396 protein-coding genes, 3 tRNA genes and 3 pseudogenes (2 of these 402 running past the window's edge) are annotated in these 461,373 nt (G+C 41.2%); 201 read left to right on the top strand and 201 right to left on the bottom strand.

Translation table 11 applies throughout. The annotated features are described in order from the left end of the window. Positions 1–344 carry the final stretch of a TspO/MBR family protein gene (locus NOS7524_RS00465; RefSeq protein ID WP_015136488.1) on the top strand. Its footprint begins 412 nt before the window's first position, so 344 of the gene's 756 nt are visible here — the last part of the coding sequence; its start codon lies off the left edge, out of view; it ends in the stop codon at positions 342–344. Between the two features lie 156 nt (positions 345–500). Here NOS7524_RS00465 and NOS7524_RS00470 read toward each other — a convergent pair whose 3' ends face one another. From NOS7524_RS00470 to rimI, 11 genes are all read right to left on the bottom strand, one after another. After that, entirely contained in the window at positions 501–773 is a 273-nt protein-coding gene (locus NOS7524_RS00470; RefSeq protein ID WP_015136489.1) for a hypothetical protein, read from the bottom strand. A gap of 51 nt (positions 774–824) precedes the next feature. Next, on the bottom strand, positions 825–1,103 hold the full coding sequence (locus NOS7524_RS00475) for a DUF3349 domain-containing protein (protein WP_015136490.1): 279 nt from the start codon (positions 1,101–1,103) through the stop codon (positions 825–827). Positions 1,104–1,150: 47 nt separating this feature from the next. Further along, positions 1,151–1,369 carry a hypothetical protein gene (locus tag NOS7524_RS00480; protein ID WP_015136491.1) on the bottom strand — a complete coding sequence of 73 codons (219 nt, stop codon included), beginning with the start codon at positions 1,367–1,369 and terminating at the stop codon, positions 1,151–1,153. A gap of 154 nt (positions 1,370–1,523) precedes the next feature. Beyond that, the gene (locus NOS7524_RS30515) at positions 1,524–2,078 is read right to left on the bottom strand and encodes a DUF6887 family protein (protein WP_015136492.1); all 555 of its coding nucleotides are present in this window, start codon (positions 2,076–2,078) and stop codon (positions 1,524–1,526) included. After that, complete coding sequence (locus NOS7524_RS00490; RefSeq protein ID WP_015136493.1) at positions 2,075–2,269, bottom strand: DUF6888 family protein; 195 nt, start codon at positions 2,267–2,269, stop codon at positions 2,075–2,077. The genes NOS7524_RS30515 and NOS7524_RS00490 overlap by 4 nt, the downstream gene beginning before the upstream one ends. 221 nt (positions 2,270–2,490) lie before the next feature. Further along, the gene (locus NOS7524_RS00495) at positions 2,491–3,732 is read right to left on the bottom strand and encodes a restriction endonuclease (RefSeq protein WP_015136494.1); all 1,242 of its coding nucleotides are present in this window, start codon (positions 3,730–3,732) and stop codon (positions 2,491–2,493) included. Positions 3,733–3,837: 105 nt separating this feature from the next. Next, positions 3,838–4,065 (bottom strand): hypothetical protein, encoded by a 228-nt coding sequence (locus NOS7524_RS00500; protein WP_051039217.1) that lies wholly within the window; start codon positions 4,063–4,065, stop codon positions 3,838–3,840. A gap of 40 nt (positions 4,066–4,105) precedes the next feature. Next, on the bottom strand, positions 4,106–4,405 hold the full coding sequence (locus tag NOS7524_RS00505; protein ID WP_015136496.1) for a DUF3349 domain-containing protein: 300 nt from the start codon (positions 4,403–4,405) through the stop codon (positions 4,106–4,108). A 2-nt stretch (positions 4,406–4,407) separates the two neighbouring features. Beyond that, positions 4,408–4,812 carry a DUF1308 domain-containing protein gene (locus NOS7524_RS00510; RefSeq protein ID WP_015136497.1) on the bottom strand — a complete coding sequence of 135 codons (405 nt, stop codon included), beginning with the start codon at positions 4,810–4,812 and terminating at the stop codon, positions 4,408–4,410. A 122-nt stretch (positions 4,813–4,934) separates the two neighbouring features. Continuing rightward, complete coding sequence (locus tag NOS7524_RS00515) at positions 4,935–7,406, bottom strand: ATP-dependent Clp protease ATP-binding subunit (protein ID WP_041555480.1); 2,472 nt, start codon at positions 7,404–7,406, stop codon at positions 4,935–4,937. Positions 7,407–7,990: 584 nt separating this feature from the next. After that, on the bottom strand, positions 7,991–8,539 hold the full coding sequence (rimI, locus tag NOS7524_RS00520) for a ribosomal protein S18-alanine N-acetyltransferase (protein WP_041555481.1): 549 nt from the start codon (positions 8,537–8,539) through the stop codon (positions 7,991–7,993). Positions 8,540–8,635: 96 nt separating this feature from the next. Between rimI and lysA the strand changes: the two genes are divergently transcribed. The 3 genes from lysA (at position 8,636) to NOS7524_RS00535 (ending at position 11,865) form a co-directional block, all read left to right on the top strand. Beyond that, positions 8,636–10,039, top strand: coding sequence for a diaminopimelate decarboxylase (lysA, locus tag NOS7524_RS00525; protein WP_015136500.1), 1,404 nt, complete (start codon positions 8,636–8,638; stop codon positions 10,037–10,039). A gap of 156 nt (positions 10,040–10,195) precedes the next feature. Beyond that, a complete protein-coding gene (cdaA, locus tag NOS7524_RS00530; protein ID WP_015136501.1) occupies positions 10,196–11,119 on the top strand; it encodes a diadenylate cyclase CdaA in 924 nt (307 codons plus the stop codon). Beyond that, entirely contained in the window at positions 11,116–11,865 is a 750-nt protein-coding gene (locus tag NOS7524_RS00535) for an isoprenyl transferase (RefSeq protein WP_015136502.1), read from the top strand. The genes cdaA and NOS7524_RS00535 overlap by 4 nt, the downstream gene beginning before the upstream one ends. Before the next feature lie 125 nt (positions 11,866–11,990). Here NOS7524_RS00535 and NOS7524_RS00540 read toward each other — a convergent pair whose 3' ends face one another. The 8 genes from NOS7524_RS00540 to NOS7524_RS00575 form a co-directional block, all read right to left on the bottom strand. After that, the gene (locus tag NOS7524_RS00540; RefSeq protein WP_015136503.1) at positions 11,991–12,263 is read right to left on the bottom strand and encodes a DUF3143 domain-containing protein; all 273 of its coding nucleotides are present in this window, start codon (positions 12,261–12,263) and stop codon (positions 11,991–11,993) included. Positions 12,264–12,334: 71 nt separating this feature from the next. Beyond that, a complete protein-coding gene (locus NOS7524_RS00545) occupies positions 12,335–12,838 on the bottom strand; it encodes a J domain-containing protein (RefSeq protein ID WP_015136504.1) in 504 nt (167 codons plus the stop codon). 228 nt (positions 12,839–13,066) lie between these two features. After that, positions 13,067–13,531, bottom strand: a complete 465-nt coding sequence (locus tag NOS7524_RS00550; RefSeq protein ID WP_015136505.1) for a ferredoxin — start codon at positions 13,529–13,531, stop codon at positions 13,067–13,069. Continuing rightward, a complete protein-coding gene (locus NOS7524_RS00555) occupies positions 13,531–13,917 on the bottom strand; it encodes a DUF1257 domain-containing protein (protein WP_015136506.1) in 387 nt (128 codons plus the stop codon). Before NOS7524_RS00555 ends, NOS7524_RS00550 begins: the two co-directional genes overlap by 1 nt. A 41-nt stretch (positions 13,918–13,958) precedes the next feature. Beyond that, positions 13,959–14,168 carry a DUF2997 domain-containing protein gene (locus tag NOS7524_RS00560; RefSeq protein WP_015136507.1) on the bottom strand — a complete coding sequence of 70 codons (210 nt, stop codon included), beginning with the start codon at positions 14,166–14,168 and terminating at the stop codon, positions 13,959–13,961. A gap of 980 nt (positions 14,169–15,148) precedes the next feature. Further along, positions 15,149–15,976 (bottom strand): metallophosphoesterase, encoded by an 828-nt coding sequence (locus NOS7524_RS00565; RefSeq protein ID WP_015136508.1) that lies wholly within the window; start codon positions 15,974–15,976, stop codon positions 15,149–15,151. Positions 15,977–16,199: 223 nt separating this feature from the next. Beyond that, the gene (locus NOS7524_RS00570; RefSeq protein ID WP_015136509.1) at positions 16,200–17,030 is read right to left on the bottom strand and encodes a metallophosphoesterase; all 831 of its coding nucleotides are present in this window, start codon (positions 17,028–17,030) and stop codon (positions 16,200–16,202) included. 126 nt (positions 17,031–17,156) lie between these two features. Next, the gene (locus NOS7524_RS00575) at positions 17,157–18,011 is read right to left on the bottom strand and encodes an alpha/beta hydrolase (protein ID WP_015136510.1); all 855 of its coding nucleotides are present in this window, start codon (positions 18,009–18,011) and stop codon (positions 17,157–17,159) included. 90 nt (positions 18,012–18,101) lie between these two features. Between NOS7524_RS00575 and NOS7524_RS00580 the strand changes: the two genes are divergently transcribed. Continuing rightward, positions 18,102–19,046, top strand: coding sequence for a lysophospholipid acyltransferase family protein (locus NOS7524_RS00580; protein ID WP_015136511.1), 945 nt, complete (start codon positions 18,102–18,104; stop codon positions 19,044–19,046). A gap of 23 nt (positions 19,047–19,069) precedes the next feature. Here the strand turns inward: NOS7524_RS00580 and NOS7524_RS00585 are convergent, their stop codons facing one another. After that, positions 19,070–20,314: an RNA-guided endonuclease InsQ/TnpB family protein gene (locus tag NOS7524_RS00585; protein WP_015136512.1), complete on the bottom strand. Its 1,245-nt coding sequence runs from the start codon at positions 20,312–20,314 to the stop codon at positions 19,070–19,072. Between the two features lie 75 nt (positions 20,315–20,389). On the opposite strand from NOS7524_RS00585, the gene tnpA (NOS7524_RS00590) reads away from it, so the two are divergent. Then, positions 20,390–20,803 (top strand): IS200/IS605 family transposase, encoded by a 414-nt coding sequence (gene tnpA / locus NOS7524_RS00590; RefSeq protein WP_015136513.1) that lies wholly within the window; start codon positions 20,390–20,392, stop codon positions 20,801–20,803. Between the two features lie 183 nt (positions 20,804–20,986). Here the strand turns inward: tnpA (NOS7524_RS00590) and NOS7524_RS27690 are convergent, their stop codons facing one another. Genes NOS7524_RS27690 through NOS7524_RS00605 form a run of 3 tightly spaced genes read right to left on the bottom strand, consistent with a single transcriptional unit; the run spans position 20,987 to position 24,525 of the window. Then, positions 20,987–21,916 carry a DUF6262 family protein gene (locus NOS7524_RS27690; protein WP_015136514.1) on the bottom strand — a complete coding sequence of 310 codons (930 nt, stop codon included), beginning with the start codon at positions 21,914–21,916 and terminating at the stop codon, positions 20,987–20,989. Continuing rightward, positions 21,906–23,486 (bottom strand): tyrosine-type recombinase/integrase, encoded by a 1,581-nt coding sequence (locus NOS7524_RS00600; RefSeq protein ID WP_015136515.1) that lies wholly within the window; start codon positions 23,484–23,486, stop codon positions 21,906–21,908. Before NOS7524_RS00600 ends, NOS7524_RS27690 begins: the two co-directional genes overlap by 11 nt. Then, on the bottom strand, positions 23,476–24,525 hold the full coding sequence (locus tag NOS7524_RS00605) for a tyrosine-type recombinase/integrase (protein WP_235622358.1): 1,050 nt from the start codon (positions 24,523–24,525) through the stop codon (positions 23,476–23,478). The genes NOS7524_RS00600 and NOS7524_RS00605 overlap by 11 nt, the downstream gene beginning before the upstream one ends. 485 nt (positions 24,526–25,010) lie before the next feature. Here NOS7524_RS00605 and NOS7524_RS00610 point away from each other — a divergent pair, with 485 nt between their 5' ends. Continuing rightward, the gene (locus tag NOS7524_RS00610; protein ID WP_015136517.1) at positions 25,011–26,561 is read left to right on the top strand and encodes a tetratricopeptide repeat protein; all 1,551 of its coding nucleotides are present in this window, start codon (positions 25,011–25,013) and stop codon (positions 26,559–26,561) included. A gap of 154 nt (positions 26,562–26,715) precedes the next feature. Here the strand turns inward: NOS7524_RS00610 and NOS7524_RS00615 are convergent, their stop codons facing one another. After that, the gene (locus tag NOS7524_RS00615) at positions 26,716–28,977 is read right to left on the bottom strand and encodes a hypothetical protein (protein ID WP_015136518.1); all 2,262 of its coding nucleotides are present in this window, start codon (positions 28,975–28,977) and stop codon (positions 26,716–26,718) included. 1,288 nt (positions 28,978–30,265) lie between these two features. On the opposite strand from NOS7524_RS00615, the gene NOS7524_RS00620 reads away from it, so the two are divergent. Continuing rightward, the gene (locus tag NOS7524_RS00620; protein ID WP_015136519.1) at positions 30,266–31,150 is read left to right on the top strand and encodes a hypothetical protein; all 885 of its coding nucleotides are present in this window, start codon (positions 30,266–30,268) and stop codon (positions 31,148–31,150) included. 137 nt (positions 31,151–31,287) lie between these two features. Continuing rightward, complete coding sequence (locus NOS7524_RS00625; RefSeq protein ID WP_015136520.1) at positions 31,288–31,608, top strand: hypothetical protein; 321 nt, start codon at positions 31,288–31,290, stop codon at positions 31,606–31,608. Between the two features lie 134 nt (positions 31,609–31,742). Here NOS7524_RS00625 and NOS7524_RS00630 read toward each other — a convergent pair whose 3' ends face one another. Both NOS7524_RS00630 and NOS7524_RS00635 read right to left on the bottom strand, forming a co-directional pair. Then, on the bottom strand, positions 31,743–33,350 hold the full coding sequence (locus tag NOS7524_RS00630; protein WP_015136521.1) for a helix-turn-helix domain-containing protein: 1,608 nt from the start codon (positions 33,348–33,350) through the stop codon (positions 31,743–31,745). A gap of 659 nt (positions 33,351–34,009) precedes the next feature. Next, a complete protein-coding gene (locus tag NOS7524_RS00635) occupies positions 34,010–34,261 on the bottom strand; it encodes an HU family DNA-binding protein (RefSeq protein WP_015136522.1) in 252 nt (83 codons plus the stop codon). A gap of 142 nt (positions 34,262–34,403) precedes the next feature. Here NOS7524_RS00635 and NOS7524_RS00640 point away from each other — a divergent pair, with 142 nt between their 5' ends. Continuing rightward, a complete protein-coding gene (locus NOS7524_RS00640) occupies positions 34,404–35,282 on the top strand; it encodes a hypothetical protein (protein ID WP_015136523.1) in 879 nt (292 codons plus the stop codon). Positions 35,283–35,285: 3 nt separating this feature from the next. Here the strand turns inward: NOS7524_RS00640 and NOS7524_RS00645 are convergent, their stop codons facing one another. Then, positions 35,286–35,786 (bottom strand): hypothetical protein, encoded by a 501-nt coding sequence (locus tag NOS7524_RS00645; RefSeq protein WP_015136524.1) that lies wholly within the window; start codon positions 35,784–35,786, stop codon positions 35,286–35,288. Between the two features lie 182 nt (positions 35,787–35,968). Beyond that, positions 35,969–36,403: an Hsp20/alpha crystallin family protein gene (locus NOS7524_RS00650; RefSeq protein WP_015136525.1), complete on the bottom strand. Its 435-nt coding sequence runs from the start codon at positions 36,401–36,403 to the stop codon at positions 35,969–35,971. Between the two features lie 693 nt (positions 36,404–37,096). Between NOS7524_RS00650 and NOS7524_RS00655 the strand changes: the two genes are divergently transcribed. Next, a complete protein-coding gene (locus tag NOS7524_RS00655; RefSeq protein WP_015136526.1) occupies positions 37,097–37,651 on the top strand; it encodes a hypothetical protein in 555 nt (184 codons plus the stop codon). Positions 37,652–37,692: 41 nt separating this feature from the next. Here the strand turns inward: NOS7524_RS00655 and NOS7524_RS00660 are convergent, their stop codons facing one another. The 3 genes from NOS7524_RS00660 to NOS7524_RS00670 all read right to left on the bottom strand — a co-directional run bounded on the left by NOS7524_RS00660 (position 37,693) and on the right by NOS7524_RS00670 (position 46,342). Then, positions 37,693–41,556 carry an ATP-binding protein gene (locus NOS7524_RS00660; RefSeq protein WP_015136527.1) on the bottom strand — a complete coding sequence of 1,288 codons (3,864 nt, stop codon included), beginning with the start codon at positions 41,554–41,556 and terminating at the stop codon, positions 37,693–37,695. A 91-nt stretch (positions 41,557–41,647) separates the two neighbouring features. Then, a complete protein-coding gene (locus NOS7524_RS00665; RefSeq protein ID WP_015136528.1) occupies positions 41,648–45,151 on the bottom strand; it encodes a hypothetical protein in 3,504 nt (1,167 codons plus the stop codon). A gap of 390 nt (positions 45,152–45,541) precedes the next feature. Next, positions 45,542–46,342 carry a HEAT repeat domain-containing protein gene (locus NOS7524_RS00670; protein WP_015136529.1) on the bottom strand — a complete coding sequence of 267 codons (801 nt, stop codon included), beginning with the start codon at positions 46,340–46,342 and terminating at the stop codon, positions 45,542–45,544. A gap of 404 nt (positions 46,343–46,746) precedes the next feature. On the opposite strand from NOS7524_RS00670, the gene NOS7524_RS00675 reads away from it, so the two are divergent. The 3 genes from NOS7524_RS00675 to NOS7524_RS00685 all read left to right on the top strand — a co-directional run bounded on the left by NOS7524_RS00675 (position 46,747) and on the right by NOS7524_RS00685 (position 48,928). Beyond that, on the top strand, positions 46,747–47,526 hold the full coding sequence (locus tag NOS7524_RS00675; protein WP_015136530.1) for a ParA family protein: 780 nt from the start codon (positions 46,747–46,749) through the stop codon (positions 47,524–47,526). Positions 47,527–47,529: 3 nt separating this feature from the next. Next, a complete protein-coding gene (locus NOS7524_RS00680; protein ID WP_015136531.1) occupies positions 47,530–47,997 on the top strand; it encodes a hypothetical protein in 468 nt (155 codons plus the stop codon). A gap of 109 nt (positions 47,998–48,106) precedes the next feature. After that, the gene (locus NOS7524_RS00685; protein WP_144050823.1) at positions 48,107–48,928 is read left to right on the top strand and encodes a DUF6884 domain-containing protein; all 822 of its coding nucleotides are present in this window, start codon (positions 48,107–48,109) and stop codon (positions 48,926–48,928) included. Positions 48,929–48,959: 31 nt separating this feature from the next. On the opposite strand, the gene NOS7524_RS00690 is transcribed toward NOS7524_RS00685, so the two are convergent. Beyond that, positions 48,960–50,117 (bottom strand): hypothetical protein, encoded by a 1,158-nt coding sequence (locus NOS7524_RS00690; RefSeq protein ID WP_015136533.1) that lies wholly within the window; start codon positions 50,115–50,117, stop codon positions 48,960–48,962. A 189-nt stretch (positions 50,118–50,306) separates the two neighbouring features. On the opposite strand from NOS7524_RS00690, the gene NOS7524_RS00695 reads away from it, so the two are divergent. Next, positions 50,307–51,578: an RNA-guided endonuclease InsQ/TnpB family protein gene (locus NOS7524_RS00695; RefSeq protein WP_015136534.1), complete on the top strand. Its 1,272-nt coding sequence runs from the start codon at positions 50,307–50,309 to the stop codon at positions 51,576–51,578. 21 nt (positions 51,579–51,599) lie between these two features. Here NOS7524_RS00695 and NOS7524_RS00700 read toward each other — a convergent pair whose 3' ends face one another. From NOS7524_RS00700 to NOS7524_RS00710, 3 genes are all read right to left on the bottom strand, one after another. Beyond that, complete coding sequence (locus tag NOS7524_RS00700; protein ID WP_144050824.1) at positions 51,600–51,992, bottom strand: hypothetical protein; 393 nt, start codon at positions 51,990–51,992, stop codon at positions 51,600–51,602. A 493-nt stretch (positions 51,993–52,485) separates the two neighbouring features. Then, on the bottom strand, positions 52,486–53,301 hold the full coding sequence (locus tag NOS7524_RS00705; RefSeq protein ID WP_015136535.1) for a sugar phosphate isomerase/epimerase family protein: 816 nt from the start codon (positions 53,299–53,301) through the stop codon (positions 52,486–52,488). After that, positions 53,301–53,999, bottom strand: coding sequence for a hypothetical protein (locus tag NOS7524_RS00710; protein ID WP_015136536.1), 699 nt, complete (start codon positions 53,997–53,999; stop codon positions 53,301–53,303). Before NOS7524_RS00710 ends, NOS7524_RS00705 begins: the two co-directional genes overlap by 1 nt. Before the next feature lie 379 nt (positions 54,000–54,378). Here NOS7524_RS00710 and NOS7524_RS00715 point away from each other — a divergent pair, with 379 nt between their 5' ends. The 7 genes from NOS7524_RS00715 (at position 54,379) to NOS7524_RS00740 (ending at position 59,780) form a co-directional block, all read left to right on the top strand. After that, entirely contained in the window at positions 54,379–55,374 is a 996-nt protein-coding gene (locus NOS7524_RS00715) for a tyrosine-type recombinase/integrase (RefSeq protein WP_015136537.1), read from the top strand. A gap of 34 nt (positions 55,375–55,408) precedes the next feature. Next, entirely contained in the window at positions 55,409–55,579 is a 171-nt protein-coding gene (locus NOS7524_RS29780) for a hypothetical protein (protein ID WP_171815335.1), read from the top strand. After that, on the top strand, positions 55,555–55,740 hold the full coding sequence (locus NOS7524_RS29130; RefSeq protein ID WP_144050825.1) for a hypothetical protein: 186 nt from the start codon (positions 55,555–55,557) through the stop codon (positions 55,738–55,740). The genes NOS7524_RS29780 and NOS7524_RS29130 overlap by 25 nt, the downstream gene beginning before the upstream one ends. A 691-nt stretch (positions 55,741–56,431) precedes the next feature. Beyond that, a complete protein-coding gene (locus NOS7524_RS27695; protein ID WP_015136539.1) occupies positions 56,432–56,968 on the top strand; it encodes a plasmid mobilization protein in 537 nt (178 codons plus the stop codon). Continuing rightward, positions 56,965–58,458, top strand: coding sequence for a relaxase/mobilization nuclease domain-containing protein (locus NOS7524_RS00730; RefSeq protein ID WP_015136540.1), 1,494 nt, complete (start codon positions 56,965–56,967; stop codon positions 58,456–58,458). Before NOS7524_RS27695 ends, NOS7524_RS00730 begins: the two co-directional genes overlap by 4 nt. A gap of 363 nt (positions 58,459–58,821) precedes the next feature. Further along, positions 58,822–59,265 (top strand): DUF6932 family protein, encoded by a 444-nt coding sequence (locus NOS7524_RS00735; protein ID WP_015136541.1) that lies wholly within the window; start codon positions 58,822–58,824, stop codon positions 59,263–59,265. Beyond that, positions 59,262–59,780 carry a hypothetical protein gene (locus NOS7524_RS00740; RefSeq protein WP_015136542.1) on the top strand — a complete coding sequence of 173 codons (519 nt, stop codon included), beginning with the start codon at positions 59,262–59,264 and terminating at the stop codon, positions 59,778–59,780. Before NOS7524_RS00735 ends, NOS7524_RS00740 begins: the two co-directional genes overlap by 4 nt. Positions 59,781–59,803: 23 nt before the next feature. Here the strand turns inward: NOS7524_RS00740 and NOS7524_RS00745 are convergent, their stop codons facing one another. Then, positions 59,804–60,586, bottom strand: coding sequence for a DUF4058 family protein (locus NOS7524_RS00745; RefSeq protein ID WP_015136543.1), 783 nt, complete (start codon positions 60,584–60,586; stop codon positions 59,804–59,806). A 582-nt stretch (positions 60,587–61,168) separates the two neighbouring features. Between NOS7524_RS00745 and NOS7524_RS29785 the strand changes: the two genes are divergently transcribed. Beyond that, positions 61,169–61,327 (top strand): hypothetical protein, encoded by a 159-nt coding sequence (locus tag NOS7524_RS29785; RefSeq protein ID WP_171815336.1) that lies wholly within the window; start codon positions 61,169–61,171, stop codon positions 61,325–61,327. Positions 61,328–61,456: 129 nt separating this feature from the next. On the opposite strand, the gene NOS7524_RS00750 is transcribed toward NOS7524_RS29785, so the two are convergent. The 5 genes from NOS7524_RS00750 to NOS7524_RS00770 form a co-directional block, all read right to left on the bottom strand. After that, on the bottom strand, positions 61,457–61,897 hold the full coding sequence (locus NOS7524_RS00750; protein ID WP_041555059.1) for a hypothetical protein: 441 nt from the start codon (positions 61,895–61,897) through the stop codon (positions 61,457–61,459). Further along, positions 61,887–63,467 (bottom strand): tyrosine-type recombinase/integrase, encoded by a 1,581-nt coding sequence (locus NOS7524_RS00755; protein WP_015136515.1) that lies wholly within the window; start codon positions 63,465–63,467, stop codon positions 61,887–61,889. The genes NOS7524_RS00750 and NOS7524_RS00755 overlap by 11 nt, the downstream gene beginning before the upstream one ends. Continuing rightward, positions 63,457–64,506 carry a tyrosine-type recombinase/integrase gene (locus NOS7524_RS00760; protein WP_235622358.1) on the bottom strand — a complete coding sequence of 350 codons (1,050 nt, stop codon included), beginning with the start codon at positions 64,504–64,506 and terminating at the stop codon, positions 63,457–63,459. The genes NOS7524_RS00755 and NOS7524_RS00760 overlap by 11 nt, the downstream gene beginning before the upstream one ends. A gap of 197 nt (positions 64,507–64,703) precedes the next feature. Further along, positions 64,704–64,997: a hypothetical protein gene (locus tag NOS7524_RS00765; protein WP_015136544.1), complete on the bottom strand. Its 294-nt coding sequence runs from the start codon at positions 64,995–64,997 to the stop codon at positions 64,704–64,706. 105 nt (positions 64,998–65,102) lie between these two features. Then, complete coding sequence (locus tag NOS7524_RS00770) at positions 65,103–66,659, bottom strand: hypothetical protein (protein ID WP_015136545.1); 1,557 nt, start codon at positions 66,657–66,659, stop codon at positions 65,103–65,105. Positions 66,660–66,897: 238 nt separating this feature from the next. Here NOS7524_RS00770 and NOS7524_RS00775 point away from each other — a divergent pair, with 238 nt between their 5' ends. Next, positions 66,898–70,113: an alpha-mannosidase gene (locus tag NOS7524_RS00775; protein WP_015136546.1), complete on the top strand. Its 3,216-nt coding sequence runs from the start codon at positions 66,898–66,900 to the stop codon at positions 70,111–70,113. 81 nt (positions 70,114–70,194) lie between these two features. Here the strand turns inward: NOS7524_RS00775 and psbN are convergent, their stop codons facing one another. Continuing rightward, positions 70,195–70,326, bottom strand: a complete 132-nt coding sequence (psbN, locus tag NOS7524_RS00780; protein ID WP_015136547.1) for a photosystem II reaction center protein PsbN — start codon at positions 70,324–70,326, stop codon at positions 70,195–70,197. Positions 70,327–70,411: 85 nt separating this feature from the next. Between psbN and psbH the strand changes: the two genes are divergently transcribed. From psbH to pth, 3 genes are all read left to right on the top strand, one after another. After that, entirely contained in the window at positions 70,412–70,615 is a 204-nt protein-coding gene (psbH, locus tag NOS7524_RS00785; RefSeq protein WP_015136548.1) for a photosystem II reaction center phosphoprotein PsbH, read from the top strand. Between the two features lie 213 nt (positions 70,616–70,828). Continuing rightward, the gene (locus NOS7524_RS00790; protein WP_015136549.1) at positions 70,829–71,101 is read left to right on the top strand and encodes a TatA/E family twin arginine-targeting protein translocase; all 273 of its coding nucleotides are present in this window, start codon (positions 70,829–70,831) and stop codon (positions 71,099–71,101) included. 30 nt (positions 71,102–71,131) lie between these two features. After that, positions 71,132–71,767 carry an aminoacyl-tRNA hydrolase gene (gene pth / locus NOS7524_RS00795; protein WP_015136550.1) on the top strand — a complete coding sequence of 212 codons (636 nt, stop codon included), beginning with the start codon at positions 71,132–71,134 and terminating at the stop codon, positions 71,765–71,767. A 256-nt stretch (positions 71,768–72,023) separates the two neighbouring features. On the opposite strand, the gene rpsU is transcribed toward pth, so the two are convergent. Next, positions 72,024–72,203 carry a 30S ribosomal protein S21 gene (gene rpsU, locus NOS7524_RS00800; RefSeq protein ID WP_008226419.1) on the bottom strand — a complete coding sequence of 60 codons (180 nt, stop codon included), beginning with the start codon at positions 72,201–72,203 and terminating at the stop codon, positions 72,024–72,026. A 137-nt stretch (positions 72,204–72,340) separates the two neighbouring features. Here rpsU and NOS7524_RS00805 point away from each other — a divergent pair, with 137 nt between their 5' ends. Together NOS7524_RS00805 and NOS7524_RS00815 are read left to right on the top strand one after the other, a co-directional pair. Beyond that, complete coding sequence (locus NOS7524_RS00805; protein WP_015136551.1) at positions 72,341–72,946, top strand: Uma2 family endonuclease; 606 nt, start codon at positions 72,341–72,343, stop codon at positions 72,944–72,946. Between the two features lie 259 nt (positions 72,947–73,205). Continuing rightward, positions 73,206–73,391 (top strand): annotated as a pseudogene (locus tag NOS7524_RS00815) (Uma2 family endonuclease); the annotation flags it as partial. Positions 73,392–73,462: 71 nt separating this feature from the next. On the opposite strand, the gene NOS7524_RS00820 reads toward NOS7524_RS00815, so the two are convergent. The 3 genes from NOS7524_RS00820 to NOS7524_RS00830 form a co-directional block, all read right to left on the bottom strand. Next, the gene (locus NOS7524_RS00820) at positions 73,463–73,813 is read right to left on the bottom strand and encodes a DUF1257 domain-containing protein (protein WP_015136553.1); all 351 of its coding nucleotides are present in this window, start codon (positions 73,811–73,813) and stop codon (positions 73,463–73,465) included. Between the two features lie 141 nt (positions 73,814–73,954). Continuing rightward, entirely contained in the window at positions 73,955–75,466 is a 1,512-nt protein-coding gene (gene ycf46 / locus NOS7524_RS00825; protein ID WP_015136554.1) for a stress-responsive protein Ycf46, read from the bottom strand. A 91-nt stretch (positions 75,467–75,557) separates the two neighbouring features. Next, entirely contained in the window at positions 75,558–75,905 is a 348-nt protein-coding gene (locus tag NOS7524_RS00830; protein ID WP_015136555.1) for a hypothetical protein, read from the bottom strand. A gap of 258 nt (positions 75,906–76,163) precedes the next feature. On the opposite strand from NOS7524_RS00830, the gene NOS7524_RS00835 reads away from it, so the two are divergent. The 4 genes from NOS7524_RS00835 (at position 76,164) to NOS7524_RS00850 (ending at position 82,008) form a co-directional block, all read left to right on the top strand. Next, positions 76,164–76,724, top strand: a complete 561-nt coding sequence (locus tag NOS7524_RS00835; RefSeq protein WP_327084599.1) for a hypothetical protein — start codon at positions 76,164–76,166, stop codon at positions 76,722–76,724. A 199-nt stretch (positions 76,725–76,923) separates the two neighbouring features. Continuing rightward, entirely contained in the window at positions 76,924–78,078 is a 1,155-nt protein-coding gene (locus NOS7524_RS00840) for an NAD-dependent epimerase/dehydratase family protein (protein ID WP_015136557.1), read from the top strand. A 137-nt stretch (positions 78,079–78,215) separates the two neighbouring features. Beyond that, positions 78,216–79,346: a glycosyltransferase family 4 protein gene (locus NOS7524_RS00845; RefSeq protein WP_015136558.1), complete on the top strand. Its 1,131-nt coding sequence runs from the start codon at positions 78,216–78,218 to the stop codon at positions 79,344–79,346. Positions 79,347–79,431: 85 nt separating this feature from the next. After that, complete coding sequence (locus NOS7524_RS00850; protein WP_015136559.1) at positions 79,432–82,008, top strand: GAF domain-containing protein; 2,577 nt, start codon at positions 79,432–79,434, stop codon at positions 82,006–82,008. A gap of 51 nt (positions 82,009–82,059) precedes the next feature. On the opposite strand, the gene NOS7524_RS00855 is transcribed toward NOS7524_RS00850, so the two are convergent. After that, the gene (locus tag NOS7524_RS00855; RefSeq protein ID WP_015136560.1) at positions 82,060–82,335 is read right to left on the bottom strand and encodes a DUF7219 family protein; all 276 of its coding nucleotides are present in this window, start codon (positions 82,333–82,335) and stop codon (positions 82,060–82,062) included. 821 nt (positions 82,336–83,156) lie between these two features. Here NOS7524_RS00855 and purC point away from each other — a divergent pair. The 7 genes from purC (at position 83,157) to NOS7524_RS00890 (ending at position 92,105) form a co-directional block, all read left to right on the top strand. Continuing rightward, positions 83,157–83,894: a phosphoribosylaminoimidazolesuccinocarboxamide synthase gene (purC, locus tag NOS7524_RS00860; RefSeq protein ID WP_015136561.1), complete on the top strand. Its 738-nt coding sequence runs from the start codon at positions 83,157–83,159 to the stop codon at positions 83,892–83,894. 95 nt (positions 83,895–83,989) lie between these two features. Then, on the top strand, positions 83,990–86,470 hold the full coding sequence (locus tag NOS7524_RS00865) for a BamA/TamA family outer membrane protein (protein ID WP_015136562.1): 2,481 nt from the start codon (positions 83,990–83,992) through the stop codon (positions 86,468–86,470). A gap of 128 nt (positions 86,471–86,598) precedes the next feature. Next, complete coding sequence (gene lpxC, locus NOS7524_RS00870) at positions 86,599–87,450, top strand: UDP-3-O-acyl-N-acetylglucosamine deacetylase (RefSeq protein ID WP_015136563.1); 852 nt, start codon at positions 86,599–86,601, stop codon at positions 87,448–87,450. A gap of 86 nt (positions 87,451–87,536) precedes the next feature. Further along, complete coding sequence (fabZ, locus tag NOS7524_RS00875) at positions 87,537–88,070, top strand: 3-hydroxyacyl-ACP dehydratase FabZ (RefSeq protein ID WP_015136564.1); 534 nt, start codon at positions 87,537–87,539, stop codon at positions 88,068–88,070. Positions 88,071–88,410: 340 nt separating this feature from the next. Then, positions 88,411–89,229, top strand: a complete 819-nt coding sequence (gene lpxA / locus NOS7524_RS00880; protein WP_041555062.1) for an acyl-ACP--UDP-N-acetylglucosamine O-acyltransferase — start codon at positions 88,411–88,413, stop codon at positions 89,227–89,229. 216 nt (positions 89,230–89,445) lie between these two features. Beyond that, positions 89,446–90,609 carry a lipid-A-disaccharide synthase gene (gene lpxB, locus NOS7524_RS00885; RefSeq protein ID WP_015136566.1) on the top strand — a complete coding sequence of 388 codons (1,164 nt, stop codon included), beginning with the start codon at positions 89,446–89,448 and terminating at the stop codon, positions 90,607–90,609. 209 nt (positions 90,610–90,818) lie between these two features. Continuing rightward, entirely contained in the window at positions 90,819–92,105 is a 1,287-nt protein-coding gene (locus NOS7524_RS00890) for a DNA cytosine methyltransferase (RefSeq protein WP_015136567.1), read from the top strand. Between the two features lie 8 nt (positions 92,106–92,113). Here NOS7524_RS00890 and NOS7524_RS00895 read toward each other — a convergent pair whose 3' ends face one another. Both NOS7524_RS00895 and NOS7524_RS00900 read right to left on the bottom strand, forming a co-directional pair. Continuing rightward, complete coding sequence (locus tag NOS7524_RS00895; RefSeq protein WP_015136568.1) at positions 92,114–93,079, bottom strand: aldo/keto reductase; 966 nt, start codon at positions 93,077–93,079, stop codon at positions 92,114–92,116. Between the two features lie 339 nt (positions 93,080–93,418). Beyond that, a complete protein-coding gene (locus tag NOS7524_RS00900; RefSeq protein ID WP_015136569.1) occupies positions 93,419–93,718 on the bottom strand; it encodes a YkvA family protein in 300 nt (99 codons plus the stop codon). Between the two features lie 214 nt (positions 93,719–93,932). On the opposite strand from NOS7524_RS00900, the gene NOS7524_RS00905 reads away from it, so the two are divergent. The 3 genes from NOS7524_RS00905 to NOS7524_RS00915 all read left to right on the top strand — a co-directional run bounded on the left by NOS7524_RS00905 (position 93,933) and on the right by NOS7524_RS00915 (position 96,145). After that, positions 93,933–94,670, top strand: a complete 738-nt coding sequence (locus NOS7524_RS00905) for a MotA/TolQ/ExbB proton channel family protein (RefSeq protein ID WP_015136570.1) — start codon at positions 93,933–93,935, stop codon at positions 94,668–94,670. An 80-nt stretch (positions 94,671–94,750) separates the two neighbouring features. Beyond that, a complete protein-coding gene (locus NOS7524_RS00910; protein ID WP_015136571.1) occupies positions 94,751–95,398 on the top strand; it encodes an ExbD/TolR family protein in 648 nt (215 codons plus the stop codon). A 381-nt stretch (positions 95,399–95,779) separates the two neighbouring features. Beyond that, complete coding sequence (locus NOS7524_RS00915; RefSeq protein WP_015136572.1) at positions 95,780–96,145, top strand: phage holin family protein; 366 nt, start codon at positions 95,780–95,782, stop codon at positions 96,143–96,145. A gap of 126 nt (positions 96,146–96,271) precedes the next feature. On the opposite strand, the gene psb29 is transcribed toward NOS7524_RS00915, so the two are convergent. Further along, on the bottom strand, positions 96,272–96,979 hold the full coding sequence (psb29, locus tag NOS7524_RS00920) for a photosystem II biogenesis protein Psp29 (RefSeq protein ID WP_015136573.1): 708 nt from the start codon (positions 96,977–96,979) through the stop codon (positions 96,272–96,274). A 163-nt stretch (positions 96,980–97,142) separates the two neighbouring features. Between psb29 and NOS7524_RS00925 the strand changes: the two genes are divergently transcribed. Continuing rightward, entirely contained in the window at positions 97,143–97,736 is a 594-nt protein-coding gene (locus NOS7524_RS00925) for a chromophore lyase CpcT/CpeT (RefSeq protein WP_015136574.1), read from the top strand. Positions 97,737–98,028: 292 nt separating this feature from the next. Here NOS7524_RS00925 and NOS7524_RS00930 read toward each other — a convergent pair whose 3' ends face one another. Further along, positions 98,029–98,397 carry an STAS domain-containing protein gene (locus NOS7524_RS00930; protein WP_015136575.1) on the bottom strand — a complete coding sequence of 123 codons (369 nt, stop codon included), beginning with the start codon at positions 98,395–98,397 and terminating at the stop codon, positions 98,029–98,031. Positions 98,398–98,816: 419 nt separating this feature from the next. Further along, a complete protein-coding gene (gene hemF, locus NOS7524_RS00935) occupies positions 98,817–99,860 on the bottom strand; it encodes an oxygen-dependent coproporphyrinogen oxidase (RefSeq protein ID WP_015136576.1) in 1,044 nt (347 codons plus the stop codon). Between the two features lie 380 nt (positions 99,861–100,240). On the opposite strand from hemF, the gene NOS7524_RS00940 reads away from it, so the two are divergent. The 8 genes from NOS7524_RS00940 to NOS7524_RS00975 all read left to right on the top strand — a co-directional run bounded on the left by NOS7524_RS00940 (position 100,241) and on the right by NOS7524_RS00975 (position 109,783). Next, a complete protein-coding gene (locus tag NOS7524_RS00940) occupies positions 100,241–100,762 on the top strand; it encodes a hypothetical protein (RefSeq protein WP_015136577.1) in 522 nt (173 codons plus the stop codon). A 298-nt stretch (positions 100,763–101,060) separates the two neighbouring features. Continuing rightward, positions 101,061–102,131, top strand: a complete 1,071-nt coding sequence (locus tag NOS7524_RS00945) for an Mrp/NBP35 family ATP-binding protein (RefSeq protein WP_015136578.1) — start codon at positions 101,061–101,063, stop codon at positions 102,129–102,131. A 99-nt stretch (positions 102,132–102,230) separates the two neighbouring features. Beyond that, positions 102,231–103,547 carry a rod shape-determining protein RodA gene (gene rodA / locus NOS7524_RS00950; RefSeq protein WP_015136579.1) on the top strand — a complete coding sequence of 439 codons (1,317 nt, stop codon included), beginning with the start codon at positions 102,231–102,233 and terminating at the stop codon, positions 103,545–103,547. 129 nt (positions 103,548–103,676) lie between these two features. Further along, complete coding sequence (locus tag NOS7524_RS00955; protein WP_015136580.1) at positions 103,677–103,874, top strand: NAD(P)H dehydrogenase subunit NdhS; 198 nt, start codon at positions 103,677–103,679, stop codon at positions 103,872–103,874. A gap of 76 nt (positions 103,875–103,950) precedes the next feature. Then, positions 103,951–104,607 carry an HAS-barrel domain-containing protein gene (locus NOS7524_RS00960; RefSeq protein WP_015136581.1) on the top strand — a complete coding sequence of 219 codons (657 nt, stop codon included), beginning with the start codon at positions 103,951–103,953 and terminating at the stop codon, positions 104,605–104,607. Between the two features lie 145 nt (positions 104,608–104,752). Beyond that, positions 104,753–106,888 (top strand): cation:proton antiporter domain-containing protein, encoded by a 2,136-nt coding sequence (locus NOS7524_RS00965; protein ID WP_015136582.1) that lies wholly within the window; start codon positions 104,753–104,755, stop codon positions 106,886–106,888. Positions 106,889–107,350: 462 nt separating this feature from the next. After that, positions 107,351–108,286, top strand: coding sequence for a UDP-glucuronic acid decarboxylase family protein (locus NOS7524_RS00970; protein WP_015136583.1), 936 nt, complete (start codon positions 107,351–107,353; stop codon positions 108,284–108,286). 105 nt (positions 108,287–108,391) lie between these two features. After that, on the top strand, positions 108,392–109,783 hold the full coding sequence (locus tag NOS7524_RS00975) for a UDP-glucose dehydrogenase family protein (RefSeq protein WP_015136584.1): 1,392 nt from the start codon (positions 108,392–108,394) through the stop codon (positions 109,781–109,783). Between the two features lie 136 nt (positions 109,784–109,919). Here NOS7524_RS00975 and NOS7524_RS00980 read toward each other — a convergent pair whose 3' ends face one another. The 4 genes from NOS7524_RS00980 to glyA form a co-directional block, all read right to left on the bottom strand. Next, positions 109,920–110,714 (bottom strand): LmeA family phospholipid-binding protein, encoded by a 795-nt coding sequence (locus NOS7524_RS00980; protein WP_015136585.1) that lies wholly within the window; start codon positions 110,712–110,714, stop codon positions 109,920–109,922. A gap of 109 nt (positions 110,715–110,823) precedes the next feature. Further along, positions 110,824–112,098 (bottom strand): competence/damage-inducible protein A, encoded by a 1,275-nt coding sequence (locus tag NOS7524_RS00985; protein ID WP_015136586.1) that lies wholly within the window; start codon positions 112,096–112,098, stop codon positions 110,824–110,826. Positions 112,099–112,169: 71 nt separating this feature from the next. Next, positions 112,170–113,216, bottom strand: coding sequence for a glycosyltransferase family 4 protein (locus NOS7524_RS00990; protein WP_015136587.1), 1,047 nt, complete (start codon positions 113,214–113,216; stop codon positions 112,170–112,172). 185 nt (positions 113,217–113,401) lie between these two features. Then, positions 113,402–114,685, bottom strand: a complete 1,284-nt coding sequence (glyA, locus tag NOS7524_RS00995) for a serine hydroxymethyltransferase (RefSeq protein WP_041555487.1) — start codon at positions 114,683–114,685, stop codon at positions 113,402–113,404. Between the two features lie 573 nt (positions 114,686–115,258). On the opposite strand from glyA, the gene NOS7524_RS01000 reads away from it, so the two are divergent. Together NOS7524_RS01000 and NOS7524_RS01005 are read left to right on the top strand one after the other, a co-directional pair. Continuing rightward, positions 115,259–115,456: a hypothetical protein gene (locus tag NOS7524_RS01000; protein WP_015136589.1), complete on the top strand. Its 198-nt coding sequence runs from the start codon at positions 115,259–115,261 to the stop codon at positions 115,454–115,456. Between the two features lie 84 nt (positions 115,457–115,540). Further along, positions 115,541–116,017 (top strand): Tic20 family protein, encoded by a 477-nt coding sequence (locus NOS7524_RS01005; RefSeq protein WP_015136590.1) that lies wholly within the window; start codon positions 115,541–115,543, stop codon positions 116,015–116,017. Positions 116,018–116,020: 3 nt separating this feature from the next. Here NOS7524_RS01005 and NOS7524_RS01010 read toward each other — a convergent pair whose 3' ends face one another. Then, positions 116,021–116,794 carry a fumarylacetoacetate hydrolase family protein gene (locus tag NOS7524_RS01010; protein WP_015136591.1) on the bottom strand — a complete coding sequence of 258 codons (774 nt, stop codon included), beginning with the start codon at positions 116,792–116,794 and terminating at the stop codon, positions 116,021–116,023. Between the two features lie 232 nt (positions 116,795–117,026). On the opposite strand from NOS7524_RS01010, the gene rpsF reads away from it, so the two are divergent. Both rpsF and NOS7524_RS01020 read left to right on the top strand, forming a co-directional pair. Beyond that, positions 117,027–117,353, top strand: coding sequence for a 30S ribosomal protein S6 (gene rpsF / locus NOS7524_RS01015; protein ID WP_015136592.1), 327 nt, complete (start codon positions 117,027–117,029; stop codon positions 117,351–117,353). A gap of 276 nt (positions 117,354–117,629) precedes the next feature. Beyond that, a complete protein-coding gene (locus tag NOS7524_RS01020) occupies positions 117,630–118,190 on the top strand; it encodes an Npun_F5560 family protein (protein ID WP_015136593.1) in 561 nt (186 codons plus the stop codon). 446 nt (positions 118,191–118,636) lie between these two features. Here the strand turns inward: NOS7524_RS01020 and NOS7524_RS01025 are convergent, their stop codons facing one another. Next, on the bottom strand, positions 118,637–118,990 hold the full coding sequence (locus NOS7524_RS01025) for an STAS domain-containing protein (protein ID WP_015136594.1): 354 nt from the start codon (positions 118,988–118,990) through the stop codon (positions 118,637–118,639). A gap of 666 nt (positions 118,991–119,656) precedes the next feature. Between NOS7524_RS01025 and NOS7524_RS01030 the strand changes: the two genes are divergently transcribed. Continuing rightward, a complete protein-coding gene (locus tag NOS7524_RS01030; RefSeq protein ID WP_015136595.1) occupies positions 119,657–120,286 on the top strand; it encodes a DedA family protein in 630 nt (209 codons plus the stop codon). Positions 120,287–120,422: 136 nt separating this feature from the next. Here the strand turns inward: NOS7524_RS01030 and NOS7524_RS01035 are convergent, their stop codons facing one another. Beyond that, a complete protein-coding gene (locus NOS7524_RS01035; RefSeq protein WP_015136596.1) occupies positions 120,423–121,622 on the bottom strand; it encodes an argininosuccinate synthase in 1,200 nt (399 codons plus the stop codon). A gap of 391 nt (positions 121,623–122,013) precedes the next feature. Between NOS7524_RS01035 and NOS7524_RS01040 the strand changes: the two genes are divergently transcribed. Both NOS7524_RS01040 and NOS7524_RS01045 read left to right on the top strand, forming a co-directional pair. Beyond that, the gene (locus NOS7524_RS01040; RefSeq protein ID WP_015136597.1) at positions 122,014–122,559 is read left to right on the top strand and encodes a PEP-CTERM sorting domain-containing protein; all 546 of its coding nucleotides are present in this window, start codon (positions 122,014–122,016) and stop codon (positions 122,557–122,559) included. Between the two features lie 296 nt (positions 122,560–122,855). After that, positions 122,856–123,389 carry a PEP-CTERM sorting domain-containing protein gene (locus NOS7524_RS01045; protein WP_015136598.1) on the top strand — a complete coding sequence of 178 codons (534 nt, stop codon included), beginning with the start codon at positions 122,856–122,858 and terminating at the stop codon, positions 123,387–123,389. Between the two features lie 122 nt (positions 123,390–123,511). Here NOS7524_RS01045 and NOS7524_RS01050 read toward each other — a convergent pair whose 3' ends face one another. After that, positions 123,512–125,692 carry a PhoX family protein gene (locus tag NOS7524_RS01050; RefSeq protein ID WP_015136599.1) on the bottom strand — a complete coding sequence of 727 codons (2,181 nt, stop codon included), beginning with the start codon at positions 125,690–125,692 and terminating at the stop codon, positions 123,512–123,514. 466 nt (positions 125,693–126,158) lie between these two features. Between NOS7524_RS01050 and NOS7524_RS01055 the strand changes: the two genes are divergently transcribed. The 7 genes from NOS7524_RS01055 to recG all read left to right on the top strand — a co-directional run bounded on the left by NOS7524_RS01055 (position 126,159) and on the right by recG (position 135,329). Beyond that, positions 126,159–127,127, top strand: coding sequence for a glycosyltransferase family 2 protein (locus tag NOS7524_RS01055; protein ID WP_015136600.1), 969 nt, complete (start codon positions 126,159–126,161; stop codon positions 127,125–127,127). Positions 127,128–127,330: 203 nt separating this feature from the next. Next, a complete protein-coding gene (locus tag NOS7524_RS01060; protein WP_015136601.1) occupies positions 127,331–128,701 on the top strand; it encodes an AAA family ATPase in 1,371 nt (456 codons plus the stop codon). Continuing rightward, positions 128,691–129,245 carry a hypothetical protein gene (locus NOS7524_RS01065; protein ID WP_015136602.1) on the top strand — a complete coding sequence of 185 codons (555 nt, stop codon included), beginning with the start codon at positions 128,691–128,693 and terminating at the stop codon, positions 129,243–129,245. Before NOS7524_RS01060 ends, NOS7524_RS01065 begins: the two co-directional genes overlap by 11 nt. Before the next feature lie 298 nt (positions 129,246–129,543). Beyond that, positions 129,544–130,335, top strand: coding sequence for a 30S ribosomal protein S2 (gene rpsB / locus NOS7524_RS01070; protein WP_015136603.1), 792 nt, complete (start codon positions 129,544–129,546; stop codon positions 130,333–130,335). A gap of 371 nt (positions 130,336–130,706) precedes the next feature. Beyond that, positions 130,707–131,648, top strand: coding sequence for a translation elongation factor Ts (tsf, locus tag NOS7524_RS01075; protein ID WP_015136604.1), 942 nt, complete (start codon positions 130,707–130,709; stop codon positions 131,646–131,648). Between the two features lie 165 nt (positions 131,649–131,813). Next, complete coding sequence (locus NOS7524_RS01080) at positions 131,814–132,770, top strand: hypothetical protein (protein ID WP_015136605.1); 957 nt, start codon at positions 131,814–131,816, stop codon at positions 132,768–132,770. 78 nt (positions 132,771–132,848) lie between these two features. Then, on the top strand, positions 132,849–135,329 hold the full coding sequence (gene recG / locus NOS7524_RS01085) for an ATP-dependent DNA helicase RecG (RefSeq protein ID WP_015136606.1): 2,481 nt from the start codon (positions 132,849–132,851) through the stop codon (positions 135,327–135,329). Positions 135,330–135,390: 61 nt separating this feature from the next. On the opposite strand, the gene NOS7524_RS01090 is transcribed toward recG, so the two are convergent. The 6 genes from NOS7524_RS01090 to NOS7524_RS01115 all read right to left on the bottom strand — a co-directional run bounded on the left by NOS7524_RS01090 (position 135,391) and on the right by NOS7524_RS01115 (position 144,534). Next, entirely contained in the window at positions 135,391–136,275 is an 885-nt protein-coding gene (locus NOS7524_RS01090; RefSeq protein WP_015136607.1) for a ParA family protein, read from the bottom strand. A gap of 548 nt (positions 136,276–136,823) precedes the next feature. Next, positions 136,824–137,021, bottom strand: a complete 198-nt coding sequence (locus tag NOS7524_RS01095) for a hypothetical protein (protein ID WP_015136609.1) — start codon at positions 137,019–137,021, stop codon at positions 136,824–136,826. Positions 137,022–137,383: 362 nt separating this feature from the next. Continuing rightward, positions 137,384–139,975, bottom strand: coding sequence for a DNA translocase FtsK (locus tag NOS7524_RS01100; protein ID WP_015136610.1), 2,592 nt, complete (start codon positions 139,973–139,975; stop codon positions 137,384–137,386). A 27-nt stretch (positions 139,976–140,002) separates the two neighbouring features. Next, the gene (locus NOS7524_RS01105) at positions 140,003–142,150 is read right to left on the bottom strand and encodes an ATP-binding protein (RefSeq protein ID WP_015136611.1); all 2,148 of its coding nucleotides are present in this window, start codon (positions 142,148–142,150) and stop codon (positions 140,003–140,005) included. A 58-nt stretch (positions 142,151–142,208) separates the two neighbouring features. Beyond that, a complete protein-coding gene (locus NOS7524_RS01110; RefSeq protein ID WP_015136612.1) occupies positions 142,209–143,057 on the bottom strand; it encodes a hypothetical protein in 849 nt (282 codons plus the stop codon). Positions 143,058–143,580: 523 nt separating this feature from the next. Beyond that, the gene (locus NOS7524_RS01115) at positions 143,581–144,534 is read right to left on the bottom strand and encodes a glycosyltransferase (RefSeq protein WP_015136613.1); all 954 of its coding nucleotides are present in this window, start codon (positions 144,532–144,534) and stop codon (positions 143,581–143,583) included. A gap of 196 nt (positions 144,535–144,730) precedes the next feature. Between NOS7524_RS01115 and NOS7524_RS01120 the strand changes: the two genes are divergently transcribed. Next, complete coding sequence (locus NOS7524_RS01120) at positions 144,731–145,963, top strand: glycosyltransferase family 4 protein (RefSeq protein ID WP_015136614.1); 1,233 nt, start codon at positions 144,731–144,733, stop codon at positions 145,961–145,963. A gap of 138 nt (positions 145,964–146,101) precedes the next feature. Further along, positions 146,102–146,905, top strand: a complete 804-nt coding sequence (locus NOS7524_RS01125; protein ID WP_015136615.1) for a sulfite exporter TauE/SafE family protein — start codon at positions 146,102–146,104, stop codon at positions 146,903–146,905. 38 nt (positions 146,906–146,943) lie between these two features. On the opposite strand, the gene NOS7524_RS01130 is transcribed toward NOS7524_RS01125, so the two are convergent. From NOS7524_RS01130 to NOS7524_RS01145, 3 genes are all read right to left on the bottom strand, one after another. After that, positions 146,944–147,483, bottom strand: coding sequence for a L,D-transpeptidase (locus NOS7524_RS01130; protein ID WP_015136616.1), 540 nt, complete (start codon positions 147,481–147,483; stop codon positions 146,944–146,946). Between the two features lie 504 nt (positions 147,484–147,987). Further along, on the bottom strand, positions 147,988–148,500 hold the full coding sequence (locus tag NOS7524_RS01140; protein ID WP_015136617.1) for a L,D-transpeptidase: 513 nt from the start codon (positions 148,498–148,500) through the stop codon (positions 147,988–147,990). Between the two features lie 86 nt (positions 148,501–148,586). Then, a complete protein-coding gene (locus NOS7524_RS01145) occupies positions 148,587–149,228 on the bottom strand; it encodes a bifunctional 4-hydroxy-2-oxoglutarate aldolase/2-dehydro-3-deoxy-phosphogluconate aldolase (RefSeq protein ID WP_015136618.1) in 642 nt (213 codons plus the stop codon). Positions 149,229–149,447: 219 nt separating this feature from the next. Here NOS7524_RS01145 and NOS7524_RS01150 point away from each other — a divergent pair, with 219 nt between their 5' ends. Both NOS7524_RS01150 and NOS7524_RS01155 read left to right on the top strand, forming a co-directional pair. Beyond that, a complete protein-coding gene (locus NOS7524_RS01150; protein WP_015136619.1) occupies positions 149,448–150,794 on the top strand; it encodes an erythromycin esterase family protein in 1,347 nt (448 codons plus the stop codon). 71 nt (positions 150,795–150,865) lie between these two features. Further along, positions 150,866–151,441, top strand: coding sequence for an HdeD family acid-resistance protein (locus tag NOS7524_RS01155; RefSeq protein WP_015136620.1), 576 nt, complete (start codon positions 150,866–150,868; stop codon positions 151,439–151,441). A 27-nt stretch (positions 151,442–151,468) separates the two neighbouring features. Here NOS7524_RS01155 and NOS7524_RS01160 read toward each other — a convergent pair whose 3' ends face one another. After that, positions 151,469–152,308 carry a hypothetical protein gene (locus NOS7524_RS01160; protein ID WP_015136621.1) on the bottom strand — a complete coding sequence of 280 codons (840 nt, stop codon included), beginning with the start codon at positions 152,306–152,308 and terminating at the stop codon, positions 151,469–151,471. A gap of 214 nt (positions 152,309–152,522) precedes the next feature. Here NOS7524_RS01160 and NOS7524_RS01165 point away from each other — a divergent pair, with 214 nt between their 5' ends. The 3 genes from NOS7524_RS01165 (at position 152,523) to NOS7524_RS01175 (ending at position 155,844) form a co-directional block, all read left to right on the top strand. Continuing rightward, positions 152,523–152,810, top strand: coding sequence for a type II toxin-antitoxin system TacA family antitoxin (locus NOS7524_RS01165; RefSeq protein WP_015136622.1), 288 nt, complete (start codon positions 152,523–152,525; stop codon positions 152,808–152,810). Then, on the top strand, positions 152,797–153,294 hold the full coding sequence (locus NOS7524_RS01170) for a GNAT family N-acetyltransferase (RefSeq protein WP_015136623.1): 498 nt from the start codon (positions 152,797–152,799) through the stop codon (positions 153,292–153,294). The genes NOS7524_RS01165 and NOS7524_RS01170 overlap by 14 nt, the downstream gene beginning before the upstream one ends. A 213-nt stretch (positions 153,295–153,507) precedes the next feature. Then, a complete protein-coding gene (locus tag NOS7524_RS01175) occupies positions 153,508–155,844 on the top strand; it encodes a cation:proton antiporter domain-containing protein (RefSeq protein ID WP_015136624.1) in 2,337 nt (778 codons plus the stop codon). 5 nt (positions 155,845–155,849) lie between these two features. Here NOS7524_RS01175 and NOS7524_RS01180 read toward each other — a convergent pair whose 3' ends face one another. Continuing rightward, positions 155,850–156,071 (bottom strand): Hfq-related RNA-binding protein, encoded by a 222-nt coding sequence (locus NOS7524_RS01180; RefSeq protein ID WP_015136625.1) that lies wholly within the window; start codon positions 156,069–156,071, stop codon positions 155,850–155,852. A 165-nt stretch (positions 156,072–156,236) separates the two neighbouring features. On the opposite strand from NOS7524_RS01180, the gene dapF reads away from it, so the two are divergent. Further along, entirely contained in the window at positions 156,237–157,076 is an 840-nt protein-coding gene (gene dapF, locus NOS7524_RS01185) for a diaminopimelate epimerase (protein ID WP_015136626.1), read from the top strand. Positions 157,077–157,338: 262 nt separating this feature from the next. Here dapF and NOS7524_RS01190 read toward each other — a convergent pair whose 3' ends face one another. Further along, positions 157,339–157,974, bottom strand: coding sequence for a DNA-3-methyladenine glycosylase family protein (locus tag NOS7524_RS01190; RefSeq protein ID WP_041555488.1), 636 nt, complete (start codon positions 157,972–157,974; stop codon positions 157,339–157,341). A gap of 256 nt (positions 157,975–158,230) precedes the next feature. Here NOS7524_RS01190 and NOS7524_RS01195 point away from each other — a divergent pair, with 256 nt between their 5' ends. After that, positions 158,231–160,798 carry a sensor histidine kinase gene (locus NOS7524_RS01195; RefSeq protein WP_015136628.1) on the top strand — a complete coding sequence of 856 codons (2,568 nt, stop codon included), beginning with the start codon at positions 158,231–158,233 and terminating at the stop codon, positions 160,796–160,798. Positions 160,799–160,914: 116 nt separating this feature from the next. Here the strand turns inward: NOS7524_RS01195 and NOS7524_RS01200 are convergent, their stop codons facing one another. Continuing rightward, on the bottom strand, positions 160,915–162,915 hold the full coding sequence (locus NOS7524_RS01200; RefSeq protein WP_015136629.1) for a potassium channel family protein: 2,001 nt from the start codon (positions 162,913–162,915) through the stop codon (positions 160,915–160,917). Between the two features lie 335 nt (positions 162,916–163,250). Between NOS7524_RS01200 and NOS7524_RS01205 the strand changes: the two genes are divergently transcribed. Further along, the gene (locus NOS7524_RS01205; RefSeq protein WP_015136630.1) at positions 163,251–163,466 is read left to right on the top strand and encodes a hypothetical protein; all 216 of its coding nucleotides are present in this window, start codon (positions 163,251–163,253) and stop codon (positions 163,464–163,466) included. 102 nt (positions 163,467–163,568) lie between these two features. Here NOS7524_RS01205 and NOS7524_RS01210 read toward each other — a convergent pair whose 3' ends face one another. Next, the gene (locus tag NOS7524_RS01210) at positions 163,569–167,318 is read right to left on the bottom strand and encodes a PAS domain S-box protein (RefSeq protein WP_015136631.1); all 3,750 of its coding nucleotides are present in this window, start codon (positions 167,316–167,318) and stop codon (positions 163,569–163,571) included. A gap of 500 nt (positions 167,319–167,818) precedes the next feature. Then, positions 167,819–169,063: an RNA-guided endonuclease InsQ/TnpB family protein gene (locus NOS7524_RS01215; protein ID WP_015136512.1), complete on the bottom strand. Its 1,245-nt coding sequence runs from the start codon at positions 169,061–169,063 to the stop codon at positions 167,819–167,821. Between the two features lie 75 nt (positions 169,064–169,138). Here NOS7524_RS01215 and tnpA (NOS7524_RS01220) point away from each other — a divergent pair, with 75 nt between their 5' ends. After that, a complete protein-coding gene (gene tnpA / locus NOS7524_RS01220; RefSeq protein WP_015136513.1) occupies positions 169,139–169,552 on the top strand; it encodes an IS200/IS605 family transposase in 414 nt (137 codons plus the stop codon). A 183-nt stretch (positions 169,553–169,735) separates the two neighbouring features. Here the strand turns inward: tnpA (NOS7524_RS01220) and NOS7524_RS27700 are convergent, their stop codons facing one another. From NOS7524_RS27700 to NOS7524_RS01250, 6 genes are all read right to left on the bottom strand, one after another. Beyond that, on the bottom strand, positions 169,736–170,665 hold the full coding sequence (locus tag NOS7524_RS27700; protein ID WP_015136514.1) for a DUF6262 family protein: 930 nt from the start codon (positions 170,663–170,665) through the stop codon (positions 169,736–169,738). Continuing rightward, positions 170,655–172,235 (bottom strand): tyrosine-type recombinase/integrase, encoded by a 1,581-nt coding sequence (locus tag NOS7524_RS01230; RefSeq protein WP_015136515.1) that lies wholly within the window; start codon positions 172,233–172,235, stop codon positions 170,655–170,657. Before NOS7524_RS01230 ends, NOS7524_RS27700 begins: the two co-directional genes overlap by 11 nt. Continuing rightward, positions 172,225–173,274, bottom strand: a complete 1,050-nt coding sequence (locus NOS7524_RS01235; protein ID WP_235622358.1) for a tyrosine-type recombinase/integrase — start codon at positions 173,272–173,274, stop codon at positions 172,225–172,227. Before NOS7524_RS01235 ends, NOS7524_RS01230 begins: the two co-directional genes overlap by 11 nt. Before the next feature lie 411 nt (positions 173,275–173,685). After that, positions 173,686–174,849: an 8-amino-7-oxononanoate synthase gene (bioF, locus tag NOS7524_RS01240; RefSeq protein WP_015136632.1), complete on the bottom strand. Its 1,164-nt coding sequence runs from the start codon at positions 174,847–174,849 to the stop codon at positions 173,686–173,688. 109 nt (positions 174,850–174,958) lie between these two features. Continuing rightward, on the bottom strand, positions 174,959–175,597 hold the full coding sequence (gene ruvA / locus NOS7524_RS01245) for a Holliday junction branch migration protein RuvA (RefSeq protein ID WP_015136633.1): 639 nt from the start codon (positions 175,595–175,597) through the stop codon (positions 174,959–174,961). Beyond that, entirely contained in the window at positions 175,594–176,343 is a 750-nt protein-coding gene (locus NOS7524_RS01250; protein WP_015136634.1) for a sucrose-phosphate phosphatase, read from the bottom strand. The genes ruvA and NOS7524_RS01250 overlap by 4 nt, the downstream gene beginning before the upstream one ends. A gap of 262 nt (positions 176,344–176,605) precedes the next feature. On the opposite strand from NOS7524_RS01250, the gene NOS7524_RS01255 reads away from it, so the two are divergent. Further along, a complete protein-coding gene (locus tag NOS7524_RS01255) occupies positions 176,606–176,962 on the top strand; it encodes a hypothetical protein (protein ID WP_041555065.1) in 357 nt (118 codons plus the stop codon). Between the two features lie 17 nt (positions 176,963–176,979). On the opposite strand, the gene NOS7524_RS01260 is transcribed toward NOS7524_RS01255, so the two are convergent. Further along, positions 176,980–177,789, bottom strand: a complete 810-nt coding sequence (locus tag NOS7524_RS01260) for an SDR family oxidoreductase (protein WP_015136635.1) — start codon at positions 177,787–177,789, stop codon at positions 176,980–176,982. A gap of 722 nt (positions 177,790–178,511) precedes the next feature. Between NOS7524_RS01260 and NOS7524_RS01265 the strand changes: the two genes are divergently transcribed. Beyond that, positions 178,512–180,149 carry an IS1634 family transposase gene (locus NOS7524_RS01265; protein WP_083882639.1) on the top strand — a complete coding sequence of 546 codons (1,638 nt, stop codon included), beginning with the start codon at positions 178,512–178,514 and terminating at the stop codon, positions 180,147–180,149. Between the two features lie 450 nt (positions 180,150–180,599). On the opposite strand, the gene xseB is transcribed toward NOS7524_RS01265, so the two are convergent. Beyond that, a complete protein-coding gene (gene xseB, locus NOS7524_RS01270; protein ID WP_015136637.1) occupies positions 180,600–180,833 on the bottom strand; it encodes an exodeoxyribonuclease VII small subunit in 234 nt (77 codons plus the stop codon). Further along, positions 180,826–182,085 (bottom strand): exodeoxyribonuclease VII large subunit, encoded by a 1,260-nt coding sequence (gene xseA / locus NOS7524_RS01275; RefSeq protein WP_015136638.1) that lies wholly within the window; start codon positions 182,083–182,085, stop codon positions 180,826–180,828. The genes xseB and xseA overlap by 8 nt, the downstream gene beginning before the upstream one ends. A gap of 248 nt (positions 182,086–182,333) precedes the next feature. Between xseA and NOS7524_RS01280 the strand changes: the two genes are divergently transcribed. The 3 genes from NOS7524_RS01280 (at position 182,334) to NOS7524_RS01290 (ending at position 185,332) form a co-directional block, all read left to right on the top strand. Continuing rightward, positions 182,334–183,485 (top strand): alanine--glyoxylate aminotransferase family protein, encoded by a 1,152-nt coding sequence (locus tag NOS7524_RS01280; RefSeq protein WP_015136639.1) that lies wholly within the window; start codon positions 182,334–182,336, stop codon positions 183,483–183,485. A 442-nt stretch (positions 183,486–183,927) separates the two neighbouring features. Continuing rightward, positions 183,928–184,788 carry a hypothetical protein gene (locus NOS7524_RS01285; RefSeq protein WP_015136640.1) on the top strand — a complete coding sequence of 287 codons (861 nt, stop codon included), beginning with the start codon at positions 183,928–183,930 and terminating at the stop codon, positions 184,786–184,788. Between the two features lie 151 nt (positions 184,789–184,939). Continuing rightward, on the top strand, positions 184,940–185,332 hold the full coding sequence (locus NOS7524_RS01290; protein ID WP_015136641.1) for a hypothetical protein: 393 nt from the start codon (positions 184,940–184,942) through the stop codon (positions 185,330–185,332). A 174-nt stretch (positions 185,333–185,506) separates the two neighbouring features. Here NOS7524_RS01290 and NOS7524_RS01295 read toward each other — a convergent pair whose 3' ends face one another. Then, on the bottom strand, positions 185,507–187,864 hold the full coding sequence (locus NOS7524_RS01295) for a tetratricopeptide repeat protein (RefSeq protein WP_015136643.1): 2,358 nt from the start codon (positions 187,862–187,864) through the stop codon (positions 185,507–185,509). 345 nt (positions 187,865–188,209) lie between these two features. Here NOS7524_RS01295 and NOS7524_RS01300 point away from each other — a divergent pair, with 345 nt between their 5' ends. The 3 genes from NOS7524_RS01300 to NOS7524_RS01315 all read left to right on the top strand — a co-directional run bounded on the left by NOS7524_RS01300 (position 188,210) and on the right by NOS7524_RS01315 (position 190,895). Beyond that, positions 188,210–188,467 carry a hypothetical protein gene (locus NOS7524_RS01300; RefSeq protein ID WP_015136644.1) on the top strand — a complete coding sequence of 86 codons (258 nt, stop codon included), beginning with the start codon at positions 188,210–188,212 and terminating at the stop codon, positions 188,465–188,467. Positions 188,468–188,520: 53 nt separating this feature from the next. Further along, on the top strand, positions 188,521–188,748 hold the full coding sequence (locus NOS7524_RS01305; RefSeq protein WP_015136645.1) for a hypothetical protein: 228 nt from the start codon (positions 188,521–188,523) through the stop codon (positions 188,746–188,748). Positions 188,749–189,596: 848 nt separating this feature from the next. Beyond that, positions 189,597–190,895 (top strand): hypothetical protein, encoded by a 1,299-nt coding sequence (locus NOS7524_RS01315; RefSeq protein ID WP_015136648.1) that lies wholly within the window; start codon positions 189,597–189,599, stop codon positions 190,893–190,895. A gap of 75 nt (positions 190,896–190,970) precedes the next feature. Here NOS7524_RS01315 and rtcA read toward each other — a convergent pair whose 3' ends face one another. The 7 genes from rtcA to NOS7524_RS01350 all read right to left on the bottom strand — a co-directional run bounded on the left by rtcA (position 190,971) and on the right by NOS7524_RS01350 (position 200,038). Then, positions 190,971–192,029, bottom strand: coding sequence for an RNA 3'-terminal phosphate cyclase (gene rtcA / locus NOS7524_RS01320; protein ID WP_015136649.1), 1,059 nt, complete (start codon positions 192,027–192,029; stop codon positions 190,971–190,973). Between the two features lie 238 nt (positions 192,030–192,267). After that, positions 192,268–193,536, bottom strand: a complete 1,269-nt coding sequence (locus tag NOS7524_RS01325; RefSeq protein ID WP_041555490.1) for a glycosyltransferase — start codon at positions 193,534–193,536, stop codon at positions 192,268–192,270. 229 nt (positions 193,537–193,765) lie between these two features. Then, positions 193,766–195,436 (bottom strand): GMC oxidoreductase, encoded by a 1,671-nt coding sequence (locus NOS7524_RS01330; RefSeq protein WP_015136651.1) that lies wholly within the window; start codon positions 195,434–195,436, stop codon positions 193,766–193,768. A gap of 8 nt (positions 195,437–195,444) precedes the next feature. Further along, entirely contained in the window at positions 195,445–196,785 is a 1,341-nt protein-coding gene (locus NOS7524_RS01335) for an NAD-dependent epimerase/dehydratase family protein (RefSeq protein ID WP_235622384.1), read from the bottom strand. 97 nt (positions 196,786–196,882) lie between these two features. After that, entirely contained in the window at positions 196,883–197,593 is a 711-nt protein-coding gene (locus NOS7524_RS01340) for a DevA family ABC transporter ATP-binding protein (protein WP_015136653.1), read from the bottom strand. Between the two features lie 10 nt (positions 197,594–197,603). Then, the gene (devC, locus tag NOS7524_RS01345) at positions 197,604–198,776 is read right to left on the bottom strand and encodes an ABC transporter permease DevC (RefSeq protein ID WP_015136654.1); all 1,173 of its coding nucleotides are present in this window, start codon (positions 198,774–198,776) and stop codon (positions 197,604–197,606) included. A gap of 74 nt (positions 198,777–198,850) precedes the next feature. Continuing rightward, positions 198,851–200,038, bottom strand: coding sequence for an ABC exporter membrane fusion protein (locus tag NOS7524_RS01350; protein WP_015136655.1), 1,188 nt, complete (start codon positions 200,036–200,038; stop codon positions 198,851–198,853). Positions 200,039–201,200: 1,162 nt separating this feature from the next. Here NOS7524_RS01350 and NOS7524_RS30525 point away from each other — a divergent pair. The 7 genes and pseudogenes from NOS7524_RS30525 to NOS7524_RS01390 all read left to right on the top strand — a co-directional run bounded on the left by NOS7524_RS30525 (position 201,201) and on the right by NOS7524_RS01390 (position 218,364). Next, a complete protein-coding gene (locus tag NOS7524_RS30525; RefSeq protein WP_442789474.1) occupies positions 201,201–201,536 on the top strand; it encodes a hypothetical protein in 336 nt (111 codons plus the stop codon). 306 nt (positions 201,537–201,842) lie between these two features. Beyond that, positions 201,843–209,012: pseudogene (locus NOS7524_RS01360) on the top strand (SDR family NAD(P)-dependent oxidoreductase). 55 nt (positions 209,013–209,067) lie between these two features. Then, complete coding sequence (locus NOS7524_RS01370; RefSeq protein WP_015136659.1) at positions 209,068–212,376, top strand: PfaB family protein; 3,309 nt, start codon at positions 209,068–209,070, stop codon at positions 212,374–212,376. Between the two features lie 479 nt (positions 212,377–212,855). Next, complete coding sequence (locus NOS7524_RS01375) at positions 212,856–214,472, top strand: PfaD family polyunsaturated fatty acid/polyketide biosynthesis protein (RefSeq protein ID WP_051039218.1); 1,617 nt, start codon at positions 212,856–212,858, stop codon at positions 214,470–214,472. Positions 214,473–214,712: 240 nt separating this feature from the next. Beyond that, positions 214,713–216,077: a phthiocerol/phthiodiolone dimycocerosyl transferase family protein gene (locus NOS7524_RS01380; protein ID WP_015136661.1), complete on the top strand. Its 1,365-nt coding sequence runs from the start codon at positions 214,713–214,715 to the stop codon at positions 216,075–216,077. A 65-nt stretch (positions 216,078–216,142) separates the two neighbouring features. After that, complete coding sequence (locus NOS7524_RS01385) at positions 216,143–216,451, top strand: phosphopantetheine-binding protein (protein ID WP_015136662.1); 309 nt, start codon at positions 216,143–216,145, stop codon at positions 216,449–216,451. Positions 216,452–216,492: 41 nt separating this feature from the next. Next, positions 216,493–218,364 carry a hypothetical protein gene (locus NOS7524_RS01390; protein WP_015136663.1) on the top strand — a complete coding sequence of 624 codons (1,872 nt, stop codon included), beginning with the start codon at positions 216,493–216,495 and terminating at the stop codon, positions 218,362–218,364. Positions 218,365–218,429: 65 nt separating this feature from the next. Here NOS7524_RS01390 and NOS7524_RS01395 read toward each other — a convergent pair whose 3' ends face one another. The 5 genes from NOS7524_RS01395 to NOS7524_RS01415 form a co-directional block, all read right to left on the bottom strand. Beyond that, positions 218,430–219,773 (bottom strand): FAD-binding oxidoreductase, encoded by a 1,344-nt coding sequence (locus NOS7524_RS01395; protein WP_015136664.1) that lies wholly within the window; start codon positions 219,771–219,773, stop codon positions 218,430–218,432. A gap of 102 nt (positions 219,774–219,875) precedes the next feature. Further along, positions 219,876–220,709, bottom strand: a complete 834-nt coding sequence (locus NOS7524_RS01400; RefSeq protein ID WP_015136665.1) for an ABC transporter permease — start codon at positions 220,707–220,709, stop codon at positions 219,876–219,878. Positions 220,710–220,804: 95 nt separating this feature from the next. Continuing rightward, entirely contained in the window at positions 220,805–221,560 is a 756-nt protein-coding gene (locus NOS7524_RS01405; protein WP_144050827.1) for an ABC transporter ATP-binding protein, read from the bottom strand. A 6-nt stretch (positions 221,561–221,566) separates the two neighbouring features. Next, positions 221,567–222,649: an ABC transporter substrate-binding protein gene (locus NOS7524_RS01410; protein WP_015136667.1), complete on the bottom strand. Its 1,083-nt coding sequence runs from the start codon at positions 222,647–222,649 to the stop codon at positions 221,567–221,569. Positions 222,650–222,701: 52 nt separating this feature from the next. Then, positions 222,702–223,172: a tetratricopeptide repeat protein gene (locus NOS7524_RS01415; protein WP_015136668.1), complete on the bottom strand. Its 471-nt coding sequence runs from the start codon at positions 223,170–223,172 to the stop codon at positions 222,702–222,704. A gap of 505 nt (positions 223,173–223,677) precedes the next feature. Between NOS7524_RS01415 and NOS7524_RS01420 the strand changes: the two genes are divergently transcribed. The 3 genes from NOS7524_RS01420 to NOS7524_RS01430 all read left to right on the top strand — a co-directional run bounded on the left by NOS7524_RS01420 (position 223,678) and on the right by NOS7524_RS01430 (position 226,518). After that, the gene (locus NOS7524_RS01420; RefSeq protein ID WP_015136669.1) at positions 223,678–224,787 is read left to right on the top strand and encodes a D-alanine--D-alanine ligase family protein; all 1,110 of its coding nucleotides are present in this window, start codon (positions 223,678–223,680) and stop codon (positions 224,785–224,787) included. Between the two features lie 437 nt (positions 224,788–225,224). Then, a complete protein-coding gene (locus NOS7524_RS01425) occupies positions 225,225–225,854 on the top strand; it encodes a hypothetical protein (protein ID WP_015136670.1) in 630 nt (209 codons plus the stop codon). Between the two features lie 226 nt (positions 225,855–226,080). Then, positions 226,081–226,518: a DUF6918 family protein gene (locus NOS7524_RS01430; RefSeq protein WP_015136671.1), complete on the top strand. Its 438-nt coding sequence runs from the start codon at positions 226,081–226,083 to the stop codon at positions 226,516–226,518. Positions 226,519–226,650: 132 nt separating this feature from the next. Here the strand turns inward: NOS7524_RS01430 and NOS7524_RS28100 are convergent, their stop codons facing one another. Next, entirely contained in the window at positions 226,651–226,854 is a 204-nt protein-coding gene (locus NOS7524_RS28100; protein ID WP_015136672.1) for a hypothetical protein, read from the bottom strand. A 260-nt stretch (positions 226,855–227,114) separates the two neighbouring features. Between NOS7524_RS28100 and NOS7524_RS01435 the strand changes: the two genes are divergently transcribed. Continuing rightward, on the top strand, positions 227,115–227,384 hold the full coding sequence (locus tag NOS7524_RS01435) for a hypothetical protein (RefSeq protein WP_015136673.1): 270 nt from the start codon (positions 227,115–227,117) through the stop codon (positions 227,382–227,384). A gap of 223 nt (positions 227,385–227,607) precedes the next feature. On the opposite strand, the gene miaB is transcribed toward NOS7524_RS01435, so the two are convergent. From miaB to NOS7524_RS01450, 3 genes are all read right to left on the bottom strand, one after another. Continuing rightward, on the bottom strand, positions 227,608–228,972 hold the full coding sequence (miaB, locus tag NOS7524_RS01440; RefSeq protein WP_015136674.1) for a tRNA (N6-isopentenyl adenosine(37)-C2)-methylthiotransferase MiaB: 1,365 nt from the start codon (positions 228,970–228,972) through the stop codon (positions 227,608–227,610). Between the two features lie 319 nt (positions 228,973–229,291). Next, positions 229,292–229,984 carry a choice-of-anchor R domain-containing protein gene (locus NOS7524_RS01445; protein ID WP_015136675.1) on the bottom strand — a complete coding sequence of 231 codons (693 nt, stop codon included), beginning with the start codon at positions 229,982–229,984 and terminating at the stop codon, positions 229,292–229,294. Between the two features lie 269 nt (positions 229,985–230,253). Beyond that, positions 230,254–231,666 (bottom strand): carotenoid oxygenase family protein, encoded by a 1,413-nt coding sequence (locus NOS7524_RS01450; RefSeq protein WP_015136677.1) that lies wholly within the window; start codon positions 231,664–231,666, stop codon positions 230,254–230,256. Between the two features lie 165 nt (positions 231,667–231,831). Here NOS7524_RS01450 and NOS7524_RS01455 point away from each other — a divergent pair, with 165 nt between their 5' ends. Beyond that, complete coding sequence (locus NOS7524_RS01455) at positions 231,832–233,118, top strand: alkaline phosphatase (protein ID WP_442789484.1); 1,287 nt, start codon at positions 231,832–231,834, stop codon at positions 233,116–233,118. A gap of 316 nt (positions 233,119–233,434) precedes the next feature. On the opposite strand, the gene NOS7524_RS01460 is transcribed toward NOS7524_RS01455, so the two are convergent. Continuing rightward, positions 233,435–233,674 carry a hypothetical protein gene (locus tag NOS7524_RS01460; RefSeq protein ID WP_015136679.1) on the bottom strand — a complete coding sequence of 80 codons (240 nt, stop codon included), beginning with the start codon at positions 233,672–233,674 and terminating at the stop codon, positions 233,435–233,437. Between the two features lie 512 nt (positions 233,675–234,186). Here NOS7524_RS01460 and NOS7524_RS01465 point away from each other — a divergent pair. Next, positions 234,187–235,119 (top strand): NAD-dependent epimerase/dehydratase family protein, encoded by a 933-nt coding sequence (locus NOS7524_RS01465; protein ID WP_015136680.1) that lies wholly within the window; start codon positions 234,187–234,189, stop codon positions 235,117–235,119. A 57-nt stretch (positions 235,120–235,176) separates the two neighbouring features. On the opposite strand, the gene NOS7524_RS01470 is transcribed toward NOS7524_RS01465, so the two are convergent. Beyond that, on the bottom strand, positions 235,177–236,379 hold the full coding sequence (locus NOS7524_RS01470) for a glycosyltransferase family 4 protein (protein ID WP_015136681.1): 1,203 nt from the start codon (positions 236,377–236,379) through the stop codon (positions 235,177–235,179). 309 nt (positions 236,380–236,688) lie between these two features. Between NOS7524_RS01470 and NOS7524_RS01475 the strand changes: the two genes are divergently transcribed. Beyond that, entirely contained in the window at positions 236,689–236,883 is a 195-nt protein-coding gene (locus NOS7524_RS01475; protein ID WP_041555068.1) for a hypothetical protein, read from the top strand. 44 nt (positions 236,884–236,927) lie between these two features. On the opposite strand, the gene NOS7524_RS01480 is transcribed toward NOS7524_RS01475, so the two are convergent. Then, the gene (locus NOS7524_RS01480) at positions 236,928–237,581 is read right to left on the bottom strand and encodes a PAP/fibrillin family protein (protein ID WP_015136682.1); all 654 of its coding nucleotides are present in this window, start codon (positions 237,579–237,581) and stop codon (positions 236,928–236,930) included. A 169-nt stretch (positions 237,582–237,750) separates the two neighbouring features. Between NOS7524_RS01480 and NOS7524_RS01485 the strand changes: the two genes are divergently transcribed. From NOS7524_RS01485 to minE, 5 genes are all read left to right on the top strand, one after another. Further along, positions 237,751–238,416 (top strand): hypothetical protein, encoded by a 666-nt coding sequence (locus tag NOS7524_RS01485; protein WP_015136683.1) that lies wholly within the window; start codon positions 237,751–237,753, stop codon positions 238,414–238,416. A gap of 5 nt (positions 238,417–238,421) precedes the next feature. Next, positions 238,422–239,747: a four-carbon acid sugar kinase family protein gene (locus NOS7524_RS01490; protein WP_015136684.1), complete on the top strand. Its 1,326-nt coding sequence runs from the start codon at positions 238,422–238,424 to the stop codon at positions 239,745–239,747. Positions 239,748–239,947: 200 nt separating this feature from the next. Further along, positions 239,948–241,039: a septum site-determining protein MinC gene (gene minC, locus NOS7524_RS01495; RefSeq protein WP_015136685.1), complete on the top strand. Its 1,092-nt coding sequence runs from the start codon at positions 239,948–239,950 to the stop codon at positions 241,037–241,039. Positions 241,040–241,085: 46 nt separating this feature from the next. After that, the gene (minD, locus tag NOS7524_RS01500; RefSeq protein WP_015136686.1) at positions 241,086–241,892 is read left to right on the top strand and encodes a septum site-determining protein MinD; all 807 of its coding nucleotides are present in this window, start codon (positions 241,086–241,088) and stop codon (positions 241,890–241,892) included. 31 nt (positions 241,893–241,923) lie between these two features. Further along, positions 241,924–242,223 (top strand): cell division topological specificity factor MinE, encoded by a 300-nt coding sequence (minE, locus tag NOS7524_RS01505; protein WP_015136687.1) that lies wholly within the window; start codon positions 241,924–241,926, stop codon positions 242,221–242,223. A gap of 197 nt (positions 242,224–242,420) precedes the next feature. On the opposite strand, the gene NOS7524_RS01510 is transcribed toward minE, so the two are convergent. After that, a complete protein-coding gene (locus NOS7524_RS01510; protein ID WP_015136688.1) occupies positions 242,421–243,725 on the bottom strand; it encodes a hypothetical protein in 1,305 nt (434 codons plus the stop codon). Between the two features lie 933 nt (positions 243,726–244,658). Between NOS7524_RS01510 and fmt the strand changes: the two genes are divergently transcribed. After that, complete coding sequence (gene fmt / locus NOS7524_RS01515) at positions 244,659–245,663, top strand: methionyl-tRNA formyltransferase (protein ID WP_015136689.1); 1,005 nt, start codon at positions 244,659–244,661, stop codon at positions 245,661–245,663. Between the two features lie 66 nt (positions 245,664–245,729). Here fmt and NOS7524_RS30380 read toward each other — a convergent pair whose 3' ends face one another. After that, positions 245,730–245,948 carry a hypothetical protein gene (locus NOS7524_RS30380; protein WP_015136690.1) on the bottom strand — a complete coding sequence of 73 codons (219 nt, stop codon included), beginning with the start codon at positions 245,946–245,948 and terminating at the stop codon, positions 245,730–245,732. Then, entirely contained in the window at positions 245,917–246,288 is a 372-nt protein-coding gene (locus NOS7524_RS01525; protein WP_015136691.1) for a DUF6464 family protein, read from the bottom strand. Before NOS7524_RS01525 ends, NOS7524_RS30380 begins: the two co-directional genes overlap by 32 nt. Before the next feature lie 545 nt (positions 246,289–246,833). Between NOS7524_RS01525 and psaC the strand changes: the two genes are divergently transcribed. Continuing rightward, the gene (psaC, locus tag NOS7524_RS01530) at positions 246,834–247,079 is read left to right on the top strand and encodes a photosystem I iron-sulfur center protein PsaC (RefSeq protein ID WP_012411495.1); all 246 of its coding nucleotides are present in this window, start codon (positions 246,834–246,836) and stop codon (positions 247,077–247,079) included. Here the strand turns inward: psaC and NOS7524_RS30875 are convergent. Next, positions 247,068–247,190: a hypothetical protein gene (locus NOS7524_RS30875; protein WP_268741975.1), complete on the bottom strand. Its 123-nt coding sequence runs from the start codon at positions 247,188–247,190 to the stop codon at positions 247,068–247,070. The genes psaC and NOS7524_RS30875 overlap by 12 nt on opposite strands. Positions 247,191–247,311: 121 nt before the next feature. Between NOS7524_RS30875 and glmS the strand changes: the two genes are divergently transcribed. The 8 genes from glmS (at position 247,312) to NOS7524_RS01570 (ending at position 253,780) form a co-directional block, all read left to right on the top strand. Continuing rightward, positions 247,312–249,204 (top strand): glutamine--fructose-6-phosphate transaminase (isomerizing), encoded by a 1,893-nt coding sequence (gene glmS, locus NOS7524_RS01540; protein ID WP_015136692.1) that lies wholly within the window; start codon positions 247,312–247,314, stop codon positions 249,202–249,204. 336 nt (positions 249,205–249,540) lie between these two features. Next, complete coding sequence (locus NOS7524_RS01545) at positions 249,541–250,875, top strand: ATP-binding protein (RefSeq protein ID WP_015136693.1); 1,335 nt, start codon at positions 249,541–249,543, stop codon at positions 250,873–250,875. 10 nt (positions 250,876–250,885) lie between these two features. Beyond that, the gene (locus NOS7524_RS01550) at positions 250,886–251,857 is read left to right on the top strand and encodes an O-methyltransferase (RefSeq protein ID WP_015136694.1); all 972 of its coding nucleotides are present in this window, start codon (positions 250,886–250,888) and stop codon (positions 251,855–251,857) included. A 102-nt stretch (positions 251,858–251,959) separates the two neighbouring features. Continuing rightward, positions 251,960–252,148, top strand: coding sequence for a type I-MYXAN CRISPR-associated protein Cas6/Cmx6 (locus NOS7524_RS31120; protein ID WP_442789485.1), 189 nt, complete (start codon positions 251,960–251,962; stop codon positions 252,146–252,148). Between the two features lie 155 nt (positions 252,149–252,303). Next, entirely contained in the window at positions 252,304–252,519 is a 216-nt protein-coding gene (locus NOS7524_RS01555; protein ID WP_015136695.1) for a hypothetical protein, read from the top strand. Positions 252,520–252,525: 6 nt separating this feature from the next. After that, positions 252,526–252,930: a type II toxin-antitoxin system VapC family toxin gene (locus NOS7524_RS01560; protein ID WP_015136696.1), complete on the top strand. Its 405-nt coding sequence runs from the start codon at positions 252,526–252,528 to the stop codon at positions 252,928–252,930. A gap of 119 nt (positions 252,931–253,049) precedes the next feature. Next, positions 253,050–253,295, top strand: a complete 246-nt coding sequence (locus NOS7524_RS01565; RefSeq protein ID WP_015136697.1) for a UPF0175 family protein — start codon at positions 253,050–253,052, stop codon at positions 253,293–253,295. Continuing rightward, entirely contained in the window at positions 253,292–253,780 is a 489-nt protein-coding gene (locus tag NOS7524_RS01570) for a nucleic acid-binding protein (RefSeq protein ID WP_015136698.1), read from the top strand. Before NOS7524_RS01565 ends, NOS7524_RS01570 begins: the two co-directional genes overlap by 4 nt. Positions 253,781–253,829: 49 nt before the next feature. On the opposite strand, the gene NOS7524_RS01575 is transcribed toward NOS7524_RS01570, so the two are convergent. Beyond that, positions 253,830–254,738, bottom strand: coding sequence for a metallophosphoesterase family protein (locus NOS7524_RS01575; RefSeq protein ID WP_015136699.1), 909 nt, complete (start codon positions 254,736–254,738; stop codon positions 253,830–253,832). 108 nt (positions 254,739–254,846) lie between these two features. On the opposite strand from NOS7524_RS01575, the gene NOS7524_RS01580 reads away from it, so the two are divergent. Beyond that, the gene (locus tag NOS7524_RS01580) at positions 254,847–255,755 is read left to right on the top strand and encodes a hypothetical protein (RefSeq protein ID WP_015136700.1); all 909 of its coding nucleotides are present in this window, start codon (positions 254,847–254,849) and stop codon (positions 255,753–255,755) included. Between the two features lie 3 nt (positions 255,756–255,758). Here the strand turns inward: NOS7524_RS01580 and NOS7524_RS01585 are convergent, their stop codons facing one another. Beyond that, on the bottom strand, positions 255,759–256,265 hold the full coding sequence (locus NOS7524_RS01585) for a MarR family winged helix-turn-helix transcriptional regulator (protein ID WP_015136701.1): 507 nt from the start codon (positions 256,263–256,265) through the stop codon (positions 255,759–255,761). Between the two features lie 175 nt (positions 256,266–256,440). Here NOS7524_RS01585 and NOS7524_RS01590 point away from each other — a divergent pair, with 175 nt between their 5' ends. Both NOS7524_RS01590 and NOS7524_RS01595 read left to right on the top strand, forming a co-directional pair. After that, the gene (locus NOS7524_RS01590) at positions 256,441–256,932 is read left to right on the top strand and encodes a DMT family transporter (RefSeq protein WP_015136702.1); all 492 of its coding nucleotides are present in this window, start codon (positions 256,441–256,443) and stop codon (positions 256,930–256,932) included. Positions 256,933–256,950: 18 nt separating this feature from the next. Next, positions 256,951–257,424 carry a DMT family transporter gene (locus tag NOS7524_RS01595; RefSeq protein ID WP_015136703.1) on the top strand — a complete coding sequence of 158 codons (474 nt, stop codon included), beginning with the start codon at positions 256,951–256,953 and terminating at the stop codon, positions 257,422–257,424. Positions 257,425–257,473: 49 nt separating this feature from the next. Here NOS7524_RS01595 and NOS7524_RS01600 read toward each other — a convergent pair whose 3' ends face one another. Next, on the bottom strand, positions 257,474–259,420 hold the full coding sequence (locus NOS7524_RS01600; protein ID WP_015136704.1) for a GAF domain-containing sensor histidine kinase: 1,947 nt from the start codon (positions 259,418–259,420) through the stop codon (positions 257,474–257,476). A 92-nt stretch (positions 259,421–259,512) separates the two neighbouring features. On the opposite strand from NOS7524_RS01600, the gene cobN reads away from it, so the two are divergent. Then, the gene (gene cobN / locus NOS7524_RS01605; RefSeq protein ID WP_015136705.1) at positions 259,513–263,451 is read left to right on the top strand and encodes a cobaltochelatase subunit CobN; all 3,939 of its coding nucleotides are present in this window, start codon (positions 259,513–259,515) and stop codon (positions 263,449–263,451) included. A 14-nt stretch (positions 263,452–263,465) separates the two neighbouring features. Next, positions 263,466–264,680, top strand: a complete 1,215-nt coding sequence (locus NOS7524_RS01610) for a peptidoglycan-binding domain-containing protein (protein ID WP_015136706.1) — start codon at positions 263,466–263,468, stop codon at positions 264,678–264,680. Positions 264,681–264,812: 132 nt separating this feature from the next. On the opposite strand, the gene NOS7524_RS01615 is transcribed toward NOS7524_RS01610, so the two are convergent. The 4 genes from NOS7524_RS01615 to lipA all read right to left on the bottom strand — a co-directional run bounded on the left by NOS7524_RS01615 (position 264,813) and on the right by lipA (position 269,344). Then, complete coding sequence (locus NOS7524_RS01615; protein WP_015136707.1) at positions 264,813–265,268, bottom strand: Fur family transcriptional regulator; 456 nt, start codon at positions 265,266–265,268, stop codon at positions 264,813–264,815. 343 nt (positions 265,269–265,611) lie between these two features. Next, the gene (gene sigC / locus NOS7524_RS01620; protein ID WP_015136708.1) at positions 265,612–266,862 is read right to left on the bottom strand and encodes an RNA polymerase sigma factor SigC; all 1,251 of its coding nucleotides are present in this window, start codon (positions 266,860–266,862) and stop codon (positions 265,612–265,614) included. Positions 266,863–267,459: 597 nt separating this feature from the next. Beyond that, on the bottom strand, positions 267,460–268,383 hold the full coding sequence (locus NOS7524_RS01625) for an NAD(P)H-dependent glycerol-3-phosphate dehydrogenase (RefSeq protein WP_041555494.1): 924 nt from the start codon (positions 268,381–268,383) through the stop codon (positions 267,460–267,462). A gap of 64 nt (positions 268,384–268,447) precedes the next feature. Further along, positions 268,448–269,344, bottom strand: coding sequence for a lipoyl synthase (lipA, locus tag NOS7524_RS01630; RefSeq protein WP_015136710.1), 897 nt, complete (start codon positions 269,342–269,344; stop codon positions 268,448–268,450). 181 nt (positions 269,345–269,525) lie between these two features. Here lipA and NOS7524_RS01635 point away from each other — a divergent pair, with 181 nt between their 5' ends. Continuing rightward, on the top strand, positions 269,526–271,253 hold the full coding sequence (locus NOS7524_RS01635) for an ABC transporter ATP-binding protein (protein ID WP_041555075.1): 1,728 nt from the start codon (positions 269,526–269,528) through the stop codon (positions 271,251–271,253). Positions 271,254–271,376: 123 nt separating this feature from the next. Here NOS7524_RS01635 and NOS7524_RS01640 read toward each other — a convergent pair whose 3' ends face one another. The 23 genes from NOS7524_RS01640 to NOS7524_RS01750 form a co-directional block, all read right to left on the bottom strand. After that, positions 271,377–272,096 carry a peptidylprolyl isomerase gene (locus tag NOS7524_RS01640; protein ID WP_015136712.1) on the bottom strand — a complete coding sequence of 240 codons (720 nt, stop codon included), beginning with the start codon at positions 272,094–272,096 and terminating at the stop codon, positions 271,377–271,379. 205 nt (positions 272,097–272,301) lie between these two features. Further along, positions 272,302–272,373 (bottom strand) — tRNA-Lys (locus tag NOS7524_RS01645). A gap of 169 nt (positions 272,374–272,542) precedes the next feature. Then, positions 272,543–273,274, bottom strand: coding sequence for a carbonic anhydrase (locus NOS7524_RS01650; protein ID WP_015136713.1), 732 nt, complete (start codon positions 273,272–273,274; stop codon positions 272,543–272,545). Positions 273,275–273,626: 352 nt separating this feature from the next. Further along, on the bottom strand, positions 273,627–274,370 hold the full coding sequence (locus NOS7524_RS01655) for an ABC transporter ATP-binding protein (RefSeq protein WP_015136714.1): 744 nt from the start codon (positions 274,368–274,370) through the stop codon (positions 273,627–273,629). 198 nt (positions 274,371–274,568) lie between these two features. Further along, positions 274,569–275,213 (bottom strand): PIG-L deacetylase family protein, encoded by a 645-nt coding sequence (locus NOS7524_RS01660; RefSeq protein ID WP_235622385.1) that lies wholly within the window; start codon positions 275,211–275,213, stop codon positions 274,569–274,571. A gap of 371 nt (positions 275,214–275,584) precedes the next feature. After that, entirely contained in the window at positions 275,585–276,352 is a 768-nt protein-coding gene (locus NOS7524_RS01665; RefSeq protein ID WP_015136716.1) for a hypothetical protein, read from the bottom strand. Between the two features lie 124 nt (positions 276,353–276,476). Next, positions 276,477–278,726, bottom strand: coding sequence for a GumC family protein (locus NOS7524_RS01670; protein ID WP_015136717.1), 2,250 nt, complete (start codon positions 278,724–278,726; stop codon positions 276,477–276,479). Positions 278,727–278,755: 29 nt separating this feature from the next. Beyond that, positions 278,756–279,931 carry an endo-1,4-beta-xylanase gene (locus NOS7524_RS01675; protein ID WP_015136718.1) on the bottom strand — a complete coding sequence of 392 codons (1,176 nt, stop codon included), beginning with the start codon at positions 279,929–279,931 and terminating at the stop codon, positions 278,756–278,758. A gap of 16 nt (positions 279,932–279,947) precedes the next feature. Next, on the bottom strand, positions 279,948–280,775 hold the full coding sequence (locus NOS7524_RS01680; RefSeq protein ID WP_015136719.1) for a WecB/TagA/CpsF family glycosyltransferase: 828 nt from the start codon (positions 280,773–280,775) through the stop codon (positions 279,948–279,950). Positions 280,776–280,826: 51 nt separating this feature from the next. Next, on the bottom strand, positions 280,827–281,756 hold the full coding sequence (locus NOS7524_RS01685) for a glycosyltransferase family 2 protein (protein WP_015136720.1): 930 nt from the start codon (positions 281,754–281,756) through the stop codon (positions 280,827–280,829). A gap of 36 nt (positions 281,757–281,792) precedes the next feature. Then, complete coding sequence (locus NOS7524_RS01690) at positions 281,793–282,854, bottom strand: glycosyltransferase family 2 protein (RefSeq protein WP_015136721.1); 1,062 nt, start codon at positions 282,852–282,854, stop codon at positions 281,793–281,795. A gap of 101 nt (positions 282,855–282,955) precedes the next feature. Further along, entirely contained in the window at positions 282,956–284,635 is a 1,680-nt protein-coding gene (locus NOS7524_RS01695) for an alkaline phosphatase family protein (RefSeq protein WP_144050829.1), read from the bottom strand. A 255-nt stretch (positions 284,636–284,890) separates the two neighbouring features. Further along, positions 284,891–286,198, bottom strand: coding sequence for an oligosaccharide flippase family protein (locus tag NOS7524_RS01700; RefSeq protein ID WP_015136723.1), 1,308 nt, complete (start codon positions 286,196–286,198; stop codon positions 284,891–284,893). A gap of 71 nt (positions 286,199–286,269) precedes the next feature. Next, positions 286,270–287,574 carry an O-antigen ligase family protein gene (locus tag NOS7524_RS01705; protein ID WP_015136724.1) on the bottom strand — a complete coding sequence of 435 codons (1,305 nt, stop codon included), beginning with the start codon at positions 287,572–287,574 and terminating at the stop codon, positions 286,270–286,272. After that, a complete protein-coding gene (locus NOS7524_RS01710; protein WP_015136725.1) occupies positions 287,549–288,616 on the bottom strand; it encodes a glycosyltransferase family 2 protein in 1,068 nt (355 codons plus the stop codon). The genes NOS7524_RS01705 and NOS7524_RS01710 overlap by 26 nt, the downstream gene beginning before the upstream one ends. A 228-nt stretch (positions 288,617–288,844) precedes the next feature. Next, positions 288,845–290,278: a sugar transferase gene (locus NOS7524_RS01715; RefSeq protein ID WP_015136726.1), complete on the bottom strand. Its 1,434-nt coding sequence runs from the start codon at positions 290,276–290,278 to the stop codon at positions 288,845–288,847. A 1,275-nt stretch (positions 290,279–291,553) separates the two neighbouring features. After that, a complete protein-coding gene (locus NOS7524_RS01720) occupies positions 291,554–292,330 on the bottom strand; it encodes a PEP-CTERM sorting domain-containing protein (protein WP_015136727.1) in 777 nt (258 codons plus the stop codon). A gap of 558 nt (positions 292,331–292,888) precedes the next feature. Then, positions 292,889–293,113, bottom strand: coding sequence for an indolepyruvate ferredoxin oxidoreductase subunit alpha (locus NOS7524_RS01725; RefSeq protein ID WP_015136728.1), 225 nt, complete (start codon positions 293,111–293,113; stop codon positions 292,889–292,891). A gap of 132 nt (positions 293,114–293,245) precedes the next feature. Continuing rightward, positions 293,246–294,457 (bottom strand): ATP phosphoribosyltransferase regulatory subunit, encoded by a 1,212-nt coding sequence (locus NOS7524_RS01730; protein ID WP_015136729.1) that lies wholly within the window; start codon positions 294,455–294,457, stop codon positions 293,246–293,248. Next, positions 294,457–295,407 carry a J domain-containing protein gene (locus NOS7524_RS01735; protein ID WP_015136730.1) on the bottom strand — a complete coding sequence of 317 codons (951 nt, stop codon included), beginning with the start codon at positions 295,405–295,407 and terminating at the stop codon, positions 294,457–294,459. The genes NOS7524_RS01730 and NOS7524_RS01735 overlap by 1 nt, the downstream gene beginning before the upstream one ends. Before the next feature lie 127 nt (positions 295,408–295,534). Then, the gene (locus NOS7524_RS01740) at positions 295,535–296,347 is read right to left on the bottom strand and encodes an inositol monophosphatase family protein (protein WP_015136731.1); all 813 of its coding nucleotides are present in this window, start codon (positions 296,345–296,347) and stop codon (positions 295,535–295,537) included. A 115-nt stretch (positions 296,348–296,462) separates the two neighbouring features. Beyond that, complete coding sequence (locus NOS7524_RS01745; protein ID WP_015136732.1) at positions 296,463–297,164, bottom strand: thermonuclease family protein; 702 nt, start codon at positions 297,162–297,164, stop codon at positions 296,463–296,465. A 21-nt stretch (positions 297,165–297,185) separates the two neighbouring features. Further along, the gene (locus tag NOS7524_RS01750) at positions 297,186–297,554 is read right to left on the bottom strand and encodes a 2Fe-2S iron-sulfur cluster-binding protein (protein ID WP_015136733.1); all 369 of its coding nucleotides are present in this window, start codon (positions 297,552–297,554) and stop codon (positions 297,186–297,188) included. A gap of 105 nt (positions 297,555–297,659) precedes the next feature. Between NOS7524_RS01750 and NOS7524_RS01755 the strand changes: the two genes are divergently transcribed. After that, positions 297,660–297,746 (top strand) — tRNA-Ser (locus NOS7524_RS01755). Between the two features lie 167 nt (positions 297,747–297,913). After that, entirely contained in the window at positions 297,914–298,063 is a 150-nt protein-coding gene (locus NOS7524_RS29145; protein WP_235622386.1) for a hypothetical protein, read from the top strand. A gap of 123 nt (positions 298,064–298,186) precedes the next feature. Here the strand turns inward: NOS7524_RS29145 and NOS7524_RS01760 are convergent, their stop codons facing one another. Both NOS7524_RS01760 and NOS7524_RS01765 read right to left on the bottom strand, forming a co-directional pair. After that, entirely contained in the window at positions 298,187–299,074 is an 888-nt protein-coding gene (locus NOS7524_RS01760) for a cyanophycinase (protein ID WP_015136734.1), read from the bottom strand. A 321-nt stretch (positions 299,075–299,395) separates the two neighbouring features. Continuing rightward, positions 299,396–299,608, bottom strand: coding sequence for a hypothetical protein (locus NOS7524_RS01765; RefSeq protein WP_015136735.1), 213 nt, complete (start codon positions 299,606–299,608; stop codon positions 299,396–299,398). A 315-nt stretch (positions 299,609–299,923) separates the two neighbouring features. Here NOS7524_RS01765 and NOS7524_RS01770 point away from each other — a divergent pair, with 315 nt between their 5' ends. After that, entirely contained in the window at positions 299,924–301,834 is a 1,911-nt protein-coding gene (locus tag NOS7524_RS01770) for an ATP-binding protein (RefSeq protein WP_015136736.1), read from the top strand. A gap of 77 nt (positions 301,835–301,911) precedes the next feature. On the opposite strand, the gene NOS7524_RS01775 is transcribed toward NOS7524_RS01770, so the two are convergent. The 3 genes from NOS7524_RS01775 to NOS7524_RS01785 form a co-directional block, all read right to left on the bottom strand. After that, on the bottom strand, positions 301,912–302,955 hold the full coding sequence (locus tag NOS7524_RS01775) for a 3-deoxy-7-phosphoheptulonate synthase (protein ID WP_015136737.1): 1,044 nt from the start codon (positions 302,953–302,955) through the stop codon (positions 301,912–301,914). Between the two features lie 211 nt (positions 302,956–303,166). Next, entirely contained in the window at positions 303,167–304,825 is a 1,659-nt protein-coding gene (locus tag NOS7524_RS01780; RefSeq protein WP_015136738.1) for an alpha-amylase family glycosyl hydrolase, read from the bottom strand. A 291-nt stretch (positions 304,826–305,116) separates the two neighbouring features. Further along, positions 305,117–305,494, bottom strand: coding sequence for a DUF1823 family protein (locus NOS7524_RS01785; protein ID WP_015136739.1), 378 nt, complete (start codon positions 305,492–305,494; stop codon positions 305,117–305,119). A gap of 105 nt (positions 305,495–305,599) precedes the next feature. On the opposite strand from NOS7524_RS01785, the gene NOS7524_RS01790 reads away from it, so the two are divergent. Continuing rightward, the gene (locus NOS7524_RS01790; protein ID WP_015136740.1) at positions 305,600–305,902 is read left to right on the top strand and encodes an acylphosphatase; all 303 of its coding nucleotides are present in this window, start codon (positions 305,600–305,602) and stop codon (positions 305,900–305,902) included. 28 nt (positions 305,903–305,930) lie between these two features. On the opposite strand, the gene NOS7524_RS01795 is transcribed toward NOS7524_RS01790, so the two are convergent. Next, positions 305,931–306,917 (bottom strand): zinc-dependent alcohol dehydrogenase family protein, encoded by a 987-nt coding sequence (locus NOS7524_RS01795; RefSeq protein ID WP_015136741.1) that lies wholly within the window; start codon positions 306,915–306,917, stop codon positions 305,931–305,933. A 280-nt stretch (positions 306,918–307,197) separates the two neighbouring features. After that, complete coding sequence (locus NOS7524_RS01800) at positions 307,198–307,986, bottom strand: dienelactone hydrolase family protein (RefSeq protein ID WP_041555497.1); 789 nt, start codon at positions 307,984–307,986, stop codon at positions 307,198–307,200. A 283-nt stretch (positions 307,987–308,269) separates the two neighbouring features. On the opposite strand from NOS7524_RS01800, the gene NOS7524_RS01805 reads away from it, so the two are divergent. The 3 genes from NOS7524_RS01805 to NOS7524_RS01815 all read left to right on the top strand — a co-directional run bounded on the left by NOS7524_RS01805 (position 308,270) and on the right by NOS7524_RS01815 (position 313,516). Next, entirely contained in the window at positions 308,270–309,448 is a 1,179-nt protein-coding gene (locus NOS7524_RS01805; protein WP_015136743.1) for a Na/Pi cotransporter family protein, read from the top strand. Positions 309,449–309,564: 116 nt separating this feature from the next. Further along, complete coding sequence (locus NOS7524_RS01810; protein WP_015136744.1) at positions 309,565–311,673, top strand: M3 family metallopeptidase; 2,109 nt, start codon at positions 309,565–309,567, stop codon at positions 311,671–311,673. A 991-nt stretch (positions 311,674–312,664) separates the two neighbouring features. Beyond that, the gene (locus NOS7524_RS01815) at positions 312,665–313,516 is read left to right on the top strand and encodes a universal stress protein (protein WP_015136745.1); all 852 of its coding nucleotides are present in this window, start codon (positions 312,665–312,667) and stop codon (positions 313,514–313,516) included. A gap of 82 nt (positions 313,517–313,598) precedes the next feature. Here the strand turns inward: NOS7524_RS01815 and psbM are convergent, their stop codons facing one another. From psbM to NOS7524_RS01830, 5 genes are all read right to left on the bottom strand, one after another. Further along, the gene (gene psbM, locus NOS7524_RS28110; RefSeq protein ID WP_015136746.1) at positions 313,599–313,715 is read right to left on the bottom strand and encodes a photosystem II reaction center protein PsbM; all 117 of its coding nucleotides are present in this window, start codon (positions 313,713–313,715) and stop codon (positions 313,599–313,601) included. 103 nt (positions 313,716–313,818) lie between these two features. Beyond that, positions 313,819–314,115: a 2Fe-2S iron-sulfur cluster-binding protein gene (locus NOS7524_RS01820; protein ID WP_015136747.1), complete on the bottom strand. Its 297-nt coding sequence runs from the start codon at positions 314,113–314,115 to the stop codon at positions 313,819–313,821. Between the two features lie 162 nt (positions 314,116–314,277). Continuing rightward, entirely contained in the window at positions 314,278–314,415 is a 138-nt protein-coding gene (locus tag NOS7524_RS27980) for a photosystem II reaction center protein K (protein WP_006195022.1), read from the bottom strand. 132 nt (positions 314,416–314,547) lie between these two features. Further along, positions 314,548–315,669, bottom strand: coding sequence for a tRNA guanosine(34) transglycosylase Tgt (gene tgt / locus NOS7524_RS01825; protein WP_015136748.1), 1,122 nt, complete (start codon positions 315,667–315,669; stop codon positions 314,548–314,550). 126 nt (positions 315,670–315,795) lie between these two features. Further along, positions 315,796–316,248 (bottom strand): hypothetical protein, encoded by a 453-nt coding sequence (locus tag NOS7524_RS01830; protein WP_015136749.1) that lies wholly within the window; start codon positions 316,246–316,248, stop codon positions 315,796–315,798. Between the two features lie 424 nt (positions 316,249–316,672). On the opposite strand from NOS7524_RS01830, the gene cobS reads away from it, so the two are divergent. The 6 genes from cobS (at position 316,673) to NOS7524_RS01855 (ending at position 322,527) form a co-directional block, all read left to right on the top strand. After that, positions 316,673–317,446, top strand: coding sequence for an adenosylcobinamide-GDP ribazoletransferase (gene cobS / locus NOS7524_RS01835; RefSeq protein WP_015136750.1), 774 nt, complete (start codon positions 316,673–316,675; stop codon positions 317,444–317,446). 45 nt (positions 317,447–317,491) lie between these two features. Next, a complete protein-coding gene (locus NOS7524_RS30880) occupies positions 317,492–317,623 on the top strand; it encodes a hypothetical protein (protein ID WP_268741976.1) in 132 nt (43 codons plus the stop codon). A 444-nt stretch (positions 317,624–318,067) separates the two neighbouring features. Further along, positions 318,068–319,303 (top strand): IS110 family transposase, encoded by a 1,236-nt coding sequence (locus NOS7524_RS01840; protein ID WP_015136751.1) that lies wholly within the window; start codon positions 318,068–318,070, stop codon positions 319,301–319,303. Positions 319,304–319,739: 436 nt separating this feature from the next. Continuing rightward, entirely contained in the window at positions 319,740–319,925 is a 186-nt protein-coding gene (locus NOS7524_RS01845; RefSeq protein WP_015136752.1) for a hypothetical protein, read from the top strand. A 264-nt stretch (positions 319,926–320,189) separates the two neighbouring features. Then, complete coding sequence (locus NOS7524_RS01850; RefSeq protein WP_015136753.1) at positions 320,190–322,205, top strand: serine hydrolase; 2,016 nt, start codon at positions 320,190–320,192, stop codon at positions 322,203–322,205. Positions 322,206–322,227: 22 nt separating this feature from the next. Continuing rightward, positions 322,228–322,527, top strand: coding sequence for a hypothetical protein (locus NOS7524_RS01855; RefSeq protein ID WP_015136754.1), 300 nt, complete (start codon positions 322,228–322,230; stop codon positions 322,525–322,527). Between the two features lie 138 nt (positions 322,528–322,665). Here NOS7524_RS01855 and NOS7524_RS01860 read toward each other — a convergent pair whose 3' ends face one another. The 4 genes from NOS7524_RS01860 to NOS7524_RS01875 form a co-directional block, all read right to left on the bottom strand. Further along, positions 322,666–323,487 carry a hypothetical protein gene (locus NOS7524_RS01860; RefSeq protein ID WP_015136756.1) on the bottom strand — a complete coding sequence of 274 codons (822 nt, stop codon included), beginning with the start codon at positions 323,485–323,487 and terminating at the stop codon, positions 322,666–322,668. Between the two features lie 398 nt (positions 323,488–323,885). Further along, the gene (locus NOS7524_RS01865) at positions 323,886–324,347 is read right to left on the bottom strand and encodes a PPC domain-containing protein (protein ID WP_015136757.1); all 462 of its coding nucleotides are present in this window, start codon (positions 324,345–324,347) and stop codon (positions 323,886–323,888) included. Positions 324,348–324,416: 69 nt separating this feature from the next. After that, on the bottom strand, positions 324,417–325,088 hold the full coding sequence (locus NOS7524_RS01870; RefSeq protein WP_015136758.1) for a ComF family protein: 672 nt from the start codon (positions 325,086–325,088) through the stop codon (positions 324,417–324,419). A gap of 39 nt (positions 325,089–325,127) precedes the next feature. Further along, positions 325,128–325,607 carry a GNAT family N-acetyltransferase gene (locus tag NOS7524_RS01875; protein WP_015136759.1) on the bottom strand — a complete coding sequence of 160 codons (480 nt, stop codon included), beginning with the start codon at positions 325,605–325,607 and terminating at the stop codon, positions 325,128–325,130. A 502-nt stretch (positions 325,608–326,109) separates the two neighbouring features. Between NOS7524_RS01875 and NOS7524_RS01880 the strand changes: the two genes are divergently transcribed. Together NOS7524_RS01880 and NOS7524_RS29790 are read left to right on the top strand one after the other, a co-directional pair. Beyond that, positions 326,110–327,258 carry an AAA family ATPase gene (locus NOS7524_RS01880; protein WP_015136760.1) on the top strand — a complete coding sequence of 383 codons (1,149 nt, stop codon included), beginning with the start codon at positions 326,110–326,112 and terminating at the stop codon, positions 327,256–327,258. Continuing rightward, a complete protein-coding gene (locus tag NOS7524_RS29790) occupies positions 327,255–327,395 on the top strand; it encodes a hypothetical protein (protein ID WP_015136761.1) in 141 nt (46 codons plus the stop codon). The genes NOS7524_RS01880 and NOS7524_RS29790 overlap by 4 nt, the downstream gene beginning before the upstream one ends. Before the next feature lie 153 nt (positions 327,396–327,548). On the opposite strand, the gene NOS7524_RS01885 is transcribed toward NOS7524_RS29790, so the two are convergent. Then, positions 327,549–327,956 carry a VOC family protein gene (locus NOS7524_RS01885; protein WP_015136762.1) on the bottom strand — a complete coding sequence of 136 codons (408 nt, stop codon included), beginning with the start codon at positions 327,954–327,956 and terminating at the stop codon, positions 327,549–327,551. Between the two features lie 18 nt (positions 327,957–327,974). Continuing rightward, the gene (locus NOS7524_RS01890) at positions 327,975–328,574 is read right to left on the bottom strand and encodes a tRNA-(ms[2]io[6]A)-hydroxylase (RefSeq protein WP_015136763.1); all 600 of its coding nucleotides are present in this window, start codon (positions 328,572–328,574) and stop codon (positions 327,975–327,977) included. Between the two features lie 895 nt (positions 328,575–329,469). On the opposite strand from NOS7524_RS01890, the gene NOS7524_RS01895 reads away from it, so the two are divergent. The 3 genes from NOS7524_RS01895 to bchE all read left to right on the top strand — a co-directional run bounded on the left by NOS7524_RS01895 (position 329,470) and on the right by bchE (position 334,805). Continuing rightward, on the top strand, positions 329,470–331,515 hold the full coding sequence (locus NOS7524_RS01895) for a cation:proton antiporter domain-containing protein (protein ID WP_015136764.1): 2,046 nt from the start codon (positions 329,470–329,472) through the stop codon (positions 331,513–331,515). A gap of 108 nt (positions 331,516–331,623) precedes the next feature. Further along, positions 331,624–332,658 carry an S-methyl-5-thioribose-1-phosphate isomerase gene (gene mtnA / locus NOS7524_RS01900; protein ID WP_041555500.1) on the top strand — a complete coding sequence of 345 codons (1,035 nt, stop codon included), beginning with the start codon at positions 331,624–331,626 and terminating at the stop codon, positions 332,656–332,658. Between the two features lie 551 nt (positions 332,659–333,209). After that, a complete protein-coding gene (gene bchE, locus NOS7524_RS01905) occupies positions 333,210–334,805 on the top strand; it encodes a magnesium-protoporphyrin IX monomethyl ester anaerobic oxidative cyclase (protein WP_015136766.1) in 1,596 nt (531 codons plus the stop codon). A gap of 373 nt (positions 334,806–335,178) precedes the next feature. On the opposite strand, the gene NOS7524_RS01910 is transcribed toward bchE, so the two are convergent. Then, a complete protein-coding gene (locus NOS7524_RS01910; RefSeq protein WP_015136767.1) occupies positions 335,179–335,727 on the bottom strand; it encodes an NUDIX hydrolase in 549 nt (182 codons plus the stop codon). A gap of 85 nt (positions 335,728–335,812) precedes the next feature. Next, entirely contained in the window at positions 335,813–336,325 is a 513-nt protein-coding gene (gene folK / locus NOS7524_RS01915; RefSeq protein ID WP_015136768.1) for a 2-amino-4-hydroxy-6-hydroxymethyldihydropteridine diphosphokinase, read from the bottom strand. A gap of 327 nt (positions 336,326–336,652) precedes the next feature. Here folK and NOS7524_RS01920 point away from each other — a divergent pair, with 327 nt between their 5' ends. Then, positions 336,653–338,956 (top strand): transglycosylase domain-containing protein, encoded by a 2,304-nt coding sequence (locus tag NOS7524_RS01920; protein ID WP_015136769.1) that lies wholly within the window; start codon positions 336,653–336,655, stop codon positions 338,954–338,956. 242 nt (positions 338,957–339,198) lie between these two features. Here NOS7524_RS01920 and NOS7524_RS01925 read toward each other — a convergent pair whose 3' ends face one another. Next, positions 339,199–339,534: a rhodanese-like domain-containing protein gene (locus NOS7524_RS01925; protein ID WP_041555081.1), complete on the bottom strand. Its 336-nt coding sequence runs from the start codon at positions 339,532–339,534 to the stop codon at positions 339,199–339,201. Positions 339,535–339,732: 198 nt separating this feature from the next. On the opposite strand from NOS7524_RS01925, the gene mutL reads away from it, so the two are divergent. After that, complete coding sequence (gene mutL / locus NOS7524_RS01930) at positions 339,733–341,409, top strand: DNA mismatch repair endonuclease MutL (RefSeq protein ID WP_015136771.1); 1,677 nt, start codon at positions 339,733–339,735, stop codon at positions 341,407–341,409. Positions 341,410–341,569: 160 nt separating this feature from the next. Here mutL and NOS7524_RS01935 read toward each other — a convergent pair whose 3' ends face one another. From NOS7524_RS01935 to NOS7524_RS01955, 5 genes are all read right to left on the bottom strand, one after another. Next, a complete protein-coding gene (locus tag NOS7524_RS01935) occupies positions 341,570–342,091 on the bottom strand; it encodes an SMI1/KNR4 family protein (RefSeq protein WP_051039174.1) in 522 nt (173 codons plus the stop codon). Positions 342,092–342,417: 326 nt separating this feature from the next. Beyond that, positions 342,418–343,290 carry a DUF3800 domain-containing protein gene (locus NOS7524_RS01940; RefSeq protein ID WP_015136773.1) on the bottom strand — a complete coding sequence of 291 codons (873 nt, stop codon included), beginning with the start codon at positions 343,288–343,290 and terminating at the stop codon, positions 342,418–342,420. Between the two features lie 239 nt (positions 343,291–343,529). Further along, the gene (locus tag NOS7524_RS01945) at positions 343,530–344,876 is read right to left on the bottom strand and encodes a sensor histidine kinase (protein ID WP_015136774.1); all 1,347 of its coding nucleotides are present in this window, start codon (positions 344,874–344,876) and stop codon (positions 343,530–343,532) included. 86 nt (positions 344,877–344,962) lie between these two features. Then, entirely contained in the window at positions 344,963–345,310 is a 348-nt protein-coding gene (locus tag NOS7524_RS01950) for a PAS domain S-box protein (RefSeq protein ID WP_015136775.1), read from the bottom strand. Positions 345,311–346,062: 752 nt separating this feature from the next. Then, complete coding sequence (locus NOS7524_RS01955; protein WP_015136776.1) at positions 346,063–346,947, bottom strand: 2OG-Fe(II) oxygenase; 885 nt, start codon at positions 346,945–346,947, stop codon at positions 346,063–346,065. Positions 346,948–347,285: 338 nt separating this feature from the next. Between NOS7524_RS01955 and NOS7524_RS01960 the strand changes: the two genes are divergently transcribed. From NOS7524_RS01960 to NOS7524_RS01970, 3 genes are all read left to right on the top strand, one after another. Further along, positions 347,286–347,693 (top strand): hypothetical protein, encoded by a 408-nt coding sequence (locus NOS7524_RS01960; RefSeq protein ID WP_015136777.1) that lies wholly within the window; start codon positions 347,286–347,288, stop codon positions 347,691–347,693. A 98-nt stretch (positions 347,694–347,791) separates the two neighbouring features. Further along, positions 347,792–348,565: a hypothetical protein gene (locus NOS7524_RS01965; protein WP_015136778.1), complete on the top strand. Its 774-nt coding sequence runs from the start codon at positions 347,792–347,794 to the stop codon at positions 348,563–348,565. A gap of 162 nt (positions 348,566–348,727) precedes the next feature. Further along, positions 348,728–349,750, top strand: a complete 1,023-nt coding sequence (locus tag NOS7524_RS01970) for a tetratricopeptide repeat protein (RefSeq protein WP_015136779.1) — start codon at positions 348,728–348,730, stop codon at positions 349,748–349,750. A 22-nt stretch (positions 349,751–349,772) separates the two neighbouring features. Here NOS7524_RS01970 and NOS7524_RS01975 read toward each other — a convergent pair whose 3' ends face one another. From NOS7524_RS01975 to NOS7524_RS01985, 3 genes are all read right to left on the bottom strand, one after another. Next, positions 349,773–351,218, bottom strand: a complete 1,446-nt coding sequence (locus NOS7524_RS01975; protein WP_015136780.1) for a DICT sensory domain-containing protein — start codon at positions 351,216–351,218, stop codon at positions 349,773–349,775. Positions 351,219–351,822: 604 nt separating this feature from the next. Then, a complete protein-coding gene (locus NOS7524_RS01980) occupies positions 351,823–353,319 on the bottom strand; it encodes a UDP-N-acetylmuramoyl-L-alanyl-D-glutamate--2,6-diaminopimelate ligase (protein WP_015136781.1) in 1,497 nt (498 codons plus the stop codon). 32 nt (positions 353,320–353,351) lie between these two features. Then, entirely contained in the window at positions 353,352–353,639 is a 288-nt protein-coding gene (locus NOS7524_RS01985) for a glutaredoxin family protein (RefSeq protein ID WP_015136782.1), read from the bottom strand. Between the two features lie 118 nt (positions 353,640–353,757). Between NOS7524_RS01985 and NOS7524_RS01990 the strand changes: the two genes are divergently transcribed. Both NOS7524_RS01990 and NOS7524_RS01995 read left to right on the top strand, forming a co-directional pair. After that, positions 353,758–354,315, top strand: a complete 558-nt coding sequence (locus NOS7524_RS01990; RefSeq protein WP_015136783.1) for a Uma2 family endonuclease — start codon at positions 353,758–353,760, stop codon at positions 354,313–354,315. 341 nt (positions 354,316–354,656) lie between these two features. After that, the gene (locus NOS7524_RS01995; RefSeq protein WP_235622387.1) at positions 354,657–355,205 is read left to right on the top strand and encodes a hypothetical protein; all 549 of its coding nucleotides are present in this window, start codon (positions 354,657–354,659) and stop codon (positions 355,203–355,205) included. Here NOS7524_RS01995 and NOS7524_RS29795 read toward each other — a convergent pair. From NOS7524_RS29795 to NOS7524_RS02005, 3 genes are all read right to left on the bottom strand, one after another. After that, a complete protein-coding gene (locus tag NOS7524_RS29795) occupies positions 355,198–355,365 on the bottom strand; it encodes a hypothetical protein (RefSeq protein WP_015136786.1) in 168 nt (55 codons plus the stop codon). The genes NOS7524_RS01995 and NOS7524_RS29795 overlap by 8 nt on opposite strands. Positions 355,366–355,586: 221 nt before the next feature. Continuing rightward, a complete protein-coding gene (locus NOS7524_RS02000; RefSeq protein ID WP_015136787.1) occupies positions 355,587–356,885 on the bottom strand; it encodes an amino acid permease in 1,299 nt (432 codons plus the stop codon). A gap of 95 nt (positions 356,886–356,980) precedes the next feature. Beyond that, positions 356,981–358,183, bottom strand: coding sequence for an AAA family ATPase (locus tag NOS7524_RS02005; protein WP_015136788.1), 1,203 nt, complete (start codon positions 358,181–358,183; stop codon positions 356,981–356,983). A gap of 727 nt (positions 358,184–358,910) precedes the next feature. Between NOS7524_RS02005 and NOS7524_RS02010 the strand changes: the two genes are divergently transcribed. Further along, positions 358,911–359,366, top strand: a complete 456-nt coding sequence (locus NOS7524_RS02010; RefSeq protein WP_015136789.1) for a response regulator — start codon at positions 358,911–358,913, stop codon at positions 359,364–359,366. 70 nt (positions 359,367–359,436) lie between these two features. Here NOS7524_RS02010 and NOS7524_RS02015 read toward each other — a convergent pair whose 3' ends face one another. From NOS7524_RS02015 to NOS7524_RS29150, 3 genes are all read right to left on the bottom strand, one after another. Beyond that, complete coding sequence (locus NOS7524_RS02015) at positions 359,437–360,549, bottom strand: hybrid sensor histidine kinase/response regulator (protein ID WP_015136790.1); 1,113 nt, start codon at positions 360,547–360,549, stop codon at positions 359,437–359,439. Between the two features lie 23 nt (positions 360,550–360,572). After that, the gene (locus NOS7524_RS02020) at positions 360,573–361,907 is read right to left on the bottom strand and encodes an ATP-binding response regulator (protein WP_015136791.1); all 1,335 of its coding nucleotides are present in this window, start codon (positions 361,905–361,907) and stop codon (positions 360,573–360,575) included. A 592-nt stretch (positions 361,908–362,499) separates the two neighbouring features. Beyond that, positions 362,500–362,715 carry a hypothetical protein gene (locus NOS7524_RS29150; RefSeq protein ID WP_144050831.1) on the bottom strand — a complete coding sequence of 72 codons (216 nt, stop codon included), beginning with the start codon at positions 362,713–362,715 and terminating at the stop codon, positions 362,500–362,502. 235 nt (positions 362,716–362,950) lie between these two features. Between NOS7524_RS29150 and NOS7524_RS02025 the strand changes: the two genes are divergently transcribed. From NOS7524_RS02025 to NOS7524_RS02035, 3 genes are all read left to right on the top strand, one after another. Next, entirely contained in the window at positions 362,951–363,673 is a 723-nt protein-coding gene (locus NOS7524_RS02025) for a response regulator transcription factor (RefSeq protein WP_041555503.1), read from the top strand. Between the two features lie 268 nt (positions 363,674–363,941). Further along, the gene (locus tag NOS7524_RS02030; protein WP_015136793.1) at positions 363,942–365,297 is read left to right on the top strand and encodes an AAA family ATPase; all 1,356 of its coding nucleotides are present in this window, start codon (positions 363,942–363,944) and stop codon (positions 365,295–365,297) included. Between the two features lie 71 nt (positions 365,298–365,368). Then, positions 365,369–370,834, top strand: a complete 5,466-nt coding sequence (locus NOS7524_RS02035; protein ID WP_015136794.1) for an eIF2A-related protein — start codon at positions 365,369–365,371, stop codon at positions 370,832–370,834. 105 nt (positions 370,835–370,939) lie between these two features. Here NOS7524_RS02035 and NOS7524_RS02040 read toward each other — a convergent pair whose 3' ends face one another. Both NOS7524_RS02040 and NOS7524_RS02045 read right to left on the bottom strand, forming a co-directional pair. Beyond that, complete coding sequence (locus NOS7524_RS02040; RefSeq protein WP_015136795.1) at positions 370,940–371,746, bottom strand: MBL fold metallo-hydrolase; 807 nt, start codon at positions 371,744–371,746, stop codon at positions 370,940–370,942. A gap of 110 nt (positions 371,747–371,856) precedes the next feature. After that, entirely contained in the window at positions 371,857–373,242 is a 1,386-nt protein-coding gene (locus NOS7524_RS02045) for a response regulator (RefSeq protein WP_015136796.1), read from the bottom strand. Positions 373,243–373,851: 609 nt separating this feature from the next. Here NOS7524_RS02045 and NOS7524_RS02050 point away from each other — a divergent pair. The 23 genes from NOS7524_RS02050 (at position 373,852) to NOS7524_RS28125 (ending at position 408,196) form a co-directional block, all read left to right on the top strand. Then, positions 373,852–374,526, top strand: coding sequence for a vWA domain-containing protein (locus NOS7524_RS02050; protein WP_041555504.1), 675 nt, complete (start codon positions 373,852–373,854; stop codon positions 374,524–374,526). Positions 374,527–374,739: 213 nt separating this feature from the next. Next, positions 374,740–375,522 (top strand): PP2C family serine/threonine-protein phosphatase, encoded by a 783-nt coding sequence (locus NOS7524_RS02055; RefSeq protein WP_015136798.1) that lies wholly within the window; start codon positions 374,740–374,742, stop codon positions 375,520–375,522. 185 nt (positions 375,523–375,707) lie between these two features. Further along, complete coding sequence (locus NOS7524_RS02060) at positions 375,708–377,906, top strand: tetratricopeptide repeat protein (protein ID WP_015136799.1); 2,199 nt, start codon at positions 375,708–375,710, stop codon at positions 377,904–377,906. 511 nt (positions 377,907–378,417) lie between these two features. After that, on the top strand, positions 378,418–379,191 hold the full coding sequence (rfbF, locus tag NOS7524_RS02065) for a glucose-1-phosphate cytidylyltransferase (RefSeq protein WP_015136801.1): 774 nt from the start codon (positions 378,418–378,420) through the stop codon (positions 379,189–379,191). Positions 379,192–379,505: 314 nt separating this feature from the next. Further along, the gene (rfbG, locus tag NOS7524_RS02070) at positions 379,506–380,603 is read left to right on the top strand and encodes a CDP-glucose 4,6-dehydratase (RefSeq protein ID WP_015136802.1); all 1,098 of its coding nucleotides are present in this window, start codon (positions 379,506–379,508) and stop codon (positions 380,601–380,603) included. 129 nt (positions 380,604–380,732) lie between these two features. After that, positions 380,733–381,620 (top strand): glycosyltransferase family 2 protein, encoded by an 888-nt coding sequence (locus NOS7524_RS02075; protein WP_015136803.1) that lies wholly within the window; start codon positions 380,733–380,735, stop codon positions 381,618–381,620. Between the two features lie 69 nt (positions 381,621–381,689). Next, positions 381,690–382,553, top strand: coding sequence for a hypothetical protein (locus NOS7524_RS02080; RefSeq protein ID WP_015136804.1), 864 nt, complete (start codon positions 381,690–381,692; stop codon positions 382,551–382,553). Positions 382,554–382,711: 158 nt separating this feature from the next. Beyond that, entirely contained in the window at positions 382,712–383,281 is a 570-nt protein-coding gene (gene rfbC / locus NOS7524_RS02085; protein ID WP_015136805.1) for a dTDP-4-dehydrorhamnose 3,5-epimerase, read from the top strand. 218 nt (positions 383,282–383,499) lie between these two features. After that, complete coding sequence (locus tag NOS7524_RS02090) at positions 383,500–384,813, top strand: NAD(P)H-dependent oxidoreductase (RefSeq protein ID WP_015136806.1); 1,314 nt, start codon at positions 383,500–383,502, stop codon at positions 384,811–384,813. A gap of 201 nt (positions 384,814–385,014) precedes the next feature. Then, a complete protein-coding gene (locus NOS7524_RS02095) occupies positions 385,015–386,103 on the top strand; it encodes a glycosyltransferase (RefSeq protein ID WP_015136807.1) in 1,089 nt (362 codons plus the stop codon). 103 nt (positions 386,104–386,206) lie between these two features. Beyond that, on the top strand, positions 386,207–388,438 hold the full coding sequence (locus NOS7524_RS02100; protein ID WP_015136808.1) for a GumC family protein: 2,232 nt from the start codon (positions 386,207–386,209) through the stop codon (positions 388,436–388,438). 914 nt (positions 388,439–389,352) lie between these two features. Continuing rightward, positions 389,353–390,084, top strand: a complete 732-nt coding sequence (hepC, locus tag NOS7524_RS02105) for a heterocyst development glycosyltransferase HepC (protein ID WP_015136809.1) — start codon at positions 389,353–389,355, stop codon at positions 390,082–390,084. Positions 390,085–390,539: 455 nt separating this feature from the next. Next, on the top strand, positions 390,540–392,390 hold the full coding sequence (gene hepA / locus NOS7524_RS02110) for a heterocyst formation ABC transporter subunit HepA (protein ID WP_015136810.1): 1,851 nt from the start codon (positions 390,540–390,542) through the stop codon (positions 392,388–392,390). Between the two features lie 12 nt (positions 392,391–392,402). Continuing rightward, the gene (locus NOS7524_RS02115; protein WP_015136811.1) at positions 392,403–393,839 is read left to right on the top strand and encodes a glycosyltransferase; all 1,437 of its coding nucleotides are present in this window, start codon (positions 392,403–392,405) and stop codon (positions 393,837–393,839) included. A gap of 5 nt (positions 393,840–393,844) precedes the next feature. Further along, positions 393,845–395,014, top strand: coding sequence for a glycosyltransferase family 4 protein (locus NOS7524_RS02120; RefSeq protein ID WP_015136812.1), 1,170 nt, complete (start codon positions 393,845–393,847; stop codon positions 395,012–395,014). A gap of 120 nt (positions 395,015–395,134) precedes the next feature. Continuing rightward, positions 395,135–396,259, top strand: coding sequence for a glycosyltransferase family 4 protein (locus tag NOS7524_RS02125; RefSeq protein ID WP_015136813.1), 1,125 nt, complete (start codon positions 395,135–395,137; stop codon positions 396,257–396,259). Between the two features lie 78 nt (positions 396,260–396,337). After that, positions 396,338–397,336 carry a glycosyltransferase family 2 protein gene (locus tag NOS7524_RS02130; protein ID WP_041555505.1) on the top strand — a complete coding sequence of 333 codons (999 nt, stop codon included), beginning with the start codon at positions 396,338–396,340 and terminating at the stop codon, positions 397,334–397,336. Positions 397,337–397,434: 98 nt separating this feature from the next. Continuing rightward, positions 397,435–398,421, top strand: a complete 987-nt coding sequence (locus tag NOS7524_RS02135) for a glycosyltransferase family 2 protein (RefSeq protein WP_015136815.1) — start codon at positions 397,435–397,437, stop codon at positions 398,419–398,421. Positions 398,422–398,577: 156 nt separating this feature from the next. Next, positions 398,578–399,780, top strand: a complete 1,203-nt coding sequence (locus NOS7524_RS02140; RefSeq protein WP_015136816.1) for a glycosyltransferase family 4 protein — start codon at positions 398,578–398,580, stop codon at positions 399,778–399,780. Continuing rightward, positions 399,698–400,654, top strand: coding sequence for a glycosyltransferase family 2 protein (locus NOS7524_RS02145; RefSeq protein WP_051039175.1), 957 nt, complete (start codon positions 399,698–399,700; stop codon positions 400,652–400,654). Before NOS7524_RS02140 ends, NOS7524_RS02145 begins: the two co-directional genes overlap by 83 nt. Positions 400,655–400,690: 36 nt before the next feature. Further along, complete coding sequence (locus tag NOS7524_RS02150; RefSeq protein ID WP_015136818.1) at positions 400,691–402,124, top strand: O-antigen ligase family protein; 1,434 nt, start codon at positions 400,691–400,693, stop codon at positions 402,122–402,124. Positions 402,125–402,255: 131 nt separating this feature from the next. Further along, the gene (locus NOS7524_RS02155) at positions 402,256–402,990 is read left to right on the top strand and encodes a phosphoadenylyl-sulfate reductase (RefSeq protein ID WP_015136819.1); all 735 of its coding nucleotides are present in this window, start codon (positions 402,256–402,258) and stop codon (positions 402,988–402,990) included. Between the two features lie 418 nt (positions 402,991–403,408). Further along, positions 403,409–408,196, top strand: coding sequence for a PAS domain S-box protein (locus NOS7524_RS28125; protein ID WP_015136820.1), 4,788 nt, complete (start codon positions 403,409–403,411; stop codon positions 408,194–408,196). A 31-nt stretch (positions 408,197–408,227) separates the two neighbouring features. On the opposite strand, the gene NOS7524_RS02165 is transcribed toward NOS7524_RS28125, so the two are convergent. The 3 genes from NOS7524_RS02165 to NOS7524_RS02175 all read right to left on the bottom strand — a co-directional run bounded on the left by NOS7524_RS02165 (position 408,228) and on the right by NOS7524_RS02175 (position 410,480). After that, entirely contained in the window at positions 408,228–408,767 is a 540-nt protein-coding gene (locus NOS7524_RS02165) for a DOMON-like domain-containing protein (RefSeq protein WP_015136821.1), read from the bottom strand. Further along, positions 408,764–409,882, bottom strand: coding sequence for a phosphotransferase enzyme family protein (locus NOS7524_RS02170; protein WP_015136822.1), 1,119 nt, complete (start codon positions 409,880–409,882; stop codon positions 408,764–408,766). Before NOS7524_RS02170 ends, NOS7524_RS02165 begins: the two co-directional genes overlap by 4 nt. A gap of 229 nt (positions 409,883–410,111) precedes the next feature. Continuing rightward, the gene (locus tag NOS7524_RS02175; protein ID WP_144050832.1) at positions 410,112–410,480 is read right to left on the bottom strand and encodes a hypothetical protein; all 369 of its coding nucleotides are present in this window, start codon (positions 410,478–410,480) and stop codon (positions 410,112–410,114) included. 337 nt (positions 410,481–410,817) lie between these two features. On the opposite strand from NOS7524_RS02175, the gene NOS7524_RS02180 reads away from it, so the two are divergent. The 3 genes from NOS7524_RS02180 to NOS7524_RS02190 all read left to right on the top strand — a co-directional run bounded on the left by NOS7524_RS02180 (position 410,818) and on the right by NOS7524_RS02190 (position 412,798). After that, positions 410,818–411,192, top strand: coding sequence for a DUF4870 domain-containing protein (locus NOS7524_RS02180; protein ID WP_015136824.1), 375 nt, complete (start codon positions 410,818–410,820; stop codon positions 411,190–411,192). Positions 411,193–411,281: 89 nt separating this feature from the next. Next, positions 411,282–411,973, top strand: a protein-coding gene (locus NOS7524_RS28130) for an IS1 family transposase (protein WP_085999899.1) whose coding sequence is annotated in 2 segments (ribosomal slippage) — positions 411,282–411,606 and positions 411,606–411,973 — 693 coding nt in all. Because the reading frame shifts where the segments join, the coding sequence is not laid out codon by codon here. A gap of 117 nt (positions 411,974–412,090) precedes the next feature. Beyond that, a complete protein-coding gene (locus tag NOS7524_RS02190) occupies positions 412,091–412,798 on the top strand; it encodes a TIGR04283 family arsenosugar biosynthesis glycosyltransferase (RefSeq protein WP_015136825.1) in 708 nt (235 codons plus the stop codon). Between the two features lie 36 nt (positions 412,799–412,834). On the opposite strand, the gene NOS7524_RS02195 is transcribed toward NOS7524_RS02190, so the two are convergent. Further along, positions 412,835–413,707 carry a 6-carboxytetrahydropterin synthase gene (locus tag NOS7524_RS02195; protein WP_015136826.1) on the bottom strand — a complete coding sequence of 291 codons (873 nt, stop codon included), beginning with the start codon at positions 413,705–413,707 and terminating at the stop codon, positions 412,835–412,837. Between the two features lie 269 nt (positions 413,708–413,976). Here NOS7524_RS02195 and NOS7524_RS02200 point away from each other — a divergent pair, with 269 nt between their 5' ends. Both NOS7524_RS02200 and NOS7524_RS02205 read left to right on the top strand, forming a co-directional pair. Continuing rightward, positions 413,977–414,246, top strand: a complete 270-nt coding sequence (locus NOS7524_RS02200; RefSeq protein ID WP_041555085.1) for a hypothetical protein — start codon at positions 413,977–413,979, stop codon at positions 414,244–414,246. Continuing rightward, a complete protein-coding gene (locus NOS7524_RS02205; RefSeq protein ID WP_015136828.1) occupies positions 414,246–414,614 on the top strand; it encodes a clan AA aspartic protease in 369 nt (122 codons plus the stop codon). Before NOS7524_RS02200 ends, NOS7524_RS02205 begins: the two co-directional genes overlap by 1 nt. A gap of 37 nt (positions 414,615–414,651) precedes the next feature. Here NOS7524_RS02205 and NOS7524_RS02210 read toward each other — a convergent pair whose 3' ends face one another. The 4 genes from NOS7524_RS02210 to NOS7524_RS02225 form a co-directional block, all read right to left on the bottom strand. Further along, on the bottom strand, positions 414,652–415,353 hold the full coding sequence (locus NOS7524_RS02210) for a J domain-containing protein (RefSeq protein ID WP_015136829.1): 702 nt from the start codon (positions 415,351–415,353) through the stop codon (positions 414,652–414,654). Between the two features lie 15 nt (positions 415,354–415,368). Further along, positions 415,369–416,331, bottom strand: coding sequence for a cysteine synthase A (gene cysK / locus NOS7524_RS02215; RefSeq protein WP_015136830.1), 963 nt, complete (start codon positions 416,329–416,331; stop codon positions 415,369–415,371). A 238-nt stretch (positions 416,332–416,569) separates the two neighbouring features. Then, positions 416,570–417,007, bottom strand: coding sequence for an RrF2 family transcriptional regulator (locus NOS7524_RS02220; RefSeq protein WP_015136831.1), 438 nt, complete (start codon positions 417,005–417,007; stop codon positions 416,570–416,572). Between the two features lie 177 nt (positions 417,008–417,184). Next, the gene (locus tag NOS7524_RS02225; RefSeq protein ID WP_015136832.1) at positions 417,185–418,975 is read right to left on the bottom strand and encodes an iron uptake porin; all 1,791 of its coding nucleotides are present in this window, start codon (positions 418,973–418,975) and stop codon (positions 417,185–417,187) included. Between the two features lie 154 nt (positions 418,976–419,129). On the opposite strand from NOS7524_RS02225, the gene NOS7524_RS30885 reads away from it, so the two are divergent. Further along, the gene (locus NOS7524_RS30885) at positions 419,130–419,264 is read left to right on the top strand and encodes a hypothetical protein (RefSeq protein ID WP_268741977.1); all 135 of its coding nucleotides are present in this window, start codon (positions 419,130–419,132) and stop codon (positions 419,262–419,264) included. 84 nt (positions 419,265–419,348) lie between these two features. On the opposite strand, the gene NOS7524_RS02230 is transcribed toward NOS7524_RS30885, so the two are convergent. Both NOS7524_RS02230 and psbD read right to left on the bottom strand, forming a co-directional pair. Further along, positions 419,349–419,630, bottom strand: coding sequence for a 4a-hydroxytetrahydrobiopterin dehydratase (locus NOS7524_RS02230; RefSeq protein ID WP_015136833.1), 282 nt, complete (start codon positions 419,628–419,630; stop codon positions 419,349–419,351). A gap of 581 nt (positions 419,631–420,211) precedes the next feature. Further along, complete coding sequence (gene psbD / locus NOS7524_RS02235) at positions 420,212–421,267, bottom strand: photosystem II D2 protein (photosystem q(a) protein) (RefSeq protein ID WP_015136834.1); 1,056 nt, start codon at positions 421,265–421,267, stop codon at positions 420,212–420,214. 336 nt (positions 421,268–421,603) lie between these two features. Between psbD and NOS7524_RS02240 the strand changes: the two genes are divergently transcribed. The 5 genes from NOS7524_RS02240 to NOS7524_RS02260 all read left to right on the top strand — a co-directional run bounded on the left by NOS7524_RS02240 (position 421,604) and on the right by NOS7524_RS02260 (position 425,777). Beyond that, on the top strand, positions 421,604–421,876 hold the full coding sequence (locus NOS7524_RS02240) for a hypothetical protein (RefSeq protein WP_015136835.1): 273 nt from the start codon (positions 421,604–421,606) through the stop codon (positions 421,874–421,876). A gap of 150 nt (positions 421,877–422,026) precedes the next feature. After that, the gene (locus NOS7524_RS02245) at positions 422,027–422,698 is read left to right on the top strand and encodes an ABC transporter ATP-binding protein (protein WP_015136836.1); all 672 of its coding nucleotides are present in this window, start codon (positions 422,027–422,029) and stop codon (positions 422,696–422,698) included. A 318-nt stretch (positions 422,699–423,016) separates the two neighbouring features. Next, entirely contained in the window at positions 423,017–423,568 is a 552-nt protein-coding gene (locus NOS7524_RS02250) for an NYN domain-containing protein (RefSeq protein ID WP_015136837.1), read from the top strand. A 288-nt stretch (positions 423,569–423,856) separates the two neighbouring features. After that, positions 423,857–423,928 (top strand) — tRNA-Asn (locus NOS7524_RS02255). A 118-nt stretch (positions 423,929–424,046) separates the two neighbouring features. Further along, on the top strand, positions 424,047–425,777 hold the full coding sequence (locus NOS7524_RS02260) for an Rqc2 family fibronectin-binding protein (RefSeq protein ID WP_015136838.1): 1,731 nt from the start codon (positions 424,047–424,049) through the stop codon (positions 425,775–425,777). 154 nt (positions 425,778–425,931) lie between these two features. Here NOS7524_RS02260 and NOS7524_RS02265 read toward each other — a convergent pair whose 3' ends face one another. From NOS7524_RS02265 to NOS7524_RS02280, 4 genes are all read right to left on the bottom strand, one after another. Then, entirely contained in the window at positions 425,932–426,843 is a 912-nt protein-coding gene (locus NOS7524_RS02265; protein ID WP_015136839.1) for an FHA domain-containing protein, read from the bottom strand. Positions 426,844–427,130: 287 nt separating this feature from the next. Further along, positions 427,131–427,853, bottom strand: a complete 723-nt coding sequence (gene pgl / locus NOS7524_RS02270) for a 6-phosphogluconolactonase (protein WP_015136840.1) — start codon at positions 427,851–427,853, stop codon at positions 427,131–427,133. 288 nt (positions 427,854–428,141) lie between these two features. After that, the gene (gene rph, locus NOS7524_RS02275; protein ID WP_015136842.1) at positions 428,142–428,879 is read right to left on the bottom strand and encodes a ribonuclease PH; all 738 of its coding nucleotides are present in this window, start codon (positions 428,877–428,879) and stop codon (positions 428,142–428,144) included. Between the two features lie 199 nt (positions 428,880–429,078). Beyond that, positions 429,079–429,660 (bottom strand): adenylate kinase family protein, encoded by a 582-nt coding sequence (locus NOS7524_RS02280; RefSeq protein ID WP_015136843.1) that lies wholly within the window; start codon positions 429,658–429,660, stop codon positions 429,079–429,081. 314 nt (positions 429,661–429,974) lie between these two features. Here NOS7524_RS02280 and NOS7524_RS02285 point away from each other — a divergent pair, with 314 nt between their 5' ends. Further along, entirely contained in the window at positions 429,975–430,511 is a 537-nt protein-coding gene (locus NOS7524_RS02285) for a P-loop NTPase family protein (RefSeq protein WP_015136844.1), read from the top strand. A 170-nt stretch (positions 430,512–430,681) separates the two neighbouring features. On the opposite strand, the gene NOS7524_RS02290 is transcribed toward NOS7524_RS02285, so the two are convergent. From NOS7524_RS02290 to NOS7524_RS02305, 4 genes are all read right to left on the bottom strand, one after another. Further along, positions 430,682–431,161: a hypothetical protein gene (locus tag NOS7524_RS02290; RefSeq protein WP_015136845.1), complete on the bottom strand. Its 480-nt coding sequence runs from the start codon at positions 431,159–431,161 to the stop codon at positions 430,682–430,684. A gap of 86 nt (positions 431,162–431,247) precedes the next feature. Next, positions 431,248–431,970 carry a dCTP deaminase gene (locus tag NOS7524_RS02295; protein WP_015136846.1) on the bottom strand — a complete coding sequence of 241 codons (723 nt, stop codon included), beginning with the start codon at positions 431,968–431,970 and terminating at the stop codon, positions 431,248–431,250. Positions 431,971–431,986: 16 nt separating this feature from the next. Further along, a complete protein-coding gene (locus NOS7524_RS02300; protein WP_015136847.1) occupies positions 431,987–432,556 on the bottom strand; it encodes a deoxycytidylate deaminase in 570 nt (189 codons plus the stop codon). A gap of 55 nt (positions 432,557–432,611) precedes the next feature. Then, entirely contained in the window at positions 432,612–434,105 is a 1,494-nt protein-coding gene (locus tag NOS7524_RS02305) for a thymidylate synthase (RefSeq protein WP_015136848.1), read from the bottom strand. Positions 434,106–434,324: 219 nt separating this feature from the next. Between NOS7524_RS02305 and NOS7524_RS02310 the strand changes: the two genes are divergently transcribed. Together NOS7524_RS02310 and NOS7524_RS02315 are read left to right on the top strand one after the other, a co-directional pair. Continuing rightward, positions 434,325–434,540 carry a chlorophyll a/b-binding protein gene (locus tag NOS7524_RS02310; protein ID WP_015136849.1) on the top strand — a complete coding sequence of 72 codons (216 nt, stop codon included), beginning with the start codon at positions 434,325–434,327 and terminating at the stop codon, positions 434,538–434,540. 240 nt (positions 434,541–434,780) lie between these two features. After that, positions 434,781–435,362 carry a thioredoxin family protein gene (locus NOS7524_RS02315; RefSeq protein ID WP_015136850.1) on the top strand — a complete coding sequence of 194 codons (582 nt, stop codon included), beginning with the start codon at positions 434,781–434,783 and terminating at the stop codon, positions 435,360–435,362. Positions 435,363–435,403: 41 nt separating this feature from the next. On the opposite strand, the gene NOS7524_RS02320 is transcribed toward NOS7524_RS02315, so the two are convergent. Next, the gene (locus tag NOS7524_RS02320) at positions 435,404–435,916 is read right to left on the bottom strand and encodes a hypothetical protein (protein ID WP_015136851.1); all 513 of its coding nucleotides are present in this window, start codon (positions 435,914–435,916) and stop codon (positions 435,404–435,406) included. Between the two features lie 397 nt (positions 435,917–436,313). Here NOS7524_RS02320 and aroA point away from each other — a divergent pair, with 397 nt between their 5' ends. Beyond that, a complete protein-coding gene (gene aroA / locus NOS7524_RS02325; protein ID WP_015136852.1) occupies positions 436,314–437,663 on the top strand; it encodes a 3-phosphoshikimate 1-carboxyvinyltransferase in 1,350 nt (449 codons plus the stop codon). 63 nt (positions 437,664–437,726) lie between these two features. On the opposite strand, the gene NOS7524_RS02330 is transcribed toward aroA, so the two are convergent. Continuing rightward, complete coding sequence (locus NOS7524_RS02330; protein ID WP_015136853.1) at positions 437,727–438,182, bottom strand: pyridoxamine 5'-phosphate oxidase family protein; 456 nt, start codon at positions 438,180–438,182, stop codon at positions 437,727–437,729. A gap of 466 nt (positions 438,183–438,648) precedes the next feature. Here NOS7524_RS02330 and NOS7524_RS02335 point away from each other — a divergent pair, with 466 nt between their 5' ends. The 3 genes from NOS7524_RS02335 to metK all read left to right on the top strand — a co-directional run bounded on the left by NOS7524_RS02335 (position 438,649) and on the right by metK (position 443,575). Next, the gene (locus NOS7524_RS02335) at positions 438,649–439,161 is read left to right on the top strand and encodes a hypothetical protein (protein WP_015136854.1); all 513 of its coding nucleotides are present in this window, start codon (positions 438,649–438,651) and stop codon (positions 439,159–439,161) included. A gap of 180 nt (positions 439,162–439,341) precedes the next feature. Further along, the gene (locus NOS7524_RS02340; RefSeq protein ID WP_015136855.1) at positions 439,342–442,377 is read left to right on the top strand and encodes a cation-translocating P-type ATPase; all 3,036 of its coding nucleotides are present in this window, start codon (positions 439,342–439,344) and stop codon (positions 442,375–442,377) included. A gap of 10 nt (positions 442,378–442,387) precedes the next feature. Beyond that, on the top strand, positions 442,388–443,575 hold the full coding sequence (metK, locus tag NOS7524_RS02345) for a methionine adenosyltransferase (protein ID WP_015136856.1): 1,188 nt from the start codon (positions 442,388–442,390) through the stop codon (positions 443,573–443,575). A 100-nt stretch (positions 443,576–443,675) separates the two neighbouring features. On the opposite strand, the gene NOS7524_RS02350 is transcribed toward metK, so the two are convergent. Further along, entirely contained in the window at positions 443,676–444,731 is a 1,056-nt protein-coding gene (locus tag NOS7524_RS02350) for a hemerythrin domain-containing protein (protein WP_015136857.1), read from the bottom strand. Positions 444,732–444,989: 258 nt separating this feature from the next. On the opposite strand from NOS7524_RS02350, the gene NOS7524_RS02355 reads away from it, so the two are divergent. Both NOS7524_RS02355 and NOS7524_RS02360 read left to right on the top strand, forming a co-directional pair. Further along, on the top strand, positions 444,990–445,733 hold the full coding sequence (locus tag NOS7524_RS02355) for an LmeA family phospholipid-binding protein (RefSeq protein WP_015136858.1): 744 nt from the start codon (positions 444,990–444,992) through the stop codon (positions 445,731–445,733). 10 nt (positions 445,734–445,743) lie between these two features. Further along, on the top strand, positions 445,744–446,304 hold the full coding sequence (locus tag NOS7524_RS02360; protein WP_015136859.1) for a DUF2231 domain-containing protein: 561 nt from the start codon (positions 445,744–445,746) through the stop codon (positions 446,302–446,304). Positions 446,305–446,495: 191 nt separating this feature from the next. On the opposite strand, the gene NOS7524_RS02365 is transcribed toward NOS7524_RS02360, so the two are convergent. The 3 genes and pseudogenes from NOS7524_RS02365 to NOS7524_RS02375 form a co-directional block, all read right to left on the bottom strand. Then, a complete protein-coding gene (locus tag NOS7524_RS02365) occupies positions 446,496–447,158 on the bottom strand; it encodes an iron uptake porin (protein ID WP_083882571.1) in 663 nt (220 codons plus the stop codon). 326 nt (positions 447,159–447,484) lie between these two features. Beyond that, a complete protein-coding gene (locus NOS7524_RS02370; RefSeq protein ID WP_083882639.1) occupies positions 447,485–449,122 on the bottom strand; it encodes an IS1634 family transposase in 1,638 nt (545 codons plus the stop codon). Positions 449,123–449,389: 267 nt separating this feature from the next. Further along, positions 449,390–450,433, bottom strand: a pseudogene (locus NOS7524_RS02375) (iron uptake porin); the annotation flags it as partial. A 108-nt stretch (positions 450,434–450,541) separates the two neighbouring features. On the opposite strand from NOS7524_RS02375, the gene NOS7524_RS02380 reads away from it, so the two are divergent. The 6 genes from NOS7524_RS02380 to NOS7524_RS02405 all read left to right on the top strand — a co-directional run bounded on the left by NOS7524_RS02380 (position 450,542) and on the right by NOS7524_RS02405 (position 458,633). Beyond that, positions 450,542–453,754: a type 2 lanthipeptide synthetase LanM family protein gene (locus tag NOS7524_RS02380; RefSeq protein WP_015136860.1), complete on the top strand. Its 3,213-nt coding sequence runs from the start codon at positions 450,542–450,544 to the stop codon at positions 453,752–453,754. A gap of 52 nt (positions 453,755–453,806) precedes the next feature. Next, the gene (locus NOS7524_RS02385; RefSeq protein ID WP_015136861.1) at positions 453,807–455,966 is read left to right on the top strand and encodes a peptidase domain-containing ABC transporter; all 2,160 of its coding nucleotides are present in this window, start codon (positions 453,807–453,809) and stop codon (positions 455,964–455,966) included. A gap of 176 nt (positions 455,967–456,142) precedes the next feature. Then, positions 456,143–456,367 carry a mersacidin/lichenicidin family type 2 lantibiotic gene (locus NOS7524_RS02390; protein ID WP_015136862.1) on the top strand — a complete coding sequence of 75 codons (225 nt, stop codon included), beginning with the start codon at positions 456,143–456,145 and terminating at the stop codon, positions 456,365–456,367. A gap of 102 nt (positions 456,368–456,469) precedes the next feature. After that, the gene (locus NOS7524_RS02395) at positions 456,470–457,972 is read left to right on the top strand and encodes an HlyD family efflux transporter periplasmic adaptor subunit (RefSeq protein ID WP_015136863.1); all 1,503 of its coding nucleotides are present in this window, start codon (positions 456,470–456,472) and stop codon (positions 457,970–457,972) included. 45 nt (positions 457,973–458,017) lie between these two features. Next, entirely contained in the window at positions 458,018–458,434 is a 417-nt protein-coding gene (locus tag NOS7524_RS02400; protein ID WP_015136864.1) for a ribosomal maturation YjgA family protein, read from the top strand. After that, positions 458,412–458,633, top strand: a complete 222-nt coding sequence (locus NOS7524_RS02405) for a DUF167 domain-containing protein (RefSeq protein ID WP_015136865.1) — start codon at positions 458,412–458,414, stop codon at positions 458,631–458,633. Before NOS7524_RS02400 ends, NOS7524_RS02405 begins: the two co-directional genes overlap by 23 nt. A 57-nt stretch (positions 458,634–458,690) precedes the next feature. On the opposite strand, the gene NOS7524_RS02410 is transcribed toward NOS7524_RS02405, so the two are convergent. After that, complete coding sequence (locus tag NOS7524_RS02410; protein ID WP_015136866.1) at positions 458,691–459,323, bottom strand: glutathione S-transferase family protein; 633 nt, start codon at positions 459,321–459,323, stop codon at positions 458,691–458,693. Positions 459,324–459,522: 199 nt separating this feature from the next. Between NOS7524_RS02410 and NOS7524_RS02415 the strand changes: the two genes are divergently transcribed. From NOS7524_RS02415 to gatC, 3 genes are all read left to right on the top strand, one after another. Next, a complete protein-coding gene (locus NOS7524_RS02415; protein WP_015136867.1) occupies positions 459,523–460,224 on the top strand; it encodes an SOS response-associated peptidase in 702 nt (233 codons plus the stop codon). Positions 460,225–460,277: 53 nt separating this feature from the next. Beyond that, the gene (locus tag NOS7524_RS02420; protein ID WP_015136868.1) at positions 460,278–460,799 is read left to right on the top strand and encodes a photosystem I assembly protein Ycf3; all 522 of its coding nucleotides are present in this window, start codon (positions 460,278–460,280) and stop codon (positions 460,797–460,799) included. 94 nt (positions 460,800–460,893) lie between these two features. Then, positions 460,894–461,184, top strand: coding sequence for an Asp-tRNA(Asn)/Glu-tRNA(Gln) amidotransferase subunit GatC (gene gatC / locus NOS7524_RS02425; RefSeq protein ID WP_015136869.1), 291 nt, complete (start codon positions 460,894–460,896; stop codon positions 461,182–461,184). 52 nt (positions 461,185–461,236) lie between these two features. On the opposite strand, the gene NOS7524_RS02430 is transcribed toward gatC, so the two are convergent. Continuing rightward, positions 461,237–461,373: the final stretch of a hypothetical protein gene (locus NOS7524_RS02430; protein ID WP_015136870.1), read on the bottom strand. 385 nt of this gene lie beyond the right edge of the window; 137 of the gene's 522 nt are visible here — the last part of the coding sequence; its start codon lies beyond the right edge, outside the window — the gene reads right to left on this strand; the stop codon is at positions 461,237–461,239.

Genomic DNA, 461,373 nt, shown 5'->3' on the forward strand with positions numbered 1-461,373 from the left:
TGCGGGTAATTTCTTCTGTATTAATTTGGCAGGAAATGAATCACCAATTGTTAGTTCTGCCTTTCATTTTGTTTGTCATACATTTAGCTGTAGGTGATACTTGGAATACGATTTTTACCGTAGAACGCAGATTAGGTGCTGCTGTGCCTGTCGTGATTTTAGGCCCTTGGTTATCAGCTATAGTAGTGACGGCAGTTTATTGGCAAACTAATCCTCTAGCGGGAATGATTTTATCATTTTCTTGTGTCTGGCTAACTGTAGCTGCTGTCTTAGTATTGAGAATTTGGCAATTAAATGGATCTGAGCCGTTGTATCCTTTAAAGCTAACACCTGTGGAGAAATAAATACTCAAAACTCACCGTAATCAGGTTTTGTGTTAAACATTCAACAAATATTAAAATTGGTAGGGAATAATTAATTCTCTACCAATTAATTTATAAAGTTAAAAACATAATCTAGTGCTGTTATCTATGACTATAACTTTTTGATAATACCAGTTATTACCGATAATCACGCTCCAGATCACCACAGAAAGAAACAGCAACTTTATAACCAATGCGAATTCCAAAAAGTCGAGCAAATCTGTTTTTATTTTGCAGATATTTTGCTGATTCTATTCCTATTTTATCAACGGCATATTCACCTGTTTCTATGTCGATAATTACCATTTTGCCGATGTTATCTTCGGTTTCTACTTGTTGACGAATGTTATTTTCATATAATTCTTTGGCACGTTTAGCAACTTCTTCGCTACTGAGGAGAATGGCTTGCATTTTGCTAATCCCTTTTCGTCATTATTTATGGGTCTTGATTACAAGTATAGTTTATTCCTTCTCAAGCCATTGCTCGTAACCACACACCAGCAATCTTTCCTTTACATTAGCCATAGCATCACGCTTGAGAACATCTATTGATTGCAACCAATATACATCATTAAGTACCACACTGTAATCTTTACCACTACAGTAAGCTACAACTTCAGCTAAGTTTCTATCTGACATTCCCTCACTGAGTAATGATAAAAGCGGTAAATAAGCTTGTGGTTCTATGCCATTGGGGAAAGCACACTGAATTAATTTATATGTACTTTGTAGATGTATCATAATAGTGATTTGTATTATTAACTAGCCGTGAGTAGTATTACAATTAGCTAGTAGTAAAGTAAATCTCCTATCTCTAATTCTTGCCACTCTTTATCTTGTTGGTAATGTAGTAACATTTGCTCTGCTTGTTCTGCTAGTATGCGCCGCCTTTCTTCTAATGGCAATTTCATAAACTCGCGTCGGTTTATGCTTTGAGGTTTTACAGCGATGTCTATTGTTTCTAGTTGTGTATTATCTCTCTGAGTAGTAAATTTTGATGTTTCCATAAATTAACAGTAATTGCCGACTTGTGTTGATGGTAGCTTATCAAAATATTTTGTGCGATCGCACTACCCCACTAACAGCGATACCTAACAGTCAGCTAACACAGATCATGCACTCAAAACTGATTAACCTAGCTTCAGAAATTTTTATGTCATATCATAAGGTTGTCTCATGAGAAAAAATAAAGACTTCTGCTGATGTATTCGGCCAAATAAATAAATTTTGCTTTTCGATATCTAAATCAATAGCAACTGCCTCTATTTGATTGGGAAATCCATCTTGGTCTTTGTATTGAACTAATGTAGTGAATTGTCCAATTTCTAAACGTGGTTCAACAATTTTTAATTGCACTGGTGGGGTAAGTTGAATTGCTTCCCAAATACCAGTTTCTTTATCAATTTCCATTCCAGTAATGTGATATATCGTAACGCTTTTGTTATTTAACTGACTCCACCATTGACTAATTGCTTGAAATTCAACGCTGTTTTCTACTGTTTTGTCACAGTACCAACGAATAGCAGTTGAACTATCTTTGATTGCCTTTTTAACTTTGTCTTCCCAATTATCATCATTTATATCTAAACTGATCATTCTTCCTTCAGACTTTGAACGATCAATATACACATGAAAAGCTGTAATATCTTCTCGATGGGTAAGAACATAGCGGCGTAATTCATTCAAGCTCATTGCTTGGTACTTAGTTGTTGTCATGGTTCAAAGCCTCCGGTTGGTTTAATCTCGAAGTCCATATCTTCTCCAGCCGCAAGTACATATAAATTGCCAGTACGTTCATCTACTCTAACAAGTTCGATGCTTTTGCATTGCCATCCAGGATAAATGACATTTGTTAGTCGATAACACAGTCTGTAGAGTCCCTGGGTTTGTTCGTTTGTAGGCTTCATGTCCTTTGGGCAGGATATTATTATTGAGTATAAAAATACTTTAGTGACTTTAAGTGTCAAAATTAACAGTAATTGCTGACTTGTGTTGATCGTAGCTTATCAAAATGTTGCGTGCGATCGCACTACCCCACAAACAGCAATACCTACTAGCGTGGCAAGGCTAAAATAGTGCGATAGTACAAAAGTGGAAAACATTGATTTATCTCAATTACATCTAATATTTAACGCAAACCGAACTCTGCTACAAGAGCGGGATTGGAAGCGAGGATACTTTCAAGATTAGTTTCTGCCCATAGCTCGATTGTTATACAAGAATCAGATTGGTTATGTCTTTCAACCCAACTAACAGCGTCAGCAGTGAAGCGTCCTGTTGTAGCAATGACCAAAATATCTACTCTTGGTGGTTCCCAAAGTTTTATCTGATCTTTTACTGTACTAATGTCTGAAAGATTAACACCTTTACTAAGCCAATGTTTGCACTGAATAATCATTCTTTTACGACTGACACCACCCAATCTATCTTGATTGACTCTATAACAAGACAAATCTCGACCACGATCTGGGGCATTTGGGTGCATGAGCCATTCAACATTCTCATAATTTTCTTCAGAAGAAACTAAATTAAATATCAAACGTTCAAAGTTTTCAGCAGAAAGATTATTCCAATTTAATTTAGTTATTACATGACCAGAAGGTTTTGATGCCACAAGTTCACCTAAGTCTTCAATATTTACTGGAATCGGCTCTTCTGAGGTATATAAATATTGTGTAATTCCTAATTTTACGGATGGCCAATCAAAAAGAATAATATCTTTTAAATCATTAATTTGTGCGTAAGAAATATGACGTTGCATATCATACCAACGTTTAGGACGAGACATACCGCTACCTAGCAATACATCTATTTGTTTTATAATATTGCAAAATGTCTGCCAATCTGGGTCATCAATTTTTTCCTTTGTTATTTTTTGCCATCTATCAACATCTTCTTCATTGTCAAAATCAATTTCATCCTCATAATCAATAGGATGATTTTTTTGAAGATTATTTAGTAATTGTTCTATTTCATTGCACAATTTCAAAAGTTGATTGTAAATAAGTTGTCTTCGCTTTTGATTAAAGCGAAATCTGTATTCTCGTAGTTCTTTACCAGGCTTTTCAATTTCAAGTTCTACTGATATACGAGCCATTGGAGCATCAACTCCAATTTCTAGTGCATTCAGACGATCTTGCGCTATCTGGTGAAGGTCACAAGGTAGTGAATTTGGTTTCCAACCATCAATTGATGGTAGGCTTTTAAGTATATGTTTATATGAACGACAAGCATCTTCATAAATAGGATTTGAACTAAATACAATGCCACTAGGTAAATTTTTTGTTAACTTATTCCAGAGCTTTTCAAGCTTAATTAAATTTGCTTCTACTGCTTCAAATCTACGCAGTGATTCATCTAATGAACTCATAAAACAGCAAAAATAAATTGATGAATATATTATAACTACTTAATTATGTTAAATAATATCAATATCATTTGATACAATCTTATCTCTTAAGTTATTAAAAATAATTCATGCTAATTCCGTAGATAAAAGCCTACCTTCTACTGGTTCATACTCATCTTCTAGTAACCATAACTTAGCAGCTTCATAATTATTACTAGAAAATACAACCTTATCATCCTGTTTTGGATCATAAATTTGACAGTTTTCCTCACTGTCGCACAGCAATAAAAGAATGTATGGCGGTGATAACATCGAATCGATCCATACTTCTGTAAATTCCCAGTTATTCGTCATCAATTCCATCTTCAGCTAAAACAGGAATAATCCACATTAATCATGAGGATAATTCGTCAATCCAATCCTGATAACCACAACTAAGTAAAACTTTTTTTAAATTATTAATAGCTTCAGTTTTGGGAATAGTAATTGACTGTACTCGATATACGTCATTGAGTACCAAACTGTAATCTTTACCAACGTAATAGGCGATAACTTCTGCTAAATTTCTATCTGACATCTCCTCACTGAGTACGGCTAAAAGTGGTTCATAATTTTCTGCTTCGATACCATCAGGAAACGCGCATTTGATTAATTTATAGGTACTTTGTAGATGAGGTGGAATAGTTATTTGCATGATTAATTACCAGTTAACGGAAAAGGTGGATGAATGTATACAAGAAAATCTACACCTTGAGCAGAAGCGGCTCTCACAGCTTTTGCATCTGCTGTTGTGGTCACAATACCTAATTGATCACCTGTCCCTAAAATAATAATATCGCTAATTCCTAACTTTCTTGTTGGTTGTAAGTTTAACGCTCTAGGTGATGGGTTATCAGGAATCATAGTTACTCTTTGTAAAAATCTCCTAGCTCTGGTCTGTTCTGATAGCCCACCAATAGTTTTCACTATATTAGTGAACTCATCAAAAGCAGTTTGATTCATTACCATTTCCTGATCATTTATATATTGTCGCAATAAATAACGGACAGAAGAATCTTCAGCGATAAAAGCTACAGCCGTTCCAGTATCTAGATTAATCATGATTAATTATGTATAGACTTTGTAACAGCCTAGCCATAACCGACAACAAAACAAAAACGGTAGAGCAATTAACACTCTACCGTTTTCTAATTTTTATTTGAGAATCAAATCCCAAACTTTAACTAAGACTCAACGCCTTGGGGTAACAACTCCCGACGCTGTTGAGAGCTAACTTGGACATTCCCATTCTCATCAACATCAACTAAGGCGACATCGCCATCTTTGATGCGACCAGACAGAATTTCTTCCGCCAAGCTATCTTCTAACAAGCGCATGATTGCACGGCGTAATGGTCTTGCACCGTAGCTGGGAGAGTAACCTTCTTGGATGAGGCGGTCTTTGAAGCGATCGCTAACTTCTAAGGTTATACCTTTTTCTGTCAAGCGACCAAATACTTCCTTGAGCATGATGTCCGCAATTTCGGTAACTTCAAGCTTGCTCAACTGACGGAAGACGATAATTTCATCTAGACGGTTGAGGAACTCAGGACGGAAGTATTGTTTGAGTTCTTCGTTGACCAAGTTCTTAATCCGGTTGTATTGAGATTCGCTTTGGTCTTCGCCAAACTCGAAACCGATACCACCGCCACCTTTTTCAATTACCTTAGAACCGATGTTGGAGGTCAAAATCAGCAAGGTGTTCTTGAAGTCAACGGTGCGTCCTTTCGCATCTGTTAACCGACCGTCTTCTAAAATTTGCAGCAGCATATTGAAGACATCGGGGTGCGCTTTTTCGATTTCGTCGAACAGCACGACAGTGTAAGGACGACGGCGTACAGCTTCGGTTAATTGTCCACCTTCGTTATAACCAACGTAACCTGGAGGCGAACCGATCAATTTGCTGACGGTGTGGCGTTCCATGTACTCGGACATATCCAAGCGGATCATTGCTTCTTCTGAACCGAAGAAGTAAGAAGCCAAGGATTTCGCCAATTCGGTTTTACCTACACCAGTCGGCCCGGAGAAGATAAAGCTAGCAATGGGTCGATTGGGATTCTTCAAACCGACACGCGCCCGGCGAATGGCGCGGGAAACTGCTTTGACTGCATCTTCTTGACCGATGAGTCGCTGATGCAAGGTGTCTTCCATGTGCAGCAGTTTCTCAGATTCGGATTCGGTGAGTTTGTTCACCGGTACGCCTGTCCAGGAAGCGACGATGTGGGCGATGTCTTCTTCTGTAACTACAGGTTCTACACCGTCACCGCTTGCACCGTTAGCTTTGCTTTGAGCGATCGCACGGATTTCGGCTTTGATTTCCATTTCCCGATCGCGCAGTTCCCCAGCTCTGTCAAAGTCTTGGGAACGGACAGCATCATCTTTTTCTTTTAAGATTTGGCGCAGTTCTTTATCTAACTCTTTGGCTGCGGGGGGTAGTTGAGAGTTAATTAACCGCACACGAGAACCAGCCTCATCAATCAAGTCGATGGCTTTGTCTGGCAGATAGCGATCGCTAATATAACGATCAGATAATTTTGCCGCCGCCACTAAAGCTTCATCGGAGATTTTCAGTTTGTGGTGTTGCTCGTAGCGATCGCGCAAACCATATAAAATTTCTATTGTTTCATCGACGGAAGGCTCACCTACCATCACTGGTTGGAAGCGGCGTTCTAGTGCTGCGTCCCGTTCAATGTGCTTGCGGTACTCATCCAAGGTTGTTGCGCCGATGCACTGCAATTCGCCTCTGGCCAAAGCTGGCTTGAGGATATTCGCCGCATCAATCGCCCCTTCGGCTGCACCTGCACCAATGAGGGTGTGTACTTCGTCTATTACCAGAATTACATTACCCGCTTGTCGAATCTCATCCATGATTTTCTTCAAGCGTTCTTCAAATTCACCCCGGTATTTAGTACCCGCAACCAGCAAGCCGATATCTAAGGTGACAACACGCTTATCTTCTAGGATGTCGGGGACATCTTTATTAGCGATGCGTGATGCTAGACCTTCGGCGATCGCGGTTTTACCAACCCCAGGTTCACCAATTAATACTGGATTATTTTTTGTCCGGCGACCCAATATTTGGATTACCCGCTCAATTTCCTTGGCACGTCCCACCACAGGATCGAGCTTGTTATCCGTGGCCATTTGGGTCAGGTTCGAGCCAAATTCATCCAAAGTTGGTGTTTTGGTGCGCCCAGATGAACCGGTCGCTGAAACCTCGGCGGTTTCTCCCAACATCCGAATGACTTGAGTTCTGACCTTAGATAGATCCACCCCCAGGTTTTCTAGCACCCTGGCTGCCACACCTTCCCCTTCCCGGATCAGGCCCAACAGCAGATGCTCGGTGCCAATGTAGTTATGCCCTAATTGGCGCGCTTCTTCTAGGGATAGTTCCAGAACCCGCTTTGCCCGTGGCGTAAACGGAATTTCCACGGCCACAAAGCCCGAACCCCGGCCTATGATTTTTTCTACCTCAATGCGGGCATCTTTGAGATTGACACCCATCGATTTCAGCACCTTGGCCGCAACTCCCGTGCCTTCCCCAATCAGACCCAGGAGGATCTGCTCGGTTCCAACGAAGTTGTGACCTAAACGGCGGGCCTCTTCTTGGGCCAGCATGATTACCTTAATGGCTTTTTCTGTGAAGCGTTCAAACATGGCATTTTTCCCATCACCTGCGTCGTGCCGGTACGCTGATTTTAGCACAGGCTCAGGTTTGGGATGCCTGTATAAAGAGAATAAACATCCAGGAACCATCACCCAAGTTGATGGAACCATTTTTATTTTTTTATTACTGTTTGCCTAGCTGTTGTACTGAGGAGTTTGAATTTATCAGCTTTTTTAAGCTTAATTACATACAACAGTCTGTTTAATTGCTAATTTGATTTAACACTCACAAATATTTATTATTAGCACAGATAGACCCCAAAAATCAATATTTTTGGGAAAAGAATATATTATTCAAAACGATTTAAATTTTAAAATTAAATATTCTGATGATTCAAAATTTGTAAAAATAGATTTTTTCTCATTAGGTTGGGATGCTACCAAGCTGAAAAATTAAGCTCTAGCAGGTATCCCCAAGGGTAGAGTCTGGCAATAATTGCTAATCATCTTGTTGAGTGGTTAATCAAACAGCAATTAACCAAAAACTAATACACAGGTTTATTCTTAAGTAATTATCATGGACTGCGTACACCAGCACGCAGAGTAGAAATCATCGGTAGTCATCAGCAGCGAAATTAGATCAGCAAATCCCACGAAGATTTTTGCAGATGAGAATAGATCATGGTCTGCCAGTGCTGCAATTTTTCCGGAAATGAGCGATCTTGTAAATCCGAAAGCCACAAAATTAAAGCATCTTCGCCGTTATCTTGGTAATAACGTCGCCGCCTGCCAGCTGTTTTGAAGCCAAATTTTTGATATAAAGATATTGCTGCTAAGTTAGAAGCTCGGACTTCCAGGGTAGCTCGCTCCAAACCGCGATCGCTAGCTGTTTTGAGCAGGAAATATAGTAAAGCCTGCCCCAAACCTCGGCGGTGATATTGGGGATGAACTGCCACAATAGTAATGTGGGCTTCCTCTAAAATTGACCAAAAGCACCCCATGCCTAGCAATTTACGGCTGGAGTGAGGGGCAAATATTCCCAGTAAATCACTATTAGGACTATCTAACTCCCGTTGGTAGCCCTCCATAGTCCACAGCCCACCAAAACAGGCTTGATCCAGTTCCAGGATTACGCTTAAATCCTCTGAAGTCAAAGATTTAAATTTTAAGTTAGAAGATAAAATCACTTTTATTGGGATAAGGTTACAAACCCTTTGTAAACTGGGATCGGGGTACTAACTCACGCCCGTAATTTAAACAAGGACAACTTATATATAGTTATGGTATCAACTCACCCTGCTGAGGTTCAAAATACTGGGACTCAGTATTTACCTCAAAGGCGCAACCCAAGTACAAATATTTCGCCCAACCAGGAACTTTTACCTTTAACTGCCAAAGTTAATAGTGATGACAACCTGGAAATCGGTGGGTGTGATGTCACAACTCTAGTTCAGCAGTTTGGTTCACCTCTATATATATTAGATGAAGCCACCCTGCGAACAGCTTGTCAACAGTACCGAGATAGCTTTCAAAAATATTATCAGGGTGCATCTCAGGTACTTTACGCTTCCAAAGCCTGGAATTGTTTAGCTGTTGGTGCGATCGTCGCTTCCGAAGGGTTAGGAATTGATGTAGTTTCTGGGGGTGAACTCTACACCGCCCTGATTGCTGGTGTTAGTCCTGAAAAAATTTACCTCCACGGCAATAATAAATCCCGTGAAGAACTGACTTTAGCAATTGAATCTGGTGTCACCATTGTGGTGGATAACTGGTATGAATTGCGTACCTTGGTGGAGATGTTGCAGGCTATGTCTTTGCCATCAACCCGGATTATGTTGCGCTTGACACCGGGAATTGAATGTCATACCCACGAATACATCCGCACCGGACACCTAGATAGTAAGTTTGGCTTTGATCCCAACGATTTGGGCGAGGTGTTTGAGTTTGTTAGTCAGCAAGCAACTTTAAACTGTGTAGGCTTACACGCTCATATTGGTTCGCAAATTTTCGAGCGTCAACCCCACCAGGATTTAGCGGCTGTGATGGTGCAGTGGCTCAAGGATGCAGCTAAGTATGGTTTGAACGTCACCGAATTAAATGTTGGTGGTGGTTTGGGGATTAAATATGTAGAATCTGATGATCCCCCTAGCATTGAAGAGTGGGTGAAGGCGATTTGTGAAGTGGTGCAAACAGCCTGTGCAGCCGAAAATCTGCCTCTACCCAAGTTACTTTCTGAACCTGGGCGATCGCTAATTGCCCCAGCCTGTGTGACTGCCTACACTATCGGCTCATCCAAAACCATACCAGAAATTCGTACCTACATCGCTATTGATGGCGGTATGTCCGACAATCCCCGTCCCATTACCTACCAGTCAGTTTATCGAGCAGTCGTTGCTAATAAGTTGTCTGCACCCATTACAGAAACAGTTACCATTGCTGGTAAGCATTGTGAATCAGGGGATATTTTAATCAAAAATGCCCAACTACCCAAAACAGAAGCTGGGGATGTTCTCGTAGTTATGGGAACTGGTGCGTACAATTACAGTATGGCATCCAACTATAACCGCTTACCCCGCCCGGCAGCAGTTGTAGTGGCAAACGGCGAAGCAAACTTAATTTTGCAACGCGAAACATATCAAGATTTAATTCGACAAGACTGCTTACCAGAAAGATTAAAAAGTTAGTCATGAGTTCTTGGTCATTAGTCATTAGCCAAGTACCAATGACTAATGTATGGGTGGGTTTACTGAGAACTCTCATAACCTTACAGATTATCTGGGTAAACCCGCCCCTACTGACTAATGACTGTTGACTAAAGTTACAAGAGTAATCCAGATGTCATGAGAGATTGGTGGAAGCAATGGCTGGTAAACCTGGGATGGTCTCAGTCCTTGCTGCTGGGGACTCTGGATATTGTATTGGTGCTGGCGCTGACCTACATGATACTGGTGATTATTAGCGAGCGCCGGACACTATGGATGGTGCGAGGATTTATTGTTTTGATGCTAGCCTCGGCACTGAGTGGCAGGTTTGGTCTACCATTACTAAATTTTGTTCTGGAAAAGTTGGTGATTGGTTGTGCTGTCGCTATGGCAGTTGCTCTCCAGTCAGAATTCCGCCGATTTTTAGAACAATTGGGACGTGGTGAATTCCGGCAATTATTTCAACCATCCAACCTAACTATTCCTAAGTCTGATAGTGTAATTGATGAAATTGTGGAAGCGGTTAAAGAACTCTCGAAAAACCGAATTGGTGCTTTACTAATTTTGGAAACCACTGGCCCCATTGATGAGCGGGATTTTTCTGTGCCGGGAGTAAAGCTGAATGCGGATGTTTCTAAGGAACTGATACAGACAATTTTTCAGCCGAAAACCTTGTTGCACGATGGAGCAACCTTAGTTCGTGGTTCACGGATCGTATCTTCGGGTATAATCTTACCGCTTTCGGGACGCACAGCCTCGCGCCAGTTGGGTACACGCCACCGGGCAGCGATGGGAATTACTGAGCGAGTCGAAAATTGTATTTGTGTCGTTGTATCAGAAGAAACGGGTTCTATTTCCCTCGCGGAACGGGGAACCCTAAATAGGCCACTGACGATTAGGAAGCTGAAAGAGTCTTTAGAGGCTCGATTATCCCCCAGTGTAGACCGGGAAGCTGTCGCCCCTGGTTTGTTAAGCTTGGGTCGTCAGATTGGTGGTAAGGCAATTGCACTGGTTTCACGTTTACTCGGATTACCCTCGACCGCTTCTCAAGACAAAAAATGACAACACAACAAACTGAACTGCAAGAATTGCCCCTGGATTTGAAACGAGAACTACTGCCCAAACACGTTGCAGTGATTATGGATGGCAATGGTCGCTGGGCTAAACGCCAAGGTCTACCCAGAATTATGGGTCATAAACGAGGAGTAGACGCGCTCAAGGATTTGCTGCGTTGCTGTAAGGACTGGGGAATTCAGGCGTTAACTGCTTATGCCTTTTCAACGGAAAATTGGAAAAGACCACAGGAAGAAGTGGAGTTTTTGATGACGCTGTTTCAGAGAGTTTTGCGTCAAGAACTGCGGGAAATGGTTGAAGAGAATGTCCAAATTCAGTTTGTCGGCAATTTAGCAGCACTGCCGCGATCGCTCCAAGAGGAAATTTCCCGTTCCATGGCAGAAACCCAGCACAATCGGGGTATCCGGTTTTCTGTGGCGACTAACTACGGTGGTAGACAAGAAATTTTACAAGCTTGCCGGGCGATCGCCCAAAAGGTGCAGCAAGGTATATTACACCCTGATGATATCTCAGAAGAAGTATTTGAACGTCACCTTTACACAGCCGGCATTGCTGATCCTGATTTATTAATCCGTACCAGTGGAGAAATGCGGCTCTCAAATTTTCTCCTCTGGCAGATGGCTTATGGCGAAATATATATTACTGATGCCCTCTGGCCAGATTTTGATCGCACTGAATTTCATCGCGCCTTGTGTGCTTATCAACAAAGGGAGCGGCGATTTGGGAAGGTATAGGGACTGGGGACTGGGGATTGGGGACTGGGGATTGGGGACTGAGGACTAGGTATTAAAGCATATATTCTCTCTTATCTCCCTCATCCCCCTCATCTCCCTCATCTCCCTCATCTCCCTCATCTCCCTCATGGGCCAGAAAACACAGCTTGTTCAATATCTTCCCGACTGAGGGAATATTTAAAGGCACGTTGGATATCTTGTCCATTTTCCCCTGCTTGGATATAGCGCACGACAATTTGCTCAATATCTAACCACAGTTCGGCTTGCCAATTAGGCTTTTGTACACGCCAGCAATGTAGCTGGGTTTCATCTTGTTGACAACCTTGCTCTTTTAACCACTGCTCAATGTGTGGCAGAGGATGACTGTATAAAGGGGTATCAGGGGGAAGATTAGACATAAAAAATTCAAAATTCAAAATTGATTAGTCATTCGTTACTTTACTGTCACCTGTCACCTGTCACCTGTCACCTATAACCTATTCCCCAAATAAGAAATTGGTTGTTGTAGTACAGCTGTTGGTTGTGGTAGCTGGGTTTGTAAGGCTCTATCTCCACGAGTTAAGCCAATGGTGATTGCTAATAGCAAACAACTAACAAACGTTAAGGCCAAAATAAATAAGGCAAAAATTTCACCAGACGAAAGAGGGCGATCGCTCGCATCCAAGTAAGCTGATTTTGAGTAGTCGTAACTATAGGATACTGGGCGATTTAGATCAGATGGTACTTGAATTACCCCAAACCGAGAATAGCCAATTTTGATATCGTAGTTTAAACGCCGTTCGGGATTACTCAAAGTGGCATAGGCTTCGTTGATTCGCTGAAATTTTGGCGTAGCAACAACAGCAGGTAATTCTGTGGTGTCGGGATGATAGCGTTTGCTCAATTCCCGATAGGCGCGGCGGATGTCGATTACCGATGCTGAGGGATGCAGCCCTAGCAAAGAGTAATAGTTGGGTTCACTGCTTTGTCGCATGGCCCCGTTCTGATTCACAGCTGTTTGATTCACCTTGCAATCAAGTTTTTTCTAATATTGTAAACCTGCTGGCCTATTCCACAGATGGAAAAATATTTGATGATGGACAAATGAAAACAGAAAATCAAATATTTTACTCAGGGTTATAAGTGTTTATACCCCTACACCCTCATCAAACAAAAAGACTGGTAGAACCAGCCCTGCATTTCATCAATTGTCAGTTCGATTTTAATAATGGGATTTTTTGATTTTTGAAGAGTTTTGCTTCTTACGCCGCTTTTGAGTTTTGATTACTGCCTGTTCTACCGGATAGCCAACAACAGGGATAACTTGATATTTGCGCTCTTCTTCTAATTTTCTCAGATCCGTGTAATCCACCCAATGAATGCAATCAACTGGACAAGTGTCAATTGCTTCTTGAATAACTTCTTCCGCGTCCCCATCTTGGCGAATTACACGCGATCGCCCGTAATCTGGTTCAATATAAAAGGTATTACGGGCAACATGAGCGCAGTGCTTACAGCCAATACAGGTGATTTCGTCAACATAAACACCCTTTTGGCGTAGCATTCCCCCCAATTCCGGCTCTAGTCCAGAACGTTCCGGCGCATCCCTTAAGAAGCCGCCTAGTTCTGGCTCGAAACCGGAACGATTATCTTCTTGTGCTTCCGGAGACGGCAGAAAATCAGCCATTACGCACTCCAGCGTTGTACAACTAAACGAATTGAACCATCTTCATTTTTTTGCTGTTCGGTGACTTGAAAACCAACACGAGATGTTTCTTTCACCACTGTTTGGAAAGCATAACGTTGGGTAATTTGGCGCAAGAAACCATCTACTGATAAATTTTGCTGCCAGTATTGCAAGTCGGCGACTAGCTCGTATTCTTTGCCATTCCATCTAAAGCCGATGTCATAACCATTTTCCTGCTCAATGGTAATTTCCGCAGGATGGGTTTGACCGCGATAACCACGTACTTCTCTTGGGCCTGGTTTCCAGTCTATGCCCAAATCAGTGAGAGCATCTTGCAATGATTCTAAGTTCCGGATTTGAGTTTTAATTTGGCTAAAGTGTGACATGGTGGTTGTAAATCTAATGACACTAAACTAAAGGTGAAAACTTACCATTCGCTGTAAGTAGCTTGCGTATTCGCTACACCAGATTGCTGTACATTAGTGGCGAAAAATTCTGAGGTTGGCTCCTGACTAAGTACCTGCCCTAGCTGCGCTTCTATGGCTGCTGTAACCTCAGCACAAGAAGCTCCCACAATGCCAGTGACTTTCTCTTGTACCCGACCGTCTGGATAGATAATAAACTCTAATGTCTCCATGCTCTTGGCCAACCACGATAGTACGCTTGAATTGTACTGCCCTAGCAGCAGGCTAAATACATAGCCGTAGGAACATTCTTACTTAGGAACAAATTTGCCATTTTTAAACTAATGTTCCATCTCTCAAAATAAATATCTCAGAATGTTTACAAAAATTATTTTTTGAAAAAGTCTATACGTCTGTCATTAGTTAGTTTCTCTTAACCTAATTAATTAGTCAAGATGAAAATTGAGCTTGTGTAGTTAAGCTGCGATCGCCTCAAAACAGGTACTAGCGGTAGTATAGCGAGCTATGTGAGCAATAAAACTTCAAAAATTATTGAAAGATTTTATCATTATCATCAGATCAGACCTATCTATACCTCGCATCAAAACGCTGTTACTCTATGTATCTTGGTGTCTCGGTGGTAAAAGTCCATTCCACAGTCACAGCAGCACAGAGTATTTTCTAGCAATTGACACTCCCCTAAACCCCTACTCCCCACTCCACTATTTTTAATGGTGTAAATTTTAAGATAAATTTTTGAATTGTTGCGATAAGTTAATGGTATTCAAGTTTGGTAAATAGCTATACCACCCTAGAAAAAAGATGCTAAATTAAGAGCAAGGTACAAAAAGGTTAAAAGTTCATGCAAACAAAACCTTGAAGTTAGAGCCTGTACCTCCTGCTCTAATACCTTAATGTTCGCAATCTTAAGCTCGTTGGTTGCATCCTGTAAAAGTGTTTTCGCCTTGAGTTTGTCGAGTTATTTGTGGAGGTTTTGAACTTACAGCCAGAAATGCCTGCCTATTGGAATCAAGGATGCAAAGATTCAGAGGTAATGGTTGCGAAAGTTGTCCACCTTAGTTGAGTTGTTCTCATTCTGTTCTTTCAATCTTCTCTAAAGACTATATTTACCAAACCGCCTCAAGCTAATGATATTTTTCGTTCTTAGCTTTAGGCGGTTATTGTCATATTTAATAAACCATTTTGACTACAATTAACATAGTGTAATTAAAGTCACTTCTGGGGGACAAAATAAGCGTCCTGGTCGATAAGTTCCTAAGCCACGATTGACGTACAATTGGTTTTGTGAAACTTGATGATATCCTTGCGCCCATTCCCAATATCGGACTACTTTTGAACAGTCTCCTAACAGAAATGGTACCCAACGCCGCAGTTTTTTGGGAACTTGTTTGAGCAACTTTTTATAGTGGTAAACCACAGGCCCGATACCTGGTAAAACAATATGGCCGCCGTGGGTATGGCCGGATAGTTGCAAATCTACTCGCCATTGTTCCAATATTTTGGCAGTATCGGGATTATGAGATAAAACAATTCGGGGTGTTGCGGTATTAAGTTGTTGCATGACTGGTGTAGGATTGAATTCTTTTGACCAGTAATCAGCTAATCCTACGATGGGTAAGTCTTGTCCTAGGGGGTAAGCTATTTCATTCCAGAGAACATGAACCCCAATGTTAGTTAAAGCTTTAGTAACTTCTGCTTTTGAGTGGCTGTAGTGAATATCATGGTTGCCAAGTACAGCATAAATGCCATACCGACTTTGTAGATGTTTAAGTCTGAATGCCAGTTGATGAATTGGTGTTGGGTCATCAGTTACATAATCACCAGTTAATAATATCAAATCTGGTTCTGCTTCGTTAGTAGCTGCGATCGCTTCTGCTAGTAATTCCTCTGATAAACGCAACCCATCGTAATGAAAATCCGACAATTGCACTAACTTTAAGCCTTGTAGTCTGGGGGGAAGTTCTGCAATCTTAACCGTTAGTTTATCTACACTTAAACGACCTGTAAACAACCAGTGCATAACCTGCTAAGGACTCCTCATACCAGCGTTTACAGCTTATCAAAAATCAAAATATATCTTGAGAAAGTGTTAAAAATTATTGAAGTGGGCAGGAGGCAGGAGGCAGTTCGCACAGCGTCCCGTAGGAAAGGCAGAAGAGAAAAGCCTTGTTCCAAGATGGTTTTATAGGTTGAGATTTTCAATTTGATTGTGTCTACTAACTTAACTAAATTATTCTCATTAACTATTCTTTTTCTAGGGTAATTACTGTTACTTCTGGCGGGCAGAATATACGTCCTGGGAAATAAGTTCCCAAGCCACGATTGACATATAACTGATTATTGCCAATGGGATGTAAGCCCTGTGACCACTCCCAACGATGGACTATAAAATACTCTCTGAGCAGACATGGAAAAAACCTCCGCACTTGTACAGGGATTTTGCGGATAATTTTTTTATGGTAATGTAATGCAGGCCCCAGACCGGGAATGACAATTTGTCCCCCATGAGTATGACCTGATAATTGCAAATCTACCCGCCATGCTTGTAAATACGCAGCTGTATCCGGGTTATGAGCTAATACAATGCGTGGAATTGTGGGATCTAACTGATTAAAAATCCCCGCAGGATGGAATTCCTGTAAGTAGTAATCTACTATTCCTACAACTGGTAGTTCTGTTCCCAAAGGATAAGCAATTTCATTCCACAGGACACGAATTCCTATCTTAGTCAGCGCCTCAGTAATTTCTGATTTTGAGTGTCTGTAATACAGATCATGATTACCGAGGATGGCACAAATACCATGATGACTTTGCAGTTTTTTTAGTCGCAGCGCCAGTTGATGAATCGGTTTAGGGGTGGTGGTGACGTAATCACCTGTGAGTAATATTAAATCTGGTTGTACTTGGTTAGTGACAGCGATCGCTTCTTCTAACAATTCTTCCGAAAGCCGTAAACCATCGTAATGAAAATCTGATAGATGCACTAATTTCTTACCGTGTAGAGATGTAGATAAACCTGCAATCTTCACCGTCAATTGTTCTACACTTAACGGCCCAGATAAAAACCAGCGCATAACTTACCTTTATAGAGGGATTGGGGAGCAGGGGAGGCAGCCGCGTGGGCGGGTTTCCCGACTTGAGCGGACTGCCGTGAGCAGAGGAGAATAACTATTGCCTATTGCAAGAGTGCCTATTGCCTACTAACTAATGACTAACAAATGTTTCTCTAGCCACTGTGCTAAATCAGCCAATACTTCCTGATAATTGAGATCATCTTGTAATTCGTGGTACGCGCCTGGGTATTCAATGCGCTGTTTATCGGGATAAGAGACAAGCTGGTAGAATATTTCACCACCTGCTGGTAAAGCAACTCGATCTGCGCTGCCGTGAAGAATTAGCAATGGTACTTGCCACTCTGGAGCATGATGATAAATCCAGGCGACGGTGGCAAAGTATTCTGTAGCTAAACGCGCACTCGCTAGCGTATGCCGTAGGGAGTCTTGGGCGTAGGCGGCTAAAATTTTTTCATCCCGTGTAGCTGCTGCTAAGTCAAGTCCGGTATTCAAGGTGAAACTTGGCCAGACTTGTGAGAGTAATTTGCCCAACAGTAGCCGGAATTTTGGTACACCAACTTTACCTATGGCCGGTGCTAGGGCAATTACACCGTTTAATGCAGATACTGCCTGTGGATAATGTAAAACATAGTCGAAGACAATCACTGCACCTAAACTATGTCCTAACAAAAAAATGGGGGATTGTGGCTGTTGGGTTTGAATTAACTGGAGAAAAGCCTTTAAATCTTCGCGGAACTCACTCCAAGAAATTATATGACCCCGGCGACCAGGCGATCGCCCATGACCCCGTAAATCTAAACCATAGATAGCATACTGTTTGGGGATAAGATGCTGAACTATATTATTGTATTTGTCACTGTGTCCTCCTAGTCCATGTACAATCGCTAATATGGCTTTAACTTTGCCTTCTGGAAACCAACTTTGATAATAAAGTTTTAGATTCCCGATACCAGGAAAGATACCTTCACTGTGGTAAATCATCGGGTTAATTTTTAAGATGTTGCCAACAAGCTGTTAACCTATCAAGGTATATTGTAGGGAATCCCTGAAAATTGCTCAGACTTAGCCAAAGTGTCATCTAGCGAGCAACAAACAAGTATTACAGAATCAGATATTTTGCCCCCTGTGACTACAGCGAGTATCAAGCGGGTAGAAGAAGGTGTTGCAGCCGCAAGCGATCGCGCTGTACGTCACATTATCACAACCACATTAAATCAGCTAGAAACGATTAATCAACAGCATACATCACCGAAAATTAATTCTAGTATTCGGCGGTTGGTATTGCGATCGCTAATTCATTGTATTTTCCGAGTCCGCGTTGAACACCTCGAACACATCCCACAACAACCAGCCATCCTCGCAGTCAACCATCTCCATCATATTGATCCCCTATTACTACTCGCGGAACTTCCCACCCAACCCTACTATTACATTCTGGGTGATGCCCGCACTCTCTATAACAAATTCTGGAAACGCCTGATTTTGAGCATTGCAGGGGGTGTGATTCCTCTAGCCAGGATATGGAAAGAAGAACTGGCTGTGATTCAAGCGGCAAAAACAGAACGCCCAGACTTGATTAACCTAGCTCAAGCTATAGAACAGACTGTACCCACAGGAGGAGATATACAAACACTACGCCAAATAGACCGCATAGTTATGGGAATTTTGGCGCATGGAGATAGCTTGATTCTCTTTCCTGAAGGACGACTAGCGGACACCGAGGGTAGATTACATTTACCTTTGAAGCGAGGAACTGTCATGTACGCTTTACGGGCTGGTGTGCCGATAGTACCAGTAGCGTTAATTGGGACACAAGACCTATATTGGGGGAAAGAATTAACGGTGCGCTTTGGTGAACCGTTGCACTTTAGCCACACCACTAGACCAAAGCGGAAAGAAATAGAAGGAGCTTTGGTAGCATTACAAAATGCTATGGAGTCACTTTTACCCACTGACTATCAAGAACCAACAGGGCCAAAGCCTTTGCGGCATTTTCTCAATCATATGTTGTGGTGAAGCGTTATTTTTGTGACATACTCCTACACTGATGCTTTCCTTCGGAACGCTCCGCGAACGCATACAGTGTAGGCTTCCAAGACAATCCGGCTATTGCGTAGGAGACTCTTGGCTTTAAGAACCGGATGCCCCTCGGCTCTTTTTCTTATTACGATGGCTGCATTATGATCACGATCCAAAGAGCAACCGCAGCTACATTTATGCCATCGTTCATGTAGCTTTTTAGGTACTTTTACACCGCAGTTGGAACATTCTTGAGTTGTACCAGATGCTTTAACAGGTATTACCAACAAACCAGCATTTTCGGCTTTGTTTGTCAGGATTGACAAGAAGCTACCCCATCCAGCATCATGTACAGACTTTGAAAGTCTAGACCTTGAAAGTCCTTTGATGTTTAAATCTTCATGTGCAATTACATCATATTTTTTAAGCAGATTATTAGCGGTTTTAAAGTGAAAATCTTTGCGCTTATCAGCAACTTTTTTATGTTGCTTACTTAATTGCTTAACAGCTTTCTGTCTACGTTTACTACCCTTTTTACGACGTGAGACACGTTTCTGTATTACTCGTAAACGTTTTTGAGCTTTGCGATAATGTTGAGGAATAGCAACTGTTTCAGCATCAGCAGTTGTCAAAAACTCTTTCAATCCCATATCAATACCAGTTATTGATTCTGGATTAATATCGGGTTTGATTTCTGGAATCGTAGAATCTTCTAGACTGAGAGTTAAGTAATAATCGTCAGCTTTTTTGGTGATAGAAGCAGTTTTAATTTTAAAACCATCAGGCAACGGACGATGCAACACAACTTTGACTTTACCTAGTTTTGGTAAATCAATTAAATTGCCCTGCAAACATCCATCTTTCATTTGTGGATAAGTGAAGGTTTTGTATCTAGTTCTAGATTTAAACCTCGGCTTACCACTGCGTTTTCCGTTGCTATCACCCTTAAGAAAACGGTCAAAAGTTACCTTAACTCTTTTAACTACATCCTGTAAAACCTGTGAATAAATATCACCATAATGAGGATGTGTTTTTTTAAGTTCAGGGAGTGTTTTCTTTTGCGAGTAATAGTCTGGATTGTCTCTTAACTCTGGAAGGTGACAAACAAGAGGACAAGCATTTACAGGACAGCGATTCTGCTCATACCAGTTAAATCTATCTGCCAACAAATAGTTATATTGTGCGCAACACATAGACAGCCATCTGTCCATTTCTGTTACTTGTTGTTTTGTCGGGCGTAATCTGTACTGGTATGCAGTCCTCAACTGTTTATCACCACCTTTGTAAATTAGTGCTATGTTTTTAGTATACACTGATTTTGCTTTTTGGTCTATAATCCAATGAAAAATGACTTTGTTTCCAAGGGGAGGTCTGTTAGCGACCTGAAAGCCCACCTTGTTTTAACAACAAAATACAGGCGCAAAGCATTTAACTCAGCAATGCTAGAACGCCTGCATAATATCTTTGAGGAGTTATTGATAAAGTGGGATTGCAAACTTGTTGAGTTCAACGGTGAAGACAATCATATACATCTTCTATTTCAATATCACCCTGACTTAGAACTCAGCAAATTAGTCAATAATTTAAAATCCATTTCCTCTAGAAAATTGCGGCAAGAATTTTCTGAGCATTTAAAAACTTTTTACAGTAAAGATGTCTTTTGGAATGGTTCTTATTTCATTGCCAGTTGCGGTGGTGTCACCGTTTCAACTTTGAAAAAATACATTGAAAATCAGCAACAACCAGAGGATTGAATTTTGTTCGTTTCCTCCATGTTCCCATCCCTTTCTACGAGACGCTACGCGAACGCCTATCGGCATTTGTCAGGGAACTGTCGTCAACTCACCTGCCATTCATCTCATCACTTCCGCTGAAATTATCTAAACCACAATGTACACAACGTTGACTGTATAAGCATTTAACATTGTGAATACTTTCTACAACGTTGACAGTGGATATTTTACCAACATCTCTTGGAAAGATATCCACTGCTCGTCCTGTGTGTAAACAATGATACCGTCTTTGGTGTTTTGGCTGGCAAGAATTAATTTCTTCTTGTAGGCTAATGCGTACCATTCCTTAAAAACATCCAATTCAGATTGTTGTCCAATTTCTTCATTCTTGATCCAACCCTCTTCTATAGCTTTTTTAAGCCATGCACCTGGTTTTTCAATATTGCTACTAGCCATTGCTTCTTTAAAAGCTTTTATTGCATTTAAAACAGTATCTTCCTCTGCTGACTTAATTGTTTTAGTTAAGGTTGGATTCAGTTTAATTCCAATTAAGTCAAGTTGCTGTTTAACATGATCACTGATATCAGAACGTCCAGCCCTTTTCTTATCTAATGAAGTAACCTTTGAATTTTCAGGTAAAGTAACAGGTAAATTTGCTTGAGAAATACGAAATTCTTCTAATTGTTGCTTCAACTCTGAATTTTCAGATTTTAGTTGTGTATTTTCACTTTTGAGTCTTTCTGCTAACTCCTCAGCACCTTGTAGATGATAAACTCTACCCGCTAAACCTTCATTAACTCTACGAAGTCCCTCTACTTCAGCTTCTAGTTTCTTAATTCTTTCTCTAAGCTGATAAATAATAACAGCTTTTGAATCATCCGATGCTTTTTGTGGTTGATTTGGTTTACCCGCTTTGAGTTGTTGCTTTCTTAAACTATCAATGCGCTCTTTAATCTCTGGGTATTTATAAAGATAGCTAACTGAAAGTCCCGCTTCCTTTGCAACATTAGCAAAGGTAATAGACTTATTCTCTTGAGTTAGTTTACGAATCGCTTTTTCTAAATTCTCTGCTGCCTGTTGTTTCTTCTGCTCCGCAGCAGACTTCAGGGCAGCTATCTTAGCATCATTGCTCATTCTTGTTGCCCTCCAGAGTATTGATGATATTTTCTAGATTTTTTTTAACATCTTCATTAACTTGAATTTGACGTTGCCAACCATTAGTTTTAGCTACTTCGAGAACTTTATTAGTACGCTCTAAATGTTCCTTATGTTGGTCTAAAAACTCAATGGTTGTACGAAAATCACCGCAGGTTAGGCAGGCATTGCCCTTACTACAGGTAAGCTGTGCGGGTAGTCCACAATATCCATTTGCTAAAGTTTCAGCCAAAACTTTTTTCTTCATCCATTGCAGACCACTATCATTGTCTAATTCTGGATGAAGTGATTCAATAACTTCGCCATTAATATTGACTACTTTATTATCAAGATATTTGTCTATTTCTTTTCTTAATGTCGCATCATGAATATGAGCATAAACCATAGTCATGTGAGGTGAATCATGACCTAAATATCGTTGGACAATATGCTGTGGCACTCCATTATTAATCATTCTTGTCCCAACAGTATGGCGAAACTGATGAGTCTGAAAATTCCATCTCTTGCCCGTGCTATCGCAAATATTAAATTCCTCTGCCAAGTGTTTTAAATGATTAGCAAACGATTGGTCGGTCATAACTTTAGGTTCAGGAATAAATTCTGGCGATGCTTTTCTACCGCAGAAAAGATATTTATAGTCTTTACCAAAATGTTTTTGAATGTAAGCTTGCTGCTCTTTAATAGCCTGGGCAAGCTCTATAGATATAGGCAAGGTAGTTTCAAACTTCATCTTCCAACGCATAAATTGAATAAACCATCCACCTTTACTATCTTGCTTAAGGCAATCTAAAGGTAGTTGACATAATTCTCCTACTCTCAAACCACATTCTTGAATAACCAGCACCATTCTTGTTATTGGCTCAGGTAAGGCATCTAGGTGTTCATTTAATTGACGAATCACTTCATCTGGAATATAACGAGGTAATGATTTTGGGCGACTAGGATAATCCTCTTTACGAATTAAGTAAGGTTCTACATTAAACCATTTATTAGTAACACCAGTTTCAAATAAAGAAGCTATAGCAGAGATACGTTCACCTTTAGTTGCTGGAGCTAGATGTTTTTGATTAAGATAATCTAGGTAGTCGATAATTACAGAGCGAGTTATATCTTCTATTCGATTTACTATTTTATTTTGAGATATAAATCTTGAAAAATTCCTGAAACAAGACAAATATTTTTGTAGCTTTTCAAAGCTAGTTGTTGTCGTAGCAATATATCTAATAAATCTTTTAATATCTTGTTTTAGCCATTCCTGTTGAATAGAGGAAAAATTTAGTTTATCTCCATCATTATGGTGTGGGCTAACTTGTAATCCTAATTCTGAAGCAGTCCAATAATCGTCTAGTATTTTTATATGACTAGCCGATGGATTTATTACAAACTTGTGTTGACATTGTTTGCAACGATATTTTTGTTTTCCTGTTGGATTAATGCCAGCTTTATGATAATCTATGCTGCCACATTTAGGACAATTTATAGTTGATTTTTTAACTGCCTGAAGTTGAGTCTTTTTTTCTTGAGTTTGTGGAATATAGTCATGATTCATTGAAGCCATCTCTCTTTGTCAAATATTTTTGATATTCTTTCTGTAAGTCATCATCTGTTAGATGAACATAAGTGTTAATAGTAGTTTGAATGTTTGCGTGACCCAATCGCTTTTGGACATACGCCATATCCCATCCAGACCTAATTAACTCTGTAGCATGAGTGTGTCTAAGTAAATGAGGTGTCGCTTGAATACCTGTTTTCTTGGCTAACCTTTTAAACAGTCCATTCACAGCACCATAATCCATCGGTTGACCTATTTCACCGTCCCAACAGTTAACAAATACATAATCACAGTCAATATCGTCTGGATATTCTTCAATCAGATAATTAGAGTAGAGTTTCATCAAATCTTTGGAAACATGAATTACTCTTTCAAATCCTGCCTTTGCCCGACTAATATTTATATTGTCAGTTCTGGGTATTACATGAATTTCATTTACTCCTTGTGAACGAATATCCTCATGTCTTAGTCCTAATAACTCACCAATTCTCATGCCAGTTTCATAAAGTAAACAGATAATAAATTTATCTCTAATTCTTTTACAAGCATTAACTAATTCTTTAACCTGCTCCGAAGTTAAACATCCTGGGAAAGTTTTTGGTTCTTTAATTTTCAGTAATCGTGTTTTAACTTCCTTCCCTTTGCTTATGTGGTGTAAAAATGGCTTGTATTTTCGTCCTGGTTGCATCTGATAGCGATAAGCATTAACCCCTTCAGTTGCTCCCAATCGCTCATGAAATTCATAAAAACCACAGACAGTCGTTAGAGCATGGTTAATTGTCTTTTCTGACCGTTTAGACACTTGTGGTTGAATGGATACTACTCCTGGTTCTGGACTTCTTAGCCAGTGAATAAAATCCGATAACTGCTCTAGATTTATTTCCTTCCAATCAATTTGCTTATCTCGTAAAAACTCCCAGAATAACTTTAGGTTGTTGGCGTAAACCCTAACTGTGTTGGGTGACTTTTCTAAACTGTCTAAGTAACGTAGGTATTTTTGGATTGGCTCGATGGGTAAGTAGTCGTCATCTAGCACGATCCATATTGGGCGATTTGAATCCAGTAGCTGACCTTTTTGAACTAACATATCCTCATTGTACACGTTGTGTAAAAGGTGTAGTTAGTATTAATATAGCTTAATAAAAAGAACTCATAAATAATCGTTGTTGTTGTTGTGTAAGATTATTTATGAGTTATAGATAACTATTGCGGTAAGTGAGAGGCTTCTGTCAGTTCAAGCTAAAATCAACTCTTTACGCGATTCAGTTTCTTAAACTTGCCCATTAATGAGCTTTTTAGGGAATGTCTTCGCAAGAGAGGATACGCTCAATTCGGTATTGAAACAACGTAAAATCAAGGGTTTTCAAGTATCTGCGTTACAAAACTTTACAACGTGTCCCATTTTGCTGGTATCTCGGCGGCTACCCTATATTGGCAGATGCCATTTTGGGAACACTGTAAATAAATGTGTGGAATCTCTGTAAGCAATTAGAACAATACTAACAAAGCAGTACAAAAATTATGTCTCAAATTCAATTGAACAATGATGCCGATGAGTTTAATGAACGAGGGATGTCCCGTGCAAAATTAGGAGATTTTGAAGGTGCAATTAAAGATTATGAGCAAGCAATTCGCATAAACTCCAACTTGGCTCAAGCTTACTATAATAGAGGTATGGCTTTTGCTAAATTAGGTAATTTAGAAGATGCCATTGAAGATTATGATGAGGCTATTTATATCAATGAAGACTTTGCTGAAGCATACTTTATGCGGGGCAATTTACGTGCTGGATTAGAAAAATTCTCGGAAGCACTTGAGGATTATAATGAGGCTATTGATATTAATCCATATTTTGCTGAAGCCTATTACTGTAGAAGTATAGCTCGTTCCTATTTAGGAGATGTAGAAGGGGCAGTTAATGATTTTAATCAATATATTTTTAATAAAGATGATAGCTCTTGTTATAGCCATGTTAATAAACATCAAAATGATTCTAAATTGGCTGAAGCTTTTTTTAACAAAGGTTTATATTGTGCTGAATCAGGAGATTTAGAAGAAGCAATTCAAAATTTCAATCAAGCCTTAAACATACAATCTCAATACACTGAGGCTTACTATAACAGAGGATTAATTTATGCTAACTTAGGAGATTTAAAAGAAGCAATTAATGATTTTAACAAATCTCTTGTTCTTCAGCCTAAAAATTTTATTGCTTACTACAACCGGGGAATAGCACGCGCTGAGTTGGGATATTTAGAAGCGGCAACTGAGGATTTTACAAAAAGTATTTCTATTAATCCTAAATTTGCTGAAGCCTATAATAATCGAGGTGTTATATGTAGGAAATTGGGAGATATAAAAAAAGCAATCAAAGATTTCAAAAAAGCTATAAATATTAATTCTAATTATGCTAATGCTTATCATAATTTAGCTTTTAGCTATCAGCAGTTAAGAGACATGAAAGGAGCAATCGAAGCATACACTCAAACTGTACTTATTAATCCTAACGATGCTCAAGCTTACTATAACCGAGGCATTGTCCGTGCTGATTTGGGAGATACAAAAGGAGCAATTGAAGATTTTAACCAAAGTTTGCACCTTAACCCAAACTATGCTAAGTCTTTCAATTATCGAGGTATCGTTCGCAATCAATTGGGAGATATAGAAGGAGCGATTGAAGATTTCAATCGAGCTTTATACATTAGTCCTGGCTTTGATGAAGCCTATTCTAACCGAGGTAATACTCGTAAAAAATTGGGAGATTGGAAAGGGGCAATTGAGGACTATAGCCAAGCCCTTCGCATTAATCCGAACTTTTATATTGCCTACTGTAATCGAGGCACAGCCTATCAATATTTAGGTGAGTTTCAAAAGGCAATTGAGGATTACGAACAAGCTATAAATATTAACTGTAACTTTCCTGAAGCATACTATAACAGAGGTACTATTTATAAACTTTTAGGAAACAAAGTCAGAGCGATCAATGATTTAATCAAAGCTGTTGAGTTATTCCAGAAGGAAGGTAGGATATCCAATGCACAAATCGCATTGGATTTAATAAAAGAAATATAATTGGTATTGGCATAGAATCGAGATCCCTGCAAAAGCGAAAATAGAGGTTCTATGCCAAGTTGGGTTTAGGAAGCTTGTCGTACTTTGCCAACATTGAGCGCTCGCCTGTTGTGCTTTTGGGTGTAATTTCAGCTATATCTACCCAATTCCATCACTAACTTTTGCTTTCTCGAAACGCCAACTCCAACGAAAACGGTAGACACCCAGGATTGGCAGTCGCCCACTCCTTAGCTTCTGCAATTAGAGTTTCGTTACCCGAATCGAGGTAGAATTGCATTTTGGCACGTTGCTCTAAGCGATCGCGTTCCTGAATGCTGAGAATATGTCCCGTGATTACGCAGTATTGGCGCACCTTAGCCCTAGCTTGGGTTAGAGCCATTAGCCGTAGTTTTGTCACTCGCTTGAGTTCCTCGATGCGGTAGGAAACATCAGCAGCCTCTCCACCAACAGATACGCCCTGCAAGCCGTTGTTGGCATTTTGGAGTGATGATTCTGCTGTCACTCTAGCGGCTGTTGAATTACCCTCGGATGCACTCTGCAACCCGTTGTTGGCAATTTCCTGTGGTGATTCTGGTGCAACCGCAGCAGGTATCGAAACTACACCCAGCCCGTTATTCCCCGTGTTAGATAAGTTTTGATTATCAACTTTTGACAACGTGCCGGAGCTACAGGGGTATATAAAATCCTGATGAAAACTGAATTCATTTGGTTGTAAAATGTTTGTAGAAACTGAATTCTCTAATTGATTGCTGGTTTTATTTGAATTAATTTCAGCAGTATTAGAAGAATTTATGAATGCAACATTTTCCGCAGACTGGATTACAGCTGAGTCTTTCTGAAAAACATCGGGTTGTTCAACTAACCCTGCTGACTCCAGCCCTTGGGGGGCTGTAGCAGCAGGAGGTAGACAAAAAACCTTCATATAGTAAAAATGCCCGTTGATGTCCGTCTGGTAAGGATTTTGGGCTTTTTGATTTTTTTCAGGGCTATGCGTTTTGTCAAAATGCCCGTCTTTGCTTATCTGGCAAGGGTTTGAGCTATTTTCTGCCCAAGGGTCAGTTATGTACCATTTGGGATGCCACAGATGTAGATGTTTCCGCAGTGTCTCTTGAGAAAGGGTTTTGTGAAAACGTTGCTTATATTCGTTGCTGATCGCTTTTGTACGGTCGGTTATGCCCTCTGGTAAGCCTGTACCCCATTCCAAGGCATTTACTGTCCACCGAATCCTTCTTTGGGCTTCTAGGCTGCGTTGCTGGTTTAAAGCTTGGCGACGATCAAAGGGGATGATGTTGTCTTTGGGTTTGATTATGCCCCTTATACCCGCGATCGCTCCTGCAAATGTGTTAGCAAATGTCCCCAACAGGCGTTCTGGATAGCTGGCATAGGGGGTATACCAATGGTGTCGAATTGTGCATTCTATCCAATGCCGCACCCTAGCTTCGATTTCATGCTGGTGGCGGCAATATTGCATGTAACCAGGGGCGACTGTGGCGGTCTCTACGACGTATTTAACTAATGCTTCGCCCTTTAAGTCCAAAAAGACGATTCCGTAGCCTACAAGGATTTGTAGGAGGGTGTTGGTTTGTCCAAAGCTTGTCCAGCCTGTGGTGATGATTTCTTCCCAGTCGGCACGCCATTCCTCTACGTTGGCGGATGCTTTTTTGCGATACTGTTCTCGGTTGTGACGCTTTCTGGCTTTTTTGATGGCGCGTTTGAGTTGGGTTAAATCTTGACGTACTGCGGCGCGATCGCAATAATCGAGAAAAACGGAAACTGAGTCGCTGATTGGTTGCAGGTCATCATCTAGCAATAACGCACCGCTTCCTGGTTGCATGGGGCAACGGATGGCATTGTAGTTGATTATGCAGTTTTCACCCCAAGGTTTGGCATTGGGGAAGATTTCTAAATGCCCTTTGCGGGGGATAAATCCTGCGTCTCTTAAGGCATATTCTAGGGCGCAGGCTAGGTTGAAGGTGGGCTGGAGGGTGGTAAAGGTTATTATCAGGTGATAGCCACCGCTATGACTGGACTGGAGGATGATGATATCGACTATGCCGATGTCTTCGAGGGCGGACTTGATGCGGTTGATAGATTCTAGGTTATGGTAGTCGCCACCTGCATCGAGGTCGATTATGGCATAACGGGTATTGGAACCAAAACGAACGCCTACTAGCTGCTGGCTGTTTTGATGCAATTTCCACAACTGGGATGGCTGGAGGTAATAGTCGATAGTACGCCACGCTGGTTTGGAGACGAAAGCGGGTACTGGGGCGACTATGGCACTCCAAGGATGCCAGAAATATTTTACATAGCGTTGCCCCACTGGGTCTTTTGGCTGGTGGGGCTTGATTTTGGTTTGGGAAAAATGCGTCCGATTTGATTTAGCAAAATCGTCTGAGTTTTGTGGCAGATACATAAATGGCGTTCCCTCGATGCACTAATAAAGGTCATCGGGTAGCCGCTAGTCGGCATCAAGCCTCTGTGTATGTAAAAAACTGCTGTTGTGCTTAAAAAATCCTGATTTTTCTTTGTTTGCGGTTCTTGAAAAAGTTAGCTTTATTCTCAAAATGAAAGTAGCACAAGGGTTTCAGACCCAAATTGCAGGTTTTTACATTTATCTCGGTTTAATGCCTAGTTGGTCAACAAGAGGCTTATAGCCTAGAATGAAATCAAATTTAAAAATCTAACTTTTCTTTTTGTTGGGGATAGCTCCCCCAGTTGCTGAGATGATTACCAGTCATCTCGCGGTCTTCATTCTTAGGCTTTCATTCTTAGGCTTTCATGCTTAGGCTATGAGTCTTTGTTGAAACCAAGCACCTAGCGGACTACCCAGCTTTTTTTTTGGAAGTTGCGGCACTCCCCTGACAAAAGTTGATTGAGTAAATCCGGCAATTTAATCTTTAAATCCATACACAAAATTCCTTGGTAAATGCAGTCCTTGTACGCGAGGTACTTACTCTAGTCAGATGGGCTTTTTCAAGCCCACGGCTAAAGCTGTGGGGTTTCTCACGCTGTCACCCACATTGCCAAACACAGAGCATTTGGCAAGTACACAAAAAAGCGTGATTTACCCCCTCGGCAGACAGTCGTATAAGTAATATTGCAAGATCATGCCATATCCGCAAGAACAATGTTTGAAAACTGATCTATCTTCTCCGAAGAAAAAAACCCTTATTTAGCAAGGGTTATAGCGACAGTTCATCCGGGGATACTAGAGTTTTTATCCTGGGATACTAGAGTTTTTGTTCTAAAGCTCAAAGCTATACAGGGCAAAGCTTTGAAGCCAATTTTTTCAACTTTTTTCTTTAGAACTAAATTTTTCCTAGAACTAAACTAGAACAAGGGGTAAGATCACCGAAGCTGACGTTTACCGCTACATAACGGCTAAAACCCTTGCTGTACATGGCGGCAAATTATTTCTTCACTATTTTTACGCCATCTAAGTTTCACAGCAAATTAAGGTATATTAAAGCTTTTGGAAGCCAATGCTGTTTATCGTTCTTGCGAAGTAATGGCTCGTCTCTCTGTGCATCTATTATGGCGGTGCGAGTTGCATAGATAATCGAGCGACTTGGTTAATCCGATACACGACATTTATCAAGCGAACTGAAGAGCAATAGTAGTTTTTCTTGAATAGCTGTATTAATTTAGCGATCGCAACTGGGAACACTAAATATAAGTGGTGATCGTTTCTAACGGAACTTATGAATTTTTTTGAAGGCGATCAAAAAAATAGAATAGCTTATCTCATGAAACTTCTTCTGAGGATATTCTTGAAATTCCCAGGATGGGCAAAATTTTTAACAATACTCATAATTTTTAGCTTCATTCTCCAAGCTATTCAGGGAGTACAAAATAAGTTTATAGAACTTACACAATCATCGACCTCAGTAGTTAACTCCCCTGCTTCTTCTCAAGTACCTCCACCTGCAACTGATCCATTTTCAGATGGGGTTAGTAAGGCCACCAATGCAGCGAAATTAGCTCAAACTGCACGTTCTTTAAATGAGTGGAACAAAGTAGCAGGTGAATGGGAAGCAGCTATCAATTTTATGAAGGATGTATCACCCACACATCCAAACTATCAAGTAGCACAACAAAGAATAGTAACTTATCCAAAGAACTTAGCCTATGCCAAGAAAAATGTTGAAAAGTTGAAACAACAAAAGTCAAAAATTCAGAAAGCCCAAGTAATTCGTGGTCAGCAGGTTTTTAAAAGTCTAAAGGGAATTTATCAAGTTAGAGGTGGATTAACTCCTTTACCTGTCGTCAGCGTCATTATTCCAAAAACTGGATGGGATAAGCTCTCCAAAACCGATAAAGTTGGTCTAACTATGTATACGCAAAGCCTTATTTCACTGGTTAAATCTAACCCAGCTAAATATGTTGATATTTCTCCATCCGCCCCTGCATACAATCTTTTATTAAGTAAAACAGCTAATCTTTGCGAAGACTGTTGGTCAATTATTTTAAGTTATAAAGATAGTCAACCTTATGGTGTTGATACAACTGTGGTTCAAGGGGATACTCCTTGGAAGCAGGAAGATCCATGTTGTCGTGGAGTTCAGTCATCTGAATTTCGTCAATAGCAAAATGAAAGCGTCCACACTTTTTACTTACTTATGTTTTATAAAGCTAGGGAATTTTCTAGTCAGAACCCTATTTTTAATAACAAAAAATAATAATTAGCGACTGTCCACAGTTTACATCTTTTGAGTAGTCAGATATGAAAGCTCGTGATTTTATTAAACCTGGTGAAAGTATCATTGTTATTTTTACCGATGGGACACTATTTGAACTTGGTAATGATAATACAGGTTTAACAGGAGATTGGAAAATTGATCCAAATCGTTCAGTTGATAGAGTCATTATTTATCAGCGTGAACATCCGATCAATAGGTTATACATTGCCAATCATGCTGGAGTGGAATTTGTTGAAGAAAATCGGTATAAAATTCAACTAGCTCATGTTCAATATATAGGGGAAACTGACTTGAATTGGAATGAATTTGCTGAAGGGGGAGCAAATCCTATTCGGTATCTCTAGAAGCGTTACCCTTAGCTGGAATTGGGGTTCAACTGCATTAACAATTTATATGGAGCATTCTTGTTAGCTTAATGTCGTGATCATCCTGAAGTTGATAGTCAGCTGGTGGTCAAGATTTTTTCAAGTATTAATACCTAAATTTTGATATCTAAGAGGATACGGACAAAGGCGGCTTGTTGTAGGCTGAGGGGGCGATCGCCTCGTTCAACTAGTGAGATAAACTTTTGGGATACACCAAGAACGCTAGCCAGCTTTGTCTGTGGCCACCCTTTGGCAATACGCGCTTCCCTCACTTGGCTGCCAGTCAATTTAATGTCTTCTGGCGTTGTATCCTTCGCTTTAGGCTGTAATTGTTGTACCTTTGGCTTAACTTTGGATGCTATTAGTTCAGGAATAGGATGTGGGGGTTTGATGGTCAGCTTGGCATCCAGTAGTTTTTTAAAGTAGCCTTTAGGCTTTTTCTGCGTGTATTCTGGTCTTAGCCATTCGGGGTATGTTTCTGGGTCAAACACAATTTGCCAGTCCAAATTAAGCAGATGCTTCAGAGCGTTATCCCAGCGCTGTTTTAGGTCGTAAGCTCTACGGAAGTCTGATAAAGCTTTATCTATTTCTGTTTTGGGCAATACAATTTCTATTAGCTCCTGTACCTTGTAGCTTCCATCAAGACGAACCCGACTATCCAATGTCAAATATATAGCCAACCTTAGCGTGAGTTCTTCATGATATGGGTCAATTTTTAAGACATTCTGGGCTAAGTAGCCAAACTGATATAAAGCTTCCCGCGATTCGGCTCCCGCTTTGTTTAAAAAGTATTTAGTCCAAGTACCAGGTTGAACAATTATCTGAACTTCATCAGGCTCTTCTATTTTTCCAGATGTATTTACCTGACCATATGGCACAATCGTGATGTTCCACATGCGACCAACAGGGGTACTAGCATTTATACCACCTTTTCTATTTCTCCCTTCTATCCATACTGTTTTAACTAATAAACAATCCAATGCAAATGCGGTTTTTGCTATTTCTAAAAGTTTTTGACATTTAGGTAAATCAGTTCGCTTATCCCAACCAATTTTTTCTATCAAATCACTGCCTTTTACAGTAAATAAACTCTCCCAAGGTTTTTCCTGCTCCATTGTATAGGCAGCCAATATTAAATGCAGCTTGGCACTAGTAAACCCAAATTTATCGATAATCTGTTGGGCTTCATTCCAAGGAAGTAATGTTATATCACCAGGGGTACTAATATAATGCTCAATATAATTTTGGGGATTGCCTTTAGCTTTGTGTTGTGCAACTGCTATCCCTTCTTCATTTTTTTGCCACGACTCTTCTTTTTTGATTTGAGAGTTGATGCTTGAAAGCATAAGTGCTGCTGTAGGAATAGCCTCAAATGGCTGTGATTTAAATAATGAGTTTTGGTGGCTGTCTCTATAGCCTTGAAGATTGTTATTTACTATATTATAGGAATTTTGCAGATTATTTTCATCAATTTTATGTTTTCCTGAAACTATCGAAGAAATAGTTCGATACAATACTTCATTAAAAATAGCTTCAAACAAGTCAGAATTATCTGTCGCCTCTGACGCTTCTGATGCAGATAATGTCTTTTCACCTTGTAAATGTTGCGGTAATTTATCGCTTATAACTTGTCTAACATTATCTTGTATTTCCAGCAAAATAGAGGGACTTAGTTCATCTATATCATTAGGATTAACGGATTCAAAGCTATTTTGATTCATGAGATTATCATTTACAAAAAAGTGGCGAACATTTCTACCCGTTGTTTGAACGATAGTTGGCGCAATCGGGCAAACAGGTAGATATCAGCTTCGATGCTGGTGTCGGATGCTTGGGGGCGGTAGTTCAGTTTTGCGTTCGCAAGGATGCGTCGGAGGCATTTTTCATAGCGACAACTCCTAGAAAATAATAAACCCAAGCATCTAATTGAGCTAGATGTTTTTATTACCTAATATCAATTCTATGTGAGGCTGCGCTTTATTCACGTAGGGGCAATTCATGTAGCCGAAGGCTTCCCGTTCGCGCTAGCGTTGCGTAAAGCCTATGGCATAGCTACGCTTAGGGCGCAGCCTCTCGTAAAGAAGCAAAGGGTATTGCCCCAGAACCTATGTAGTTTTGGGTAAGTCCTATAAACGCATCTTCACAAATAAATGGTATAACTTAAATCAAGTTCAAATTCTACTCAATTTATATACAAATTTTGTAGTAATTATACAAAGATGATTGTGAATTGAAAAATAATTAATAAGCCCTAGAGCAACAGTTGAGTTGAAAGTACATTTCTTTAGAGTTTGATTTGAGTGTCTCAATAACTCAACTTAGTGCTTTCATTTAATTCCTTTTCGCAGCCGTTGCTTCCAGTCAAAAAGCCTCACTACTCTTACGCCTTGTAAGTAGACGACCAGCCAAACAACTTACGCAACCGTTGAGAGGGATTGAATTTAAAAACCCAACTTTCTCGTTCTACTCTTACGTAAAAAGTTCCAAAGTTACGTAAAGAAACACTGTCTCCCTGTTTGAGGGATTCATAAATTTCTTCAAGCGTTGCATCAATGACTTCTTCCACAATGCCAGTTTCTTTGCACACTCGTTGGGACACACGGCGTACCAGTTCTTTCTTGTCGATAGACATCTTTACACTAATTCACTTTTTACAATCACCAATAATGCTGATTAGATATTACAGCATAAGAACAAATTATCATTATTAGAGTTGTAAAAATAGATAAAATATTATTAATTATTTCCAATCAATTCACAATAAATAAAATTAAATGACTCGATTTATTCATGACCAATTCGCCAAGGATTATCTGGAAGAATTACTAAAACCTTATGGAGAAGTACAAGCCCCCAGTCGTGTAGCAGGAGAAGTGCGAGAAATTGATGTTTTCTTTTCTCCAGCAGCACAACAAACTACCAATTTAGCGACATTAGGTTTATTAGGAAAGTTTGCGACCAATCCTGCTATCTTTGAGCCATTCCGCAATGCGGCATCTAAAGAAGAAATTTGTGATTGTCTGTTGAAATTATTAGAAGTTAGGGGTGCATTACAACGAGAAGCTAATAAAAATAAAACCCTTATTCAAGAATTAGAAATTCCCAAATTATGGATTCTCACCCCCACAGCATCCGCGACGCTGCTGTCAGGGTTTCGTGCAGTTCAAGGGGAAGATTGGTTGCCTGGAGTACATTTCATGGCAGACTATTTACGTGCAGCCATTGTAGTCATCCATCAGTTACCACAAACTCCAGAAACACTATGGCTGAGAATCCTGGGTAGAGGAAGGGTACAAGAGCAGGCAATTAATGAGTTAAAAGCACTACCATCAAATCATCCATTCCAGAAAGCGACGCTAGAATTAGTTTACAACCTGCGCCAGAATTTGAGAGTAAATCAAAATTTAGAAGAAGATGATAGGGAGTTAATTATGCGGCTAAAACCACTGTATCAACAAGACCGAGAACAAGCCAAACTGGAAGGAGAACGTCTTGTTGTCGAAAACTTATTACAAGTTCGCTTTGGTTCATTAGATAAAGAATTAAGCGCAATTATTGAATTATTATTAGCCTTACCACCACAAGAATTTACGCCATTACTCATGCAATTGTCACGGGAGGAATTAATTGCTAGATTTGGCAGACAATCTTGATATTTATTCGCCGAGATTTTCCAGAGCCGAGGCTTGGTGCATAATTTGCACTTTCAATGAATCTGCCGCAACTGCTGCTATAGTTTCCCAATCTTCTTGTGTCAGCATTACAAGAATTAGTTCGCGTAGCACCTGTCGGTTGGAAATAAACTCTTCGCCATAAAGTTCATCCCTCTGTAAAATAGCCTCGATGCGTTCTCGTACTTGAGGGGTGGGCATTCTCAACTTTTGGAGCAGGCGCTCCCGTGCTGTAGAAGTTGCAACAGAAGTCGCAGTTCCCAAATTCCAATCGTTGAGTAGCGATCGCACTTCCCGGTTAAGCGAAACCCGTAAAGTAGTTAGGCGACTAAACAATCCGGGGTTGAGCATTAGTTGACCGATGGCAGAACCCCAGTCTAAACCAGCACTGATGTTACCTCCTACCGCATCCTCAGCTTCGATACCCAAAAGCAACGATTCTTCATCAAACAGCAAATCCATCGGACTGGCAAATTGTTCGCTCATGAACTTACTCTGCTATTGCGTTATCTTGACCTCGAATTAGCCGAACTTCCAATCGCACTTTTTATTCCAACTAAGGCAATTTAACAAGTATTTATTAAAATAAAATACCTGGTTGATATATTTCAACCAGGTTTAACATCATGTCACACTATTAGTTGAATACTTGCTTACTAATATCAACTCTATGCCGCACCTTCCCCAAGGTTAATTTTGACGACTTTATTTTTTTCTTGCTCGGTTTTAGGTAGAGTCAAATTCAAAATCCCGTCTTTATATTCTGCCTTGACGTTGGTATTTTGAATGCGAGCAGTCAGGGGAATTACTCGTTGGAACTTGCCGTAGTAAAATTCACTTCTTGTTTTACCATTATTGTCGGTTTTAGTTTCAGATTTACGTTCGGCAACCACCTTAACTGCATTCTCGGTGACTTCGATATCTACATCCTTAGCCTCGATTCCAGGCAGTTCCAGCTTCAGGTGTATGGCTTCTTCGGTTTCGTGGAGTTCGGCTGCTATAGCTCTAGCCAAAGTGGGTGCTGGGAAATCTTCAAATAAGGAGTCGATTTGACGTTGCAGTGCGTTCAATTCTTGCCAGGGGTTGTAGCGTACTAATACCATAACTCTCTCCAATTTGTAATTTTTTATTTACTTACTTCAGGATTTATCATTGCTTTGATTATTAGAATATGGCGAAATACAATGACTGAAAATACGGTTAATCTCACTTTTTAAATTCAGGATTACCGCACCAAAATTTTGACTGAATAAAAGGTAGGAAGAATACGAATTTATTAGGTACGGTTTTCCCGAAAATGTCTAGATCAAAAAGTGGGGTGATGCAGGCAGCGTGAAGCGCGATCGCCTAAAGACAACTGGTACGTTGTAAACTTAAAATCCCACAAAGGTACGAAGATTTATCACAACTGTCGTCTACTCAATATCGATATACCTCCAAATCTGAGACAATATCAGTACAATCCCACAACTATGTCCAACAATTGAGAATTTTCTCAATAACTAGCTGGCAGTATTAATTATTTTGGATGAGAAGACAATAGAGAATTTGATCAAGTGCGACGATGCTCCGCCCCGTCTTAAGAGCGATGGCATAACCGCCCGCCGTAGGCGATCGCTTCTTCCCCTTCAAACTAAAAATTGACCTCTTCTACGCCCAAAACGTCACCTTGCAACGCTTTCATTTTGTCGATATATAACAATCCTGTAGAAATCAGATACAATTAATACTCAGTATATTTCTCTCATCCACCAAATCTTCTACAATCAGCTGGTCGATATCGAAATTGATATCAAATGGCTGAACAAAAGTCCCCACCCAGCGAGATGATCCGCGTGCCTGTCCCACTAATTGGGATAGTTCGGCAACTATCCAAGCTACATCGGCAGGGGCATACAATTGCCTTGCTGCAAGCATTAGAGGAGTTAGTAGCAAGATTTGATAGCAATATTGATATCGATTTAGCTGGCAGCAAACAAGTTTTACAATTGCAGGAGAAGTTGGAGGAATTGGAGTCCCATCTTGCTGATAGAGATAAGTCGGTGGAAACCAAGCTCGAAGCAATGACCAAAAAACTGGAGTTAATCGAACGGGCTATTTTATCAACTCGATACAACAGTCAACCTAAACAAAGAAGACAATCATACCCATACCAACAAACACAAGTTGAATTACAACCCAGGACAAACGAAAGTCTTGCCCCAAGACTTGGTGTTACCCCCCAAAGCTTAATTGCAGAAAGAGAAAAACTCAGTACCAAAGAATTTCTTAGCTATACACGTAACCGCGATCCAATGAGCGTGGGTTGGGAATGGAATCCTTCGGACGGACTATACCACCCTCACAAGTGATTTTCACGGAAATGGAGACGATAATCACTCTAGTGGTCACTTTATTGACGTGACAAAATCAGATTGAGAAGATTTAGGGAGCGAGAGTTAAGAAAGTAATTTGCTTTAAACAAACTACGACGAATTTGTGTCAAATCGTAACTTTTAAAAATTACCCAAGGAAAATCAGGGTAGCCATTACCAATAGGAAGAAAATCATTAGCAGGGTATAAAGCTTTAATATAACGCTCTAGTAAAATACGAAAATCATAACTCATAGGAGAATTTGCATCTCCTATGAATGAGGATTGAAGAATTTTATCCTTTAACAAAAAATGTAGGGGAATAGCTAAGTACTGATCGCTAAAATTACTAGAGTCGCTTATTTGCTGAGTGTTACCCTCATTTTGGAGCAGGTGTTCTATAAAATCAATGGCAAACAAAATTTCATTTTTGATATTTTCTGAATAATCACCTTGACTGATATTTTTTAGTGCATTCCTAAAGTTTGTTGTTATGGAAGAGCGAATTTGAGAATAAGGATCTATACTGTACCGTGATGTTACAGTGTGATTATTCATTGGGATAATCAATAATGAACCGTCCATGTAAACCTGTGGACTAATTTCTATTTCTAACAATTCAGCCATACAGGAACATTGGTCAAATAAAAAATCCACTCCTAGCTCCGATAAAGACAGCAAGCTAATTTTTTTTCTAGCTGGTTGCTGGACAACAGAAGAATTGGATATGCGAGGAGGTTGAATTAGAAACTCGGATGACTTAAATAAAGTAAACAGATTTTCAAAAACAAGTTTAATATCCTGGTCATCTGGATGTAGCCGCAGGTGACTTCGTAGTAACTGCATCAAAGATTTAATCCGAGTGCTGAAAGTCTCACCGCTTGAATATATCGCTTTACCACCAACGGGAATCATGGCTACGTTGCGTCCACCTAAATTCCCAGCACCCAAAATTCGCGTCATTATCGCCGCCCGTAAGACGAGTAGAGAACCTATTAAATTCGCGGCGCAGGTACTTTTACTTTGTTGATTATTAGGTGCATTTGTAAAAACTTTTTCAATAATGTAAACTGTTATTTTCTTATGAGCGCGGTCATTATTTTGTCCCTCACCAAACTCACCTCTACCTCGATAAATTACCTGAATTATCTCCATCAGGTTATTTTCTATCTGAAATCTTGGTAGTTCAACAATTATATGTTTAGCAAGGGGAAAAGAAATACCGCGAGCCGCAGATGATGTCATAAACACTACCCGTACCTCATTCTTGCGTTTGAGCAGCATTTCCAGATCAGCTACTTGGGAATGTATCTCTAGATAAGTCTCATTTTTATCGAAGCCAGAAAGTCTCTTTTTGACTAGAGAAATTAATTGTCTTAGACGTTGTTTATCCTGGATATAAACAATTAATTGTCCTAATTCTGGGTGATTAACATAGTGGATTATTTCGTTTATTAAAGACTCATCTCGTGCTGATTGACCAGGTGTAAATTTAATGGAACCATCATCGTTGATTTTGTTCACTTCAAAAAACACTTGGTAAGTTAGCTCAATTTGTTTAGCTGGATATGAGTTAACATTAATAACAGCAGAATCAACATTAGCTGGCAGTGCAGAATAACCGCCAAAAGACAGATAACTAACTTCTAATGGTTCTTGCTTTTTATCAACAAAAGAACAATAGATTTTATCTGGTTCCGCTTCCTTTGTACCGAGATGTGGTTTAACAACATCAAGACCTGTAAGAGAAGCATCAGCAATAATCAACTTTGTATTAAAACCGTATGAAGGGTCAAATAACTCAAGTTTTTTTCCTAACCATTTCTTCATAGAGTGAAACCACTCAACTCCAGCATTGTCACCTGTTACTTCGTCAATCATGACAATGATATGCTTCAGGCGTGAAGATAATTCACTCATTAACTCCGGAATTACATCACCATTATTTGTAACTGAACGAAATAGTCTCTCGAAATTATCTAATGAGTCACCTCCACTATTCAATTTGCGGAGGGATTGAGTTGAGCAGGTAATGACAATTTTATTTTTTTGCTGTTTGATGAGAATATGACCTGCGTCACATAAACTTCTAATAACTCCGGTTCCGGATTTGTTGTTGTAGCCGAGTGAAGAGCGGGACTGACGATTTATTAAATTCTTTCGGTTGGGGTTCCGTTTTTTATCATATTCTGCACCATGAAAAGTTACCCCTAAGCTTTCAAAAGTTTGATTATTGCCATTAGAATAATATCTCACTGTAGGCTGTTTATTATTGGCATTAATCAGAGCGTAATTCGTGGAAATACAATACAGGTCATCAGCGAACAAATTACCTGTTTTTTTATCTATAAATTTATTAATCGTGTCTTCGTTTACAGAGAGACGCGGACTAATGTAGAAAAACAGGAAACCCTCATCAGCATGTTCGCGGATAAAATTCACCACCGCCGTTGTTTTACCAATACCCGGATTCCCGGTTAGAAACAGATTACGATAATTACCTGACAGATGTTCCTGAATTATTTTTGCGTGGGCATTTATTAAAGAAATTTGCTCAGTTAGATGGTATTTTTCACTGATTGAAGTATCTAAAAAATCTGAAGGATTATTAAAATTTGTAAGTGTTTCACTGAAACACACAGTTTTATCTTTTGTAACATTAGTATCACATAATGAGTCCACAAATTGGTGGACTTTTTGTTCATGAGAAAGTTTATGTGGCTGAGCTCTTTCTATTAATTCTTCTTTTCCCGAAATTCCTACTTGTTCAAGCGAACGTGAAAGGCAATATACAGCATTTTTTTTTATTAAATTAAGCATCTTAAACAGCGCATTTTCATAAGTATTGATCGAATTTTCTCTATCCGACTTTTGCCGTCCCTTCATCGATTTATATGCCTCGGCGCAAAGGTCAAGAATGTGAAAGTCCTCCCGGCTAACATTTAAGGTGCTAATTCCTCGTGTAGTGTAACCTATTGTTGTCACTTGTACGGTCGCATCCTTGGGTATTCTATTTTCTGAATCAAGAAATTTGACGAAACTTGCTGAGTATGATGCTGCCTGTACCAACTTAACAAAATCTTTGTCGTAATAAGAAAAAGCTGTAAGATAATCCTGAATATATTGCCCTATTAATTGCTGATTAGTCCCTTTTTGGGTGTCAATTTTTAATTTATGATAAACACTTTTGGACATTAAATAACGCAGTTCTGCTTTTAAATATCCAAGAATAGACGAAGCACTTGATAAATTCCACAACTCAAACTGTTCTTGTTCATGCCTTGAATCATCATTATCTTGCTGAGAATTAAATTCATTATCCTGATTACTCTCTACAGTAAAGGCAGACAAATCAACACAGACAATGTAATATTCCTTGTTTTTTTCTCCGTCTTTCGACATCAGCATCAATGTATCCGCTTTTAAAAATTCTCCTGTCTCGGCATACTTATTTATATAAGGTGTAACCTTATCTGCGGTAATATCAAACTGCGAAAGAATCTGAGAATATCGGTCATGTTGATGTTTTTCTAGCGTTCTCATGCTGGCTTCATCTGAGAGGCAGCATTGCATATATAGTAGTTCCCAGTTTCTATTAGAAGCAGACGAAAACTCCAAAGAGTCCATCAATTCCTTCCATAAACCTAAACCACCAAGATGACCTCGTAAGAGTAAAAATTTACCCCATGCTGCCCATATTCTTTGACTCTCCGCATCAATAAATCCTTCTAACAGTTTCATCTCAACAAGTTTATTGACTACTCCTCGATGATTGATACGTTTCAGGTCATCAATGAATAAATCCATGTGGGCATATTTCATCCCTGATTGATGAATTGCTGTCAATATTCCTGCGTTGAATGCTAACTCGAAAAGATGTCCCTGAGCTTCTCTTATTTTCATTTTATTATAATAATTTATTCAGCTTAAAAACAATAATTTGCTGAGATAATCAAGGTTTATATAAATCAAAATTATGTGTGTTATGGTTCACTTAAAATTGAATTTCGACATTACCGTTTTCAATCTCCCAATGCTTATTTTCTAGTATCAGGCAAATTCGTTCTTGCAAAATTGGGTGGTTGTAGTGTCTCACTAAGAAATTATTATAATCTCTAGGGAGTTCTGTCGATGGGTCTTCTATTTCGTGTTTATCTAAAAAATCCTCAATCTCTTGAAGAAAGGCAAGTAGGGTTTGAGATGAATTGGCAGAATCATTAATCACATCTTTTACATCTCTTGAGTCACTTAAGGCATTGTTAACTTCTGTCAACCATGCGAGATAATTCATTTGCACCCCAGGAATGCAATGCTTACCTCTTGCCGATGATCTGCCGATTGCATTATCGCCAATTATATCGTTAAGTGGGTCAAGCTTAGGTAACAATTTTTCTGACTTGCTTTGTTTCTTTTCGTATCTTGAATAATGCAATAGTGTCAAATAAAACGTAATATCATTTTTTAATTGACCTTCCTTAATTAGACCATTCATAACCTTCGTCATGTCGAGTGCATCACCTGGATGAGCATTCAAAAGTGTTGAATAAGTCGTTGCAGTGTTATAGAAAGTCCTATCTTTCTCTATGGTCTTTACTGTAAGCAAATTAAAAAATATTACCTGGGAGCGATTGGGGTCATTAAATAAGTTACTTAGTTGTCGTACATCCTGAATATATAAGGTTTCTTCTTGAGTTTTATCGTCGATGCACAAGGCACTGTAACTGTCATATAAAGCAGGATATATTATTAGATCATCTGCAATATTCTTGAGGAACTTTATTATATCCGGTGACATAAAAAATAATTCATTTTGTTGGTCTGTCACTCGCAATTGTTCGGAAAAGGGAGTTTTAGCGATGTATAAAACATCCTTAAAACCCTTATGGTACATCTCATTAATTACATCTCGAAGCACCCACGGAGTGCGATGCAATTCATCTACCCAGTAATTGCCTGCTAAAGTTTTAACTCGATTTATCTTTATACCAGTTTCGGTGTCCTCCACCGCTACTATTTCACCTGTCAAATTCGCAATATAATTATCTTCCCAACGCGACGAACGCGCATCGCACTTGTTACTAGACACCATTACTATTAATAATTTTTTGAGTATCCGTTTATCGTTATTTTTGCTATGGTATTTCTGTGGTAATAAAGAGTACAGTGATTTCTTCGCATTAGGAATTTTAAAACGGTCAATTTTCGGTAACACTATCCCTTGAGAATTGATGAACATAAAGTCACTTAATAAATGATTCCATTCTTCAACCATTTGATGAATTAGTGCTTCCTGTTGTGTTGTTTCTTCTTCCGGTGTTTCATGCAGTATCCACTGGCCTACAAATAAACTTTTGTTTTTTTTCACCCTACTAGTGAGAAGTTCTAGGATTATAAATCCAAGGGTCTTTAATGTAAGCTCGTATTTGAAACGCCCTTCAACCGTAGCTTTTTCTAAAGAAACCTCCCCTATTTGAAACTCTATAATTGAGCCATAAAATACAACACTGCTGAGGAAATCACTAGCTTCGTCAGCATTGTTAAGTGTATTAACTTTCTTCAGAAAATCAGGTTTTTTACCTAATAATTGTGCTAGCTGTTTTATATTTTTTTTATCGCGTTCAAACTGTTGTGCATTATTAGATTGTACAAACTTATAGAAGACAGAGAGCATTTGTATATCGTCAGTTTGATAAGCCATATCAAACTCACATTTTTTTGTTGCTCGATAGAAATTATCTGTCTCAAATTTCAGCTTTACTGGTAGCTGGATAATTGCTTCTTTTGTTACCCCCTGTTGGGAAATAAAGATATGCTTGAGACATTGTTTTAAATTACCTGAAGAAAGTTCTTCTCCAAAAAATCTATCTGTACTACTTATTTCTGTTAATTCAGAAACCAGTAATTTCTTTGATATCCCAATACTTACTTGTTTCTCATCAGATAATAAAATTTGTTTTAAATATTTTTGGATAAGTTTTACTATTGCTTTTAGGTTGTGTGAAACCAAATCTTGATTAATATTACTAACAAACTCCGCCAAAAAGTTTTGTTTATGTGCATCACTCTGATTATCTGGGTTACTGAAAATAGGCAATACTTTGTCTGTGAAATCTTTAATTACATCAAATTGGATAACATCTTGATAAGAAGAATTTACTTCTGAAGGATTAGGACACGCAAATGCAAAATAATAAAGAATAAAATATTTAATTATTTTTTCAACCTGCCAATCTGTTTTTTGCGGGGGGTTTTCATCAATTTGTTGATTATTTAATTTTGAATTTGGGTTAATTATGTCAAGTCCGTAAGCGAATGAAGTACCGTATTTAACTGGATTATTGACGCGCCCATTGAATTTAAATTTTAATCCAAAAGTTATTGACGTTATACCTAGACGTGGGTCATCTGTCTGCCCAATACAACCATTAATTTGCCCAATGATAGGCAATTCCGAAAAAGCATCCCTACGAGAAAATAATTCTTTAATATTTACAGTCACACCCTGATATACTACATCGTAATAACCATCAGCTTTCTTCGGGTCATTGATGAATTTTTCTAATAATCTAATGCGTCTACTGTAGTCTCTCAAATAAAATGATGCCTCATGGGATGATATTTGACGTGAATTTTCTCCTTTACCATCCTTATATATGACTTCTCTGTTTTTACTTAAATCGTTACATTCTTCACCAATCACTTCTGCCCAAAACTCTAAAAAATTTATCTCCGCTTCTCTTTTTAATCTTCCGATTGTTTCTTGATTAATTAATTTTTCAAGTAATGATAATTCCTGAGAACCATGAATCTTGATAGACTCCAGATTAGTTCTTACATTGCCAATTACATAATCAGATATATCTGACTCATCATTCATCTTCAGACGAACATAGTTTTCTAGTGCCGTTAATACAAGTTCGCGGAATCTAGTTGCACTATTTATTTCTATGGTGACTTTGTGGTTTATAATCGCAGGATTATCAAACTCAGACTCCAAGGCTAGTTCTTGGCTACTTAATCCAGGCGATTGGGGGAAATCCCAGGTAAATAAGGAAGAGTCTTGAGGTTTTTTTGCCAAGGGAGTAAGCATTGAATCAATTAATTGCTCAATGATATTATCTGCGATTTGTGCATTGGAATTTAAACCTGTGCTATTCTTAATTTCATCTATTAAAAGTTTGGATAAAGTCGCTTTTATTGATTTAATTTTGTCTTTGAATACCTCACGACAAGCATCGGTCATATTTATTGTCGCTCGATATGCTTTTTCGTCTTTTGACAACGGTAATCTTATATCTTTAGCTTTAGCTATCTGGTAAGCAAAGGCATGAATATCAATGATTAACCTTAATCTCTCGTTATTAGAGTCTTTTTTTAAAGAAAATATTTTTCCTCCTGACTCTCCATTCAATTCTTCATCTATTTTTGAGAGCAAATCTCTATAATCTGGTCGCGGTAGTTGATTTCTTTCTTCCCTTAACTGATTCTGATTCTCCACTCTATGTCGCCCCTTTTTTAGTTAAGTGAAACCGGGTTGTGTGTTGCTTACTTTCCCATGATTGGCTCAATATAATACAACTACTATTGCTAAAAATTCCCTTTATATTCACAAAAGTAGACCATTCTCAGGGACAGTACCGGGGTTGAAAATTTTAAGCAAAAACGAACAACATCATACTCAAACACTTCAACATCGGTATTCTTCGTGTCCATCACCCCCAATTTTTCTTACTTCCCTACCCAGTCAAATAAACAAAATTCATATTAACTAAAAAACAAAAAGCTAAAAAGCTAGTTTTATCTTTTTAGCTTTTTATAAAGCCCGGTGTAGATACTGTGTCAACTGTGTCATAATCAAAGTTCATCTAGAGAGTGGTGCTGCTTAACCTCACTTACGCTTTTTACTTTTGTTGTTACTTTTTTTCTTATTCTTACTCGGTGTACTCGCAGTCTTAGCAAAACCACGGGGCTTGTGTACAAGTCCAAGCCCGTAATAATCAGATATTTCCTCAAGAGAGAACCTGCGGAGCGGAACTTCCTCACGAGTTTTCAACCCTAGCGATACCTGTACCTCACCCCAATCTCCTACCAGAAACGGCATAACCCGATTGGCAGCAAACGCACGCTCTATTACTGGCGCAGACTCAACCGCGTTTAAATCTATCAGTTCGCCAATTAAACAAGCGTTCATGTCTGGATCATTTTCCACAAAGCGTTCGAGTTGCTGGGTTAAAATCGTCACACATTGGTCGCGGACATCCAGGTGGTTTTGAGCAATTCGGGTCAGTGCGATCGCCGCATCCGTGCGCTCAAAGGATTCATGGGATAAATCTGCAACATATGCTTCGAGTGCGGGAATTGCAGCAGGCCCTATCATCCCGAAGGCATTAGGTAATTCGCTCCTCATCCAATCATCATCGAGTTCGTGAAACAGATTAATCAGCGGTGGAATTGCTTCGGACGCACGCAGTTGACCCAGCACGCGCACTGCATGAACGGGTGCCCAAACCTCCAAACTCTCGGTGTCCGTAGAATTTAACTCCATGTCAGTCGCCATGCGGATAAGGTCTTGAATATGGTCTGCACTAAAACCAAGTTCCTCGACGTAATTTGGTACTTCCTGCATTTCACTGATGTCACCGTAGGTCAGCAACTTATCGACCGGAGATGGATAAGAAGACGCTGCCATACCAAGTATCTCCTCCTATTGTCGTAATTATTATCTGATGCACTACACGCTCAGTTCCTCAATATTGCAACAAACCTTTTAGCGCGGGAATTGTATCATGCTTGTACGGATGTTGTCTCCCTGAACGCTATGAAATCAAAATTAGCTTTTTTAAAAAACTAATTTTCTAAAAAGCGACTTTTTAATCCTAAAGCTGAACACGAAGGCGAGCGCAAGCATGAACCAAAGAATTGCTACACATACCTTTGATTCAAAAAGCTAATTTAATAAAAAGCTAATTTTAACAAAAGCGGACTACAACAAGCACAATACACAGTAAGCTAAAAAGCTAATTTAATAAATTTATTTTTTGACAAAATGTTTAAATAAGCTTAAGTTAAATAGCTAATTAAATAAATGTATATATGCTGACAATCACCATTACCAGCCTTAGTGGGGGTCAGGGTAAGACGACAACCGCCCTGTTCCTCGGTCGGCTGCTATCACGCCAGGGTTTTCCTACATTGATGCTCGACTCTGACCCCCAACACAATCTCACTACCTATTTAGGGTTCGAGTTAGAACTTAACCAACCAACGTTACTGGAGTTTCTCAAAAAAACAGTCGCACCAGAGGACTGCATCTACCCCACCAAAGAAAACGACAATCTATTTCTCATCCCTGCTGATGACCAACTCGACACAGTACAGGATTACCTCTCCAATAGCGGAGTTGGCGCAACCTTACTGAAGCGCAGGTTAGAAGCAGTTGCCAAAATCTTCAAAGTCTGCATTATTGATGCACCACCACAGCGATCGCAAATTTGTTTGACAGTTATTGGCGCAGCAGATTTTCTGGTCATCCCCGCAGAAGCATCAGTAAAAGGTTATGGTTCCTTGGTGCGAACCTTTGACTTACTCAATGGTTTGCGAGATGTCGGTGCAACGGATGCTGAAGTTTTGGGCGTTCTCCCATTTCGCGATCGCTGGTTTGGTAACACCCAAGCGCAAGAAAGTCGGGCTGCTGTAGATGGTATGCGCGACGAAGTAGGCGACTCTTTGGTTCTACCCTCAATCCGGGAATCCGAACGCTACAAACAAGCCATCAACAAACGTACAACCCTCAGCGAGTTGGGATACACCGACCTAGAATATCCATTTGAACTTTTAATCGAAAAAATTCGCACTTCTGTTGGGAGTAAGTAAACAATGTCAGAATCAGAAAATGTACTTGACCAACTACGCAACAAACGCCATCGCCCGACTGTTCCAGCACGAGCTGATGCGCTTGTTCCCAAACCACCCGCCCAAGCGCAAGTGCAAGCTTTGGAACAAAACCCTCCACAACAACCCACCCCAGTTACAGAACTTGCTTCCCCAACTGCTGTACCAGCAGACACACTCACCGAACTTAAAGTTGAACTCGAAAAATATCCCGAAACTCGACGACATTCGGCGATCGTTTTAGAAAAAGAACTCGACCAGGAATTAACCCGGTTCTGTAAAGACAGGGGCATTACAGTTGAAGTATTTCTAGAGGCAGCTTGGACGGTTGCAAGCGCAGATAGCACGCTCGTAGAAAAAATCACTACAGAAGCCAAACGTCGCTACGGCCAACGTAAACGGGTTGGTCAAATTAAGCGACTGATCACCATGTTAAGTAACTCGCCCAAGTGAGTACACTCAGAAAAAACTTTGAGCTATGCCTACATACATACCGTCACACTCTTACATCATAAAAATTACTTACGATTCGCTCATCAATATTTCCAGGTAGAGTATGAGGATGACTAAATTATCAGCAAACAAAACCGCCGTTACCTCGAATGATCTAGGGCAACAACCACTCTCCCTTGAGTTGCCAGGAAGGAACATACGTGCTTTAGTGATTACCTCGTGTACGGGACAAAAGCGCCAACAGGCAACGAACCAGCTAACAATAGAAGATTTTAAAGATCCTGAGAAGTTAAAAGCCCGTTCTCTCGAAATGCAGGAGTTCGCCATAACAGCAGGGCAGATGTACACTGGGCTACAGCATCTGCGGGTTATGGAAGCTGTGGATATTATGCGTTGCCGACCGCATCTTGACGGTACACACTTAGCAAGAGAAGCAGTAGATGTAAAAATTCTTTCCGCCGGGTATGGGCTAATCCCAGAAGACAAAGTTATCGTTCCCTACTCTGTCACCTTTAATTCGATGAAAAACGATGAAGTCTATTCGTGGGGAAATTATCTCAGAATTCATGAAGATTTTCAACAAGCAATTATCGGATATGATTTAATATTTGTCTTACTTGGAGATAAATACCTGCGTACTTTAAGGCTGCCAGTTGAGACTCATTCCAACCAAACTTTCATTTTTTTTGCCTCCAATAAAAGTATAAATTACATAGATTCAGGCAATGCCAAACTATTTACTTTAACTCTTTCCAATAAGTCGGCATCGCGTTTTGGCTGTGCATTAGTGGGATTAAAGGGGCATCTGCTAAAGCTGATTGCTACTGAAATCAGCAGATATCCACATTTATTAGAAAGTATATATAACAATCCAGAAACATTAGAGTCACTTCTCAACAACCAACCTAATCCATCTTTATGTCTTCTATAAACAGTTTCAAAAATTATTAACTAACAAATCACTATATTAGAACCCAAATATCTTGTTCTGGTTTGTATCCTTTGGCAGTTGTACCACCTAATTTTGTATTATTCAAAATACCTGCATGGATAAGAATACTTTTATATTGTTGAAACATTGTTGAACGATAATCTTCTCCTTTTGCTCTCTCCCAGTGGGTTTGTCCCTTATCATCTGTGAGTAATGCTGCTGCTCTTGGTTCCAGAAAAAATACTGGTGCGCGAGCATGGTCAATTTGGTCACAAGCTTTTGCTAAATCTGCAAAATTAGCAGAATGATTATCAAATTTTTGTAGTCCTTCAATTACTAATCGTGTCATTGAATTTTGTAAAATTAGTATTCGCAGTGCTGCGGCTGCTTGAGGTTGACAGTCTGCTAAAGTTATCCCACTTTTAGCTCTTGCTTTTACTTGCTCATGTACCTGTGTCCAAGCTGCTATTTCTGTCGGTAATAAGACCTTTACTGCTGCTCCAACAGGGGTAAGCTGAACCGATTTGCCCAAAATTCTCACTATTCCTAATTTTTGTGCGCCAGCCAAAGCCTGATTCCAATCCTTCGGCATAGGATAGCCTATCAATAAATTAGGAAGATTATCTAATGAATAAGAAACATCTGGTTTTAAGACAATAGACCATACTAAGTAATGTGTTGGAACATTAAAGTAAAAAGTTTCACCTTTGGAAAACTGAATAACACTTTCCATCTGACGAGAAATAAACTTGAATCTTTCACGTAGAGGCATTCTTGCTTCAGGTGAATAGATGATTTTTACAGTGTCACTGACTGTTATCACTCCAACATTTTTACGACGCGCAAAGTCAATTAAGCTAGTTCCCCATGCAGTAGCATCTGCTGCTAGAAAAGAGTGATGAAACCCAGCTTGATACATTTCAGCTTGTGCTAAACCCTTAAGTAAATCATCATCTCCTTTAGCTTCTACTGCAAAAATTGTTTCTCCATCACTCAATTGACCAACTAGATCGGGATGAAGTACAAAGTCACCCATATCCAAAGTAAAACGCTGGAATGGCTCTAAAACTTTATGAGAAAGCAACGTGTGATGAGCGTCAGTATAAATTCTGGTTATATTTTGTTGATACAATCCATGAGATTTTAGAAAATCATGCGTTTTAAGAATAACCTTTACTTCTTCAGTCATCTTGACTTCTTTAGGTAGAAATATTGTTTATGCTCAATTAATACATCCCTGCTTCTAACTTTGCATACATGATTACAAGGTGGTAAATAATATAACCTTACACTACTATGCTTAAAATAGTTGCTTAAGTATAAAAACTAAGTTGACAAAGCTTTGACATGATGTTTTTATGGTACTTCTCAGATTTTTATGAGCAAAGTCAAACGGGTTGAACGGCATTTTATTAAAGCAAATCACAAATTCTACAGTGAATGTGGCCGTCTCGCTTTAGCTTCAAAAAACTTATTCAATTACGCGCAGTATAATTGTCGTCAAAGTTTTATCTATGGTTATGATCTGCCCTCTTTATCCCAATTAAACACTCTGTTAAAAGATACACCACAATATCAAGCACTGCCAGCCAAAGTATCTCAACTTGTTTTAAAACAGGTCTGTGATGCTTGGCAGTCTTATTTTAAATCTCTGCAAGAATACAAGATTTCCCCCAGTAAGTTTACAGGTAAACCAAAAAATCCTGGTTATGCTCTGGAACGAAATTTAGTAAAGTTCAATTATCAAGCTTTATCTAAGACTGAGTTTCAAAAAAATAGATTACTCAAACCGTCAAAAACTAATATTTTTATTGGTGTAAGTGCCAATATCAATTTTGATGATATCAATGAAGTGCGGATTGTTCCTAAAGTTGGAGGTTATGTAATTGAAGTAGTTTATGATGTTACTGAGTTTATCAATCCAAGAGAATCAGGTATAGTAGCTGCCATAGATTTAGGTTTGGATAATTTAGCCACAGTCGCTTTTAATCAAGCTGGTTTACAGCCAATTATCATCAATGGCAAACCTTTAAAGGCTGTTAATCAATTTTGGAATAAACGCCGTAGCTTATTGCAAAGTTTACTTATAACCGGGATTGTTAAATCTCAGCAGTTAGATAATCTGACTTGTTACCGCAATAACTACGTTGATAATTACTTACACCAATCTACAAAAAAACTTGTTACAGAGTTTGTAAGGTTGGGTGTGAGTAAAGTGGCTATTGGAAATAACAAAGGTTGGAAGTTTCAATCTAATATGGGAAAAAAGTCAAATCAAAAATTTGTACAAATTCCCCATCAGCGATTTATTGAAATTTTAACTTATAAGTGCCAGAATTTGGGAATTACAGTTATAGTCAGCGAAGAATCTTATACCAGTAAAGCCAGTTATTTAGATTGGGATAACATCCCAACTTACAATCCTAATTGCACTGAAAAACATATTTTTAGTGGTAAAAGGATTGCACGGTCATGGTATAAGAGTGCAGATGGAATTTTAATTCATGCAGATGTGAACGGTGCTTTAAATATTGGTAGAAAAGTATTCCCAATGGACTTTGTTCGGAGGGATAGGGGATGTCTAGTAGTACATCCAAGGCGAATAACACCAGTGTCCGTTCCTGTTCGGGAAACAATCGGTGTTGCTTAAACCAGAATTGCTGATGACTGTCTATATTTGTCTATGTAATTCTGAACTATCGTAAGCTAAATACACTTTTGATAGTTGCATTAAAAGCGTGTGTAACCCCGCAAGGTTTGTCTTTTCCAGGTCACTAACTGCAAAAGGGTCGCGTTCCTCTTCCAGCACATCCTCTAATTCGGCATACGGAATTGGTACTTGCGCTACTACCGAAACGTCTTGCTCTAACGACCACTTGTGATAACGTAAGGTTGGAGGTGTACCCTTGAGGTCTAAAGACCCTCTAGCACCGTAAGCTCCGGCGTAAAACAGCAAAAATTGAGTTGTTTCCTCAGCCTTGCAAGTACCGTCAATCGCTACAAAATTAACTTCATCGCGTCCAAAGAAATCCCGGATTTGGTCACGGAGGCGAACCAGCTTCATCTGCGAAGAAAATTCCGAGTTCCAGGGTTTTACCAAATCCTTGAGTTTACATTTGTAAAGTTCCTCAACAACTTCCAAGTGCTGGCGGTAGAGCGCCTCGTTTCGTTCCTGCCCAAAGCGCAAGCTTGATTCAAACCCTTTAAAAATGCCGGAAAGCTTAGACGTATTTTTATCTCCGTACTACCTTCAAGGTTAAATTCTAAAATAACTTAATCTTGTAGTCTAGAAAATCAGCAAGACAATCAACATTCATGTTGCTCCCTGGCTGATTATACCCTCCCTTGAGTCCAGCAACAGGTTGATGCTTGAGTATCAGAAGTGGGCAAAAGATACTAAGTCTAAATTAACAAACATTTTCTTACGCTACACACGCGACTTTCAGCCCAAATAGGTGTAGAGAACTCCTATTCTCGCAACATATCTTATCCTAAAATCAAATCGCTTCTAGGAATTTTGATTCAAACATTCCATCAGGAGCTTTGAGTGCGCGGCTCTAATCATGGCAGCAATGCGATGGCGCACAGAGTGCCTGCCGTAGCCAATCGCACTCTTGCTGCACAGCTGAGACAGGCAACCGATTCAATCGACTCTCTAGCACGAAGGGAACCCCAGTTGGAAATTGAGCAATCTGCGATACCCACCAGGTTTTTTGTGTAATGCGGGAGTGGATGTCATGTCGCCCGTCATTGTCGGAGATGTGAATTTCTAAAAGTCTCCCTGGTGGGAGTTTCAACCATTGCAACTTTGCTTGCAAGCTGTGGTGATGCCAGATGTTAAGGTGTGCCAAATCAAGAACTATCTTGACTTCCGGGGCATCTTGGCAAAACTGGGCAACTTCTGAGGCATTGTCCAAAAGGTTCTCTTTACCGCTTGTGGGGAGTGTGGGATACATTGTTTCAACACCAAGAACAATACCTCGCGCCAGGCATTGCTGGTGGAGGCAATGGACGTTTTCGAGAAATGTTGCATAAGCTTCGGCGCGATTGGTGTCCATGGGAAAATGTCCCCCATGCACTGAGTAGGCTGTGATACCGTTATTTGCTAACCAGTCTGTCAGTCGCTGGAAATAGTTCCAATCTTGCGGTTGCGCTAGGTTGAAGGGATAATGGCGATCGCCCCAGACAAAGGCGTGGTGCGCTCGATAGACCATCCCTTGTTGCCTAAAATCCTGGATTGCCTGCACTGCATCGGTATCAGGTTTCGGACCGATTGCCAGTTCAACATACCGAATTCCTGCCTCCCAAAACACCGTTAATGCTTCACGGGTTGACACTCCCCCGTAAGCAGACAAACTAAGATAGAACTCCATCAGTCCTCCCGTGTTGATGTATATTCAAAGATTGCAGTTCTGGGCGTGAGGGCAAACACTTTTGTGGCATACCCCACCAACACGCTGATTTCAGTCGCTAACTGATTTCTTTGGGCTTCTGGGTATTCTATTTTTCTGAGCAAGTCTTCCACTTCGCCTGAAATGTAGTAGTCAATTTGTTCTTTTAAAGAAGACTCTCTGCACTCATTCAAGTTATAGATGCGTTTGTAAGGCACTTCAATCAAACGCTCAACCGAGCCTAACTTCAAAGACAGAGTATAGCTGTACAGGATATGGGTGCGTTCGTCATCATACGCATTACTGTCTTCCTGGGTCTGGTAGTTGCTTAAACCTATTGGTAGTTCAAGGGTTGCCAATAACCAGGTAGTTGGGTTGTCTGCGATGGTAGACTCAGATTTTTGGTTATACCAGTAATCGCGCTTAATCTGTTTCCACTCCTGCACAAATGCACTCAATTCCGGTGTTGGCAACAAACACCTCGCATCAGTAGCCAAGGCATCGGTGATACGTTTCAGTTCTATTGCCTGTGCTTCCACAAGTGCCTGTTCCTGGCGACGAAGTTCTTGCATTCGTGCCTGTACTAGTTGTTGCAGGGCAGCAATCTCTGGGTCGAATTGGCTGGCATGATTTTGCAGCAATGCTTGGTAACTGGAAAGTAGGGAATCAGAATTTGTCATGGCATTCCTCACTTGACTGAGTGCGAATTGTGGCGGGACTGTTGCAGGAAAGCAATTTCTGCCAACCATTGTATAGTATTTTTGTACTAAAATAATATCATCGACCAATTCATGGGACAATCGCTACCGGGTGAGGTGGCATCATAAGGGTCTGAGATCACTTGCCTCATCTGACTTATCCGCCTCATGCTGTCCTCAAGAAGGGGTGGACAAATTGTTCAACCGAAGCGTGAAAGCTATGTACGTTCATTCCGAAGGGTAAGAGAAGCTATAGTTATCTAATTGTTTTATTCACCTACAGAATTATTGAAAGGGGTGCATCATAAGGTGGAGGATATCTTAAGTAACTCCGCCCAATTCGCTCGTAACCACCAATGCGATGTCTGACGAGAAGCCGCAAAGCGTCTACGCAAATTCCAATTTTTCTCCGGAATCGCTGGCGTTAACCCAACCAGTACCGCTAACTTTACACCCAGCTGAGGTTTACTTGCGGTCGTTGGGTGAAGGTTCTCGACGGACGATGCGGGAGGCTCTCAATAATATAGCGAAACTCCTCACTAACGATACTTGCGATGCCTCAACTCTCGATTGGTCGAAGTTACGCTACCAGCATACTGCTGCGGTACGGTCGGTATTAATGGAAAAATACAGTCCCGCGATGGCGAATAAAATTCTCTGTGCGCTGCGACGGACGTTGAAGGAGGCATGGCGGTTGGGCTTGATGTCCACTGACGAATACGGACGGGCGACTGATATTGAATCTGTGCGGGGTAAGAGTTTGCTGAAAGGGCGGGCGCTGGATGTAGAAGAAATTTCTGCACTTTGGGATGATTGTAGAGAGGATAATTCAACATTAGGGGCGAGGGATGCGGCGCTGCTGGCGGTTTTGACAGTCGGGTTGCGACGCAGTGAGATAACACACCTTGATTTAAGCGATTTTAAGCCGCGTAGTCGGTCGCTAACAATACGCGAAGCCAAGGGTCGGAAGGAGCGAATTGTATACTTACCTGAAGCTGGTGTACGGGCTGTGCAAGATTGGTTGCATCTGAGGGGTAAAGAACCGGGACCGCTGTTTTATCCGTTGGATAAGGCGCAAAAAATTATACCAAGACGGATGAGCGAACAGGGGGTATTGCGAGCATTGCAACGGCGTGGAGAACACGCAGGGGTAGAAAATTTTACTCCCCATGATTTTCGGAGAACTTTTATTGGTAATTTATTAGATGCAGGGGCGGATATTGTTACTGTAGCAAAACTTGCAGGTCATGCGTCGCCAAGTACCACGAGTAAGTATGATAGGCGTGGGGAAGCGGCGAAGAAACGGGCGATTGATTTAATAGATGTACCGTACAATGGGCGGGATAAGCGTAGATAACCAGCAATCAAATTAATCTACTTCCACCGCTTCTATGCCGACTCCGCCACGGCACCGTGCTGATAACGCGGCAACAGGAGGGGCAGTACCTCGCTCTTTGTGGATTACTCAATTGCGATCGCCCTTTGAGAGCATCACCTACAGTGGGCGGAACGCCATCGCCTACTTATCCAACTCAAAATGTCGTACCATCCGCCAGATATGATTCTGCAATTGTTGGATACACCAAATCGCACATTCCCTTGCCCCAGAGCGATCGCCAAGAGCCTCCAAAACATAGGGCATAAAAAACCATCGACTCGCGTTTTCAGTGCAAGCTTAGTCGCATTATCCCCAGCAGGATTAACCGCTTGGTTAGCTTCATAATCCATTAAAAATTTAATTAACTTGCCAGCATCTGAATTCTGATTTCTACGTATGCGAAGTTCTACAACAGAGCGTGGATTTCATCTAAAAACTTTTTTCAGTATAAATAAGTGACTATTATTACCATTTTACTCGGAGGGACAAACAAGGGGAGTAAGTAGGGAGTAAATGGGGGAGAATTACCATTTATTCCCCTTAAAAGTGGACAATTATCTCTACAAATAAAAATTATTATTTTTTCCAGCAAAAGAATTGTCCATATTTTTGGTGAGAACTGGGTGAGAACTGGGGGAAAGTAGGGGAAGAATGGGAGGAAGCGAACACCTGCCTCTAATTCCAGCGCTTGCGCTCAAACCCCTACTGTACAAGACTTCCCGTGTTTGCTATACTTTTCGTATACCGTAGTCGCATTTTGGGTAGCGAGCAATGGCGGCGTATTACATTTCTTCATATAAATCCTAGTTTTTCGCGCCGCCAAGCTCGCCAAAGTGGGTTCCACCCCCTTTGTAAACCCCCAAAACTCGATAGAAAAACAGTGGATTTATATCACTGAACCACCTCGTAATGGATGCCTCTGGCTTCTAGCAGTGGGGTTGCTTACCAATATTAAGCGTGATGATTATTAATTGCTGAGAAGTTTATCAATTTACCGTAGATTTAAATACTTCTTTGAAAAACCTCATTTATATAGATGAATAGTAAGACCACTACAGCCAAAAAAGTTTTTCAAGCTGGACGGAAGTCAAAACCCAAACCAAAACGCACTTCACTTGTCAGCCTCAGACTAACCGAATCAGAAAAAGAAGATTGGGAAGCCAAAGCCGAAGCTGCTGGTATGGGGAAGAATCTCTCTAAATTTATCCGCTACTGTGTTGAGCGCGATCGCATCTACATTGCTCCCCCAGTACCCGCCATCAACGAAGCGACATACGTAGAACTGGGTCGAATTGGCAATAACATCAACCAAATTGCCTATGCCATCAACCGAGCTGTAAAAATGGGAGAAGCGATTGCGCGGAGCGCAGTGCCGGAGGCAATCGCAGTTGACCCTCGCCCTGAAATTGAAGCCCTCAAACCATTACTGCTAGAAATAAAGCAGATATTACTGGGAATGCCGGAAAACCCTGAACTACCATCCTCCTCAGAACAATCTGCACCTGTGGCTAACCAACCCGAACAACCGGAACAACCTGACCAAGTAGTTGCTTTCCCCCTGGAGGACAAGTGATTGGCAATATCACCAAAGGAAATGGCTTTTACGGTTGTGTAGCCTACGTCCTCGGCAAAACTTCGGCGCGGCTGATCAATACTAATATGGCAGGAGAAACACCCGCCCAACTTGCTTGGGAGTTTCGCTCCTTTGCCAATAAAAACCAACGAGTTAAAAAACCCGTACTGCACCTATCGTTTAGTCCGGCCCCTGGTGATAGAAGCCTGGACGAGTGGGAATTATGCCAAATAGCGGAAGATTTACGAGAGGGGTTGAAACTGTCGAACAACCAATTTATTTTGGTGCAGCATAACGATGCGGAATATGACGGGCAAGTTCGACCCCACGCACATATGGTAATTAACCGGGTATCCTACGATGGCGAGTGCAATGACGATTATTTAGACTATTACCGTACAGAAAAAATCTTACGTCAAATAGAAAAAAATTACGATTTAATTATTCAACCGTCCAGTTGGGAAGTCGATAAGAAAAAGGCTTACCCTAAACACGTACAACAAGCAGAAGAATCTGGAAACCAAAATATAGTTGAATGGTTGCAAAAGCAGATTGAACAAGCCGCAGTAGATAATCCTGCAATGCCAGTATTTGTGGCCCGATTGTTAAAAGAAAATATCCAAGTTGATTGCAAGTTTACCCGTACTGGTAAGCTCAAGGGGATAAGCTACTGCTTGGATGGACAGCCGTTTAAAGGTGGGGATTTGGGGAAATTATATACTCATGTTGGCATCCGGGAACATTTAAAAGTTAGCTATCAAGAAGAATATCGATATCCAACTGAGTCACTAATTGAGAGTTTTAAGCGAGGGCGAACAATTGACGATAAGCGGATTAATTATCTGGAAAGTTGGATTGAGTGGAATTTTAAACAAGATTCTTCATCCGATGGAGCATTAGAAAAAACAGCAATTATCGAAGTATTAAGTACACAAGATAATTCAACAGCAAACTTAGAGCCAGCACTTGAAGAAGTTCCCACAATAGCAAATGAACCGTTCGCTAAAAAACAAACTGTGGTAGTGTCGCCACCCTCATTCCCTACAACAGTTGAAACGACGCAAAACCAAGAATTTAAAGAAGTACCAGCACTTATAACTGTTAGAGACGATAACGAAATTCTTCTTGGCGTTGCAGCAGAACCATCCGCACTCCCACAAGATAAACCAACTGAGCAACAGCCCGATATCCCAGAACAAATTGCTCGGATGCGAGAAATTGCTCCCATCGTTGCGGAATATCTCTTGGTACTTAATAGTACAGCATTGAAAGGTAATAGATACTCGGCGACAATTGAAAATAACCAACTAACCCTGATACGTAACAGTGATGGTATTCAGGTGATGAAAGCTTCCTATACCTCAGAAGAATGGCAACCCGTAGAACCACCACAACTGGGTGATGAAGATATAACACAATTACAAAAACTCATACCTGTAATTCAACAATTGAAAAATAAACATCAGGAAGTCTCTTTAGCAGAGATATAGGAATCTACTTGAATATTGCTAAGTATACTGAGAAAGAAACCTTTGTATAGCAAGCTTATAGTTACCTTGGTTTTTCCCAAATCAAATAGGAGTTTTCTAGAACTGGACTATATATTTAAACAATCCTCAATGCTAATTTTTAATCTCAAAAAATAAAGTCAAAAAACCCATTATTATCCGGAAATAGATGTGATTTTCCATTAAATTAAAATCCTAAATTCAGTAATTTTAATTTCTATTTAAAACAGCCTTAATGCCACAATTTGAAACTATTTTTTAATTAAATTGATTTAAAATTTACCGTATATATGGGCTTTAGTGGTATGATTTTAAAATCAGTAAAATTGGTGCTATTTATTAAGAATGATTCCTGAGTTTGATGAAAACGGTAATCTACCACCAGGGGTACATTTTGGCGAGTGGCAGGAGTTTAAAGAGAGGTTTGGGTACACACCTAAAAGAGCCAAAATGATTTCAGGTTTAGAAGAGTTAATGAAACAACTAAAAGCAGCAGAATGCCGTACAATTTACATCAATGGCAGTTTTGTGACAAATAAAATAGACCCAGGAGATTTTGATTGTTGCTGGGACAGAGACGATGTAAATATAGATTACCTCAGACAAAATGCACCACTAATATTAAAATATTATGACAGTGCAGCACAGAAAGCTAAGTATAAAGGGGAAATTTATCCATCCGACCAACCCGTGGATGAGTCTACAATATCAATAGAGTTTTTTCAGCGCGATAGAAAACAAAATCGTAAGGGTATTGTAGCTATTAACTTATTGGAGTGGGAGCCATGATTAAAGATGATAAACAACTGGCATATTCCAAAGAATGGGCAGAAAAGTTTGCTGAAGCCAACCGGAAATTAAGGGCGAATGAAGAAAAGCGATTAAAAGACCCGGATGGCTGGCAGTTAATTCAAGATTCTAACGATGCGTTGCGGCAGAAACTTGTGGATGAAATTGTTGAGTATGAAATGTTAGCCGCCCATAATCCCAACGAACCTATCACTCTACAAGTGGAGTGCATGAATAAAATATCCGACTTATTAATTAAAGCCAGAATTGCTTTTAAAATCACGCCAAAAGAACTGGCAGCGTTATGCGGACACACGGAAGAACAAATTAAATTATTTGAAGATAAAGACTATCAAAATGCAACATTCTTGGATTTTTTAGCAGTTTCTGATGCCTTGGGTGTTGAAATTATTGATGGTAAATTTATTGCCAAAATGGATGAATTTTACCTCAAACGTTTAGAGGCAATACGGCAAGCAGCAAGTATTAATGCTGAATTACAAACTGCATCTTAAATATTGAAGCAACTCCACACCTGCTACAAAGAAGATTTACCCAACCGTTTGTACATCCACTCAATATCCGCATCACTCAATACTGGTGGGGGTGGAGGTTGGGTGTAGTCTATCGATAAATCATACCCAGCTTCGTCATAGATAGCATTCAGCACGGCTTGCAACTCCAGTACTGCATCGGGGTCGCCTTCGCGCAGGGGAACGGGTATTGTCGGGAGAATATCTTGTAAGGTTACAGGCCACACGTCGATTACTCCAGACCCAGCCCGCGTTAAGGTAATTAAATAGGGAACATCTGGAAGGCGGGGGTGGTTAAATGGTCGATTTCCCCGACGCAGCAAGTCAATTTCAATTAGATGGACGTTGGCATTATATAAACGCTGGCGTTTCTTACGGTAGTCAGTAATACCTGGTTCGCGTTTGTTTACGGGGGAGAGAATTTCGATACAGCTTACCAGTACGTTATTGGCAGTATCCCGAATTTCGACTGTGGGGATGCGGACTTCGACTGGTTGGATAACTGGAAGCGTTAGTGGTGCGGGGGTTGTGGCAATATTCGATGTGGGGGTAGTCGGAGTTACGTCGCGGCGTTGTCTTATCTGCAATACCTCGACATCTGGGTACAAAATACCAATTTCACTTGCAGGAGAAATATCTTCCACAACATATACTTCCAGCCGTGCGGCATATTTGGGACGCAGCTGTGGGACGAGGAAGGTACGAATTTTACTAGCAAGGGCGTTGTGTACGTCACTCCACAGGTAGCCTTCAAGATAAGGGTCCATACCGGGAAACGGGGAAGGCATTTTACAAGCTCGCTTGACTGCACCTTTATTCTAGAACTTGGCGGCTCATTTCATCCCTGAACTTTTTGTTTCAAGCTTTTCAATCGCTTCATTCTATTTACAATGTGTCTCTAGTTGCAGGTATATGGGGTTCAGCCGGGATACCTGCAATTTGGGACACGTTGTAAACAAATGTTGCACAAACAGATTTTGCAATTTACTAACTTGCCCAAAAATGGTAATGGGGCATTCAAATTTTTGCACAGTGACATACTCCCACACTGATGCAAGCATACAGTGTGGGCTTCTCATCCAATCCAGCTATTGCTTCTCCTGACGGAGACGCTACGCGAACGGAGGCGATGAGCTTTGTTTTGAGTCCACGAGATGCCCCTCCGCAGACTTGAACAAGTACAAAAATGTTCAATCCTTTGTACTGTCAGAGTTTTACCTACCCACAGAAGCGACAAACAAATGTCTGTTACTGGGTAGAACCCCATACTCTGAGTTGTCAAGGTTCGGCGCACAGGAAGCGGTTAGCTATTAATTTGATTAAACCTGTACGACTTAAGTATATCATGGTTACGGTGATTTGTCGTAATTATGTCAAGAAAACACAGGGTTGAAACAAGACTTAACGACAGGGAATTGGGACTTTTAAAAGAGTTCGCAGAGACTCTGGATATCCCGATGTCTGAAGCGTTGAGAACCTTAGTCCAAAGTTTGGCGATTCGTCGCCCACCCCACTCCCTCAACGAGTGATAGTCGTTATTGGTCGGGGGTGGGACTCCTCACCGCCCTGCCATTCATCTCATCACTTCCGCTATTGCTTATCTAAACCACAATGTACACAACGTTGACTGTATAAGCATTTAACATTGTGAATACTTTCTACAACGTTGACAGTGGATATTTTACCAACATCTCTTGGAAAGATATCCACTGCTCGTCCTGTGTGTAAACAATGATACCGTCTTTGGTGTTTTGGCTGGCAAGAATTAATTTCTTCTTGTAGGCTAATGCGTACCATTCCTTAAAAACATCCAATTCAGATTGTTGTCCAATTTCTTCATTCTTGATCCAACCCTCTTCTATAGCTTTTTTAAGCCATGCACCTGGTTTTTCAATATTGCTACTAGCCATTGCTTCTTTAAAAGCTTTTATTGCATTTAAAACAGTATCTTCCTCTGCTGACTTAATTGTTTTAGTTAAGGTTGGATTCAGTTTAATTCCAATTAAGTCAAGTTGCTGTTTAACATGATCACTGATATCAGAACGTCCAGCCCTTTTCTTATCTAATGAAGTAACCTTTGAATTTTCATCATTGCTCATTCTTGTTGCCCTCCAGAGTATTGATGATATTTTCTAGATTTTTTTTAACATCTTCATTAACTTGAATTTGACGTTGCCAACCATTAGTTTTAGCTACTTCGAGAACTTTATTAGTACGCTCTAAATGTTCCTTATGTTGGTCTAAAAACTCAATGGTTGTACGAAAATCACCGCAGGTTAGGCAGGCATTGCCCTTACTACAGGTAAGCTGTGCGGGTAGTCCACAATATCCATTTGCTAAAGTTTCAGCCAAAACTTTTTTCTTCATCCATTGCAGACCACTATCATTGTCTAATTCTGGATGAAGTGATTCAATAACTTCGCCATTAATATTGACTACTTTATTATCAAGATATTTGTCTATTTCTTTTCTTAATGTCGCATCATGAATATGAGCATAAACCATAGTCATGTGAGGTGAATCATGACCTAAATATCGTTGGACAATATGCTGTGGCACTCCATTATTAATCATTCTTGTCCCAACAGTATGGCGAAACTGATGAGTCTGAAAATTCCATCTCTTGCCCGTGCTATCGCAAATATTAAATTCCTCTGCCAAGTGTTTTAAATGATTAGCAAACGATTGGTCGGTCATAACTTTAGGTTCAGGAATAAATTCTGGCGATGCTTTTCTACCGCAGAAAAGATATTTATAGTCTTTACCAAAATGTTTTTGAATGTAAGCTTGCTGCTCTTTAATAGCCTGGGCAAGCTCTATAGATATAGGCAAGGTAGTTTCAAACTTCATCTTCCAACGCATAAATTGAATAAACCATCCACCTTTACTATCTTGCTTAAGGCAATCTAAAGGTAGTTGACATAATTCTCCTACTCTCAAACCACATTCTTGAATAACCAGCACCATTCTTGTTATTGGCTCAGGTAAGGCATCTAGGTGTTCATTTAATTGACGAATCACTTCATCTGGAATATAACGAGGTAATGATTTTGGGCGACTAGGATAATCCTCTTTACGAATTAAGTAAGGTTCTACATTAAACCATTTATTAGTAACACCAGTTTCAAATAAAGAAGCTATAGCAGAGATACGTTCACCTTTAGTTGCTGGAGCTAGATGTTTTTGATTAAGATAATCTAGGTAGTCGATAATTACAGAGCGAGTTATATCTTCTATTCGATTTACTATTTTATTTTGAGATATAAATCTTGAAAAATTCCTGAAACAAGACAAATATTTTTGTAGCTTTTCAAAGCTAGTTGTTGTCGTAGCAATATATCTAATAAATCTTTTAATATCTTGTTTTAGCCATTCCTGTTGAATAGAGGAAAAATTTAGTTTATCTCCATCATTATGGTGTGGGCTAACTTGTAATCCTAATTCTGAAGCAGTCCAATAATCGTCTAGTATTTTTATATGACTAGCCGATGGATTTATTACAAACTTGTGTTGACATTGTTTGCAACGATATTTTTGTTTTCCTGTTGGATTAATGCCAGCTTTATGATAATCTATGCTGCCACATTTAGGACAATTTATAGTTGATTTTTTAACTGCCTGAAGTTGAGTCTTTTTTTCTTGAGTTTGTGGAATATAGTCATGATTCATTGAAGCCATCTCTCTTTGTCAAATATTTTTGATATTCTTTCTGTAAGTCATCATCTGTTAGATGAACATAAGTGTTAATAGTAGTTTGAATGTTTGCGTGACCCAATCGCTTTTGGACATACGCCATATCCCATCCAGACCTAATTAACTCTGTAGCATGAGTGTGTCTAAGTAAATGAGGTGTCGCTTGAATACCTGTTTTCTTGGCTAACCTTTTAAACAGTCCATTCACAGCACCATAATCCATCGGTTGACCTATTTCACCGTCCCAACAGTTAACAAATACATAATCACAGTCAATATCGTCTGGATATTCTTCAATCAGATAATTAGAGTAGAGTTTCATCAAATCTTTGGAAACATGAATTACTCTTTCAAATCCTGCCTTTGCCCGACTAATATTTATATTGTCAGTTCTGGGTATTACATGAATTTCATTTACTCCTTGTGAACGAATATCCTCATGTCTTAGTCCTAATAACTCACCAATTCTCATGCCAGTTTCATAAAGTAAACAGATAATAAATTTATCTCTAATTCTTTTACAAGCATTAACTAATTCTTTAACCTGCTCCGAAGTTAAACATCCTGGGAAAGTTTTTGGTTCTTTAATTTTCAGTAATCGTGTTTTAACTTCCTTCCCTTTGCTTATGTGGTGTAAAAATGGCTTGTATTTTCGTCCTGGTTGCATCTGATAGCGATAAGCATTAACCCCTTCAGTTGCTCCCAATCGCTCATGAAATTCATAAAAACCACAGACAGTCGTTAGAGCATGGTTAATTGTCTTTTCTGACCGTTTAGACACTTGTGGTTGAATGGATACTACTCCTGGTTCTGGACTTCTTAGCCAGTGAATAAAATCCGATAACTGCTCTAGATTTATTTCCTTCCAATCAATTTGCTTATCTCGTAAAAACTCCCAGAATAACTTTAGGTTGTTGGCGTAAACCCTAACTGTGTTGGGTGACTTTTCTAAACTGTCTAAGTAACGTAGGTATTTTTGGATTGGCTCGATGGGTAAGTAGTCGTCATCTAGCACGATCCATATTGGGCGATTTGAATCCAGTAGCTGACCTTTTTGAACTAACATATCCTCATTGTACACGTTGTGTAAAAGGTGTAGTTAGTATTAATATAGCTTAATAAAAAGAACTCATAAATAATCGTTGTTGTTGTTGTGTAAGATTATTTATGAGTTATAGATAACTTCGCGGTAAGTGAGAGGCTTCTGTCAGTTCAAGCTAAAAAATTCGTAACGTTAAAATTGGAAGTTCCTTCCCAACAATGATTTAAACAAGCATTTACTTGAGCATCAGCAGCATTAGCAGATTCTCTTGATGCGTTTAACTGCACTGCGGTCACAATATACTCAAAAATAATGACAAACTGTTTTTGAGTTGATATTCTTTCTACTACAATTGTTTCACCCACTTTCGGAATTTGTGGCAAGTTAACAATAAATGTCTCAATCTTTGGTTTATCTAGTGGATTTTTAAAATTGAAGTATTTACAGTAAACAAGAATTTTCACGCAGAGAAACACCAAGGAAATTCAAAACACCCTATGGTAACTGATATCTTTTGCGATTATCAATAACCGTAGTTTAGGCAATGCCCTCAAGGTAAAATAGTATTTTTACTTTCTGCGCCATAGGCTTTGTAGTCCCAGAAAAATCTTCACCAACTTTTCTTCTAGCCAGAGCATAGCACGATCCAACAATTCCAGAATTTGTTCTAGTAGATGCTTTTCATAGCCTACTGAAGTCGCTTTGGTTTCTATCCAGTCTGGTTGTGCTTCTACTCCAGTTTCTTGGTGAAGTTGCTGCCGTGAAAGTTCTGCTTTGGCATGACTATTTTCCCAGTGAGAAATACTACTTTCGCTGGGTTTATAAGCAGTGATTCTGCCAGACTTTGATTGAATTCGGGTGAGGTGACGGGGTTGTTTTTTTCTTGGCACTAAATTAGATTGGGCTTTTGATGGGGGAACATTCAATTGCTTGTGCCAAGATAACCCCACCGATTGACTAGGAACAAGAGCAGCTTCAGTTACCTTGTCAGTATCACCATATAAATCATGCCAATCCAGCCAAGTATCTGCGATATCACGATTTAATTGATTATTCTGAGGCAAAAATTGGTCAGGCTGACTGACTAATTGCTTATTTTTACCCACTCCAAAAAAGTAATTAAGAGCCGCTTCAATCAAAGCAGAAACATTTAATTCTGGAGTTGTTAAACCATCATGATTAACTGCTATTTCTCCTGTTCCAGATAGCTGTTCTTTGCCATAAAGAAAAATATTGACATGAGTCTGAACAACTCGCATCATTTCCTGGCTGTTTTTTTGTACAGGTACTATAGCTTTTGTTTCCAAGCTAGCAATAGATGTGTCTATAAATGAAATAATTTTACCTAGGTTGAATTTAGACAACCCTGCTGCTAAAACAGGATTTTCACCTGTATTTTTGCCAGTTAATTTTGCTATTGTTCGCTCGATTTGTGGTAATAACTTTCCTGGTTTTGGAGCTTCGGGTAATTGCTGGAAATGCCAATAATTAGCAACTTCACCAGTGATTCTGTCAGCTAATTTTGCTTGTTGCTGTGGTGTTAAAATATCCAAAATTGCATTCTCGACGCTGACAAGTACCAAACGCCGATGTACCAAATCTGTAGCAATTCCTCTCACAACTGGGAGGGAACGTTGGAGAACATCATTTTGGTTGACAGGGTTGGGACTATCTACCGTTTTATTGGGAATGGTTAAGGATTGAGAAAGATGATAGTTAGTTGTGGGATGATGGAAAAATTTCGACTTTAAGAACTCCCAAGGATTGAACCATGCAGATGTGTTTGCAGGAGTAACAGTTACTTCTTCAGATGTCAAATTCTGGACTGCCTCTAGTACGTGCTGAATGGGGGTATCAGCAGGCGGGGGAGTGTCGGGAGAAAAATCAGTATGATTTGGTTGTAACTTGGGCTGGGGTGGTGCTTCTTGAGAATAAAGCGTTTTCACAGTTGCATCAGCTGATTGCAACAATAAAAACACCGGATAAAGTAGTGCTTCCACCCCCCACTGAGTCGCAACTTGTAAATGCCGGAAGGTGCGTTCCCAATGTTCTGTCAACCGCCGAGATTGCTGGTGGACAAGGTTAAAGAGTCTGCTGTGATAACGACCAGAGGAACCAGAGGACATGGTAGTGAATGATTAATTTGAGCCTTGTTGATTTGCGAGACTCCCGCCCAACAATATCAAAAGAATTCAGAATACAGAATACAGGATTCAGGATTACTATACCTACAGGCTGGGGGTTGAAAAGTTAAAAATTTATTGCTTTACTTCGCCAATAAATCCTCAGCCAGTTTACCAACTCTATTTTGACTGCCGATCGCTTGCTAATAACTATTGTAATTGCCCTAATTTTAGCGAAAATATGAACCCTCCCGTATCTCCATCCTATACAAAATTCATCTCGGATGCGATCGCCCAATTACGCGGTTACTCCCAAGTTAATACCCAATCTACTTGGTTATATCAAGAATCCGAGCGAGAAATTACTGATGTTGTGGCATCCAATTTATCAGACTGGCAACCTGTGGAGTTAAACGCTAAGGGTAACATTGCTTGGAGTGGTGGGCAGAAAGTGCTATGGCTAGCCCAAAAATTCAGAGTTCCCCAAAATCTACACGGGTATCCTTTAGCGGGTTTGTCTTTGCGGTTGTCGTTGTTGTGGTGGGCAGACTCAGCCCAGATTTATGTGAATGGGGAATTAGTGCTGGAGGGGGATTTATTTGATTGTGCGCCTAGGGTGTTGCTGAGTCCAGAGGTGACACCAGAGGAAGAATTTTTTGTGGCTTTACGCCTAGTCAGCCCAGGACATTGTGACGGGGCTTTGGTGCGATCGCTCCTCATCCACGAGTCTAGAGATTATAATTATCCCGACCCCGGTTTTGTTGCCGATGAGTTGGCAATACTACAGCTATATCTAGAAAAATGCGCCCCAGAAAAACTAGATATCCTAGCATCCATCATCAATCAGTTCCCCAGCCATACACCCGAAACCCTCATTACCCTACGTCAACACCTCATCAATCATCTGTCTTCACCTGTATTTATCAATAAAATCTACCTACTAGGACACGCCCATCTAGATTTAGCATGGCTTTGGCCTGTGAGTGAAACCTGGAATGCTGCCCAAAACACCTTTGAGTCAGTCCTAAAGCTACAACAAGATTTTCCCGAATTAATTTTCTGTCATTCCACCCCAGCCCTGTATGCCTGGGTAGAAGCACACCGCCCAGATCTATTTCAGGCAATTCAACAAAAAGTTGCTCATGGCGTGTGGGAAATTATCGGTGGTTTTTGGGTAGAACCAGATTTAAACTTGATTGCCGGTGAATCCATAGTCCGTCAATTGTTGTATGGTCAGCGTTATGTGCAAGAAAAATTCGGCAAGCAGACGAGTGTAGTTTGGGTTCCAGACACCTTTGGTTTTTGCGCCACGTTACCGCAGTTTTTTGCTAACGCAGGCATTAAATATTTTGTCACTCAAAAGCTGCGCTGGAATGATACTAATAAATTTGATTATGGCGCTTTTTGGTGGCGATCGCCTGACGGTAGCCAAGTATTTAGTTATATGTCTGCACCCATTGGCGAAGGCATTGATCCCATAAAAATGGCAGCCTACTCTTTAGAATGGCAAGCCCAAACTAATTTAACCACATCCCTTTGGCTTCCTGGCGTTGGCGACCACGGCGGCGGCCCCACCCGTGATATGTTAGAAACCGCCCGACGCTGGCAGAATTCGCCCTTTTTCCGAGATTTAGAGTTTATCACTGCTGAGAAATATCTCCAGGAAATTGAAGCAGCAGAGAGGAGAGACAGGGGAGACAAGGTAGATTTTTTCCCAGTCTCCAATGCCCCAATACCCAATCCCCAGTCCCCAGTCCCCAGTCACTTCTTTCCCATTTGGAATGACGAACTATATTTAGAATTCCATCGCGGTTGTTACACTACCCACGCAGACCAAAAACGCTGGAATAGGAGTAGCGAAAATTTACTATATCAAGCTGAATTATTTGCTACCTTAGCCAATATGATTTGTGGCCTTACCTATCCCAAAGCAGAGATAGAAACAGCTTGGAAACAAGTATTATTTAACCAGTTTCATGATATTTTACCAGGTTCTTCCATTACCCAAGTTTATGTAGATGCCCTACCCCAGTGGCAGCAAGTGCAACAAGTGGTAACGAAGATATTACAGGCATCATTAGAGGCGATCGCATCCCACTTTACCCTACCAGAGCCACCAAATCCCGATAGTTTACCAATTTTTGTATTTAATTCTCTCAACTGGCAACGATCTGAGGTAGTATCTGTCACCTTACCCACACCCCATCAACAATGGCAAATTTACGACACCACAGGTCAACTAATCATCTCCCAATTATCTGAACCCTCCACCCTCGTATTTCTAGCTACCGATATTCCCCCCGTAGGCTATCGCTTATTTTGGCTTTCCCCCACATCCTCCTCATCCCCCACATCCTCCCCATCCCCCCCATACCCAGAATTCATCCTAGAAAACGAATACCTCCGGGTTATCATAGACCCCGACACCGGAGATTTATCAAGTGTCTTTGACAAAACCCATCAAAGAGAAATATTGAACGGTGCAGGTAATCAACTGCAAGGCTTTAAAGATAGTGGTCAATACTGGGACGCTTGGAATATTGACCCCAATTACGCCCAACATCCCTTACCCGCAACCCATCTTAAATCTATTGAGTGGCTAGAACAAGGATTAGTGCAAAGTCGTCTCCGTGTAGTGCGTCAGTTAGGTGAGTCAGAATTTTGCCAAGATTATATTTTGCAAGCTGGTTCACCACTATTAAAAATAGCCTCTCAGGTGAACTGGCAAGAAAATCAGGTTTTAGTGAAAGCCGCTTTTCCTCTCAATATGACAGCCGACTTTGCTACCTATGAAATTCCTTGTGGTGCAATTCGTCGCCCCACTCAACCCGAAACCCCACAGGAAAAAGCAAAATGGGAAGTTCCCGCTTTACGTTGGGCTGATTTAACTGAAACAAGCGATCAGGGTATTTACGGTATTAGCTTGCTAAATGATTGTAAATACGGTTACGACGCTCAAGCCCAACAACTAAGATTAACACTACTACGCAGCCCTAACTGGCCAGACCCAGAAGCCGACCGAGGTTTGCACAAATTTATGTATGCTTTGTATCCTCACGCTGGTAGTTGGGAATCAGCCCAGACAGTAAGACGCGGTTATGAATTAAACATCCCGTTGCAAGTGATCATAAATCCTACTCTCCACTCCCTACTCCCCACTCCCTACTCCCCACTCCCTAATAGAGATAGACTAAGTGTCTTAAATTTATCAGCCGAAAACCTAGTCTTGATGGCTTTAAAACCATCTGAGGATGAACCCGATAAATTAATACTCCGGTGTTATGAATCCCAAGGAGCAACCGCAGAGTTATGCTTACAAAGTGATTTGGGATTAGCCCTAGGTGAGTCAGTAGATTTATTAGAGTGTCCCACTAATAATTTCTCATCTCAGCAACAAAAATCCATAATCTCTCCTTGGAAAATAGCTAGCTTTCAGGTGCTGAGTAGTAAGTATTGAGTAGGGCATGGGGCATTGGACATTGGACAAAGTTTTTTCCCAGTCCCCAATCCCCAATCCCCAGTCCCTAGTCCCCAGCCCCTAATCTTCATGATCCTCAAAAGGATCTGCCAATTCCTTGCTAGGAGGGCCAAAGGAGGTATAAACTCCATACCCAGTGATCCCAATAATGACGGCGGCTACAGAAATAATAAGAACTATTGCGGGTTCCATAAGTGATTTATAGATGATGAGTGGTATTCTTATAGAATATTACAGAAGATTAAAAAAAGCTTTGGCAACTAATCTTAGGTGAACTATGGCACAACGGACTAGGTTGGGAGATATCCTGAGACCTTTAAATTCTGAGTATGGTAAAGTAGCTCCAGGCTGGGGGACAACTCCTGTAATGGCTATTTTTATGGGGCTATTTTTCGTGTTTTTGCTAATTATTCTGCAACTTTACAACAAGTCAATCATGATTCAAGATGTCATGGTTGACTGGCGTAGTTTAGGTAGCTAAATGAGCATACAGCAACTAAGCTGTTAAAGCTAACAAACACGTACCCGGTTTATCCGGGTTTTTTTGTGCCTTTGCTCCTGAAAAAGTTAGTCTTAATAAGTGGGGGAGTAGGGAATGGGGAATAGGGAAATATGGGAAAGAGATTTAACCAATGCCCAATGCCCAATACCCAATACCCCATTGATATATAAATACTTCAAGAGGAGAAACCGCGTGAATATTTTTGGTATTGGTTTACCGGAAATGGCTCTGATTATGGTTGTGGCGCTATTAATCTTCGGCCCGAAAAAGTTACCAGAAATTGGCCGGAGTTTGGGGAAAGCAATTCGCGGTTTTCAAGAAGCTTCTAATGAGTTCCAATCTGAATTTAAGCGGGAAGCTGAACAATTGGAACAGGCTGTCAAAACTACTGCGGAACTTGAACCTAAGCAAATTGAGGGAGTTAAATCGGAGCAGGATAGTGCTGGTTCTTCCCCAGCCGCTTAATTACCTGCTGCGAATTGATTGACAAAGAACATGACAGAAGTTGTTACGTCGTCGGCTTTAGTGATTCCTCAGCTCATTGTGGGCTTGGGGAATCCAGAGCCAAAATATGACCAAACTCGCCATAATATCGGCTTTGCGGCTGTGGAAGCACTAGCTCGTTCCTGGCAAATTCCCTTGGCTGAAAATCGCAAGTTCCAAGGAGAATTCGGCGAAGGTATAGCGCCAGGAGGTGTGAAAGTCCGTTTACTGAAGCCGTTAACTTATATGAATCGCTCAGGACAAGCAATACAGGCGGTGACAAGTTGGTATAAATTACCTGCTGAGTCAGTGCTGGTGATTTATGATGATATGGATTTGCCTATAGGTAAGACGCGCCTGCGCTTATCTGGTTCGGCTGGGGGACATAATGGCATGAAGAGTGCGATCGCTCATCTTAACACGCAAAATTTCCCCCGGTTACGTATTGGTATCGGTAAACCCAAAAATGCTGTTAATGGCGATAACTCAGATACTGTTTCCTATGTATTGGGAAAATTTACCACGACCGAAACTCAATTAATGTCTCTTGTACTCCAGTTTGTTGTTGAATGTGTAGAACTAAGCCTCAAACAAGGAGTAGAAAAAGCTATGAACCGTTGCAATAGCCGCACTGTTGAGATTTCTTAGTCTTAACCTGTCCCCTGTAGGCTGTCTCTTATTTTTAGGTGTTGATTTTTGGTTAATGGTCAGCAATTTTGCTGATTCCATCTAACCAGATTAACACCTTTGATATATCAAACATCATGAAAAAAACGATATACTCACACCCCATCCGGGGTGCGGCACATCCTGCTTGATTCTTCTTAAAAATAATTAGTGGCAAGTCAATGTTGCTTTTCTAGGTGATTTTCCTCCAGCAACACACATACCAAACCGAATCGGTTTATTTAAAACGTCTCTTGCGTCTAGCTGCCACTGCCTTGCGTTTGCGTTTTTCTAACGGTGTTTCAAAGTGCCGATGATACTTAACATCAGCTAATATGCCTGCTTTAGATACTTGGCGTTTGAATCGGCGTAAAGCTGAATCGATTCCTTCGTTTTCTCCTAGAACCACTTGGGTCATCCGTTTTCCTCATTGATCAATTAGACTCCATTGTAATAGTAGCCTCAAACTTAGCCAAACTTCTTCAGATTGTAGGTGTAATCCCGTGGGGTTAATTTTCTCGCACAACCCGCACCAATCCCCCAACTAGCAAAATTATGACTAAAAGCCTACCCTACATTACCGAAATTGTACCAATAGTATTGCAATTGCCGAGCGCGATCGCCATGAGTAACGACCAATTTTATGAATTTTGTCAACTCAACCACGATTTAAGTATCGAACGCAATGCTATTGGAGAATTAATTATTATGCCCCCAACTGGTTCAGAAACCGATGAAAGCAACTTTAACTTAATTGGACAGTTATGGCTGTGGACAAAACAAGATGGTACAGGCGTAGGTTTTGGTTCTAGTGGTGGGTTTACTTTACCCAATGGCGCGGTACGTTCTCCTGATGCGGCTTGGATAAAACGCACTCACTGGGAAACAATACCATTAGAATTGCGAAAGAAATTTGCACCAATTTGCCCTGAGTTTGTAATTGAATTGCGTTCTGAAACTGATAATTTAAGAACTTTGCAAGACAAGATGCAAGAATATATAGATAACGGCACACAACTGGGTTGGTTAATTGATAGAAAACAACGCCAAGTTTTTATTTATCGTCCGAATATTTCAGTTGAGATATTAAATAATCCTCAAACCATTTCTGGTGAACCCCTATTACCTGGCTTTGTTTTGGATTTAAGTACAGTTTGGTAGATAATAAACTTTCAGTCCGTTATTATTGCCCAATAAGGGTTTCAAACTTATTTACAGGCATTTTTAGCATATTAGGTACTGAAGAACCCAAATTATTACCTAAAGAAAAAATAGCTCTACACAGCATTACCGAAATTACACCAATAGTATTGGAATTACCGAGTGCGATCGCTATAAGTGACGATCTGATGAATTTTGTCAACTCAATCACGATTTACATTATAGATAATATATTCAAAGCAGTAATTCTTCAACAGCTATGACTCAAGCCATACCCAAGCCAGTAACATTTGAGGAATTTGTCGATTGGCTACCCGAAAATACTGCGGTACGCTACGAATTACATAATGGAAGCATTGTTGAGATGGCACAACCAATAGGGGAACATGAGGAAGTCAAGGGTTTTTTGACAATCAAGCTGAGTGCAGCAATTGACCGATTAAACCCATAAAAAAAGCGGGCTAACCGCTATAAATTGGTTAACCCGTGCAGCTTTGGGAACGCGCAGAGAAATTGTTATTGCAATACTAATTTCACATTTGCGTTTTGCAAACCGCGCTGTTTTACTTCTGCCAATGTTTTGTTAACAGCGTATTTTTGGTTGATGGAGTTGATTAACTCGGTTTGGTTGTGCTTCTTAGCAACACCCCACAGGTCAGCGATGAGGTCAAAAGAACCATCGCTGTTGCGAGACCAGCCCAAGTCATATTCGCCTTCCAAAACTGCAACGATGTCGGAACGAACGCGCTGACCGTTATAACCGCGTACATCAGCTTCGGTTTTTACGCTGATACCCAGGTCGCGCAAGGAAGCTTTGAGGATTTCGGCATCGGTGATTTTGGTGCGAAGAGTGCTAAAGTGAGACATTTGGGTTTCCTCCAATGAGAAGATTGAGAACTTTAAGACAACGGTTTGTTTTTAGGGAGCCGCGCTTATCAGGATGCGGCTTTTTTCGTAACTGCTAGCGGGTGAGCTAGCCTTTCCCCCTGGGTGAGCAAGGGAAAGCTTTTAAAACTCCATTCGCTGATATTCAGCAACGGAGGCTGCGGCTGGTCTGGCTCGCTGTCTAGCCCAATCTCTAAGGGCTGTGACTTGTTCTTGCATCGTGCGAGACAGTGGCAAGGTGGCCTTGAGCGCAGCAATAATATCTAATTGGGTGAACTCACGGTCTTGGGCAAAAGCTTCGTACATTGCCGCAATTAACGCTTGTTCAATTTCTGCCCCAGAAAAACCATCGGACATCTTGGCTAGTTGCTCCAAGTCAAACCGGGAGATGTCTTCACGGCGCTTATTGAGGTGGATCTTGAAGATATCACATCGTTCTTCAGGTGTGGGCAGATCCACAAAGAAAATTTCATCGAAACGACCTTTCCTCAAGAACTCCCCAGGTAAGCGTTCTACTCGGTTGGCTGTAGCCATAACAAACACTGGAGATTTTTTCTCTTGCATCCATGTGAGGAAAGACCCAAATATCCTGCTAGATGTGCCGCCATCGGAATCACCAGAACCAGCACTACCAGCAAAGGATTTATCTAATTCGTCGATAAACAGAATTGCCGGGGAGATGGATTCTGCTGTTTTTAGGGCATTACGCAGATTAGCTTCACTTCGTCCCACCATTGAGCCGTCGTAAACTCGCCCCATATCCAAGCGCAACAGTGGTAAACCCCACAGTCGGGATGTTGTTTTGGCGATGAGTGATTTACCACAACCAGGAACCCCTAAAATTAGCATCCCTTTCGGTTGAGGTAGACCATACTCTCTGGCTCTCTCTGTAAAAGCGTTAGAGCGTTGCTTGAGCCATTTTTTTAGCTCTTCCAAGCCGCCGATCGCATCAATGGTTTCATCTTCTTCAATGTATTCTAGGATACCATTGCGCCGAATCAGTTGCTTTTTCTCAGATAGAACTATATCTACTTCTGCTTCTGTCAGCCGTCCTGTGGTGACTTGGGCTTTACGATACACTTTCTCAGATTCATCTTTAGTTAAGCCTAAAGCCGCTCTGAGGAGTTTTTCCCGCGCTTCTGTAGTCAAACGCTGCCCACGATGGTGGTCGAGATGGTGAGTCAAAACTTTGTTTAACTCTGACATATCTGGCAGTTGGAAATCCAGAACCACGACCTCTTTTTCTAGTTCAATGGGTACTTGCTGAAATGGTGACATCAAAATGATGTTCTTTTGCATACCCTTAAAACTAGCGATCGCATCACGTAATGACCTTGTGGTCGCAGGAGCATCAATAAAAGGATGTAAATCTTTAAGAATAAATATACCGGGTTCTTTTTGCTGAATGATCCAACCGATTGCCGCCTCTGGAGAAAGGGTGTTGTGTTGACTTACACTCCGGGTTTGACCGTACTCCACGATGCCATGAGTTACTGTCCAAACAAAGACTCGGCGTTGAGGCCTTAGCAATTGGGCGATTGTGGAAATTGATTGCTCTGCCCGCTCTTCCTCGGAGGTCACAAGGTAGATTAGTGGGTATTGAGCCTGAATTAGAATATTGAGCTCTTCTTTCATAAATCGACCTACTTGAGACCCTAGTACAGTACAGACATCGTTTTGTTGGCAACAACAACCGAAAATATAAATTACTTACCTTAATTCCTATCTAGCAAGGAACCAATTCTTCCTCACCCTTGGGATGGGTTTCATCTTCAGCCATTTCATCAATAGGAAGATGCTCATGACCGATGATTCCTGGTTGACTTCCTAAAGCTACCAACTCCCCATCACGCAACGCCAGTGAACTTTCACAAGTGGGACAAGCATAAACTCTATGAGTTTGTCCGTAAGCAGAAGCTTCTAATTCATCAACTAAATCTGAGTTAGTTAGGTAAAAAACAAGGGCGCGTTCAGCAAGGTCTGACATTGGTTCGGAATCTATTGCTGACCGAATCTTCAGCTTTTTGTGCAGTTCTGACGATAAGTACAACGTAACCTTTTGCTTAGATTGCATATAACTCTTTAGTGGTCTTACCCGGGTATGTATATCACGTTATCGACTGCCAGCTTGGTTGTCAAGACAGCAAGACGTTTTGACAGCAATTTTGTCATACTTCTTTACAATGTAAACTATTTTGTTACAGATGTTGTGACTAATAAAAGTTATCTAAGACACTAATACTTAATGATTTCTCTATAGAGGCTAGGGACTGATATTTTTGTGGAATTCCTGTATATCAAGTCAATTCTGGGTTTAATTACAAGTGGAATTGTGTCTGTCTCAACAGCAAAAATTCGGGCATTGATTCAATTAATTAATACTCAATATCAAGTAGTTGGTGAAGTGATGCCTAACGGCAAGTTAATTCTTTGTCTATGTACTTTGCTCTTCATGCTGTGGGGATGTTCTGCACCTAGTACCAATGTCTCGAACGCTTCTTGGAAGACTTACACTAATTCCCGTTATGGCTTTGAGTTTCCCTATCCCAGCAACTGGGAAACTTTAGCCGCACCCAGCAATGATGATGGGATAGCTTTTGTGTCACCTCGAAACAAATCTGTAGAAATTCGTGGGTGGGCAAGTAATCAGTTATCGGATGTAACACCCAAAGAATCAGACACTAAAATCCCAACCAGTCCGAATTTTAGAACCGTCCAAGGTGTGTCAGGGATAATACTTGTAGATGTGGGCCATTCCGTAAGTTCCATGACCATGACACTGACGCAGAATCAAGTAAAATACTACTTGCAGGGACGCAGCCCCAGTCAAGAATTTCCAGATTACTATCGTTTGTTTTACTACATAGCCCAACAGTATCGAATTACTAAGTAGCCGTCATACCCTGCGCGTCAACATGGGGGCAACCTCCTTCTCTATGAGAGGCTTACGCCAACGCGTAGCGCCTCGTAGAGAAGATTGCGCCGATTCACCTATATCCTGTTCCCTAATTTCGTCACATCCTTCAGATTGATGAGTGAGCAGGGGCAGAAACCTGATAGATTTAGCTAACAGCGAGTACAAACTGGTGAAAATGAAAGTCCTAGTTATTGGTGGCGATGGATATTGCGGTTGGGCAACCGCACTTTATCTTTCCAATCGCGGTTATGAAGTTGGAATATTAGATAGTTTAGTGCGTCGGCATTGGGATAATGAATTGGGTATCGAAACCCTAACGCCGATCGCACCAATTCAGCAACGCCTCCAACGCTGGCAAGATTTAACAGGTAAATCTATTGACTTGTTCGTTGGCGATATTACCAACTACGAATTTCTGCACAAAGTGTTGCGCCAATTTGAGCCAAATGCCATAGTGCATTTTGGTGAACAGCGTTCAGCACCATTTTCCATGATTGACCGAGAACACGCAGTTCTGACCCAGGTCAATAATGTTGTTGGCACATTGAACCTGTTATATGCGATGAAGGCAGATTTTCCCGACTGTCATTTGGTGAAGTTGGGAACAATGGGTGAATACGGCACACCTAACATTGACATTGAAGAAGGTTATATCACCATTGAACACAATGGGCGCAAAGATACCCTACCTTATCCGAAACAGCCCGGTTCAATGTATCACCTAAGCAAAGTACATGATAGCCATAATATTCACTTTGCTTGCCGGATTTGGGGTTTACGCGCCACAGACTTAAACCAAGGTGTGGTTTATGGTGTCCTGACTGAAGAAACAGGAATGGATGAATTGCTGATTAACCGTCTAGATTACGATGGCGTGTTTGGGACAGCATTGAATCGTTTCTGTATTCAAGCGGCGATTGGCCATCCCCTGACTGTTTACGGTAAAGGCGGACAAACTCGCGGATTTTTGGATATTCGGGATACAGTCCGATGTATTGAAATTGCGATCGCTAATCCAGCACAACCAGGTGAATTCCGCGTCTTTAACCAATTTACCGAACAATTTAGCGTCGGTGATTTGGCATTAATGGTGAAGAAAGCCGGTAATGCTTTGGGATTGAATGTAGACATCAATAACTTAGAGAATCCGAGAGTCGAGAAAGAAGAACATTACTTCAACGCTAAAAACACTAAATTACTCGATTTAGGTTTACAGCCTCACTATCTCTCTGATTCTCTACTCGATTCTTTGTTAAACTTTGCCATCAAATATCAAAAACGAGTTGATCAAAAGCAGATTTTACCTAAAGTCTCTTGGCATAGAAGTTAAACAAGCACTAGAGCAAACAGCTTCTTCGTTTTCTAGAGGTATAAGGGTATGAGGGTGTAAGGATATAAGGGTTCTGTACACCTACACCTTTACATCTACGTACCCCTACACCCTTTTTGTTGACTAAATAGTTTTGTATGAGAATTGCCTTATTCACCGAAACCTTTCTACCCAAGGTTGACGGTATTGTCACACGCCTACGTCATACCGTTGATCACTTGCAACGTCAGGGAAATCAAGTTTTAGTCATAGCCCCAGACGGTGGAATTACGGAACACAAAGGAGCGAAAGTTTACGGCGTTAGTGGCTTTCCCTTACCTCTGTATCCAGAATTGAAAATGGCATTACCCCGCCCAGCTATTGGTTATGCCCTAGAACAGTTTCAGCCCGATATTATTCATGTTGTGAACCCGGCAGTTTTGGGATTGTCCGGGATTTTTTATAGCAAAGTCCTAAAACTGCCTTTAGTGGCTTCTTACCATACCCATTTGCCCCAATATCTTCAGCATTACGGCTTGGGGATGTTAGAAGGGTTGCTGTGGGAACTACTGAAAGCAGGGCATAATCAAGCAGCCTTGAATCTCTGTACTTCTACGGCAATGATGGCAGAACTGTCAGCGCATGGTATTGAGCGGGTAGATTTATGGCAACGGGGAGTAGATACAGAACTATTTCACCCCGATTTAGCTAGTTTAGAAATGCGCGATCGCCTAACGCAGAATCATCCAGAAAGCCCATTATTACTGTATGTTGGCCGTCTTTCTGCCGAAAAAGAAATAGAACGCATCAAACCCATCCTTGAAGCCATTCCCACAGCCCGATTAGCACTGGTAGGAGATGGCCCCCACCGCCAAGCCTTAGAAAAACACTTTGCAGGCACAAATACCCACTTTGTAGGCTATCTCATGGGGCGTGAGTTAGGGGCTGCCTTTGCTAGCGCCGATGCGTTTATCTTTCCTTCCCGAACAGAAACCCTAGGCTTAGTTCTACTAGAAGCAATGGCAGCCGGCTGTCCCGTAGTAGCAGCCCGTTCTGGCGGCATTCCCGATATTGTTACAGATGGTGTCAATGGCTATCTTTTTGATCCAAAAGCTGATATTCAAGATGCCATTGATTCTACTATTCGCCTTTTAGAACACAAACAAGAACGCGATGCTATCCGTCAAAATGCTCGTCGAGAGGCTGAAAAATGGGGCTGGGCATCAGCCACGCGCCAGTTACAAGATTATTATCAAAAAGTGATGTTTGCTGAGAAGGTAGGGGTGTAGGGGAGATGAGGAAGATGAGGAAGATGAGGAAGAACATTACCTATTGCCTATTGCCTATTACCTATTGCCTATTGCCTATTAACTAATGACTCTTCCTAATCCTGGTAGCGTTTTGGCTACATTAACAGAACTAACTCAAGTTAATCGTACCCACACACTATTACGTCGTGTCAAAGACCTTTCTGTTAATGAATTTGTTTGTTTACTAGACTTTATCACCGCCGAGTTTCAGCAATTTCTGAGAGCCATTGAACTAATTAATAATGAAGCTCTAGAAAATATGCTGGAGAAAGTTTTAGAAGCTATTACGCTCAAAATTGGTCAAATTCTCCAGGCAGAACATACAGCTATTTTTTTAGTTGACAATGATAAAGGTCAATTGTGGTCAAAAGTTCCGCAAGATAACGGGCAGAAATTTTTAGAAATTCGTACTCCTATTAATTTTGGTATTCCTGGTCATGTTGCTAGTACAGGTCAATCTTTAAATATTGGGGAAACTATTACTCATCCTCTCTTTAGCCCAGATTTAGAAAAACAAATGGGCTATAAAATTTACAATATTTTATGTATGCCTGTTGTTAGCAGTAAAAACCAAGTGGTAGCTGTTGTACAACTAGCAAATAAAACGGGAAATGTACCTTTTAATTTGGAAGATGAGGAACATTTTCGAGATTTTGCGGCTTCTATCGGGATTATTTTAGAAACTTGCCAATCTTTTTATGTAGCAGCCCGGAATCAACGAGGTGCAACGGCTCTGTTAAGGGCAACACAAACACTAGGGCAAAGTTTAGATTTAGAAGCTACTTTGCAAATAGTGATGGAACAAGCCCGCATTTTAATGCAAGCAGACCGCAGTACATTATTTTTGTATCGTAAAGAAATGGGGGAACTGTGGACAAAAGTAGCAGCAGCAGAAGACACGACAAACTTAATGGAAATTCGCATTTCTGCCCACCGTGGTATTGCTGGTTATGTAGCATCAACAGGTGAAGCACTTAATATTCCCGATGCCTATAAAGACCCCAGATTTGACCCTTCAACAGATAGAAAAACTGGCTATATAACTCGTAATATTCTCTGTTTACCAGTATTTAATTCAGCCAATGAATTGATTGGAGTAACACAATTAATTAATAAGCAACAAGGTAGTTTTACTGCTTCTGATGAAGAGTTTATGCGGGCATTTAATATTCAGGCTGGAATTGCCTTAGAAAATGCCCGCTTATTTGAAAATGTGCTATTAGAAAAACAGTATCAAAAAGATATTTTGCAAAGTTTATCTGATGCAGTAATTTCTACTGATATGGCTGGTCGGATTGTCACAATTAATGATGCAGCTTTACAGTTATTAGGATGTCCTTTAGGAGAAATTAATCATAAAAATAATAAATTACTATGGGAACAAAATTTAATTGGTCGCCTAGTTTGGGAGGTAGTACCAGTTGAAAATTTACAGATGCGTTTAGAAGATAGTTTAAAAACTGGTGCTAAACATTATGTACCAGAGCAAAGTTTGACAGTAGGGATTTATCAATCACAGAGTATTGAGGAAGGACTGACAAATGAACCGCAATATTTTATTTTGACTGTGCGCGATCGCACCAATCCCAATGTTTTTATTCCCTGGAATTTACCCCTCACTCCCCAATCAAACTTTCTCAACGAGAATCAGGTAAAAACCCTAGAACGCAGTATCAATCTTACTGTTAATCCTCTCACCAACCCAGAAGGCGGAGTTAGGGGTGGGTTGGTAGTTTTGGAAGACATTAGCCAAGAAAAACGCCTCAAGACTACCATGTATCGCTACCTCACGCCCCACGTAGCCCAACAAGTCATGGCATTAGGAGAAGATGCCTTAATGGTGGGAGAACGTAAGGAAGTGACTATTTTATTTTCAGATATTCGGGGTTACACCACACTGACCGAAAATTTGGGAGCGGCGGAAGTTGTGGCACTGTTGAATCAGTATTTTGAAACAATGGTAGAGGCAGTTTTTAACTATGAAGGAACTCTTGATAAATTTATTGGTGATGCCTTAATGGCAGTATTTGGCGCACCCATTACACTCACAGAAAACCATGCTTGGCAGGCATTACAATCAGCTTTAGAAATGCGCCACCGTCTAGCAGAATTTAATCAACGGCGAATTATCCAATCACAGCCACAAATTCATATCGGCATTGGTATTAGTTCTGGGGAAGTAGTTTCAGGAAATATCGGTTCGCAAAAACGCATGGATTACACCGTGATTGGGGATGCTGTAAATTTAGGTTCGCGCTTAGAGACAGTCACTAAAGAATACGGTTGTGACATTATTTTGAGCGAATTTACCTACCAATTATGCAGCGATCGCATTTGGGTAAGGCAATTAGATAAAATCCGCGTCAAAGGCAAACACCAGGCGGTAAATATATATGAGTTAATTAGCGATCGCAGCACCCCTCTAGACACTAAAACCCAAGAGTTTTTGTTTCACTACCATGCTGGACGTGCTGCTTATCTATCACGCAATTTTACTCAAGCGATCGCCTGTTTTGAAGCTGCCAAACATATTCAACCCACAGATCAAGCAGTTAATCTCCACTTAGAACGCGCTTATAATTACCAACATACACCACCGCCAAAAGATTGGGATGGCGTGTGGACAATGATAATAAAATAGTTAATAGTCATTAGCTTTTCTCTGTGCTGCCAGTCCTCAGTCTCCCATACCCTAACTTTCAGGGTTATCGCTATCGTTCTGAAATGGGTTTTCACCAATTTGCAGTTGTTTTTTAGTGCGCTTCAAGTTTTTCCATAAAGCTTTAATTTGTTCGTAAGCTTCGTCTGGTGATAGCTTTCCGCCAGTTTCTAAATTACAAATGTAACTCACCCTTTGGGCAAATTCTTGAAGATTGGCGTTAAAAACTAGGTTTTCTGGCTTTACTTGACCGTAATAACGTCCACGAGGATAGATAAAATCATCTTTGTTCACTATTATGCGCTCCATTTCTTCAAATCCTCTCTGTTTTCCTATTTGAAACTAAATCACTAGCAGACAGTTTATTTTTTACTTAGAAAATTTGGATATTTCTATTAGGAACTATCTAAAATTGATTCATTGAAATTTACAAAAAATAATGATACTAGCTAAACCAATTTTCGGACTTTTTATTCTTAAAACAGGTAATGAATCCAACTATGCAACTAATCAAAACTTTCCTGATAGCCTAAATTAATTTATTTTATATCTCTTGTCTCATAGTTAAGTCAAATCCAATTTTTATAACCAACAAAGAGGGATTTTATAGAGGAGTTAAATCTTTTTGACTTTGAATATAGATAATTCTCACTATAAATCATTTAAAAATCAGATGAATTAACCAAATTCTGAGTAAGTCTTAGAGAGCAGATAGTAAAATCTCCTGGAAATTATTAACGATTTATTTCATCTTATTTCACTTTTTATAAAAGTGTCTTGTAAATTTTCCTTCTTGTCATAAAAGTACATGGTATCCCTATATACTTATATTTTTAGCTGGACTGAAATATTGACAAAAAACACTATCAGTGTTGATGTTAAAAATAAACTGTGGGTCTCACAGTATCACAGTTAAAAGACAATGAGCCTCTGTTAAAGGTTATATACTCAGTAGTTAAAATTCCTGAATTGCGCCCCCAATTCTCTATTTGTCTAGAAAAATGTAGTCTCCAATACAAATAGATGATGCTTTGACTACAGGCTGATGGTTAATATTCAATGACTAAAGATAAAATAGTGAAGCCCTAAAGGACAAACTTTGTCCATCGCTTACCACTTTACCTCCCATCATGTCTGTTCATTCCAAACTATACGAAGGCAAAGCAAAAATTCTTTATACAACTGACGATCCGGAAGTTTTGCTAGCTGATTTTAAAGACGATGCCACCGCATTTAACGCTCAAAAGCGAGGCAGTATCCTTGGTAAAGGGAGGATAAACTGTAGTATTGCCAGTCAGCTTTTTCAACAATTGGAACTATCCGGTATAAAGACTCACTTTATAGATAATCCTCAACCGCATCAAATGCGAGTGAAAGCAGTCAAAATCTTGCCTTTAGAAGTGGTTGTCCGCAATATTGCTGCTGGTAGTCTGTGTCAACAAACAGGGTTAGCACTAGGTACAGTTTTAAAGCAACCCCTAGTAGAGTTTTATTATAAAAATGATCAATTGGGAGATCCACTATTAACACGCGATCGCCTCTTACTGATGGAACTAGCTACTGCGGAACAAGTAGATGAAATTACGCATCTTGCATTGCAAATTAACGAATTCCTCAAGGAATTTTGGCTGGGGTGCGGTATTACCTTAGTAGACTTCAAACTAGAATTTGGTTTGGACTCACAACAGCAAATACTCTTAGCGGATGAAATTAGTCCCGATACCTGCCGTTTGTGGAAGACAACAGAAACAGATCCCAATCGCCGTGTCTTGGACAAAGACCGCTTCCGTAAAGATTTGGGTAATGTAGAAGATGCTTATGAGGAGGTTTTACAAAGAGTGCTACAGGCAGTAGAAACAAAAAAATAGATAAGTGAAAGCAACAAGTAAAAGTAATATATCTTTGGCAAGAGAATAATATTGCTTGGTGATGGTGTGTGGATGTGAAGAGGAATATAAGTAATATGCGTTTATCCCCAGTTTTGCTGGCAGCTGTAGCCATTACAGCGCCCTTAAGTAGTTCTTTAAGTGCAAATGCACAAACTCCTAACAGTGTAGAGCAGACTGTAAAAGTTTTCCCACCTGCGACTAATCAGCAGATGGAACAAAATGAAATCACCTCATCCCAGTCTAACTTCACCGAAGTTAAGACATGGGAAGAGACACCAGCAGCTGCTTTATCATCTCTCAATCAGTCAACCAAGTCGGAAGCAAAGACAACAAAAGAGGTTGTAGTACCTACTTTAGAACTGGCAACAACCTCAAACCCTTCTCATCAAAAGCCAAAATCTTTTCCTGATCTTGTCCCTAGCGCAGTGGAACCAATAGCAGCTGGTGCTACCGTTAGCACTGATGCACCAAAAAAGGCATTAGCTCTGAGGCCTCCTGTGGTGATCTCTCCATCTCAACCAGCAGCAACCGCGACAAAAGCCACAAATAAAGTAGTTCCGTCTACAGGAACTGCCAAGCAACTGGTACAAGCACCGGAAACAACACCTACCCCAGAGATTACACCCCCAACTACTGAAGAACAAACACCTACACCAACCCCTACCCAGGAAAATTTCAACACTCCCACCCCTACCCCAGAAACTACCGAACCCCGTGTATTAGTTTCTGAAGTAGTTGTTAGACCACAGACTGGGCAATTAACCCCAGAATTAGAAACCCAAGTTTACAACGTCATTCGTACCCAACCAGGACGGACAACCACCCGTTCCCAATTGCAAGAAGATATTAATGCTATCTTTGGCACAGGCTTTTTCTCCAACGTCCAAGCTGTACCAGAAGATACACCATTGGGGGTAAGAGTCAGCTTCATTGTCCAGCCCAACCCTGTATTATCCAAAGTAGAAATACAGGCAAATCCAGGTACTGATATTCCTTCCGTACTTCCATCTGGTACCGCCGATGAAATCTTTCGGGATCAGTATGGCAAAATCCTCAACTTGCGAGACTTACAAGAAGGCATCAAGGCATTAACTAAGCGGTATCAAGACCAAGGATACGTTCTAGCCAACGTGATTGGCGCACCACAAGTTTCAGAAAGTGGAGTTGTCACCCTACAAGTAGCCGAAGGGGTTGTAGAGAATATTAAAGTCCGGTTCCGTGATAAAGAAGGTCAAGAAACTGACGAAAAAGGACAACCAATTCGGGGACGCACCCGTGAGTACGTGATCACGCGAGAATTGGAGTTGAAGCCAGGACAAGTATTCAACCGCAACACCGTACAAAAAGACCTACAACGGGTATTCGGTACAGGATTATTTGAAGATGTCAATGTCTCCCTTGACCCTGGTACAGACCCTAGTAAGGTAGATGTAGTTGTAAATGTAGTTGAGCGCAGTAGTGGTTCGATCGCGGCTGGGGCTGGTATTAGTTCTGCTAGTGGACTATTTGGTACAGTTAGCTATCAGCAACAAAACTTGGGTGGCAGAAACCAAAAGCTAGGGGCAGAAATTCAGGTAGGTCAACGGGAATTACTGTTTGACCTCCGCTTCACAGACCCTTGGATTGCAGGTGATCCTTACCGGACTTCCTACACAGCCAATATTTTCCGCCGTCGTTCCATTTCTTTAGTTTTTGATGGGCCAGACAACGACATTAGAACTGTTAATCCTGCAAATACCGATACAGATGATCAGGATCGTCCCCGTGTTACCCGCCTAGGTGGTGGTGTCACATTTACTCGTCCCCTATCGGCTAATCCTTACGAGCGGTCAGAATGGACTGCTTCGGCTGGGTTACAGTATCAAAGAGTTTCTACCCGTGATGGTGATGGTAACAAGAGAAGATTCGGGGCAGTATTTAACGATGCAGGCGAACAAATTAGTGAATCTATTCCCCTAAGCCTTTCTGGCACAGGTGAAGATGACCTATTACTTTTGCAACTAGGCGCACAGCGTGATCTCCGTAATAATCCTTTACAACCAACTAGCGGTTCTTTCCTACGTGTGGGTGTAGATCAATCAGTACCCGTTGGCGCAGGTAATATCTTCCTCACTAGATTCCGGGGTAGCTATAGTCAATATTTACCCGTGAAATTCACAGGCTTTACTAAAGGACCGGAAACCCTAGCTTTTAACATCCAAGGTGGTACAGTCCTGGGCGATTTGCCTCCTTATGAAGCCTTTACTCTGGGTGGTAGTAACTCAGTTCGGGGTTATGAAGAAGGTGCCTTAAGCAGTGGACGCAGCTATGTACAAGCCTCCGTGGAATACCGCTTTCCCGTTTTCTCAGTCGTTAGCGGCGCATTATTCTTTGATGTTGGCAGTGACTTAGGCTCAACTACCAGAGCAGGTGAGATACTAAACAAAAACGGTACAGGCTACGGCTATGGTCTTGGTGTGCGAGTCCAGTCACCATTGGGACCCATTCGGATTGACTACGGTATCAACGATGATGGTGATAGCCGCATCAATTTTGGTATTGGCGAAAGGTTTTAGGGAAGGCAATAGGCAATAGGCAATAGTTATTCTCCTCTGCTCCCCAGTCCCCAGTCCCTTTTTCTATCAGGGTATTTACCAGTAGTTAGCATGAATACAAAGAATTATCATATACTTGGTTTTTTTCTATGCCACAGCACACTCTAGCGGCGGGAATCACCCAAACTGGAGTAGGGCTGCATAGCGGTGTTAGTACCCAGGTGCGGATATTACCTACAGATGCGGGTATTGGACGCTACTTTGTACGGGTGGATTTGCCGGATTTGCCAATCATACCAGCCCAAGTCGCAGCAGTTAATCAAACTGTGCTTTCGACGCAGTTGGGCAAAGGTGAAGCTTGTGTTCGTACAGTCGAGCATTTGCTAGCAGCCTTAGCAGTTATGGGTGTAGATAATGCCCGCATCGAAATTGATGGTTCAGAAGTACCGCTTTTAGATGGTTCAGCCAAGGTTTGGGTAACTAGAATTGCTGAAGTTGGTTTAGTCACACAAACAGATATTAACCAACCAGACACCTTAGCTATTCAAGAACCAATTTGGATACATCAGGATGATGCCTTTGTGTGCGTTCTCCCCGCACCAGAAACTCGCTTTAGTTATGGTATTGACTTTGACTTACCTGCGATTGGTAATCAATGGCACAGTTGGGCTGTTTCTACTGAATTAGAAACAACATCTGTTAGCTTTGCTGAAGAAATTGCACCTGCACGGACTTTTGGTTTATTGCCACAAATTGAATATTTACAGAAGTCTGGGTTAATTAAAGGTGGTAGTTTGGATAATGCCCTGGTTTGTGGCCCTGATGGCTGGTTAAATCCACCATTAAGATTTGCAAATGAACCAGTACGTCATAAAATCTTGGATCTAGTAGGAGATTTGAGTTTACTGGGATATTTTCCCCGCGCTCACTTCTTAGCGTATAAGGCCAGCCATAACTTGCACGTTCAACTGGCACAAAGAATTTTAGCTTTGAGCCGCTAGATGATGGCGCTCATCTCATGCCAAATTCTTAGATATAGTTACGCTAACCTACTCAATGCTTAGATTCAAAATCCAACACACCCCTAATGTCAATCCTTTCTGAAGTGAATAGCCCAGACGCGTTAGCCTCCGGTGGGGCTTTGCCCATCGCACCCACATCGAATACTGAAACTACACCTGAGATTAAAACAACGTTCTCATCGGAAGAAATTCAGAAATTACTACCTCACCGCTACCCGTTTTTACTGGTAGATAAAATTATTGACTACGTACCAGGAAACCGGGCTGTAGGTATTAAAAATGTTACGATCAACGAACCGCAATTCACAGGTCATTTCCCAGGTAGACCACTGATGCCGGGTGTGCTAATTGTCGAAGCAATGGCACAAGTCGGCGGCGTTGTCATGACACAACTGCCGGGATTAGAGGGGGGACTGTTTGTGTTTGCGGGTATTGATAAAGTCCGCTTCCGTCGCCAAGTAGTACCGGGAGACCAGCTAGTGATGACGGTGGAACTGTTGTGGATCAAACAACGTCGATTCGGTAAAATGCAAGCGCGTGCCGAAGTTGACGGTCAACTGGCCGCAGAAGGCGAACTAATGTTTTCTCTAGTTAATTAGAATTGGGCTGTTGTGGTGTATAGTACAGCCGTAATGTACTTTTACTGAATCCCAGAAAAGGGGAGCAGTTAAAAAAAACACTCACAAGAGCATCGGATAATTTCTTGATTTTCACTGCCCTCACACTTTGCCTTGCCCGACATTTTTCTACTGAATACTCACACACTTATACCAATTCACCAAAATCATGAAACAAATCCAAATCCTGAAACCTTTGTAAAATCTGGATTTCTCAATTTTGAATTTTGAATTTTGAATTGGTATCAGTTATGCCAGTCGTCTCAACTTTGGCTCTCAAAGCACGGCACTGGCTCATCAAGACAGTTCTGGAGATTTACCCTTGAAAACGCTTATTCATCCAACTGCTGTAATTCATCCAAACTCGGAACTACACCCAACGGTGCAAGTCGGTGCTTATGCTGTGATTGGAGCAAACGTTAAAGTTGGTGCTGACACTATTATTGGCGCTCATGCAGTCATAGAAGGGCCTTGTGAAATTGGGGCAGGAAATCAAATTTTTCCAGGTGCAGCGATCGGCATGGAACCCCAGGATCTCAAGTTTGTGGGAGAACCAACCTGGGTCAGAATCGGTGATAACAATTTGATTCGTGAGTACGTCACCATTAACCGTGCCACTGGTGCAGGAGAAGCCACGGTGATCGGTAATAACAACCTACTGATGGCGTATGTTCATATAGCTCATAACTGCGTCATTGAAGACTCCGTAGTGATCGCTAACTCTGTTGCTTTAGCTGGTCATGTCCACATAGAATCACGTGCTAGACTAAGCGGAGTTTTAGGTGTCCATCAATTTGTGCATATTGGTAGACACGCAATGGTAGGAGGCATGGCACGGATTGACCGCGATGTGCCGCCATATATGCTAGTAGAGGGCAATCCTGGACGCATCAGAACCCTCAACTTAGTAGGACTCAAACGCTCTGGGATGGCAGCCAGCGATTTACAACTCCTCAAAAAAGCCTTTCGGATTCTCTACCGTTCTAGCTTGACCTTTAAGGAAGCTTTAGAACAGCTAGAATCCCTAGGAGATATTGAAGAATTGCAACAACTGCGGCGCTTTTTATTGCTGTCGCAAATGCCAGGGAGACGCGGCTTAATTCCTGGTAGAGGTAAATCAGGCGGGAGTGATGATTCATAAGCAGGGAGAGGGAGCAGAGGGGCAGAGGGGCAGGGGAGCAGAGGAGCAGGGGAGTAGGGGAGTAGGGGAAGATGTAGCTTGCTTCCCGTAGGGTGGGAGTGAGGGGAGACAAGGCAGACAAGGTAGACAAGGTAGAATTTTTACCCAGTCCCCAATCCCCAGTCCCCAATCCCCAATCCCTATTCACTAAATTTTATTCATTATTACTAATTAAAAATGCGGATATTTATCAGCACTGGTGAAGTGTCTGGCGATTTGCAAGGGGCGCTGTTGATTGAGGCACTGAAGCGTCAAGCTGTGGCTGCTGGATTGGATTTAGAAATAGTGGCCTTGGGTGGCGACAAAATGGCAGAAGCAGGGGCAACTATTTTGGGCAATACCAGCAGTATTGGCTCCATGGGACTGTTAGAGGCTCTGCCCTATGTTTTGCCGACTCTTGTAGTACAACGGCAAGCCCTCACTTACCTCAAACAAAATCCGCCAGATGTAGTAGTGCTGATTGATTACATGGGACCCAATCTCGGCATTGGTACTTATATGCAACAAAATTTTTCCCAAGTGCCTGTGGTATATTACATTGCTCCTCAAGATTGGGTGTGGTCGGAAAGCTTACGAAATACTTCCCGTATTGTCGGCTTTACGAACAAACTTTTAGCTATATTTCCTGAAGAAGCACGTTATTTTAGTAACAATGGAGCTAACGTTACTTGGGTTGGTCATCCGTTAATTGATCGGATGCAGGACGCACCCAGTCGTCAAGCAGCGCGTGCTAAATTGGACATTACACCAGAACAAACTGCGATCGCACTTCTCCCCGCTTCCCGTCGTCAAGAAATTAAATATCTTTTACCGATAATTTTTCAAGCTGCCCAAACCATTCAAGCTAAATTACCAACAGCTCATTTTTGGATTCCCCTATCTCTAGAAGCCTACAGACAGCCCATAGAGGAGGCAGTCAAATCTTATGGACTGCGGGCTACAGTTGTATCAGGTCAACAAAAAGAGATTTTTGCGGCTGCTGATTTCGCCATTACCAAATCCGGCACAGTCAATTTAGAACTCGCATTACTAAACGTGCCGCAAGTTGTAGTTTACCGCCTGAGTCCCATAACTGCCTGGATTGCCCGGAAAACCCTCAAAGGTTCAATTCCCTTTGCTTCACCAGTCAACTTAGTGCAGATGAAATCGATTGTGCCAGAGCTACTGCAAGAAGAAGCCACACCAGAGAATATTATCCAAGCATCAATGGAAATATTAGTGAATCCAGAACGCCGAGAGCAGATGTTGGCAGATTATCAGCAAATGCGGCAGTGTTTAGGAGAATTGGGAGTATGCGATCGCGCTGCCCAAGAAATCTTGCAAATGGTTTCTAAATCCTGAGTAGATGACAAACTTTGCCTCCCTCTGCGTCAACCTCCCTTTGGGTGACGCTCCTAGCGTCGCTAACGCTGCGCTAACACCAGTCGTCTACGGAGGGAAACCCTCCTACAACGCTGGTTCACTGCGCTCCTTTGCGTTAAAAAATCTGCTTGTGATAGCATAAATTACCTAGATAATTGCAGGAAAATTCCTGTTTCAGAGTTCATACAATGAGACTCAGCACTGAGAACTCAGCATCCAGCACTCTGCGTCAACGTCCCATCGCAGTAGATTTGTTCGCGGGTGCAGGCGGCATGACCCTTGGTTTTGAGCAGGCTGGCTTTGATGTGTTAGCGGCGGTAGAAATTGACCCCATTCACTGCGCCACCCACGAGTTTAACTTTCCTTTCTGCACGGTTTTATGTCAAAGTGTTGAACACACCACGGGTACAGAAATTCGTCTGAGATCAAAAATAGGCGATCGCGAAATTGATGCAGTAATTTGTGGTAGTCCCTGTCAAGGTTTTTCCCTCATGGGCAAGCGGGTTTTTGATGATCCGCGTAACTCCCTAGTATTTCACTTTCATCGGTTGGTTTTAGAGTTACAACCAAAGTTTTTTGTAATGGAAAATGTCCGGGGAATTACAGTTGGTGAACACAAACAAATTCTCCAAACTTTAATTGCTGAGTTTAAAGCTATTGGCTATCAAGTAGAAGAAAATTACAAAATCCTCAATGCAGCTAAATACGGTGTACCCCAAGCGCGGGAAAGATTATTTCTCCTGGGTGCGCGGCAGGATGTCAAGTTACCAAAATATCCTCAACCGATTACCCAACCAGCACAACCGCATAAATCTGGGTGTCAAAATTCTGATTTGCCAGTTTGTCCCACTGTTTGGCAGGCAATTGGCGATTTACCAGAAGCAGAACATTACTTAGAGTTATTAAACAGAGATTGGGTAATAGGTGAGTATGCTAAACCTAGTGATTATGCTGCCATACTGCGTGGTATCAGCACTTTAGCAGATGATTATTCTTACCCTCGCCAATTCGATGCTCGCATTCTTTCTTCTAGTCTGAGGACAAAACACTCACAGCCTACCATTGAGCGTTTTGCTGCTACCATTCCCGGTGAAAGAGAACCTATTAGCCGTTTTCATAAATTACATCCGGCTGGTGTTTGTAATACCTTACGAGCTGGAACAGATAAATACAAAGGTTCTTTTACCTCTCCAAGACCAATTCATCCATTTACACCCCGATGTATCACAGTTAGGGAAGCTGCACGCCTCCATTCTTACCCAGACTGGTTTCGATTTCATGTCACCAAATGGCACGGGTTCCGCCAAGTTGGCAACTCTGTTCCACCATTACTAGCTAAGGTTGTAGCAGCAGAGATTATTCGTAATTTGAATATATTACCTGTGAAACCCAGTATTAGCTACGAGTTGGGAGCAGAGAAGTTACTGCAATTGAATATTACCCAGGCTGCCCAGTATTTTCACAGTGAAACCTGAAGTGTGTATTATGTCCACCCACGGAAGAATGTACTATCTTCCCAGATGTCAGCAGTACGTTGAGCGATCGCTGACAATTCTGGCTCTGTTAAAGGTTGAAAAGCACGGGCAATTTTGACATTATTCTCCAATTGCTCCACCGTTTCCGCCGCAATCACGCAACAATGCACCCCAGGCTGAGACATAGTGTAACCCAAGGCTTGCTGCATTCCTGACAAGCCACCAGGTTTAAACAAGCGTCCATAAGCTGGAACTTTCATCGCAATCACACCCACATTCTGTGCTTGCGCCACTGGCAAAACTACAGGAATAAATGGACGGGGGTGATGTTTATCGGCGGCGTTGACAGGAATTAATGTGGTGTGGAAAGGATAACGGCGTAACCCTTCAGCAATTACCTCTGGCTCATGATGTCCGGTAATACCTGCAAAGCGTACCAATTTCTGTTGGATCGCTTCTTCTACAGCTTTAATCGCGCCGGAGGAACTAAAGATGGTATCGAGTTCTTCCGTAAAAGAAACGTGATGTAACTGCCATAAATCAAGATAATCTGTATTGAGACGTTTGAGCGATCGCTCCAATTCTCGCCAAGCACCATCCCGATCCCTTTGATCAGTCTTACTGGCTAAAAATATTTTGGTGCGATGGGGTGGTAGCACTTTGCCTAAATAATCTTCACTCGGCCCGTAACTGGCGGCTGTGTCAAAGTAGCGGATACCAAGTTCTAAAGCTTTCTGAACTAGAGTTACAGCATCACCCTCTTTGCCATGCCAAGATAAGGGTGTTTGTCCTGCACCTCCCAACCCGAATATCGGTAATTTCACTCCTGTGCTTCCCAAGATGCGCTCCGGCATTGATATGGCTGGTGCAGCCGTATTGGTCGAATTTTTAGAGAATGCAGCAGATGCCATAATACCGCTAGTTACAGCAGCACTGGTAATTAAAAAGTTACGCCGTGTCTGTTTAGCTGTCATACTGAGGGCTAAATCACTACTTTTCTTGTATGGTAGCGATAACAAGACACAAGCGATCGCATTTGTTTATCACTGATTTTTTCTGTTTTAGCATTAACAGAGTATACAGATATTATCTAAATAATCAATTTGAGATATTTTTGCCAAACTTCCAATTTAGACCAAATCAAAAATTCCGATTATGCCTCTATTTTCCGGATGTAGGCAATTAAGAATGTAAATTCAAACGAATACAAAATATCCCCTACTTCATAATTCAGATGCGATCGCCTAAGTTGAGGCGTAGCCTATCGCACCACAAAAGCAGGGGGTAGATAAAATTGAGTTTGATAGTCTCGACTATTTAAGAGAGACAGCATCAACATCGATTGTATCGTCAGTGGAGGTAGAATCTGTGGAGGTATTGGTTTCACCTTTACGTGCTTTCCAACCGTCAATCACTAGCCCAGATACCTCTGTCACTAATATGCTCAATAACAAAACATCATCTAGCTGACCCACAATCGGTATAAAATCGGGGGCAATATCTATGGGACTGAGCATATAGACGATTGTCCCTAAAATCACCCACCAACGATATTTGGGGTTACGCAACAAATTGCGATACCAATTATACAAAGATTGGATTGAGAAGTTCATGTTTTAACCCTCCAGTTAACTTTAATTTTGACAAATTATGCTATAAACTCCCGGTGGGAATAACCGCCCAAGTTAGTTGGGAAGACGCTAATTATGAATTTGCCAAATACCTACCCTGTGATTCTCTACAAGAGTATGGTAATTGTGCATTAATCTCTAGAATTAAGATGCTTTGGGTTATTTGCTTCAGCAATGGAGGGAGGAATTTTAGACAGTGGATATCATAGACTTGTTTTATAAGGGCGGGCCAGCCATGTGGCCGTTGCTGGCTTTGTCGATTTTATCTTTGAGTGTAATTTTTGAGCGGCTTTGGTTTTGGTTGCGAATTTTGACTCAAGAAAAGGAAATCTTTGAGCGTGTCTTGGATGCAGCTCAGGATAACTGGCAAGTTGCTGCGGATATCGCTAAACAAGCAACAGATCAACCTATTGGGCGATTTCTTTACGCTCCCTTGCGTCTCCAAAAAACAGATACAGAAACTTTTCGGCTAGCACTAGAAGCCACCGCAGAAGATGAATTAGCTGGAATGCGGCGGGGTGAAAAGCTGTTAGAGGCTGTAATTGCTCTTGCGCCACTGTTGGGCTTATTAGGTACTGTTTTGGGTTTGATTCAGTCTCTACGCTCAATCCGCATCGGTGATTTGGGAACTGAGTCTGTAGCTGGGACAACTACTGGTATTGGTGAATCTTTGATTAGTACAGCTACAGGATTAATAGTTGCGATCGTTAGTTTGGTATTTTACCGATTATTTCAAGGTTTTGTAGTCAATCAAGTCAAGGTTTTCCGCAAAGCTGGGAATGAATTAGAGTTGCTTTATCGCCAGTTCCCGCCTGATTTTAGCGACAGTACACCAGTCAGGGTATCAGAAGAAGCATCACGGGAAGCTTTCATTCCTCCCGGTAAATCCAGTAGAAACAAATTTCCTCAACCGCCTGAACCACCTGTAACTTAATGTCACCATGAAAGCTTGATACATCAGGCTTTCTTTTTCTTTTTATTTTTGATTTTCTGCCCTAGCCTAAGAATAAGATAATGAAAGTTAATTTACATACTCAAGTAGAAGAAGCACAGATTCAAATCATTCCTTTGATAGATGTAGTTTTTTGTATCTTGACGTTTTTCCTGTTAGCAGCTTTGCAATTTACGCGACAACAGGCAATTAACGTTGATTTACCTAAAGCTAGTACCAGTACAGCGTCTAATATTAATTCGCCAAGTGCCAGTCAAATTGTCACCATTGATGCTGTTGGCAATACTTATCTAGAAAAACAACTGGTAAGAAGAGAGGAATTGGCGCAGAGGTTAAGGGATTATTTGCAAGTTAACCCTTCTGGGACTATAATCCTCAACGCTTCCCGTACAGCAACTTACAATGATGTGATCGAAACATTAGATTTGCTCAGACAAGTAGGAGGCGATCGCGTATTTTTAGGAATTATACCTAGTTCATCTCAACAAATCCCAAACTTGCCGAATTTGTCTACACCTCCAAATTTCCCAATTGCCCCTGGTACAGCACCAATACCAGAATTTAACCCCAATCTACCTACAGCTCCTAATCAACCAATACCCAATCAACCAGCTACGGGACAAGGTATTTCTCCAGATGTTCCTATTCCTAACGCACCAGCACCGCAAGCACCTGCTGTCACACCTGTAGCACCAGAGAATACCAACTAAAGAAGGATTGGGGACTGGGGATTGGGGATTGGGGACTGGGTAAAAATTCTACCTTGTCTACCTTGTCTCCCCTCACTCCCACCCTACGGGTAGGCTTACGCCATCGTAAGAGAAGCAAGCTACATCTTCCCCTACTCCCCTACTCCCCTGCTCCCCTACTCCCTACTCAACTCAGCACTTCAAATCAAAAGAATAAATATCTTAATAATTCCTTTATATTTGGCTTTTTGACTAACTAAACCTAAAGATATACAAAATAAATTCTGAATAAATAAAAAACTTCTGGTAACTTACAAATAATTGGTTGATTACAAAATTTATCTATCGATACAGTGAATAATTTATCGCCAAGCACCATTCACGTTTCAGGGGTTGAAGGCAATGAATGAAATTGTGACGCTGTTAATTGTTTGGGTGGTAACATCTATCAGCTTGTTGATTATCAGTAAATTGCCTTTAGGCGTTGAGGTTGATACACCACAAAAAGCGGTTATTTCCGCAGCCGTTTTAGGTATTGTAACGGCAATAATCAAACCTATTTTACGCTTGATATTTGTTGTACCCGATATACTCACCTTGAATTTGTTATCGGGATTGTTCACATTTATGATTTCTGTTGTCTGCTTTAGTATTGCTGCTTGGTTAGTAGAAGGTTTTCGCTTGCGCTTCGGCATTTGGAGTGCTGTGTTAGGCTCAATTGCCCTTACTATCATCAACAGCTTAATCTACAAGTTACTAGGAATATAAGGTCAAGGGAGAGTAAAAGATATAGAGATTTAGGCGTTCAAAACCTTTACATCTTATACCCTTATACCCTCCCACGATGAATAGTCTCGTGCCGTAAGTCCTGAACTATTGACTATTGACGATTGACTACTCGTTGGCTGTTGGGGGAGCAACTACGCTACTTGATTGTTGTTGACGCTGTTCCCGCTTTTTACGATCTGCTGAGATCATATCGGCAATCACTGTGAGTGCTTGCGTCATTTTGTCTAAGTTAGAACGGTATAAGTCTAAATCTTTGCTGAGTTTATCATCAGCAAGATGTAAGCCATTCGCAATATTTTTAAGCGCCTCAGTACGCTGCTTTTCGTCTTTAACTAAATCAGGATCTGAATATTCCAGTAATGAAAATAAACCGATCGCAAACAGGCGGCTGTATTTAAAGTTAGGATTGTTAGCGATCGCTTGTAGCTGTGCTTGTAAGTCAGGATCTTGGTTGAAATGAGTAGTTTGACTTAGCCAGGCAACTAAATCACTGATTGGTAAGCTTTTAGCTAAATTTTGTAACCGTTCAGCATCCTGCCTGTAGCGTTGTGGCTCTTGTTCTACAGCCTGGCATATAGCATGAAAAATCGATTCTTTATCTCGTTCTGGTCGGTAGCCTTGCATGAAGCGGTCAAATGTAGTGACAACGCCCAAGGCATAAATAGGATTATAAGTAAAATCGATATTTACTGACAGCAGGTGCATTTCCACCATCAACTCCTCTACTACCCGACGATAAATTGTGTTAATCGGTCGGGTGTGTAGAGAGTAGAAAGTTCGCTTTGTATCAGAGACAGTACGGACGTTATTCACAAAGAAAATGTTAAGGGCGACGTTATATTATTTTCTACCTTAAAGGCTACTTTGCCAAGTTGGGTTTTTGCCTAGCAAAATTAGGGATATCAACCTCTTGGCTCAAGAATTAAGAGCAATTTGTTGTATTGTGTGACCATGTTTGCAATCATGCGTCTACTTTATGAGCTTTTCACCTCAACTAATTACTCTGGGTAAGTACCTAGCGGGAGAATTTGATAATCAGCAACAAGCGTTGGCTGAACCTGTGTGGTATGTTCATTTACGCCTGTGGCAAAGGCCAGTTGAACTCTTTACAGAAGATAGTATTACACTGTTTGCTGAACAAGCCAACATTGTGAATTTAGACCGTCCTTATCGCCAGCGCATTCTCCGGCTAATGCCTAGTCAATCTGAGGCATCGCTGCAAGTACAATACTATATGCCGAAAAATCCCAGTGCTTTAATTGGGGCTGGTCGTGATCCTAACTTACTCAAAACTCTCACCCCAGACCAATTAGAATTATTGCCTGGTTGTATCCTCCAGGTGACTCAGCAAGAAGTAGCTGTGAATCAACATAAATTTATTGCTACTCCCCCAACGGATACTCGTTGCACCTTCACTTACCAAGGCAATCTTGTACAAGTTGCTTTAGGTTTTGAAATTACTCACACAGAATTACATACCTACGACAAAGGAATTGACCAAGTGACAGGTAAAGCAACGTGGGGAGCAATTGTTGGCCCTTATTGCTATACCAAAAGAGAACAGTATTAAGTGCTGTTAGCGGAGCGAGGCGTTGAGCCGGTGCTGAGTGTGGAGTGTTGAGTTATAGCTGTAGACAAGGCGATTAGGACATGACTAAAAGCTCAAACTCATTCATGGCATGGGTTTTACTATTGCCTATTGCAAGAGTGCCTATTGCCTTTTGCTATAAGAGAAAATTATCACTGATTAATTAAGTTGAGAAAAAAGGCTTTTTGACTATTTTTGGGCATGAACAGCAGCTTCAATTATTTATACTTGCAACTCAGAACTCGTTACTCAGCACTCGTTACTCAGCACTCTCTTAGCTAGCAATACTGCGAGGTACTCCTTCTAAAGCTTCTTCCTCAGTTTCAAAAATTTCAAAAACTGTATCCATCATTGTGACTTCAAATACAAGCTTGGCTTCTGGATGGACATTGCAAATGCGAAAACTGCCTTTGACTTTATCTGCATCACGCATACCAGCTACCAAAGATGTAAGACCAGAACTATCAATAAAATTTACCTGGCCAAGATTCACTACTACATGACGACTCAGTTTAGAAATACATTCCTGTAACTTCAGGCGAAATTGCCAAGCCGTGGTGATATCTAAGCGACCTGCTGGTGTCAAGACAATAACAGTATTACCGTCTTGAGTGGTATAGGTTGTTTGTTCTATCTGAATCACTAAGCCTCCCTGTGGCACTTATCTCAACATTAACTGTGGTTAGGTTTAGTCCTGAAATTGATGAGCCAGGGTAATGGCTTTGACAGCGATTTTTACTTACTCTTAAGTGCCATCACTTCTGGGCAAGTAGTCAACTATTTAACCCATCAATCACAGGACTATTTAGTGCTGAAACTTGAATTTAACAAGATACAGCTAAATTTGTCACCTGCTTTTAACTAGGTGCTTACATTTAGTAGTTTAACTCACCAAAATAGTGCTGAGTACCCATACACAAAGTTTGAAATCACGGAAAAAATTTTTCCACTGACCCCATATTGATGAGTTGCTGATTGGTAGATGAGTTCAGGCACTATTCCACAGGAGGGCATAACAGTGCATATTTGACGAAAGTTTCTTAATTCGCCAGCATATTGAAACTATGTACTTGGTGTCCAGTTGCTCCAATCTTGGGGCTTGAGAAAAGTATTATACAGTTCTGCCTCTGGGGAATTAGGTTCTGGCTGATAACCGTATTCCCAACGCACTAGAGGCGGTAAAGACATCAAAATAGATTCTGTACGTCCATTAGTTTGTAAGCCAAAAATTGTCCCTCGGTCATAAACCAAGTTAAATTCGACATATCTACCCCGACGGTAAAGTTGAAAATTCCGTTGGCGATCGCCATATTCTATCCCATGACGACGTTCTACAATGGGTACATAAGCAGGTAAGAACGCTTTACCAGATTCTTGTACAAAGCTAAACAAATCTTCCCAATTACGTTGTGCTGGTACTCCCACTTGGTTACTATAGTTAGCTGCTTCCCCTTTGGGATTAGGACCGCGATACAAAACTCCTTGGCCATCTTGGTAATCAAAAAATAAACCTCCTACCCCGCGTGTTTCATCACGATGTTTGAGGTAGAAGTATTCATCACACCACCGTTTAAACACCGGATAATACTCTGGGTGATGCTGATCACAAGCCTGCTTCAGTGTTTTGTGGAAATGAGCCGCATCTTCTGCAAAGGGGTAATAGGGTGTCAAATCCGCACCACCACCAAACCACCACACAGGGCCGGCTTCAAAATAGCGATAGTTGAGGTGAACAGTTGGTACATAAGGGTTACGGGGATGTAACACCAATGATGTCCCTGTGGCATAAAAGCCATGTCCTTCTGCTTCTGGACGCTGGGCTAAAATTGAAGGGGGCAGATGGGAACCCCAAACTTCAGAAAAATTTACACCTGCTTGTTCAAATATTGCACCTTCGCGCAGCACACGCGATCGCCCGCCACCTCCCTCTGGACGTTCCCAACTATCTTCATGAAAAGTACCCACACCATCCAGTTGTGCCAGTGCTTGTGTAATGTCATCTTGTAACTGTTTCATAAAATGACTGACACGCGCCTTAGCATCAGTCCCTGGTAAAGACGTGGATAATTTTGCTTCTACAGTTGGGGTTTGCGAGTTAGTTACCATGAGATTCCCGAACCTAAATGACGTTTTTCAAAATAGCCACAAATTTTCAGTTGAAAAATTTGTGGGCAGCACGAGCCAACAATCAGGCTCAACTTGCCCAAACAGCTTTTTGCTTGTTAAACATTTACATGATCATTGGGCATGACTAGAGTTATTTTCCCTCAAATGCGTATAGGCTTGTATATTGACTAAATTTTTGTTGTACTTCTTGATGGGAACCTTCTGGTATTAACACCAGACGCTGGTGAATTAGTCTCCAAACACCTTGACCGTGAGGTGAAGCTTTCTGGCTCTCAGCAAACAGTGTACTTTAAGGGTGAATCATATTAGCAGACTATACCAGAGTTACCAGCAAGTGTGTAGCGAGGAGGATTAGGCAAATGAGAGCTTGGTTATCCAAATTCGTCCACCGCAAACACCGTCGGTTTTGCGTTTCTCTGGTACGAACATATCGAGAAATTAGTTCTGCTTCCGTAGATGAACTGTGGCAAAAAGTAGTTGATTTAACAGATGTTTCCTGGCATCCCTTACTCAAAAGTACTAATGTCCCCTATGGATTAGTACCCAAACCTGGATTGATTTATCAAGCGGTAACACGCTTTTCACCGATTCCCATCCGGATTTTCGTGGAGCGTGTCAACCCTAGGGAAATGCTGAGTATCAGAGTGATGGCAATTCCTGGGGTAGAAGAACGGGTAACTTACCAAGTAGAATCCACCGTCTGTGGTACTTGTTTATCTTATTCCGTGACCCTCCGGGGTTGGTTATCGCCCCTTATCTGGTCATTTTCCCGTCCCTACGCAGACCGTGTGGCACGCTCTTTAGTAGAAGCAGTAGAGAAAACAGCATTGCCAGCAGTATCAGGACAGAAAAAACCACTTCATGGGATTGGGGATTGGTGATGAGGACAGATGGGGAAGATGGGGAAGATGTAGCTTGCTTCTCTTACGATGGCGTAAGCCTACCCGTAGGGTGGGAGCAGAGGGAGAAAAACTCATGATTAATCACTGGTGCCTATTGCCTATTGCCTATTGACTCCCTCCCAATTCCCAATGCCCAAACCTTAATCTTTCATTCCTAAAGAAAGTTAAGATTTTATTAGGTGATAATAAAAATTTTTTAAATTTTGTTACGCCGATCCCAGAGAAAACACTAAGCAATTATTGCTTTACATTTCTTCATTTTGAATTTTGAATTTTTATGTACGATGTCCTTGATGCCCAGTCTGTTTTAGAAGTGTTGCGGCCAGTGCAAGATCCAGAACTGCGTAAGAGTCTGGTAGAACTGAACATGATTCGCAACGTCAAAATCGAAGCAGGTAAAGTCAGCTTCACTTTGGTTTTGACTACGCCTGCTTGCCCACTGCGGGAATTTATTGTGGAAGACTGTGAAAAAGCTGTAAAAAAACTGCCTGGGGTGACAGATGTCAGTGTAGAGGTAACAGCAGAAACACCCCAGCAAAAAAGCTTACCCGATCGCAGTGGTGTTCCTGGAGTTAAAAATATTCTGGCTGTCTCCAGTGGTAAAGGTGGAGTCGGTAAAAGTACGGTAGCAGTAAATGTAGCTGTAGCTCTAGCACAAACAGGAGCAAAAGTCGGCCTGCTCGATGCGGATATCTATGGCCCTAATGATCCCACAATGTTAGGGTTAGGGGATGCTCAAATTGTTGTGCGATCTACAGATAAAGGCGAAGTCCTTGAACCTGCCTTTAATCATGGTGTCAAATTAGTCTCAATGGGCTTTTTGATTGACCGAGATCAACCAGTGATTTGGCGGGGGCCAATGTTAAATGGTGTGATTCGCCAATTTCTCTATCAAGTGCAATGGGGCGAACTAGACTATTTAATTGTCGATATGCCTCCAGGTACTGGTGATGCTCAGTTAACATTAACCCAATCCGTACCAATGTCTGGGGCAGTAATTGTAACTACACCCCAAACTGTAGCACTGTTAGATTCCCGTAAGGGCTTGCGGATGTTCCAGCAAATGAACGTCCCTGTATTGGGAATAGTAGAAAACATGAGCTACTTTATCCCCCCAGATATGCCAGATAAACAGTACGATATCTTTGGTTCTGGTGGTGGTTCCAAAACTGCCGCAGAATTAGGCGTACCTTTGTTGGGTTGCGTACCCCTAGAGATTTCTACTAGAGTTGGTGGTGACAATGGTGTCCCGATAGTTGTGGCTGATCCAGATTCAGCTTCAGCCAAAGCCTTAAAAGCGATCGCATTGGCGATTGCAGGTAAAGTGTCAGTCGTAGCTTTGACATAAGCAATTTTAAATTTTGTCTGATTCCTAGGACATAACCTAGGAATACAGAGTTATTAATAGTGGTACATCTCAACGCTTAACTTTCACCTCACACAAACAATGTTGTTAAAACGTTCGCTACCCAAAATTCGCTGGCAGTATTGGGTTAAACCGTGGCAGCAAGTAGATTGGCTCCTATTTTTGTTGATCATAGGTGTCAGCGTCTTTGGCGGCCTCATGATCCTCAGCACAGAACTCAAGCAACCAGTAACAGACTGGTGGTGGCACTGGCTCATTGCCGGTATCGGCGTTTTGATAGCATTATTGATCGCTCGGTGTCGTTACGAAAATCTATTGCAGTGGCATTGGGTCACATACGCATTGACCAACCTGAGTCTGATCATCGTGATGATTGCCGGTACTAGCGCCAAAGGAGCGCAACGGTGGATCACTATTGGTAGTTTTAACGTCCAACCCTCGGAATTTGCCAAAATAGGGGTAATTATTACCTTAGCAGCTTTATTACACAAGCGGACGGCTGATAACCTACCTAACTTCTTCCGTGCCTTGGCATTCACTGCCCTACCTTGGTTATTAGTATTTGTTCAGCCTGATTTGGCAACATCATTAGTATTTGGAGCCATAGTCTTAGGGATGTTGTACTGGGCAAACGCCAACCCTGGTTGGTTAATACTATTTATTTCTCCAGTAGTGGCAGCAATTTTGTTTGGCATCTCCTGGCCGTTATCAGAACCTTGGATCTTCTTCGACGACATAGTTCTCAGCCCGTTAGGTATCATCTGGTCAGTGGCTATGGGGATTGTAGGTTGGCAAACCCTACCTTGGCGACGGTTTGGCATTAGTGGTATTGGTGCTTGCTCACTCAATATGGTGGGTGGAGAACTAGGAATTTTCGCTTGGAACCATATTTTGAGGGAATATCAAAAAGCCCGACTGACCACCTTTCTAAATCCCAACCAAGATATATTAGGTGCTGGATACCACCAACATCAATCTCGAATTGCTATTGGTGCAGGGGAAGTTTGGGGACGGGGTTTGTTTCAAGGGCCGATGACACAACTCAACTTTGTCCCTGAACAGCATACAGACTTCATTTTCTCCGCCGTCGGTGAAGAATTTGGGTTTGTGGGATGTTTGATTGTTTTGTTTGTGTTTTGTTTAATTTGCTGGCGCTTATTACACGTAGCTCAAACAGCCAAGGATAATTTTGGTTCGTTGTTAGCGATTGGCGTTTTGTCAATGATTGTGTTTCAGTTGATTGTCAATGTAGGTATGAATGTTGGTTTAGCACCTGTAGCTGGTATTCCCCTACCGTGGATGAGTTACGGACGCTCGGCTTTGCTCACTAATTTCATTGCTTTAGGAATAGTAGAATCAGTAGCAAATTTCCGACAGCGCCAGAAGTATTATTTTTAAGTCAATAGGCTCTCTTGCAATAGGCAATAGTTGAAAAACTAAAAGTTGGAACTATTGACTCTGGACTCTCGACTATAGACTAATCACAAGTATTAAGCTAATAACAGGAGATCAACAAGGATAAAACTCATGATACTACCTGGAGCAACTGTTCGCGTTAAGAATCCCGCCGATACTTACTATCGCTATGAAGGACTGGTACAGCGCGTCAGTGATGGCAAAGTGGCTGTGTTGTTTGAAGGCGGTAACTGGGATAAAATCATTACCTTCCGCCTATCGGAACTCGAAGCTGTAGAAATTACCACTGGCAAGAAAAAAGGGAAATAAATTTAGTCAATAGTCAATAGTCCAAAGCTAGTTGACTATTGACTATTAACTGTTGACTATTGACTCATAACTTAAGATGCGCCTTCCTTTACCACAGTTTGACACAGGCGATCGCCACCCTAACCACATTGCTGAGGTGATCGAAACTACTTCTACCGAATTTTTGGCTCAGTGCTTAGAACCGGAAGACTTGAGCTTTCCAAGTATGCCGCCTTTTGGTAGTTGGGTGCGGGCGGTGGATGAAGAGTCAGGTAATCAAGTTTATGCTGTAGTCTATTATGCCACTACTATGCCCGTTGATTCCGTACATCGGGCGGTGGCTTTGGGGTTATCATTGCAAGATTTGCGGGAAGAACAACCCCAAATCTTTGCCATGCTGAAAACTGAATTTCGGGCGGCAATTGTAGGATTTGAGCAAGCAGCCCTAATTTCAGGTACTAACCAAAGGGTTTATCAGTATCTACCACCTCGTCCCCCACAAATTCACCAAGCTGTTTATCGGTGCGAACCAGAAGTCATAGTTAAATTCACTGAAGAATTAGATTTTTTGCGGACGCTACTGGCGATCAACGGCGCACCAGTAGAATCTTTAACTGCCGCAGCCATTCGGGAAGTATATCAGTTACGCAAAGCTGATCGTGATTGGCTCATCAAAGCTGGACGTACCCTGAGCGTACTACTTAAAGACGACTACGATCGCCTACGGTTCATTTTGAGCCAAATCCACCCATAGGTAGTTAGTTAACAGATAATTGCCTAGATAGTGTTAATTTAAGCTTTTTTTATTGTTCAGGTTAGCTTTTACCATTATTGATAATTTCATAACATTACTTTAACAGGTAATCACAGCTTCAAAATTGCCCCTTTCAACCCTACCTATGGAACGAATATTACAAGTTCTTGCTCTAGAACCAAATTCCCCAGTTCTCGGCAAGGAACCAATTGTTCCCTTTGCTATTTTACTGGTAGTTATTTTAGTAGTACCCATCTTATTTGAACGGCTGAGATTACCGATATTAGTAGGTTTAGTCTTCTCTGGGGTGGTACTTGGGCCATCAGGCTGGGATCTCTTTCATAAAGAATCACCGATGATGAACCTGTTATCAGATATTGGTTTGGTTTATCTGATGTTTGTGGCAGGTTTAGAATTCCAAATAGAGCAATTACGGCGACGGCAGAAAAGCGCCTTTGGCTTGAGCTGTTTCACTTTTGGTATACCACTTTTGTGGGGAACCTTAATAGGAAGGATTTTTAACTTTAGTTGGAATAGTTCAATTTTAATCGGGTCTTTATTTGCTTCCTATACTCTTTTGGCGTATCCCATAGTCAGTCGTTTGGGAGTAGTGAGTAACCAAGCTGTTGCTATCACAATTGGATCTACAGTTTTTACAGATATTGGCACACTTCTAGTCTTAGCAGTTTGTGTAGCTTTTCAGGTTAAGGCATTCACTTTAGCAAAACTACTTACCTTATTGGGATGCTTAATTATTTACTCCCTGGGGATTTTGGTGGGTTTAGATTGGGCTGGGAAAGAATTTTTTCGGCGTTCAGGAGATGATGAAGGCAATAAGTTCTTATTTGTTTTGCTCTCGGTTTTTCTGGCTGTAGTGGGCGCTCAATTTATCGGCATTGAGAAAATAGTCGGAGCATTTTTAGCAGGTTTAGCAGTTAATGAAGCTGTAGGTGAGGGACCAGTCAAAGAGAAATTAGTATTTGTTGGCAGTGTTTTATTTATCCCTATATTTTTTGTTAATCTTGGCTTACTAATTGATCTACCTAATTTGCTCAATAATTTTTCTACCTTTAAGTTAATTTTTTTGATTACAGTTGGTTTGATTGTTAGTAAATTTATTGCGGCTTGGTCAGCAAAATTAATTTATCGTTATAACTGGCAAGAAACACTCACCATGTGGTCATTATTAATTCCGCAAGTGGGTACAACCTTAGCAGTAACTTTTGTCGGTTATCGATCTGAATTATTATCAACGGCAGTCTTAAACAGTTTTGTCATCTTAATGTTAATTACATCCATTTTGGGTCCGTTGATTACCAACCGCACTGCCGTAACTTTAACATCTCCAGCAGTCAGTGAACCTGTCTGTGCAACTTCATCTGAGCCACCACCTCCAGAAATCTGCAATCATCCATTTACTATAGTTGTACCTGTTTATAATCCGCAAACTCAGCAGTATTTAATTGAAATGGCGGCATTAGTAGCCCGTCAGGTAAAAGGTAGAATTATCCCACTAGCGATCGCACCTGCGGCTGCTCACATGGATACACCACAATTAGAATCATCTCTACAAAAAAGTGAGCGGCTACTAGCAAAAGCTACCACCCACAGTCAAGGTTTAGGTGTAGAAGCACAACCATTACTTCGCATTGATGATGCTTTTGCACCAGGGATTACCAGAGCAGCTCGCGAACAAAAAGCCAATTTAATTATTATGGGTTGGGGTAAACGCACTGGTTTGAGAGCGCGGTTATTTGGCAATGTAATTGATAATGTACTTTGGGCTGCCCATTGTCCAGTAGCAGTCACCAGGTTAGTAGACTCACCGCAAAAAATTCAACGCATTTTAGTACCAGTCGAAAACTTAATTACACCCACATTACAGCCTGTGCAGTTTGCTCAAATGTTGGCGGAGTCTCATCAAGCCCAAGTCACCGTATTAAATGTGTGCGATCGCCGTACCAGTTCCAGTAAAATCGCTGGGCGGCGATCGCATCTATCTTTACTCGTCTCTAAATTGGCTTTGCCCAATCCGCCAGAAATTCAAATTATTGCTCACGAAAACGTTGCCCAAGCCATTTTGCAGGCAGCCAGATTATATGATTTAGTAGTGTTACCTTTTATACGTAATCGTACCAGTCCGAGTGGATTAGCAATGAGTGATGTGACAACTCAGCTAGCCAACCAGCTAACCTGCTCCATTGTCATGTTAAGCGAACCTCAGCGCGTACCCACAGGAGTTATCACACCTGAATTTGTCAATAACACTGCCAATGTATAGCAGGATACAAATGACAGGTGACAGGTGAGCAACTGCCGTGCATGGTTCCCCGGCATATAGCAAGTGGCGAACTCCTTTAGGGGTGACAGGTTTAAAAGCCTCTGATGGTAATGGTTTTATGATTTTCTAATGTTCTAATCTCATTGGCTACAACTATATAATCAAAGTTTCATTGATCCCTATACCCTCACACTTCCTCTTCAAAATACTGGATATTATTGAAGATTTGATGAAGTCTCAGTGAGAGAAGCACAAACATTAGACGATGTTTGTTATTTTGCTATATGAATTAGCCCAGCATTGCAAACAATGCAACAAAGATAAATACGTAGTAAGATTGCTCTAATTTAATTGTTAAGTTGTGAATTTACCTGTTTCTTCTGTATTTTCATACATGGGTTGGGTATTCTAAATTAACGATATCAAAAGCAGCTAGCAATATCTGTAAGCAACTAAGAGAATATGAGAATTTTGGTGACGGGCGGTGCCGGGTTTATTGGTTCCCATCTTATTGACCGATTAATACCTGAAGGCCATGAAGTCATCTGTTTAGATAACTTCTACACAGGCCATAAACGTAACATCCTCAAATGGATGAATCATCCCAACTTTGAACTCATCCGTCATGACATCACTGAACCAATTCGGTTAGAAGTAGATCAAATCTACCATCTAGCCTGTCCAGCTTCCCCAGTACACTATCAGTACAACCCAGTAAAAACCGTTAAAACTAACGTTATGGGTACACTCAATATGTTGGGGTTGGCTAAACGTGTTAAAGCTAGGTTTTTCCTAGCTTCAACTAGCGAAGTATATGGTGATCCAGAGGTTCATCCCCAAACAGAAGAGTATCGAGGTAACGTTAATCCTATCGGGCTGCGTTCTTGCTACGACGAAGGTAAAAGAATTGCTGAGACGCTGGCCTTTGATTATTACAGACAAAATAAAGTTGATATTCGAGTTGTCCGTATATTCAACACCTATGGCCCCAGGATGTTAGAAAACGATGGGCGGGTAGTGAGTAACTTGATTGTTCAAGCCTTACGAGGTATCCCCTTAACCGTCTACGGTGATGGTTCGCAAACTCGTAGTTTCTGCTATGTTTCTGACTTAGTGGAAGGCTTTATCCGCCTGATGAATAGTGACTACATCGGCCCAGTCAATTTGGGGAATCCCGGTGAATACACGATTTTAGAATTAGCTCAAGCTGTGCAGAATTTAATTAATCCAGATGCAGAAATTAAGTTTGAGCCTTTACCTGCTGACGATCCACGTCGTCGTCAACCGGATATTACTAAAGCAAGAACCCTGTTAAATTGGGAACCTACTATTCCTCTGCAAGAAGGGTTAAAACTGACAATAGAAGATTTCCGCGATCGCATCAACAATAAAGTCTAGGATTCAAGCTTTACTCAGTCAGTGAGGGTATTCCCTGGCAGAGTATGAGTGTGTATTTACACTCGATTTTTCAAGAATAACCCTAAAAAAGTGAGGAGTTAAACAATGCGTGTTTGCGTCATAGGTACTGGCTACGTTGGCTTGGTTACAGGTGCGTGCTTGGCTCACATCGGACATGATGTGATTTGTGTGGATAATAACGAAGAAAAAGTCAAGTTAATGAAGTCTGGGCAGTCACCAATTTTTGAGCCTGGACTATCGGAAATTATGCAGTCTGCGATTCAAAGTGGGAAGATTGAATTTACCACAGATTTAGCAGCAGGTGTAGCCCACGGAGAAATTTTATTTATTGCCGTAGGCACACCACCCTTACCCACTGGTGAAAGTGATACCCGTTATGTGGAAGCAGTAGCTCGTGGTATTGGTGCTAACCTCAATGGTGGTTATAAAGTCATTGTTAATAAGTCTACAGTACCCATCGGTTCAGGTGACTGGGTGCGAATGATCGTTTTAGATGGCATCGCTGAACGCCAGAAAACCCTGGTGACAGCAGGTGGAGTAGCTAGTGATGATAAATTACCTGAACTTGTACCTCAGTTTGATGTAGTCAGTAACCCAGAGTTCCTACGGGAAGGTTCGGCAGTATACGATACATTTAACCCTGATCGCATTGTTCTAGGTGGTAATAGCACCAAAGCCATCTCTATGATGCAAGAATTGTACGCCCCGATTGTTGAGCGCAAATTTGCTGTTGACCAATCTTTACCTCCTGTACCTGTGCTAGCGACAGACCTCAGCTCGGCAGAGATGATTAAATACGCCGCTAACGCTTTTCTAGCAACCAAAATTAGTTTCATTAACGAAGTAGCTAACATTTGCGATCGCGTTGGTGCTGATGTTACCCAAGTTGCTAAAGGTATTGGTTTAGACTCTCGGATTGGTAACAAGTTTTTACAAGCTGGCATTGGTTGGGGTGGTTCCTGCTTCCCCAAAGATGTTTCCGCCTTGATTCACACAGCTGACGACTATGGTTATGAAGCTCAGTTGTTAAAATCTGCTGTCAGCGTCAACGAACGTCAGCGTCTCATTGCTCTGGAAAAACTCCAGCAAGCCCTGAAAATCCTCAAAGGTAAAACAGTGGGTCTGTTGGGTCTGACCTTCAAGCCTGATACCGACGACTTACGCGATGCACCAGCACTGAACTTAATTGAGCAGCTCAACCGCTTGGGAGCTAAAGTCAAAGCCTACGACCCCATCATTTCCCAAACAGGAATGCGTCATGGCCTTTCTGGCGTGTTAGTAGAAACCGATGCGGAACGCTTGGCTGATGGCTGCGACGCTTTGGTACTTGTCACCGAATGGCAGCAGTTTAGCTCTCTCGACTACGCTAAGATGGCAACACTGATGAACAACCCCGTAATTATCGATGGTCGTAACTTCCTTGACCCCGAAACTATGATCAGGGCTGGATTCCAATACGTAGGTGTTGGACGATAGAGATTAAGTAATTAATTTAGTTTTATAACTCTATTAAACTACCGCTTAGAATCATCTGGGCGGTATTTCATTATTAGGCAATAGTTATTAGGAACTTGGTAAAAGTTCTACTCCTCTGCTCCCCTGCTTGCCTTAATTACCCATTACGTGGAATCCGTTCAATTTCCGCATAACCACTAAAAATCAACCTTTTACCTTCAGTTTCTAAACGATTAAGCCGCATTTTTACCCCATCTAGGTCAAAACGATCCAAATCGACCATATTATCTAAAATTTCTGCCAGTGCTAGGCTGAGAGTTTGGGAGATTTCTTTTTGTGCTTCTGGGACTAAATCAAGTTCTACTTTTGGTTCTTTAAAAGCAATGCGGCGGCGTTTTTCGATAGCTATGCTTAATGTCATGTGCAGTGGGATGAGTTCTCCACTGTTTAAATCTGCCTTGGCTGAAAGTCTTAAGTGATTCTGTGGTAGTAATTGCACCTGAACTTCAGTGAATGAGACTGGCTGACCACCAGATAATTCTGTTAAAGCAGGTACAGAGAGATTAACTAGGCGTTTCTTTACCAGTTCAGCATTAAAGGCTTGGTTGATACCATCTTCAGATAATACTACTTGAGCGATCGCTTGGGTTGGTTGTTTGAGATTCAATTTGCCACTCAAAACTGCGCCAAAGTCAATAGCTACAGCATCCGTTTCAAAAGACATCTCCTCAACCGCAAAGTCTCTACGGATGACCAAGCCGCAGCCGCTCATTTTAAAACTATCAATGCTGCCTTGCAACAGTTTGCTGGAGGGATAGCAGCGCACAAGGACTTCTACTGACTCGCTTTGGGTAAACAGATGGCGAATCGTTTGGCTGGCAACTGTGTTGAGCATTTTTTCGCCCCAATCAGTGCCTTTAGGATCTTGTAAACCAGTTAGTCCGCCGAACATGAGGTTGTGGGTCTCTAGAAGTTCTTTGTACTTTTGTAACAAACTGTGAAGAATAGAGCAAGTGTCTAGCGATTGTTTGTCCTGATAGTTTGACGTGGTTTGGCTAATGCTACATAGATGAGTGTGTGATCTTCTTCAGTTTCAACAGCCGTCGCCGCAATAAATCCAGGGCTGTACACGCACTTAAATGACGAATGAAAGAGCGGTCGCGCATTGTGCCGAACTGATATTTAAAATTTGTCACTTCATCTTTTGGCCCAGCTAAACCAATGTAAACCAAACCCACAGGCTTAGTATCCGTTCCTCCACCAGGACCAGCAATCCCTGTGATACTCAAGCCCCAAGTTGTTGACAGGCGGGTTTTTACGCCAATTGCCATTTGTTCGGCTACATGATCACTAACCGCCCCAAATTGTTCTAAATCCTCTGGTTTTACCGCCAGTAAACCTACTTTGGCTGAATTATCGTAAGAAATAACACCGCCCCAAAAATAATCAGAACTACCGGAGATTTCCGTTAACATTTGCCCCAGGCCACCACCAGTACAGGATTCTGCCACTGATAGAGTTTCTCCTGAAGCCCGCAGCAGCTGACCAACTACAGAAGCTAAAGTATCATCATTGACACCATAAAAATCTAACCCAGCAATTTCTTTAATTTGTTGCTCTATCGGTGCAATCAAAGCTTCGGCTGCTGCTTGTGAAGTGGCTTTTGCACAGACACGTAGCCTTACTTCTCCCTTACCTGCATAGGGCGCTACTGTGGGGTTAGGCATATTAAAATAAGCACTGACTTTTTCTGCTAAAGCAGATTCCCCAATCCCCCAAAACTTCAAACTCCGGCTGTAAATAATTTCTTGACCCCAACCTTGACTTTTGAGAAATGGTACTGCTGTTTCTTGCCACATCCGGTGCATTTCGCTGGGAACACCAGGAAAGGTAAAAATCGTAATTCCCGGACGGGGTTGCCAAATAATACCGGGTGCAGTCCCACTAGGATTAGGCAAAATCTCTGCACCTTGGGGAATCAAGGCTTGTTTGCGGTTGCTTGGAGTCATTACTCGCCCACGCTGGGCAAATTTTTGCGTGATATCTTCGATAATTTCTGGACGTTCCTCCAAGGGAACACCAAAAAAATCAGCGATGGTTTCACAGGTAAGATCATCGGGTGTAGGGCCTAGTCCACCAGTGAAAATGAGAATTGTAGCTCTGGAAAGAGCAATTTCAATAACTTGCTTGATGCGTTCTGGGTTATCCCCCACGACTGTTTGATAATAATGGGGAATGCCTAATTGGGCTAGTTGTTGGGCTAAAAATTGAGAGTTACTGTTGAGGATGTCACCCAACAACAATTCAGTACCGACACAAATTATTTCTGCGCTCATTTAATTTAGTAAAAAAGCAAGGGGCAAAAGTAAAGATTGCTTATTTTACTTTACCTTTGTAATTTTGCTTTTCACTTTTGCTGAGAGAATTTGCGAACTCGCCAAATCACGTAACTTAATAGGGAAGTGGCTGCACTAATGTAAGCAATACTGCTAGGCACACCAGCCACCAATAACGCCAAACTTCCCACCCACAAGGTAAGAGAATAAATAAATAAAACTGTCCATCTATGGGATAAACCAGCTTGTAGGAGTCGGTGATGGAGATGACATTTATCCGCTACCCAAGGTAGCTTACCGCGTCGTAATCGTGCCAAAATCACTGCGGACATATCTACAATGGGGACTGCCAAAATCAAGTATGGCAAAAGAACGGCTGTGAAGGCAGGAATTTTGACTAAGCCGATGACACCTACAGAAGCTAGGGTAAAGCCCATAAAATATGAACCACCATCACCCATAAAGATTTGTGCTGGGTTGAAGTTATAGCGCAGAAACCCTAGGGCTGCACCAGCTAAGGCGGCAGCAATTAAAGCGGCTGCTGGTTGGTGCATAAACAATGAAACTAGCAGCATTACTACAGCAGCAATTCCAGAAACCCCAGCAGCTAAACCGTCTAACCCATCAATCCAGTTAATAGCATTCACCATCCCTACTAACCAAACTACTGTGATGGGCAAACTTAGCCAGTTGAGGTCAACTATGCCAACGGTGGGAACGGTAATAAAATCTATACTTACGCCTGCTTGCCATGCAGCAGCTGCAACAATAATTTGCACAAGCAGGCGTTTTAAAGGAGATAAACTTAATAAGTCATCGGCTAACCCAATCAGAAAAAAGCCAAGACCGCCTAAAGTTACGCCCCAGATTTGCCATTCTTTATCCGGTGGTAGATTGGCAAATCCACCCAACCACCAGACAATTAATAGGGATAACATTGTACCTGTGAAGATAGAAACTCCTCCCAGGCGTACCATCGGACGGTCATGAATTTTGCGATCGCCAGGTTGATCTACACGTCCACTTCTAATCCCAATATTTTTGACATCAGGCGTAGTCCAGAGAACGACTACGGCAGCAATCAGGAAGGCGATCAGATGATAAATCTGAGCAGGCATCTGTATTTTTTAAGAATGTAGTTTATTTAACAAAAATTTGCCGAGGACGTTTCCTTAAATATTTTTACTACATTTCAGACCCTGATCAGCATGGGAATTTGAGATTGGGGACTGGGGACTGGGGATTGGATTTTTCCCCTCTGCTCCTCATCTCCCCCTGTCCCCTGCCCCTCTGCTCCCCTGCCTTATGCTAAAACAGGTACGGGAATCTCCAGGTGAGGATATAAGGGGAAGCGATCGCACAATGCTGCTACTCGGCGTTTACAATCTTGAGCTACTGTTTCTGATTCTGGGTTGAGCAGGCGATCGGCGATAATATTACCAATTTCGGTAAATTCATCTACTCCCATACCCCTTGTTGTCATAGCAGGAGAACCTAATCGCAAACCACTGGTAACAAATGGTGATTGGGGATCAAAGGGAACTGTATTTTTGTTAGCGGTAATATTAACTTCACTCACTAACTGATCTGCCTTCTTACCAGTCATACCAATAGAACGCAAATCGACGAGCATTAAATGGTTATCTGTACCATCAGATACCAGTTTTACGCCCCGGTTTTGTAATTGAGCCGCTAAAGCACGGGCATTATCAATTACTTGCTGGGAGTAAGTTGTAAATTCTGGCTTTAAGGCTTCACCAAATGCCACTGCTTTACCTGCAATTACGTGTTCTAGAGGGCCGCCTTGAGTTCCGGGGAAAACAGATTTATCTAACTTTTTACCGAGTTCTGCATCACGGGTCAAAATTAAACCACCTCTGGGGCCACGCAGAGTTTTATGGGTGGTGGTGGTGACGACATCACAGTAGGGAATTGGGTTAGGATGCAAGCCACTAGCAACTAAACCAGCAATGTGGGCAATATCAGCTAGTAAGTAAGCACCAACTTCATCAGCAATACTACGGAATTTCTCAAAGTCAATCATCCGAGGATAGGCAGAATAACCACAAATCAAGAGCTTAGGACGCTCTTTTAGTGCCAACTCGCGAATTTGGTCATAGTCTAGTTGTTCTGTTTGCTGACTCACACCATAATGACGCACTTGAAACCATTTACCCGACACATTCACCGGAGAACCGTGGGTGAGGTGTCCACCGTGGGACAAGTCCATGCCCATGATTGTGTCACCTGGTTCTAACAATGTCAGAAAAACTGCAAAATTCGCTTGTGCGCCAGAGTGGGGTTGTACGTTGGCATGAGCTGCACCAAATAGCTGTTTAGCTCTGTCAATGGCTATTTGCTCGATTTTGTCAACAAATTCGCAACCACCGTAGTAACGCTTGCCAGGTAAACCTTCTGCGTATTTATTTGTCAGTACGGAACCTTGAGCCGCTAAGACAGCTGCTGAGGTAAAGTTTTCACTAGCAATTAACTCCAAATGGTCGCGTTGGCGTTGGAGTTCTTGATTAATTAATTCTGCGATCGCTGGATCCGAGGTAGCAAGCAAGTCTGAATTTGTCTTAGTCACTTCAACTATACCTAATGGAAATTTGCACAACAGTTGATTTTGTTGGAACTTAGCACTTAATTGAGAGTCAACAGCCCATAGTTCCATAGTCCTTTGACTGCTGTACAGACACGATTAACCGCGTGTGTACTTTTGACTTTTATGTGTGCTGATTTATTTATTATTAGCCACCGACTAAGTGCATAGATTAATTATCATAAACCTCTTTAGGAGAATGTGAACTTTTATATTATTTGTTGTTCAGATCAACTGACTACTCAACAATGCAACGAATATCACAGTCTGTCCCTGCTTGAGTTCAGGGGCAACAGGAGTAATAATTTATGTATGAGTATTTACTCAAAAACTAAATCTCTCAGACCAACAACATACAATTAAGGTAAAGTTCACTTGACAATTTTTTACTACTAACCCCATTTTTGCCAAAAAGAGTGCTGAAGGATACTCTGAGGCAACCTGCACCAAGGACAATCTCAATTAGTTGCAAGCCTTCAGCATCTCTTAGGACACCTAAAAACTGTGTCTTCTCCTGGAAGAATGTGGATCATGATGAGGATTTACAGGAGGGATTGGATGCTAGTCATTTTAATGGATGATCAAATCCTTGCCCCTGAGCAGGTTTGCCAGTCTTGTTTACTGGCTGATGGTAGTGGTCAACCCCGGTGGCGTGGAGGAAAATTATGTTGTGGTCAAGCTATTCGTAAGCTTGTAGAACAACAGTCAGAACAGTATGAGTGTCTGATGGGTTTCCGCATTGCCCAAGTAGAATAAATCATAGTTTCACAAGAAAGGCTGATTAACTGCGTTATCCTAGGCTCAAGAAAGTCTGAAATTTTAGCCACAGGAGAACGCATAATGACTTGGCGCGGATCTACAACAATTCCAGATCGGTTTTTTGCTTGTTTACCTTATCTGCTCCCTATCATTGAAGTTTTTGTCTATGGTGAATTTTTGCTGAGACAGTTTCCACCCCTACAATTACTGTTTCTGCCACTCATCCCATTGCTGCAAATTTACTATGGTGTTCGTTATGCAGGATTAATCATTTTCTTTGCTTTGTGGCTATTAGTTGTCAGAAACGAAAAAATTAGTCATTTCATTCGTTTCAATACCATGCAAGCCATTCTCATAGACATTATTATCTTTTTATTTGGCATCCTGACTGATGTGGTGCGACTCATTCCTGCTACTGGTTTTGCTACACAAACTCTTTATACAACCATTTTTCTAGGTGTAATGGCAGCAGTGATCTATTCAGTTGCCCAATCATTGTTAGGACGTTATGCAGAAATTCCGGCGATTTCCGATGCTGTTTATATGCAAGTACGCTAATTCTTAACGGGTTGCCACGGTGTTTTCTAGGCGACCGATGCCTTCGATTTCCACACGGACGCGATCGCCTGGATGTAATTGCCCTATACCCTGGGGTGTACCTGTCAATATCACATCTCCAGGTAGCAATGTCATCACCTGACTAATATAAGACACTAAAAAATCTGGGGGAAAAACCATCTGATCAATCTCAGCCGATTGCACGGGATTGGCATCATCATTGAGAAATGTTTGTAATCTCGCACCTGGATTTAATTCTCGGACAATCCAAGGGCCTAAAGGACAGAAGGTGTCAAAACCTTTGGCTCTCGTCCATTGTCCATCCTTTTGTTGTAAATCTCGCGCCGTTACATCATTCGCGATGGTATAACCCCAAATTTTAGTTTGGGCTTCTTCTGGTGTACAGTTACAGGCGCGATCGCCAATCACCAATGCTAATTCCCCTTCGTAGTCTACCCGTTGCGACTGGCGAGGATACTTAATTGCTGTTTCCGAAGCAATAATTGTTGTGGGCGGTTTGAGAAAAATTAACGGCTCAACAGGAACTAGAGTTCCCATTTCTGCTGCATGATCTGCATAATTCTTCCCCACAGCTACAATTTTGGAGGGGGCGCAGGGAGCAAGAATGTGGTATTTGTCTGATTCTAAAATTAAATCTGTGGGCTGTCCTTGTAACCAGGGTGGAGCATCTAACACCTGCACGTTAAGAGATAGTTGTAGCAACCCATAGTAAATCTTTCCCTCTAGATTTTGAACTCGCACATAGCGTTGGGCCATAACCTTGATCAATATCCTTATTATCTAATGTTGAAAGTAGCTATCTTCCTTTTTGATGCAGGTTGGAGCTACAAAATCCAAATTTTGGCAGATTGGGCTGATGATTAAAATTAAAAACTGGTAAGATTATAGTTCCTTGTTGCTTCAATTGTTGATTGATACTGGTAGCTTCTAGCAGACCATTGTATAAATCATTGCAAGCAGCCAGTTGTCCAAAAGGAGACTTACAATCATGTCCACAGTTTACGAAACACTATATATTTTGCGTCCTGACCTGACAGATGAACAAGTAGAGCAAGCGATCGCTAAATATCAGACCCTACTGCAAGACCAAGGTGCTGGTAATATCGAAATCCAAAATCGTGGTAAGCGTCGTCTTGCTTATGAAATCAATAGACATCGGGACGGAATTTACATCCAATTTAACTACACAGGCCCCGGAACTGCGATCGCTGTCCTAGAACGAGCCATGCGATTGAGCGAAGAAGTAATTCGCTACCTGACAACTAAGCAAGAAGTGTCAGAGGCCAAAACAGAGCCAGAAGCTGTTACAGCTTAAGGTGTAAACGGTGCTGAGTGATGAGTAAAAATTGCTAGTCTCTAGCTCCTGATCATCACTTCTTGGTGTATGCAGATGATAAGGACTCCTAACTCAGCACCAGCTCAACGCCGCCCTACAGCTAACAGCGTTTAATCAAACTAAAAAAAAATTTACCTTGTACCTTTTTTTGATTCAGTTGGGAATGCTAAATTAACAGGTACTTGCCAAAAGCAGTACGTTTGCAGTTATACCTAAAGGTTTGACACCATTCTTCAATCGGAGCTTTAAGCCACCGTGAGCCAACCTGAAATCCCCAACATCCAAACTCTCTCTCAGGAAATATCGCAGTTGCATCAAGAACTACAACTGCGCGATCAATTAGTACAGCAGCTATCTCAAGAACTGTTCCGGTTAGTGAAGGGCAATACTAATTTTATACCCCAAAAATCTGAGCCTGAACCTAACCTGAGTCAGTTGCAAGCCTTGCAAGAACAACTACAAGCGGTAGAACAGCAAGTGATGTTCTACCAAGAACAAATTACATCTCGTGATACCGAAATTTACCAACTGCGCCAAACCGTACAAGAGTTGACTGATCGTAGCCGGATGTTGGAGCAAGTAGTACAAGAGTTACCTCAAATTTACCGTCGTAAGTTTGAAGAACGCATGGCTCCAGTTAGAGAAAAAGTGTCAATGCTACAACGGGAAAACCGTCAACTGCAAGCAGAACTCCAAAGTGTCAGTTACCGTTTAGCTCTCAAAACCCGCACGTCTAGTCATAGTGGTATCGATTTACCAAATTTTCCTCGTCCTACATCTGAACAAGGTAATGTTTCTGCTGTCCAAAATGCCTGAATTAATCAGTGTCAATTTACTTCTCTGATATTTACAACTACAGTTTAATTTTTCCTGTCTGATAAATTTTAATTGTTATCCTAATTCGTCTTTGACTTTGATCTCTTACTTGGAGTAGTAAGCGATTCATTTTTACGACTCAAATTAAGCCTTTAATTGGAGAATGATTTGGGATGATGTGACTCCCAGTTTTTTCTGATGTATTAATACCTACCTATCTGGTGCAGCATGGGTAGCCAAGAAGTTGATTCTACTTTAACTATGACCCACTGCACCTGGTGGAGACAATAAACGACTGTAAGCATTGCTGATTAGTCGTTACTCTAGGCATTCTATTTCATTAAGAGCAGAACTAAGAGCATAGGCAATGAGAGGAAATGATTAGAAAGTATTAAGAAATACCATGACTTTTGACATTGCCAAATGCTTGCTCTTACAATGAAAGGTTAGCTTGCTAAAGCTAAATTTTGATCATTAACCAGAGTAAGTACGTCTTCGTAAGTGTCAAAAATTTCAAATACTGAATCCAACTGCGTAAGTTCTAAAATTAGACGTACAGGGGTTTGTACGTTGCACAAAACTAACCGACAATTACTTTGACGAGCAAAAGTCAGACCTTTAACCAATGAAACCAAGCCAGAACTATCCATAAAATCTACTTCTGCTAGATCGATGACCCAAATTTGATGCGGCTGAGGAGATATTTCAGCCATTTGTTCGCTCAAAGCCATGCCGCCTTCTACGTCTATGCTTCCTTGAGGTTTAAACAAAAGTACTTGCAGTTCTTGTGTGAGCGTCATAATTTTTTTAAGGTAAGTAGTTGAAACACTTAACAAAAGCAGAAAGCGGACAATAATACTGATAAAGTGTCAGCTGTTAATTCATTGTTAAATCCACAACAAGAGCAAGGCCTAAGCCATCAGTTGACAGGGTTGATCAGTATTTAAGCCGTATAATTTGTTTTTACACCCCCAATATAGGCACAAACGCCTAATGAATTCAGTATCAACCGTATCTTTTACATAATTTTTATATTTTTATCTGCTTTTTATAAATTTTTCATAATAAATTCTTGCTTTATAACAGTAGTTATGCGTTTGTGATAAGTATCTAAGAGATATGTATCTGTCAATATTAAATATCTGATAAATACTATAAGTATTAGTCAATAGGCAATAGGCAATAGGCAATAGGTGACAAGCAATAATTATTTTCCCCTACTCTCGCTCGGTGCTAGGCTGACACCTCTGTAGGGAAAGCAAGCTACATCCTCCTCATCTTCCACCCTGCGGGAAGGTGACGCTTCCCTACACCCTTACACACGCCACTTGGCTCAAGTCGGGAAACCCGCCCACGCCAGTGGCTATCCTACAACCCCTTTTCTTAACAGTAGCTTGATTGACACCTCACTCATAAACAAGCAAAGATGTATATAAAGTAAAAAATTGTAAAGGCGGCGGTGCGGGATGTCTCTTGAGTTGATTTCACTAGAAAACATCCAGGAGTTTGCCCAACATTACGGTTACTGGGCTATTTTTTTGGGGATTTTGCTAGAAAATCTAGGCATTCCCCTTCCTGGTGAAACAGTAACCTTAGTAGGTGGGTTTCTAGCTGGCAGTGATGAGCTGAGTTACTGGATAGTTCTCGGTGTTGCCGTTACTGGTGCTGTACTTGGTGGGATTTGCGGTTACTGGATTGGTAGACTTGGCGGCTGGTCTTTCTTACTGCGAATAGGTAAGATATTTCGGATTAGTGAAGTGCGGCTGTTGAGTATTAAAGAGCAATTTAGTGAAAACGCAGCTAAAGCTGTATTTTTTGGGCGCTTTTTCGCATTATTGCGAATATTTGCGGCTCCACTAGCTGGTATAGCTGAGATGCCTTTCGGAAAATTTTTGATATACAACCTTTTAGGGGCGAGTGTTTGGGCTGGGTTGATGGTAACGTTAGCGTTTTTCGCAGGCAGAATTGTTTCCCTCGAACAATTAGTTGCTTGGGTGAGTCAATTTGCAATTTTGGCTTTAGTGATACTTGTTGCCCTGATTGCCATCCCTCTGTGGTTGGAGTCTCGCCAAGTTAAGAGTGCAGCAGAAGATTGACACTCGCCTGCCTAGTCTTTTGTAGGGTACGTCAGAAGAGATAATTTGTTAAAAATGAACATATTTTTGACATCTGACGCACCATACTCAAGTAAAGACGTAGCAGTGCTACGTCTCTACAAATTTTCTTTCACCTTTATTTAGTTTGCTGCGCCCAAATACGTGTAGGTAATCCCCAAACGTAAATAAAGCCTTCAGCTGCTTTGTGATCAAACTGATCGTCAGCGCCGTAGGTGGCTAAATCAGGGCTGTAGAGTGAATTATCGCTCCAACGACCGACTATAGTTGCGTTACCCTTGAAAAGTTTCAAGCGTACAGTTCCAGATACTTGTTCTTGTGTCTTTTGAATAAAAGCATCTAAAGCCGCTTTAAGTGGGCTGTACCATAAACCGTTGTACACAATTTGGTTGTATGTTTCTTCAATGCCTCGTTTGTAATGGGTAACGTCCGCAGTTAAAGTCAGGCTTTCTAAATCCCGGTGTGCTTGAATCAGCACTAACATGGCTGGTGATTCGTAAATTTCTCTTGATTTGATACCTACCAAACGGTTTTCAATCATATCGATGCGTCCGACACCATGAGTGCCGGCGATCTGATTGATTGCTTGGATGAGTTCTACAGGGTTTTTGGTTGTACCGTTGAGGGTGGTGGGGATACCTTGGGTAAATCCAATTTCAATATACTCTGGTTCGTTGGGAGTATCTGCGATCGCTTTTGTCATTTCATAGATTTCTTCTGGTGGCTCAAACTTGGGATCTTCCAATACACCAGCTTCTATACTACGACCCAGTAAATTCTTGTCAATGCTGTAAGGAGAAGACTTTTTCACTGGGGCTGGGATACCAAACTTTTCTCCATAAGCAATGGTTGCTTCTCGACTCATACCCCATTCCCGCGCCGGTGCTAAGATTTTCAGATTGGGATTGAGGGCTGTACAGGATACATCGAAGCGCACTTGATCATTACCCTTACCAGTGCAACCATGCGCGATCGCATCTGCACCGTATTTTTCAGCAGTTTCTACTAATATTTTGGCAATTAACGGCCGGGCTAGGGCAGTTCCTAGGGGATAACGATTTTCATAGAGGGCGTTAGCTTGAATGGCGGGAAAAGCATAATCTCTCACAAAGCTATCTTTCACATCCAACACTAGGGATTCACTAGCACCCGATTTTAAAGCTTTTTCTCGGATTGGTTCTAATTCATCTCCCTGTCCTAAATCTGCTGCTAACGTAATCACTTCTTCCACACCCCACTCATGTTTGAGGTAGGGTATGCAAACAGAAGTATCAACTCCACCAGAATATGCGAGAACAACCTTTTTGGCGCGACCCATTTGCTTCTCCAGTTAGGAAAACACATAAAGAATGAGTCATTATTATATCTAAATACACTGTGTATATTTTCTTGATGCAACAGCCGATAGGTTAATTAATCAGGGCAATAAATCATCATTCATTGACACAGGGGATGGGTGACAGGTTATGGGCGACAGGTTACAGCAAAGAAAGAGGAGGAGGTGTACTTAATTTTCCAGAAATCCAATAGGAGTCTTATATGTCCACTATCTATATAAATAGAGAAATATTCATTTTTTTTCTCCAATACATAATAAATAATTTTGCTTAACCATATATTCTATAGTTCTTAACCTCTGGTAGTAATTTCCAAGTTTATTTAAGTGATATTGCCACAATATTCACTTTTGAACTTTGGAGTTTTATCTGATGAAATTAACCCGAAATTTTGGCACGGCTGCATTTGTTGTTGCCATGTCTTTAGCTACTGTTGCAGCAAAACCTACACAGGCTGCTGTGGTTAATTATAATTTCAATGTGAATACTACATCTGGTCAATATTTTGGTTCTTTTAGCTTTGATGACTCTAACTTAAATCGCATAGGTGAAGAGAACCTGGATGTTAGTAATGGCTTAATATCCGTTTTATTTGATTACTTAGGTACTACATATACCCAGGTAGATGATATCGAATATTCCACAGGGGTAAGTCCTTTCATCAGCTTTAGAGATGGGAAACTGTTAGGACTGAGTTATTTCGTGGAAAACCAATTTTTTATCGGTGGTGATTTAGATACTCCTTTTATCGGCGGCAATAGATTTTATACCATTGTGGGATCTGACTTTTTCTCTGCTAATGAAGCAGGTACAGTTAGTTACACTCAAATACCAGAACCCTTAGCTATTTTGGGTACAGTGATCGCCACTACTGCTGGATTATGGCTTAACCGCAAAAAAGTATCAACAGCTAACTAGAACACAAGGGTAACAACTGTGCTGTGTTTTTTGGGAACACCCCTTGTGATATTCTTATCTTTATAGTACACTTGTACTGAAAAGAGAAATCCTGATTGAATCAAGCCCCACTCATACGAGGGGGCTTTTATTTTGAAGTCTGATTTTTTAAGTAGTGTAGTCATGGCAGTAATTTTACGGTAAAGCCAAAGCTATTTAACCTCTTATTTGATATTCCTTAACCTTGAGGCATGGATTAAAGAGTTATTCAGTGGAATTGCTTAACAATTAACTCTTTAGCTTGGGAGTATTTTCTGATGACATTAGCTAAAAACTTGGGCATTGCTAGTTTTGCAGCTGCTATCTCTATTGCTGCAATTACTGCTAAACCTGCACAAGCTGCCATAGTTAGATACGATTTCACTGTCAATCCTGGTGAGTCTTTTGGTTCTTTTAGCTTTGATGACTCAACCTTAACAGGTTTAGGTCTGGAAACAATTGGAGTAGAAAATGGCTTAGATGTCACTTTCAACTACCTAGGCACTACTTACACAGAGGAAGATGATCAATCCTACGACTTCTTCCCCATCCTCACCTTCAACGATGGTCGGATTCAAGGACTCAGTTATGGCGTTTTAGATCAATTTTTCATTGGTGATGAAACGAACTTTAATATAGGAGGAGCAAACTTCTATGTATTTGATCCACAATCCCCTTCCTCTCTTATACAAACAGGGACAGTGAGTTATTCTAGAGTTCCAGAACCTTTAGCACTAGGTGGAACTGCGATCGCTACTACTATGGGTTTATTCATCAAACGCAAGAAAAAAGCCTCGTCAATAGCAGGCTAGGAACAATTGTTTTTGGTTACTAGCAAGGCAGATTATACATCTGTCTTTTTTTTTACCCAAAAAAATAGAGAGACGTTGCATTACAACGTCTCTCAATGGATTATCAGCAGAAAAAATTTAAATTACAAACCGCCAATAATACCACCGTCATTGCGGGTAATTACTACCGTTCCAGAACGGGGGCGACCAGATGGGCCGTAGCCTTGGGTGTGAGGCCAATCACTGGTTCTAGTGGGATTATCAGCAGGCGCACCTTCCCCTGGATGCTGGATGTTGATAAACATGGTTCTACCATCAGGTGTAGTAGTAATACCTGTAACTTCACAGTCTGTAGGGCTAGTCAAAAAGCGTTTAGTCTGTTTAGTCACGGGGTCAGCGCACATCATCACGTTACCGCCGATGTTTACCCAATCACCACGACCGTCACCAGCTTGGTCAGTTTGAATCCAAAGGCGACCGAAGTCGTCAAACCATAAACCATCCGGCGCACCGTAGTCATCACCAATGATGTTGCCTTGTTCATTAGGATTAGAGTCGAGTTTGTCACCGCACTCAACAAAAATATCCCAACTAAAGGTAGTGGCTTTCACGGTGCGTCCAGTTTCACGCCAGCGAATGATATGACCGTAGATGTTATTAGCACGGGGGTTAGCATCATCTACAGGGGGACGCGCACTACCTCCTGCTGTTGTACCGTTAGGACTATTTGAGGAAGGTGGATTTGTACCACGACGGCTATTATTGGTCAATGTACAGTAAACTTCAATCTCCCTAAATCCACCGAGACGAGGACGTACAGCTGTCCATTCTGGACGATCCATCATGGTTGCACCCACGCGATCGGCCGCTTGGCGTGTTTTGATTAACACTTCTGCTTGGCTTCGGAAACCGTTCTCAGGTGTTAAACCACCTTGACCATAAATGAGGGGAATCCACTCCCCAGTACCATTGTCGTTGAACTTAGCGACGTACAGTACACCATCGTCAAGTAGATCACGGTTAGCCGCACGATTGCCTGGATTATAACGTTGGGAGCAAACGAACTTATAAATATATTCGTTGCGCTCATCATCACCCATGTAGAAAGCTACATAGTTATTGTCATCTACAACATACTGGGCGCTTTCATGCTTGAACCGTCCCATTGCAGTGCGTTTGACGGCTTTGCTTGTTGGATCTGGATCGTATGGGTCAATTTCTACTACCCAACCAAATAAATGCGGCTCAAGTGGGTTAGTGCTGGCATCAAAGCGTGGATCAACTTCATGCCAACGATAACCGAAACCAGTTCTGGAGATACCATATCGGCTTTGCCCAGCTAAGATTTCAGGCTTTTGATCAAGACCTGGGGCGGAAACTACATCTCCGGTAGGATTAGCAAAATAACCGTTCCAGTTTTCTTCACAGGTTAAGTAAGTTCCCCAAGGTGTGTAGCCGTTGGCGCAGTTGTTGACTGTACCGTAGGCAGTGTAGCCATCGTTGATGCCAATCTCAACCGAGCCAGTGGGTGTAATATTAAACTTTTTCGACTTCAACAGGTCATCACCCGCAGCAGGTCCCGATACTCTCATCTCGGTATTAGCAGTGTAGCGGCGACCATAAATTGAATTACGATTAACACTCCAGGTATTACCAGTTTTGTTAATTTCTACGACAGAAACACCGTGAGCTGCTTGGGACTTGCGTATCTTGGCAATATCGGCACTTAATCCACCGACATGAAGAATTTCTTCATGGGTATATTCGTGGTTGATGCACAGCAAACCCTTATTTGTGTCCTGGCCAACAAAATTTCTAAAAGACCTTGCTAACGCACCAACTGAGCGGCCTACAACCCGCTCTGGAGGAATAGAAAAGTAGTGCATACCATCATGGTGCATCCCCACCTGCATTTCCTGAGCAGCAGCATCTTGGGATGCGTCCACTTTCCAATCAGGCGCACCAGGCATAATTGGATCTCCCCAAGCTAGCAATACCTTGGCTGTGTAACCTTCAGGAACACTGACAAGATCCTTTTCCAAACGTATTGAACTTGGATTTGTGGGATCTGGGTTTAAATTTGGTGGCACACTCTTGAAGCCAATCCCACCAAAGCCAGGTTTTGCAGGTATTGGAGATGCTTCGACACTGTGGAGAAAGCCGCCGATGGAAACCTCACCCACTACAGTTAGCACTGACGTACCCACAGCTGTCATGATGAATCGCCGACGGCTCAAACTAACGCGGTCAATTACGTCACGAATTGATTCGTTACGGGATGGGTTGAGCGTTGCATCATTTCTGGGATGAAAGCGTCCTTTCATTTTTGGTTCTCCATTTAAGGTTTACGAGATTCCTCTTCTCTAATCAAATGAGCGATTTGTTTTAGGAAAAACTCCGCGTTTTTGCGTAGTTTCTCTAAAGGCTACTGTATTTTTTTTGACTGAAGTTGCCAAAAATAGCAGTGATTTGGCTAGTTTTAACTAGCCCATGCTGCTCACTGTTACGGAAATAATTATGTTTTCGCTAAATTTACGTAGTAATTATTAACATCAAGTTATGTATTGATTAATAGGAATTTATTAATACTCGTCATGAGTAATTGCTGATTACTGTTGTTTTCCATGACCTATTACCCATGAGACATTAGCAGTAATTTCTCTAGTCCGATCTGAAATTTTTTATGTATAAAAAATAATATTTTTTATTTAGTATGAATACTAAGGCTATAATTTATAGCTCAAGTCAGCTAAGGAACAGTGTTCAGCACCGCAGTGTCCTATCCTGGATATGGGTACTACTGTTGTGGGTGAGACTGTGTTTATCAGCGTTGTTATACCAACATACAATCGCCAGCCAATTTTAGAAAAATGTCTGCGTGCTTTGGAAGTGCAGCAGATCAGTAATTCAAGTTGGGTGACTGATTATGAAGTTGTCTTAGTAGATGATGGTTCTACTGACGGTACATTAGATTGGTTAGCAGCACACAAAGATGAGTTTCCCCATGTGCGCTGGTTTGAACAAGACCATGCGGGGCCTGCTGCTGCGAGGAATTTGGGTGTAAAACAGGCGCTAGGGGACATCATTATATTTATAGATAGTGATTTAGTAGTTCTAGAAAATTTCCTGCAAGCTCATGTAGATGCGTTAATTGAGGGTAAGGAGAAACTAGGGAGCGATCGCTTCTTTACCTACGGTGCAGTCATCAATACTTGCAACTTTGACAATCCCACCGCCGAACCCTATAAAATCACCGATTTTTCCGCCGCCTTCTTTGCCACTGGTAACGTCGCCATTCCCAAGCATTGGTTAGAAACAGCCGGGTTATTCGACACCAGTTTTCAACTTTATGGCTGGGAAGATTTAGAACTAGGTGTCAGGCTAAAAAACTTAGGTTTAAAACTAATTAAATGTCCCGCCGCCGTTGGTTATCACTGGCATCCACCATTTAACTTAGAACAAATTCCCAACCTGATTGATAAAGAAATTCAACGGGGACGTATGGGTGTGTTGTTTTATCAAAAGCACCCTACATGGGAAGTGAAAATGATGATTCAAATGACTTGGTTACATCGTTTACTGTGGGGAATTCTATCACTCAACGGCGCATTAAATGAACGAACCATGACCCCGTTGCTGCAATGGTTAATTAATTTAGGCAAGCCACAGCTAGCTTTAGAAGTTGCCCGGATTTTCCTCAACTGGTACAACGTCCAGGGTGTATATGAGGCTTACGCTCAATTGCGCGAGGCTTCATAGCAGAGTTGAGAAGTTGCCAGTTAATTCAGGCTGATTTTGTGAATAATTCAAGATAGAAGTAGATATTTTTGTATAGAAAATTATACAAAAATATCTACGTAAATTATCAATACTACATATGTAAAAACAAGTTTAGCTTGTTAAACATAATTAAATTAGAGACAGATAATTGAGATAATAAGATGAAATGAAAATGAAAAATCATGAATCAAGCGAATTCAGCTAAAAATCAAATTAGAGAAGCCACAGAAGGAATCACACAAATTTCAGTTAGCCGCTATAAGTCTATCTATGAAGAATGTAGTATTGCAGTACATCCATTAACGATTCTTGCAGGTGCTAATAGCTCTGGCAAATCAAGCATTATGCAGCCACTACTATTACTGAAACAAACTCTAGAAGCTACTTATGATCCAGGGCCTCTGCTACTGAATGGACCCAATGTTCAATTCACATCTACAAAACAGCTACTATCTAAATCTCCTGGGAAAGAACGTACTGATAGTTTTAGTATTCAAGTTAATTTATCTGAGGAAAATTATTTTAGAGACACATTTAAACAACAACCAAGAAAAGAAATTGAACTGATAGAGATGGCTTATAAATCCGAGCAAGAGCAAGTAATATTAACGCCTTACATGAATCATGAAGATATTCTTAGGCTTTTTCCTCTAGACTTAAAAAATGTTTTACAAACATTAACAGAAGATATAAAATCTCAAACAGAATGGATTGTTGGTCGTAATCGATGTTTCTTAGATTTTAAATTATCTTGGAAATCTTCAAAAGATGATAAGTTAACGGTATCATCCTTTTTTTCTATTCGTCTTCTGAACACATTCCAAACACATATTCGGAAAATAATTCATGTTCCAGGACTGCGAGGAAACCCAGAACGTACTTATAAGACTACAGCTATAGGTCAAGAATTTCCTGGAACTTTTGAAAATTATGTTGCTAGTGTAGTTAACAACTGGCAAATAACTAAAGATCCACATCTCCAAGAATTGGCGAATGCACTGGAAACTCTTGGTTTAACTTATGCAGTCGAAGCCAAAAAATTTGATGATACACAAGTTGAGTTGAGAGTAGGCCGTCTTCCCCACCGTTCCAAATCTAAAGCAAGTGACATGGTAAGTATTGCTGATGTTGGCTTTGGAGTTTCTCAAACTTTACCTGTTTTAGTCGCCTTACTTGTAGCAGAACCAGGACAATTAGTTTATCTTGAACAACCGGAAATTCATTTACATCCTCGCGCTCAAGTTGCTATGGCAGAAATATTAGCTAATGCAGCAAAACGGGGTGTAAAAGTAGTTGTAGAAACACATAGTGATAAATTAATTTTAGCAATACAATCTTTAGTAGCTGAGGGTAATTTATCACCAGATTTAGTCAAATTACACTGGTTTACACGGCAAGAAGATGGTATAACCAGAGTCAATAGTGCTGACTTAGATGAAACAGGTGCTTTTGGAGATTGGCCGGAAGATTTTGGCGATGTATCTCTACAATTGGAAAACCGCTATTTGAGTGCTGCGGAAGCTCGTTTAATGCAAGGTACGCATGGCGGATAAAATAATAAGTCAACGTCTTGTCATTGATGCTTCTGTAGCACGTTCTGCTGGTGGGGAAGAGGCTATTTATCCAACATCGGTGCATTGTCGTGATTTTTTGAAAGCAGTGTTAGATATTTGTCATCAGGTGGTAATGACACCAGATATTAAAGAAGAATGGGATAAGCATCAATCAAAATTTGCTCTAACTTGGCGTAGGCAAATGGTGGCTAAGAAAAAATTAAAATATTTAAATATATCAATTAATCAAGAGCTATGGAATCAGATAGAAAGCATTGCTGTTAGTAATAAAGAATGTGCAGCCATGACTAAAGATTTACGGTTAATTGAAGCAGCATTAGCAACAGATAGCATTGTGATATCTTTAGATGACAATACTGCTAGAACACTGTTTAGTAAGGCTGCGGCTAAAATCGATGAGATCAAAAATATTGTTTGGGTAAATCCAGATAAAGTAGAGACAGAACAGCCGATCGCATGGTTAGAAAATGGCGCAGTAGCAGAAAGCGATCGTTTGTTAGGGAACTATAGGATTCCTATTTGATTTTTGTTGGCATAGCCTGCGCTAGCGCATACAAAACTCAGTACACACAAAACTCAGTACACATTTTTCTTTCTTTCCTGCTCCCTGTCACCTGTTACCTGTTCCCTCTCTCTACGAGTGATTCAGAAATCAAAGCGGATTACTATATCAGAATCAAAAAATAGGTTGACAAAACAGCTTAATCCATGTGCTAACCTAGTAGAGTTGTCAAAATTCCGCACATCTGGGAATTCGGGTGTTTCCCATTGGGGAAATACACCTGGATGGAGGTTTAACCCGAATAGGAGTAACAGAATATATGCCAGTCGTTTCATTGGCTCAAATGATGGAGTCAGGGGTTCACTTTGGGCATCAAACCCGCCGTTGGAACCCAAAAATGTCTCCTTACATTTACACCGCTCGCAATGGCGTACATATCATTGACTTGGTGCAAACAGCCCAGTTGATGGAAGATGCTTATAGCTATATGCGATCGCAAGCGGAGCAAGGGAAAAAGTTTCTCTTTGTAGGTACTAAGCGGCAAGCAGCAGGCATTATTGCTCAAGAAGCTGCCCGTTGCGGTTCTCACTATATTAATCAACGCTGGTTGGGTGGAATGCTCACCAACTGGGCAACCATCAAAACCAGAGTAGACCGCCTCAAAGACTTAGAACGTCGGGAAGAAAACGGCGCATTAGATTTATTGCCGAAAAAAGAAGCATCCATGCTGCGCCGTGAAATGGCAAAGCTGCAAAAATACTTGGGCGGCATTAAAACCATGCGGAAAGTTCCTGATGTGGTAGTGATCGTAGACCAACGTCGGGAATATAACGCAGTGCAAGAGTGCCAAAAACTGGCAATTCCAATCGTGTCTATGTTGGACACAAATTGCGACCCAGATGTAGTAGACATTCCCATTCCAGCTAATGACGACGCAATCAGATCAATTAAACTGATAGTCGGTAAATTGGCGGATGCCATTTATGAAGGTCGTCACGGTCAGCTGGATGTAGAAGAGGACTACGAAGATTACGAAGGCGCTGAGGAAGACTACGAATTCGACGAAAGTGATTACTCTGATTTGCAGTCTGACGACGAAGAAGAAGAATAAGCAAAATCCAGGATTAAGCATGAAGAAATCATGCTCACACTTCATACTTCATCTTTGGAAGTTTAAATTTCATCCCTTTTTCTTCCCCAGCCCTGAGTAAGATAGAAATACTCAACACTCTTGCGTAGTGCTGTTAGCGGAAGCGGGGCGTTGAGCAGCGTGCTGAGTCACAAGTGCTGAGTATGATCCCCAAAACATCAAGTTTGGAGAACTAAACAAGAAAAAATTGCTTGTTTCTCTATAAAAAACTGGGAGCCAAGAAAATAATTTTCCATTACTTCTAGTATTAATACTCAGCACTTAGCACTTTTGACTCAGCACTGTTTTGGTGAGCGATTAAAACTCAAGGTCAAGTTAGGAATTGAGGCAACATGGCGGAAATATCTGCAAAACTCGTCCAAGAGCTACGCCAAAAAACTGGTGCGGGCATGATGGACTGTAAAAAAGCCCTGAAAGAAACCGAAGGCGATATCGAACAAGCGATAGATTGGCTACGCAAAAAAGGCATCGCTTCGGCGGGTAAAAAAAGCGATCGCATTGCGGCAGAAGGCCTAGTAGAAACCTACATTCAGCCAGATGGGAAAGTAGGCGTACTCATAGAAGTCAACTGCCAAACAGACTTTGTTGCCCGTAACGATGCTTTTAAAGCTCTAGTTAAGAGTCTAGCCCAGCAAGCAGCGACTGCTGATAGTGTTGAGTCTTTGCTGGCTCAACCTTACATTGAAAATAACAGCGTTACCGTAGATGAATTCATCAAGCAAAGCATTGCTGGTTTAGGTGAAAATATCCAGGTACGTCGCTTCGTCAACTTCGCTATCAAAGATACACCAGGGGTAGTAGATAGCTACATTCATACTGGTGGTCGAGTTGGCGTGTTAGTTGAGGTGAATGCTAAATCGGAAACTGCTGCTGCTAACGAAGAATTTCAAACATTGGCTCGGAATGCAGCTATGCAAGTTGCAGCTTGTCCCAATGTTGAGTATGTCAATGTAGAACAAATCCCTGCCGAAGTTGTCCAAAAAGAAAAAGACATCGAAATGGGCAAGGACGATTTGGCTAATAAACCAGAAAACATCAGAGAAAAAATCGTTCAGGGTCGGATTGACAAACGCCTGAAAGAAATGACTTTGCTTGATCAGCCTTATATTCGCGATCAAAGTATTTCTGTGGAAGACTTGCTCAAGCAAGTTAAGGCTAAAGTCGGTGAAGACATTGAAGTACGTCAATTTGTGCGCTATATCCTAGGCGAAGGCATTGAAAAGCAAGAAAGCAACTTTGCTGAAGAAGTCGCCGCCCAAATGGGTCAGAAGTAGTCTTAGTCATTGGTGATGAGTGACTAATTGACTGTACTAGATACAGGTCAAGCAAATAGCCTGACCTGTATTTTATTTAAAATTTAAAATATCGTGAATGATTATTTGTAAATAACCACGTACATTTGTACCATATAAGGTTCAGGTGGGTAAGTAAAGGAAAGTATGGCCAGAGCAATTGAGCGAATTGAGCGGGATATTGCCGTGCTGCAAGAAGCGATCCAAGCGATCGCAACAGAACTCCAAGCAGCTTATGCTATTTATCTAACTAACTTGGGTCAAGCACTGCGAAAACAGTTAATTCTGGCAACTTATCATCTGTGTACCCAAGGGTATCCCGATAACTTTTTGGAGTTGTCCTTAAATCAACGGCAACAATTACAACAAGGTATCCGTAAATTAGGTCAACAAGCAGCTGAGATATTACTGACTCATCTTGTCAGCGAGGAAGAAGATGAGGGCGATGTAGCGTCAGCTTCCCGCAGGGTGGGGAATGGGGGAGATGAGGAAGATGTGGGAGATGGGGGAGATGAGGAAGATGGGGGTGATGGGGGAGATTTAGAGAAGATAGTGGCTTCTCAAATGTTAGGAGCAGAAGAAGTCATATCTGTTTTATTAGCCTCTACTGAAACCCTCAAAAATTCTGTGCCTCAATCTTATACCTTTGACAGTTCTAATCCCATACAACTAGCAAAATGGCAACAGTATTTAGAAGAAAAAATCCAAAGCACACTGAGGAAAGTTTCTCATGACGCTAATGTGGTGTTACAAAAAGCGGGAATCTTACCAAAAAAATTGCCACAACCCATATTAGATGCTGCTGCGGCTGCGTCGGAAGCTTCTGCTGAGATGATGCCAGGGCCGCCCAATCTCTTAAACTTAGTCATTGAGATTGAAAATGGGCAAGATACAGAAGAATCCAACCTCACCCAAATCATGACCATTAATTTACGGCTAGGGGAAATAGAGTTTGCTGACGCGACAGTTTCCGCCAATCGCAGGCAAATTCGCGACATCTTAGTGCAACTCAATAAACTAGGAAGAGAGTATCAAAAAAAGCAAAAAGAACACTCAATTGCTGAAGCCGAATCAGCATGGCGTGCCAGTTGGTATGAGGATTAGTCAGGAGTTATTAATTTTGAATTTTGTAGGTTTGCCGTAGGGTATTTTGAATTTTGAATTCCCCGCAGGGGTTGACTAATGACTAATGACCAACCAGATTGGATACGCTTACACAAAGCCTTGGCAGTAGAAGCAGAACACGGCTTTCAAGACTTGATGGGTAAACAATACCGTTTTAGTGAATTTCTCAGCCTAACTTTTGGGAAATTCCCTACTGTTTTACCACCCATTGAGCGCCGTCGCTGGCAAGACTTAGCAATACAATTTGCTAACTATCCCCATCTAGAACTGAAAGAACGACAACATTTAATAGCAGAAACTCGTCGGTATATTTACCAACTGCAACAAGAGGAGAAGGAGCAGGGAAGCAAGGGAGCAGAGGAGCAAGGGAGAAGTTATAAAGCCAAAGTGCCAAATTCTGCGCCTGTGGTGGCGGAAGTCAGCCGCAGATTAGCTCCGAAAATTGACCAAAAACTCAGTGATTTACCAGAAATCGGGATTCGGAAAGCAGATAAATTGGCGGCTTTGCGGTTGTACACTGTACGCGACTTGCTGTTTTACTACCCCCGTGATCATATTGACTATGCACGTCAGGTAAATATCCGGGAGTTGCAAGGGGGTGAGTCAGTCACAATTGTAGCTACAGTCAAGCGTTGTAACTGCTTTACTAGCCCCAAAAATCAGAAATTAACGATTTTAGAATTAGTTTTAAAAGATAATACTGGTCAAATTAAAGTCAGTCGCTTCTGGGCTGGGGCGCGGTTTTCCAGTCGGGCTTGGCAAGAAAGTTTAAAACGGCGCTACCCGGTTGGTAGTGTGGTGGCGGCTTGTGGATTAGCGAAAGGGAGTAAATACGGTTTGACGCTGGATAACCCTGAGTTGGAAGTGTTGGCTAATCCAGGGGATACAATTGAATCGCTGACGATTGGGCGAGTAGTACCAATATATGCACTCACCGAGGGAGTGATGGCGAATATGGTACGTCAAGCGGTACTGGCGGCTTTACCTGCGGCGGCGCAACTAAAAGACCCATTGCCTAAAGGTTTGCGGGAAAAATATGGTTTGATGGAATTAAAGGATGCGATCGCTAACATCCATTTTCCTAACGATAGCGATCGCCTACAAATTGCCCGTCGCCGCCTCGTCTTTGATGAATTTTTCTACCTACAACTGGGTTTACTGCAACGTCAGCAGCAAGCCAAGGCGATTCAAACTAGCGCGGTTCTGGCTCCCAAAGGCCAATTAATCGAAAAATTCTACGAAGTCCTACCATTTCAACTGACTGGCGCACAGCAACGAGTCCTCAACGACATTCTCAACGACTTGCAAAAAACCACACCCATGAATCGGCTTGTCCAGGGTGATGTGGGTTCAGGTAAAACCGTCGTGGCAGTGGTGGCAATTTTAGCCGCCATTCAATCTGGCTACCAAGCGGCTTTGATGGCTCCCACGGAAGTTTTAGCAGAACAGCATTACCGCAAGTTAGTTAGCTGGTTTAACTTGTTATATTTACCTGTGGAATTGCTGACAGGTTCAACCAAAATTGCGAAACGCCGACAAATTCATGCTCAACTAGCCACAGGGGAATTGCCTTTGTTAGTGGGAACTCACGCCTTAATTCAAGATCCGGTAAATTTTCAGCGATTGGGGTTAGTAGTAATTGATGAACAACATCGGTTTGGGGTGAAACAAAGGGCGTTGTTGCAGCAAAAAGGTGAACAACCTCATGTTTTAACTATGACAGCTACCCCAATTCCCCGCACACTGGCATTAACCATACACGGGGATTTGGATGTCAGTCAAATTGACGAGTTACCACCAGGAAGACAAGCAATTCAAACTACGGCCTTAACCAGTCAGCAACGCACCTTTGCTTATGACTTAATGCGCCGGGAAATTGCCCAAGGTCGGCAAATTTATGTAGTATTGCCTTTAGTGGAAGAATCAGAGAAACTAGACTTGCGATCGGCAGTGGAAGAACATCAAAAGCTGCAAGAAAGTATTTTCCCAGAATTTCAAGTAGGGTTATTGCATGGTCGCATGAGTTCAGCCGAGAAGGACGAAGCCATCACCAAATTCCGTGATAATCAAACGCAGATTTTAGTTTCTACCACCGTTGTGGAAGTTGGTGTTGATGTGCCTAATGCGACAGTAATGCTCATTGAAAATGCCGAGCGTTTTGGTTTATCGCAACTACACCAATTGCGGGGGCGGGTTGGCCGGGGTGCAGCAAAATCCTACTGTTTGTTAATGAGTAGTTCTAGAAGTCCTGATGCCCAACAAAGGCTCAAAGTCTTGGAACAATCTCAAGATGGCTTTTTTATTTCCGAAATGGATATGCGGTTTCGTGGGCCGGGTGAAGTTTTAGGCACTCGTCAATCTGGTGTACCAGATTTTACCTTAGCTAGTTTAGTAGAGGATGAGGAAGTGCTAATCTTAGCAAGGCAAGCCGCCGAGAAAGTCATAGAGTTAGATGTGACTTTAGAGCGTTGGCCTTTGATGAAAGCCGAGTTGAAATATCGTTATGAACGATTGATGGGTGGGGCAATTTTAACTTGATGTTTGAAAAACACGTAGGGTGGGATTTGTCCACCCTACATTATTTGATATCACCACTTCCTCATAGTTTTTGCAACAACTCTTGGGTTAACTGCATGAATGATTTAGAACCAGCTGATTGAGGTGCATTCAAAACAGCTGGCATAAAACTATCAACAGCTTTAGCAACGCTGATATCAACTGGGATTTGTGCCTTACAAATTTGTTCTACACCAAAATCTTCTACAACCCGGTGCATCACTTGTTTATAATATCTCCCAGTTAGTAAATTGGTGTTACACATACTAAAAACAATACCCAACATTTTGATAGTTATTTTCGCTTCATGTTCATGACTATCTTTTAACTGGGCAATACGTCTTTCTAAAAGTTGAATTCCTACAACCGATAAAGGTTCTGGCTTGGCTGGCAGGAGATAAAAATCACTAGCAGCTAAAGCACTACGGGTCAATAAATTGTAACCTGGAGCGCAATCTAAAAGAATAAAATCATACTCATCGCGCACTAATTTTAAGATGTTATTAATCAAAACTCTTTCAAAACGATTCCAAACGTTTTCAAAGTTTTGTTCACCTAACGCAATTGTTTGTCTGTGCAGCATTTCTGAGACGACAAACTCATCATATAAATCTATATCTCCCGGCAATAAATTTAGTCCTGGCAGGTTACAAACTTGAGTTTGAATAATATCCTTGATGGTTAATTTAGAATTGGGATCTGGATTGATTACCTCATCAATGAGATATCTTAATGTCAGTCTTTGTTTGCGACGCTTGGCAAAATCCAGAGGCGACATGAGACTAAGTGTGGCACTGATTTGGGTATCTAAATCCAGAACCAGCACCTTTTTACCGTGATTTTTCGCTAAACAAGTAGCTAAATTAACTGTGAGGGTAGTTTTCCCTACACCGCCTTTCATATTTGCAGTAGCAATTACATATCCCATTAGTGAATTCCTCTGATGACGCGTTCCCATTTAGGTAGCGCACACCCCTTTTGAACAACTGAAACTTCCGTTAAATTTAATATTTACGGGGAATCAAAAGAGCTGTGTGAGCAAGATTGCCTCGATAGAGTATATAGCAACACGGCTTCAGTTGGGAGATGTTGGCTTGGGTAGTTTCATCTTCTGAGAAACACGGGGTGTAGGGGTGTAGGGAAGAAAAACGGTTTCTTTGATTTGTTTCGGGGGCATCAAACACGTCTTTGGGTGGCTTAGATTTTGCAACAGTTGTTTTATTGCCAGTTTTGTCAGGTGGGCTATGCTGGAAATTCGCTTAAGCCTTAATTTCTACATCGTCGGCATTGCCCACCCTAGGATGATTGAGAATGATACAAGATATGAGCCACTAACTAGAGCAGCGATATACTCACCAAAAATGAAAGAAACTCTCTCCTTCCTTCTCCACTGTCACTGTTTGGCTGACGCTCACGGCGGAAGCCTGTCACCTGTCACCTATGTTCAATTAGTATAAAATTTGAAGCTACATAGTTTTATTTGTAATAGTTCAATATAGAATTAATACACAACATTCCTTCTATCTCAGCCGCTTGTTGATTGTAGAATATCTCAGTATTTTGCAGAACTCCTTTACCATGAATTACTTCATAGTGATAATAGCCATATTGATCAAGATAAATTACTAATGTAAGCTGATTAACAGCTGTCATTGACAGTAGTTTAGCAGTCATTTTTTTACTTCTTTCCTGTAGGGTGTTGGTTGCTTTATATTTAATTTTCAGGTTTTTATTAGTCCTACAGGATGAACTTAGAGAAGTTTTTGCGAAAATTAGCGAGATTTTAAAAGTAATACAATATTTGTCATGAATAACACTTATGGAGTTAACTAAAATGTATATAGCATTCCGGTTTGATGACTGTAATTACTCGTAGAGGCAGCAAATAGGGAATAGGAAAGAACATAAATACTTGTGTACAGAATGTTTTCAGAAATTAAATATAATTCCTATAAAATCCGCTTCGGATTTGTTATGACTTTCATCAGCGTAAAAGCTTTCATTGCAGTTATCCAACTATAAAAGTATAAAATTTTCTAAACGGATGGTATCTGAATTTGTTTGGCAAACAAACTTTGTAAACGATTTAGTTGTGGGCCAATTTGGTAGAGTAAATCACCTTTACCTAATAGGTAAGCTGCGGATGTTTCTGTACCTCCCAAGACAATTTTTGAGTCTGCTTCGCCAGCCGTTCGGAGGGCAACTCGGCCTGGTAGATTGGAACGGATAATGGGAGTGACAATACCAGCTTCTGGGCGTTGGGTAGCAATAATTAGATGTATTCCAGCAGCGCGTGCCATTGCTCCCAAGCGTTTAATACTGAGTTCTAAAGCTTTGCGGATTTCTTTTTCTGCCATAAAGTCTGCATATTCATCAAATATGCAGACAATGCGAGGTAAAGGCTTGTTAGATATCTGATTGTAGCTACCTAAATCAGCACAGCTAAGTTTTTCAAACTGCTGGTAACGGGATTCCATTTCTAAGACTAATTCTTCCATGAGTTCGGTAGCGCGATCGCTATCTTTCACAACTGGCGAATATAACCAAGCCATACGCTCAAACTCTGGAAAGGTGACTCGCTTAGGATCAACTAGGGCAATTTTGAGATGTTGCGGGGTATGACGATATAGTAAGCTGAGGAGGAGCGATCGCAAAAATTCACTTTTACCGCTACCAGTTGTCCCCCCAACTAAAAAGTGACAGGTATTAGGATCAGATAAATCTGCCTCTACTAATTCTCCTTCTAAATTTACCCCAATGGCAATTTTGATAGATGCAGTCGGGCTTAAAGTTTGGGGTTGAATATAATCGATAAAGCTAGCAACCTCTCTATCTGAACGAGGTAAATCAATACTGACATACCCAGCTTGGGGCGCAATTAAAGGTTTATCTGCTAATCCCAATTGCACTTGCAAATCATTTGATAATCTTAGCAGTGCATTAACTTTCACACCCAAATTAGGTTTCAACTTCACCCGGATAAAAGCAGGCCCCACAGCTGCGCCTAAGTAGTCAACACCAACACCAAAAGATTGCAGAGTATTAACCAAAGCTTCGCCTATTTCATCAGCATTAGGTGTTTGTTTCTTAGTCTTGATATCAGGATTAATAGATTCCTCCCCCCTTTCTAAGGGGGGTTGGGGGGGATCAGATATGACATCACCAAAAAAAGTCTGACACTTTTGCTGTTGAGGACAAATTTGGCATAAGTGAGGCTGAGTTGTTCGTGGTGGTGGGTTGGGATGGGGTGATTCCCAAGTTAACCACTGTTGCATTTGTAATAATTTGTGGGGAATTAGCTGATGTACTGTATTTTCTAGCTGTTCCCAAGAATAACTATACTCTTTAAACTCAGGTAATACACAGTAAACAGCTGAGTCTACAGGTACTTTCTTTTTGTGGTGAAGCAAATAGCTATAGAGAGAAACTTGAGCCAATTGTGCAGAAGGATCTACTGGCTGATAGGTTTTAAACTCCACCATACATAGACGATTGACTTCAAAATTGAAGACTAAACAATCAAATTCACCTCGGACTAATTGCTGTGTGCCATTGGGTAACGTAAAGTAATGTTCAATACTGCGTTCTGTAGATAGAAAAGTATTACTAATAACTTTATCTGCACTACAATAACGCCTATTGATCACAAGTAACTCTGCAAAGCGTTTGATGAGTCCTTGTAATCCATTCCAAACCTGTAAAAGTGTTTGTCCTTGCTCGTGATCTTTTTGTATAGTTTGTTGTAGATAGGGAAAAAATTCTAGTTGATAGAACAGTTGTTGAACAGCATTAGCAATTACTTCTATATTTAGCTGTGACGCATTTGGTTTCAATAAATTAGTGAATTGTGGTTCAACCAAGGCTAATTTAATGAATTTATCTGCTAGGAGGTGGAAGGGATTCCCAATACCAATAGCTGTATCTGGTGGTAAAAATATGGCTTTGTCACCAAACTGATGATTGAGATAAAACAGTCGAGGACATTCAAAAGCAATGCGGACTTTAGTCACACTTAAAGATGGATTTTCCATTTCTTCTGTTAACTGCTTTAAGCCATTGTTTACTATAAAAATCTGACTGAGTGCATTAGGATTAGATATTTCTAGTAAGCGACGATGGACAGTAGCTAAATACACTGTATCCATCGCCGCATATTTTAGCTGCTTTTGGCTGAGAGGACGCTTTCCCCAATCGCTTGCTTGTTCTTCTGTATCTACATCAGAAAAATTGCACAGTTCTAAAGCTAAGGTTTTTAATTTTAAATTGGAAGTTTGCAGCTTTTGAAGTGTGATTTTTCTGGCTAATTGTAAAGTACAAGTAATATTTTTCGCTAGGTGTGCGCCTAAGTATTTTAAGTCAAAGCTAGCATTGTGAAATACTTTTTGGATATTGGAGTTAACCATGATTTGATTGATAAAATATGCTGTCAAATCATGTTTATCTAATACATCCAGAATGTAAGCAGATGCACCTGTTATATCTGTAGGTTCAGCCAATACCTGAATCAGCGATAGTTTAGGATAAGATGTATTCCAATGAGCAATTTCTGTGTCTAGCCATAGTGTTTCAGTTCCTGCTAATTTAGATATAATACCTATAATTTCTGTCGCTTCTTTCAGGTAGTGCATTGACTAAAACTTCATAATAAATAATAATTACGCAACTAAACAAATTAATTGGTCTTGTAGTTTGACTCCTGGGTTAATAATTTTAACTCTACGTTCCTCGCATAAAAGCTGAATTAGGTATTGTACATCAGTTTCTTTAATAGTAGGAAATTGATCAACCGCATTTGTAATTAGTGTAGGTACTCCCATAAAGCTTTGGGTTGTCACTAGGTTCAACAAAAAATCTTTAACTAGGCGCAAATCTCTTGTTTTGCCATTTCCATTATCTTTAACTGGTTCTTGTTTGCCAACAATTCCTAAATCCTGTAATAAAGTACACTTGTGTAAAATTTTCGCTTGTCTAATTAAAGATTGTAATTCTTGTAAGGTAATTGCTCTACGTTTACTCGTCAATACCAATTCTTGCGATAGTGCAGAGTTTACCAAACTTTGGTATGTTGCTAAGTGGTGAACAGAAGTAAGATTGGGTCTTATGTGATGGTGATTGGTATGAGTAAAAATCTGTTGATATATTTGATTACCAGCTAGCTTTGGTGTTCCTACCCCGCCAATTCTAATCAAATATAGGGGTTGACATAAATTTTGTTGAATAACTCTCTGACAGGCATTCATGACATGAAAAAAGGTTGTCATATTTGCATCTTCAGTCCATACTATACCTACTCTTTCTTGCTTACTCGACTGTTGATAACTCAAAGAATAACTAGCATACTTTCCACTTAATAGTTTCAGCTTAATTTCCTGAACTTGTAAGGCAAGTAATGCTTGTTGCAACATCACAATTAAATCAGGTGATGATAAGAGTGAAATCTTGCTATATTTCTCCTGATTTTTCTTATATTCTTTCTGCCACAACAGTTGAAACTCTGCTTGGACTTGCTCAATATTATCTGGAGGTGGAGGAGGTGGAGGGATAATTACTTTACCACCAGGCTTTTTAACCAGATGTATATTAACTTTTTTTGGATCTATTACTTCTGATTTTGAGGATGGAATATTAACAGGAGGAGGAGGTGGTGGTGCAATTATTTCTTCATTTTCTAACAAAGAACGTTTATATTTTTGATACTCATACCGACCTAAAATTAAAGTATTTCTTGGCAAGGTTTTACCACCTGGAAAATTTTTCTCCAATAATTCCTTACTTAAAGGAAAGAGGGGTGAATCAGGCTTGGGATTAGCTCTTTGATGTAGAGATTTTAGACGATAAACCCAAAGTGATTCTGCCTGATTTAAATTGATAGGCTTTAGTATTACTTGCTTGTCAACTCTAGCTTTATCTGACTGTAAAATTCGGCCACTCTTTAGTCTCCACTCTGACTGAACTATGCTGATAATTATAAGGAAATTTTTGAGATTATCATTATGAATTGTAGTATTAATATTAAAGATAGGTTGGGGATTTGAATCCCAAGTTGCTTGGCTTTCAACTTGATCAAAGCATAAAACTATTGGTTGATTATCAGTAGATATTTTACCAAAGTTTGCTAAAATATTCTTTGCTGCATCTTCACTATCAATACAGTGTTTAACTTTTAATACAGCCATTGAATCTTCACTTAAGTCATCGCCTCGTAACCATTCGCAGGCTAAATGATATAATTCTGGATCAGTAAGGTCATGTAGTATGCCAAAAAATATGTCAGGATTATAGATACCTACTTGTTTATATATTTTCTTGAGTTCTTTAATAAAATTTTGGCGATCGCTGAGTAATAATTCCCATAAATTATGATTAAAAATGCGATTCTTTAGGCTCTGCTTAGTAAAGGCTGATAAACTTTTCAGCCACAATATTAATTGAGACTCTTGTTGTCCATTTGGTACTTGAATTAAGCTATCAACTGTGTAACGTAGAATATGCCGCCAAATATAATCGTTGTCAGCCCAAGGACTTATATAGGCAAAAAAAGCTCTAGAATTAAACTTAAGTTTGAGTCTAGCAAGTAAATAACTTTTACCAGATCCGGAATCACCTGTAAGTAAAACAGTACGGCTACGATGATCTTTTTCTACTAAGTCTAATAATCCTTCAATCTCACTTATGGCTTCTTGGTGGATTGACTCAACTACAGACTCAGAGCTTTGACTTTCACTCCAAAAATTACCAGTTTTTAAGTTTACAAGGTCAAAAGGATTAATATCGTGTTTAATAATGTCGTTAATTGATGTCATATCTGAATTTTGGTGAAGAAGCAACCTGAACTACAGTGATAAATTATTACTATAAGCGTTAATTAACACTGATAAAAAACAACGAACCGCCTATATTTTGGGGAATGCCAGTATTTAACTGTTCTGGTGTATATGGTGTTGGATCTAACAATGTACTCAGTTCAATTAGATCATTCTTTTGCAAACGATACAGTGCATTATCTACTTCATCTCGTGAAAGAGGAGGTTGTAATTTTTGTCGTAGATGGAAGATAGGTAAATAATTCTCTGTTCCTAATTCTTTGTCTAATTTCTCAATAGTCTGTAAAATTTCTTCATCAGTGATATTGATAATCGCTTCAATTGATGACTCAACATTAGTGGGTGACAAAGTAGATACTGTCTCTGGCTTAACCCGCAAAGTCTTGCGTAAAAACCGGAGATAATTACCTAAAAGTTCTTGACTAATGACAGGGTTAGTGCTTTTGGTGGGAATAAAATCATCTCGTAATAACTCAATTCCTCTTTCAGTTAGCCACACTTCAGCTTTAACTTTTTTCAGTTGCAATTCTGCTTCAATCAATCCCCTTTCGCTGAGAGTTTTTAATATTGCGTCTCGTTCAGTAGCTTTTGGTGACGTGATTTTACTGGGGGCGATTTTACCGGAAGCTTTACTTATCTTCTCCAGTACCTTGAGTTCTTTGTCTGTGATGGGTAACTGGCCTGGTGGGAGGTTCAGCAAGGCTTGGCCAGGAGATAAAATCTTGACTGTGGCAATCTCACGGGAATAGTCTACCAGCTCGCGATCGCCTAATGCTCGACAAATTTTATCCTTCCCTGTAAAACTACCAAAGGTAGTAGTTAGTCCAGCGCGATAATTGGAACATCCTAATAACTTTAAGAGAAACTTTAATTCGTTCGTGTCCATACTGGTAATTTATAGAGCATCTACATGAGGACTACTCTAACTCAAAAGGCAATAATTTACACACTTTTTATATAGTAGCTCTAATTAGTACCAGTAATTACGAAATATTCCGCGATCGCTCACAAATTTAAATGTAAAAGACAAGCAAAATTTTCTGCAAAAAGTATTTTAACCTAGCCTACGCTAAGTAAACTTAGTTTACAAAATCCTAGCAAATATTACATTAAATCAATAATTTTAATAGGTTTTATCTATACATCACATCCTTGTGAGAGTCACAACAAAGAACTCTGATTTTTCAAAAGGATTCTTGGCTGTGACTAATAATTTATAATTTCTAGGCGTTAATAACTTAGCTGTTATGCTGAACTTTGTAGGGTGCTTTAAAGTGCAGCGTAATACACCGAAATCAATGGTGCGTTACAGCATGAATATTAAATATTCTAGTCTTATTCAATTAGCTTATGCCGTAACACACCCTACTCGGTATTTTGTTTATAAATAGCCTCTTACTTCTTTCTATTTACTTCTGTTTTTTCTTCGCTAACTTCAACTTCATGACTTTACCCACTGTTCTAGGTACACCATATAACTTACTAAATACCAAATTCCACAAGTAACCGTATTTGGGGAAATGTTTGACTAACAAAACATCAGAAATTACATGAAACCTTGGCGGTTTTAAAGATGGATCTTTATCGATATATCTAATTTGTTCTGGTTTCGGCATCCAGTGACCAATAATAGCATCCTTCTGGAAGAAATTAGCTTGCACAAATAAGCCAGATAATCTATCAAACCCGCTAGAAGGTATCCAAGTCACTGCTCCCATTACCTTTGTTGCTTGGGAAAGTTCTGGAAGTGCTTGCTGAATCAAATCATTTCGCCAAACAATGTTATTGAAATTCTCAAAATGGTAGCCATTATTATCAGTTCTATTGATAAAAGGCCAGAATAAATAACGCCAGTCAAAGTTTTTATCTAAAGGTGCAATGGGAACTTCTAATAATCCTTTAAAGTTACCTTTCTCATAAGGATAGGGATTTTCTGGTGTTTTTTTGCAGATTTCTAATTGTTCAACATCGGGTATTGCTTCCCAAGCTTGTTTGATGCGTTCTTCATCTTTAATATCAATATTCAGCTTTTGTAACCTGAGAATCCAACTTTCAGGAAATCTCTGGAAGTATTTAGCTACTACTTCGCAAACTTGCGGATGTACATAGTCATCATCATCTAAGGCTAAAAGATAGTCACCTTTAGCATTCAGTAAACCAACAAATCTCTGCGGCATTTCGCCTTTATAGGGACTAACTATGATTCTGACTCTAGAATCATCAATAGGTGTGATTTTGAAGTTAGGAGGGTAAACTAAAACAAATTCTACAGAACCTTCTATTTTGAGGAGATTATCTAACCAATAATCAGAAAATTTACCCAAAGTTGGCGTGATTATAGACAATAAAGGTTGATTATTCATAACTGTTTAGTGACAAAATTTCTAATAATAACCAGTGATGTAAATCTATGTATAATATGCAGCTAATTTGGCTTTTCGTCTAGTTTTGTTAATTGTCAGCCTAATTTGAAACTTGACTTTATTTGCGGCTATATTTTACAGATACAGCCTACAGGTGAAAAACAATACTAATTACTCCAAGGATTATTAAAATTATATGCGTATTCTCATGCTCTCATCTACGTTTCCTTATCCGCCGAGTCGTGGCGGTACGGAAGTTAGAACTTTTAATTTACTCAAGTACCTCCAGCAAAACCATGATGTAACTTTAGTTACGCAGTATAACAAGGGTGTATCAGATGTAGAAGTGGAAGAATTACGCAAGTATGTAAGTGAGTTGATGGTTTTCCCTTTACCATCAAATCCCCAAGCCAAAAATGCTGTTACTGGAGTGTTGGCGAAAACGGGACGCTTTCTGGAATCAGTGATTAAGGCGACACCGCCTAACGTTCTGCATCGCTATTCACCAGAAATTCAAGCTTTTGTGGATAGTTGCGTTGCAGCCAAAAAATATGATGTTATTACCTGTGAACACAGTGTCAATGAAATATATATCCGTCCAGAATTTCGTCACAGTGTGAATACAGTCATAGATATCCACAGTTCAGTGTACGGCTGGATTCGTGATCATTTAGAAATGGGTGCTGCACAAAATGCCATCCGCGATCGCCTCTATCTTACCTTTGTCCTCAAGCGTTATGAGCAGCGATACTGTAGCAAGTTTTCTAATATAGTTGTCACCACAGAAGACGATCGCCAAGAATTTCTGAAACTCCGTCCTGATATCGATATCCAAGTCATTCCCAACGGCGTAGATTTAGAATTATTTCCTTACCGTTCCCAAGACCCAGAGGGACACAGTTTAATATTTGTAGGAGCAATGGATGCTTCCCATAACATCGATGCAGCCAGGTTTTTTGCTTTCGCAGTCTTCCCAGAGCTAAAAACACGTTATCCTGATGCCACATTTAGTATTGTCGGTGCTAAACCAACACCAGAAGTCTTAAGCCTGGAAAAAATTCCCGGTGTCAAAGTAACTGGGCGTGTACCTTCAATGGTAGATTATCTGCATCAATCTACCGTATGTGTAGTACCCTTGAGGACTGGTTTTGGCATTAAAAATAAAACCTTAGAAGCCATGGCGGCAGGTGTACCCGTAGTAGCGAGCGATCGCGGTTTAGAAGGGCTAGCCGTAGATGGTGAAGGAATATCATTAAAAGCATTAAGAGCAAATCAACCAGCAGAATATGTTAACGCTATTAGTCAACTATTTGATCATCCCCAACTACGCACAGAACTATCTCACAACGGTAGACAACTCGTGGAAACAGAATTTACTTGGCATATTGCCGGTAAGCGTTATGAGCAAGTGTGTTTAGGCAATAGTTAATAGGCAATAGGTAATAAGCAATAGGCAATAGGCAATAGGCAATAGTTATTCTCCTCTGCTCCCCTGCTCCCCCATCTCCCCCATCTCCCTCATCTCCCCCATCTCCCTCATCTCCCCCACTCCCCACTCCCCACTCCCATGATCTGGATCATTGCTCACTTCCTAGCTGTTTGTGTCGGCATTAGCTTAGGCTTAATTGGTGGTGGTGGGTCGATTTTAGCTGTACCCATCTTAGTTTATGTGTTGGGAGTGCCATTAAAGTCAGCGATCGCGATGAGTTTGGTGACTGTTGGTGCTGTCAGCCTGATTGGGATTATTCCTCACTGGCTACAAAATCATGTCAACTTTCAAACAGCTGCTTTGTTTTCTCCCAGCGCCATGCTAGGTGCTTACATCGGTGCGCGTTTAGCTAGTCTCCCGATTGTGACACCAACTTTACAGCATATTTTATTTGTAATTGTCATGTTTGTGGCTTCCTACTTCATGATTCAAAATAGTCACCATAAATCAGCCGCAAATGTGAAATTAGATGTCAGACAACCTAGTGCTGAGTTAGAGTTATCACCTAATACATATAAAAATATTCATCGGTGGGTGACAATTCCCGCAGAAGGTTTGGGGGTGGGGATCATCACAGGTATGGTGGGGATTGGTGGTGGATTTATGATTATCCCGACTTTGGTACTTTTAGGTAATACACCCATCAAAGAAGCCATTGGTACATCTTTAGTGATCATGACTTTCAAATCTGTCACGGGATTTGCTGGGTATTTCGGTCATGTTCCCATAGATGTTAACTTAATGCTGAGTTTTACCTTAGCCGCCGGTTTAGGAATGTTGCTTGGTGCTTACCTCACTCGATTTGTAGAAGCACAACAGTTAGAAACAGGTTTTGGTTATTTTGTGATTGCGATCGCTATTTTCATGCTGCTCAAATGGTAATGGGTAATTGTTAGATTGCCATTACCCATTACCCATCTTTACTTACGTACTACTACAACAGTGCCTGTCGAAGCCCAATTATAAAGCTTGCGGGCTTGGTTGACAGTTAAATTCACACAACCATGACTAACGGGAGTACCAAAACGGTTATGCCAATAAGCACCATGAATGGCATAGCCTTTGTGAAAATACATTGCATAAGGTACATCTGGGATATCATAGCCAGGGCCTCGCATCCGGTTAATGCGATATTTGGAATTAATCGTAAACTTGCCCGTAGGCGTAGGAGTGGAACGCTTGCCTGTAGAAACACGGAAGGAATATACCAGCCGATTACCTTCCCAAGCAAATAAACGTTGTTGTGATAAATCAATCTCAATTCGCCGAGATTGGGATATTTGCTGAAGATTAGATGCGATCATACTGCTGTAATTTGCTGATGCAGCTATGGCTTTGGTAGGTTTAGGTTCAGCTGCGATCGGTGGCATCCAAGATAGCAAAGCCGCCATCATTAATACTACACCAGTAGAAAATTTACCTGAGCGATGTATTCCGATACTGCGAATCCAGTTTGGCATATTGCATCACCTTCTTACTCTGCAAAAGTCATCAATTCCTAAACTCTGGATTTCTGAAAATCCCAGATTCACAACATAAAACTTGAGGTTTTATGAATTTAGGTTGTTTTAAATTAGATTCTAGAGAAAGTCAGGATTTACGCAGATTTATGTGAGGCAGACAGATGAATTATTTCTTCTATCCTTTATTTCAATTTCAGTGATGCCACTTCCGGAAAATGACATTGATTATCTGATTTTACTGATATTTATAATCTTTTTAAAACCGGGGATAGATATCAAATCCTAGTGGCTAGAGAAGGAAAATTTTAATTATTTATGGTTGATAAAATACCATAATTGTCTTAACTGAAAATATATAGGAATCCGCTTTGATTTCTAAAATTATCTGCGTAGTCAGGCAATAGGCACTCTTGCAATAGGCAATAGGCAATATTTCTTTGTTTGCTTTCTTATCTTCCCAGTCCCCAGTCCCCAATCCCCAATCCCCAGTCCCCAGTCCCCTCACTTCTGAATAACTACTGGTGTACCTAAAGATGACCAATTAAATAGCCACTTAGCATGATCAGGTGCGAGATTGATGCAGCCGTGGCTGACTGGTGTACCAAATCTTTTATGCCAATAAGCACCATGAATACCATAATTACCATCGTAAAACATAGCATGGGGAACGTTGGGAACATCATAAGTTCTACCGCGCATTCGGGTAGATTTATGTTTAGATTGAATTTTAAAAGTACCAACCCGTGTAGGTGTAGATTTTTTGCCAGAGGAAATAATAATTGCATACACAGGTTTTCCTCCTTCCCAAGCAATTAATCGTTGCTGTGAGAGATCAATTTGAATCCAACGCTCCTCAGATTGTTGTAGAGTTTGGATAGTTTGTGCAATTTTCTGATTAGTTGAACTTGCCCAGGTGGAACTTGCACTAATGCTAACTGTACTTAATGATAATGCTGCACCAGCCAGAAATATTTTTAAGCAGCGTGACAAGTCCTGAGAAATTAATTTTGTCATGGTAGAAACACAGAAATGACGCAGTTTAAAGCAATTTTGCAGAAATCAAATATAACCATGACTTTCAAATAATTTCATCCAGAAAACTACGATAAATTTTGCAATAAATCACTGGCAAGTTGAGCGATCGCCTGCCAATCTCTCTGTATAATTAACTGCTTGGGGAATAACTCACCACTCAAACCTACAGCCACCGCACCAGCTTGGATGAGTTCTGGCGCATTGTCTAGGGTGACTCCCCCAGTGGGAATTAAGGGAATATGACTAAGTGGCCCTTGCAAACTCTTGATATAGCTAGCGCCTCCCATAGTTTGCACAGGAAACACCTTCACACAGCTAGCACCATAAGACCAAGCTGTGACAATTTCTGTCGGGGTGAGCGCACCTGGGATAATGGGGACATCTTGTTGTACGGCGGCTTGAATCATGGCAGAGTCAACGTGTGGAGTGAAGAGAAATTCTGCACCAGAGGCGATCGCATCTTGTAACTGCTGCACATTAAATAATGTCCCTGTGCCAATCGTACATTCGGGTAACTGGCGGCGGAGTTGGGTGATTAATTCCCCAGCGCGATCGCTATTCCAGGTAATTTCAATCAGTTGCATTCCCCCAGCCGCTACAGCCAAAGCCATTTCTAGTCCCAACTCGATTTTCGGTGCGCGGATGACGGCGATCGCTCTTTGTGTTTGCAACTTTGATAACCAAACTTGATGTGAAACTTGTTTCATCGGGACTGGCTTCCTCCTTCCTGCCTCCTGCAATTGCTCAATCCCTAGATAGATTACTACATCAAACCTCATGCACCATTAGCCGGATGTAGGATGAGTCGGAAGTTTTTAAGCTGAATCTAGCCAAGCCCAGATTAAGAAGCATGAAACTTTAATGGTCTTGGCTGTTCGATCATACAAGTGTAAAAACCTGGCAGTGCTTCTGAGGTATTAATTCCTATGGTAGAAGCAACTATAAACAACATAGTTGAAGCATTGCGTAAGTCTGCATACCGATTATCAGGGACTGCCGCAGATTACGACCCATTGCTCAACTTGATTGGTAATGCTCGTTTCGTTTTAATTGGTGAGGCTTCCCACGGCACTCATGAATTCTACGAGCAACGGGCAGAGATTACAAAACGACTCATTCAAGAAAAGGGTTTTACAGCAGTAGCCATTGAGGCAGATTGGCCTGATGCCTACCGCGTTAACCGCTATGTCCAAGGTGTCTGTGAGGATATTTCACCAACGGAAGCACTGGCTAATTTTCAACGCTTCCCTACTTGGATGTGGCGGAATACAGATGTGATTAATTTTATCAACTGGTTACGGGAATATAACGATAATTTACCCCAAGAAGCAACTAAAGTTGGCTTTTATGGCCTAGACCTTTATAGTATGTATGCTTCTATAGAAGCAGTGCTGAACTACCTGGAGCAGGTAGATCCGGAAGCCGCTAACCGCGCACATTATCGTTATTCTTGCTTTGAGCATTTTGGTGAAAACACGCAAACTTATGGATATACAACCAGTTTCGGACTCAGAAAATCTTGTGAGGAACAAGTAGTTCAGCAATTACAAGAAATGCAACGCCGAGTTGCCCAGTATATCCAAAACAATCATCAATTAGCCGCCGATGAGTTATTCTTTGCCGAGCAGAATGCCCGATTGGTAAAAAACGCTGAGGCATACTACCGTGCTATGTTTAGCGGCCAGGTTTCGTCATGGAATATTCGCGATCGCCACATGGCAGAAACCCTAGAACATCTAGTTAACCATTTAGATCAACGGGTAACACCCAGCAAAGTAGTCGTTTGGGAACATAACTCCCACCTGGGAGACGCGAGAGCCACAGATATGGGTAAACTCGGTGAAGTAAATGTAGGCCAATTAGTCCGCGATCGCTACGACAAAGATGTGGTGTTAATTGGGTTTACTACTTACACAGGTACCGTCACCGCCGCCTCTGGTTGGGGAGAAACAACTGAACTCAAACAAGTTCGTTCTGCTTTACCAGAAAGTTATGAAGCCCTATTCCATCAGACAGGAATACCTCAGTTCTTGTTACTAATGCGGGATGAAAATCCAGCTATTACCAGTCTCAAACAACCAAGATTAGAAAGAGCGATCGGTGTTATTTACCAACCCGAAACCGAGCGCGTCAGTCATTACTTGCAAGCTTCTCTCCCCAAGCAATTTGATGCAATCATTCACATTGACGACACCAAAGGAGTACAACCCCTAGATCGCAATGCTTACTGGGAGATGGGGGAAGCACCAGAGACTTTTCCTTCGGCTCTTTAGGGATTGGGCATTGAGTTAAATCTCCTTTGCTTTCGGTTTTTGCAATGATGTGGGAGTGAAACAAGTACGCAATGAGAAATAACTTTGATCCGATGAGCATGGGAAACCGCCTAGCGCGGAACTGGTGGACACTGGCTCTGCGGGGTACACTGGCTATTCTTTTTGGTTTAGTAGCATTATTCTGGCCAGGAATTACTATTACAGTATTGGTGTTGTTGTTTGCTGCCTTTCTAGTGCTGGGTGGAATTTTGTTAGAAATTGCAGCATTTAGAGACCGTCTCAATGATACTCACGGCTGGTTACTGTTGCTAGAAGGAGCAGTAGGCATCATCGTAGGAGTGCTAGCGTTTATCTGGCCTGATATTACTCTCTTAATTTTGCTTTATCTCATTGCGGCTTGGGCAATTATCACTGGTATTTTCGAGATAATTGCAGCCTTTCAGTTGCGAAGAGCAATTGAGAACGAATGGCTGCTAGCAATAGCCGGAATGGCCTCATTCTTCTTTGGTGTGCTGTTGGTCATTTGGCCATTTGCTGGCGCATTAGCCATTATGTGGATCATTGGTATCTATGCCATTTTCTTTGGAATATTACTATTAGCTCTTTCTTTTCGACTACGTAAGTGGAGCAATCAACACAGACTGTAAATCCTAATAGTCTAATTCTGCACACATTTAAGGTTGATACCGATTCATTCTTGCCCAATCTTGAGTTGAGCCGACATTGGGATTTTCACCGGGATCATTTGTACCATAAATTTGTCCTTGACGGTTAATCCAAAAATAGTTGTAGCTTGTTGGTAGCTCGACATTTGGATACCCATAGGGATTTGTCCAAGTTGTTACATTGCCGAGATTTTCACGGAAATGGAAGTTTTGGCGATCTACAGACTCACCACGTTGGCGACTCACCTCTTGCCAAGTGCGCTCAGACCATTCGCGGTATTCCCTCTGCCTCTGTCCCTCGGTTTGCGAGATTTCTATATTCTGTGCCATAATCCCCTGTATTCCAAAGGCAGCCCCATTTGTAGCCATAACTTGACCTGCTACCTGGGGCAACCATGAAGCATAATGAACCCATTGTGAGTCATGGGATGCTGCACAAGTCATCACCATCGTACATAGATTGTAGCTATATGCTACGCTGCACTTGGCTATGCCTCGGCAGGGGATATCATTGGACTTGTATATATAATCCCATTCATAAGCGATCGCGCATCCAGGAATTGGTTGAGCTTGGCGGGGCTGACTCATCTGGAGTTCATAGGGCTGCATTGCCAAGAGTTTCTCGTAGACAAACTGCCAGGGATTGTAGTTTACTGGCAGTCCAGAATTCCCTACCATGATCGTCAAAGCAGCATTGTCTGGAGAACACAAAACAATAGCAAATTGACCGTCTTCAACTACACGCCAACCACTCGGCACTACATAATTGAAGTATTGTCCGCGCCGAATTTCTAACTGCCCTGAATGAGAACCTGGGGAGGAAAAAGGAGACTCGTTGTAGTTGTACATATTACTGGCATAGCTAAAGTTGGGACTTGCACTAAATACATATTGCGATCGGGATTTTACGAACTGAGTTTGACTAATTTTGTATCATTTCTATAAAGAATTTTAAGTATGTAGCTTCCAGAATAGATTTTAAATTAACGACAACTTTTGTTTGTGGTAGTGCCAAAATGACACCAGTAAGTTAAAATTAGGAAAATATAACGCTTTATTCTCCATGTCGAACAGTCACAAAAACACAGTTCGAGTAACAGCCAGAATTCCTGAAAGCATTCAAGAAACTCTACAAAGAGCAGCAGAATTATCAGGTGCTACCTTGAATCAGTTTATGATTCAAGCGGCATTGAAAGAAGCAAAAAAGGTGATAGAAGATGAACGAGTGATTATTTTGTCACAAAGTGATGCTGATCAAGTATTTAGCCTGATTGAGAATCCTCCTGCACCGAATGCGAAGTTAAAAGCAGCCTGGAACAAGCACAAGGAATTTTTCCGTGAGAGTCATTGAATTGCTAGACAAGCAGCACGATCGCGATCGCTTTGACTGTGGTAATCCAGCACTAAATCAATTCCTCAAACAAACGGCAAGACAGCATATCCAAAAAGGTGTGTCTCGTACTTTCGTTCTAGTTGATACAGAACAGCCAGAGATCATCATTGGTTTCTTCACATTGACATTGTGTGAAGTGCGTATTGATAAATTTTCCGCGAAATTTTTCAAGAAATATCCATCTCAAGTTCCTGGTGTCAAACTGGCAAGATTAGCAGTTGATCTAGCCTATCAGCGACAAGGAATTGGAGAAATTTTGATGATTGAGGCGATGCAGCGAGCTGCAATCGTAGCTGATAATGCTGGGGGTATTGGCTTATTCGTTGATGCAAAAGATGAATCTGCAAAAACTTACTACTCTCGTTATGGCTTTGTTAATCTCGAAGATGCTTCTTTAGAACTATTTTTGCCATTGTCAGTAATACAGCAAATGCTTGAGTAATAGTTCAGTCGTGTTAACTCAGCCTTAACTTAATATTAATATTGGTGCTTTGCACTGCGATATAACGCGTTATAAGTATTGACGACAGTTTAACACACTCTACTACATCATAAATACATAAATTTTGCTCTTGTTGCACAGTTACCCTCCCCTCAGATAGTTAAAAATTTGTATTCTAAGGTTAATGGGTCTTAATAGTTCTTAGAAAAACTGGTGCAAGAAGATTTTAGATTAATTGTTGATTTAGTCTCAGTTTTGGCTGTTGCGGCCTGTGGCGGTTTATTAGCAGCTATGCTAAGACAACCCGTACTGCTGGGATATCTCATTGGTGGGATGGTTGTAGGACCGGCTGGGTTGGGGCTGATTAAAGAAGTTGTGCAAGTGGAAACCCTGGCGCAGTTTGGAGTTGCCTTCTTATTATTTGCCTTGGGCGTAGAGTTTTCCTTTGCCGAACTGAAAAAAGTGAAAGCGATCGCACTCGGTGGTGGGGGGCTACAAATCGCCTTGACAATCCTGGTGACGGTAGTGGTGTGTGGAGTCACGGGCGCATGGGGAACTTTACCCGCTAAGGGTGTGTTCCTAGGCTCAATTCTCTCCCTCTCATCTACAGCCGTGGTGCTTAAATGCTTGATGGAGCGCAACGAAACCGAAACACCCCACGGGCAGGTGATGCTGGGAATTTTGGTAGTCCAGGATTTAGCCCTAGGATTAATGTTGGCGGTGTTACCTGCCCTTAATGAACCAGGAGAAGCTATAGGTATTGCCGTCCTGACAGCTTTGGTACGAATTGGTTTATTTGCAGCAGGGGCAGTAGTAGCGGGAATTTGGTTAATACCCCCATTACTCAGACTTTTAGCCCGCACCGAAAGCCGAGAACTATTTCTATTAGGCGTGGTGGCGTTGTGTTTGGGTATTGCCCTCTTGACAGAATATTTGGGACTCTCCATTGAGATGGGGGCGTTTGTCGCTGGGTTAATGATTTCGGAGGTGGAGTACGCCGATCAAACCCTTACCTATGTTGAACCACTGCGAGATATTTTTGCTAGTTTGTTCTTCGCTGCCATTGGGATGTTAATTGATCCGGTGTTTTTGTGGAACAACCTGGAATTAATTTTAGGGTTAGTGGCCTTAGTATTTGTCGGCAAGTTCTTAATTATCACCCCCTTAGTCAAATTGTTCCGTTATCCGTTAAAAACAGCCTTAATTGCGGGGTTGGGATTGGCGCAAATTGGGGAATTTTCCTTTGTGCTAGCCAGTGAAGGACAAGCTTTAGGGTTGGTATCTCGACGCATATATTTACTGATTTTGGGAACTACCGCCGTTACACTAATGATCACCCCGTTTGTGCTGCGGTTGGTGCCATTTTTATTTAACTTGATGGAATCAATGCCTTGGCTGCAACCTTATTTAGATGAAAGTCAGGCCAAAGATGTATCAGAAGAACTACCTTTTAAAGACCATATAGTAGTCTGTGGTTATGGGCGAGTTGGTAAAAATTTGGTCAAGCTGTTACAGTTGCACAACCTACCTGTAGTCGTGATTGACCAATCGGAAAGCAGAATTCAGCAGTTACGGGAGGCGGGAGTGCCTTACGTCTACGGTAATTGTGTGAGTTTGCACGTACTAGAAACGGCTGGGGTAAATCATGCCAAAGGCATGGCGATCGCACTTCCCGATCCTATGAGTACCCGTCTATGTCTCAAACGCGCTTTGGAATTGTGTCCCGAATTAGATTTAGTTGTCCGCGCTACCCAGGATAAAAATATTGAGGTGCTGTATCAACTAGGCGCAAGGGAAGTAGTTCAACCAGAATTTGAGGCTAGTTTAGAAATGGCCACTTATTTATTAAGTGGTTTGGGCTTTTTACCCACTGTGGTGCAGCAAGAAATGCAGCAAATCCGCAATGATCATTATTTAGATTTGCGTCCAGAACGTACTGCTGCTGAGGTTTCCCGTGATTTACGCCAAGCCACACGCGATTTAAATCGTCGCTGGTATCCTTTACCAGCAGATTCGCCCCTGATTGGGATGAGTTTAGAAGAAGCGGATGTACGCTACCTCACAGGAGTTAGTTTAATGGCGATTCGCCGTGCAAACGGGGATGAAATTGATTATCCCAATCATCAAACCAAATTGGAGACAGGCGATCGCCTTTTGGTTGTCGGCGCATCTGAGGAACTAGCAGCTTTAGATGAATTCGCTAAAGGCAAAGTAGCTGTACCAGAAGCTAATAACGCCTGTCAGTGGATTACAGTCAATGCTCATGCTCCCATTGTGGGTAAAACCCTGGCAGACTTATCTCTGTATGAGCAATTGGGGATACAAATACAAGCAATGCGACGTGATGGTAAGTTTATCCGTTACCCCGACGGTAATATGGAATTGCGAGATGGCGATCAAGTGCTACTGTGTGGTAGCGTGCCTACTCTCAATCAATTACAACCATTATTTGCCGCCATCAGTGAAATGCCTTTGTCTATCCCAATTATGAAAGCCAGGGAGCTAAAAACCGTCACAGAAATTGTGCCTATCGAACACAAACCAGAATAAAACCCTTACCCGTTAACTGATTTAAAGTAAGCGATCGCTGATTTCCAAATAGTAATTTGTTGACTGTTTTCATCAACAACACAAATACAGTCGGGGTCTTGCCATAAAATCCTACCCTTGATCAAGTCGCCAGTCACCAGTTTAAAATCCAGTGCAGCTGCTTGTTTAATCAGGTTTTGGACTTGCCGAATACTTGGTAGTGAGGTGTCAAAATCAGTTATAGCCATTGTTGGTAATGATGGAATAATTTAGGGAATGGGGAATGGGGAATAGGGAATAGGGAATGGGGAATGGGGAATGGGGAAAGAGAAGCACTAATTCCCAATACCCAATACCCAATGCTCAATACCCAATGCCCAATACCTAATCATTGATAATTCATCATTGGAAAAATGGCAATTGAATTTACTAAGTATCACGGTTTAGGCAACGACTTTATTTTGATTGATAATCGCTCGTCAAGCTTACCTGTACTGACTCCAGAGCAGGCTGTTAAATTATGCGATCGCCATTTTGGTATCGGTGCTGATGGTGTGATTTTTGCCCTACCTGGAGAACACGGCACGGATTACACGATGCGGATTTTTAACTCCGATGGCTCGGAACCGGAAATGTGTGGTAACGGGATTCGCTGTTTAGCAGGGTTTTTAGCAGATTTAGAAGGGATATTTCGGAATAAAGACACCTACCAAATTCAGACATTGGCTGGTGTGATTACACCCCAACTGATGCCGGATGGTCAAATCAAGGTAGATATGGGTGTACCAAGATTATTAGCAGAGGAAATCCCTACTACCCTATCTACACCTGATACTAAGGTGATTAACCAACCCCTAGAAGTAGAAGGGCAAACTTGGGAAGTTACCTGTGTAAGTATGGGCAATCCTCACTGTATTACCTTTGTCGAAGATGTGACGGCGATTCCTTTGGCAACTATCGGCCTGAAATTTGAACATCACTCAGCTTTTCCCCAAAGAACAAACACCGAATTTATTGAAGTAGTGAGTCGTGACTACCTGAAAATGCGCGTCTGGGAACGGGGCGCAGGAATCACCCTAGCTTGTGGAACTGGGGCTTGTGCTTCCTTGGTGGCTGGGGTATTGACGGGAAAATGCGATCGCGCCGCCACTGTGGAATTACCCGGTGGTGCTTTACACATTGAATGGTCAGAAGTAGACCAACGGATTTACATGACTGGCCCAGCCGAGAGGGTATTCACTGGTAAAGTGTAATACCAATTCACAATTCGCAATAGCCTACGGCAAGGCTAACGCCTACGCAACGATGCTCCCGCCCCGCTCCGCTCTAAGCGCAGCTATGCCGTAGGCTTTACGCAATTTAAAAACTTAGAAATATAGCAGAAGGCAATAGGCAATAGGCAATAGGCAAATCGCCTTGTCTACAGCTATAAGTAGTGAGTAATAAGTAAATTTTTTACTCATTACTCATTACTCATTACTCATTACTCATTACTCATGATGTACCTCACTTACTTCAAAAGTGCTGTAAGTAGTAGTGCCAGAGAATTCTGGCAGCTACTGCCCGCCAAGGTCGCCAGTTTTGGGCGATCGCTTCTAGTTGTATAGGTGTAGGACGCTCTGCCAATCCTTTGAGTTTTTGGGTGGCAATCACCAGACCTAAATCACCTTTAGGAAAGGCATCAGGGCGTTTTAGTGCCATTAATAGGTAAATATCAACTGTCCAGTCGCCGATCCCTTTAATCAGCTTTAACTGGTTTCTAATAGTGCGATCATCCATGCTTTCCAACTGAGTTAAATTCAGCTGACCATTGACAATTGCATCCGCCAGTTCCCGGCAATATAAACTCTTTTGGCGGCTAAATCCTATTGCTTTTAATTGCTCATGATCAAAGGTGAGAAAATTGTTTGGGGTTAGGGGTGTAACAGTTTGAGATAAACGATTAAATACAGCCTGGGCAGCCGCTAAAGAAACTTGCTGTTCTAGAATGATTTGCACTAAGGTGGGAAACCCAGGCTCCCTGTTCCATAGGGGAGGATTCCCCAGGACTGCTAAAACATGAGCTAAATCACTATCAATTTGAGCCAGCATATTTAAAGCATAGTTAAAACTTTCTGGAGTTAAAGATTCTAGTTCTTTTTCTAGGTTCATTGTGGTTTTTGTTATAGGCGTTTTTTTAGATTTCAACATAGTATATTTAACATTTTCATCTTTATTTTGAATTTTGAATTGATTCATTCATGTACCATCTACTACGTTAAATTATTTACCCTTGGGTTAATGGTTCACCCGATTGGGTGAATGCGATCGCCATCTCAAGAATTAACCTGAAGTAAGAAAGAGTTGGGATGCTGTTTATGAATGCTGTCGATAGCATCAGAAGTCTATAAAAACTGTCAAAACAGCTATGATTACCGTTAACCATACATCAGTTACTTGCTTATCAAAGGGTCACAGAGTGGATGAAACTGCTAAATCCTTACCTCAACTAGATTGTCAACAACAAATAATTACTTGGTGGGAAAGAATTACTGCCAATTTACCGGGAATGATTTTTCAGTTTCTACTGCGGCCAGATGGTTCTCGGTGTTGGCTTTATGTCAGTGCTGGTAGTCAAAAACTATATGAATTAGCTCCAGAGGTGATCCGAGCAGATGGGCAAGCTCTAGACAAACTTATTCATCCTGAAGATATCAACAGCTTGGCAGCATCTATGACTCTGGCGGCTACGACTATGAAACCTTGGCGTTGGCAAGGTCGCATCATCACGCCTAGTGGTCAACTGAAATGGATTGAAGCGACTTCCCAACTGGAATTACAGGCTAATGGCGATCTGCTTTGGGAGGGATGGTTTATGGATATCTCAGACCGCAAAAGGGCAGAAATTCAATTACACGCCAGTGAAACACGGTATCAAGCTATTTTGGATGCTATCCCTGATTTAATGTTTCGCATCAGTCGTGATGGCCAGTATCTCGATTTGAAAGGAAATGATGGGATTTTATCTAGGGATGAAATCATTGGTAGAAATTTGCAGGATGTCTTACCAAGGGATGTAGCCGCTATTGGCCAAGAGATGATTATCAAAACCTTGGATACAGGGAATTTGCACAGCTGCGAATATCAACTACCAATTCCTGGGGGCGTGCGAGACTATGAGGCGCGGTTAGTAATCAGTGGTTCCGATGAAGTTTTAGCGATTGTCAGGGATATTACTGAGCGCAAACAAGCTGAAAGCACTTTGCAAAATCTGGCGCAAAAGTTTTCTAAAGCTTTTAATTGCAGTCCTGATCCCATTACTATCAGCACCCTCAAAGATGGACGCTATGTGGAAGTTAATGATAGTTTTGTCAGACTTTCAGGTTATGAGCGAGATGAAGCTATCGGTCGTACTGCCTTTGATTTAAATATATGGGTGCATGAGAGCGATCGCACCGAATTAATACAACAATTAAAGACAAATGGGGTAGTTCGCGACTGTAAATTGGCCTTTCGCCGCAAATCAGGTGAGGTGGTGACAACTTTACTCTCGGCTGAAGTGATTGATTTAGACGGGGTTCCCCACATCTTAGCCATTAATCATGACATCACCGAACGGCAGTTGGCAGCACAACGCGATCGCATCTTAACAGAAACCCTAGTGAGAATTCGCTCTTCTCTTAACTTAGATGAAATTCTCCAGACTACGGTAACGGAAGTCAGACAATTTTTACAAGCAGACCGGGTATTTATTGGTATTGATGATCCTGGAGTAGGAGCTACCATTGTTGCGGAATCAGTCAATTCCAAGTATCCCTCAGTTTTGGGGTGGACAAATAATGATCACACCTATCTGCAAGAATTGCGGACTGTGCTGACAGCTAATCGGGTGCGTGCAGTACCAGATGTCAGCCAAATCGACGTATCACCCCCATTACAAGCGATTTATCAACAATTTCACACCAAAGCTACCTTAGCTGTACCTATTTTTTTGGGTGAGAAATTATTTGGGGCTTTAATTGCTAATCAATGTTCTGGAACGCGACATTGGCAACCAATAGAAATTGATTTGCTACAGCAAATGTCGGAACAATTAGCGATCGCAATTCAACAAGTCAAACTATATCAAGAACTAGCTGACCTCAACACTAATCTCGAACAGCAGGTAGAAGAACGGACTGCCCAACTGCAACAAAAAATGCAGGAATTAGCAGAAATGCAACGAGTCAAGGACGTTGTATTACACACCGTTGCCCACGATTTACGCACTTCCGTTATGGGTAACTTGATGGTGTTGAAGAATCTTCAGGGATTGGGGATTGGGGAAAGGCACAGAAGCAGAGGAGAGTATGATTATCAATGCTCAATGCCCCATGCCCAATCCAAAATTTCTGTTCCTGACTCGATTATTGAACGGATGATTCAAGGTAATGATTGGCAATTGGGAATGCTAGACTCGTTACTGGAAATTCATTCTTGTGAAGAACAGGGGATGACACTCCAGCGCGAACGGGTGCAATTTAGCGCCCTGTTTGAGAAGTTTACTAGAGATTTACAACCGATATTGAGCCAAAACCAAGCAACTGTCAAGAATTTGGTTCCGGAAAATTTACCGTTGGTGATGGCAGATGTAGCACGGTTGCAGAAAGTTGTGAGCAATTTGTTGACTCATAGCCTACAACATAATCCTCCAGGACTCAACTTTACTGTCAAAGCTGCCGTGGAAAAAGGGATGATTCGGACTCAAATTCAAGATAATGGCGTAACCATGAGTAAACTAGAATGCGATCGCCTGTTTGATTTATACGTGCGAGATCCTCAAGCTCCCTGTTCTACGGCTATCAGCTGCAAAATGTATCTCTGTCGGCAAATTATTCAAGCTCATGGTGGCGAAATTGGTGTTGTTAGTAATACTAAACGTGGCGTAACTTTCTGGTTTACATTACCCTTTGATCAAAGAAAGGCAGAGAGCAGAAGGCAGTCCCGATGTTTATGAGGTACAGCAACTAATTGAAAAAGTAATAAGTAAATTTCTTACTCATTACTCACTACTCATTACTCATAATGTATCTCACTTACTTCAAAAGTGCTGTAAGCATCCCCTACCACAACTTAAGTTTGGTGTGGGATTGCCACATAAGCCGAAACTTGACATTTAACTAACTCATTCACTAAACGATGGGCTTGATGTTTGTAGAGGGGACATTGTAAAGTTCCTGGCAATTGATTCATCAAGGTTCTGGCAATATACATATCACAGCCAGAGATGCGAGAAATTAATGCCGCCCCTTCAAAAACTGCTTCTTGTGACACAGCCTTTTCTACCCGCACTAAACATTGGCGAGGTAGCATAGTTCCCCGTTCTACCCGTTGCAATCCTTCAATGGTGGCGAGAACAACTAAGCGATCGCCTACAATCAACCTGATATCATCGGAGGGCATAAACTTAGGGGTGCGTTGGTTATTTCTGGTATGGAGAATCGGTACTACTCCATAACCATAAGCAATTTCTCCTAATAGTCGCCCGTTGAGGGTATCGTTGGCTTCAATTTGATACTCAGTGACTAATGTGGTTTGGTTATGCAAGCGAAACAGATTGAGAATATTTTCCCCAAAGGCCGCCCCCACAAAGGCCTCGGCTGCTAGTTCATAAACCCCCAAAACTCTGGCATAAGGTAGTAATCTGGCAACATTCTCACTAAACCGAGGATCAACGGTGCGAATTACTACACAGGCTTTGGGGTTGGCAGCATGAGACATCAAGGCAATTTCTAGGTTTGTCACTTCATCATCGGTGACGACAATCACACTTTTGGCGGTGGTGATATTCACTTTGTTGAGGGCATTTTTGATGTTGCCCACAATTAAGGGGATTGGTGGTAATAAACTGGGATCTAGCTCATAGGAATTAATTCCTATCAATGGTTGTTTGAGTTCTTGGAGTAGGTGCGCTACTAACCTACCCACTCTGCCTAACCCAACTAACACCACATGATCAGATTTAGGTACAGGTAGACGGCGCATGGAAAACTGGAATCTGGCGGCTAAGATGCGTTCAGTCATCACTGCGTAGAGAATGCCGACAAACACCGTACTGGCAACAGTCTGACTAATGCTGAATAAATGTAGCCATCCAGGTACAACAAAGGGCAGTTCTCGCCCACCAAACAAGTCGCCATAACCCCCCAGGCTGAGAACTAAAGAAACATTTAAGGCTTCTTGCCAGCTAATTTGCGGATATTGCAGTTTGTAGAGAAATGCACCACAGAAGAACAAACTCGCCATGACTAAACAACTCATTAACACTACACGGCGAGCTTGACTACTTTCCACCCAAAACTGGATGAGTTGGTAACGCAGATTTGCCCAGGTGAGGTTTTTAAATACGGTTCGCCACAGTTGCTGGATATGCTTGACTGGTTGTTGAGAGCGAGAAACTAGATTTTCAGTGGCTTCAATATAAGTAATGATGTCTCCTGGCAAAATGGGAGTATCTGGTTCCCATTCATAGAATGTCTGCGCTAACGCTGATCCGGCTCGGTTGTGGGTAAGAATTCGCCGATGGCTAGTGTTGATTTCATGAAGTTGTAGGAAGTTCCGCCAACGATGCCCCGTATCAATTGAGACTTGCATGACTTGCAAGAAATGATTTTCCAAAGTAAAGAAGCCTGTGGTTTCGCTTCCTAGAGCAGCTAAGGCAAAGCTTTTAGCGGGTAATTGCGTAGCTTCAAAGGCGACAAAGTTACCTAGGCTTTCACGGAGTAATTCATTGAGATTATCTTGGGAGGAACGGATCACTAAACGGACATCGGGATTGAGCGATCGCGCTGCAAATGCCACTGCAATATTCACGCGCTCATCACTGGTGACAATCAAAATGGAGCGAGACTGGCGAATTCCTGCCTGTTCTAATATCCTGGGTTGGCAACAGTCACCAATGACTAAGTGATCAATTAAATCTGGTAAATCGGAAATTTCCCATTTTTGAGGATTTATAGCCTCAATGGCATTTACCCTCACCCCAAACTCTTTGAGTACAGAGACACAATACTGCCCTAAGCTTCCCAGCCCACACACCAAGAATGTGTCGGCACTGACCACATTTTGTCCCATGTTCAATGCTGTTGCAGTCTACAATAATATGTACAATTTTTCTGTACAACAGTTCAGAATGTAACAACAGATGAAGTAGTAGACTTCACATATAAATCTTAGTCTAATATTTTACCGTAGACTTTACAGAATAAACTTAAGTAGCTCAGTGTTAAAAATTATCGCTATGGCAAGGCAGGAGGCAGGAGGCAGGAGGCAGGAGGCAGGAGGGAAGAGGGTTTGAGCCTAGTTTATTTTTCTTAACATAGTTGTGTTTTTTCCCACCGACTTACTTATGGCTTAGGCTACTGCAAAATTTACCCAAAGTTTTGACAATTTTAAACAGGTAGCAGGTGATGATTTCTCAAGAATATAATGCAGTTGATTGTGTCAACGAGTTACTTCGGAAAATCAGAATCAAAGAAAAACAGCTAAAAATTGCCCAAGAATCTAACATGATTTACGTGGCTGAAGCCATTGAGAATCAACTATTAGAGTTAAGACAGCAGTTATCAGCATCCCCAGAAGAAGAGCCAGAATTATACGCTTTGATGAGTTTGTTGGATGATTAGTGATGATAACTGGTTAAGCGATCGCAACTTCGGTCATGTCGCAAGATCTTTTGCTCACTTACGCTTTTACTCATCTAAATGATCAGGGCAATTCGTTAAAGTTCAGTTACGCCCCAGTAATTGTGCGATCGCCATCACTAATTCTACTGTTTCGGCGGGTTTGGGAATGTGTTTTTGGAAACCTGCGGCTAAGGCTTGTTGATGATCTATTTCTCCAGCATAGGCAGTTAAAGCGATCGCTGGAATTTGTCCACCCTGTTCTGGCGACCATTTTCTGATTTGGCGCACTAACATATAACCATCCATCTCTGGCATTCCAATATCGCTTAACAATACATCTGGCTTGGTATCAGCTAAAATTTTTAGTGCTGCTAGTGCTGATTCCACCGTTGTGACATTTGCGCCATACTGTTCCAGGGCAAAGCTAAAAAACTCCCGCACATCTGGCTGATCATCCACTAACAGAATTTGCACGCCAGTCAGTAAGGAGTCTTGTATTTCCGATTCTGCAATAGCAGAGTCAGCACTGAGCAATCTGTCCTCAGTATTTTTTGTCAGTGGTAGTTTAACTGTGAAGGTTGCCCCTTGTTCATCTCCGGCACTTTCGGCTTGCACTGTACCACCATGTAATTCGACAAAATGACGCACGATAGCTAGTCCTAGTCCCAGCCCACCAAAGATTCTGGTAGTTTTAGAATCGGCTTGGCGGAAATACTCAAACACATGGGGTAAAAACTCTGGCGTAATTCCCTTACCTGTATCAATGACTTGGATTTGCGCTTCTAATCCTACCTGTTCTAAGGTGACTTGTACCTGTCCGTTGGGGGGTGTGAACTTTACAGCATTCGAGAGTAAATTCCAGACTACCTGCTGTAAGCGATCGCTATCACCCATAACTTGTCCCACAGGCGCATCTAAACAGGTGATCATTTCAATTGATTTAGCTTCTGCGGCTAAACGTACCGTTTCTAGTGCAGCTGTGATTGTCGTTCGCAAATCCACAGCCCTAATATTGAGTTGGAGTTTGCCGCGTAAAATTCGGGAAACGTCTAGTAAGTCATCAATTAGTTGCGTTTGTAACTTGGCATTGCGTTCAATCGTCTCTAAGGCTTGAATGATGGTAGCTTCGTTATGTTTGCGGGTACGGAGTAACTTCGCCCAACCTAATATCGGGTTGAGGGGAGTCCTCAGTTCATGGGAAAGAACTGTGAGAAATTCATCTTTGATGCGGTTGGCTGATTCAGCTGCGGCGCGGGCGTTGCGTTCGGCTTCGTAAAGTTGAGCGCGGGCGATCGCCTGGGCGCATTGTTGTGCTAACGTCAGCATAAATCTTTGGTCTTCGGCGGTAAATATTTGGGTTGTGGCAAAGCTTAAAGCCAAAACTCCAATTGTCTGCTGCTCAACAATCAAAGGAATACAAGCAAAGGCACAATTACCTGTGAGGGCTGGAATATTGGCGATTTCAGGATATTGATCTGCTAGGATTTCTGTATTGGCTAAAAAAATCGGCTCTTTAGTTCTAGCAGCTACCGCGATGGGAACATTGGCTGTAATTGGGAAACTAGCCCAGTTCTCTCTCACAGATTGAGGATAACCAACTGCTTCCAATATCTTTAACTCAGAGTCTCCCTCAATTAAAACTACAGAACCCCCACTAGCACCCAAGGCGGCAATCCCTTGATTAACAATCACATCAGCGACTTGTTGGGGAGTTAAAGCTTCTGAGAGGGCAGACGTGATGCTTTGTAGCCTTGCTGTACGACTGACGGCCATTTCAGCTGCTTGTTTTGCTTGTTGGGTTTCTTGGTAGAGTCTGGCATTATCAATGGCTGTTGCTGCACGTCGGGCAATATCTTCTGCCAATGCCAAGTCTGTTGCTTGGAATTGCCTACCTGATTCACCAGTAACAAAAGAAATTACGCCGAATAATCGCTCACGAGAGTAGAAGGGAATCACCATCACAGAACGCATTCCCAAACTTTGCAGTAATTGCAGATGTTCTTCATCCCTAGCCATTTCTACCAAAGTAGAAGTTGGTAATTCTGGATAAAAAACAGATTTACCCTGGATTAGTGTTTGGCGAAAGGGATGATTACCGTCACTTCTGGGTGGATAACGCTGTTGAATTTCTTCTATGATCTGACGTTTTTGGGGATTATGGCAAGCGATCGCTACTCGTTTAATTGACCAATCTGGTTGCAGAATATCTACAATACACCAGTCTGCTAAGGTCGGCACTGTCAACTTAGCTACATTACTGAGAGTGACTTCATAATCTAAGGAAGCCGCTAGGATAGTGCTGGCTTCCACTAAAAAGTTTTGCGTTGCTTGTGCTTGTTTGCGTTGACTAATATCTTCAACAATGCCCAAGGCATACTTTGGTTCTCCGTCATCATCGCATACTACTGATGAAGTCACGTTAACCCAAACAATCCCACCGTCTTTACGGATGTAGCGTTTTTCGAGAGAATAACAATTAATCTCTCTGGTTAATACCTTCTGACCATAATTCCAGTCGGTTTCTAAATCATCAGGGTGAGTAATATCCTGAAAGCTCATTTGGATGAATTCGTCATAACTATACCCAACAAGTTGGCATAAAGCCGGATTTACTTGCAGAAATTTACCATCCAAGCTGATGAGGGCAATCCCTAATGCCGCTTGGTTAAACATTGTCCGAAACCTGGCTTCGCTTTCTCTTAAGGCTTGCTGAGTTTTTTTCTGTTGAGTAATATCTATACCGGTTACACCCACTCCCAACAATTGCCCATCTGGTAAACAAACTGGATAGTAGCTCACAAGTCCACAACGATAAACCCCAGTCGGATGTGTTTCTCCCATTACTTCTTGATTCAGTAATGGCTCCTTAGTTTGCATGACTTCATACAGAATCGGCTCAATTTGCGCTGCCCATTCTGGTAATACTTCCCTGATGGTATACCCAATATGCTGATCTTGTGGTACGCCGTTAATCGCTGCCAATGCTTCGTTAGCATAAACGTAACGCAGTTCTTGATCTAAAAAAGCCAGGGCTACAGGTGAACTAGCCAGCCAAGCATTCAGCAATGCTAAAGACTCTTCTTTCTGCTGCATTGCCTGTTGCAATTCCTGGCGTAATTTCGCTTTTTCTTGCTCTACTTGCTTACGCTCACTAATGTTAATAGCTACACAGGTAATACCCTGAATTCGACCATTTACTTTCAAGGGTTCTACCAGCAAATCATAGTAAAGGACTTTTCCCTGCAAGATGATATAAACTTCTTCATGTTCAGAAACGTCTGTCTCTAACACTCTTTGCTTAATTGCTGTCAATTGCTCTGCTACTGAGAAAGGAAATAAATCATAATCGGACTTGCCTAGAATGTCCTCAGTAGTGGTTCCACCTTGTGGATTATGAATCCAACGATACAGCAAATTGCTATCTTGCTGGAATACTACAATATCTGAACTGCTTAATGCTAATTGAAACCGCTCCTCACTCTCTTTGAGTTTATGCAAGTTTGCCTCATCTCTGCGCTTGGCATTTTTTAATGCAACGCATAGGATTGTGAACAGTAATCCTTGTACAGCAAATAGCCCAATCTTTACAGCATTAGAAAGATCCACAGACAGATTATATTGTGGTTCAAGAAAGAAATAATCGCTGACAAAAGCAGATAAACAGGTTGCTAAAACTCCCCCTTTCCAACTACCATACCAAGCACTTACCATAACAGCACTGAAAAACAGCAAAAATGGAGTGCCACTCATCTTTACCCAAGGATCTAGTAGTAGCATGAGCATCAGTGCAAATGCTACGTTTATTAGGGCAATGCTACAACGTAGCCATGAATAACCAGCAATATTAGGCATGAAAATTTGGGGCAACCAAGACTTATTGCAGAGGCTTTACATAACCTAAGCTAGTTTACAAATTTTCGCTATTTATCTCTAGATAGATTCTCGCATCCCATGAAAAACCTTCTTTTGCTAGATGCTATTTTTTGTTCAAGTTGATAATTGATAAAAAATGTATAATCTAGAGTAAAATTAATTGTAAAATTTTAAAAATATATAGTACAGGTGGCTGAGAGCAAGTCTTGTCTTATAACAAATCTAAATTTTTGTGTTTATTTTAAAATCCACAAAAATAAAAGCTGAGAAAGTAAAATTTGATTGAGAAAAATCAATATAAGAGATGTTTTATAAACTCTATCTTAAATTTGTAGGGTGTTGCTAAAGCAACGCGTAACCCATCGTATGCTCTTGGTGCGTTACGGCTAGATATCATTTGCTCACACTCCCAAATCCTTACACAGCCGTAACACACCCTACTTAATATTTACTTTATCAACTCAAGGTGTGACATACTCCTACACTGATGCTTTCCTTCGGAACGCTCCGCGAACGCATACAGTGTAGGCTTCCAAGACAATCCGGCTATTGCGTAGGAGACTCTTGGCTTTAAGAACCGGATGCCCCTCGGCTCTTTTTCTTATTACGATGGCTGCATTATGATCACGATCCAAAGAGCAACCGCAGCTACATTTATGCCATCGTTCATGTAGCTTTTTAGGTACTTTTACACCGCAGTTGGAACATTCTTGAGTTGTACCAGATGCTTTAACAGGTATTACCAACAAACCAGCATTTTCGGCTTTGTTTGTCAGGATTGACAAGAAGCTACCCCATCCAGCATCATGTACAGACTTTGAAAGTCTAGACCTTGAAAGTCCTTTGATGTTTAAATCTTCATGTGCAATTACATCATATTTTTTAAGCAGATTATTAGCGGTTTTAAAGTGAAAATCTTTGCGCTTATCAGCAACTTTTTTATGTTGCTTACTTAATTGCTTAACAGCTTTCTGTCTACGTTTACTACCCTTTTTACGACGTGAGACACGTTTCTGTATTACTCGTAAACGTTTTTGAGCTTTGCGATAATGTTGAGGAATAGCAACTGTTTCAGCATCAGCAGTTGTCAAAAACTCTTTCAATCCCATATCAATACCAGTTATTGATTCTGGATTAATATCGGGTTTGATTTCTGGAATCGTAGAATCTTCTAGACTGAGAGTTAAGTAATAATCGTCAGCTTTTTTGGTGATAGAAGCAGTTTTAATTTTAAAACCATCAGGCAACGGACGATGCAACACAACTTTGACTTTACCTAGTTTTGGTAAATCAATTAAATTGCCCTGCAAACATCCATCTTTCATTTGTGGATAAGTGAAGGTTTTGTATCTAGTTCTAGATTTAAACCTCGGCTTACCACTGCGTTTTCCGTTGCTATCACCCTTAAGAAAACGGTCAAAAGTTACCTTAACTCTTTTAACTACATCCTGTAAAACCTGTGAATAAATATCACCATAATGAGGATGTGTTTTTTTAAGTTCAGGGAGTGTTTTCTTTTGCGAGTAATAGTCTGGATTGTCTCTTAACTCTGGAAGGTGACAAACAAGAGGACAAGCATTTACAGGACAGCGATTCTGCTCATACCAGTTAAATCTATCTGCCAACAAATAGTTATATTGTGCGCAACACATAGACAGCCATCTGTCCATTTCTGTTACTTGTTGTTTTGTCGGGCGTAATCTGTACTGGTATGCAGTCCTCAACTGTTTATCACCACCTTTGTAAATTAGTGCTATGTTTTTAGTATACACTGATTTTGCTTTTTGGTCTATAATCCAATGAAAAATGACTTTGTTTCCAAGGGGAGGTCTGTTAGCGACCTGAAAGCCCACCTTGTTTTAACAACAAAATACAGGCGCAAAGCATTTAACTCAGCAATGCTAGAACGCCTGCATAATATCTTTGAGGAGTTATTGATAAAGTGGGATTGCAAACTTGTTGAGTTCAACGGTGAAGACAATCATATACATCTTCTATTTCAATATCACCCTGACTTAGAACTCAGCAAATTAGTCAATAATTTAAAATCCATTTCCTCTAGAAAATTGCGGCAAGAATTTTCTGAGCATTTAAAAACTTTTTACAGTAAAGATGTCTTTTGGAATGGTTCTTATTTCATTGCCAGTTGCGGTGGTGTCACCGTTTCAACTTTGAAAAAATACATTGAAAATCAGCAACAACCAGAGGATTGAATTTTGTTCGTTTCCTCCATGTTCCCATCCCTTTCTACGAGACGCTACGCGAACGCCTATCGGCATTTGTCAGGGAACTGTCGTCAACTCACCTGCCATTCATCTCATCACTTCCGCTGAAATTATCTAAACCACAATGTACACAACGTTGACTGTATAAGCATTTAACATTGTGAATACTTTCTACAACGTTGACAGTGGATATTTTACCAACATCTCTTGGAAAGATATCCACTGCTCGTCCTGTGTGTAAACAATGATACCGTCTTTGGTGTTTTGGCTGGCAAGAATTAATTTCTTCTTGTAGGCTAATGCGTACCATTCCTTAAAAACATCCAATTCAGATTGTTGTCCAATTTCTTCATTCTTGATCCAACCCTCTTCTATAGCTTTTTTAAGCCATGCACCTGGTTTTTCAATATTGCTACTAGCCATTGCTTCTTTAAAAGCTTTTATTGCATTTAAAACAGTATCTTCCTCTGCTGACTTAATTGTTTTAGTTAAGGTTGGATTCAGTTTAATTCCAATTAAGTCAAGTTGCTGTTTAACATGATCACTGATATCAGAACGTCCAGCCCTTTTCTTATCTAATGAAGTAACCTTTGAATTTTCAGGTAAAGTAACAGGTAAATTTGCTTGAGAAATACGAAATTCTTCTAATTGTTGCTTCAACTCTGAATTTTCAGATTTTAGTTGTGTATTTTCACTTTTGAGTCTTTCTGCTAACTCCTCAGCACCTTGTAGATGATAAACTCTACCCGCTAAACCTTCATTAACTCTACGAAGTCCCTCTACTTCAGCTTCTAGTTTCTTAATTCTTTCTCTAAGCTGATAAATAATAACAGCTTTTGAATCATCCGATGCTTTTTGTGGTTGATTTGGTTTACCCGCTTTGAGTTGTTGCTTTCTTAAACTATCAATGCGCTCTTTAATCTCTGGGTATTTATAAAGATAGCTAACTGAAAGTCCCGCTTCCTTTGCAACATTAGCAAAGGTAATAGACTTATTCTCTTGAGTTAGTTTACGAATCGCTTTTTCTAAATTCTCTGCTGCCTGTTGTTTCTTCTGCTCCGCAGCAGACTTCAGGGCAGCTATCTTAGCATCATTGCTCATTCTTGTTGCCCTCCAGAGTATTGATGATATTTTCTAGATTTTTTTTAACATCTTCATTAACTTGAATTTGACGTTGCCAACCATTAGTTTTAGCTACTTCGAGAACTTTATTAGTACGCTCTAAATGTTCCTTATGTTGGTCTAAAAACTCAATGGTTGTACGAAAATCACCGCAGGTTAGGCAGGCATTGCCCTTACTACAGGTAAGCTGTGCGGGTAGTCCACAATATCCATTTGCTAAAGTTTCAGCCAAAACTTTTTTCTTCATCCATTGCAGACCACTATCATTGTCTAATTCTGGATGAAGTGATTCAATAACTTCGCCATTAATATTGACTACTTTATTATCAAGATATTTGTCTATTTCTTTTCTTAATGTCGCATCATGAATATGAGCATAAACCATAGTCATGTGAGGTGAATCATGACCTAAATATCGTTGGACAATATGCTGTGGCACTCCATTATTAATCATTCTTGTCCCAACAGTATGGCGAAACTGATGAGTCTGAAAATTCCATCTCTTGCCCGTGCTATCGCAAATATTAAATTCCTCTGCCAAGTGTTTTAAATGATTAGCAAACGATTGGTCGGTCATAACTTTAGGTTCAGGAATAAATTCTGGCGATGCTTTTCTACCGCAGAAAAGATATTTATAGTCTTTACCAAAATGTTTTTGAATGTAAGCTTGCTGCTCTTTAATAGCCTGGGCAAGCTCTATAGATATAGGCAAGGTAGTTTCAAACTTCATCTTCCAACGCATAAATTGAATAAACCATCCACCTTTACTATCTTGCTTAAGGCAATCTAAAGGTAGTTGACATAATTCTCCTACTCTCAAACCACATTCTTGAATAACCAGCACCATTCTTGTTATTGGCTCAGGTAAGGCATCTAGGTGTTCATTTAATTGACGAATCACTTCATCTGGAATATAACGAGGTAATGATTTTGGGCGACTAGGATAATCCTCTTTACGAATTAAGTAAGGTTCTACATTAAACCATTTATTAGTAACACCAGTTTCAAATAAAGAAGCTATAGCAGAGATACGTTCACCTTTAGTTGCTGGAGCTAGATGTTTTTGATTAAGATAATCTAGGTAGTCGATAATTACAGAGCGAGTTATATCTTCTATTCGATTTACTATTTTATTTTGAGATATAAATCTTGAAAAATTCCTGAAACAAGACAAATATTTTTGTAGCTTTTCAAAGCTAGTTGTTGTCGTAGCAATATATCTAATAAATCTTTTAATATCTTGTTTTAGCCATTCCTGTTGAATAGAGGAAAAATTTAGTTTATCTCCATCATTATGGTGTGGGCTAACTTGTAATCCTAATTCTGAAGCAGTCCAATAATCGTCTAGTATTTTTATATGACTAGCCGATGGATTTATTACAAACTTGTGTTGACATTGTTTGCAACGATATTTTTGTTTTCCTGTTGGATTAATGCCAGCTTTATGATAATCTATGCTGCCACATTTAGGACAATTTATAGTTGATTTTTTAACTGCCTGAAGTTGAGTCTTTTTTTCTTGAGTTTGTGGAATATAGTCATGATTCATTGAAGCCATCTCTCTTTGTCAAATATTTTTGATATTCTTTCTGTAAGTCATCATCTGTTAGATGAACATAAGTGTTAATAGTAGTTTGAATGTTTGCGTGACCCAATCGCTTTTGGACATACGCCATATCCCATCCAGACCTAATTAACTCTGTAGCATGAGTGTGTCTAAGTAAATGAGGTGTCGCTTGAATACCTGTTTTCTTGGCTAACCTTTTAAACAGTCCATTCACAGCACCATAATCCATCGGTTGACCTATTTCACCGTCCCAACAGTTAACAAATACATAATCACAGTCAATATCGTCTGGATATTCTTCAATCAGATAATTAGAGTAGAGTTTCATCAAATCTTTGGAAACATGAATTACTCTTTCAAATCCTGCCTTTGCCCGACTAATATTTATATTGTCAGTTCTGGGTATTACATGAATTTCATTTACTCCTTGTGAACGAATATCCTCATGTCTTAGTCCTAATAACTCACCAATTCTCATGCCAGTTTCATAAAGTAAACAGATAATAAATTTATCTCTAATTCTTTTACAAGCATTAACTAATTCTTTAACCTGCTCCGAAGTTAAACATCCTGGGAAAGTTTTTGGTTCTTTAATTTTCAGTAATCGTGTTTTAACTTCCTTCCCTTTGCTTATGTGGTGTAAAAATGGCTTGTATTTTCGTCCTGGTTGCATCTGATAGCGATAAGCATTAACCCCTTCAGTTGCTCCCAATCGCTCATGAAATTCATAAAAACCACAGACAGTCGTTAGAGCATGGTTAATTGTCTTTTCTGACCGTTTAGACACTTGTGGTTGAATGGATACTACTCCTGGTTCTGGACTTCTTAGCCAGTGAATAAAATCCGATAACTGCTCTAGATTTATTTCCTTCCAATCAATTTGCTTATCTCGTAAAAACTCCCAGAATAACTTTAGGTTGTTGGCGTAAACCCTAACTGTGTTGGGTGACTTTTCTAAACTGTCTAAGTAACGTAGGTATTTTTGGATTGGCTCGATGGGTAAGTAGTCGTCATCTAGCACGATCCATATTGGGCGATTTGAATCCAGTAGCTGACCTTTTTGAACTAACATATCCTCATTGTACACGTTGTGTAAAAGGTGTAGTTAGTATTAATATAGCTTAATAAAAAGAACTCATAAATAATCGTTGTTGTTGTTGTGTAAGATTATTTATGAGTTATAGATAACTTCGCGGTAAGTGAGAGGCTTCTGTCAGTTCAAGCTAAAGTTTTGAGCCAGATAAGTAGAACGGTGTAGATAATTCAAGGTTTGTAGTGAGGACTTTAGTCCTCTAATAAGGACTGTACCGCAAGCGGAACCCGTTCGCGATAGCGTTGCGTAGCAAAGGGTAGTCCTTACTACGAACTAGATGCCAATCTTTTTACATTACTTCACATAGTTTGGTTTTTTCAAGTCGTTCTACTGACTAGATCACAAGTCCCTCAGCACTCCTACCAGTTTGTCAATATGTGCTGCTTGATGGGTTGCCATTAAAGAGATTCTCATGCGACTTGTGGGTACTGTGGGGGGACGAATGGCTGGGGCAAAAATGCCAGCGTCTTTGAGTTGCTGCCCAGCTTGTAGTGCTGCTGTGGCAGTTGATAACTGAAAACATAGTATGGGTGACTGTGATGGCAGTAATTTGAGGTTGGGTAATTCCTGTTTTAGTAATTGTTTTAAATAATTGACATTATTCCACAATTGGGTGCGGCGTTGCGGTTCTTGTTGGACGATTTTCAATGCTGCTAAAGCTGCGGCTGTATCTGCGGGTGATAGTCCAGTGGTATAAATCCAACTGGGGGTGCGATTCCGTAAAAAGTCAATCAAGGTGGCGCTTCCGGCTACGTAACCGCCCAAACTACCCAAGGCTTTACTCAAAGTGCCAATTTGAATTAATTCCCTACCAGTACAGCCAAAATATTCTACACAGCCAGCGCCAGTTTCACCCATGACTCCAGTTGCATGGGCTTCATCAACTAGCAGCATACAGCTAAACTCATCAGCTAAATCTAATATTGTAGGTAAAGGACATAAGTCTCCATCCATGCTAAAAACACTATCCGTCAGAATTAAACAGCGTCGGTAGTTTTGGCGTTGTTGTATTAAGAGGTTTGTGAGTTGGGTAACATCACAGTGGGGATATTCTATCACTGTTGCCCCACTGAGAATAGCGCCATTTTTCAGACTGGAATGATTATATTGATCAGATAATATTAAATCTCGCTTACCTACCAAAGACGCGATCGCACCAAGATTAGCTAGATAACCAGAGCTAAATACTATAGCATCTTCTGTTTGTTTTAAAGCCGCGATCGCTCTTTCTAATTCCCTATGTAATTCCCGGTGTCCACTGAGTAATCTAGAACCAGTGCTACCAGTGCCATACTCTTGAATCGCCGCCACAGCAGCCGCAATTAAGCGTTCATCTCCAGCCAGTCCCAAATAATCATTACTAGCAAAATTAATTACCTCTTGCCCCTCCAAATCCACCGTAGCACCAGGAAGACCATGTATAGTTTTTACTGAACGATACCAGTCTGCCTGATGAATGGTTGCTAAGGATTTTTGTAACCAAGCATAAGGATTTGTGGGCATATAAATTCAAAATAGTCTACGACAAAGCTAGCGCCTACAAAATTCAAAATTAAAGAGTTAATAACTATTGCCTATTGCCTATTGCCTATTGCCTATTGCCTATTGCCTATTACCCAACCTGTTCGCTACTGCTAAGATGAGCGATCGCTTGTTTGATCCAATCTTCTACGTAGGCATCTTTTGGTAGTCCGATGTCTTCGCTGACTACGTGGAGGGCGTGGCTGACTTCGTGGGCAGTGTAGCCTAGGGCAAAGAGAGTCATTTGCACTTCTTCCAAAATGCCGGGGGCTGGCCCTTCGGTGGCGACGAAGAAGCCTGCTGATTTGCGCCATTCGATTAATTTGGCTTTGAGTTCTAAACAGATGCGTTCTGCGGTTTTCTTGCCCACACCAGGGGCTTGAATTAGCATTTGTGTGTTAGCCGCAATGATGGCTTGGACTAAATCTGGTAATTCCATCGTATCCAACAAGGCGATCGCCAGAGCTGCACCCACGCCACTGACAGTTAATAAATGGCGGAATAAATCGCGTTCGGCTGGGGACGCAAAACCATAAAGGAAGGGTACTTCTTCGCGAATTTGGTAATGGGTGAAGATTTGTACCAAGTCCCCAGTTGTGGGTAATTGCTTGGCTAAACGTTGCGGAATTTGCAAGTCATAACCCAAGCCGTTTACCTCTAGAGTCAGAATCACGCGATTACTGCCTAGGTTTTGGATACCAGCGACTATACCTTTGAGATAGCTAATCATTTTATGAAACCGAAATATTTAAGTCCTTCAAGAATACCCCCAGCACAAAAATCTTGTGCTAGGTAACGATGATTGGCAGGATACTGGTTGTGCCACTCCAGCAACTCTTGTCGGGCATTCCCAACAATGATTCCCCTTTCGTTGCCTACAGCGAACAATGCAATATCATTACCTGAATCGCCACAAACAACTGTTTGTTCTGCTGCAAATTTCCACTTTTGACGTAGAAACTGCATTGCCTGACCTTTATCGCTGGTACTTGGCACAATGTCAAGGTCTATACCGCTACTATAAATTAACTTTATATTAAGTTCATATTTTGCCAACTCTGACTCCAGTTGTGAAATTATACTGGCTGAAACTTCTTGCTTCAGGAAAAAACTGACCTTAAAAGGACGCTGTTCTGAGTCTGGTTGTGGTTCTAACTCAGAAAATTGCTCGGTAATAGATAATACCTTATCTCGATCCCAGCCAAGGGAAAGAATCTCTGCCCAACTGGAATCAGCAGTATCTTGGCCATCCAGATAAATCTCCGTACCTACGGAGACGACTAACCCATCCGGTTCGATAAGATTTTTTTCTATTTGAAGTTCTTTGTACAAAACAGGCGATCGCCCAGTGGCATAGACTATCTTCGTACCATATTCTTGGCGATGCTGAGTGAGAATTTGATTTAGTTGGGTGAGTGCTGCGTCATTACCTACCAATGTGTGATCTAGGTCTGTGACAAACAGAAATGGTTTCATAATGATTTACTCCAAGTAATATAGCAATCCGATTTGATTTCTAAAATTATCTGCGTAGGTAGGCAATAGGCAATAGGCAATAGGGAAGGAGAGGGTAGGGGCGATCGCTATCCTGACTTTTCACGGTAAGTCCCAAAACCTTGCCTACGGCACGCTACACGAACGTCAAGACAGGGGATAGGGGATAGGGTGTAGGGAAAACTTGAAAGCCTTACTACACCCTACACCCCACACCCCACACCCTCTGACTTTTCCACATAACGTGAAAAGTCAGATCGCTATCAGCTTCATAACCTCCACTACTTTACTAGGAATCTCTACATCTGCTGCTGACTCTGCGAATGGTGTAGTTGCCGCCACTCAAACAAAACAAGTTCGTCCTACCCGACTAACTGCCAAGGAAATTAGTCAAGTTAAACAAACGCTATCTGGTAAAAAACTGTTTCTTGACCACGCGTTCCGAGTTAATTTACCAGATTTTGGTAACTGTGTATTCGTACCAGTGCAGGAATTTTCTCCAAGGACATCTCCAAAAAAGAACGTAGAGACGTTCATGGAACGTCTCTACAAGGTTTCTGGAAAACGCATATTTAATTTTTGGAGATGTCTAATTGATTGATTTGAAAATCTAATCTCTTACGCTGACCAAGCTTCCCGGAAGTCTGCGTACAGTGTCAAACCACCATCTACAAACAAGGTTTGACCGGTGATGTATGCAGCCTCATCAGATGCTAAAAATGCTACGGCTGCACCCATCTCTTCAGAAGTACCAGCACGCATCATGGGAATATGACTTTCTACAACAGCTTTCTTTTTCGGGTCATCAGTCCAAGCTTCATTAATAGGTGTAATTGTAGCTCCAGGTGCTACAGCATTAACACGAATACCCCGATGAGCATATTCCAAAGCTAGAGTTTTCGTCATATTTTCCATCCCACCTTTGCTGATGGCATAGCTGATATACATTGGGCGAGGAATAATTTCGTGAACGCTAGAAATATTGATAATTACCCCTGAACGATTCTGATTCAGCAGGTGTTTGATAGTTTCACGCGCACATAGGTAAGCACCCCGCAAGTTCACCCCAATTACTCTGTCAAAGTCTTCAGTTGTAACTTCATGGGATGGACATTCAGTTTGAATACCGGCGTTATTAATTAAAATATCTAGACTGCCAAATTTATCAATCACCGTATTGACCATCTGGGTAATATCTTCTTCTTGAGAGACATCACCCTGTACTAGCAGTGACTTAACGCCGCAGTTTTCAATATCTCCACAAGCTTTCTGCATAGCCATTTCTTCAGTATCTTCCGCATCTGAAGAACTTTTACGGTAATTAATAGCAATATTACAACCTTCTTGAGCCAGACGAATTGCGATCGCCTGTCCAATACCGGAGCTTGCACCAGTTATGAGAGCGTTTTTGCTTTTTAATCCTTTCATAATTGATTACTTTTTTATTCAAGTTGACTGAATGAGTTTTAAGGCTAATCTTTAGATGATATTTACTGATATCCTAATCAGGAAAAATTAGCTAAAAAGTTTACTTAAAATATTTAATAACTCTGCTTTTATCTGTAAAAATAACAGCAATTTCTATGTTGTGATAGCATAAATAAGCTGACACAATGTGAGTACCCCAATATGTGTTATGTGTGGTGTGCAGCATCTGTCAACTAATAATACAAAACAGCTTGCTGACCAATATAGCAAGTATATTTTTATATATTCTCTACCAATTGAAAGAAATTTACCTACTCTCTGGGTAAATGCTAGCTGCCACAGATGAATTTCTAGAGACGCGCTCAATCACCTCTCTACAATATTTGGGAAATAACACCAAAATTTTGGCGTTGACTATCAACAAACTTAAGTATAAAGGCGTAAATAATTAAACCCACCTTCCGCACCCTAACTGTCACACATCAAGCAAAGCCAGCAAAGTAGTACACAAGAACTAAAGTCAATTCAATTGCTAAGAGAGGTAATGAGAATAAGTTGCATTAAAATCGACAGGGGGAGTGAGAAAGTGAAGTTTTGCCGCAGAGATAAAAGAAAGGAAAAGAAAAGTTCAGAGAAAAAAATTAATTGCTCATAAAAAGATAAATGAGAAAATCACAACAGAAGCTGTGGAGAAATCTGTTGTGCAATTGCCACCCCAAGAAATGGAAATTCAGAACATAGACCATCTAGGGATAGTAGCAGGAATAATAGATAGGATAGGATTAGTAGAAATAATCAATGAATTAATAGGAGTTGAAAAAGGAGAAAAAATCAGTTCAGGTCATGTTGTCAAAGCCATGATATTGAATGGGTTAGGATTTGTATCCAAACCTTTATATATGTTTCCCAAATATTTTGAAACAATAGCCTGTGAGCATTTAATGGGAGTAGGAGTAAAACCAGAATATCTCAACGACGATAAGCTGGGAAGAGTCATGGATAAACTATTTATCAAAGGACTGGATACAATATTTTCTATCATTGCCTTAAAAGCTGCCCAAAAATTTGGTGTATCTCTGTCATCATCACATTTAGATTCGTCATCAATGCACGTACATGGGCAGTACAACACCAGATTACCAGAAGTAATATTTGAGAATCAACAAATAGGAAATACCCAAGAATCAGAAGAATTAGTAGTAAAATCACCAAAAGAGATTACCATCACCTATGGCTATTCCCGTGACCATAGACCAGACTTAAAACAATTTATCATAGAACTAATATGTTCGGGAGATGGAGATATACCAATATTTTTAAAATTAGCATCTGGAAATCAAGCTGACTCATCCTGCTTTGGTCAAATAGCAGTAGAGTATCAAAAACAATTAGAAGTTGATAGTCTCATAGTTGCAGACTCGGCTTTATACACAGAATCAAATCTGAAATTAATGTCGGATTTACGTTGGTTATGTCGAGTGCCATTAACCATTAAAGCAGCACAATCATTAATATCAACATTAGCAGCATCAGAATTTATTGATAGTAACTTACCAGGATATAAATTTGCTGCAAAAATTGTAAGTTATGCAGGAATAGAGCAAAGATGGTTGGTAGTGCAAAGTCAAGAGCGAAAAGCATCAGACCTGCGTAAACTTTCACAAAAAATTACGAAAGCTGAATCGAAAGCTGTTCTTGAGTTAAAAGAATTATCAAAAGATAAATTTGCTTGTGAGGTTGATGCTGTCAAGGCATTAACCAAACTATCAAAACAATTTAAATACCATCAAATTCAGTCGAGCCAAGTTACTGAAATCAAGTTCAAAAATCAAGATAATCAAGTAGAAACAGCATACCAAATATCAGCGACAGTTTCCCAGGACGAAAGTAAAATTAACACAGAAGTTCTGGGTGCAGGACGTTTCATTATTGCCACTAATGTTTTAGATTTAAATGAACTTAGCAATGACTCGATGTTGAATGAATATAAAGCCCAGCAGTCTTGTGAAAGAGGATTTGCTTTCCTGAAAGACCCATTATTTTTTGCCGACAGTATTTTCCTCAAAAGTCCAGAGAGAATAGAGTCATTGGCAATGATTATGGGTTTATGTCTGCTAGTTTATACCTTGGCTCAACGTCAAATCAGGACTGCACTCAGAAAATCTCAATCAACAATTAAGAATCAGTTAGGTAAATCGACTGACCGCCCCACTTTACGCTGGATTTTTCAATGCTTTCAGTCTATTCATTTAGTTAAATTTAAGAATGAAAAACACATCTCTAATTGGAATCCCGAAAGAGACTTTATCTTAAATCTTTTACCTGATGATTGTTTAATTTATTATCAATTAGCCAGCTAACTCTTCTCTCTATTAATTTTATTTCTCCAATATCATGAGCTAATCTCTTTGATTCATAGCTCTTTTTCTTTTTGCCAATAATTTAGGTTTTTCGCAGGCTTTATGAGTCTAATTTATCATTTTCCTCTTCAACGTCTTCTTTTATTTATCTCTCACTCCTTCCTATTCCCTTAGTTCTTATTGGTACTTATTGAGAATAGGTTTTGATGCCATTTTTGCTGGTTTATTGTTACTCAAATGTCTTTTGACACTCAGTATGTCTGTTTTTATTCTCACTTCGATGTTTCTTCTCCGTTATTTCACTCTGTGATACTTATGGGTGCGGAATGTGGGTTAAAAGTTGGTAGTAAGGACTTCAGTCCTTCTTTTATGACTATAGTTATTACTAAGAAATTGATGATAAAAATTTTACCTTGTTTAACATAGAACAAATTATTCCCACCAACTTACTTAATCATCACTCAAGGTTTCAATTAATAAATCAACTTGCTGCTGTCGCTGCTGTAAAAATGTTTCACATTGACGTAAATATTCAACAGCCGTTGCAAACTGATCAAACACAGATTCTAATTCCAAATTACCTGATTCAATTTGAGCGATAATTTTTTCGATTTCGGCAATTTTATCCTCATAATTGCCATGAAACACAGGATCAGAATTAGAGGAATTATTACGTTTAATCATTAACTTTCTTCCGTCCTCTCCGCTTTGGTAATTCTGAAGTTTTCACTTCTATAACTTTTACTGTAACCTCACCCTGTGCCAATTGAATTAACAATTCTTCTCCTATAGTTAATTGATTAGCAACACGAGCGATCGCACCGTTTTCTTGTCTGACTACCGCATAACCACGCTGCAACACCGCCTTGGGATCGAGAGTGGCTAATTTTTGCCGCAACATTTCTAAATGCTGCTGGGCGTGCTGCGATCGCGCTATCGTCACCTGCAACAAGTGCTGACGATGCCAAGTTAAGTTTTGCAGTTCTTGCCGCACTTGTCTATCCAAGCGCAGGTTTCGCAAACGGTTACGTAATGTTTGCAGTCGATGCACAGCCATTGTTTGAGAGTACAGCACCGCCTCATGTAAAGCTGCTACTCGTTGCTGATGTTGCGTATATAACTCAGCCAGGGCAGGTACAACGGTTTCCGCCGCCGCCGTGGGTGTATGTACACAAACATCCGCTACTAAATCTGTTAAAGATTCATCCCGTTGATGGCCAATCCCCGTAATTACTGGTATGGAACACTCAGCAACAGCTCTCACTACCCGTTCATCATTAAAACAAGCTAATTCCTCAACTGCACCCCCACCCCGTGATAGAATTAATACCTCGGCGCGTCCATCCCGTTCTACCCGTGCGATCGCCTTAACTATAGAATCCGGTGCTTGCTCACCTTGGACGGTAGCGGGTGAAAACAAAACGTGTAACCCTGGATATCTTTGCTTGAGGGTTCTTTGAATATCTCCCCAAGCCGCAGCCGTTGGGGAAGTGACAACGGCGATGGTTTGGGGATGCAGGGGGAGCGATCGCTTTCTTTGCGGATCAAACAAACCCTCAGCCAGCAAGCGATTGCGTAATTGTTGATAGCGCAGTGCTTGCAAACCCACACCAGCCGGTAAAGCTTGCCAAACTGTTAATTGATACTCTCCCCTCTGTGGATATACGCGAATGCTGCCCAAAATAATGATTTGTTCCCCAGGAACGGGCAATTGGGCGAGTTTTGCTACTTGACTATTCCACGCCACACACTTAATCGCGGCTGTGCCGTTGGTGTCTTGTAGGGTAAAAAATAGCCCACTCCGATGCTGATTTGCACTGGAAACTTCACCAGTTACCCAAACTTGTCGCAGAATGGGATTTTCTTCTAATAGGACTTGGATATATTCAGTGATTCCTGCTACAGATAAAGTGGTATCAGGAAAGTCAAGATTCATCGTATTTCATCCCACTATGCACTTAAAATCAAAATAACGTCTTTTTGATACATTCAACATTCAGAGTGAAAACTGACAGTTAAGTCGCCAAGAGATAGAAGAGTCGTTTAACACAGGTGTAGTCAAAATGCAGAAGGCGATCGCAGACGCTATCAGCAGCCATCTTCTTGGCGTAACAACAGCAATTTCTATAAAATTTGGTCGTGCGATCGCTTTATGATGCGGTAAGTATCATATAGGCGCAAATTATGACGCAGACAATTTCCATTAATGACAGCCAACGCTTACAACTCCAACCTCTAGAAATTCCCTCCCGTCTGCTATTGGGGCCGGGGCCTTGCAATGCTCATCCAGCAGTTCTGCAAGCGATGAATACACCACCAGTGGGACATCTTGATCCGGCTTTTCTGGCGCTGATGGATGAAATTCAATCCCTGCTGCGCTACGCTTGGCAAACAGAAAACTCCCTGACTATTGCGGTTAGTGGTACCGGTTCAGCTGCCATGGAAGCCACTATCGCCAATGCTGTAGAACCCGGTGATGTGGTTTTGATTGGTGTAGCTGGTTATTTTGGTAATCGTCTGGTGGATATGGCGGGCAGGTATGGCGCAGATGTCCGCACCATTACCAAACCTTGGGGACAAGTCTTCTCTCTAGAAGAACTCCGCACCGCCTTAGAAATTCATCATCCGGCAATTTTGGCTTTAGTTCATGCCGAAACTTCCACCGGCGCACGTCAGCCATTGGAGGGTGTCGGTGAACTCTGTCGTGAATTCGGCACTTTATTACTGCTAGATACAGTCACAAGTTTAGGCGGTGTCCCCATATTTTTAGATGCTTGGGGTGTAGATTTAGCCTACAGTTGCAGCCAAAAAGGTTTAGGTTGTTCCCCTGGTGCTTCTCCTTTTACCATGAGTCCCCGCGCCTTGGAGAAATTACAAAAGCGTTCCACCAAGGTAGCAAACTGGTATTTGGATATGAATTTGTTGGGTAAGTATTGGGGGAGTGAGCGTGTATATCATCACACTGCCCCGATTAATTTGTACTATGGACTGCGGGAAGCATTACGTTTGATAGCTGAAGAGGGACTAGCCAACTGCTGGCAACGCCACCAAAAGAACGTAGAATACCTGTGGCAAGGCTTAGAAGAGATAGGATTGAGTTTGCACGTAGAACGGGAGTATCGCTTACCTACCCTCACCACTGTTCGTATTCCGACTGGAGTAGATGGTAAAGCAACTGCACGGCAGTTACTCACTGAACATGGCATTGAAATTGGCGGCGGTTTAGGTGAATTAGGCGGTCAAGTGTGGCGTGTAGGGTTAATGGGTTTTAATAGTCGTTCTGAAAGCGTGGACAGACTCATCGCCGCATTGCAGCAAGTTTTACCCAAACAGTAAAGTCATCTACTGTTAATGATGCCAGCATTTACTAATCGCCATTATCATACTAATTCAACAACTTTGTAATACCTCGATTATCTGTAGGGGCGTAAGGCTTTGCGCCTCTACACAATCTATTCTGGATAGTTACAAATTACTAAGTTTTTGAGTAAAAAAGTTGACAACTAGAGGTGATCAGTTGAATTAATAAATAAGTCGGTTGCTTATCGTGTTCATAGATATAGCAGAAGGCAATAGGCAATAGTAAAATCCATGCCATGAATGAGTTTGAGCTTTTAATCATGCCCTAATCGCCTTGTCTACAGCTATAAAACCTGCTTATTTATGATTTATGAACCAGGCTAATATCAACAAAAAATCTTTGATCAAACTGTGTAAGTTAACTCTCGCGATCACTATAAGCTTGACTATTAGCAGTTGTACCCCTCAAAGAAGGGCAATGTTGCGAATCACTGCGGAGAAATTTCACGAGCAGGTAGTTGTAGCGATCGCATCAGTTAAGGAAATATATACACTCAGCAATGTCCCCATAGATCAGCAACTTTCCCGTGATTTAATTACTCAACAATTACTCACAGATCCTAGCGTTGATTTTAGAGATATTAGCGGAGTAGATAAAATTATCACTCAAGATGATGAACCAGATCAGCAAACATCTAATTTGGAACGGGAGTTAGAAAATTTAACAGCAGAATATGACGCAGCCTTAGAGATATTTCAAAATCTTGAAAATATAGATTATGGTAGTTCCAAAATAGTTGCTCAAACAGCCCAACCCGCACGATGCTTAACAGTGAAGATGCTACTTTTAGCCAAGCAAATTCAAGCCAGACCACCAAAACCAAATAATCCACAACGGGTACGTATCAGCTTAAAATTAAACCAACTCCGCAAACTATACAACAATCCAGATTTATCTTTACGCACAAACCCAGAAGAAATTAAACGCCAAGTTGCGGAACAAATAGATGAATGGTTAGCAGTGAATGCTGCTGAAAAACGGATGATAGAAGATTCTATTTCTCAATTGGTAATAGCTGCGGATACTGGAGGCAAGCTATCAAAGTTGATTGATGATTACTCAAATTTAAATTTTGAAGTAATTGCTACTAGAGTAACGCAGATTATTGGAGTCACAACTAATTTGACTGGTAGAGATTACAGTTCAATTTTGACGAGGATGAACACTCTAGAAAATGCAATTAATCAAGACCGAACATTAAAAGAATTTCTTCGGGAAGTTTCGTTTAAAACTAGGAAAATACAAACATCCCAACCCCAATTGTGTCAAAGAATTTAAAATCGATCTAAATAATTTAAGTAGAACGATGCAAATAAACCGAACTATGTAACGAAAAGTAAATTTGCTTGAAAACCTCTTTCCTTCTGCCTTCTGCCCTCTGCCTTCTGCCTTGTCATAGCGACAATTTTTAACACCGAGCTACTTATCTATGTTGAATAATGATGAAATTGTCAATAAATTACAAACTATCATTTCTCAATTACAAATTAGTTCTAGCAATCAAATAGATGTGGAGCGACTTAATCAGACAGAATTAGAGTTAGAACGTATTTTGTCACAACTTCAGTTTGAACTGACAAATGCGCGAATGGAAAGTAATTGGCAGCAAGCTAATAAGTTAAGGGAGGCGTACAAAGAATGCCAGAATGCTCTTGATAGCGTCAGGTCTGCAATTATGCGGTCTACTATCATTGGCATGAATCAAGAAAATTTACATGAGATGCAGAAAATATTAGATGATGTGCAAACTGCATCTACAACCCAACGACGAATAGATTTTATTATCTCTTCCCTACGTTTTGTCAAGAGGTTATTTACATAATTTCATTGTAATGAAAAACCGGCGAACAGTAAGGGTAAGAGAATTAAAGCAGAAATAATCAACACTAGAGTTGCTGGATCAATTTTTATGTGGTTGTCTTTTGGTTCTGGCATTTGCTATTGGCTCTATTTTCATAAGTGTATATACTTAAGTCTAACAAAGAATTGTCTTCACCTAGGCAGACTGACTTTCTAAATGTGCCATTGCTGCTTGGACTTTTACAACTTGTTTGGGCGCAGGCATATGATAAAAAATAGCGATCGCTTCCTCAAAAGTTTCCCGACTCTGATTAATTTCACCCATTCTTTGATAAGTTAAACCCAATTGATAGTAGGCTTTAGCTAAGTTACACTTATCAGAAACCGTAATCATGCTATTAATCGCTTCTTGATGCTTCTCGACTGCTGTGATTAAATCTCCCTGCTCTCTATACAAAGAGGCTAGACAAGATATAGCTCTAGCTTCTAGAAAAGAAAATTGATTGTGGTGACAATGGGTAATAGCTTGGTGACAAGTTTCAAAGGCAGTTTCTATCCTACCTAAATTTTTGTAAGTTAAGCTGATATATAATAAGCTCACTCCCCGACCCCATGAGGTTAATCTATCATTTGATAATCCTCTATTTGCCTCTTCTAGCATGGTAATTACATGATTGTTCTGCCCTACATAAGAGTTTAAATAGGTTAAACAACACAGTGAATAAACAACGTATTGGTAAAAGTTTTCGTTAGTTGCTGCTAGGTTTTTGACACAGTGAAAAATATTGTTAGCTTTTTCAACTTCCCAGAGATCTATATAACAAAGACCTAAGTTAAAAATGCTAGATACACGTTCTTGAAAAAAATTGCATTTTGCTGCTATTTTATTGGCTTGTTGATGGCAATCAATAGCCCCTTGAATATTACCTACTTGGTGGTATGCTCTGCCTAAGATGTTATGCAGTATGCTCAGGTGACATTCCGAATTCAAGTTATGGATTAAAGGAGTAATGACTGAAATTAAGGTTTCTAACAAACCCAACCGATTAAACAATACACCTAAAGACAGACTGTGATCCCATTTATTTTTTCTACCTCCAATAATGACATTTGCTGCTGCTTCAAAATCACCAATTTCCATGTAATGATGATAAGCTTCTAATGCCATAAAAGCATCTTGAGGATTTTCAACTTTAGTGACGCTATTATGCCAAAACTCTGCGGCTTTACGGTTGGTAATTTCCCATTCTCCGCTTTGTCTCAAGCGGGCGATCGCTTCTGTTTCAATCACTGGGTGTAGCCAGTATTTACCTTTACGATACTCTACCAAGGAACGGTCACACAAAGACTTAACTACTCGTTTATGTTGGTGTTCTGGTACATCCCAAAGCAAACATTGTAGTCCGGGAAATTCTACATGAGTGATATCTTGATAACGATAGCATCCCAAACGACAAAGCAGTTTGTATGCTTCTTGATCCATTTGTTCTAATCGCTGGAATTGACTAGAAACTAAATTTTCTAATTGTCTAGCAATCAATAAAGAATCTCGATTTTCTTGCCAATATATATCTGCATTTTTTTCAAAATCTGTAATGATGTCAGCACTAATAATTTCCATAGCTTTCGCATTACCACCAAAAGCTCTACACATCTGACTCAATGCCATCGCATCAATATTAATCTGACAATTGGTAAAAAATTGTTGCCAAGCCGACTCATCTAAGCCTTTGAGAGCATATAAATTAACATTGACTCCAGATTCATAGAGGCGTTCACGACTGGTAATTAAAGTGATTGATTTGACTGTAGGATCACCTAGGACTCTCAAGAGTTCTACATAGGGACGATGATCTGGTACAATACAGCCGTTTTGATCTAAAGCTGGCTCTAGATTATCAATCAGCACTCCGATTTTCCTGGTTGCATCACGGAGTTTGCGTCGTAATCTGTCGAGGTTAATCCCAAATTCTTTACCCGGTTCTTCGTTGAAGTGTCCCCTCAGCCACTCCTCAACAACACTTTCCACATTGACGATATTTTGGCTTTCTTTAGGCATCCACAATTCTAGGGGATAAAAACCCTGAATTTTGAGATACTTACGCGCCAGGGTAGTTTTCCCCACACCACCCTTACCTTGAATGAGAATGATTTTGTCTCCACGCTGAACAAGTTGATTGAGTTCAGCTAATTCGCGATCGCGTCCCACAAAGCTATAATCTGGTACTTGTGGGTTGTCATGCTCGCTGGCTGCATTTAGAATGTTGTTTGTCCTTGGGGATGCTTGGGAAAAACAAAATCTCTGAATAGCAGTGCGACAGGTTGATTTTGAGACTTTTTCACCTAATACATCTGAAAGTATCTGCCAAAGTTCTGCACCTACTGCTTTCAAATGTGCTTCTGTGTAGCCACAGATATCAGCCATCTCTTGATAAGTGTGTTTCTTGTCCTCCCACGCATGACGCAATATAATCCTTTGAACTGTATCTAGATGTTTCCCTGTTTTAGACCAAACCAAGCTATCCAAAAGCTCTAAGGCTTCTTCTGCACCCATCGAATATCAGTCTGTATCATTTGTGCTTAATTATAACCATATTTTTACTACTTATTTTTCCACAGCCATACCACAAACTACTTTTTCCTACCAAGTAGGAAAATACTTAACTTACTGAATCCGACTGCAATTTAAATCAGAGTGTATTACTCTTGTAATCAATACAGGCAAGTTAAGTTAATTCCTCCAAAAAGTGGTTCATTTTGAATTTTAAATTTTGTTTGAATTTGGAATTGATTCATTCCTACTCATGACTCAGCACTGTTAAAGCAGAAGGTATTAACTAACTAGATTCTGTAGAGCGTGTTTACACATATCAGTTATCAGCCTACAGGAGTGTCAAGAATGTTGCACAAAGATTGTCATCATGATTGCAATCAGAGTTATTGCCCATTTGCCCAAGATACCCACAATTCTAATAGATATGTCTGCCTCAAATGTGGTGTAGAGCGAGAAATTAATGGATATTCTAGATTGCGATCATTTTTCATGCTGCTGTTGAGCTTGTTTATTGCCTTTCAATTGATAGTTAATTACGAAAAACGGCACAATCAACAACAACCAGAATCTATGTTCAATTTACCTCATCAGGGAATTGAATAAATATCTCCAAATTTTCATCAATAGAAACTCGTGTATTTTTGTGAGTGAAAGTTATGCCTACAGATCAGGATACTGTGCTATTTCGTTTTGTGTCTAAGTCGCTGAAATATTTCTTGTTAATGCTGTTTGGCTTTGCCCTTGCCTATGCGCTTTCTCACGCTTTAGGCGTGTTGCACATTATTCCCATACTAACCTATGTTTTACAACATTTGTTTCTACCTTTGGGGGTTATTCTCTTGTGTTTAACTACAGTTACAGTAGTTTTAGAATCCTTGCGTTAGTAAATGAGGAAGACAAGCATTTCTCCTTGTCTTCCCTTTCTCTCATTTTTTCCACGGAAGTTTAGTACCCATTTCGGTTAATGCCGAGAAAATGAGATAGATAATTAGAAGACTCACACCTGCAAAGAAAGCCAGTAAATCGTTATCCATATAATATGCGACTCATCAACAGCATTTTCTCACGTTTTGAAGAAAGGCAGAAGGCAGAGAAGCAAGGGAGCAGAGGAGCAGAGGAGGCAGGGAAGACAAGAGAGATTTTTTCCCAATAATTCTTTAATTTTGACTTTTGACTTTTGACTTTTGACTTGATTATGCTAAATGTCTAATAACTAATGACTAATAAAAAAAGTCCGCGCTTGCGGACTAGGGTAGAAGGGTCAAATGATCGAAATTGACTATGAGATTCTTAAATCCCTCTTTTATTGTTAGCAATAATGTCTGGAAAATCAAGCCTGATGCTACAGGAATTGAGACAAAATTTTCAGAGTTATCTATTGTAATTCGTTCATTTTCTAGCGTTTTAGTTATACAAGTAATAGCTGTTGATGTTTGTCAATATCCAGAAGAAGTATTTATATAGATTTATTTTGCATTGTTGAGTTCTTATGTAACATAAAGTTGATAGTTAAGAATTTTTTATAACTTTGCTCTTGTTGTAACATCCTGGATCGAGAAAATAGGAACTGAAAAAGTAATATTTTCAGTTTTATCAAGCTATAGCACTCACCGTATAGATTAGGACATCAAGCAATCATAAAACTGTTTACACTCAGAGACTTTGGAGTTTGTCACCTGTCACCTGTCACCTGTAACCTGTCACCTGTCACCTGCTATATAAGGAAAATTTCATGGAGAAAATCAATATACCTTCAGGCTTTCAAGATTTACAAAATTTTAGTTTGATTGCAGCTCTATTAGGCCGTCGTTCTCGGCGCTTCTTTCTGGGTGCAGAGATTCCAGACGGGGTGTTTGCTTACAAGTCTCGTAGTCAAGTTGTACCTCTCTCGGAATTGGAGAAATTACTTGTAGTTACAGCTTGCGGAGGTAATACTAGCTGGCACAATCTGATTTATCGCGCACAGCGATACGCACCTTACCTTTCCAATTATGCAGGTGCAGCTAGTGGTCGGACATTTCCTTCGGCATCTGGTTTTCATTGCAGTATGACTTTCTTCACTGATGATGAAGGGGTTTATGTCTTAGACAATCGTGATGCTCCTGCTTATTCTGAAAGAGATGAAGATGGTTCCCTTGATTTAGAAAAAGTCCTTGCTACCCTCAAGAGTCAAGTCAAAAAAATCCAAGATGGGCGTTTAGGCTTACCGCCGGAAGTACCTTATGTAGAATCACATAATACTTGGGTTGTCAATCATCCTGGTACACTTCTAGTCATTCCTGTGGGTGATTTAGCCCAACATACACTAGCGGGAATTTGCTATTACCTCCAAAATGGCGTGGTGTTTCGTGATGATATCAACCGTAGAGCCATTCCGGGAATTGAAAAGTACAGTCATCTCGCCGATGTGGATAATGCCCTACCTCTGACATTTCTCGAACAGTGGTCTATGGCTGAACTCACCGCAGAATTATCCACCAGCTGTTACGCCGGAGCCTTGATGTTACAAGCGATGGGGCTAGGGGGTTGGATGTTTAATGGGATTGATCCTTTTGCGATTTTGGGGGCTAGTGGTGATCCCAAAGTCCCCGGATTGGGTTTTCGCTATGATACTGATGAGCGTTGGCCTTACCCTAATCCTACAGGTTTGGCAGGTGTCATGGAAGGTTTTTGTCCACCTCATTATTCTGATATGCGGGCGGCGGTGGAAGCATTATGCGATCGCAAATTTAATGTAGGCGGGCCGTTCCACCCTCATACACCAGGCCCTTGGCAAGATTCGGCAAAAGTGCGATCGGCTGCTCAGGTTCATAGCGAAGAATTTCGAGAGTGTGTCGCATTACAAGCCCAATATGTGTTTGACACTTTCGGTAAATTTCCCGGTACAGTCCCCTCCATCTTCCTCATTACTTATCTCCAAGCCCATCATCTTGACTTGGAGTTTTATGACCAGTTCTATAAACCTGGATCATATTTGCCCACCCATGCCAATCATATGGCTAACTGGCATCCTGATATCGTGTCGAGTTAGAGACTTTTCATGATGACAGCAGGGGGAGCAGAGGAGCAGAGGAGAAAAATCTCAAATTCCCAGTCTGTGCAAGGTTCAACATCTATGCAATGGACTAACTACGACTATCTTTGCTGTGGCATCAATTGTAATCTGCGCTAACCCAAACTTTTCAATGACTGCGGCATTAGTTGTTAAATGGGTACTCACTTGAGCAACTCGGTAACGACTTTCCCGTGTGGCTAAAGCCGCAGGTAACAATAACTGATCTGCTAAATGTTCATCAATGGGTGCGCCAGTTTGGTGAAACTTCAATAATTGCTCACAGGCAATTTCGGCGACTTTTTCAGATGACAACCGCAACCGCCCAAAGCCACCAAACCCAGTCAAGCTATGCTGATACTCAGCCGTTAAAAAGATTCCGGCTCCCGGAGCTACCCCCTTTTCTCGGAAAGCTTGCACAGATGCTTTTAATCCGGCTTGGCGTAACCAATTCTCAGCCCGATTCGCCATCCGTTGGGGAATGTGTGCAGGAAGTTCCGTTACGACTGCTAGTCCTCGCACTTGTCGTAAATTTCCCCGTTCTAGTAAATCAATCCCGTTGAGTTGACACCCCCCTTTCACTAGCATTTCTACCTCTCCCCCGCCTTGGGGATACCAACCCCAAGCACCTAACTCAACTTGTGCCTCAATTCCCATGTGTTTGAGCATCGGTAGATATACCTGCTCAATGTAAGTCATTGTCGGGCTAAAAATCACATGAGTTCCACCCCGTAAAGTTACCTGCGAATCGCCATCTACTAAGGCTAAAGGTAAAAGAATTGTCTGTAAAACTAACGTAATTGCCCCAGCCGAACCACCTTGTTGTACTTCACTGACATCAAAACTGTAGGTTCCTGATTGCACAACACCACCGGGGATAAATTCCAGCATCGTTGAACCCAACTCATCACCCGACAGTTGACCATGACAAATTCTCGCCGCCGCCCGAACTGCTGTTAAGTGTTGTGCGGCTAATCCTGGCCTTCTGCGTCCGGCGCGAATTCCCGTAATGCGGATGGGTTGACCAGTGATGGCAGCTAAACTTAGGGAAGTGCGGAGAACTTGGCCGCCTCCCTCGCCGTAGGAACCGTCAATTTCAATAGTTTCAGCCATTGTTGCGTGGGGATTTTGACTAGGAGTTTTCCCAAAAATAGCTAAATTTTGTATATAACAATACTACATTTTTAATCTTGTCTATTCTAGACATCTCCAAACAAGAATGTAGAGATGTTTCATGAAACATCTCTACAAGGTAACGCTTATTTAATTTCTGGAGATTGCGATCGCTGCACTAGGTTAGCCGGAAGCATAGTTATTTTTTTCGGGTTTCTCCAGTTTAGATGCGTTTGCCCTATACCCCCACTTTTACCCTGAGTTTTTTCGATGCTTTAATATGCTGGTAGAGCTGGGATTCAAACTTTTCCATACATACTGACCAATCAAACTTAAGTATGGATTGACGAGCTTGCTGAGTCATCTTTGCTTTCAAGTCAGGATTCTCCAGAATAGTAATCACCTTTTGAGCAAAATCTGCTGGGTTGTTAGGTTCAGCTAAAAAACCGTTATAACCGGGAAATACTTGTTCTGCGGTTGATGGGGCCAGTGCTGCAACTACAGGAGTACCAGAAGCCAGTGCTTCGTTATTTGTAGTGCAGAAGTTTTCGCTCACAGAGGGATTCACAAAGATATCAGCACGCGCAAACCAACCTAACAGTTCTGTACCGTGAGACTCACCCCACATAGTAATACCAGAACCAAATTTTTGAGCGCGTGCCTGGATTTCAGAGTATAGGGGACCACTACCAACCAGGACTAAATGAACATCAGGGATTCTGGCTGCAATGAGTGGATATGCTTTTAAAAGTTGGCGGACATTTTTTTCTACACTAATGCGCCCAACAAATAACAGGGTTGGTCGATGATCATGAGGAATCGGATCATAACAAATGTTTTTGGGATGAAATTTTTTACAATCGACCCCCTGATAAGGAAGATATTCTCCACGCTGGAGTTTCATCTTTCTGTATTGAGCAAGCTGTTCTTGAGAAGAAAAGTAATTGACATCATAAGCTTCACTAAAATGCTTCACCAGAGTAGGAATAATAGGACGAATCAAGCGGAAAGATAGATTGCCTAAGTAATATCTAATATAGGCAACGATATCTGTATGGAAGAGAGTTATCGTCGGAGTCCCAGTTAGCTTTGCATATTCACTACCAATGAGACGACCATAACCTTGTAAAAAAAGTGAATAATAACCAATCATTGCTGGTGCTTCTTCAACCACCACAATATCAGGCTCAAAATCCATGAGTAACTTTGTATCATTCCAATAGTGATAGTGCAATGGTACGGGAAGAGACTTATAGAAAATTAGTGGTTGAGTTGGATAAGCATAAGAAGAAAAATTCGAGAATGACTGAACTTCTTCAATACCCGGTATGGAACGCTTAAAAATCTCTTTGGGATATAATTCATTAACTTCAGGATGGAGCAGAAAGACTTCATGACCCTGTTGTAACAACCATCTAACTCGTTGGTGTACCCCTATGGAAATTCCCGATAAAAAAGGCGCGTATGATCCTGTAATAATCGCAATACGCAAACGTTGCTTATTCATCACCATGATATTAAACTCCTTTGTATTTTCATTGAGTTAAGGGAACACCAAAAAATAAATTATTCCAAATTGACGGTTAGTAGGGTGCGTCAGTATGAATAATTTCTTGGTACAGCTAAGTTTTCTCGCACTGACGCACACTACATTTTGAAGATTTTTTAGCTGGAAGTCCCTAAAATAAGAACTTCACTAACAATTGGATAAGCCATCAGATGAATCTATTAGGTTTTTAAGCTAACTTCTGAGATAAATATGATGCTAGACGATGAGCTAAGGCCATAATTGTCAATGTATAGTTCTTTTCAGATATTTCAGGTATGACACTGCCATCGCAAATGTAAAGATTTTCGTGATCGAACGACCTTAAATTTTTATCTACAACACCTTCATGACTATTTTCTGCCATGCGACACGTACCAGCATAGTGAATAGAGTTTCCTGGCTGTGATGTGTATGTAAAAATTAAAGTTCCTGAGCATTTGCGTAGGATCTGCTTCCCGTATAGAATCATGCTTTGCTGCATACAGCGATCATTTTCTGTCATTTCATAATAAACATCAATTTTGGGAATTCCATAAATATCTTGTTCTTGGCTAGGGACAACACGGTTTGATTTCTTAACATCAGGTTTGCCTTGAAAAAGTAGTACAGCATAACTTTTAAATAGTAGTTTTGCTAGCCACTTTTTACTCCATCCAGGAAAATTATCAAATCCATCTAGGTAGTAAGGACGTTTAGGATAGGCATTATGATATTGCGCCATATACCCACCACGAAAATCTTGATTGTTGAACAAAAATCGAGGTATTAAGATATTGTCTCCAAAGCCAACATCGTATTTTTCTCGACTACCAACTAACTTTAGTAAAGAAGTGCCTACGTTGGTTTTAATATTATCTTGTAGGTAACATCCTAAAGTTTTGGAACTATTTGCATATCCTTGTGGGTAGAAATCGTCTGTGGAATTAAATAGTATTCGTGGTGTCTCAAGAGCGCCAGCCGCCAGGATAAAAATCTTAGCCTCAACTTGAAACCTCTTGTGTGTTTTGGTGTCTATATATTCGAGAGTATGAATTTGGTTGGAATCTTGTTTTCTCTGCAACCGGATGACTTTACAGTTATATACAATCTGGTAGTTACTTCGGCTAACAATTTGGGGCAGTAAATGATTAGAAAATTTATAAATACTGCCAGAACTGCAACCATAATAACAACCACCACAACTTTGACAATGATGAGCGACTTCTGGACGTGTTTCGACAGCTTTCCGATTGGGAATAGCTTTGATATTTACTCCCCTAACTTTCTTTACTGCTTCCATCACAATTGTGTCAGCAGGACGGAGTGGTTTAGCTGGGATAAATTCTCCATCAGGCAAACAATCAAGACCCTCTTTAGTACCACAAACACCTATTAATCTTTCAACTGCTGTGTAGTGATTTTCAATATCTGCATAGCTAATTGGCCAATTTGAATCAGAATCTCCGTAATCTTGACCGCGAAAATCTCTTTCTGAATATCTTAGACAAACACCATCCCATAGATTCTGCTTCCCATTAAGTCGAAAAATCTGATAGTTATGAAAAACTTCTGCGGAACGGGATGAAGTCGATAATATATCATTTTTGGCATAGAGCTGGTTTGCTTGAAAATTGTCATAGTGAAATGATTCTGATTGTTGTAAAGGCCAAGGCATATCAGCAGCAATTCCAAAATTCTGCTCATGTTCGGGATTTAATTGGTTGGAGAAGTAGTTGTTATCAATTTTCTCTCCTTGCTCTAAAGAAAGTACCGATAAATTATTAATAGCTAACGTATGTGCTAATATTCCTCCTGCTGCACCAGTACCGACAATACAAATGTCCCATTTTCTTACCAAAAAATTATTATCTAGGCTCATATGCACACTCACAATACTTCTGTCAGAAAATCATCGGACGCAAAATAGATATATTCAAAAAGCTTGTTAAGAGTTTTCTGGTATTGTTGATAGTTAGATTTATTTAAATGAAATTTACCCTTTTTGTAGTTAAAGTTGCTATTAGCTAATAAATCTATTAAAAGATTATTTAAATAATAGTTAGATTCACAAATTCTATAAATTTTAGAAATTCTTGGTAGGAGAGAATGGGAGAATGGGTGATACCTTGCCATCTCTCGAAGATAAGCGATCGCTTGGATGTTACTATTATTCATGGCTTCTAAAAAAGATATATCTTCAGATATCAGCCCTTGGTTATAAAAGTATTGAATTGTCTCTAAAAGAGTTGTTTTAATTGGAGTGATATTATAGCCAAGCTCACTGATGCTTTTTTTAGATTCACCGTAATAATAAAGGCCAGAAGATTTGACAAAATCTGGATGATATGAAGATGTCAATCTCTTGACAGCCAATGAAGATAATTTATCAAGCAGCAACGACAGTGAATATGCTATGTTAACAGGTAATTCCCTAGGACTGCTCAAGCCAGTGATCATCACCATGAGATGATAAATTTCTGTCATGGTGAGATTATGTCCAGCTACAATATAGCGATCGCCACGATGTCCACGAGTAAGTGCTGCAACATGAGCTTTTGCAACATCCCGGACATCGCAAAATGAATGTCCTCCATTCACGTAAAATGGGAAATTATTCTGACAAAACCTCAAAACCAAGCCTGATGTAGTAATCTTGGAATGGCTAAAAGCTCCCGGCCCCAACATTAAACCTGGATTGAGTATCACAATGTTATGATTTTTGCTGGCGTAGTCAAGTGCTATTTGTTCACACTCTATTTTCGCCCAATCATCAGGACTTAGAGAATTTTTTTTAACATGGCTGCGATCGGAGTCTTCAGTAAATATTACCGGGGTCTTGCTACCAGCAATAGCAGACATAGAAGATGTATACACTACGCGCACATCTTGATGATTTTCGAGGGTTGTAAAAAATCTCTTCGTAATTTGAACATTGCCTCGAAAATATTCTGAAATAGCTAAACCAGGTTTCCAGTTACATTCTGCTGCAAAGATGATTGCATCCATCCCTTCCAAGCATTTCTGGATATACTGACAGTCTTCTAGATCACCTTCATAGTAGGTTATTTGATGGTTTAATGTATCTCTGGAATATTTATGCTTAGTTCTTACAGCCGCATATACATGAAAATTGTTGTTTGCCAATTGCTGAATAATATGTTCACCAAGAAAACCTCCCGCACCAAAAACAATTACCTTGGGACATCCATTCATATAACCTCTTGTCAAAATTACAATTTAATAACTACAAGGATTGTGTATTTTGTATATCTGTTTATTACAAATCACAAAGTTTTTATGGTTGAATACTAACGAAATATCACCATCAATGAACCTGTTGCATCAGTCGTCCATCTTCCATATGAATTATGCGATCGGCAATATCTAAAATTCGGTTATCATGAGTCACCATTAAAATAGAACAATGTTGTTCATAAGCTAATTTCTGCATCAAATTAACAACATCTCGTCCTGTTTTACTATCTAAAGCAGCCGTGGGTTCATCAGCTAAAACTAGCTTGGGATGGCTCACTAAAGCACGCGCGATCGCCACCCGTTGTTTTTGACCACCTGAGAGATCAGATGGATAATAATCAACTCTGTTGCCTAAATTTACAGCCGTTAGCATAGCTTCTGATTGCTTCTGGGCTTCTATTACGGAAATATGTTTGTGTAATTCCAGTGACATTTGCACATTTTGTTTAGCTGTTAAAAAATCTAGTAAATTGTGAGCCTGAAAAATATATCCAATATGGCGACGTATTTGTACTAAATCTTCATTACTAACGCCCTTAAGTTCCTGTCCTAAAAATTGCAGGCTTCCCTCTTGTACAGAACGTAAACCACCTATTAAAGTCAGTAAGGTTGTTTTACCTGACCCAGATGGCCCGGTCATGATTACAATTTCTTGTGGGTAAATTGAGAAATTAATATCAAACAAAATTTGGCTTTTTAAGGCTTTATTACCAAAGTAATGGTTAAGATTTTGTATCTTAACTATGCAGTTTTTTTTGTTGATTTGGCAACCATATTTCATATGCTTTGAGTTAAAAAATATCGGCAGGATCTACATTGCGTAATTTATTAGTAGACAAGAAGCCAGAAAGTAAACACATTAAAACTGTAAAGCTAAAGATTAAAACTGCCTTATCTAAACTCATCATGATTGGTAATTTAGTCGCATCTTTGGCTATATCATACACACTGATAGATATCAACAATCCGGGAATATAACCTAGAGATGCTAAAATCAAAGCCTGTTGAAACACTACACCCAATAAGTAATTATTTTTGAAACCCATAGCTTTGAGAGTTGCATACTCAGCCAAGTGATTAGAAATATTGCTATACAGGATTTGATAGACAACCACTACTCCCACAACAAATCCCATCCCTACCATGAGATCAAACACAAATCCAATCGGTGTTCGCAAAGTCCAATAGTCTTTTTCTAAAGCTATAAATTCTTTTCGGGTAATCACTTTCACATCTTTGGGCAATCTAGCTGATAAAGTTGCCAAAACAGTTTGGGGATTAGTACCAGGCTTGAGATTAATTAATCCTAAATCTATATTTTGTGCAGAACGGTCTTGAAATATCCGCAAGAAGGTTGAAGAACTAACAATTAAATTACCATCCACTCCAAAGGAAGGGCCTAGGCTAAATAGTCCGCCAATTCTAACTTTATATCCAACCAAACTGCTATAATTTAAAATCTCTACTTTAACCGGATTCCCTTGCAAAAATTCTTGAGCAATGGGGCCAAACTCTGGACGGGCAGCACGGTCAAAAAAAACTACATTAGGCAGTTGTAGTAACTTTAAATTATCTTGAATTTCCGATAATGAGAAAACTGATTTAATCGGGTCAAAGCCAATAACATATATAGGAAACTTCCGCCCGTTTATAGGATTTCTTAACTTAGCAAATTGCAAATATAAGGGGCTAACTGATTCTACACTATCCAAACCTAATGCTTGATATAAACGCCAACGCGGAAAGCTTTGATTGGATGTCAAAGCTTGATATTGAGAACTGATTACAATTAAATCTGCCTGAAGATTATAATGTACCTGCGTAGCACTGGCATAGAGAGCATCTTGAAAGCCAATTTGAATAAACATCAGAACAGCAACAAGAGTAATTCCCGCCAAAGCGACAAGAAAGCGAACTCTTTGTCTAGCTAATTGTAACCAGGCCAGAGGGATATTGAGAATCATGGTTAAAGCCTTAATTAATCAAGATGAAATCACTCGATAAAATACTTTAATTACCATTTATGTAGTGATGTTGCTTATATATTAATGATTACGTCAACTTGTAAGTCAGTCAGCGCAGCAACTTTCCTATTATCTTCCGGGCTATCAATCCGAATTCTGACATCAATAACTTTGTTATCCCTATCTACATTAGGATTATTATTGAAAATATTTTGTTGCCCAACTTGCAAACCAATTTCTATGACTGTTCCGCGCAATTCCCCTGAGAAAGCATTGCTAGTAATCATGGCTGATTGACCTGGGCGCACTTTTTTAATATCAGTCTCATAGACTTCTGCTACCACATACATTTGTTGGGTATTAGCTAAGTCAGCTATGCCTGCATTGCCAATGACTTCTCCCGCTCTAGTATGAATTTTGAGGACTTGGCCATTCATAGGCGCTCTAACAATGCTTAAATCTAAATCTGCGTGAGCCTGTTTAACTGAGGCTCTTGCAGTCTCCACATCAGTTTGGGCAGCTTGCACATCGGTAGGACGGATTTCTGCAATACTGTTAAGTCTGGCGTTGGCCTCGTATAATTGCTTTTGCAGAGTTTCTACAGTTCGATTCAAAGCAGCTTTAGCCTCATTGAGTTGCTGTTGCACCGTATCAACCCGCAAACGTTTAGCATCAGCATCAGATGCTGATATTGCACCTTCTTTATATAACTGCTGATAACGTTGATTTTCTCTGTTAGCATTACGCAACTCTGCTGTTAAGCGAGCAATTGTTGCTTGTTGTGCAGACACTTCTCCACGCAACTGTGCTTCTAGGCGAGCAATTGTTGCTTGTTGTGCAAAGATGTCTCCGGTTTTTGCACCTGCTTGTACTTGGTTGAGAGCAGCTTGAGCAACTAGGACTTGCTTTTGGGCTTTTTCTAAGGCGGCGAGACGCGTATTATAACTATCAAGAATTGCAACTACTTGTCCCTGACGTACCAAGTCTCCTTTTTTGACCAAAATTCTATCAACCCGCGCACTTCCTAGTGAACCTGCGGCTGACAGACGAATAACTTCTCCTTGAGGTTCTAAACGTCCTAAAGCAGCAATAGCAGTGATGGTAGGAGAAGGTTTTGGTTCTTCTGGAAGTTGCAATCGCGACTGAGAGCGTGAAACAGTGTGGAGAGTAATTGCTCCAGGAACTATTGCCATCGCAAGCATCAACAATACTGTCCATTTACCTAGAGGTTTAGTTAATGACTGTTTTTGTTTTTGTACCATAATGATGTTTTTTGATTTAAAATCATCGCTTTGGCGTGATTTAGTAAATAGCAATTAGCTGGAATAAAGCCATTAAATTCTAGTGAATTTGAGTTGTGTATTGGGTAGATATGCGGGCTATTGCTATAGATATTGCGTCATGCGATCGCCTGTTGAAAATCAATTATTTTCATACTAAAAAAGTATCAAGTATTATGACATTAGTTTTTGATGTTTGCATTGTCCTAATATTAAGAATAATCCCATTGAACTTTTGAAAAATCCAGCTGGCTGAAAGCTGGACTATAGAGATTGTTGCTCAGTAAACCTAGTAAGCAAGCCTCTAGTCAGAATCTGAGAGTTCTGAATTCAAGATAAATAGAACATTAGGTCAGTAAGGTAAATATGTTTGTTGTGTTGGTCTATATATCTAGACTGCATAAACTTCAAAACTTCAGATTAGATTACTTTGCATCAACAATAAACTGATTGATACTCAATTACAACTCATATGCAACGCCATTGATACTGATTGAGTAATTATTGTAAAAACAGGAATTATCCGTCGGTTAATTAAACTTCTTACACAATTTTCTCTGTGCGGGTGAATTTATTTAGTAAAAACTTTAACCCTGGTTCATTTTTATATATATCTCTATATTTAGATAGAGTAGTTGTAGTTAGACTTACATATTTTCAAATTAATTCACATCAATCTTTGGATAGATGCAGAATATAGTTAACAAACTCAAGCCTTGAAAAATTTATCTTTTTTGAGATGATATTTATCATCAACATCAAGCTGATTGGATCAGATGAGGAAGCTTTTACAAAGCTATTCTAGTTACAGGTGATACGTTAAATATCAGATAGATCAGGACATAATTGTGTACATTGTAAAATGTAATTATTTGATAAAGGTAAGCTTTTAAACCTCCAAGTTTATGGCTTTGTAGCAAAAGATATCAATTAGGAGGCATAATTATTACAACAAGTATCCACTAAATTTACTTAATTCAACAATAATTTCAGATATAAAGCCAGCAAAAGTAGAAGATATCCAGCAGAAGCCATGCAATTTATATGCAGCTTGTGTAACAAAATTCTCGAAATTAAGGTATTAATAAACTAAGACTATTAATAGCTATTGAGTGACACTCATTGCCACAGAGAATTAGAGAAGATGAAACTAAAGCGATTTATGCTTTCATTAACAAGCTTTGATCACCAGAGACTGATTTTTCATGCGGCTCGCCAAACACTTCGCAAAGCTGAGATGGCCCGCCTAGCATTACATGGATGGTTAAATCAACATGATGCGGAATTGGAGAAATGGAAAGCTAAAAAAGCTGATGAGATTGGTATTAGTGTGAGTGAGCTTGAGCAGGAGCTATTAGCTAATGCTCAGTGTCAGGAAGTAATGAAAAAAGAAGACGACAAGCTTGATGGAGCAACAAATCCTGTAGATTCTAATTCCTGCACCCCATCAAAATCAGTAAATGACCAAGCAGAAACCTAATCTTTTGAATGAGAAGCTACATACAATCATCCCAAAAAGATTTTTCTTCGCAAAATTTATTCAGTTGCACAGAAGTTGCATATCAATTGTCATAGCAGATTAACCAAGTTAAGATAAGCGAAACTTTCAATTGGATAGGATGAAGCAGAGTTAAATCAACTCATCTTAGAGCGATTAAAGTATTCAAAATCTTCTGGTTTTAAGCAGTATTTCTCCTAACATCTAATACTCATTTACCTCATGAATTGAGGGAATTAACTTCTCACCATCTCCCAATTTCACAAACAAAATAGTGAAGATGAAATCATGGCTGCTTCTAGAATCGAAGTTGGCTTGGCACAATTGCAAGACGAAGTGAGCAATTGTGAAAATGCTTTGCTCAAGCTGATAAAAGTGAAAAAAACTATGGTTGACAATACACCGCTCACCAACACAAAAAATACGTATATCCAACACAACGAGATGGCAATCCACCGCCCACAAACCAATATTGCGATTATTGGGATGGCTTCTATCTTTCCTCAATCCCAAAATTTGCAGGAATATTGGCAAAAGATTATTCATAAAGTAGATTGTATTACTGATGTTCCCCCTTCCCGTTGGAGCATAGAGGATTACTATGATCCCAACCCCAAAACACCTGACAAAACCTACTGCAAACGTGGTGGATTCATCCCAGACATTGATTTTAATCCCCTGGAATTTGGATTACCACCGAACACCTTAGAAGTCACAGACATTTCGCAGTTGCTAGGTTTGGTGGTGGCGAAAGCTGCAATGGAAGATGCTGGCTATGGTGAATCCCGCCAGTTTAATCGCGATATCTACGATAAGCTACGCGATCGCACTGGTGTAGTATTAGGTGTAGCCCTGGCTAGACAACTGGCAGTTCCCCTAAGTACAAGATTGCAGTACCCAATTTGGGAAAAAGCCCTCAAAAGCAGTGGCTTATCCGATGCAGAAACCCAAAAAATCATTGAGAAAATCAAAGCTGCATATGTGCAGTGGGACGAAAACGCCTTTCCGGGAATGCTAGCCAATGTGGTGGCTGGACGCATTGCCAACCGCCTTGATTTGGGGGGAATGAATTGTGTAGTTGATGCTGCCTGTGCTAGTTCTTTGGGGGCGCTGCAAGTAGCCATTAGTGAGCTAGTTGAAGGCCGAGCCGACATGATGATTACTGGCGGCGTTGACACCGACAACTCAATTTTGGCTTATGTATGTTTCAGCAAAACCCCGGCTGTTTCTCCTGGAGAGAATGTCAAACCTTTCGATGCTGAATCCGATGGGATGATGCTGGGTGAAGGTGTGGGGATGTTAGTCCTGAAACGCCTAGAAGATGCCCAAAGAGATAATGACCGCATCTATGCAGTCATCAAAGGTATTGGTAGTTCTAGTGATGGTCGCTATAAAAGCATTTATGCACCCCGTTCAGAAGGGCAAATCAAAGCCTTACGTCGTGCTTATGAAGATGCAGGATTTGCACCTGCCAGTGTCGGTTTGATCGAAGCACACGGTACAGGTACAATGGTGGGAGATCCTACCGAATTCGCATCAATTAAAGAATTTTTTGGCGAAAACAATTCTAAAAAACAATATATTGCCCTAGGCAGCGTCAAGTCACAGATTGGACATACAAAAGCGGCTGCGGGTGCGGCGAGTCTGATTAAAACCGCATTAGCTCTGCACCATAAAGTATTGCCACCGACAATTAATGTCACTAAACCCCATCCTAAACTTGAGATTGATAATTCTGCATTTTATTTAAATACAGAAACTAGACCTTGGATTAGCCCTGAAAACCAACCCAGACGTGCGGGAGTCAGTTCCTTTGGCTTTGGTGGGACAAATTATCATGTGGTTCTAGAAGAATATCATCAGGAACACCATCAACCCTATCGTTTACACGAAACTGCCCAGTCAATACTGCTGTTGGCATCCACACCTGAGCAATTGTTGTCACGCTGTCAAGAAGTCTACAATCAATTGCAATCTGATGTGGGAGAGCAACATTATAGAGAATTGGTTTCAGCATCTCAATCGGGTGAAATGCCGATGGCCAATGCCAGAGTTGGGTTTGTTGCCGATTCTCTCAAACAGGCTAGGGAATTATTGCAATTAACCATTAACTTACTGAAAAACCAGCCCCAAGCAGAGTCCTGGGAGCATCCCCAAGGCATTTATTACCGTAAAACCGGGATGGCTATAGGGAAGGTAGTGGCGCTATTTACTGGACAAGGCTCACAATACTTAGATATGGGTCGGGAGTTGGTGATTAACTTTCCTTGTCTGCGCCAAACCTATGCTCAGATGGACAGCCTGTTGTCTCAAGATGGTTTACAACCCATTTCCGAAGTAGTTTTTCCTGCCCCTGTATTTGATCCGGCGCAAAAAGCTGCCCAATTAGAAAGATTGCAGCTCACCGAATATGCACAGCCAGCGATTGGGGCATTTAGTGCTGGTTTGTACAAGATATTACAACAAGCAGGATTTAAGCCTGATTTTGTCGCCGGACATAGCTTTGGAGAACTGACAGCACTGTGGGCGGCTGGGGTTTTGAGCGAAGCCGATTATTGTTTCCTGGTGAAAGCTAGGGGACAAGCGATGGCTGCACCCAAAGATCCCCAATTTGAAGCAGGAAGTATGTTAGCGGTGAAGGGGGATGTAGATCAGATTAAAGAACTGATCAAAAATTACCCGCAAGTCAGCATTGCTAACTTCAATTCCCATCGCCAGGTAGTGTTGGCAGGGACAAAAGCTGAAATTGCCAAAGTAGAAGAGGCTCTAAAAACTCAAGGTTTCTCTACTATCTTGCTGGGTGTTTCCGCAGCTTTTCACACATCCCTAGTAGCTCATGCCCAAAAACCCTTTGCTCAAGCCATTGAGAGAGTTACTTTCAACCAGCCCCAAATTCCTGTTTACAGCAATTTTACCGCCCAACCTTACCCAACCGAACCACAAGAGATTCAAAATATCCTCACACAACACTTGATCAATCAGGTGCTGTTTAAGCAGGAGATTGAGAATATATATGCTGAAGGCGGTGCTTGCTTTGTTGAGTTTGGTCCACGTAAAGTTCTCACCAACTTAGTGAACGAGATTTTAAGCGATCGCCCCCATCTCGCTGTAGCCTTAAATGCCAATCCTGCCAAAGATAGCGATCGCACTCTGCGAGAAGCTGTTGTTCAGTTACGGGTTGCTGGGTTAGCTTTGCCAAATATAGACTCTTACCAACTAGAAAGCGAAATCCCCAAAGTTACGACCAACAAAGGCTTGAATTTCCGCTTAAACAGCAATAACTATGTTTCTGAAAAAACAAAACAAGCCTTTGAAAAAGCACTGCAAAATGAAGTGCTAGTCAAACCAACAGTTAACAACGGCAATCAACCTGAAAAAGTTACCGCATCTCACCCAGCACCATTAACCCCACCTTCACATTCTCCAGACAGAACTACAGTTAACGATTTTCTTACCCATACCTCTGAAACACAAAACAGAGTACCAATCAATAATGGAGTGAAGATGTCATCTGCTAAAAATGGGCAACTGGACAAATTGCTGATCCAGCCTATACAATCTAGTTCGGAACTTAGTACGAGTTATCAAAAAATCATAGATAGCTTAGAGTACACACTGATAGAATTTAATCGTCATCAACGTAGTGTCTTACAGGTTCATGAACAATCTTTAAAACATCAGACAGAATATACCAAAACCTTCTTCCAACTAATGCAGCAACAGCAAGCGTTGTGGGGAAATGCTAAATTCACTGATCAACACGCACAAACACAGCAACTGGCAATTTCCAGTTCTGAACGTAGCATGATGCGGTTTCACGATCATCAAGCTGAAAGCCTCCGCATCCATGAACAATATCTGAACTATCAGCAGGAATACACCAACCAATTTTTCCAGTTAATCAACCACAATAATCTCGTATCACTGCTGGATGAGCCAGAAATTCCTGTCACCCACAGTACCCACACTGCTGTAGAGAATCATCCACTTCTGGTAACAACCGCATCGATTTCTGTAGCCAGTAACGATGTTTTCACCAAATCTGAGCCATTATCAACTAATGGTAATGGTCATGGCACAAATAATGGTGCAAATCATCAAGCAAAACAAGTTCCAGAAATTATCACGCCTCAAGAAAATCATCCTACAACCACGACGGTAGCAGCTCCATCACCAGTAGCCATTGATGAAGCCATCTTGAGTCAAACTCTGCTCAATGTTGTTAGTGATAAAACTGGCTACCCAATTGAGATGTTAGAGCTATCGATGGATATCGAGGCAGATTTGGGGATTGATTCTATCAAACGCGTAGAAATTTTAGGAGGATTACTCGAACTTTACCCTGATTTACCCAAACCAAATCCCGAAGAACTAGGACAGTTACGCACTCTAGGCCAAATAGTCGAGTATATAGGAACTTTAGTAACAGGGATTGCAGGGGATGAGAAAGATGTAGAAGTAACATCTGATTCTTCTTCCACCCTACAAGAAGCTAACCCTACATCCCCCCCATCCCCCATCGACTTAGCCAACCTCAGTCCCAATTTACTCAACATCGTCAGCGATAAAACAGGCTATCCCACAGAGATGTTAGATATGTCGATGGATATTGAGGCCGATTTGGGGATTGATTCCATCAAACGGGTAGAAATCCTGGGAGCATTACTAGAACTTTATCCCGAACTGCCCAAACCGAATCCAGAAGAACTAGGTCAACTGCGGACTCTGGGAGAGATTGTTGCATATATAGAGCAACAGGTTGAAGGGGGGGAAAAAAAAAGGCTGTTGATAGAGACACAACAAAATACGTCCTGGCAACATCAGCCGCCTGAAATGAAGGAACTGGGGGAAGAATCTGTCCCATCCCCCATCCCTAATCCCCAATCTCTGATTCTTCGCAGTCCCGTCAGACTGAAATTTCTTCCAAAACCAGATGTTTTAGAGTGCGCCTTACCTGATCAACATATCGCTTTGTTGACTGATGATGGTTCACTGACAACTGCAAAACTAGCTGAAGCTCTTTGTCAGCATGGTTGGAAAACCGTTGTCTTAACTTTTCCGCAAACCCTAATTCACCAACAGTCTCCTTTACCTGAAGGGATTAGTCGGGTAGTGCTGACAGATTTAAGTGAAGAACATTTGCAACAACAGTTAAGTGCGATCGCTAGTAATTATGGTCAGATTGGTGCTTTTATCTACTTGCATCCTGCCAACCACCCAGAGATAAGCGGTGTCCATTATCTGGAATCAGAAAAAGCCCTCCTGCGCCATGTCTTCCTTATCGCCAAACATCTCAAACAGCCGTTGAACCAAGCCGCACTGTTAGGGCGTAGTTGCTTTCTCACCATTGCTCGCCTAGATGGAGAGTTTGGGTTAGGACAAAAGACTAACTTTGGAGCGATTAGTGGCGGTTTGTTCGGACTAACTAAAACTGTAAACCAGGAATGGGAATCGGTATTTTGTCGAGCTATAGATCTCAGTCCAAATTTAGATGAGCCAACATCGGTAGAGTGCATCCTGGCGGAACTTTACGATCCCAACAGATTAATTGTGGAAGTGGGATATAGCACACAGGGACGAGTGACTTTGGTTTGTTGAGGGGCTGGGGATTGGGGACTGGGGACTGGGGACTGGGAACTGGTTAAAAATTCTCCCTTGTCTCCTCTGCTCCTCTGCTCCCCCTACTCCCCCTGCTCCCCCCACTCCCCTCCCCTGCCTCCAAAAAATACACCTACCTATTTCAGAAAGATAACAATGATTGATAATACTTGCGTTTTTCTTGTCAGTGGTGGTGCAAAAGGGATAACTGCTGAGTGCGTCATCAAACTAGCACAGCGTTATCAATGCAAATTTATTCTCCTAGGCCGTTCTACCCCCGAACCGGAACCTGTATGGGCTGAGGGTTGCTTGGGTGAAGCAGAATTGAAAAAGCGGATTATGGATTATTTCCTCGCTCAAGGAGAAAGGCCGACACCTGCGATGGTGCAGAAAAAGTTTCAGGCGATTTCATCTCAGCGAAAAATTGAAAAAACTCTCAAGGCGGTTGAGCAAGCAGGTGGAAAAGCTGAGTATTTGAGTGTGGATGTCACGGATACACTCACTTTATCAGAACAGCTCACTGGTCCAGTTGAGCGTCTAGGCGCAGTGACAGGAATTATTCATGGCGCTGGTAATCTTGCCGATAAGCGGATTGAGAAAAAAACCATTCAGGATTTTGAAACAGTTTACGCTGCTAAAGTCAAAGGTTTAGAAAACTTACTGCGGTGCGTACCACCTCAGCAACTGCGTTATTTAGTCCTGTTTTCTTCTGTGGTGGGTTTCTATGGCAATGTAGGACAGGCTGATTATGCGATCGCTAATGAAATTCTCAACAAATCAGCCCATCTTGTCAAGCTCAACCATCCTAATTGTCAAGTAGTAGCAATTAATTGGGGGCCTTGGGACAGTGGGATGGTATCCCCAGAGTTAAAGAAAGCTTTTGCTGAACGCAATATTCACACAATTCCGATTGAGGTGGGAACACAAATGCTAGTTGATGAACTTGTGCCAACAAATCACAACACTGTACAAGTAGTGATTGGTAGCCCCCTTACACATACACCAGAAGTATTAGATCCTCAGTTGAAAACCTATCGTATCCAGCGACAGCTAGAAGTAGGAGCAAATCCCTTTTTACAAGATCATGTAATTGCTGGTCATCCCGTCCTGCCGGCTACTTGTGCCATTGCCTGGGTTGCTAATGCTTGTGAACAACTATATCCTGGTTATAAATTCTTGAGTTGCTCGCAGTTTAAAGTTTTAAAGGGCATAGTTTTTGATAGCAATCAGGCAAATGAATACATTTTGGAATTGACAGAAATTGCTAAAAGTGAACAAGACGAAATTGAGTTTAATGCTCAAATCTGGAGTAGTCAATCTGGAAAAATTCGTTACCATTTTAAAATTCAAATTAAGCTGAAGTGGCAAATGCCAACTCCACCTGTTTATCAGTCATTTAATCAGGAGTTTATAGCCTCTCAAAACAGTAGATCGTTTTATCAAAATGGGGCATCTAGTCTATTTCATGGTCCTATTTTCCAGGGTGTAAAAAATTTATTGAATATAAATCATGATAAGATAACTATAGAATGCTTTTTGCCTAGCTTGGACGAAAGAAAACAAGGGCAATTTCCAGTCCAGACTTTCAACCCTTTCATTGTGGATGTGCAAATTCATGCTTTGTGGTTATGGACACAGCATTTTTATCAACTGGGTTGTTTACCTTCAGAAATTATCAAGCTAGAACAGTTTGCGCCTCTACCATTTGATGAAAAATTTTATATTTCCTGTGAGATTAAATCAAACACAGAATCAGCCGTAATTGGTGATGTTATAGCACACGATTGTGAAGGGAAAATATATTACCAACTGCTGGGTGCAAAAGGAACTATTTTACCAAAACCGTTAGCTAAAGTTTAACCAAATATTTGCGCTTGAAAAATAGATGCTAACCGCCAGTATTAGGAGCTAGGTGATGCAAGATTTTACCCAGAATAAAATCCCTAAAATAGCAATTGTGGGTATGGATTGCTATTTGGGGGGGAACTGCAAAGATTTGGATACTTTTGAACGCAGTATTTATGAGGGAAGGCAACATTTTACTTCTGTACCTCCTGACAAATCGCCAGATAAATTACCCCAAGAAAATCAACTTGCTATTAACACACCACCATTAGGTGCGTATATTCAAGATTGTGAAATTGATACTTTAGGATTGCAAATACCACCAGAGGAAGTAGATAATTTTCATTTTCACGAACTGTTGATGCTGAAGGTAGCTGATCAGGCTCTAAAAGATGCAGATTTACCTCAAGGAATCAGAATCGCAGTAGTCATCACTACTTCTAAAGACCTGGCGCAAGGTCAATTTACAACTACTACCAAAGGCAGCGCATACCCAATTTATCTAGAAAATAAAATCGCTGACCAGATTGCCAAACTGTGGAATTTTGCTGGCCCTACATTCACACTCACAGCTGAACAAAATTCTGTTTTCAAAGCTTTAGAAATTGCCCAGAAATTACTCCATCTGAAAGAAGTAGATGCTGTTTTGGTGGGCGCGGTGGAGTTAGCTGAGGGTAATTCTAGCGTTTTACATCAAAATCACAATACAGGTGTAAATACTCTGTCTTATGATCAAAATGTCAATGGCTGGATGGTAGGTGAAGGTGCGGCGGCTGTGGTGTTAAAACTCCACGAAACTGCAAAGCAAGATCACAGTCGCATCTATGCAGTGATTGATGCTCTCAGCCTGATAGAAGATGCCAAGTCTAAAATTTACTCAATTCCTCCTATCCCAAATGGGGAAGCGGTAACACAAGCTTGTCAACAGGCGTTTCGTCTAGCAAATATCCAACCCACAGATATCAACTATTTGGAAGTTGTGGGGAGTGGCATTCCTCAGCAAGATGAGTCAGAAATTCAGGGTTTGCTCCAGGCTTATCAGACTGGTGAACTCAGTCTCAGTTGTGCCATTGGCAGCGTGAAAGCCAATATTGGTCATACCTATGGTGCATCGGGAATAGTCAGTCTGATGAAAACAGCACTGTGTCTTTATCACCGCTACATTCCCGCAGTTCCCCAGTGGTCTAGTCCCAAAATGCCAGAGGTGTGGCAGGGTAGCCCTTTTTATGTGGCTACTGAATCAAAACCCTGGTTTTTAGAAACAGAAGATACCAGAAGAACAGCCGCTATTAACGGTATCGAGATAGATGGCAGTTATGCCCATGTAATTTTGTCAGAGGAAGTGAGTCAGACAAATTACAGCAGCAGATATTTAGAGCAAATGCCTTATTATATGTTTGCGATCGCGGCTGATGATCGAGCTACTCTATTAGAGCAAATCCATACTCTGGAGCAAACTATCGAAGATTGCTCTTCGTTATCAGATGCTGCGCGCCTCACTTTTATAGCTTATCAACAGCGTCAGCAGTCAACTTATGCCCTAGCCATTCTCGGACGGAATAAACAGGAATTAACACGAGAAATTCAACGGGCAATTCAGGGTGTTGCGACTGCCTTTGAGACGGGTAAAGACTGGCAAACTCCTGTAGGTAGTTACTTTAGTCCCAAACCATTAGGTGAACAAAGTCAAGTCAGTTTTGTTTACCCTGGTTCCTTCAGTTCTTACATAGGATTAGCTCGTGATCTGTTCCGTTTATTTCCTGAAATTTATGATGATCTGGTAATTAAGAGCGTTTACAATCGTGTCGCTAATATAGAAAAACTTATCTATCCCAGAAGTTTGCCAAAACTTTCTAAAAAGCAACTGGAAGTGCTGGAACGGCAGTTGATAGATGATCCAGTCACTATGCTGGAATTTGAAATTGCGATCGCCGGATTACTGACAGGTATTCTGAGGAATTATTTCCAACTGCAACCTCAGAGTGTCTTTGGCTATAGTCTAGGCGAAAATAGCATGATGTTTGCTCAAGGTATCTGGAATGAATTTAACCAAAGTAGTCAGGGTATAAATACATCTTCTCTCTTTAAAACTCGGCTATCTGGCCCCAAAAATGCGGTGCGTGAACATTGGGATTTGCCCTTGATGCCAGATGATTACCAAGACAAAACATTTTGGAGTAACTATGTAGTTTTATGTCCAATATCACGTATTCAAGAAGCTATTCAACAGGAAAAACGTGTTTATTTGACTTTAATTAATACACCAGAAGAGGCTGTGATTGCAGGTGAGACAGAAGCTTGTCAAAGAGTAATTAAAGCCCTAAATTGTCATGCTCAAGAAGCCCCTATCAATCATGTGATCCATTGCGAGCCAATGCACTCTGAGTACAATGAACTCGTTAAAATGAACTCTTTACCTGTTCAAAATGTACCAAATACAATTTTTTATTCCGCCGCAGAATACGCACCTATTACTCTTAATAGCCAGTCTATTGGTCACAACCTTGCTAAAACTTTATGTCAACAACTAGACTTTCCCAAGCTAATTAACCGCGTCTACAATGATGGCTGCCAAATATTTATGGAAGTAGGTATTGGTAGCAACTGTTCCAGATGGATTGGTGAAACTCTCAAGCAAAAAGCACACCTTGCAGTTTCTCTCCATAGAAGAGGTATGGACTTTCATACTTCTATTCTCAGAGCCTTGGCAAAGCTATTTAGCCATCGGGTGAGTCTAGATTTATCGCCACTATATGGTCTTTCGCAAGTGATTTATGATCAATGCCAGCTACCTATAAATTTAGATGATAGCAAAGCTGGTAACACGTTCTTAGAGTCAAAAAATCAGCCAATCACTGAACATAAATTTTCTAACTTGCTGATGAATGCTGCTCCTCAACAGCAGCAGGAACTACTGATATCCAAAAATACTGAACAAGTGAATTTTGCTGTAGGTCAAAATACTATGAACACTTTACAAACCAACTTAACACTTAACTTGGCTGCTGAAGATATACAAGACCAAAGTCATGTCCAAAATAGTAGTCAATCTCTTGGTTTATTGGTATATGAGCGTGATTTTGAACAGGATGATCATACACAACCAAATGATTTTCTCCAAACAGTAGGAGAAGATGATATACATTCTGTGAATTATGGTTGGAATACACACAACTTTGATGATAAAAAATCCTTACCCAATTTACGCAGTCCTTACTATCAAAAACTTAAAGAGAACGTTGAGAGCATGACTAAAGCCCATGCTACTTTTTTGCATAATCGACAAGAATCTCTCCAACAAATTAGCAATATTGTTCAGCAACAGCTAGCTTTATCACAAAAGTTGTTGGAATTAGAGGTAAAACAATTAAGTAACTAAGATAAAACCAATTCGCAATGGACTAACGCCCCGCTCCACTCTAAGCGCAGCTATGCCGTAGGCTTTACGCAATAAAAAAATATCCAATATGTAGTGTGCGTCAGTACGAATAATTTCTCGGTATGTCAAAGGCTTATCTGATTGATGCACCCTATGAACAGTCAATTTGGGATAATTTATTTTTTTGTGTTCCCTAACTTAATACGATTCAGTGAGTGAAATTCAAACATTGGAGATCCCCCTAAATCTCCCCTTCAACAAGCTCAGGGCATCGCTTCAAAAGGGGGACTTCAAGATTATGATTCCCCCCTTTTGAAGGGGGGCTAGGGGGGATCAAAACCTTAACTGAACAGTATTGTTCCCTAAACACACAGCAATCCTGAGCCTATTATTGACAAATTTCCACCGAAAACTATGAGAGGTCTAAAAAAGTGATTATCTCAAATAATTCCACAAAACAGTATTATAACCGTTTAAAAATACCCAAATCATTTGATAGTAAAAATCAAGTTTGGCAAGGTAATTTAGATACTTTAGCTTTTGATGATACAGGCATCAAAACAAAGCTCTTAAATTTACATAAACCATGCTATATTATTAGAATTGAAGGGAAGATAGGAGTTACTAATGAAGGTTATTGGAGTCATTCCAATAATGGTAAAAGCGAGGAAATAGAACTGCTATTAGCTGTTCCACCTTTAACCAGTCAACAGTTAGGTGATCCAAATTTCTTGAATTTTCACAATGTGAAGTATGCCTATGCTGCTGGTGCAATGGCTCATGGGATTGCTTCAGAAGAACTGGTGATTGCTCTTGGCAAAGAAAGTATTTTGAGTTCCTTTGGCGCTGGTGGATTGTCTCCTGCTCGTGTCGAGTCTGCTATTAACCGCATTCAACAAGCTCTACCCCAAGGGCCTTACGCTTTTAACTTACTTCATAGTCCTAGTGAACCGGCTATTGAACGCAGAGTTGTTGATTTGTATCTCAAACATCAGGTAAGAACAATAGAAGCCTCTGCTTTTTTAGATTTAACTGAAAATATTGTCTATTACCGGGCAGCTGGACTAAGTTTAAATTCAGCCAATCAAATTGTCATCAATAATAAAGTTATTGCCAAAATTTCCAGAAGAGAAGTAGCAACTAAATTTTTACAACCTGCTCCAACAAAAATTCTGAAACAATTAGTAGAGCAAGGTCTAATTAGTGAATTACAAGCCAATCTCGCCGAAAAAGTCCCAATGGCTGATGATATCACTGTTGAAGCCGATTCTGGTGGACATACAGATAATCGTCCTCTGGTGTGTTTATTATCTTCCATCTTGGAATTAAGAGATTATATTCAAAGCAAATATGGTTATGAGCAACCTGTCAGAATTGGTGCAGCTGGAGGTATAGCAACGCCACAATCAGCACTAGCAGCTTTTATGATGGGGGCTGCTTATATTGTGACTGGTTCTATTAACCAATCTTGCATAGAAGCTGGTACTTCTGAACATACTAAGCAATTGTTAGCTCAGGCGGAAATGGCTGATGTAATGATGGCTCCCGCCGCAGATATGTTTGAAATGGGTGTGAAAGTTCAAGTTCTCAAAAGAGGAACTTTCTTTCCTTTACGCGCACAAAAACTGTTTGATTTATACAAAAGCTATGAATCAATTGCAGAAATTCCCTTAGCTGAGAGAGAGAAATTAGAAAAACAAGTTTTTCAAAAGAGTTTAGAAGCGGTTTGGCAAGAGACAGTAGCTTATCTTTCCCAACGTAATCCTGTGAAACTTGCCCAAGCAATCAATAAACCTAAATTGCAGATGGCTTTGATTTTTCGTTGGTATCTTGGTTTATCATCTCGTTGGTCTAATTCTGGGGAAAAAGGCCGAGAAATGGATTATCAAATCTGGTGTGGGCCAGCGATGGGTAGTTTTAATGATTGGGTAAGAGGTTCATATTTAGAAGCACCAAATAATCGCCAAGTAGTTGATGTTGCTCACCACATGATGACAGGGGCTGCTTTTTTATACCGCATTCAAAGTCTAAAATTTCAAGGGCTACAAATGCCAAATGAATACAGTCAATATTCTCCTATGATGAAATTTAATTAACTGAGAATATTCTGACTTATTCTTCAAACTAATCACGGGAAAAACCCACAACCAAATATCAAAAAGTTTTTCCCCTCCAGCCTGATAGCTGTAGAGATGAGGACATGATTAAAAGCTCAAACTAATTCATAGCATTGATTTGATTATTGCCTATTGCCTTCTGCTATACCTCACTCACCACTCCCTTTTTAACATCAACGGACTCCTAATCACTCTTAATTTTCTAGGAGCTAAATTAATATGAGTTTCGACAGGAATTTAGGTCGGCTTGAGCAAGCTATGGAAATTTTAAATACTCGTGCTACTACTTGGAATGTAGTAACGATTAGTCGGATTAATGGGTCTGTTAATGAAGACGTTATTAGACAATCTCTAGACCTTATTCAGTGCCGCCATCCTCGACTCAATTCGCACATTGTTAGTAGCAGAAATGGTTGGAAATTTCAGACTGAAGGTACAGATAAAATACCTTTACGAGTTGTCAAAAAGTTAGATAGTAAGCAATGGCTAGAGGTGTTTTATGAAGAAATGAACAATAAAATTGATAGTAATAAATATTTACTGCGGGTGGTACTTGTTCATATCTTAAGTGATAGGCACGTAAGTTTTTTGATCACAACAGCACATCATGCGATCGCAGATGCGTTATCATGTATCCGACTACACTCAGAAATCTTGACTTACTATCAGGAAATTTCGGTTGGTGAAGCAATCAAGCCATTGATTAACTTAACTCCTCTCCCACCAACAGAGGAACTAATACCTCAAGATAAAAAGGGATTAAAAGGGAAGATAAATAGTTTATTTTTCTTGTTGCATTTGGCTTGGCAGAAACTTTGGTATCGACCAGAAACATTAGGTTTTGAAAAATACTTACCCATTGCACAACGTTATAGTGATGTTATTCACAGACAACTTGAGCCAGAATTAACACAACAGTTAGTAAATCGTTGTCGGCAGGAAAATACCACAGTGAATAGTGCTTTATGTGCTGCCATGATGTTTACAGTCGCACAAAAACTACTGAAAAATAATAAAAAATTTGTGCGTTTAAGTTGCTTATCCTACCTGGATGTGAGAAGACATATCAACCCTGCAATTAGTGATGAAAATATGGCTGTGTTGGCTACATCAAATATGGGATTTCATGCCATACATACCAACACAAATTTTTGGCAATTAGCACGAGAGGTAAAACAAAAGCTAGAGGCTAGTCTCAAGCAAGGTAATATTTTTAAAATGATATTGATTGCCAAATACCTGATAGACTTTTGCTTTATTTATCCTAAACAAGTAGCTGCTACGGTATCTGTTTCCAATGTTGGTAAAGTCAATATACCCAAAGTTTATGGAGAATTAGAAGTGGAAGAAATTAGTTTTGCTGGCACTCATGCTTTATATGGAGGACTTTTTACTATCCATGCTTCAACTTTCCAAGGGAAGATGTTATTAAATTTTGTCTTTTCTCGCCCTTCCATCAGTCCAGAAACTATGGAAGCTCTTGTAAATACTTTCATCACCTATATTTTGAATATTTCTCAGTGTCAGCATGATTTTTGCTTGCATGATATTCCACAAAGAGATTATTACCCTGTGAAACAATAATTAAAAATCACATATCAGTAAGGTTGAGATATTCAGGGCAATTTATTTACTTCAGAGGTACATTAATGACTCAAGATCCACCCAATAATACAACTAATAAGTCCCATCACACAGCAGAAGAAATTCAACTGTGGCTACTCTCTAATATTGCCACACAGATGGGAATTGAGCCTGATGAAATAGATATTCGAGAGCCTTTAGATACCTATGGATTGGATTCTGTGCAGGCAATTATTCTGATAAAGAAAGCGGAAAAATTATTGGGATTTAAGCTTTCTCCTATGCTGCTTTGGCATTATCCCACTATTGCATCACTAGCGGAACGTTTAGCAGAAGAATTGGCAACTTCAGAATCAGAAACTTTTCAAATTTAACTACTGCAAATAATTTTCAAGATTTGGGAGATTTGGTAACTATGAACGCATCAGAATTAGTGGCAAACCTCAATAAACAGGGTGTTCATTTGTGGGTTGATAACGACAAACTAAATATTCGTTCCCCCAAAGGAGTAATCACACCTGACATTCAGGAAAAATTGGCTGTCCACAAAGCTGAGATTCTGGCTTTTGTCCGGGAAATGGATATTGCTACAAACTCTGTATCTATATCCTTTAATCAAGGATTAAGCCTGCAAACTATTGGACGTTTAATTGGAGGATTTATTGATAACTCAATTGAAGATTTTCAGCCGCCAATTATTGATGCCAAACTTATGGCTCAAAAGCTGATAATGACATTTAAACCCTTACCTAGTAATTATAGAAATCAAGAAGTCTTAAAATTTCGGCAAGAACTAGAGGAGATACTCAGAAATTATGGAGTTAAACTTTTACCTTGGGCAGAAGCAACGCGAGAATTTATTTATGACATATCTATCCCTGTAATTAATCAAAAGAGAAGTTTGAAATTGAGAGGAGTTAAGGCAGAAGTCAATGCAGTTATTGATGTAGAAAATCCTCCTTCTTGCCTACGCAAGATGGGTATTTTAGTGGCAGAGAATTTTTATAAATTTTATTCTCAAGTGGTTTTAAAAAATCGCAATCTTCCTGTGATGAAAATTGCCAAGTTGAGCAGTTGGGCTGAGGAACACGCCGCTAAATATGTGGAAGATCCTACCAATACACAAGTAATAATTCTTACTGATATAGACCATGAATTTATTAACCCTAAAATTTCATATAAGGAAAAGATAAATATTGGCTTAAAAACTTTGGTTAGGACATTTTCAGAAATTGTCATTGGAGTTTCAAGTGATAAGATTTCCATATTAAACATGAATTTATCAGACTCTATATTCTCAAAAAAAGATATAGAATCTTTTGTCTTAAAATCATTAATCCCTAAAGTTTTTGTCCCAATTACTCCTCTGTTATTGAGCCGATTTCAATTAGGACAGTACAATCCTCAAGAATCTAGTTACGCGGCAAATTTAGTCAGGTTGGGGCAAGAACTAGCATCAACAGGTTTATTTCCATCTGGTTTTAAACTTGATGACGTAATTAAACGAAAATCCCATAGAGATATTGTCAACGTTATAGTCAATGGTAGAACAGGCGTTTCTTATGGATTTGTCGCCTATGCTGAACCGCCACAATATATAGGCGCTGTAGAAATCACTGCTACTGAATGGGAAAACCTGTCACCGATTGAGGGATTTAGTAGTGATGAAATCCGTAAGAATGGGCAAAATAGACGTTATCTCAAAATCAAGGTTGGCGATGAATATTTATTTAAGCAAATTCCTGATATTTGGTTGGTAAGTTCTCGTTCAGGTGCCAATAAAACCGATTTAAATCTTACCAGTGATATTATCCGCATTGGTTTGCAAGAGAGGTTATTGCTAGAATTACCAGAAGGTATTGAAGCAGAAATGGTAGACATTAAACCTTCTTATGATATTTATGTGATGCTTGCTATTAGTTTAGCGGCTGCGTTGTATACACCAGAATTGATTAAAAATGGTGCGCCAATGGTTCATTTCCACGGCTACCCTGCATTTGATTGGTTTGAAAAAAATGAATACTGCGTTGGAGTCAATAATCCTTCTGTACCTTGTGGCACTTATGAATCTGGGGTGTTTAACTTTTTAGGTATTTCTAGTTTAGCTAAAAATTCCAAGGAAACTATAGATTTAGTTGGATTAGTAGAACCAGATCATGGTACAAATTTCATAGCCAGTGATATGGAGTATTTAGTTGCTAGATTAAAAGCTGGATGTGCAGAAGGCCAAATTGAGCTAGGCGGAAAACATTTTGCTTCTTTGAAAGTCAACTCTAGTGAAGTTTAAATTCAGCTGAATTAGGGGGCTGGGAAGTAGGATTTTACTCGGTACGCACCTCACGCCCCGCTCCGCTAACTCAACTCAGCACTGAGCTTACTTTTACCAGGGTTCATTAAACCATAGGGATCAACCATTTCCTTAAATTTTAGCTGTTCAGGATCAATAACTTTCCTGCCTCCATCTTCAATAATATAAGTGTGAGGATTAGCAATAAACACACCCTGCTCTTCGTGGTAGCGGATAATCTCATTGAGGCGTTCTTCTGTGGTGTAGCGTACCAGTTGCAAAGCAGCAGTAACTACTACACCATTCATCCTGATAAATTCTAAGTGCATCATAACTTCATCACCAAAGTGATGATACAAATGCTCCACTAATGGCAAACCTTTGTCAGATGGAATAATACTTTGCAGGTATGTAATAGATGTGTCTACACTGCGAGCGTGTAAGGTGGTGTGGTTCCAAGTAAATTCTGCTAAATTTATCCCTTTACCTGCTTCTTGGGCTGGTTTTTGGTAGGTAATTTGTCCACCAAATTGCTGCACTAACCCTGGTAATAATTCTAAGCTGGGTTCAGCCAAGAGTAAAAATGCTGGGTGAGTACCTTCCGGGATATATGGCTGTAGGGGGTGGAAGTATTGGGGAATGGGGGACGCAAAGACGCTAATTAGCTTTTTCATCATGCCATCGGCGTTACCGAGACTCTGCCCAAATTTGGTGGCTGTGATGAAGTCGTCAAAGGTGATAATGACTTCTGCCCAAGGATGTGCGGCTCCCAAGGGGATTTCGACTTCTGTAATGATGCCGTTAATACCCCAGGCGTGGTTGACTTTTTGTACATCGTCACCGCGCAACTCAATGACACGGGGTTCTGATTCTAAGGTGACAACTCGCAATGCTAATAGATTACCGCGATCGCCTAATAATCCATACTGAATTGAACCAATACCCCCGCTCCCTCCAGCCACAAACCCGGCAATAGTAGCTGTACGATAGGTAGAAGGAGCCATCCGCATTTCCCAACCGATATCTCGCGCTTTTTTATCTAAGGCTGCCAATTTCACCCCAGCTGCTACCCGTGCTACCCCCGGCTTTACCCAGAGAATATCTTGCATTTTGGTCATATCTAAAACTACGCCGCCGTGCATGGGTACGCATTGCCCATAATTCCCGGTTCCCGCACCCCTGACAGTGATAGGTATGCGGTGTTTAGCACAGAGGGCGGCGACTTTGATGACTTCTTGTTCGTTGGCGGGACGTATGACGATATCCCCGACTTTGCCAGCTAGCAGTGGAACTAGGACTGGGCTAAAGGTGTGGTAATCTTGGGATAACTTTGCGACTTGATGGGGATCGGTAATAGTTTCTATATCTGCTAGGGAGTTAATGAGGGTATTTAAGTTTGATATTGTCATGGGTTTAATATCCATTTTTTAACGCAGAGTTACGCAGAGGTTCACGCGGAGGTACGCGGAGTTTTTGCGTTACTTTGCGTTTACCTCAGCGTACCTTGGCGTTTAGTTTTCATGGTGAATGGCGCTATCATGCCATTTACTTAATATAAAGTCAGATAAGGCACTCAAGCTAACGAAGATTAGTACACCTAAACCTGTGGTGAGTAATAGGGCGGCAAACATCCGGGGTATTTGCAGATTATAACTGGAGATGAGTATGCGGTAAGCTATGCCAGATTTTGCGCCCCCGGTACCAGCAACAAACTCCGCGACGACTGCCCCAATTAATGCTAAACCACCGCTAATTTTTAACCCTCCTAGAAAGTAGGGCATGGCACTAGGTAAACGAAGATAGATTAATGTTTGCCAACGGGAAGCTTTGTATAGTTGGAAAAGATTGAGTAAGTTCCTGTCTACACTTTTTAAGCCTAGGGTAGTGTTCGAGACTATGGGAAAAAAGGCGACTATCCAAGCGCAAACTACTAGGGCAGCAAAGGTATTGTTTTTCAGCCAAAGAATAATGAGGGGTGCGATCGCTACTATCGGTGTTGTTTGTAAAATGACTGCATAGGGAAATAAACTGCGCTCAATCCATTTACTTTGAGTAAACAAAATGGCGGTAAGTAAGCCGGAAATCGCCGCCGCTATAAAGGCAATCACTGTAATTTGTAGTGTAATTAACAAGGAAGGAAACAGTTCGTTCCAGTCAGTAATTAAGGTTTGAAATACTAATAGGGGACTAGGCAAAATATAGGGTGGTAATTGTGTCACCCGCACAAATACATCCCACAAAATTATTGCGAAAATACCTACTAATATCGGGGCAGAAACCTCGGCAGAGGTGGATTTTTGATATTTCTTTTTGGAATCAGGAGAACGAATAAACAACATCTTCATTGTTATTAGCGTTTATTTGGCTGTCTATACATAATATTCTTACTCCCTACTCCCCACTCCCTGCCCAAGTTACTATCTTTGACTGCAACTCGGTATTAGAATCTCATCGCTGCTGCTAAATGCTGTGAAACCTGCCGACAATATTCGTTATATAAAGACGAGGTACGAAAATCTTCATCGCGAGGATAAGGGACATCAATATTGATATCTGCTACTACTCGTCCGGGATTGGTTCCCATAACTAACACCCGATTTGATAAGTACACCGCTTCATAAATATTATGGGTGACAAACACCACTGTCCAATGATGTTGTAGCCACAAATCTAGTAAATCGCTGTTGAGTTTACTACGGGTAATTTCGTCTAATGCCCCAAAGGGTTCATCCATTAATAAAATATTCGGTTGAGTCACCAATGCCCTAGCAATGGAGACGCGCATTTTCATTCCCCCGGATAACTCACGAGGATAGCTACTCTCAAAGTTTTCCAAACCTACCAGTTTTAATACCTGCTGTACCAAAGTTTGGGAATTATGCGGCGACATTCCCCCTAACTTTAATGGTAGATAGACATTATCTGTCACCGTTGCCCAAGGCATGAGGGCAGCATCTTGAAATACAAAGGCGAGTTTGCGTTGTGCGGCGGTGATTCCCCAATCAATAGTCCCTGAACTGGCGTGTCCTAGTCCCGCTATTAACCGCAAAACTGTACTTTTACCACAACCTGAAGCCCCCACTAAACTGACAAATTGCGATTGTGGAATACTTAAATTTAAGTCTTGAAGGGCAACTGTACCGTTATTGTAGACTTTGCTTACCTGAGTGAGTTGAATAGCAGGATGATCCATCATACCCCTCTACCCCTGCACCCCTACAGCCTTTTTTCGATAATACTCTACCCCTTTATTGACAAATTGTAAGGTGTAAGCATCTTGATAGTTGAGGTGAGGTTGATACAGCCCGACATTCACCATGCTATCAAAGAGCGATCGCCATCTTTCCTGACTCATGGAACCAATACCCTGCTTTTCGGCTGTTCCTGAGACAATGATCCCATATTCCTTGAGTTTTGCTAGACCATAAGCTAATTGCTCGTCTGTCATTTCGGGATTATCTTGTTTAATTAGTTGATTACCCGGTTGGGGATTTTCTAAGTAACTGTACCAACCCCGAATGGAGGCATCAACAAATCTCTGTACTAAATCTGGATTTTTTTCTACTAATTCTTTCTGAGTTTCCAAAGTAGTCGCATAAGGTGAATAACCATAATCTGCTAATAAAAATACTGTCGGCTCAAACCCGCCTTGCTTTTTTATAGCAAAGGGTTCAGAGGTAATATAACCTTGTTGGGCAGAGGTTTTATCTGTCAAAAAAGGAGCAGGATTAAAATTGTAAGGGCGCTTTTGTTCGTCTGTAAAACCATACTTAGCTTTTAATATCGGCCAATAAGTCACATTCGCAGCCGCAGAAATATAAATCGGTTTGCCTTTGAGATCGGCAAGAGTTTTTGCTGTGTTGGGATGGGTGATGAGACACTGCGGATCTTTTTGAAAGATAGCTGCTACTGTAACTTTGGGGATTCCTTGTGCTACGGCGTTGAGGGCATCAATGCCATAACCCATAAAAAAATCTACCGCGCCGCCTATCAACAGTTGTGTACCACTCGGTACTTGTGGCCCGCCCATTTTAATAGTTACATCTAAGCCGTGGTCTTGATAAATACCCGTAGCAATGGCTTGATAAAATCCTCCGTGTTCTGCTTGGGCTAACCAGTTTGATCCCAAGGTGACTTTATCTAACCCAGAGTTAGAGGTAGATGCTTGGTTGCTATTGACACAAGCAGCAACCACACTGCTACTTATACAAATTGCACCATATTGAATAAACCGACGGCGATGCAGGCGAGGATTAGCTGTTGATGCAGATGGGACAGGATTCATAGAATAATAGAATGTCCTCCTATGAGGTCAGCAATCACAACTCTATGCTGTTTTAGCTGAGTCTGAATGTACATTCTAAAATCAATTTTTGATTGACTAAAGAGTAGGGTTGAATATCTAAAGCCCGTTTAAAAGCCTTGATAGCTTTACTATACTTTCCTAAAGCGGCGTAACACAAACCCATACCATGTAACGCCCCAAAATGTACTGAGTTAATTTGAATCACCATCTGGCAATCGGCTAAAGATTTCTGATACTCGCCGATACTGTAGTAGAGAAAAGCACGGCGATTCCAAGCCTCAGCAAAATCAGGTTGTTCTTTGATTAATTCTGTCAAAATTGCTTCGGCTTCAGTAGTTTCTCCAGAATCCAGCAATTTTTGGCTTTTGTCAATTTTTTCCAGTCCGTACACTCCCTTTTGCTGAAACCAAATCCGCCAGAGTTTCTTTGTTGCTTGCTCCCGGACTAAAGCATCAGGATTTTTCAAATCTTCAAGTAAGGTGTTGATTAATAAAGAATCCATGAATTTTTGATTAGCGAATTTCAGTAATTGTCTCCTTGTATCAAGGTATCAAGTTTCTCTCAAAAATGTTTAATCGATTTTTAAATTCCTGGTAAAAATTCTGTAGACAAAATTGGCAATTCAGCAGTTAATTGAGAATTTACTGTATTCAGGGATACTATTAATCCGTACTTAAGTAGATAAACTCATCCATTATGGATGATGGAAATACCACAGTCTCAAAAACAACAACTAACTGTGGGCAGATGACAAATGCTCAGTAATTAATAGTTCATAAAAACATCATAAAAACTCGTAATTATGCCAAAGCAAAACAGTGGTTCTCGGCATGAAGTAGAGGAGGCTGGGTAGACAAGGTAGACAAGGGGGAATATCAATAAGTTCTTTCCAATCCCCAATCCCCAATCCCCAATCCCCAGTCCCCAATCCCCAGTCCCTAAAAAATACAGCAACCGTGACAGGGTGTGATACGCTATCTGCGTCAGGAGTGTAAAGGTACTAAAAAATGACTAAACTGCGGGTAGGACTGCTATTTGGTGGTTGTTCTGGGGAACATGAAGTTTCAATAAGTTCAGCACGGGCGATCGCTACAGCCCTAAGTGCCGAGGAAAATTCCCATAAATATGAAATATTGCCTTTTTACATTCAAAAGGATGGGCGATGGTTAGCAGGAGAAGCACCCCAACAGGTGCTTAAATCTGGTTTACCTCTGTTAAACTCGCAAAACTCCACATCTCCAGAGTCTGATGATTTGGCATCTAACCCCCAACAACAAGCCCTAGAACGTTGGCAATCACCCTCCCAAGTTGCACAAGTCGATGTCTGGTTTCCCATTCTGCATGGCCCTAATGGAGAAGACGGCACAATTCAAGGCTTACTCACCTTAATGCAAGTGCCATTTGTGGGTTCTGGTGTCTTAGGTTCTGCCTTGGGGATGGATAAGATAGCCATGAAAATGGCCTTTGAGCAAGCAGGCATACCCCAAGTCAAGTACAAAGTTATAACGAGAGCGCAAGTATGGTCAAATCCTTGCGTATTTCCGAAATTGTGCGATGAAATCGAGGCCGCATTAGGCTATCCCTGTTTTATTAAACCTGCTAACCTTGGCTCTTCTGTGGGAATTAGCAAAGCGCGATCGCGGCAAGAATTAGAAGATGCTTTAGATCAAGCCGCCAGTTATGACCGTCGGATTATTGTAGAGGCTGGTGTTGTTGCCAGAGAAGTCGAGTGTGCCGTTTTAGGTAATGACCAACCCCAAGCCTCTATCGTAGGGGAGATTACATACAACAGCGATTTTTATGATTATGAAACCAAATATACTCCCGGTAAAGCAGATTTACTGATTCCAGCCATGATCCCAGACGAAATCAGCCGTAAAATTCAGGACATGGCGTTGCAAGCCTTTGCAGCTGTTGACGCAGCCGGGTTAGCCAGAGTAGACTTTTTCTACGTAGAAGCCACAGGAGAAGTTTTGATTAATGAGATCAACACCTTACCAGGCTTCACCGCTACCAGTATGTATCCCCAACTCTGGTCTCATAGCGGTATCCCTTTCCCAGAATTGGTAGATAGATTGATTCAACTTGCCTTAGAAAGACATAATGTAACTCAATAGGGATTGGGGACTGGGGATTGGGGATTGGGGACTGGGTAAAAATTCTCCCCTACCTCCCCTGCCTCCCCTACCTCCCCTGCCCTCTGCCTCATATAGCTGTAGCCAATGAGATTAGGACATCAGGAAATCATATAACCATTACCATCAGAGGCTTTTAAACCTGTCACCCCTAAAGGGGTTCACCACTTGCTATATGCCGGGGAACCCGTCCACCGCAGTGGCTCACCTGTCACCTGTCACCTGTCACCTGTCACCTGTCACCTCTCCCCTCTCCCCTCTCCCCTTCTATAAAACAGCAATTTGAGACAAAAAATCAAATTCTGTAGCTTATGTACCACAAAAAAGCTACTAGCATCTGCAAATCACCTACGGATACCTGATAGCTCACCCCTTTAGTACAATCTATGGACTAGAGGGGAAATAATCTGTAAGGGATCATGGAAAACAGTCAAAGCATAAAGCATGAGCTAACCCAGGTAAAAAGACCCACAGCAGAGCCGAAAAAAAGTAACTCAAATATTTTCGTTTATCTGCTGACACGTCATCCTTGGCTGTTATTAACCGGGTTATTCACAACATTTTTGGGAACGGCTGCCCTTGCCCTGTACAACCTAACTCATGTTGGTGATGTGGAACAGTTCGACTCGGAACCAATTCCGGCTGTAGTGGAAGCACCAATTGCAACCACCCCTGAAGGAAGCAATCCTCTACCTTTATGGATGGTAGTAGCGATCGCTCTCAGTTGTGGCAGTGGTTGTTGGGTAATTCTGCGTTTAGTTAATTCGCCAACCAAGCGTCAAAAAGTGCAAAGGAAACACGTCTCTGCTTCTAGAGGTTCATGGCAACCAACCCGTCATCAAAAAGTAGGATCGCAAACTCTCAACCATCAACCAGTATTTGCACCAGTGCCACCTTTGAAGCCGATGGTGTCAAAGCAATCTATAAACAAACCTTTGGTGACAATTCTGCCAAAAGAACAAAAATATCCCTTAGATAACAACAAAGAATCTTTGGCAGACTTAATGGATTTGCGTAGACATAATTCTTTGTCTACCTTTTTACGGTGATTGCAGAAGGCACTTCTCAGGAAACGAATTTCAACGCCAATAAGTAGGGTGCGTCAGTCTGACGCATCCTACTAACTCACCACGCTGTTCAATGCCCTGCTACGCTATTTTCATTCCTAAATTCTGAATTCTGGCGATCGCTCTGATACTATTTTCTGTAATTTCCTGCTTGCAAGGAAAACTGATTGAATAAACATCAGGCACTGTGAAATTAAGGAGGAGTGAAATGGCACTTAGCGACGGACTCGTAGACTCTCACAAAAGGGCAATGGTTGTAGATGACTGCTGCACTATGATCGACAATCAGCTGGCTGCCAAGTCAGGACTCAGTGGAATGGCTCTAAAAGCAGCCTTCGCCGCCTTGAAAGGAGTCAAACCAGGGTATATTCCCTATGTTGTTGAGCAATTGTTACCATCATGCTTCACTGCCATTGATCCCATTTGGAGTGAGGGCATCAAAAATGGCGATCCTGTAGGACATTTAGCTGCCAATCGTTCTCGTACAGCAGACGCACTGCTGAGTATTACCGATGAGCGGGTTAAGAATACCAAGCGGGCGATCGTACGTGGGACATATGAAAAACTGCGTGGTTCAGCTAAACAACACGTAGAGGAAGCTGTACCAGACTTAGCTCAAGTAATTGATAAATATACAAAAGCTTAATTGAGAAAGAACAAGCACAGTAGAACCTAACAGATAGAGATAGGAAATCACCTACTTCCCCAATTCCTCTATAGATATCTGGTGAAAAAAATGTAGAGACGTTCCAGGGAACGTCTCTACTGGAAAACGCTTTTATTCTTCTTCATTGCCGAAGGACACACAAGGACTATCAACTGGCTGTGCTGGTTGGAATGAATTACAAAAAATGACAGTAGAACAGTTCACCCCCATTTCGTCAGGGTGAATACACTCTGTTACTTCTTGCACCTTGATATGAAAAGCACAGTCATGGCACATAGTCTGACATAGCATGGTAGCAAACACTCCTTGGCTCATCTCCCCAGCCGTTTGAAATCAAGCAGACGTAGCTTTGTTGTAATTCTTTATCTTCAATTTATAAAATTTCTGAAGAAAACACTACCTATTTTCCATACATTTGCTGTATCCTAGATTTCCTTGGGTAAATTTTTCAACACTTACTTCATAAAACTTTCTTACGGATCTATCTCATGATTCTTGAAGAACTTTATTATCTCTCCAAGAATCCAAGTGTAGACGCTCTTTTTTCTGTCAATCTTTCACACTGAGAAAATCAAATGGATATAAGACTCATCAAAAAATCGGAAAAAATCCTGATGGAGAAGATGAAGATGATGGAGGAAGCAGAAGAAGAAAATCTTCAAGCTGATACTCTTGATGTTTCAGAGCCGATAATTGAAGAACAATCAAATTTATCTATTGCAGCTAAAGCACCATCCTATATTCCACAACGCGACTATCCTGTAGTGCAATCAGTTTGCAATTCAGGATGGCAGGTTTCTGATATTTGGCGGGATATCAGAGTAGATAACTTTTGTAATTATTAGTAATCTTAATTCATCCATCCAAAAATGGGTTATTGTGAGCAAACAAAAATCATTACTGTAATAATGGTTTTGTTTGCTGATTGCGTCTTGATCACAGGTCAGAATTTTTTACCCACTTTTAAGCAAGCAACCAATTGTTTTACTGTGAGTGTCAGAGGAATTGCTTCTAGCACTCACAGTAGGCGATCGCCTGAAAGTACATTCTGCTACAACAAAGTTTTAATTAAACTGGCAAAGCTTGCCGCACTTCTACAGGTTCACCAGTCAAGCTAAAAGCGCGAACTTCGGTAATTTTCACCTTCACCAATTGCCCTTTTAACTCATTGATATCCCCCGTGAAGAATGTCAGACGATTACCCCGTGTGCGTCCCATGACTTGGGTTTTATCTTTGGGGTTTTGGTCTTCTACCAGCACTTCCTCAATGCGTCCTTGGTAACGTTGCGATCGCTCGGCTGCTTTTACGTTCACTAAATGGTTTAATCTTTGTAGGCGATCGCTTTTCACTTCTTCACTTAGTTGATTTGACCACAAGGCGGCGGGTGTGCCGGGACGGGGAGAATAGGCGGCCGTATTCAACTGGTCAAAGCCGATATCATCCACCAATTTCAAGGTATTTTCAAACTGTGCTTCCGTCTCCCCAGGGAAACCAACAATGGCATCAGCACTAATTGACGCATCCGGCATATAGTGGCGAATGGTGTCAATAATCCGGCGGTATTTCTCATGAGTGTAACCCCGCGCCATTGCTTTTAATAGTTCGTTATCCCCAGATTGGAACGGAATATGGAAGTGTTCGCAGACCTTGGGTAATTCGGCACAAGCTTTAATTAATCTCTCCGTAAAATAACGGGGGTGACTGGTAGCAAATCTCAGACGTTCCACTCCCGGCACATCATGGACGTAATACAGCAAATCGGTGAAGGTGTGCAGATGTCGTCCTTCTGGTGTGGCTCCGGGTAAATCTCGTCCGTAAGCGTCAATATTTTGACCGAGGAGGGTAATTTCTTTGTAACCTTGCTGTCCTAATTGTTCCATTTCGGTGCGGATAGCTTCTGGCGTGCGGGACTGCTCTACACCACGCACATTGGGAACTACACAATAAGTACAGCGTTCGTTACAGCCATAAATCACATTTACCCAAGCTGTCACAGTACTATCTCGCCGTGCTTGGGTGATATCTTCCATAATGTGGACTGCTTCAGTGGCCACAACTTGATTGCCAGCAAAGACTGACTCTAATAAATCCTTGAGGCGGTTGGCGTGTTGTGGCCCCATGACTAAATCTAATTCTGGCACTCGCCGTAATAGTGCTTCCCCTTCTTGTTGGGCGACGCAACCAGCCACAACTAAAGTTAAGTCTGGCTGTTCGTGTTTGCGCTTGGCTTGTCTGCCGAGGTAAGAATAGACTTTCTGCTCGGCATTATCCCGAATAGTGCAGGTATTGTAGAGAATGACATCTGCATGGTTAGGATCTTCACAAAACTCAAAGCCCATGTCTTCTAATATGCCAGCCATGCGCTCTGAGTCGGCTTTATTCATTTGGCAACCGAAGGTAGTAATGTGATAGCGGCGGTTAGAAGTGGTCATGGGAAATTGTGCTGAGTTAGCTGGATGTTAAATATGTTTTGTGTTCTTCTTTATTCTATCTGAATAGAGCAAGAGCAATTGCCAGGTTTTAACCTGCCAATTGCTTTTCATCCCCTGGCTAAAGTACGAAAAACGCAACTGCGTTATTGTTTCTCAGGGGTTTTCACGTTATGTGGAAAAGTTAACGTCAGACCTAACCCCCCAGCCCCCTTCCCTTCAAGGGAAGGGGCAGAAATCAAAGCCTCTCTCCTACAAGGAGAGAGGTCTTCCAGATCCCGTGAAAAGTCAGATTGTTTCTCAGGGGTTTTCCAGCTAACCTTTATGCTGATGCTTTAGCTTTTTTTGACTTACCAGAAGTTTTCTTCCACCTCATGAAACCGTATCCAACCATAATTCCTGCGATCGTAGTTGGTTCGGGAACAGGAGTTACTGCTTCGGTGACGTTGATCTGGAAACTGTTGAGGACATTGCTATTAACGAAAGACACACCACTGTTAGTACTGTACCGGTTTCCAGCCAAAGTCGCTATTCCTGTCATAGTTTGAGCCGGAAAGGAACCACGAAAATCAAAATCACCAAAGTTGTTACTAACGTATAACCAGTATTTCGTATTTGCGAGGAACGTGAATGCGCTAGTGGGAGTAAATGTGTAATCAAAGATTCCCGAACCTTGGGAGGCTGGATTGATGAAACTGGCAAGAACGGTATTACCTGGATTCAAACCTCCCACATCATTCCGAATCTGGACGATCGGCTGTTCACCAGGATTATAGTCCTCTAGCCGCAGTATCACGTTGGTGAGGGTGTAATCACTGCCCGTGGGTAGGGTAAAACCCAATGCTTTCACTGAGACTTCAGAGCCTACTCTTGCAATCTGGCTTCGCACCAGATCATTTGTTTGTGGGAGATTACCAATTAAAGTGATGGCACTAGCAGGGCTAATCTGACTCATGAATACAAGGGAGCCACTAATGCCTGCTAATGCCAAAGAAGTAGATAAACTTTTGATCATGTTGTAAAAAGAATTAGATACTATGCAAAGGATTACATACGTAAAATTACCATAGCTCTAAGTATTATTAATGATTTAAGTATTAAATTTCTGTGAAGCGTCAAAACGCTCATCAGCCTTAAAAATGTGAGAATTGTGGAAGGAGCAATTGTTTCATATGTGCTAGTTCTGCCTCCAAAGTTGCGACTCGTGCTTCGAGTTGTGGAGAACTTTGTTCAAGTTGCTCGGAGGTCATAGGAACCCAAGGTAAATAAGAGCATTGTAGCAATTTATGCAGTTCGCCAAGTGCCGTGGAAACTGTGGGGGATGACGCTGGGTAATTCTAGTTGGCAAACAGGCTCTTGGTCTAGGCGATCGCCATCATATACCCAAACTTCGCTACGATGAAAATTGCCGTCATATACCACTGTTAACACCCAATCGTCTACAGGGATGGGTTCGGAAGGATAGCGATTTTCTCCTAGGTTGGCTTCGGTAAGGATTTGGGTCTTGTGGTCGAACCGGGCGATCGCGTTTAATATTTCTTGGCTAATATCTGTACCTGGGCGAAATCCCGACATATAGGTGTAACGCGACATTTGCCCAACGTTTTGCTGTGGTACACCCGGAAATTCACAATGTCTATCTAACAATTGCTCAATGGCTGTAACTTTACCAGTTTGGGGATTCAGCGTCACTCGTGAAAGTGTACTCTGAGCAGGGGTATGAGTTTCACCTGCGGCTACTTCTTGAAGATATTGGTTGGTTTGAAAGTCTTGGTAACGGGCGACATCGACAATGACTGCACCACTATCATCAACATAACCGTTACCGAAGTGCCACTGATACCAAGGTTCTGTTTCGCCACGGCTAACCAAGGATAAGGTTTCACGGTTAATTACGATAATTTGAGTACCTAATTGTGGTTGCCACTTTAAGGAATCACTATAGTTATCTACCCCTACCAATACAGGTAGCATATTTAGCCTGACTGGGGGGATGAAAAATATTAGGTACTGTCCGGCTAGGACAAAATCATGCACCAATGGCACACCATTGAGTGGGTATGCGGCTTTTTGGATAATCTTACCTGTGGAGTCACTTTTATAAACATTGAGTGTGCCATTGACTCCCGGATTGATACCAAAATTAAAAATTTCACCTGTGTGGGGGTCTTGTTTATAGTGTGCAGAATAGTTTAAGCCATTAGTTAAACCCCCTAAACTGTCTTCACCCCAAGTTTCTAAGGTTTGTAAATCTAGGGCATGAGGTTGACCACCTTCCCACAATGCCAAGAGTTTATCAGGTAACGCCAAGACAGAAGTATTGGCTGCATTCTTGACTGGTTTAAGCCATTGATTCCAAATGGGGCCGGGTGCAGTCATGCCATAATTACCGTACAAGAATTTACCGGCGGCGGTTTCTTGTTGATAGCCAGCAGTCTGCACGTAGCGATAAACTGCACTAGCGCCTGCATCGGTAAAATTGACAGCGAGAATTGCCCCATCACCATCAAACCAGTGTCCGACACCCATACCACCGCGTTCTAGTCGGGCGGGGCCATTACGGTAGAGTGTACCACGCAAGCCTGTGGGGATTTTGCCGGAGATAATTGGCAATGGTGTCAGAGGAAATTCTTTGGCTGGTTCAGCTATTGCCCCTGCCCAGGCTCTTTTAGTTGACTTCTTATCAATTGTCTGCATATAAAATTACTGGTTGATAAATTAAATCAAGTGATTTCACAACCTTTGTAGAGATGCGAAACTTCGCGTCTATATGATTTTGCCTATTATTTCTATCATTACTCAAGAGAAACTATGTTTAAGCCAATTCATCAACAGGTAATTGGGATTGCTGTTCTGGCTGTCATGCTTACCTTAATCTTGACATCACAGTTATCAGCTAAAACTTCTGGCTCAAGTAATGTGATATTCATTCATCCTGATGGTACAAGTGCAGCGCATTGGGGTGCGGCGCGGATGCTTTACAAAGGGCCAGATGGCAGGCTGAATTGGGATAAAATGTCTAATTTAGCTGTCTATCTCGGACACATGAAAAATCAACTCACCGCGACTTCTAACGGTGGGGCAGTGACTCATGCTACAGGGGTGAAGGTAAATGCTGATTCCTTTGGTTTGGATGAAGCTGGTAAGCCAGTGGTGGCGTTGTCTGGGAAACCACAAACAATTATGGAAGAAGCGATCGCAGCTGGCAAAGCCACAGCTATCATCAATTCTGGGATGATTCACGAACCAGGGACGGGGGCATTTGTCGCTAAGTCACCTAACCGGCGCAACTTTGCAGACATCACCAAACAAATCGTTGAGTCTGGAGCAGATGTAATTTTCGGCGGCGGTGAAAAGTGGTATCTTCCCAAAGGTACAGCCGGAAGACACTCCACAGCCCAACAAAGTCAACGCACCGATGGCATAAATTTGGTAGATTTGGCGAAGAAAAAGGGTTACACCGTGGTTTATACCCGTGATGAACTGCTGAAACTACCCACCAACACCAAAAAAGTCTTAGGCATTTTCGCCGCCGATGACACTTACAACGACGACACAGAGGAGAATTTAAAAAAGCAGGGTTTACCGTTGTATGTTAAAAGCGCCCCGACAGTTGCCGAACAGTTGCAAGTGACTTTAAGGCTGTTGTCTGGAAAGCAAAATGGCTTTTTGATTGTCTTGGAAGAAGAGGGAACTGATAACTTTGGTAACTTTAATAATGCTGTGGGTTGTTTAGAGGCTCTGAAACGTGCCGATGATGCAGTTGGGGTAGCGATGAATTTTATTCAGAAAAACCCTAATACCTTGTTAGTCACCGCCGCCGATAGTGATGCTGGTGGTTTAGAAGTGGTGGGAGTTACAGAGAAAGATTTTCCCTTTGATAAGCCCTTACCAGCACAAGGAAAGAATGGCGCACCGTGGGATGGGAGAAACGGCACTGGTAGCTTACCGTTTATTTCTGCACCAGACAAACAAGGTAAACGCTTTCCGTTTGCGATCGCTTGGTCTGGTTTCGGCGATAATACAGGAGCGATCGTTGCTAAAGCTCATGGGTTGAATGCTCAACTATTGCATGGCACAGTCGATAACACCGATATTTATCGTCTGATGTACCGCACGCTTTTTGGTAAGCAGCCAGCAAACAAGTAGCAAAATCATCTTCTTAGAGCCTATTTATCACGTAAATATTCAGTAGGGTGCATCAGTCACATAAATCTGGGATTACCCTACTAATACCATTTCACGAAAAACCTGATACAGATGTAAACCCTGAAAGCTTTGCTACATCTAAGTTTTTTAATTGCGTAAAGCCTACGGCATAGCTGCGCTTAGAGCGGAGCGGGGCGGGAGCATCGTTGCGTAGGCGTTAGCCTTGCCGTAGGCTATTGCGAATTGGTGTAGCACCCCCACTTTCTAGATTGATGAAAGTAGGGGCAATGTCGAACTAATTTAGATATTTTTAATCTTACATCTTACCGTGTTGCATCACTTGTTGCAGATGATTACGAATCTCTTGTGCTTGCTCAATTTCAGACTGGCGTAATCTTTGGAATAAATCTACACAAGGCTGAGAATTAACAGATTTTGCATCTTCGATGTAAGTTTCATAAGCTCTCACGGCTTCTGCTTTGTTCTGTAGCACTGTGAGAAAGTCGTATTCTAAGTTGCTAATAGGCTCTTGGGAATGTCCGTTACCTTGAGTCATTATTTTACTCTCCTGTTAGGCTGTTAATTCATTTCTACTCATGTTTACGGAGTCATTCATCCACCCAAAAGCGTAGGAAAAAGTACAAAGATTATTCATGTTATTGATTTATTCATATTCTTGAGAAATAATTTGCTGGTATCATAAAGCACTATTGTGACATAAATTAATAATTTAGATTATTTACTCTGCTCAGAATAAATAATCTAGTGGTAAACTTGCAAAAAATATGTAAAATTTATGTTCGTTAATTACCTGTACGCACTTAGGGTGAAAAGTAAATTTTCTTGCCTAATTGTTGATGGCTGTTTGTTGATCACACTGCAAAAATGTGACTAAGTTATGAAAATTAGAAATGTTCTGTGAATCAGCCAGCAAAAAATATAATAAGTTTAAAAAAATATTAAAAATGTTTTCTACTAAGTAATAAAATAAAATATTTTTTCTATGAATTTTCAGCAAAGAATTTACTGATTTTTTATCAATTACAGCATTTTAGTAACCAAATTATCATGACAAAACCCAAGCTAGTTTTAGTGACAGGAGCCAGTGGATTTATTGGTCGCTATGTTGTACATCACTTCACCAGAATGTCATGGACAGTGGTTGGCATAGGTAAGTCTTCTCCTGAGAATGCCCCTCTATCTAACCTTCAAGCTTATCATTGTCTTGAACTACCTAATAATGAATTGAATAATTTACTGGAAAAATACCGTCCTGACTTACTTATTCACTGTGCAGGCAGAGCTTCAGTAAATTTATCAATGACTGTGCCGCAAGAAGATTTTTATGCAAATACTGTACTGACTTTTGAGGTTTTAAATTCCTTAAGAACCTGTGTTCCTCAGTGTAGATTTATTTTTTTATCTAGTGCGGCAGTGTATGGTAATCCTAGCTCCAGACCAGTGAGAGAAGATGAAGAACCATGTCCAATTTCACCTTATGGATTTCATAAATGGCAATCTGAAAAATTAGCCTTAGAGTTTGCCAAAGTTTACGACTTATCAACTGCTAGCATCAGAATTTTTTCAGCCTATGGTGCTGGATTACGTCGTCAAGTCCTTTGGGATATTTGCCATAAAGTCATACAAGAAAATTCTCTCATCCTCCGTGGTACAGGAACAGAAAGCAGAGATTTTATCCATGCTCTTGATATTGCTAAAGCCATTGAGATTGTTGCTACTACCGCACCTATGTATGGTGAAGTTTACAATCTTGCTTCTGGACGTGAAACTACAATTAAACATATAGCGAACTTAGCTATAGATGCGTTGGGATATGATTGTGTACCTCAGTTTGACGGTAGCATTCCTTCTGGAATTCCTATTAACTGGCAAGCTGACATTACTAAACTCCAATCATTAGGATTTGAACCTTCTGTTGTTTTAGAAAAGGGCGTTCAAGCTTTTGCTAACTGGTGTAAAGCTGAGTTGTACACCATCTAGAATGATCAATCACCTCCCTCTCACGGGAGTGTAGGGAGGTGAATTCAGCAAGCTTAGTTAAACCGATAGACTACTTAGAGATTTATCGGCTAACTCATAGTAGAGATTACGGGTCTGGTTACAAGTATATTCCACACGGAAGCGATCGCGGGCAATCTCTCGACCCCTAGCACCTAAGCGTTTAGCTTCTTCCGGGTTGGCTAATAACTTAATCATAGCTTTGCTCAAGGCTTCAGGATCTCCATAGGGAACTAGCAACCCAGTCTTACCGTCCTCCACTAAGTAAGGTACTCCTCCCACAGCAGTTGCCACCACAGACTTACCTACAGCCATTGCCTGTTGTATCACCATCGGGGATACTTCTTCTTGGGAAGGCAATACTAGCATTTGGCACTCGGCAAAAGCCTGATGAAGTTCCTCATCATTTAGGTGTCCTCGGAAGATGATGTACTTTTCCAATTGATGAGTTTGAACGTAGGACTTGAGCATGGCTTCATATTCAGACTCATATACCTTACCTACTACGTGTAGCTCAACATCAGGCTCTACCTGACGCACCAATTCAATAGCCTTAATCAGAGTGAGTATTCCCTTGCGCGCATGAATAATACCCGCAAATAGTATGCGATTAGGTTGGGAACGGTCTTCTAGTTGAAAGTAAGGCTCATCTACAGGATTATTGATGAAGTGAAGGTTTTCGATGTGGTAATTCTTCAGTACATCAGTTACATAGGGTGAGATAATAATCACATGACGAGCATTTTTTAAACTCTCAACTTCAAAGTATGTATTGAAGTAGCTTTTTGTTTTTCTATAAAGGCGATGAAATAGTCCTACTTCTTGATAGTTGACAAACTTATTTTCTGTTTGCGTTACACCATGCACACTAAATACTGTGGGAAAATCCCAAGTTTGGGCTGCATAGGCATAAAAATTTGTTCCGTGAATATGCACCACATCCGGTTTAATTTCTTTTACAGTTCGAGTTACCCACTGACGATCCAGATAGTATAAGAGAAATTGATTCAATCCTTGACTAGATTTACGAATGTGAAACTGTATAGCAGGTTGGGGGACTAACTCATTTTGTCCGTCAAAATCTACCGTCACAACATGAAGTTCTAAATCCTCAAAGTTCTTGAGTCCGTTAACTTGGTTTCTGACTGCTGCTTGAATCCCGCCGACAACTTTGCTGGGATTGAGGGGATAAGGCCCAACTACAGCTACTCGCAGTTTTTGAGAATTGTTGATTTTCATCATATTAATTAAAATGATAATGCCCGGATTACATGAGTTCAGACAATTGTTTTAAATGCAAAAATTACGAGGAATTTAGTTTAGTGATGTGAGCAATTTTGCTCTTTACTGAACTTTTTTTTGTAATTTAGATAAAAGTTTTTGATTATACTGGTGTATTTTACCGCACAATTACGTGGATTACAATACTAAAACCCATTCGTTTTTCAACGTACTGGCTGGGGTAAATCTTTAGTATATTTTTTAGCAAGTTGATGACGCAGAGAGCAATGTACTGATTTTACTCTATTGATATCACCTCTAATAGCTGTAATGGGCAACCAAATTACAGCCTCATTGCATGTTAAGGGAATTATTGCAGAGCTAATTACTAGAAAAAATAAATACTTTGCATATATTAAAAGGTTCATCGTTGAGTTTAACTTAAAAGATACAGGTGAAGATTATCATCTCTCTGTTGCATCAATTGACTTTGATTTAAATCCAGAAGAAATGGCACAATCGTAAGATTTTTGGCTTAATATTCAGTCATAATCTATAGTTTTATAGACTTATAAGCCGTGATTAAACTCAGTTAAATCAGAAGATTTAGTCAGAATAAATAAACTGTCTTCACCTCCCCGTCCAATTCTCAATGTTTCATCCAGATAAGTAATATCAAGGGTAGCAACTCTGCCTTGAGGATTATTAGCTGGCACTACCTTAAATGGGTTGAGTTTAGGGGTATTAATATTGACAATTTTCTCAATTGATAGATAGCGTTTGTCAAAATAGACGTTGATACGCTTGTTGGGTACAGGTGAGGAATTTTCTATGGCGGGTTCAAAGCTAGCTGTTACTTTTACATATCCCGATAGTAAACCCAGAGAATGTTTGACAAAAGCTAAATTAAAAAATTGTTTATTAGAGACATCAATCACTTGATAGACTTTACCTAACTTCAATCCCAATGGCAGAGAATCTAAATTACGGATTTCTCTAGCAGTGGAGTATTGCAGTTGCCAAGCTCCTTCTAGTAAAGCAGTAGCATACAAAAGAGGGCTAGGATTAGGATTGCAGCTTTCAAGTTCCGCCGTCAATTGTTCAAGTTCTGCGGCTACGGTTTTATCTATCTGCAAATTGGTGACAGGAGAACCATTGCTGTTAATTTGGAGTTTCTCCAGTTGCGCTTGTAATTTCTCTTTTAATACAAGTCGATTATTCAAGGGTTAAATACCTCCTGTCACATAGCCTATTAATTGTATTAAGCCCTATTTCGGTGCTGTCTGGGAATTAAATTTTTGAGAAGGTTTGGTTTTGAGGCTAGCGATCGCTAGCCTCAAAACCAAACTAAAATTAAATACGCAACTCGCACTTGCCTAGGAGTATCCAGTTGTGCAGCCGGACTTGATAGGTTTGGAAATTAGCAAGGGTGAACTCAGGCGCTTAACTGAGGTGTCTCCCGATACAGTTCTGCGATCGGCAACGATCGCCACCCCAGAAAACCGCTTAAAATTTTGGCAAAATGAAATCTTAGTATCGCTGCTCATCACATCCGTGATTGTTGGCTTGGGTTATGGCTTAATCATTCTGCCTACCATTGGTACAGCGATGCCATTGGGAATTATTCTCTTCATTATAGTCTTGATTGTAGTCTTACTAGGGCGATCGCTTTGGCCGCGTGCCAAGAGTCCCAAATCCCTCAAAAAGCTTTTAGAGGCAGTGGATCAGTATCAAGGCTTAATTGTCGCGGTGGATGTCAATGACCAATTGGCAGTATCTGGGGAACTAGATGATAGTCTCCATAATAGAGATAAAGTTATCACTGCCCTGCAACTACTGCGAGAAGATTTAGTCCACGCTTTCAAAACAGAGCGTCTTTTGCGGGATAATAAAAAACTGCTTGCCGAAAACCAAGATTTATCTGTCAAGAGTTTAAACAATATCCCAGCTTTACAAGCCAATTCTCAGGCTAGTGAATACACTCTACTTTTAAATCAAGCATTGCAGATTGCCTTGGATGTGCAAGCGCAACTCAGAAACCTACAATCTTCCCGTTGACTTTCATGAGCAACAAACCAAAAATAATCGTCTTAGATGATGATCCTACCGGTTCTCAAACAGTCCATAGCTGTTTGCTGCTAATGCGTTGGGATGTGGATACTTTACGCCTGGGGTTGCGGGATGATTCGCCGATTTTCTTCGTGTTGACAAATACCAGATCCCTACCACCAGAGTCAGCCGCAGCCGTCACTAAAGAAGTGTGTCAGAACTTAAAGCTAGCTATAGCGGCAGAAGGTGTAACAGATTTTTTGGTTGTCAGCCGTTCTGATTCCACCTTGCGGGGACATTATCCCATTGAAACCGATGCGATCGCCCAGGAACTCGGCTCATTTGATGCTCATTTTCTCGTCCCTGCCTTTTTTGAAGGAGGACGCATCACCCGCGATAGCATACATTACTTGATAATTGATGGTGTACCCACCCCAGTCCATGAAACTGAATTTGCCCGTGATTCAGTTTTCGGCTACCATCACAGCTACTTACCCAAGTATGTAGAAGAAAAAACCCAAGGACGAATTCCAGAGTCAGCTGTAGCCAGGTTCTTATTAGCTGATATTCGTGCCGGCAGTTTAGAACGCCTACTGCAACTCACAGGTAATCAGTGCGCTGTGGTTGATGGTGAAACCCAAGCGGATCTCAATCGCTTTGCTGTAGACTTGTTAGCCGCCGCCAGTCAAGGTAAACGCTTTTTATTTCGCAGTGCCGCCAGCATCTTAACCGCCTTAGCCGCCTTACCTCCCCAACCCATTGCGGCGGAAAATATGGCTGAGTATGTGCGTCAAGGTAAGCCAGGTGCAGTCATCGTTGGTTCCCATGTGAAAAAGACAACGCAGCAACTAGAGGCGTTGTTAAAGGTTGAGGGAACCGTGGGCATTGAAGTAGATGTAGCACGATTACTGGACAACCAGCCAGATACAGCTGCTAAACTGCTGACGGAGATTCAAGATAGGGTTTATACAGTACACAACGCTGGTAAAACACCAGTAGTTTACACTAGCCGCCAAGAACTGACATTTCCTGATGTCAAAACCCGCTTGCAATTTGGCATTCAAGTCTCCGCCTTATTAATGGATATTGTACGCGGCTTACCTGCTGATATTGGATTTCTGATCAGCAAGGGAGGTATTACTTCCAATGATGTGTTGAGTAGTGGTTTGGCATTAACTTCAGCGCGGTTACTCGGACAGATTTTAGCTGGTTGTTCAATGGTAATCACCCCAGATGATCATCCCCAATTCCCTAACTTGCCAGTGGTGCTGTTTCCAGGTAACGTTGGTGATGCTGATGCCTTGGGGATAAGTTACAAAAGATTAACGAAAAATACTTAAGTGAAGATACTGTTGAATTTTGCATCTAGTTTAAGGTTGGTTAGTTTAATATTGGTAGTTACACCAATTCTTCCCTAGAAAGCTACAGATGCTAACTCTGAAGTCTCAGAGAAAATCTCACAAAGACGTAGCTGGTTGACCATAGGGGATAACGAATTGGTAATTACCGGGTGTATACCTTTAATTTTGGCTAGAGCCACATGAGTTCTGATTCTGCTGTCCCCAATTTAAAGCCAAATGCTGCACTTCCTGATGCAGATGTTGATGTAGATATGACTGAGCAAGAGTTAAATTCTGTTGTAGAAGCAGAATCTAATTCGATAATTCCCGATGCCGAGCTAGATTCTGTGCTGCTGTTTCTCAAGTCCAATTCGGAATCTACAGATGAAGCATCTGATGCTGCTAGTGTAGAGGTACCGCCAACTCCTACTATCGTCAAATCAGATACTGTTAGCCAGGATTTAACTGCGATTTCGCTGTTGCTAGATCCAGATGTCGATTTAGATGCTGATTCTAGTTTATTGACTCTTGATGATGCTGACTCAGCAGCCAAAAATAACGTCCAAGTGCAATTCAAAACTGAGGACGGGCGATTATTAGTAATTTTACCGACAGAATTACAAATACCAGCATCAGAATTTGCTTGGTCTGAGATTTGGCAACAGTTAAAATTCCGTTTGATGGCAGGCGATCGCCTACGTACACCAAATACAGCAGTGCATCTTGTCGCCCATGATCGTCTCTTGGATGCCAGGCAACTACAACAACTAGCGGAAACCTTTAGCGAGGTGCAACTGCATCTCCAATCTGTGGCTACCAGTCGGCGACAAACAGCGATCGCGGCTGTGACATCCGGCTATTCTGTAGAACAATTACAGCCAACAACTTCCCTCTCTTCAGAGCCAAAAGCCACCCCAAACCCCCAAGCCGATGCTCTTTATCTGGAAATGACAGTCCGTTCGGGAGTAGAAATTCGTCACCCTGGTACTGTAATTTTATTAGGAGATATCAATCCAGGTGGTATTGTAGTGGCAGATGGGGATATCTTAGTTTGGGGTCGTCTACGTGGTGTGGCTCATGCAGGTGCGGCTGGTAATCGTGAGTGCCTAATTATGGCACTGCACATGGAACCAACCCAGTTACGAATCGCTGATGCTGTAGCTAGGTCGCCCGAAAAATTACCGACGCAGTTTTTCCCCGAAGTAGCACATATTACCCCAAGAGGAATTCGCATCGTCAGAAATACTGATTTTTCGAGAAACCTTTTAACTAGGATTAATCAAACGTCATAAATACATTTAATATATTTCTTTAACCCTAATCCAGCACACTTTTATCATGACTCGCATTATTGTAATTACCTCCGGTAAAGGAGGTGTGGGGAAAACAACAGTTTCGGCAAATCTGGGCATGGCGATCGCTAAAATGGGTCGTCAAGTTGCCCTAGTAGATGCGGATTTTGGTTTGCGGAATTTGGATTTGCTACTAGGGTTAGAAAACCGCATTGTCTATACGGCAGTGGAAGTTTTAGCTAGAGAATGTCGGTTAGAACAAGCTTTAGTTAAAGATAAGCGTCAACCTAACTTGGTACTACTACCAGCCGCCCAAAATCGTACCAAAGATGCTGTCACACCAGAACAGATGAAGTTACTGGTAAATGCACTGGCGCAAAAGTATCAGTATGTGATTATTGATAGCCCGGCTGGGATTGAAAATGGCTTTAAAAATGCGATCGCTCCCGCCAAAGAAGCTCTAATTGTCACCACTCCCGAAATTTCTGCCGTGCGGGATGCTGACCGAGTAGTGGGGTTATTAGAAGCACAAGGTATTAAGCGGGTGCATTTAATCATTAACCGTATCAGACCAGCAATGGTGCGGGCGAATGATATGATGTCTGTCCAAGATGTCCAGGAACTTTTGGCGATACCTTTAATTGGGGTTATCCCCGATGATGAACGTGTAATTGTCTCCACCAATCGCGGCGAACCTTTAGTTTTAGGGGAAACCCCCTCTCTAGCTGCCGTAGCTTTTGAAAATATTACTCGGAGATTGGAAGGAGAAACCGTCGAATTTCTCGACCTCGATGCACCCCAAGAAAACATCTTCACTCGTCTACGAAGGTTGTTACGCACTAAAATCGTTTAATTAATTCTCCAGTCTCCTCATACTACCAGCAATGATCATTGAACTCATAGACAAGCTGTTTTCCCGTACTCCTGATACCAGTCGTTCTCAAGTCAAACGTCGCCTGCAATTGGTAATTGCTCATGATCGCGCTGACTTAGATCCCCAGACTTTAGAAAAAATGCGGCAAGAAATTTTAGAAATCGTCTGCCGTTATGTAGAAGTTGAAACAGATGGTTTAGAGTTTTCTCTAGAAAGTAATCAACGCACAACAGCTTTGATTGCTAATTTACCCATCCGTCGGGTGAAAGAAACTATTCCTGAGTTGGAGAGGACTGAAACATCTCAGTAGATTTTGATGCACAGCGTCTATTAAGGAGTGTGACATTTGACGACACTCTGTAATTATTTATGGCAATTATTCCATGAATATAATATGCGCGTAGGGGCGCAAAACCTTGCACCCCTACTAATTTGGCTATTTAGGATGTATCAGTCCGGGAAATTATTTGTACTGGCGCACCCTAGCAACTCTACAATTCGGCATCACTAACGAGATGCCACTTGTGGCCCTGACCAAATTTCCGTCGCCTTGTCACCATAGGTTACGGGCTGATCAGCATCTGTGGTGGCTCCAGTTTTACCATCCACAGCTACTTTGACCAAAGGCCAGTTTTCTTCCCCCATTTCCCCTGCACGGAACAGGACATGATCGGGTTCGTTTTTACTCCAACCTAACAAGACGGCAATTTTTTCATGCTCATCTTCGTTTTGTGCAGGCGCAACTGTATTAGTTTGGTTTTTCTCGCGATCCCAAATTACGGCCTGATCTGTAGAATCACCTGTGTTAAACACCCCTTCAAACTTGCGTGCTAGGAAGCGATCGCTCTTCTCTGACCAACTCACAGGCACTAATACGCCGATTTTCCCATCTCTAGGGGATTGTGCTGCTAATTTCTCCTGCCTACTTAATAACGGATCTTTCACAGTAGTTGTAGCTGCCATGATCCGTAATTTCTTAGTTGCCCTCTCTTCGACAAACAAAACACTATTAACTTTACTGTTGTACATTTCCGGTTTAATTTCGAGTTCCACTCTGCTATAAACCGCATACTTACCATCAGGAGACACCACCGGTAAACTACGGTAATAACGCACCCTCGAATTACCTTGAGAACCAATAGCTTGTTGTGTAGATACAATCCACTTCCAAGGAATAGGATGAGGACTACCAATGGGATCGTTTTCTCCTGTTGCTGCTTGCTCTGGTTGTTCAACTATAGGAACATCTTCAGCAGCATCAGGTTGTGATTCTCGAAGAGTTGGCATAGCTTGAGTTGCTGCCAATAAATTCTCATCAAGTGTTTCCCTCTGGATAATATTGCTGTTCTCTTTTATTGAATAAAGATCAACTTCATTAATTTTTTTATAGGCACTTAATTGACTATCAGGTGTTTTTGGCAGTGGTGCTAGTTCTACAGCTGCTAATGAATCATTAACAGGAATATCACTGTCGGAACGGATATATTCTTTAGCTAGCAAAGACTCAAAATTGTCTGTTGGTAAAGCAACCACTGTTTCCTGTGGTAAAGTTTCCAGTTCTCTGGTGCTGGAATTTTTTTGAGGTGTGATTAATACTTCAACTAAATCTGATTCACGAACAGTAGCTATCTCCTGTGGTAAAGCATCAGATTCTTCCGTTTCAGTAGCAACTTTGCTGACGACTTTTGATTGCTTGGCTGAACTAGAATGAGCCGATGCTGCCACTAGAGGCGCAATTAGCATAACAAGAACAAAATAATTAAGAAATGGTTGGACGCGGAACCATCCTGACAGCAAGAGGGGTTTAAGCATGGGGGGACTCTCCAGAGGGGCGGTTGCTGTGTGAGGAGCAATATTTATCTGACAAGGAAACAGGTGATGATTACAGGTATAACAACAAACTCAAAGGTTTAACGAGATCAAGAAGAAAATTTTTTTAAATTTGGGGATTTTTACAGAAAAATAGTTTCATCCTTCACACCTTGTCATGAAAATTAAGGAGTTTTACGGAAAAATCTGCCAACCTAAAAACCAGCAGATCCACTGTCAAATGACTGCCTGAAAAAAACATATTACTGCGCCCAAGACTTAACCACTGGCAAAAAGTGGCATTGCCTAGACAACACTAAATCTATATGTTGGGCTAAAAACATAGATAGCCCAAAGATAGAGCTTTATAACTGAACTGTTGAGAGTAACATCAGCCAGATTAAGCTTACCTGTTGACACTTGTAACAACAGTACAGACCCCGATAACGGTTTGAGTGAGGCGTTACTTTAAAACTTGGGAAAGCTGACGCACAACATATAATACCTGAAAAACACCTTTAGCATCTACCATGAGGCAGAAATTTCTATGGGATGTTTCACAATTGCCATTACCTACTGCACAACATAGCCACTAAGGCAATGTTGTTAAAAAACGCAACTACACACTAAGCCGAATCAAGGGGCAGAATATTTCCTGGGAGTTACTTGGTAGATGTAGCTAAATTATTAGAAATACTAGCAACAGACACAGTTGATATCTGCTTATCTGCTTGCTAAGTTAGTTACAAGTCTATCAAGAAAATCTCGATTTTGTCACGCTCAATTCAGTTTTTGATGACTTAGATAAGGACTGATGTAGTTCCCCCAGGAAAGAGGAATTATTTGATCAGTATTTTATCTATTGAGTATGTACAAATTCAATAATCAACAGATTACCATTAACTCTTGACGAAATAATTAATTACATAAAAATTAATGAAAGTTGTATTTTTTGGCACACCTGAATTTGCTGTTCCCACCCTAGAAAAATTGCTGTGTCACAGAGAATTTGAAGTTTTGGCAGTTGTCACCCAACCAGATAAACGTCGAGAGCGTGGTAACAAACTTACACCATCACCCGTAAAAATTGTCGCCAATCATTACAATATCCCAGTATGGCAACCGCAGCGAGTGAAAAAAAATACGGAAACTTTGACACATCTCCAGCAACTAGATGCAGATGTGTTTGTGGTGGTTGCTTATGGGCAAATTTTGTCACAAAAGATTTTGGATATGCCAAAGTTAGGTTGTGTTAACGTGCATGGCTCGATTTTACCAAAATATCGTGGTGCTGCTCCTATTCAATGGTGTTTGTACCACGGGGAACAGGAAACCGGAATCACTACGATGCTGATGGATGTAGGGATGGATACTGGAGCCATGCTACTCAAGGCTACTACACCAATTGGCTTGTTAGACAATGCTCAGGATGTAGCTAAGAGGTTATCTGAAATTGGTGGCGATTTATTGATAGAAACATTAATCAAGCTGCAACGCCAGGAAATTCAACCCATTCCTCAAGATGATGATGCAGCCACCTACGCATCCTTAATTCAAAAGCAAGATTATGGTTTAGATTGGTCAAAGAGTGCTATACAATTGCACAATCAAATTAGAGGTTTTTACCCCAATTGCACTGCTATCTTTCGTGACCAGACTTTAAAGATTATAGCTGCCCTTCCCCTTGGTGCTACTTACAGAGATGAGCTACCACCGGAATTACAGAAAATTTATCAAAAATTACCTGATTTATCCAATATATCCGGTAGCCCAGGAGAAGTAGTAAGCATCGCCAAGGGAATAGGCGCAGTCATCCAAACTGGTGAGGGACTTTTGCTATTGCGAGAGATTCAGCTAGCTGGGAAACGTCCCCAGTCAGGATGGGATTTTGTGAATGGTACGCGTCTAACTGTAGGAGAAGTGCTAGGTAATGGAAGTTAGTATCCGAAGACAGTAATTGAGGGTGGGAGTAGGGAATGGGGAATAGGGAGTAGATATTCTAAGATGTTAACGCCCCGCTCCGCTAACAGCACCTGCTAAACGCTGCGCTACCGCTAAGAGAACACCAAAAAATAAATAATCCGAAATTGCTGGTTTGGTAGGGTGCGTCAGTATGAATAATTTCTGGGTATAGTTAGGTTCTATCGCACTGACGCACCATACATTATTGGATATTTTTTTGATCTGGAAGTCCCTAACAGCAATCAACACTGTCTGATATTTCATAAAAACGGCAAGATTCGCAAGGGCCGTTGGGGTTAACTGCACAGCGAATGATTTCAGAATGGGCATTATATTTACAGCTAGCATCCCCAACTACCCAACGTCCTGCGACTAAAGTTTTTTCTGCTGGCCTTTGAGCAGATTGGACGTAAACGGCTATGTTGTGCAAGCGATAACGCCCTGATTTAAATTGATATCTATGGCGGCGTTCTAAAACTGCGTAGGTTTTGCCTTGGAAATCAAGATAGTTTCCGGGTTGAGGTGTCCAATCGAGTTGAACTTTACCGAGGGAGCGACGTGGATGCGTCAGAATTACCTCAGTTGGTAAAGAATCTGGCTCCATAAGTTTATATTATGTGATTTACATTATAAAAATGGTATCGCAGGAGCCTACCTAGGTAGCTAAAAATAGGGAGTAGGAAATGGGCGGTGGGGAGTGGTGTAACTAAAAATTGCTGTCAGTGCGATCGCTAGTTATCAATTTATCATTCCAGTACCAAGACAATTTCTGCAACACACTATATTGGTAATTTTTGCTTAATTATTAAAATATCGTTACATTCTCTTCAAGATTAGTAATTGATAGAGGAATGTTAATCAGTACGATAGATAACTACTGGGTGGAAGTTTTTAACTCAAATATTCCTTTATATATCGTTACAAATTAGCGAAATTTCTCATGAGGTTATTGGCACAAATACGCGACTCTAATGTGGCTGTTTTATAGGAAAAGGGGGCGATCGCGTAAAAGCAGAAATTCCAAAGTGCCTATTAAATTGTTTGAAGTTATGTAGCCTTTTACTTACGGCGTATAAGCGACTGCGGTAAACTATGCCTTGATTATGATTCTTTCACAGAAAAGAACACTGGAAAGGAGCCGTTTTTTCAATGTCTCATACCGTAAAAATCTACGATACCTGCATTGGCTGCACCCAATGTGTCCGCGCTTGCCCAACTGACGTTCTGGAGATGGTTCCTTGGGACGGCTGCAAAGCTGCTCAAATCGCCTCTTCCCCCCGTACAGAAGACTGTGTAGGCTGCAAACGTTGTGAAACTGCTTGCCCCACCGACTTTTTGAGCATCCGGGTTTACCTGGGCGCAGAAACGACTCGCAGTATGGGTCTAGCTTACTAAGGAATTCACTTCTAATTCCTGATTTGGCTTACCATTAAGTGTCTCGATAGCAAGCATCTTTAGCATTGTAGGGTGGGCGGCGATCGCCCATCCTACAATGTCAAACTTCAAAAATAACAATATACCTAGTGGCAAAAGGGGCAATCTGCTCCTTTTTTTCTTGGTGCAACGCGACATTTTGACCAGCATCTATACTGGATTTAATTCTCCAGAACAAAGGGTGGTGTGAGTCATGTGTGGCATTGTTGGGTATATAGGCACTCAAGCAGCAACAGAAATTTTATTGGCAGGTTTAGAAAAACTAGAATATCGGGGTTATGACTCGGCAGGAGTTGCCACGGTTTGGGAAGGAGAGGTTAATTGTGTACGAGCCAAAGGGAAACTCTACAATTTACGTTCCAAACTGGAACAATTGGCAACTCCTGCCCAAATAGGAATCGGACATACACGCTGGGCAACTCATGGCAAGCCAGAGGAACATAACGCCCATCCGCACATGGATACGGCTATGCGAATCGCCGTTGTCCAAAATGGGATTATTGAAAACTACCGTGAGTTACGTGAGGAACTGAAAACCAAAGGGCATCAATTCCGTTCTGAAACCGATACAGAAGTCATTCCCCACCTGATTGCAGAATATTTAAAAAATCTGCCCTCTCCCCCTCTTCCCCTGTCCCCCTCTCTCTTTTTAGAGGCAGTTCGTCAAGCCGCTAATCATCTGGAAGGGGCATTTGCGATCGCAGTCATTTCGGCTGACTACCCCGACGAGTTGATTGTAGTTCGCCAGCAAGCACCTTTAGTCATAGGATTTGGTCAAGGGGAGTTTTTCTGCGCCTCTGACACGCCAGCGATCGTAGCCTATACTCGCGCCGTCCTCCCCCTGGAAAATGGCGAAATTGCCCGTCTCACCCCCTTGGGAGTGGAGATTTATAATTTTGCTGGTGACAGGCTCAAAAAACAGCCTCGGATGCTCAACTTGAATCCCACGATGGTAGAGAAGCAGGGATTCAAACACTTCATGCTCAAAGAAATTTACGAACAGCCGGGAGTGGTAAGGGCAAGTTTAGAAGCATACTTTGAGCATGAGGCGAATGATCATCAATCTCCAGTGCATCTGGGCTTACCTGAAGAATTTTACTCAGACTTAGAACAAATTCACATCGTCGCCTGTGGTACAAGTTGGCACGCCGCATTAGTAGGCAAATACTTACTCGAACAATTAGCCGGAATTTCTACTCAGGTACATTACGCCTCTGAGTATCGCTATGCACCGTCACCCCTCACACCGAATACCTTAATTATTGGCGTTACCCAATCTGGGGAAACCGCCGATACCTTAGCGGCTTTAGCAATGGAAAAAGAACGCCGCCTAGGACTAGCCTCCGAATATAGAGCTAGACTGTTAGGGATTACCAATCGCCCAGAAAGTAGCCTTGGTTTAATGGTGTCTAATATCATCAATACCCTGGCAGGAATTGAAATCGGTGTAGCTGCGACTAAAACCTTTATTGCTCAACTCATGGCGTTTTATGCCTTAGCGTTAGATTTAGCTGCTCGCCGTCAGACAATAGCAGCAGAAAAACTAGCAGAAATTATCCAAGGTTTACGCCAGATTCCCCAAGCCATTGAAGATACATTAGAAAGCCAGGAAGAATTAACCGAACACCTAGCCCATGAATTTGCTGATACTCAAGACTTCATCTTTTTGGGTAGAGGGATTAACTTCCCCATTGCTTTAGAAGGGGCATTGAAATTAAAAGAAATCAGCTACATTCACGCTGAAGGTTATCCGGCTGGAGAAATGAAACACGGCCCCATTGCTTTGTTAGATGCGAAAGTTCCTGTAGTGGCGATCGCAGTTCCCGGTAATGTATATGAAAAGGTAATTTCCAACGCCCAAGAAGCCAAAGCCAGAGATTCCAGGTTAATTGGTGTGACTCCTGTCAACGATGGCGAAGCAGCAGAAATATTTAATGATTTACTACCTGTGTCATCAGTGGATGAATTATTATCACCCATCCTCACAGTTGTACCTTTGCAACTATTGGCTTATCATATCGCCGCCCGTCGCGGTTTGGATGTTGATCAGCCTCGGAATTTAGCAAAATCAGTCACTGTTGAATAGTATAATTTTATACTTAAATGATTGAACGGCTTAATAATTCGCTTGAACAATAAATAATTGGATTCAATGCTTAATAAAGCGATTGAACAATAACCTCTAAGAGAATATGATTGTACAAAGTAAAAGTGCAATCATTCCAAGAGGTTATTTTTATTGTTAGGGTCAGAGGAAAATGCAGGAAAACTCAATTAAAGCGATACATGGAAAAAGGTTTTGGTCGAGGAAGTTGCAAAGACTGTAAAGAGTAGCTTACAATACCAGACTTCTTATCAAAAGATAGTTTATTGAAAACACACGGCTGGAAACAAATTGAATAAATTGCAGTAGTAAAATCAAATGAGTGGTAATCAACGAGTAATTAATGCTGAACCTACTAAAGAGTTATTTATATATATGTTGGTGCGAGATATACCGCTTATTCGTGCGATTATTGATCTTGTTGACAACTCAGTTGATGGTGCAACTCAATTACAAAGCAATGAGAATTATGAAGGGCTTTGGATAAAAATTTTAGCTAACAAATATCAATTTGAAATTCAAGATAATTGTGGAGGAATAACGGTAAAGCAGGCAGAGGAGTACGCTTTCAAATTTGGAAGATCCAGTGATTCTGAATTAACACCAAAATCAATTGGAAGGTTCGGAATCGGGATGAAGAGAGCTTTTTTCAAGATTGGAAAAAAATTTACAGTTGAATCAACTACCTCTAGCTCGAAATTTGTAGTTTCAGAAGATGTAGAGGAATGGAAGAAGAAGGATGAATGGACATTTGAGTTCTCAGAAGTTCAGGAAGGTATTGATTCTGATTCTGATGCTATTGGAACTCGAATATTGATTGAGAAATTGCATGAAAGTGTATCAGATGATTTAGGATTAGAAAATTTTTTAGCACAATTAAGACAAGAATTAACTATTGCATATTCGTTAAAAATAAAAAAAGGTTTAAGCATTAGCATAAATAATGAATATCTAATTGCTACTCCCCTTAATTTTCGTAGTTCTGACAAAATTCAAGTTGCAAAATTTGAAAAAGAATACAACTGCTTTGGAAACCATGAAATAGATACACCAGTGCGCGTTAGATTGTATGCTGGTGTATCAGAGAGAAATTTAAATGAAGGTGGATGGTATATATTTTGCAATGAACGCATGGTTCTTGAAGCTGATCAAACTGAAATAACAGGTTGGGGCACAAAAGCTGGTTTTCCAAAATATCATGCTGATTTTGCATTCTTTAGAGGCTATGCTTTCTTCGAGTCTGATGATGCTGCTTATCTGCCTTGGACTACAACAAAAACAGGGATTGATTATGATTCACCAATTTATAAATCTGTCAAACAAGAAATATCTCAATTAACGACTCCAGTGATCACATTTTTAAGACAAATGGCAGATGAAAAAAGCCGCGTAGAGCGTGGTGAGATATCTGAAAGCTTACTTGAGCAAGCATATTTGCAAACTTCACTTCACTCTGTATTTGACATTGATGATACAATTACCACCTTTCAGATTCCAGAAAAATCAGCAATTCCTCCTCGTGAAAAACGGGGCAACATACAATATAGTAAACCTCTTGAAGAAATTGAGCTAGTTAAACAATTATTAAATGTTTCATCGAATAAAGAGGTTGGTGAAAAAACCTTTGATTACTATTTAAACAACGAAGGATAAATATAATATTATGGCTGGTAGTTATTCAAGAATTAATTATCGTCTTCGTCCTGCAAAAGCAGTTGAAAGAAAGATGATATGTGATTCTCTCCGATGCTTAAGTCCGTTCGGAGAAGTTGCAACTTATAGGTATGTGGGTTTTGGCTCAACTTACTTTACTGATTTTATTCTTTTTCACAAATTTTTACATATTGAGGATATGATAAGTATAGAAAAAGATCGTAACGCCAAACCTCGTTTTGAATATAATAAACCTTTTGGATGTATAAAAATAAAGTATGGAACTTCCTATGAAGTTCTGCCGACAATTGAGTGGAATAAGAAATCAATTGTATGGCTTGATTATGATAGCCCATTAGAAAAAACAATTTTAGATGATATTGATACTCTTATAAGCAAATTAGTATCTGGAAGTGTTTTAATTATTACGACTAGTGCAGAGCCAGAACGACCTCAAGATGAAGGTCTTACTAGAGAAGAAATAAACAAATTTAGAGAAGATAAGTTACGAGAAAGACTTCCCAATGAAAAAATTCCTATAAATCTAAATTCAAGTGATTTAACTGGGAAGAATTTAGGAAATCTTTATAAAAGAATAATTCATAATCAACTCGAACAAAGTATTAGTAACGTCAATTCAACACGCTCGGAATACGAAAAGCTTAATTATAAACAGATTTTTAATTTTCGTTATGCAGATGGTTGTCGTATGTTAACAGTTGGATGGCTTATTTTTGAACATAAATACTGTAATTTGGTAGAACAATGTAAGTTTAGGAAGAATTTTCATACAGCAGAATTGGATAATCCTTATGAAATCAACGTACCAAATCTTACACCAAAGGAAATTCAGTATCTAGATAGCCAAATGCCCACAGATGATTGCGATGCAGGGAAACAAATTTGTATCTCTGCCCAAGATGTTAAATCCTATGCAGAATTGTATAAATACTTTCCTTCTTTTGTGGAAATGCTCATGTAGCTACGACAGAATTTTTCTTTTGATATAGTGTAATTCATTTGACCAAAAATTTTAAGATGAATAATTCAGATACCAATCAATCAGGTACGTTTGGTTTACCCATTGGCGGGTAAGTCCCTGAGAATTGGCAAGCATACAATTCGTTTGGGTATTCCCGACATATGTTTGCTTCAACCTGCGGAGAAACTGCGATCGCGCATTGTGGTAATAAGAGGACATGAAGAACCTGAAACTTTATTTAGTCGTAGCGCAGCGTCAGCTAGAACAACTGGGTATCTAAGCAATTGCTAGCATTCCCACCAAAGCCAATAGAAAACGAATACGTATAACTATCAAAATTAAAAAAAGGCAATAGCAATTACTTGAAAGCTAGACATCCAATTCCCACCCAGTATGAGGGAAGAATTAGCCGAGACAGGTTAAAATTCATGTAGGAGGTAAGCTATATGTTAAAAACAATTCAAGGAATTTATAAAAACGGCAAAATTGAACTAGCTGAAACACCGCAGGGTATTACAGAAAGCTTAGTTTATGTCACCTTTCTAGAAACTAAACCCAGCGAATGGCCAGAAATGATCATGCAATATCAAGGTGTAACAGAAAGTATTATCTTTGAATCATATCGAGATGAACTGATACCACCTAACGAAATAGAACTTTAATTATGTATGGGTTATCTACTGGATACTTGCGTCATTAGTGATTTTGTCAAAGGAGAAGAAAACACCCTCAAGCGAATAAAATTAATCTCTCCTACAGAAATTTTTGTTTCATCTCTAACAGTGATGGAGGTGAAATATGGATTAGCTATAAACCCACAGCGCGCTGTTAAAATTCAACCAGTTATTGCAACATTATTTAACTCAATAACAACTTTACCTTTTGACTCGAAGGAAGCAGAACAAGCAGCCGAAATCAGAAGCTTTCTCAAACAAGCAGGTTCGCCTATAGGTGCGTATGATGTACTCATCGCCGCCACCGCAGTCATCAATAATCACATTATGGTGACATCTAATGTCCGAGAATTTCAAAGAATACCTAACTTGCAAATCGAAAATTGGCGTTCTGTGTGAATAGCCGACTTATCCCCCATGTTATCTGAGATAAAGTTTCCGTTGAAAACTTAAACATCAAAATTTCCCCAGCATAACTGAAGAACTAGAATAAATATTAAGATTTGGAATTTCCCCAGATGAGCGTCACAATTCCCGATGATATCCTCAGAGCATCAAACATGACAGAAGATGAAATCAAATTAGAAATTGCTATCTTGCTTTACCAGCAAGGTAAAATTAGCAGTGCTAAAGTCCGAGCATGGACAGGAATCACAGTCCTGGAATTTCAGCATGAATTAGCCAAACGAGGTTTACATATTAACTATGATGTTGAAGATTTCCAATCTGATATAGCGACACTGCAATCAATGGGTTTGCTGTGATTATAGTTAGCGATACATCACCAATCACAAACTTAGCAGCGATTGGTCAGTTAGATTTATTGCGACAGTTGTATGGTAGCGTTATCATCCCTGAAGCTGTATATAACGAGATGGTTGGTGTCAATAAGATTGTCCCTGGTGCAGTAGAGGTACAAACTTTATCTTGGATTCAGACACAGACAGTTATTAATTCTCTACAAGTTACAGAAATTCAAGAAAATAATGAAAGTATTCACTTGGGAGAAGCGGAAGCAATTATTTTGTCCTTAGAAATGAAAGCTGACTTGCTGTTAATGGATGAACGCAGAGGACGAATAGTAGCTACCAATTATGGAATTAATGTAATAGGTCTGTTGGGAGTCTTGCTACAAGCCAAAAAACAGGGGCTAATTCCAGTTATTAAACTCTATGGTTGCAGTTTTAATCGCCTTATCCAAATCACTAGGGTTAAGTTTGCTCGTAACACCACTCAGCATTTTAAGTAAATACAAAATTAACCCTATTTACTACTGGCTTTTCCAGAAATTTTTGCGATTATTTACTGGATTTAATAATACCTCTGTCAAAAACCCGATGATTAGTACCGATCGCACTGACATCGATTCTATCAGGGTAAACTTCATAGGCGGCGAAGCTTAAATTACTTGTAGAATATCCAGTCCATTCTGAACGCCCCACAGGACGATTACCTGCACCCGCACCACAAATTAAATAGGTAGTCCCATCGATAGTGCGAGTACGTTCATAACTGTGTTCATGACCATTGATATATAGTTGCACACCATATTTTTTAAATAATGGTGTAAAGGTTTTGATAAAAGCTTGATTACTACCGTAGACACCAGATGAATAAATTGGGTGATGCCCAAATACTACTTTCCAAGGCGCATCACTACTACTTAATTCTCTTTCTAACCAAGGTATTTGATTTTTCCAATCGGCGTTACTGTTAGTATCTAAAGCAAAAAATTGCACGGAATTGCGGCGAAAAGTATAATACCTCCGTCCGTTCATATTAAAGCCAGGATATTTGACTTGTGGATCACCATTCTCAGTACGAATATCGTGATTACCTAAACAAGCTTGAAACTTCACACCTTGCTTGAGCAAATCTTGATAGGGACGCTCAAATACAGCATTAACTTTTTCAATTTCGCCATTATTATAAATATTATCGCCAGCTAACACTACTAAATCATAGGGATTGCGCTTGTGATATAGCGTCATCGCCTTAGCGACAGCATACTGTCCTCTGGCTCCAGTTCCGGTATCAGCAACAGATACAAACCGCAGTAATAAGTCTTTTTTGGCTGGTGTGGCGGCGGTTGCTAACTCAACCAGGTTAGTTTCACCATGTTGATGAGCTAGTGTCAAAGCTAAAACACCTGTACCAACGGTGCTGAGACTGCTTAAAAATAAAAATTGACGACGCTTGAGTTTCATAATTAACCAAATTTAATAAATAGCCAGTTTAGCCCAAGCCATGAGTCATGAAGTGATACATTAGGGCAAGTTATCTGACTTTGATTCTCTGGTTTTGGTAAAAGTTCCATGTCACAAGACAATCCCCCTGAATCCCAACCTAATCAACCTCCCCAAAGGCGAGTTCAGCCTGCTTGGAAGGCGCTCATCATTCAACTTCTGCGGGGGACGATAGGAATATTAGAAACCACTGTAGAGAAACTAGAGACAGCACCCCCTGCTGGTACGGAAGCAGCACCCGGATTTTGGCGATCGCTAGCATCTAAATGGAGTAGATTTTTACTTAAGCAAGTCCGTCCTTTTTTACCATCCAATTTGTCTACCAAGTTGACAGATACGGCTTTGACTGGCATCATTGCTAGCGTTACCGTGATTTTAATTGGGACAACTGTAACAGTCTTGACTAACAAACCCACTCAGGTAGCAACATTCCCCCCAGTTGAGGAAGTTCCCACACCTACACCCACCCCAACACCAACAATCACTATTCCACCAGAAGCAGAACCTACACCAAAACCACAGCCAACAGAGGAAATTACGCCGCTACCACCGGAAGTAGAAATTCCGCCCCCGTCACCAGAACCAGAACCTACACCAGAACCCACTCCTACGCCAACACCGACACCAAAACCTAAACCACAGTTAACCCCAGAACAAACTTTAATTGCAGCCATTGAAAATCAAGTGGCAGAAATTAGCAATAAAATTGCTTCTGGACTCATACAATCAATTCAAGCTAACTTCCGCACCAGCAGTCTGACTGTCAAAATTAATGACGACTGGTACAATCTCAAAGCCTCTGAGCAAAATCAACTAGCGACTGAGATATTGCAGCGTTCTCAAGAATTAGATTTTGCCCATTTAGAAATTATCGACTCTCAAGATAGGTTGGTAGCGCGTAACCCTGTTGTTGGGACTGAGATGATTATTTTTCAACGCAAAACAACAATTTTCAATGGAAGCGATCGCCTACAGTAGATATTAAAGCGTTTTTCCATCCTGTTCGAGTAACATAAGTAGCTTACGCAGCATTTGGATTGAGATTTGCGCTTCATCAGCTGTGAATTGGGATAACAGCTGTTTCTCTTTCTCAAAAAGAATAGGCATCACAGTATCCGCCAGCTGTACGCCTTTGGGAGTTAGGTGTACTATGACACTGCGCCGATCCTCTGCATCACGGATACGGGTTACTATGCCGTCTTGTTCTAGGCGATCAATTCGGTTTGTCATTGCGCCTGAAGATAGCATGAGCAAACTATAGAGTTCTGTAGGTTTCAGGCGAAAAGGATGTCCTTGTCGTCGCAGTGTGGCTAACACATCAAATGACCACACGTTCAAGCCATACTCAGCCAGTATACTTTCCCTCTGCTTTTCCAAAAGACGGGCAATTCGCAGTACCCGCCCAATTATCCCTAGTGCTGATGTGTCCAACTGCGGCAATTCCTGTTGCCATTCCTCAAGAATGATGTCAATTCGATCTTTGTTCATATTGCCATTTTAACTTGACATCGAGATTCTTGACATTTATCTTTATTTCAACTATCTTGATATCAAGCTAAATTTTGAACTGAGTTCTCATCGTTGGAATTTGAGCTATTGGAAATTATGAATTCTATGGGGGTGGACTATTTACACCCTCTATCCTCCTTATAAAACAACAGCCATGACACCTATACGTTTCAGCCATCAGGGATCTGCCCCTAATGGTCACAGATACTTATATATACTGCTAGCGTTACTGAATGGTGCGGTATTGCCGATTCAAACTAATCTCAATGCCCAATTAGCGCGATCGCTCAATTCTGTACCGGTAGCTGCCAATATTTCCTACCTTGTCGGCTCAATTGCTTTGATTAGTTTATTATGCACAGGTCGGTTTGGTCATCCAGATTGGTCTGCTTTAGCCAAAGCCCCCCGATGGAGTTTGATGGGTGGTTTATTTGGAGCATGGTATATTGCCTCCAGTGCTTACTTCACCTCGATTTTGGGAACTACCTTAACTCAGGGGTTAGTGATATGTGGACAAGCGATCGCTGGCATGGTAACTGACCATTTTGGCTGGTTAGGAGTTAACCGCCGTCGTCTAACAGCTAATCGCCACCTTACCGTTGGACTATTGATCGTGGCAATTTTTTTGCTTTCGCTACCCACCTAATACTTTTCAATATCATCTATGGATATCCTCTTAGCACTGCTTGGCGCTGGCTCGGCTGGTGGTTTCTCAACAATTGGTGCAGCCACTAATGCCCAATTAAAGACTATACTCCACTCCCCAATAGCAGCAGCAACAATTAATTTTCTGGTTGGGTTTAGTATCCTCACCTTGCTGCTAACACTTGGCATTCTCAAACCCTACAAACTTGACTTGCTTTCTGTTACTCCTTGGTGGGCATTTTTAGGCGGCTTGTTAGGTGCAATCTTCGTGACCTTAAGTACATTAATAATTCCTAAATTGGGTTTAACCACAACTACTTTAGTTGTTGTATTTAGCCAGATGTTGATGTCATTGATCATTGATCAATTGGGATGGTTTGGTGCTATTAAATATCCCATCACCATACCCAAAGCATTAGGAATTGCCACATTAATAGTAGCGATCATCATTACTCAATTGGATAGAAATTATTCTGATCAAAATTTTAGGTAAAGTTTGCATGGAATTGAGAAAATCATCTGGCATGAATATTCACCACTTCCTACTCCCTATTCCCCATTACCTTTTGAGATGGTATCCAGATGGTAAAAATTGAACCAATACCTACTGTGGATTCTACTTCAATTCGACCTCGGTGCAGTTCTACCAATTGTTTAGTTAATGCTAAACCCAATCCTGTTCCTTCGTAGCGGCGGCGATAGGGTGTATCGAGTTGCTGAAATTTCTCAAACAGTAATGGTAATTGATTTTCCGGGATGCCAATCCCAGTATCTTCAACTTGGAAGATAGCTGTATCATCTTCCACCCACAAACGCAACGTGACACTGCCGCCTTCGGGGGTAAATTTAATGGCATTAGTTAAAAGATTCCAGAGAATTTGTTGTATCCGTGTGGTATCAGCCGTGAAGCGATCGCGTCTAGGATCAATTTGTAAATCCAACTTCAGGCTAACTTGTTCACTATGAGCTTTATCGAGCAGTGATTCTATCGTATTTTCTGCAATGTTGGCCAAGGAAAATTCTGTAATATTTAAAACTGCTTTACCCGCCTCAATTTGTGACAAATCGAGGATGTCATTAATCATTTCTAATAAATGTTCGCCGCTATCGTGGATTGTTTGTAAATAATCCCGTTGCCGTTGACTTAATTCACCCAAAGGCCAACGTAACAAAGTAGCCGACATCCCAATCACGTAAGTTAAAGGCGTGAGTAATTCGTGGCTAATGGTAGCTAAAAATTCACTCCGGATGCGGCTAGCAGCTTCCGCCGCCACTAAAGCATCATGTAAAGCCATTGTCCGTTCAATGACTCGTTGTTCCAGAGTTTGCTTTTCTTGGGTGAGCGATCGCATTAATTCTGATTGATGAATTGCGATCGCTAATTGTTCAGCAATAGAAGTCAGTAAGCTTTTTTCACTTTCTTGCCACTGACGCGGACTATAACATTGATGAGCAATTAGCAACCCCCATAATTTATCTTCAAACATAATGGGTGCTGCTAATTTAGCTTTGATTTGACTTTCTCTTAAAAAATTCAATAAACACTCTTCTAGAGCGTAAGTTTTTTCTACATCATCAACAACTAAAGTAAAACCTTGACGATATTTCTCCCAACATGGAGAATTTCTCACAAAACAAGCTTTTTCTTGGTAATGTAGTACAGACTTAATGGTATCTGTAGCACGAGCTTCATAGACTATACAACCCCCATGAATTTGGCTCTCTGGTATGGGCAGTTGTAGGGAGTTTTGACGATTGACTCGTGATCTGTCAAATTTATATATAACTAATCTATCTAATTCTAAAAACTCCCGTACCTGGGCAATAGCCGTTGTCATAATTACTGACAAATCTAGGCTTTTGCGGATTTGCGTTGTCACCTGATTCAGCAATCGCTCTTGAGCAACTTGTTTTTTCAAAGCATCTTCTACTGCTTGACAGGCATAGACTTCAGGCATAGCATCCAGTGCAGATGTTGTTACTTCCTCCTGTTGCTGTGGTAAGAAATATTCTAATAACAACAAAGAAAATTGGCTTTGCAGAGTAGCATCATTAGGTCTGAGAATTTGGCAATAGCGTTCCAGATGTTGGTGAGTATAAGAATCAAGCCCAAACAAATCTTGCAATTTGGAGATAAAAGAGGCGATCGCCTCTGAGTTAAAAGTCAACCTAGTATTGAGTATGGAGTCAATATTGCTGTAAACTCCCGTAGAATGAGTTGAGTCCTGGGTGACGGGAATAAATTCCTCCCATAAACTTATCTGCTGTTGTTCTCCTAGCAAAAGCGCACTAAATCCCTCAGAAACCACCAGCGTAAACCTTTGCCTTTGCCACTCCAAAGGTATCTGAACCCTTGTCAAAACAGCTTCTGTGAGTAACAAAGCAGCATTCCCTAAAGATTGAGCCATCTGCTGCAACAATTCTCCTAGTTGATGAAACACAACTGAAGGCAAGTTTCGAGAAAAGCTCAAATCAGGAGAACTAATCATTTTCAATGATCTGGTGAGAGGGATTGGAGGCTGGGCTGAAATAATAGTTGTGATTATGTTCTAACTAACAATGTAAGGCGGTAATAAAGGATATGCACCGAATCAATAGCACAACGGTTGGATGGAATCAGTCAGAAGGTGTAATTTTTCTCGAACAAACCCCGGCTCCGATTGTGTTGATTACGGCTGCTGATACCGATATTCAAACCTTGGCAGCTGCATTTCCCAAATTACCTGTAACATTTCCTGCATTGAGAGTGGCTAATTTGTTGCTATTGCAGCAGCAGATTAGTATAGATACCTATAGTGAACAAGTATTAGAACTTGCCCAGGTAATTATCTTACGCCTATTAGGAGGACGTTCCTATTGGGCTTATGGTTTAGAAGTAGTGCAAGAAATTGTTCAACGTACTGGTACAACCCTAATTGTAATGCCAGGAGACGATGCTCTAGATCCTGAACTAATCTCTCAATCTACCTTGCCTGTAGCTATTGTTAACCAAATATGGCAGTATTTCAACGAAGGCGGCGTAGAAAATGCTGTTAATGCCCTGAAATTTATATCTGATAACTGCCTAGCAACTGCATATAATCCACCACCACCCCGACCAGTTCCCCGTGTGGGATTGTATCAATGGGAACAGGAAGTGGAAAAGTCCCAACTCCCCACTCCCAACTCCCCACTCCCTAAAGTTGGTCTATTGTTCTACCGCGCTCATTATCTTGCAGGTAACACCAAGGTAATTGATGCGTTGTGTCAGGCTTTGTGGCAAAGAAACTTGCGGCCTGTACCAGTGTTTATCTCTTCGTTACGTGATCCTGATGTGCAGGTGGAGTTGAGTGAGTTTTTACAGCCGAAAGACTCACAGCAAATTGCCGTGTTACTGAATACCACCAGCTTTTCTCTAGCTCGTTTAGACACAGAATCGCCCCAGACTGAACTGTGGGAAAAATTAGATGTGCCAGTATTACAAGTAATCCTCAGTGGGGGATTTTTAGAGCAGTGGGAAGCCCAGTTAAATGGCCTATCTCCCCGTGACATAGCTATGAATGTAGCACTACCAGAGGTAGATGGGCGGATAATTAGCCGTGCTGTGTCTTTTAAGGCGGTACAAACCCGCAATCCCGATTTAGAAACAGATGTGGTAGTGTATGAGCCAGTGAGCGATCGCATCGAGTTTGTCGCTCAACTAGCAGCTAATTGGGTACGCTTACGTTCCAAGCCACCCGAAGAGCGGAAAATTGCCCTAATTTTAGCCAATTACCCTAACCGCGACGGACGTTTAGCTAATGGTGTCGGATTGGATACCCCAGCCAGTTGTGTAGAAATCCTCAAAGCATTGCAATTAGCTGGGTATGACTTAGAAAACCCGCCCCATGATAGCGACGAATTAATCCAACGTTTAACCTCTGGTGTCACCAATGATCCAGAAGGTAGAGACTGGCGGCCAGTACAGCAGAGTTTATCTACTGCCGAGTATCAAGCATATTTCGCCTCACTACCAGCAGCAGTACAGCAAGGTATTAGGGAGAGATGGGGAAATTTTGAGCAGAGGAGCAGAGGAGCAGAGGAGCAGGGGAGCAGGGGAGCAGAGGAGCAGGGGAGCAGAGGAGAGTTATTATTCCTATTCCCCAATCCCCAATCCCCAATCCCCAATCCCCAATCCCCAATCCCCATTCCCGGTATTCAACTCGGTAACATCTTCCTAGGTATTCAGCCATCACGGGGTTATGATCTTGACCCTAGTTTGAATTATCATGCACCAGATTTAGAGCCTACCCATGCCTATTTAGCTTTTTACTATTGGGTGAGGGAATGTTTTGGAGCTGATGCCATTGTTCATGTCGGGAAACATGGCAATTTAGAATGGCTACCAGGTAAGAGTTTGGCATTATCTAGCAATTGCTATCCAGAAGTAGCTTTTGGCGCGATGCCTCACCTTTACCCGTTTATTGTCAATGACCCAGGTGAAGGTTCTCAAGCCAAGCGTCGCGCTCAGGCGGTGATTATTGATCATCTTACGCCCCCCATGACCCGCGCTGAACTCTATGGGGCTTTGCAAAAGCTAGAAAATTTAATTGATGAGTATTATGAGGCGGAAAGTTTAGATCCGTCTCGATTACCAGCCATTCGCGATCGCATCCGCGAATTAGTCATTCAAGAAAATCTTTACAAAGACTTAGGAATTCAAGATGAAAAAGACATTTTGAATTTCGAGGCTTTAATTTTGAATTCTCTTGATGGATATCTGTGTGAATTAAAAGAAGCACAAATTCGGGATGGTTTACATATTTTTGGGCAATGTCCCCAAGGTAGACAACTCAGAGATTTAATTGTGGCGATCGCCCGCATCCCCAACCGCTATTCTCCAGGTATCACCAGGGCTTTAGCCGATGCGTGGGGTTTAGATTTCGACCCCCTCACGGCCGACTTTAGCACCCAATTATCCCCAAGTGATCAAAAAATACTAGCTGATCAAACCCAAAATACCTGCCGCAATGTAGGCGATGCCATCACCGCCCTAGAAGAACACGCCGCTATATTAGTAGAAAAACTAATCACCAATCCCCAGTCCCCAATCCCCAGTCCCCAATCCCCAATCCCCCATTCCCTCAACTGGATTAACACCAAACTCCTCCCCGCACTACAACAAACCCACACAGAAATTACCAATCTACTACGTGGATTAGATGGTAAATATGTCCCCAGCGCCCCATCAGGCGCACCCACACGGGGAAGGCCAGAAGTTTTACCCACAGGCAGAAATTTTTACGCTGTGGATATTCGCGCCATTCCCACAGAAATCGCCTGGGATATCGGCAGAAAAGCAGCCGAAAACCTCATAGAACGCTACACCCAGGAGCATGGTGAGTATCCGAAAACACTAGGCTTATCCGTATGGGGAACAGCCACAATGCGGACTGGTGGTGATGACATTGCTGAGGCGTTAGCGTTATTGGGTGTCAGACCTGTATGGGATGGGGCAGCTAGACGCGTTGTTGATTTAGAAATTCTGCCCCTGAGCATTTTAGGCAGACCCCGTGTAGATGTAACATTACGCATTTCGGGATTTTTCCGTGATGCTTTTCCCAACTTGATGGATTTATTTGAGCAAGCCGTCAACGCCGTCGCCGCCTTAGATGAACCAGCAGAACAGAACCCCTTAGCAGCACAAGTGAGCCAAGATACTGATTTTTGGATGCAACAAGGGTTAACTTCAGAAGCGGCATTCGAGCGATCGCGCTATCGCATCTTTGGTTCTAAACCAGGTGCTTACGGTGCTGGACTCCAAGGCTTAATCGAATCTCAAAACTGGCAAGACGACCAAGACTTAGCCAGCGCCTACATCAACTGGAGTTGTTACGCTTACTCTTCAGGAAACAGGGAACAGGGAGCAGGGAACAGCAGGGAAACATCCCATGCCCAATCCCCAGTCCCCAGTCCTCAGTCCCCAGTCGCTGCCCCCGAAGCCTTTACCCAGCGATTAGCACAGCTGCAAATTGTGCTACACAACCAAGACAATCGTGAGCATGACTTGCTCGATTCTGATGATTATTATCAATTTCAGGGTAGTTTAGTCGCTGCGGTGCGTTCTATCCAAGGACAAAATCCCGAAACTTATTTTGGTGATCATTCCATTCCCTCCCAACCACGGATTCGCCAACTGCAAGAAGAAATTACACGAGTGTATCGTTCTCGTGTGGTTAATCCTAAGTGGATTGACGGCATGATGCGCCACGGTTACAAAGGCGCATTTGAAATGTCAGCAACTGTAGACTTTTTATTTGCCTATGATGCCACGGCCAGATGTGTGGAAGATTATATGTATCAAGGTGTGATGCAGGCTTATTTGCTTGATCCAGTGGTTGCGGCATTTATTCTAGATAAAAATCCCCATGCACTCCGTGATATTGCGGAAAGATTATTAGAGGCACACAAACGCGGTTTATGGCAGGATGTAAATATACAAACAATAGAAAATTTACGCAACATAGTACATCAAGCTGAAGCCAGCATTGAAGAAAAATAAGTGGTGTAGGAAATATGGACAATATCGCGTATTTGCACCTAGCCTCCGACTATGAAGGTAACGAATCCAGTGATTTAGTGTCTCTCAGTTACTTGTTTAACCAAGCAGCTGCACCAGACTGGAAACGTCTCTCTAGTAGAGCTTGGAAATATATGCTACCCTTGGCACTGACATTATCTATTCTTGGTAGTATTAGTAGCGTTTGGGCGTTGCAAAGGGGAGATCAAGGCCCTTCTGTCCGCAGTCTCCAACAAAAGCTGCAACAAGCAGGTTTTTATCAAGCTCCCATCAGCCAAGTCTATGATTTCCCCACAGAAGCAGCTGTGCGGCGTTTTCAAGAAGCGGCTGGTTTGCCTGTTGATGGCATTGTCGGCACTAGGACTTTAGAAAGATTGGATAATTGGCGTGCATCACCTGTGAGTAGCCAACCCCCAAAAGCCACAGTTGTTAATACATTCACCACACCTCAACCAACTAATAACGCTACTACGCCACCCAGACAAACCAATTCTGCGAGTACACAAACTCGCCAAAATACGGTTATTAATACACAACGCAGATCCAATGTTACTGCTGCTGTCAACAACAAACGCCGCAGTCCCAACTATTTAACTAAAGGAGATGAAGGGGAAGATGTGAGATTGTTACAAGAACGCTTGCGAGTAGCAGGATTTTATTTCGGTAACGCTACGGGAATTTTTGGCCCGATTACTGAAGAATCTGTGAAAAGATTTCAAGCCGCTTATAAACTCAATGTTGACGGGATTGTTGGCCCCGCAACACTCAAGAGATTGCCACCTGTTGGTGTCGGTGGAGAAACTCCTGCACCTAAGCCTACAGCAATTAAAGATACACTGACCATAGGCGATCGCGGTGAGGCAGTCAGAGTGTTACAAGAACAACTCATTAAAGCCGGATATCTAAAAGGAACACCCAATGGCTACTTTGGCAGCTACACAGCAGATGCTGTCAAGCGGTTTCAAGGGGAGAATTACTTAGCTATCAGTGGGATTGCGGGGCCTACTACTAGAGCTAGGTTACATAGTTTGGTCAGTAAAACACCCAAAAGCGATTTTAATGTCTTGGAAATCCAAAGACGACTACAAGCCAGAGGATTTTATAAAGGCCAATTAAATGGCGTAATGGCAGAAGACACGAGAAAAGCCATCAAGCAAGCTCAAGAATTTTACGGTATCAGTCTCAATGACATTAGAAGCGGACGCTTCTAGCACCCGCTTTTGTATTGCCGATATAAATTCTTAACAGGTTGCTTACCTCCGAATCACACCCCACGAGAAATCGCTCAAAATACTATTTAGTAGGTTAATTTGAGTAACTTCCCCTTTTTTTCTACCCAAGTGCTACAGAGGCATCAACGCCCGTTGGCACTTGGGACACACTGCATGGATTGTCATCTGACAGTCAAGTAGATGAAACCCTTCTTTTTGAGCAGTTTTAGCCCCAATTTTTAAAATTGAGTCATTTTTGAACTCAATAGTGGCGTTACATTTGACACAAATTAGGTGATGATGATGATGGGGATAAGGCTGGTTAATTTCGTAATGTTTATGTCCCTCACCTAATTCCAGTTCCCGCAAAATCCCCATCCGCGCCATCAACTTCAAAGTCCGGTAGATAGTTGAGAGACTAATTCCTTCACCCTCGCTTTCTAGGCGTTCATAAAGATCCTCAGCACTGAGGTGTTCGCCTTGTGGGAGTTCTTGAAAAATGTGTAAAATTGTTTCCCTTTGGGGAGTTAAACGCCAGCCTCGTTCGTTTAATTCTGCCTTTAATGAAGTAGTTGTGTAGACAGTCATACTAATTTTTCTCAACAAAGCCTATTAATTGAGAATATAGCAAATGTTTTGGGTGATTTGCAACAATCGTAGCTTATTGACAATATTTGTTAAAATTTTAAAAATAATCGATCAAATATATCAGAGTTACAGAGTTAATAATGATCCCCACCTGCAATAGATATTCAACAATCGACTGAAAAAACAACTCTATTATTAATTGCCAAATTTTATTATCAGCAATCGATAGTCGTTAAAAGCGGGGATCAAGGAATTTGGTAGCAGAAAATAGTCCAGAGTCAACAATCCATAGTATAGATTTTTTTCACTATTGACTATTGACTATTGACTATCGAGTATCGCATTAACTCAAAGACTCTAAATAGTCACGGATGAGGTTGCGACGCTTAGGTTGACGCAGTTTTTGCAAAGCTTTGGATTCAATTTGGCGTACCCGTTCCCGTGATAAATCAAGAGCGCGGCCAATTTCCGCTAAAGAGTAAGGATGACCATCTGCTAACCCAAACCGCATTAAAATCACATCACGTTCACGGCTGGTTAAATCTGCTAACAAATGTTGCAAGTCTCTTTGTAAAGATTCTCGCATTAACATTTCTTCAGGTGTTACACCGTCGGTTTCTAATAACTCACCTAATTCGGTGTCTTTATCTTTACCGACTTTAGTTTCTAAAGAAACGGAACGAGGAACTCTTAACAAAACTTCTCGCACTTGGCTAGGTGTCATTTCTAACTCAATTGCCAAGTCTTCTAAAGTAGGAGTGCGTCCTTTTTCTTGGGCAATTTTACGTTGAGCTTTTTTAATTTTGTTGAGCTTTTCTGTGATGTGAACAGGGAGGCGAATCGTACGACTAGAAGTAGCGATCGCTCTGGTAATTCCCTGACGAATCCACCAGTAAGCATAGGTACTAAAGCGGTATCCCTTGGTGGGATCAAATTTTTCTACAGCGCGTTCTAAACCCAGAGTCCCTTCTTGGACTAAATCTAATAATTCCAAACCGCGATTTTGATATTTTTTCGCCACAGACACAACCAAGCGTAAATTCGCCTTGATCATATGTTCTTTGGCTTGCAGTCCATTAGACTGAATTTGTTCCAATTCTTCTACAGTCATTTTGGCAATTTCTGCCCAACGACGCTTCCCTTCGGACAAAATCGGCTTGAGATCCGATACTTGGACACCAGCTGTATTAGCCCATCTTTCTAAAGAAGGGCGGTGTCCTAACTCCGATGCTAAACGTTCTTGAACTTCAATTAAGTGAAGATAGGGGGTAGCTACTGCATCTCCTTGTTTGGCTGCACCCGCAAGCACTGTCCGCAATCTTAGGTATCGCTGAACTTTTTGTGCCTCGGAAACTTCTTCATCCCTTCCTAACAACCGTACCCGGCCGATTTCCTGAAGGTATAGACGTACCAAATCTGTACTGCGACGGTTAGCACTGGCAGCAAAGTTATTGGGATCAGCAGCAGCAATCTCCAATTCGTGGAGATCGTCCACCGACAAATCACTGTCATCAACCGTAAGATCAGGGTCTAAAACCTGGCGGGATTGTTGGGTATTGTAGGCGGCATCTGCATAAAAAGATGTTGCTGGCATAAATCGTCTCTATGGCTCCAGGTAACAATAGATTGCGGTCAGCTAATTAACTGTTGCTATTGTTCCCGTGATTTTAGATGAACTAACACGGTTGAGGTTTCCAGTAATGTTTTGTTGCAAAAACTTACTGGTCTTTGTCCAGATTAAAACCGAACTATGTCGGCTGCTGAACATCTGATTGAACCAATAGCTATTCAAACCCATGATTAGGCTTTAAATCCGAACTACCTAGTTAGCATTTCAACCTTGGTGGAAATTAGTTGCTACTTTGGCAATTGTATAAACACATTTCGGTGGAAATGATGTTTACCATCGGCATAGTCACATCTACATGAATATCAAAGTAATTTCCTGACGATTTTCTACTTTTTTTTCTCAGGATTTTTGGGGAGAAAATAGAAGTAATAAATGATGAAAGATGGTTGAGTAATCTGTAACAAGTGATACTTTCATTTCATATTCTGTGAACTCTTGGCACTGTTTTATCAACACTTCACACTTAGTTAGCATCTAATAAATATTTCTTCAGGGGTGTAGGGGGATAAGGGAGAGAAGAATAATTAATTACTATTGCAAGAGTGCCTATTGCCTAATTTTTTAGCTGTATTCTGGCTTGATATCTCGCAGCATCAGTTCATCTAGTGCTTGTTGTGGTGTAACATCACTTTGAATTAATCGATAAACTTGCTCGGTAATCGGGATGACTATATTTTGTTGCCTAGCTAGTTGTACTAATACCTGACAAGTGTTTACTCCTTCGGCGGTTCCTGGTAAATTAGCCAAAATTTCTGTCAGTGACTTACCACCAGCTAACTGATAGCCAACTTGGTAATTACGACTTAAAGGGCTGTTACAGGTGGCTAACAAATCTCCCAGACCAGATAAACCATAAAATGTTTCCGTCTTCGCTCCCCAGAAATTGCCAATGCGAACCATTTCTGTGAGTCCGCGAGTCACTAAAGCGGCTTTGGCGTTAGTTCCCAGATGTAAACCATCACAAACACCAGCTGCGATCGCCATGACGTTTTTGAGTGTGCCGCCCAATTCCACACCCACAGGATCAGGATTTGTATATACTCGAAACCTCTGGGAAGAAAAAGCCAGCTGCACCTTTTGGGCAGCAGTAGCGTCTTGACTGGCTACCACCGTAGCAGCTGGTAATGATTGTTGAATTTCTTGAGATAAATTTGGCCCAGACAGAACAACTACTGGATGATCAGGAAAAGTTGATTGCCAAATTTTTGAAGGTGTAAAGATAGTCTGTGGCTCTAAACCTTTGGTAGCAGTGACAAAAATGGTTGTGGGTGAAAGGGGGAAAGAATTGACTTGCGACGCGACTTCTCTTACCCCTTTCATCGAGATAGCAGACAGGACTATTTGGGCATCTTGTAAAACTGTTGCCAAAGTGTCAGCACCCTGCCGTGACCAAACACGCACCCGATGACCATTAGCTGCTGCTAAATTGGCTAAGGTTGCACCCCAAGCACCTGCACCTAAAATTGCGATGGTAGTTTCTTGCACCACTAATAAAAATTCAAAATTTAAAATTCAAAATACCCTACGGGTAGACTTACGCCTACAAAATTTAAAATTCAACAGATGCAGGACTCTTTTTCCGTGGATAACGCTGCATAAGTTCGCGCACTTGCTCGGCGTGGTAGGAACTTCTGGTTAACGGTGAGGAAACAACTTGTAAAAATCCTAGTTCTTCACCGTAAGCTTGCCAAGCCGCAAATTGTTCTGGAGTGATAAAATCATTGACTTGCAAGTGTTTTTGACTGGGTTGGAGATACTGCCCAATGGTCAAGATATCACAATCTACAGAGCGCAAGTCTTGCATAACTTGACGCACTTCCGCATCAGTTTCGCCGAGTCCTACCATAATCCCTGATTTGCTGTACAACCAAGGAGCAATTTGGCGGGTGAGTTTGAGTAATTCCAGTGTGCGATCGTAATTCCCTTGAGGCCTGACGCGCCGATACAGCCGTGGAACTGTTTCTGTATTGTGGTTTAGTACCTCTGGCGCGGCTTGGAGAATGATCTCTAAAGCATCCCAGTTACCACATAAATCAGGAATTAATACCTCGATTGTGGTTTGGGGTGAAACTGCACGCACGGCTGCAATGCACTGAACAAACTGAGAAGCACCACCATCAGGTAAATCATCTCGGTTGACAGAGGTAATTACCACATGATTTAGTCTCATACGACGTACAGCTTCTGCCAATCGTGCTGGTTCTGTGGGATCTAAAGCTTTGGGTTTTTTCTCAAAGTCAATATCACAATAAGGACAGGCACGAGTACAAGCTGGCCCCATAATCAAAAATGTAGCCGTACCAGCTTGGAAGCACTCACCAATGTTCGGACAGGAGGCTTCCTCACAAACCGTATTGAGTGCTAAATCCCGCAAAATTTCTTTTACATTACCGACGCGCTCCCATTGAGGGGCTTTTACTCGCAACCAGTCTGGTTTAACAGTCACAATCCGCTTTTACCAATGAAAGTTATACAAATCTAATCCTAGCAAGCAAATTCCTTGCTGAATTGATTTCACTATATCTATATATGTCTTAAACAGGGACAATCATCTTCCCTTGATTTGAGAAACTAGCCAAAAGCTGGTAGCGTCTAACAAAGGATGATATTTGTGTGGACGTGACAGATTGAAAACTCGTTCTAATTACTGGCAACTGCTGCCCTATATTAGACCCCAGTGGCAGAATATTACTAAGGGATTTGTCGGCATTTTGGGCTATGTGCTGGCGACGTTAACGCTAATTAATTTTGCTGGCAAGTTAGCAACACCCTTTGGTCAAGGTAATGTGATCGCGATCGCTCAATTAGCTGCCATCTTAGGCTTAGTGTTTCTTGTCCGGGGCTTTTTTCAGTCTGTGCAAGATATTTACATGGCTAAAGCCGCTTTAAGAGTCGCTTTCTATCTCCGTAAGCAAGTATACGCCCACCTGCAAAAGCTAGATTTAAGTTATTTTGAAACCGCCAAGGCTGGTGATTTATCTTACCGCCTCACCGAAGATATTGACCGCATTGGGGAAGTAATTAATAAACTATTTCATGACTTTCTACCCTGCGTTTTGCAGTTGATAGCCATCCCCATTTATATGATTTACCTGAACTGGCAACTCACCCTAGCCACGGTGATTGTTGCCCCGTTGATGGGTATTTTAATTGGTTGGTTTGGGGAACGCTTACGTAAATATTCCCTCAAAAGTCAAAATCGCGTATCTGATTTATCAGCGATTCTGACTGAGGTTTTCAGTGGTATTCGCCTAGTGAGGGCATTTGCGGCGGAAAATTATGAAATCGCTAGATTTAGCCATGAAGCAGAACGCAGTTTTCAAGCTAAATATTCAGCCGAACGCCTGAAAGCAGTACAAATTCCCATCATCGGATTTTTGGAAGCTTTGAGTGCTTTATCTTTAATTTTGGTGGGTGCATGGCAAATTCAGCAACAAAACTTAACCGTAGGGGAGTTTTTCAGTTACTTAGCCGCAGCCGGCTTATTAATTGATCCCATCGGTCATGTTACGAACAACTACAACGAATTTAAGCAAGGGGAAGCTTCCGTTGACCGGATTTTTGAGTTGATAGCAATCCAACCAACGGTGCTAGAACCAGCTAATGCCACGAATTTACCACCAGTGCAGGGTAAAGTCGAATATCGTCATATAACATTCGCTTACAAACCAGGGGAACCAGTTTTAAAAGATATTAGTTTGTTAGTGATGCCAGGGGAAGCGATCGCTCTTGTCGGTGCATCTGGTGCTGGTAAAACCACCTTTGTCAATCTTCTCCCCCGCTTTTATGATCCCGCAACTGGGCAAATATTAATTGATGGTGTAGATATTCGCCACGTCACCCTAGAGAGTTTGCGGCGACAAATTGGTATCGTTCCCCAAGAAACCATCATGTTTTCTGGGACTGTAGCTCAAAATATTGCCTTTGGACAAGACACTTATGATTTAGAAGCCGTTACAGCAGCCGCCAAAATTGCTAACGCCCATCAATTTATTAGCCAGCTACCAGAAGGTTATCAGACTTGGGTAGGTGAGAGGGGGGTAAATTTATCTGGTGGACAAAGACAAAGAATAGCGATCGCCCGTGCTGTGTTGCTGAACCCGCAAATTTTGATTTTAGATGAAGCCACATCAGCCTTAGATTCCGAATCAGAAGCCTTGGTACAGGAAGCATTAGAAAGACTGATGCAGCAACGGACAGTATTTATTATTGCCCACCGTTTAAGTACAGTCAGAAGATGCGATCGCATTTTAGTTTTAGAACGGGGACAAATCGTAGAATCAGGCACTCATGAAGAATTGTTAGCCCTAGAACGCCGTTATGCCAAGTTTTATGCTCAACAGTTTAGTCAATAAGCAAATAGGCAATAAGCAAATAGGCAATAGGCAATAGGCGATAGGCAATAGGCAATAGGCTATGGGCAATAGACACATGGGGCATGGGGGAGGACTTTTCCCTTTTCTGCCTGCCCTGCCTCATCAAATCACTTGAGCTTGCTTTTGCTGTTCTTGTAACCAACCTTCAAATAGCTCATTCAAGAGTCTGGCTTTCATGGGTTCATCTAGTTGTGCGGGGATGAATTTCTCCACTCGGACAATTACCAACCACTCAGCAATCCGAGCTGGGGGTGAAATTTGGCCTGGTTGACAACTGGTAAGTAGTTGTACCATCGCCGGATGAAGTGTATTTAGTTCCACAGGCCCCACTAACCCACCTGTTTGAGCTTCTGGCCCTTGGGAATATTTCTGCGCTACGTCTGCAAAAGACTGTTCTTTGGCTTGAATGCGAAAGTAGAGTTCTTGAGCTAGCCCTGCATCTTGAGTTCGCAGTAGAGAATAAATTACTTTATCTAATTTTCCCTTCAACTGAAAAAAATAAGATTCTAGTTTGTTACCCCAAGTGACTTGCTTAAATTTTTCTAGTTTTAATTTCCGAGTCATCATCTTATCTAATTGATCAGCACTCAGACCTTGCTGCGCCATCCATGCTTGAATATCAGCTGCTTGTGTCAACTGTCGTTCGGCGTAAAAACGCTGTTTAGCATGGGCGACTTCTTCAGGATTGCACTCTATGGGGGCTATGGCTTCATCAATAATTAGTTCACGTATCAATTGCGGGAGCAGTTGATAATTTGCCAGTAAGGGAAGGATTTCACTAGCTTGGATTGTGCGATCGCCGATTTGGAGCATTTCAGTCATGATCTGCTGGGTTTGGCACTCTTGGGTGATAGATGCTGAGTTAGCAGGCTTTTACAGCTTTAAGATTTTAATATCAATAATTTACTATTTATGTAAAGTTTTCTCTAAAACTATACGTCATTTTACCAATAGCCTCTACTCATACCCTAATTTGGCATTACCCAAGACCAATCATCACTTACTACTCAGCACTCTCAAATTAAAATGGGTGACCTGGGATTCGAACCCAGAACCAGCGGATTAAGAGTCCGATGCGCTACCGTTGCGCTAGTCACCCTTGAAAATATGCACGCCGATTTTCTTTATAGCATAAAAATTTGGTAATCGATGAATGGCAAGCTGATTTTCCAAATTTCTATGACATTGGTGGGGTTTTATCTGCCCAAATTGTCCAATCAAAGTAATTGAATTTAACTTACTGCAATTGTGCAATTATTACCAATGAATTAGGTAATAATTGAGACTTTCCCTGTATCAATATCATAAACAGCGCCAACGATTTTGAGCTTACCCTGACGCACTAATTTTGCTAAGATAGTGGACTTTTTTAGTAGTTTTTCTGCTTGATATTGAATATTGTCAATCACTCCTGCTTCATTAATATTCTTCGATGTGGATTTTACGTTTGCTAGGGCTGGTTTTATCTCTTCCACAACATAGCTAATCCTACCAGGAAGAGGTTTATTTTGGATTGCTGCCGCTACTGCACCGCATTGTCTATGACCTAAAACTACAATTAACTGCGAACCCAGCACCGATGTAGCATATTCTAGGCTACCGATCGCCATATCACTAGCAACATTCCCAGCGACTCGGACAACGAATAAATCCCCAAGTCCTTGATCAAAAATAATTTCCGCAGGTACTCTAGAATCTGCACAGCCTAATATAGTTGCAAAAGGATACTGCCCCTTAGCAACTGATTGCAGGCGTGTGCGTGATTGGTTAGGATATTTTGGCCGAAGTTGGCTAAATCTTTCATTACCATCGAGTAAGCGTTTTAAAGCTTGTTGAGGATTAACTGAATTAGAGTTAGGAGGATTAACATCAGCAATTGTAGTTTCTTGTTTGCCTGCAATTAGGCTACCACCAACAGTAGTAGTTACCACAGCCAAGCTTCCTCCACCTGCTAACCACAAGAAATTACGACGACCGATAAATCCATTGATGCGAGCCATTAACCTACCTGTCAACAAACTATTTTGTCGTTGACAGCAAGATATCAGAGTTTTAGAGGGTACAAGAGTACCTTTGTACACGGTTTAAGGGTGATTTAAGAATTAGGGAATAGGGAATGGGGAATGGGGAATGGGGAATAGTCCTAGGGTGTTGACTTTGTACCTTTTCAGAGGTTAAAAATTCATGTTTAATCCTTTCCTTCTTTAAGTAATGAGTAATAAGTAATAGGTATTTACTCATTACTCATTACTCATTACTCATTTGATGACACCAAAACTGTATGAATAAAAAAATGAGTAAATCTCATCAAAGTCAACAGCCTAGAATAGTCTTCCCCTACACCCCTGCTTCCTAATGATCTTTCCCCGCACCCAGGTACAGTTCACCCACCTTGGGATTAGTTAACAATTCTTGTCCAGGGCCGGATATGGCATCGCGTCCAGATTCTAAAACATAACCACGATCAGCCATTTCCAAGGCTTTTCGGGCATTCTGTTCTACCAGTACAATTGCTGTACCCCCTTGATTCACTTGTTTAATCTGGTCAAATACTTGTGTTACCAAAATTGGGGATAAGGCCGCTGAGGGTTCATCTAATAACAATAAACTGGGTTCTAACATCAAAGCTTTACCCATCGCTAACATCTGACGTTCTCCGCCAGAGAGAGTCCCAGCACGTTGACGACGGCGATCGCTTAATCTAGGAAACATGGCAAATATTTTATCTTTGAGGGGTTTGACGCTATCATTACGGATAAAAGCCCCCATTTCTAAATTTTCTTCCACACTCAACGATGGAAAGACATTCGCAATTTGTGGTACATAGCACATTCCCCTGCGGACAATTTGATTGGACTTTAAACCTGCAATATTCTCACCCTTGAAGGTAATTGTGCCTGTATGGGGAGTCAACAAGCCAAAAATAGTTTTCGCCAAGGTTGATTTACCTGCACCGTTGGGGCCAATCACTGTCACTAATTCCCCTGCTGCGACTCGAAAATTCACGCCTTGGAGGATATCGACATCTTTAATGTATCCGGCGTGGACGTTTTGGACTTCTAGCAGAGGAGCAGAATTGTGTGCTGAACCTGACATATCATCCTTACAATCAAACTAAGTATAGTGATTCAACTATACATAGTTATAGCGTTCAGGTTCATTACTACTAGGACTTACGCGACCGACACATTCGTAAGGTGCGTCAGATGCCCAAAATTTTTTGAGAATAACGAGAAACTTAAACCTGACGCACCCTACAACATAGTTTGAGTGTGACACCTGTTTAAGTCCTAACTACTTGAAAAAAATCTCATATGGTAAAAAGAACCGCTTGAGAAATGGGCTAGGTAATATAGGAAGTTGTGAGTTATAGCTGACAATCGCCTGTTTTTTTCTCTCCTTAACAGAACCAATTGCTAATCGGTAAGCATTGGTGATATCTGCCAATTTTATCTTTAGAGACAGTGGATTTTGCCAAAAAAACCAAACTGGATACTGTAATAGATCGACATGGAGTCCTGATACTGCGATCGCTTCCTTCACTAAACTGTAAGTAGCTTCATGATCATTATGAACATCTTTTCTGTGGGGTACGTAAACCTCCTCTGGTTTAAATGAATGTAGCAGTTGAACTAACTGATCAATTATCTGTTGGCGTTGATGATGCGGCAGATTTTGCAAAGAGCCATCTATTTGGTTAAGAAAGTGAATGTGCAGATCTGTAATTCCTAGGATGTTTAGGGCATTTACAGCTTCTTCCTGGCGAATATCTGTGATTTTTTCCGATGTAAACCCATGAGAAATACCATATCTGCCATCAGTCATAAATACCACCTCTACAGGTATTCCTAGTGACCGTTTGAGGGCAATTAAACCGCCACAGCCTAAAGTTTCATCATCTTGATGGGGTGCAAAAACAATTGCGGATTTATGACTCACTGCTAAGGGCTGACTTCTAAAATACAAAATCCAATAATATAGGATATTAGTATTTAGTAAGCGAAGTTGAGTACCTAAAAAATATCGGAACTTACTGACATTTTTTTTATTTTTCATATCCTGTAATTATTGGTTTGGATTTTTTCTCTCACACAGATGCACAGAGAAGAGAACATACAGAAGGACTTTTACTTTCAAGAAACAAGGCAGTCCCCATGAAGCAAGTTTCACAGTCAAACATGAAAGATGTCTTTCTCCCCCTGCCTCCCCTGCTATCCCTGCTCCCCCTGCTCTTTCAAGTCAGGAGGGAAGAGAGGTGTAGGGGAAGATATAGCTTGTTTCCCTATTCCCTATTCCCTATGTACTGCCTATTAGGCTGGAGATTTGATATTTCTATAAATGTTTTGCAACGCTAAATATAGCTTTCCCTTCATAGTAATCCCTCTGCTACAGTTGAAATTATTGACGACTTCTCCACCAAATTTCTGTTTAAACTCATTAATTCTGAGTTTCTCTTCATCTGTATTTCCTATATACCATCCTCCAAAATCGTAAACAGGTATTCCTTGCTTTTTAAATCTTAAAATATCCTGCCAATGATGGTAGCGATTGGCTCTACCTAATAGTGATTGAAAAGAGCTATCATTTTTGTTTTTAATTGATGCAGAATGCAAAAGAAAACTGCGGTTTTTGTTACGATAGTGAGCGTGCCAGACTAGAGAAGTACCATCTTCTAATTTGATGCGAGATAGATCAACCAAACCAACATCTGCAAGATTATTTAGTTGTAGTCTATTAAGTTTTGTTAAGCCTTTTTGCAAGGCAAATGTATCATAAAAATCAGCAAACTCATTGAGTGTGTCGGTGTTTATATCTTCCCACGATTCATAAATAATGCCATCTTTCTGTTCTGCTCGCCTAATCTTATATCTATCATTACTACTGAGACTTCCCCACAATTCATCATGGTTTTTGGTGAGGTCTATTAGTCTTGTGTAAACTTCTTGAACCTGAGTATCTTGAATTGGCTGTGACCGATGCCAATAATACAGTACATCTATATGAGAAAGTTTATCTGGTTCTTCATCAAACCAGACTTCACCAATTGAAAACATCAATTTCTTTTTGACGATGACCATAGCTTATTACCTCAACTTGATTAAGTTACCTAACATCATGTCCGTCTACTCTGTCCAATTGGGGGTAGGAAGATATGAGAGCAAAGCTAATGACTAATGAATGAAAATTACATTAGTTATTGAGTTAACGAATTTGTAAATCCGCACTAGCTTCTTTTGGTAAATTCTCTGAACTAAAATACTCTTGGGCATGATAAAAATAGCTGCCAAATTCATTTTGCTCAATTAGCCCATTCACGACTAAACCTAAAACATTGTGACCGCATCGTTCTAACATTTCTTGCACAGTATCAGCACTGCTGTTATCAATAACCCCAGGACGAGCTACTAGCAAAATGCCATCAGACATTTGACTTAAAGTCAGTGCATCAGCTGCTAGGAGTAAAGGGGGAGAATCAATAATGACAACATCATATTGATCAGAAAAATCCTGAATAAGTAATGCCATCCGCTTCGAGTCAAGTAAAGCTAGCGGATTGGGTGGTCTAACTCCAGCAGTTAGTACATCAAGATAATGCGTTACTTGAGATACGGTTTCGTTGAATTGAGACTGACCCACCAATACATCACTCAACCCAGATGTATGACTGAGTTCCCAAATTTTGTGCTGAGAAGGCACTCGCATATCTGCATCAATTAGTAACACTTTACGTCCCATTTGCGAGATTGCTAAGGCCAAATTAGCCGAAACTGAGGATTTACCTTCTTTGGGAACCGAGCTAGTTACGACTATAGTTTTTAATTCTTTATCTGAACTTAGGAATTTCAGATTTGCTTGCAGCATTCGATACATTTCACTTGTTAAAGAGTAAGGCCTATCTCTAACAGCAATGGACGGAGTTATTGATTCTGTATCTTGGAGATAGAAACTCATAGTTTTGTGAGATACCGGAGAGGTGGGGATGATTCCCAACAAGGTATATTCAAATACTTGTCTAATCTCCTGGAGAGTTTTAAGAGACCGATCTCTCATTTCTAGAAGTAGAACAGTTGTAGTTGATAGAAAAGCACCAAACATGACACTGAGTACAACTACAATAATTTTTTTCTTTAAGACTGGTTCTTCTGGAACTAAAGCCTGAGAAATAATGCGAGCGTTGGCTGTATTTTTATGTTCCGCTACCTGTAGTTCTTGAGTTTTTCGGAGTAGATTTTGATATGTAGATTGAGCGACTTCTAGTGTCCTTTGTAACTCACGCAGAGTTTGTTCTAATTGAGGCATCTTTTGCATACGCTGTTCATAGGTAGCACGAGAATTAGATAGAGAAGTTAGTCTTTGTGCTAATCCCAAACGCTGCACTTCCGATCGCAGAAAATCTGTAATTAGTCCTTGTTGAAGTTCGCCAATTTGCAATAGTTTTGGGGAAACTGTGGTGCGCTTGCCCAGTGTTTGGTTAATTTGCTGTTGTAGCAGGGTTTTTAAGTTGCTTTTTCTCGCTTCTAGGTTAACAATTGTCGGATGGGCTTCTGAGAACCGACTACGCTCCGTTGCTAACTGTCGCTCTATATCTTGGTATTGTGTCAAAGCTCCCTGTACAGCAGGCGATTGGCTCAGGGTACTCATGGCGATCGCTTGCGGGGAATCCAAACCTACTTTTTTGCGGAGTTCATTGCTTTGCGCTGTGATCTCGTTGAGTGACGCTTTGACGGTGTTAATCTCTGTGTCTAATCCCCCAATAATGGTGACAGCTGACCTTGCCTCTTCTGTGAGGTCTACAATGTTATTTTGCTGCTTAAATTTGCGTAGCGCCACTTCGGCGGTGCTTACAGCTGCTTGAGTTTGAGGCAACTGCCTAGCCATAAATCGCCGCGTTGCTTCTACCTCAGTGCGATTTGTCAGAATGTCATTTTCTAAATAAACATTCATAACACTATTAACTACGGCTGCGGCTTCTTCAGGATTACGACTTTTATAAGTAATCTGCAATACATCTGTGCCGCCAACAATTTTCAGATCCAAGTTTTTTGCTAATGCCTTAACCGTTAAAGGTTTACCTTGGTTGTTTTTGAGTTTGAGTGCGTCTATTGTCCGTTGCAACAAAGGATAGGAAGTGATCACTTCTACTTCGGTACTAATCGGATTTTGTGTTGATACAAGAGCTCTCAAACCTCTAAATTCTCCTTCCGAGCTATTAGGTAAGAGATTAGAACCAACGATGTTAAAAGCAGGAATGCGGAATAAGAGTTTTCCGGCTGCTTCGTATGATGGCTTCATCAAGGTGGTTGCAAAAACTCCAAAGCCTGCTGTGGCGAAAAATATGCCTACAGTTAGTATCCATCGCCTTTTTAGCATCAATAGATAGCGGTGGAAATCTAGGTCAATTGCCTCTCTAGATTTAATAGTTGAATCAACTTCTAATGTTTTAGCTTTCATAATTTATTTTTCTCAAAGTTGAAAAATTACTAACGCTTAGGCGCTTGATCAAAAGCACGGGCAATGGCATTCCATGCCAACTTGCGGTTCATATCTGCGTCAAATGGTAGAGGACGTACTGGTAATCTATCTGGCCTAGGACGAAATTCTGACAGCCATGTATAGCGATCGCTCAACCCCCAAGTGAGTACAGCAATGACAGCTGGTTCATCGAGGACGGTGGAGAGAAAATCTTCATAGGCTGCGGCAATGATGCGATCGCGCTCCTGAATATTCACTGGTAATGTTCTATCTTTGACATCCATCTCCGTAATGAGAATTTTCAAACCCATATCAGCTACATCACTGAGAAATTTACGGAGTTTGCGGGGATGAAAACGATTGTCACCGCCTGATAAATGCGCTTGAGTTCCCAAAGCATGAATTGGTGTCCCCTGAGACTTTAACCGTTCTAATAGCTTCAGTACAGCAGTTCTTTTTGCTTCATCTTCAGGGGTATCATAATCAAGTCCATAGTCGTTGTAGACTAATAACGCTTTGGGGTCAGCCTCAGCAGCCACACGAAATGCTAAATCAATATAGTTTTCCCCTAAAAGCTGCCACCAAGGCGTGTTTCGCAAACCACGAGGCTTACCATCATCAATTTCAATGGCTTCATTGACCACATCCCAAGAGTGCATCTGTCCTGCATAATGCCTGACAACAGTTTGAATATGCTTAGTCAAAAACTGCTCGGCATTTTGGCGATTGACAGTTTCTCCAAACCAGGGTGGTAAAGACTCATGCCAGACTAAGGTGTGTCCTCGCACCTGCATCTTGTGAGTACGGCTGAATTTGACCATCCGATCCGCCGCACTAAAATCAAAGGTATCTGGCGTAGGGCGGAGGGGCTTATTACCAACGTGCCACTTGAGTTCCCATTCTGGAACTATCATGCCACACTCTTGAGCAATCACAGCCGCAAGTTTTTGGTTAGAGAAGAGGTTGTGGTAGCGAATCGCGACTCCATAAATTAACCCCTTAGCAGCAGCTCGCTGCTTTAGAGAAGCTCCCCCAACAACCTTAAAGTCTCTGTTGGCAGTCTCAATCGCTTGCGTCTGGTTATTCCAGGACATGACTTGATTTTTAAACAAAGCACCTATGCTGGCTAAAGTTCCCAAACCCAACCACAAAGTACGTCTTCTCGACATTAAACGTTTGTACATTGAGAACACCACATTTTCACTGCAAGCTGAACAAACCTAAGCGTTGTTTTAACACCAGCCAGATAAACAGAGGATTACCGAGGATATAACGTTTCCACAAACGTTTAGGCTCCACAATTAGCCGAAATAACCACTCCAATCCCATTTTCTGCATCCAGATAGGCGCTCTTTTCACCATGTGGGCAACCAACTCAAAGCTGACTCCAATCCCCACAGAAATAGGCACTCCTAGCTGTTGATAATGAGCAGCTATCCACTTTTCTTGTTTAGGCGCACCCAAGCCTACAAACAAAAGATCAGGATGAGCAGCTTTGATTTTGGAGTTAATTACTTCTAATTCCGCTATTTGAGACTCAAAATTATAGGGGGGACAATGTGTCCCTACAATCTTTAAAGATGGATATCTAGATTTGAGAATTTTCTTGGCCTTCTCTGCTGCTCCTGGACGACCTCCTAACAAAAACACCTTAAGTCCTGTTTCTGAAGCCACAGCACAAAGCTTTTCAAATAGGTCTGTACCATTGACTCGACCATTAAGAGGAGTGTTTAAAAATTTAGCAGCCCACAGAAGTGACACCCCATCTGGGACGACGAAAAAAGCCCGACGATAAATTTCACGAAAATCAGCATCCTTGGTTAAGGTCAGAATGTGCATGGCGTTGGGAGTTACTACATATTCTGGCTTTTTACTTGCAAGTGCATGGTCTACAATGCGTTCGACAACTTCATCAAAACTGTATGGGTCAATTTTGACACCACAAATGTTAACTCTCTCCAGAAAAACGGGTGTAGAAATGTCTGGTTTAAGGGGTATAAGGGAGGTAAAAGGATCTTTTTTATTCATAGCGAAGAGGTTAAATATTATTGACTTCCCTGTAGTGGGACGCTCAAAACTTTAAACACTGTGAATGTTTTTGTACTCTTCGTAACGCCTCCCGGCTAGACCTGATAACATTCCGACACCTTTGCAAATTTGTAGTAAGGCTTGGATAAATAGATGTCTACTCAACAGCAGAGATGGCAGAAAGCTAAATATTCCTAAAATAATTCTTCCCATTCCTGTAATTATCCGTTTAGGTAAAACTTGGATTAAGGGATAAAACTCTTTTTCACACACACCCTGAGAAATGTAACAGCGATAACCCCGCTTGAGAATCCACTGGACATTTGTACGACTTTTGGGAACCCATTCATAGGCGACTGCCTCATCTGCCCATACCATTTTGTAGCCTGCACGGTAAATACCCATAAAAAAGTGAGTATCTTCACCACCTGTTAAGGCAAAGCGTTCGTCGAACATTTTATTCATTGCCTGCAATACCTGGAAACGAATGAGGACGTTCCCAGCAAAAGCAACTTTCAACAGATAGCCTGTGGGGTAACGTTGCGGCTCAAAAAATCTACCTTGGACCACCCAATTAGGAACCTCTTGATCTGGAAAGTAAGGCAACACAGGCCCAGCTACCACATCTGCATCATATGTTTGCTGTACAGATAAAAGCTTTTCTAACCAGTTAGATTCAGGCACTTCATCATCATCAATGAATGCCAAGAAGTCTGCATGATCAGATACAGATGCTATAGCTTTGTTGCGAGCATAAGAAATACCTTGTTGTGGTTCAGTACAATACTTTAGCTGCCATTTAAAATACGGCTGGAGTTGTTCACAAAAGGCTTGAGCAGATTTACTAGCATCATTATCAACAATAATCACCTCTATATTGGGCGTTTCTATTTCCATAAAGGTAAGTTGATTAAGACCTACCATTAAGCGTTTTAAGCCTTCGGGTCGTTTATAAGTGGCAACACATATAGCAATCAACATATTTTGACCTCAGATGCCAATGTTAGCTTGTTCTATCTATGGATTAGGAAGCGATATAGCGGATTTTTTTAGTAGCCAATCTATAGTTTTGGGGCGAGTGCGAGAATTGAGTAGCCACGCGATCGCAGGTTGTGCTAGAGGTTTAGGCATTACTCCTACCCAAATAAACCAGGCACTGAAAATTAGCTTTTTTTTCCAGGGGAACTTTGTATATTTCCAAATTGCCCAGTATCCTTTTGTAGCCAAATCTAAGGGAACATCATCAGGACATGGATGATTTTGCCAGTCTAGGCGTAAAGAAGCCAGTCGTTCTTTTAAATGGATATAATCACGCGAACCCAACTGGTGGGTAATTTTATATCCTTGTTCAGTAGCTTTCGTTGTTAAAAATTGATACTTCTGTAAGTCGTGCTGAATTGACTTACGTAGTCTCTCTACTGGGATTGCTTCGCCAGAGATAGCCCAAAAATTACTGCCATGTATGCGATTAATACCTAAAGGTTGATCTATGGAGACTACTTGTCCATAAAACGGGGCTAGGGTTACTAGATAACCATCAGCACAGATGCGAAATTCAGCTTCTGGAATCGGCAGAACTTGAGTTAAAGTCGAGCGACTAAAGGCATTACCACTGGTAATTGTAGTGTTGTATTGCCCACTTTCTAGCAAAATTGGCAAAACTTCTTCCGAATCAAAGGGTAATTCAGCAGGTGGATGAAGACATAAAAATTTCCCCACCCCATCAACCATTTTCAGACGATATTGTACTTTGGCTACATTAGGCTGCCAAACAGCAACCACCTGCTCAACGGTATTGGGTAATAAGTAATCATCTGCATCCAAGAAGATAACAATTTCTCCTCGGCTAATAATAAAACCTGCGTTGAGTGCTGATGCTTGCCCACCATTTTGTTTGAGTAAGGGCGAAATGCGATCGCCGTAGCTAGCGATAACTTGCTGGGAGTCGTCCGTGGAACCGTCATCTACTACAATCACTTCAGTATTGGGGTAAGTCTGATTCAGGGCGCTATCAATGGCCTGTGATAGATATCGACCATAGTTATAGTTATTGATAATAATGCTGACAGTTAAAGTCATTGGATTAACTCGTCAACCCCTTTGGATAATTCAAAATTAAAAATTACAATCCCCATATTTGGAAGTAGGGGCTTGTTGCTGCACCTAACTAAGAAACCTTGTTAAGTATTAATCCTGTGCAAAGCTAAATTATTAACTAAAGGCTTGCCATCAAAGTATTCCGGTATAGGTAAACCCATCAATTTCAAAATGGTTGCGGGTAAGTCTACGATGTCACCTTGTGGCAAGTGTGAGCCAGGAGTAATACCAGGGCCTTTCATCATCAGAAATCCTCTCTCCCAGTGGGAACCAGATCGGTAGTAAATCACAGGGCCAATCCGACCAAAGTCGGGGCTGTCTATGACATCGGTCATTTGCTCTTGCCACACAACGATTAAATCTGAATTTGGCAGTCTAGGATCATCTTCGGTAGCATATCGACGTGTGCGAACAACTTTTTTGACGATAGGCTTACCTGTGCGAGCATCTTGCAAACGATAGAGAATTTGTGTCAATTCATCGCAAATTGTTTCGTATTCAGAACTCGTCACTATTCCGTCTCGTTCTCTTCCTTTCAGGTTGATGCGGATGTGTCCATCGGCAAAGGCAGGTAGAGCAAAAGCTTTCATTTGCGGCCACAGGGGTTGAAACCACATACTTGGCATCCAGCCCATAGGCTTTTCTAAGGCTTCTTGTGAGTATGGAGAGCGTAAACCATGCTGATTGGATTTGAGGAAATTTTTATGTGTCCAGGTTTTGATTAACTTTTTCACCGGATTAGGTTCATGCAAATTTACCCAAACATTCCCCGGCCAGGAGTTTCTCACGGGTTTGGTAATGACGGGTGGAGGTGTACATCCTAGTTTTCCGGCGATTGCTACTTTTCCAGGAAAGCTATATCGATAAAGCACTTCTGGTAAGAATGTCTGACTTAACAAATCGCTGTAGTTGAGTCCCATCCCATGAGGTGAGAAACATAAGATATAAGCATGATCAGCAACTTCAGATAGAATTTCGCCAATAGCTCTATCTATCTGTTTATAAGTCTCCAACACAGGGTCAACATCGTTTTTCTCCCTAGGCACATGATGATATAGCGGGTGTTCTGGATCGCTAAAAGCGTATAGATCATGCCCAACTGTGTGGGGTTCATTAAAATTGGTCAAAAATAGATCCCAGGATTCCCGACGCAATAAATCTCTACAGATGGCAGTACGATTGGCAATACTTTGTTGGAGGGCTTGTTTCTCCCAGTTGATGTACTTTTTATCCCACCACATACCTGTATCGTTGAACAGAATAGGGTTGTTACCATATTTTTCAGTGATTTGTGAGAACAGTTGCGGCGGATGGGAAGCACTTTCTGTGTATGGAAAGGTTCCTCCCCAGCCTAAAATTTGCACGCCATTGACGCGATCGCACAAATGGGCATAGGGTTGATCGAACACTGCTATCTTGTATTGTTCTCCCAAAGCATAGAAGGGTGGATAATCGTGATAGCTACTGCCGCTATCAGCTAGGTCACAGGAAATATCATAGCGATCGGGGTAATATTTGATAATATCCCAATATCCGGTTTTATCTGCTCGACACCCACTGATAAATGCCGGCCATAATATTTCAGTTGATGCTACTGGCTCTGGCCTTCCACAATAATTAACCGTGTTATGCAAACGACCATATCCGCCTTCTTGTTGGAGTTTGCGAAAGTTTGGCAGATGTCCTTCATTTATCCATTTTTCTATCAATAAGGCATCAGCAGCATCTAAACCAATGGCGATTACAGGGGTTTTATTCAGCATATTTTTGTTAAACATAAATAATCAAAATCTGTGTTGTTCTTAATAAACAATAAAATTGCGGCTAGATTTACATTCACTAAATTATTTTTTGTTGCATAATTGCGAGATGATTTATTGGGCTACGCTAATGCACAGAGTACAAGTAATTTGAAATTCTAAGACATCAAAATTTGTCCCATACTTCAGCAACATTATTTAATTGCTTGCAATAGTATTTATGATGTATTGGTTCTGATTGTCAATGGTCAAGCAATTTTATTTATGAAGATTATCTAAACATTTTTTATTGCTTGTATTTAGATAACCACAAATAAATAAAATAAATAACCATATACTTAACATCAGTAAGGTATCAGACATTAAACTCGACCATGCTGCTCCTCTCCATGAATGTTGGGGAATCAACCAAAAATTGATCAAGACATTGAATAGGGCGACACCGATTTGGATAATACTCCGTATTTGCTGAAAACCCGCTCCGGTGAGTGCATCTGCTCCCAAATACTGTATCGACCTAAGCAAGATGATCGGTGAGAGCCAGCGTAAATTTTCTACTACATTGACATATTCGTCACCTAAAATATACGGTACAATCGGTGCGAGAATTAATAAACCAATACTAGCGGTAATGCCGTAAATACATACAGTCTGAGAGAGACTTTTGGCTAGCTGGAGAGTACCTCTAAGTCCGACTAATCCTTGCTTAAAAAACTTGACATAAGCGGCGGTTGCTAGAGCTGCGATCGGTACAAATGTGACATCGATTAAGCGGTAGGAGGCTGCATATATACCTGTAGCCTCTAAAGATGAGAGACGGGCTAGCATGGTTTTATCGATGTCGTTGTAAATTGTATGAGCAGATAAGCTAATAGAAAATAAAAAACCATCTTTTAACTCTGATTTGAGTCGAGGTAGTGAGATTTTGGGAGCGCCAATAATTAGATGTACTAAGAGAAATCCGATTAAGGCAGCAACCATTGTACTGAAACAATATAAACTAGCCCAGATGAGTATGCCTGGTTTATCAAACCAGCTAATTAAACAGAGGGCTGCAATTAAGCTTTTTAAGGCGGCAATGATGTTAATTTGAGCCGAAATTTTGGGCATATCTACGGCGATAAAAGCCTTGGCTGTGGTGTCCAAAATTCTTAAAAAGATTAAATCAGATAAAGCAATTAATAAGACTAATATTGGTGAAACAGTGGGGGGTAAAATTATTAATGCGGCTAATAGCACTAACACTAGGGATATTAAGCCAGAACCTAAAATTAGTAAGAGGGCATTGCCCCAACATTCGTTAAATAAACATCTATGTCTGGATACGTGTTTAATGAGAATATCGCCACCACCCCAACTGACAAAGGGAGAGAAAATTGCTACTAATGCAGTCACGCTGATAAAAGCGCCATACTGTTCAGAACCAAGTGTACGGGCAACAATCACAAAATAGGCGGCTTGCATCACTAAACGCAGTAATCTAGCAATTAGCAGCCAAAAGGTAGCCTGCACGATGGATCTCTGCATTAGACGAGCTAATTGAGACTTGACAAAGGTTAATTGCATTGTTGGTGAAAAATAATTGCTGATTATGACGATTAGTAGGGTGCGTCAGTATGAATAATTTCTTGGTACAGCTAGGTTTTCTCGCACTGATGCACCCTACATTTTGGATATTGTTTGATCTGGAAGTCCCTTACTGTTGCTGTGGTTTTAGGCAGTAATAGTGATGAAAATGCTACTGCCACGTATAGCACCCAAAAAATATCGTTACGGATCATCAGTGAACTTTCGCTGAGATTGGCTAAGAACATATATGTGAGGAACAACAATGGCCATAAACCCTCTGAGGATTTGGTTATACGTAACCAAGCTAGACTTTTGAGAATGATTGTGCCAAATCCGAGCAGAAATACGCAGACTCCTAATAAACCTAAATCGAGCCAGAGATCCAAAAGACCATTATGGGCATTGGGAGGCATCCACATTGCTGCACGCCAAACATAGGCGGACGGACTATCCCAACCTTGCCAGAATCCACTGTATCCATAACCCAACCAAGGCTGTTTTTCAATCATATCCACCATATAAGGCCACATATCTGTACGCCCAGTCAGGGTGGGATCTTTTCCTAACAGTCCTAGTAGAGTGGCGGCATTAGAAGTTATCCACAGGGATAAACTACTACTAACGATGAGAATAGCAATTACAGCTGGAATCATTACGTGATAACGCCACCGGAAGATTTGGTATATGGGGATGAGTGTGAACAAGGTGACTAAGTTGATGAGAGATCCTGTTGATTTAGCTAGGAGTGAGAAGCAAACTGATAAGCCTAAACAAAGCCATAAAAACCAACTCTTTTGTTTACTATCTGTAACCTGGAACCAAAAGATTAAGGTACTAAGTACCATAATTTTGCCGAAAACATTTTTGTGGACATAAATTCCCCGCCAAGCACCTGCATGAATACCACCCATGATGCCGTACTTGGGTAAAGCTATGGCAAATAACAGGCTCAACAGAAGTACGATACTCAAAGTCCACATGAGTAACTTCAGCTGCTCTTTAATGCTGTATCGAGAAGCTAGATAAAATCCAAATAAACTTGTTCCTACCAAGGCAATGCTGCGGTTTTGGGTGACTGTCGGATTAAAAGACCACAGCATAGAAACTACGGCAATCCCTACTAATGTCCAAATAAATCGGTCTTTACTCAAGACATAAATTGCCTTTTTCCAACGCGCCACTAGGAGGAAAGCGATCGCCAAATAATTTAATAAAAATAGGATCTGAATTTGGGGGAACTCAGTCGGAACTCCTACGTGTGCTTCGCCTTCACTAGCACCACCCGTTAGAATTAGCGTTAGTGGCCCCCCGGAATAAAGTAATAAGGAAACAATTGTGAAGGCTTGTTCAGCCCATACTATAGCTTTTCTCATTGGCTCCTCCGAGAAGGGGAACAGTGGATTTAGCCGCTACAAGGTGGTGTTTTTGAATGGCTGAGGCGATCGCAAAAGCCCATGTCTGCAATTGTCTGTATATAGGTTGTGGTAGCAGAAACAGTAAGTAGGCAGCAACTAGGGTTAATAGGGTGCGGCGCGGTTCTTCTAGGAGAATGCGCCAGTAGGCGGCTAAGGCTCGATGGTTGAGTTCTACTGCTATTGATCCTGCACCCTGATTAATTGCTCTCCGGGCTATGGCTGTTAGCTGATAGGCTTTTGCGGCTCTTTCCCATTGCATCATTAAGTCTGGCGCATAAGTTTTAATTTTTTCTAACAGCCTTTCCCATGATTGAGCCTTCTTGAGAAACTGATGTGAACCTCCTTCTGAGTGCATCCGATACTGCATCAAGACTTCAGGTATTCCTGCAAATTTCAGATCAGATTTGAGGGCAATCCGTAACCAACATTCAGTATCTTCTTGCAAATGCCGTTCTTCATCGAAATAAAAGTCTTCTACAGTACCATCAAGATTGTCTTGAAATTTAATGGCTTCAAAAACTTCTCGACGGGCAACTAAATTGGAGCCACTGCCAATTGGATCACGCAAAAGTATATGGGGAGGAGTAATATTTTGTGTCTTAGGTAGCTGATAAAGACCTAGGGGTTTTCCTTCGCCATTAATGAAAGCTACATAACTATAACTAACTCCCACATTAGGAAATTTCTCCAAATGATTGACGTGTTTTTCTAACTTTGTGGGGTGCCAAATATCATCAGCATCGAGAAAAGCAATATATTGACCTTGGGCTTGGCGAAGTCCCGTATTTCTAGCTGCTGCTGGGCCTCGATTAACTTGACGAATGATTTTAATTCTAGAGTCGGTAAATTGTTGGCAAATTTCTAGACTTTTATCAGGAGAACCATCATCAATAATCAGCAGTTCAAAGTTGGAATAGGTTTGTTCGAGAACAGATTGTAAAGTTGTGGCAATATATTTTTCAGCCTTGTAAAGCGGGATAATCACAGAAACTAATTTCATGGGTAATAGTTATAGTGTTCGCTTTGGTTTTTGTTCGTGTAACGTGGCGTAGCCAAATTACTTGTGTAGGTGGGGAGTAGGAAAGAGAAAAAAACTGTATGAGTAGGGGCAGGTTCAACAATATCATGATTAATAGTGGATGATAGTTTTAAACCTGCTCCTACTGAAGTTTTTCAAAAATCAAATGGGAGTCATATATATTTCTATCGGCATTCAAATGAAATGCTATTAGTAGGCACCATCTTTGGTTAACACTACTTGAATTGTTTTGAGTAAGATTTCAAAATCTAATCGCAGTGACCAATTTTCAATGTAGCTAAGATCCAAAGTGATGACTTTTTCAAAGTCTACAATTTTAGAGCGTCCTGAAACTTGCCAAAGACCTGTAATGCCAGGTAAAACTTCATGGCGAATAAAATGATGTTCGGAAAATTTATCTACGTCTCTAATGGGTAGAGGACGAGGGCCAATCAGGCTCATTTCACCTAGTAATACGTTGAAAAGTTGTGGTAATTCATCGAGGCTATAACGACGAAGAAATTTGCCTACACGAGTCACACGAGGGTCATCTTTGATTTTAAAGAGGATACCATCTTTAGTTTCATTGAAGGCTTCTAATTCTTTTTGGAGCTTTTCAGCATCAGCCCGCATGGTACGGAATTTCCATACTTTAAAGGATTTGCCATGTAACCCTACACGAGTCTGCTTGAAGAAGATGGGACCGGGGGAATCAAGTTTAATTGCTATAGCGATCGCTATATATATGGGAAATGAAAAAATCAAAAATATAGTAGTGGCAGCAATATCAAAAATGCGTTTGATCAAAAAGTCTTTACCTAGAATGAGTGGACAAGAAAAAGTTAAACAATTCATTCCTCCTACTTTAGTAAATTCTAAATCTCTATCAATTGGCTTTAATTCCATTGGTAAAATATGTACTGTGATTCCTGATGCTTGAAATTGCCAGCAGACAAACATTCTATTCTTGATGGCATTCCAGGAAAGAAATACTTCTGTTACGTCTAGTTCCTTGAGTTTTGCTAAAGTAACTTCACGATTATTTCTATCTAATGCTTTAGAATCAGCAATACCACGAATGAGGTAAGATTTTTCTTGTCTAATGCTGCTAACAGCTTTCTCATTTTCATCAGAGTCACAAATCACAAAAACTGCATGATGACCAAATATTTTTTGTTTACGCAAATATTCAAGAGTCATGTTGATTGCTAATTTGCTGGTGCTGATGAAAGCAATACTCATCACCCAAGACCAAAGTAGTTGCAGGCGAATTGGCTCTATAATTGGTGCATATAAAAAAACAATAAATGCTATTAAGCCATGAGCTACTGTCAGGGCTTTAATGATATTAAAATACTCATGCAATTTTTGTCCTCTTTTATATATACCCTGAAGTGCGAGTGCTACTATTTGAATGCCAATTGCTATGAAAATAGGTAGATAATTATTAATTGAGTACCCATAATTATCTACCTGATTAGCGTAATTTACAGCTAATAACCAAGCAAGAAATAAAAGGGTATAGTCGATGAAAATTAGTGTGATTAATCGCCATGCTCCTTTCCGTACCTGAAAAAATTCAGGAGCGCGTAAATCTATAGGAGCTTTATTCAATTTATTAGTTGTCAGGGTTGGATTAGTCATAAATGTCAATATCGATTAATTGTTTGACTGTGGTATAGCAATCCGAAATCAAATAGGAGTCCTATAGATTTTTCATTTAGCTATGTACTGGATAAATCTTATCTACAGAATCTTCAATCTGATTTTTCCAATTAGTAAATGTACTTGTGAATGGCAAGAAAGTATATTTACTTAGAAAAATAAAACAATATTTTCTTGGTGAAACTACAAAATGTGAGCCTGCGATAAAGTTATTATGAAGCTTTGTCTGGCTCAAAATGAATCATCGATTAATGATGTTAATTACCGATACCTAATACCTCAATATGTCACGAACTAGAAATAGATTATTATTCGTATCTCTATTGAAAAATGATTGTTTTGAGGTTCGCTTTTAGGTATTCTCAAAGAGTAGCCTCCACATCCTGGGGACGTTGCTACTGATTTTTATTTTGTAAAAAATATTTTCTAGCAGAAAGGATATGGTGAGGCAGTGCTGCTGGAGAAAAACTCTCCGCAGGTAACTGCAAACCCGAAAAGAGACATCAGGAAGAAAATATTGTTATCTAATCAGGTTTAGTTTGATTTTCTTCCCTCATTGAAAGAGCTAGTTCTAGTTTCATTGCTGGTGTTACAGCCGATTCAGGCATTAAGCAGATTAGAGACGTAATTAAAATCTCTAGAACAAATGGCAAGCTAAAAGTATCAATCAGGCGCTATTAAAGCGTTATGCTTACCTGAATAGTTTACTTGCGATTTAAATGTTTCTGCTGAAATGGGATGCTATTTATTTTTTCTCACCAAATTTAATTGTTGACAAGTTCTATGCAACATACATCTCATAAATTAGAAATAAAAATTTCAAATTACTAACTATAAAATCTGACAGTATCTAATAATTATGTCTCTAAAATACTGGCAATAAAATTAACTTCAATTCCCAATTTTTGGTAATGATACATTTCAGTATCTGATAATTATGTCTGTTGCATTATTTACAACAAATTCAATTCCAACTTTCTATCTCATCTATTGAAAGAAGACATTTAAACTAACCCTATTGTGATTGGGGATAAATTAAAACTGTTAAAAATTTTGCAAATTTGAGACTAAAAACATAGGTATGATACCTATGTTTTCCGATCAGGGAACACCAAAAAATAAATTATTCCAAATTGACGATTAGTGCATCAGTATGAATAATTTCTTAGTACATCTGGGTTTTCTTGCACTGACGCACCCTACATTTTGAATATTTTTTATCTGGAAGTCCCTAAGTGAAAAAAATTACACAATTTATATAGGTTTCTTTTTTTTCTTAATGCTTGTTGTTAAATAGACTCCCATTAAAGATAGAGCCGCCAAGCTAGTGGGTTCTGGAATATTAACTTTTTGAACTACAGCAATAATTTCACCCTTGGCTTTCTCACCATTACCACCGACTTCTGTAATGTAAAGATATAGTGGAATAGCTGTTGAAACAGGATTTTTGAGTTGAAAGACAACTTTACCGTCATCGCCTAAACTGACAAATCCATTTGCTCTTTGATCAGCTATGGCAACGGCATCAAATTTGTCTAGTGTGGCAACATTGTTATCAATATCCTGCCCATTCGTACCAAATAATGCACCTACAAAAGCTGGATTAGTCGTATCACGTTGAGTTCCAGCAGTGAAAATAGTGCTGGCTGGAGTAAAATCAAATACGTCTAGCCAAACTATGTTGGAGCCTAGAATATCCTCCGCCTTGTCAATCTGTTGATCACTAAGCTTGATAGCGTCTAAATCAAAACCAGTGAACTTACCAGGAGAACCACCGGATAATCCTACAATATCAGTGATGATGATGGAAGTAATATCGTAGTTATCGCCAATATCTGCAAGATTTGCCCGATAAACAGCACTACCAAAGCCATTAATATTATTGACATTAATGAATCCTGGTAATGCTGTCAGATCAATTGTCTTTAAAGTGGCAGCTTTGGTACTGGGTGCTAGTATCAAGCTAATTGCCGCACTCAATAAACTCAACGCTACAAATTGAAAACTATGTAAAATACTCAGCCTTTTCATGTGTTCTGAACATTATGTTTTAGTTATGCACGGATGAAAACTAATTTTGTGATATGAACAGCCTAAGTAATACTGACGACAAGTAACTAGATAATTTTTCAATACATACAATAAATTTACCAGTTTTTCATAGAAATTTTATATTTGTGTGAATAAACTAAGCATTTATAGCAGGGGACAGGTGATAGGTGACAGGTGGCAGGTGACAGGTGATAGGTGACAGGTGACAGGTGATAGGTGGCAGGTGAAAGACTTGAAAGGCTTTTATTGTAAAGGTTTTATGATTGCTTGATGTCCTAATCTATAGCTGTAGACAAGGCGATTAGGACATGATTAAAAGCTCAAACTCATTCATGGCATCGATTTTACTATTGCCTATTGCCTTCTGCTACATACACAAAAAAACAGGCAACTTGAAAGTGTTTCCAATGCCTGTTTAATCAATAGACATCTCCAGAAATTAAATATGCGTTTTCCAGAAACCTTGTAGAGACGTTCCATGTGTAGGGATTCTCGTCTCTACATTCTTGTTTGGAGATGTCTATTGTATTCTTGAGATTAAGGAGTTTTTTGTAAATCGGGTCTTTCTTCTGGAACGATCGCATCAGCTACAGGGCATACTTGAATACAGATGCCACAGTCAATACAAGTAGCAAAATCAATCCAGTACCAATCCGTACCCTTAACATTTTTACCAGGGCCTTCATGAATACAAGCAACTGGACAAGCATCTACGCAGTCGGCGACACCTTCACAGACATTAGTAACAATAGTGTGTGGCATTTTCTCGATTCCCTCTCTTTTTAGTCAGCTTTTTCTAGCCTAGCAGGGCATTGGGTACTGGGGACTGGGGACTAGGGATTGGGGAAGAATTTCATATAGTATTCTCCCTTTCCTAATCCTTACTCCCACCCACTAACGTAGTGTCTCAATTGTTGGCGAGCCGTCGGCTTTGATCCAGGCGATTTGGGCTATACTGCGATCGCGTGCGTATTCTCTTACTCCGGCGGCATCTTTGCCACCTAAGTCCATTTCTACACGGACTAAATGGGTGGAATCTCGCAGTTTTTGGGCGTAGGCAAAGGCCGCAGCCTGAGCAATTGGTGTTTCTGGGACTACTAACCAGTTGCTAGCCGGGGTTTCCTGTGGTAATTGCTGAGTAGACAATAAAACTTGATACAAGTCTTCAATATTGAGGACAAAGCCAATACCAGGGATATCTTCACCTTGGGGGTGATACAGTCCCAAAAGCTTGTCGTAACGTCCACCTCGTCCTAATACCCGTGCTTGGGATTCGCTACTGCTGACAATTTCAAAGACGATGCCGGTATAGTAATCTATAGTTTGAATCAAACTGAGGTCGAGAATAATCGGGAATTCCCCTTCTGATTCTAATAACTCTACCAGAGATTTCAGGTGATTAACTGCCTCTTGTTGGTCTGCATCTAAACCGAGACTGCTGACTTTTTCTAAGACATCAGCACTATTACCGCGCAAATCTAGCATGATTCTGGCGCGATCGCACAGTTCCTCACTTAAGGGTAGAGTATCTATAGTAATCCGGTCTAGGTGAGCGATCGCACTACGAACTTTCGCCCGTAAATTTTCTGGAAAAGCATTTAAGAGCGATCGTGTGATTCCTGCTTCGCCTAAAATTAAATGCCAGTCCTGTAAATCTAACGCCGCCAAGCAATTACTTACCAATAGCAATACTTCAGCATTAGCTAGCAATCCGCCGACACCTAACAACTCCACCCCAGCTTGATAAAATTCTTGCTGGCGATTGTGTCTGTTTTCCCAGATGCGACGGAAAACGTTGGCATTGTAGTATAGGCGTTGCGGATAGGTAGTACACGCCATCCGGGTGACGACAGCACGAGCAATAGAAGCTGTCAATTCTGGACGTAAGCCTAATTCTTCATCGTCAGCATTTTGCAGTTGAATCACCATTTGGCGTTGAATTGCTTCCCCTGCCATCAAGGTATCCATCCGTTCCAGCGTTGAGGTAATAATCCGGTGATATCCCCAACGGTGAAACACCTGCTGTAGCCTATCTTCAATCCAGCGTTTTTGAGCCACATCTAGAGGCAATAAATCCCTCGCTCCTGCGGCTGGTTGATACACCATTATTTTTTCTTCCCACCAAACAAACCACCAAACAAACCACCTCCAGATTTATCTGGTTGTTTATGACCAGAATTAGGAGGTGCATTGACATTAGAATTACTAGATTGTATTCCTAAAGCCTTATCTATTTTAGGTTTCCATGTCAACGCTGTTTGATCATTGGGGTCTAATTTTAAAGAATTATCAAAGTGAATCTTCGCCATCTTCAGCTGATTTTGCTTCAAATAGACAAATCCCAGCAGACTATGACAACGGCTACTCTTTGGTGCTATCTTCAGTGCATCTTGTAGCTCTACCTTAGCTGGTGCAAATTGGTTTTTGTCAATCAAACTTTGGGCGCGGCGCAGATACTGTTCAATAGTTGCATCTTCTTTAGGTGGTGCTGGTGGCGCTGGGGGTGCGGCGGCAGTATTTGGCTGGGGTGGCGTGGAGTTTGTAGGTTTAACGGCTGGTGGCGGCGATGATAAAGCTTTACCAGCACTCCGCATTAAGTAAACCAAATTTAATTCACTAATTTGGGCAATAATGGGGATGACCTGCTGTAAGTTATTGTATTGAGTTTCAGCGATTTTAGCGATCGCACTTTTATAAACATGATCAATATTGCCAGCTGCTGCTAGCTGTTTAGCTAAATCGGTACTTAGTTCTACTGAAACCGATTCCTGCACCAGACGTTTACCCATTTGCGAGAGAATTATAATATATTCCGAACGAGTCCGTTCTACTGACAGTGTTTCGTAAGCGGGATTAACTAACTTAGATAGTAATTCGCCAGCTAGCTTCTTCTCTGTGTCAGAATGAATCGTGCTGCTATCGGGGTGCAAATGACGAGCGATTTTCAGATATCGTTTACGAATTTCTTTGACATCCGCATCAACAGGCGCACACAATATAGCGTGATGGTCGATGAAGTCATATTTAAATAACCCAAGCTCTAATCTTAAAGACATATAGCAGTTTGCACCAAAGGAGGCGTGAGATTTTTTCCAGTTTACTTCGCTAATCCGAGTAAGCGCAGTATTACCCTGTGATTATTGTTCCCTTTGGTGAATTGTTATTGATCTATGTTGTATGTATTTATTGCCAAGCTGACAGAGGTGGGACTTGCATTAACGCTCGACTGAGGTTGTCATGAAGATAACCATTAGTTGCGAGAATTCGCCCAGAGGCAATTTTTAATGGTGTACCATCATAGGCAGTAACTTTACCACCTGCTTCGTGTAATAAAATTACACCAGCCACAACATCCCAAGGAGATATGCCCCGTTCCCAATAACCGTCAACTCGCCCACAGGCGACAGAGGCTAAATCCAAAGCTGCGGAACCGCTACGCCGCACGCCTTGGGTAAGATGGGTAAGGTGACAAAATTCGGCATAATTATTATCGGAAGTTTCGCGGCGATCGTAAGCAAATCCTGTCACCAATAAGCTTTTACTCAATTCCGACGTTTCAGAAACACGGATAGGACGACGGTTACGTGTAGCACCCAAACCAGCCGCCGCCCGGAACAGTTCATTGTGAGCGGGATCATAAATCACTCCCACTTGCGGCTCACCATTAATCAGCAAGCCAATAGAAACACAAAAAGCTGGGTATTGGTGAGCGTAGTTAGTTGTACCATCTAGAGGATCTATCGCCCAGAGATATTGATGATCTTGATTCCCAATTTTCCCCGATTCTTCCGCCAAGATGGAATGTTCAGGAAAATGGCGATGCAAAATCTCTAAAATTACGGCTTCTGAGGCTTTATCGGCGGCGGTAACTAAATCACCAGGACGGCCTTTTTCAGTAATAGTATCTTCTAACTTACCCAAGTACCCTTGTAAAACCGCACCCGCAGCCAGCGCAGCTTCTGTTGCAATATCGAGAAAAATTTGGAGGTTAGTCATTAGTTAATAGGCAATAGTTAATAGGCAATAGTTATTCTCCCCTGCTCCTCTGCTCCCCTGCTCCCCCTGCTTTCCCAATCCCCAATCCCCAGTCCCCAGTCCCCAATCCCCAATCCTACCGATTCAGGCGACGAAACTCAGCCGGAGTCTGACGCATGGGTTTTTCTGGGTTCCAGATTCCTTTGCCCATGATTCTCGCCCATTGTTGAGCGCGTTCTAGACGTTGATTGTGTTTTTGATTAGGCGATCGCTCTACAAACAAAGCATACCCTTGTTTGATCACCTGTTCGTTTAACAACTGGTTATCTTTCCATACGTAAGCTAAAGTTCGACCAATTTTATCTTTCGCTTCAATATCAAACTCCAGCTTGACAGGTTTTGTTAAATCGCCCACTAATTTCTCTAAAAGTTCCTTAGACTGCTCCCCCCAAGGATACTGACGTAAGTCTGGCGCATCCACACCCACCAACCGCACCTGGGAAATTAAGTTGGGTTGTTCAGCCATCCCCACAACTTCCAAAGTCTGGCCACTTACAACCCGCGCCACCCTCACCTCCACTTGATTACTGACTGATGAATTTTTGCCTTGACAACTCACCAGCAACAGTAAGCAGGCGATGAGGGCGATTTTTTGCAACCAGTTTTTGAGGGAGTGGGGAGTGGGGACTGGGGACTGGGGACTGGGGATTGGGGATTGGGGATTGGGGACTGGGACTTTTTCTATTTCTCCCGTTCGGCTGACGCTCACAGAGGAAGCCCGCTCCCTGCTCCCCTGCTCCTCTGCTCCCCTGCTTCCTCTGCTCCCCTGCTTCCTCATCCCCTCATCCTCAAATCGCTACTAATCTTCATCTAATGGCAAACCTGCCTTAACTCGTCCTTTAGCAAAGTAGCGCCCAAACTGGAGTTCATAGACTTCATCTTCGTCTTGGGTTTCTACTTCTAAGTCAGAACGAGCATAACTCACGCACAACAAAGCGTAACCTTGGCGACGCAGTTCTAGTGATAAGCCTACCGCCTCCGGTTGATAAATTTCCCCCGATACTACCCGCACAGCACAAGTGGTACAAGCTCCATTACGACAGGAAAATGGCAATTCTACCCCTTGTTGTTCGGCAGAGTGGAGGATGTAGCGGTCATCGGGTACTTGTAGGGTGTATTCTTCGCCAGTGGCGCGATCGCGTACTTTAATTGTGTATGTGTCGGACATCTTAGATATGGGTTTTGGAACGTTCAGAGTTAAAGCTAAAAAAATCTTCTTCTTTATCTTTGCATTTTCTGGGATTTCATATTACAATCGTAAATCGTGACACCTGGAGAGGTGGCCGAGTGGTTGAAGGCGCAGCACTGGAAATGCTGTTTGGGGGCAACTTCAACGAGGGTTCGAATCCCTCCCTCTCCGTTACTACTTAATAATATTCACCGTTCTGGCTAGCTAGAAATAGTAGCTAAATGGTTTAAGTCTGGGTTGAATAAGTTTTTCTTATTGAAGCATTTGGAGATCGCACTAAAAACGTGATTTCCACCTCATTACAATAGGGATAAGACCCTAATTACTGGGTGTTAGATGTGATTGGACGGAAGCTTTATGTTTATCGCTTACCCAGTCAAACAGGTTATCAGAGTGAAATGATTCTCTTAGAGGAAGCGACAATTTCGCCTCTGGCTTTTCCTGAGTGTTTAATAACAGTTAAAGAAATGTTACGCCCGCAAATTTAAATATTTACCAAGCCCCTTCTCTACGACACGCTACGCGTACCCTGCGGGGAAACAAGCTATGCGTAAGCGTCCCGCAGGGAACGTAGAGAAGGCAGGTAGAAACCCCACAAGAAAGTGGGTGGCTTAGTTTTCCCTGTTGCCCGTTCCCTGTTGCCCGTTCCCTGTCATTGAACCAACGGGTACAGAAACACTTGGGGTAGCACCATTGTTGAGAATGGGCTTACGAGTTTTTAAGTCAAATTTAAAACCGTGGGGGAGAATATGCAGTTTTGCGCCACACACTGCTAATGGTTCATCTCGTAAAATTTCATCTAAATTGTTGTATGTGGCTTCTGAGTCATCCACAACTGTAACTGAACCTGCACCAATAATTTCAATTTGGTTATCAGTTACCACCATAGCTGTATTTTCGTCAATGCCAAATCCTAATACGGCTGGTTCTCGAATTAACGCTGTAATTAACCGTCCCAAGCGTCCGCGTTCAGAAAAATGTTGGTCGATGACTACCCCACTAAGAAAAGCTAACCCTGGCCCCATGTCTACAATTTCTGGACGAGGATTGGTTTCTGAGTCGCCTTCTACAATCATTTTATCTGGCATCACAGCCGCCCCTGCACTTGTACCCCCAACTACTGCGCCTTCAGCATAGCGTTGGTGAATGGCTCTATCAATTTCTGTATCTTTGAGAATGTCGGTAATGCGGGACTGATCCCCTCCTGTAAAAAATATACCAGTTGCTTTGGCGATCGCTTCTAGTGCTGTGGATGAAGATGCGTCCTCACGGGTTTCTGTATCTACTATCCGCACATTTTCTGCGCCCAATCGCTCAAATACCCTGATGTAATTGTCTCCCACATCTCTTGGTAGTTCTGTGGCCGCTGTCATAATAACAATCCTTGCCTTTATACCCCCAGCGCGTCGCACGAACTCCCGTAATATTTGGGAGTCTCCGTCTTTGTCCTCAGCTCCCCCAATAATTACTAACTGTCGTTTGCTTTCACTTGCAGTCATATTATGTTTCCTAACATTAGTTAATTCATTATCAATTTAAATAAAACATGACATTTTTAAATATAGAATCATTCCCTTGATAGATAAAAAAGATACAAAATTTTTTATTAACAATCCATCTAAAATATATCTAAAAGTACAGGTGATAAACAACTATTTGGAAGATGTTATACATTAAAACAAACAAAGAAAACTTGCCAAACTAATAATTAATATAAAAATATTGCAACAGACAATTTATAAAAAATCACCTATTACAAAAGCCACTGCTCAAATAAAAGCGTGTTCAAGAGTATTAAATTTTTTCAGTAATTCTTTAACTTAACCCAGTGAATGAATCTGATTTCTGTAGATGAGGTTAATTAAGAAAAAACGTGCTTGTTCTAGTGGAAGATGTCTGGGTTTGCCTTGATAGACAATTTGGTATTCATTGACATCCGCCCCATCTCCATACCCAGAAATCAGCTTGAGGTGAAACGCTTCTTCTGCAAGTTGTCTGACTTCATCTCTGAGAGTAGCTTGTGTACTATTCATACATTCAGTGTCTCCTGAACCCATTCTTTTATTTATATAAATTTTGCAGATGTCTTACACCTACCAACGGTTATATTTTTTATTGATCATAAATTAAATATATTTCAACCAATTTTCATCTTTAGGGATAAACAAAATTAAATTATGTCTTGGGATAGTTGAAAATGCCTAAAGATGAGGTTAAGTATAAACTGTTCATACCAATGGAAATTTATTATTAACCTAGGAATCAAGACCATCCATTTAAAATTAGTAAAACTAATTAGCTGTATTAAAGATTAGATTTAAGGGTAGTTAGCCAAAGGTTAAACATCAATGATTCAGGAAACAAGCACCGATCTAGTCCGTATTAATGCCAGGAAGACTGATGTATTTGATATTTTTAATTTTCGACATTACGTTGGGTCTAACCCTGGTTTGGATGTAGCGGCATTAGTATTTGATTTTGCCCTAGTGGTAGATAAAAAGCCACTACCTATGGAGGCTTATATTGCCAGTGTAGGCGATCGCTATCCCCATCTCAAAAATCACACCTATGAATCCTATGCCCATCTTTTTGCCCAAACTGTGTCCGCAGTGTCACAAGTGGGTATGGATTTACATCTGAATCGTTGGAGTGTCAAACCCTATGCCGATTATGCACGGATTGCTATCCAGACACTACACGCACGTACAACTAAAGCAGTGGTTTTCTTTGTTTGGGACTGGTTTGAAGCCATTACCCAAGATGAAGACTTTCTCTTTGAAGATCAATTTTTGACCTTACAAGATCAATTCCGGAAATCTGTCTACGGTGGCCCTACGGTTTACGCCTTATTACGAACAGCCCAAGAAAAAGGTATTCCTTTCTTTTATCTCTGGGAAGAAGGACTAATGCAATATGGTTGGGGAAAAAAACAGGTTCGGGGTGTAGCCACCACCTTTGACTGTGATAGTCACATAGATTCAGACTTGACTACCCGCAAGGATGACTGTAAAGCTTTCTTAAAAACCTTGGGCTTCCCAGTACCAAAGGGCGAAATCGTGTTTTCCTGTAAAGAAGCCAGGCAAGTAGCCAGAGAAATTGGCTATCCAGTGGCCATTAAGCCTGTAATTGGTCATAAAGGCATTGGTGTTACTCCAGATGTCAAAAATGTAGAGGAACTAGAATCTGCCTATGATAGAGCATTAGCAGCAATTCCTGAAGACGAACCAACGCGGATTATTGTCGAAAAAAATATATCAGGCAAAGATTTTCGGTTACTGTGTGTCAATGGTAGATTTGTGGCGGCGACAGAACGCCAACCTGCATCAGTTGTGGGTGATGGTGACTCAAGCATTGCTGAATTAATCCGTCAAGAGAATCGCAAAAGCGCCCGTTTAGATACACCCACTTCACCGATGAGTAAAATTCATATCGATGAAGAGATGGAGATGTATTTGGAAGCACAGCGTTTGTCATTAAAAAGTGTGCTGGATGAGGGGGAAGTGGTTTATCTACGAAAAGTTGCCAATCTCTCAGCAGGAGGGATGAGTATCAATGCCACCCACACCATGCACGATGACAATATTATCTTGGCGCAAGACATTGCCCAACACTTCCGTCTGACTTGTCTTGGGATTGATGTGATTGCAGAAAGTCTCGCAGAGTCATGGAAAACAAGTACCTTTTCTATTTTGGAAATCAACGCCGCACCGGGAATTTTGATGCACCTCAACCCGGCTATGGGTGATAGTGTCGATGTCCCTAACCACATTTTGGAAACCTTTTTTGAGTCTGGTTTAGATGCCAGAATTCCCATTATTACCTTTAATAAGATTTCCGTGCAGGAACTACAAGCCACAATCGATCATATCCTGTCACAACATCCCGAATGGACTATAGGAGGGGTTTGTCGGGATGGTGTGTTTATCCAGCGATCGCCTAAAGTATTACACAAAGAATACAACAACAATCTCCAAATGTTGTTACGTCATCCCAAACTAGATTTACTCATTGCTGAATATCCAGAAGATATCCTAGAAGCAGAAGGTATGTTTTACTATGGCAGCAATATGGTAGTTCTAGATAACCCTAGTGAAACAGAAATGATGCTGATGCGGGATACATTGGATGGTTCAACAGTAGTTATTAAGAAAGACAACGACATTTCGATTCGCCGCAAAGGGTTAATTGAAGACTACTCATTGGGAGAAAATGAATCATTTTCCCACGTTTATTTGAAGGAAATCAGCACAATTTTGTAATTTTTTTTACCGCAATAAAAAGGTATTAGGCATTAGGCATAATATAAAAATCTAATGCCCTATGCCCCATTCCCCATTCACTTCAGTTGTTCATAAGCTGCTAAAATAACTTGTTCTGTTTCCTCCCAACCAATACAGGGATCAGTCACAGAAACACCATATTTTAGTTCTTCTCGTTGACAGTTAATTGGTTGATTACCTTCATATAAATGTGATTCCAACATCATCCCAACTATTGATGTATTGCCATCTCCAATTTGTTGCACAACATTTTCCAGAACAGCAGATTGTAATTTGTAGTTTTTATTGGTATTTCCATGACTACAGTCAATGACAATTCTGGGCGGTAACTTAGCATCCTTGAGTTGTTTTTCTACCAAGCTGACACTCTCTGCATCAAAGTTGGGTTGATTACCACCGCGCAGAATCACATGACCATAAGCATTACCTTTAGTTTCAAATACGCTTACCTGTCCTTTAGGATTAATGCCTAAGAAATTATGGGGTGTTCTCGCAGATTGTAGGGCATTTAAAGCCACTTTAATATTGCCATCAGTACCATTTTTAAAACCTACAGGCATCGATAGCCCACTCGCCATTTCCCGGTGAGTTTGAGATTCAGTTGTCCGCGCACCAATAGCAGACCAAGTAATTAATTCCCCAATATACTGAGGTATAATTGGATCTAAAGCTTCTGTTGCGCTAGGTAGACCTAACTCGGCAATTTTTATTAATAAATCTCTGGCAATTAATAATCCCTTCTCTACATGGAAAGAATCATCCATGTCCGGGTCATTAATTAAGCCTTTCCACCCTACAGTTGTGCGCGGTTTTTCAAAATAAACCCGCATAATTAACAGCAACTTATCTTGAACACGTCCAGCCAAAACTTTCAATTTTTCAGCATATTCAAGTGCTGCTTTCGGGTCATGAATTGAACATGGCCCAACTACTATAAATTTTCTTCTATCTTGAAAATCTAGAATTTGTTCTATTTCTTTTCTGAACTTAACAACAGTTTTTTCAGCAGTTTTTGTTAAAGGTAATTTTGATTTAACTTCGTTGGGAGTTAATAAAACGTGAAAATTTTCAATATTTGTGTTGGTTAATTTATTGTGCATGGAGGAGTTCTCTAAACTGATACTATTTCATTCTGGGTACATTGGATACACATATTGTAAATGAAATGTACAGCGTAAATTCATGTACTTTTTTCAATCAAGTCAGAAAAAATGGACATAACTGGCTGGATTGTGGCTATTAAAAAAGGGGAAAGACCCATTCCCCCTTTGATGAGATATTAAAATGTTGTAACAGTGCAGGTGTTTTTGATTACTGCCAAACAAAGACCTTGGCTTCGTAATCTCCTATGTCAGTTATGATACCATCATCACCAGCTTCGACATCATAATTGGCTGTCCACTCATGCCATGTCCCACCACAAGGGAAATTGGGAACATGATAACCCGCAAGGAAGTTTTCCGAAAAATTTACTACCACAACTATACGGGAACCATGATCATTCCAACGACTGTAAGCTAGTACCTTAGCGTCTGGATTATCGTGAATAAAATCAATGTTTTCTGTATAGAGGGCGTGATTATTTTTACGTAAATAAATCAAGCCTTTGTAGTATTCAAATAAACCACGATTGAGGTCATTGCCTAACAGTGTCCAATCAATCTTAGCTGGGTCTGGTTGCTTAGGTTTATACTCGCCAAATTCTTCTCCCATCCAAATTAAAGGGACACCAACAGCTGTCATCAAAATAGCAGCCCCTAGTTTAGCCCGTTTAAAAGCTTCTGCATCCAAAATATTCCGATTACCTAGTTCAACCATCACATGGTTGTGGTCATGGTTAGTCAAATAATTAACAACATTAGTTGCACCCATAAAACCTTGACGTTTGCAGTCAATTACATCCTTGAGGTTTTCCAAATCAAAGGTGTCACCGCAAATATGGGCTAGGACTGTATGGTAAAAACTATCATGCCAGCATCCATCCATTGGCCCATCTACATTAGTAATGCTGGGAGTTTCTGGGATGTGTTCGGCAATATTATAAAAGGGTTTAGCACCAGCAGCTTTTTTAGCTTCTTGAACAATCCACTGCATGAAATCATAGTTAGCTATTTGTCTAGCTGCATCGTAACGAATACCATCAATATGATATTCTTGAATCCAAAAACGAACTGTGTCACCTATGAATCTGCGGGCTGGGTATGTATCTAAACTCTCATCATAGTGTTCGTAATTAAATTCCGGTCCCCAGTTATTATCAGGGTCACGCGGCTGATGGTGATACCAATAATCGTGGTCAATTTGTGTTAGTGGACTAGATGCTTCTGAGTGGTTATAAATCCCATCCATAATGACACGAATATTTCGCTGATGGCACTCATCAATCAAATGTTTTAAATCAGCAGTGGAACCATAACTGGATTCTGTAGCAAAAAAGTAGCGAGGATTATAACCCCAGCTATAATCACCAGGATATTCTTTAATTGGCATCAACTCAACAGCATTGATTCCTAATTCACATAAATAATCTAACTTTTCAATGACGTGTTTATATTTACCGCGTGCATAGGGATCATCTTCACCACCGGAAAAATCTCCTATGTGTAATTCATAAATAACTAATTCGTGGTCAGGTGGTAGAGGTTGATCATCATTTTGCCAAACGTAAGTATCAACAATTCTTTCTCCGTCTTTGATTCTCACTACACCATTATCTTTACCACTTAATTCATCAATATCTGTGGCATAAGGGTCTGTAACATCTACCCACTGGTCAGGTTCAAAAAACCATGATTTTGTCTGCACCCGAAATTTATATTGATAAGTACCGTCTTCTAATTCAACAGTTGTACGAAAATAACCATCATCACATTTTTCCATTGGAATTTCTTGCCAATCGGAAAAAGAAGCAATTAAGGCAGCACCTTCATTATGGGGTGCAAATAAATTAAATTCAATGGGCTTTGCCATAAAAGTCTGTAAAATATAAAATGTTGATATTAAGCATTTTCTATTTATTAATCAATTTGCAAATCGGTCATTGGAAATAATTAATTAAACTCTCCTCTATCACAAGGGAGAGTATTTGATGTATCAAGAGAATATTTGTTGGCGCTGCAAAGCTTAAATGATTGGCACTTCGACAATATTTTTATGTCTACTACCATTAGATAGAAAGAAGTAAACTAATTTTTATTTTTACCAATAGCAAATATTCGGTATTCATTATACTTTTATTTACCGAATATTTGCTTATTGCAATTACTGTTGTTTATCTATTGTTTGCTGCAAATAACTTAATAACCAATTAGCAGCAGTGGCTCTCCGCGTTTCTCGTGGCGTAAAAGTCCCAATTTTGTAACCTTTAAAACCCAGCTTTTCTTTTGTAATTTGTTTATATTCTTGTGGAATAGAACGGGTCAATTTCATCGTTGCTGGACGGCTATCGAGAAAATTTGGTGGTTCTGGGTACTCATCACGCCATTCTGGTGGGACGCTGCTGTTATCCCATGTTCCGCTTGTGGAGTCGTAGCGATAACCCAAGTAATACCAGACTAATTGCATGACAGTAGCATCATCAATTTGATCATTGAGAATACCCCAGATAGTATCTGTATTTAATGGTGGTAGTTCAGACATAAGCAATGCAGAAATCAGATTTTTAAATTAGCAAACTCCATCCCAAAGATTAGTTCTGCATTCACAAACCATGTAGACTGGTAATCGTAAAGCATAGACCAATCAATGCCAAATCCTACACCACAATCAAAGCTGATTCACGCCCATGTTTGGATTTCTGGTAGAGTCCAAGGGGTAGGCTATCGCTACGCTACCGTAGAGACTGCTAGCCAGTTGGGGTTAACTGGTTGGGTGCGAAACCTTCCCGATGGACGGGTAGAAGCTGTGTTTGAAGGGGCGCGGGAGGTAGTAGAAGAGATGTTACGTTGGTGTCATGCTGGCCCACCTGCGGCGGTGGTGCAGGATGTTAAGGTTGAGTATGAACACCCAGAAGGATTGCGGGGATTTGAGGTGAGGCGATTTGAGTAAATTTATACAGAAGGGCTTGATCAGTCTCTTAGTCTATCACCAAAACAGCAGACCCCTCTATTTTACCGCTACGTAGGGCATCTAATGCTTCATTGGCTTGAGTTAAGGGGAAGGCTGTAATTTCAGTATAAATGGGAATTTGTGGTGCGATCGCTAAAAATTCTTCTCCATCTCGGCGAGTTAAATTAGCTACAGACCTTAACACCCTTTCTTCCCAGAGAATACTATAGGGAAAAGAGGGAATATCACTCATGTGAATACCAGCACAAACCACTACACCACCTTTAGCAACTGCCCGTAAAGCTGCTGGTACAAGCTTGCCAACCGGTGCAAAAATGATTGCTGCATCCAATGGTTCTGGAGGTAAGACATTGGAATCACCCGCCCAAGTCGCACCTAATTGACGAGCAAATTCTTGTCCTGTAATATCACCAGTCCGAGTAAAAGCAAATACTTGACGGTTTTGATAACGCGCTAGTTGGATGAGGATATGAGCCGATGAACCAAAACCGTAAAAACCCAGTTTTTTAGCATCCCCTGTCATCCTGTAAGCACGATAGCCAATTAAGCCTCCACACAACAAAGGAGCAGCTTGTAAGTCAGGATAACTGGGGTCTAAAGGAAAGCAAAAGCGGTGGTCGGCTACAGCATACTCAGCATAACCACCGTCTAGATTATAACCTGTAAATTCAGCATAATTACAGAGATTTTCCCTACCTGATAGGCAATAGGGACAATGAGAGCAAGTATACCCCAACCAAGGTACACCCACCCGTTGCCCAACCCGAAAGTTATGAACGTTTGCCCCTATCGCCTCTACAGTACCAACAATTTGATGTCCTAATACCAGAGGTAGTTTTGGGTGGGTCAATTCCCCATCAACTATATGCAAATCCGTGCGACACACAGCGCAAGCATGAACCCGTATCAGCACTTGCTCGGAGTGATAATTTGGTATGGGCAAGTCAACTAACCGTAATGGTTGGCGTGGTGCCTCTAAAATCATTGCACGCATAGGTGAGGGACTAGGGATTGGAGATTAGGATGGAGTATTTCCATCCTAATGAAATGCTGACCTAGTATCTATGTAACCTCCGTACTATTTGCCTGTCCTCATCCTCCATCTCAATAGGTATAGGTTTTTTACGCCTACACCATACAACCAAGGTTTTATGGTGTTAAAGAGGTGAAGAAATGATCATTTTCATGTTGCTTTGACAGTCATCACTCATTCCTGCTCTTGAAAACCTAACCTTGTCAGCATTACCCAATCCCCAGTCTCCAATCCCCAGTCCCTACTTCCGAAAGATTTCTGCAAAAAACTGTTGCATCGCTTGCCAAGAACGTTGGTCTGCAATAGGGTTGTATTCTGCGCCTTTAATCTCACCTTTGGCTTCTGGGTTGGTGAAGCTATGCACTGTGCGGCCATAGGAAATGAATTGCCAGTCTACATTGGCTTGGCGCATTTCGGTTTCAAAGGCTGCAATTTGTTCTTCTGGTACAAATGGGTCATCAGCACCATGTAAAACTAAGACTTTGGTTTTGATATTTTTCGCATCTGCGGGGTTGGGAGTATCAAGATTGCCGTGAAAACTCACTACACCAGCAATATTTGCGCCACTACGTGCTAATTCTAAGACAGTACCACCACCGAAGCAGTACCCAATTGCAGCAATACGTTTGATATCTGTCAGGGGATTTGCTTGTAAAACTTTTAACCCAGCATTGGCTCTTGCTCTTAATAATTGTCTATCTTGACGGTAAATTTTCGCCTGTGCTGCCGACTCTTGGGCATTTTTGGGTCTAATCCCTTTACCATAAATATCCGCAGCAAAAGCCACATAACCGAGTTTTGCTAATTGTTCGGCACGTTGTTTAGCATAAGACTGCAATCCGTTCCATTCATGCACCACTAACACACCGGGACGCTTACCTTTGATAGCGTCATCGTATGCCAAATAGCCTTCTAAAACTGTATTGCCATGTTTATACTCAACAGTTCTGGTTTGCAGTGCTGCCAATGCTTGTCCAGAAGCTAACAACACAGCTACAGGTGTAAATAAAACAGAAAGCAATAACTTCATGACGGGTATCCAGTAAAACAGTGATTCAGTAATCATTATCTCTGTAAAGCTGGATATTATATATTGCACGATGATTTTAATAGTCTTGTAGGCTGTTCAAATCTCCCTTGCCGATGTTTTTTTAATGAGTGTCACATATTATACAATCTTATTTTTCTGAGGTATTTAAGCCATGAATCTCTCTTAAGAGGCAAGTATTTTTTTTGAGAAATAAAGAAAATTTTTATAGCCTAAATTATTGATATAAAACTCGAAAAATGCGTTTATTTTTTTTAATAAAAAGATGTTTTTTCATAAGACAGTAATCAAGTTCTTCTTTTTGCTGATTTTGTCTTTACTGTTATTTATTGGTGTTTTGAATTTAAAAAATGATTCCTATGTGACTAGAACAGAATCTTTAATCGAAAAGCAGCAAATAACAGCAATAATTCTTAAAAAAGAGGAAAATCAGCAACAATTCCAGAAGACCGAAAATATAGGCGTAGTTAATCAGCTAAAAGCCCAGGAAGAATTGAATATTTTTCATATTGTGATGGGCGTAATTGCTGGGTTGGTGCTGTTTTTGTATGGTGTCACCAAAATGGCGGAAGGGATGGAAGCATTGGCAGGCGATCGCATCCGTAATATCCTCCGTAATTTTACTACCAATCCCTTAGCAGGAGTGATGACTGGCACTATTGCCACCACAATTTTAGATTCATCATCGGTAACAATTATCATTGTGATTGCGATGGTGAGTGCAGGTTTATTAACTGATGTAGAATCTCTGGGTGTCGTTTTAGGTTCTAATATTGGTACAACCTTCGGAGCGCAAGTTGTTGCTTTTAATATTGACGAATATGCACCTGTAGCATTGTTCATCGGTTTTTTATTATTTTTACTGGGGAGAAGTAACCAACTCAAACAAATTGGCTTAATTGTATTGGGTATCGGTTTACTCTTTTTTGGTCTGGGTTACATTGAAAATGCCACAGAACCATTTAGAGATTACCCACAGTTTATTAATTGGATGGAGAATTTAGGACACAACACCTTACAAGGTGTTTTAGTAGGAGGATTGTTTACAATTTTGATTCAATCTTCCTCTGCTACTCTTGCCATTGTCGTCACTTTGGCTAGCCAAGGCTTGATTTCATTACCCACAGGTATTGCCCTGATGCTGGGTGCGGAAGTTGGCACTTGTGCTGATACCCTAGTTGCTACCATTGGGCGTGAGCGTCCAGCTATTAGAACGGGAGTATTTCATCTCATATTTAATCTGGCTTCTGCCTCTATAGGGCTTTTGTTTGCCAGTCAATTAGCAGCATTATCTGTCTGGATTTCTACCTTAGCAGGGGCGGGAGATAATGTAGCGCGTCAGATTGCTAATGCACAGTTGATCTTCAATTTGCTAGGAGTATTATTAGTTCTAGGATTTTTACCCTGGATTGCCCGTGGATTGGAAAGATTGATTCCAGATTAATTCAGGTTGAGTCATTTTGGCATTATGGCAGGTCGAAACTGGGCAGCAAGCTACATTAGAAAGATAAAGAAATTACAATCGATATTTACCCATCAACTGCTGCTCACACAAAAACCATGAGTGCAAATACCACTATTCCTCAAAATCCCTTACTCAAAGGTGCTGGCTTACCTTCTTTTGCCGAAATCACACCAGACCTAGTAATACCAGCTTTTGGGCAGCTGTTGGCAGAACTCGACCAACAACTTACAACCCTAGAGGCTAATGTCCAACCTTCTTGGAATGGTTTAGCAGAACCCCTAGAAAAGCTAGCCGAAAGACTGTCTTGGAGTTGGGGCATACTGGATCATTTAATGGGTGTGAAAAATAGCCCAGAATTGCGCGAGGCTTACGAAACTGTGCAACCCCAGGTAGTACAGTTCATCAACAAACTGGGACAAAGCCAACCCATCTACAATGCTTTTAAACAACTCCACGCCAGCGATAGTTGGCATACTTTAGAATCAGCTCAACAAAGAATTGTTGAAGCTGCCATCCGTGATGCCGAACTTTCGGGCGTGGGCTTAGAAGGAGAAGCACGGGAACGTTTCAACGCCATTCAAATGGAATTGGCAGAACTTTCTACTAAGTTCTCTAACCATGTTTTAGATGCTACCAAAGCTTTTAGCTTAACCCTCACAACCAAAGCAGAAGTTGACGGTTTACCCCAAAGCTTACTCAGTTTAGCCGCACAAGCAGCCCGTGCAGCCGGAGAAGAAAACGCCACCCCCGAAAATGGCCCTTGGCGGATTACTTTAGACTTCCCCAGCTTCACCCCCTTTATGCAGCACAGCACCCGTCGAGATTTGCGCGAAAAACTCTACAAAGCTCATATCACCCGTGCTTCATCCGGGGAGTTAGATAACAACCCCCTCATCGAAAGGATTTTGGAATTGCGGCAGGAACTAGCAAATTTACTGGGATTCCAGAATTTTGCTGAATTAAGCTTGGCTAGTAAAATGGCTCCTAATGTGGAAGCAGTCGAAGCACTCTTAGAAGAATTACGCAGTGCTAGTTACGATGCTGCTACCCAAGATTTAGCAGCACTCAAAGCTTTTGCCTCTGCTAAGGGTGCAGCAGAAGCAGAAGATTTACGACATTGGGATATTAGCTTTTGGGCGGAACGCCAACGGGAAGAAAAATTTGCCTTCACTGCCGAAGAATTACGTCCTTACTTTCCCCTACCCCAAGTTCTAGAAGGCTTATTTGGATTAGTTAACCGCTTATTTGGCATCACTGTCACCCCAGCAGATGGTCAAGCTCCAGTGTGGCATGAGGATGTCCGTTATTTCCAAATTGCCGATGAAACAGGTAGCCCTATTGCCTACTTCTACCTAGATCCCTACAGCCGTCCCGCCGAAAAGCGTGGTGGCGCTTGGATGAATGTCTGCATCAATCGCGGCAAAATTGCTGACAATGGTGTGAACACTATCCGCTTACCTGTGGCGTATTTAATCTGTAACCAAACGCCGCCAGTGGATGATAAACCTAGTTTGATGACTTTCTATGAAGTAGAAACTCTATTCCACGAGTTTGGCCATGGGTTGCATCATATGCTGACTAAGGTTAACTATACTGGTGCAGCTGGAATTAATAATGTCGAATGGGATGCTGTGGAACTACCGAGCCAGTTTATGGAAAATTGGTGCTATGAGCGCACTACTTTATTTAGCATGGCGAAGCATTATGAAACTGGTGAATCGCTACCAGAGCATTATTATCAAAAACTCCTGGCAGCACGTAATTACATGAGTGGTAGCGCCATCTTGCGGCAAATCCACTTTAGTAGTGTGGATATAGAATTACACTCTCGCTATCGTCCAGGTAGCCACGAAACTGCCGCCGATGTGCGTCATCGCGTTGCCAAGACTACTACTGTGTTGCCCCCACTACCAGAAGATGCTTTCTTGTGTGCCTTTGGACATATATTTGAAGGTGGTTATGCCGCAGGTTACTACAGTTACAAGTGGGCTGAAGTGCTAAGTGCTGACGCTTTTGCGGCGTTTGAGGAAGCAGGGCTAGAAGATGAAGAAGCCATTAAAGTTACAGGTAGGCGTTACAGAGATACTGTACTAGCTCTCGGTGGTAGTAAACACCCAATGGAGGTGTTTCAAGCCTTCCGGGGTCGTCAACCTAGTACAACTTCTTTGCTGAAACATAACGGATTACTGGCAACTTCGGTCTGACTTTTCACGTTATGTGGAAAAGTTAACGCAAAACCTAACCCCCTAACCCCCTTCCCTAGTAGGGAAGGGGGAAAATTAAAGCCTCTCTCCTTGTAGGGGAGAGGTTTGGAGAGGGGTTTTCCAGATGCCGTGAAAAGTCAGCAACTTCGGTCTAGTAGGGAAGAATTTATGTTGCTGTGTACCTCTATGTTGAAGAATTCATTGTTTCACCTCAGAGGCACAGCGAAAATTCTGTAGCTTGCTTCGCGTAAAGTGCGAAATATAAAATAAAGGCGGAGTTAACCGCCATTACCATTCACTATTCTTGAGTAATTGGTTATTCTTGATTATCTGATATGAATATGAAGAATATATGACAAAGATGTGGCATTTTCTTCTCTGAAGAATGATACTGAAAAAAACTGATGATTATAATATTTCTAATATTGGCACACTGTAGTAGTAAAATTTTTTACAAAAATTCATATATAATTCTCAGTTAAATTTAAAAAAATTTATAAAGTTTGTTGTCATTTAGAAGTTATGGCGATATTACTGTACATCAATTCCGAGATTGATAAAATATTATAATATTTCTCCTAACTAAATTAAATATAAAGATAAAAATTGGGTGCAATTAGATATAGATGAATCAAATCAAAGATATTTCTGGGATTTTACAGCATTCTTGCCAATTACCCATTATTTTAGCAATCTTTAACTTTTTTCTAATTAAAAATATTTAACATAGATTAAAAATGATAACTAACATCACCAATTGTGAATTTTATCGTGCAGTATTGAGAGTAAGCTTAATTATTGAAACCTAGTTAAAAGTTGACATAAGTGAGCTACAAAAACTTAAATAATCATTAGTATTTTATATTTTTTTGCACTTTGGGTATGAATTACTAATGACTAAAAGTTGATGTGTGCTAGCTTAATTACTAGGTTGTTGAGCAAAATGGTGACAGGGTTAAACACCAAGCAACCTTAACAACAAGAAGTAACAATGATAGAGAAAATTTTACTAGCTGTTTCTGGATTGGGTCACGCCGAGGAAATGCTCAAAACCTTGAAAGAAGTGCCATCAATCCAATCTGCAAAAGTTACAGTTCTGCACGTTGTTTCTCCCCAAACTACTGCTACGGCAATGACAGATAAATGGGAAGAAGGCGGCAAAATTCTGGCGAATGCCATTCAATCTTTGAATTTAGATCCCTCTCAGGTATCTTCAATTTTACGCCAAGGTGATCCTAAAGATGTTGTCTGTCAGGTAGCAGATGAAATCGATGCTGACTTAATTATTATGGGTTCACGCGGGCTGAAGCGTCTGCAATCAATTTTATCGAACTCAGTGAGTCAGTACGTTTTTCAATTGTCTTCTCGCCCAATGTTGCTGGTTAAAGATGACATTTATGTCAAAAGAATTAAACGCGTCATGGTGGCGATGGATAACTCTGATGCAGCTAAACATTGTCTAGATTTGGCTTTGTTTTTACTGCGGGGTATTCAGGGTAGTCAATTAATTTTGGCTAACATTACTACAGATTTACGTGGTAAAAATTCTGAAGCGGCTGAAATTAGCCCAGACAAAAACCCTGTGTTAGCAGCAGCTGTTGCAGAAGCACAAAAATACGGTGTGCCGGCTCGCTGCTATACCAGTGTCGGTAAACCAGGGGAAGAAATTTGTCGCTTGACGGAAGAGTTGAACGTAGACTTATTATTGCTTGGTTCTCCCGATCGCCGGCCATCTGTGGCTAAGAATTTTGTTGATATCGATAGACTCATTGGTGCTTCTTTATCAGACTATGTACGAGTTAATGCTAGTTGTCCAGTATTGTTAGCACGGACAAGTGGTTAACCCCTTTTTCAGTCTAGTAGTTAATAAATAAAAACCCCTATACCAAATGGTGCAGGGGTTTTTTATGTTGTCCAAAAAATGATCAAGTATCTTTTTTACCTTCGCGGCTGGCAGTTTGGATGTAAAGAATTATTAAAAATACGGCGGGTACAAGTACGAACAGAATGCTCGCAACGAACCCTAGGTCATTAACTTGCATGGCAAGGAAGCCTCTCTTTAATTTCCAGTCAACAACTTTAGAATAGCATCTACGATGCCAGTGTTAGCTCTTTTTTTTTACCTATACAGCTATTACTTAAAGCTTAAGGTTTCGTGACTACGCTGACTGGGCCATTTACTAAGGTTTGGCAGGCTAGGCGATAGTTAGCGGGTTTTTTCTTTAACATCCGATTTTCAACATCTGTAGGAGTAGAAAGATTTTCGACTCCTTCTACTATCTCAACTACACAAGTACCACACTGACCGTAGCCGCCGCAATTGGTGAGTTTGCCAAAAAATTTATAGATGTCAATGCCATTTTCCATTGCTTTTAGCCGCAGATTAGCACCATCTGCCGCTATTACTTCTTTATTTTCTTTGACAAATTTGATATTACCCATAACTTAATAATTCCTCTGTAACTGCAAACTCGCCTGGTTGTATACCTATCTTACTGAGTTTATCCTAATTTATTACAAAAAATTAAGAATTATCAAGATTAAAGAAGTACAAAAAAATAGGACAGGTAATTTACCTGTCCTAGGAATTGATGATGTTTTAACTTACCTAAAGCCAACAGCTGCTTGCCATACGAAAGCAAGCAATAAAAAGAAAACGGGAATTACTGGGAGAACATCAACCAGAGGGTCGAAGATTTGATAAGCTTCAGGCAATTTTGCTAATAATAGTGCTGCTTCCATGTTTGTTTAAATCCACCTAATCCAACACAGCTTTCATAATTGAGATGTATCTTAACATGGTTTGGGCATTGGGAATTGGGCATTGGGCATGGGAGAAATTTTTTTCTATTCTCTATTCCCCATTCCCTATTCCTATTCTCCATTTTCTGGCGAATTGAGCCAATGACCAAATTCTGCCATGAAGCGATCGCTTAATATTGCTTGGCGAATTTTTTGGGTAAAACGGATGAGTTCGGTAATGTTATGAATGCTCAATAAGGTATAAGCTAAAATTTCTTGCGATCGCACTAAATGGGAAATGTAGGCACGACTGAAATTTTGACAAGCATAACAAGGACAATTCTCATCTAATGGTGCAAAATCTTCACGAAATTTAGCATTTTTTAAATTCCAACGTTCGCCGTTGACGATAGCTGTGCCGTGTCTTGCCCAACGGGTAGGAATCACACAATCAAATAAGTCTATTCCGGAAGCGATCGCAATTACCATTTCTCGATATGTCCCCACGCCCATCAAATAACGAGGTTTGTGGGGTGGTAACAATGGCGCGGTGGCTTGGACAATTTGCGCCATCAGTTCTGGTGGTTCTCCGACACTCACACCCCCAATGGCATAACCAGGTAAATCAAATTCAGTTAAACTATTGGCAGCTTTGGCGCGTAAATCCAGATATACCCCACCTTGCACAATCCCAAATAAGGCTTGATCACTACGTTGATGGGCTACAGTGCAACGTTCTAGCCAACGGTAAGTCCGCTCAGTGGCAGCTTCCACCTCTTGGCGCGTCGCTGGGTATGGTGGACATTCATCAAAGGCCATGATCACATCTGCCCCTAGGATATTCTGAATCTCTATGGAGCGTTCTGGCGTTAACTTAATGATTTGTCCATCGTGGGGTGAACGAAAAGTTACACCTTCTTCTGTAATCTTTCGCATTTCACTGAGGCTGAACACCTGGAACCCACCGGAATCAGTGAGTATCGGCCCATTCCAGCCCATAAATTTATGTAACCCACCCCCACCAGCTACAATCGCTTCCCCTGGTTGTAAGTGGAGATGATAGGTATTTGATAAAACCATCTGCGCCCCAGTTTCTTTTAATTGGGCTGGGGTGACAGTTTTGACATTCGCTAGCGTCCCCACAGGCATAAACCGGGGAGTTTCTACAGGGCCGTGCGGCGTGAAAAATACACCGGCTCTAGCTTTTGTTTGGCTACAACGAGCTAAGGATTGAAAAGAAAATGTGGCACTCAAGGTAAAATATCGCTGTGCGCTGTATAAAAAACAATAATTGATAATAAACAAACAGTAATTGATGATTGATCACCTCTGACCGTTTATCTATTACCAATTTCCAGATTTTGAGTATATGGTAACTACTTAAAACGTATCTGAACAGTCATCGTCAATTTCGGCATCCCATCTAGCAGCCAGAACTTCATCCATCATCGCCTCGATCGCACTGACGTTCCATTGTCGCTCTTGACGTTCTTGTAAAGGGGTTGATAGGGGAATTAGCCGCAGACACATACTTTCTTGTATCAAGTCAAAGTAGGTTGCGTTTTCTGGCGACTGTTTTAGTTCCAGATAATCAAAACTATCAACGTTCAGATATAGCGCACTGTTAGCAACTAAAGTAGACCTTTGCGGATTAGCAAAGACTTCCATCACATCCCCGTCACCCTCACTCAGTAGCTTGCCTTCTTGGGTGTAGATGTAGTGGACTCGACCTACATCAGCTAACAATCGCTTCATGTCGAGTTTGTTTACAATTATCCCCGTGTTAACAATGCACGGAGCAGGTATCTTGGTGTCGGGTAGATGATGTCTCATAGAAGAAATGAAGATGAGCGATTGTGAGTCCAACACAGCTAGACGATTGCTGACACAACTGGTTGACCGTCTACATCAAAAATATCAACTTTTGAGAGCGATCGTCTAATTACCTGAAGAAATTGTTAATTTTTGAATGAAAAACCAGACTATACTGTGTGGAAATTTTAGCTTGCTGATTTTAATAGCATTGCGTTATAATTAGCACGCAAAAAACGAGATTACAGAGTCAAGCATAGCAAAATTTGCCAAACAATTCCTTCATTAACAGCAATCTTATCTAAATATTTAAAATTTTCTGCTGTCAACTGTGCCGGAATTGAGATTGTTGATGAGATAGGGGATAAACTACAGGCGTGATTGAAGAAATAGTTGCCATGAAACCTCTAGAATTTTTTACTCACTTCCCAGAGGGTGGACAATCATGCTGAAGCAGCTGCAATGGTGGCAGAACCTAGGATTAAAACTATTAGCAGGCATAGTATTTTACACTACTATTCCTCTGCCTTATATAAATGGTTTAGATTTTCGCCAAGTGGCGCGTCTGGCTCCGGTGGTGGGGTTGATGATTGGTGGTATTTTAGGGCTGTTTGATACAGTCCTGAATTATCTGGGTATGCCTGTGCTGACTCGTAGTGCTTTAATAGTGGGTATTTGGATTGCCATTACTGGGGGGCTACACTTAGACGGGGCAATGGATACAGCTGATGGTTTGGCTGTTGGCAATCCAGAACGGCGGTTGGAAGTGATGGCAGACAGTGCTACAGGTGCATTTGGGGCAATGGCAGCGATCGCCTTATTATTATTAAAAACCACTGCCTTGATAGATATTGCAGACAAACGTTGGCTAGTCTTGATGGCTGCTTGTGGCTGGGGGCGTTGGGGACAACAACTAGCAATTTTCAGCTATCCCTACTTAAAACCCACCGGTAAAGGTGCATTACACAAACAAGCGATTTGTTCCTATCTAGATTTACTACCAGGACTGTTGTTAATGTTGACAGTTAGTGGCTTATTGTGGTTGCTCAATGGTCACAACTTGATTATCCCAGTAGTCATGATGCTTGTGGGATGTGCGATCGCTACTTTAACAGGTGCGTGGTTCAATCACAAATTAGGCGGACACACAGGGGACACCTACGGCGCAGTTGTGGAGTGGACTGAGGCTTTATTTCTATGTGTGCTGACAATACTTTAGTACCACTTGCGGAAGTCAATGGTAGAGATGACATAACACCTAATTATGGGTGAATTGATCTACGATCCCTGCTTTGCTGAGAAGTGGATAGAACCGTATCGACAGGGGCTGTTAACTCAACTAGCAATGCAGTTAGCGATCGCCATCCAACAGTCAGAACTGCATGAGCAGTTGTAAATTGCCAACCAGCATCTGCAAAACATGGTTGTCCTCGAACTCATTAATGCTGCTGATCAAGCACTTTATCAAGCCAAAGCACGAGGACGCAATAATTACTGCTTTTATAATTCAGTCTCCAAGTCCCAAACTGCTAAACAGTGATTATTGATCTTATTGAAGAAGGCAGAAGGCAGGAGGCAGAGGGCAGTCCCAATGAAAAAATTTCATCACCATGAATGAAAATGTGGTAACTTCCAAGATAAGGCTGATACAAGCGAGGTTGTTTCCTTATTAGAGCATCAGAGCCTGAAGGGCAGTCTAACCTGGATATCGAGAGGAATTACCAATTGTCGCCACTGAGCAATTTTTTGGTTTTAGTGAGCACGCAAGTCAGAATCTACTATTTAGATATCCACGTATTAGCCCCCTATCAATTTTGAAAGTTGTAGTAGCTCAAGAGATATGCAGGTAGTCTACAATCGTTGTGCAGGACTAGATGTACACAAAAAGACGGTGGTAGCTTGTGTAATTACCCCGAAGTCTTCGTCCGGATGGCACAAGGAAATACGCACATTCACTACAATGACTCAGGACTTGTTAAAACTTTCTGACTGGTTAACAAGTCACAATTGTACTCATGTAGCAATGGAGAGTACTGGAGAGTACTGGCGACCTGTATTTAATATCCTAGAAGGAAACTTTGAAGTTATGTTAGTTAATGCCCGTCATATAAAAGCGGTGCCAGGACGCAAAACAGACATCAAAGATTCGCAGTGGATTGCCGAACTACTACAACATGGGTTGTTACGTGCGAGTTTTATTCCCCCTGTGGAGCAAAGAGATTTGCGCGATTTAACTCGTCATCGTAGCAATTTTATTCGCGAAAGAGTTAACTTAGTGAATCGAGTCCAAAAAGTGCTGGAAGCTGCTAATATCAAACTTGCCTCAGTTGCCAGTGACGTAATGGGTGTGTCAGGACGAGCAATGCTAGCTGCGATTGTTGAAGGTAGCGCTAGTCCTGAACTGATGGCGGACTTGGCAAAAGGAACCATGCGAAAAAAGCACGATTTACTGATTCAAGCACTTGAGGGTAGAGTTCGTCCTCATCAACGATTCATTCTTGCACAGCTACTGTGTCAAATTGATAGCATAGACGAAACAATTAAATGTTTTGACCAACAAATTGAGGAATATTGCCGCCCTTTCGACCAAGCGGTTGAGTTAGTTGACACCATACCTGGTGTTGCTCGTCGAACTGCTGAGATCATTGTCTCGGAAATTGGCACGGATATGAGTCGCTTCCCAAGTGCCGAACATTTGGCTGCTTGGGCTGGGGTTGCCCCTGGAAACTATGAAAGTGGCGGTAAGAAGCTTTGTGACGGCACTCGCAAAGGTAATCGAGTTTTACGAACTATTTTGGTTCAAGCTGCCCATGCTTTGGCTCGAACTAAAACTTACCTTGCTGCACAGTTTCGTCGTCTGTCGGCACGACGCGGAAAAAAACGCGCTGCGGTTGCTGTTGCACATTCTATTTTAACGATCGCTTACCATCTCATATCACGTCAAGAACCTTATAAAGATTTAGGAGCTGATTATTTCGACAAACATCGACATGTAAGTGTCAAGAAACGTTTGATTAAACGCCTAGAAAAACTTGGTTATCAAGTTAGTGTTGAACCTGTTCCGGTCGCAATTTAAACCTGTAATCAATATTTTGTTTCGGCTGTGTCGCCATTCAACGACAATAGCCACATACTTTCTTTAGTTTTTTACCAAAGTTTGATTTTCAAGTCAGAAGGTTCTTTTCAGCTATAGGATTCAAACCCCTCCTGAAAAGAAGCCACCAAATTGAAAATTTGGTGGGGGTCTTAAACCCTTGCTCCCGACCGTCGCGCAGATGGTGACGCTCCTGCGTCGCTAACGCTTCTCTACGAGACGCTCCGCGAACGCTATCGGGCAATCGAGGAAGGGATAAATCCCTTCTGCCTTCTGCCCTCTGCCCTCTGCCTTTCTTTGATAAATACCCTAAAAGGTTGATATCAACAACAGATTGAATATAACTTTTGAGAGTATGCAAGTAAATTGGCAAATATTATGCTGAGACTGGCAACTATTGCAGGCATTGCATTAGAAAATGCAAAAAAATCGTCCTAGTAATATATTTATACGTGCCTTCGTTTTAATTTTTATCATTTTAGCTATTTTCATCTTAGGCTCAATCATTCAACAGGCACAAAACCAACCAGAAAGGCTCGAAGAACCAGAAGTTGATTTATCTAGAATTTGGGTATTTAAGATAAAAAAAGAACTAATTGTCTAAGTCTGATAACTGATTTGGCACTTATCAATCTTTGTTTACTTGCCATTATGAGATGTAGAAAAGTTGGCTCTCCCAGACTTGGGTTGATAAATTAACACTAAAAAATGGCTCAAACGATTCATATAAAAAGGTTTCGCTAAAACAAAATCAAGAATTTAATAAAAATTCACTTTATTACTCTTGAATCCCAAGCTATGTAAGGATTTAACCTGATATTAAGTATTAATTTGTTATAGCTAGTCTAGGAGAGCCGAAAAGTTTAGCATGGTTCGTATTACAAGGCTGATTAGTTGGGTAATTATAGGTATCATCTTAGTTTCTCTGCCCAATGTGTCAAGTTGGGCGAGAAATGTACCCCAATTGCCGCCTACAACACCTCAACAGCAACAACCAACTCAACTAAAACAGCCTGTTGTACCATCTGCAACTGCACGAGGATTGAATGATCCCCAAGAACTGGAAGCTTTTACAGATAGCATCTTTAATGAAGAGATGCCAAAATCTCATATCCCTGGTGCAGTAATTTCTGTAGTCAAAGATGGCAAGCTTTTTTTTGCTAAGGGTTACGGCTACGCTAATGCCGAGAAAAAGATACCTGTAGTTGCTGATCAAACCCTGTTTCGTGTTGCTTCACTGTCCAAGCTATTCACTGCGACGGCTGCAATGCAGTTGTATGAACAGGGAAGACTCGACCTCGGTGCCGATGTTAACCAGTATCTCACAACTTTCCAACTCCAGAATCCTTATCCTGAGTCGGTGAGAGTTGCCCAATTGATGACCCATACTGATGGTACTACCAAACGTAGAATTGGATTAGCAGCTCGTACTGCGGCACAAATGCAGCCATTAGGAAAGTATTTAGCTAACTATATGCCGCCAGTTGTGCGTCAGCCTGGTAGAGTATATGACTATTCCAGCCATAGCACCACCCTTTTAGGTTATTTGGTAGAAAGAGTCTCTGGTATTCCCTTCACGCAATACATTACAGACAATATCTTGCAACCTCTCAAAATGCGGCAGAGTACCTTTCTTCAGCCACCACCGCCAGATTTAGCTGAGAACTTGGCTGTAGGTTATCAATATCGCAATGGTAAGTTGCAAGCAGTCCCGTATTTATACTTCAATATTGCTCCAGCTGCGGCGATGAGCGCAACTGCCACAGACATGGCTCATTTTATGATTGCACATTTAATGAATGGCCGTTATGAAAACTCGCAGATTTTGAAAGCTGAAACCGTGCAACTGATGCACCAACAGCATTTTACCCACCATCCCAAATTACCCGGTACGGGCTACGGTTTTCGGGAACGGTTAGAAAACAATATGAGGATGACTGGACATTTGGGTAGTTTGCGGGGTTATTCTAGCTCGTTAACCTTGATGCGCGATCGCAATATTGGTATTTTTATCGCTACTAACAGTATTAATGGCGTGCATGGCAAATTTCTGAGTCGATTTTTAGACCATTATTTCCCTGTCACTCAACAACCTGAACCTCTTCCATCCTTAAAACTTTCTCAAAAGCAACTTAATCACTTTACAGGTACTTATCGCGATCTTGAATATCCCCGCCACACCTTTGTCAAGTTAACAGCACCGTTTGAGCATATGAATATCTTCAAAAATGATGACGGAACATTGCAGATACGTACTCCTAGTTTTTTCTTTAGGGGAGATGCGCCTAGTTTTCGCTTATTACCCGTAGAACCTTTGTTATTCAAACGCACCGAGGATGATGCTTTTACAGCTTTTGGCGAAGATAGCAATGGTCAAATTGCTTTTGCATTTAATCCACTTTGGCCGAAAATCGGAGCTTATGAGCGCATCCCTTGGTATGAAACTATTGGGGTGCAGTTAGCAATTGCTGGTTTTTGTGTATTTGTCTTTTTCTCTGCATCTCTAATGTGGCTTGTACGTCCTTTGATTGATTTTCTCAAAGGCAAACCTTTTTTAGATAGACAGAAGTTTAATCCTGCATGGATGATTGCAGGTCTTATTAGTACCCTAAATTTAGTGTTTTTGATTGGTTTACCCTTGTCACTATGGCTTATTGGTGCATGGAAGTTGGTATATGGTGTACCTGCTGTAGTGGTGGCATTATTTTGTTTACCATTGGTGACTACTCCCCTAACAATAGTTTTAGCTCTGTTGACTGTATTAGCTTGGAGAAATAAGAATTGGTCTTTAGGAGTGCGATCGCATTACTCGTTAGTTACTTTCGCTGCTTCGATTTTTATTCCCTTCGTCATGTACTGGAATTTATTGGGGTTTCAATTTTAAACATCAGTGAGCAATTAATAATATGCTGAACTCAGCTCGAAATAAAGCCAAAGAAATCATTCAAAATATTGTTGATACTACCCAAGAAAAAACAACTGAGATTACTGAAGAAGCTATTTTCCAAGCGGTTGATCAAGCTCTCAATGTGATAGAATTAGCCAGTAAAAGAGTCAGAGAAAGAGATATACCTACAGAAAAAGTTTCACTAGAAGTTAGTGTTAATATTATGGGATTAATCGAACTCAAAATGCAAGCCAATGTCCCTAATCAAGAAGAAGTAAAAGAGGTAATCTTAGCAGTTAATCATAATTCTAGCCAGTAGGGTGTGTTGTTGCATAGCGCGACGCACCATCCGACATTTTAATGGCGTTAGGAAGTTTCTCTCTAACGCACCTTTGATATGAGAATTGAGCGGGGTTAAACCCCCGTTCATATGCTTCCTATTTACCTTATTTACTCTTTATTTGACAATATCAGGAATTGCTGATGGATATACAGATTCAGCAATTAATACAGGCTTATTTGTGTATTCTGCTTCGAGTTGTCTTTGAAAACCCGTATCCCAATTAAAGTCGTATTCTTGTTCAATGTCAGCAACAACAAATTGACGTAGTACACCAGTCACGACAATTTTTTCACCATCCCTAACTGGTGTTTGCCCCTGCGGATATAATACTAATAAATCTTGTCCACCAATTAATCTGTCTTCATCCAGGGTAAAAGCATTATTACCAACAATTTTCTCAACTTCCGCAGGTACAGCAATTACCTGATTGTAATATGCACTAGGATTTGTAGTCAATGTGCCTGGCTTCACTGCGGGAGCAATAGATTGGGCGATAATAGCTGGCTTACTTTCATATTCTCGATACAAATTCGGGTCTAAATCCAACCCGTATTCTGTCTCAACATCGCTCACAACAAAGTTAGCCACTTTACCTGTAATTTGTAGTTCTGTATTCTCAGGAATAGCTGCTGGCTTACCTGAAGCATTCACAACTAAAATTGTTTCACCATCTATAAAATCATTATCACTAATTGTGAATGTACTTGCACTAACTTTTCTGACTGGTTCACTTCTCACGCTTACAGTTTGGCCTAAAAGAGCATTGGTGTTATCTGCAACTTGCTCAGTTGTCACATTGCCTTCAGATTCTCCAATTTCTCTACCAGCAAAGTCATTGGTACAAGCAGGAAGAAGTATAGCTGCCATAGCTAGAGCAATTAAACCTGTTCGTTTGCCGCTCAAGCTGCTAACAGTATGATAATATTTATTCAGCATGAAAAAATCTCCTCGTGACATTAACAAAGCTAATTCCAAGCTCAGTTGCTAATATGAGCAGTGATTTATAAACTTATGGAAAAACCTGACAAATGCAGATTTAATTACTGCTTTTATTGATGGCAACCAGAAATTTGTTTGCTTTGCAGTAACACATTGATCCCATATTAATAGTTCAAAAAATAAATTTCTTCTTTCGCAAGAATGAAAACAGGCATAAAATCATAGAGAGATGAATCAAACAACAGGTTTTTGCTTGATTCATCACGCATTTATAGAAAGACCTTGTAATACCGAGTCCCAGTCAAAGATAGTACCTGGATCAGGGAGTTAGGAGTAGGAAAGGAATATTCTGCTGGAACGCAACTTAGTATAACTGTGGACTATAGACTATTGACTTATTTCATTGGTTGCAATTTTGTCACTTTGAGTTTAAAAGGCCCAACCCCAGTTTCCCCAAAAGATCGCACTCGAATAATAAAAGTCCCTGTTTCATTTATGCGGGTAAATAGTAAAGAATTACTTGTACCATCGGGGCCATCATCATTTTCTGCTAATGTCGAACCATCGGGTGCTAACAGGGTAATGATACTATCAAAGCTCTCAGAACTTAAATCAATTGCTAGATTATCACCCTTATTTAACTTGACTGCATAATCACGAGCAAATCCACCCTGTCCTGTGGGAATATCTTTTTCTGAAAGGGTATCACTAATTTCTTTAAAATCAGTCAACATCACAGGGCTGTACAGTTTATTATTTTGAGCAAAACCTGCTGTTGTACTAATAACAATTGCTAATAATGTAGCTGGAACCGGGATAATTATGCAAAAAAGTTGATGAATATTTCTACCGATCATGACAAGTGATGTTCCCACAATAACAGGGTAATTTGGTTAATTATAAATTTCTCAGAGATAGCTTGCCCATTAATTTTTGATGTCTCTGTTATTGACAGGAGTGGCGATCGCAGCTAACCCTAAGACGACAATTCCAGATTGACGAAGTATCTGCACAGCAGACTTAAAAGTAGCGCCAGTAGTGTAGATGTCATCCACTAACAATACTGGAGTTTGAGGGCGGCGATCGCAAAAATCTGCACCCAGAGCGAAAGCTTCAGCCAAGTTATTTTCTCGATCCGACGCAGATAAACCAAACTGCGCCTGAGTCTTGCGTACTCTTGCCAAACCATTTACCTTTAATTTTAGTCCAGTTGTCTGACAAAAGCTTTGGGCAATTAATGCGGCTTGATTGTAACCTCGTTGTTTTTGCTTACTGGCGTGGAGTGGTATCGGTACTACTACAATTTGTTGCTTTTGATGACAAGAATGTAATAACCAAGCTTCTCCTAGCCATTGTCCCAAAGGACGAGCGATTTGGGGTTGATTGTCGTATTTCATTACCGCGATCGCACGTTTGATGCTCCCACCATACACACCCCAGCTAAATACAGGTGTGGGTGGTTTCCATAAGATATTGGGCTGTGTGTGATGGCATTTGTGTAACTGTCTGGTGCAATTTTCACAAAATACACCCGATGTAGAACGTTGACACAGAGGACAGTTGGATTGCAGAAATAAATCAAGAAAACCCTGGAACATGGTTCATTTTTGTGTAGAGAAGTTGTATTACAACGTCTCTTATAGATATTTCACATACACGCGATCGCAACGTGCAGTTTCTAAGCCTGTAGCTGGCTGATAGCCGTTGTTTTCATATAATTTGACTGCTTCTACCAAGACACTGACAGTTTCAATCCAAATTTGCTGAAAACCACGAAATGCGATCGCTTCTTCTAGCTGTTGTAACAAATATTTCCCCAAACCTAAACCCCTAACACTGGGTAAAAGGTACATTTTCCTGATTTCAACTGCTTTTTCTCCCCGATGGGTAGGGTAGTATGCCCCAGTACCAACTATTTGACTTTGGTGTTCAATTACCCAAAACTCGCCCCCTGTGGCTAAGTAACATTCTTCTACTTCCAGCACATCACGATCAGCACCTTTGGGTTCCCAACCCAGCCCGTATTCTGATAATACGTAACTGATGACGGCGGCGGCTCTAGTGCGATCGTTTTTTTGCCAGTTACGAATTAAGAAGTCTTTGTAGTAGCTGTGCATTACCTTTTGTGGGTCGGGTTTGTACAGAAAAGTCTTTTACCCAGCGTATAGCTTCTCTAGCTGATTCTAACTCAGGTGAAGCTCACCCAGCATGAATTTTACCTATGCTTAAGAGTCAGCAAGGCGAGTTTTGACTCTGGGAGTTCCTGATCAATGCGATCGTCTCATTATCAATGAGCAGTGGAGAATTCTGGCTCAATTCTCAGAAAAACTATGAGATGAGATGAGCGAAACAAACAGTAGGTCAGGAAATTCAGTAAACTATTTATCCTTGTGTCTTAGGATCTTGAAATTATCAAGTTAGCTCATGTTTATACAGAAAAGTGCAGCGATGTGATCACGCTTTGTGCGGCTTCCCTTGGGAGTATAGCATAGGGAATCTAGCAGGTATCGTCTCCTAATGAGAATACTTGATTTAGCTAGCCCGACTGAAATTTTATAATGCTAATTTAATGCTAGGGAAGGTACTATTAAAACATAGAGAGGTGTTTGTTTTTAAGTAATGATTATTTCTCATATAAGTTTGAAGAACTGGAGAAACTTTCGAGCAGTCGAGGTAGATCTAAAAGATCGCGTTTTCCTTGTTGGCCCAAATGCCTCTGGTAAATCCAATTTTCTTGATGCTTTCAGGTTTTTGCGAGATCTTGCCAAGGATGGAGGTGGATTACAGAAGGCAGTAAGAGACCGTGGAAGTTTATCGAAGCTCAGATGTTTATATGCGAGACGATATCCTGACGTTGAGATAGAAGTGCAGTTATCAGAAAACGAACTACAAGCACCTATTTGGAAATATAGTATTGGAATTAAACAAAGGAAAGGAGGGCAGAATGAACCTATCCTTTCTTATGAGAGGGTTTGGAAAGATGGTAAACAGTTAATCAATCGTCCAGATTCTGAAGATGAAAAGGATAGCTTACGTTTAACCCAGACTTATTTGGAGCAGATTAATGCGAATGCAGAGTTTAGAGAAATTCCCAAGTTTCTTGAATCAATCTTATACCTTCATTTAGTTCCTCAACTATTACGATATCCTGAAGCATTTAGTGGACCTGGAATTCAAGGAGACCCTTTCGGCAGAAATTTTTTAGAGCGAGTTATGAAGACCTCAGAAAGAACTCGCAGATCTCGCCTAAAAAAAATTGAAGATGCCCTAAGAATTGCAGTTCCGCAGTTAAAGCAGTTGACTGATGTGAAAGATGAAATGGGCATTCCTCATTTAGAAGCCGTCTATGAACATTGGAGACCTGGAGCAGGTAAACAGCGAGAGGATCAGTTTTCAGATGGAACATTACGTCTAATTGGTTTACTTTGGTCTCTTCTGGAAAGTGACTCTCTTCTTCTTCTTGAAGAACCAGAATTGTCCTTAAACGCTGGAATTGTTGCTAAGTTACCTTCTTTAATTTATCGTTTACAGAAGCCGAAAAAGCGGCAAGTCATACTTAGCACCCACAGTGCTGAATTACTATCAGACGCAGGTATTGGAGGTGAAGAAGTTTTACTGCTGACACCAACGGCTGAAGGTACAAAGGTTGAAGTAGCTGCCTCAATTCAAGAGATTAGGTGCTTGCTTGATGGAGGGCTGACTGTTGCTGATGCAGCTTTACCTCACACAACTCCTGCACAGATTGACCAATTGAGTTTACTTAAATGACCGATATTCCAATTAATCTAGCAGTTGAGGATGACTTAAGTGAAGCTGTGTTGAAAGAAATTCTCAGACAGTCTCAACGCCCATTTTTTATTGGAACTCGAGGAAAATCTCAAAGAAAAAATTTAGAGCCAACATAATGAAATACAGCGTTTCATTAATTCGCAGCCAATTCTGTGCGTACCTCTGTCTTGAAAAGTTCTGAACGGAGAAAACCTCCGCTCAGACTTTTCGCTGCGCTTACCTCTGTTTCCCTTCTGGGTTTATTTCACCACGCAGCTAAGAACAAAGCTCTAATTAACATTACTCATATTGCTGAAGATTTCAATCAAGTTCCCATCCGGATCACGAACATGAGCCGTGCGGAGTCCCCATTCTGGACGATCCATTGGTTGAGTTACAATGATGGCATTATGGTCTTTGAGATAATAATACAACTCATCTACATTATCCACTGCAAACACCAAAGCCATTTTGTTTTGACACTCAATCGCTGAAGGTTGATAAGCACTAGGAACTGCTTCCGCCATTAACTCTTTTCGGAATAAAGCTAGTTTGATGTAATCTCCGGTATGTAATTCGGCATATCCGCTATTTTCATCACCCCAATCTATAGTAAATCCCAGCGCATCACGGTAGAACAGAAAACAGTCTCTGTAATTGGAGACGAGCAACCTGATATGTGTTAACTGTAGCAACATAAATAGTACGTGATTCTACTAACTATGAATTCTAGGCTCTGGATGTAAATTTGTGAGCAACTCGCTTTCAATTATTGATAATTCATCCAGCCGTTGATTAACAATTTCACGGTCAAAGTAAGTATCAGCTAAAACCCAATAAGTACCGTAATGTCGTGCTTCAGATGCCATCAAACTCTTGTAAAAATTGGCTAATTCTGGCTCAGGACAGTGTGTAGCTAATAATCCTAAGCGTTCGTGACTACGCGCTTCAATTAAACCTGTGACTAATAAAGAATCTAAAAAGCGTTCTGGTTCTTGAGGACGCACAGCAGCTTTTAAACCCGCACCGTAGGGAGGTGGTGATAGGGGTGCTAGAGCTATATCCCGCCTTTCTAACCACTGATTCACCAATTCAAAGTGTTCTAGTTCTTCACGGGCGATCGCTGTTAATTCCCTAACCATTTTACTATTAGAAGGATAGCGAAACATAAAGTTTAACGCCACACCAGCCGCTTTCCGTTCACAGTGGGAATGATCCAGCAAAATAATGTCTAAATTAGCAATAGCTTGCTCTACCCAAGCATCACAGGTTGGTTGCTTGAGTGCATTGATAGTTGGTAACACAGAGGTAAGCACAGGGCGACAAAACTCAAGAAATTAAAATAGCACTGAGTATCCCAGCAAAACAATTTTAATTTAAATTTGGGATTGGAGACGGATTTGCCATCCAATATCATCACCATGCTGCGTCCGCTTCTGTTTCAGAGACGCTGAGGCAAAAACTATGGCAAATTCAACATCCACAATTGAATTGCCTCATATCTTGTGCCTTTTAAAAAAGTAAATCACCAGGGCGGAGGAAAACACTTACCTTGTTTCACAATTATTGCTGTTGTTAAGCTCATTGACTTAGTTAAGGCGTATTCCTAAACACTCTGGTGCTGTTTTAGCGGAAGTTCCGCTATTAGGGTAAAAGTAAAGGGTTTTGAAAGCATATAACAGTTATTTAAAATTTATTGTATCAGGACACACATTTCGATCCTGTCTTTGGAGTAGCTAAAAGATGCGATCGCATTCCTGGTGTATAAGTAGCTCAGTGTTAAAAATTATCGCTATGGCAAGGCAGAAGGCAGAAGGCAGGAGGCAGGAGGCAGGAGGCAGGAGGCAGGAGGCAGGAGGCAGGAGGCAGGAGGCAGGAGGCAGGAGGCAGGAGGCAGGAGGGTTTGAGCCTAGTTTATTTTTCTTAACATAGTTGTGTTTTTTCCCACCGACTTACTTACTTAATTTTGGTTTTTAAGCCTAAAATTATTGCTTCGTAAACAGCTAAATTCAGTTATATTGAGATTTTATTTATGATCATCTCTAAGATAGATGACGTTTATTAACTATTAGATGCTCTAGATTTGGAAAAGTGATTTTTACTGATAAATTGATGGATTTATTAATACAAACCTGACTCTATTGGTGATGCGATCGCCTTGGTGAAATGGTACTAATATTCGAGTCAGTTTAACTATGGTTCCCTACCACTATGAAACCAGATGCGATCGCAACTCTCTGGCAGGGTATGACTCACGCTTCGATAGCTTCTGTGTTATCGACACCGATTAAAGATCCTGTACCCGTTTTTCTCATGATTTTGGCAATTATGTTAATTGCTCCCCTATTATTTGAGAAAATCCGCTTACCTGGGATTGTCGGCTTAATTTTAGCTGGGGTAATAGTTGGCCCCTATGGCTTAGGACTTTTGGCACGGGATACCACAATTGTGCTGTTAGGAACGGTGGGGTTGCTATTTCTCATGTTCATGGCAGGACTAGAAACTAGCTTAGATGACTTGAAATACAATGCTGATAAAGCTGTGATATTTGGGCTAGCTACCTTTGTTGTCCCAATGGCATTAGGCACAGCTGCCATGATGGGGATTGGCTATGGTTTATTACCTGCAATTTTAGTGGCTTCTTGTTTCGCTTCCCATACCCTGCTGGCACTACCCATCGTTAGCAAATTGGGAATCATGCGTTCTCAAGTTTTGACGACGACTTTAGGCGGTACGTTAATTACCAACATTTTGGCACTGTTGGTATTAGCAGTAGTAGTCAGGGCGCATCAAGGTAATTTAACTTTGAGTTTTTGGTTATTCTTGATTCCATCGTTAATTATTTACACTTTCCTGACTTTATGGGGTGTACCGCGTATTGGACAATGGTTCTTTCGGCGATTTGGACATGACGAAAGTGCAGAGTTTACTTTTGTTTTAGCTACTCTATTTGTAGTTTCTTACAGTGCGGAATTAGTGCAAGTTGAGCCGATTATTGGTGCTTTTTTGGCGGGAGTGGCTATTACTCAACTTATTCCCCAACTTAGCCCGTTAATGAATCGGATTCAATTTATTGGCAATACCTTGTTTGTTCCTTTTTTCCTGATTTCCGTGGGGATGTTAGTTAATCCCATGATTTTAATTCAAGAACCGCGATCGCTAGTAGTATCGGGTGTCATGGTGATTGTGGCTATTGTTGCTAAGTACATTCCTGCGTGGGGTGCAGGTAAATTATTCGGCTTGGACTTTAACAATATTATGGTGATGTTTGGGTTATCTGTAGCTCAAGCCGCCTCAACTTTGGCAGCAATCACCGTTGCTTACAATATTGAGTTGGTTGACCAATTAACAGTGAATGGTACAATCGCCATGATTTTAGTTACCTGTGTGGCTTCGCCTTGGGTAACAAATCAATGGGGACAAAAGATGAAACCAGAAGCCGCTAGTAGCCAAAAACTTCAGGAGGGCAGTTTAGGCGATCGCGTTTTAGTCCCTGTGGCTAACCCCAGCACGGAAGATAATCTCCTGAAACTAGCCATTATTCTGGCAAAATCAGCAGATGGAACTCTGCTACCCCTCCACATTCTCTTAGAAGAAAATACACCCATTTCCCCAGAGGCGAAAGCGAAACAAAACCAACTACTCTCAACGGCGGAAATGATCGCCCATGCAGCCGTTGCTAATGTCACACCTATTGCCAGAATTGACGAGTCAATTGATAAAGGTATTGCCCGCGTAGCTGAAGAAAAGCACGCCAGTGCGATTATCTGTGGTTGGAAAGGCTACTCGACTTATCAAGAAAACCTATTTGGCGGTGTAATTGATAAGATTGTGCAGCGTAGTGCAGTACCCGTTTTAGTGACGCGATTTCCCTTACCAATGGAACATACAAGGCGGGTATTTCTAGCTTTTACTACCCAACAGACTCGCATCAGTTCTTTTAACCAAAGCATTCAATTAGCCAAAAGCTTGGCGACAGAACTCAAAGCATCCCTGCAATTATTACAAGTTGTTTCGGTACGTGGCACAACTGGCGAGTTAACTGATTTAGAGTTACCACCAGATATAGCCATTCAACAGGTAAGAGGTAACTTTGTCCGTCAAGTGTCGCGGTTACTCAAAAGCAACGATTTACTGTTGTTGAATGGTGCAGTAGAACATCAAGGGCAGCTATTTTCATTATTTGGGAACGCACCAGAAGCGATCGCCCGTAACCACCCGGAAATTGCTATGATTATTGCCTACTTTCCTCAATAATGGGGATTGGGGACTGAGGACTGGGGACTAGGAAACACAGACAGAGGAAAGAAATGCCCCATGCCCAATTCCCCATGCCCCATGCTCAATTCCCCATCCCTAACACCCATGATTTACCCTGTTGTTTGGCAGAATAACTCAGTCACTTTAATTGATCAAACCCGTTTGCCTAATGAGTATGCCGTTGTAGAAATTCATCGTAGTGAAGACATGGCGCGGGCGATTAAAACTATGATTGTCCGGGGTGCGCCAGCTATTGGTGTGGCTGCGGCTTATGGGATGTATTTGGGGGCGAGGGAAATTCAGACAAGCGATCGCCAAAAGTTTTTAGCACATTTAGAACAAGTCACTGAGTTATTAGGTTCTACTCGTCCTACAGCCGTCAATTTATTTTGGGCAATTAATCGAATGCTACACACTGCCCAAAATACCCCAGGAACAGTAGAAGACATTCAACAAGTATTATTTAAAACAGCCCAAGCCATCAATGCTGAAGACTTGCACACTTGTCAGGCGATGGGGGATTATGGTTTGTCAGTCTTGCCCAAAACACCAGAAAAACTCACACTGCTGACTCACTGTAATGCTGGGGCTTTAGCTACAGCAGGTTACGGCACAGCTTTAGGGGTTGTACGTTCCGCTTGGCGCGAGGGACGCTTAGAGAGATTGTTTGCTGATGAAACCCGTCCCCGCCTACAAGGCGCAAAACTCACCGCTTGGGAATGTGTGCAAGAAGGCATTCCAGTTACGGTAATTACTGATAATATGGCAGCCCACTGTATGCAGCAGGGTTTAATTCATGCGGTTGTGGTAGGTGCAGATCGCATTGCTGCTAACGGTGACACCGCTAATAAAATTGGCACCTATAGTTTAGCTATTGTTGCTAAAGCCCATAATATTCCTTTCTTTGTCGCTGCACCTCTTTCTACCATTGATTTTGCATTATCTAATGGTAGTCAAATCCCCATTGAAGAACGTAACCCAGAAGAAGTCTACCAAGTTGGTGATACTATCCTGACACCATCGGGAGTGGAATTCTACAATCCTGCCTTTGATGTGACTCCAGCCGAGTTAATTTCAGCGATAATTACAGAAAAAGGTGCATTTCCTCCTGGGGAGTTGGAAGTGCTGAGTGGTAAATAAGTCATGCAAAAAACAGCATCATGCGATCGCTATTAAACTTTGTCACTCTGTGAACATTAAATTTTGAAAAATTTTCTTTATTAATAAACTTACATAGTTATATAGTTATATAGGCAAATTGCTTGAAATAGTAATTTACCACACTAAGACTTCCGCAACTGGCGCACAAAAACAAGGTTGCAGTTGGTTAATAGTCATTAGTTTTGCTTGGCACTATGGACTAATGACTATGGACTATTGACAAAAGAAAGGCAGAGGGCAGAGGGCAGAAGGGAAGAAAACTGCTTGTTGGGTTCAAGCCCCAACGCCAGTTCTCTTAAGTCAGGAAACCCTTTCGGTGGTCGCACCCTTACGGGAAGGCTTACGCCAACATGGGGGAAACCCCCTTCCCTGCGGGACGCTCCGCGAACGCGAAGCGTCTCGTAGAGAAGACCGCGCCACCTCACCACGAGACTGGCTCCCCCTTGTGGGTGGCTTTTTCCTCCTTCTGCCTCCTACCTCCTGCCTTCTGCCTTCGATTGACTCCTCTGGTAAGAATTGGGAGGTAAATGATGCGAATTATGATGATTCAGCCCAATTATCATTCTGGTGGCGCAGAAATTGCGGGAAATTGGCCACCAAGTTGGGTTCCCTATGTGGGTGGGGCTTTGAAGACAGCTGGCTTTAGCGATATTTGCTTTATTGATGCCATGACCGATGATATTACTGATGATGTTTTAGCGAAGATGATCGCCAAACATCAGCCAGATGTCGTATTGGCAACGGCAATCACGCCGATGATTTACAAATCGGAAAGCACCCTGAAGATTGTGAAAGAAGTTTGCCCCCAAGCAAAGACAATTATGGGCGGGGTTCACCCTACTTATATGTATAGTGAAGTTCTCCATGAAGCCCCTTGGGTAGATTACATTATTCGGGGAGAGGGGGAAGAGATTACAGTTAATTTACTGAAGGCGATCGCTAATGGTACTGTAGACAGTAATCGCCGCAATATTTTAGGTATAGCCTTCCTAGAAGATGGGCAAGTCATCGCTACACCAGCCCATCCCCCGATTGCTGATTTGGATACCCTTACCCCAGATTGGAGCCTGTTAGATTGGAGTAAATATATTTATACTCCTCTCAACGTGCGGGTAGCTGTTCCTAACTATGCTAGAGGATGTCCTTTCACCTGCCGTTTTTGTTCCCAGTGGAAATTCTGGCGTAAATACCGTTCCAGCACTCCCAAACAATTCGTTGATCAAATTGAAATCTTGGTGAAAAAACACAAAGTTGGTTTTTTTATTCTTGCTGATGAAGAACCAACCATTAACAAACCCAAATTTATCGCCTTGTGTAATGAGTTAATAGAACGCAATTTGGGTGTTCACTGGGGAATCAATACCAGGGTGACAGATATATTACGAGATGAGCAAGAATTACCACTTTACCGTCAAGCCGGACTGGTTCATGTTTCCTTGGGTACAGAAGCAGCCGCACAGCTAAAGTTGAATTTGTTCCGTAAAGAAACGACTATCGAACAAAACAAGCGGGCGATTCAACTGTTAAAGCAAAATGGGATGGTAGCCGAGGCTCAATTTATCATGGGTTTGGAGAACGAAACCCCAGAAACGATTGAGGAAACCTATCAGATGGCTTTGGATTGGAAAGCAGACATGGCAAACTGGAATATGTTTACCCCTTGGCCATTTTCCGAGTTATTTGAGGATTTAGGCGATCGCGTAGAAGTTCGAGATTATTCTCAATATAACTTTGTCACCCCAATCATGAAACCAGATGCAATGGAACGGGAGGATGTTCTTAAGGGAGTGCTGCGAAATTACGCCCGTTTTTACCTCCGCAAAACCGTTGAATATTGGTTTGTCAAAGATCCCTTTAAGCGCAAATATCTTTTAGGTTGTTTGAAAGCTTTTGTGAAAACTACCCTTAATAAACGTTTCTACAACTTGAAACGAGTAAAATACAACGGTTTACATACCGAAATTGAGCTAGGTTTTGATGAGTCGAAGATTCTCACCCGTGAACAAATCACCCAGCGCAAGCAAGAACATCCAGAACTGGTGGCAGATGTAAATTTTACAGGCAATATTTCTGCCTGTGGCGCACCCAATGAACTGCCGGAATTTGTTGAGCAAGAACAAGTTTAACTTCTATCCCGCAGGTAATCATCAGCGATTAGCATTTGTTCGAGAGTCAATCATTAGACATTTCCTGTTTGTCAACAGATTGACAAAGCCCCTTCGGGGCGGGTGTGGGGTGTAGGGTGTGGGGTGTAGGGTGTGGGGTGTAGGGTGTGGAGTGTAGGGTGTGGGGTGTAGTGAAAAAATAGCCCCGTTCGCGCAGCGTCTGTCCACGACACGCTCCGCGAACGCCAGAGAAAAAATCCTTGTATCCCTGCTCCGCGAACGTAGAGAAGGTAGGTTGAAACCCCACAAGAAAGTGAGTGGCTTGTTTCCCCTACACCCTACACCCTACCCCCTACACCCTTCCACTATCAATTATCAATCACTTCCCTCATGCCTAAACTAAAAACGGACGGGCTAAGAAAAAGCTGGAAATTGTCTTAGCATCTACCGGTTCTCCTTCCAGGATGGCTTTCTCCAATTCTTCGGGAGTGAAAAAGATAATCTCAATATCTTCGTCTTCTTCTGGCGCTGGTGGAGTATCCAGCTTTTCTAAATCCCGTGCCAAAAAAGCGTAGAGAATCTCATCAGAATAGCCAGGTGCTAGGAAAAATTCGCCTAGTTTATCCCACTTTTGCGCGTTATAGCCAGTCTCTTCTTGAATTTCGCGTTTGACTGTCTCTAGGGGATCTTCATTAATTTCTACCGTCCCGGCGGGAAACTCTAATATCCTGCCTTGAATTGCAAACCGATATTGACGTACAAGTATCAGTTTACCTTCCGCAGTCACAGGCACAGCTAAAGCACCGCCAGGGTGACGAATACATTCCCATTCCCCTTCGGCTTTGTTGGGTAAACGCAAACGATTTACTTCAAAATCAAACTTGCGTCCTTTATAAAATAAGCGTTGCTTTAATAGCTGTGGTAATTCTCTACCTATTGGCATAGTGAAATAATGTTGTTTTTACTTGCACAAAACAACCTGGGGGTGATAATCGCACCAGCGTTTTCTGCATTGATGGGTGGTAATTTTAACTGCCCTTTAACAAATGTACATCAGAACAGTCTACTTTTTTTACCAGTTCTTTTATCTCTAATCCGGAAACTGGCTCTGGCCAATCGGGGGCAATTTCGACTAACGGCACTAAGACAAAGGCGCGTTCGTGCATTCGCGGATGGGGAATTTGCAGAGTTGGGGTATCAATAATCAAATCATCATACAGCAGTATATCTAAATCCAGCGATCGCGGCCCCCAACGTTGTTGCCGTACCCGCCCAAATTTTTGTTCTGTCGCCAGCAATGTGTCTAATAATGCCTGGGGACTGATTTCTACTTGCAAAATCACACAGCCATTAATGTAATCTGGTTGTGGTGGCCCTACGGCTTTAGTTCTATACCAACTAGATTTTGCTTCTAGTTTGATGCCTGGCATCGCAGCTAATTCCTGGGTTGCTGCTGCTAAAATTGCCACAGAATCGCCAAGATTACTGCCTAGGGCTAAGGCACTACGTCTGACTTTGGTGATCTCTCCCTGATGCAACAAATCACTATTTAGATAGATTGATATATTCCCTCACCAAAATTTTTTAATACTTTGGATAGTGTTTTTAAGAATTAAAAATTCATTAAAACAAAGTAATTCTATTGAGCTATTTAAAGATTAACTGAATATTAAAAACTTTTTTATGTAGCAATGAATTCAGTTAATTCTTTATGAGATATTATACTAACACGGAAAGTAGTGTTCTCAGCCAAAAACTCCCATTTGGTAGTTAGCTAGTCACTATATTCAGCTACGAACTAATCTGGAGAAACTTAACTCCTAGTTCCAGCCAGCAGTTAAATTGACTCAGACAAGGAGGAACCGCACTTGTCATCTGGTAATCATCTTAAAAACGAGGAATCCACAAATGAGCATTTACCACCCAAGAGGTTGGTGAAAGTAAGACAGTTACTGCACCAGATGAGTAGTGCCACCTCTGGGATCATGGGCAGGTTCAGTAGCCGAGAACGTCCAATTTATCGGCGTGTGTGGTTTTGGGCGGGGTTAAGTGTAGGGGGTGGGATCATTGCTGTTAGCTACTTTATTTCTACAATTGATCAGACACTACCCGATAAATCGGAACTGCAAGCCGTCATCCGAGAGCAAACATTAACTATCAAAGCTGTTGATGGCAGTATATTACAACAGCAAGGGGAAGCCACTAGAGAAGCCCTGAATTTAGAAAAGATACCAGATAACCTTAAAAAAGCTTTTATTGCGATTGAAGATAGAAGGTTTGAGCAACACAGTGGCATTGATCCCCAAGGCATTATTAGAGCAGCTATTAATAATTTGCGATCGCAAAATGTGGTAGAAGGTGGTAGTACAATCACCCAACAGTTAGCGCGGATTCTATTTTTAAAACAAGAACGCACCATCTGGCGAAAACTCAAAGAAGTCCGCCTGGCCCAGAAATTAGAACAAGAGTTAACTAAAGACCAAATTCTAGAGCGTTATTTAAATTTAGTGTATTTGGGATCAGGGGCTTATGGTGTAGCCGATGCAGCCTGGGTGTACTTCAGTAAACCCGTAGATCAACTGACATTGGCAGAAGCGGCGACAATTGCCGGACTCGCCCCTGCGCCTAGTTCCTATTCCCCAGCTACTAATCCCACAGTTGCCCAACAAAGACGGAATTTAGTCTTGCAAAGGATGCAAGAAGAAGGATTTATCACAGCTGCCCAAAGACAAGCCGCATCACAACAGCCAATCAAACTGCAATCTAGTTTACCTAAGCGATTACAATTAGTAGCCCCTTACTTTAGTACCTACGTTCTGCAAGAATTGCCGAAGTACGTTCCCTCGGATGTTCTGGCCAATGGGGGTTTAATTGTGGAAACGACTTTGAACCCAACTTGGCAAAAAGCAGCCGAAGCCGCAGTTGAGAAAACCTTGAAAAATCAAGGACGCTGGCAAAACTTCACACAAGCATCTTTGGTAGCCATCGACCCCCGCAACGGTGAAATTCAGGCAATGGTAGGGGGTAAAAACTTTGGCAAAAACCAATTTAATCGTGTCACCCAAGCCAAACGCCAACCGGGATCAACATTTAAAGGCTTTGTTTATGCTGCGGCGATCGCCACAGGTAAAAGCCCCAACGACAGCTATTTAGATGCGCCTTTTGTCGTCGATGACTACGAACCCAAAAACTACGGTGAAACCTTCCGGGGTTCTATGAGTATCCGTGATGCCCTCACCCGTTCTGTAAATGTGGTGGCAGTGAAAGTATTACTAGATGTAGGATTTGAACCCATCATTAACGTAGCCCATAATATGGGCATTAAATCTAAACTGCTACCGACTTACTCACTAGCTCTTGGTTCTAATGAGGTGACTTTACTAGAATTAACTAGCGCCTACGGTACTTTTGCCACCCAAGGACTATATACTGAACCTCATGGCATTCGCCGGGTTTTGAACCGCAAAGGTGAAGTGGTTTGGTCTGCTGATTTCCAACCCAAGCGAGCCATTGATCCTACTACTGTTGGCATCATGACTTGGATGCTACGCAATGTTGTCGAAGCTGGTACAGGTGCAGCCGCCCAATTAGGTAATCGACCAGTAGCCGGGAAAACAGGCACTTCCGATGAAGCCCGTGATTTGTGGTTTATTGGCTACATTCCCCAAGTAGTCACAGGGGTATGGTTGGGTAACGATAACAACCGCCCCACCTCTGGCAGTAGTGGTAGTGCCGCTTACACTTGGCATGAATTTATGGAAGTAGCAGTAGAAGGAATGCCCATAGAAAAGTTTCCCCCCAGACCTAAATTAGAAGGACGCAAAGGCAGCATCAAAGCTAAACCCATTAAGCCAGGAAAAATTATCAATGGTTCCCTGAAATCTGATGAAAAATCAGGACAACAGGACACCAGCTCATCGAGGCGGCGCAGAAGCAGGTTACAGCAAACAGATGATAACTCGAATTCATCCAGAAGACGGCGGCGTTATCGTCGTAGCCAAGCATCAAATTCTAGTGTTGTTGCAGCGCCTCCTCCCACACGACGGCGCACAAGAACAGTAGAATCAGATGCTTCCACCCCGCGCAATTCGGGACAGTCTTCAACTCCAGCCAGTTCCCCGTCACCTTCTTGGCGTGAGAGACTCAGACCCAGGTCATCTGCATCTGAATAAATGAGTAGTGAGTAATGAGTAATGAGTAATGAGTAATACCCACTACTTATTACTTATTACTCATTACTTCAAAATTAAAGACAGTTGGAGTCGGGGATTTAAACCCCAACTCAACTGATACTACGTGTAGACGTAGGGGTCTTAAACCCTTGAATTTACGATAAAACACGGTACTGTATACTGTGCAGTACACTAAATAATGATGCAATCAGGAAACTCAACTTGAAATTTTGAGTAGGAATTTATGCTGCAAGACCTTCTGTAGCGCCACCGATTGACTTCCAGGCATGAAAACCGCCCTTAATTTCAAAGGCATCAATAAAACCAGCTGCTCGTAAGATGTATACTGCACGGGCTGATTGTTCTTCATTGTCGCCATAGACGTAAATCAGACGACCCTTGTGTAAAGCAGTGTTGGCTTTTTGTGCCAATTCATCGACGGGAATTTGGATTGCCCCTGTGATGTGGCCTTGATTGTATGCGTGGCGATCGCGCACATCAACAATTGTAAAACCAGGTTGACCCCATTCCAAACGTAACTTTAATTCTTGTGCATCAGCTACTAAGTTATTACTCATAAGCATTGCTCGCTTACATCCTAAAAAGCAATCTACCAAGAATCCCCCATAAATCTACATTTCTTCACAATTAATAAAAGTTTGTAGGCAATAGTCATAAGCCATAAGTCATAAGTTATTAGTTATCATCTTTTTTGTTGCCTCTATCTCCCCCATCTCCCTCATCTCCCCCATCTCCCCTATCTCCCCCATCTTCCAATGGCATCTACTATCCAAGCTTTACCTCAAGAAGTCGTATATCTCATTACCGCCGGTGAAGTCATCGACTCTTTCGCGGCTGTGGTGCGGGAATTGGTGGAAAATGCTTTAGATGCAGGTGCGACAAGAATTATAGTTTCTCTGTGGCCACAACAGTGGCGTATCCGTGTGGCAGATAATGGTTGCGGCATGGATTTAGATGATTTGCAACAAGCCGCAGCAGCTCACAGCACCAGTAAAATTCGTTCTAGTGATGATTTGTGGAAAATTAATAGTTTGGGATTTCGGGGTGAGGCGTTACATAGTTTAGCTAATTTAGCAGATTTAGAGATTTTCAGCCGTTCCGCAGATGGAAATGTAGGATGGCGGGTTGTGTATGGTGATGGGGGGAAAGCTATGCAAGTAGAAGCCACAGCGATCGCTCCTGGTACAGTGGTGACAGTCTCGAATTTATTTGCCAATTGTGCAGCCCGTCGTCAAGGTTTACCTCCGGCAGCCCAGCAAATGAAAGCTGTACAAGCCACAATTCAAAACATCGCCCTGTGTCATCCTCAAGTCACTTGGCAAGTTTGGCAAGATGATCGCCAATGGTTTACCATCTCAAAAGCCGCTACAGTTGGACAACTCCTACCCCAACTTTTACCCCAAGTCCGACAAGGCGACTTACAAGAACTAACCCTGGAAATCTCCAATCCAGAAAAATCCCCACTCCCCACTCCCTACTCCCTACTCACCTTAGTAGTAGGCTTACCAGATAGATGTCATCGCCATCGTCCCGATTGGGTGCGGGTAGCGATTAACGGACGGATGGTGAAATCACCAGAATTAGAACAGACAATTTTGGCAGCATTTCACAAAACACTACCACGCGATCGCTATCCTATTTGTTTTCTCCATCTTGCCATTTCCCCCGACCAAATTAACTGGAATCGCAACCCCGCTAAAACCGAAATTTACCTCAACGAATTGAGTTATTGGCAAGAACAAATCACCCAAGCCATTAACCAAGCCCTGCGTTTAAGTTCTGCCAACCTCAAAGAATCAGTCCACACCACCAGAGTCAGTCAATTACTCAAAGCCGCCGAAGAAAAAGGTAATTACAACGTTAATCCTCAAAACTCCCCACTCCCCACTTCCCACTCCCTCAAAGCCGTTGCCCAAGTCAGCAATACCTACATCGTTGCCGAACATCCTGGGGGAATGTGGTTAGTAGAACAGCATATTGCCCATGAGCGAGTATTGTATGAGCAATTATGTGACCACTGGCAATTTGTCCCAGTAGAACCACCAATTATTCTTTATCAATTAACACCAGCCCAAGTTGCTCAACTGCAACGCATCGGTTTAGATATCGAACCCTTTGGCGAACAACTGTGGGCAGTGCGTAACCTTCCCGCCATGTTGCAGCACAGAGAAGATTGTGCTGACGCAATTGTAGAACTGAGTTGGGGCGGCGACTTACAAACCGCCCAAGTTGCCGTTGCTTGTCGCAGTGCTATTCGTAACGGGACACCGATGAGTTTACCAGAAATGCAAAAATTACTAGATGATTGGCAACGCACCCGCAACCCCCGCACCTGTCCCCACGGTCGCCCGATTTATTTATCATTAGATGAGTCGTCTTTATCTCGATTTTTCCGCCGTCACTGGGTAATCGGCAAAAGTCACGGTATCTGAGTTTTTATGCAATTTTTGTGAATTCAGGTACAAATTGATATAAGTATGAGTTGTAGAGACGTTGTATACAACGTCTCTACTTGGGCTGGAAGTAGTTCGCTTTCATACATATTTCGGGTGTGCGGTTTGGTGCAAGTCGTTTTTCGGTAACGTTGTAGTATTAGCCCATCACATCACTCGGAAAAGGCTCGAAATACCATCCTTCAGGCCTTTCAATCTCCTCTTCGTCTTCGTCATCCTCGTTGGAATCAAGTACCCCTCCCTCTAGTATCCACTCGATTGCTTCATCCAAGCTGCCTCCAGTCAGGAAAATCTCTTCGTAGTCAATCGGCAGTACATACAATCTGTCAGGTGCGGACGGATGAAAAATCAGCTCATCCCCGTTCCCTGTATCTGCGATGATGATGGACTCTAAAACTCGGTCTTTGGTCAAGAGGTCTGTTCCTTTGTCCCAGAAGTAAGACTCACTCCACCGATTCTGAAAATCGCGGTATTCCTGTTGAATACGCATCGGGCTGTAAACACGAACCGTGTCATTGAGGATTCCGATTCCCAATGTGGTTACATACTCTTTGTAACCTCTGGGCATCCGTGTATTAAGCACCTGTTCCAACTGGGTCACTTCGTCAGCCGTTACGCGAACTAAGTCTTCATTCATCAATTGAATATTGTTGTAGTCCATAGTAATTACCCACATATATCGTCAACTACTGGAATCTGAAGTAGCTTAACGAATAAGATGAACCACGGCATGAGACTTTGGCTCCAGCACCAAAACCTCTTGACCGTCCGGTTCATAAACTTTTTCAGTACATTCGTAGGGTGCGTCAGATTTGAATTTTTCGTTATTCTCAGAAAATTTTTGGTATCTGACGCACCCTAGAAGATAGGTTGAGTGTGACACCTGTGTAAGTCCTAACTTTCTTAGTATTTCTTGTTTGCTACTACTATATACAAATGCTATTATGTAGGAGGAGGCTTTGGGCGCGTATGTGCTTCATTGCCTTTTTAAATTTCAGTCCTGTCTTCCCTTGCACGCAAATCTGTAATTACTGCAAAGCTCCACACCGGGTAATTTGGATTTCCGTCTACTTCTCGAATAGCACGGTACCTAAGCCCAAGCAACTGTTCAGTCAAATCATCTAATTCTGAACGCCTTGGTTCATTCATTCCTTCAAAACGTACATTCCAAGAGGCAATGTAAGCGGACAAATCTGCAAGCTGTATACCTGTGGTTAAGTCGCTGTGTACAAAGAAAGGTTCGGGAATTATTTGACCTGCCCGACGTTTTCCTCTTGCAGTATATTTGAAGTATCTGTCCATCTGTTCAATCAGAATATGGCTCTGACTTTTTTCTAGCTCATCAAAAACAATAATTCCAGACAGGGATGTATCTTTATCTTCTAAAAAGTAGAAAAAACGTTCAAACAAGTAAGCATAATCTTTGCGGAGATGTAGAGCATTAGGACTAGGTGAATTTCTATCGATAATGCTTGCAAATACTCTACACCGAAAGCGTGAGCAAATATTGAATGCCTCGCGAACATATGCAAGCTTGGCTTGCGCTAATGCAGTTAGTGAATCTCTAGTTGCTGCCACCCCATTCTCAAGACACTGTTTTGCCAGACTACGACATTGATCTTCTGGAAAGAGGGGGAGTTGATTAGCAAGTCTATAAGTCTTTTTATTCAACAGCTTTTTAGCTTTTAACTCACGGCTGTTGGTACTGTAGCTCATTCCAAAATAACGTAGTTCTGCTTCCTGCAAAGCTTTCACTAAATTCCAAAGATCACGATCTTCTACTGCAACTCCTGCAAGCACCTCGTAGGGAGACTCTCTATGGTCTTGACCACTTTCATCTACAAACAGAAAATATGCCATCTAACTACAGTTAATAATACCTTTTGGTCTGTCTTTTTTTGTGCCATGTAATCAAACACTTCTTAGCTTACGCACTTTTGCGAAAGAGGAAGACACAACTGTTTATTATACATAAAATTTACGTATAACTACTGTTCACAGAGGAATTGTTCTCAGAATAATCGCATCCCTATAAGCTGTTTTATTAGATGCCTGGCAAATAGCATCTATATATCAAATTGAATATGTTTGATTACAACTCAGTATAAAGATATGTTGATGGGGATTTCTATCACTAATTCTGTACCCTTACCAATTTCGGAATTACACCGAATTTTCCCTTGATGCTGCTCAACAATGATTTGATAGCTAATCGATAAACCTAAACCTGTACCCTTACCAACTGGTTTAGTAGTAAAAAAAGGGTCAAATAAGTAGGGCTTCACACTCTCTGGTATCCCTGCACCATTGTCAGCAATGCGGATAGATATCCAATCAGAAGCTATAAATTCTGTACAAATAGTAATTATATTCTGACGTTCTGGGTTGTTTGTTATCGAGCGATCGCTATTGTATTCTTCTATAGCATCAATCGCATTACTAATAATATTCATGAATACCTGATTAATTTGTCCAGCATAGCAATATACCAAAGGTAAATTGCCATATTGTTTAATCACGTTAATACCTGGCGACTCTTCATTACCTTGTAAACGATGGGCCAAGATAACTAGAGTGCTTTCAATGCCTTCATGAATATCGACTTTTTTCAGTTCTGCTTCATCTAATCGTGAAAAAGTACGTAAAGACAACACAATTTGTCGGATACGTTCAGCACCAACCTCGACTGAAGATAAAATTTTGGGTAAATCTTCTAGTAAAAAATCTAGTTCAATTTCCTGAATTTGTTGCAGAATATTTGCCGGAGGATGAGCAACAAAATCTTGGTAAAGGCTTAAGAGATGCAAAACATCTTGAGTATACTTTTGGATATAGCCCAGATTGGCATAGATAAAATTCACTGGGTTATTAATCTCATGGGCAATACCAGCAACCAGTTGTCCTAAACTAGACATTTTTTCAGTTTGCACCAACTGCACTTGAGCTTTTTTGAGGCGTTTATTAGCTGCAACTAACTCCGCAGTTCGTGCCTCAACCAATTCTTGTAATTTTTCTCGATGTTGCTTGAGTTCTTCTTCAGCTTTTTGTCGTTCAGTTATATCACGTAAAACTAAAACTGCACTAGGGTTTCCCCCTTGAATCTGCACGTAAGCCCAAGAAACTTCTAAAATTAATTTTTTTTCTAATCTCTGAAACTCGTAGACTTCAGTAGCATTTAATTGATGTTTTAAAGCGCGAGCAACTGGGTGTAAATTTTCTGGAACGACTTCACCATGTCTGCTGAGTGGTAGTAAGTCCACAAGGTTAGCACCAAGAACTTGAAAACGAGTTCGTGCCACTAAATTATCAAAAGTTGCATTTGACCAATTGATTTTGCCATTTTCATCAGTCCAAGTGATGGCATCAATAATAGTACCAAGTGCCACCTCCATTCTGCCTAATGTGGCTCGTAGCTTATCAACTAAGGGGACTGAATCAAATTTCACATTTAATGCTCCTGTTCCATTCAGCTATACCTTTAATGTAGTAAAGGGAACAATTGCAAACATTCCCCTTCTCTTCCCCACTCCCACTATAAAGGACGGAGTATAGCACCAAAAATCCATTCCCCTTCCTGTTTTTCTGCTGTAATGAAATGTTCTGCATCAATTTCGCTGCCATCACTCCTGACAGCTTTCAGTTGTAGTGGATGATTGAGAACAGTAGGCTGTTCAGTCATGGCAAAGCGAGAAAAGCCTAGATGATGGGAATCATGGAAACTGCTGGGAATTACGGCTTCTAAGGTTTGGCCAATGATTTCTGCCTCTGTCCAGCCAAACACAAATTGAAAAGCATCGTTTACATAGATAATTAAACCTTGGTTATCAGTCATCAGGACTGGTAAATCGATTTCAGCCTTCATCTGTTGGAGTGTTTTCATGGTGCCTAACTGTCATGGGAAAGTTCTTCAGTTTCTATATTTCCCACTATGAGAAGCTAATTATCTATCTAATATCAAGTTCTATATTAATTTTTTTGTCTGTTGGTGATGAATACATAAGTTTTGGTAACGAATCAGGTTGCTGTCGTTACCGAAAATTTGGGTTTAAAGCCCCGTCCTTCTAGGACGGCTTTGGTGATATTATGTTTTTAGCGGTAAAGCGCACACATAAAAAACGAAGTAGGTCAAGCGGACGACTCCTGTAGACAAGCCGAAGGCTTGGCTTGTCGAAGACATCCGGAACCCTGGTAGTAAAAATCCTAAATCTTGTATAAATGTGGGAGTAAAGCAAAAATTCAAGAAATCATTTCAAACGCGGTCGGGTAGTCCGTGTATGCTTGTGGACGTATCCAAACGGGGAGATTTGAATATTTTATATTCAGGTTTCTAGGGAGGACGGATGAAGCAAGAATCCTCATGCCTTTAGGCTGAGGAGTGTCAACAACGCATATCTACATAATATTGTAGGTAAACAAGGTACAGTAGTATCAGCACATCAATAGGTAAAATGAAAGCTTACCAACTGTGCTGACTTTACCTCATAAATCTGTAATACGCTGTATCTGCACTTTATTTTGAATTTTGAATTGATTCATTGGGTTTTGGTGGGCAAAACTACATTACTTTTTTCGTCGTTTTGAGGACTAAAGTCCTGATTACAAACAAAACTTTAATTCTTAACCTCGAAAACGCTATTTCTGCCAGAATATATATTCTTGTTGTTGCGCAGAAATATGCTTAAATTCTTTGAGTAAGTATTCATGTGTTATGGCAGAAGTTGTATAAAATAATTGTTGTCTTCTGCGAGAAGTATAATCGAAAAATATCGCGAATCTATCTGATTTTATTGGTGGTTTACCTCGATGGAATATACTACCAGTGGCAGCAAAAATAACTGTGCCAGTTGTTCCTGTACATGATTGATATTTTTCTGGTGATATAATTTCTTGCATTCTTTGATCGCAAATATAACCAGATTTATAATTCAAATCTTTCACTACTTCTGATGTTAAATAATTGGGAATGTATTGAAATGGCCCTGTATATTCATCAACATCATTGAGATAAACTATAATTTTTATTACTTTACGGTCTTCTTTATCTATGTGCCATAGTCTTGAGCCTTGTTCTAATTGATTGGCGATATCTCTACGAAAATATGCACCATGATAGGCTACTGGTAAACCTAGATAATTTTCTACTATATTGAGTAAACGTTGTTCTAATCCCCATAAGAAAATTTCTGGATGCTCAAGCATTTGCTGGGCGTTAGCATGAACTACAAATTCATTTTGATCACCAGTAATACTTGGTGGAATTTTGGGCATCAAGTTTTCTGCTGCTTGGAAGAATTGCGGATGAGAGGCAATATTTAATTGTTCTAAAGAGGTAATTGCTACTCCTTCAGATTTGAGTTGTTTAACTATATCGATGTCAGTGTTTGAAAGTATGGGTAGATTGGGGATATGTTTTGCTATGGCTTTGAGATAAGCCATGTCATTTTGATATTTCAATAATGGTATTTCATAAATATTTCTTAAAATTCTGCTTTTAATTTTATGCAATGTTTTATTCATATTTTCTTTCTTCAAATTAAATACTTATCAAGATAATTGCCTAGAGTTTGTTAAACTATCCGACTGTAGTTATAAATTGGTAATACAAATGCCAATTTGCAACTACAAATAATACTTTGATGTTTGTATCCCTTACAGAAGGCGTAGCCATACTTATTTGTTGAGGTGGGGAATGGATATGAATCTGACTTTGCCCACCATACCTAGATTTTGCCAGGCAAAGCCCTACCTACGTGTATTTCAAAAATCACATCGGATTGCTATATAATCTTTCTGAGAATTTACGGAATTTCCGGCATCTGCGGCTATACTATCGCTGAAGGTAGATCAGAAATAACATGGTGCGGTTCGTTTTGACAGTAGCTTTACTGCTGCTTTTAGTAGCTTGTGGTAATATCGGCTTGCTACCAACTAGCGAGTTAGTGCAGAAAGCGATCGCACTCCAGCTAGAACAAACCCAACAGCAACTCAATCAGCAATTAGATCTCAATTTTCAAGGGTTTGAAATTAAACACCTGAAAATTCGCCAGGAACAACCCCTGACAGTGCAGGATTTACCTGCTTTCCGGGTGCGGGGAACTTACGACTTAATTTTTCAGTTACCCAAGAGACAGTTAACAAAACTGCAACAGCCCTTTGATGTGTATCTGCAAATTCAACAAGAAGGTAAAACTTGGCGGTTGCTGTTACCAGATAAAGGTAATCAAGAGACTCCAGGGGTTTGGCGGAGTTATTTGATACCGTAGATGATGTATGCAGATCAAAAAAGCATCACAAACTTTTCCGTGTAAATGCCAAGGCGTAGCCATGATCGAGGTGATAGTTTCACCAAAGACAGGGTTATATGTATTTCAATTTACTTATTAGTTCGATTGCCGGAATTGTGGCTGTAGTGCTGCTAGCTTTTGGTGTGTTGCAATGGTTTCATGTCCCAGCAGGTAACTTTCTCGATTGGGTAATTGGGGGTGCAAGTTTCTGGTGGTTGTTAGTGATTGTCACAGTCCCCTGGAATATCTATTTTCAAGCTAAACAGGTGTTAGCCGAAGCAGCACAGTCAAGGGAAAAAGCCATACCTGTGGATGAAAAACAAGTGCAGTATGTCCAGGTATTAGCCAAGCGATCGCTTTGGTTGGCTTTGGGTTTACACTTATTGTCAGCCATTGGTCTTTATACCCTCGCTGTTACAGGTATTAGTGCTGTAGGATATATCAGTTCTGGTGCAGCTTTGTTATTAACTATCTTGCGCCCAGCTATTCGTGCTTATGAGTATTTATATGCGCGGCTGACGATGATTAGTCAAGAATGGAAGTATCCCCGCGAAGATGTTGTAGAACTGCGCCAGCGTTTCTCGGAATTAGAACAAAAAATTCAAGTTTTAGAAGATCAACTTAACCTAGAACAACCCTATTCATTAGCGGCGACACAACAACGCTTTGCTGAAGAAACACGCAGAGATTTAGCGAAAATGGCTGCTAATTTGGAAGAATTGCGTGCCACTAATCAAACCGAACATGAACGTTTAACTAGGGAAGCACGTAATGCGATCGCGCAAATTTCCACAGATGGGCAATTTTTGGATCATGTCCGCGAAATCATTAGATTTTTTAAAACAGCCTAATCAGTATGGCTACTTAAGGGCATAAATTTACCATATCTCACTCTTTACGTCTTGTGTCTAAAGGTAGAAAATAAAGGTTAACTTAAAGTTAACTTGGGCAATTTTGCAAAATAACTGTCCAAAAACCACCTGCCAATTTATCTCCAGTGCAACTGAGGTCAAATGACGCAAACTTTCAATCAAGTCAAAGAGTGGGAAGAACGTCGTGATGAAGCAAGTAACTACTACAAGCAGGGAAAGTTTCAACAATCTTTGAATTTGGCAACCGCCAATTTACGATTAGCAAGGGCGATCCCAGATAAAGCTAGAGAAGGTCATACATTAAATGACATTGGTTTAGCTTATCTGGGTTGTTGCTTATTTCAGCAAGCATTAGATTCTTTCCATCAGGCTTTAGCTGTTGCAGTTGAGCTTGGTAACTTACAAGCAGAAGCCACAGCATTGAGCAATCTAGGTTCTACCTATGGCCGTTTAGGGAAACTTTCCCAGGCTTTGGAGTATCTGGAGAAATCAGCACAACTGTTTCGAGAATTGCAAGATACCCCAGGCGAAGTTGCTACCCTCAATGATGTAGCACTAATTTACGTCAGGTTGGGTGAACCAAAGCGATCGCTATTGCTACAAAACCAAATTTTAGCGATGCGGCGATTATTGGGAGACTTTTCCGGTGAGGCTACAACTTTAAATGGTATTGGATATGCTTACACCGTCTTGGGTGAGCATGAAAAAGCCCTAGAATTTATGCAAACAGCACTGCCAATTCAAAAAGCTACTAAGAATGTAGTAGGTCAAGCCATCACCTTGAATAATATCGCCTCTATTTATATAGATACAGGAAAACCCCAACAAGCACTATTGACCTATCATCAAGTCCTGTTATCACGGCGGGCATCAGGCGATCGCTCAGGCGAGGCCAACACCCTCAACAATATAGGTTTTACGTACAATAAGTTAGGCAGTCATCGCAAGGCACTAAAATTTTTTAAACAAGCCTTGGCAATGTATGAAGAACTAGGAGATGTCCTCGGAGAAATTTCCTCTTTGCTGAACATGGGTAGCGTTTATGTGATTACCAAACGCAAAAAACTAGCGCGATCGTGCTATCTCAATGCCCAACAATTAGCAGAACAAGTTGAAGATAAATCACTGCTAGAAAAGGTAAAGCAGTTTATGGATGCGTTGTAATGGGTATGGGGCTTAGGGGGTGCTACCTTTTCCCCCCTACTACTGGCTCTTTCCCTTCTGGTACTAGCTGTACTGTAAAAGTAGATCCCTCATCGGGCCTGCTTTTAGCGGTAATCGAACCACCACAATTCCACAACAGGCGTTGCACGATTGTTAATCCCAAACCAGCGCCACTCATTTCTTCACTGGTTCCTGAACGCACTCGATAAAAGCATTCAAAAATTCTGGGAATTTCACTTTCGGCAATGCCAATACCTGTATCACGAACTTCTAGTTGGACATATTCACCCTGCATTTTGGCTTTTACCCAAACCTCACCACCATTGGGGGTAAACTTGAGGCTGTTGTGTAGTAGATGAATGACTATCTGCCTCAGTCCACCATTGACGCACCAAACAGCAGGTAAGTCAGTCGGTACGGTGTAGGCTAACATGATGCCTTTCTCTTGGGCTACGGGTTGGTAAGTGCTGACTACTCCAGGTACGATCTCTGAAAGTTTGACTAATTCTAAGTTAGTAGCCTCTAATGTCTGCTCCAGTTCTACTAAATCCAATAAACTTGTAATCAGTGTACTTTGGCGATCGCACTGAGTATTGAGCATTTGTAAATAGCGTTGTCGCTGTTGAGGTTTGAGATTAGGCGAATTCAATAACGACAGGGCTGTTTTCATTTGCGTCAGGGGTGTCCGCAGTTCTTGACAAACATTGTTGAGATATTCATCTTTCTGCTGCTCTTTTTTTTGCAGGGTTTGATTTAGTCCCTGTAACTTAGCTATCCGTTCATTTCTAATTTGCCGATTGATTTCATCTTGTCGCTGGATTTGTTTGGCGAACAGCAGACTCACCAATGTTGGATCGCAGACATTTTGGCAAATTAAATCGGTTGGTACAATTTGATTTAATTCTGATGTAGTTTCTTTTTTTAACCCATCTAATACTCTTTGAATAACTCTGCTATCAATAGTTGTAATAGTCAATAAAGGTAGATTTTTATGAGTATTTTCTTTTCCCAAATTGTTGCTTTTATCTTGCTTAATTTGTTGATAGGCTACTATTAAACTACTAAACCTTGGTGATAATACTAGCAAAAAGTATTCTCGACTCAGTTGATTGTTTGGTAGTAGTTGCACATCAATCTGATGAGCATATTGGTTGATATTAATATCCTGCTGTTCTTCTAGCTTGGCTATATCCTTATTTTCCCCTGCCACTGCCTTAATTTGACAATTGTAGATATTAATTGGCTGTCTTATTGATGACTGATAACGCAATAACTCTTGACACCAAATTTTCCCAGGTGGGAGTTTCACCCAGAATGTGGCATTAATTTGCTGCTCAATGAGTAAATCTATTTGTGATCTCACCAGTGATAATAACGTAGCCGGATTGAGCGGAATTGCTTGGGGGGGTGGTTCCACTCCCGCAGCCAGCTGATAAACGGACAAATCTTTATGCAGGGAGTCATTCATGAGTTAAGCACAACCAATAAAAATCAGGGGGAAGGAAAAAGTAATTATGTGAGCGATTTTCGCTTACTTATATAATTTTTGACACAAAACTATAGCGGTTCTTTTTTTGGTAAAGTACATCTATTTGAATTCAGATGTGCTGAGGCTAAAGGTTAGAGGCTAAATTTTACCTCATGTATGTTGTAAATGCTATGTATAAAAGACATAACGATTACTCAACAAAAGTTGTTTTGTTAATTTGTGTTGCAAGTTTTGGATTTTAAATATTTATCTATTTTCTCATTCTTGTCTACCTCTCGATGCAAAGCAATGATATTGAATTAAAATTTAAACTTATTTTTATATTTTGTATTGATAAAACCTGATAAATAAGATTAAAAAGTTAATGCAGAGATGGAAGAAGTATCCATTATTTAATCAACTTGTATGATGCAGTATGACACAAAGATATTTTTTGTGCTTAGAGAATATATAGAGTGTAAGAATTAGTGGCTTCTATGTGAGCAGAAAAATCATTTGAATTTGATTTCTGATGCAGAGGGGAGTGGGGAGTAAAAATCCCAGTCCCCAGTCCCCAGTCCCCATAAAAGAGGGACTGCCTTCTTCAAGATTGACTGCGCTGTTGTAGTGCGTCCCGTGCGTGTTCTCGGTCATCAAAGTGAATTTTCTCCGTACCGAGAATTTGGTAGTCTTCATGACCTTTACCAGCCAGCAATACACCGTCTCCGGGTTGGGCTTGTAAAATTGCAGTGCGGATAGCGGTGGCGCGATCGCCTATTACCATCGGCTCTATAGTGTCAGGTATACCGCCCAAAATATCCTCTAAAATCCTTTCTGGGTCTTCAGTCCGGGGATTATCAGAAGTTACTACCGCCACATCAGCTAACTCAGCCGCAATTTTACCCATTTTGGGGCGTTTAGTGCGATCGCGATCGCCACCACAGCCAAACACACAGATCATTTTCCCAGGAATAAAAGGCCTAGCTGCTTTGAGTAAGTTTTCTAAGCTATCCGGTGTGTGGGCGTAATCCACAATCACGCTAATATCTTGCTCAGGACTAATCTGTACCCTTTCCATCCGTCCTGGAACACCAGGAAACTCAGGAATGGCAGCTGCCACTGATTGCAAATCTAATCCTAGATGTAAAACTGCACCTACGGCTGCTAACAGATTTTCTAAATTATATTGACCAACTAAAGGCGATCTAAAAGTTACCTCACCCTCTGGTGTATGCAGTGTCCCACTGACACCATTTGGCTCATAACTTAAATCACTCATCCATAAATCAGCACTACTATCGTTAACGCTGTAACTCCATACCTTCGCAGGATTCAACGCCGCAATTAATCGTTTACCGTAGGGATCATCAGCATTAATAATTGCCCGTCCTTTGAGATATTCCGGGCTAAATAATAAGGCTTTAGCCCCAAAATAATCTTCCATATCCCGGTGATAGTCCAGATGATCTTGGGTGAGGTTACTAAACACACCCACCTCAAACGGACAACCCAGGACACGCCCTTGAGCTAAAGCATGGGAACTGACTTCCATTACCCCAAATTCACAACCAGCCTTAACAGCTTGGGCTAGCTGCTGTTGCAGTTCCACAGCGAAGGGTGTGGTATGGGCAGCTGTTTGCTCAAAACCAGCCCAACGAGTATAGAGAGTTCCCATCAAAGCCGTCGGTAATTGTGCTTTAGTGAGTAGAAACTCGATTAGGTGAGTAGTAGTAGTTTTACCATTAGTACCAGTCACACCTACCAGCTTGAGTTTTTGTCCAGGATAACCATAAAAAGCCGCCGCAATTTGGGCGCAAGCTTTAGTCATGTCGTTAGCACTAATGACAACAGCCTCATCATTAGGAGGATTTTTTTCGACAGCTTGGGGGGAAACAATGGCAGCCACAGCACCAGAAGCGATCGCACTCGGCCAAAATTCCCCACCATCTACCCGTGTTCCAGGCATCCCAATAAACAAATCTCCCACACTGCAAGCATGGGAATTCGTTTTCAATCCTTTAACTTCAGCATCAGCCAAAGCCGGATTGCTAGGGATTTGTGCCACACCATCTACTGCTGCTAGTAATTCCCGCAATTTCATCTTGTGAACCTCGCCACACACTTTTCTTGCGCCTATTCTGCATCATTTTTTTCGGTCTTGGCTAAATACTCATACAACATTTGCTGTAATTGCTGCACACTAGCACGCGGAGAAGGACGGGGTAAAGCTTGTGCTTGCTCATCTTCAGACTGAATTAGATGCAGAACTGGAATTTCATACTGATACGCGCCAAACCAATCTTCACGGGTGGTAATGTCACGAATCTCTAACTCAAAGGGCAAATTTTGGATCTGCTCTAGCTTTTCTTGTAAGCCTTCACATAGATGACAGCCGGGTTTACTGTAGAGAATTAAACGCATTTACTCAACTCTTCAAGTTTTCCGCCCTCAAGGGCTTACTACAAACTAGCTCAAAACTTTTGTCTTGAACTACTAAACTTGATCACAATAGAGTCTATGCCCAGGAGATGCGATCGCGATGACTCAACTCAAAGCCCAAATTACCCTTGAAGAATTCCTCGCCCTACCAGAAGGGGATATCACCTACGAATTAGTTGATGGCGAACTAAAACCTAAAATGGCACCAAAAAGATTTCACTCCAGAGTAACAGGCACCGTATACACACTTTTAACACCGTGGGCGCAAAGTCGTGGAGAGGTTGGTATTGAATGGGCAGTTACCCTAAAACGTAAAGGAAAAAACTGGGTTCCTGTACCAGATTTACTTTATGTGTCCTTCTCTCGCCTCAACAGTGATGTTATTGAAGATAAACCATGTCCCATCCCTCCAGACTTAGCAATTGAAATTATCTCACCCGACCAAAGTTTTGGAGAAATGAGTGCCAAAGCTACAGATTACCTAGAAGCAGGTGTAATGAGAGTTTGGGTTTTAGATGCCAAAGCCAAAACTGTGACCGTATTTTATCCTGATGCACGACCACAAACAAAAACTGGTGAAGATAGTTTAGCAGATGACTTATTGACAGAATTGCCAATCACACCACAGCAAATTTTTCAACAAGCAGGAATTCCTTAACAAATCCTCCGCGTTACTCTGCGATTACTCCCCGTGCCTCTGCGTTTCAAAAATACTAAAAAATATTACTAAAGCTGTAATTCATAGCTTGTGTATTCATTTCTAAGAGACAATATAAATATACACAAGCCAATACCTCATCAAACTCTCAATCACAGAGTTAAACATGGAGGTGTAAAATGACTCACGATTTTCCTTTATTTGACCCTAATACTTACCTAATTGCCAAAATCAGCTTGTTAATTTTGTTGCTGCTATTATTTTTAGCGATTTCTGCGGCACCAGCTGTTTAAACATGAAATTTCGCAATTGTGCCAGTCTCCTAGATAATTGGAGATGTGATGATGCTGGATATAAATCATCTCGCACCAATATTTCTCATATTTGCAACTTTGTTAACCAGTGGGTTAAACCCCAATTTGTCGGTTGCAGTCCCCAAAGTTAACATTGCCAAGTTAAGAGATGGGAACTACCAATTTTGTAGCCAACGTGATCCCCAAGACTGGCGAGTTGGTGCGGGAATTTGTGCAAATTTTCAAAAAACTGCCAATCAATTTCAAGGGTATTACGGCTATCCCCACTCTGATAGTTTTATCTGTATTCGAGGTAATATCAAAGGCAATCTCATTACAGGTGAAGCTTTAGCTATCGTCTGGGATAGTAATCAGCAGCATCATATACCCCAATCTGCATATCAGTGGGACGATGAAGGGCGATTGACACTAAGCCAAGGTAATTTGATGAGTACCGCTAATCATCATGAGGATGCTGTGCAGTGGATTCTTTATCGCCAAGCTTTGCTGAATCTTGAGGGATTTTATCAATACAACCACCCTCGCATGACACCACCATCTCAACTATGTGAGTGGAATGTCAAATCAATTAACTAGCATGGTCCCAATCACTTAATAATTCGTACTCTTGTTTGACTTTTTGAGGTTTGCGTAATGGCACTTTGGGAGTACCAATATCCATGCTAGGAAAAGACTGGTGTCTTTTTTTGGCAGATTTTTTGTCTGGGTTGGTAGTAATTGTCTGTGTAGCTGTCATGGTGCATAAAACCTTAATGAAAAACTGCGCCTACAGTTTATAACATCAATTTCAAAACGGCAAATTTCTGACGAAGGATATGAAAAATTTCCGCGATCGCACGGGTATAGAGTAAACATATCCGTCATACTTGTAGAATTGTGCTTTCTCTATGTCTGTGGGCAGTTAAACTATGATTCAGTCAATGTCAGTAGTTATCTTTTGTAGTAAATAAAACCTGACTATCTGACCATTGATAGAATTTGTTTTGTCATCATCATTAAGGCCAAAGCAATCATCACAATCAACGTCACCCGTCCCCCAGGAACTAATAATTGATGGATATGATTGGAGTTTTGGCGTTGCTTCCAAGTCATCAAGGCGGGGATGATTCCTCCCAGAACAGAAATGCTGAAAGTACCAGCAAAATCTAAAGCTGTTAAGAAAATATGGGGATTAACTGCCCCTAAACTCATCGGCGGTATCAGAATGAGTGAGTAAAGCGGCAAACGCTGATCAAGTCCACTTTGACGAACTAACGCCACATCTCGGAAGAAATCGACTAACCCGTACACAAATCCAATAAAAGATGTAACAATTGCAAACTCTGAAAAGACAGATACCAAGACTCCTAACCATTCACCTGCACCCCCAGCGCGGAGAATTTGTAAAGGATCAAAACTCGTGCTGCCTTTTACAATTTCAGGACTGACGCTACCTAAAATTACGGCATTCCACAGCAAAAACATCACCAAGGGAATTGCCGAACCAATAATAATAGATTGGCGAATTTTGCGGCTATCTCCTTCTAGTTGAGTTACCACCACCGGCACAACATTATGGTAGAAAAGTGCTACCAACATCACAGATATAGCACTTCCTAAAGCCCTCCAATCTTGAAAGAAAAATTGCACACTTTGAACTTGTCCTGTACCTAACAATAACAAGCCCAAAAAGGAAGCGATGACAATGGCAACAAAGGCGCTGTTTAATTTCTCAATCAACTTTTCTCGCCCCAGATACATAATGCCGCCAAATAGCAGGGTAAAAGTAGTTGTCCCTACCCACCCAGGCAAGTTATTAGGAATACCCCATACTTTAGCTAGTGCAGAGATTAAAATTTCACCACCTTGGGCAACATAAGCCACCAGTAAGGCATAGTGCAGAAATAAATATGCCCCACCAGCCACTCTAGCCCCAATTTTACCTAGGGTACTTTCCGCCATTGCCAACAAACCGACACTCAAGCGCCCCTCTAGACGCATCGTATTTAAGCTGACTTCCGCAATCAACAGTCCGGAAACTAAGGCATATAGCCAAACCGCAATCAGCAATACTGTTGAGGGGATAATACCAGAAGGCAGTGTCACCGCAGGTAATGCTAAAATCCCCGCGCCAACGGTTGTTCCAGCAACTAATGCGGTACTTCCTAAAACACTACCGGGTTGGTGAGTTAATTTACTACCATCTACTTCTAGGCGAGAAAATAGGCGAGTGGTTTGTGGTTGATGCAATTTAGAAATGGTATGTATGGGAGTCATGCTGAGATACTAAATCTCAATTGCCAGCTAAATGTTAAGTTAAGTAACTATTTTAGCAATAACCCCTAAGTATGCCTACAAACCAATGACTAAGCTCAAACAAATTTCTGAGTAAATTCATATATTAAATCGACTCTACCCTTTCTGAGCATTGCTGGATCTAGCCGTTCAGTGGTATTGCAAGTCATTAACACTACTAATCGCTGCTTAATGTGAATCCCACTATCATCTATCACACTTTGGTATAAAGTCCCGTCTAATAAGCTCAAAATATGTTCTGTTTTGTTGTTGTATTGGGCAACTTCCGAGGCACGATTTTGAGCTAGGTTATCAGCCTCATTGATAATGATGCAAATTCGCTCTAAATATGCAGGCGGGACAAAGTTAGCGATCGCATCATGATCCAAAATAAAGATGACAAATCCTAGAGGTACAAGAATTTCTTTGGCTACTGCTTGTGTCCAGACAGTTTTACCTGTACCGGGTTCACCGTTAACTACCACTGCTAGCTGGTTTTGGGTGAGAACTGCTTGCTGTACTGTATCGGTGAAGCTTTGAATATCTACGGGGAAACTACGAATCGGAAATTGGCTGTGGACTTTACCCACACGACTTTGATAGCCACTCAACATCACAGCTAAATCATAAGTAGCTTTGTTAATTAATGGCGAGATATTTTGAGACATTAAAGTATATTGCCGTCGTCCGCGATCGTAGGCTTCAATTTGTAACCAAATATCATCTTTTGCCCAGTAAGCATAAACGGTGCTGACTACATCTATCCGTTCCCAATTAATGAATTTTTCAACTGGGTAACAAAAATTTCTTTCTAAGTAATATTGGGTGATAATATCAGGACGACCTAATAACTCTAAAACTCGTAAAACTGTAATTTCTTGGAGCCGATTCAGCACATAATCAATAGGAATGCTCTGACGGCTAACGAATTGTACGATGGGTGTTTCCGTACTTAAAACATCTTTATAACGATAATCTGGTGATTGCGAATCAGGTGTTATATAGTGCCAAAATTTATCAATTTCGTAGCGTGTGTTCTCAGATACAAGGTTTAATACATTCGCCCACCAAGTATAGTTATTTCTGCCTAACACTTCTGCAAGACTACTGGTGAGATTCAAGGTTTTTTGCGTTAATTCTTTTGTATCGCTATGTAATAGTTTCCATAAAAATGCCCAGTCTAATTCTCGATGCAATGGCCGCCAACCACTAGCTAGTAAACTTTGACGATTTTGATTGTTAGGAATGCCGTCGTTGCTTCTAAAATAATCAAATTCCATATTTCTGGTTACGCAATTGTAACAAAATTAGTATATTTTAGTTAATTTTTCTAAAAATAGTTTTTGTTTTATATCATGCTATCTATTATCTAGAGTAACTATACATTATGAGAATTAATTAACTGTCTATAAGACTCGTATTTTTTAAATCCCCGACTCCAACTGTCTTTAATTTTGAAGTAATGGGTATTACTCATTACTCATTACTCATTACTCATTTAACTAATATTTTAAATTTCCCTAGACAAACAACAATATACTACAAATAATACAAAATAATCAACCAGTTATATAGGAAATTTCAGAAAAAATGTCTCAATCCTGTTGTGGCTGACTATTAAAGGCCTATTCAGTAAGTAAATTTACCATTTGATACGACCCAATCAAGAGTTTACACGTATAAAAAGTTCTCTTTGTATATACTGAGAACAATAACACCAGGGATTATACGGTAAAACCGAATCTGGTATATCAAGTTATGATAAAGTTACGAAAAAAATATTCTGTAATTTTGCGTATAATCTTAAGTGTCTGCTAAACCTATAAAACTCAAATGCCATTGATTTCAAATTTCTTGTATGGACAGAGATGTTTAATATACACAACAGCAGTGTGAGGCAATCTTTACTTATTTCTCTTTTAAGCTTAATTTTTCTCTGTTTAAGGAATAATCGCTCTGTTTACTCAAGAATGACTCTTAATCCTAATGGAATCTTCTGGAGCAGGAATGTATCTGACACAATTATTCATGAGTGATCAAGAGAAGCATAACTCTCGGCAGCCTTTGATTTTAGCGGTGGAAGACAATGATGATAATCTACTGCTGATTAGTTACACTCTAGAGTCATTAGGCTGTAGATTTATTTGTCAAAAAGACAGTTATACAACTGTACTGGTGGCAAAAGAGTATCAACCAGACTTAATTATGTTAGATATTTTGTTACCAGGCCAGAATGGGATGGATGTTGTACGTCAGCTCAAACAAGAGCCGCTCACGCGTGAAATTCCTGTGGTAGCTGTCACAGCTTTGGCTACTAGAGAGGATCGAGAACGGATTATAAATGCAGGCTTTGATGAATACATCAGCAAACCCTACATGATTGAAGACTTAGAAGCAGTAATTCGTCGCCTATTGTGTGGGAAATTTCAACTCCATTCAGCTTACCAGTTATGTCAGGAGTAGGAGCTAAAAGGCAATAGGCAATAGTGATTGGGCATTGCTTCCCCAGTCCCCAGTCCCCAATCCCCAATCCCTACTCCACATTCTTGGGTAGTTTAATCGTGAACTTACTACCTCTTCCAACTTCTGAGGTGAGGCTAATTGAACCTTCGTGAGCTTCAATAATCCGACTGGATAAATGTAATCCTAAGCCACTGCCTGACCTTTTATTTCTACCTTGACGAAATCGCTCGAAAATAGTTAGTTGGTCTTCAGGAGCAATGCCATAACCTGTATCTGCTACTTCGATAGTTACCCAGTTGTGATCGGGTTCCCAGATACGAATTTTTACACCGCCTGTATCAGTAAATTTAATACCATTACCAACTAAGTTGTGTAGAACGCGCCTTAGTTCTAAGCAATCTCCCATAACTACACCAGCGTTTGCGCCTAAATTATCTAATTTACTGGTGTCTAGTTTGAGGCTGATACCTTTTTCGCTAGCTAGAGGCGCTAGTTCGCTCACTACTTCTTCCGCAATTTCTCGCAGATGACATCGGTCATAATTCAAAGTCTTTTTACCTGCTTCAAAGCGATAAACTTCTAACAGGGTATTAACCATTTGCAGCAAATTTTGGTTACTGCGAATCATGACAGCGATCGCTTGTTTCATTTCTGGGGAAATTTTGCAGAAGGTTTCCTGCAAAAACAAGTCCAACATCCGATCAGCTGCGACTAATGGGGTGCGTAAATCATGAGTCAGACGGGAAACAAAGTCTTCCCGTTGACGCGCCATTTTGCGTTGTTCGTCTAGACTGTGCTTGAGACGCAGGAGCGATCGCACCCTGGCTAATAGTTCATCTGTATCAAATGGTTTGCGAATAAAATCATCTGCACCTGCATCTAAGCCTTCCACGACACTAGATTCGTGAAAGGCTGTGATTAACAAAATCGGAATATAGTTCAGCGCCGGATTATTACGGATGCGGCGAGTCACTTCATAACCGTCCATCCCTGGCATCATCACATCTAGCAAAATTAAATCCGGTGGAGACTGTTCCACCTTTTTTAAAGCCGAAACACCATCGGTTACTAAGTCAATCTCATAGCCCTCGCTTTCGAGAATAGTCTGAACTAAAATCAGATTATCTTTAGTATCATCGACAGCAAGAATACGATCAATTGTAAGGTTTTCAACAGCAGACATGACTATCAACTTGTTTATAAAATTTATAATTTGAGGTGAGGATAACCCATTGATACTTTACTGGTTTGATAATTAGACTGGTGGGGATTTTGCGCCGAGTTTAAAATTCCTTTCCCATCTAATTGCACAGCCCCAGATGTTCTAAATGAGTGAGATATTGATATTTTTCGGGGCAGTTCAATTCTAAATATTGAACCAACTCCCATTTGACTTTCCAGCAAGATTTTTCCCCCCATCATTTGCACCAAGGAATTAATAATCGCCAAACCTAAACCTGTACCTGGATATTTCCGGGTAATACTTTGATCAACCTGTCGAAAGGCTTCAAAAATATGGGGAAAATCTTTCTGAGCTATGCCAATACCAGTATCTTGCACAGTTATTGCTACTCGATTTCCGGGTAGGTCTTTTACCTCAACCCAAATACTACCAGATTCTGTAAACTTAATAGCATTTGATAGTAAATTTATTAAAATTTGTTTAACACGCACTGGATCATTGAAAACCAAAGGGTTTTCTGAGTTCTTCTGCACCAGCAAAGACAAATTTTTTGCTTCTGCTAAAGAACGCATTTCTCCAACTGCGGTATTAATTACTTTAGGTAAATCAAATAATTCTGGCTTGAGTGCTAATTGCCCTTCTTCTAATTTAGAAAAGTCCAAAACCTCATTTAATAGCATGAGTAAATGCTTACCATTGTTCAAGATACGTTCTACCATATCTGCCTGCTGACGTGTCAGCTGACCAAACTTTGGGCGTAACAATATCTGTGAAAAACCAATAATGGCATTCATCGGTGTCCGTAATTCGTGAGACATGGTAGCTAAAAACTGTGATTTTAGCCGCGATGCTTCTAATAATTTGAAGTTTTGTAGCTGAATTTGTTGCCGTTGTTTCTCTAATTCTTGATTTTTACGTACTAGCTGTTCATGACTTTCTCGTAGTTGCTGATATGCTAAAGCTGCTTGCATTTCTGCTCGGTGTACCCGAATCGCATTCCGTAAAACTTGGGCTAATATTTCTGAAGACAATCTCGACTTAGAAAGATAGTCGGTAGCACCAGCTTTCATCAATTCTACAGCAATTTGCTCATCTCCATGAGATGTCAGAACTACTAAAGGAACTTTAATTTCCGCCGCACGTAACTTGTGAATTAAAGTCAAACCATCTTGATCTGGTAAACCATAATTCAGGAAAACACAGTCATAATTAGCATTTTTTAAGGCAAAGAACGCCGTCTCACCATCACTTACTTCTGTAAATTCTATACTTACACCTGCTTGAGTGAGAGCAAGACGGACTTCCATGCGGTCTAATTCATCATCATCTACAACCAAAATTCTCAGCGTCTCTTCCATTTGTTTCTATTTTCGCTGTCAAATACAGGTTGATGTCAAACATATCTGGTTTTAAACTATCAAACTAATAATTTTTGCTGAATTCTGGATAGGGTATGGAATAAATCCTGTAATCACTCAGAAATTAGCTGTGAAAATACCAGTAGTTTGCTATTAATCTACTAAACTTGTCTAGTGGCAGCTAATTTAAGAAACTGAGCGTTGTACCCCTGTGGCATTGTGATTTACCTTAACCAGTTCCATGCCAGATAAATTGAATTGGGAATATAAATTTTTTTGAAAATGTCATGATCATTCACTATCATGTTAGTCACTCTCTGTTAAATTTTTTGTATTGAAATTATGATTTTGCTCGATGTCTAATTACTAATTGATCAATGATCTATAATTTAGTCAATGAGTAATCAGTAAGCCTTGATTGGCAGACAATTACAGCAAACAGCAACACTAGAAAGTAAAATAAAATACTTTATCAACCTTCATCCCCATTGTAAAAGAACGAGTTAATACCCGTCCTCACCCATTGGTGAGAGTTGCAGAAAAACATTGTGTACCGTCAGCTTGAGCAGTTTTACCCAACTGAACCATGAGTCTAAGTACAGTGAAAGATATGACCAGCCAGCAAAATAGGTGTTAAAGATATCCTAACTATTGCTGTTGCTAAATTTTGTTGTTGATCGCCTGAGCCATAACCATGTTTTCTTTGCGATGCCTGCGGCGGGCGGGCTACACCTACCCAACCCCTAAGAGGTGAGAAAATCGCAAACACTGGCTTATGATATCCTAGGGTAATACTTAGGATGAACACAAATAGGGATTTGGTAATAGTATCCTATATTTTTGAGCTAAATAGTAATGTATCCTCGGTCTGATTTTTATCTCTATCTAGCTTCAAAAAAAAGAGAATTTATTATTTCTATCGGTGGATGCAGTTGTATAGAAATATCATCTATCTTTGGTTTGGGAAATTCATAGAAGAAATTTACAAGCAACTAAAAAAAACTCAATTTGCAATATGCAAACACAGAAGAGCGGGTGTAGCAATGAATGAAATCAGTATTATCTTAATTGAAGACCACGACCTCACTAGAATGGGGCTAAGAGCTGCATTACAGTCTCACGGTGGATTGAGAGTAATTGGTGAAGCAGCTAATGCAACTCAAGGACTAAAACTTTTGGAAACGGCAAAGCCAGATGTAGCTGTGGTAGATATCGGCTTACCGGATATGGACGGGATTGAACTCACCCGCAAATTTAGACGCTATCAAGCCGAGAGTGGGCAAAGTAACACCAAGGTTCTCATCTTGACAATGGATCACACAGAGGATGCTGTGCTGGCTGCTTTTGCCGCAGGTGCAGATTCTTATTATATGAAAGAGACAAGTATTAGTAAGTTAACAGAGGCCATACAAGCAACCTACGGTGGTAACTCATGGATTGATCCAGCGATCGCTAATGTGGTATTACGCAAAATGCGGCAAGGTATACCCGGCGAAACCCAAGCATCAGATAAACCCAAAACAGTCAAAATCGAGGCTTTACCCACAGAATACGAACAAGTATTAGAAACCTATCCCCTCACTCAACGGGAGTTAGAAATTCTCGAATTAATTGTCGCTGGTTGCAGTAACGGACAAATCGCCGAAAAACTCTATATTACCGTTGGCACAGTTAAAACCCACGTTCGCAATATTCTCAATAAACTCTGCGCCGATGATCGTACCCAAGCGGCTGTGCGAGCTTTGCGTTCTGGTTTAGTAGCGTGAGGATTGGGGATTGGGGATTGGGGATTGGGTACTGGGTACTGGGGATTGGGGATTGGGTACTGGGGATTGGGTATTGGGTACTGGGAAGAAATAAGTAAGTACAATTTTTCTCTGTCACCTGTCACCTGTCACCTGTCACCTGTCACCTGTCACCTATCACCTGCAAATTCAAAGAAAAACTGGAGAATTCCCTAAAAAAGCTATAAGAAATTTTATTCTGGTAATCAAGGTTGTTCAGGGCGGCAAAGTCAACTAGATTACCAGGCTTATGGCTATAAATTTACGGGAATTCTTTAAAGCGACAGATCCTAGCCGGACTCTGTTTATTAATAATGGCTCAGATAGTAAGTATTATATTGATTTCTCATCAGTGCGCGGTGGGGATATTATTCAAACGCTCAAGAAGAAGATTACCTTTTTTCAGCCAGATGAACCTACCTGTACTCTATTTACTGGACATATTGGCTGTGGAAAATCCACAGAACTGATTAGACTACAGGCAGAATTAGAAAGCTTAGGCTTTTATGTAGTCTATTTTGAATCGACCGATGATTTAGAAATCACCGATGTCGGTATCGCCGATGTGTTGCTAGCGATCGCGCGCAGAATTAGTCAAAGTCTCGATAAAATTATCCTGGAAGATACCAACAAATTTAACGCTCTGCTGCAAGGTGCGTTGAATCTCTTAAACTCCGAGGTGACGGGGTTGAAAACTAAAGTTCCTGGAGTGGGTGATGTTGGTTTCAGCGCCGAGAAAGAAAAACTATCGCTGTCGGTAGGTATTGGCGAAATCACCACCAAGATTAAAAGTGATCCCAAACTGCGGGAGAAAATTAATCAGTATCTTGCACCGCAGAAGATTCAACTATTAGAAGCCATCAATCAAGAATTATTGCAGCCGGCTATTACTAAACTCCAGCAGCAAGGTAAAACAGGACTGGTGGTAATTGTCGATAACCTCGATCGCATAGATAATAGTCCCAAGCCTTGGGGAAGACCACAACAGGAATACTTATTTGTAGACCAGGGTGAATATCTCACCAAGCTGAACTGTCATGTAGTCTACACCATGCCTTTGTCACTCAAGTTTTCTAATGATTACGGTACACTCACCCAGCGATTTCACGACGACCCCAAAGTATTGCCGATGGTGTCCGTACAGTATCCTGATGGTAGTATTCATCAAGAAGGCATGGCATTAATGCAGCAAATGGTATTAGCTAGAGCCTTCCCAGACTTGCAACCCGCAGCACGCTTAGAAAAAATTACCGAGATTTTTGATAGTGTTAGCACCCTAGAGCGTTTATGTATGATGAGTGGTGGTCATGTGCGGGACTTGCTCAGGCTCTTGAATACCTGGATTATGGAAGAAATGGCGCTTCCTCTGACTCGTAATACTTTAGAAAAGGTAATTCGTTCTCGCCGCAATGAAATGGTTTTGCCCATTTCTGATTCAGAATGGCAATTATTAAAGAATGTCAAGCAGAAGAAAAAAGTCAGCGACGATGACGGATATCAAAAATTAATCCGCAGTCGCTTTGTATTTGAATACCGAGAAAGCGGCGAGTCGTGGTTTGATGTGAATCCCATCTTGGCTGAAGCGAGGGAGTTAACCAGCCTTTAGGTTTGTAGTAAGCACTTTAGTGCTTATTACACCAAAGCACTGAAGTGCTTACTACGAACTAAATTAGCTTTATGAGTCAACAACAACCAGAAGATAATCTAATCAATAGCGATCGCTCTATTGAACAATTAGCTTGGGCGATTGAAAATAGCGTCGGACAGTTCAAGCTGATTTTGGCACGGTGTAATTATAGTAAATTGCGCGATCGCTTAATCACCAGATTGCAGGAAATCTGTACAGTTGAAATTCAGGTTTTGGTAGTGCAGCAGTCTAACAGAACTCTGTTCACCGCCATTCAGGAAACCTTTGGGGAAAACATCTCCGGTTGTGTGATGGTTGTGGGCTTAGAGGCTGTACAGGATTTATCACAAATGTTAACTTCTGCTAACCAGGTGCGCGAGGAGTTTCGTAAGCATTTTAATTTTCCGTTGGTAGTGTGGATTGATGATGTCATCTATCAACAATTCATACAAGTTGCACCAGATTTAGAAAGTTGGGCAATTACTAAAAGCTTTGAGATTAACCAACAAGAATTAATAGATTTTATTATCGCAACCGCTCATCAATGGTTTAATAATCAACTTAACTTGAATTTCTATGAATATCGGAAATTAGAAACTGAATTAACAGCAGCCCAAAAAGAACTAATAGGTGAAGAAAACCCCTCTCCCAAGACGCGGAGCGGCTTCTCGCTAGAGTACCTCTCCCCTACAAGGAGAGAGGCTTTTCCTGTTCCCCCTTCCCTAGTAGGGAAGGGGGTTAGGGGGTTAGGTCAATCCTCAGAACTGAATGCTTATATAGAATCATTATTAGGTTTAACAAAACAGATTAACAATAAAAAAGATGCCGCCATTCAGCATTATCACACAGCTTTAACCCTGTGGCAGCAAAGCAATAACCTAGAATGGCAAGTAAAAATCCTAGGAGAAAAAACCTTTTGTGCTTATCTCGAAGCAATTAAACAACAAGATAAACAACATCCAGCTTGGCAGGCAACACAGCAATATATTGACGAGTATATTCAACTAAGCACTCAAATTAACCGCCCAGATATCATTGCTAATTCTCTAGGAAAAATCGGTGATGTTCTCCAAGAATTAAACCTTTGGCAACAATTAAAAATCTTTGTACAACAAGCTTTATCTATTCATCAAACTAACAATAAACTAAGAGAAATCGCTAGAGATTATGGATTTTTAGCCGAGGTGGCTTTAGCTGCATCACACTGGCAACAAGCAATAGACTTCGTTAAACAAGCATTAGATATTATCCCGATAATTCCCCAGCAATCTTTAGATAATAGATTAGTCAAATCTGTTCAAACTTACGACTTAAACTTATATAAATTTATCTTGAGTCGCGCTCAATATCATTTGGGTAATACTCAAGAAGCAATTAGTACATTAGAAATAGCCAAAGATGGGGCAAATCCCCAAGAAGATGTCAGACTTTATATTAAGATTCTCAATCAGTTACACAAATTTTATTTTGAACAGAAAGCATATCTCAAAGCTTACAACATTAAACAGCAACGACGCTCCATAGAACAACAATTTGGCTTAAGAGCTTTTGTTGGCGCAGGGAGATTAGAAGCTAGACGACAAACATTTGTAGAGACGTTACATACAACATCTAATATATCCCCAGAAATTTCCGCCTCCGGTCGTCAATTAGATATAGAAAGATTAATCGAACGCCTCAACAATGATGATTATAAATTAATAGTTATTCACGGTCAGTCTGGAGTTGGGAAAAGTTCCCTTGTCAACGCCGGCTTAGTTCCAGCCTTGCAACAACAATCAATTCGTGGCAAAGATAACTTAGTCATCGTCATGCGCGTTTACACCAACTGGGCGGAGGAGTTGGGACGGTTGTTGGGACTGGGGACTGGGGATTGGGGATTGGGGACTGGGGACTGGGGACTGGGGACTGGGGATTGGGGATTGGGGACTGGGAATGTTGACGTTTCGAGTTCAGAGGCTCAAGGTTCGAGTTCCGAGGTTCAAGTTTCGAGTTCAGAGGCTCACGCTTCGACCTCAGAGGCTCAAGTTTCGAGTTCAGAGGTTCACAGTTCAGCTTTAGAACCTGAAGATTCTCGTTTTGAACATCAAATTCCGAGTTCTGAACCCGAACGTTCTCACTTAGAACCCGAACATTCTCACTTAGAACCCGAACATTTTCACTTAGAACCCGAACATTCTCACTTAGAACCCGAACATTCTCACTTAGAACCGGAACGCTCTCACTCAAACCTTAATTCCTCCCCTGCTCCCCCTGCATCCCCTGCCCCCCTGCTTTCCTCCTCCCCTGCTCCCCTGCTCCCCTGCTCCTCTGCTCCCCTGCTCCTAAATTCCCTCCTCGACGCATTGCGCGAAAAAGAACAACGCAACCTCCGCATGGTGCTAGTTTTTGATCAATTTGAGGAATTTTTCTTTGTTTACACCGAACCTGGACAACGTAAGCGGTTCTTTGAGTTTCTGGGGTCATGTTTAGAGGTTCTATCAGCAAAGGTTATCTTATCCTTGCGGGTTGATTACATCCATTACTTGCTGGAATGTAATTATTTACCTAGCTTTCAGATTATTGGTAATGACATTCTCAGTCATCGTGTGCTTTATAAGTTGGGTAACTTCTCCCTCCAGGATGCAAAATCAATTATTCAGCGTTTAACTGCAAATACTAGCTTTCAATTAGAACCTGATTTAGTTGATGCACTGGTAGAGGACTTAGCCGGAGAGTTGGGTGAAGTGCGTCCCATTGAGTTGCAAGTGGTGGGGGCGCAGTTGCAAGCTGAGAATATTACTAATTTAGAAAAGTATCGGCAGTTCGGCACTAAACAAGACTTGGTGCAGCATTATTTAGATGAAGTTATTCATGACTGCGGGGAAGAACATCAGCAGTTGGCGGAATTTGTGCTGTTTTTGCTGACTGATGAACAAGGGACGCGTCCTTTAAAGACTCGCGTGGAGTTAGAACGGGATTTGCAGCAATATTTTTCGTTTAGTGATGTTGAATTTGGGGAGATCCCCCCAACCACCCTTAAAAAGGGGGGCAAGAGAATCAAAGTCCCCCTTTTTAAGGGGGATTTAGGGGGATCAAATGATTTGCGTACAAACAGTTTAGATTTAGTATTAGAGATTGTTGTCAAGTCAGGCTTAGTGGTGTTGCTACCAGAAAACCCAGCCGACCGTTATCAACTGGTGCATGACTATTTAGCCAACTTTATCCGCCAGCAACAAGAACCGAAGTTAAAACAGGTAATGGCGGAACTGGAAAAAGAGCGAGAACAACGAAAGATTAGTGAAGCTAAACTCAATAAATTTCTCAAACGCGCCTTGTTTGGCTCGGTAGCCGCAGGTATAGTAATGGCGATTGTGACTACTGTAGCAGTGCGATCGGCTTACGAGGCAGACAGACAAAAAGAAAACGCTGAAGTGAATGAAATTAACGCCTTAAATAATTCTTCCAACGCGTTTTTACTCTCTAACCAACACCCAGATGCTTTGTTAGAAGCATTAAGAGCAGGTGACAAGCTCAAAAGTAGAACCTGGACACAGGAAGTAAGCAAGACCAAAACGCAAACTAAGGCAACCTTATACCAAGCAGTTTATTTAAAACCAGGGGAAAAGAAACAAAATCGTAGTTTTGAAGTTAATACCTTAAAAGGTCATAGCGGTGAGGTTATTAGTGTGGCCTACAGTCCCGATGGCAAATACTTAGCTTCTGTCAGTGATGACAACACCATCAAGATTTGGGAGAGCAGCACAGGTAAAGCTGTGCAAACTCTCCAGGGTCATAGCAGTGCGGTCTATAGTGTGGCCTACAGTCCCGATGGCAAATACTTAGCTTCTGCCAGTGATGACAACACCATCAAAATTTGGGAGAGCAGCACAGGTAAAGTTGTGCAAACTCTCCAGGGTCATAGCAGTGCGGTCTATAGTGTGGCCTACAGTCCCGATGGCAAATACTTAGCTTCTGCTAGTAGTGACAACACCATCAAAATTTGGGAGAGCAGCACAGGTAAAGCTGTGCAAACTCTCCAGGGTCATCGCAGTGTCGTCTATAGTGTAGCCTACAGTCCCGATAGCAAATACTTAGCTTCCGCCAGTTGGGACAACACCATCAAAATTTGGGATCTCAGCACAGGTAAAGTTGTGCAAACTCTCCAGGGTCATAGCGATTCAGTCTATAGTGTGGCCTACAGTCCCGATGGCAAATACTTAGCTTCCGCTAGTAGTGACAACACCATCAAAATTTGGGATATCAGCACAGGTAAGGCTGTGCAAACTTTCCAGGGTCATAGCCGTGATGTCAATAGTGTGGCCTACAGTCCCGATGGCAAACACTTAGCTTCTGCCAGTTTGGACAACACCATCAAAATTTGGGATATCAGCACAGGTAAAACTGTTCAAACTCTCCAGGGTCATAGCAGTGCGGTCATGAGTGTGGCCTACAGTCCCGATGGCAAACACTTAGCTTCTGCAAGTGCGGACAACACCATCAAAATTTGGGATATCAGCACAGGTAAAGTTGTGCAAACTCTCCAGGGTCATAGCCGTGTGGTCTATAGTGTAGCCTACAGTCCCGATAGCAAATACTTAGCTTCCGCCAGTGGGGACAACACCATCAAAATTTGGGATATCAGCACAGGTAAAACTGTTCAAACTCTCCAGGGTCATAGCAGTGTGGTCATTAGTGTAGCCTACAGTCCCGATGGCAAATACTTAGCTTCCGCCAGTAGTGACAACACCATCAAAATTTGGGATATCAGCACAGGTAAAGCTGTTCAAACTCTCCAGGGTCATAGCCGTGGGGTTTATAGTGTGGCCTACAGTCCCGATAGCAAATACTTAGCTTCCGCCAGTAGTGACAACACGATCAAAATTTGGGATCTCAGCACAGATAAAGCTGTTCAAACTCTCCAGGGTCACAGCAGTGAGGTCATTAGTGTTGCCTACAGTCCCGATGGCAAATACTTAGCTTCCGCCAGTTGGGACAACACCATCAAAATTTGGGATATCAGCACAAGTAAAGCTGTGCAAACTCTCCAGGATCATAGCAGTCTGGTCATGAGTGTGGCCTACAGTCCCGATGGCAAATACTTAGCTGCCGCCAGTCGGAACAGCACTATCAAAATTTGGGATATCAGCACAGGTAAAGCGGTGCAAACTCTCCAGGGTCATAGCCGTGAGGTTATGAGTGTTGCCTACAGTCCCAATGGCAAATACTTAGCTTCCGCCAGTAGTGACAACACCATCAAAATTTGGGATTTAGATGTCGATAATTTATTACGCAGTGGTTGCGACTTACTCAACAATTACCTCATCTTCCATCCAGAGGTGTTAGAGGAGTTATCATCATGCCAAACACCAGCGCGGTTAGTTCCAGCCGCAACGGTGTTAGTCATCCAAGGTGAGAAGTTGGCGCGAGTTGGTGATATTTCCGGCGCAGTTGCTAAGTTCCGTCAGGCGCAGCAGTGGGATCAGAGTTTGAAATTTGACCCAGAGGCGAAGGCGCAGGCGTTGGCGAATAAATGAGTGTGCAATTTATCCCACCTCGGAATCAATTCCGAGTCTAATAGCGCAAGTCCTCTCAAGAGGACTTGGTTAAATTTCTCCTCAGTCCACTTGAGTGGACTTCAGCTATGAGCCAGGAACTTTAGTTCTGGGCGGGATATCTGACAGACGTGATTGCAAGGGTAGTTCCAAGCGATCGCCTGGTTGTGGTTCAATAATCTGAGTAGACAGTTGCAGTTTTGCTAATTGCGCTCTTAACTCCTCAGTATTTCCTTCAGCCTGAAGAAACTTCACTAGCAACCCCTCATACATGACATCACCTGGGGATGCAGTAGGTAGCATAACTTGCGGTTGCAACCACTCTGCAACCTCTAAAGCCTTTTGTTGTCCTCTAATAATCGCCCCAATCAAAGGCAAACTGACATTAATTAGAGGCGTAATCACTACATCTATTGGTGCAAACTGTTTCAGTTGAGGAGCATGATAACCGTGAGGCTCATAGTACAGCTTGAAATCCGTGGCTAACTCCTTGAGAACATAACCATTCTCTATCAACGTTGGCCCAATTGGAGAACCAGGAACAGCAGTAATTTCCACTTGGCTATTTAACTGGTAAGTTTCCCCATGCGCTAAAGTTGTCACAGCACTATAACCCAACTCCTGCACCACCTTAGCAGCGTTGGGAGAAGCCACCACTGGAATATTCCGGTCAAGTTGCTTTAGTGTAGGTGGGTGAGCATGATCTTCCAAACCTTGAGACAACAGAATCAAATCGATATTCTCTGGAATGGGACGCTCTTGAGAACGAGAGCCTTTGAAGAACCAATCTAAGTTACCAAAGGTTAACGAACTAACCAACCAAGGATCAATCAGGATTCGTTGTTGAGCAATTTCCAACAGCCAACTGTTGGAGTCTAACCAAGTTAAATACATAGCCGCAGATTGAAGATAATACCTACCTTTATTGTGACATTATCAAGAATGGGAGGTAGGGAGTGGCTGACAGGTGTAGTTAACGATTGCTGTTATTAGTATTTTTAGCTTTAAGTTAAGTGCATAAATACCATCTTCAATAATTCTGCACGAGTAAATGGTTTAGTTAAGTATCCAGAAGCACCGACTAATCTGGCTCTGACTTTATCTACCAGTCCCTTATTTCCTGTCACAAAGATAATCGGTGTTTTTTTAAACATAGAATTATTACGGATAATTCGGCACAATTCATAACCGTCAATACCTGCCATGTTCAAATCCAGCAAAATTAAGTCTGGTTTGTGCCTAATAATTGACATAGCAGCTTTTAAGGGGTCGTTAATTGTAATTACATTAAAATTTTCATTCTCTAAAAAGTGACTAATTTCTCTTAAGATTGTCGGACTATCATCTACAGACACAATTTTGTAGAGCTTTTGCGGGGTGACGGTAGCAGGCGTTACTCTTTCGGGCGGGGTATTTGTGTTATTTGGTATTGTTGTGAGTTGTGTATCGTTAGCTGTTGTATGAGCAGAAATCTGCGATCGCTTAACAATAGCTACATTTTCTATCTCTACAATTGGGGTAATGGGAGTAGCATTATTACTCAGTTCTACCACCGTATCAACTAATTTCTTCTCTAGTAATGCAGTTGTATATTGAGGCGTTGATGGTAATTCTGCCAACATCTTGGGTAATTGGTCAAATGGTGGATCTGGCTCATGTAAAATAATCTCGCCAGTGACGATGTAAGGGTATAAATATTGTGCTAGTTGTAGTTCATCTTGGTTCATAATTACCGACAGATGACGCAGACTAAAACCCTTCATCCAGTAAGTTAATGTTGGTTGAAGTTCAGTGGTCTTTTTGCCAGCAATGGTATTATTTAACAACAAATAAGGACGCTGATTAGGAGAGGTAAATTTCGGTAGATAAGTTTGCCAATGTTGTAATCTCCCATGACAAAGTTCGATAACTTTAGCTACATCTAACCGACAAATTACAGGTAATGGCTGGGAGGAATCACTTAAATTATAATTACCAGTTTTAATTAACAAAAATGCTTCAAGGACTTCTTTCACTAATTCTTGAATTAACAATGTGGCTTGGTTAATATCCAGATATTTTTGATTCATTAGCCATTGAATCGCCTGATAATCTGGTGGGTATTCTGTGCTGGTGGGATAGAGTGAGTCCGCCTCAAACAACAAGCGCAATTGCACGCGAATTTCAGGCGTTACCAGGGGAAATTGTGGGCTGAGGCGGCGTAGATGGCGTTCTAGTCTGTCAAATGGCTCGACAGAATGAGTAGCATAGCTGAGTGTCCCATTTTCTAGGTAAATTAACCAAGTAACTAAGTTACTCTCAGCTTGCAAACAAGTGGTATCGTAACAACTAGATAATTGTCTTAATAAATTATGAGGACTTAATGCTGTAAATGTGCCGATATTATTCATATTGGGGGATGTTTTTGGAAAAACACACAGGAGTTAAGTACAATTTTGTTATCTAAAACATGAAAATTTCTGAGAATTTACCAGCTTTTATTCTTCAAATCTTCGACAGAATAGACAAATATTTAACCAAAGAGAAAATTTGTTGTGGCAATAGTTTGTTAAATTTCCACCCAAATACTTTAGTCTACTGTTTTCTTGACATTTGTCATGGAAGTTCTATTAGTTACATTAGGTATATTGGTCATGGTATCTAATTTGATTCTAAATTTATTTTTTATATAGAAAAATAAAAAACCTACATAAAATCTTTAAAAATTTATGTAGGCAAATGCGAATAATTTATTATATTCTGTGTTTGCTCTATATAAATTTTGGTAGATGGGCGATCGCCTATAATCCGAACCACTAACCGATGCTTTTATTTCTCTACATCTTGATTAAGAATTGATTAAATCTGTAGAGCTTGCGGTCAGAATGATCTTTTAACTGAAGATTAGAGCATCTACCACTTAACATCTACCTGTGGTCATGTCGGCTGCAACTGTGGAAACTATATACTTTGAAAAAAAGGAAAATAGAGCTTTGGACTATAACATAACACAAAACGTTATGAATGATACCTTAACGCTAGATGAAGTAGTAGAGTTTGCGGAGAATCCAGAACCACGTTGTCCTTGCGTGTTGTTGCTCGATACATCTGGCTCAATGCAAGGTGCTGCTATAGAGGCTTTAAACCAGGGCTTGCTGAGTTTGAAGGATGAGTTGGTCAAAAATTCCATAGCAGCCAGACGGGTAGAAATTGCCATTGTCACCTTTGATAGTCATATCAATGTAGTACAAGACTTTGTAACTGCTGATCAATTTGATCCTCCCATCCTGACAGCCCAAGGATTAACCAGCATGGGTGCAGGCATTCATAAAGCCTTGGACATGGTGCAAGAACGGAAATCTCTGTATCGTGCCAACGGTATAGCTTACTATCGTCCGTGGGTATTTATGATCACAGATGGTGAGCCACAAGGCGAATTAGATCATTTAGTAGAGCAAGCAGCATTACGCCTACAGGAAGATGAAGTTAGTAAACGCGTCGCCTTTTTCAGCGTGGGTGTAGAAAACGCCAATATGCTGCGTTTAAACCAAATTGCCGTGCGGACACCTCTCAAACTCAAAGGACTGAACTTTATTGAGATGTTTGTGTGGCTATCCGCTAGTATGTCAGCAGTTTCCCATTCCCAGATAGATGAGCAAATTGCACTACCGCCCATTGGCTGGGGTTCTATTTAATCGCACATTGCCTGCAAAGGTAGTAACTGAGGCTGGGAGTGGGGAGTAGGGGAGATGAGGGAGATGAGGAAGATGAGGAAGATGAGGGAGATGAGGAGGAAGATGGGAAGATATTTCGGTGCAGGGAGCAGGGAGAAATAGGGGAAACTCCTCCCCCATTCCCCATTCCCCATTTCCCATTCCCTTCTTCCAGCTAGCTGACAAAACAACTATATGAAAACATCGAAACAGAACCCTCATTGGCAGGTAGTCGCCGCCTCTGTCTGTGGTACAAGCCACCTCAAAAATAAGCAGCTGTGTCAGGATGCTCACCACTGGCAACTATTACCTGATAACGTGTTAGTAGCAGCAGCCGCAGATGGTGCAGGTTCTGCCAGCCAAGGAAAAGTCGGCGCAATGGTAGCTGTAGAAACAGCTATAGAAAACTTATCCCTCAAAGACATTACGAGAGATGCCTTGGCTGATGATGAAACTGTGCAACTGCTGTTAACTGATGCCTTGCTAGCTGCTAAAAAAGCTGTAGAAGATGAAGCAGTCGCTTGTCAACAACAGCCCCAGGATTTAGCAACTACCTTAATTATTGCGATCGCCTCACCAGAAATGGTAGCCGTCGTACAAATTGGTGATGGATTAGCAGTAGCTAAGGATCGGATGGGAAACCTCCTAGCACTGACCATACCTAACAACGGCGAATATATCAACGAAACAACATTTTTAACTTCACCAGGTGCCTTAGATACAGCGCAAATGAGACTATGGCGCGAAGCCATAGTTAACATTGGAGTCCTCACCGATGGACTACAAATGCTGGCTTTGAATATGGTTGTTGGTGAACCTCACAAACCTTTCTTTTTTCCATTATTCGATTTTGTAGAAAAGACAGAGGACAAAATTGAAGCGAAAGAACAGCTAGTGAGGTTTTTAAGTTCTGAGCGCATTACACAACGTACTGAGGATGATTTGACGCTGATTTTAGCCGCCTTCAACCATTCATGAGCCAGAATTCTGCAAGTTCAGTCAGTTAAGAAGGCAAGGGAGCAGGGGGGCAGAGGGAGCAGGGGAGCAGAGGAGCAGGGGAGCAGGGGAGGAATTTTTACCCCAATCCCCAATCCCCAATCCCCAATCCCCAATCCCCACTCCCCACTCCCTCTTTTAATAATCCCCTTAATCGTGATGTGATCATGAAGGTACTACGTTATCTTCCCCAGGAAGAAATTCTCAATCTTAGCGTCAGCTTAGGGCGTGGTGGTGAAGCTTGTATTTATGCTGTGCCATCCGCAGGCGATTTAGTAGCGAAGGTTTACCATAAACCTACCGTTGCTCATGCTAATAAACTCCGGGCGATGCTAACCAACCCCCCGGAAAACCCGACAGCAAATTTGGGGCATATTTCCATTGCTTGGCCACAAGAGTTATTGTGGGGGGCAGATGAAAACACCAGCATCATCGGCTTTTTAATGCCCCGCATTCGCGGAATGCGCCCCATCATCGACTTTTACAATCCTAAAACCCGTCGCCAACACTGTCCTTTATTCAGTTACCAGTACCTTCTTCGCACAGCTCGCAATTTGGCGGCGGCTTTTGCAGCTCTACATAATAGTGGCTATTGTGTGGGTGATGTCAACGAGTCTAATATCCTCGTCAGTGACACAGCCCTAGTCACCTTGGTAGATACGGATTCCTTCCAAGTGCGCGAGCCGGAAAACGATGTGGTTTATCGTTGCCCGGTGGGTAAACCTGAGTTTACACCCCCAGAACTGCAAAATAAAATTTTTGCTCACCACGATCGCGACATTAGTCATGATTTATTTGGTTTAGGGGTACTCATCTTCCAATTATTAATGGAAGGGACACATCCTTTTTCTGGCATTTATCAGGGAGTTGCCGAACCACCAGCTTATGAAGCCAGAATTGCCGCCGGACATTTCACCTACAGTCAAAAGCGACAAGTACCCTACCTACCTACACCCATTGCACCAGCTTGGGAAACCCTTCATCCCAGACTGCAAGCCCTATTTTTGCAGTGTTTTGAGGATGGACACTATGCCCCCGCACAGCGTCCTCTAGCTCAAGCTTGGTTGTCTGCCTTAGCGGAAGCAGAAGACTCTCTCACTACTTGTAGTGTCAATCCCCAGCATCGTTACAGCAACCACCTGCATACCTGCCCTTGGTGTGAACGGGCGGTGCGTTTGGGTGGTAGAGATCCATTTCCTTCTGTGCAAGCGATTGAGAACAGAGAACATCTGCGTCCCCGCTTGACTACCAAAAAACGACGTTACACTCAGCCTACTCAACCCGTCGGTTTACCACTGCCAGTCATGCCCTTGTACCAAAGTAACTGGCAGATACCCACCTCTAGTTTTGCTCCTCGTCCTCGGCGCAGAAAAAAACTTTATCCTTTAGTTTATGGCTTGCTGGGGTTTGGGGTGTTGGGATACTTGGATGTGATGATGAAATTAACCAGTCCCTTGGTTTCCCAGAATAATTATGCCCAACAAAGCTTGATGACACAGCAAGCTATTGGTGGTAGTACCTTGAGTTTTGCCGATTATTACAAACAAGGTCATGCCGCTTACCAAGTGCGAGACTATAAGCAAGCGGTAGACAACTTTACCCAGGCTATTCAAAAAGAACCTACCAACGCCAGAGCCTATGTGAATCGAGGTAATTCTCGCTATAACCTCAAAGACTACGAAGGTGCAATGGTAGACTATACAGCCGCTTTGCAAATTAACTCTCAAGAAATCAAAGCCTTAGTGAATCGCGGTAACGCCCGCTATATGCTGGCTGAATATAGCAACGATCCTGATCGAGAATACAGGCTAGCGATCGCGGATTTCAACCAAGCCCTCAGCATCAACCCCAAAGAAACCGAAGCCTATATCCGCCGGGGAATCGTTTATGCCCAAATAGCTAAATATAGCGGTGATACCCTCAGAGAGTATCAAGTAGCGATCGCTGATTTTAACAAGGCGCTGCAACTTAATGATACCAAATCAGAGGCTTATTTCCAGCGTGGTACTGTTCGCTATCAAATTGCTCAATATGGCACTGATTCTACACGAGAATATCACCAGGCGATCGCTGACTTTGACCAAGCATTAAAGATTAACGACAAACTGCCCAAAGTTTACCTCAAACGCGGTATGGTGCGCTATGAACTGGCTCAACTTACAGGTAATCTATCTAACACTACTCATGTAAAAGCCATTGCAGATTTACAGATGGCCGCTAAACTTTCTTTAGAACAAGAAGATACAGAAAGTTACCAGCAAGCCTTAAGTAGCCTCTGTATCATTGAAGAAAGCAAATGTAACGCTTTATTCCAAAGTTCTACCCTGTGGGGATATGCGGATACAAACGTAACTACAACACAGTAAATACAATAGGAATTACGCAACGGGATTCTTCGTGATGAGAGGGTGTAAGGGGCTAAGGACTTAGGGGTGTAAGGGTTTTGCATACCTACACCCCTACACCAATTTATATGTTTTTTAAAATACTAAAATAGTCAAATTTAGTAATTCTTTTCTCTAGTTATTTATAAGTAATATTTCTCTGATTGCAGTCATTTATTTTTCTATAAGAATCCAGTTTAATTATTAAAATAATTTGCGTAGGTAGGCAATAGGAAAGAAAGGGGTTAGGAGTGGGATTTAATAACTGTAAAAAACATCACTAATTATTCAGACTTAATAATGTTTTTATTTATCAAGCTTTTACACATCCAATATTTTTATTTATCCTTTCTTTATCCAATTTCTCAGAATAATCGTTAGACTGTGTACGGAGAAAAACAAGATAAATAGATTTTTCTCCCATCCATGTGCATCCTCTTCATTGATATAAATTTTCCATAATAATTAACCTGCACATCTCCGAGGTAAATACATGAAAGCGGTGATTTTGGCTGGAGGACTGGGTACACGCCTCAGTGAAGAAACCAGTGTCAGACCGAAGCCGATGGTTGAGATTGGTGGTAAACCAATTCTTTGGCATATTATGAAAACTTATTCTGCCCACGGCATTAATGATTTTATTATTTGTTGTGGTTACAAAGGTTACATCATTAAAGAATACTTTGCTAACTACTTCTTATATATGTCTGATGTAACTTTTGATATGCGATTTAACCAGATGAATGTCCATTCTGGTTACGCCGAACCTTGGCGTGTCACTTTAGTAAATACGGGTGATAACACCATGACAGGCGGACGCTTAAAGCGAGTTCGCGAACATCTTGGTAATGAAACTTTTTGCTTTACCTATGGTGATGGTGTCAGTAACGTTAATATTAGCGAACTAATTAAGTTTCATCAGGAACAAAAGGCTCTAGCAACACTCACAGCCGTACAACCAGCAGGTCGTTTTGGTGCGATTTCCCTAGGACAAGAACAAACCAAAATTACCAGTTTTAGAGAAAAACAAGATGGTGATGGTGCGTGGGTTAATGGTGGTTATTTCGTATTAGAACCAGCTGTTATTGATTTTATTGCTGATGATGCAACAGTTTGGGAGAAAGAACCATTAGAAAAGTTAGCAGATTTAGAACAATTATCTGCTTTCAAACATAGTGGGTTTTGGCAACCTATGGATACATTACGCGACAAAAATTACTTAGAAGAGCTATGGAAAAGTAACCAAGCTCCTTGGAAGGTTTGGTAATACCACTACACACAATATTCATCAGGATATTGCTACAGAAATCACAAGGTCTTTTGTCTGGGCTTTTGGCATTTTGTCAAATATTATTTTGATTTCTGTTGTATGGTACTACTTAACAGATGTAACGTAGTTTATTTAAAAACAACTGAATTAATTCCCACAAAAGGGGTATTTTACACACAAATATAGAAGTTCTGTAAATTCACCCCAGTGGTAAAAATCAGAGGATGGCTACCGAAATAGCCCACATGGAAGACATAAAAATTAACTGCAAAAATTAGTAATTCTGAGCAAGTAAAGTGAAAGGTTTGGTGATGGAAGCAAATTTTTGGCATAGAAAAAAAGTTTTTCTGACAGGACATACAGGCTTTAAAGGTAGCTGGATGTCACTGTGGCTACAGATGCTAGGAGCGGAAGTATTTGGTTACTCTTTAACTCCGCCAACATCTCCGAGTCTGTTTGAGTTAGCTGATGTGGCTGAAGGCATGACATCAGTGGTGGGAGACATCAGAGATTTAGACTATCTCAAACAAGTAATGCAGACTTTCCAGCCAGATATTGTCATCCACATGGCAGCTCAACCATTGGTACGGGAATCTTACCATCAGCCAGTAGATACCTATGCAATCAATATCATGGGAACAGTCAACGTATTGGAAGCAATACGATATGTATCCAGCGTCAAATCAGCAGTCATCATCACCTCTGATAAGTGTTACGAAAACCGAGAATGGATTTGGGGCTACCGCGAAACAGATCCGATGGGAGGATATGATCCCTATAGCAGCAGTAAAGGATGTGCTGAGTTAGTCACTACAGCTTATCGTCAGTCCTTTTTCAATCCTGCTGATTATTCTCAACATGGGGTGGCTGTAGCTACTGTCAGAGCCGGAAATGTAATTGGCGGCGGAGATTGGGCTAAGGATCGTCTCGTTCCTGATATTCTCCGCGCTTGGTTAGCAGGGGAAGAAGTAGTGATTAGAAATCCTCAAGCTGTTCGCCCTTGGCAACACGTTCTCGAACCACTTCATGGTTACTTGATTCTGGCAGAAAAATTATTTACTCAAGGTTGTCTCTATGGAGGCGGCTGGAACTTTGGCCCTGATGAGTCAGGAGTAAAAACAGTATCTTGGGTAGTTGAGCAACTCCAGCAGTTGTGGGGGAACAATGCTAGTTGGATTCAAGATAGTAGATTTCAACCTCACGAAGCCAATTATTTAACCTTAGATTGTTCTAAAGCTCGGAATCTCATCAATTGGCAACCCCAATTAGACTTATCAACAGCTTTAGCTTGGATAGTAGATTGGACTAAAGCCTGGGAACAAGGCTATGACATGAAGCAAAAGACTCAATCTCAAATTCAGCAGTTTATCCAACTAGCAAGTAGTGCTGAACAGTTAGTGTCAGTTTAGTGCAACAAGACTGAAGAAAAGAAAAGTTCGTAGTCAGTTTAATTCAAACCTTGTAACACAGGGATAAATCCCTCACTACGAACTTATGACAGTTTGCCAATAACTGCTGCCCGGCTTTAATTCCTGAGTATGAGCAAATTATTAACCATTGCCATTCCCACTTATAATCGTGCTGAATTACTTGATCAACAGTTATCTTGGCTAGAAAGGTCTATCCAAGGATTTGAATCAGACTGTGAAGTATTAGTTACTGATAACTGTTCTACTGATGATACTCAAGAGATTATAGATAAATGGCAACAAAAGCTCATTAATCTCACATTTAAATATCACAGACATCCAGAAAATTTAGGCGTAATGAATAATATTATGTATTGCCTAAATTCATCAGCCACTCAATATGTGTGGGCAATTGGTGATCATGACCCAATTCAAGATAGAACTATTCCTGATGTTATAGATATCCTCAAACAACGGCAGAATCTATCATTATTATTTCTCAACTTTTCTGGGCGCAATAAAATTACTGGTCATCCAGTATATCCACCAACTATCATTGGTAATCGCTGGTTTGATGCTAATGGTGAAGATGGTGGTAGTGACGGTAAAGCCATTTTTGAAGCTTGTTTAGCGAAAAGTCTAGGTGCAGTTATCTTCTTAACTGCTAATATCTATCGCACTGATTTAGTCAAAGGCGCTCTGCAAAATTGGTCAGATGCTGCAAATAACTGGATGTCGTTAGCATATTTAGCTGGTTATTGTGCCGCGCATGGTAATGTTTTTGTCACTAAAAAGACTTATTTAGAATGTATTTTTGGTGCTACTGTTTGGCATAAAAAGCCGAAAGCGGTGCTATTAATGCAATATAAACATATCCCTGAAATGATATCTAAGCTGGCAGAAATTGGATATTCTCAGGAATTTTGCAGGCAGATGATGTTGCGGCTATGCCAAGAGATTGACTTAAAAGTGTTATTAGAGAAGTTGCAACGATGGCCTGTTGCTGCTCTCAGATAAGAAATATTCTCCCAGATGAGAATTAAGTTGAATAAAGTAGTCGAAAAATAGAAAGATTGAATCTGTGCCATGCTTAACAACATCCAAGAAACCATTGATTCGTTGAACCATGAATTAACTTATAGACGAAAACTACGGGAGCATGAGAAAAATTTACCCCCACTAGACGCAGGCGATCGCCTAATCGTTAATACCCTCAAACGTGACGGTATTTACATGACTAACTTAGCAGAGTTAGGATTGACATCCACTTCGCAACTGCTGAGTGCGGCTTATCGTCTTTTACCAACTATGGGACGATCTGATTACCAAATTACTCAGGAAAATCACCCGGAAATTTACACGGTTACAGATATAGCAGAATTTTATAACTGGGGAAGTGAAACCAGACTAATCAGTATCATCGAAAATTATATTGGTCTTCCTGTGGCTTTTCATGGCGTACATTTACGCAAAGATTTTCCCAACGAAAACCAGTTTGCAACACTGCTTTGGCATAGAGATATAGAAGATCGCCGAGTTCTGAAAGTCATTGTTTACTTAAACGATGTTGACACGGAACATGGGCCTTTTGAATACGTGCCAGAGGCTTTTACTTCCATGTATGGACTTAATTATTATCGAATTAAGCACAAAATTAAAAATACAGGGGGAATTAATGATGAAACCCTCAATGAAATTGTCCCCAAATCAGCTTGGAAGTCTTGTACAGGAGCCGCAGGTACAGTAATTCTAGTTGACACAAGAAGACTTTTACATCACGGTACTCTCCGTACTCAAGAGCGTTCCACACTATTTTTTGCTTATACTGCTAACCCACCTAAACAACCAAAACTCTGTACTCATTTTTGGGATGATTACTATCCTAAACCAGAGGTAGTTAGTCAATTAAAGGAAGTAAATATGGATACGCCATTGACTTTAGTAAAGTAAAAATTTTTGCCATGCTTTAGATTAACAAGGTATTAGTAATTGAGCATGGAGCAAATTTAACTAGATATAGATAAAGTTCCTGTTGAGCATCTATATCTAGCGTAAATACTAAGTGATTAGTAATTATTTCTTCTTAGCAAATTATATTCCTGTAAACTATGATTTTTACTTCTACTTCACTACAAGACGCATTTATTATCGATTTAGAAGAAAAGCCAGATCATCGTGGTTTTTTTGCCCGGACTTTCTGCGCTCAAGAATTTGCCGACCACGGATTAAAACCAGTAGTTTCTCAGTGCAACGTTGCTTATAACCATCAAAAAGGCACAGTGCGAGGAATGCACTATCAACTCAAACCCGCAGCCGAAACTAAACTGGTACGTTGTACTAAAGGTGCTATTTATGACGTAATTATTGATATGCGTCCTGAATCACCAACATTTTTATCCTACTTTGGTGTAGAACTCACAGCAGAAAACCGCCGAGCTTTATATGTACCAGAAATGTTTGCTCATGGTTATCAAACCTTGACTGATGAAGCTGAGATTGTATATCAAGTAGGTGAATTTTATACACCAGGATATGAAAGAGGTTTACGTTATAACGACCCGTTTTTTAACATTGAATGGCCTCTAGAAGTCACATTAATTTCTGAAAAAGATGCCAATTTTCCCCTGTTAGAGAACATTCCCATCGGTAGTTCTAATCCAGTGGAAGCGGTTTGTTAGGGATTGGGGATTGGGTATTGGGGACTGAGAACTGGGCAAAAACTCTACTTCTTGTCTCCCTTACTTCTCCTAGCTTGAAAGTGCTGTTAGCTTTCTTTGGGGCGATGAGTCTCCTGCTGAGTACAAATCCCAACTTTACTTTCATTATTGGCTGTGAAACTTGTTTCATTAGAACTGCTTCCTGCCTTTAAAAAATATTACATAAAGGAATTGACTAAATGATTATTATCGATCGCGCCTTAGAAGCTCGTGCTGCTGCTGGTAATCCCGTAAGAGTGGGGATGATTGGGGCTGGTTTTATGGGACGAGGTATTGCTAACCAAATTATCAATTCTGTCCCTGGGATGGAGTTGGTGGCGATCGCTAACCGTAGTCTTGATGGCGCTAAACGAGCTTATACAGAAGCTGGTATTGAAGATATGCAAGTGGTTGAGAGTGTCGGCGCATTAGAAGCGGCGATCGCTCAGGGTAAATACGCTATCACTGAAGATGCCAACTTCATCTGCCAAGCAGAAGGCATTGATGCCATTATCGAAGTGACTGGTGCAGTGGAATTTGGCGCTCACATAGTCATGCAGGCGATCGCTCACGGCAAACATACTATTATGATGAATGCCGAACTCGACGCAACTATCGGTCCCATCCTCAAAGTCTATGCAGACAAAGCTGGTGTGATTCTTAGCGCCTGTGATGGCGACCAACCAGGGGTAGAGCTGAACCTATACCGATTTGTCAAAAGTATTGGTCTGACTCCCCTATTGTGCGGCAACATCAAAGGGCTACATGACCCCTATCGCAACCCCACCACTCAAGAAGGATTTGCCAAGCGTTGGGGACAACAGGCGCACATGGTAACAAGCTTTGCTGATGGTACTAAGATATCATTCGAGCAGGCGATCGTTGCTAACGCCACAGGCATGAAAGTAGCCAAGCGGGGAATGTTGGGCTATGACTATACCGGTCATGTGGATGAAATGACCAATATGTATGATGTCGAACAACTCAAAGAACTCGGTGGCATCGTAGATTATGTAGTTGGAGCTAAACCCAGTCCTGGCGTATTTGTCTTTGCTACCCATGACGATCCCAAACAACGCCACTATCTCAACTTGTACAAACTAGGTGAAGGCCCTCTCTATAGCTTCTACACACCCTATCACCTCTGTCATTTTGAAGTTCCCTTGTCTGTCGCGCGTGCGGTGCTGTTCCAAGATGCCGTTATGGCTCCTTTAGCCGGCCCCATAGTGGACGTAGTGGCCACTGCAAAAATTGACCTAAAGGCAGGAGACACTTTAGATGGCATCGGCTACTATATGACCTACGGACAATGTGAAAATTCCCATATTGTCCAAGAACAAAAACTTCTACCAATGGGTTTAGCTGAAGGATGCCGTCTCAAGCGTGATATCCCCAAAGATCAAGTCCTCACCTATGATGATGTAGAACTACCAGCAGGCAGACTTTGTGACCAACTCCGAGCCGAACAAAACACATATTTTGCCCCAGAAAAAGTTTTGGTAACAGTTGGCTAGCATCTAGATTTAATTGACAGTAATAACTCAGAAATATGACCCCCCTGCAACAAGGGGGGTTTGAGGGCATCTTATCCTATTTTCGTCAGAATTCTTGAACCTCTTAAATCTGTATTCTCTTTGGTTCTGTGGTTGGTTAATTCTTGTCACCACAGAGGCACAAAGACACAGAGAGAACAGCCAAAATTGTTGATAAAAACCATGAAAATTGCCCTAGTTCATGATTATTTAACTCAGCGCGGTGGCGCAGAACGCGTCTTTGAACTACTTTGTAAACGCTATCCAGAAGCGGATATTTTTACATCTTTATATGATCCTGAGAAAACTATCGATGTAGGCGATCGCATAGTTCAGACAACTTTCTTACAAAAAATTCCTGGTGCAGCCAAATATTTTAGATTGATGGCTCCCTTATACTTTCCTGCTTTTCGGGCTTTAGATTTGCAAGACTACGATTTAATAATTAGCAGTAGTACCAGCTTTGCTAAAGCAGTGAAAAAGCGGCAAGATGCCAAACACATCTGCTTTTGTCATAATGTCACCCGGTTTTTGTGGGATACAGAAACCTATTTACGAGAATATAGCGATTATCGCTATTTTGCACCATTCATACAACGCATTTTTCAATTAATGAGAGATGTAGATCTGAAATATGCTCAGGAACCTGATATCTACATCGCCAATTCCAGCACTGTGGCCCGTCGTATTCAAACAATTTACGGCAAACAAGCATTGATGGTTAACTATCCCATTGATACCAGCAATTTTGTGTTTTCAGATGCCAAAGATGAATACTATTTAGCATCGGCACGGATGATTAGTTATAAGCGGCTCGATATTATAGTTGAAGCTTTTAATTGGTTAGGATGGCCATTATTAATCTCTGGTGATGGGCCAGAAAGAGAAAGATTAGAAGCTAAAGCATTGGGTAATATTCAATTTTTAGGTCATGTGAGTGACAGCCAACGCAAAGATTTATTTGCTAGAGCTAAATCCGTCATAGTAGCAGCCTTAGAAGACTATGGTTTAGTACCCGTAGAGGCTAATGCTAGTGGGACACCAGTGATTGCTTATGGTGCGGGTGGTGTATTAGATACTCAAATACATAGACAAACCGGAGTCTTTTTTAACAGGCAAACACCCGAATCTTTACAAACAGCATTATTAGAGTCCGGAGAAATTCCTTGGAATTATGAAAATATTCGTAATCATGCTGTGAATAATTTTTCGGAATCTGTCTTCTTTAGCAAAGTTGAGCGAGTGATTGAACAAACTTGTAGTGTCAATTAAAGCAGAAGACAGCCGTCATACTTCAGCTTGGGCAATTAGTGAAAATTACCAAATTTGATTTGTTATTAGTTCACGTAGCGTCTCACAGATAAGGATAATAAACGTGGTTCAAAGCAGTCTAAGCACCAATATCGTCAACTCAACTAATGACACAGAACCAAGTTATGGTCAGATTTTAGCAGTATTTATTCGTAGGTTTCCTTGGTTTATAGCAGCATTTATTACTGCAATTGCCTTAGCAGCTTTTATGACTGCTAGAACCAAACCGACCTATAGAAGTTCAATGCAGCTGTTGGTAGAACCCAACTATCAAGGTAGAGAAGATCGCGCTGGCGCACAAGCTCAGTTTTTAGAACCTGATGTTCAGATAGATACTGCTACTCAACTGAACTTGATGCAAAGTTCAGGACTTATTCAAAAAGCAGTGACAAAACTGCAACCTGAATATCCAGATATTACAATTGCTGACATTAGAAATGCTTTAGTCTTGAATCAACTTAGGTCAAAAGAAGATAATGTAGCAACCAAAATCTTTCAGGTAGACTACACTGCCAATGATCCAGAAAAGACGCAAAAAGTTCTGGCTGCTATTCGTCAAGTTTATGTGGAATATAACAAACAGCAGCAGGATTCCCGTCTGCGAAAAGGTCTACAAGTCATCAGAGAACAGTTAAGCAAAGCCAGTGAAGAAGTCAATGCGGCTGAAGCTAACTTACAACGGTTCCGCAGAAACCAGAATCTAATTGATCCAGAAGCACAGGCTAAAGCATTAGAAGATTCTTTAAACACCATTGAACAGGAACGCCGTACTACTCGTTCTCTGTATCAAGAGGCTTTAGCCAAACAGAAATCTTTGCAAGAACAACTCAAGCGTTCTCCCCAAAATGCTTTAGTTGCTTCACGTCTGAGTCAATCTACTCGCTACCAAGGCTTACTCAACGAAATCCAAAAAACAGAATTGTTGTTGGCTCAAGAACGCCTACGCTTTACAGATGAGACTCCTGGCGTGCAGAAGTTAAAAGAACAACTACAAAGCCAAAAGGAATTATTACAACAAGAAGTCAGCAGAACTTTAGGTAATAAATCTGCGGGTGTCTTCAATTCTGGGGAACCTCTTTTGGAACAAGGACAGTTTGGTGAAATTGATCTGAGTCTGGCTAGTCAATTAGTAGAAACTCAGACAACCATAGTTTCATTAACTGCCCGTGACCAAAGTTTGGCACAGAAAGAAAATCAGCTACGTCTGGAAATTAAACGCTTTCCGCCCTTATTGGCTTATTACAATCGGATACAACCACAGTTGCAATTTAGCCGGGAAAGGTTAGAGCAACTATTACGGGCAGAACAGCAATTGCGCCAAGAATTAGCCAAGGGTGGATTCAATTGGGAAGTGGTGGAAGAACCCCAACTAGGTATAAAACTAGGCCCCAACCTCCAGCAAAATCTGATGTTGGGTGCAGTGGTGGGGTTAATGTTGGGAGGTATTGCTGCCTTTATTCGAGAAGTATCTGATGATTCTGTTCACACTACGGCTGAGTTAGAAAAACAAGCTGCTTTGCCTTTGTTGGGAACTACTCCTAAGTTACCACCTGCGAAAACTAGAGAATCTGTCATCAAGCTGCCTTTCGGTAAGCCAGATATACCCGCACCCTGGACGGTTGAGGTTTTACAATCTCCTCCCCGTTGGGAATCATTGGATATGATTTATAAAAATATCGAGCTGTTAAATTCTGTCTCTAGCTTGAAATCCTTGATGATTTCCTCGCCTATGGTGGATGAGGGTAAGTCAGCTTTGGCTTTAGGTTTAGCGATGAGTGCGGCACGGTTACACAAACGGGTACTGTTGATTGATGCTAATTTACGCAATCCCAGTTTGCATCAACAGCTGAATATTCCCAATGATCAAGGGCTTTCCACGCTCTTGGCTAGTGAAATCACTTTACCTCATCAGATTGGGACTCATTCTGTAGGCTCAACCTATATCGATATTTTGACAGCTGGCCCCCGACCTACTGATCCCGCCAATCTTTTGAGTTCTCCTCGGATGAAGGAATTGATGAACGCATTTGAAGAGAACTATGATTTGGTGATTCTCGATGCGCCTCCTGTTCTGGGTTTAGTAGATGCCATGCTGACAGCTTCCTCTTGTCGGAGTGTGGTATTAGTAGCCAGCATGAGTAGAGTAACTCGCGCTCAAATCGCCCAAGCTACAGCAATGTTGAGCAAGTTAAACCTGATTGGGGTTGTGGCTAATGGGGTGGCTAACTCTGGTAGTACCTATGTGCAGTATGCCAGAGAATATCGATATTCTCTGCAACAAGCAGTAGAGAAGTAGAGGGCATGGGGAATAGGGTATAGTTGCTTCCTCGTCTCCCCACTCCTTGGTTGAATATTTTGATTGTGCGATCGCTTCTTATGGGGTGCGATCGCACATATCTTTTTGTAGGTCTCATACAACTAAGTGGCTGAGATATATTTAATCATCAATCTATTTAAAATAAATTCATATCTTTTCATCAGTCTCTGGGCAAATTTTAATGACATTAACTTGACTATTTTAACTGTAAAAATTAAACTTTTTTTGTGTTATAATTAAGTCTATTAATATTATTAAATAATTAAGTATATTTATACCAGCTTTATATTTAGCAGGAAAAACACTGCCTGTTTAAAGAATAAATAAAGAATTAGATTAAGTATCTAGTTATTTCTACAGACTCTTATATCCTAGAGATTGAAATCGATTTTAGGTGACTCAAAGACAATAGTAGACTAACTTTTTTAGATTTCTTGGACAAAGTAGACAAGGAGCCAACATAAACATAATTACCAAGTTATTCAGGTCTTCATGGGGTTACTTACCTCTACATTTACCCAACATCCCTAATTTGTATCAGAGACATCTAAATTTCCAGTCAACTTTCTAATTATGTTTACTAATACCTATCTACTTGGTGTCTAGTACAACGCAACGTAAATTTAACAACTATACTTCTGCAAAGAAGCAAGTTACTAGACAGTACAAAAAAATCAAAATATTAGGCTTTTGTCTTTTGAATTCCCCGGAAATCTCAAACATAGCAGAATTGCTTAGGTGAAATACTTACGGCTCATGCAAATTAAACCAGGATATTTTGGCACGTAAGTATCTATAACTTTGAGGAATAAACCAGATTCACATCGCAGTCTTTGGCATTGATAGCCTTTGATATCAACTTAGCGATTTAGTGTACATAAATCCAAAGACATATGACCAGCACAATAGTTCCAAGTCTTGAGAATAACCGTCCTGCAACTCCACAACAGCCAGAACATCACTCCTCGCCCTACACGCTCCAATGGCGGCGAGGTCAACTGTTGGTGAAGGCTTCCACAAAATTACCACAGCCTTATTTACCTTCTTTAGATAGCCAGCAATTGTTAGTAGAGTGCTTAAAACATTCACCAGTCAATTTGGTATGTATAGATGCCAAACTTGGTAAAACTTTGTTACAGTTCTGGGCTGAAGGCTGTGAACAAGCGCAAAAGCCTATATTTCTCCGCATACCTTCTGGCTCTCAATTTTTTAAACGAGCTAGCCAAGGTGCAGTGTGGTTGCAATTCATTGACAGGGTAATTGCCGGTGTATTGCTACTGTTATTGAGTCCAATCATGGCAGTATTGGTGATACTAATGCAGGTTTACTCACCCAAGTCACTCTTTACCCGTGAATGGCGCGTGGGAGAAAGGGGTAAACTGTTTCGAGCTATCAAGTTTTGTACTACTCATCAGCAAAATAGCACTCCCTTGGGGCGTTGGTTGCGTAAATCTGGTTTAGAACATCTACCGCAATTATGGAATGTACTGCGGGGTGAAATGAGCTTGATTGGCACTCGTTGTTGGACTTTAGAAGAAGCCATCAGTTTGAGTTTAGAAAGACAATATCAGCTCCAACCGCTATCAAGAGGGAGTGGGGAATGGGGAATAGGGAGTGAGGTGTAGGGGTGTAGGGGAATGGCACGCTTGTAAAGATGAAATCTCGTCAGGGCAGGGTGTAGGGGCTAGGGTGTAGGGTGTAGTGTTTAAGACAATTGAATTTTAATTGCGCTCCGGAGTTCAATATCTTCTTAATTCCCCACACCCTCCAAGCAAACCATATCAAGGGTTTGCGCTTAACGAGCGTGGCATTCGGGTATAGGGGTTGGAAAGACTCTTTGATATTTGGGGAACTCCAAGAAATTAATTATCCCCTCCATCTCCCCCATCTCCCCCATCTCCCCCATCTCCCCAACTCTCCCATCTTCCCCAACTTTACAACATCTTTAAATCTGCAAGTTTTCTTGAGAATTAGTCCAGTAATTGCTAAATTTATCTGTTTCCTAAGAAGAAAGCAGAATTAGTTACATAGTGTATATCTTCAACTGTGTGTATTGCCCAATTCTGATCCAAAAATAATCATGCGTTTTAAACCAAATCAGCTCTTCCGTAATCTATTTAAAGCTACTAGCTTCTGGAAAGATAATTATTTAATTTTGCAAGAGATCAAGAAATTCCGCAAAATAGCAATTTTAGCCGTGATATTTTCAGTGCTAGCGGCAGGTTTTGAAGGGGTGAGTATTGGATTTTTACTATCATTTCTGCAAAGTTTGACTAGCCCAGATGCTCAACCAGTTAAGACTGGTATCGAGTGGTTTGATATCTTAATTTTGGGTGCGAAAGAATCGCCAATTAATCGATTATATCGTATATCCGTGCTAATTTTATTCAGCACTTGGTTACGAGCTGCATTTAATTATTTGAGCCAAGTCTATACAGAATTAGCACAACTACATCTTGGCGATCGCCTGCGTAAAAGTATTTTTGAACAACTGCAATCTTTCCAATTGAGTTACTTTGCTAAAACTCGTTCTGGAGAACTGGTAAACAGTATTACCACAGAAATTGAAAGAATTAGACAGGCTTTCAGTAGTGCAGCATTTTTATTCACTAGAAGCTTGACAGCTAGCGTGTATTTATTCTCCATGTTTCTCATGTCATGGAAATTAACCTTACTGTCTACGATGCTGTTTTCTTTGTTAGCAGTTGGCTTATCTAATTTAAATACCAGAGTGCGAGAAACCAGCTTTGGGATGACGGTAGCTAATGGTAATTTTGCTTCAACAGCCGTAGAGTTTATTAATGGAATTCGCACAGTCCACGCTTTTGGAACTCAAAATTTTGAACGCGATCGCTACTACAAAGCTAGTAACCAAGTAGTGAGTTCTTCTACTAAAGTCATCATCTCTTGGACATTGGTAAAGCCCATTGCCGAAGCCACCGCCACCACTGTCTTAATCGGGATGATTATTTTAGCTTTCACGAACTTTGTGGCACATGGTGAGCTACAAGTTTCTTCTCTCCTAACATTCTTCTTTGTTTTATTCCGTCTTGTACCATTCATTCAAGATATTAACGGTACTAGAGCCTTTCTCAGCAGCCTGCAAGGTTCCGCAGACAATATTAAAAATTTGCTGAAAAAGGATGATAAACCTTACTTCCAAAACGGCAAAATTAAATTTACAGCCTTAAAAAGGTCAATCGATTTAGTATCTGTCGATTTTGGTTACAGTCCTGATAACTTAATTCTCCATGACATTACATTGAGCATTGAAAAGGGCAAAACTACAGCTTTAGTAGGTGCCTCTGGTGCTGGTAAAACCACACTAGCTGATTTAATTCCCCGTTTTCATGATGCTACCGAAGGCAATGTTTATTTAGATGATATTGACATTAGGAAATTTGAAATTAATTCCTTACGTCGTAAAATAGCTGTCGTTAGTCAAGACACCTTTATCTTTAACACTTCCGTATGGAAAAATATCGCCTACGGTACACTGGAAGCCACCAAAGAAGAAATTAGAGAAGCTGCACAACTAGCTAACGCTTTAGAATTTATTTTAGAAATGCCAGAAGGATTTGACACCCAACTAGGAGATAGAGGTGTACGTTTATCTGGAGGACAAAGACAAAGATTAGCAATCGCTCGTGCTTTATTACGTAACCCAGAAATCTTGATTTTAGATGAAGCCACCAGCGCCTTAGATTCCCTATCGGAACGCCTAATTCAAGACTCATTAGAAAAGCTATCGGCGGGCAGAACAGTAATTGCGATCGCTCACCGACTTTCTACTATTGCCAAAGCCGATAAAGTCGTAGTTCTCGAACAAGGACGCATCGTAGAACAAGGCGGCTATCAAGAATTGCTAGAGCAAAAAGGCAAGCTGTGGAAATATCACCAAATGCAGTATGAAACCAGTCAATCAGAGTAGAGACTTATCAATATGGTTAACTTCATCAATAAATCCAAAGCACCAGCTATTTTAAATAGCCAAAATACTACTAATGTTACCGATAATGGTAGATCAAAGCAAACTCTATTATGTATAACTCACGACCTACCACCGTTAAAAACGCCAATTGCCAACCGAGCTAAAAAGTTATTAGAACAATTCCAACAAACTTGGCGATTAAAAGTTTTAACTGGAACTAAGAATGCTGATTTGGGTGAAGAAGTTAGTATTCATTATGCTAAAAATTGGTACCCTAAAAGTTTAATTGAATTACTCAGTAGGCTCAGACTAGATAAATTATTATCGTTGTTAATTTGGCCAGACCAAGAAATTTTTTGGATCATCCCTGCCATTATTAAAGGCTATCGACTCATCCAGAAACAACGACCTGACGCAATTTTTGTCTTGATGATGCCTTATTCCGCAGGTTTAGTAGGAATCGTCCTGAAGTGGCTCACAGGTTTGCCCTTAATCTTGAGCTTGGATGATTCACCAACCTGCACTGATATGCACCCTAATGCCCTGAGTTGGTTACATCATCATTTAGACTACTGGTTAGAAGACTTTTATGTATGTCAATCTAATGCAATAGTTTATGTTTCTCAATTCAATTTAGATGCAGTCAAAAACCGACAAACTCCCAAACAACAATCAAAACTGCATTTGATTCGTTGTGGTGCTGATCCTCAAGATTTTTCTCATCCTATTTATGCCCCAGTTAATGATAGTAATTTGGAAATTGTTTATACTGGCGGTATGAATGGATGGTATCGATTTTATCACCGTCCTGAAGAAATCACACTGCCGAAAAAGCTCTATCAAGCTTGGATGGAATTAGGCTATTACAAACGAGCCACCATTGATTATCGTAGTTCTAGCCCAGTATTTGCAGGGCAAGCAATTAACCAAGTATTAGCTCAACATCCCCAATGGCAACAACGAATTCATCTATCAGTGTATGGCAATAGCTTTCCAGAATTTGTTGTGCATAGGGTTTTAGAAAATCAAAATTTGACAGATGTGGTATCTGTGTTTGGTGCTTTACCACATTTTCAAGCAATTCAATTAGCTAGACAAGCAGACCTGTTATTAATCACTTTACCGAATCGTCCGGATGGCTCATCAGGAGGACGTATTTCTTGTAAAACCTATGAATATTTAATGACAGATCGACCAATTTTAGCAGCAGTACCTAAAGGAGAAAACTGGGATTATTTACAAGGTAAACCAGGGGTTTGGCTAGTTGAACCCACAGATACAAAAGCTATGAGCCAAGTTATTGCTACTGTAGCAGCCGCCAAATTTACTGGTAATCCCTTGAGATTTGATCGTTCTCATTTTCTATCAGAACTTAGTTATATCAACTTAGTACAAGATTATTTACACATCTTTGACAGGGTTTTGTCCAAGACAGTTAATACTAGATAAAAGTGATGAAAGTTACTCTTACTTGCAACACCCAATTAGGTATAGGCGGACAAGGTGTTTGTTTAGCAAATGCCGCCACAGGTTTAAGCAAACTCGCTGATTTAACTGTGTTATGTTCTGGTACGCAAAAACCGCCATCTAATTTTCCAGTTTATCCTCTAGGGTATTCTCAATGGAGTAAAAGATTACTGGCTACTCCTCTTCTGCGTCGTCGTAATGATTTAGCTGTTCTCCTCAGTGATTTATATTTTGATCGTCAAGTAAGTAAACAGCTAAAATCACAGGAATGTGATTTGATTATGGGGGTAGCCGGTCAAAGTCACTTAGGTTTTAAAACTGCCAAAGCTCAAGGTGCTAAAGCTTGGCTATATTGCCTCAATAATTATCTTCCTTTCATGCAGGAACAGATTCAGCAAGAATTGGACTTTCTAGCTGATTCTACAGTTGCTACGATGAATCCTATGATGCTACAACGCTTTTTAGGAGAGTGTGAGCAATCAGACTTAATTATTGTGCTTTCGGAAGTAGCTAAACAAAGCTTTATCCGGGCTGGATTTGCACCAGAGAAAATAGCAGTTATTACACCTTTTGTAGATACTAAAAGGTTTCATCCTACACCTAAAACTGATCATATCTTTCGGGTACTTTATGTAGGGACAATTGAACCTCGTAAGGGTTTACATTATTTGGTGAACGCTTTCTTAGAAGCTAAAATTCCGAACTCAGAATTATTAATTGTTGGCGGAGCTTCCACCCGTGGTTTAAGAATTTTTGTAGAAAAAACTCTAAGTCAGCACAAAAATATTAAACAAGAATTTTGGGATTTTAGTCAGGCTGATCCGACACAAGTTTTTGGTAAATCTTCTGTTTTAGTTTTACCTTCTGTGGAAGATGGTTTTGGTTTGGTGGCATTAGAAGCAATGGCTTGCGGATTGCCTGTGATTACTACATCTCAATGTGGTGCAGCTGATGTTGTTGATGATGGGGTAAATGGGTTTGTTGTGCCGCCTAGAGATGTTCAAACTATGGCGGATAAGCTTGTATTTTTAGCAGAAAACCCAGAGAAAACTAGAGAAATGGGTAAGGCTGCGCGAATCAGAGCAGAACAACAAACTCCAGAGGTTTATCAGCAAACTTTGAGCCAGATATTTTCTCAAAAGGATATGTGGAATTAATCGGTTTGGCTTTGCTAAAGGGATGAATTTGTTTCACCCAGAGCCGCAGAGGCACAGAGAGTTTGAGAGAGAGCATTTTCAGCTACTGGGAGTGATGTAATTGATTGAAGAGTTGGGATGATGAATGCACAAATACTAGATTCTCAAATGATCTATCACTGCTCTCCGGCTGATATTAGTGGTGGTGGTGGTATTGAAACTTATGTGGCTTCTTTGGTACTGGCTGAACTACCTGGAGTGAGCGATCGCACGATCACTTCCTTAAAAACAGTAGATCAAAAGCAGTTCAAGTTACTACATATCCATGACTCAGATATGTTAGTTGATTGGCGGGAAGAATGCCCAGCGATCTTAACTCTGCATAATCACTCGATTTACTGTCCCAGTGGAACCAAATATCTGGCAGATCGGACTCAAGTATGCGATCGCGCTATGCACCCTCTCGGATGTACTTGGGGTCATCTAGTAGATGGTTGTGGTAGTCGCAGGCCACAAAATATCCTCCAAGACTGGCGCAACGCCCACCAGCCGCTAGAAGTCCTGAAAAAATCGTCAATTCCGGTAATCGCTAATAGTGATTATGTCCGTCAGCAAATCATTAGTAATGGTGTAGCACCGGAAAGAGTAATCACACTACGTTGTGGCGTGCAAGCACCCCAGAGTGTGACTGCACCTTTGAGTCAAGATATCCATCAACAGCAGCGCATTTTATTTGCTGGTCGAATTGTTCCCTACAAAGGGATTGAATGGCTGATTAAAGCCTTAGCTCAAACTGACGCAAATATCCATCTAGATATTGCTGGTGATGGTTGGGGTAAGGCAAATATGGAACGATTGGCCGAGAAAATGGGGTTAAGCGATCGCATTACTTGGCATGGTTGGTGTAGTGGCGAAAAATTAGCAGCACTCTATCAACAATCCTTAGCTGTTGTCTTTCCCAGTCTATGGCCAGAACCCGCCGGTCTGGTGACATTGGAAGCCTATAGTCACTATCGACCCGTCATAGCCAGTGCAGTGGGAGGGATTCCAGAACATCTGCGGGATGGTGAAACAGGTCTTTTAGTTTCACCTAATCATGTGCAGAAGTTAGCAGATGCCATCAACGAACTAGCATCAAACTATCACAAATGTCGGCTCATGGGTCAACAAGGTCAGGCTTGGTTTGAGGAAGAATTTACTATAGATGTTCATGTACAACGTCTAGAAAAAATCTATGACCAAACTATTGCTAAGTTCCATCATTAAATCCTAACTCGTAGGAGACAAGGAAAAATTTTGTCTGCCCAATCCCCTAATTTTACTTTCACATTATTATCTAGAATTATGAATAATTCAGTACCTAAAATTGTAGTTATTACTCCCGTTAAAAATGAAGCGTGGATTTTAGAGCGTTTCTTATCAGTTACCAGTCAATTCGCTGACTATATTATTATTGCTGACCAAAACTCAACTGATGGCAGTCAGGCAATTTGTAAAAAATATCCTAAAGTCATACTTGTAGAAAATAAATCAGAAAAATTTAATGAGGCTGACCGACAGCTTTTATTAATAAAAACTGCTAGAGAATTAATTTTAGAACCTAAGATACTTATAGCATTAGACGCTGATGAAATTTTAGCAGCCAATGCGATTAAAACCCAGAGTTGGCAAACAATGCTCCAAGCCAAACCAGGGACAGTTATATATTTTGAAAAACCCGATTTATTTGAAACAACCCATCAATGTATTAGAACTGGTATTCTCACACCTCTAGCTTATGTAGATGACGGTGCTGCACATCAACCGCAAGCCATTCATAGTGTACGCATTCCCACACCCGAATATGCTACAAGATTGCATTGTCACGATATTAAAGTGCTGCATTATGGTATAACTCGCCTAGATGCCCATGCTGCCAAAATGCGGTTATATGGTGTAATAGAAAATGTTTTGGGAGTAGGTCATCCACTGGGTAGAAGGTATCGCTATAACTCACGTCCAGATTATTTAGGACTAGGTAAATTAGAAGCTGCTCCTGATGAATGGTTTAGAGGTTGGGAAGAACAGGGAATTGATATGCACACCATTATTAAACATAAGTATTATGCTTATGATTTTGAAGTGCTACGTTATTTCCAAAAATATGGCATGAGACGTTTCTTGATGGAAGATATTTGGAAATTTGATTGGGAAGCTTGTCGGCAATATGCTAAATCACAGCAACTAGAAAGTATTCCTGATTATCCAATTTCTCAGCCTTCTAAAGTTGTAGATTCGATGTTGGATATGATGATGAACGTTAGTGTTAGAGCTAAATCCCTATTAGCAGCTTGGTTGAAGTAAGCTGTTCTACATTTGATTTGCATAATAGGGTGGACAACTTTCCCACCCTACAAAAAAATTAAATTAATAAAACTAATTTTGGCAGGGCAATTAAATTTATGATTAATATTAATTCTTCCGAACCTTTAGTTAGTGTCATTATCCCGACCTATAATAGACCGGAGTATTTGCAACAGGCGATCGCCAGCGCAATTAAACAAACTTATCAAAATATTGAAATTATTGTTTCTGATAATTGTAGCCCCGAAAATCCCCAAGCAATTGTCGAATCTTTTCAAGACTCTCGGATTAAATTTTGGCGACATCCAGAAAATATTGGGATGTTGCCTAATCAAATGAATGCCTTCAAAATGGCACAAGGTAAATATGTCGCTAGCCTCCATGATGATGATATTTGGCATGAGGATTTTTTAGCCAAGTTAATACCATATTTAGAGGCAGATTCTAGTTTAGTTTTGGCTTTTTCTGACCAAGATGTCATCGATAGTCAAGGCAAAATTAATCTTCAGCAAACAGAAGTCTATACTCATGCTTACAAGCGGGACAAATTAGCCCAAGGAGTTTATCAAAATTTTGCTCAAATTGGCTTAATTGATAAAAGTATACCCACAGCTTCAGCTTGTGTAATTCGCAATCATATTATTAATTGGGATACTATTCCCTCAGAAGTTGGTGGAATGTGGGATTTATATTTAACTTATCTTTGTTGTATATCAGGTTATGGTGTTTACTATTATCCTGAAAGATTAACCCAATATCGTGAGCATGAGCAAACTGATACTCAACTCAGTGGCAGTAGAAATGCTCAAGCCAAAATTCGCAAAGCCCAAAGCGAAATCTTCTGCTACAAAATCTTCATGGAAGATATCCGTTTAAAAGTGTTTCGCCCATACTTTCAACAAAAATGGTTGGAAGCTCATACAACTTTAGGCATTGGTTTGTTACGCAACCAACAAACAGCAGCAGCACGTTCCTATCTTTGGCAAGCATTCAGTCAACATAAATTTAATTTACGGAATTTAGTGGCATTAAGTCTTAGTTTTACTCCTCGTCATTTAGCTAATTCATTATTGGGTGTGAAGTAGGAAAGGTATCTGACTTTTCACGTTATGTGGAAAAGTTAGCGCAAAACCTAACCCCCTAACCCCCTTCCCTACTAGGGAAGGGGGAAAATTAAAGCCTCTCTCCTTTTAGGGGAGACAAGGTAGACAAGGTAGACAAGATGGAAGAATTAATAACCAATGAAAATTTGCATTGTTACCCATAAATTAAAAAAAGGTGATGGTCAAGGTAGGGTTAACTATGAAGTTGCAAAAGAAGCACTTCGTCGCGGACATCACCTCACATTATTAGCTAGTGAAATTGCACCGGAGTTAGAAGAAAATAACTCTGTAAATTGGGTGAAAATTCCCGTTGCTGGTTATCCTACGGAATTTATTCGGAATTTTATCTTTGCTCAAAAAAGTGCAGATTGGTTGCGAAACAATCGCGCTAATTTTGACTTACTCAAAATTAACGGAGCGATTACAAAAGTTGCTGCCGATGTGAATGCTGTGCATTTTGTGCATAGTTCTTGGTTGCGATCGCCTGTTCACATTTCCCGTGTGCGTCGTGATTTGTACGGTGCTTATCAGTGGCTATACACAGCCCTGAATGCCCGTTGGGAAAAACAAGCTTTTCAAGCAGCCAAAGTTGTCGTCGCCGTCTCAGAAAAAGTTGCCCAAGAATTAGTCGCCATTGGTGTTCCCCGTTCCCGAATCCGGGTAATTGTCAACGGTGTGGACTTGCAAGAATTTACTCCTGGTGTAGCCAATCGTCAACAATTAGGGCTACCAGAGAACGTAACTTTGGCATTATTTGCCGGAGATATCCGTACACCACGGAAAAACTTAGATAGTGTGCTGCACGCTTTGGAGAAAGTTCCCGACTTACATTTAGCCGTAGTGGGGAATCCCGAAGGTAGCCCCTTTCCTGAGCTAGCAGGTAGTTTGGGGTTAAGCGATCGCGTTCATTTTGTCGGCTATCGTCGTGATATCGCTGACATTATGCGAGCCGTGGATTTATTCGTATTTCCTTCCCGCTACGAAGCTTGCACCTTGGTACTGTTAGAAGCACTCGCCTCTGGATTACCTGTAATTACCGCCACCGCCACCGGGGGAGCAGAGTTAGTCACCCCAGAATGCGGCGTGGTTCTGCCTGACTCTGATGATACCGATGCTTTAGCAGTCGCCTTATTGTCAATGGTGAGCGATCGCACCCTCATGCAACAAATGGGTCAAGCAGCCCGTACTTTAGCCGAAAAGTACAGTTGGCAGACTATGGCACAAACCTATATGGATCTATTTGAGGAGTTCATTCCCCATGCAGAACACAGTTCTCATCCCCACCTATCGCCGTCCTCTGGATCTATCACGCTGCCTGTTGGCACTACAAGCGCAAACTAAAGCAGTTGACCAAGTGATAGTAGTTGTCCGGGATACAGATACAGAAACTTGGCAATTCCTCGCCCACTTCGACCCCCAACACCTCCCACTACAAACCGTCACCGTCACACAACCAGGGGTAGTAGCAGCCCTCAACGCTGGGATGGCAGCAGTCACAGGCGATATAGTTTCCATCACCGATGACGATGCCGCCCCCCATCCTGATTGGTTAGCACGCATCAACACCCACTTTCTTGCAGATAGTGCCGTTGCTGGGGTGGGAGGTCGTGACTGGGTTCACCAAGGCAACCAAATATTAGACGACTCCCGCCCCATAGTCGGACAATTGCAATGGTTTGGCCGAGTCATTGGCAATCATCACCTAGGAGTAGGAGAACCCCGCGAAGTTGATGTTCTCAAAGGCGTGAACATGAGTTTTCGCACCCAGGCGATCGCCCAACTACGTTTTGATGAGAGGATGCGAGGTACAGGCGCACAGGTACATTTTGAAATGGCCTTCACCCTTACCTTAAAACGCGCCGGGTGGAAAATGATATACGACCCCCAAATAGCCGTAGATCACTATCCCGCCCAAAGATTTGACGAAGACCAACGTCACAACTTCAACCCCACAGCCCAAATCAACCTAGTCCACAACGAAACCCTCATCTTACTAGAACACCTCCCCCCCCTACGCCGTGCCATCTTCCTACTGTGGGCAATCCTCATAGGCACAAGAGACTGTTACGGCCTCATCCAATGGCTAAGATTCTTCCCCAGCCAAAACCAACTAGCCACCCGCAAACTCCTAGCCTCACTCCAAGGACGCTGGCAAGCATACAAAAACTTCCAAACCCAACCCCTCCTCAAAACCCTTAGCGCACCTTTGCGTTAACCTCAGCGTGCCTCTGCGTTTTACCAAGGAAATACCGTGATTTCTCAACAAATACTCTTTAACCCATTTTCCAAAGAACACTTTTCACCCAAAGAGCGATCGCTACAGGCTTGGATCGTCATCCTCGCCTTTGCATTCCTCACCATCGCCTGTTATTTTATCGGTGCTGCCAGCCTCCTGCGCCTCATTTATCCAGTCGGAGCTTTTGTTGTCGCCATATTTTTATACTTACGCCATCCTATCTTATATATCGGCTTTAACTGGTGGATTTGGTTCATCTCCGCCTTTGTTGCCCGTTTAGTAGACTATCGCATCGGTTGGGATCCCACCCGCCAGATGCTCGTAGCACCATATTTAGTATCATTTGTTAGTATTGCTACCTTTATCAAATACTTACCCAGTGCTGCCCGTCAGGGAGGCTTACCCTTTATTTTGCCTGCTTTGGGCGTATTTTACGCCTTTCTCGTAGGACTAATTTATAACGCACCCCTACCCGTAGCACGGGGACTTTTAGATTGGCTCAGTCCCATCATTTTCGCCTTTCACTTATACATCAACTGGCGAGATTACCCCAGCTATCGCCAAAATATGCAGCGAGTCTTTTTCTGGTGTGTACTACTTACAGGTGCTTACGGCGTGTATCAATTTGTAGTAGCACCAGAGTGGGATCGTTACTGGCTGATAGAATCGAGACTTTATACCAGTTCCGGCTCTCCTGAACCCTTCGGAATGCGTGTGTGGAGTACAATGCACTCCGTTGGCCCTTATGCAGCCGTATTGCAAGCTGGCTTGTTATTAATGTTCACCGGTACCCAAGGAGCATTAACTTTTCCAGCTTCCGCCTTGGGTTATTTGTCATTCCTACTTACCCAAGCCCGTAGTAACTGGGGAGGTTGGGTAGTGGGGGTAATCATGATTTTCATTTCAGTGAAAACACGCATTCAAATGCGATTAATCGCTATTATTGTCATGATGGCAATTTGCGTTGTCCCCTTAACTACTATCGAACCCATTTCTGAAGTTGTAGCAGAACGGATGGAAAGTTTTACCAATCTGCAAGAAGATACTAGCTTTAGAGATAGGTCAGGGAACTATGACAGAAACTTGAATCTCGCCTTGACTAACGGATTGGGTAACGGATTAGGAAATATTTGGAAAGTCAACGAAAAAACCGGACAAATTGAAGTATTCGTAGTTGACAGTGGTGTTTTAGATATGTTTTTCACCTTGGGATGGTTTGGCGCTCTCCCATATTTAGGTGGATTAATTTTATTGCTTTACAGCGTTTGTAGTTATAGTGAAGCCCGATTTGATAGTTTTGTCAGTGCTGCCCGTGCTATTGGTATAAGTTCATGCGCCCAGTTAATTATCAGTAGCGGAATGCTGAGTGTAATGGGGATGATTTTGTGGGGATTTTTAGCTATGGCAATGGCAGCTCACAAGTATTATAAGCAGCAAGGGATGAGTTAATAGGCAATAGGCACTCTTCCAATAGGCAATAGTTCTTCTCCCTCATCTTCCCTCACTCCCCACTCCCCCAACTGTACTGCTGCATCCCAAGTTGGTACAATTCAGGGTACGAGAGAGGAAAACATTCAGACATGGTAGCTACCCATACAGATTTAAATATTGCTGCCCTAGAAGCAGAATACAGTCAAAAATCACCAAGGGAAATTCTCAAATTTGCCTTGGAAACTTTTAATAACCTAGCAATTTCCTTCAGTGGTGCTGAGGATGTTGTTCTCATTGATATTGCTTCTAAAATTACCAATAACTTCCGCGTGTTTACACTTGATACCGGACGTTTGCACCCAGAAACATATCAGTTGTTGGATCAAGTCAGAAAACATTATGGGATAAAATTAGAAGTAACGTTTCCTGACACTGCGGAAGTTCAAGCTTTGGTAGAAGAAAAGGGATTGTTTAGCTTTTACCAAGATGGTCATAAAGAGTGCTGTGCAGTCCGCAAAGTCAGACCACTGCGCCGCAAACTTAACACCCTTGATGCTTGGGTGACAGGACAACGCAAAGACCAAAGCCCCAGCACCCGCAACCATATTCCAGTCATTGAAGTTGATAGCGCCTTCTCTACCGAAGACCATCAATTAATTAAGTTCAATCCCTTAGCAAATTGGTCTTCTGCTCAGGTATGGGAATACATCCGCGCTTTAGATGTGCCTTACAACAAATTACACGAACGCGGTTTTATTAGCATTGGCTGCGAACCTTGTACTAGACCAGTATTACCCAACCAGCACGAACGCGAAGGCCGCTGGTGGTGGGAAGAGTCCACCGCTAAAGAATGTGGTTTACATGCTGCTAACTTGCAGAAATAGTATAGACATACCTGTATGATGTATCTGTAGAGACGTAGCAGTGCTATGTCTCTACAATAGTTTTTAGTTAATGACGACCCTCGATTTTTAAAACATCCCCTAAAGATAGATTTACTTTATAAATTGTCTCTGAGTAATATGGCTGTTGCAGGATATGGGTATCGAACAGCTAGTCTTAGACACTTAGTTCGAGAACTCCAGCAAACACTCAAGCTAATACAGGAGAAGTTCTCGATTTTATTTAGGGTGACATTTGCTCAATCAATCAGTGGAAAAATGAACGTAAGACTCCTTCTCCTTTAGCACTCAAGCAAATTGACACTTTGCTTGATTAATTGTCTGAGTCACACAACGAGACTTTACACAATCGCAATCAAGCAATGGGAGGCAAATATTTTCCAGCAAAGGGGCTAAAAGCATGAGTGCAGAGGAACACAAGGTAATGTCCGAAAACTTGTTTATTGGTGGTGGCGATATGGGTGCGCTGATGAGAGCTTACGATTGGGCGCAGACATCACTGGGATCTGTCGAGAACTGGTCAGAAAGCTTGAAAACTACCATTAGTATCCTATTAAACGCCCCCTATCCTATGTTTTTGGTTTGGCAGGGTAATTCCGATGCACGTCTTCTGTTTTATAATGATGCCTCCGCTTCTGTATTTGATAAGAGCGGCGATCTAATTCCCTTGGGTCAGAGCATTAGCCAGGATTGGGCTAAGGGTTGGGGTAAGCTGCGATCGCATATCGAGCAAGTATTCACCACTGGGCAACCTCTGCGACACGAAAATGAACAGGTTCCCCATGATCAAGATGATAATTTTGGCGGACGCTCCTACACTTGGTCATACACCCCCATCTGTGACGAGACGGGACAGGTAAGTGGTGTACTGGTGACAGGGTATAAAGTCTTACCCGAAATTATACAACCTGCACTCAGCAACCAGTCCTTTGACAGCATCAAGGAAAAATTACAGCGTCGGGAAGAGCAGTTGAGCCTGATTACCAACGCTCTACCTGTTTTGATTGCTTACATCGACAAAAATCATTATTACCAATTCAATAACCAAACCTATGAAACTTGGTTTGGGCAAACTGCTGCCAACTTAACAGGTAAACACGTTCGGGAAGTTTTGGGTGAATCTGCTTATGAATCTGTTCGTCCCTACATGGAGCTGGCGTTATCTGGGGAACAAGTTACCTTTGAAAGCCAAATTTCTTACCTTGAAGGTGGCACTCGTTATATTAGAGCAGATTACGTTCCCCACATCAACAGTCAGGGTGAGGTGGAAGGATACTTCAGTCTAGTCAGCGACATCAGCGAACAACAAGCTGCCCTTCGTGAACGCCAACAAGCAGAAGCAGCACTACATCACAGTGAAGCTCAACTTCGCCTACTTACAAATTCACTGCCTGTTCTCATCGCTTACGTTGATCATCAGCAGTATTATCGTTTCGTCAATCAAACTTACACCGATTGGTTTAATCTTCACCCACAAGAGATTATTGGTAAGCACGTTAAGGATATTCTAGGACAGGAAGCTTATCAAACCATAAAACCTGATATTGAAACTGTATTGTCTGGGCAGAAAGTCAGCTCAGAGAAATATGTATTTTTCAAAACTGCTGGCTGGCGTTATGTCCAACGCTATTTTGTCCCCGAACTTGGGGAAGATGGCACTGTCAGAGGCTATTACGCATTAGTGATTGATGTCACAGAGCGTACACGAGCGGAAGCAGCCCTGCGTCAAAGTGAAGAGCGACTAAGACTGACGATGGCAGGCGCACAAATGGGAACATGGGATGTAGATCTGCTCACTGGTCAAGCCATTTGGTCAGAACAGCATTTCACGATGTTAGGATATGAGCCTGTCACCACTGGGGAAGCCACAGAAGAAATGTGGATGAGCCGCATTTATCCCGATGATTTAGAGCGAGTCATCCAGGAATGGCAGCAGTCACGCCAAGAAAACAGGTTTTATCGTACGGAATACCGGGTAATTCGAGCAGACAATGGAGAAATTTCCTGGTTAGCAGCTTTAGGAAATTTTACTTACGATCGCAATGGTCAGGCAATCCGCTCTATCGGGGTTTTATTTGATATTAGCGATCGCAAACGAGACGAAGCCGAACGCAAACAAGCGGAAGCAGCCCTGCGTGAAAGTGAAGAGCGATTCCGTTTAGTAACGCACGCTGTCAATGGGTTGGTCTTTGACTGGAACTTACAAACTAATGAGGTATATCGTTCTGAAAAGTTATATCAGCTTGTAGGGATTAAACCAGAGGATGCCCCACCTTCTGCTAGTTGGTGGCAAGAGCGAATTCATCCCGTTGATTATGCTCGTTTGCAATCGCAAGCCATCGAAATGTTTAACAGTGGCAATCCCCTTTATGAAGCGGAGTATCGGGTTCTTCACGCTGATGGACACTGGGTGGAGGTGTGGGAGCGGGGCTGTTTAATTCGAGATCAGCAAGGGCAGGTAATCCGTTTGGTTGGTTCTACTGTGGATATTACTGAACGCAAACGCACTGAGCAAGCATTGCGGCAAGCTGAAGAAAGGTTGCGAGTGGCACTGCAAAATGCACCGATTACGGTCTTTAACCAAGATTGCGAATTAAAATATACCTGGCTGCATAATCCGGTTCTGTATGATTTGAATGAAATGATCGGCAAAGGCGATCGCGATTTTTTGCCACCCGAAGATGCGGAAATACTCATGAGAGTGAAACAACGGGTTTTAGAAACTGGTATCGGCACTCGTGAAGAAATCAAGTTGACCAGAAATGAAACTAACTACTACTACGACTTAACAGTAGAACCTTTGCGCGATGTAAATAACACTATTGTGGGCATCACCTGTGCTGCAATCGATATTTCCCGACTGAAGCAAACTGAAATCAACTTGCGTGAAAGTGAAGCCCGCTTCCGGGGCGTGGTGGAGTCCAACATGGTGGGCATTCTCTTCTGGGAAGCGTCGGGTTGTATCACCGATGCCAACGAGAAAGCAGTGCAAATGCTGGGCTATAGTCGTGAGGAACTGCAATCAAAACAGGTGCAGTGGCAAGACATCACACCACCAGAGTTTCACGAGCTTGATGCCGCGATGGTGGCACAGATCCTAGCAACAGGGATTTGTCCCCCGTTTGAAAAAGCTTACATCCGTAAAGACGGAACCAAAGTACCTATCTTAATTGGCTGTGGTTTGTTACCGGGTTATAGCGATCGCGGTGTGGCTTATTTTATTGATATTAGCGAACGCAAACAAGCAGCAGAGGCACTACGAGAGAGTGAGGAGCGGCTACAAATTGCCTTAAAAGGAGCTAATTTAGGCACTTGGAACTACGATTTAACTGATGGCAAATTAATTTGGTCAGATCGTTGCAAGGCAATGTTTGGACTGCCAGTGGAGGTAGAGATGAATTATGCTCTGTTTCTTGAGGCTGTTCATCCTGAAGACCGACAACAAATTGACCAGGCAGTTACCCAAGCGATCGCCCAGCAGCAGGACTATGATGTTGAAATGCGAACACTGGGGGCGGATGGCACATTACACTGGGTGCGGTCAATTGGGCGGGTTTACCGGAATCAGCAGGGCTTACCCGTGCGGATGGCAGGTGTAGCTCTTGACATTACCGCTCGCAAACAAGCCGAAGCCGCATTACACCAGAGTGAAGAACGATTAAGGCTAGCTCAACGGGCGGCGGGTGCTGGACTATGGGATTGGGATATTGTTAATAACCATGTCACTTGGTCAGAGGAATACTACCAAATATATGGTCTTGATGCCACGGTCACACCCTCCTACGATACTTGGCTGGCATCGATTTTGGCACCAGATCGAGAGCAAGCAGATCAGGCAACGCGTGAGGCTTTAGCACATCGCACCAATCTGAATGTAGAATTTCGTATCCTGCACCCAACCCAAGGAATTTGCTGGATCTCAGCCATTGGGCAAACATTCTGTGATGCTGACGGACAACCAAAACGGATGACGGGTATTGTCCTCAACATCACCAACCGCAAGCAAGCTGAGGCAGAACGAGAACAGTTGTTGGCTAGGGAACAGGTAGCACGACAAGAAGCTGAACGAGCCAACCGGATTAAAGATGAGTTCTTGGCGGTGCTTTCCCATGAGTTGCGATCGCCTCTCAATCCGATTTTGGGTTGGTCAAAGTTACTGCAAAGTCGTCGGTTAGATGCTGAAAAAACCGCGCAAGCTTTGGCAGTGATTGAACGCAATGCCAAGTTACAGTCCGAACTGATTGAAGACTTGCTTGATGTCTCGCGGATTTTGCAAGGCAAACTCCGCTTGAATGTTGTGAATGTGGATCTGGCAGCAACCATTAAATCAGCTATGGAAACGGTGCGGTTAGCGGCGGAAGCTAAGTCAATTCAAATTCAGCAACAACTCGATTTTAATATTGCCCCAGTTTTTGGAGATTCTGCTCGCTTACAACAGGTAGTATGGAATTTGCTCTCTAATGCAGTGAAGTTTACACCCCAAGGCGGGCAAGTTGATGTGCGGTTAGAGCAACATGGCCATCAAGCCCAAATTACAGTTAGCGATACGGGTAAAGGCATTGCGGCGGATTTTCTACCCTACGTGTTTGACTACTTCCGTCAAGCTGATGGTACAACCACCCGTAAATTCGGGGGATTAGGTTTAGGCTTGGCGATCGTCCGTCACTTGGTGGAACTACATGGCGGCACAGTTGAGGCTGAGAGTTTAGGGGAAGGGCAGGGGGCAACATTTACAGTCAGGCTGCCACTGATAGCCAATGTGCCGCAGATCAGCCAGAACCATCAATCATCAAAATTATCAGTTGATTTAAGCGGCGTGCAAATTCTGCTTGCTGATGATGATACCGACACAAGGGAGTTTGTGGCTTTCTTGTTAGAGCAAGCTGGGGCAAGAGTGGTGACAAGCAAAACTGCCAGCGAAGCATTCGCCATTTTAATGCGATCGCAACCAGATGTGTTAGTCAGCGACATTGGAATGCCCGATATGGATGGTTATATGCTGATGCAACAAGTGAGAGCGTTACTACCAGAACAAGGTGGGCAAATTCCCGCGATCGCCCTCACTGCTTATGCTGGGGATTTTAATCAACAGCAAGCTTTACAGGCAGGATTCCAACACCATATCTCAAAACCTGTGGAGCCAGATATTTTACTGCGGGCGATCGTTAATCTTATCAAACACAGCTAGATTATCCCAAGGTATTTTTGTGATGTTTATTTCACAACTTAATCATAAAACTTTCTCGTAGATGAAAATCAGCCTCTAAACCTTTATGAGTTAATGCCCAGTAAGTCACATGATTATTTTGTTGTTTAACAACAGTAGTAATTGCAACTTCCAAGATTTGTTCAGGCGAGATAATCTTATCTAAATTGAAACTCAACGAAAGCATTAAACTATCTGATTGATTTTGGACACTAAAAGGAAACACACTAAAAGCTGTTTCTTCTTGCATACCTTGGCGATAGCCATCAAAACGGTAGATATTCCAATGTCCAGTCGGTGAAAGGTTAAATTCCCAATAACGTTGAGAATTATTGATACCAAGAAAGAACTCAAAGCAGGTATCTTGCCATAGTTCATGCTGGCGTGTGGGTGTGTTTGCGAGTGGAGGAATTACAACTTGTCCTAAATCACCTGTAAGTTGGTAGTTGATGGCAAGTTGATTTCCGTCACGACTGATATCTCCCGTGATGATTGCATCAGGTAAAGATTCTCCAGAAGGGAATGGTTGTAAAGAAAATGTTTGCTGGTTCATTTCATGTCTTGAATTATCTGGCGAATCTGGGCTGCTTGAGATTCAATACTCTCAGTAAGCTTAAACTGAACGATCGCTCTAGCTAAATTATGTTCTGGATGCTTAACTTTAAAGTAGACATTCCCAGCTAAATAATCAGCAAAAAACCGCAAGCCTAACTCAAAGGCAATCAAGCGGATAGCATCATACATATAGGCGTAATCATTCTCAGTCAAAAATGCTTTAGCTACTGAGAGATAACCCTGTAGAATTCCTTGACACAAGTCAGTATCAAAATAAACACTATCCCAGGCTTCTGTTTCTTCCCCTGCCGTATTACAACCAGAACGCAAACAGTCACCAATGTCATAATGTACTAATCCAGGCTTCACAGTGTCGAGGTCAATTACACTGACGGCTTTGTGAGTAATAGTATCAAACATGACATTGTTAATTTTGGGATCGCCGTGCATTAACCGCAGAGGTAATATACCCTCAGCTTTGGCATTTTCTAGGATATGTGCAAATGTGGTGCGATCGCTCACAAACTCTAAGCAATAATTTACCTCTGGGGATGGTTGCGGTGTAGTCTTCGCCAGCACTTCTTGATAATGGCACAGGTAAAGCGGTGTAATATGAAAACCTTCTAGGGTATCGGCTAGTTTTTCCGGTGGTAAGTCGCTGATTAAGTTGTGAAACATCCCCAAGGCATAGCCAATTTCTTGAGCCTGTTCTAGACTTTGCATGGTGTCGAAAGATTGCGACTGTTCAATAAAGCTAATCGCTCGCCAAAAGTTACCCTCAGTATCAATACAATAGTCTTGATCTGTCTGAGTCGATAATACGCGCGGTACTTCCCAACGGCGGTTCAGAGGGGTATGTTGTAAGCGTTGGTAAATATGTTCAGTAAAAGTCCGCATATTTTGCATAATCAGTTGGGGTTGGCGAAACACCTGCGTGTTGATGCGTTGCAGAATGAAATGCTTTGCCCCAGGAGCGTCAAGAGTTACTAAGAAAGTATCATTGATATTGCCACTGCCAAATGCTTGAACATCTGTGACTTTAGTCTGAAGCGTGAATTGTTCAGCAATTGTAACCAGATTTTCTACGCTGTGCGTCCTGATAACGGTTGTCATATTTGTTTTTACTACTCCCCACACATGAATTGCACTAAGGCAATAGGAGACTATAGTAGCCTAAGTTTTACATTAGGTCTGTATATAAGTGTTGCAATTAATGCGTAGCAAAGAAATTTCAAAATTTATGGCCGCGACAAATCAGCTTGGGATAGTTCGATTCATCAAGATTGCGGCGGAATAAAAACTGCGGTTTCCTTGATTGTTGCATGATGATTCATTCTGAAAATTAGTCCTTCATTTTCCCTTTGCTGACAAGAAACAGAGAACTGGGTAGCCAAAATCCCAAAATTAATCCTAAACGGGAAGTGATTACTACCCAGTTGAGAGTGCCATCGCGGAAAATATCGTAGATCGCAAAAATGCACGAAGCTAAACCAATCAAACCAATCACCCGTAAACTAATGGCGTGACTTCGGGGAAACCAACAGGCGATCGCAAATACACTACATAATCCTACTATCGCTGCTGTACCAATGATAAATTCTAGTTGTTTATCAGGTGGTCTGGTAGCAAATACACCCGGAGACTGCATCAACAGTGAAATTGCAGCCAGCATTGATAAGACTCCCAACACTTTCCAGAAAGTTTTACTCACAATAGTTCTTCCTTTAGTGATGATTTATACTACTTTTTGGAATAAGCCATTGTAATCCACTTTTATAAGTCAGCGAGGGCGCAGAACACTCACCGTAGGCGATATCTTCGGTAAGCTACAGTGATGCGTCAGCCTAAAATGTCTCCAAGTCTATACCATAGGGCTACCCTGCTGGATGTTCGGTAAACCTCATCAACTCAATTGAACGTGTAGCAGTAAAAGTTAATCTATCTAAAGAACAGGTATAAAGACTTGATCATTACGGTAAACTACAGTATCCAAGCTAATTAAAGAACCGTTAAAATCAAAACTAGAGGTAAATTGAGGAGCCGCCAGGATGCAAGTTACATTCGATTCTGATAAGCGCAAACTGCTATCAAGTCTGTGTCATGGGGCAATTTTCTTTAGTACAGCCATATTTTCCATTGGGGTTCCCATTGTCATTAACTTGATTTCTGATGACCCAGTTGTGAAAAGTAATGCTAAAGAATCGATTAATTTTCACTTTAATGTTTGGTTTTGGGCAACTGTCATTGGCGTACCTGTTGGGATTATATCTTGGCTAACCTTTGGTCTGGGCGGGCTTTTGTTCTTCCCATTGGTGGCTTTGGGGTTTTTACTGCACTGGGGATTAACTATTTGGGCGCTATTTCACTGTCTTACCCAACCCGATGCACCGTTCCGTTATCCGTTTATTTTTCGAGTGTTCTGACTAGATAAATAGCTAAAATGTAGAGTTTTGGCAAAAGGGATGGAGAAAACGGCGTTGCATAATATAGGGAGGAATTGAGGTAAACTACTGTGCATTGTCCATACTGTGAGTCTACGGAGATCAGAAAAAATGGTAAACGTCGAGGTAAACAGAATCACATCTGTGTGAGTTGTGGTCGCCAATTTATCGATGTCTATAGTCCCCCAAAAGGGTACTCAGATGAAATCAAACAAAGTTGCTTGCGCTCGTATGTCAACGGCATGGGATTTAGAGCGATTGAACGTGACAAAGGGGTTCATCACACAACTGTCATTAATTGGGTAAAACAAGCAGGCGAAAAACTCCCAGATGCGCCACCAATTGAACAAATACCACTGGTTGGCGAGCTTGATGAATTAGAGACTTTTGTCGGGTCAAAAAAAACAAAATCTGGTTGTGGACGGCAGTAAATCACTTCCAAAAAAATATTTTAGCTTGGGTCTTGGGAGACCACAGTGCAGAAACCTTCCAACCTTTATGGGATATTGTTTCTTTATGGCAATGCTATTTTTATGTCTCTGATGGATGGCCGGTCTACGCGAGTTTTATTGACTCAGGAGACCACATTATTAGCAAAACATACATGACCAGAGTAGAAGGAGAAAATACACGCGGCAGTCATTATTTAGCACGTCTACATCGCAAAACGTTATGTTATTCCAAATCAGTAGATATGCTTAAATATTCAATTCGTTTATTACTCCATTATCTCAAGTATAGACGAATACCTGTATTTAGTTAACTCATCCCGCATTTATGCAACGCCGAGAAAACCATCCCTTTGTTATTGATGATGCGTCATCGCCTAGGTTGAGGCATAGACTATTGTTGGCGCTCATTTCCCTCTCATCGGTTAATTATGGGTCAAAATTTTGACAATCCTCAAATTTCTATTATCATCCCGACACTCAACGAAGCCGAAAATATCAAAGCAGCGATCGCTACTACTCAAACCAGCAGCAATACAGAAATTATTGTTGTAGATGGTGGTTCACAAGATGACACTGTAGCCATAGCCCAGTCACTAGGTGTAAAAGTTATCTCATCTTTTCCTAGCCGTGCTGTGCAAATGAATACAGGTGCGGCGGTGGCGAGTGGTGAAATTTTGTTGTTTCTCCATGCAGATACCCTCTTACCGATTGGGTTTGATGAGATGATTACCACAGCATTACAACAGCCAAAAGTGGTAGCAGGTGCGTTTGCATTGCGGATAGATGGGGCTTTGGCAGGGTTGCGCTGGGTAGAAACAGGGGTAAACTGGCGATCGCGCTGGTTACAAATGCCTTACGGCGACCAAGCAATTTTTATTACCAAATCAGTCTTTCAAAAAATTGGTGGTTTTCCTGAACTCGCCATTATGGAAGACTTTGAACTCATACGGTGTTTGAAACGTATCGGTAGAATTACAATCCTTCCTGTACCTGTTATTACTTCTGCCCGGAGGTGGATACAAAAGGGAGTCTGGAAAACTACTCTAATAAATCAAATTGTAATTATTGCCTATTTACTGGGTGTCCAACCAGAGCGAATTCGGCAATGGTATCGCCAAGGTTTCAAATACATATAAAAAAAATGGAGACGCGCTAGCGCGTCTCTATAAATTCTAGATTCTTGCTAAAACTGGCTGATTTTGAACTGCACCAACAGAGTTTGATTCTGCATCTGTACAGTAAATTTCACAGGAGTTATTCGGGCTTTCGATGAGTTTAACTTTGTGAAGTTTTGCACCTATGTTTTGGATGGGCGATCGCAGTAAATTACTAATATACAAGGCGATATTCTCAGCCGTCGGTACAACCTCAGCAAAGTAAGGAATATCTTTGTTTAAAAATGTGTGGTCGAATGGTTCTACTACATAATCTTCTATCACCTGATTCAAAGCACCTAAATCGACAATCATCCCAGTGCGCTGATCAATTTCACCTTTAACGGTTACTTCTAAATGGTAGTTGTGTCCATGTCCGTGGGGACGGGCGCATTTACCATAAATTTCATGATTATCTTCATCACTAAGGTTAGGATGTGCTAGCCGATGGGCGGCGCTAAAGTGAGTGCTGATAGAGAGGTAAGCTTCCATTCCGTTTCCTATATAATCTGCCCAAAGTTCAGGATGTTCAAACAACTGTACGCGGACTAGAGGTAAATGGGGTGCTAGTCGCTGCCAAATCACCCGTGCAATATTCTCAGTTGTGGGCAAAGTTTGCTGAAATTCTGCCCAGACATCATTCAGATACGAAAAGTCAAGTTGGCTGGTAACTTCGCGTTTAATTACGTGTTTCACGTCAGATAAGTTCAATACCATGCCATATTCATCTAGTTCTCCAGCCAGAGAGATAAATAAAACATAGTTGTGTCCATGTCCAGGAAATTTAGAACAAGCGCCAAATTTCTCTAGATTCTCAGCTAGACTCAATTCTGGCAACCAATAACGATGACTTGCCGAGAACTGAGCGCGGCGATTTACGATACATTGCATGAGTACACTGGGAGCAGAATTTAAAATTTCTTAATCTTTCTCTGTTTCCAGCATAAACTAATTCTTTAGTCATTAGTCATTAGTCTCTACACTATTGACGATTGACTTTAGACTATGAACAAGTGCGATCGCCACACAAGGTTTAGGGGATGCAGCGATAGCTTATTTCCTGCCAGTACAAAACCCAAGCAAAGACAGCATTTAGCCTTATGTTCTGCCCTAGAATTAGAAGAAAGAGTCTAATAACTTTAAACTTGCGTATTGCTCATATGGCTAATCCTCAACTCAGTGGTGAAGAAATTACCCAACGTGGTAGAGAACTCTATGAAAAGAGCATTCGTTCTCAAGTAGAAACAAAAGAAAATATTGGTAAGATTATCTCCATTAATGTAGAAACCGGTGAATATGAAATAGGTGAAGATTTAATCATGACGAGTCGCCGATTACAAGCTAAACAATCTGATGCTCCCATTTGGGCAGGACGAATTGGCTTTAACGCTGTCTATGCAGTTGGTGGTACATTGACCAGGATGGCATAGTGATACATGGAACCGTAGTTGGGCTGCAAGCTCGAATTAATGTGATTTTTTGCCTTCGGGAAAGCTCAAATATAGAAATTGAATGTGTCGTTGATACAGGCTTTGAAGGTTTTTTGACGCTGCCATCCCTTGTAGTTACTGAGCTTCGGTTGCCTTATATTGCTCGAATCGATGCAAATCTTGCTGATAATTCTAATGTTGCCGTTAATGTCTATTCAGCAACTATCGTATGGCAAGGGATAGAACGGGATGTTGCCGTGCTAGCAATGGGTAGCCGTCCTCTGATTGGAACTGGACTACTTGAAGATTATCATCTCGGTATAGATTTCTATGATGGCGGTACGGTTATAATTGATGAAGTTTTGTAATTTTGAGTATTACATCTCCAAAATTTGATTCTCATCATTACTCCACAGAGGCTTGGGCTTCACAGTGCAATCTTGTAGCTATCCGAAATAGTTCTTGTCCTGTGTGCAGATAACGGTCATCATAATTCAAGGGAAAATAAGACAACTCTTCTAGTCCATCTCCCACTTGATTGAGGCTGTAGTAGAGATGAGCTGCGGCTCTAGCTAAACTGGGGGGATTAGGTAGGGAACGAAAAGTAGTTTGGGCTTGTTTAAGATCTGCTTTACAGTTTTTTAAGTATTCCTGAAATTCATCTAATAATTCATCATCAAAAGGATCGGCGGCGAGTTCTTCAATTTGCTGTTCTAGAGAATTGAGAATGCTGCACAGTGAACGATTAACTGGTTGATATACCAGGCGCAGCCATTCTTCAACTTGCTCATCAGCATCTTTTCCAGATTTGCGTGTAGTTTGATAATGCTTTTGTGCTGATGCTGTACGCTGTTGACGTTCGCTATTTAAGTTTTGCGACTCACTTTGCAATTGTTGGTCATAATTGAGGCGACTTTGACTGTCGCCTAAGACCTCGTATGCGGCGTTAATGCGGATAATTTGCTCTTTATCTGCTGTTTCCTGATTACTATCAGGATGAAATAATTTTACCAAGCGGCGGTAGGCTTGTTTAATCTCCGCTTGGCTAGCATCAGGACTCACTTTGAGAGTATCGTAGTGATTGGAATCTTGTTTAAAATCGGCCATTCCTCTACTGTTTTGTTAGCTGACGCTAGTGGCTACCCTAGCCTCTAGGTCTTGGAACAATGGTGTACTCAAATACCTCTCGCCAAAACTGGGCTGAATCATCACGATTAAGCGTCCCTCGTTTTCTGGGCGTTGGGCAACACGTAGAGCAGCGTATAAAGCTGCGCCACTGGAAATACCAGATAGTAGTCCCTCTTCTCTAGCTAAACGCCGACTGTAGGCGATCGCTTCTTCATCGGTGACTGTAATCACTTCATCAATTAAGTCTAACCTGAGTACCTGGGGAACAAAGCCAGCACCAATACCTTGGATTTTATGGGGGCCTGGTTTGCCTCCTGATAAAACTGGACTGTTGGCTGGTTCAACTGCGATCGCTTTAAAACCAGGTTTCCGGCTTTTGATCACTTCCGCTACACCTGTGATCGTACCACCTGTACCCACCCCGGCCACAATCATATCTACTTGGCCATCGGTGTCTTGCCAGATTTCTTCGGCGGTAGTTTCTCGATGTATTTTGACATTCGCCGGATTGCGGAACTGCTGCAACATATAAGCATGAGGTGTACTATTGACAATCTCCTGCGCCCGGCGAATTGCCCCACTCATCCCTTCCATCCCTGGGGTAAGTTCTAATTCTGCACCATAAGCCCGCAACATTGCCCGGCGTTCACCACTCATCGTCTCTGGCATGGTTAAAATTAACCGATAACCCTTAGCAGCTGCTGCCATTGCTAGGGCAATACCTGTATTTCCCGATGTCGGTTCTACCAATACAGTTTTACCAGGAGTAATTAACTTCTCCTCTTCAGCAGAATTGATCATACTCATACCAATTCTATCTTTCACAGAAGACGACGGATTCATACTTTCAAGTTTGACAAGTATTTGCGCCACACATCCCTCAGCTTGGGGGATGCGATTCAACTGTACTAAAGGTGTCCGACCAATCAGTTCTGTAATGTTACGAGCAATATTCATAAGTTTTCCTTATCGGTAATGTATTAGGGACTTCCAGATCAAAAAATATCCAAAGCTTAGGGTGCGTCAGTGCGGTAGAACCTAACTACACTCAGAAATTATTCATACTGACGCACCCTACCCAACAATCAATTTCGGATAATTTATTTTTTGGTGTTCCCTTAATCATTTATCCATAATCTCAGCATTTAAACTTTGGAGTCCACAGCTTTCTTTACGAATGACCAATCAGTATGGACTAGATGTAGTACATAATATCTAACTGCCGCCGAGAATCTCTTTTTTCGCAAAGATCCTGAAGAGTGTAATTTTGCAAAACTGAATTTGCTGCTTGACAAGCTTCTTGCCAAATTTCTTTGATTACTGAACTGTCTATAGTCTTGGAGTTGGTATTGCTTTCGCCTGTACTTACATCTAACCCTTCCAAACATTCCAATATTTCCAAGAGGGTAATTTTGCGAGGCTCTCGCGCTAAAAGGTAGCCACCTTTTGACCCGCGTTGACTTTTAAGTATACCTCCACGCCTTAAGGTCGCTAGTAGCTGCTCCAGATAGCGATCAGGTATATTTTGCTGGGCGGCAATTTGTCGAATTTGCATTGGTTCACCGCTCTCGTAATGAGTTGCCATCTCTAGTAAGGCGAGAATTGCGTATTCTGATTTACACGATAGTTCCACAAGCAAAATAGTAAGTGGTGAGTGAGATTATGAGAAAGCTAAGAATTAAGTCTTAACTTTCTCCAGTATACTCCGGTTCATCACTAGGGTTTTTGTCTTATGAGCCAAGAACATAAAAAACCCCGCTTTGTAGCGGGGATAAATTTAGTTTAAAGTGTTGAAAAGTTTGAGAATGCTCTAGAAGGTGAAAGTAGTTCTGAGAGTACCGATAATCGCATCATCAGCATTACCATTTTGACCAGGATTGGTCAACCAGATGATACCGGGGGTGATGGAGATGTTATCAGATACACGATATTTGTAGAAGCCTTCAACTTGGTATGGAACTTTGTTCAAACCAGCTTCTCTTCCTCGTGCATAGGGTTGAGCGCCTGCGAAAATCCCTAAAACGTTACCTCTCTTACCAAAGTCAGGTAAAGCTATACCAGCGCCGTAAGACCAAACTTCACTACTGTCATTAGCACCAAAGCCACTAACATCGGTGTAGGAAACGAAACCACTTACAGATATCCTATCACTAGGTCTGAAGGCTGCCGACAAACCATAGGAGTTAGTCGCAAAGGCGCTAGTTTCCAGTGTTGCACTATTAATACCACCATAGTTGGCGGTGGTGGTACCCACTACAGGTCTAGCAGAGGCTGGATTCAACACATTGGCATCAGACCCAGAGTTGAAGATTGCAGACCCTGCACCATGATAACCATGAACATAGGTAGCAGCTAATGCCAAGCGATCGCCGACACTAAAGTTTAACTGACCTAATGCCGCATAGTTACCGTTAAACACACCTGAACCAGCGCCAGGATCATTAGCTTCTGATGCCAAGTAACCCACTGTTAAAGAGCTAGGTCTCAGAATACTGCCGCCTGAGCCAAAGGGTAAGTTAAAAGCAATACCTGAGCCACCACCAATTCGATAGATGGGGCTTTCAGAGGCAAAGGTAGATAATGCGCCATTACCACCATCTGTTTTGTCAAAGAAGTAGGGGTTATTGACTGCTGCATAATGGCTATGTTGCCCACCGCTAGCTGCGAGGTAAACTCTCGCTGGGCCAAAGGGAGCTTCATAGGTCAGTCGGTCAATCTCAACGTTGTTGTTACCAGTGTTACCAACGTTAAAGGTTTGCAGACCTTCGCCACTTTGAGCGAGAGCCGGGCCAACAGCTCTATCATTACCCAGGTTAAAGTTATTGGCATTACCAGCAGCTAGACGGGTAGTTAACAGGTCTCTACCTGTAAAGCTGGTGTTTAAGCTGAGACGGACTCTGTTTTGGAAGACAGTATTATTGTTGTCTCCGACTTGATCGCCAAAAACATCACTTACGGCAAAAATAGCTTCACCAGCGAGTTTAGTGGTTGTCGAGAACTGGTTGGCTTCCAATTCCGCAGTCCGCGCTTCCAAAGCATCTACACGACCACGCAAGGTTGCTAGTTCAGCAGAGAATTCTTCTTGCAGGCGTTGTAAGGTAGCTAAATCTTCTTTTGTTACTAAATCAGCTGTTGCTGTGGCGATTAATTCGTTCACCCGATCCAAACAGGCGTTCAAACCAGCAGCAAATTCATAACGGGTTAAGGCTCTGTTACCACGATAGGTGCCGTTGGGATAACCAGCAATACAGCCATAACGCTCAACCAAGGACTGCAATGCTTGGAATGCCCAGTCAGTTGGTTGTACGTCAGAAAACTGGGACACAGATGTTACCTGAGACAGAGAAGTATTATTTCTGCCTTCGGTGCTGTAGCGGTTAACTTGGTCGATGACTTTTGTATCTTCAGTTGTTGGGGCTGCTTGAGCTACAACTTCTGGCTGTTGTGCAATTTCAGGAAATGCGGTTTCTGTGGTTGCTACTTCTGTGGTTGGTACTTCTGTAGCTGTGGTGGGAGCTGCAATTGCTGTTGACGAAACTAACAGTGTTGCTCCTAAAACCGCAGGGCTAACCACTAGGGATTTCCACAATAGATTAGACATCTTGACTTTTCTCCTCACACCTTGTATTGATAATTGTTTTCGCTGTACCTATTCTCAAAAGCATGAGACATCATCATTTTGAAATCTGTTGATGAGGCACAGTTGCCACCTACCACAATTTTAGTTTTTGCCAAGCTAATAACTGATTAACTTAATGTTAAAAATTGATGTGATTAACTTATGCAAAAAACATTGCTATATAGCCTGTTATTATAGGTCATCTCAAGGGGATGGCAAGGTAGAAGCGATCGCCTCATCAACTGTCACAATTAGTCAACTACATATATAAAGAAAGAGTAGGGTTTTGAAAGTTCCCTACTCTCGATAAAATCTTGATTTTTTCAGCACTTGGCCGTGGGTAGCTCCCAAACCTTTAGCTGATTTGAGAAATGACATTGGCCACGTCAAAATCCTTTTGTGTCAAACCGCCTGCATCATGTGTTGTTAATGTGATTTGCACTTTGTTATAAGAAATTTCTATATCTGGATGGTGTCCGGCTGACTCCGCAGGTTCGACTAGCTTATTCACAAATGCGATCGCTGTTACAAAGTCTTTAAATTTGCGGGTAGTCTGTAACTTAGAACCTGCCACTGTCCAACCCGATAGGCTACTAGCTTGTGCTTGAATCTCTGCATCAGTTAGTAGTTGCGCCATATCAACAACCCTCTAATATTTACGTCTTTGCTATCCCACTGCCTGCAACATTTGTCTTTTCTGTACTGTTAAAACAAATTTCGCAGAAAAAGAAAAATGCTAGATATTTTTGCTCTACAAAACTTTAACGTGATTGGCACTGTCATGACAGACAGTAAGCATCAAAAAATCTAAAGTTAACCATAAAAAACTATCCGCTCTGACTTAGATCAGATGACCTAATATCAGAGCGGTCTAGCGGGTCTTCAGGTTGCAACCAGACTGCCGGAAGGAACTCCGTGCTTTAGCCTAGCTACAAGTAGCTAACTTAATCTGACAAGCAGACTAAGGCTAACTTTTAGAGAACAGCCCCGGCGCACAGCCGGCTAACTGCAACCTGATGACCCATGCGTTTACTACTTTCTATCATGGGCATCACCTCCTTGTTGCCTAAACGGTCTTAGTCTCAAAAAGGCAGAGAGTAAATCTCTGGGTATTAACCTTCGAGTAATATAGCATATCAATTGCAAAATATTCACTAACAACAAAAAAACCTCCGCGTTGCGGCGGAGGTTAGGAATTTGAATGCTAACTGTTCAAGCTTACAGTGCGTTACCGCGAGGTAATACCTCTTCGGGGAAGACAAATTTTTCGTGGGGTTGGTCTTGAGGAGCCATCCAAGCGCGGATACCCTCGTTCAACAAAATGTTTTTGGTATAGAAGGTTTCAAATTCGGGGTCTTCTGCCGCACGCAATTCTTGCGATACGAAGTCATACGCCCGCAGGTTGAGTGCTAAACCGACAATACCGACAGCACTCATCCACAAACCAGTTACTGGTACGAACAACATGAAGAAGTGCAACCAGCGTTTGTTGGAGAAAGCAATCCCGAAAATCTGTGACCAGAAACGGTTTGCTGTCACCATGGAATAGGTTTCTTCTGCTTGGGTGGGGTTGAAGGCGCGGAAGGTGTTAGCACCGTCGCCGTCTTCAAATAGGGTGTTTTCTACGGTGGCACCGTGAATCGCACACAATAGCGCCCCACCGAGTACACCCGCTACACCCATCATGTGGAAGGGGTTGAGTGTCCAGTTGTGGAAACCTTGCAGGAATAACAAGAACCGGAAAATGGCTGCTACACCGAAGCTGGGTGCGAAGAACCAGGAGGATTGTCCCAAGGGGTACATCAAGAACACGCTGACGAATACCGCGATGGGGGCTGAGAATGCTAGGGCGTTGTAGGGACGGATGCCTACTAACCGCGCAATCTCAAATTGCCGCAACATGAAGCCGATTAAACCAAAGGCTCCGTGTAGGGCTACGAAGGGCCATAATCCACCTAGTTGACACCAACGGGTGAAGTCCCCTTGGGCTTCTGGTCCCCACAGCAACAACAGGGAGTGTCCCATGCTGTCGGCGGGGCTAGATACTGCTACTGTCAAGAAGTTACAGCCTTCTAGGTAGGATGAGGCTAGTCCGTGGGTGTACCAGGAGGTGACGAAGGTTGTGCCGGTGAGCCAACCGCCTAGTGCGAGGAAGGCGCAGGGGAATAATAATATCCCTGACCAACCTACGAATACGAAGCGATCGCGCTTCAACCAGTCGTCTAGTACGTCAAACCACCCTCTACTGGGGGCGCGTCCTACTGCGATGGTCATTAGAGCAAATCTCCAAATGTTTATAATTACGTCACTGTTCGCAAGCTGGCATTTTGTATAACCATCTGCAAACAGAAAGTTAACTAGATTGTCAACCTAGTTTACAATTTTTTACTGACTCTAATAATTCTAGGGGCAAATCGCTAATTTTTCCAGGGGATCTTGGGGAGAAATTAATTTTTGGATACAGAAATTAGGGGTGCAGGGGTGTAGGGGAAGATGAGGGGGATGGGGGAGAAAAAATTATAACTATTCCCCAATCCCCAATCCCCACTCCCCAATCCCTCATCTCCTAACGCTAAAATGAGTCCTACAGTTATATGTAGTTACTGCTAAATGTTTACCATTGACTTAAGCATCAAAAATACTGCTTTCCCTGTATCAGTACAACGTAAGACAGCAGAAGACGCAGAAGCGGTCTACCAGCTAATTTTGGCGGCTATGCGTTCTGGAAATCCTGACATCGTGGAACTCAAGTGTGAAGGTAAGACAGAGAAAAAAATCGCTGTTCGTGCCAGTGAGATTTCTGGTGTACAAATTATGGAAAAAGATGGTGTTACTGCTGCTGGCGGCAGACCACCAGGCTTTTTCGCCTTAGCTGGCGAGTAAGGTAACACCGAAAGATAAATTATCCCAAATTGACGGTTAGTAGGGTGCGTCAGTAGGAATAATTCCTTGGGTAACTAGGTTTTCTCGCACTGACGCACCCTAAGCTTTGGATATTTTTTGCGCTGGAAGTCCCTGATCCAAGGTGTATTCATGGTGGAAGCGGGCATTATAGTTAAAGATTTACAGTTCAGTTGGCCAAATGGTGATACCGCAATTCAATCTTGCTCTTTGGCAGTCCCCAAGGGTGAATTTTGGATGCTGTTGGGTACCAATGGCAGTGGTAAATCTACATTACTCCGACTGTTGGCAGGACTTTTAGCTCCCCAGTCTGGTGACATTCGGGTTTTGCATCCTGTGGGTTTTGTCTTTCAAAATCCTGATCATCAATTGGTGATGCCAACTGTTGGTGCGGATGTGGCTTTTGGTTTGGTGGAAGAAAAGCTACCAACTGCTACTGTGAGAGCGAGAGTCAAAGAGGCTTTAGACGCAGTGAATTTGAGCGCCTTACAATTGCGCCCAATTTATGCCCTCAGTGGGGGACAAAAACAACGGGTAGCCATAGCAGGTGCGATCGCTCGTCATTGTGAAATCTTATTATTAGATGAACCCACAGCTTTACTCGATCCAGATAGCCAACTAGACTTAGTAGCTAGTGTCCGCAACCTAGTAAAAAGTAGAGGCATCACAGCTTTGTGGGTGACACACCGATTAGACGAGTTGAATTATTGCGATGGCGCTTTCTTACTAGAAAAAGGCTTACTCGTGGATCAAGGTGAACCTGAACGTCTGAAACAACGTTTGATGGAAGTAAATAGGGATTAGGGATTGGGGACTGGGGATTGGGGACTGGGGACTGGGGACTAGGAAGAAGCAGGGTAGTAGAGGGGTAAGAAGCAGGGGAGCAGGGGAAGAATTTTTACCCCCAATGCCCAATTCCCACAGCTAATTAATCATTAATTTATGACAACTGCGACGCGCCTCTTCATGGCGCGTTTACTTTTAATGGGGCTTTTCATAGTAAACTTTGCAATTAAATCATATTATTTAGGTCTTTGTAACATAGTGTTACAAGCAATGCTTCAATTACTATAAAACTTATGAATGGATCTTGTTAACTCTAGAAAATTGTGATTAAAAACCATGCCCCGTCCCCTACCACAAGCCGTTTTATTGGTAGACGGCTACAATATAATTGGCGCTTGGCCTTGCCTGAAAAAAACCCGTGATTATTCTGGATTAGAAGCGGCTCGCGGGGAACTTGTAGAAGCAATGACAAGTTACAGTGCGTTTCAAGCTTATGACACACAAATAGTGTTTGATGCCCACTATCAAAATACTTCTAGTAATAGAGAAGTAATTACAGAACTGGTTTCAGTTCATTACACTGACTTCGGGCAAACAGCAGACACTTATATTGAAAAAATTTGTGCATCTTTGCGCCCTCAAATTACACAAACTCGCATTTCTCGTGTAATTGTGGCAACTTCAGATCGCGCCCAACAATTGACGGTACAGGGGTATGGGGCTGAATGGTTATCAGCACAACAACTTTGTTGGGAAGTAGAAGCTACGGTTTGTCGGGTGAGAAAGAAGTATCAACCACGTAAGCAATCTTCGAGTCGGTTTTTAGCTAGTGCTATTGATGCCAAAGCACGACAACGGCTGGCTGAATTGCGAATGGGATTTAAATAGACATCTCCAGAAATTAAATATGCGTTTTCCAGAAACCTTGTAGAGATGTTTCATGGAACGTCTCTACTAAGTTGCGCCCAAAAAGATACTGAGAAACGGGTAAGGTGGTTAGAAATATTCTTACTCCCCACTCCGAGGCTAAGTTACGATATTTGACTACAACTCAGTATCAGAGAGAGTTTTAGCTTGTATAAGCCTGGAAGTTACGCATCGGCAAAAAAATTTTAGAAAAAGGACTTGCCATCTCCTAGAAACTAGGCTAATATTATAAATCGTGAGCGCAAGCGTTCCTCAGTAGCTCAGCGGTAGAGCGATCGACTGTTAATCGATTGGTCGCTGGTTCGAATCCAGCCTGGGGAGTTAAATAATTTATGGAAAAGTTAAAGCCTGAGTCTAGTGGTTGGGAAGAATTACTCTGACGATATAGCATATACTGAGCATTGACCTTAGAAGGCCAAAAGCTAACTATATAATCGTTGTGCAACCAGTAGATTTTACCACCCTCACAGCTACTTGTAGCGAACTGCGTGTTGAATGGATACCATCACGCTTAGAACAAGTTTATCAGCGCGATCGCTACACTATTGCGATCGCATTACGTACCTTGAAACAAAGAGGTTGGCTAGAGATTTCTTGGCATCCTCAAGCTGCACACATTTGTATAGGTAATCCACCACCACGCACACCCGATACTTTTACTTTTAGTCAGCAATTAATACACCAGTTGGGAGGATTAGCCTTGGTGGCAATTGAGGCGATCGCACCCTGGGAACGAGTGATAGATTTACAATTTGCCCGTCGTCCTGGAGAGGCTGCGCTTTATCATCTCTACATTGAGATTATGGGCAAATACAGCAATGTCATCCTCACTGATGGAAGTAATCAGATTATTACGGCTGCTCACCAAGTGAGTCAGCAACAGTCGAGTGTGCGCCCTATCCAAACTGGACAACCTTATGAAACACCACCAAAACTGACTGGCCCTGTGCCTAGTGGGAATGAATCTCCAGCACGTTGGCAAGAACGGGTGAGTTTAGTTCCAGGTGCGATGAAGCGGCAATTACTTAAAAGTTATAGTGGCTTAAGTGCGGCTTTAGTAGAGTCTATGTTGCTGGCGGCGAATATAGCACCAGACACCAGCACCGATACTTTGACTTTTGAAGACTGGCAAAGATTATTTACACGCTGGCAAGAATGGCTACAAGCATTAGAACAGAAAAATTTTCAGCCAGGGTGGACGAAACAGGGATATACAGTTATGGGTTGGGGTGTAGTTGCACCAGCCAAAGATATTCAAACATTAATCAATGAATATTATACTGGGCAATTCAATCAGCAGATATTTGCCCAATTGCGCCATCAACTGACGCAGAAATTGAGTAATATCTTAACGAAATTGCGAAATAAAGCTCAGACTTTCAGCGATCGCTTACAACAATCCGATCAAGCAGATGAGTATCGTCAAAAAGCTGATTTATTGATGGCTCACTTGCAAACATGGGAACCGGGAATGACAGAAATTACCATACCGGATTTTGAGACAGGTGAACCAGTAGCGATCGCCCTGCAACCAGACAAAAATGCTGTGCAGAACGCCCAGAACCTTTATAAGCAACACCAAAAACTCAAACGGGCGCGTACAGCCGTTGAGCCATTATTAGAAGAAGTGCAGACAGAAATTGATTACTTAGAGCAAGTAGAAGCAGCTCTTTCGCAAATAGAAAACTACCAAGCAGCAGAAGATTTACAAGCCCTAGAAGAAATCCGTGACGAATTAATTGGGCAAAAATATTTAGAAGAATTAGATTATCGTCGTAGCGTGAATGAAACGCCTAGTACAAACTTTCATCACTACTCTACACCTAACGGCTTTCAAGTTTTAATTGGTCGTAATAATCGCCAGAATGACCAGTTAACCTTTCGGGTAGCGGGAGATTATGATTTATGGTTCCATGCTCAAGAAATTCCTGGTAGCCATGTGTTATTGCGTTTAGAACCCGGTGCTGTTCCCGAAGCTAATGATTTGCAATTTGTCGCTAATCTGGCTGCTTACTACAGTCGCGCTCGTCAGAGTGAGCAAGTACCAGTAGTTTACACCGAACCCAAGTATGTTTATAAACCCAAAGGTGCTAAACCTGGAATTGCTATTTATAAGCAAGAGCGGATTATTTGGGGAAAACCACAAATGGTTAATGGGAGTGGGGAATAGGGAGTGGGGAGTGGGGGAGATGTAGCGTCAGTTTCCCGCAGGGTGGGAGTGAGGGGAGATGAGGGAGATGGGGGAACAGAGGAGCGGGGGAGAACAAGAATAATTTTTTACTCAGTACCCAGTCCCCAGTCCCCAGTCCCCAATCCCCAATTCCCTAAGCCAGTTTAAAGAGGAACGTTACCAAATCTCCTTTACCAAGACTGATGCGATCGCCTGGTCTGAGGCGGTGTCTGTTACCTGGTAATAAGGGCAAATTGTTAATGTAAGTGCCATTAGAACTGCCCACATCTTCTATATAATGAGCGTCTCCCTCAACGCGAATATCTGCGTGTACCCGTGACACAATTTCAGAATTGGAAAATCCTGAAACGTCTATATCTGGAGGAATGCGGTCATTGGGCTTGCCAATGTGAATTACAGACAGACTTGGCGGCAATTCAATTTCTCTATCACTTTGGACGTGAACTAATCGCGCTGTAATCTGCTGTAATTGAGTTCTGGCAGGTGATGGTGCTGCAATAGGTTGTGGTGCTGGTGGGGGTTCTGGTGCCGGTGCAGGTTCTGGTGCGGGTGCTTCTACTGCTTGCACTGGTTCTGGTGCGGGTGCTTCTACTGGTGCGGGTGCGGGTGCAGATGCTTCTGCTACTGGTGCGGGTGCAGGTGCGGGTGCCGGTACTGGTGCAGGTGCTTCTACTGCTATGGGAGCAGGTGCTACTGGGGGTGGAGGTGCTGCGGCTGATTGTGCCACTACTGTAGGGGGTAAGGGCGCTGCTGCTGGATCAATGCCTAAAGCATTGGGTTGTAATAGTTCTAAAATTGGGTCGGGATTTACTAAGGATGGAACTTCCACAGGGACATCAGGTGCAACGGTGGCAACGGCAGTAGCAGCCGCAGGTGCAACGGCTGAGTGGAGGTTAAAACCACATTGGCCACAAAAAGCAGCATCTGACTGTACAGTTGCGCCACAATTGGGACAATTAGTAGTAGCTGGTAACGGCGTGTAACAAGCTTCGCATTGGACAGCGCCGTCTGGGTTGGGGTGATTGCAATTAGGGCAGACGATCATTGATTTAAGCCTTTGTTCAAGAGCATCCTAAAAATAGTTGTGGCAAGCACAGGGATGAAAGGGGGATTGGGGACTGGGTATTGGGGACTGGGTATTGGGCAAAAGTTCTTCTCCCTACTCCCTACTCCCTACTCAGCACTCAACACTTTCAAGACAGCGAAGAGTTGGGAGGATGGGTTTCCCTATACAGGCAACTGCTCATCCCTTGTGCTTGTCGTTAGACATAAGTAGTTCTACAAGGGAGTAACTCTAGCTTCCGATTTTAACAATTACTCGTGAAGAGAAAATTAAGCTGAGAGTTCCGCACCTGCGGCGGCATCAAGTAGCCACCACAGTTCCCCTTGGGGTTGAATTAGGCGGGATGGGTAGGTGAAGTTATCCGCTACAGGGGCAAATACTTGAGCTAGAGCTGGTATTTTGTTAGCACCAGCGACGATAAACATGACACTGCGAGCCGCATTAATGAATGGGTACGTGAAGGTTATGCGGGGGTTGCTGTCTTTGTTACCCACAGTAATCAAGCGATCGCGAACTTTTAAAGCGTCTGTGTGGGGAAACAAAGATGCAGTATGGGCATCATCACCCATCCCTAGCAGTACCACATCCAAAGCGGGAAACTCTTTCGGTTTTGACTGAAAGAATGCTTGCAGGTGCTGTTCGTACTTATTAGCTGATACCACCGGATCATTATCTAATGTGGGTACAGCGTGAATATTGGCGGCGGGGATATCAACACGATCTAGCCATGCACGCCGCGCCATCAATTCATTACTATCGGGATGATCTGGGGGAACATAACGCTCATCACCCCAGAACACATGAATCTTATCCCAAGGTAACTTTTGCTGGGCGATCGCTTCATACAACGGCTTAGGTGTGCTACCGCCAGATAAGGCAATAGTAAATCGTCCCTGCTGTTTAATGGCAGTATCTAACTTGGTCAGGATCAAATCCAGCGATCGCGCAACTAACGCTGATTGATCCGGTAGGACTTCAACCGTTTTATTCATGGCTTTATCATCACATTACCGGCTTCCAGCAATACCATATCGAACTTATGACAACTCTCCTGTTTAAATTTTGAAACTTTTAACAACAGGAAGAAGGTGAGCATAAATCAAGTCAACTCATGCTTATCACCTTCTATGGTGAGTTGTCCGTAGTCGATGGTACTAATGGGGGATTGGGGATTGGGGATTGGGGACTGGGTAAAAAATTATTCTTGTTCTCCCCTGCTCCTCTGCTCCTCTGCTCCTCTGCTCCCCTATCTCCCCCATCTCCCCCATCTCCCTACTCCCTCATAACAACAAAGTCTCCCAATCGGGGATTGCTTCCTGCTGGGCGATTAATAATTGTTGAATGCCTTTTTCGGCGTAATCTAGGAGTTGATTTAATTGAGTACGAGTAAAACTGCCTTCTTCTGCTGTACCTTGAATTTCGATGATGCCTAGGTTTTGATTCATGACAACGTTAAAGTCTACTGTGGCAGCAACATCTTCTATATAGTTCAAATCTAAATATGGTTCTTGTTCTAATAAACCTACAGAAATGGCTGCTATTTGTCCACACAGAGGCGATCGCTCTAAAACTCCTTGCTGCATTAATTTAGCGATCGCATGAGCTAAAGCCACAAACCCGCCTGTAATCGCAGCTGTTCTTGTCCCTGCATCAGCTTGCAATACATCCGCATCGACGGTTAAAGTTCTTTCTCCCAAGGCCTCAAAATCAATTGCTGCCCTTAAGCTACGCCCAATCAAACGCTGAATTTCCTGTGTCCTGCCAGATAATTTCATTAATTCTCGTTCCTGACGCTGTTGTGTAGCAGAAGGTAGCATCCGATACTCAGCAGTTAACCAACCTTTGCCAGTTCCTAGCAAAAACTTGGGGACTCCTTCAGCAACGCTAACAGTACAAAGCACCTTTGTCTCACCACAGATTGCCAGCACCGAACCAGGGGCAAAGCGGGTAAATTCAGGTTGAAAGGTGACAGGGCGGAGTTCGTAGGGTTTTCGACCATCGGGACGCTGCCAAACCATTAGGGCTGCCTCAAAATTTGAATGATGAAATACTGTCTTAAAGTTACTTTAGTATCGCAACTTATTTCAGTGCTGTATCGTAGGGTCAGCATCTCAAGCTGAAGACAAAGTAAAAAGACTGAAATAAAAGTATAAGGTTTATTGTGAAATATACAGTAGCCCGCAAAGAAAACTTTAGGATAACTAAAACAAGATTTAATTAAGGTACTGAAAGTAAGGTGAGAATATTTTGCAGCACCAATTCTGGTGATTGATCGCCGTTGATTGTCAATAGGCGGCGACGACGGTCATAATACTCTAGGATGGGAATCGTGCGGTCATAGAAGACTTCTACTCGGCGTTGGACAATTTCAGGTTGATCATCGGGTAAAGAACGCCCTAGAGAACGACTCACCATTACCGCCTCTGGGACTTGTAAATAAATTGCCCAATCTAACTTCTGTCCCAACTCATCCAGCAAAAAATCTAATTCTTCAGCTTGGAAAGCAGTACGGGGATAACCCTCTAAAATCCAGCCACAGTTAACATCAGGTTTTGTCAGACGCGAGCGAATGAGATCAATAATCATTTCATCTGGGACTAATTCCCCCCTAGACACGTATGGCTTGGCATAACGACCTAGTTCACCCAGGTTAGCGTAAACCCCGTCAAGCGACTCGCCAGATATCGCTTCCCGCAAAATCTCACCCGTAGAAATTTGGGGGACTTCAAAGTAACTACAAAGCCTTTGGGCTTGCGTACTTTTCCCTGATCCCGAACCTCCTAAAATCACTAATCTCACAACTATTCACTCCTCAACGAGTAACATTCACAACATAATAAGTTTGTTTTGCCCAACCTCCAAGGAAATCTAACATTTCACAAGGGGGTAGGGGGGTAGGGGTGCAAGGGTGTAGGGGAGAAGAACTTTTTCCCAGTCCCTACTCTCTAATCCCCACTACCCTTGACTTCAGAGCAAACCTAGTGTTTGACTTATAGAGCAGATTGCCAGACCCATGATCCTGAGCAAAAACAGATTGATTATACAGGTAGATTTTCTACAGGGAATCTCTGCAAATTCTATTTAATTTATTGTGATTTTTTGAAATTTATCCTATGGTTGCCCAGTTAGAAACACCCAGTGCAAATTCGACCCTCAGCTTACCACATCCTCTTGAAGGGCTAGTGCAGGTTTTTACCAGTTCCCACCGTAATTTCTTTACCAGCGTGATGGGGGAAGCACTCAGAATTGCCGGTCAAGGTACATCAGTGTTGTTAGTGCAGTTTCTCAAAGGTGGCATAAATCAAGGACAAGATCACCCAATTCAGTTGGGGCAGAATTTAGATTGGATTCGCTGTGATTTGCCTCGTTGTATTGATACACCACACTTAGATGAAGCTGAAAACCAAGCTTTACAAAGATTGTGGCAGTATACACAACAGGTAGTAAATGAGGGTAAATATTCCCTTGTAGTTTTAGATGAGTTAAGTTTGGCAATTAACTTTGGTTTGATTGCGGAAACTGAGGTTTTAGCATTTCTAGCCAAACGCCCTCCCCATATCGATATCATTCTCACAGGCCCCGAAATGCCGCCATCTCTCCTCGACATCGCAGATCAAATTACAGAGATTCGTCGTAGTCATCGACCTTAAGCTGTACAACTTTAAATTGATGATAGGACTTACGCAACTGGTACATTCGTAGTGTGCGTCAGATTTGAGTTTTTCGTTATTCTCAAAAGATTTTTGGCATCTGACGCACCCTACAAGATAGGTTGAGTGTGACACCTGTGTAAGTGCTGGATTAGTTGAAAATAATATTTTTAAGTGGAGGAGAATGGCACTGAAGAGGATTGCTTGATGTGCTGTTGTCTCCACTTTTTTAAAACAATTTCTAGTTGAGCTAAAGCATCTTTATAGTCTGTGAAAGCAATTTCAGAAAAAACAGTAGGTATACCACGAGGAAATCTCGATATTACCTTATCTTTTTCATAGAGCAGGATAATCGGGATAGCGTATGTTTCCGCATAAGCTAGCTCCATGCCCACACCCAGTGAAGCATAGCCAATATAGGCAATCACTAGATCAGATTCAGTGACTTGGTGCTTGTCAGTCTCAAAAACTGTGCAAGGACTAATATCAGGATGTTGTATGGGGTCAGTTTTGAGATGAGGAATATAAGTCTGAAATCCCATTTTCTCAGAAAGTAAACCAATAGTCACATAGAATTCTTTAACAGAATCTAAATTATTAATTCCTGTTAACGCGCCAGACACATATACACGCGTTCTTGATTCATTCATGTCATTGATTAGTTACCATTAGCAAAGACATACTACTAATTATGAATGATATTTTTGTATAATTTTTATTAAAAATCAGATAATATTTATTTTGGTTTTAATAGTTCGATGATACTGGGGCTAACAACAGCAAGAAAAGCAGCTAATGATGCACCCAAGGCAGCATCTTTAAAAGAAATTTGAAGACCAATAAATGATGCTAGTAAGATAAAAGCCACCATTAAGCCAATACGAATTCTATCTTCTGCTTTTTCTTTTCCTTTTTTTATCTGTATCTCCTTTATTTGTCTATCTCTTTCTTCCTTGGCTATCTCTAGTAATCTTTCCCATATATCATCTCTATCAACAGGTCTTCCAAGAGTTGCTATTGATTCAGATTCCATCTGATAAAAGCAAACTGTACAGAAAGAATCCCTAAAACGAAGCATTACAGAACTATCTCGATAATTACTAACCGAAATTAATAGTTTCCCTGTCCATCCTGGATCTATAGTTGTCGAAATATGAGATAAACCATAAAGAACAGCTTTTGAAACCATTGCGTGTATAGTAGCACCTACTTCTTTAGAGAGACTAACTGATTCTAAAGTTTCAATAATTACTGTATCGTTGGGTTCAATTTCTATACCTCTCTCTTTTTCTATATCAATTTCACACTTCTTTTTCCACGAGAATCCCTTGGTTCCAACTCTCAAATCATACCCAACAGGAGTTAAGTATTTTTCTTCAAATGGATCTATCAAGATTCCCTTAGCTGAATTATTTTTTCTTTCTTCTATTTGTTGTTTAATATCTGTATCACTGAGCATATATAAATATGTAGGTTTAAAATTTATTTAAAATGTCACAACTAACAACAGATGTAGAAAATAATAGAAATGATGCTGCTTTTTGTGCTGTAGCTTCAGAAAGCTTAACTTGCTGAAGAAAGACTAAACCTTCATTCACAAAAGAATCTCTGACCACGGCTTTCTCTCCACTATTAAAGGAAGTTTCATAAAACACTTCTTTAATACCTGCGGAGATAATTAATTTTAAACAAGACAAACAAGGTTCTAATGTGACATAAATGCTTGCGCCATCTGTAGATATACCATGCTTGGCGGCTTGTGCGATCGCGTTTGCTTCAGCGTGTACAGCCCTTGATGGTAAAGTTTTGCTAGCATCACAACTGCTCAAACCAGGATAACAGTATCCTTGAGAAGTACAGTGAGCAGAACCAGATGGTGAACCATTATAACCAGTTGCCACTACTTGCTTATTTTTAACAATCACAGCACCTACTGGAAATGCTAAACAAGTTGAGCGGGTGGCAGCGAGTTTAGCCAACATTAGAAAGTATTCATCCCATGTTGGTCTTTGAGAGTGTTCATCATTTAAGGAAATATCTTGCATGATTTATCAATTTCAATTACCAGCTATATCTATGTGAATTACAGTCTTTTTTTGTTTACTGATCCTGAACATAAGGCTTGCCAATTTTAATACATTGACTCGCCTTTTGCAGTTCTATCCCCAAGTAACCTGTATGTTCAGGCTGAATGGCTGGAGATGCAGCACAAATGTCCCTCAGTAGGTTGAGAGGGTTTTTCCCTCGATAAGATTTAACAATCTCACCACTACCAGGAGTTGTTTGAGTAACTACAATCTCCTTCTCATCGACTTCGATTAAAAAGTTACCTGAAGGATCATCATAGTTACGCTGCTTAAGTATTACACCGTATTGATTAGCAATTAGCCTATCAGCATTTTCCCAAGTGTCATCATATATATGAGCCGACTGGCTCATTGTGATCAGTGGCCCCATCTTTAAGTTATATTCAGAACGTTCAGCAATTTTATCTCTAACGTGTTGTTGCAAAGCCCTAAGTCCCATTGCGTTTGCAGGCCAAGCAGCAAACATATCATTACTTCTTAATGTGGCTGTTAGTGATAATTCGTTATCAACAACTCTTAACCAAATGTGATTCAGACAGGGGCTACCGCCTTTCTCATGGTCTTTTACATCCCAAAGACTCATGACTGCACTAGCCGCGTCAATTTCCCCAATTAATTTATTGATAACTTGATCAATTTGGTCACGTCCAAACCAGGAACGTAAACGTTGACCATAAGTATATTTCAATCCTTCCCTGTATGGTGCATCATCTAAAATTTGAGAAATATATTCTTCTAGAAAACTGCGATCAATTGGCAAATAATTAGGTTCAGGGAAGTAAAAATCAGTAGGCTCATCAGTCACTACTGCCATTAAATCAATTAATTCTTGCCATTGTCCATCATAGCCAGTAGGACGAATTGTTCCTGTTGTCTTAATTCGATGAATAATTTTTACCCAAGTTTCCGCTATGGTTTTACCTTCAATTCTGTGTCCGTATCTTGGCCCTGGTAAAACTGTTGGTTCAAGAGTAGAGATGGGAAATTCTAACGGTATACTCCACGCAGCTACTGTTTCTTGTTGAGCATAGGATTTAGCGAAACTAACAGCTTCAGGTATGGATTTTGCTTCACTATACTTTATTGACCGTCGTAGTTCTTCCAAGGCATTAGCTTCAACTTCCAGATCAATGTAACCAGGAATAGTCGAACGAATTATCCAGCAACGTAAGCCAGTGTCACATACACCCTCTTCAAATCCATGACGGAAAAAGTCTAGTAAACATTCTCCCGCACCCGCGTTTTTATCTTCCTTAGTGGCGTTAAGAACAACTAAGTGTCGGACATGAGGATTCCACAGTAAATTTCGGATGAGTAAGTTGATACCTCGTGTAGGAGAGTACAGTTGCCCAATTACAGCGTACTCTTGGGGTTGTAGGTGTTTGGCGATCGCCTGCTTGACTGTCCATCCTGTAATCACTGCTGTTTGTCCGTTGCCGTAAATCAGTTGATTCGGCTTGTACAGTGCTTTGTACTCGAATTGGGTTGCCTTACCCGCTAGTGTCATAGTTGTTTGGCTAAGGTTTGAAAAAACTGGCTAGGTTAACATATCACTTCGACAGTAGCTAGTCGAGGAGATGCTTTAGAAAAGTTTAATACAGAATCCAAGGTGGGGTTATGGCTGTATCTAATCAAAGTTAAGACTTTAGAAAGATTCATATACTTTACAAATGTTCATATATTTGTTACAGTTCTTAAAGAATAAAAAATAACTGGAAAAAATTTTATGCGTACAAATGCTTCCATCGTTGATGATCAAGGTAAACTAAACAATTTTGCGATTGAGCCAAAAGTATATGTAGATGAGCAAGGCGATCGCACTGGTTTTACCCCCTACGCAGAACTCATCAACGGCCGTTTAGCAATGATTGGCTTTATCTCTCTCATCGCACTAGAAGTGTTTACAGGACATGGCATTTTTGGTGTGTTAGCCAGCCTGTAAAAGAAAAATTCAATTTTTGTAAAATTAGGCTTAACAAAAGAGAGATGGGAATTTCCTGTCTCTCTTTTGATTGAGAATTTCATGCTATTTTGACAATGACTGAATAATATAGCGGAAGGCAATAGGCAATAGGCAATAGTAAAATCCATACCATGAATGAGTTTGAGCTTTTAGTCATGCCCTAATCGCCTTGTCTACAGCTATAAAAGCTGCTTTGAAAATCAAAATATCGGGTGATTTATGGTTTTAACTGCTTCAACAATGTTGGCATTAGGCACAAAAGCACCAGATTTTTATCTACCGGAAGTCATATCTGGCAAGACAATTTCTTTGTCTACTTTTGCTGATCAAAAAGCATTGTTGGTGATGTTTATTTGTCGCCATTGTCCGTTTGTAAAACACATTCAAGAGGAATTAACCAAGTTAGGACAAGATTATTTCACCAGTGATTTAGGTATCGTTGCTATTAGCGCCAATGATGCCCAAAAATACCCAGATGATGCCCCTGATTCCTTAAAAGAACTAGCAACAACACTGGGTTGGCAGTTTCCGTTATGCTATGACGAAACCCAGGCAACCGCCAAGGCTTATACGGCGGCTTGTACGCCTGATTTTTTTGTTTTTGATGGCGATCGCCAGCTAGTTTATCGAGGACAATTAGATGATAGCCGTCCTAGTAATGGTAAACCTGTCACGGGTGCAGATTTACGCGCTGCTATTGATGCAGTCTTAGCGGGTAAACCTGTCACTACAGAACAAAAGCCTAGCATCGGTTGCAATATTAAATGGAAATCAGGGAACGAACCTAGTTATTTTGGTTGATGTTTGGAGACGTTGCATTGCAACGTCTCTCAAGGGCATCATTAATGTTTAATTTCTAGATTCAGGATATAACGCCCTAATTGGACTTGTTCAGCCCATAATTCGTATTCCACACGCAAATGCTCTGGTAGTTTGTGTCCGCTCAGAGTCAAACTGTTGGTAAAGTTGCGTAGGCGAATAGGATAGTTAGGTTGTAATGACTCAGTGGGTAGCCAATATCGGCTTACGCCATACACACCCTGTTCCCAAAAGTGGCGGTAACTTACCTGTTCATTACCTTGCATAGTCATAATGATGCGGTAAGGAGAAATCTCTAACCACAACACCCTCGGACTACTGGGAGGATAGACTTTACTTCTGGGTGCGGCAAGTGTATCTTCTGGAGGATCGGGACTTGTGATCTCGCAAGTAATTAAAGGCGGCGCAGTTAAAAGCAAATGGAATCTATCAGTATCTTTTTGATATAGTGTTCCGGCAGTTTCCACAACAGACCAAAATGGTAGATCAGTGGAAATAAGTGATAAGCACACGGGCTTGCGGTGATGGGTGAGCATGGGAGCAATGGGAGCTAAAAGCTATGAACGAGATGAAAATAATACCAGATGGTTTAATAGGTCAAATTGAGCGACTAAAGATTAATTCATTGTAAAACCTGATTAATATTAACTGAAGATGCTTATTAAGTAAGCTAAATAAACAAATATAAAAAATAGTCAATAGTCCATTGTTAAAAACAATAAATAATTACCATTAACTACCTGTAATCTGGCTTTAGTGTGCCAGTTGTATCAGTCGGATTCAAGTAGTAATAACTAAAAAATAGATATGTTGCGGTAAATGTCGGTAAATTTTAGTGAGCAAAAAGCGATACGATACTAGGCAGGAAGTAACCAGTAGCGTCCAATAAAGTCGCTGACGAGCTTCTAGTGTCATCAAAACCAGAGTATCGTGATGTCGGCTGCTGCTATAACCTTAGAGACTCAAACAGACCTTTCTCAGAAGTTAATTATCCAAAGTCCCTCGACTGGGCTATCTTTGCAAGGTCGTATTCAAATACCAGGGGATAAATCGATTTCCCATAGGGCGTTGATGTTAGGTGCGATCGCGCAAGGTGAAACGGAAATCCAAGGGCTACTCTTGGGTGAAGATCCCCGCAGCACTGCTAGCTGTTTTCAAGCTATGGGTGCAGAAATTTCGGAACTGAATACGGAATTGGTGCGGGTAAAAGGCATTGGTTTAGGCAATTTGCAAGAACCTGTAGATGTTTTGAATGCTGGTAACTCCGGCACAACACTCAGATTAATGCTGGGACTTTTGGCATCCCACCCAGGACGGTTTTTTACTGTCACTGGGGATAGTTCCTTGCGATCGCGTCCCATGTCCCGTGTAGTACAACCTCTGCAACAGATGGGGGCGCAAATTTGGGGACGCAAGGGAAATTCTCTAGCACCTTTGGCGATTCAAGGACAGGTTCTCAAACCAATTCACTATCATTCTCCCATCGCCTCAGCCCAAGTCAAATCTTGCATCATGCTGGCAGGTTTATTCACTGAGGGGAAAACTACGATAACTGAACCGGCAGTTTCCCGTGATCATAGTGAAAGGATGCTCAGGGCTTTTGGGGCGGATATCAGCGTTGATCCTGAAACCAAAAGCGTTACCGTGAATGGCCCCGCTCAACTATATGGGCAGAAGGTGGTTGTACCAGGTGATATTAGTTCCGCAGCCTTTTGGTTAGTGGCTGGGGCGATTGTCCCTGGTTCAGAATTGGTAGTAGAAAATGTCGGTGTGAATCCCACACGCACGGGGATTTTAGAAGCATTAGAAATGATGGGCGCAGATATCCAATTGGAAAACCAGCGCGAAGTCGCAGGGGAACCGGTGGCAGATGTCCGGGTGCGCTCTAGTAAGTTGCGAAGTTGTACGATTGCTGGTGATATTGTGCCAAGAATGATTGATGAAATCCCGATTTTAGCTGTGGCGGCGGTATTCGCTGAGGGGAAAACGGTGATTCGGGATGCTGAGGAGTTAAGAGTCAAAGAAAGCGATCGCATTACGGTGATGGCGCAGCAACTCAATAAACTCGGCGCAAAAGTCACCGAACTCCCCGATGGCATGGAAATTATTGGCGGTACTCCCTTAGTAGGTACAGATGTCGATAGTTATACAGATCATCGCATTGCCATGAGTCTAGCGATCGCGGCTCTTAATGCTACGGGAATCACGACAATTCACCGTGCCGAAGCTGCGGCAATTTCTTATCCTAATTTCACTGCGACGTTGCAACAGGCTGTGGGTTAGACGGAGGAGGGGAGCAGAGGGGCAGGGGAGAATAACTATTACCTATTACCTATTGCCTATTGCCTATTGCCTATTGCCTAAAACCATTGTTTGCGGATGAAATTTAGATTCTTCTTCCCAATAATCGGCTTTATTAATATTGACTTTAAGTAAGGCAATACTGGGATCATCTAACCCTTGGGGAAACCATGTTTGTAGTTCTGGTTGCCATTTTTCTTGAATTTTTTTCTGGTCTTTGACTATTTGTGCTGTACCAGAAATCGAAATATATCGCTGCTGATCGGGTGATGAAAAATTAACGTTTACTTGCTGACGATGCTCAATCTCAATTACTTTATGAGAACTGCTTGATGTAAAGAACCAAATTGTACCATCAGAGTCAATATCGCGATTGACGAACATGGGACGACTATGTAAGCTACCATCATCATCAACGGTGGTTAACATCCCATAATTCAAGTCTTTAATTAATGCTCGCAGTTGCTGAATGTTTTGGTTTTGAACTGTAGAATGTGTCATTTATTGTGAATTGCGAATTGGATTTATCAAGAAAGGCAGAGGGCAGAGGGCAGGAGGCAGAAGGAATACTGGCCTCTGTCCTCTGCCGCGACCATTCCCCGAAGGGGTTCCCGCAGGGTAGGGAGCAAGGGTTTAAGACCCCCACCAAATTTTCAATTTGGTGGCTCTTGTTTAGGAGGGGTCGGAATCCCCTTCTAAACAAAACCTTCTGCCCTCTGCCTCCTGCCTCCTGCCTTCTTCAATCTATTTTTTAGAATTAGCATTTTGGATTGTTAATTGCGTGAGCCTAGAGGGTGAATTATTCTCAATAGTCGATAACTTAAAATGGAAATTTATTACTTTAGATATATGTTTCATAGATTTATTTATAAAGTTTTAAATGCCCTGTAACTTTAGGTTGATGGAATTAGGAATTGATTTAATTAAGCTTTGTACTTGACAACCTGCTGTGATGGGAGAAGTGCAGATGACAGATATGTTGGAATTACAAGACGTGAATATTCCTGAAATTGTCGAGACTCTGACAGCAATAGTTCTCTCACCTGTAATTCTTCCTGTTGCAGATGCTGTTAAACAGCCTCTAGTACAAACTGTAATTAAAGAAGTTATTGAGAGTTGGGAAGATATTACTGTGGGCGTAAACACTAATGTTTCTAACGGACATAGAGAAACATCTAGATATATCAATATTCAAATAGAGCAAGCTTATGGGAGTGAGGGTAAATCTGAGGTAGCTAATGATGTTATTAACCTCTTATCTGATATGAATGCAGATGTCAGAAGTATGACTAATGGTGTGGCTGATTTACGATTGCTAGTGCCTATGGGATTAGGCTTATTGGCAATTCGTCAATTATGGGTACAAGGGCTAAAACTGAATGATATTCCTTGGTATATCTTGGCTTGGTGTGCCTTTGATAGTTTTATAAAACTTAATAATGTTAGGGAATTACCAACCTCTAATGTACCTCAAAATTAGCTAGTTAAGAATTAGCTAGGAATATGTCAAAAGGTTGACTATTTTTACTATTGTTAAGACTCCTACTTTGAAACTCTTAACAGTAGTAGTCTCTGTTTTTATAGTTATTGGAACTATAATCATTGAATACGGATATACGTATGTTCCTATTTTCAGGGCAGGAAGGGAGTAGAAATTGCTGTGATTAAAGCAATACATACGAGCGTGAAAGGGAGAGCTAGATATAAAATCACAGAGCTTTATGGCTCACGGGATTTAAAAGAATATTTAGAGCGATCGCTAGCTAGTAAATCAGCCATAATTAAAGCTAATGCCAATCCCTTAACAAGCAACTTACTGGTAATTTTCTCACCAAAATATAATTATCAGCAAATAGGCTCTCTCGTGGAACAGATTGTCTTAAGTTTTTGCAAAAAACATCCTGTAAAACAAAAAACTAAAGCACTAAAACCTAGCTCCAAAATTGCCAAACTTGATAACAAAGCCACAGAACAAAGCCAAGAAAATTGGCATTTAATCCCTACAGATAAAGTTCTGCATCAATTGCAAACATCACCAGAATCAGGGTTATCTAGTGAATCGGCAGCGATTAATTTAAGTCAATACGGGCTAAATCTCCTCTCAGAAACAGAGTTACGCTCTGGTTGGAGCATCATAATTGAACAGTTTAAGTCCTTACCTGTGGCTTTGCTGGGAGTGGCGGCTGGGGTTTCGATGTTTACGGGAGGATTAGTTGATGCTGTTGTAATTTTAGGTGTGGTGGGACTGAATGCAGTAATTGGTTATCTCACAGAAAGCCAGTCTGAAAGAATCATTAACTCCCTCAAACATCATCAGCAAACATCTGCTTGGGTAATTAGAGATGGTAAGCAAATAGAAATACCCATTGAAAATGTAGCTGTGGGCGATATTTTAGTTCTCAAACCAGGGAATTATTTAGCTGCTGATGCGCGATTAATTGCCGCCGATAACCTAAGTGTTGATGAGTCGGCTTTAACTGGCGAGAGTATCCCGGTGAACAAAACTACGGCATTCTTGATGGGTGAAGATGTGCCATTAGGCGATCGCTTCAACATGGCCTACAAAGGTACTTATATCACAGGTGGTCAAGGATTGGCGGCGGTGGTAGCAACCGGCACCTATACAGAAATGGGTAAAATTCAACAGCTAGTAGGTGAAGCCAAAGCCACGGAAACCCCCCTCGCCAGACAGCTAGATGAAGTAGGCGGACAGCTGGTATTAATCAGTATGGGGATTTGCGGTTTAGTTTTTGGTATGGGCGTGCTGCGGGGATATGGTTTAGTGCAGATGCTCAAATCATCCATCTCCCTAGCTGTAGCAGCTGTTCCCGAAGGATTACCCACAATTGCCACTACCACCTTAGCTTTAGGTATCCGCGATATGCGGAAGAATAAGGTTCTGGTGCGGAGTCTGGCTGCCGTGGAAGCTTTGGGTTCCGTGCAGACAATTTGCATGGATAAAACCGGCACAATCACCGAGAACAGAATGTCTGTGGTGGAAATTCATGCCAACTCACGACAGATTCAAGTGTCAGATGGTGACTTTGTGAATGGGGAGAAGAATATTAACCCCTACAGCGACGATGAACTATTAAAACTGATTCATGTATCGGTATTATGTAACGAAAGTGAAGTCAGTAAATCTGCCAATGGGGAGTATGCTGTCACAGGTTCAGCTACGGAAAATGCCCTGATTTATATGGCTATCTCCGCCGGAGTCGATGCGATCGCCCTCAGAGAAAAGTATCCCTTACTACAAACCAACCTGCGATCGGAAAACCGTAATATTATGAGTACCATTCACCAGACTCATAATCAACAAAAATTTGTAGCTGTTAAAGGTAGCCCCGCCGAAGTAGTACAACTATGCCAAAGTCAGGTGAAAGATGGGCAAATAGTACCTTTAGATGAAGAAGAACGGCAGGCGATAGAAATTGAAAACGATCGCATGGCTGGAAAAGCATTACGAGTCTTGGGCATAGCCTACAGCCATATAGATGAATATCACAACTGCAACGGCAATAACCATGAATCCAACCTGATTTGGTTAGGTTTGGTAGGAATGGCAGATCCCATCCGAAAAGGGGCAAAAACATTAATTGCCGACTTCCATCATGCAGGTATCGACACCGTGATGATTACCGGCGATCAAAGTCCTACCGCCTATGCGATCGCCAAAGAATTAGAATTAAACCGTGATCCCCAACTGGAAATTCTCGACTCTACCAACATTAATAACCTCACTCCCGAAGCCTTAATTGCCCTCAGCGACAAAGTAGACGTATTTGCCCGCATCAGCCCCAGCAATAAATTGCAAATCGTCCAAGCGTTGCAAGGTGCAGGTAAAGTTGTCGCCATGACAGGTGATGGGATTAACGACGCACCCGCCTTAAAAGCTGCCCAAGTGGGTGTAGCTATGGGTAAAGGTGGTACAGATGTCGCCCGTGAGGTAGCAGATATCGTCTTAGAAGACGATCGCCTGGAAACCATGATTATCGCCGTCAGTCGCGGCAGAACAATTTACAACAACATCCGTAAATCCGTGCATTTCCTCCTCTCGACTAACCTGAGTGAAATCATGGTGATGACGATTGCTACCGCCGTTGGGATTGGGGAACCCTTAAACGCCATTCAACTACTATGGCTGAACTTAGTCACAGACATTTTCCCTGGTTTATCCCTGGCATTGGAAGCACCAGAACCAGAAGTCTTAAACCAACCACCCCGCAATCCCGAAGAACCAATTATCAAAAAGTCCGATTTTGGCAGAATTGCTTTTGAATCAGCCGTGATTTCTGGCGGCACCCTCACCGCCTATAGTTACAGTCTCCTCAGATATGGTATGACTCCCAGGGCTAGCACCATTGCCTTTATGAGTCTGACATCAGCCCAACTGCTACATACAATTAGTAGCCGTTCCGAAACCCACAGCATCTTTAGTCAAGAAAAACTGCCGACGAATCCTTACTTAAATGCTGCCATTACAGGTTCCTTTGCGATCCAACTGTTAGCGATCGCCATTCCGCCACTCAGAAGTCTGTTGAGAATCGCGCCAATTAATCTTGTGGATGGTGCTGTGATTGGTGCTAGTGCTGTACTGCCTTTGCTAGTCAATGAAAGCACAAAAGGAATTGGTGACTGGCAACTAGGAACTAGGAAAACATTACCCCAATCCCCAGTACCCAATCCCCAATAGCAGGTGAATTATGAAAAAAGACTTCATGTTTACATCAGAATCAGTGACAGAGGGGCATCCTGATAAACTGTGTGATCAAATTAGTGATGCGATCGTAGATCGTTTTTTACAACAAGATCCCTTCGCCAGAGTGATTACAGAATGCGCTGTTGCTACAGGGATTGTGTTTTTAGCCGCCCGGTTTGAACCCAACGCCAACGTAGATTTTACCAATATAGCTAGACAGGTTATTGATCAGGTTGGTTATGACCACAAAGAATTTAATGGTAAAACTTGTAGTGTTTTGACCAGCTTAACAGAATTACCACCTAATAAATATCACCTATTTGATGAACAAAAACTATCTGATGAAGAGATAGAGCAAATAACTGTAACTAACCAAGCTACAGTTTTTGGTTTTGCTTGTAATCAAACATCAACACTCATGCCCTTGCCTATCTGGTTAGCACATAAATTAGCCAGAAAAATGAGTGAAGTGAGAAATAAAAATATCCTCGATTATTTAACGCCTGATGGTAAAACCCAAGTAGGAATTGAATATAGAAATCGCCGCCCCTATAGAATTCATAGTATTACAGTTATTGCCAGTCAATATAAACGTGGAAAACCAGAACTCAAGCAATTACAAGATGATATTAGAGAAACTGTAATTTTTCCAGTCTTTGAGCATGAAGATATTAAACCAGATGAAAAAACTCGAATATTTATCAACCCCGATGGCCCATTTATTATTGGTGGACCGTCGGTGCATTCTGGTTTAACAGGTAGGAAAAATGCTATAGATACCTATGGCGAATATTCTCAACATAGTGGTTCGGCATTAAGTGGTAAAGACCCCATCAGAATTGATAGGGTAGGAGCTTATGCAGCCCGTTATGCAGCTAAGAATATTGTCGCAGCTAAATTAGCTGATGAATGTGAAGTACAGCTAAGTTATTCTATTGGCATTTCTCGTCCTGTGAGTGTGCAAGTAGAAACCTTTGGTACAGGTAAAATATCTGATGAAGAAATTACAATTCTGTTAGAAAAACATTTTGATTTTCGCCTTGCTGGTATTTTGAAAGAGTTTAATTTAAGACATTTACCTTCATTAGTGAAAGGTGGATTTTATAGAAAGCTGGCCGCCTATGGTCATGTCGGTAGGGATGATATAGATTTGCCTTGGGAGAAATTAGATAAAGTCAGCTTTTTCAATTAACAAGAAAACATAACGAAACAGCCCGTCTACTCTTTATTTCATGGAGTGAGCGGGCTTGTTTGACTATCAACCGACTTGATTAGACAGTGGGCATTTTATTTTACCTATTTGCTCCGGTAGCTTGCCCGCCTAATCTTTCTTGAATGCGGCTTTTAGCTGCTTTAAATTGTGTTGCCAATTGTTCACTTTGATCTGAACTGAGATTATTGCGAATAGACGCAAACATGGTGCTTTCTTCTTGACGAATATGATCGCCCACTATATCCATCAAATGTCTGACTCTATCTTTGAATTCAGATGTAGAAGGATTCATGTTGCGGATGGTATCTAATAGCCGCTTCATTTCAGATTGTTCATCATACAGTTCTTGGGTTTCACCCTCACCGTAGAAGGAACGTACTCTGGGATAAACTACTTCTTCTTCTGCTTCAGCGTGAGCAGTCAAATCTTTATAAATTTGACCGAAATATTCTTGAATCTTCTGAGGATCGTTACTTTGTAGTAATTCGGTAAACAGGATATTTACCTTATTGTGATCCATCCGAATCACATCTTGAATATTCATATCCCGCTTGTCACTACCTTGGGTAACAGCACTACCAACAGCACCAGTCAAAGCCGCCATCGCATCTTGGACTCGTCCCCAAATACCTTGATCTACTTCTTGCCCAGTCAGTTCGCGCACACCCAGCACTTCCAAAATACCTTTCAGTTGTTCTTGGTGAGCGCGGTTCTCAAAATTAACGGTATTTAAAGGGCCAATTGCTGCCATCACATCAGCACCAACTTTTTGTGCAGCTTTGTGAACCAACAAACCACTCATTACTTGCTGATGCTTCAATAATTCGTGCTGAAATACTTTTTCATAGAAGTTCAATTCCGAGCCTTGCATTAATTGGCGAATTGTATCTACCATTTGGCGAACTGTATTGCGTGGTTCTTTTTGAATGCCATACTGCACATTAACAGTTTCCAGAACTCCCATATTTTTGCGATCATCATCGAGCATACTGCGAAAGCGATCGCTAATTTCATTATCAGTTGATTCTCTCAAAAATAATTGCTCATTATCTATGAGCAACTGTTGAAGTAATTTCATATCTGCCAATTTAGCAGCAATAGCATTACGTTTTGTATCATCTAAAGTTGATACCATCTTGAGTTCTCCTCAAAAAATACTCGGATCATTAATAATCTTAAATTTACATACTTTACAGACAATATTCCTCTTTCTTTTGAGCGATTAGCTCGTAACCCAAGATAGAAAAATAGTCTTTTTTAGACATCATATTCACGCTTATACTTCTAGGTGGATAGCTATTTCTTAGCTACTCCATCGCCAGATAGATTAATTTTTAATCTCAGTTTTATAGATTAGCTCAGAGATAATTGTAAATTTGGAGATAATTTAATAATGCCAGAGGGTTCTGGAATAGGAGAACAGGCACTAAATAAAGCCGCAGAAATTGGTTTATCTAGTCAGTTAGATGAAGTTGAAAATCTAGATGTAAATATTAAAACTGATCCGTTAAAGCTGGTTCAAGGAGAGGTAGAATCAGTCAATATTACAGGTGAAGGTTTAGTCATGCAGGAAGACCTCCGTATGGAGGTCATGGAAATGCAAATTCATAGTGTGGCTATTAATCCCTTAAGTGCAGCTTTTGGCAAAATTGAACTGACAAAACCAACAGCAGGTAAGGCGCTGGTGGTATTAACAGAAGCAGATATTAACCGCGCTTTTAACTCTGAATATATCCGCCAACAAATTCAAAGCCAGAAAATAAATATTAATGGGCAACCTTACACAGTCGTACCTCAACAAGTAGACTTTCGTCTACCAGGTGAGGGTAAAGTTGCGCTCAATGCCAGCATTCTGTTAGTAGAAAATGGCGAAACTCACCAAGTTGCATTTACAGCCGTACCCCGTGTTAATGCTAATGGTACAACCGTGACACTAGAAAATGTCACCTATGGCGAAGGTGAAGAAATTTCACCGGAATTAACCAAAGCTTTGGTAGCGCAAACCAGCGAAATTCTGAACTTAAGTAACTTCGATTTAGAAGGAATGAGTTTGCGAGTTAAACAACTAAAAGTAGACACGGGTAAACTCACACTGCAAGCAGAAGCGGACGTAGAACAAATTCCCTTTGCTGAATAGGATAAATATTATGGAAACCACAGAAACAACTTCCACAAATTCAACAGCTTCTACACCATTTCCCCATATTCCCCCAGTAATTGAAAGTGACGATCGCGAATATCGTGATTCAGGTGTACCCAGTACAGTAGCGATCGCGGGACATCCTTTACATCCCCTCAGTGTCATTTTTCCCATCGCCTTTTTAGCTGCCGCCTTGGGTAGTGACTTTGGCTACTGGTTAACCCGCGATTTCTTCTGGGCAAGAGCTTCCCTTTGGCTAATTGGATTGGGATTAGCTAGTGGTGCGATCGCTGCAATTATCGGCTTAAGCGACTTTTTGCAAATTGAACGTGTCCGTAAACGTCAAGCAGGTTGGGCGCACCTGATTCTTAACGTTTCTCTCCTAGCCTTAACTGTAGTCAACTTTCTACTGCGACTAGGCGACGCTGAAGCCAGAATCTTACCTTGGGGACTGTTACTTTCGTTAATTGTCGGTACTCTCACCAGCATTTCCGGCTGGTTTGGCGCAGAACTCTCCTATCGTCACAAAATTGGTGTAGTTGGTGCAGGTAGTAGAAGATACCCGTAATATTTCAGAGGGGAGAGAATTTCTTCCCCTCTGAATAATGATTTTTGTATTTGTTATTAGCGAAAATCTGGGGATGGTTTTCTGCACAGTGTATCTGAGTGCTTGCTATGCCAAAGCTCGATAATTGATAAATGGTAAAAGTTTTCGGAGAATGACAGAAGCAATATAAATACGGACTTCTGCCGATTTTCTTAAAACTTAAAGGTAGTGCGAATTGTACCTATGACGACATCAGGGTTATCACTGCTTTGGTTAGGAGCAATTAACCAAATTACACCCGGTGTAATTGAAATATGATCGCTAAGTTGATATTTGTAAAACGCTTCTAGATGCACTGGGGTGGCGCGATTGGGAATAGTTTTTACTAGGTCATTACCACCAAAGAAAGCTTGAAATGTAGGATCAGCTACACCGTAACGAGTGGCGTGAGGTGGGACTCCAGCGATAATTCCCCCCAGATTTCCCTTTTTACCCAAATCAGGAAAAGCTAAGGCGATCGCATAACTATAAATATCTGTACTATCACCATTTTCTCCTGGTTCTGGTTCACCTTGCACATTGGTGTACATAAACCAACCATTGACTGCAAATCGGGGAGAAATTCGCCATAACCCCGCTACACCATAGGAATTGGTGGACAAGCGCAAATTGCCTGTACTAGAAAGACTGGGAATGTTGGCTGAAGTCGTCCCAACATCATTGAGGAAAATAGGTGTTCCTCCAGTGTAACTGTTAACGTAGGTTAGCCCAAAGGCAATGTCTTGACTTGGTTGGATGCTTAACTGTGCCAAAGCTGAATATCGGCCATTAAATAAACCACCCGCAAACAAATTAGCGTTAGTTAAATCCCACATTCCGCACCCATAAGTATCACAGAGTGAAATAACGGAGAAGAAACATCGAAGTGAGAATAAAAACAGACATACTGAGTGTCAAAAGACATTTGAGTAACAATAAACCAGCAAAAATGGCATCAAAACCTATTCTCAATAAGTACCAATAAGAACTAAGGGAATAGGAAGGAGTGAGAGATAAATAAAAGAAGACGTTGAAGAGGAAAATGATAAATTAGACTCATAAAGCCTGCGAAAAACCTAAATTATTGGCAAAAAGAAAAAGAGCTATGAATCAAAGAGATTAGCTCATGATATTGGAGAAATAAAATTAATAGAGAGAAGAGTTAGCTGGCTAATTGATAATAAATTAAACAATCATCAGGTAAAAGATTTAAGATAAAGTCTCTTTCGGGATTCCAATTAGAGATGTGTTTTTCATTCTTAAATTTAACTAAATGAATAGACTGAAAGCATTGAAAAATCCAGCGTAAAGTGGGGCGGTCAGTCGATTTACCTAACTGATTCTTAATTGTTGATTGAGATTTTCTGAGTGCAGTCCTGATTTGACGTTGAGCCAAGGTATAAACTAGCAGACATAAACCCATAATCATTGCCAATGACTCTATTCTCTCTGGACTTTTGAGGAAAATACTGTCGGCAAAAAATAATGGGTCTTTCAGGAAAGCAAATCCTCTTTCACAAGACTGCTGGGCTTTATATTCATTCAACATCGAGTCATTGCTAAGTTCATTTAAATCTAAAACATTAGTGGCAATAATGAAACGTCCTGCACCCAGAACTTCTGTGTTAATTTTACTTTCGTCCTGGGAAACTGTCGCTGATATTTGGTATGCTGTTTCTACTTGATTATCTTGATTTTTGAACTTGATTTCAGTAACTTGGCTCGACTGAATTTGATGGTATTTAAATTGTTTTGATAGTTTGGTTAATGCCTTGACAGCATCAACCTCACAAGCAAATTTATCTTTTGATAATTCTTTTAACTCAAGAACAGCTTTCGATTCAGCTTTCGTAATTTTTTGTGAAAGTTTACGCAGGTCTGATGCTTTTCGCTCTTGACTTTGCACTACCAACCATCTTTGCTCTATTCCTGCATAACTTACAATTTTTGCAGCAAATTTATATCCTGGTAAGTTACTATCAATAAATTCTGATGCTGCTAATGTTGATATTAATGATTGTGCTGCTTTAATGGTTAATGGCACTCGACATAACCAACGTAAATCCGACATTAATTTCAGATTTGATTCTGTGTATAAAGCCGAGTCTGCAACTATGAGACTATCAACTTCTAATTGTTTTTGATACTCTACTGCTATTTGACCAAAGCAGGATGAGTCAGCTTGATTTCCAGATGCTAATTTTAAAAATATTGGTATATCTCCATCTCCCGAACATATTAGTTCTATGATAAATTGTTTTAAGTCTGGTCTATGGTCACGGGAATAGCCATAGGTGATGGTAATCTCTTTTGGTGATTTTACTACTAATTCTTCTGATTCTTGGGTATTTCCTATTTGTTGATTCTCAAATATTACTTCTGGTAATCTGGTGTTGTACTGCCCATGTACGTGCATTGATGACGAATCTAAATGTGATGATGACAGAGATACACCAAATTTTTGGGCAGCTTTTAAGGCAATGATAGAAAATATTGTATCCAGTCCTTTGATAAATAGTTTATCCATGACTCTTCCCAGCTTATCGTCGTTGAGATATTCTGGTTTTACTCCTACTCCCATTAAATGCTCACAGGCTATTGTTTCAAAATATTTGGGAAACATATATAAAGGTTTGGATACAAATCCTAACCCATTCAATATCATGGCTTTGACAACATGACCTGAACTGATTTTTTCTCCTTTTTCAACTCCTATTAATTCATTGATTATTTCTACTAATCCTATCCTATCTATTATTCCTGCTACTATCCCTAGATGGTCTATGTTCTGAATTTCCATTTCTTGGGGTGGCAATTGCACAACAGATTTCTCCACAGCTTCTGTTGTGATTTTCTCATTTATCTTTTTATGAGCAATTAATTTTTTTCTCTGAACTTTTCTTTTCCTTTCTTTTATCTCTGCGGCAAAACTTCACTTTCTCACTCCCCCTGTCGATTTTAATGCAACTTATTCTCATTACCTCTCTTAGCAATTGAATTGACTTTAGTTCTTGTGTACTACTTTGCTGGCTTTGCTTGATGTGTGACAGTTAGGGTGCGGAAGGTGGGTTAAATTTCCTGGTTGATTAGCATCCGTTGCTAAGTAGCCTAAACTCAAACTCATGGCGGGATTAAATTCATAAGTTAAGCCTAAACCAGCACCAGAAGCACCGATGCGGTAAATCGGACTATATTGACCGAAGGTAGACACAGAACCTGAACCACCGTCTTCATCTCCCACTGTACTAAACACATTGGGTAAATAATCTACGTGTTCACCACGGTTAGCAAAAACAGCCGCGTGCAATTTCCTCCCCACAGGAAATTTATAACTAACAGTTCCCAATTCTACACTCCCAAAATTATTGGCGGGAACTCCTTGGTTAAATGTTTGACCACCTTCAGGAGTTGTACCAAGGATACCGAAGTTAGCCAGGATGGGATCTGCACCATATCGAAAACCGCCAGCCCTTTGGGGGTGGGGCGTGCTACCAGTGACTAAGCGAATTTTTAACTCATCTTTACCAGTAAAACTACTGATTAAATTCAGACGGATTCTGTTAGCAAAGACAGCATTATTACGAGTGACACCAGCATTCAACGGGTCACTATCTCCTGAGAAAACATCAGTAATAGCAAAAATCACTTCGCCGGAAAGTTTGGTAGTGGTGGAGAACTGCTGTGTTTCTAAAGTTGCAGTTCTGGCTTCTGTTGCATCCACCCGTCCCCGTAAAGTCGCTAGTTCGGCTGTAAATTCCTCTTGTAGCCTTTGTAAAGTCGCTAAGTCTTCTTTTTGAACTGTTTCAGCCGTAGCCGTAGCTATTAGCTCATTTACCCTATCTAAGCAAGCATTTAACCCTGCGGCGAACTCATAACGAGTCATCGCACGATTTCCCCGGAACGTACCGTTGGGATAACCTGCAATACAGCCATAACGTTCTACTAAAGATTGCAAAGCTGCAAACGCCCAATCTGTGGGTTGGACATCGGATAGCTGAGATACGGAAGTTACCTGTGCTAATGAGTCATCTGTATTTTCCGCCGCCCATACTTCCGCCGCAATTACCCATGTTGATACACCTAAAAGCCCACACCACAATGCTTTTAACATCACAACCTCAATAGTATATACACCTGTATCCCAAATACTTTACGTTGGTATCTAGACAATGATAATAATTATCATAATCACGCGACAGTGTAAACACTGTGATTTCTCATGAAAAAAATTAACAGTGAGGATGCCGCTTGGTATCGTGCAGTATCACTAACAGAAAGAATTGCGGCTATGTCGCTAACAGCACCAGCGAATGTTGATTTGGGACAGCGACGACTCCAGCAATGGCGGATGCAATCTCCTTTCATGAATGAGACTTTGTTTGTCCAAAGATTAGCAATAGATGGTTTAAAGGTAGATGATTTTTGTTACTTATTAGGGCAAACAGCACCACAAATTCCACAAGCTTGGTTAGGGAAATTGACGGCAGTTTTCAGTGATTCTGGGGATGAGGAGATGATAGAAATACAAGGTTTGCCCCATCCTCATCTGGGATTGCTAAATGCGATCGCACCCTGGATTCATCAAGGTATGATGCAATTGAGGGCGGGGGTTAATAACCTACAAAATATACCTATTAATATCAGTAATATTGACAGTATTTTTTTACAAGGCTTACCAGAACAACTATTATTCATGCTCCAGCCCACCTTGGTACTAGAACTCAATGTAGCAAGGTTACAAGGATTATTAACAGGTGATACTGCCGAGGAGAGATTTTCTAGCTTTGTGCAACGGTTGCTAACGGGGGAAGCGAGGCTAATGCTTTGGCAAGAATACCCTGTGTTAGCACGGCTAACTATAGAAGAAATTCAGCGATGGGTAACAACTAGCTTAGAATTTCTGCAACGTCTTGGCGATGATTGGGAAGAAATATGTCAGCACTTCCAGCCAGATAACCCCGGTAAACTGATCAAAATTCAACGGGGTGCAGGGGATAGTCATCATGGTGGTAGGTCTGTTTTTATACTGAAATTTGAGAGTGGTTGGCAGTTAGTTTATAAGCCCCGTTCCCTAGCTGTAGATGGGCATTTTCAAGAATTATTACTCTGGTTAAATCAACAAGGTACTCATCCCCCCTTTAAAACCCTAAAAATTCTCAACCGGGGTGATTATGGTTGGATGGAATTTGTCAAAGCGCAAGAATGTACTTCCTTGGAGGAAATTGAGCGGTTTTATCAGCGTCAAGGCGGTTACTTAGCCTTGTTATATGTTTTATCAGCTACAGACTTTCACTTTGAAAACTTAGTCGCTGTCGGCGAACACCCCATACTAATTGATTTAGAATCTCTATTTCATCCCCACAGCCATGAAGCCACAACCACAGCCGCCGCTACCTTAGATAGAGAAATGATTGCAGATTCCGTATTGCGGGTAGGTTTATTACCTCAGTTAGTCTGGGGAAATACCCAAGCAGCCGGAATTGATTTGAGTGGCTTGGGTGGTGCGGCTGGACAAGTTACACCAGAAAGAGTCCCCCAGTTAGAGAAGATGGGGACTGATACCATGCGAATTGTCCGCCGACAGGTGGTATTAGCAGGTAGTCAGAATCGCCCCACACTCAACGATAAGGAGGTGAATGTACAAGCCTATACACCAGCTATTATCCAAGGATTTACAGATGTTTACCGCACCCTTTTACAACATCGTCAAGAATTACTGAAGATATTAGAGAGATTTGCGGCTGATGAGGTGCGTGTAGTGCTGCGTCCGAGTCGAAGTTATGCTTTACTACTGCGGGAAAGCTATCACCCGGATGTGTTGCGCGATGCCTTAGAGCGCGATCGCCTGTTTGATAAACTGTGGGTAGACGTACAAAATCGTCCCATTCTCAGTCAAGTTATTAGGGCGGAACGTCAAGCATTATGGCAAGGTGATATTCCCTTATTTACCACCAATCCCCAATCCCGCGACTTATGGAGTCTAGATACTGGTTTACATTTGCCCAATTTTTTCACCCAGTCGGGAATGGAATTAGTTTACCATCGCATCCAACAACTCAGCGAAGGAGACTTGCAGCGTCAGCAATGGTTTATTCAGTCAGCTTTGGCTACCTTGGGGATAAATACTAATACTGATCAACATCAAGTCAAACACTCAGCTAGTATTATTCACTCCCAAATTTCCGTCCCCCACTCACCACTCACAGCAGCTTGTATAATTGCTGACCGTCTAGAACTCCTCGCCCATAAAAGCAGTGAATTAATTAATTGGATGGGTGTCACCGTCACCAACAATCATCAATGGACATTAGCCCCCTTGGGAACAGATTTTTATGAAGGTGTACCAGGAATAGCTTTTTTCCTAGCTTATTTAGGAGAAATTACGCAAAATTATCACTACACCCGTCTAGCACAAGTCACCATCAAAACTTTACAACAGCAGTTAATTAGAGATGCCGACACAATCAAATTCATCGGCGCATTTAGTGGCTGGGGAGGAATTATTTACACCTACACTCACTTAGGTACACTCTGGCAAAATCCTGATTTAATTGCTGATGCAGTCACCTTAGTCGAAAAACTTCCTCCCTTGATAGCCCAAGATGAACAGTTAGATATCATCGCAGGTGCGGCTGGTTGCATTGCTAGCTTGTTAAGTTTATACCAAGTTTTTCCCGATGACTTAATTTTAGATGTCGCCTTAGAGTGTGGAGAACATCTTCTCAACCAAGCCCAAATCATAGATAATTGCATCGGCTGGATTTCCCCCAGTGGTGGAAAACAACCCCTCACAGGATTTGCTCATGGTGCGGCTGGGTTTGCATCGGTGCTGTTAGAATTAGCCCAAATTACTGGCAAACAAGAATTTCAAACCGCAGCTATCAAAGCAATTAACTACGAACGCAGACATTTTTCCCCAGAGGCGGGGAACTGGCTAGACTTACGCACCCCCGCACAAAACCAGTTTATGACAGCGTGGTGTCATGGTGCGCCAGGGATTGGCTTGGGACGCTGGCGTGCCTTAAAATACCTAGATGATCCAGAAATTCACAAAGAAATTGCGATCGCCATTCATACCACCATCAACCAAGGATTCGGGGATAATCAATGTCTGTGTCATGGAGACTTAGGCAACCTAGACTTATTATTACTCGCCAGCAAAATCTTCAACCAGCCAGAACTCACATCCCACACATCCCCCATCACCAACCAAATTCTAAATCAAATCCACCAACATAACTTTTATTGTGGCGTACCCCTAGCCATAGAAACCCCAGGACTCATGACAGGACTAGCAGGTATAGGCTACGGATGCTTACGCCTAGCCCATCCTGAAAAAATCCCCTCCATCCTCCTCCTAGAACCCCCTCGTACCAATTCAAAATTCAAAATTCAAAATTCAAAATTAAGAAAGTTCGACTCTCGATCATAGTTTTTTTGTGAATTGGTATCAACTCAACTCCTACCCTCTGCATCTGTGCGTGATGAAATACCCCGTCGTCCTACAACACAACGAAGAAGACTGTGGCCCCGCCTGTCTAGCCACCATCTGCAAATACTACGGCCAGCTATTCACCATCAACCGCACCCGTGAAGCCGCAGGAACAGGACAATTAGGAACAACTTTACTCAACCTCAAACAAGGGGCGCAAGTTTTAGGCTTCCATGCGCGGGGAGTGAAAGCTGTTATCGACTTAGTAGACAAGCAACAGATACCCCTCCCAGCCATCATTCACTGGAAAGGTAATCATTGGACTGTATTATATGGACGCAGAGGCAAAAAATATATCGTCGCTGATCCCTTGGTGGGTGTGCGTTATTTAACCAAAGAAGCACTGTTAACTGGTTGGAGTAACGGGGTGATGCTGCTACTAGAACCCCGTCCCGATTTTCTTTCTCAAGCAGATGATCAAGATAAAGTCGGGGGTTGGAAACGCTTAGGGCAACGTCTATTTAGTTACCGTCATATCTTAGCAGAAGCCTTACTACTTAACTTTGTCGTCGGCTTATTAGCATTACTTTCGCCATTTCTCATCCAAATTCTGACGGATGATGTTTTGGTGAGAGGAGACACCCAATTACTCACGGGTATAGCCTTGGGAGTCCTAGCGATGAGTTTAATTAGTAGTGCTTTGCAATGGGTACAAGGAAACTTAGTAGCACACTTTGCCCATCGTTTGGAATTAGATTTAGTCTTAGAATTTGGCAGAACCATTTTACGTTTGCCTTTGTCTTATTATGAATCTCGCCGCAGTGGTGAAGTGGTGAGTAGATTACGGGATATTCAAACCATTAATCAATTAGTGTCGCAAGTGGGTGTGACTTTACCCAGTCAATTATTAATTGCGATCGCTTCTTTAGCTTTGATGCTATTTTATAGCCCTAAACTCACCTTCGCCTCATTATTCATTGCTTTATTCATGCCCCTATCCACAGTGGTTTTCTTCCCCAGTTTGCAACAGAAAATCCGCAGTGTTCTGGGAATAGCCGCCGAAAATCAAGGTATTTTAGTGGAAACCTTCAAAGGTGCATTAGTTGTCAAAACCACCAATGCAGCACCAGAATTTTGGCAAGAATTTCAAACTCGTTACGGTAGACAAGCTAACTTCATGTTTCGTACCGTGCAGATTGTCATTACTAATAATATTTTTTCTGGTTGGGTAGCCACATCGGGAGGGATAATTTTGCTGTGGTTCGGCAGTACATTGGTAATTAATCGAGAAATCACAATAGGGCAACTATTAGCTTTTAATAGTTTAAATACTCAAATTATTGCCTTAGTCAATACAGTCGTTGGTTTTGTCACCGAATTTACCCGCGCCCAAGCCGCTACAGAACGTTTAAATGAAGTCATTCAATCTACCCCAGAATTTCCTGAAGTCAATCACAAACCCTTTGTCAACATTCCCGACAATGCAGAGATTATTTGCAGTTATCTCAATTTTCACCATCCTGGGAGAGTCGATTTATTACAAGATTTCTCCTTGACTCTCCCAGGGGGAAAAGTGATAGCCATTATTGGGAAATCAGGGTGTGGTAAAAGTACCCTCGCTAAACTCCTCGCTGGGTTGTACACCCCCCAATCAGGGAATATTCGTATTCACCGCTACAACCTCCAAGATTTATCACCCGACTGCTTACGCCAACAAGTAATTCTAGTTCCTCAAGAAGCTCATTTTTGGAGTCGTTCAATTTTAGATAATTTGTGTCTTGGTAATCCCCAAGTCAGTTTTGAACAAGTCGTGACAGCGTGTCAAGTAGCAGATGCAGACACTTTTATCAGTAAATTACCAGAGAAATACCAAACCATCTTAGGGGAATTTGGAGCTAACCTTTCCGGCGGACAAAGACAAAGATTAGCTATAGCCAGAGGTATCATTACCCATCCACCAATTTTGATTTTAGATGAATCCACCGCCGGACTAGACCCCAAGAGCGAAAGTACAGTTTTAGATCAATTACTAGCCTATCGCCAAGGTAAAACCACCATCCTCATTAGCCATCGTCCCCAAGTCATCAAACGTGCAGACTGGATTGTACTCTTAGAAGCTGGACAACTCAAACTCCAAGGTACTCCATCCGAACTACTCAACATCCCCGGTGAACACCTAGATTTTCTCCAATCTTTGCGTTCCTCCGCGTAAACCTCCACACTCCTCTGCGTTTCAAAATAATACTTGACTACAAGAATGATAATGATTATTATTCTTATGTTGATGAAATTGTCATCAATAATACTTTTTTACTCGTGATTTCTAGGGAATAAACACTAGGAATGGCGAAATAGTCATGACCTAATCCCCAATATTGGAGGTATATTATGTCTGTGGATATCATTCGTGCTTGGAAAGACGAAGAATACCGTCAAAGCCTCAGCACCGAACAATTGCAACAGCTACCAGCAAACCCGGCTGGCTTGATTGAATTGAATGATGAAGATATGTCATCTGTTTCTGGCGGATGTACAACCTGTGGTAATCCTCTGCATACACCAATCATCAAATGCAAAGCTGTATTTGGTGAATTGGGCGATATCAGTGCCTAATTGGTTGTAGTTGCAGCTACATTCTTTTGTAGTGGGAACTTCAGCCTTAATTTTAAAAAAAGACAAAGGACTAAAGTCCTGACTACAAACTAAATTGAATTGATGGTAGAAGTTAAACAGTTTAGTTCGGCGTTTCTTCCTAGCGCGAAATCTGATGAATACCTACCTAACATTGGTATTTGGACACGACTAGGAGGATTTTTTCTTGTGGGTGTGGTGGGTGTGGCTGTGAGTGTCGCAGCCTTGACAAGATATCACCAAACAGTGAAAGCACCTGGTTCTGTGCGTCCATCTGGAGAATTACGTATAGTTCAGACAGCAATAGCAGGAACAGTGAAAAAAACTTTTGTGAGAGAAAATCAGCTTGTTAACCAAGGTGAATCTTTAGTAATTCTTGATGACACTCAACTACAAACTAAAAAAAGTCAACTACAAGGAAATATTCAAAAATCTCAGCAACAACTCACCCAAATCAATGCTCAAATTCTCGCTTTAGATCAGCAAATTGCTACGGAAAATCAACGCGGTGAACGTGTGATATCCTCAGCTAAGGCTGAACTCAACTTGACACAAAGAGAGTATGCAGATAAACAAATTGCGGTGAGTAGTGAATGGCAAGAAGCTGAGGCTAATCTGAAAATTGCTCAAAATGAATTGCAGCGATCGCAAGCTGATTTAAAATCAATTCAAGCTAATCTCAAAAGTGCAGAGGCTGCATATCAAGCGGCAATTGTCAAGCGCGATCGCTATCAAATCATTGCCCAATCTGGTTCAATTTCGCAAAACCAACTAGAAGAAGTACAACTGGCAGCAATTCAACAAGCACAAGTTTTAGAATCCCAAAAAGCCGCCGTAGAAAGTCAAAAACAAGTCATTCAGCAAAAACAGCAAGCTTTAACAGCAGCAGTAGCCAACCGGGTGAAAGCCTCCTCAGCATTAAATCCCAGTGATGCAGTGATGACTATTGCTCAAGAAAAAATTGCCACTGAACAGGCTAGTAAACAAAATAATTTAGCTCGTTTACGCCAAGAAAAAGAAAGTTTATTACAGCGTCAAACGGAAATTCAAGACACAATTAATAATACCAAAAAAGAACTGAAACAGATTTTAGCTGATATTCAAAAAACTATCATTCGGGCTTCAGCTACAGGCCATATTCTCAAACTAGAATTGCGAAACCCTGGACAGGTGCTACAGTTGGGAGAGGCGATCGCTCATATTGCCCCCCAAAATACACCTTTAATTATTAAAGCCCGTGTAGCATCTGCTGACATTGGTAAAGTACAAATTTGTCAATCACAAAAAGTTGCTGACTGTCAACAAGGTAAAGTACAAATCAGATTTTCTGCTTATCCCTATCCCGATTACGGCACACTTAAAGGTGCAGTGAGAGAAATTACTGCTGATGCAATTACTACAGCAAATAACTCATCAATACCTACCTATTATGATGTAACAATTGAACCAGAAGTAAATTATTTGCAAAATAATTTGCAAAAGTATTATATTCAAGCAGGTATGGAAGTCACAACAGATATCCTAGCTCAAGAAGAAACTCTATTAACATTCATTCTCAGAAAAACTAGATTACTTACTAATTTATAGAATTTATCTAACTTCACACATGAACTAATCGTCAGTATTTAGAAAATGCCTAATAATCGTACCCAATCAAAATTAATTATTCTGTCTTTGCTCATCGTGGTAGCGATGGGCTTTTTGTTTAAATATTACCCAGGTATTGGTTATCAATGGTTAAACAATTATGGAGCAGCCATCTTTTATGAAATATTTTGGTGTCTCTTGGCATTTTGGTTTTTCAGAAGTCAAGCTGCTATTAATAAAATTGCTATTTGGGTTTTTATTATTACCTGTATTCTAGAATTTCTGCAACTTTGGCATCCACCACTATTAAATCAGATGCGCGCTACATTAATAGGTAAACTCTTGCTGGGTACCACCTTTGCTTGGTGGGATTTTCCTCATTATGCAGTTGGTTGTATTTTAGGCTGGTTGTGGCTAAAAAAATTACAGAAAACAGGTTATGCAAAAAAAGGTGAAAGTTAAACCCAACTCAAAACAGCAAAAGATTGAAGAACAATCTGATGGTAGCCTAACGGTACATTTAAAATCTCCACCAGTAGATGGTAAAGCCAATGAAGAATTAATTAAACTGCTGGCTGATAAATTCGATGTACCAAAATCTTATATCAGAATTAAGTCTGGCTTATCTTCACGACAAAAATTGATTGAAGTTGATGAATAGTCATTAGTCATTCGTGATGATTCTGTGCATGGCTCTAGTTCAATGCCTAATGCCCCATTACCAATCCAAGCACAATTGTGGTTCGTGAGTGATACTGATATATCTAGGTTGAGCTTTAACACGCTCTATCCAAGCTTGAATAGCAGGAAATTGTGTTAAATCAAAACCACCTTCATCGGCGATATGAGTGTAAGCGAACAGAGCAATATCAGCAATTGTGTAACGCTCATCCACAAAAAAGCTGTGGAAACGCAAGTGATTTTCCATTATTTTCAGGGCTGCATAACCCTGTTCTCGTTTTTGTTCTAAGGCGGCGCGATATTCTTCCTCTTTCCCTAAAATAGAAATCCAAAATCTTGAAGTAGCAATGTATGGTTCGTGACTATATTGTTCAAAAAATAACCATTGCATTACCTGCGCTTTTAAATAGCGATCGTAAGGCAGAAATTCTGTATACTCGCTCAGGTACAACAATATAGCATTTGATTCTGACAAATATTTTCCTGGCTCAATTTCCAAGACTGGTATCTTACCGTTAGGATTTTTACTTAAAAATTCTGGCGTGCGACTCTCTCCTTTTAAAATATTCACCTCTACTGTTTCAAATGGCATCCCCATTTGTGTTAATAAAAGACGTATCTTGTAGCCGTTACCTGAAGGTAAGAAATCGTACAATTTTAGATTTTCCATAGAAAAATATAGTGCAGAAGATGTGGACAATTAATGGTCTAAAATACAATATCTTACAAAATTATTTTTATTAAACAGGATATTTCATGGAAATACTATGCTTATAAAGCAGATATTAATTATTGATAAAATAAAAATCTTAGTAATATTTTATTCGGGCGTTTCAATGTTTAATTTGATGCAATAGTCAAAAAAAATTATGTGTGGAAGATTTACTTTAACCCAGTCAGCATCAGCATTAGCCGAATTTTTCCATGTTCAACCAATGCAAAATTTGGCTGCACAATATAACATTGCACCTACGCAAATGGTGGCGACAGTGTTACATAATGCTGAAATTAATCAGCGTGAATTGCGGCAGTTACGTTGGGGACTAATACCCTCCTGGGGCAAAAAAGCCAGCATCGGGACAAAGTTGATTAACGCCAGAGCCGAGACTGTAGCGGAAAAGCCAGCTTTTCGTTCTGCTTTCAGGCATCGACGCTGTTTAGTGGTAGCTGATGGCTTTTATGAGTGGCAAAAACAACCAAGCACAAAACAGCCATTTTATTTTCGTCTCCAAGATGGGAAACCTTTTGCTTTTGCAGGTTTGTGGGAAAAATGGATATCTCCTGAGCAAGAAGAAATTACATCTTGTACAATTTTGACAACAGATGCCAACGAGTTGCTACAACCAATCCATAACCGGATGCCAGTGATTCTTGACTTCAAAGATTACGATTTGTGGCTAGATCCGGAAGTTCAATCCCTTCCAGCCCTACAGTCCTTATTATCTCCCTATCCTGCCACAGCCATGACCGCCTACCCAGTAAGCAAACTGGTTAATAGCCCAAAACACAACAGCCCAGAATGTATCATTCCACTCCACGAGCAGAATAGCCACCCAAATCAGTTAAATTAGCTATTGAGTGTCATACCCAATCCTTAATCCCCAATCCCTAATCAGAAGCGAATATGCCAAGAACGCAGAAAAACGATAACTTTATTGACAAATCCTTTACAGTCATGGCAGATATCATTCTGAAGATGCTGCCAACCAACAAGAAAGCTAAAGAAGCATTTGTTTATTACCGAGATGGGATGTCAGCCCAGGCAGAAGGCGAATATGCCGAAGCTTTAGAATATTATGAAGAAGCCCTCACCCTAGAAGAAGACCCAAACGATCGCGGTTATATTCTTTACAATATGGGTTTAATCTATGCCAGCAATGGCGACCATAACAAAGCTTTAGAACTATATCATCAAGCGATTGAACTCAATCCTCGTCTACCCCAAGCTTTAAACAACATCGCCGTAATCTACCACTACAAAGGCGAAAAAGCCAAAGAAGATGGTGACAATGATGGCGGCGAAGCATTATTTGATCAAGCCGCAGATTACTGGATTCGAGCCATTCGCATGGCTCCCAATAACTACATTGAAGCCCAAAACTGGCTCAAAACCACCGGGCGGATGCAAATAGACGTATTCTTTTAGTCATTAGTCCAAAGTCAATAGTCCACAGTGAATAACTATTGACTATTGACTATTGACTATTAATCATTGACTATAGACTCTGGAATAACAAACCATGATTGATCGCGAACAAGTGCATAAAGTAGCCCTGCTGGCTCGTTTAGAATTGACTCCAGAAGAGGAGGAACAATTTACCACTCAGCTAGGTAGTATTTTGGATTATGTGGAGCAGCTGAGTGAATTAGATGTCACCGATGTCCCTCCTACAACACGAGCTATTGATATCAGCAATGTCACCAGAGAGGATGAACTACAGCCCTATCCTGATAGAGAAGCTATCCTCAACAGTGCGCCTGAACAAGAAGGCGAATTCTTTAAAGTGCCAAAAATTTTAAATGCTGAATAGCATAAAAAAGGTGGGTATTACCCACCTGATTCTCTACACTCTGATCTAAAATCTATCTGCGGCTACTCAACCACTTCGCTGCGGCAATCCCAATAATCCCCGCCACAATAGGATTACTGAGAAACTTGATAATGCCTGGTTGCTCCGCTAGCACTTCCCGGAAAATATCCGGATGGTTGTGATAGGCAA

The sequence above is a fragment of the Nostoc sp. PCC 7524 genome (genome assembly GCF_000316645.1).
GTDB lineage: Bacteria > Cyanobacteriota > Cyanobacteriia > Cyanobacteriales > Nostocaceae > Trichormus.

Excerpts from the sequence above, each read along its gene's own strand:
- NOS7524_RS00470 (WP_015136489.1), bottom strand. The coding sequence starts at position 773 with ATGCAAGCCATTCTCCTCAGTAGCGAAGAAGTTGCTAAACGTGCCAAA.
- NOS7524_RS00475 (WP_015136490.1), bottom strand. The coding sequence starts at position 1,103 with ATGATACATCTACAAAGTACATATAAATTAATTCAGTGTGCTTTCCCC.
- NOS7524_RS00480 (WP_015136491.1), bottom strand. The coding sequence starts at position 1,369 with ATGGAAACATCAAAATTTACTACTCAGAGAGATAATACACAACTAGAA.
- NOS7524_RS30515 (WP_015136492.1), bottom strand. The coding sequence starts at position 2,078 with ATGACAACAACTAAGTACCAAGCAATGAGCTTGAATGAATTACGCCGC.
- NOS7524_RS00490 (WP_015136493.1), bottom strand. The coding sequence starts at position 2,269 with ATGAAGCCTACAAACGAACAAACCCAGGGACTCTACAGACTGTGTTAT.
- NOS7524_RS00495 (WP_015136494.1), bottom strand. The coding sequence starts at position 3,732 with ATGAGTTCATTAGATGAATCACTGCGTAGATTTGAAGCAGTAGAAGCA.
- NOS7524_RS00500 (WP_051039217.1), bottom strand. The coding sequence starts at position 4,065 with ATGACGAATAACTGGGAATTTACAGAAGTATGGATCGATTCGATGTTA.
- NOS7524_RS00505 (WP_015136496.1), bottom strand. The coding sequence starts at position 4,405 with ATGCAAATAACTATTCCACCTCATCTACAAAGTACCTATAAATTAATC.
- NOS7524_RS00510 (WP_015136497.1), bottom strand. The coding sequence starts at position 4,812 with ATGATTAATCTAGATACTGGAACGGCTGTAGCTTTTATCGCTGAAGAT.
- NOS7524_RS00515 (WP_041555480.1), bottom strand. The coding sequence starts at position 7,406 with ATGTTTGAACGCTTCACAGAAAAAGCCATTAAGGTAATCATGCTGGCC.
- lysA (WP_015136500.1), top strand. The coding sequence starts at position 8,636 with ATGGTATCAACTCACCCTGCTGAGGTTCAAAATACTGGGACTCAGTAT.
- cdaA (WP_015136501.1), top strand. The coding sequence starts at position 10,196 with ATGAGAGATTGGTGGAAGCAATGGCTGGTAAACCTGGGATGGTCTCAG.
- NOS7524_RS00535 (WP_015136502.1), top strand. The coding sequence starts at position 11,116 with ATGACAACACAACAAACTGAACTGCAAGAATTGCCCCTGGATTTGAAA.
- NOS7524_RS00540 (WP_015136503.1), bottom strand. The coding sequence starts at position 12,263 with ATGTCTAATCTTCCCCCTGATACCCCTTTATACAGTCATCCTCTGCCA.
- NOS7524_RS00545 (WP_015136504.1), bottom strand. The coding sequence starts at position 12,838 with ATGCGACAAAGCAGTGAACCCAACTATTACTCTTTGCTAGGGCTGCAT.
- NOS7524_RS00550 (WP_015136505.1), bottom strand. The coding sequence starts at position 13,531 with ATGGCTGATTTTCTGCCGTCTCCGGAAGCACAAGAAGATAATCGTTCC.
- NOS7524_RS00555 (WP_015136506.1), bottom strand. The coding sequence starts at position 13,917 with ATGTCACACTTTAGCCAAATTAAAACTCAAATCCGGAACTTAGAATCA.
- NOS7524_RS00560 (WP_015136507.1), bottom strand. The coding sequence starts at position 14,168 with ATGGAGACATTAGAGTTTATTATCTATCCAGACGGTCGGGTACAAGAG.
- NOS7524_RS00565 (WP_015136508.1), bottom strand. The coding sequence starts at position 15,976 with ATGCACTGGTTGTTTACAGGTCGTTTAAGTGTAGATAAACTAACGGTT.
- NOS7524_RS00570 (WP_015136509.1), bottom strand. The coding sequence starts at position 17,030 with ATGCGCTGGTTTTTATCTGGGCCGTTAAGTGTAGAACAATTGACGGTG.
- NOS7524_RS00575 (WP_015136510.1), bottom strand. The coding sequence starts at position 18,011 with ATGATTTACCACAGTGAAGGTATCTTTCCTGGTATCGGGAATCTAAAA.
- tnpA (WP_015136513.1), top strand. The coding sequence starts at position 20,390 with ATGAAAAATGACTTTGTTTCCAAGGGGAGGTCTGTTAGCGACCTGAAA.
- NOS7524_RS27690 (WP_015136514.1), bottom strand. The coding sequence starts at position 21,916 with ATGAGCAATGATGCTAAGATAGCTGCCCTGAAGTCTGCTGCGGAGCAG.
- NOS7524_RS00600 (WP_015136515.1), bottom strand. The coding sequence starts at position 23,486 with ATGAATCATGACTATATTCCACAAACTCAAGAAAAAAAGACTCAACTT.
- NOS7524_RS00610 (WP_015136517.1), top strand. The coding sequence starts at position 25,011 with ATGTCTCAAATTCAATTGAACAATGATGCCGATGAGTTTAATGAACGA.
- NOS7524_RS00615 (WP_015136518.1), bottom strand. The coding sequence starts at position 28,977 with ATGTATCTGCCACAAAACTCAGACGATTTTGCTAAATCAAATCGGACG.
- NOS7524_RS00620 (WP_015136519.1), top strand. The coding sequence starts at position 30,266 with ATGAATTTTTTTGAAGGCGATCAAAAAAATAGAATAGCTTATCTCATG.
- NOS7524_RS00625 (WP_015136520.1), top strand. The coding sequence starts at position 31,288 with ATGAAAGCTCGTGATTTTATTAAACCTGGTGAAAGTATCATTGTTATT.
- NOS7524_RS00630 (WP_015136521.1), bottom strand. The coding sequence starts at position 33,350 with ATGAATCAAAATAGCTTTGAATCCGTTAATCCTAATGATATAGATGAA.
- NOS7524_RS00635 (WP_015136522.1), bottom strand. The coding sequence starts at position 34,261 with ATGTCTATCGACAAGAAAGAACTGGTACGCCGTGTGTCCCAACGAGTG.
- NOS7524_RS00640 (WP_015136523.1), top strand. The coding sequence starts at position 34,404 with ATGACTCGATTTATTCATGACCAATTCGCCAAGGATTATCTGGAAGAA.
- NOS7524_RS00645 (WP_015136524.1), bottom strand. The coding sequence starts at position 35,786 with ATGAGCGAACAATTTGCCAGTCCGATGGATTTGCTGTTTGATGAAGAA.
- NOS7524_RS00650 (WP_015136525.1), bottom strand. The coding sequence starts at position 36,403 with ATGGTATTAGTACGCTACAACCCCTGGCAAGAATTGAACGCACTGCAA.
- NOS7524_RS00655 (WP_015136526.1), top strand. The coding sequence starts at position 37,097 with ATGGCTGAACAAAAGTCCCCACCCAGCGAGATGATCCGCGTGCCTGTC.
- NOS7524_RS00660 (WP_015136527.1), bottom strand. The coding sequence starts at position 41,556 with ATGAAAATAAGAGAAGCTCAGGGACATCTTTTCGAGTTAGCATTCAAC.
- NOS7524_RS00670 (WP_015136529.1), bottom strand. The coding sequence starts at position 46,342 with ATGGCAGCGTCTTCTTATCCATCTCCGGTCGATAAGTTGCTGACCTAC.
- NOS7524_RS00675 (WP_015136530.1), top strand. The coding sequence starts at position 46,747 with ATGCTGACAATCACCATTACCAGCCTTAGTGGGGGTCAGGGTAAGACG.
- NOS7524_RS00680 (WP_015136531.1), top strand. The coding sequence starts at position 47,530 with ATGTCAGAATCAGAAAATGTACTTGACCAACTACGCAACAAACGCCAT.
- NOS7524_RS00685 (WP_144050823.1), top strand. The coding sequence starts at position 48,107 with ATGACTAAATTATCAGCAAACAAAACCGCCGTTACCTCGAATGATCTA.
- NOS7524_RS00690 (WP_015136533.1), bottom strand. The coding sequence starts at position 50,117 with ATGACTGAAGAAGTAAAGGTTATTCTTAAAACGCATGATTTTCTAAAA.
- NOS7524_RS00695 (WP_015136534.1), top strand. The coding sequence starts at position 50,307 with ATGAGCAAAGTCAAACGGGTTGAACGGCATTTTATTAAAGCAAATCAC.
- NOS7524_RS00700 (WP_144050824.1), bottom strand. The coding sequence starts at position 51,992 with ATGAAGCTGGTTCGCCTCCGTGACCAAATCCGGGATTTCTTTGGACGC.
- NOS7524_RS00705 (WP_015136535.1), bottom strand. The coding sequence starts at position 53,301 with ATGGAGTTCTATCTTAGTTTGTCTGCTTACGGGGGAGTGTCAACCCGT.
- NOS7524_RS00710 (WP_015136536.1), bottom strand. The coding sequence starts at position 53,999 with ATGACAAATTCTGATTCCCTACTTTCCAGTTACCAAGCATTGCTGCAA.
- NOS7524_RS00715 (WP_015136537.1), top strand. The coding sequence starts at position 54,379 with ATGTCTGACGAGAAGCCGCAAAGCGTCTACGCAAATTCCAATTTTTCT.
- NOS7524_RS29780 (WP_171815335.1), top strand. The coding sequence starts at position 55,409 with ATGCCGACTCCGCCACGGCACCGTGCTGATAACGCGGCAACAGGAGGG.
- NOS7524_RS29130 (WP_144050825.1), top strand. The coding sequence starts at position 55,555 with ATGTCGTACCATCCGCCAGATATGATTCTGCAATTGTTGGATACACCA.
- NOS7524_RS27695 (WP_015136539.1), top strand. The coding sequence starts at position 56,432 with ATGAATAGTAAGACCACTACAGCCAAAAAAGTTTTTCAAGCTGGACGG.
- NOS7524_RS00735 (WP_015136541.1), top strand. The coding sequence starts at position 58,822 with ATGATTCCTGAGTTTGATGAAAACGGTAATCTACCACCAGGGGTACAT.
- NOS7524_RS00740 (WP_015136542.1), top strand. The coding sequence starts at position 59,262 with ATGATTAAAGATGATAAACAACTGGCATATTCCAAAGAATGGGCAGAA.
- NOS7524_RS00745 (WP_015136543.1), bottom strand. The coding sequence starts at position 60,586 with ATGCCTTCCCCGTTTCCCGGTATGGACCCTTATCTTGAAGGCTACCTG.
- NOS7524_RS29785 (WP_171815336.1), top strand. The coding sequence starts at position 61,169 with ATGTCAAGAAAACACAGGGTTGAAACAAGACTTAACGACAGGGAATTG.
- NOS7524_RS00750 (WP_041555059.1), bottom strand. The coding sequence starts at position 61,897 with ATGAGCAATGATGAAAATTCAAAGGTTACTTCATTAGATAAGAAAAGG.
- NOS7524_RS00755 (WP_015136515.1), bottom strand. The coding sequence starts at position 63,467 with ATGAATCATGACTATATTCCACAAACTCAAGAAAAAAAGACTCAACTT.
- NOS7524_RS00770 (WP_015136545.1), bottom strand. The coding sequence starts at position 66,659 with ATGTCCTCTGGTTCCTCTGGTCGTTATCACAGCAGACTCTTTAACCTT.
- NOS7524_RS00775 (WP_015136546.1), top strand. The coding sequence starts at position 66,898 with ATGAACCCTCCCGTATCTCCATCCTATACAAAATTCATCTCGGATGCG.
- psbN (WP_015136547.1), bottom strand. The coding sequence starts at position 70,326 with ATGGAACCCGCAATAGTTCTTATTATTTCTGTAGCCGCCGTCATTATT.
- psbH (WP_015136548.1), top strand. The coding sequence starts at position 70,412 with ATGGCACAACGGACTAGGTTGGGAGATATCCTGAGACCTTTAAATTCT.
- pth (WP_015136550.1), top strand. The coding sequence starts at position 71,132 with ATGACAGAAGTTGTTACGTCGTCGGCTTTAGTGATTCCTCAGCTCATT.
- rpsU (WP_008226419.1), bottom strand. The coding sequence starts at position 72,203 with ATGACCCAAGTGGTTCTAGGAGAAAACGAAGGAATCGATTCAGCTTTA.
- NOS7524_RS00805 (WP_015136551.1), top strand. The coding sequence starts at position 72,341 with ATGACTAAAAGCCTACCCTACATTACCGAAATTGTACCAATAGTATTG.
- NOS7524_RS00820 (WP_015136553.1), bottom strand. The coding sequence starts at position 73,813 with ATGTCTCACTTTAGCACTCTTCGCACCAAAATCACCGATGCCGAAATC.
- ycf46 (WP_015136554.1), bottom strand. The coding sequence starts at position 75,466 with ATGAAAGAAGAGCTCAATATTCTAATTCAGGCTCAATACCCACTAATC.
- NOS7524_RS00830 (WP_015136555.1), bottom strand. The coding sequence starts at position 75,905 with ATGCAATCTAAGCAAAAGGTTACGTTGTACTTATCGTCAGAACTGCAC.
- NOS7524_RS00840 (WP_015136557.1), top strand. The coding sequence starts at position 76,924 with ATGAAAGTCCTAGTTATTGGTGGCGATGGATATTGCGGTTGGGCAACC.
- NOS7524_RS00845 (WP_015136558.1), top strand. The coding sequence starts at position 78,216 with ATGAGAATTGCCTTATTCACCGAAACCTTTCTACCCAAGGTTGACGGT.
- NOS7524_RS00850 (WP_015136559.1), top strand. The coding sequence starts at position 79,432 with ATGACTCTTCCTAATCCTGGTAGCGTTTTGGCTACATTAACAGAACTA.
- NOS7524_RS00855 (WP_015136560.1), bottom strand. The coding sequence starts at position 82,335 with ATGGAGCGCATAATAGTGAACAAAGATGATTTTATCTATCCTCGTGGA.
- purC (WP_015136561.1), top strand. The coding sequence starts at position 83,157 with ATGTCTGTTCATTCCAAACTATACGAAGGCAAAGCAAAAATTCTTTAT.
- NOS7524_RS00865 (WP_015136562.1), top strand. The coding sequence starts at position 83,990 with ATGCGTTTATCCCCAGTTTTGCTGGCAGCTGTAGCCATTACAGCGCCC.
- lpxC (WP_015136563.1), top strand. The coding sequence starts at position 86,599 with ATGCCACAGCACACTCTAGCGGCGGGAATCACCCAAACTGGAGTAGGG.
- fabZ (WP_015136564.1), top strand. The coding sequence starts at position 87,537 with ATGTCAATCCTTTCTGAAGTGAATAGCCCAGACGCGTTAGCCTCCGGT.
- lpxB (WP_015136566.1), top strand. The coding sequence starts at position 89,446 with ATGCGGATATTTATCAGCACTGGTGAAGTGTCTGGCGATTTGCAAGGG.
- NOS7524_RS00890 (WP_015136567.1), top strand. The coding sequence starts at position 90,819 with ATGAGACTCAGCACTGAGAACTCAGCATCCAGCACTCTGCGTCAACGT.
- NOS7524_RS00895 (WP_015136568.1), bottom strand. The coding sequence starts at position 93,079 with ATGACAGCTAAACAGACACGGCGTAACTTTTTAATTACCAGTGCTGCT.
- NOS7524_RS00900 (WP_015136569.1), bottom strand. The coding sequence starts at position 93,718 with ATGAACTTCTCAATCCAATCTTTGTATAATTGGTATCGCAATTTGTTG.
- NOS7524_RS00910 (WP_015136571.1), top strand. The coding sequence starts at position 94,751 with ATGAAAGTTAATTTACATACTCAAGTAGAAGAAGCACAGATTCAAATC.
- NOS7524_RS00915 (WP_015136572.1), top strand. The coding sequence starts at position 95,780 with ATGAATGAAATTGTGACGCTGTTAATTGTTTGGGTGGTAACATCTATC.
- NOS7524_RS00925 (WP_015136574.1), top strand. The coding sequence starts at position 97,143 with ATGAGCTTTTCACCTCAACTAATTACTCTGGGTAAGTACCTAGCGGGA.
- hemF (WP_015136576.1), bottom strand. The coding sequence starts at position 99,860 with ATGGTAACTAACTCGCAAACCCCAACTGTAGAAGCAAAATTATCCACG.
- NOS7524_RS00940 (WP_015136577.1), top strand. The coding sequence starts at position 100,241 with ATGAGAGCTTGGTTATCCAAATTCGTCCACCGCAAACACCGTCGGTTT.
- NOS7524_RS00945 (WP_015136578.1), top strand. The coding sequence starts at position 101,061 with ATGTACGATGTCCTTGATGCCCAGTCTGTTTTAGAAGTGTTGCGGCCA.
- rodA (WP_015136579.1), top strand. The coding sequence starts at position 102,231 with ATGTTGTTAAAACGTTCGCTACCCAAAATTCGCTGGCAGTATTGGGTT.
- NOS7524_RS00955 (WP_015136580.1), top strand. The coding sequence starts at position 103,677 with ATGATACTACCTGGAGCAACTGTTCGCGTTAAGAATCCCGCCGATACT.
- NOS7524_RS00960 (WP_015136581.1), top strand. The coding sequence starts at position 103,951 with ATGCGCCTTCCTTTACCACAGTTTGACACAGGCGATCGCCACCCTAAC.
- NOS7524_RS00965 (WP_015136582.1), top strand. The coding sequence starts at position 104,753 with ATGGAACGAATATTACAAGTTCTTGCTCTAGAACCAAATTCCCCAGTT.
- NOS7524_RS00970 (WP_015136583.1), top strand. The coding sequence starts at position 107,351 with ATGAGAATTTTGGTGACGGGCGGTGCCGGGTTTATTGGTTCCCATCTT.
- NOS7524_RS00975 (WP_015136584.1), top strand. The coding sequence starts at position 108,392 with ATGCGTGTTTGCGTCATAGGTACTGGCTACGTTGGCTTGGTTACAGGT.
- NOS7524_RS00980 (WP_015136585.1), bottom strand. The coding sequence starts at position 110,714 with ATGTTCGGCGGACTAACTGGTTTACAAGATCCTAAAGGCACTGATTGG.
- NOS7524_RS00985 (WP_015136586.1), bottom strand. The coding sequence starts at position 112,098 with ATGAGCGCAGAAATAATTTGTGTCGGTACTGAATTGTTGTTGGGTGAC.
- NOS7524_RS00990 (WP_015136587.1), bottom strand. The coding sequence starts at position 113,216 with ATGCCTGCTCAGATTTATCATCTGATCGCCTTCCTGATTGCTGCCGTA.
- NOS7524_RS01000 (WP_015136589.1), top strand. The coding sequence starts at position 115,259 with ATGCTAGTCATTTTAATGGATGATCAAATCCTTGCCCCTGAGCAGGTT.
- NOS7524_RS01005 (WP_015136590.1), top strand. The coding sequence starts at position 115,541 with ATGACTTGGCGCGGATCTACAACAATTCCAGATCGGTTTTTTGCTTGT.
- NOS7524_RS01010 (WP_015136591.1), bottom strand. The coding sequence starts at position 116,794 with ATGGCCCAACGCTATGTGCGAGTTCAAAATCTAGAGGGAAAGATTTAC.
- rpsF (WP_015136592.1), top strand. The coding sequence starts at position 117,027 with ATGTCCACAGTTTACGAAACACTATATATTTTGCGTCCTGACCTGACA.
- NOS7524_RS01025 (WP_015136594.1), bottom strand. The coding sequence starts at position 118,990 with ATGACGCTCACACAAGAACTGCAAGTACTTTTGTTTAAACCTCAAGGA.
- NOS7524_RS01030 (WP_015136595.1), top strand. The coding sequence starts at position 119,657 with ATGTCTCTTGAGTTGATTTCACTAGAAAACATCCAGGAGTTTGCCCAA.
- NOS7524_RS01035 (WP_015136596.1), bottom strand. The coding sequence starts at position 121,622 with ATGGGTCGCGCCAAAAAGGTTGTTCTCGCATATTCTGGTGGAGTTGAT.
- NOS7524_RS01040 (WP_015136597.1), top strand. The coding sequence starts at position 122,014 with ATGAAATTAACCCGAAATTTTGGCACGGCTGCATTTGTTGTTGCCATG.
- NOS7524_RS01045 (WP_015136598.1), top strand. The coding sequence starts at position 122,856 with ATGACATTAGCTAAAAACTTGGGCATTGCTAGTTTTGCAGCTGCTATC.
- NOS7524_RS01050 (WP_015136599.1), bottom strand. The coding sequence starts at position 125,692 with ATGAAAGGACGCTTTCATCCCAGAAATGATGCAACGCTCAACCCATCC.
- NOS7524_RS01055 (WP_015136600.1), top strand. The coding sequence starts at position 126,159 with ATGGGTACTACTGTTGTGGGTGAGACTGTGTTTATCAGCGTTGTTATA.
- NOS7524_RS01060 (WP_015136601.1), top strand. The coding sequence starts at position 127,331 with ATGAATCAAGCGAATTCAGCTAAAAATCAAATTAGAGAAGCCACAGAA.
- NOS7524_RS01065 (WP_015136602.1), top strand. The coding sequence starts at position 128,691 with ATGGCGGATAAAATAATAAGTCAACGTCTTGTCATTGATGCTTCTGTA.
- rpsB (WP_015136603.1), top strand. The coding sequence starts at position 129,544 with ATGCCAGTCGTTTCATTGGCTCAAATGATGGAGTCAGGGGTTCACTTT.
- tsf (WP_015136604.1), top strand. The coding sequence starts at position 130,707 with ATGGCGGAAATATCTGCAAAACTCGTCCAAGAGCTACGCCAAAAAACT.
- NOS7524_RS01080 (WP_015136605.1), top strand. The coding sequence starts at position 131,814 with ATGGCCAGAGCAATTGAGCGAATTGAGCGGGATATTGCCGTGCTGCAA.
- recG (WP_015136606.1), top strand. The coding sequence starts at position 132,849 with ATGACTAATGACCAACCAGATTGGATACGCTTACACAAAGCCTTGGCA.
- NOS7524_RS01090 (WP_015136607.1), bottom strand. The coding sequence starts at position 136,275 with ATGGGATATGTAATTGCTACTGCAAATATGAAAGGCGGTGTAGGGAAA.
- NOS7524_RS01095 (WP_015136609.1), bottom strand. The coding sequence starts at position 137,021 with ATGACTGCTAAACTACTGTCAATGACAGCTGTTAATCAGCTTACATTA.
- NOS7524_RS01100 (WP_015136610.1), bottom strand. The coding sequence starts at position 139,975 with ATGCACTACCTGAAAGAAGCGACAGAAATTATAGGTATTATATCTAAA.
- NOS7524_RS01105 (WP_015136611.1), bottom strand. The coding sequence starts at position 142,150 with ATGACATCAATTAACGACATTATTAAACACGATATTAATCCTTTTGAC.
- NOS7524_RS01110 (WP_015136612.1), bottom strand. The coding sequence starts at position 143,057 with ATGGACACGAACGAATTAAAGTTTCTCTTAAAGTTATTAGGATGTTCC.
- NOS7524_RS01115 (WP_015136613.1), bottom strand. The coding sequence starts at position 144,534 with ATGAATAATCAACCTTTATTGTCTATAATCACGCCAACTTTGGGTAAA.
- NOS7524_RS01120 (WP_015136614.1), top strand. The coding sequence starts at position 144,731 with ATGCGTATTCTCATGCTCTCATCTACGTTTCCTTATCCGCCGAGTCGT.
- NOS7524_RS01125 (WP_015136615.1), top strand. The coding sequence starts at position 146,102 with ATGATCTGGATCATTGCTCACTTCCTAGCTGTTTGTGTCGGCATTAGC.
- NOS7524_RS01130 (WP_015136616.1), bottom strand. The coding sequence starts at position 147,483 with ATGCCAAACTGGATTCGCAGTATCGGAATACATCGCTCAGGTAAATTT.
- NOS7524_RS01140 (WP_015136617.1), bottom strand. The coding sequence starts at position 148,500 with ATGACAAAATTAATTTCTCAGGACTTGTCACGCTGCTTAAAAATATTT.
- NOS7524_RS01145 (WP_015136618.1), bottom strand. The coding sequence starts at position 149,228 with ATGAAACAAGTTTCACATCAAGTTTGGTTATCAAAGTTGCAAACACAA.
- NOS7524_RS01150 (WP_015136619.1), top strand. The coding sequence starts at position 149,448 with ATGGTAGAAGCAACTATAAACAACATAGTTGAAGCATTGCGTAAGTCT.
- NOS7524_RS01155 (WP_015136620.1), top strand. The coding sequence starts at position 150,866 with ATGAGAAATAACTTTGATCCGATGAGCATGGGAAACCGCCTAGCGCGG.
- NOS7524_RS01160 (WP_015136621.1), bottom strand. The coding sequence starts at position 152,308 with ATGTACAACTACAACGAGTCTCCTTTTTCCTCCCCAGGTTCTCATTCA.
- NOS7524_RS01165 (WP_015136622.1), top strand. The coding sequence starts at position 152,523 with ATGTCGAACAGTCACAAAAACACAGTTCGAGTAACAGCCAGAATTCCT.
- NOS7524_RS01180 (WP_015136625.1), bottom strand. The coding sequence starts at position 156,071 with ATGGCTATAACTGATTTTGACACCTCACTACCAAGTATTCGGCAAGTC.
- dapF (WP_015136626.1), top strand. The coding sequence starts at position 156,237 with ATGGCAATTGAATTTACTAAGTATCACGGTTTAGGCAACGACTTTATT.
- NOS7524_RS01190 (WP_041555488.1), bottom strand. The coding sequence starts at position 157,974 with ATGAACCTAGAAAAAGAACTAGAATCTTTAACTCCAGAAAGTTTTAAC.
- NOS7524_RS01195 (WP_015136628.1), top strand. The coding sequence starts at position 158,231 with ATGATTACCGTTAACCATACATCAGTTACTTGCTTATCAAAGGGTCAC.
- NOS7524_RS01200 (WP_015136629.1), bottom strand. The coding sequence starts at position 162,915 with ATGGGACAAAATGTGGTCAGTGCCGACACATTCTTGGTGTGTGGGCTG.
- NOS7524_RS01205 (WP_015136630.1), top strand. The coding sequence starts at position 163,251 with ATGATTTCTCAAGAATATAATGCAGTTGATTGTGTCAACGAGTTACTT.
- NOS7524_RS01210 (WP_015136631.1), bottom strand. The coding sequence starts at position 167,318 with ATGCCTAATATTGCTGGTTATTCATGGCTACGTTGTAGCATTGCCCTA.
- tnpA (WP_015136513.1), top strand. The coding sequence starts at position 169,139 with ATGAAAAATGACTTTGTTTCCAAGGGGAGGTCTGTTAGCGACCTGAAA.
- NOS7524_RS27700 (WP_015136514.1), bottom strand. The coding sequence starts at position 170,665 with ATGAGCAATGATGCTAAGATAGCTGCCCTGAAGTCTGCTGCGGAGCAG.
- NOS7524_RS01230 (WP_015136515.1), bottom strand. The coding sequence starts at position 172,235 with ATGAATCATGACTATATTCCACAAACTCAAGAAAAAAAGACTCAACTT.
- bioF (WP_015136632.1), bottom strand. The coding sequence starts at position 174,849 with ATGCCCACAAATCCTTATGCTTGGTTACAAAAATCCTTAGCAACCATT.
- ruvA (WP_015136633.1), bottom strand. The coding sequence starts at position 175,597 with ATGATTAGCTATCTCAAAGGTATAGTCGCTGGTATCCAAAACCTAGGC.
- NOS7524_RS01250 (WP_015136634.1), bottom strand. The coding sequence starts at position 176,343 with ATGAAACCATTTCTGTTTGTCACAGACCTAGATCACACATTGGTAGGT.
- NOS7524_RS01260 (WP_015136635.1), bottom strand. The coding sequence starts at position 177,789 with ATGAAAGGATTAAAAAGCAAAAACGCTCTCATAACTGGTGCAAGCTCC.
- NOS7524_RS01265 (WP_083882639.1), top strand. The coding sequence starts at position 178,512 with ATGGAAATTCAGAACATAGACCATCTAGGGATAGTAGCAGGAATAATA.
- xseB (WP_015136637.1), bottom strand. The coding sequence starts at position 180,833 with ATGATTAAACGTAATAATTCCTCTAATTCTGATCCTGTGTTTCATGGC.
- xseA (WP_015136638.1), bottom strand. The coding sequence starts at position 182,085 with ATGAATCTTGACTTTCCTGATACCACTTTATCTGTAGCAGGAATCACT.
- NOS7524_RS01280 (WP_015136639.1), top strand. The coding sequence starts at position 182,334 with ATGACGCAGACAATTTCCATTAATGACAGCCAACGCTTACAACTCCAA.
- NOS7524_RS01285 (WP_015136640.1), top strand. The coding sequence starts at position 183,928 with ATGTTGCGAATCACTGCGGAGAAATTTCACGAGCAGGTAGTTGTAGCG.
- NOS7524_RS01290 (WP_015136641.1), top strand. The coding sequence starts at position 184,940 with ATGTTGAATAATGATGAAATTGTCAATAAATTACAAACTATCATTTCT.
- NOS7524_RS01295 (WP_015136643.1), bottom strand. The coding sequence starts at position 187,864 with ATGGGTGCAGAAGAAGCCTTAGAGCTTTTGGATAGCTTGGTTTGGTCT.
- NOS7524_RS01300 (WP_015136644.1), top strand. The coding sequence starts at position 188,210 with ATGTTGCACAAAGATTGTCATCATGATTGCAATCAGAGTTATTGCCCA.
- NOS7524_RS01305 (WP_015136645.1), top strand. The coding sequence starts at position 188,521 with ATGCCTACAGATCAGGATACTGTGCTATTTCGTTTTGTGTCTAAGTCG.
- NOS7524_RS01315 (WP_015136648.1), top strand. The coding sequence starts at position 189,597 with ATGGAGAAAATCAATATACCTTCAGGCTTTCAAGATTTACAAAATTTT.
- rtcA (WP_015136649.1), bottom strand. The coding sequence starts at position 192,029 with ATGGCTGAAACTATTGAAATTGACGGTTCCTACGGCGAGGGAGGCGGC.
- NOS7524_RS01325 (WP_041555490.1), bottom strand. The coding sequence starts at position 193,536 with ATGAATAAGCAACGTTTGCGTATTGCGATTATTACAGGATCATACGCG.
- NOS7524_RS01330 (WP_015136651.1), bottom strand. The coding sequence starts at position 195,436 with ATGAGCCTAGATAATAATTTTTTGGTAAGAAAATGGGACATTTGTATT.
- NOS7524_RS01340 (WP_015136653.1), bottom strand. The coding sequence starts at position 197,593 with ATGAAATATGGTTGCCAAATCAACAAAAAAAACTGCATAGTTAAGATA.
- devC (WP_015136654.1), bottom strand. The coding sequence starts at position 198,776 with ATGATTCTCAATATCCCTCTGGCCTGGTTACAATTAGCTAGACAAAGA.
- NOS7524_RS01350 (WP_015136655.1), bottom strand. The coding sequence starts at position 200,038 with ATGGTACAAAAACAAAAACAGTCATTAACTAAACCTCTAGGTAAATGG.
- NOS7524_RS30525 (WP_442789474.1), top strand. The coding sequence starts at position 201,201 with ATGAAACTAAAGCGATTTATGCTTTCATTAACAAGCTTTGATCACCAG.
- NOS7524_RS01370 (WP_015136659.1), top strand. The coding sequence starts at position 209,068 with ATGCAAGATTTTACCCAGAATAAAATCCCTAAAATAGCAATTGTGGGT.
- NOS7524_RS01380 (WP_015136661.1), top strand. The coding sequence starts at position 214,713 with ATGAGTTTCGACAGGAATTTAGGTCGGCTTGAGCAAGCTATGGAAATT.
- NOS7524_RS01385 (WP_015136662.1), top strand. The coding sequence starts at position 216,143 with ATGACTCAAGATCCACCCAATAATACAACTAATAAGTCCCATCACACA.
- NOS7524_RS01390 (WP_015136663.1), top strand. The coding sequence starts at position 216,493 with ATGAACGCATCAGAATTAGTGGCAAACCTCAATAAACAGGGTGTTCAT.
- NOS7524_RS01395 (WP_015136664.1), bottom strand. The coding sequence starts at position 219,773 with ATGACAATATCAAACTTAAATACCCTCATTAACTCCCTAGCAGATATA.
- NOS7524_RS01400 (WP_015136665.1), bottom strand. The coding sequence starts at position 220,709 with ATGAAGATGTTGTTTATTCGTTCTCCTGATTCCAAAAAGAAATATCAA.
- NOS7524_RS01405 (WP_144050827.1), bottom strand. The coding sequence starts at position 221,560 with ATGATGGATCATCCTGCTATTCAACTCACTCAGGTAAGCAAAGTCTAC.
- NOS7524_RS01410 (WP_015136667.1), bottom strand. The coding sequence starts at position 222,649 with ATGAATCCTGTCCCATCTGCATCAACAGCTAATCCTCGCCTGCATCGC.
- NOS7524_RS01415 (WP_015136668.1), bottom strand. The coding sequence starts at position 223,172 with ATGGATTCTTTATTAATCAACACCTTACTTGAAGATTTGAAAAATCCT.
- NOS7524_RS01420 (WP_015136669.1), top strand. The coding sequence starts at position 223,678 with ATGACTAAACTGCGGGTAGGACTGCTATTTGGTGGTTGTTCTGGGGAA.
- NOS7524_RS01425 (WP_015136670.1), top strand. The coding sequence starts at position 225,225 with ATGGAAAACAGTCAAAGCATAAAGCATGAGCTAACCCAGGTAAAAAGA.
- NOS7524_RS01430 (WP_015136671.1), top strand. The coding sequence starts at position 226,081 with ATGGCACTTAGCGACGGACTCGTAGACTCTCACAAAAGGGCAATGGTT.
- NOS7524_RS28100 (WP_015136672.1), bottom strand. The coding sequence starts at position 226,854 with ATGAGCCAAGGAGTGTTTGCTACCATGCTATGTCAGACTATGTGCCAT.
- NOS7524_RS01435 (WP_015136673.1), top strand. The coding sequence starts at position 227,115 with ATGGATATAAGACTCATCAAAAAATCGGAAAAAATCCTGATGGAGAAG.
- miaB (WP_015136674.1), bottom strand. The coding sequence starts at position 228,972 with ATGACCACTTCTAACCGCCGCTATCACATTACTACCTTCGGTTGCCAA.
- NOS7524_RS01445 (WP_015136675.1), bottom strand. The coding sequence starts at position 229,984 with ATGATCAAAAGTTTATCTACTTCTTTGGCATTAGCAGGCATTAGTGGC.
- NOS7524_RS01450 (WP_015136677.1), bottom strand. The coding sequence starts at position 231,666 with ATGCAGACAATTGATAAGAAGTCAACTAAAAGAGCCTGGGCAGGGGCA.
- NOS7524_RS01455 (WP_442789484.1), top strand. The coding sequence starts at position 231,832 with ATGCTTACCTTAATCTTGACATCACAGTTATCAGCTAAAACTTCTGGC.
- NOS7524_RS01460 (WP_015136679.1), bottom strand. The coding sequence starts at position 233,674 with ATGACTCAAGGTAACGGACATTCCCAAGAGCCTATTAGCAACTTAGAA.
- NOS7524_RS01465 (WP_015136680.1), top strand. The coding sequence starts at position 234,187 with ATGACAAAACCCAAGCTAGTTTTAGTGACAGGAGCCAGTGGATTTATT.
- NOS7524_RS01470 (WP_015136681.1), bottom strand. The coding sequence starts at position 236,379 with ATGATGAAAATCAACAATTCTCAAAAACTGCGAGTAGCTGTAGTTGGG.
- NOS7524_RS01475 (WP_041555068.1), top strand. The coding sequence starts at position 236,689 with ATGGGCAACCAAATTACAGCCTCATTGCATGTTAAGGGAATTATTGCA.
- NOS7524_RS01490 (WP_015136684.1), top strand. The coding sequence starts at position 238,422 with ATGAGCAACAAACCAAAAATAATCGTCTTAGATGATGATCCTACCGGT.
- minC (WP_015136685.1), top strand. The coding sequence starts at position 239,948 with ATGAGTTCTGATTCTGCTGTCCCCAATTTAAAGCCAAATGCTGCACTT.
- minD (WP_015136686.1), top strand. The coding sequence starts at position 241,086 with ATGACTCGCATTATTGTAATTACCTCCGGTAAAGGAGGTGTGGGGAAA.
- minE (WP_015136687.1), top strand. The coding sequence starts at position 241,924 with ATGATCATTGAACTCATAGACAAGCTGTTTTCCCGTACTCCTGATACC.
- NOS7524_RS01510 (WP_015136688.1), bottom strand. The coding sequence starts at position 243,725 with ATGCTTAAACCCCTCTTGCTGTCAGGATGGTTCCGCGTCCAACCATTT.
- fmt (WP_015136689.1), top strand. The coding sequence starts at position 244,659 with ATGAAAGTTGTATTTTTTGGCACACCTGAATTTGCTGTTCCCACCCTA.
- NOS7524_RS30380 (WP_015136690.1), bottom strand. The coding sequence starts at position 245,948 with ATGAAATATCAGACAGTGTTGATTGCTGTTAGGGACTTCCAGATCAAA.
- NOS7524_RS01525 (WP_015136691.1), bottom strand. The coding sequence starts at position 246,288 with ATGGAGCCAGATTCTTTACCAACTGAGGTAATTCTGACGCATCCACGT.
- psaC (WP_012411495.1), top strand. The coding sequence starts at position 246,834 with ATGTCTCATACCGTAAAAATCTACGATACCTGCATTGGCTGCACCCAA.
- glmS (WP_015136692.1), top strand. The coding sequence starts at position 247,312 with ATGTGTGGCATTGTTGGGTATATAGGCACTCAAGCAGCAACAGAAATT.
- NOS7524_RS01545 (WP_015136693.1), top strand. The coding sequence starts at position 249,541 with ATGAGTGGTAATCAACGAGTAATTAATGCTGAACCTACTAAAGAGTTA.
- NOS7524_RS01550 (WP_015136694.1), top strand. The coding sequence starts at position 250,886 with ATGGCTGGTAGTTATTCAAGAATTAATTATCGTCTTCGTCCTGCAAAA.
- NOS7524_RS01555 (WP_015136695.1), top strand. The coding sequence starts at position 252,304 with ATGTTAAAAACAATTCAAGGAATTTATAAAAACGGCAAAATTGAACTA.
- NOS7524_RS01560 (WP_015136696.1), top strand. The coding sequence starts at position 252,526 with ATGGGTTATCTACTGGATACTTGCGTCATTAGTGATTTTGTCAAAGGA.
- NOS7524_RS01565 (WP_015136697.1), top strand. The coding sequence starts at position 253,050 with ATGAGCGTCACAATTCCCGATGATATCCTCAGAGCATCAAACATGACA.
- NOS7524_RS01575 (WP_015136699.1), bottom strand. The coding sequence starts at position 254,738 with ATGAAACTCAAGCGTCGTCAATTTTTATTTTTAAGCAGTCTCAGCACC.
- NOS7524_RS01580 (WP_015136700.1), top strand. The coding sequence starts at position 254,847 with ATGTCACAAGACAATCCCCCTGAATCCCAACCTAATCAACCTCCCCAA.
- NOS7524_RS01585 (WP_015136701.1), bottom strand. The coding sequence starts at position 256,265 with ATGAACAAAGATCGAATTGACATCATTCTTGAGGAATGGCAACAGGAA.
- NOS7524_RS01590 (WP_015136702.1), top strand. The coding sequence starts at position 256,441 with ATGACACCTATACGTTTCAGCCATCAGGGATCTGCCCCTAATGGTCAC.
- NOS7524_RS01595 (WP_015136703.1), top strand. The coding sequence starts at position 256,951 with ATGGATATCCTCTTAGCACTGCTTGGCGCTGGCTCGGCTGGTGGTTTC.
- NOS7524_RS01600 (WP_015136704.1), bottom strand. The coding sequence starts at position 259,420 with ATGATTAGTTCTCCTGATTTGAGCTTTTCTCGAAACTTGCCTTCAGTT.
- cobN (WP_015136705.1), top strand. The coding sequence starts at position 259,513 with ATGCACCGAATCAATAGCACAACGGTTGGATGGAATCAGTCAGAAGGT.
- NOS7524_RS01610 (WP_015136706.1), top strand. The coding sequence starts at position 263,466 with ATGGACAATATCGCGTATTTGCACCTAGCCTCCGACTATGAAGGTAAC.
- NOS7524_RS01615 (WP_015136707.1), bottom strand. The coding sequence starts at position 265,268 with ATGACTGTCTACACAACTACTTCATTAAAGGCAGAATTAAACGAACGA.
- sigC (WP_015136708.1), bottom strand. The coding sequence starts at position 266,862 with ATGCCAGCAACATCTTTTTATGCAGATGCCGCCTACAATACCCAACAA.
- NOS7524_RS01640 (WP_015136712.1), bottom strand. The coding sequence starts at position 272,096 with ATGACTGAAATGCTCCAAATCGGCGATCGCACAATCCAAGCTAGTGAA.
- NOS7524_RS01650 (WP_015136713.1), bottom strand. The coding sequence starts at position 273,274 with ATGGCTCGCATCAATGGATTTATCGGTCGTCGTAATTTCTTGTGGTTA.
- NOS7524_RS01655 (WP_015136714.1), bottom strand. The coding sequence starts at position 274,370 with ATGTCAGGTTCAGCACACAATTCTGCTCCTCTGCTAGAAGTCCAAAAC.
- NOS7524_RS01665 (WP_015136716.1), bottom strand. The coding sequence starts at position 276,352 with ATGGTCATCGTCAAAAAGAAATTGATGTTTTCAATTGGTGAAGTCTGG.
- NOS7524_RS01670 (WP_015136717.1), bottom strand. The coding sequence starts at position 278,726 with ATGAAAGCTAAAACATTAGAAGTTGATTCAACTATTAAATCTAGAGAG.
- NOS7524_RS01675 (WP_015136718.1), bottom strand. The coding sequence starts at position 279,931 with ATGTACAAACGTTTAATGTCGAGAAGACGTACTTTGTGGTTGGGTTTG.
- NOS7524_RS01680 (WP_015136719.1), bottom strand. The coding sequence starts at position 280,775 with ATGAATAAAAAAGATCCTTTTACCTCCCTTATACCCCTTAAACCAGAC.
- NOS7524_RS01685 (WP_015136720.1), bottom strand. The coding sequence starts at position 281,756 with ATGTTGATTGCTATATGTGTTGCCACTTATAAACGACCCGAAGGCTTA.
- NOS7524_RS01690 (WP_015136721.1), bottom strand. The coding sequence starts at position 282,854 with ATGACTTTAACTGTCAGCATTATTATCAATAACTATAACTATGGTCGA.
- NOS7524_RS01695 (WP_144050829.1), bottom strand. The coding sequence starts at position 284,635 with ATGCTGAATAAAACCCCTGTAATCGCCATTGGTTTAGATGCTGCTGAT.
- NOS7524_RS01700 (WP_015136723.1), bottom strand. The coding sequence starts at position 286,198 with ATGCAATTAACCTTTGTCAAGTCTCAATTAGCTCGTCTAATGCAGAGA.
- NOS7524_RS01705 (WP_015136724.1), bottom strand. The coding sequence starts at position 287,574 with ATGAGAAAAGCTATAGTATGGGCTGAACAAGCCTTCACAATTGTTTCC.
- NOS7524_RS01710 (WP_015136725.1), bottom strand. The coding sequence starts at position 288,616 with ATGAAATTAGTTTCTGTGATTATCCCGCTTTACAAGGCTGAAAAATAT.
- NOS7524_RS01715 (WP_015136726.1), bottom strand. The coding sequence starts at position 290,278 with ATGACTAATCCAACCCTGACAACTAATAAATTGAATAAAGCTCCTATA.
- NOS7524_RS01720 (WP_015136727.1), bottom strand. The coding sequence starts at position 292,330 with ATGAAAAGGCTGAGTATTTTACATAGTTTTCAATTTGTAGCGTTGAGT.
- NOS7524_RS01725 (WP_015136728.1), bottom strand. The coding sequence starts at position 293,113 with ATGCCACACACTATTGTTACTAATGTCTGTGAAGGTGTCGCCGACTGC.
- NOS7524_RS01730 (WP_015136729.1), bottom strand. The coding sequence starts at position 294,457 with ATGGTGTATCAACCAGCCGCAGGAGCGAGGGATTTATTGCCTCTAGAT.
- NOS7524_RS01735 (WP_015136730.1), bottom strand. The coding sequence starts at position 295,407 with ATGTCTTTAAGATTAGAGCTTGGGTTATTTAAATATGACTTCATCGAC.
- NOS7524_RS01740 (WP_015136731.1), bottom strand. The coding sequence starts at position 296,347 with ATGACTAACCTCCAAATTTTTCTCGATATTGCAACAGAAGCTGCGCTG.
- NOS7524_RS01745 (WP_015136732.1), bottom strand. The coding sequence starts at position 297,164 with ATGAGGAAGCAGGGGAGCAGAGGAAGCAGGGGAGCAGAGGAGCAGGGG.
- NOS7524_RS01750 (WP_015136733.1), bottom strand. The coding sequence starts at position 297,554 with ATGTCCGACACATACACAATTAAAGTACGCGATCGCGCCACTGGCGAA.
- NOS7524_RS01760 (WP_015136734.1), bottom strand. The coding sequence starts at position 299,074 with ATGACTGCAAGTGAAAGCAAACGACAGTTAGTAATTATTGGGGGAGCT.
- NOS7524_RS01765 (WP_015136735.1), bottom strand. The coding sequence starts at position 299,608 with ATGAATAGTACACAAGCTACTCTCAGAGATGAAGTCAGACAACTTGCA.
- NOS7524_RS01770 (WP_015136736.1), top strand. The coding sequence starts at position 299,924 with ATGATTCAGGAAACAAGCACCGATCTAGTCCGTATTAATGCCAGGAAG.
- NOS7524_RS01775 (WP_015136737.1), bottom strand. The coding sequence starts at position 302,955 with ATGCACAATAAATTAACCAACACAAATATTGAAAATTTTCACGTTTTA.
- NOS7524_RS01780 (WP_015136738.1), bottom strand. The coding sequence starts at position 304,825 with ATGGCAAAGCCCATTGAATTTAATTTATTTGCACCCCATAATGAAGGT.
- NOS7524_RS01785 (WP_015136739.1), bottom strand. The coding sequence starts at position 305,494 with ATGTCTGAACTACCACCATTAAATACAGATACTATCTGGGGTATTCTC.
- NOS7524_RS01790 (WP_015136740.1), top strand. The coding sequence starts at position 305,600 with ATGCCAAATCCTACACCACAATCAAAGCTGATTCACGCCCATGTTTGG.
- NOS7524_RS01795 (WP_015136741.1), bottom strand. The coding sequence starts at position 306,917 with ATGCGTGCAATGATTTTAGAGGCACCACGCCAACCATTACGGTTAGTT.
- NOS7524_RS01800 (WP_041555497.1), bottom strand. The coding sequence starts at position 307,986 with ATGAAGTTATTGCTTTCTGTTTTATTTACACCTGTAGCTGTGTTGTTA.
- NOS7524_RS01805 (WP_015136743.1), top strand. The coding sequence starts at position 308,270 with ATGTTTTTTCATAAGACAGTAATCAAGTTCTTCTTTTTGCTGATTTTG.
- NOS7524_RS01810 (WP_015136744.1), top strand. The coding sequence starts at position 309,565 with ATGAGTGCAAATACCACTATTCCTCAAAATCCCTTACTCAAAGGTGCT.
- NOS7524_RS01815 (WP_015136745.1), top strand. The coding sequence starts at position 312,665 with ATGATAGAGAAAATTTTACTAGCTGTTTCTGGATTGGGTCACGCCGAG.
- psbM (WP_015136746.1), bottom strand. The coding sequence starts at position 313,715 with ATGCAAGTTAATGACCTAGGGTTCGTTGCGAGCATTCTGTTCGTACTT.
- NOS7524_RS01820 (WP_015136747.1), bottom strand. The coding sequence starts at position 314,115 with ATGGGTAATATCAAATTTGTCAAAGAAAATAAAGAAGTAATAGCGGCA.
- NOS7524_RS27980 (WP_006195022.1), bottom strand. The coding sequence starts at position 314,415 with ATGGAAGCAGCACTATTATTAGCAAAATTGCCTGAAGCTTATCAAATC.
- NOS7524_RS01830 (WP_015136749.1), bottom strand. The coding sequence starts at position 316,248 with ATGAGACATCATCTACCCGACACCAAGATACCTGCTCCGTGCATTGTT.
- cobS (WP_015136750.1), top strand. The coding sequence starts at position 316,673 with ATGCTGAAGCAGCTGCAATGGTGGCAGAACCTAGGATTAAAACTATTA.
- NOS7524_RS30880 (WP_268741976.1), top strand. The coding sequence starts at position 317,492 with ATGGGTGAATTGATCTACGATCCCTGCTTTGCTGAGAAGTGGATAGAA.
- NOS7524_RS01840 (WP_015136751.1), top strand. The coding sequence starts at position 318,068 with ATGCAGGTAGTCTACAATCGTTGTGCAGGACTAGATGTACACAAAAAG.
- NOS7524_RS01845 (WP_015136752.1), top strand. The coding sequence starts at position 319,740 with ATGCAAAAAAATCGTCCTAGTAATATATTTATACGTGCCTTCGTTTTA.
- NOS7524_RS01850 (WP_015136753.1), top strand. The coding sequence starts at position 320,190 with ATGGTTCGTATTACAAGGCTGATTAGTTGGGTAATTATAGGTATCATC.
- NOS7524_RS01855 (WP_015136754.1), top strand. The coding sequence starts at position 322,228 with ATGCTGAACTCAGCTCGAAATAAAGCCAAAGAAATCATTCAAAATATT.
- NOS7524_RS01860 (WP_015136756.1), bottom strand. The coding sequence starts at position 323,487 with ATGCTGAATAAATATTATCATACTGTTAGCAGCTTGAGCGGCAAACGA.
- NOS7524_RS01865 (WP_015136757.1), bottom strand. The coding sequence starts at position 324,347 with ATGATCGGTAGAAATATTCATCAACTTTTTTGCATAATTATCCCGGTT.
- NOS7524_RS01870 (WP_015136758.1), bottom strand. The coding sequence starts at position 325,088 with ATGTTCCAGGGTTTTCTTGATTTATTTCTGCAATCCAACTGTCCTCTG.
- NOS7524_RS01875 (WP_015136759.1), bottom strand. The coding sequence starts at position 325,607 with ATGCACAGCTACTACAAAGACTTCTTAATTCGTAACTGGCAAAAAAAC.
- NOS7524_RS01880 (WP_015136760.1), top strand. The coding sequence starts at position 326,110 with ATGATTATTTCTCATATAAGTTTGAAGAACTGGAGAAACTTTCGAGCA.
- NOS7524_RS29790 (WP_015136761.1), top strand. The coding sequence starts at position 327,255 with ATGACCGATATTCCAATTAATCTAGCAGTTGAGGATGACTTAAGTGAA.
- NOS7524_RS01885 (WP_015136762.1), bottom strand. The coding sequence starts at position 327,956 with ATGTTGCTACAGTTAACACATATCAGGTTGCTCGTCTCCAATTACAGA.
- NOS7524_RS01895 (WP_015136764.1), top strand. The coding sequence starts at position 329,470 with ATGAAACCAGATGCGATCGCAACTCTCTGGCAGGGTATGACTCACGCT.
- mtnA (WP_041555500.1), top strand. The coding sequence starts at position 331,624 with ATGATTTACCCTGTTGTTTGGCAGAATAACTCAGTCACTTTAATTGAT.
- bchE (WP_015136766.1), top strand. The coding sequence starts at position 333,210 with ATGCGAATTATGATGATTCAGCCCAATTATCATTCTGGTGGCGCAGAA.
- NOS7524_RS01910 (WP_015136767.1), bottom strand. The coding sequence starts at position 335,727 with ATGCCAATAGGTAGAGAATTACCACAGCTATTAAAGCAACGCTTATTT.
- NOS7524_RS01925 (WP_041555081.1), bottom strand. The coding sequence starts at position 339,534 with ATGAGTAATAACTTAGTAGCTGATGCACAAGAATTAAAGTTACGTTTG.
- mutL (WP_015136771.1), top strand. The coding sequence starts at position 339,733 with ATGGCATCTACTATCCAAGCTTTACCTCAAGAAGTCGTATATCTCATT.
- NOS7524_RS01935 (WP_051039174.1), bottom strand. The coding sequence starts at position 342,091 with ATGGACTACAACAATATTCAATTGATGAATGAAGACTTAGTTCGCGTA.
- NOS7524_RS01940 (WP_015136773.1), bottom strand. The coding sequence starts at position 343,290 with ATGGCATATTTTCTGTTTGTAGATGAAAGTGGTCAAGACCATAGAGAG.
- NOS7524_RS01950 (WP_015136775.1), bottom strand. The coding sequence starts at position 345,310 with ATGAAAACACTCCAACAGATGAAGGCTGAAATCGATTTACCAGTCCTG.
- NOS7524_RS01955 (WP_015136776.1), bottom strand. The coding sequence starts at position 346,947 with ATGAATAAAACATTGCATAAAATTAAAAGCAGAATTTTAAGAAATATT.
- NOS7524_RS01960 (WP_015136777.1), top strand. The coding sequence starts at position 347,286 with ATGGTGCGGTTCGTTTTGACAGTAGCTTTACTGCTGCTTTTAGTAGCT.
- NOS7524_RS01965 (WP_015136778.1), top strand. The coding sequence starts at position 347,792 with ATGTATTTCAATTTACTTATTAGTTCGATTGCCGGAATTGTGGCTGTA.
- NOS7524_RS01970 (WP_015136779.1), top strand. The coding sequence starts at position 348,728 with ATGACGCAAACTTTCAATCAAGTCAAAGAGTGGGAAGAACGTCGTGAT.
- NOS7524_RS01975 (WP_015136780.1), bottom strand. The coding sequence starts at position 351,218 with ATGAATGACTCCCTGCATAAAGATTTGTCCGTTTATCAGCTGGCTGCG.
- NOS7524_RS01980 (WP_015136781.1), bottom strand. The coding sequence starts at position 353,319 with ATGAAATTGCGGGAATTACTAGCAGCAGTAGATGGTGTGGCACAAATC.
- NOS7524_RS01985 (WP_015136782.1), bottom strand. The coding sequence starts at position 353,639 with ATGCGTTTAATTCTCTACAGTAAACCCGGCTGTCATCTATGTGAAGGC.
- NOS7524_RS01990 (WP_015136783.1), top strand. The coding sequence starts at position 353,758 with ATGACTCAACTCAAAGCCCAAATTACCCTTGAAGAATTCCTCGCCCTA.
- NOS7524_RS01995 (WP_235622387.1), top strand. The coding sequence starts at position 354,657 with ATGATGCTGGATATAAATCATCTCGCACCAATATTTCTCATATTTGCA.
- NOS7524_RS29795 (WP_015136786.1), bottom strand. The coding sequence starts at position 355,365 with ATGACAGCTACACAGACAATTACTACCAACCCAGACAAAAAATCTGCC.
- NOS7524_RS02000 (WP_015136787.1), bottom strand. The coding sequence starts at position 356,885 with ATGACTCCCATACATACCATTTCTAAATTGCATCAACCACAAACCACT.
- NOS7524_RS02005 (WP_015136788.1), bottom strand. The coding sequence starts at position 358,183 with ATGGAATTTGATTATTTTAGAAGCAACGACGGCATTCCTAACAATCAA.
- NOS7524_RS02010 (WP_015136789.1), top strand. The coding sequence starts at position 358,911 with ATGTATCTGACACAATTATTCATGAGTGATCAAGAGAAGCATAACTCT.
- NOS7524_RS02015 (WP_015136790.1), bottom strand. The coding sequence starts at position 360,549 with ATGTCTGCTGTTGAAAACCTTACAATTGATCGTATTCTTGCTGTCGAT.
- NOS7524_RS02020 (WP_015136791.1), bottom strand. The coding sequence starts at position 361,907 with ATGGAAGAGACGCTGAGAATTTTGGTTGTAGATGATGATGAATTAGAC.
- NOS7524_RS02025 (WP_041555503.1), top strand. The coding sequence starts at position 362,951 with ATGAATGAAATCAGTATTATCTTAATTGAAGACCACGACCTCACTAGA.
- NOS7524_RS02030 (WP_015136793.1), top strand. The coding sequence starts at position 363,942 with ATGGCTATAAATTTACGGGAATTCTTTAAAGCGACAGATCCTAGCCGG.
- NOS7524_RS02035 (WP_015136794.1), top strand. The coding sequence starts at position 365,369 with ATGAGTCAACAACAACCAGAAGATAATCTAATCAATAGCGATCGCTCT.
- NOS7524_RS02040 (WP_015136795.1), bottom strand. The coding sequence starts at position 371,746 with ATGTATTTAACTTGGTTAGACTCCAACAGTTGGCTGTTGGAAATTGCT.
- NOS7524_RS02045 (WP_015136796.1), bottom strand. The coding sequence starts at position 373,242 with ATGAATAATATCGGCACATTTACAGCATTAAGTCCTCATAATTTATTA.
- NOS7524_RS02050 (WP_041555504.1), top strand. The coding sequence starts at position 373,852 with ATGAATGATACCTTAACGCTAGATGAAGTAGTAGAGTTTGCGGAGAAT.
- NOS7524_RS02055 (WP_015136798.1), top strand. The coding sequence starts at position 374,740 with ATGAAAACATCGAAACAGAACCCTCATTGGCAGGTAGTCGCCGCCTCT.
- NOS7524_RS02060 (WP_015136799.1), top strand. The coding sequence starts at position 375,708 with ATGAAGGTACTACGTTATCTTCCCCAGGAAGAAATTCTCAATCTTAGC.
- rfbF (WP_015136801.1), top strand. The coding sequence starts at position 378,418 with ATGAAAGCGGTGATTTTGGCTGGAGGACTGGGTACACGCCTCAGTGAA.
- rfbG (WP_015136802.1), top strand. The coding sequence starts at position 379,506 with ATGGAAGCAAATTTTTGGCATAGAAAAAAAGTTTTTCTGACAGGACAT.
- NOS7524_RS02075 (WP_015136803.1), top strand. The coding sequence starts at position 380,733 with ATGAGCAAATTATTAACCATTGCCATTCCCACTTATAATCGTGCTGAA.
- NOS7524_RS02080 (WP_015136804.1), top strand. The coding sequence starts at position 381,690 with ATGCTTAACAACATCCAAGAAACCATTGATTCGTTGAACCATGAATTA.
- rfbC (WP_015136805.1), top strand. The coding sequence starts at position 382,712 with ATGATTTTTACTTCTACTTCACTACAAGACGCATTTATTATCGATTTA.
- NOS7524_RS02090 (WP_015136806.1), top strand. The coding sequence starts at position 383,500 with ATGATTATTATCGATCGCGCCTTAGAAGCTCGTGCTGCTGCTGGTAAT.
- NOS7524_RS02095 (WP_015136807.1), top strand. The coding sequence starts at position 385,015 with ATGAAAATTGCCCTAGTTCATGATTATTTAACTCAGCGCGGTGGCGCA.
- hepC (WP_015136809.1), top strand. The coding sequence starts at position 389,353 with ATGACCAGCACAATAGTTCCAAGTCTTGAGAATAACCGTCCTGCAACT.
- hepA (WP_015136810.1), top strand. The coding sequence starts at position 390,540 with ATGCGTTTTAAACCAAATCAGCTCTTCCGTAATCTATTTAAAGCTACT.
- NOS7524_RS02115 (WP_015136811.1), top strand. The coding sequence starts at position 392,403 with ATGGTTAACTTCATCAATAAATCCAAAGCACCAGCTATTTTAAATAGC.
- NOS7524_RS02120 (WP_015136812.1), top strand. The coding sequence starts at position 393,845 with ATGAAAGTTACTCTTACTTGCAACACCCAATTAGGTATAGGCGGACAA.
- NOS7524_RS02125 (WP_015136813.1), top strand. The coding sequence starts at position 395,135 with ATGAATGCACAAATACTAGATTCTCAAATGATCTATCACTGCTCTCCG.
- NOS7524_RS02130 (WP_041555505.1), top strand. The coding sequence starts at position 396,338 with ATGAATAATTCAGTACCTAAAATTGTAGTTATTACTCCCGTTAAAAAT.
- NOS7524_RS02135 (WP_015136815.1), top strand. The coding sequence starts at position 397,435 with ATGATTAATATTAATTCTTCCGAACCTTTAGTTAGTGTCATTATCCCG.
- NOS7524_RS02140 (WP_015136816.1), top strand. The coding sequence starts at position 398,578 with ATGAAAATTTGCATTGTTACCCATAAATTAAAAAAAGGTGATGGTCAA.
- NOS7524_RS02145 (WP_051039175.1), top strand. The coding sequence starts at position 399,698 with ATGCAGAACACAGTTCTCATCCCCACCTATCGCCGTCCTCTGGATCTA.
- NOS7524_RS02155 (WP_015136819.1), top strand. The coding sequence starts at position 402,256 with ATGGTAGCTACCCATACAGATTTAAATATTGCTGCCCTAGAAGCAGAA.
- NOS7524_RS28125 (WP_015136820.1), top strand. The coding sequence starts at position 403,409 with ATGAGTGCAGAGGAACACAAGGTAATGTCCGAAAACTTGTTTATTGGT.
- NOS7524_RS02165 (WP_015136821.1), bottom strand. The coding sequence starts at position 408,767 with ATGAACCAGCAAACATTTTCTTTACAACCATTCCCTTCTGGAGAATCT.
- NOS7524_RS02170 (WP_015136822.1), bottom strand. The coding sequence starts at position 409,882 with ATGACAACCGTTATCAGGACGCACAGCGTAGAAAATCTGGTTACAATT.
- NOS7524_RS02180 (WP_015136824.1), top strand. The coding sequence starts at position 410,818 with ATGCAAGTTACATTCGATTCTGATAAGCGCAAACTGCTATCAAGTCTG.
- NOS7524_RS02190 (WP_015136825.1), top strand. The coding sequence starts at position 412,091 with ATGGGTCAAAATTTTGACAATCCTCAAATTTCTATTATCATCCCGACA.
- NOS7524_RS02195 (WP_015136826.1), bottom strand. The coding sequence starts at position 413,707 with ATGCAATGTATCGTAAATCGCCGCGCTCAGTTCTCGGCAAGTCATCGT.
- NOS7524_RS02200 (WP_041555085.1), top strand. The coding sequence starts at position 413,977 with ATGGCTAATCCTCAACTCAGTGGTGAAGAAATTACCCAACGTGGTAGA.
- NOS7524_RS02210 (WP_015136829.1), bottom strand. The coding sequence starts at position 415,353 with ATGGCCGATTTTAAACAAGATTCCAATCACTACGATACTCTCAAAGTG.
- cysK (WP_015136830.1), bottom strand. The coding sequence starts at position 416,331 with ATGAATATTGCTCGTAACATTACAGAACTGATTGGTCGGACACCTTTA.
- NOS7524_RS02225 (WP_015136832.1), bottom strand. The coding sequence starts at position 418,975 with ATGTCTAATCTATTGTGGAAATCCCTAGTGGTTAGCCCTGCGGTTTTA.
- NOS7524_RS30885 (WP_268741977.1), top strand. The coding sequence starts at position 419,130 with ATGTTAAAAATTGATGTGATTAACTTATGCAAAAAACATTGCTATATA.
- NOS7524_RS02230 (WP_015136833.1), bottom strand. The coding sequence starts at position 419,630 with ATGGCGCAACTACTAACTGATGCAGAGATTCAAGCACAAGCTAGTAGC.
- psbD (WP_015136834.1), bottom strand. The coding sequence starts at position 421,267 with ATGACCATCGCAGTAGGACGCGCCCCCAGTAGAGGGTGGTTTGACGTA.
- NOS7524_RS02240 (WP_015136835.1), top strand. The coding sequence starts at position 421,604 with ATGTTTACCATTGACTTAAGCATCAAAAATACTGCTTTCCCTGTATCA.
- NOS7524_RS02245 (WP_015136836.1), top strand. The coding sequence starts at position 422,027 with ATGGTGGAAGCGGGCATTATAGTTAAAGATTTACAGTTCAGTTGGCCA.
- NOS7524_RS02250 (WP_015136837.1), top strand. The coding sequence starts at position 423,017 with ATGCCCCGTCCCCTACCACAAGCCGTTTTATTGGTAGACGGCTACAAT.
- NOS7524_RS02265 (WP_015136839.1), bottom strand. The coding sequence starts at position 426,843 with ATGATCGTCTGCCCTAATTGCAATCACCCCAACCCAGACGGCGCTGTC.
- pgl (WP_015136840.1), bottom strand. The coding sequence starts at position 427,853 with ATGAATAAAACGGTTGAAGTCCTACCGGATCAATCAGCGTTAGTTGCG.
- rph (WP_015136842.1), bottom strand. The coding sequence starts at position 428,879 with ATGGTTTGGCAGCGTCCCGATGGTCGAAAACCCTACGAACTCCGCCCT.
- NOS7524_RS02285 (WP_015136844.1), top strand. The coding sequence starts at position 429,975 with ATGGTTGCCCAGTTAGAAACACCCAGTGCAAATTCGACCCTCAGCTTA.
- NOS7524_RS02290 (WP_015136845.1), bottom strand. The coding sequence starts at position 431,161 with ATGAATGAATCAAGAACGCGTGTATATGTGTCTGGCGCGTTAACAGGA.
- NOS7524_RS02295 (WP_015136846.1), bottom strand. The coding sequence starts at position 431,970 with ATGCTCAGTGATACAGATATTAAACAACAAATAGAAGAAAGAAAAAAT.
- NOS7524_RS02300 (WP_015136847.1), bottom strand. The coding sequence starts at position 432,556 with ATGCAAGATATTTCCTTAAATGATGAACACTCTCAAAGACCAACATGG.
- NOS7524_RS02305 (WP_015136848.1), bottom strand. The coding sequence starts at position 434,105 with ATGACACTAGCGGGTAAGGCAACCCAATTCGAGTACAAAGCACTGTAC.
- NOS7524_RS02310 (WP_015136849.1), top strand. The coding sequence starts at position 434,325 with ATGCGTACAAATGCTTCCATCGTTGATGATCAAGGTAAACTAAACAAT.
- NOS7524_RS02315 (WP_015136850.1), top strand. The coding sequence starts at position 434,781 with ATGGTTTTAACTGCTTCAACAATGTTGGCATTAGGCACAAAAGCACCA.
- NOS7524_RS02320 (WP_015136851.1), bottom strand. The coding sequence starts at position 435,916 with ATGCTCACCCATCACCGCAAGCCCGTGTGCTTATCACTTATTTCCACT.
- aroA (WP_015136852.1), top strand. The coding sequence starts at position 436,314 with ATGTCGGCTGCTGCTATAACCTTAGAGACTCAAACAGACCTTTCTCAG.
- NOS7524_RS02330 (WP_015136853.1), bottom strand. The coding sequence starts at position 438,182 with ATGACACATTCTACAGTTCAAAACCAAAACATTCAGCAACTGCGAGCA.
- NOS7524_RS02335 (WP_015136854.1), top strand. The coding sequence starts at position 438,649 with ATGACAGATATGTTGGAATTACAAGACGTGAATATTCCTGAAATTGTC.
- metK (WP_015136856.1), top strand. The coding sequence starts at position 442,388 with ATGAAAAAAGACTTCATGTTTACATCAGAATCAGTGACAGAGGGGCAT.
- NOS7524_RS02350 (WP_015136857.1), bottom strand. The coding sequence starts at position 444,731 with ATGGTATCAACTTTAGATGATACAAAACGTAATGCTATTGCTGCTAAA.
- NOS7524_RS02355 (WP_015136858.1), top strand. The coding sequence starts at position 444,990 with ATGCCAGAGGGTTCTGGAATAGGAGAACAGGCACTAAATAAAGCCGCA.
- NOS7524_RS02360 (WP_015136859.1), top strand. The coding sequence starts at position 445,744 with ATGGAAACCACAGAAACAACTTCCACAAATTCAACAGCTTCTACACCA.
- NOS7524_RS02365 (WP_083882571.1), bottom strand. The coding sequence starts at position 447,158 with ATGTGGGATTTAACTAACGCTAATTTGTTTGCGGGTGGTTTATTTAAT.
- NOS7524_RS02370 (WP_083882639.1), bottom strand. The coding sequence starts at position 449,122 with ATGGAAATTCAGAACATAGACCATCTAGGGATAGTAGCAGGAATAATA.
- NOS7524_RS02380 (WP_015136860.1), top strand. The coding sequence starts at position 450,542 with ATGAAAAAAATTAACAGTGAGGATGCCGCTTGGTATCGTGCAGTATCA.
- NOS7524_RS02385 (WP_015136861.1), top strand. The coding sequence starts at position 453,807 with ATGAAATACCCCGTCGTCCTACAACACAACGAAGAAGACTGTGGCCCC.
- NOS7524_RS02390 (WP_015136862.1), top strand. The coding sequence starts at position 456,143 with ATGTCTGTGGATATCATTCGTGCTTGGAAAGACGAAGAATACCGTCAA.
- NOS7524_RS02395 (WP_015136863.1), top strand. The coding sequence starts at position 456,470 with ATGGTAGAAGTTAAACAGTTTAGTTCGGCGTTTCTTCCTAGCGCGAAA.
- NOS7524_RS02400 (WP_015136864.1), top strand. The coding sequence starts at position 458,018 with ATGCCTAATAATCGTACCCAATCAAAATTAATTATTCTGTCTTTGCTC.
- NOS7524_RS02405 (WP_015136865.1), top strand. The coding sequence starts at position 458,412 with ATGCAAAAAAAGGTGAAAGTTAAACCCAACTCAAAACAGCAAAAGATT.
- NOS7524_RS02410 (WP_015136866.1), bottom strand. The coding sequence starts at position 459,323 with ATGGAAAATCTAAAATTGTACGATTTCTTACCTTCAGGTAACGGCTAC.
- NOS7524_RS02415 (WP_015136867.1), top strand. The coding sequence starts at position 459,523 with ATGTGTGGAAGATTTACTTTAACCCAGTCAGCATCAGCATTAGCCGAA.
- NOS7524_RS02420 (WP_015136868.1), top strand. The coding sequence starts at position 460,278 with ATGCCAAGAACGCAGAAAAACGATAACTTTATTGACAAATCCTTTACA.
- gatC (WP_015136869.1), top strand. The coding sequence starts at position 460,894 with ATGATTGATCGCGAACAAGTGCATAAAGTAGCCCTGCTGGCTCGTTTA.